At 73.7% G+C, this 461373-nt stretch carries 310 protein-coding genes, 7 pseudogenes and 1 riboswitch (2 of these 318 cut by a window edge); of the genes and pseudogenes, 174 read left to right on the plus strand and 143 right to left on the minus strand.

What is annotated here, in order from left to right:
- The 15 genes from QWJ13_RS13590 to QWJ13_RS13660 form a co-directional block, all read left to right on the plus strand.
- Window positions 1–3585, plus strand: partial view of a non-ribosomal peptide synthetase gene (locus QWJ13_RS13590; protein WP_316524227.1) — the 3' portion only. The gene continues 2940 nt to the left of window position 1, outside the view; only the last 3585 of its 6525 coding nucleotides appear in the window; its start codon lies off the left edge, out of view; the stop codon is at window positions 3583–3585.
- A gap of 24 nt (window positions 3586–3609) precedes the next feature.
- Window positions 3610–6027, plus strand: coding sequence for a non-ribosomal peptide synthetase (locus tag QWJ13_RS13595; protein ID WP_316524229.1), 2418 nt, complete (start codon window positions 3610–3612; stop codon window positions 6025–6027).
- A gap of 56 nt (window positions 6028–6083) precedes the next feature.
- Entirely contained in the window at window positions 6084–10838 is a 4755-nt protein-coding gene (locus QWJ13_RS13600; protein ID WP_316524231.1) for an excinuclease ABC subunit UvrA, read from the plus strand.
- Entirely contained in the window at window positions 10835–11806 is a 972-nt protein-coding gene (locus tag QWJ13_RS13605) for a prenyltransferase/squalene oxidase repeat-containing protein (protein WP_316524234.1), read from the plus strand. The genes QWJ13_RS13600 and QWJ13_RS13605 overlap by 4 nt, the downstream gene beginning before the upstream one ends.
- A gap of 122 nt (window positions 11807–11928) precedes the next feature.
- Complete coding sequence (locus QWJ13_RS13610) at window positions 11929–15918, plus strand: non-ribosomal peptide synthetase (protein ID WP_316524236.1); 3990 nt, start codon at window positions 11929–11931, stop codon at window positions 15916–15918.
- Window positions 15919–15934: 16 nt separating this feature from the next.
- Window positions 15935–16780 carry a DUF6202 family protein gene (locus tag QWJ13_RS13615; protein WP_316524237.1) on the plus strand — a complete coding sequence of 282 codons (846 nt, stop codon included), beginning with the start codon at window positions 15935–15937 and terminating at the stop codon, window positions 16778–16780.
- Between the two features lie 2 nt (window positions 16781–16782).
- Complete coding sequence (locus QWJ13_RS13620) at window positions 16783–16914, plus strand: hypothetical protein (RefSeq protein WP_316524238.1); 132 nt, start codon at window positions 16783–16785, stop codon at window positions 16912–16914.
- A 59-nt stretch (window positions 16915–16973) separates the two neighbouring features.
- Window positions 16974–18017: a ketoacyl-ACP synthase III family protein gene (locus tag QWJ13_RS13625; protein WP_316524239.1), complete on the plus strand. Its 1044-nt coding sequence runs from the start codon at window positions 16974–16976 to the stop codon at window positions 18015–18017.
- Window positions 18014–19939 carry an HAD-IIIC family phosphatase gene (locus tag QWJ13_RS13630; protein WP_316524241.1) on the plus strand — a complete coding sequence of 642 codons (1926 nt, stop codon included), beginning with the start codon at window positions 18014–18016 and terminating at the stop codon, window positions 19937–19939. Before QWJ13_RS13625 ends, QWJ13_RS13630 begins: the two co-directional genes overlap by 4 nt.
- On the plus strand, window positions 19932–20192 hold the full coding sequence (locus tag QWJ13_RS13635; protein ID WP_316524243.1) for an acyl carrier protein: 261 nt from the start codon (window positions 19932–19934) through the stop codon (window positions 20190–20192). The genes QWJ13_RS13630 and QWJ13_RS13635 overlap by 8 nt, the downstream gene beginning before the upstream one ends.
- A gap of 30 nt (window positions 20193–20222) precedes the next feature.
- Window positions 20223–20651, plus strand: coding sequence for a VOC family protein (locus QWJ13_RS13640; protein ID WP_316524244.1), 429 nt, complete (start codon window positions 20223–20225; stop codon window positions 20649–20651).
- A gap of 59 nt (window positions 20652–20710) precedes the next feature.
- Window positions 20711–21550 (plus strand): dimethylargininase, encoded by an 840-nt coding sequence (gene ddaH / locus QWJ13_RS13645; RefSeq protein WP_316524246.1) that lies wholly within the window; start codon window positions 20711–20713, stop codon window positions 21548–21550.
- Window positions 21551–21593: 43 nt separating this feature from the next.
- Window positions 21594–22208 (plus strand): nitroreductase family protein, encoded by a 615-nt coding sequence (locus QWJ13_RS13650; RefSeq protein ID WP_316524248.1) that lies wholly within the window; start codon window positions 21594–21596, stop codon window positions 22206–22208.
- Between the two features lie 175 nt (window positions 22209–22383).
- Entirely contained in the window at window positions 22384–23214 is an 831-nt protein-coding gene (locus QWJ13_RS13655) for an aspartyl/asparaginyl beta-hydroxylase domain-containing protein (RefSeq protein WP_316524250.1), read from the plus strand.
- 29 nt (window positions 23215–23243) lie between these two features.
- Window positions 23244–24485: a cytochrome P450 gene (locus QWJ13_RS13660; RefSeq protein WP_316524252.1), complete on the plus strand. Its 1242-nt coding sequence runs from the start codon at window positions 23244–23246 to the stop codon at window positions 24483–24485.
- Window positions 24486–24648: 163 nt separating this feature from the next.
- On the opposite strand, the gene QWJ13_RS13665 is transcribed toward QWJ13_RS13660, so the two are convergent.
- Window positions 24649–26928 carry an MMPL family transporter gene (locus QWJ13_RS13665; RefSeq protein WP_316524254.1) on the minus strand — a complete coding sequence of 760 codons (2280 nt, stop codon included), beginning with the start codon at window positions 26926–26928 and terminating at the stop codon, window positions 24649–24651.
- A gap of 370 nt (window positions 26929–27298) precedes the next feature.
- On the opposite strand from QWJ13_RS13665, the gene QWJ13_RS13670 reads away from it, so the two are divergent.
- Window positions 27299–28528: a sensor histidine kinase gene (locus QWJ13_RS13670; protein WP_316524256.1), complete on the plus strand. Its 1230-nt coding sequence runs from the start codon at window positions 27299–27301 to the stop codon at window positions 28526–28528.
- On the plus strand, window positions 28525–29226 hold the full coding sequence (locus QWJ13_RS13675; protein WP_316524259.1) for a response regulator transcription factor: 702 nt from the start codon (window positions 28525–28527) through the stop codon (window positions 29224–29226). Before QWJ13_RS13670 ends, QWJ13_RS13675 begins: the two co-directional genes overlap by 4 nt.
- Window positions 29227–29269: 43 nt before the next feature.
- On the opposite strand, the gene QWJ13_RS13680 is transcribed toward QWJ13_RS13675, so the two are convergent.
- From QWJ13_RS13680 to QWJ13_RS13690, 3 genes are all read right to left on the minus strand, one after another.
- On the minus strand, window positions 29270–30460 hold the full coding sequence (locus tag QWJ13_RS13680) for a serine hydrolase domain-containing protein (RefSeq protein WP_432277500.1): 1191 nt from the start codon (window positions 30458–30460) through the stop codon (window positions 29270–29272).
- Window positions 30461–30576: 116 nt separating this feature from the next.
- Window positions 30577–31680: a serine hydrolase domain-containing protein gene (locus QWJ13_RS13685; protein WP_316525157.1), complete on the minus strand. Its 1104-nt coding sequence runs from the start codon at window positions 31678–31680 to the stop codon at window positions 30577–30579.
- 233 nt (window positions 31681–31913) lie between these two features.
- The gene (locus QWJ13_RS13690; protein ID WP_316524261.1) at window positions 31914–35276 is read right to left on the minus strand and encodes a HelD family protein; all 3363 of its coding nucleotides are present in this window, start codon (window positions 35274–35276) and stop codon (window positions 31914–31916) included.
- A gap of 333 nt (window positions 35277–35609) precedes the next feature.
- On the opposite strand from QWJ13_RS13690, the gene rsgA reads away from it, so the two are divergent.
- Window positions 35610–36713, plus strand: coding sequence for a ribosome small subunit-dependent GTPase A (gene rsgA, locus QWJ13_RS13695; protein WP_316524262.1), 1104 nt, complete (start codon window positions 35610–35612; stop codon window positions 36711–36713).
- A gap of 76 nt (window positions 36714–36789) precedes the next feature.
- On the opposite strand, the gene gntD (QWJ13_RS13700) is transcribed toward rsgA, so the two are convergent.
- The 3 genes from gntD (QWJ13_RS13700) to QWJ13_RS13710 are packed head-to-tail and all read right to left on the minus strand — an operon-like array spanning window position 36790 to window position 39716.
- A complete protein-coding gene (gene gntD, locus QWJ13_RS13700; RefSeq protein WP_316524263.1) occupies window positions 36790–37872 on the minus strand; it encodes a guanitoxin biosynthesis L-enduracididine beta-hydroxylase GntD in 1083 nt (360 codons plus the stop codon).
- A gap of 34 nt (window positions 37873–37906) precedes the next feature.
- Window positions 37907–38290: an ACT domain-containing protein gene (locus tag QWJ13_RS13705; protein ID WP_316524264.1), complete on the minus strand. Its 384-nt coding sequence runs from the start codon at window positions 38288–38290 to the stop codon at window positions 37907–37909.
- A 40-nt stretch (window positions 38291–38330) separates the two neighbouring features.
- Window positions 38331–39716: a cation:proton antiporter gene (locus tag QWJ13_RS13710; protein WP_316524266.1), complete on the minus strand. Its 1386-nt coding sequence runs from the start codon at window positions 39714–39716 to the stop codon at window positions 38331–38333.
- Between the two features lie 475 nt (window positions 39717–40191).
- Here QWJ13_RS13710 and QWJ13_RS13715 point away from each other — a divergent pair, with 475 nt between their 5' ends.
- Both QWJ13_RS13715 and QWJ13_RS13720 read left to right on the plus strand, forming a co-directional pair.
- Entirely contained in the window at window positions 40192–41748 is a 1557-nt protein-coding gene (locus QWJ13_RS13715) for an NAD(P)-binding domain-containing protein (protein ID WP_316524268.1), read from the plus strand.
- A 183-nt stretch (window positions 41749–41931) separates the two neighbouring features.
- Window positions 41932–44337, plus strand: a complete 2406-nt coding sequence (locus QWJ13_RS13720; protein WP_316524269.1) for a non-ribosomal peptide synthetase — start codon at window positions 41932–41934, stop codon at window positions 44335–44337.
- Between the two features lie 103 nt (window positions 44338–44440).
- Here the strand turns inward: QWJ13_RS13720 and QWJ13_RS13725 are convergent, their stop codons facing one another.
- From QWJ13_RS13725 to QWJ13_RS13740, 4 genes are all read right to left on the minus strand, one after another.
- Complete coding sequence (locus QWJ13_RS13725) at window positions 44441–48106, minus strand: amino acid adenylation domain-containing protein (RefSeq protein WP_316524270.1); 3666 nt, start codon at window positions 48104–48106, stop codon at window positions 44441–44443.
- Between the two features lie 108 nt (window positions 48107–48214).
- Window positions 48215–49252 (minus strand): guanitoxin biosynthesis L-enduracididine beta-hydroxylase GntD, encoded by a 1038-nt coding sequence (gntD, locus tag QWJ13_RS13730; RefSeq protein WP_316524272.1) that lies wholly within the window; start codon window positions 49250–49252, stop codon window positions 48215–48217.
- Between the two features lie 50 nt (window positions 49253–49302).
- Window positions 49303–50091 (minus strand): thioesterase II family protein, encoded by a 789-nt coding sequence (locus QWJ13_RS13735; protein ID WP_316524273.1) that lies wholly within the window; start codon window positions 50089–50091, stop codon window positions 49303–49305.
- A gap of 31 nt (window positions 50092–50122) precedes the next feature.
- A complete protein-coding gene (locus QWJ13_RS13740; protein WP_316524275.1) occupies window positions 50123–51376 on the minus strand; it encodes an MFS transporter in 1254 nt (417 codons plus the stop codon).
- A 492-nt stretch (window positions 51377–51868) separates the two neighbouring features.
- Here QWJ13_RS13740 and QWJ13_RS13745 point away from each other — a divergent pair, with 492 nt between their 5' ends.
- Window positions 51869–55759, plus strand: coding sequence for an amino acid adenylation domain-containing protein (locus QWJ13_RS13745; RefSeq protein ID WP_316524277.1), 3891 nt, complete (start codon window positions 51869–51871; stop codon window positions 55757–55759).
- Complete coding sequence (locus tag QWJ13_RS13750; protein WP_316524279.1) at window positions 55756–56229, plus strand: hypothetical protein; 474 nt, start codon at window positions 55756–55758, stop codon at window positions 56227–56229. Before QWJ13_RS13745 ends, QWJ13_RS13750 begins: the two co-directional genes overlap by 4 nt.
- A 58-nt stretch (window positions 56230–56287) precedes the next feature.
- On the opposite strand, the gene QWJ13_RS13755 is transcribed toward QWJ13_RS13750, so the two are convergent.
- The 3 genes from QWJ13_RS13755 to QWJ13_RS13765 are packed head-to-tail and all read right to left on the minus strand — an operon-like array spanning window position 56288 to window position 59325.
- Window positions 56288–58012 (minus strand): carbamoyltransferase N-terminal domain-containing protein, encoded by a 1725-nt coding sequence (locus QWJ13_RS13755; RefSeq protein WP_316524281.1) that lies wholly within the window; start codon window positions 58010–58012, stop codon window positions 56288–56290.
- Window positions 58013–58016: 4 nt separating this feature from the next.
- Window positions 58017–58550, minus strand: a complete 534-nt coding sequence (locus QWJ13_RS13760; protein WP_316524283.1) for a GNAT family N-acetyltransferase — start codon at window positions 58548–58550, stop codon at window positions 58017–58019.
- A complete protein-coding gene (locus tag QWJ13_RS13765; protein WP_316524285.1) occupies window positions 58534–59325 on the minus strand; it encodes an SDR family NAD(P)-dependent oxidoreductase in 792 nt (263 codons plus the stop codon). Before QWJ13_RS13765 ends, QWJ13_RS13760 begins: the two co-directional genes overlap by 17 nt.
- Window positions 59326–59866: 541 nt before the next feature.
- Between QWJ13_RS13765 and QWJ13_RS13770 the strand changes: the two genes are divergently transcribed.
- The 3 genes from QWJ13_RS13770 (at window position 59867) to QWJ13_RS13780 (ending at window position 66230) form a co-directional block, all read left to right on the plus strand.
- The gene (locus QWJ13_RS13770; protein WP_316524287.1) at window positions 59867–61465 is read left to right on the plus strand and encodes an MBL fold metallo-hydrolase; all 1599 of its coding nucleotides are present in this window, start codon (window positions 59867–59869) and stop codon (window positions 61463–61465) included.
- A gap of 125 nt (window positions 61466–61590) precedes the next feature.
- Entirely contained in the window at window positions 61591–62349 is a 759-nt protein-coding gene (locus QWJ13_RS13775) for a thioesterase II family protein (protein ID WP_316524289.1), read from the plus strand.
- Window positions 62350–62360: 11 nt separating this feature from the next.
- Window positions 62361–66230, plus strand: a complete 3870-nt coding sequence (locus QWJ13_RS13780) for a non-ribosomal peptide synthetase (RefSeq protein ID WP_316524291.1) — start codon at window positions 62361–62363, stop codon at window positions 66228–66230.
- A 5-nt stretch (window positions 66231–66235) separates the two neighbouring features.
- On the opposite strand, the gene QWJ13_RS13785 is transcribed toward QWJ13_RS13780, so the two are convergent.
- From QWJ13_RS13785 to QWJ13_RS13830, 10 genes are all read right to left on the minus strand, one after another.
- Window positions 66236–67354, minus strand: a complete 1119-nt coding sequence (locus QWJ13_RS13785) for an NHL repeat-containing protein (protein WP_316524293.1) — start codon at window positions 67352–67354, stop codon at window positions 66236–66238.
- Window positions 67355–67509: 155 nt separating this feature from the next.
- Window positions 67510–69021, minus strand: a complete 1512-nt coding sequence (locus QWJ13_RS13790) for an aminopeptidase P family protein (RefSeq protein ID WP_316524295.1) — start codon at window positions 69019–69021, stop codon at window positions 67510–67512.
- A 49-nt stretch (window positions 69022–69070) separates the two neighbouring features.
- A complete protein-coding gene (locus QWJ13_RS13795) occupies window positions 69071–69604 on the minus strand; it encodes a MaoC family dehydratase (protein WP_316524297.1) in 534 nt (177 codons plus the stop codon).
- Window positions 69604–70953, minus strand: coding sequence for a hypothetical protein (locus tag QWJ13_RS13800; protein ID WP_316524299.1), 1350 nt, complete (start codon window positions 70951–70953; stop codon window positions 69604–69606). The genes QWJ13_RS13795 and QWJ13_RS13800 overlap by 1 nt, the downstream gene beginning before the upstream one ends.
- A complete protein-coding gene (locus QWJ13_RS13805; RefSeq protein WP_316524301.1) occupies window positions 70940–71923 on the minus strand; it encodes an ornithine cyclodeaminase family protein in 984 nt (327 codons plus the stop codon). Before QWJ13_RS13805 ends, QWJ13_RS13800 begins: the two co-directional genes overlap by 14 nt.
- On the minus strand, window positions 71920–72843 hold the full coding sequence (locus QWJ13_RS13810; RefSeq protein WP_316524303.1) for an HpcH/HpaI aldolase/citrate lyase family protein: 924 nt from the start codon (window positions 72841–72843) through the stop codon (window positions 71920–71922). Before QWJ13_RS13810 ends, QWJ13_RS13805 begins: the two co-directional genes overlap by 4 nt.
- On the minus strand, window positions 72840–74084 hold the full coding sequence (locus QWJ13_RS13815) for an 8-amino-7-oxononanoate synthase family protein (protein ID WP_316524304.1): 1245 nt from the start codon (window positions 74082–74084) through the stop codon (window positions 72840–72842). Before QWJ13_RS13815 ends, QWJ13_RS13810 begins: the two co-directional genes overlap by 4 nt.
- Window positions 74084–74872 (minus strand): cupin-like domain-containing protein, encoded by a 789-nt coding sequence (locus QWJ13_RS13820; RefSeq protein ID WP_432277521.1) that lies wholly within the window; start codon window positions 74870–74872, stop codon window positions 74084–74086. Before QWJ13_RS13820 ends, QWJ13_RS13815 begins: the two co-directional genes overlap by 1 nt.
- A gap of 98 nt (window positions 74873–74970) precedes the next feature.
- Window positions 74971–76005 (minus strand): 4-hydroxy-2-oxovalerate aldolase, encoded by a 1035-nt coding sequence (gene dmpG / locus QWJ13_RS13825; RefSeq protein WP_316524307.1) that lies wholly within the window; start codon window positions 76003–76005, stop codon window positions 74971–74973.
- Entirely contained in the window at window positions 76002–76898 is an 897-nt protein-coding gene (locus QWJ13_RS13830) for an acetaldehyde dehydrogenase (acetylating) (protein WP_316524308.1), read from the minus strand. The genes dmpG and QWJ13_RS13830 overlap by 4 nt, the downstream gene beginning before the upstream one ends.
- A gap of 558 nt (window positions 76899–77456) precedes the next feature.
- On the opposite strand from QWJ13_RS13830, the gene QWJ13_RS13835 reads away from it, so the two are divergent.
- Both QWJ13_RS13835 and QWJ13_RS13840 read left to right on the plus strand, forming a co-directional pair.
- Entirely contained in the window at window positions 77457–78722 is a 1266-nt protein-coding gene (locus tag QWJ13_RS13835; RefSeq protein ID WP_316524310.1) for an MFS transporter, read from the plus strand.
- A gap of 69 nt (window positions 78723–78791) precedes the next feature.
- Window positions 78792–80183: a hypothetical protein gene (locus tag QWJ13_RS13840; protein WP_316524312.1), complete on the plus strand. Its 1392-nt coding sequence runs from the start codon at window positions 78792–78794 to the stop codon at window positions 80181–80183.
- A gap of 488 nt (window positions 80184–80671) precedes the next feature.
- On the opposite strand, the pseudogene QWJ13_RS13845 reads toward QWJ13_RS13840, so the two are convergent.
- Both QWJ13_RS13845 and QWJ13_RS13850 read right to left on the minus strand, forming a co-directional pair.
- Window positions 80672–81195, minus strand: a pseudogene (locus QWJ13_RS13845) (hypothetical protein); the annotation flags it as partial.
- A gap of 100 nt (window positions 81196–81295) precedes the next feature.
- Window positions 81296–81730, minus strand: a complete 435-nt coding sequence (locus QWJ13_RS13850; RefSeq protein WP_316524314.1) for a MarR family winged helix-turn-helix transcriptional regulator — start codon at window positions 81728–81730, stop codon at window positions 81296–81298.
- A gap of 122 nt (window positions 81731–81852) precedes the next feature.
- Between QWJ13_RS13850 and QWJ13_RS13855 the strand changes: the two genes are divergently transcribed.
- The 3 genes from QWJ13_RS13855 to QWJ13_RS13865 all read left to right on the plus strand — a co-directional run bounded on the left by QWJ13_RS13855 (window position 81853) and on the right by QWJ13_RS13865 (window position 85300).
- Window positions 81853–82395, plus strand: coding sequence for a hypothetical protein (locus tag QWJ13_RS13855; protein WP_316524315.1), 543 nt, complete (start codon window positions 81853–81855; stop codon window positions 82393–82395).
- Between the two features lie 92 nt (window positions 82396–82487).
- On the plus strand, window positions 82488–83486 hold the full coding sequence (locus QWJ13_RS13860; RefSeq protein WP_316524317.1) for a ketoacyl-ACP synthase III family protein: 999 nt from the start codon (window positions 82488–82490) through the stop codon (window positions 83484–83486).
- Between the two features lie 2 nt (window positions 83487–83488).
- Window positions 83489–85300 (plus strand): AMP-binding protein, encoded by a 1812-nt coding sequence (locus QWJ13_RS13865; RefSeq protein WP_316524319.1) that lies wholly within the window; start codon window positions 83489–83491, stop codon window positions 85298–85300.
- Between the two features lie 126 nt (window positions 85301–85426).
- Here QWJ13_RS13865 and QWJ13_RS13870 read toward each other — a convergent pair whose 3' ends face one another.
- Entirely contained in the window at window positions 85427–86719 is a 1293-nt protein-coding gene (locus QWJ13_RS13870; RefSeq protein WP_316524321.1) for an FAD-dependent oxidoreductase, read from the minus strand.
- A 529-nt stretch (window positions 86720–87248) separates the two neighbouring features.
- Between QWJ13_RS13870 and QWJ13_RS13875 the strand changes: the two genes are divergently transcribed.
- From QWJ13_RS13875 to QWJ13_RS13915, 9 genes are all read left to right on the plus strand, one after another.
- On the plus strand, window positions 87249–88235 hold the full coding sequence (locus tag QWJ13_RS13875; protein WP_316524323.1) for a polyprenyl synthetase family protein: 987 nt from the start codon (window positions 87249–87251) through the stop codon (window positions 88233–88235).
- The gene (locus tag QWJ13_RS13880) at window positions 88226–90874 is read left to right on the plus strand and encodes a UbiA family prenyltransferase (RefSeq protein ID WP_316524325.1); all 2649 of its coding nucleotides are present in this window, start codon (window positions 88226–88228) and stop codon (window positions 90872–90874) included. Before QWJ13_RS13875 ends, QWJ13_RS13880 begins: the two co-directional genes overlap by 10 nt.
- The gene (locus QWJ13_RS13885; protein ID WP_316524327.1) at window positions 90871–92619 is read left to right on the plus strand and encodes a prenyltransferase/squalene oxidase repeat-containing protein; all 1749 of its coding nucleotides are present in this window, start codon (window positions 90871–90873) and stop codon (window positions 92617–92619) included. The genes QWJ13_RS13880 and QWJ13_RS13885 overlap by 4 nt, the downstream gene beginning before the upstream one ends.
- 200 nt (window positions 92620–92819) lie before the next feature.
- Window positions 92820–98792: a glycosyl hydrolase family 18 protein gene (locus QWJ13_RS13890; RefSeq protein WP_316524329.1), complete on the plus strand. Its 5973-nt coding sequence runs from the start codon at window positions 92820–92822 to the stop codon at window positions 98790–98792.
- Between the two features lie 208 nt (window positions 98793–99000).
- Window positions 99001–100200, plus strand: coding sequence for an NAD(P)/FAD-dependent oxidoreductase (locus QWJ13_RS13895; RefSeq protein ID WP_316524331.1), 1200 nt, complete (start codon window positions 99001–99003; stop codon window positions 100198–100200).
- Between the two features lie 77 nt (window positions 100201–100277).
- Window positions 100278–101702, plus strand: coding sequence for an MBL fold metallo-hydrolase (locus QWJ13_RS13900; RefSeq protein WP_316524333.1), 1425 nt, complete (start codon window positions 100278–100280; stop codon window positions 101700–101702).
- Window positions 101699–102487 (plus strand): sulfite exporter TauE/SafE family protein, encoded by a 789-nt coding sequence (locus QWJ13_RS13905; RefSeq protein ID WP_316524335.1) that lies wholly within the window; start codon window positions 101699–101701, stop codon window positions 102485–102487. Before QWJ13_RS13900 ends, QWJ13_RS13905 begins: the two co-directional genes overlap by 4 nt.
- A 127-nt stretch (window positions 102488–102614) precedes the next feature.
- The gene (locus QWJ13_RS13910) at window positions 102615–103382 is read left to right on the plus strand and encodes a GntR family transcriptional regulator (protein ID WP_316524337.1); all 768 of its coding nucleotides are present in this window, start codon (window positions 102615–102617) and stop codon (window positions 103380–103382) included.
- 116 nt (window positions 103383–103498) lie between these two features.
- Window positions 103499–104212, plus strand: coding sequence for a VIT1/CCC1 transporter family protein (locus QWJ13_RS13915; protein ID WP_316524339.1), 714 nt, complete (start codon window positions 103499–103501; stop codon window positions 104210–104212).
- Between the two features lie 71 nt (window positions 104213–104283).
- Here the strand turns inward: QWJ13_RS13915 and QWJ13_RS13920 are convergent, their stop codons facing one another.
- Genes QWJ13_RS13920 through QWJ13_RS13930 form a run of 3 tightly spaced genes read right to left on the minus strand, consistent with a single transcriptional unit; the run spans window position 104284 to window position 107001 of the window.
- A complete protein-coding gene (locus QWJ13_RS13920) occupies window positions 104284–104475 on the minus strand; it encodes a ferredoxin (protein WP_316524341.1) in 192 nt (63 codons plus the stop codon).
- Between the two features lie 28 nt (window positions 104476–104503).
- Complete coding sequence (locus QWJ13_RS13925; RefSeq protein ID WP_316524343.1) at window positions 104504–105724, minus strand: cytochrome P450; 1221 nt, start codon at window positions 105722–105724, stop codon at window positions 104504–104506.
- A gap of 47 nt (window positions 105725–105771) precedes the next feature.
- Window positions 105772–107001 (minus strand): cytochrome P450, encoded by a 1230-nt coding sequence (locus QWJ13_RS13930; protein WP_316524345.1) that lies wholly within the window; start codon window positions 106999–107001, stop codon window positions 105772–105774.
- A gap of 307 nt (window positions 107002–107308) precedes the next feature.
- Between QWJ13_RS13930 and QWJ13_RS13935 the strand changes: the two genes are divergently transcribed.
- The 10 genes from QWJ13_RS13935 to QWJ13_RS13980 all read left to right on the plus strand — a co-directional run bounded on the left by QWJ13_RS13935 (window position 107309) and on the right by QWJ13_RS13980 (window position 137006).
- The gene (locus QWJ13_RS13935; RefSeq protein WP_316524347.1) at window positions 107309–108250 is read left to right on the plus strand and encodes a proline iminopeptidase-family hydrolase; all 942 of its coding nucleotides are present in this window, start codon (window positions 107309–107311) and stop codon (window positions 108248–108250) included.
- A gap of 17 nt (window positions 108251–108267) precedes the next feature.
- Entirely contained in the window at window positions 108268–109185 is a 918-nt protein-coding gene (locus tag QWJ13_RS13940; RefSeq protein WP_316525162.1) for an ACP S-malonyltransferase, read from the plus strand.
- Window positions 109186–109234: 49 nt separating this feature from the next.
- The gene (locus QWJ13_RS13945) at window positions 109235–109498 is read left to right on the plus strand and encodes a phosphopantetheine-binding protein (RefSeq protein WP_432277501.1); all 264 of its coding nucleotides are present in this window, start codon (window positions 109235–109237) and stop codon (window positions 109496–109498) included.
- Between the two features lie 31 nt (window positions 109499–109529).
- Window positions 109530–111056 carry an AMP-binding protein gene (locus QWJ13_RS13950; RefSeq protein WP_316524349.1) on the plus strand — a complete coding sequence of 509 codons (1527 nt, stop codon included), beginning with the start codon at window positions 109530–109532 and terminating at the stop codon, window positions 111054–111056.
- Window positions 111057–111086: 30 nt separating this feature from the next.
- Window positions 111087–112619, plus strand: a complete 1533-nt coding sequence (locus tag QWJ13_RS13955; protein WP_316524351.1) for an AMP-binding protein — start codon at window positions 111087–111089, stop codon at window positions 112617–112619.
- Entirely contained in the window at window positions 112616–113854 is a 1239-nt protein-coding gene (locus tag QWJ13_RS13960) for a type III PLP-dependent enzyme domain-containing protein (protein WP_316524353.1), read from the plus strand. Before QWJ13_RS13955 ends, QWJ13_RS13960 begins: the two co-directional genes overlap by 4 nt.
- Entirely contained in the window at window positions 113854–114360 is a 507-nt protein-coding gene (locus QWJ13_RS13965; protein WP_316524355.1) for a cobalamin B12-binding domain-containing protein, read from the plus strand. Before QWJ13_RS13960 ends, QWJ13_RS13965 begins: the two co-directional genes overlap by 1 nt.
- On the plus strand, window positions 114357–115688 hold the full coding sequence (locus tag QWJ13_RS13970) for a methylaspartate mutase (RefSeq protein WP_316524358.1): 1332 nt from the start codon (window positions 114357–114359) through the stop codon (window positions 115686–115688). Before QWJ13_RS13965 ends, QWJ13_RS13970 begins: the two co-directional genes overlap by 4 nt.
- A gap of 95 nt (window positions 115689–115783) precedes the next feature.
- Window positions 115784–126538: an SDR family NAD(P)-dependent oxidoreductase gene (locus tag QWJ13_RS13975; RefSeq protein ID WP_316524360.1), complete on the plus strand. Its 10755-nt coding sequence runs from the start codon at window positions 115784–115786 to the stop codon at window positions 126536–126538.
- A complete protein-coding gene (locus QWJ13_RS13980; RefSeq protein WP_432277522.1) occupies window positions 126510–137006 on the plus strand; it encodes an SDR family NAD(P)-dependent oxidoreductase in 10497 nt (3498 codons plus the stop codon). Before QWJ13_RS13975 ends, QWJ13_RS13980 begins: the two co-directional genes overlap by 29 nt.
- Window positions 137007–137291: 285 nt before the next feature.
- Here QWJ13_RS13980 and QWJ13_RS13985 read toward each other — a convergent pair whose 3' ends face one another.
- Window positions 137292–140204 (minus strand): AAA family ATPase, encoded by a 2913-nt coding sequence (locus QWJ13_RS13985; RefSeq protein WP_316524364.1) that lies wholly within the window; start codon window positions 140202–140204, stop codon window positions 137292–137294.
- Between the two features lie 610 nt (window positions 140205–140814).
- Here QWJ13_RS13985 and QWJ13_RS13990 point away from each other — a divergent pair.
- From QWJ13_RS13990 to QWJ13_RS14045, 12 genes are all read left to right on the plus strand, one after another.
- On the plus strand, window positions 140815–146250 hold the full coding sequence (locus QWJ13_RS13990; protein WP_316524367.1) for a type I polyketide synthase: 5436 nt from the start codon (window positions 140815–140817) through the stop codon (window positions 146248–146250).
- A complete protein-coding gene (locus QWJ13_RS13995) occupies window positions 146250–151004 on the plus strand; it encodes a type I polyketide synthase (RefSeq protein WP_316524369.1) in 4755 nt (1584 codons plus the stop codon). Before QWJ13_RS13990 ends, QWJ13_RS13995 begins: the two co-directional genes overlap by 1 nt.
- 106 nt (window positions 151005–151110) lie before the next feature.
- Complete coding sequence (locus QWJ13_RS14000; RefSeq protein WP_316524370.1) at window positions 151111–166539, plus strand: SDR family NAD(P)-dependent oxidoreductase; 15429 nt, start codon at window positions 151111–151113, stop codon at window positions 166537–166539.
- 44 nt (window positions 166540–166583) lie between these two features.
- Entirely contained in the window at window positions 166584–170501 is a 3918-nt protein-coding gene (locus tag QWJ13_RS14005) for a type I polyketide synthase (protein ID WP_316525167.1), read from the plus strand.
- A gap of 254 nt (window positions 170502–170755) precedes the next feature.
- A complete protein-coding gene (locus QWJ13_RS14010) occupies window positions 170756–171505 on the plus strand; it encodes an ABC transporter ATP-binding protein (protein WP_432277523.1) in 750 nt (249 codons plus the stop codon).
- Entirely contained in the window at window positions 171505–174015 is a 2511-nt protein-coding gene (locus QWJ13_RS14015) for an ABC transporter permease (protein ID WP_316524373.1), read from the plus strand. The genes QWJ13_RS14010 and QWJ13_RS14015 overlap by 1 nt, the downstream gene beginning before the upstream one ends.
- A 279-nt stretch (window positions 174016–174294) precedes the next feature.
- A complete protein-coding gene (locus QWJ13_RS14020; protein WP_432277502.1) occupies window positions 174295–175617 on the plus strand; it encodes a sensor histidine kinase in 1323 nt (440 codons plus the stop codon).
- Window positions 175581–176225 carry a response regulator gene (locus QWJ13_RS14025; RefSeq protein ID WP_316524374.1) on the plus strand — a complete coding sequence of 215 codons (645 nt, stop codon included), beginning with the start codon at window positions 175581–175583 and terminating at the stop codon, window positions 176223–176225. The genes QWJ13_RS14020 and QWJ13_RS14025 overlap by 37 nt, the downstream gene beginning before the upstream one ends.
- A 359-nt stretch (window positions 176226–176584) precedes the next feature.
- A complete protein-coding gene (locus tag QWJ13_RS14030; protein ID WP_316524376.1) occupies window positions 176585–179539 on the plus strand; it encodes a non-ribosomal peptide synthetase in 2955 nt (984 codons plus the stop codon).
- Between the two features lie 155 nt (window positions 179540–179694).
- Window positions 179695–180390 (plus strand): DedA family protein, encoded by a 696-nt coding sequence (locus QWJ13_RS14035; protein ID WP_316524378.1) that lies wholly within the window; start codon window positions 179695–179697, stop codon window positions 180388–180390.
- Between the two features lie 68 nt (window positions 180391–180458).
- Window positions 180459–181367 (plus strand): ribokinase, encoded by a 909-nt coding sequence (locus QWJ13_RS14040; protein ID WP_316524380.1) that lies wholly within the window; start codon window positions 180459–180461, stop codon window positions 181365–181367.
- Window positions 181368–181419: 52 nt separating this feature from the next.
- Complete coding sequence (locus tag QWJ13_RS14045) at window positions 181420–182766, plus strand: NtaA/DmoA family FMN-dependent monooxygenase (RefSeq protein ID WP_316524383.1); 1347 nt, start codon at window positions 181420–181422, stop codon at window positions 182764–182766.
- A gap of 53 nt (window positions 182767–182819) precedes the next feature.
- Here the strand turns inward: QWJ13_RS14045 and QWJ13_RS14050 are convergent, their stop codons facing one another.
- The 13 genes and pseudogenes from QWJ13_RS14050 to QWJ13_RS14110 all read right to left on the minus strand — a co-directional run bounded on the left by QWJ13_RS14050 (window position 182820) and on the right by QWJ13_RS14110 (window position 212888).
- Window positions 182820–184211, minus strand: coding sequence for a cellulose binding domain-containing protein (locus tag QWJ13_RS14050; protein ID WP_316524384.1), 1392 nt, complete (start codon window positions 184209–184211; stop codon window positions 182820–182822).
- A 205-nt stretch (window positions 184212–184416) separates the two neighbouring features.
- Window positions 184417–185328 (minus strand): phosphotransferase family protein, encoded by a 912-nt coding sequence (locus tag QWJ13_RS14055; RefSeq protein ID WP_316524386.1) that lies wholly within the window; start codon window positions 185326–185328, stop codon window positions 184417–184419.
- A gap of 28 nt (window positions 185329–185356) precedes the next feature.
- On the minus strand, window positions 185357–186394 hold the full coding sequence (locus QWJ13_RS14060; protein WP_316524388.1) for a methyltransferase: 1038 nt from the start codon (window positions 186392–186394) through the stop codon (window positions 185357–185359).
- 123 nt (window positions 186395–186517) lie between these two features.
- The gene (locus QWJ13_RS14065) at window positions 186518–187747 is read right to left on the minus strand and encodes an aminotransferase-like domain-containing protein (RefSeq protein ID WP_432277524.1); all 1230 of its coding nucleotides are present in this window, start codon (window positions 187745–187747) and stop codon (window positions 186518–186520) included.
- Window positions 187748–187800: 53 nt separating this feature from the next.
- Complete coding sequence (locus tag QWJ13_RS14070) at window positions 187801–188943, minus strand: alpha-hydroxy acid oxidase (protein ID WP_316524392.1); 1143 nt, start codon at window positions 188941–188943, stop codon at window positions 187801–187803.
- Window positions 188940–190037: a 4-hydroxyphenylpyruvate dioxygenase gene (gene hppD, locus QWJ13_RS14075; protein ID WP_316524394.1), complete on the minus strand. Its 1098-nt coding sequence runs from the start codon at window positions 190035–190037 to the stop codon at window positions 188940–188942. Before hppD (QWJ13_RS14075) ends, QWJ13_RS14070 begins: the two co-directional genes overlap by 4 nt.
- 98 nt (window positions 190038–190135) lie before the next feature.
- Window positions 190136–191383, minus strand: coding sequence for an MFS transporter (locus tag QWJ13_RS14080; RefSeq protein WP_316524396.1), 1248 nt, complete (start codon window positions 191381–191383; stop codon window positions 190136–190138).
- A gap of 65 nt (window positions 191384–191448) precedes the next feature.
- On the minus strand, window positions 191449–192453 hold the full coding sequence (locus tag QWJ13_RS14085) for a pyridoxal phosphate-dependent aminotransferase (RefSeq protein ID WP_316524397.1): 1005 nt from the start codon (window positions 192451–192453) through the stop codon (window positions 191449–191451).
- Window positions 192453–193490 (minus strand): class I SAM-dependent methyltransferase, encoded by a 1038-nt coding sequence (locus QWJ13_RS14090; protein WP_316524398.1) that lies wholly within the window; start codon window positions 193488–193490, stop codon window positions 192453–192455. The genes QWJ13_RS14085 and QWJ13_RS14090 overlap by 1 nt, the downstream gene beginning before the upstream one ends.
- Window positions 193491–193597: 107 nt before the next feature.
- A pseudogene (locus QWJ13_RS14095) lies at window positions 193598–200674 on the minus strand (amino acid adenylation domain-containing protein); the annotation flags it as partial.
- Between the two features lie 84 nt (window positions 200675–200758).
- Window positions 200759–210310: a non-ribosomal peptide synthetase gene (locus QWJ13_RS14100; protein WP_316524401.1), complete on the minus strand. Its 9552-nt coding sequence runs from the start codon at window positions 210308–210310 to the stop codon at window positions 200759–200761.
- Window positions 210311–211009: 699 nt separating this feature from the next.
- Window positions 211010–211222, minus strand: coding sequence for an MbtH family protein (locus QWJ13_RS14105; protein WP_316524402.1), 213 nt, complete (start codon window positions 211220–211222; stop codon window positions 211010–211012).
- Window positions 211223–211556: 334 nt separating this feature from the next.
- The gene (locus QWJ13_RS14110) at window positions 211557–212888 is read right to left on the minus strand and encodes an IS256 family transposase (protein WP_316524403.1); all 1332 of its coding nucleotides are present in this window, start codon (window positions 212886–212888) and stop codon (window positions 211557–211559) included.
- 356 nt (window positions 212889–213244) lie between these two features.
- Between QWJ13_RS14110 and QWJ13_RS14115 the strand changes: the two genes are divergently transcribed.
- Window positions 213245–214198 carry a helix-turn-helix transcriptional regulator gene (locus tag QWJ13_RS14115; protein ID WP_316524404.1) on the plus strand — a complete coding sequence of 318 codons (954 nt, stop codon included), beginning with the start codon at window positions 213245–213247 and terminating at the stop codon, window positions 214196–214198.
- A 15-nt stretch (window positions 214199–214213) separates the two neighbouring features.
- On the opposite strand, the gene QWJ13_RS14120 is transcribed toward QWJ13_RS14115, so the two are convergent.
- Both QWJ13_RS14120 and QWJ13_RS14125 read right to left on the minus strand, forming a co-directional pair.
- The gene (locus QWJ13_RS14120) at window positions 214214–215563 is read right to left on the minus strand and encodes a helix-turn-helix domain-containing protein (RefSeq protein ID WP_316524406.1); all 1350 of its coding nucleotides are present in this window, start codon (window positions 215561–215563) and stop codon (window positions 214214–214216) included.
- Window positions 215564–215671: 108 nt separating this feature from the next.
- A complete protein-coding gene (locus tag QWJ13_RS14125) occupies window positions 215672–216481 on the minus strand; it encodes a hypothetical protein (RefSeq protein ID WP_316524408.1) in 810 nt (269 codons plus the stop codon).
- Between the two features lie 265 nt (window positions 216482–216746).
- Here QWJ13_RS14125 and QWJ13_RS14130 point away from each other — a divergent pair, with 265 nt between their 5' ends.
- Window positions 216747–217160 (plus strand): ArsR/SmtB family transcription factor, encoded by a 414-nt coding sequence (locus tag QWJ13_RS14130; RefSeq protein ID WP_316524409.1) that lies wholly within the window; start codon window positions 216747–216749, stop codon window positions 217158–217160.
- 201 nt (window positions 217161–217361) lie between these two features.
- On the opposite strand, the gene QWJ13_RS14135 is transcribed toward QWJ13_RS14130, so the two are convergent.
- From QWJ13_RS14135 to QWJ13_RS14180, 10 genes and pseudogenes are all read right to left on the minus strand, one after another.
- Complete coding sequence (locus QWJ13_RS14135; protein ID WP_316524410.1) at window positions 217362–217895, minus strand: nucleoside deaminase; 534 nt, start codon at window positions 217893–217895, stop codon at window positions 217362–217364.
- A 339-nt stretch (window positions 217896–218234) separates the two neighbouring features.
- On the minus strand, window positions 218235–219617 hold the full coding sequence (locus QWJ13_RS14140) for an ABC transporter ATP-binding protein (RefSeq protein ID WP_316524413.1): 1383 nt from the start codon (window positions 219615–219617) through the stop codon (window positions 218235–218237).
- 26 nt (window positions 219618–219643) lie between these two features.
- Window positions 219644–221449, minus strand: a complete 1806-nt coding sequence (locus QWJ13_RS14145) for an ABC transporter permease (protein WP_316524414.1) — start codon at window positions 221447–221449, stop codon at window positions 219644–219646.
- 86 nt (window positions 221450–221535) lie between these two features.
- Window positions 221536–222063: a hypothetical protein gene (locus QWJ13_RS14150; protein WP_316524416.1), complete on the minus strand. Its 528-nt coding sequence runs from the start codon at window positions 222061–222063 to the stop codon at window positions 221536–221538.
- Window positions 222064–222140: 77 nt separating this feature from the next.
- Window positions 222141–222530 (minus strand): winged helix-turn-helix domain-containing protein, encoded by a 390-nt coding sequence (locus tag QWJ13_RS14155; RefSeq protein ID WP_316524418.1) that lies wholly within the window; start codon window positions 222528–222530, stop codon window positions 222141–222143.
- Window positions 222531–222591: 61 nt separating this feature from the next.
- Window positions 222592–222852 carry a hypothetical protein gene (locus tag QWJ13_RS14160; RefSeq protein WP_316524419.1) on the minus strand — a complete coding sequence of 87 codons (261 nt, stop codon included), beginning with the start codon at window positions 222850–222852 and terminating at the stop codon, window positions 222592–222594.
- Between the two features lie 103 nt (window positions 222853–222955).
- Complete coding sequence (locus QWJ13_RS14165) at window positions 222956–224605, minus strand: NRAMP family divalent metal transporter (protein ID WP_316524422.1); 1650 nt, start codon at window positions 224603–224605, stop codon at window positions 222956–222958.
- Between the two features lie 519 nt (window positions 224606–225124).
- Window positions 225125–225397, minus strand: a pseudogene (locus QWJ13_RS14170) (formate dehydrogenase accessory sulfurtransferase FdhD); the annotation flags it as partial.
- A 71-nt stretch (window positions 225398–225468) separates the two neighbouring features.
- Window positions 225469–225936: a GreA/GreB family elongation factor gene (locus tag QWJ13_RS14175; RefSeq protein ID WP_316524425.1), complete on the minus strand. Its 468-nt coding sequence runs from the start codon at window positions 225934–225936 to the stop codon at window positions 225469–225471.
- 292 nt (window positions 225937–226228) lie between these two features.
- Window positions 226229–228379, minus strand: coding sequence for a UvrD-helicase domain-containing protein (locus tag QWJ13_RS14180; RefSeq protein WP_316524427.1), 2151 nt, complete (start codon window positions 228377–228379; stop codon window positions 226229–226231).
- A gap of 229 nt (window positions 228380–228608) precedes the next feature.
- Between QWJ13_RS14180 and QWJ13_RS14185 the strand changes: the two genes are divergently transcribed.
- From QWJ13_RS14185 to QWJ13_RS14205, 5 genes are all read left to right on the plus strand, one after another.
- A complete protein-coding gene (locus QWJ13_RS14185; RefSeq protein WP_316524429.1) occupies window positions 228609–230051 on the plus strand; it encodes a glyceraldehyde-3-phosphate dehydrogenase in 1443 nt (480 codons plus the stop codon).
- Window positions 230052–230422: 371 nt separating this feature from the next.
- A complete protein-coding gene (locus QWJ13_RS14190) occupies window positions 230423–231016 on the plus strand; it encodes a hypothetical protein (protein WP_316524430.1) in 594 nt (197 codons plus the stop codon).
- Between the two features lie 130 nt (window positions 231017–231146).
- Complete coding sequence (locus tag QWJ13_RS14195; RefSeq protein WP_316524432.1) at window positions 231147–232193, plus strand: hypothetical protein; 1047 nt, start codon at window positions 231147–231149, stop codon at window positions 232191–232193.
- Window positions 232194–232324: 131 nt separating this feature from the next.
- Window positions 232325–234199 carry an HSP90 family protein gene (locus QWJ13_RS14200; protein WP_432277503.1) on the plus strand — a complete coding sequence of 625 codons (1875 nt, stop codon included), beginning with the start codon at window positions 232325–232327 and terminating at the stop codon, window positions 234197–234199.
- Window positions 234199–237132 carry a hypothetical protein gene (locus tag QWJ13_RS14205; protein ID WP_316524434.1) on the plus strand — a complete coding sequence of 978 codons (2934 nt, stop codon included), beginning with the start codon at window positions 234199–234201 and terminating at the stop codon, window positions 237130–237132. Before QWJ13_RS14200 ends, QWJ13_RS14205 begins: the two co-directional genes overlap by 1 nt.
- Before the next feature lie 120 nt (window positions 237133–237252).
- On the opposite strand, the gene QWJ13_RS14210 is transcribed toward QWJ13_RS14205, so the two are convergent.
- Window positions 237253–238476 carry a carbohydrate-binding protein gene (locus tag QWJ13_RS14210; RefSeq protein ID WP_316525174.1) on the minus strand — a complete coding sequence of 408 codons (1224 nt, stop codon included), beginning with the start codon at window positions 238474–238476 and terminating at the stop codon, window positions 237253–237255.
- Window positions 238477–238770: 294 nt separating this feature from the next.
- Here QWJ13_RS14210 and QWJ13_RS14215 point away from each other — a divergent pair, with 294 nt between their 5' ends.
- Complete coding sequence (locus QWJ13_RS14215; protein WP_316524435.1) at window positions 238771–240822, plus strand: NB-ARC domain-containing protein; 2052 nt, start codon at window positions 238771–238773, stop codon at window positions 240820–240822.
- A 117-nt stretch (window positions 240823–240939) separates the two neighbouring features.
- On the opposite strand, the gene QWJ13_RS14220 is transcribed toward QWJ13_RS14215, so the two are convergent.
- Both QWJ13_RS14220 and QWJ13_RS14225 read right to left on the minus strand, forming a co-directional pair.
- On the minus strand, window positions 240940–242646 hold the full coding sequence (locus tag QWJ13_RS14220) for a translation initiation factor 2 (RefSeq protein ID WP_316524436.1): 1707 nt from the start codon (window positions 242644–242646) through the stop codon (window positions 240940–240942).
- A 328-nt stretch (window positions 242647–242974) separates the two neighbouring features.
- Window positions 242975–243859, minus strand: coding sequence for a LysR family transcriptional regulator (locus tag QWJ13_RS14225; RefSeq protein ID WP_316524437.1), 885 nt, complete (start codon window positions 243857–243859; stop codon window positions 242975–242977).
- A gap of 154 nt (window positions 243860–244013) precedes the next feature.
- Here QWJ13_RS14225 and QWJ13_RS14230 point away from each other — a divergent pair, with 154 nt between their 5' ends.
- The 4 genes from QWJ13_RS14230 to QWJ13_RS14245 all read left to right on the plus strand — a co-directional run bounded on the left by QWJ13_RS14230 (window position 244014) and on the right by QWJ13_RS14245 (window position 247366).
- Entirely contained in the window at window positions 244014–244985 is a 972-nt protein-coding gene (locus QWJ13_RS14230; protein ID WP_316524439.1) for a DMT family transporter, read from the plus strand.
- 10 nt (window positions 244986–244995) lie between these two features.
- The gene (locus QWJ13_RS14235) at window positions 244996–246285 is read left to right on the plus strand and encodes a sensor histidine kinase (protein ID WP_316524440.1); all 1290 of its coding nucleotides are present in this window, start codon (window positions 244996–244998) and stop codon (window positions 246283–246285) included.
- The gene (locus QWJ13_RS14240; RefSeq protein ID WP_316524442.1) at window positions 246279–246935 is read left to right on the plus strand and encodes a response regulator transcription factor; all 657 of its coding nucleotides are present in this window, start codon (window positions 246279–246281) and stop codon (window positions 246933–246935) included. Before QWJ13_RS14235 ends, QWJ13_RS14240 begins: the two co-directional genes overlap by 7 nt.
- Window positions 246936–247003: 68 nt before the next feature.
- Window positions 247004–247366: a hypothetical protein gene (locus tag QWJ13_RS14245; protein WP_316524446.1), complete on the plus strand. Its 363-nt coding sequence runs from the start codon at window positions 247004–247006 to the stop codon at window positions 247364–247366.
- Here the strand turns inward: QWJ13_RS14245 and QWJ13_RS14250 are convergent.
- Together QWJ13_RS14250 and QWJ13_RS14255 are read right to left on the minus strand one after the other, a co-directional pair.
- Window positions 247338–248522 carry a glycosyltransferase family 4 protein gene (locus QWJ13_RS14250; protein WP_316524449.1) on the minus strand — a complete coding sequence of 395 codons (1185 nt, stop codon included), beginning with the start codon at window positions 248520–248522 and terminating at the stop codon, window positions 247338–247340. The two genes, QWJ13_RS14245 and QWJ13_RS14250, sit on opposite strands and share 29 nt — an antisense overlap.
- Window positions 248429–249640 carry a glycosyltransferase 87 family protein gene (locus tag QWJ13_RS14255; protein ID WP_316524450.1) on the minus strand — a complete coding sequence of 404 codons (1212 nt, stop codon included), beginning with the start codon at window positions 249638–249640 and terminating at the stop codon, window positions 248429–248431. Before QWJ13_RS14255 ends, QWJ13_RS14250 begins: the two co-directional genes overlap by 94 nt.
- 340 nt (window positions 249641–249980) lie before the next feature.
- Here QWJ13_RS14255 and QWJ13_RS14260 point away from each other — a divergent pair, with 340 nt between their 5' ends.
- The 4 genes from QWJ13_RS14260 (at window position 249981) to QWJ13_RS14275 (ending at window position 255215) form a co-directional block, all read left to right on the plus strand.
- Window positions 249981–250955, plus strand: a complete 975-nt coding sequence (locus QWJ13_RS14260; protein WP_316524451.1) for a GNAT family N-acetyltransferase — start codon at window positions 249981–249983, stop codon at window positions 250953–250955.
- On the plus strand, window positions 250948–251736 hold the full coding sequence (locus QWJ13_RS14265) for an aminotransferase class IV (RefSeq protein ID WP_316524452.1): 789 nt from the start codon (window positions 250948–250950) through the stop codon (window positions 251734–251736). The genes QWJ13_RS14260 and QWJ13_RS14265 overlap by 8 nt, the downstream gene beginning before the upstream one ends.
- A 111-nt stretch (window positions 251737–251847) precedes the next feature.
- Window positions 251848–252693, plus strand: a complete 846-nt coding sequence (locus tag QWJ13_RS14270) for an ABC transporter ATP-binding protein (RefSeq protein WP_316524454.1) — start codon at window positions 251848–251850, stop codon at window positions 252691–252693.
- Window positions 252690–255215 carry an FtsX-like permease family protein gene (locus tag QWJ13_RS14275; RefSeq protein WP_316524457.1) on the plus strand — a complete coding sequence of 842 codons (2526 nt, stop codon included), beginning with the start codon at window positions 252690–252692 and terminating at the stop codon, window positions 255213–255215. The genes QWJ13_RS14270 and QWJ13_RS14275 overlap by 4 nt, the downstream gene beginning before the upstream one ends.
- A 135-nt stretch (window positions 255216–255350) precedes the next feature.
- Here the strand turns inward: QWJ13_RS14275 and QWJ13_RS14280 are convergent, their stop codons facing one another.
- The 3 genes from QWJ13_RS14280 to QWJ13_RS14290 all read right to left on the minus strand — a co-directional run bounded on the left by QWJ13_RS14280 (window position 255351) and on the right by QWJ13_RS14290 (window position 259319).
- Entirely contained in the window at window positions 255351–256496 is a 1146-nt protein-coding gene (locus tag QWJ13_RS14280; protein WP_316524459.1) for a Cmx/CmrA family chloramphenicol efflux MFS transporter, read from the minus strand.
- Between the two features lie 349 nt (window positions 256497–256845).
- Window positions 256846–257754 (minus strand): diacylglycerol kinase, encoded by a 909-nt coding sequence (locus QWJ13_RS14285; RefSeq protein ID WP_316524460.1) that lies wholly within the window; start codon window positions 257752–257754, stop codon window positions 256846–256848.
- A complete protein-coding gene (locus tag QWJ13_RS14290; RefSeq protein ID WP_316524462.1) occupies window positions 257751–259319 on the minus strand; it encodes an FAD-binding oxidoreductase in 1569 nt (522 codons plus the stop codon). The genes QWJ13_RS14285 and QWJ13_RS14290 overlap by 4 nt, the downstream gene beginning before the upstream one ends.
- Window positions 259320–259393: 74 nt before the next feature.
- Here QWJ13_RS14290 and QWJ13_RS14295 point away from each other — a divergent pair, with 74 nt between their 5' ends.
- The gene (locus tag QWJ13_RS14295) at window positions 259394–259996 is read left to right on the plus strand and encodes a TetR/AcrR family transcriptional regulator (RefSeq protein ID WP_316524463.1); all 603 of its coding nucleotides are present in this window, start codon (window positions 259394–259396) and stop codon (window positions 259994–259996) included.
- A complete protein-coding gene (locus QWJ13_RS14300; RefSeq protein WP_316524464.1) occupies window positions 259993–261558 on the plus strand; it encodes a glycerol-3-phosphate dehydrogenase/oxidase in 1566 nt (521 codons plus the stop codon). Before QWJ13_RS14295 ends, QWJ13_RS14300 begins: the two co-directional genes overlap by 4 nt.
- Before the next feature lie 51 nt (window positions 261559–261609).
- Here the strand turns inward: QWJ13_RS14300 and QWJ13_RS14305 are convergent, their stop codons facing one another.
- The 3 genes from QWJ13_RS14305 to QWJ13_RS14315 all read right to left on the minus strand — a co-directional run bounded on the left by QWJ13_RS14305 (window position 261610) and on the right by QWJ13_RS14315 (window position 262533).
- Window positions 261610–261960 (minus strand): VOC family protein, encoded by a 351-nt coding sequence (locus tag QWJ13_RS14305; protein WP_316524466.1) that lies wholly within the window; start codon window positions 261958–261960, stop codon window positions 261610–261612.
- 1 nt (window position 261961) lies between these two features.
- Complete coding sequence (locus QWJ13_RS14310) at window positions 261962–262165, minus strand: CopG family transcriptional regulator (RefSeq protein ID WP_316524468.1); 204 nt, start codon at window positions 262163–262165, stop codon at window positions 261962–261964.
- A 74-nt stretch (window positions 262166–262239) separates the two neighbouring features.
- Entirely contained in the window at window positions 262240–262533 is a 294-nt protein-coding gene (locus QWJ13_RS14315; protein ID WP_316524469.1) for a hypothetical protein, read from the minus strand.
- A 93-nt stretch (window positions 262534–262626) separates the two neighbouring features.
- Between QWJ13_RS14315 and QWJ13_RS14320 the strand changes: the two genes are divergently transcribed.
- The gene (locus QWJ13_RS14320; protein WP_316524470.1) at window positions 262627–263043 is read left to right on the plus strand and encodes a hypothetical protein; all 417 of its coding nucleotides are present in this window, start codon (window positions 262627–262629) and stop codon (window positions 263041–263043) included.
- Window positions 263044–263165: 122 nt separating this feature from the next.
- Window positions 263166–263741, plus strand: coding sequence for a TerD family protein (locus QWJ13_RS14325; protein ID WP_316524472.1), 576 nt, complete (start codon window positions 263166–263168; stop codon window positions 263739–263741).
- 46 nt (window positions 263742–263787) lie between these two features.
- Here QWJ13_RS14325 and QWJ13_RS14330 read toward each other — a convergent pair whose 3' ends face one another.
- Window positions 263788–265029, minus strand: a complete 1242-nt coding sequence (locus tag QWJ13_RS14330) for an FAD binding domain-containing protein (protein ID WP_316524473.1) — start codon at window positions 265027–265029, stop codon at window positions 263788–263790.
- A 213-nt stretch (window positions 265030–265242) separates the two neighbouring features.
- On the opposite strand from QWJ13_RS14330, the gene QWJ13_RS14335 reads away from it, so the two are divergent.
- The 4 genes from QWJ13_RS14335 to QWJ13_RS14350 all read left to right on the plus strand — a co-directional run bounded on the left by QWJ13_RS14335 (window position 265243) and on the right by QWJ13_RS14350 (window position 269371).
- Window positions 265243–267285 carry an oxidoreductase gene (locus tag QWJ13_RS14335; RefSeq protein WP_316524475.1) on the plus strand — a complete coding sequence of 681 codons (2043 nt, stop codon included), beginning with the start codon at window positions 265243–265245 and terminating at the stop codon, window positions 267283–267285.
- A gap of 134 nt (window positions 267286–267419) precedes the next feature.
- Window positions 267420–267956 (plus strand): YcxB family protein, encoded by a 537-nt coding sequence (locus QWJ13_RS14340; RefSeq protein ID WP_316524477.1) that lies wholly within the window; start codon window positions 267420–267422, stop codon window positions 267954–267956.
- 28 nt (window positions 267957–267984) lie between these two features.
- Entirely contained in the window at window positions 267985–268542 is a 558-nt protein-coding gene (locus QWJ13_RS14345) for a PadR family transcriptional regulator (RefSeq protein WP_316524480.1), read from the plus strand.
- Between the two features lie 91 nt (window positions 268543–268633).
- Entirely contained in the window at window positions 268634–269371 is a 738-nt protein-coding gene (locus QWJ13_RS14350; protein WP_316524482.1) for a hypothetical protein, read from the plus strand.
- 95 nt (window positions 269372–269466) lie between these two features.
- Here the strand turns inward: QWJ13_RS14350 and QWJ13_RS14355 are convergent, their stop codons facing one another.
- Window positions 269467–270720, minus strand: a complete 1254-nt coding sequence (locus QWJ13_RS14355) for an alpha/beta hydrolase family protein (RefSeq protein ID WP_316524485.1) — start codon at window positions 270718–270720, stop codon at window positions 269467–269469.
- A 268-nt stretch (window positions 270721–270988) separates the two neighbouring features.
- On the opposite strand from QWJ13_RS14355, the gene QWJ13_RS14360 reads away from it, so the two are divergent.
- Entirely contained in the window at window positions 270989–271255 is a 267-nt protein-coding gene (locus QWJ13_RS14360; protein WP_316524488.1) for a hypothetical protein, read from the plus strand.
- A gap of 32 nt (window positions 271256–271287) precedes the next feature.
- Here QWJ13_RS14360 and QWJ13_RS14365 read toward each other — a convergent pair whose 3' ends face one another.
- Window positions 271288–272106 carry a methyltransferase domain-containing protein gene (locus tag QWJ13_RS14365; RefSeq protein ID WP_316524491.1) on the minus strand — a complete coding sequence of 273 codons (819 nt, stop codon included), beginning with the start codon at window positions 272104–272106 and terminating at the stop codon, window positions 271288–271290.
- An 82-nt stretch (window positions 272107–272188) separates the two neighbouring features.
- Window positions 272189–272527, minus strand: a complete 339-nt coding sequence (locus tag QWJ13_RS14370; protein ID WP_316524493.1) for an Ig-like domain-containing protein — start codon at window positions 272525–272527, stop codon at window positions 272189–272191.
- A gap of 312 nt (window positions 272528–272839) precedes the next feature.
- On the opposite strand from QWJ13_RS14370, the gene QWJ13_RS14375 reads away from it, so the two are divergent.
- Window positions 272840–274657 (plus strand): CocE/NonD family hydrolase C-terminal non-catalytic domain-containing protein, encoded by a 1818-nt coding sequence (locus tag QWJ13_RS14375; RefSeq protein WP_316524495.1) that lies wholly within the window; start codon window positions 272840–272842, stop codon window positions 274655–274657.
- A 26-nt stretch (window positions 274658–274683) separates the two neighbouring features.
- Here the strand turns inward: QWJ13_RS14375 and QWJ13_RS14380 are convergent, their stop codons facing one another.
- Window positions 274684–277887: a putative bifunctional diguanylate cyclase/phosphodiesterase gene (locus tag QWJ13_RS14380; protein WP_316524497.1), complete on the minus strand. Its 3204-nt coding sequence runs from the start codon at window positions 277885–277887 to the stop codon at window positions 274684–274686.
- A 215-nt stretch (window positions 277888–278102) separates the two neighbouring features.
- Here QWJ13_RS14380 and QWJ13_RS14385 point away from each other — a divergent pair, with 215 nt between their 5' ends.
- The 4 genes and pseudogenes from QWJ13_RS14385 (at window position 278103) to QWJ13_RS14400 (ending at window position 283914) form a co-directional block, all read left to right on the plus strand.
- Window positions 278103–281480 (plus strand): amino acid adenylation domain-containing protein, encoded by a 3378-nt coding sequence (locus QWJ13_RS14385; RefSeq protein ID WP_316524498.1) that lies wholly within the window; start codon window positions 278103–278105, stop codon window positions 281478–281480.
- Entirely contained in the window at window positions 281477–282232 is a 756-nt protein-coding gene (locus QWJ13_RS14390; RefSeq protein WP_316524499.1) for a leucyl/phenylalanyl-tRNA--protein transferase, read from the plus strand. The genes QWJ13_RS14385 and QWJ13_RS14390 overlap by 4 nt, the downstream gene beginning before the upstream one ends.
- 530 nt (window positions 282233–282762) lie before the next feature.
- Window positions 282763–283212 (plus strand): nuclear transport factor 2 family protein, encoded by a 450-nt coding sequence (locus QWJ13_RS14395; RefSeq protein WP_432277504.1) that lies wholly within the window; start codon window positions 282763–282765, stop codon window positions 283210–283212.
- Between the two features lie 50 nt (window positions 283213–283262).
- A pseudogene (locus tag QWJ13_RS14400) lies at window positions 283263–283914 on the plus strand (phosphotransferase family protein).
- An 87-nt stretch (window positions 283915–284001) separates the two neighbouring features.
- On the opposite strand, the gene QWJ13_RS14405 reads toward QWJ13_RS14400, so the two are convergent.
- Window positions 284002–285711: a PKD domain-containing protein gene (locus QWJ13_RS14405; protein WP_316524500.1), complete on the minus strand. Its 1710-nt coding sequence runs from the start codon at window positions 285709–285711 to the stop codon at window positions 284002–284004.
- A gap of 287 nt (window positions 285712–285998) precedes the next feature.
- Here QWJ13_RS14405 and QWJ13_RS14410 point away from each other — a divergent pair, with 287 nt between their 5' ends.
- The 3 genes from QWJ13_RS14410 (at window position 285999) to QWJ13_RS14420 (ending at window position 288067) form a co-directional block, all read left to right on the plus strand.
- Window positions 285999–286280, plus strand: coding sequence for a hypothetical protein (locus QWJ13_RS14410; protein ID WP_316524503.1), 282 nt, complete (start codon window positions 285999–286001; stop codon window positions 286278–286280).
- A 249-nt stretch (window positions 286281–286529) separates the two neighbouring features.
- A complete protein-coding gene (locus tag QWJ13_RS14415) occupies window positions 286530–287186 on the plus strand; it encodes a DUF1707 SHOCT-like domain-containing protein (RefSeq protein WP_316524506.1) in 657 nt (218 codons plus the stop codon).
- A gap of 80 nt (window positions 287187–287266) precedes the next feature.
- A complete protein-coding gene (locus QWJ13_RS14420) occupies window positions 287267–288067 on the plus strand; it encodes a serine hydrolase (protein WP_316524508.1) in 801 nt (266 codons plus the stop codon).
- Here QWJ13_RS14420 and QWJ13_RS14425 read toward each other — a convergent pair.
- The 7 genes from QWJ13_RS14425 to QWJ13_RS14455 all read right to left on the minus strand — a co-directional run bounded on the left by QWJ13_RS14425 (window position 288015) and on the right by QWJ13_RS14455 (window position 295933).
- Window positions 288015–289088: an aminotransferase class I/II-fold pyridoxal phosphate-dependent enzyme gene (locus QWJ13_RS14425; RefSeq protein ID WP_316524511.1), complete on the minus strand. Its 1074-nt coding sequence runs from the start codon at window positions 289086–289088 to the stop codon at window positions 288015–288017. The two genes, QWJ13_RS14420 and QWJ13_RS14425, sit on opposite strands and share 53 nt — an antisense overlap.
- A 136-nt stretch (window positions 289089–289224) precedes the next feature.
- A complete protein-coding gene (locus QWJ13_RS14430; protein ID WP_316524512.1) occupies window positions 289225–290358 on the minus strand; it encodes an FAD-dependent monooxygenase in 1134 nt (377 codons plus the stop codon).
- Between the two features lie 92 nt (window positions 290359–290450).
- Complete coding sequence (locus tag QWJ13_RS14435) at window positions 290451–291059, minus strand: GTP-binding protein (RefSeq protein ID WP_316524514.1); 609 nt, start codon at window positions 291057–291059, stop codon at window positions 290451–290453.
- Window positions 291060–291061: 2 nt separating this feature from the next.
- Window positions 291062–291616: a DUF742 domain-containing protein gene (locus QWJ13_RS14440; protein WP_432277505.1), complete on the minus strand. Its 555-nt coding sequence runs from the start codon at window positions 291614–291616 to the stop codon at window positions 291062–291064.
- Between the two features lie 5 nt (window positions 291617–291621).
- Window positions 291622–292086 (minus strand): roadblock/LC7 domain-containing protein, encoded by a 465-nt coding sequence (locus QWJ13_RS14445; RefSeq protein WP_316524516.1) that lies wholly within the window; start codon window positions 292084–292086, stop codon window positions 291622–291624.
- On the minus strand, window positions 292086–294812 hold the full coding sequence (locus QWJ13_RS14450; RefSeq protein ID WP_316524517.1) for a sensor histidine kinase: 2727 nt from the start codon (window positions 294810–294812) through the stop codon (window positions 292086–292088). Before QWJ13_RS14450 ends, QWJ13_RS14445 begins: the two co-directional genes overlap by 1 nt.
- A gap of 431 nt (window positions 294813–295243) precedes the next feature.
- The gene (locus tag QWJ13_RS14455; protein ID WP_316524519.1) at window positions 295244–295933 is read right to left on the minus strand and encodes a FadR/GntR family transcriptional regulator; all 690 of its coding nucleotides are present in this window, start codon (window positions 295931–295933) and stop codon (window positions 295244–295246) included.
- Window positions 295934–296218: 285 nt separating this feature from the next.
- Here QWJ13_RS14455 and QWJ13_RS14460 point away from each other — a divergent pair, with 285 nt between their 5' ends.
- Window positions 296219–296701, plus strand: a complete 483-nt coding sequence (locus tag QWJ13_RS14460; protein WP_316524520.1) for a YbaK/EbsC family protein — start codon at window positions 296219–296221, stop codon at window positions 296699–296701.
- A gap of 445 nt (window positions 296702–297146) precedes the next feature.
- On the plus strand, window positions 297147–298940 hold the full coding sequence (locus QWJ13_RS14465; protein ID WP_316524521.1) for an ABC transporter ATP-binding protein: 1794 nt from the start codon (window positions 297147–297149) through the stop codon (window positions 298938–298940).
- A 236-nt stretch (window positions 298941–299176) separates the two neighbouring features.
- Here QWJ13_RS14465 and QWJ13_RS14470 read toward each other — a convergent pair whose 3' ends face one another.
- Together QWJ13_RS14470 and QWJ13_RS14475 are read right to left on the minus strand one after the other, a co-directional pair.
- Window positions 299177–299821 (minus strand): response regulator, encoded by a 645-nt coding sequence (locus QWJ13_RS14470; protein ID WP_316524522.1) that lies wholly within the window; start codon window positions 299819–299821, stop codon window positions 299177–299179.
- The gene (locus tag QWJ13_RS14475) at window positions 299812–300975 is read right to left on the minus strand and encodes a sensor histidine kinase (protein ID WP_316524523.1); all 1164 of its coding nucleotides are present in this window, start codon (window positions 300973–300975) and stop codon (window positions 299812–299814) included. Before QWJ13_RS14475 ends, QWJ13_RS14470 begins: the two co-directional genes overlap by 10 nt.
- Window positions 300976–301050: 75 nt before the next feature.
- Between QWJ13_RS14475 and QWJ13_RS14480 the strand changes: the two genes are divergently transcribed.
- Window positions 301051–301557, plus strand: a complete 507-nt coding sequence (locus QWJ13_RS14480) for a hypothetical protein (RefSeq protein ID WP_316524525.1) — start codon at window positions 301051–301053, stop codon at window positions 301555–301557.
- Between the two features lie 25 nt (window positions 301558–301582).
- Here the strand turns inward: QWJ13_RS14480 and QWJ13_RS14485 are convergent, their stop codons facing one another.
- The 3 genes from QWJ13_RS14485 to QWJ13_RS14495 form a co-directional block, all read right to left on the minus strand.
- The gene (locus QWJ13_RS14485) at window positions 301583–302386 is read right to left on the minus strand and encodes a nucleotidyltransferase domain-containing protein (protein WP_316524527.1); all 804 of its coding nucleotides are present in this window, start codon (window positions 302384–302386) and stop codon (window positions 301583–301585) included.
- 69 nt (window positions 302387–302455) lie between these two features.
- Window positions 302456–303352, minus strand: a complete 897-nt coding sequence (locus QWJ13_RS14490; protein WP_316524528.1) for a hypothetical protein — start codon at window positions 303350–303352, stop codon at window positions 302456–302458.
- On the minus strand, window positions 303349–303882 hold the full coding sequence (locus tag QWJ13_RS14495; protein WP_316524531.1) for a SigE family RNA polymerase sigma factor: 534 nt from the start codon (window positions 303880–303882) through the stop codon (window positions 303349–303351). The genes QWJ13_RS14490 and QWJ13_RS14495 overlap by 4 nt, the downstream gene beginning before the upstream one ends.
- 111 nt (window positions 303883–303993) lie before the next feature.
- On the opposite strand from QWJ13_RS14495, the gene QWJ13_RS14500 reads away from it, so the two are divergent.
- The 10 genes from QWJ13_RS14500 (at window position 303994) to QWJ13_RS14545 (ending at window position 312699) form a co-directional block, all read left to right on the plus strand.
- Window positions 303994–304746, plus strand: coding sequence for an alpha/beta fold hydrolase (locus tag QWJ13_RS14500; RefSeq protein ID WP_316524533.1), 753 nt, complete (start codon window positions 303994–303996; stop codon window positions 304744–304746).
- A gap of 113 nt (window positions 304747–304859) precedes the next feature.
- Window positions 304860–305666: a dienelactone hydrolase family protein gene (locus tag QWJ13_RS14505; protein WP_316524535.1), complete on the plus strand. Its 807-nt coding sequence runs from the start codon at window positions 304860–304862 to the stop codon at window positions 305664–305666.
- Between the two features lie 210 nt (window positions 305667–305876).
- The gene (locus tag QWJ13_RS14510; protein WP_316524536.1) at window positions 305877–306857 is read left to right on the plus strand and encodes an urea transporter; all 981 of its coding nucleotides are present in this window, start codon (window positions 305877–305879) and stop codon (window positions 306855–306857) included.
- A 94-nt stretch (window positions 306858–306951) separates the two neighbouring features.
- Window positions 306952–307257: an urease subunit gamma gene (locus tag QWJ13_RS14515; RefSeq protein ID WP_316524538.1), complete on the plus strand. Its 306-nt coding sequence runs from the start codon at window positions 306952–306954 to the stop codon at window positions 307255–307257.
- A gap of 3 nt (window positions 307258–307260) precedes the next feature.
- Window positions 307261–308127, plus strand: a complete 867-nt coding sequence (locus tag QWJ13_RS14520; RefSeq protein ID WP_316524540.1) for a sirohydrochlorin chelatase — start codon at window positions 307261–307263, stop codon at window positions 308125–308127.
- Window positions 308128–308150: 23 nt separating this feature from the next.
- Window positions 308151–308606: an urease subunit beta gene (locus QWJ13_RS14525; protein ID WP_316524542.1), complete on the plus strand. Its 456-nt coding sequence runs from the start codon at window positions 308151–308153 to the stop codon at window positions 308604–308606.
- Complete coding sequence (gene ureC, locus QWJ13_RS14530) at window positions 308606–310330, plus strand: urease subunit alpha (RefSeq protein ID WP_316524545.1); 1725 nt, start codon at window positions 308606–308608, stop codon at window positions 310328–310330. Before QWJ13_RS14525 ends, ureC begins: the two co-directional genes overlap by 1 nt.
- The gene (locus tag QWJ13_RS14535; RefSeq protein ID WP_432277506.1) at window positions 310327–311070 is read left to right on the plus strand and encodes an urease accessory protein UreF; all 744 of its coding nucleotides are present in this window, start codon (window positions 310327–310329) and stop codon (window positions 311068–311070) included. Before ureC ends, QWJ13_RS14535 begins: the two co-directional genes overlap by 4 nt.
- A gap of 40 nt (window positions 311071–311110) precedes the next feature.
- Entirely contained in the window at window positions 311111–311731 is a 621-nt protein-coding gene (gene ureG / locus QWJ13_RS14540; protein WP_316524547.1) for an urease accessory protein UreG, read from the plus strand.
- A complete protein-coding gene (locus QWJ13_RS14545; protein ID WP_316524549.1) occupies window positions 311728–312699 on the plus strand; it encodes an urease accessory protein UreD in 972 nt (323 codons plus the stop codon). The genes ureG and QWJ13_RS14545 overlap by 4 nt, the downstream gene beginning before the upstream one ends.
- A gap of 292 nt (window positions 312700–312991) precedes the next feature.
- Here QWJ13_RS14545 and QWJ13_RS14550 read toward each other — a convergent pair whose 3' ends face one another.
- Both QWJ13_RS14550 and QWJ13_RS14555 read right to left on the minus strand, forming a co-directional pair.
- On the minus strand, window positions 312992–313429 hold the full coding sequence (locus QWJ13_RS14550; RefSeq protein WP_316524553.1) for a protein-tyrosine phosphatase family protein: 438 nt from the start codon (window positions 313427–313429) through the stop codon (window positions 312992–312994).
- A 25-nt stretch (window positions 313430–313454) separates the two neighbouring features.
- Window positions 313455–314828, minus strand: a complete 1374-nt coding sequence (locus tag QWJ13_RS14555; RefSeq protein WP_316524555.1) for a helix-turn-helix transcriptional regulator — start codon at window positions 314826–314828, stop codon at window positions 313455–313457.
- 149 nt (window positions 314829–314977) lie between these two features.
- On the opposite strand from QWJ13_RS14555, the gene QWJ13_RS14560 reads away from it, so the two are divergent.
- From QWJ13_RS14560 to QWJ13_RS14575, 4 genes are all read left to right on the plus strand, one after another.
- Entirely contained in the window at window positions 314978–315907 is a 930-nt protein-coding gene (locus tag QWJ13_RS14560; RefSeq protein WP_316524557.1) for an NADP-dependent oxidoreductase, read from the plus strand.
- Between the two features lie 239 nt (window positions 315908–316146).
- Entirely contained in the window at window positions 316147–316878 is a 732-nt protein-coding gene (locus tag QWJ13_RS14565) for an MIP family channel protein (RefSeq protein ID WP_316524559.1), read from the plus strand.
- A 159-nt stretch (window positions 316879–317037) separates the two neighbouring features.
- Complete coding sequence (locus QWJ13_RS14570) at window positions 317038–317820, plus strand: SDR family NAD(P)-dependent oxidoreductase (protein WP_316524561.1); 783 nt, start codon at window positions 317038–317040, stop codon at window positions 317818–317820.
- A gap of 109 nt (window positions 317821–317929) precedes the next feature.
- A complete protein-coding gene (locus QWJ13_RS14575; protein ID WP_316524562.1) occupies window positions 317930–318706 on the plus strand; it encodes a GNAT family N-acetyltransferase in 777 nt (258 codons plus the stop codon).
- A gap of 56 nt (window positions 318707–318762) precedes the next feature.
- On the opposite strand, the gene QWJ13_RS14580 is transcribed toward QWJ13_RS14575, so the two are convergent.
- The 7 genes from QWJ13_RS14580 to QWJ13_RS14610 all read right to left on the minus strand — a co-directional run bounded on the left by QWJ13_RS14580 (window position 318763) and on the right by QWJ13_RS14610 (window position 325073).
- Window positions 318763–319209, minus strand: coding sequence for a hypothetical protein (locus QWJ13_RS14580; RefSeq protein ID WP_316524564.1), 447 nt, complete (start codon window positions 319207–319209; stop codon window positions 318763–318765).
- Between the two features lie 4 nt (window positions 319210–319213).
- Entirely contained in the window at window positions 319214–320473 is a 1260-nt protein-coding gene (locus QWJ13_RS14585) for an amidase domain-containing protein (protein WP_316525183.1), read from the minus strand.
- Between the two features lie 2 nt (window positions 320474–320475).
- Window positions 320476–320808 carry a type VII secretion target gene (locus QWJ13_RS14590; RefSeq protein WP_316524566.1) on the minus strand — a complete coding sequence of 111 codons (333 nt, stop codon included), beginning with the start codon at window positions 320806–320808 and terminating at the stop codon, window positions 320476–320478.
- Window positions 320809–321102: 294 nt separating this feature from the next.
- Complete coding sequence (locus tag QWJ13_RS14595) at window positions 321103–322296, minus strand: PP2C family protein-serine/threonine phosphatase (protein WP_432277507.1); 1194 nt, start codon at window positions 322294–322296, stop codon at window positions 321103–321105.
- A 161-nt stretch (window positions 322297–322457) separates the two neighbouring features.
- The gene (locus tag QWJ13_RS14600) at window positions 322458–322880 is read right to left on the minus strand and encodes a MarR family winged helix-turn-helix transcriptional regulator (RefSeq protein WP_316524568.1); all 423 of its coding nucleotides are present in this window, start codon (window positions 322878–322880) and stop codon (window positions 322458–322460) included.
- A 41-nt stretch (window positions 322881–322921) separates the two neighbouring features.
- A complete protein-coding gene (locus tag QWJ13_RS14605; protein ID WP_316524571.1) occupies window positions 322922–324187 on the minus strand; it encodes a M48 family metalloprotease in 1266 nt (421 codons plus the stop codon).
- 103 nt (window positions 324188–324290) lie between these two features.
- Window positions 324291–325073, minus strand: a complete 783-nt coding sequence (locus QWJ13_RS14610; RefSeq protein WP_316524573.1) for a universal stress protein — start codon at window positions 325071–325073, stop codon at window positions 324291–324293.
- Between the two features lie 387 nt (window positions 325074–325460).
- Here QWJ13_RS14610 and QWJ13_RS14615 point away from each other — a divergent pair, with 387 nt between their 5' ends.
- The 8 genes from QWJ13_RS14615 (at window position 325461) to QWJ13_RS14650 (ending at window position 332784) form a co-directional block, all read left to right on the plus strand.
- A complete protein-coding gene (locus tag QWJ13_RS14615) occupies window positions 325461–326705 on the plus strand; it encodes a CapA family protein (protein ID WP_316524575.1) in 1245 nt (414 codons plus the stop codon).
- A 1-nt stretch (window position 326706) separates the two neighbouring features.
- Window positions 326707–326928, plus strand: a complete 222-nt coding sequence (locus QWJ13_RS14620) for a hypothetical protein (protein ID WP_316524577.1) — start codon at window positions 326707–326709, stop codon at window positions 326926–326928.
- Between the two features lie 164 nt (window positions 326929–327092).
- Window positions 327093–327875, plus strand: coding sequence for a 2,3-dihydro-2,3-dihydroxybenzoate dehydrogenase (locus QWJ13_RS14625; protein ID WP_316524579.1), 783 nt, complete (start codon window positions 327093–327095; stop codon window positions 327873–327875).
- Window positions 327876–328022: 147 nt separating this feature from the next.
- Complete coding sequence (gene dhbC, locus QWJ13_RS14630; protein ID WP_316524581.1) at window positions 328023–329348, plus strand: isochorismate synthase DhbC; 1326 nt, start codon at window positions 328023–328025, stop codon at window positions 329346–329348.
- Complete coding sequence (locus QWJ13_RS14635) at window positions 329345–331024, plus strand: (2,3-dihydroxybenzoyl)adenylate synthase (RefSeq protein ID WP_316524583.1); 1680 nt, start codon at window positions 329345–329347, stop codon at window positions 331022–331024. The genes dhbC and QWJ13_RS14635 overlap by 4 nt, the downstream gene beginning before the upstream one ends.
- Before the next feature lie 37 nt (window positions 331025–331061).
- Window positions 331062–331763: an isochorismatase family protein gene (locus QWJ13_RS14640; protein ID WP_316524585.1), complete on the plus strand. Its 702-nt coding sequence runs from the start codon at window positions 331062–331064 to the stop codon at window positions 331761–331763.
- Window positions 331760–331993: a phosphopantetheine-binding protein gene (locus QWJ13_RS14645; protein WP_316524587.1), complete on the plus strand. Its 234-nt coding sequence runs from the start codon at window positions 331760–331762 to the stop codon at window positions 331991–331993. Before QWJ13_RS14640 ends, QWJ13_RS14645 begins: the two co-directional genes overlap by 4 nt.
- Window positions 331994–332067: 74 nt before the next feature.
- Window positions 332068–332784 (plus strand): AMP-binding protein, encoded by a 717-nt coding sequence (locus tag QWJ13_RS14650; protein ID WP_316524590.1) that lies wholly within the window; start codon window positions 332068–332070, stop codon window positions 332782–332784.
- Window positions 332785–332863: 79 nt separating this feature from the next.
- Here the strand turns inward: QWJ13_RS14650 and QWJ13_RS14655 are convergent, their stop codons facing one another.
- Window positions 332864–334093 (minus strand): amidohydrolase, encoded by a 1230-nt coding sequence (locus QWJ13_RS14655; protein WP_316524592.1) that lies wholly within the window; start codon window positions 334091–334093, stop codon window positions 332864–332866.
- Window positions 334094–334212: 119 nt separating this feature from the next.
- Here QWJ13_RS14655 and QWJ13_RS14660 point away from each other — a divergent pair, with 119 nt between their 5' ends.
- The 4 genes from QWJ13_RS14660 (at window position 334213) to QWJ13_RS14675 (ending at window position 343937) form a co-directional block, all read left to right on the plus strand.
- Entirely contained in the window at window positions 334213–341592 is a 7380-nt protein-coding gene (locus QWJ13_RS14660) for a non-ribosomal peptide synthetase (protein WP_316524594.1), read from the plus strand.
- The gene (locus QWJ13_RS14665; protein ID WP_316524598.1) at window positions 341585–341770 is read left to right on the plus strand and encodes an MbtH family protein; all 186 of its coding nucleotides are present in this window, start codon (window positions 341585–341587) and stop codon (window positions 341768–341770) included. Before QWJ13_RS14660 ends, QWJ13_RS14665 begins: the two co-directional genes overlap by 8 nt.
- On the plus strand, window positions 341767–343161 hold the full coding sequence (locus QWJ13_RS14670; protein WP_316524601.1) for a DHA2 family efflux MFS transporter permease subunit: 1395 nt from the start codon (window positions 341767–341769) through the stop codon (window positions 343159–343161). The genes QWJ13_RS14665 and QWJ13_RS14670 overlap by 4 nt, the downstream gene beginning before the upstream one ends.
- 227 nt (window positions 343162–343388) lie before the next feature.
- Window positions 343389–343937 carry a Uma2 family endonuclease gene (locus QWJ13_RS14675; RefSeq protein ID WP_316524605.1) on the plus strand — a complete coding sequence of 183 codons (549 nt, stop codon included), beginning with the start codon at window positions 343389–343391 and terminating at the stop codon, window positions 343935–343937.
- A gap of 20 nt (window positions 343938–343957) precedes the next feature.
- On the opposite strand, the gene QWJ13_RS14680 is transcribed toward QWJ13_RS14675, so the two are convergent.
- From QWJ13_RS14680 to fhuB, 4 genes are all read right to left on the minus strand, one after another.
- Window positions 343958–344821, minus strand: coding sequence for an MBL fold metallo-hydrolase (locus QWJ13_RS14680; RefSeq protein ID WP_316524607.1), 864 nt, complete (start codon window positions 344819–344821; stop codon window positions 343958–343960).
- 11 nt (window positions 344822–344832) lie between these two features.
- A riboswitch (guanidine-III (ykkC-III) riboswitch) is annotated at window positions 344833–344903 on the minus strand.
- 88 nt (window positions 344904–344991) lie between these two features.
- On the minus strand, window positions 344992–346353 hold the full coding sequence (locus tag QWJ13_RS14685) for an RICIN domain-containing protein (RefSeq protein WP_316524610.1): 1362 nt from the start codon (window positions 346351–346353) through the stop codon (window positions 344992–344994).
- A 273-nt stretch (window positions 346354–346626) separates the two neighbouring features.
- Window positions 346627–347775, minus strand: a complete 1149-nt coding sequence (gene fes / locus QWJ13_RS14690) for an enterochelin esterase (protein WP_316524612.1) — start codon at window positions 347773–347775, stop codon at window positions 346627–346629.
- Window positions 347772–349940: a Fe(3+)-hydroxamate ABC transporter permease FhuB gene (fhuB, locus tag QWJ13_RS14695; RefSeq protein ID WP_316524613.1), complete on the minus strand. Its 2169-nt coding sequence runs from the start codon at window positions 349938–349940 to the stop codon at window positions 347772–347774. Before fhuB ends, fes begins: the two co-directional genes overlap by 4 nt.
- A gap of 107 nt (window positions 349941–350047) precedes the next feature.
- Between fhuB and QWJ13_RS14700 the strand changes: the two genes are divergently transcribed.
- The 8 genes from QWJ13_RS14700 (at window position 350048) to QWJ13_RS14735 (ending at window position 365662) form a co-directional block, all read left to right on the plus strand.
- Window positions 350048–351082, plus strand: a complete 1035-nt coding sequence (locus QWJ13_RS14700) for an ABC transporter substrate-binding protein (RefSeq protein WP_316524615.1) — start codon at window positions 350048–350050, stop codon at window positions 351080–351082.
- 26 nt (window positions 351083–351108) lie between these two features.
- Window positions 351109–351891: an ABC transporter ATP-binding protein gene (locus QWJ13_RS14705; protein WP_316524616.1), complete on the plus strand. Its 783-nt coding sequence runs from the start codon at window positions 351109–351111 to the stop codon at window positions 351889–351891.
- A 304-nt stretch (window positions 351892–352195) separates the two neighbouring features.
- Window positions 352196–353053, plus strand: coding sequence for a DUF4132 domain-containing protein (locus QWJ13_RS14710; protein WP_432277508.1), 858 nt, complete (start codon window positions 352196–352198; stop codon window positions 353051–353053).
- Window positions 353050–358149: a hypothetical protein gene (locus QWJ13_RS14715; RefSeq protein ID WP_316524618.1), complete on the plus strand. Its 5100-nt coding sequence runs from the start codon at window positions 353050–353052 to the stop codon at window positions 358147–358149. The genes QWJ13_RS14710 and QWJ13_RS14715 overlap by 4 nt, the downstream gene beginning before the upstream one ends.
- Window positions 358146–359294 carry an ATP-binding protein gene (locus tag QWJ13_RS14720; protein ID WP_316524620.1) on the plus strand — a complete coding sequence of 383 codons (1149 nt, stop codon included), beginning with the start codon at window positions 358146–358148 and terminating at the stop codon, window positions 359292–359294. The genes QWJ13_RS14715 and QWJ13_RS14720 overlap by 4 nt, the downstream gene beginning before the upstream one ends.
- A 4-nt stretch (window positions 359295–359298) precedes the next feature.
- Window positions 359299–363051: a vWA domain-containing protein gene (locus QWJ13_RS14725; RefSeq protein WP_316524622.1), complete on the plus strand. Its 3753-nt coding sequence runs from the start codon at window positions 359299–359301 to the stop codon at window positions 363049–363051.
- A 2-nt stretch (window positions 363052–363053) separates the two neighbouring features.
- Window positions 363054–365054, plus strand: a complete 2001-nt coding sequence (locus QWJ13_RS14730) for a hypothetical protein (protein WP_316524623.1) — start codon at window positions 363054–363056, stop codon at window positions 365052–365054.
- Between the two features lie 149 nt (window positions 365055–365203).
- The gene (locus tag QWJ13_RS14735; protein ID WP_316524624.1) at window positions 365204–365662 is read left to right on the plus strand and encodes a MarR family winged helix-turn-helix transcriptional regulator; all 459 of its coding nucleotides are present in this window, start codon (window positions 365204–365206) and stop codon (window positions 365660–365662) included.
- 217 nt (window positions 365663–365879) lie between these two features.
- On the opposite strand, the gene QWJ13_RS14740 is transcribed toward QWJ13_RS14735, so the two are convergent.
- The 4 genes from QWJ13_RS14740 to QWJ13_RS14755 all read right to left on the minus strand — a co-directional run bounded on the left by QWJ13_RS14740 (window position 365880) and on the right by QWJ13_RS14755 (window position 370384).
- Complete coding sequence (locus QWJ13_RS14740; RefSeq protein WP_316524625.1) at window positions 365880–366263, minus strand: DUF742 domain-containing protein; 384 nt, start codon at window positions 366261–366263, stop codon at window positions 365880–365882.
- Window positions 366260–366700 carry a roadblock/LC7 domain-containing protein gene (locus QWJ13_RS14745; protein WP_316524626.1) on the minus strand — a complete coding sequence of 147 codons (441 nt, stop codon included), beginning with the start codon at window positions 366698–366700 and terminating at the stop codon, window positions 366260–366262. The genes QWJ13_RS14740 and QWJ13_RS14745 overlap by 4 nt, the downstream gene beginning before the upstream one ends.
- The gene (locus QWJ13_RS14750) at window positions 366697–368727 is read right to left on the minus strand and encodes a sensor histidine kinase (RefSeq protein ID WP_316524628.1); all 2031 of its coding nucleotides are present in this window, start codon (window positions 368725–368727) and stop codon (window positions 366697–366699) included. Before QWJ13_RS14750 ends, QWJ13_RS14745 begins: the two co-directional genes overlap by 4 nt.
- A gap of 346 nt (window positions 368728–369073) precedes the next feature.
- Window positions 369074–370384, minus strand: coding sequence for an acyl-CoA dehydrogenase family protein (locus QWJ13_RS14755; RefSeq protein WP_432277509.1), 1311 nt, complete (start codon window positions 370382–370384; stop codon window positions 369074–369076).
- 410 nt (window positions 370385–370794) lie between these two features.
- Here QWJ13_RS14755 and QWJ13_RS14760 point away from each other — a divergent pair, with 410 nt between their 5' ends.
- From QWJ13_RS14760 to QWJ13_RS14770, 3 genes are all read left to right on the plus strand, one after another.
- Complete coding sequence (locus QWJ13_RS14760; protein ID WP_316524629.1) at window positions 370795–371865, plus strand: GAF domain-containing protein; 1071 nt, start codon at window positions 370795–370797, stop codon at window positions 371863–371865.
- 163 nt (window positions 371866–372028) lie between these two features.
- Window positions 372029–373627 carry a lipase maturation factor family protein gene (locus QWJ13_RS14765; protein WP_316525191.1) on the plus strand — a complete coding sequence of 533 codons (1599 nt, stop codon included), beginning with the start codon at window positions 372029–372031 and terminating at the stop codon, window positions 373625–373627.
- A 291-nt stretch (window positions 373628–373918) separates the two neighbouring features.
- A complete protein-coding gene (locus tag QWJ13_RS14770) occupies window positions 373919–376162 on the plus strand; it encodes a hypothetical protein (protein ID WP_316524631.1) in 2244 nt (747 codons plus the stop codon).
- Between the two features lie 146 nt (window positions 376163–376308).
- Here the strand turns inward: QWJ13_RS14770 and QWJ13_RS14775 are convergent.
- A pseudogene (locus tag QWJ13_RS14775) lies at window positions 376309–376472 on the minus strand (M55 family metallopeptidase); the annotation flags it as partial.
- A gap of 12 nt (window positions 376473–376484) precedes the next feature.
- Window positions 376485–377306, minus strand: coding sequence for a helical backbone metal receptor (locus QWJ13_RS14780; protein WP_316524633.1), 822 nt, complete (start codon window positions 377304–377306; stop codon window positions 376485–376487).
- A gap of 171 nt (window positions 377307–377477) precedes the next feature.
- On the opposite strand from QWJ13_RS14780, the gene QWJ13_RS14785 reads away from it, so the two are divergent.
- From QWJ13_RS14785 to QWJ13_RS14795, 3 genes are all read left to right on the plus strand, one after another.
- On the plus strand, window positions 377478–378560 hold the full coding sequence (locus QWJ13_RS14785; protein ID WP_316524635.1) for an ABC transporter substrate-binding protein: 1083 nt from the start codon (window positions 377478–377480) through the stop codon (window positions 378558–378560).
- Between the two features lie 63 nt (window positions 378561–378623).
- Window positions 378624–379661 (plus strand): FecCD family ABC transporter permease, encoded by a 1038-nt coding sequence (locus QWJ13_RS14790; protein ID WP_316525193.1) that lies wholly within the window; start codon window positions 378624–378626, stop codon window positions 379659–379661.
- Entirely contained in the window at window positions 379658–380479 is an 822-nt protein-coding gene (locus QWJ13_RS14795) for an ABC transporter ATP-binding protein (protein ID WP_316524637.1), read from the plus strand. Before QWJ13_RS14790 ends, QWJ13_RS14795 begins: the two co-directional genes overlap by 4 nt.
- Here the strand turns inward: QWJ13_RS14795 and QWJ13_RS14800 are convergent.
- The 4 genes from QWJ13_RS14800 to QWJ13_RS14815 form a co-directional block, all read right to left on the minus strand.
- Window positions 380476–381549, minus strand: a complete 1074-nt coding sequence (locus tag QWJ13_RS14800; RefSeq protein ID WP_316524640.1) for an L-tyrosine/L-tryptophan isonitrile synthase family protein — start codon at window positions 381547–381549, stop codon at window positions 380476–380478. The genes QWJ13_RS14795 and QWJ13_RS14800 overlap by 4 nt on opposite strands.
- 105 nt (window positions 381550–381654) lie before the next feature.
- Window positions 381655–382968, minus strand: coding sequence for a cytochrome P450 family protein (locus QWJ13_RS14805; RefSeq protein ID WP_316524643.1), 1314 nt, complete (start codon window positions 382966–382968; stop codon window positions 381655–381657).
- 81 nt (window positions 382969–383049) lie between these two features.
- Window positions 383050–384417, minus strand: coding sequence for an MFS transporter (locus QWJ13_RS14810; RefSeq protein WP_316524645.1), 1368 nt, complete (start codon window positions 384415–384417; stop codon window positions 383050–383052).
- A gap of 284 nt (window positions 384418–384701) precedes the next feature.
- Complete coding sequence (locus tag QWJ13_RS14815) at window positions 384702–385265, minus strand: sigma-70 family RNA polymerase sigma factor (protein WP_316524647.1); 564 nt, start codon at window positions 385263–385265, stop codon at window positions 384702–384704.
- 55 nt (window positions 385266–385320) lie between these two features.
- On the opposite strand from QWJ13_RS14815, the gene QWJ13_RS14820 reads away from it, so the two are divergent.
- A complete protein-coding gene (locus QWJ13_RS14820; RefSeq protein WP_316524648.1) occupies window positions 385321–385572 on the plus strand; it encodes a zf-HC2 domain-containing protein in 252 nt (83 codons plus the stop codon).
- 314 nt (window positions 385573–385886) lie between these two features.
- Here QWJ13_RS14820 and QWJ13_RS14825 read toward each other — a convergent pair whose 3' ends face one another.
- Entirely contained in the window at window positions 385887–386813 is a 927-nt protein-coding gene (locus QWJ13_RS14825) for a hypothetical protein (RefSeq protein WP_316524650.1), read from the minus strand.
- 821 nt (window positions 386814–387634) lie between these two features.
- Between QWJ13_RS14825 and QWJ13_RS14830 the strand changes: the two are divergent.
- Window positions 387635–388858: pseudogene (locus QWJ13_RS14830) on the plus strand (cytochrome P450); the annotation flags it as partial.
- 138 nt (window positions 388859–388996) lie between these two features.
- Here the strand turns inward: QWJ13_RS14830 and QWJ13_RS14835 are convergent.
- Together QWJ13_RS14835 and QWJ13_RS14840 are read right to left on the minus strand one after the other, a co-directional pair.
- Window positions 388997–389704 (minus strand): N-acyl homoserine lactonase family protein, encoded by a 708-nt coding sequence (locus tag QWJ13_RS14835; RefSeq protein ID WP_316524652.1) that lies wholly within the window; start codon window positions 389702–389704, stop codon window positions 388997–388999.
- 57 nt (window positions 389705–389761) lie between these two features.
- The gene (locus QWJ13_RS14840) at window positions 389762–390220 is read right to left on the minus strand and encodes an Lrp/AsnC family transcriptional regulator (RefSeq protein WP_316524654.1); all 459 of its coding nucleotides are present in this window, start codon (window positions 390218–390220) and stop codon (window positions 389762–389764) included.
- A gap of 246 nt (window positions 390221–390466) precedes the next feature.
- Between QWJ13_RS14840 and QWJ13_RS14845 the strand changes: the two genes are divergently transcribed.
- From QWJ13_RS14845 to QWJ13_RS14855, 3 genes are all read left to right on the plus strand, one after another.
- Window positions 390467–391096: a LysE family translocator gene (locus tag QWJ13_RS14845; RefSeq protein ID WP_316524656.1), complete on the plus strand. Its 630-nt coding sequence runs from the start codon at window positions 390467–390469 to the stop codon at window positions 391094–391096.
- 22 nt (window positions 391097–391118) lie between these two features.
- Window positions 391119–392612 (plus strand): CoA transferase, encoded by a 1494-nt coding sequence (locus QWJ13_RS14850; protein ID WP_316524657.1) that lies wholly within the window; start codon window positions 391119–391121, stop codon window positions 392610–392612.
- A gap of 64 nt (window positions 392613–392676) precedes the next feature.
- Window positions 392677–393312 (plus strand): DUF6461 domain-containing protein, encoded by a 636-nt coding sequence (locus QWJ13_RS14855; RefSeq protein WP_316524659.1) that lies wholly within the window; start codon window positions 392677–392679, stop codon window positions 393310–393312.
- A 133-nt stretch (window positions 393313–393445) separates the two neighbouring features.
- On the opposite strand, the gene QWJ13_RS14860 is transcribed toward QWJ13_RS14855, so the two are convergent.
- A complete protein-coding gene (locus QWJ13_RS14860; RefSeq protein ID WP_316524661.1) occupies window positions 393446–394045 on the minus strand; it encodes an HdeD family acid-resistance protein in 600 nt (199 codons plus the stop codon).
- 232 nt (window positions 394046–394277) lie between these two features.
- Between QWJ13_RS14860 and QWJ13_RS14865 the strand changes: the two genes are divergently transcribed.
- The gene (locus QWJ13_RS14865; protein ID WP_316524663.1) at window positions 394278–396215 is read left to right on the plus strand and encodes an NAD-binding protein; all 1938 of its coding nucleotides are present in this window, start codon (window positions 394278–394280) and stop codon (window positions 396213–396215) included.
- Window positions 396216–396394: 179 nt separating this feature from the next.
- On the opposite strand, the gene QWJ13_RS14870 is transcribed toward QWJ13_RS14865, so the two are convergent.
- The 7 genes from QWJ13_RS14870 to QWJ13_RS14900 form a co-directional block, all read right to left on the minus strand.
- Window positions 396395–397180, minus strand: a complete 786-nt coding sequence (locus QWJ13_RS14870) for an enoyl-CoA hydratase (protein WP_316524665.1) — start codon at window positions 397178–397180, stop codon at window positions 396395–396397.
- A gap of 205 nt (window positions 397181–397385) precedes the next feature.
- A complete protein-coding gene (locus QWJ13_RS14875) occupies window positions 397386–398465 on the minus strand; it encodes an enoyl-CoA hydratase/isomerase family protein (protein ID WP_316524666.1) in 1080 nt (359 codons plus the stop codon).
- Window positions 398466–398689: 224 nt separating this feature from the next.
- Entirely contained in the window at window positions 398690–399910 is a 1221-nt protein-coding gene (fahA, locus tag QWJ13_RS14880; protein WP_316524667.1) for a fumarylacetoacetase, read from the minus strand.
- Window positions 399907–400875, minus strand: a complete 969-nt coding sequence (locus QWJ13_RS14885; protein ID WP_316524670.1) for a hypothetical protein — start codon at window positions 400873–400875, stop codon at window positions 399907–399909. Before QWJ13_RS14885 ends, fahA begins: the two co-directional genes overlap by 4 nt.
- Window positions 400872–402074 carry a homogentisate 1,2-dioxygenase gene (locus QWJ13_RS14890; RefSeq protein ID WP_316524672.1) on the minus strand — a complete coding sequence of 401 codons (1203 nt, stop codon included), beginning with the start codon at window positions 402072–402074 and terminating at the stop codon, window positions 400872–400874. The genes QWJ13_RS14885 and QWJ13_RS14890 overlap by 4 nt, the downstream gene beginning before the upstream one ends.
- 57 nt (window positions 402075–402131) lie before the next feature.
- Complete coding sequence (gene hppD / locus QWJ13_RS14895) at window positions 402132–403346, minus strand: 4-hydroxyphenylpyruvate dioxygenase (RefSeq protein ID WP_316524674.1); 1215 nt, start codon at window positions 403344–403346, stop codon at window positions 402132–402134.
- Between the two features lie 231 nt (window positions 403347–403577).
- The gene (locus tag QWJ13_RS14900; protein WP_316524676.1) at window positions 403578–404939 is read right to left on the minus strand and encodes a phosphoribosyltransferase family protein; all 1362 of its coding nucleotides are present in this window, start codon (window positions 404937–404939) and stop codon (window positions 403578–403580) included.
- A gap of 240 nt (window positions 404940–405179) precedes the next feature.
- Between QWJ13_RS14900 and QWJ13_RS14905 the strand changes: the two genes are divergently transcribed.
- Genes QWJ13_RS14905 through QWJ13_RS14915 form a run of 3 tightly spaced genes read left to right on the plus strand, consistent with a single transcriptional unit; the run spans window position 405180 to window position 406649 of the window.
- Window positions 405180–405551, plus strand: a complete 372-nt coding sequence (locus QWJ13_RS14905; RefSeq protein WP_316524679.1) for a hypothetical protein — start codon at window positions 405180–405182, stop codon at window positions 405549–405551.
- A complete protein-coding gene (locus tag QWJ13_RS14910) occupies window positions 405548–405958 on the plus strand; it encodes a pirin family protein (RefSeq protein ID WP_316524681.1) in 411 nt (136 codons plus the stop codon). The genes QWJ13_RS14905 and QWJ13_RS14910 overlap by 4 nt, the downstream gene beginning before the upstream one ends.
- 25 nt (window positions 405959–405983) lie before the next feature.
- Window positions 405984–406649, plus strand: coding sequence for a cupin domain-containing protein (locus tag QWJ13_RS14915; protein WP_316524683.1), 666 nt, complete (start codon window positions 405984–405986; stop codon window positions 406647–406649).
- Window positions 406650–406986: 337 nt separating this feature from the next.
- Here the strand turns inward: QWJ13_RS14915 and QWJ13_RS14920 are convergent, their stop codons facing one another.
- Window positions 406987–409074, minus strand: a complete 2088-nt coding sequence (locus QWJ13_RS14920; RefSeq protein ID WP_316524685.1) for a sensor histidine kinase — start codon at window positions 409072–409074, stop codon at window positions 406987–406989.
- Between the two features lie 206 nt (window positions 409075–409280).
- Between QWJ13_RS14920 and QWJ13_RS14925 the strand changes: the two genes are divergently transcribed.
- Window positions 409281–409973, plus strand: a complete 693-nt coding sequence (locus QWJ13_RS14925; RefSeq protein WP_316525195.1) for a response regulator transcription factor — start codon at window positions 409281–409283, stop codon at window positions 409971–409973.
- Between the two features lie 53 nt (window positions 409974–410026).
- On the opposite strand, the gene QWJ13_RS14930 is transcribed toward QWJ13_RS14925, so the two are convergent.
- Both QWJ13_RS14930 and QWJ13_RS14935 read right to left on the minus strand, forming a co-directional pair.
- The gene (locus QWJ13_RS14930) at window positions 410027–411727 is read right to left on the minus strand and encodes an acyl-CoA dehydrogenase family protein (protein ID WP_316525197.1); all 1701 of its coding nucleotides are present in this window, start codon (window positions 411725–411727) and stop codon (window positions 410027–410029) included.
- A 54-nt stretch (window positions 411728–411781) separates the two neighbouring features.
- Window positions 411782–412315: pseudogene (locus QWJ13_RS14935) on the minus strand (PadR family transcriptional regulator); the annotation flags it as partial.
- A gap of 184 nt (window positions 412316–412499) precedes the next feature.
- Here QWJ13_RS14935 and QWJ13_RS14940 point away from each other — a divergent pair.
- Window positions 412500–412973 carry an SPW repeat protein gene (locus tag QWJ13_RS14940; protein WP_316524687.1) on the plus strand — a complete coding sequence of 158 codons (474 nt, stop codon included), beginning with the start codon at window positions 412500–412502 and terminating at the stop codon, window positions 412971–412973.
- Window positions 412974–413135: 162 nt separating this feature from the next.
- Here QWJ13_RS14940 and QWJ13_RS14945 read toward each other — a convergent pair whose 3' ends face one another.
- Together QWJ13_RS14945 and QWJ13_RS14950 are read right to left on the minus strand one after the other, a co-directional pair.
- Window positions 413136–414542, minus strand: coding sequence for a class II fumarate hydratase (locus QWJ13_RS14945; protein WP_316524689.1), 1407 nt, complete (start codon window positions 414540–414542; stop codon window positions 413136–413138).
- A 128-nt stretch (window positions 414543–414670) separates the two neighbouring features.
- A complete protein-coding gene (locus QWJ13_RS14950) occupies window positions 414671–415438 on the minus strand; it encodes a carbon-nitrogen hydrolase family protein (protein WP_316524691.1) in 768 nt (255 codons plus the stop codon).
- Between the two features lie 349 nt (window positions 415439–415787).
- Here QWJ13_RS14950 and QWJ13_RS14955 point away from each other — a divergent pair, with 349 nt between their 5' ends.
- A complete protein-coding gene (locus tag QWJ13_RS14955) occupies window positions 415788–417791 on the plus strand; it encodes a cholesterol oxidase substrate-binding domain-containing protein (protein ID WP_316524693.1) in 2004 nt (667 codons plus the stop codon).
- 31 nt (window positions 417792–417822) lie between these two features.
- On the opposite strand, the gene QWJ13_RS14960 is transcribed toward QWJ13_RS14955, so the two are convergent.
- Entirely contained in the window at window positions 417823–418473 is a 651-nt protein-coding gene (locus QWJ13_RS14960) for a helix-turn-helix domain-containing protein (RefSeq protein ID WP_432277525.1), read from the minus strand.
- 179 nt (window positions 418474–418652) lie between these two features.
- Between QWJ13_RS14960 and QWJ13_RS14965 the strand changes: the two genes are divergently transcribed.
- Together QWJ13_RS14965 and QWJ13_RS14970 are read left to right on the plus strand one after the other, a co-directional pair.
- Window positions 418653–419390 (plus strand): AzlC family ABC transporter permease, encoded by a 738-nt coding sequence (locus QWJ13_RS14965; protein ID WP_316524697.1) that lies wholly within the window; start codon window positions 418653–418655, stop codon window positions 419388–419390.
- Window positions 419390–419698 (plus strand): AzlD domain-containing protein, encoded by a 309-nt coding sequence (locus QWJ13_RS14970; RefSeq protein WP_432277526.1) that lies wholly within the window; start codon window positions 419390–419392, stop codon window positions 419696–419698. Before QWJ13_RS14965 ends, QWJ13_RS14970 begins: the two co-directional genes overlap by 1 nt.
- A gap of 107 nt (window positions 419699–419805) precedes the next feature.
- Here the strand turns inward: QWJ13_RS14970 and QWJ13_RS14975 are convergent, their stop codons facing one another.
- Window positions 419806–420141: a hypothetical protein gene (locus tag QWJ13_RS14975; RefSeq protein ID WP_316524700.1), complete on the minus strand. Its 336-nt coding sequence runs from the start codon at window positions 420139–420141 to the stop codon at window positions 419806–419808.
- A gap of 164 nt (window positions 420142–420305) precedes the next feature.
- Here QWJ13_RS14975 and QWJ13_RS14980 point away from each other — a divergent pair, with 164 nt between their 5' ends.
- The 5 genes from QWJ13_RS14980 (at window position 420306) to QWJ13_RS15000 (ending at window position 425802) form a co-directional block, all read left to right on the plus strand.
- A complete protein-coding gene (locus QWJ13_RS14980; RefSeq protein WP_316524702.1) occupies window positions 420306–421493 on the plus strand; it encodes an acyl-CoA dehydrogenase family protein in 1188 nt (395 codons plus the stop codon).
- A gap of 130 nt (window positions 421494–421623) precedes the next feature.
- A complete protein-coding gene (locus tag QWJ13_RS14985) occupies window positions 421624–422001 on the plus strand; it encodes an ADP-ribosylation/crystallin J1 (RefSeq protein ID WP_316524704.1) in 378 nt (125 codons plus the stop codon).
- A 468-nt stretch (window positions 422002–422469) separates the two neighbouring features.
- The gene (locus QWJ13_RS14990) at window positions 422470–423348 is read left to right on the plus strand and encodes an alkaline phosphatase family protein (protein WP_316524707.1); all 879 of its coding nucleotides are present in this window, start codon (window positions 422470–422472) and stop codon (window positions 423346–423348) included.
- Between the two features lie 398 nt (window positions 423349–423746).
- Window positions 423747–424229, plus strand: coding sequence for a hypothetical protein (locus tag QWJ13_RS14995; protein WP_316524709.1), 483 nt, complete (start codon window positions 423747–423749; stop codon window positions 424227–424229).
- 301 nt (window positions 424230–424530) lie between these two features.
- Window positions 424531–425802 (plus strand): multidrug effflux MFS transporter, encoded by a 1272-nt coding sequence (locus QWJ13_RS15000; protein WP_316524711.1) that lies wholly within the window; start codon window positions 424531–424533, stop codon window positions 425800–425802.
- 157 nt (window positions 425803–425959) lie between these two features.
- Here QWJ13_RS15000 and QWJ13_RS15005 read toward each other — a convergent pair whose 3' ends face one another.
- From QWJ13_RS15005 to QWJ13_RS34360, 9 genes are all read right to left on the minus strand, one after another.
- Window positions 425960–428014, minus strand: a complete 2055-nt coding sequence (locus tag QWJ13_RS15005; RefSeq protein WP_316524713.1) for a carbohydrate binding domain-containing protein — start codon at window positions 428012–428014, stop codon at window positions 425960–425962.
- Between the two features lie 578 nt (window positions 428015–428592).
- Window positions 428593–429162: a hypothetical protein gene (locus tag QWJ13_RS15010; protein ID WP_316524715.1), complete on the minus strand. Its 570-nt coding sequence runs from the start codon at window positions 429160–429162 to the stop codon at window positions 428593–428595.
- 138 nt (window positions 429163–429300) lie between these two features.
- Complete coding sequence (locus QWJ13_RS15015; protein WP_316524717.1) at window positions 429301–430260, minus strand: ABC transporter substrate-binding protein; 960 nt, start codon at window positions 430258–430260, stop codon at window positions 429301–429303.
- Between the two features lie 57 nt (window positions 430261–430317).
- On the minus strand, window positions 430318–430995 hold the full coding sequence (locus QWJ13_RS15020; RefSeq protein WP_316524719.1) for an ABC transporter permease: 678 nt from the start codon (window positions 430993–430995) through the stop codon (window positions 430318–430320).
- The gene (locus QWJ13_RS15025; protein WP_316524721.1) at window positions 430992–431660 is read right to left on the minus strand and encodes an ABC transporter permease; all 669 of its coding nucleotides are present in this window, start codon (window positions 431658–431660) and stop codon (window positions 430992–430994) included. The genes QWJ13_RS15020 and QWJ13_RS15025 overlap by 4 nt, the downstream gene beginning before the upstream one ends.
- A complete protein-coding gene (locus tag QWJ13_RS15030; RefSeq protein ID WP_316524722.1) occupies window positions 431650–432837 on the minus strand; it encodes an ABC transporter ATP-binding protein in 1188 nt (395 codons plus the stop codon). Before QWJ13_RS15030 ends, QWJ13_RS15025 begins: the two co-directional genes overlap by 11 nt.
- 277 nt (window positions 432838–433114) lie before the next feature.
- On the minus strand, window positions 433115–433501 hold the full coding sequence (locus QWJ13_RS15035) for a rhodanese-like domain-containing protein (RefSeq protein ID WP_316524723.1): 387 nt from the start codon (window positions 433499–433501) through the stop codon (window positions 433115–433117).
- Window positions 433495–434067, minus strand: coding sequence for a cysteine dioxygenase (locus tag QWJ13_RS15040; protein ID WP_316524725.1), 573 nt, complete (start codon window positions 434065–434067; stop codon window positions 433495–433497). The genes QWJ13_RS15035 and QWJ13_RS15040 overlap by 7 nt, the downstream gene beginning before the upstream one ends.
- Window positions 434068–434263: 196 nt before the next feature.
- Window positions 434264–434341, minus strand: coding sequence for a putative leader peptide (locus tag QWJ13_RS34360; RefSeq protein WP_107054354.1), 78 nt, complete (start codon window positions 434339–434341; stop codon window positions 434264–434266).
- Between the two features lie 476 nt (window positions 434342–434817).
- Here QWJ13_RS34360 and QWJ13_RS15045 point away from each other — a divergent pair, with 476 nt between their 5' ends.
- The 4 genes from QWJ13_RS15045 (at window position 434818) to QWJ13_RS15060 (ending at window position 439908) form a co-directional block, all read left to right on the plus strand.
- Window positions 434818–435660, plus strand: coding sequence for a nitrilase-related carbon-nitrogen hydrolase (locus QWJ13_RS15045; RefSeq protein WP_316524727.1), 843 nt, complete (start codon window positions 434818–434820; stop codon window positions 435658–435660).
- 11 nt (window positions 435661–435671) lie between these two features.
- A complete protein-coding gene (gene hydA, locus QWJ13_RS15050) occupies window positions 435672–437120 on the plus strand; it encodes a dihydropyrimidinase (RefSeq protein ID WP_316524729.1) in 1449 nt (482 codons plus the stop codon).
- A 52-nt stretch (window positions 437121–437172) separates the two neighbouring features.
- Entirely contained in the window at window positions 437173–438186 is a 1014-nt protein-coding gene (locus QWJ13_RS15055; protein WP_316524731.1) for a TIGR03842 family LLM class F420-dependent oxidoreductase, read from the plus strand.
- A gap of 165 nt (window positions 438187–438351) precedes the next feature.
- The gene (locus QWJ13_RS15060; protein ID WP_316524733.1) at window positions 438352–439908 is read left to right on the plus strand and encodes an NCS1 family nucleobase:cation symporter-1; all 1557 of its coding nucleotides are present in this window, start codon (window positions 438352–438354) and stop codon (window positions 439906–439908) included.
- A gap of 107 nt (window positions 439909–440015) precedes the next feature.
- Here QWJ13_RS15060 and QWJ13_RS15065 read toward each other — a convergent pair whose 3' ends face one another.
- Window positions 440016–441260: a glycosyltransferase gene (locus QWJ13_RS15065; RefSeq protein ID WP_316524735.1), complete on the minus strand. Its 1245-nt coding sequence runs from the start codon at window positions 441258–441260 to the stop codon at window positions 440016–440018.
- A gap of 187 nt (window positions 441261–441447) precedes the next feature.
- Here QWJ13_RS15065 and QWJ13_RS15070 point away from each other — a divergent pair, with 187 nt between their 5' ends.
- Both QWJ13_RS15070 and QWJ13_RS15075 read left to right on the plus strand, forming a co-directional pair.
- The gene (locus QWJ13_RS15070; protein WP_316524736.1) at window positions 441448–441714 is read left to right on the plus strand and encodes a GlsB/YeaQ/YmgE family stress response membrane protein; all 267 of its coding nucleotides are present in this window, start codon (window positions 441448–441450) and stop codon (window positions 441712–441714) included.
- 209 nt (window positions 441715–441923) lie between these two features.
- Window positions 441924–442190 carry a GlsB/YeaQ/YmgE family stress response membrane protein gene (locus QWJ13_RS15075; protein ID WP_316524739.1) on the plus strand — a complete coding sequence of 89 codons (267 nt, stop codon included), beginning with the start codon at window positions 441924–441926 and terminating at the stop codon, window positions 442188–442190.
- A gap of 110 nt (window positions 442191–442300) precedes the next feature.
- On the opposite strand, the gene QWJ13_RS15080 is transcribed toward QWJ13_RS15075, so the two are convergent.
- Together QWJ13_RS15080 and QWJ13_RS15085 are read right to left on the minus strand one after the other, a co-directional pair.
- Window positions 442301–442888 (minus strand): TetR/AcrR family transcriptional regulator, encoded by a 588-nt coding sequence (locus QWJ13_RS15080; protein WP_316524743.1) that lies wholly within the window; start codon window positions 442886–442888, stop codon window positions 442301–442303.
- A gap of 104 nt (window positions 442889–442992) precedes the next feature.
- Window positions 442993–443835, minus strand: a complete 843-nt coding sequence (locus QWJ13_RS15085) for a class I SAM-dependent methyltransferase (protein ID WP_316524745.1) — start codon at window positions 443833–443835, stop codon at window positions 442993–442995.
- A 152-nt stretch (window positions 443836–443987) separates the two neighbouring features.
- Between QWJ13_RS15085 and QWJ13_RS15090 the strand changes: the two genes are divergently transcribed.
- The 8 genes from QWJ13_RS15090 to paaE all read left to right on the plus strand — a co-directional run bounded on the left by QWJ13_RS15090 (window position 443988) and on the right by paaE (window position 452718).
- Window positions 443988–445400 (plus strand): sensor histidine kinase, encoded by a 1413-nt coding sequence (locus QWJ13_RS15090; protein WP_316524747.1) that lies wholly within the window; start codon window positions 443988–443990, stop codon window positions 445398–445400.
- A complete protein-coding gene (locus QWJ13_RS15095) occupies window positions 445397–446056 on the plus strand; it encodes a response regulator (protein WP_316524748.1) in 660 nt (219 codons plus the stop codon). The genes QWJ13_RS15090 and QWJ13_RS15095 overlap by 4 nt, the downstream gene beginning before the upstream one ends.
- A 961-nt stretch (window positions 446057–447017) precedes the next feature.
- Complete coding sequence (locus QWJ13_RS15100; RefSeq protein ID WP_316524751.1) at window positions 447018–448391, plus strand: M20 family metallopeptidase; 1374 nt, start codon at window positions 447018–447020, stop codon at window positions 448389–448391.
- 308 nt (window positions 448392–448699) lie between these two features.
- The gene (gene paaA, locus QWJ13_RS15105; protein ID WP_432277510.1) at window positions 448700–449749 is read left to right on the plus strand and encodes a 1,2-phenylacetyl-CoA epoxidase subunit PaaA; all 1050 of its coding nucleotides are present in this window, start codon (window positions 448700–448702) and stop codon (window positions 449747–449749) included.
- Window positions 449746–450063: a 1,2-phenylacetyl-CoA epoxidase subunit PaaB gene (paaB, locus tag QWJ13_RS15110; RefSeq protein WP_316524756.1), complete on the plus strand. Its 318-nt coding sequence runs from the start codon at window positions 449746–449748 to the stop codon at window positions 450061–450063. Before paaA ends, paaB begins: the two co-directional genes overlap by 4 nt.
- 13 nt (window positions 450064–450076) lie before the next feature.
- The gene (gene paaC, locus QWJ13_RS15115; RefSeq protein WP_316524758.1) at window positions 450077–451000 is read left to right on the plus strand and encodes a 1,2-phenylacetyl-CoA epoxidase subunit PaaC; all 924 of its coding nucleotides are present in this window, start codon (window positions 450077–450079) and stop codon (window positions 450998–451000) included.
- Between the two features lie 14 nt (window positions 451001–451014).
- Window positions 451015–451575 carry a 1,2-phenylacetyl-CoA epoxidase subunit PaaD gene (gene paaD / locus QWJ13_RS15120; protein ID WP_316525200.1) on the plus strand — a complete coding sequence of 187 codons (561 nt, stop codon included), beginning with the start codon at window positions 451015–451017 and terminating at the stop codon, window positions 451573–451575.
- A complete protein-coding gene (gene paaE / locus QWJ13_RS15125) occupies window positions 451576–452718 on the plus strand; it encodes a 1,2-phenylacetyl-CoA epoxidase subunit PaaE (protein ID WP_316524760.1) in 1143 nt (380 codons plus the stop codon). It begins immediately after the preceding gene.
- Window positions 452719–452731: 13 nt separating this feature from the next.
- On the opposite strand, the gene QWJ13_RS15130 is transcribed toward paaE, so the two are convergent.
- Window positions 452732–453886, minus strand: a complete 1155-nt coding sequence (locus QWJ13_RS15130) for an NAD(P)-binding domain-containing protein (RefSeq protein WP_316524762.1) — start codon at window positions 453884–453886, stop codon at window positions 452732–452734.
- Window positions 453887–454028: 142 nt separating this feature from the next.
- On the minus strand, window positions 454029–454400 hold the full coding sequence (locus QWJ13_RS15135; RefSeq protein WP_316524764.1) for a YbjQ family protein: 372 nt from the start codon (window positions 454398–454400) through the stop codon (window positions 454029–454031).
- A gap of 124 nt (window positions 454401–454524) precedes the next feature.
- On the opposite strand from QWJ13_RS15135, the gene QWJ13_RS15140 reads away from it, so the two are divergent.
- The 4 genes from QWJ13_RS15140 to QWJ13_RS15155 all read left to right on the plus strand — a co-directional run bounded on the left by QWJ13_RS15140 (window position 454525) and on the right by QWJ13_RS15155 (window position 459555).
- Window positions 454525–455454, plus strand: coding sequence for a hypothetical protein (locus QWJ13_RS15140; RefSeq protein ID WP_316524766.1), 930 nt, complete (start codon window positions 454525–454527; stop codon window positions 455452–455454).
- Between the two features lie 80 nt (window positions 455455–455534).
- The gene (locus tag QWJ13_RS15145; RefSeq protein ID WP_316524768.1) at window positions 455535–456323 is read left to right on the plus strand and encodes an aminoacyl-tRNA hydrolase; all 789 of its coding nucleotides are present in this window, start codon (window positions 455535–455537) and stop codon (window positions 456321–456323) included.
- Between the two features lie 487 nt (window positions 456324–456810).
- Window positions 456811–457953 (plus strand): cytochrome P450, encoded by a 1143-nt coding sequence (locus QWJ13_RS15150; RefSeq protein ID WP_316524770.1) that lies wholly within the window; start codon window positions 456811–456813, stop codon window positions 457951–457953.
- Window positions 457954–458880: 927 nt separating this feature from the next.
- A complete protein-coding gene (locus QWJ13_RS15155; RefSeq protein ID WP_316524773.1) occupies window positions 458881–459555 on the plus strand; it encodes a class I SAM-dependent methyltransferase in 675 nt (224 codons plus the stop codon).
- 453 nt (window positions 459556–460008) lie between these two features.
- On the opposite strand, the gene QWJ13_RS15160 is transcribed toward QWJ13_RS15155, so the two are convergent.
- Together QWJ13_RS15160 and QWJ13_RS15165 are read right to left on the minus strand one after the other, a co-directional pair.
- Complete coding sequence (locus QWJ13_RS15160; protein WP_316524774.1) at window positions 460009–460752, minus strand: hypothetical protein; 744 nt, start codon at window positions 460750–460752, stop codon at window positions 460009–460011.
- Window positions 460753–460781: 29 nt separating this feature from the next.
- Window positions 460782–461373: the 3' portion of a hypothetical protein gene (locus QWJ13_RS15165; protein WP_316524776.1), read on the minus strand. The gene runs 155 nt beyond the window's last position; the window shows 592 of its 747 coding nt (coding positions 156–747); the start codon falls outside the window, past its right edge — the gene reads right to left on this strand; its stop codon occupies window positions 460782–460784.

A 461373-nucleotide genomic window follows, 5' to 3' on the forward strand; every position in this document is an offset into this window, starting at 1 on the left:
CCGGCCGCGGTCGAGCTGCGCGCCTGGCTGGCGGACCGCCTGCCCGTCCAGTCCGTTCCCTCCGGGTACGTGGTGCTCGACGCGCTGCCGCTGAACCGGCACGGCAAGACCGACCGGAACGCCCTCCCGGCACCGGGCGACGAAGGGACGGACACCGGTTCGTCCTACGTGGCCCCGCGCAGCGGCGTCGAGGAACTCGTCGCCGAGATCTGGCAGGAGGTCCTGAGGACGGAACGGGTCGGCGCGCTCGACGACTTCTTCGCCCTCGGCGGTCACTCGCTCCTCGTCTCGCAGATCCTGGCGCGCGTGCGTCGGAGCACGGGCGCGGACGTGTCCGTGCGCGACTTCTACGCGCGGCCGACCGTCGCCAGGCTCGCGGAACTGATCGCCGCGTCCGGCGGCGTCCCCGATGTCGTCCTCCCGCGCCCGGTCGGCGAGCCCGCCCAGGCGTCCTACGCCCAGCAGCGCATGGTCTTCCTGCACCTGTTGCAGCCCGAGGGCGGCCTCTACAACGTCCAGGTCCCGTTCGCGCTGCGCGGTCCCCTGGACACCGCGGCCCTGGGCGCCGCACTCGACGAGATCGTCAGGCGCCACGAGGTGCTGCGCACCACCTTCGACCTGGCGGGGGAGACCATCGTCCCGGTCGTGTCCGAGACCGCCGTGTGCCCGCTGGAGATCGTCGACGTGAGCGGCGCGGCGGACCCGGACGCCGAGGTGCGGGCACTGCTGCGGCACGAGGGCGAGACCGGCTTCGACATCACGGCCGGTCCGGTCCTGCGGGCCAAGGTCGCCCGGACCGCGCCGGAGGAACACCTCCTGGTCATCACCGCGCACCACATCGTCATCGACGGCTACTCCGTGGCCGTGGTGATCGACGAACTCGTCGCGCTGTACGAGGCGTTCCTGCGCGGCGAGCCCTCCCCGCTGCCCGAGCCGGTTCTCCAGTACGCCGACTACGCGGCGTGGCAGCGCCGCAAGCTGCAGGGCTCGTCCCTGCGCGACCACCTCTTCTACTGGAAGCAGTACCTGGCCGGCACCCCGCACACCATCGAGCTGCCGACCGACCGGCCCCGCCCCGCCGTCCCGGACTTCGCCGGCGACTGCGTCAACCTGCGGATCGACGCCGGGCTCACCGCCCGGCTGCGGGCCCTCTCCGGCCGCAACAGGGCGACCATGTTCATGATCACCATGGCGGCGTACAGCGCCCTCCTGCACCGGCTGAGCGGCCAGGACGACCTCTGCGTCGGCTACTTCTCCGGCAGCCGCGGCAGCGTGGAGATCGAGTCCCTGATCGGGCTCTTCGTGAACACGATCCCGGTCCGCTCGCGCACGACCGCCGAGCAGACCTTCAGCTCCCACCTGGAGCGGATCAGGGAGTCCGTGCTGCTCGGCGACGCCCACCGGGAGCTGCCCTTCGAGCTCCTCGTGGACGAGGTCCAGCCCGACCGCGACGTCTCCCAGCACCCGATCTTCCAGGTCGCCTTCAGCTACTACGCGATGTCCCCGGAGGAGACCCGGACGACGGCCTCCGGACTGCGCATCGCCCCGTCCGGCAACGGGCCGGAGGCGTGGCTCGCGAAGTTCGACATGACCCTCTACCTCACGGAGACCGAGGACGGCGGGATCTCGGGCGACCTGGAGTTCGCCACCGCGCTGTTCGACCGGTCCACCGTCGAGCGGTTCGCCGAGTACTTCGTCCGGCTCCTCGACCACATCGCCGGGGCACCGGACACGGCACTGGAGGAACTGCCGCTGCTCGGCGACGCCGAACGCCGGCTGCTCCTCGACGGCTGGAACGACACCGCCGCCGAGGTGCCGACGGCCACGCTGCCGGACCTCTTCCAGCGGCAGGCGGCCCTCGCCCCGCGGCACCCCGCCGTCTTCTTCGAGGACACCTCCTACACCTACGGCGAGCTCAACGCCGCGAGCAACCGGCTGGCCCGCCACCTGGTGTCCCTGGGCATCGGCCCCGGCGACTTCGCGGCGATCTCCCTGCCCCGCACCGCCGAGATCGTCGTCGCGGTCCTCGCCGTGCTCAAGTCCGGTGCCGCGTACGTGCCGGTCGACCCGTCCTACCCGGCCGACCGCATCGCTCTGATGCTCGACGACGCCGCCCCCGCGATCGTGCTCACCTCCGAGGAGGCCCGGACCCGGCTGCCGGTCGACGGCACCGCCCACCTGGTCCTCGACGAGCCCGTCACCCGGGCGGGCATCGCGGCGCAGGCCGACCACGACCTCACCGACGACGAGCGCAGGGCCCCGCTGAGCCGGCTGCACCCGGCCTACGCCATCTACACCTCGGGATCCACCGGCCGACCCAAGGGCGTGGTGGTGGCGCACCGCAGCGTGGCCAACCTGGCGGCCTGGGCCGGCGAGACCTTCGACGGCGGACAGCTGGCCCGCGTCCTGGCGGCCACCTCGCTCAACTTCGACGTGTCCGTCTTCGAGATGTTCGCCCCGCTGCTGACCGGCGGAGCGGTCGAGATCGTGCCGTCCCTGCTCAGCCTCGCCGACCCGCCGGCGGGCCCCTACAGCGCCTCCCTGCTCAGCGGCGTGCCGTCCGCGCTGGCGCAGATCCACGGCGCCGGCGGCCTCCAGGCCAAGGCCGGCACGGTGGTGATGGCCGGCGAACCGCTGTCCGCCAGGGCCGCCAACGACATCTCCGCCGCCGTGGGCGCCGACCTGACGGCCAACCTCTACGGACCCACCGAGGCCACCGTGTACGCCACGGCCTGGTTCTCCAGGGACGGTGTCACCGGAGCCCCGCCGATCGGGCGACCGCTGCGCAACACCCGGGCCTACGTGCTGGACGCGGCGCTGCGGCCGGTACCGGTCGGGGTGGTGGGAGAGCTCCACCTCGCGGGGGAGGGACTCGCCCACGGCTACCTGCACCGCGCCGGCCTCACCGCGGACCGGTTCGTCCCGGACCCGTACGGAGCGCCGGGGAGCCGCATGTACCGCACCGGTGACCTCGTCCGGTGGACGCCCGAGGGCGAACTGCTGTGCCTCGGCCGGGCCGACCACCAGGTGAAGGTCCGCGGACACCGCATCGAACTCGGCGAGATCGAGGCCCACCTGGCCGCCCACCCGGACGTGGACCAGGCCGTGGCCGCCGTCCGCGCGACGGCCGACGGAATCCAGCGCATCGTGGCGTACGTCGTCCACCGCAACCCGGTCCCCGCCGACGGCCTCAGGGAGTACCTGGAGCGCAGGCTGCCCGCCTACATGGTGCCCGGTGCCTTCATCGAGCTCGACGAGGTCCCGCTGTCCCTGAACGGCAAGGTGGACCGGTCCAAGCTGCCCGAGCCGCCGGACGTGCCCGGAGACGAGGGCGACTTCGTCCCGCCGGTCACGGAACTGGAGAAGGAACTCGCCGGGATCTGGGCGGACGTCCTGTCCCGGGACCGGGTGGGACTGACCGACAACTTCTTCGCGCTCGGAGGGCACTCGCTCCTCGTGACGCAGCTGAGCATCCGCATCCGCCGGAGCATGGGCGTCGAGATCAACCTGCTCGACATCTACACGACCCAAAACCTGGGTGAACTCGCCCAGAACATCGCCTACATGAACGAAACGGCGCGCTGACCGGCCGCTTGGAAGGAGAGCACAATGGACAACGACGGGACTACGGTTGTGACGCCCGGCAGCGCCACGTCGACGGTGACCCTTCGGCTCCGGCCGGAGGTTCGCGAGGAGGCCGCGCAGGTCGCGTCCCGGTACGGCACGGGAGAGGCGGCGGTCGTGCTCGCGGCCCTCCTCGCCACCCGGTTCCGGCACAGCCGCCGCGAGAACGCCGAGGTCCTCCTGCCGTCGGACCGCCCACGGGCGTTCGGCCTGGAGGTCCTGGGGGAGCAGAGCTTCGCGGACCTTCTGCGCGGCGTCGACCACGGCCTCGCGGGAAGCCGGGCCGGCGGGCCGGCCGACGGCGCGGCGACGCCCGACACCGTCGAGCAGGTGGTCTTCCAGCACGGCCGTCCCCTCCCGATGTCGGCGGACGGGCGCGTCCTGTGCACCGTCGAGACCGACGGAGCGGAGCTCACCGGCCTGCTGGAGTGGGGGTCGCTGCCCGCCGGTGTGACCGCCGAGGAGTGCACCGCACGCCTGCTCACCCTGCTCGCCGACGCCGTCCGGCGCCCCGAGGCCAGGATCGACGAACTGGCGGTGCTCCCCGAGGCCCGGCAGCTGGAGCTCGCGGCCGCGGCCAACGCCGCGTTCGAGGACTACCAGGGCCTGCTCCCGCTGCACGAGGCGTTCGAGGCGACCGTCCGCTCGCACCCCACAGCGGTCGCGGTCGAGGCCGGCGGCCGGGCGACGACCTTCGCCGAACTGGACGGCCGAGCCAACCTGCTCGCCCACGTGCTGGCCGACGCCGGCATCGGCGCCGGCAGCCTGGTCGCCGTCTGCGTCGAGCGCTCGGCCGACCTCGTGGTGGCCCTGCTCGCGGTGCTCAAGCGCGGAGCCGCCTTCGTCCCGCTGGAGCCCGCGCTCCCCGTCGAGCGGGTCTCGGTGATCGCCCGGGACGCCCGGGTCGCCGCGGTGATCGCCCAGGACTCCCAGGCGGACCGGCTCGACGGGATCGGGGCCGCCGTGATCCGCGTCCCGGCCGAGGGGACGGCCTCGCAGGCGCCCGCGGCGGCGGTCTCCCTCGACCACGCGGCGTACGTCTACTACACGTCGGGCTCGACCGGCACCCCGAAGGGCGTGGTCATCGACCACCGCTGCGCGGCCGGCCGCCTGGAGTGGCTGGGACGCCGCTACGGGCTCGTGCCGGGTGACCGGGTGATCCACAAGACGCCGCTCATCTTCGACGTGGCGATCTGGGAGCTCTTCGGTCCGCTGAGCGCCGGAGCGACCATCCTGATGGCGGACCCGGGGGCGGAGTCGGACGTCGTGCACCTCAGCCGACTCCTCGCCACCGAACGGACCGTGTTCGCGCACTTCGTGCCGTCGATGCTCAACGCCTATCTCAACCTCGCTCCCGAGGTGGCCTGCCCCGACCTGCGCTGGGTCCAGCTGTCGGGTGAGGCGGCCGGCGCCGGCCTCCTCGAACGGTTCTCCGACCGCTTCGACGCCGAACTCCACAACCTGTACGGGCAGACCGAGACCTCCGAGGTCGCGGGCTGGGAGGGGCGGACCTTCGACGGGCACGGGGGGCTGCCGATCGGCAGTCAGATCGGCATCTACCGCCTCTTCGTGCTCGACGAGGCGCTGCGCCCGGTGCCCCCGGGCGTGCCCGGAGAGCTGTGCGTGTCCGGTGTCGGCGGGCTCGCCCAGGGCTACCTCGGCCGCCCCGCGCTGACGGCGGAGCGCTTCGTCCCCCACCCCTACCCGGTCTCGCCCGGCGAGCGGCTCTACCGCACCGGGGACCTCGTCGACGTGGACGCCGACGGACGGATCCGGTACCTCGGCCGGGTCGACGGCCAGGTGAAGATCCGCGGCTGCCGGGTGGAGACCGGAGAGGTCGAGGCGGTGCTCGGCGGACACGGCGGGGTCCGCGAGTGCGCCGTCGCCGTCTTCCAGGACGAGTCGGGGGACAACCAGATCGCCGCCTACGTCGTCGGCGACGGCTGGGACGCCGAGGCACTGGCCGCGCACGCGGAGCGGTACCTGCCGGGCTACATGCTCCCCGCGGTGTACGTCGCGCTCGACGCGCTGCCGCACACCCCGTCGGGCAAGCTCGACCGGCTGCGGCTGCCGGCGCCGAGTGTCGAGGACCGTCAGGCGCGCACCCGGGGCGAGGCGCCCCTCAACCCGCTGGAGGAGCAGGTGGCCGCCCTCTGGTGCCAGGTGCTCGGTGTCGAGCGGGTCGGCCGTGGTGACAGCTTCTTCGCGATCGGCGGCAACTCGCTGAAGTCGCTCCAGCTGCTCAACCGGGTCAATGCCACGTTCGGCATCCAGGTGTCGGTCCGGGACTTCTTCGCGATGCCGACGGTCGAGGGCGTCGCCGACTCCGTCGAGGAGGCGCTGACCGCGCTGGTCGGGGGGCTTTCCGAGGAAGAGGCCGAAGCCCTGCTTGGTAGCCTGTGAGCGAACCAAGGGGAGGGAACCGAAACGGTGGGCAGACCAACGGGGAGGACTGCGTCGTGAGCGCAGAGGGGGCGGGGCTCCGCATCGAGGGCGCCACGGAGAACAACCTCCGAGACGTCGAAGTGACACTGTCGGAGGGCATCACGGCGGTGGTCGGGGCATCCGGCTCCGGCAAGTCGTCGCTGGTCTTCGACACCCTCCACCGGGAGGCCAGACACCGCTTCCTGGCGACGTTCGCGGGCACCCCCTCCGCCGCCGGGGCCCGGGCGGCCCGGGTCCGCGCGATCCACGGGCTGCGGCCCGCGGTCGCGGTCGGGCAGAACGTGCTCAACCGCAACCCCCGGTCCACGGTGGCCACCGCCGCGGGCATCCACCCCTTCCTGCGGGTGCTGTTCGCCAGGTTCGCCGTCCAGCGCTGTCACGCCTGCTCGGAGACGACCGAGGTGGTCTCCGCCGAGGAGCAGCTGTCCGTCCTGAGGGACGCGGCCGGGGCGGGAGCCGTCGACGTCGTCGCCCCGCTCGTGCGCGGCGCGCTCGGCGGTCACGGCCGGCTGCTGGCCGGACTCGTCGGGCGGTTCGGCCCGGAGCGCGTCAGCGTGGACGGCCGGCCCTGGTCGGGGAGCCCCCTCGACCCCGCGCTGCCCCACACGATCGAGGTCCTGGTCGGCTCCCTGGCCCAGGGCGGCGACGTGCGGCAGGCCCGCGGTCTGCTCGACGAGGTCGCCGCCCTGGGCACCGCCCAGGTCGTGTTCGTCACCGGGTCGGGAGCCCGGGTGCTCTCCCGCGCCCGGTTGTGCGCGGGGTGCGGCGCGTCGCTGCCCGACGTCCGGCCGCAGGACTTCCGGGAGGAGGGCCCGGAGAGCGCCGGCTACGAACTGGCCGGGCTCACCCTCCCCGGGCTCCTGCGGCTCGACGTGAGCCGGGTCCGGGAGGTGCTGGCCGGCGTCGCACTGCCCGCTCACGCGGGCACGGCGCTGCGACACGTCCGGCGACGGCTGGAGGCCCTCGAATCCGTGGGCCTCGGCTACCTGGGCCTCGACCGCTCCTCACCCACGCTCTCGCGGGGTGAGGCACAGCGACTGCGCATCGCGGTCCTCCTCGGCAATGAGGTCGAGGACCTGCTCCACATCCTGGACGAGCCGACCATCGGGCTCGGCGAGGTACAGGTCCGGCAGCTGATGGGGGAACTGGAGAAGCTGGCCGGGCCGGTGGTGCTGGTCGAGCACCACCCCACGGCGGTGGCGGCCTCGGACCGGGTCGTCGAGATCGGCCCCGGGGCAGGGCCGGGCGGCGGACGCGTCGTCTTCGAAGGGACGCCCGCCGAACTGTGGCAGGCGGACACCGTCTCCGGACGCTGGTTCTCCGGCCGTGAGCGACTGGCGCCGCCCGAGGGCTCGGGAACCGGCGAGGACTGGATCACGATCAGGCGGGCCCGCCACCACAACCTGGACGGCTTCGACTGCGCCTTCCCGATCGGCGCCCTGACGGTGGTGACGGGCCCCTCCGGGGCGGGCAAGAGCACGCTGGTCCGGGACGTGCTGGTCGCCTCCCTGGAGGCCGGCGAACCCCGGGGCTGCGCCGCGCTCGACGGCCCGCCGATCAAGCCGCTGACCGTCGACCAGTCGCCCATCGGTGTCAATCCCCGTTCCAATCCGGCCACGTACACCGGCCTGGCGGACCGCATCCGGGCCGTGCTGGCCGCGGCGACCGGAGCCCCCTCTGGGATCTTCTCCTTCAACCGGGCCGAAGGCGCCTGCCCCGAGTGCGCGGGCATGGGATCGGTCGAGGTGAAACTGCGTTTCCTGCCCTCGGAGTGGGTGGTCTGCGAGGCGTGCGACGGGCGCCGCTTCGGTGCCGAGGCGCTGGGCGTGTCCGCCGAACTGGCCGACGGCCGGCGCTATACCGTCGACGAGGTCTACAACCTCAGCGTGCGCGAGGCGTTCCCGCTGTTCGGCCACGACGCCAAGGCCCGGCGCATCCTCCAGGCCCTGTCGGACGTCGGCCTCGGCTACCTCGGCCTGGGGCAGCCCTCGCCCACCCTGTCGGGAGGGGAGGCGCAGCGCGTCAAGCTGGCCAAGCAGATGGCGGCCACCAAGCCGGCCCAACTCGTCTACCTCGACGAGCCCAGCACCGGACTCCACCCGGCCGACGTCCCCCGGCTGGCCGCGCTGCTGCGCGGGCTCACCGATCGCGGCTGCACGGTCGTGGTCGTCGAACACAACCAGGACATCGCGGCGATGGCCGACTGGACGATCCGGATCGGTCCCGGCAGCGGTCCGCGGGGCGGACGGCTCGAACACGCCGGGCCGCCCGTGCCCCGCGCCGAGGCCCCGCCGCGGCCGGACGCGCAGGCCCGTCGTCCCCGGCCCGCCCGCACCGCTCTGGAGATCCGCGGGGCGAGGGCGAACAACCTCCGCGACGTGTCGGTGAGCATTCCCAAGGGGGCGATGACCGCGGTCGTCGGCGTCTCGGGGTCGGGCAAGTCCTCGCTCGTGCGGGACGTGCTGGAAGCCGAGGCGACCCGCAGGCTGCTGGAATCGCTCTCCCTCTACGAGCGCCAGTCGGTGCGCGAGGGGCCCGAGGCCGGGGCCGCGTCCGTCACCGGGCTGGGGCCCACCCTCGCGATCGGTGCCGACGGGCGCGCCCCCGGCCTGCGCAGCACCGTCGGGTCCGTCACGGACCTCAGCCCGCACCTCGGCGTGCTCCTCGCGTACCTCGGTGCGCGGACCTGCCCCGACTGCGGGGCGGAGGTCCGGCGTTCCGGGCCGCGGCCGGGCAGTGCGTGGTCATGCGGCGGATGCGGCCGCTCGGGCCCTCCCGCGGAGCCCGCGGACTTCTCACCGCTGCGTTACGAGGCGGCCTGCCTGCGGTGCCACGGCATGGGCACGGTGTCCGTCCCCCGGGTCGATCGCCTGATCCACCGGCCGGATCGTCCGCTGTGCGACGGCGCGATGTACTCACCGGGCTTCTATCCGCGTTCGTACCTGTCGAAGCCCGCCAACGGCGGCTACTGGGCGCTGCTGGCGCTTGCCGAACGCTACGGCTTCGATCCCGCGCGCACCCCGTGGTGCGAGATGACCCCGCAGGCGCAGGAGGCGTTCCTCTTCGGCCAGGAGGAGGTCACGTTCTCGGCGGAGGCCCGGGTCACCCCGTCGGCCACCGTCGTCTGGCGCGGGGTCCTGCGCATCATGGACGCCTGGGACGTCGGCGGCCTGTACGCGGAGCGAGTGCCCTGCCCGTCCTGCGGCGGCGGCCGGCTGCGGCCCGAGTTCCTCGACCAGCGGGTGGCCGGGATGAACCGGTACGACCTGCACCGCGCGAGCATCGACGCGGTGCGCACCGCGATCACCGGGCTGCCCGTTCCCGACGGGGCTCCGGGCTGGGTGGTCCGGTCGCACGCCGTCGTCCTGCGCCGCCTGGGCTTCCTCGCCCGGGTCGGCCTCGGTCACCTCCACCTGGACCGGATGGCCAACACGTTGTCGGCGGGCGAACTCCAGCGGGTCCGGTTGACGGCCCTGCTCGGTGCCGAACTCACCGGGATGACCGTGCTGTTGGACGAGCCGTCGCGCGGGTTGCATCCCCGCGAGGCCGATGTGCTCGGCCGGGTGCTGGAGGAGCTCCGCGACAACGGCAACACGGTGGTCTTCGTCGACCACGACTCCAGACTCGTCGAGTTGGCCGACCACCGGATCGTGATGGGTCCGGCGGCCGGTCGCCACGGCGGGACGGTCGTCGCGTCCGGCACCGCGGCGCAGGTGCGGGAGAACCGGCAGGCGCGTCCCCTTCTGGACCGCCCCCTGCCGGCGCGTTCCGCTGCCGCCCGGCTCGACCCCAGCGGCTGGATGACCATCCGCAAGCCGACCGAGAACAACCTCGCCGGCGGGGACGTGCGCATTCCGCTCGGCGTGCTCGCGGGGATCTGCGGAGTGTCCGGTTCGGGCAAGTCGACCCTCGCGATCGACATCCTGGCGCGCGCGCTCGCTCCGAAGAAGATCACCACCTCCGCCGCCGCCACACCGGTGGACCCCGGTGCCCACGAGGCCATCGAGGGGGCCCCGCGGCAGGTGAAGTACACCGACCAGAGCAGCGTCGGCATCACCTCGCCCGGCGCCTTCCTCAAGGTGCTCGGCCCGCTGCGCGAGGCGTACGCGGGTTCCCCGCAAGCCTGCGAGCGCGGACTCGGCCCGGCCGAGCTCGTCCCGCAGTGCGACGGCTGCAAGGGCAAGGGCACGGTGGCCGAGAACATGGGCTTCATGCCGACCGTCCACCGGCCGTGCGACGCCTGCGGCGCGACCGGCTACCGGGCGGAGGTCCGGGAGCTCGACGTGCGCGGGTACAGCCTGCCCGAACTGGAGCGCCTGGGCATCGAGGAGGTGCTCGGCCTGTGGGAGGACGTCGAGGAGGTGGCCGTGCCGTTGCGCGGGGCCGTCGAGCTCGGCCTCGGCTACCTGACGCTCGGACAGGGGCCCGGCACGCTCTCCGGTGGGGAGCGCCAGCGGCTCAAGCTCGTGCGGGAGATCGCTCGGGCGAACGGCCGGCCGACGCTGCACATCCTCGACGAGCCCACCACCGGACTGCACGCGGTGGACGTCGACCGGCTGGTCGAGGCCCTGGACGGTCTGGTGGCGAAGGGGCACAGCGTCCTCGTCGTCGATCACGACGTCCGCCTGCTCGCCTGCTGTGACCGGCTGATCGAATTCGGCCCCGGCGGCGGCCCGGCGGGTGGGCACATGGTCGCCGAGGGCACCCCCGAGGCGCTGGCCGCCTCGGACACCCCCACCGCCCCGTACCTGCGTGAGGTTCTGTCATGACCGGATCCGCCTGGCTGTTGCTGTGCGACAGCTCCCCGGCGCTGCGCTGCCGCGTCCTCTCCGATCTGCTCGGCGTGCCGTCCGACGACCCCGAACTGGTCGACCTGACGGCACGGCGCTCGGAGGATCCGGCGGTGCTCGCCCTGCTGGAAGTCGATCCGTCCGACTTCCAGCACCTCTGCCTGCTGCTCGGCCGACTCGGCCGGCTCGGTCTCGACCGCGACCATCCACGGGTGGCGGAGCTGCTGGAGCGCGTCTTCGAGCGCCAGGAGGACGACGGTTCCTTCCCGCTCGACGCCTTCCGCACGGACGACCGCTACTCGATGATCCCGCTCCAGGCGTCGGTGCCGCTGCGGGCCGTCGGCTCCGTCGGAGCCGCGACCGATCCGCGGTCCGAGAAGGCGTACGAGTGGCTGCTCGCCCAGCGCGTCGCGGACGGATCGTGGCCGACGGGCGTGGTCGCCGGCCAGCCCGGGAGCGTTCCCGGCTACCGCAGGCTTCCCGGCTCCCCGGGCTGCCGGGCCAACACGGAAGCGGCGCTGGCGGCCCTGGTCCTGCACCCGGCCCGCGCCGGCTCCGAACCGGCCCGGCGGGCGGCAGACCTGCTGCTCCGGCGGGAGACCCGGGACGAATGGGCGCTGGGCACCGAGGTCGCCCGGCTCCACGGCCGGGAGCGGGCGACGGGGTTCATCTCGCTGCACTCCCGGTTCGACCTGGCCTTCGTCCTGGACCTCGTGTCCAGGACCGGCGTGTCCGCACAGGACAGCAGGGTCGCCGATCTCGTGGAGTTCCTCGACGGGCTTCGCGGCCCGGCCGGGCTGTGGGAGCACCCTCGGCATCCGGACCTGAGCCGCTGGCTCACCTTCGACCTGCTGGCGAGCCTCGGGCGGCTGGCCGCCGACGGCTGGAGCGGGGAGGGACCGCGGCTGAGGTTCCGGCCGGACACCGGACCGGTGAAACACCACTGACGCACCGCCGCGCGGGCCCGCCGTTCGACTGAGAATCTTGGCCAGTCGAATTCGAGCGGGATCGGATAACTTCTTTTCAGTCTTCGAGAAGTTCTTCCGTTTCCTGCGTGGGGTGTGAACAGGTGAGTCAGCTCAGTTCCGGACAAGCGCGGCTTCTGGAATTGCTCCGCAACAGCAAAGCGGGAAAACCCGCCCTGGACATTCCGAAAGCAGCGCCGGGAACCCGGGTTCCGCTGCTGCCGGCGCAGGCCCGAATCTGGTATTTCACCAGGCGGTTCCCGGAGAGCGCGGAGTACAACCTCTTCGACACCGTCACCTTTGAGAAGGGGCTCGACCGGGAGCTGCTGACGGCCTCCGTCCGCACCCTCATCGAGCGCCACGACGCCCTGCGCCTGCGCATCGTCGAGGTGGACGGTGAGCCGGTGCAGGAGGACTGCGGCGCCGTCGAGCCCCCGGTGACCTGGCACGACCTGCGCGACCTCGGCGAGGAGGAGGCGCAGGCCAGGGCGAACCGGATCATCGAGGAGGCGGCCGAGCAGCCCCTGCCGACGGACCGGGCCCCGCTCTTCCGCGTCATCGCGTGCGACATGCCGGGCGACCGGTCCCTGCTGGCACTCGGATCCCACCACGTGATCATCGACCACTGGTCCGTGGGTCAACTGGTGGAGGAACTGACCCGGCTGCTCGCGGGCCTCCCGCTGCCGCCCGCGCACCGGGTGGGGTACCTCGACTACGCCGCGCACCAGGCACGACACCTGGACGAGGGCCGTACGGCGCGGGAGCTCGCCTACTGGAAGGAACAGCTCGGCGGTGTGCTGCCGGTGCTCGACCTGCCCGGGGACCGGCCGCGACCCGCGACGGAGAGCCGCAGCGGGGACATGGTCGCGTTCGAGGCCGGGGCCGGGCTGACCGGCGACGTGCGCCGGTTCGCCGCGCAGGAGAACACCTCGCTGTTCGTCGTCCTGCTCGCCGCCTACCAGGCCTTCGTGTTCCGGCTGACCGGACAGTCCGACATCGTCGTGGGGTCCCCCCTCGCCGGCCGCGACGACGAGGTCTCCGAGAAGATCGTCGGATGCTTCGTCAAGCCGGTCGCGCTGCGCGCCGACCTCTCCACCGCGCCGGACTTCCGGACCCTGGTCCGGCAGGCGCAGCGGACCGTGCTGGAAGCCCAGGACCACCAGATGGTCCCGTTCGAGCGGATCGTCGCCGAACTGGGCGTCGCGCGGACCCCGGGCGTCAACCCGGTGTTCCAGACCATCTTCGGCGTCCAGGCGGGCATCAGCGTCGCCGCCGAGGGCAGCGGCACCCTGGCCGGCGTCGAGACCAAGTCCGCGCGCACCGACCTGGCGGTCTCCGTCACGGACCAGGGCGACCACCTGCGCGGCATCTTCGAGTACTCCTCCGACCTGTTCGACCACGCGACGGTCGAGCGCTTCACCCGGATGTACCTCCACGTCCTGGAGACGCTGATCGGCGCCCCGGAGACGTCCGTCGGCGAGGTCCCGCTGCTCACTGCGGCCGGGCGGCAGCACATCCTCGACGGCCTCAACACGTACGAGAAGCCCGACATCCGCTACCGGACGCTGGCCGAGCCCTTCGAGGAGCAGGTCCTGCGGACCCCCGACGGCATCGCGCTCGTCGGTGAGGAGGGGGAGCTCACCTACGCCGAACTGAACGCGCGCGCCAACCGGCTGGCACACCACCTGAGGGACCGGGGTGTGCGGCCCGGCGACACCGTGGCCGTCTGCATGGACCGCGGCTTCCCGATGGTGATCGCGCTGTACGCGGTCGCCAAGGCCGGTGCCGCCTACGTACCGATGGACCCGGAGCTTCCGGACGGCCGGATGGAGTTCATCCTCGCGGACACCGAGCCCCGGCTGGTGCTCGTCGACGCCCGAGGGGCGCGGCAGGTCCCCGACGGACCTCGGCCGGTCGTACGGCTCGACGGGGACGACCGGCCGTGGGAGCGGTGTCCGATCGGAAACCCGGCGATCCGGACGCCCCCGAACGCGCCGGCCTTCCTCCTCTACACCTCCGGCTCCACCGGCCGCCCGAAGGCCGTGGCCTACCCGGTCGACGGCGCCCTCGCCAACATCTTCTGGCTGCAGCGGCACTACCCGTTCGGGCCGGGCGACGCGAACATCCTCAAGACCTCCTACGGCTTCGACGTCTCCACCTGGGAGCTGTTCTGGCCGCTGTACTACGGTGCCCGCCTGGTCGTCGCGCGCCCCGGCGGCCACCGCGACCCCGACCACCTGCTGGAACTGACCGAGAAGTACCAGGTCACCACCCTCTTCTTCGTTCCGACGATGATGGAGGTGTTCCTGCAGGTGGCACCGCCCGGAAGCTGCCGCTCCCTGCGCCGCGTGCTGATCGGCGGCGAGGAGGTCAAGCCGCGGCTGCGGGACGCCTTCCACGCGCACTTCGACGCCGACCTCGTCAACTGCTGCGGCCCCACGGAAGCGGGGACGGTGGTGGAGGGCCACATCCCGCGCGAACCCGGAGTACCGGTCCTCCCCCTGGGGCGGCCGTGCGCCAACTTCCGCGTCTACGTCCTCGGCCCCGACCAGGAGGTGCTCCCGGTCGGCGTGCCCGGGGAGATGTACATCGGCGGTGAGACCGGGCTGGCCCACGGCTACCACAACCGGCCCGCGATGACGGCCGAGCGCTTCCTCCCCGACCCGTTCGGCCCCGAGGGCGGACGGATGTACCGCACCGGAGACCTCTGCCGCTTCCGTGAGGACGGCGTGCTGGAGCACCTCGGGCGCATCGACCGGCAGGTCAAGATCCGCGGCCTGCGCATCGAGCTCTCCGAGATCGAGTCGGTGCTCCGCGACCACCCGGACGTCCGGGCCTGCGCCGCCCTCGCGCCCAGCGGGTTCGACGGCCGCATCGCCGCCTTCGTGGTGCCGGAGCCCGGCAGCGACCCCTCCCCGAGGGAGCTGGAGCGGCACGCCCGCCACCAGCTGCCGACGCACATGGTGCCCGCGGCCGTGATCACCGTCGACCACATCCCGTACAACGTCAACGGCAAGATCGATCAGGCCCCCCTGCTGGAGCGCCTGGAGGCCGTGGAAACCGTGGCGGCCGGCGGCTCCGCCGAGCTCGTCGAGCCCGAGGGCGAGACCGAGACCCGGCTCGCGGCGGTCTTCCGCGACGTGCTCGGCATCGAGGCGCTCAGCGTCACGGACGGCTTCTTCGCCCTCGGCGGGCACTCGCTCCTGGTCTTCAAGCTCATCGCGGCCTGCGCCCGCGAACTGGGGACCGGGCCGACCGTCTCCGACGTGTTCGCCGCCCCCTCGGTCAGGGAGCTGGCGGCCCGTCTGGAATCCGCCGGCGAGCGGGCCGACGACGAACTCGTGCCGCTGGTCCGCCCGCAGGGCAGGCCGATGGTCCTGCTCGTCCACGGGGCCGGCGGTTCCGTCCTGCCCTTCCAGCCGGTCGCGGCGGCGCTGGGCGGCGACTTCGACGTGTACGGGCTCCAAGTGGTCGAGGGGGAGCCCTCGGCGCCGGGCGAGTCCATCCAGGACATCGCGGCCCGGTACGTCCGGGCCGTGGACCCGGTGCGGGGCAGCCGGCCGTTCTTCCTCGCGGGCTGGTCCGTCGGCGGATGCGTCGCGCTCGAAATGGCACGCCAGTGGCGGGCCCGAGGCGCGGAGCCGGTGGGCGTCGCCCTGCTCGACTCCTGGCTCCCCCCGGCCGCCATCGACGACGGGGCCGCCGCCGCACAGGCCCGGGCGGCGTTCGAGGCCATGGACCTGCTGGCCGGCGAGGGAGATCCGGCTGCCGAGCCGACGGCGCTCCCGGAGGGGGCGTCACACATCCCGGCGGTCCTGGAGCGCCACCGCGCGGCGTTCCTGGCGTACGCACCCGAGCCGTACGCCGGGGAGGTCCGTCTGCTGCGGGCGGCCGAGCGGTTCCCCGACCCCCGGGTCGAGTTCCCGGCCGTCCTGCGGGCGGAGGACAACGGCTGGCGGGCCCGGATACCGGGCCTGGTCTGCCAGGAAATCCCCGGCGACCATTTCACCCTCGTCGCCGAGGAGAATTCGGCACACCTTGCCGGCGTTATTCACGAAATCCTGGACGAGATGCTCTCGTTCACCGAGATCTAGAAAATCTGGAGTTGCCGTGACTGAAGTTGCCATCACTGCGGAAAAGCGAAGCGCCCTCGATGTGACCGTCGACCGGGAGATCGCGGAGGCCGGGCTCGGACGAGCCGAGAACCGTTTCTTCAGCTTCGCCCGGGGTTTCGAGACCGATGATTTCCGCGGGCCGCTCGCCGTCGCCCACCAGTGGCGCGCGATGACCAAGGCATTCATGTTCACCACCCTGTCCGGCCTGGGGGCGACGGCCCGCGTCCTCGCCGCGCAGGAGTCCCCGTCCCGAGAGGTGCTCGCGGCCTTCCAGACCATCTTCCGGGTCATCGGCGACGACCTCGACAACCTCGCGCCGGTGTTCAGCGCCGTGGCCCCCAAGGGCCCGGCCGGGGCCCACTACGTGTGGTGGGAGGACTCCGTCATCACCCCGCTGGAGCAGCACGTCGGCGAGGCGGACCGCGCCGCCGCGGCCGAGCTGCCCGAGGGCGTGCTGCGCCTGATCGAGAACATGGAGCGGTTCGCGGACTCCCCGCTGGGCGCGGCCGTGCAGCTGCGCGTCGTGGAGACCATCGCGCTCGACATCGCGGTCGGCTTCCGGCGGGTCTACGGCAAGCTGGAGGCGGGCGGCGCCCGCGTGTTCCCGCAGACCGAGGACCTCGCGTGGATCGACTCGCACATCAAGGCGGAGACGATGCACGCCGCGCAGGTCAGCGACGACGAGACGGGCATGACGTTCCTGGTCACCACCGAGGAAGAGGCCCGGGTCTTCGCCGAGATGACGGCCGAGTACGCGGCCGGCTGGGCCCTCGCGCTCGACGACTTCGCCGACTCGCTCGGCCTGCCCGGCGCCGTCGTCGACACCGGCCTCGTGGCCTGACCATGCGCTCCCGCCGCATCGTCGCGCTCCACCCGGACGACGAGCGGCTCGCGGCCGATCGCGGCGGCCGGCGCGGGCCCGGCCTGCCGGCCCGCGTCATCGCCCACGAGGAGTACTCCACGGTCCGCAGGTGACCCCGTCCGGACGGACGGGATCGGCCCTGGGACCGCACAACGGAAGGAGACCGCACACCATGCGGTGGAACGGCATCTATCTCAACGCCTGCGGAGCCGTGCTCGGCCGCCGCGAGCAGACCTCGGTCGCCGTGGCCGAGGGGCGGTACGACGCGGACGAAGCCGTGGCGGACGGCTTCCTGTCCATCAGCATCGTCGACGACGGTCCGGCCGTCGAACTCGCGGTGAAGGCCGCGGACCTGACCATGAGCCGCAGCACGGTCGCACCGGAGGACATCGACCTGGTCGTCCATTCGAGCTGCAACCACCAAGGCCTCGACCACTTCGCCCCGGCCTCCTACGTCCAGGGCCGGTCCATCGGCGGCCGGGCCGCCGCCGTCGAGGTCAAGCAGTACTCCAACGGCGGCCTGGCCGCCCTGGAGATCGCGGCGGCCTACCTGTCCGCCCGTTCGGAGACGTCCGCCGCGCTCCTCACCACCAGCGACGTGTTCGCCCTGCCCTCCTTCGACCGCTACCGCTCCGACAAGGGCGTCGTGTTCGGCGACGGCGGCACCGGAGTCGTGCTGTCCCGGCAGGGCGGTGTCGCCAGGCTCCTGTCGACGGCCGTCATCAGCGACGGCACCTACGGTGCGGTCTACCTCGGCAACAAGCCCTTCCAGGAGGAAGCCGCCGAGGACGGCCCGGTGGACCTGAGGTCCCGCCGGGACGAGTACCTCCTGGAGAACGGTGAGCTCCTGCTGAAGATCGTGCAGTCGCTCACCGAACGGCAGCAGGAGAGCGTGTCCGTCGCACTGGCGGACGCCGGCCTCGCCGCGAAGGACATCGACCGGTGGGTCCTCACCAACGTCGGCCGGACCCTCGACGACGTCGACTTCCGTGACATGTTCGGCATCGAGGACGACCGGACCACCTGGGAATGGGGCCGCCGGGTCGGCCACATCGGTGCCGCGGACCAGGTGGCGGGGCTCACCCATCTCCTGGAGACCGGCGAGGTGCGCCCCGGTGACAAGGTCGCCCTGTGCGGCATCGGCATGGGCTTCACCTACGCCTGCGCCGTCGTCGAGATCCTGGAGCAGCCGCAGTGGACGGCCGACGCCCCGTGACCGCGTCGCTGCCCGGCACGTCGGCATCGGCCGCGGACGACCTGCTGGAACGGATCCGAGTCCTGCGCGACTCGCCCGGCGCGGTCGACCCGGATCTGGCGGACATCCTCGCCACCGAGGACGACGCGCTGCTCCTCCACGAGGCGGGCCGGATGCTGGAGGGCGTCACGGCGTCCCGGGTGTCCGCGTCGCGGCCCCGGCGCGACAGCGCCCTGCGCGTCGCCGTCGCCGCCACCTTCACCGCCGACAACGTCGTGCCGCTGCTGCGGGCCGCGCTCCTCGCCGAGGGCGTCGACGCGCGCATCCACCTGTGCCCGTACGACCAGCTCGGCGTCCAACTCGCCGACCCGGCATCGGCCCTGGCGGAGTTCGAACCGGAGGTGACGCTGTGCCTCCTGGACTCCGGGGCCCTGCTGCCCCGCGACTGGGACCCGACGGACCTCGGTGCCGTGCGGAACGCCGCCTGCGACCGGGCCGAGCAACTCGCCCTGGCCGCCGCCGGTTTCGCCGGCCGCACGGGTTCGGCCGTCCTGCTGCACACGGTGCCCCTGCCCCGGGCCGACCGCAGGAGCGTGGTCAGCTTCCGGGGCGGGGCGACCCTCGGGCGCATCTGGAGGGAGGTCAACACCGTCCTCCTGGACGCGGGCGAGACCCATGACGGGACCTACACCGTGGACCTGGAGGCGCTGCTCGTCGACGCGGCCGGGCCCCTGCGCGACGAGCGGCAGTACCGGTACGGCCGGATGGCCTGGACCCCGCAGACGGAACTCGCCTACGCCCGGGAGGCGGTGGCGTTCTGCCGCACGGTCGCCGGCCACGGCCGCAAGGTCCTGGTCCTCGATCTCGACAACACGCTGTGGGGAGGAGTGCTCGGCGACGACGGCCCCGCCGGCATCGAGCTGGGCACGACCTACCCGGGCGACTGCTACACGGACCTCCAGCGCAGGGCTCTGGCGCTCCGGCGGCAGGGCGTGCTGCTCGCCGTCTGCAGCAAGAACGAGCAGACGCTGGTGGACGAGGTCCTCAGCGGACATCCGGACATGGTGCTCCGTCCGGACGACTTCGTCGCCGTCGTCGCCGACTGGCAGCGCAAGGACCTGCACGTCGCGGCGCTGGCGGAAGAGCTCGGTCTGGGCCTCGACTCCTTCGTCTTCGCCGACGACAGCCCCTTCGAGTGCGGCATGGTCGCCGACGGCCTCCCCCAGGTCGACGTCGTGCGGCTGGACGGCGATCCGTCGTGCCACACGCTGAAGGTCCTCGACCCGCCGCGCTTCCTCCAGCTCGGTGCCACGGCCACCGACGCCGAACGCACCTCGCTGTACCGGACCAGGCGGGAGCGGCACCAGCTCAGCACCACCCACGACTCGGCGGAGGACTACCTCCGGGCCCTGGACATCCGGGTCGGCGTCGGTCCGGCGAACGGGTTCACCCTCCCCAGGCTCCTCCAACTCGAGCTCCGGACGAACCAGTTCAACATGACGGGTCTGGTCCACGGCGAGGCCGTCAGCCGGCAGTTCACCCGATCGCCGGACCATCTCGTGCTGGCCGTCGACGTGGCGGACCGCTTCGGGAACGAGGGTGTCGTCGGCGGGGTCTGGATCGACCGGGGGCCCGAACGCTGGGTGGTGCGCAACTTCGTCCTCAGCTGCCGGGTGCTGTCCCGCGGTGTCGAACACGCCGTGCTCCAGTACGTCGCCGACCGCGCCCGCGAGGCGGGGGCAGCGGTTCTCGACGCCCACTTCCGTCCGACCGCGCGCAATGCCCCGGCCGCCTCGCTCTACCCGTCCGCCGGCCTCGCCCGCGGGGCCGAACCCGCCGGCGAGGACGGGACGGTGCGCCACACGGCCCGGCTCGCCGAGCTCCCGACCCTGATCCCCGACTGGATCACCCTCGATGCCAAGGAGGCACCGGACCATGTCTGACGTGATGAGCACCCTGCGACCCCTCGTTGCTCGCGTCGCCCAGCACCCGGCGGACGACATCACCGCCGACTCGAACTTCAAGCGGTTCGCCAGCTGGGGGAGCCTCGCGGCCATGCGCCTGCTCGCCAACGTCGAGCAGACCTACCACGTCCAGCTCGACCTGCGCTCCTACATGAAGCTGGAGACCGTCGGACAGCTGGCCACCGAGATCGCGGACCGCCTCGGCACCGCGGCCGCCGCCCATGCCGGCTGACCGCCCGGCCCGGCAGGACGGAGTGGCACCGTGATCCTCGGCGTCGACCACGTGGGGCTCGCGACCGCCGACCCCGCCAGGGCTGCCGCCCAACTCGCGCTTCTCGGACTGACCCTGACCGACCGGGGAACGGCCGACTCCTACGGCGTCGCCTGCGAGTTCTGGAACCTGCCCGGCGACGCCGGGGGGACCGCCATCGAGCTGGTCTCCCCGGTCCGGTCCGGATCCGCGGTCGACGGGCGGCTCTCCGGTCCGGGCCCGGGCCTCTACCACATCGCCTTCTCCGTCGACGACCTCGAACACGAGGCGGCCCGGCTGCGCGCGGCCGGCTTCCTCGCCCTCGACGCGCAACCCTGCCGGGGTGCCCGACCGGGCATGCGGGTCGTCTTCCTCTACCTGCCCGAGCCGGCCGAACTGCTCGTCGAACTGGTCCACTACGGCCCTGCTCCACTCCGCTGAACCCGTCGCTCTCGTCCCACTCCGCCGGGCCGCCCCGGCCTCCACACCTTGGGAGACCCATGTCCTCCGCCACGCCCGCCGACCCGCAGAAGAAGCGCGTGCAGCGTCGCCGCCACTACCTCATGTGCAAGCCGACGCACTTCGAGGTCGTCTACGCCATCAACCCGTGGATGGACCCGGAGAAGCCGGTCGACACCGCTACCGCCGTGCTCCAGTGGGAAGGCCTGCGGGACCTCTACCTGGAGCTGGGGCACACCGTCGACCTGATCGAGCCGATCGTCGGCCTGCCCGACATGGTGTACGCGGCCAACGGCGCCACCGTTGTCGACGGCAAGGTCCTGGGCGCCAGCTTCCGCAACACCGAGCGGCAGGCCGAGGGGACCGCCTACCTCGACTGGTTCCGGGAGAACGGCTACACCGAGCGGCACGACCCCCGGTACGTCAACGAGGGCGAAGGCGACTTCCTGGTCACCGAGACGTTCGTCCTCGCCGGCTACGGCTTCCGCAGCGACGAGCGCAGCCACCAGGAGGCGCAGGCCTTCTTCGGCCGCCCCGTCATCAGCCTCGAACTGGTCGACCCGCGGTACTACCACCTCGACACCGCGCTCGCCGTCCTCGACGGCGACGAGATCATGTACCACCCGGAGGCCTTCGCTCCGGGCAGCCGCGCGGTGCTGCGGACGCTGTTCCCCGACGCGGTCGAGGTGACCGCGGCGGACGCGGCCGTCTTCGGCCTCAACGCCGTCTCCGACGGCCTCAACGTGGTCCTCCCCGAGGCCGCCACCGGCCTCGCGGAGCAGCTGCGCGCCCGTGGCTTCAACCCCATCGGCGCGGACCTGTCCGAGCTCCTCAAGGGCGGCGGCAGCGTCAAGTGCTGCACGCTCGAAATCCGGCACTGACCACCCGGCGCCGACCACTCGGATCGGAGGAGAGGAAACCTCGATGGACGTGATGACGGCTGTGCTGACGCGGCGCAGCGAGCAGACCCTCAACGGTCCCGCACCCGGCGACGCCGAGTTCACCTACCTGCTCCAGGGCGCCAGCACCGCCCCCGACCACGGCCGGCTGCGGCCCTGGCGCTGGATCCTCCTGCGGGGGGACGAACGGGACGCCCTCGGCCTCGCCGTGGCCGAGGAGGCGGGGGACGACGTCGGACTGGCCGACCGGATGCGGGCCAAGCTGCGCCGGGCGCCGCTGGTCGCCGCACTCGTCTTCAGCCCCCGGGAGGGCCGGATCCCCGAGTGGGAACAGCTTGCCGCCGCCACCTGCATGTCGAACTCGCTCCAGCTGCTGCTCCACGCCCGCGGCTACGGCAGCATCTGGCGGACCGGTGCCCTGACCCGCAGTCCAGCGGCCTGCGACCTGCTCGGTCTGGGCCCCGGGGAGCGACTTCTCGGCTCCCTGGACATCGGCACGCCGGACCGCTCGGCGGCGCGCGGCCGCAGGCCGCTGGCCGACATGTCGGCTCACGTCACCCCCTTCGGCGACCTGGCGAGGCCCGGTGCCGTCCGTCCGTCCGTCGGCAGCGCCGGCCAGGACGAGCCCCCCGTCCGCTGAGCCGCCGCGGCGTCGCCGGACCGGATCGAGCGTGATCCGGTCCCCGACGCCGAGAGGTCCCCGTTCGCGGCCGGCGCGCGGTTCGCCCGCCGCCTCGCCCCGACCGTGCTCAACACAGCCATTCGGCAACCTTCCGAGTCGGACAACCCGACCGCATCCCCAAGGAATGAGCGGCATGACGCATACTCGACGGATAGCCAGACTGACCCTGGACGCCGAAGCACTGGCCGGCGACATGGCCAATGCGGACCGGTTCCGGTACAGCGACGCCTACAGTGAGTTCACCTGTGGATCCTGGAAGGGGTCGGCGCTCTGCAACGGCTCCGGCGACCTCTACGACACTCGGATCGTGGATTACGAGGGGCCCTACCAGGTCACCGAGCACGGCAGGCAGATGCCCTACGTCCTCGACCTGATCGGCCGCCACTTCCGGACCGAGCACCTGCGCTTCGTCCGGCTCGGGAGGATCGCCCCGGGGAGCGTGATGGTCCCGCACCGTGACTACCTGGAGCTCGACGAGAGCCTGACGCGCATCCACATCCCGCTGCACACCTCACCGGAGTGCTTCAGCTCGGACGGCGAGACCATCTACCAGATGGCCCTGGGCGATGTCTGGTTCATCGATGCGGCGCAGCCGCACAGTGCCGTCTCCTTCGCCACCGAGGACCGCACCCACCTGATCCTCGACTTCACGACGGCGACGGTGGAGGAGGCGCTGGCCTTCACCCCCGATGCCGACGCCGGGATCCCGGAGGAGGTCACCTTCCCGCGCGCACCCCTGACGGACGCGCAACGCCTGGCGCTCGAAGGGCTTTCGGCCGTCGTGGACACCCACAACTACCGGGATGTCCTCGCGCTGGTCATCAAGCAGTACTTCCGGTCGGACATCTCCGTTGCGGAGATCTTCGACATCGTGGAGCGGATCGCGAAGAACGGCGGCGCGACCGAGGCGGCCGAGCGGATCCAGTGGCTGCGGACGCACGCGCTGGTGACCCGGCTCGACTGAGACGCCGACCCGAAGGAGGAGTATGCCGAATGAACGAGATCTTCGACCCGGCCGTTTACGACAGCGGAATCCCCTACGAGGCGTACGAGCGCCTGCGTGCGGAGCAGCCGGTCTCGTGGCACGAGGAACCCGCCCTGCACGGGCTGCCCGGGGGGCCGGGTTTCTGGGCGGTCATGCGGCACGCGGACGTCCAGTACGTCAGCAGGACGCCTGAGGTCTTCTCCGCGACGTTGGGGGCCACCCAACTCCTCGATCCCGCCCCCGGGGACCTCGGGTTCCTCCGGGCGATGCTGCTCAACATGGACCCTCCGACGCACAATCCGCTGCGCAGGACCATCAGCCACCTCTTCACCCCGCGCAGACTCGCCGAGCTGGAGCCGTTGATAGCGGCGACGACCGTTCGGCTGGTCGAGGAGGCCAAGGAACGGGGCACCTTCGACCTGGTCCAGGACGTCACCGATCGGCTCGCCCTCACCACGCTCGCCGAGGTCATGGGTGTGCCCGAGAGCGATCAGCGCCTCTTCTTCGAGTGGGCCAACAGGATCATCGGCTACCAGGACGACGAGTACCGCCTGCTCGGGGCCGTCGACGGGATCGACAACCCGCGCAGTCCCGACGCGCTGCAGGACATGCACGACTACGCCTCCGAGCTGCGGGAGTACCGTCTCCGCCATCCCGGCCCCGACGTGATCAGCGCGCTGGTGCACGCCGAGGTCGACGGCAGGCGGATCAGCGACGAGGAGTTCAAGAACATGTTCTTCCTCTTCGCGGTGGCCGGGAACGACACCACGCGCAGCGCACTGCCCGGTGGGATCCAGGCCCTCCTGGACCACCCGGACCAGCTCGACCTCCTGAAGCGCGAGCCGCAGCGGTGGGGCGGCGCCATCGAGGAATGCCTGCGCTACGCGCCGCCGGTCATCCACTTCCGCCGTACGGCGACGCGGCGCACCGAACTGGGCGGTGCGGTGATCCAGGCCGGCGACAAGGTCGTCGTCTTCTACCCGGCGGCCAACCGCGACCCCTCGGTGTTCGAGAACCCCGATGTCTTCGACATCACGCGCAAGCCCAACCGCCATGTCAGCTTCGGGCACGGGCCGCACGTCTGCGTGGCCGCCGGTCTGGCCAGGATGCAGCTCAAGCACATGTTCACGGCCGTGGCCGAGCGCCTGCCGGGTCTGAGGCTCGACGGACCGGTCGAGCGGCTCCGGTCGAACTTCGTCGCCGCCGTGAAGCGGATGCCGGTGACCGGCGACTGGGTGGAGGCCGCCTGAGCGAACTCGCCGGTGAGGCCGACGAGTTCGCTCATCGAGGCCGAGGGAGGACCCGGTGTGCCGAGGCCCCGCACGCCGCCCGGACCCTGTCGGCCCGGGCGGCGCGGTGGTGCGGATCCAGGGAACGGTCAGGCCGGTCGGGTCGGTGCCGCGGGCGGGCTGGTCACCGTTCCCCCCGGGGCGCGTACGGCTGGGCGTGGGGGTGGGTGCCTTGGTGCGGCTGCGCGGGCCACTGGGACCAGGGCGGCGACTGCGGCGACCGCGGTGTGTCCGCGCGGTGCTGGGGGGCGGGCCGGGTGGCCGTGCGTCCGGGGCGCAGGGGCCACCACAGGCCGCGGCCGAGGACCGCGGCCAGGGCGGGCACCAGCACGATGGACAGCAGGAACGCGGAGAGCAGGATGCCGAGCCCGGTGGCGAAGCCGATCTGCTGGGTGGAGGGCTGCGGGGTCACCGCGAGGCTGCCGAAGGAGCCGGCCAGGACGAGGCCCGCCGTCGCGATGGCCGGGGCGGTGTGCCGCAGGGCGCGGGCGACCGCCGCCCGGGGCGGCCCGGGGTGCTCCATCTCCTCCCGGATCCGGTCGCTGATCAGGATGTTGTAGTCGGTGCCGAGCGCGACCACGAACAGGAACAGGACCAGCGGCAGCATGAAGTTGACGCCCGGCTTGTCCATCGCGTGCTGGAACGTCAGGGTGGCCGCGCCGAGGGTGGCCGCGAAGCCGAGGCCGACGGAGAGCATCAGGATCACCGGTGCGAGCAGGCTGCGCAGCAGCAGGAAGAGGATCACCGCGATCAGTGCCGCCGCGACCGGGAAGACCAGCCGGAGGTCGCGGCCGACGGCGGTGGAGACGTCGGCGAAGACGGCCGGGATGCCGCCGACGTGCGCGGTCAGTTCGGCGGGTGTGTTCTGGGCGACGGCCGCGCGGATCGGGCCGGAGACGAGGTCGCGGGCTCGCTGGGACTGCGGGTCCTCGGTGAGGAACAGGTCGATCCGCGCGGCCTGCCGGCTCTCGCTCAGGACCGGCTTGGCCGCCTGGCCGACGCCGGGGATCCGGGTGAGGTGCTGGGCCAGGCCGTCGAGTGCGCCGGGGGTGAGGGGGCCGGCGTTCTTGGTCTCGACGTAGACGCTGGTCGGGTCCGCCACGCCGGCGGGCAGGGCGCGGGCGATTTCGAGGGCGGTGGTCTGGGACGCGGTGCGCGGACCGCCGCCCAGGCCGTAGTCCATCCTGATCCCGGCCAGCCCGCCGGCCAGGGCGCCCAGGAGGGCGAGCGAGGCGAGGACCATGGTCAGCGGCCGGCGGGCCACCAGGTCGGCGAACCGGGCCGCGGTGCCGCCGCGGGGTTCGGCATCGAGGGAGCGGGAGGGCCAGAAGAGCTTGCGTCCGCAGGCGGCGAGCAGGGCGGGCATCAGGGTGAGGCTGGCCAGCAGCATGACCAGGACCGAGACCGCGACGGCCGGGCCGAGCACCCGGAACTGGCCGAAGCTGGCGACCCCGAGGGTGGCGAAGGCGGCGACGATGGTCAGCGCGGCCGAGGTGACCGCGGTGCCGACCTTCTGGCTGACCTCGGCGGCGACGGGACGGTGGTGGCGATCGGGTCGGGCCCGCAGCTGCTCGCGGAAGCGGAACATCAGGAACAGGAAGTAGTCGATGCCGATGCCCAGGAGCACCACGCCGATGAGGCTCGGTACGGAGGGGTCGAGCTTGATGCCGGTGAGCAGCGCCGTGCCCACGACCGCGCCGGCGGCCACGCCGCTGACGAGGGTCACCGCGATCAGCGGCAGCAGGGCGGCCAGGGCGCTGCGGAACACGAGGACGTGGAGCAGCACGATCAGGGCGAAGGAGCAGACGGCGGCGATGATCCCGAGGGTCTTCCCGTCGTCGGCGGAGTCGACCTGGCCGGCGAGTGTGCCGGTGAAGCCGGTTCGCAGCCCCTGGGCGGCGAACTCCGCCCGGGCGTTGTCCCGGAACGCCCGGAAGGTGTTCTCCAGGCCCGGGTCGGCGGGGTTGCCGGTGAGGTTGGCGGTGAGCAGCTCGAAGGTTCCGTCAGGTGCCGCCATGGCCGGACCGACTTCGGGGATCTGCGAGTAGTCCCGCTGGAGGGGCGCCGCGTCCTTGGGCTTGGGCATGGTGACCTTCAAGCGGCTCAGCCGCTTCGCCCCGGCGTCGATCTGCTCGCGGTCCGCGGGGGTCAGCGCCCGGCCGTCGGTCCGCGCGACGAGGACGGTCACCGGGTTGGCGTCGGGCTTCGTCCCGAAGTGGTCGTGGGCGATCTGCAGGGCGGCGGCCGAGTCGTAGCTCTTCGGCAGGAAGTCGGCCGTCCGCGTCTGGGTCACCCGGTAGATCAAGGTCTGGCTCAGGACGGTCAGGAGCATTCCCAGGACCGCCCATACGGCGATCACCTTCCACGGATTCCTGGTGGAGAATCCGGTCAGGGCGCGGATCACGATGTCCTCCGGCTTCGGTGCTGTAGCCGGGGAGTTCCGGCACGTCTCCAGACCATCACGGCGTACCGGGCGTTCTCGTCCGAGCGGGGGAGGAGAACGCCGTCGGGACCTGGGCCCGGTTCACGGCCCTGACCAGGACCAGGGGCCTGGTCGGGGATCGGTCCGGGGTGCCTGCCCGGGGCCGGGCGCCGCTGCCAGAATGGACCGCGGACGCCTTCCCCACGGGGGCCGCGGGCCGTTGTGGAAACGGCATACGGCATACGGCACATGGCGCACGGATGACGGCTCACGGCTCACGGCTCACGGATGACGGTCGCGGTGGACCGGTGAAGGCCGGTGCCGGCCGGCCACAGAGAGGACCAGCACCAGCATGTCGACGCACCACGGGCCCCTGCCGCCGTCGCCGAGAGCCGACGGCCTGCCCTGGACGGCCAGTGACGCGCTGTTGGCCGTCGGGGCGGCCGCCCTGGACCTCCTCGGCTACACGGTCGGCGGTCCGGACGGAAGCCGGCCGATCGCCCTGACCGCGCTGGTCCTGCTCGTACTGGCGGCCATGCCGCTGCTCACCAGGCGCCGCTACCCGCTGGCGTCACTGGCGGTCGTGCTGGCCCTCGGCCTGGCATTGAACCTGAGCGGGCCGGTGCCGCACCACTTCAACTGCACGCTGTGCGTCGCGCTGTTCGCCGTGGCCCGCTCCCGCGGCATCGCGGTGGCGGCGCCGGCCGCCTTGGTGGCGGTCGCCGTGCCACTGCTGGGCCGGGGGCATCCGCTGCCCCCTCCGGCGGGGGACGTGGCGGCCAATGTGCTCGCCGCGGCGCTGGTCATCCTCGCGGCCGAGGTGCTGAAGCGCTGGCAGCGCGAGGTGGAGGTCCGGCGCAGGCTGCTGGCCGACCGCGCGGTGGCGCAGGAACGGCGCCGCATCGCACGGGAGTTGCACGACATCGTGGCCCACCACATCACCACCATGCAGCTGATGGCCGGCGGTGCCAGGGCGAACCTCGGGGGTGACACCGAGGTGGTGCGCGACGCCCTGGTCACCCTGGAGGGCTCCGGGCGGATGGCACTGCGCGAGATGCGCCAACTGCTCGACGTGCTCCGGGCCGGCGACGCGCTGGAGGAGGCGGACGGGGCGCCGTCCGCGCCGCAGCCCGGCGTCGGGCACCTCGATGGGCTCGTGGAGGAGTCCCGCAGGGCCGGTCTGCCCACGGAGTTCACCGTCCTGGGGGAGGAGCGTCCGCTGCCGCCGAGCACCAGCCTGGCGGTGTTCCGGATCGTCCAGGAGTCCCTCACCAACACCCGCAAGCATGCCGGCCGGGCCCAGGCGCGGGTCCAGCTGACGTACCACCCGGACCGGGTCACCGTCGAGGTGTCCGACAACGGCACCGCCGCGCCGGCCGACACCCTGGTGGGAGCCCTGGCGGGGGCGGGAGGTGCGGCCGGACCGAGGGCGGGCCGCACCGGGTACGGTCTGATCGGCATGCGCGAACGCGTCGCGCTGCAGGGCGGCAGCATGGTGGCCGGCGGCGTCGACGGTGGTGGCTTCCGGGTGGTGGCCAGCCTGCCGGTGGCGCCGGCCGGCGGAGAGGAACGGTTCGGATGACGGGAACCCCGGAGCGGATCAGGGTGCTGATCGCGGACGACCAGCCGCTGGTGCGGCGGGGCCTGGCCCTGATCCTGGGACCGGACCCGGCGTTCGAGGTGGTGGCCGAGGCGGACGACGGGCAGCGAGCGGTCGACCTCGCGCACCGGCACCGGCCGCACGTCGTGGTGATGGACATCCGGATGCCGGTTCTCGACGGCGTCCAGGCGACCGAGCGGATCGCGCGGGAGCTGCCCGAATGCCGGGTCCTGGCGCTGAGCACCTTCGACATGGACGAGTACGTGGTGGCCGCCCTGCGCGCCGGCGCCTCCGGGTTCCTGCCCAAGGACGTCTCCCCGGAGGAGCTCTCGGCGGCCGTGCGCACCGTGCACACCGGGGAGGCGGCGGTGGCGCCGCGCCTGCTCACCCGGTTGATCTCCACGTACGTCACCACGCCCCGCCCGCCGCGGTCGCCGTCGCCGGTGCCGGTGTCCGACCTCGGTGAACTGACGCCCCGTGAGATCGAGGTGTGGCACCTGCTGGCCACCGGCCTGGACAACGCCGAGATCGCGTCGGCGATGGGCATCAGCGTCTCCACGGTCAAGAACTACATCACCAGCATCTTCGCCAAGCTGAGCGTCCGCGACCGCGCCCAGGCGGTGATCGCGGCTTACGAATCAGGCCTGGTGGAGGCCCGCCGCGCGGACCCGGCGGGCTGAAGCGCGCCGGGTCCGGGCACCCTGGGTATGCGCCGGGGGCGGGTCAGCGGCAGAGGGCCGCGTCCAGGGCGTCCGCCATGTGCCGGGCGCCGACCTCGCCCGGGATGGCGGTGACCGTGATGGCGGCGGCGCGACCGTCGTCGGTGATCCCGTTGCGGGAGCGGTAGCCCGCGGTGGTCCCGCCGTGGCCCCAGAAGAGGCCGCCACAGGAGAGCGGCTTGCTCTGGAGGCCCAGCCCGTAGCGGACCCCCGGGCCCAGGGGCTCGGCGGGGACGGTGGTGCGCATCTCGGCGAGCTGCGCCGCGGGCAGGAGCCGGCCGCCGAGGAGCGCGGCGTAGAACGCGTTGAGGTCGGTGTTGGTGGAGACGATCGCCCCCGCCGCCCAGGCCGGCGAGGCGTCCATCTCGGTGTAGTCGAGCGGAGTCGCGTCCGGCGCGTCGCGGTAGTAGCCGTGCGGGTGGGCCTCGTGGATGGTCAGGTCCCCGGGGGTGGGGAAGGAGGTGTGGCGCAGGCCGGCGCGGTCGATGACGCGCTTGGTGATCTCCTCGCCGACGGGCCGTCCGGTGATCTTCTGGATGAGGAGTCCGGCGACGACGAAGTTGGTGTTGCAGTACTCCCAGCTCGTGCCCGGGGCGAAGTGGGCCTTCTGGGCGAGGGCCGCGTCGAGGAGGTCGCGGGGCTCGAAGTAGCGGTACTGGATCGTGGGGAAGTCCGGGAGCGCGGGGGTCTCCATGTAATCGGGCAGGCCGCTGGTGTGCTGGAGCAGCTGGCGGACGGTGATGGCGCGCCCGTCGATGCCGTCGCCGCGCAGCAGGCCCGGCAGGTAGGTCTCGACGGGGGAGTCCAGGCCCACCTTTCCTTCGGCGACGAGCTGGAGGACGACGACGGCGGTGAAGGCCTTGGTGTTGCTGCCGGCGCGTATCTGCCCATCCACGGGGACCTTGGCCCCGGTGGCGATGTCGCCGACGCCGGCGGTGTAGGTGCGGGTGCGGCCGTCGGGGCCCTTGACGGAGGCCAGCGCGGCGGGCATGCCGTCGTCCTTCACCAGCGCGTTCAGGCTCGATTGGACGGCGTCCGGCCTGCCGCCCGCGAACGCCGCGGTCGGTGCCAGTGCCCCGGCCGCCACGACGCCGGCCGCCACGACGCCGGCGGCCACGGAGGCCACGGCCACCGCCAACCCGCGCCGGCCGCGGCGGAATCGGTCGGCCCGGTAGTGCTGTACGTGCTCGTTCACGGAGGAACTCCTCTGCTGGAGTGGGGAATCGGTGGGGCGCGCGGGTTCCGCGCGCGGGTGCGCGCAGAACCCGCTGGTCGTACCGGTTGCGGACGCTCAGGCCTGATCGGCGAGGGTCAGCGGCACAGGGCGGAGTCCACCGTGGCCTCCACGTGCTTCCTGACCGCGTCATCCGGGATGGTGGTCACCGTGATGCTGACGGCGCGGCCGTCGTCGGTGGCGCCCCCGGCGGTGTCGTAGCCCGGAATGGTCCCGCCGTGGCCCCAGTACACGCCGCCGCACGACAGCGGCCGGCTCATCAGGCCCAGCCCGTAGCGGACGCCCGGAGCCACCTGGTCGACGGGGACGGTGGTGCGCATCTCGGCGAGCTGCGCCGCGGGCAGGAGGCGGCCGCCGAGGAGCGCGGCGTAGAACGCGTTGAGGTCGCTGTCGGTGGAGACGACGGCGCCCGCCGCCCAGCCCCAGGACGGGTCCAGTTCGGTGTAGTCGCGCAGCGAGCCGTCGGCGCCCCGGTCGTAACCCTTGGGGTGGGCCTCGTGGATGCCCATGTCCCCCGGGGTGGGGAAGGAGGTGTGGCGCAGGCCGGCGCGGTCGACGACGCGCCGGTTGATCTCCTCACCGAGCGGCCGCCCGGTGACCTTCTGGATGATCAGGCCCGCCAGCAGGTAGTTGGTGTTGTTGTACTCCCAGCGCGCGCCCGGGGCGAAGTGGGCCTTCTGGGCGAGGGCCGTGTCGAGCAGTTCACGCGGTTCGTAGTACCGCTTCGGACCGGCGAGGATGGCGTCCTTGTTCACGTACTCGGGCAGGCCGCTGGTGTGCTGGAGCAGCTGGCGGACGGTGATGGCGCGCCCGTCGATGCCGTCGCCGCGCAGCAGGCCCGGCAGGTAGGTCTCGACGGGGGAGTCCAGGCCCACCTTTCCTTCGGCGACGAGCTGGAGGACGACGACGGCGGTGAAGGGCTTGGTGTTGCTGCCGATCCGCACCTGCCCGTCCACCGGGACCTTGGCCCCGGTGGCGATGTCGCCGACGCCGGCGGTGTAGGCGCGGGTGCGGCCGTCGGGGCCCTTGACGGAGGCCAGCGCGGCGGGCATGCCGTCGTCCTTCACCAGCGCGTTCAGACCCGATTGGACGGCGTCCGGCCGACCGCCCGCGAACGCCGCGGTCGGTGCCAGCGCCCCGGCCGCCACGACGCCGGCGGCCACGGCGGTCACGACCGCCATCGCCCGGTGTCGGCCGCCGCGGCGGGAGAGCGGGAAGCGGCTGTGCGGTGCGTGCTCGTACACGAAAGGACCCCTCCGATGAATGGCGCCGGTGATTTCCGGCCTCGATCAAGAGGACCATTCGGAGGCAGGGGAGTTCGTCCGCACCCAGGACGAAACGGCACCCGGGAGCAGACTCCGGGAGCCGCCCCCGGCCAGGACCGTACTCCTGGCCATCGGTGCCGATCGGCCCGCTACTTGGCGGAGCCCAACGCGATGTCGGTGTCCGCACCGTCCCAACCGGTCGGGCCGCGCCAGATCACGTGGACCCGGAAGACGTCGCGGATCGTGTCCGCGGCCCAGTCCTCGGCCGGCGGTTCGGGGAGGACGAGGTAGAGGGCGTCGGGACGGTCGGGCAGGGTGTGGGCGATCTCCAGCAACCGGGTCGCACCCGCGCGCAGGTCCGGGTAGGTGGAGCGGCCCGCGCCGAGGGCCTCGTAGAGGAAGAGGCCGTGCTCGGTGGCGCAGCTGACGTCGACGACCGACGAGTCGGTCGGCTGGAGATCCGCCCAGAGGAGCGACGCCTTCAGCGCGTGGCGGACCGCCTCGTGCTTCTTGCACGTGCGGTCGGCCCCGGCGGCCTCCTCAAGGATGCGGAGGAAGCCCTCCTTCGTGGTCGGGACCGGGGCCGGGGCCGGTGCGGTGTCCGCGGTGGTCATCGGTGCTTCTTCCTTCTGATCGGGGTGCTGCGGGACGGTGGGCACGGCCTCGGGGGAGTCCGGCTCCCGCGAAGGGGCGGTGGTGAAGCGCTCCTGAAGCTCTCGGCGCGCTTCGGCGAGGGGTTGCGTCCATCCGGACGCCGCCAGCTCCCGCGCCAGTCGCCCGGTGTCCAACGCGCCGTCCTTGAGCGCGCGGTTGGTCGTCGCGGCGAGGTCGCGCAGCACGCCGAGCCGCTCCCGGTCCGGGTCGCCGAACAGGTGGAGCACGTCGACCCAGTCGGCTTGGTCGCGTCGGAGGATGCGGTTGGCCATGCCCTGGAGCTCGGAGAGACGGCCGCGGGCGTCGGGCACGTCGCCGTCGCTCCCGGCCAGGTCGCCGAGCACGTCCAAGGCCGCGAGGTAGCGTCCCGCCATCCGCTCCGAGACGGGCGATCGGCCGCGCTGGTCGGCTGTGAGGACCGTCTGGGTCGTCTCGTTGGCGAACACCCAGCAGTTCAGCTTCTCGCCCCGCCGCGGCGGGACCGATCCGTGGCGGACGGTGAGGACGAGCGGCCGGTCGATCACCGGGGACAGCGGCCGGACCCTGTAGCGGCCGCCGGGTGCCTGGTCGACGACCTCGACCCTGACATCGGTGCCGATCCGGGGGAGCGACCCCGTCGCGGTCACCGGCCGGGCCTCGGACGCCGCCGGTGCTTCGTCGCCTCCCGGGTCGGTGAGTGCCTCCGGCAGCGGGGCGGTGTGCAGGACCGTCAGGCTCTGGGTGCTCCGGGTGAGGGCCACGTACAGCTGCCGCAGCCCGGCGGGGCCGCGATCGGCGATCGTGGCGGGTTCGACGACCAGGACGTGGTCGTACTCCATGCCCTTGGCCTGGGCGGCGGCCAGGACGGAGACGGCTTCGCGGCTCCGCTCGTCGATGTCGTCGCCCTCGTCGATCCGGCGGCTGATCGCGTCCAGCCAGTCCGAGTCGTCGGGGACGATCACGGCCACGGAGCGGGGTGTGCTGCCGTCGCTCGTGCGGACGAGCCTCGCCACCTGGGCGACGGTGTCGTCGAGCAGCTTCCACGGCTCGGTCGCGATGGTCCGTACGGCGCCCGCTCCCACCGCGCGGACGGCCCGCGGGTACGGCAGGGACGGGGCGATCGTCCGGGCGAGAGGGGCGACGAACTCCATGATCTCGGCGGGGACGCGGTAGCTGGTGTCGAGCCGGGCCACGCTCCAGTCGCCGTGGTCGGAGAGGAGCGTGCCGAGCAGGTCCCAGTCCGCCGGAATGTGGGAGCCCGTCGCCTGCGCGAGGTCACCCAGGACGGTCATGGAGCCGCCGACGGCGCAGCGCCGTCGCAGGGCGCGGGCCTGCATGGGGGTGAGGTCCTGGGCCTCGTCGACGACGATGTGCCCGTAGCGCCTCGGGGTGTCATCGCTGATCAGCACCCGGAGCTCTTCGAGGCAGACCCGGTCGTCCAGGGTCCACGGGTCGGCGTCGGCGCTGGCGGCGCGGGCCCGCAGCAGCGACGCCTGCTCGTCCTCGTCCAGGAGGCCGTCGGCGCAGGCCCGCAACAGGTCGGCAGAGTCGTAGAGGCTGCGCAGGGCCTCCCGGGGGCCCGGTGACGGCCAGACGCGTTCGACGAGGCGCTCGACCCGGCGGTTGCGTTCCAGGTCGCGACGGATCGTGCCGACCTGCCTCCGGCGCGGCGCGATCTCGGCGAGCTCCTGGAGGAGACGGTCGACGAACAGGCCGCGGAAGCGGTCGCGCCGCGCCCGGAACGGCCCGTCGCCGCTGCGGGCCCGTTCGAGGAGGGCGAGGACCTCGGACTTCGGCACGCGCAAGGTCGTGCTGCCCGCGGTGACGACGACCGAGGGCTCGTCGCCCTCGAAGGAGGGCTCGACGGTGAGCCCGTCGAGTGCCTCGGGGCGGTAGTCGTGCTCGACGCGGCGCCGCAGCACGGCCGCCATGCGCTCGTCCGACTTCACGAGCCGCGCCCGCGGCCCGTCGGTGCCGAGGACCTCGCCCTCCCACAGCCGGTCCAGCTGGACGGCGTTGACGTCCCGGGTGCCGAGGGTGGGCAGGACCCGGCCGACGTAGTCGAGGAACCGCTGGTGGGGGCCGATGACGAGGATGTCCTGGGCCTTGAAGTGCCCGTTGTTGACCAGCCAGGTCACCCGGTGCAGACCGACCGCCGACTTGCCGGTACCGGGACCGCCCTGCACGACGAGGATGTCCGAGGGGGCGCCGGTGACCAGCCGCATCTGGTCGCGGCGGATGGTCTCGACGATGTCCCGCATCCGCCCGCTGCGCGAGCGCTGGAGCTCCCGCAGCAGGAAGTCGTCCGGCTGGAGGTCGCGTTGCCGCTGCCGCGCGATGTCACCGGGGGTGGGGACCGCGCCCGCCTCTTCCTCCGGCGCGCTGTCGTCCACGGTCTGCCGGGGCTCGGGCACGACGGCGGCCGCGAGCTCGGACGCCGCCGGAGAGATCTCGTCGAAGTAGCTCTCGACGACCCGCCGCACGCACCGCAGTTGACGTCGCAGCACCACCTCCCCCGGGTCCTCGGGGCCGGCCTCGATCCACTCCTTCGCGAGCGGGCTGGTCCACAGCAGGACCACCGGGTCGTTCTTCTCGTCCTTCACACCCCGGCGCCCGATGTACCACGGCCGGGCCTCCCCGCCCGGCTCCTCCGGCGCGTCGACGCGGGCGAAGACCAGCGCCTCGTCGCCGAGCCCCGCGTACTCCTGCGCGTGGGCCTCCGCCTGGGCCCGGTTGGCGATCCCGTCCTTGCCGCTCGCCGAAGCGGTGGCCGTCGAACTGCCGCTCAGCTCGGCGAGTTTGGCCGCGTAACAGTCGTACGCGTGATCCACCGCCCGCTGCTCGCCGGCGAGGATGTCGTCCCGAGTGGTGGTGCTCATGTACGTCCTCCCTGCGGTGTCGGGGGACACCGCCACGGGCATGCGCCCGTACCCGCTGAAACAACTATCAGAAACCGGATGGTGGCGGGCAGTCATCATCCTGATCGGTGGCACGGTTCCGGATGAGGCCGTCGGCCTCGGCCCGCCGGGGCCGCACCCGGTCGTACGTGGGTCCGATGGCACAGGGTGGCGCGCCGAAGGACCCGCCGCGCTCCGCGGGGGCGCCGGGGGAGCATCGGATGGCCGTTCACGGACAAAGTCCTTGCCGGGGGAGCAAGATCTGTCGTAGCGTCCCATCCGTTCCCAACTCGTACCAGCAGCAGGGGTTCCGCTTTGCGTCACGGATCGTCCTCGGCGGGCCAGGCCCGCGATTTCCAGCCCCTGATCGCGTACGGATGGACCGACGAGATCGCCGGCCTGTTCGAGCCGCACGTCGAGGCGGGCCTGGTGCCGGGCCGGATCGTCCGGGTGGACCGGGGGCGGTGTGACGTGGTGATCGCCGAGGGCGCGGGGGTGACCCTGGTGCACGCGGACACCGGGCCGGTGGCCGATCCGGATCCGACGCGGATGCCGTGCACGGGGGACTGGGCCGCGCTGTCGCTCGGGGCGGCCGGGACGTTCGTCCAGGCGATGGTGGAGCGGCGTACGGCCGTGGTCCGTTCCAGCGCCTCGCAGCGTTCCGAGGGCCAGGTGCTCGCCGCGAACGTCGACACCGTGGCGGTGGCCGTGTCGCTGGCGGTCGCGCCGGACCTCGGCCGGATCGAGCGCTTCCTCGCGCTCGCCTGGGAGAGCGGCGCCCAGCCGCTGGTGGTGCTGACCAAGGCCGATGTCGCCGAGGACCCGGACGGGGTCAGGGAGTCGGTCGAGTCGGTCGCGCCCGGGGTGGACGTGCTCGTGGTGAGCGCCGCGACCGGTGAGGGCATGGACGTGCTGGCCGCCTGCATGGGCGGCACGGTGGTGCTGGTCGGGCAGTCCGGTGCCGGGAAGTCGACCATCACCAACTTCCTGATGGGCCGCACCGCGATGGAGGTGCAGCAGACCCGTGGCGACGGCAAGGGCCGGCACACCACCACGACCCGTGAGCTGATGCCGCTGCCCGGCGGCGGGGTGCTCATCGACACGCCCGGTCTGCGCGGGGTCGGGATGTACGACGCGGCCGACGGCCTCCAGCAGGTGTTCTCGGAGATCGAGGCGCTGGCCGAGGACTGCCGGTTCCGGGACTGCGAGCACGAGGGGGAGCCGGGCTGCGCGGTGGTGGAGGCCGTCGAGGACGGCGTCCTGGCGCAGCGGCGGCTCGACAGCTACCGCAAGCTGCTGCGGGAGAACCAGTGGATCGCGGCCCGCTCGGACGCGCGGCTGCGGCAGGAGCAGTACAAGGCCCGGCAGGCGCAGGGCCGGGAGGGCCGGGCCAACATGATGGCCAAGCGCGGCGGCTGACCGCCCGCCCCGAAGCCGGACGAACCCGCCGAGGCCGAGGCCTCGGCGGGTTCGACGTGCCGCGGAAGCGGTCCGGTCAGACCAGCGCGCGGCCGTGCTCGGCGTAGCGCCGGCCCTCCGCGCGGCGCAGGTCGGCCAGCACGTTGATCCGGCGCAGCCAGCGGTCGGTGCCGTCGTAGCGGGCCTGGAACGGCCGACGGCCGTGCACCGCACGCTTGTTGTCGACGATCAGCAGGTCGCCGGGGCGCAGGACGATGTCCCGCAGCTTGGCGTCGAAGCCGGCGATCGCGGCGTCGAGAGCGGCCGCCGCGTCCTCGTCGAGATCCTTGGGCATGAACGCCGGGTCGATCCGGATGAACGGCGCCGAGGTGTCGCCGGACAGCACCGCGGTGCGGGCCGGGGTCTCGTTCATCAGGGCGATCTTGCCGAAGGCCTCGTCGATCCAGCTGCCCTCGTCCATGCCGGTGGTCTGGCTGTTGAAGGACGCCGTGTGGGACTCGTCCGGGAGGATGACGAAACGCTCCTGGAACAGCAAGTCCCGGGTGTGGTCGTCGAGTTCGAGGTCCTGGACCGGGGCGAAGGTGGTCGGCACCCGGTCGTGGTTGCGCAGGCCGATCAGCATGATCCAGTCGGCGCGCAGCGGGTGGAAGGCGTCCTCGTTGTGCCACTCCAGATTGGTGGTCGAGCTGGAGCCGAGCTGCTGGTCCTCGTGGCCCTTGATCGGGAAGACGTCGAGGACCATGCGTCCGCGCTGTTGGGTGAGGTAGGAGACCGGGTCGCCCAGGAACGAGCCGAGCAGCAGGAGCAGGGCCTCGGCGCGGTCGGCCTCCCGGCTGTCCGGCTCGTCGGTGTAGCTCGTCGGCGTCGGCCCGGCGGCCGTCTCGTCGATCGGGAGGTTCGACACCACGAGGCCGCCGTAGGGCCGGCCGGTCAGTCGGAAGTCGAGCAGCTGGGCCCGGACCCGGGCGGGCATCTCGTGGGCGGCCAGCGCCAGTTGGTCGAACCGCCGGTCGAGCGGGGTGCCCTGGGGGTCGTCGAGCAGGTGGTCCGCGAGTTCCTTGAGCGTCGCGCGCTCCTCGGAGGTCAGCTCCAGGCACGGGGCGCCGTCGTCGGAGCGCAGCGGGAGGTCCTCCGCGGGTCGGTGGGTCGGGAAGGCCATCGGATCACTCTTCTCGTTCTGGTGCGGGGTGGGTTCAGGAGCGCGGGTCGACCCCGGTGACGTGGTGCCCGGCGGAGCTCAGCGCCAGGGCGGCCTCGTCCAGCCGGTCGCGCGGGACGAGGATCAGGTCCGCGTCGTGGGTCGAGGCGACGAAGACGGGCACGCCGTGGGACGCGAGCGGGGTGAGGAGGGCGGCGAGCATCCCGGGGACGTCCAGGCCGTGGGCGGTGTCGCCGCTGTACAGCGGCACCCAGGACTCCCGGTCGGCTTCGGCCCCGTCGCCCGCGACCGGGCGGACCACGGTCAGGCCCTCGGGCCCGCGGACCGACCAGAGCCAGTCGCCGGCGGGCGGCCCGGACTCCTGGAGGAGTTCGATGACGTAGGTGCCGGGCAGGACCCGGAGCTGTTGGGCGAGCACGGTGGTGTGACCTGCTTTCGGACGTTCGGGGGCGGTGCGTTCAGCGGGAGCCGGACAGGGCCGGTGCCGCCTCGTCGTTCGGGGAGGCCGGAGCGTCCGCGGCGTCCTGGGCGTGCGGGGCGTCCGGGGCGTTCTCGGCGGGCGTCGGGTGCGGCTCTTCCAGGTGCGGCGGCAGGGCGCGGCGGTACAGCGGTACGGCCATGGCGGTGGTGATCACCGCGACGAGGACCAGCATCGCGAACACCTGCTGGTTGATGATCCCCTGGGCGATGCCGATGTTGATGAAGATGAGGATCATCAGGCCGCGGGCGTTCATCAGCCCGCCGACCGCGAGCGACTCGCGGGTGGTGTAGCCGAGCCCCTTCATGGCGAGGGCGCAGCCGACGTACTTGCCGACGAAGCCCGCCAGCAGGATGGCGACGAAGCCCAGCAGCATGGTGGCCCCGGAGAGGCCCTGCAGATGGGTGTTGAGGCCGGAGAGCGTGAAGAAGATCGGCAGCAGCAGGACCGAGACGGTGTCCATCATGCGGATCCGGACGGCGCGCCGGAACGCCTCGTCGCGGGGCATGGCCAGACCGGCGATGAAGCCGCCGAACACCGAGTAGATGCCGATCCAGTCGGTCGCGTAGCCGGCCAGCAGCGGGACCATCACCACGATGTACATGGAGTTGGTGTCCAGGGTGCCGGTGCGGGCGACCTTCGCGCCCAGCGGCTTGAGCAGCGGGCGGACGACGAACAGCATCACCGCGGTGAACAGGGCGCCGAGCCCGATGGTGCGGATGGCGTCGCCGGCGCCCGCGCCGAGGTGGATCGCGGACAGCGTGGCGAGGAAGCACCAGGCCGCCGCGTCGTCCATCGAGGCCGCGACCAGCGACAGCCGGCCGATCCGGCTGTTCTCCAGGCCGCGCTCGTAGAGGATGCGGGCCAGCATCGGGAAGGCGGTGAGCGACAGGGCGCCGCCGATGAAGAAGGCGAACTCGAAGCGGCTGACGTCGGAGCGGGAGAGGTCCGACCAGAACAGCGCTCCGACGCCGGCGCCGAGGGCGAGGGGCGGCACCATGCCCGACAGCGCGAGGACCACCGAGTGGCGCCCCTCCTTGCCGCCCTGGCTCTTGCCGTGGTCCAGCCCGGCGCCGACCAGGAACATGTACAGCGTCAGGCCGATGGTGCTGAGGACGTACAGCACCGGCTTGACCTGGGCCGGGAAGACGGCGCTCTGGACGTCGGGGAGCAGCCAGCCGAACAGCGTCGGGCCGAGCAGGACGCCGGCGACCATCTCGCCCAGCACCCGCGGCTGCTTCACCATCAGGGCGAGCCGGCCGCAGAGGGCGGAGGCGGCGAGGATCACGGCGATCGCCGGGAGGACCCTGAGGGTGAGTTCGAGGTTGGCGTCGGGGCTGACGGCCAACTGGACCGTGGATGACACAGGGCTGCCTTTCTGTCGCGCGTCCACGCCCTGGGGGGCCGGCCGCCGCTGTGGGGTGCGGCCGCGGCGGGGCGCGGCCGGACGGAGATCGTCGTCATGGGGGAGGGGGCGATCGGCGCGCTGGCGCGGTGACCGGTGTCCGCCGGGCGGACCGCCGCTCGGGGGCGACGGTGCCCGGGTCCGCCCCGGCTCGATGGCGGTCGAGGGGAGCTCCGACGGGGTGCGGGAAAGCAGGTCGCCGACGGTAAACACGCACCCCGCCCGTCGGCCCATCCGCTGAGAGAATGCCAGAGGGGCGAACGATCAGCAAGGCTTGGCCGGACGCGGACTTGATGTTCCGACAGGTCCCCGTGAACCCGTCCGAATTGACCTTGACATGCCTGATGATCACCGGGGTATCGTGCGACCGGCCAACCCCGACGACAGTGGCCCATGCGGCCCGGCCGATTCCCTGCCCACCCCTGACGGGAGCGAAATGCCGACCCTTGAGCCGGAATCCGGCAATAGCCGAGTCCACGATTACATCGTCATCGGAGCCGGCCCCGCCGGCTGCCAGATGGCGTACTTCCTGGAGCGCGACGGCCGCGACTACCTGGTGCTGGAGCGGGAGGAGGTCGGGAACTTCTTCTCGAACTTCCCGCGATTCCGGAAGCTGATCTCGAACAACAAGCCGAACACCGGCTTCGACGATCCGGACAAGAACCTCCGCTGGGACTGGAACTCGCTGCTCTCGGACGAACTGGACCCGGTTCTCACGACCTACAGCAAGGACTATTTCCCGGCCGCCGACACCCTGGTCGAATACCTTCAGGACTTCGCCGAGCGGTACCGCCTGAAGATCCGCACCGGCGTCCGCGTCGACCGGGTATCGCGCGACGCCGAGACCGGCATCTTCACGCTGACCTGTAGTGATGGCGAGGAGCGCCAGGCCCGTCGGGTGGTCGTCGGCACCGGAGCGGTGCACCAGTACCGCCCCGATTTCCCCGGCGCGGAATTGGCCGAGATGTACGGCGAGGCCCCGCAGGATCCGGCTGCGTACACGAACCAGCGAGTCATGGTGATCGGCAAGGGAAATGCCGGATTCGAACTCGCCGAGAACATCTTCGAGACCTCCGCGGTCACCCACATGCTGAGCCCGAACCCGGTTCGGCTGGCCTGGTCGACGCACCATGTGAGCGATGTCCGGGCGGTGAACAACAACACGCTCGACTCGTACCAGCTGAAAATGCAGAACACCATTCTTGACGGCCATGTCCGGAAGCTGGAGAAGCGGGACGACGGAAAGCTCCTGCTGAGCTTCCAGTACAGTCACGCGCAGGGCCAGGAACTGACCCTCACGGTCGACCGGGTGGTGCTCTGCACCGGTTTCCGCTACGACTACTCGATATTCGACGAGAGCTGCCGGCCGCAGCTCAAGAACGAGCGTTTCCCGGATCTCACCAGCTCTTGGGAATCGGCCAACGTGCCCGATCTCTTCTTCATCGGGACGATGATGCAGGCGCGCGACTACAAGCGCTCCTTCTCCGGCTTCATCCACGGATTCCGCTACAACATCCGCTTCCTTTCGCAGGTCTTCGCGGAGCGCTACCACGCGACGTCGCGGGCGCCCGAGCAGCTGCCCGCGGACTCGGCGGCGGTCGCGGCTCACATCGTCGGCCGGATGGTCAACGCCTCCTCGATCTTCCAGCTGCCGGCCTTCCTCGGCGACGTCTACCGGGTCGACGACGACAGTGCCTTCGAGGCCCTGGTGGACGTCCCGGTCGACTACGCGCTCGACCACTGGAAGGACCGCACCCTGCTGGTCACGACCATGGAGTACGGCCACCTGGAGCCCGGCACCGACCCGTTCAGCCAGGAGCGCGACCCGCTCGACGGCAGCACCAGCAAGTTCATCCACCCGGTCCTGCGGCTCTACCGCGGCGGCGAGCTGGTCACCACGTACCACGTCCCGGAGGACCTGGAGAACGAGTGGGACAAGGAGATGTACACCGTCCCGCTGATCACCGCGCTCAAGGAGATGCTCGGCCGCTGACGGCCCGGGCGACCAGCGACGTTCCCTCCCGTCCGCCGGCCCGAGCGCCGACGGCGGGGGACCGGCCGGGGTGCCGGGAGGCCGACCACGGTTTCCCGGCACCCCGGCCGTCCCACATCCACCGGTCACGCGGCCCGGACCCCGCGCCACGCTGACGCAGCGTCTGTTCTGGAGGCACATCACATGATTCCCGACGTTCCGACCCCGGCCGGGCCGCACAGCGGTGAACCGGAGCTGACGCCCGTACGGGCGCGGCTGACGGCGGCCGGCGGGGCGGGGCGGGCCCAGGCCTCCCTGGCCCTGCCGGAGGCCGCCGTCGGCGGCCTCGACCGGATCGCCGGCGGCCGGCCGGTGGAGGAACTGGTCGTCCTGCTCTCGGCCACGGCGGTCGTGCTGGCGGCGGCCGAGGCGCAGGAGCGGGTGATCGTCGCCGTGAACGGGCCGCGCGGTCCGGTGGCCTGCCCGGTGGACACCGCCGGGGCCGACACCCTCCGGGACCTGGTGCTCGCCGTCGACGAGGGCCTGCGGCAGCTCCACCCCACCGACCTGACGGCCGTCGGCGCCGCGTTCGCCCTGTCCGTGGGCACCGAACGGCTGCCCGTGGCGGCCGCGCCGAGCACGGCACTCGCGCTCACCCTGTGCGGCGCGCCCGGCGAACCGCGGTACCTCACCGCCGACTTCGCCGCCTCGCTGCTCGAACCCTGGTGGGCCGAGGTCGTGCTGCGCTCCCTGGCGACCGTCCTGGCGGCGTTCGCGGAGCCCCGCCGCGCCCTGGCCGGACTCGACCTGGTGGCGCCCGAGGACCACGCCGCGGTGGAGGCCCAGGGCCGGGGCGGCTTCCGGCCCGGCGCCGAACCCGGCACCCTGCTGGGGGCGTTCCTGGAGCGCGCCGCCGAGGCCCCCGAGGCCGTCGCCGTGGTCGACGGCGACCGCGAGGTCCGCTACGGCGCCCTGGCGGCCGGGGCGGACGCCGTCGCGGCCCGGCTGCGCGCCCGCGGCGTCGAGCCGGGGTCGCGGGTCGCCACCGTGCTGGGCAAGAGCGCCGAGGCCGTCGCCGTGATCCTCGGCATCCTGCGCGCCGGGGCGGCCTACGTGCCGCTCGCCCCGGACCTCCCGGCGGACCGCCTGGCCTTCATCCTGGCCGACGCCGCCTGCGTGCTGGCCGTCGTCGACGACCCCGCCGTCCTCGGCGGCGCGGACGTCCCGGCCGCCACGGTCGCCGAGCTCACCGCCCCCGGCGAGGCCACCGCCCCGGACGGGCTGCCGACCGCCGCGGACCTCGCGTACGTCATCTACACCTCGGGCTCCACCGGGCAGCCCAAGGGCGTGCTGATCCGCCACGGCGCCATCGACAGCTACCTGGCGTGGAAGCGGCGCTACCACGGCCTCGACGCGGACACCCGGCTCGTCCAGGTGCCCTCGTTCTCCTTCGACAGCTCCGTCTCCGACCTGTTCTCGGTGCTCGGCAGCGGCGGCACCCTGATCCTGCTGGCGGAGGCCGACCGGCTGCACCCGCAGCGGGTGCGCGACCTGGTCGCCCGGCACCGGGCCACCCACATCACGCTCGTCCCCTCGCTCTACGAGGTCCTGCTGGACGCGCTGGCCGAGCCGGGCTGCCTGCGGCTGGTCACCGTGGCCGGCGAGGCCTCCCCGCAGGAGCTGGTCGACCGGCACCTGAAGCTGCTGCCCGCGACCCGGCTGGTCAACGAGTACGGGCCCACCGAGAACTCGGTCGGCGCCACCGCCTTCGACTACGACGAGCGGCCGCGGCACGGCTTCCCGATCGGGCTGCCGATCGACAACACCGTGGCGCGGGTGCTCGACCCGGCCGGGCGCGTCGTCCCGCCGGGCTTCCCCGGGGACATCGAGCTGGCCGGCCCCGGCCTCGCCGACGGTTACCTCAACCGGCCGGACCTCACCGCCGCGGCGTTCGTCGCCGCCGAGGAGCCCGGCGGCCGCCGCTACCGCACCGGCGACCGGGGTTGGTGGACGCCGCTCGGCCTGGAGTTCCTCGGCCGCAGCGACACCCAGGTCAAGATCCGGGGCAACAGGGTCGAGATCGGCGACGTCGAGGCGGGCCTGTGCGCCCTGCCCGGGGTGCGCACCGCCGTGGTGCTCCCGGCCACCGCGCCGGACGGCGCCCTCGCCCTGGTGGGCTTCCTGACCGGCGCCGTCGACGCGGGCGAGATCCGGACGGCCGCCCGGGCCGCGCTGCCCGGCTCGATGGTCCCCAGCCGGCTGCTGGTGCTGGACGAGCTGCCGCTCACCCACAACGGCAAGGTGGACCGGGCCGCGCTGACCGTCCGGGCCGGCGCCGAACTCGCCGCCGCACCCCGGCCCGAGCCGGCGCCGGACGGTGCCGAGCAGGCCGAGGACGGCGTCGAGGCCACCGTGAGCGCCGTCTTCGCCGAGGTGCTCGGGGTCGGACGGGTCGACCGGGACGACGACTTCTTCGACCTCGGCGGGCACAGCCTGATGGCCACCCTGCTGCTGATGGAGCTGGAGACCCGCGCCGGACTCCTGGTGGACCTGGACGACTTCTTCGACGAGCCCACCGTGGCGGGGGTCTGCCGGGCGCTGGGCGCCTGACCCGGGGATGCGGGAAGGGGCCGGCGGGACGAGTTCCCGCCGGCCCCCCTTGCGTGTGGTCACCGGTGCGGCCGGGCCCGCCGGGCGCACCGGACCGCGGCCGTCATGCCCGGCCGGCCGGGGCCGGAGCCTCGAAGCGGAAGCCGCCGAAGCCCGTCACGGTGGGGCCCTTCGGCGGGACGGGCGCGCCGAGGTCCAGCTCCGCCCACGGCTCGTCCGGGGCCTGGGCGATGCCGGTGAGCGCGTGGCGCCACTGCTCCAGCAGCAGCCGCGCGGTGTCCTCGTCGTAGAGGTCGCGGTCGTACTGGAGGATCAGGGTGAGCCCGCCCCGGTGCACCCGGCCCTGGAAGGACAGGTCGCACAGGCCGGAGTCCAGCGTGACGACCCGGCCGGAGAGCGTCAGACCGGGCGCGGTGCCCGCCTCGCTCTGGACGTAGCAGTTGACGAACACGTCGAAGAGCGCGTTGCGCAGCGGCTCGGCCTGGATGCCGAGGCGGTCCGTCACGTGGTGGAACGGGATGCGCGCGTGGTCGATCGCCTCGTGCATCGACTCCGCGACCCGCTCCAGCAGTTCGGCCCGGGAGGCCGGCCGCATCCGCAGCCGCAGGGCCGCGGAGTTGGCGCCGTTGGTGAGGTGTTCGGTCAGGCCGAGTTGGCCGCGGACGTTGACCGGGGTGCCCAGGCAGATGTCCTCCCGGCCGGTGGAGCGGTGCAGCACGGCGGCCACCGCGGCGGCCAGCGGGGCGACCAGGCTGGTGCGGGCCCGCTTCGCCGACTCGGCCAGGGCGTCGGTCACCCCGGTGCCGAGCTCGACCTCGACGGCCGAGGTGCGGGCACCGCCGGGGCGGGTCCGGGGGTGGTCGACGGGCAGCGGCAGCGGCGCCGGGGCGGGCAGCAGCCGGCCGCGCCAGTGGTCGAGCTGCTCGTCGAACGCGCCCTCGGCGAGCAGCCGCGACTCCAGGTGGCCGACGGCCAGCGGGTCCCTGGTCAGCGGGGGCAGCTCGGCCTCGGTGCCCTCGTACGCGGCGACCAGGTCGCGGGCGACGATGTCGATGCCGGGCCCGTCGCTCACGATGTGGTGGCAGACCGTCAGCAGCTCGTGCCGGTCGCCGGGCAGCCGCAGCAGGGTGGTGCGCAGGGCGGGGCCGGCGGCGAGGTCGATCGGCTGGTTGGCGCGGACGCGGACGGCCTCGGTGCGGGCCGCCTCCGGGTCGGCCTCGGCCCGCAGGTCGAGCACTTCGAGCGGGAGGTCCGGGCCGTCCAGGGCGACCTGCGGCGCGCCCTTCACCTCGCGGATGGTCGCGCGCAGCATCGGGTGGCGCTCGCGCAGGGCGGCCAGCGCCGCGCGCAGCCGCTCCGGGTCGGGGGAGCCGCCGCAGGCGAACACCGTGGGCACGTTGTAGGCGGCGTCCTCCTCCGGGCGGGCCTGGCGCAGCAGCCACTGCCAGGACTGCATCGGGAGCAGCCCGAGTTCGCCGCCGGCCTCGGCCCGCACGGCCGCTTCGTCCGCGGTGGGCAGGAGTTCGGTGAGGCGGGTGGTGAGGGCGGCGGGGGTGGGGCATTCGAAGAAGTCGCGGGCGCGGATGGCGGTGCCGTAGCGCTCGTTGAGGCGGGCGGCGATTTCGGCGACGCCGAGGCTGTGGCCGCCGGAGGCGAAGAAGTCCTGCTCGGGGGCGACATCGGGGAGGTCGAGGACGGCGGCGAAGACGGCCCGCACCTCGGCGAGCACGGAGTCGTCGTCGGCGGCGGGGGCGGCCGCGGCCGCCGTCTCGGGCAGCGGCCGCTTGGCCAGCGCGATGCGGTCGAGCTTGCCGTTCGGGGTGTACGGGATCTCGGTGAGCGGCAGGAACGCCGTCGGGATCATGTAGTACGGCAGCAGGTCGGCCAGCCGCTCGCGCAGTTCGGCGGCGGTCGGCAGCTGGGCGTCCGGCTCCGGGATCAGGTGCACCACCAGCAGGCGCTCACCGCTGGTCTCGTGGATCACGGCGATCGCCGTGTCGACTCCGGGCTGGTTGGCCAGGACGGTCTCCACCTCGCCGAGTTCGACCCGGAAGCCGCGCAGCTTCACCTGGTTGTCCTTGCGGCCGCGGAAGTCGAGGTTGCCGTCGGGGCGGAAGCTGGCGAGGTCGCCGGTGCGGTACAGCGGGTGGTCGCCGTCGAGTTCCGGCCGGACGACGAACTTGGCGGCGGTGACCTCCGGCAGTTCGATGTAGCCGGCGCCGACGCCGATGCCGCCGATGAACAGCTCGCCGACGGCGCCGCGGGCGCTGTGCCCGCCCCACGGGTCCAGCAGCCACATCCGCAGGTTGGTCATCGGGCGGCCGATGGAGGGGGTGGGCTCGGCCGCGCCCGCCTGGCAGTAGTGGAAGGACTGGAGGATGGTGCCCTCGGTGGGCCCGTAGACGTAGACGAACTCCCGGCCGGGCTGCCAGCGGTCGATGAGGTCCTGGCTGAACAGCTCGCCCGCGGTGACCACGGTGCGGATGCCGGGGAAGTCGGCCGGGTCGAGGCGGGTCAGCAGCGGGCAGAACGGGAAGAAGGAGTCGACGTCGAGGTCCCGGACGCAGTCCGCCAGGCCCTTCGCCGAGACCAGCGGGTCCTCCAGCGGCACCACCGCGGCGCCGGCGTACAGCGGGGCGAGCAGCTCCCAGGTGCTGGCGTCGAATCCGGGGCTGGCGAGGCTCAGCATCCGCCGGCCGGGGCCGAGGCCGGTCTGCCGGGCGGAGACGTGCATCAGGTTGCGCAGACCGATCTCGCGGATCGCGACGCCCTTCGGGGCGCCGGTGGAGCCGGAGGTGTGCATCACGTAGGACAGCGACTCGGGGGCGACGGCCACCGGCCAGTCGGCGTCCGCGCCGGGCGGGTCGGCGCGCAGGTCCAGGGTCACGGGGATCCGGCGGGCGTGCGGGAGCAGATCGTCGGTCTCGGGGACGGTGAGCACGACCGGCTGCTCGGCCCGGACGATCTGCCGGATGCGGGCCGGCGGGTAGCCGGGGTCGACGGGGACGCAGACGACGCCCGCGCCGAGGCTGGCCATCCAGGCGACGACCAGTTCGGCGGAGCGGGGCAGGCAGAGGTACACCGAGTCGCCCCGCCGGATGCCGTGCTCGGCCATGGACTCGGCCAACTGCCGTGCCAGCTGCTGGAGTTCGGCCCGGCTGAAGGTCCGCGTCCGGGTGATCACGGCGGGGGCGCAAGGCTCCTCGCGGGCGAGGTCGGCGATCCACTGGGCGACCGTACGGTCCGGGAGCCGTTCGGCGGTGTCGTTCAACTCCTCGACCAGCTCGCGGTGTTCGGCGGGGGTGAGGAACGGGAGCCGGGCGAGCGGGGCGTCGGCGTTGGCCGGGTCGGCGAGGTGTGCGGCGACCCGGCCGAGGATCGCGGCCAGCCGCTCCGGGGTGGCGGCGCGCGACCAGGCCGGGCCGGTCTCGACGGCCAGGGCGCCGGCGGCGAGCCGGACCAGCAGGTCGGGCTCGTCGGGGGCCGGGCAGTCCCCGGCGAGGTCGAGCACCCGGGTCGCCTGGTCGGGCCGGGCGGGGCCGGCCTGCGCCAGTGCCGCCCTGGTGGCGTCCAGCAGGGCGTAGGAGTCCGCCGAGGCCTCGGTGGTCACCAGGACCGTGGCGGCCGCACCGTCCCGCCAGACCGTCAGCACCTGGGCGGCGTCGCCGTCGAAGTGCCCGAGCACCGCGATCGTCGCGGCGACCAGGACGGCGGGGTCCGTGGTGGTCGGGGGCTGCGGGGCTTCGGTCGTCGGCAGGTCGAAAGTCATGGGGGAGTCCTCTCGAAGGTGCTGATGAGGCTTGGGGCGCGGCGGTTCTTCGACCAGGGCGGCAAGGCCGGTGCGGCAGGCCGGGACGATGGCGGGGGAGGGCCTTCGTCAGCCGATCAGGCGCGGCGTCTCGGGCCGGCGGAAGCGCGCCGACTTGCGCAGGTCGTGGGTGATGTTGATCCGCTTGAGCCAGCGGTCGGTGCCGTCGTAGCGCGCGGCGAAGGAGCCGCGGGCGTGCACGACCCGGTGGTTGTTGAGGAACACGAAGTCGCCCGGGGCCAGCGCGCAGGGGCGGCGGGACTCGTCGAGCAGGTCGTTGACGAGCGCGAAGACGCGGGCGGCCTCCTCGTCGCCGTCCACCGGGGTCATGTGGGTGGCGTCGAAGCGCAGCAGCGGATCGAGGCGCGAGCCGAAGAGCAGCGAGACCGGCTCGCGGTCGTTGACGATCTTCTCGATGCCGGCGAACACCAGCCGGTCCGCCTCGCTGCGCACGGTGTTGTTCTTCGGCAGGTGCGAGCTGTCCGGGATGATCCGGAAGCGGTCGGCGAACAGCACGTCCAGGTCCGCCTCGGGCAGCCGGGCGAAGTCGGCCTGGGCGATGACGACCGGCACCGCGTCCGGGTTGCGCAGCGAGGCGAGCACGATGTAGTCGGCGCGGTACGGGTGGAAGGCGTCCTCGGTGTGCAGGGTGAGGGCCTTGCGGCTGCCGGTGCCGAGCAGCTGGTTCTCGTACTCCGGGATCGGGAAGACGTCGTTGACCAGGTGGCCGTCCTGCTGGGTCTTCCAGCCGAAGGGCTCGCCGATGAGCGCGGCGTACAGCACCAGGAGGACCTCCTCCGGGAGCTCGTGGTGCGTCCGGGTCTCGTCCTTCCAGTGGGGCGGAGTCCGGCCGATGCGCCGGTCGTCGACCAGGTGGCCGCCGATGGTGCAGTAGCCGTCCAGCTGGTCGAGGGCGAAGGCGCGCAGGAACCGCTGGACGCGCTCGGGCAGGCGCGAGGCCAGCAGCGGGGCCTCCTGGACGAGTTCGGGGTCGTCCGCGGCGCCGAACCGCCCGGCGACCTCCCGGGCCAGTTCGGCGGTCTGCGCCGCCTCCTGGGGGGTCAGGCCGAGCACGGTGCGCTGGGTGGTGTCCGTGGGGGTCGCCATGGCTCCTTCTGAGCGTGTGGGGGATGGTGGCAAGGGCTCCCCTGGGCTTCTCAGGGGGCGTTCGGGGATGCCTCCGGCTGTTCCTGCGGGCGTTGCTCCAGGCCGGCGGCGAGCCGGCGGAGCCCGTCGACGACGGGGTGCGGATCCGCGAGGTGGTAGAGGTGTCCGCCGGGATACGTGCGGATCGAGGCGCCCGCACCGGAGCAGTCGCTCCACTCCCGGATGTGGTGGTCGCTCACCCCGAGGTCGGCCTCGCCGCGCCAGCCGTCGACGGGGCACCGGAGCGGGCCGGGTGTGGGGGTGTAGTCGTCGCACAGGGCGATGTCGCCGCGCAGCGGCCGGGTGACGAGCCGGATCAGCCGCTCGTCGCGGGCGACGTAGTCGGGGACGGCGCCGTCGGCGATCAGTTCCTCGACCAGCTGCCGGTCGTCGAGCCCGGCGATGGACTCGTCCGGGGTCTGGCGGTGCGGCGCCCGGGAGGCGGAGGCGACGAAGTGTCCGGGCCAGCGCCCGTGCTCCCGGCCCAGGGCCAGGGCCAGTTCGTAGCCGAGGAGCGCGCCCATGCTGTGCCCGAAGACCAGGTACGGCCGGTCGAGACGGTCGAGCAGCTCCGGCACCAGTTCGTCGATGACCTCCGCGGCCCGGGTGGCGGGAGGCTCGCGCCAGCGGTTCTCCCGCCCGGGCAGCTGGACCGCGAGCAGGGCCACCCGCGGCCCGAGCAGCTCCTGCCAGGGCCGGAACTGGTTGGCGCCGGAGCCGGCGTGCGGGAGGCAGACGATCAGGGTGCGGGCACTCGACGGGGGGTTCCAGTCGAGCAGCCAGCGGTTCTTTCCCGTCATCGAACTGCCTCCCGGGCCTTGCGCGGTGGTCTCATGCGGTGGGGGAGGCGGCCGCGTCGACGGCGGGGCCGTCCTCGGGGGCGTTCACGTCGGTGCGGCCGCCGGCGCGCAGCGCGGGCAGGCACAGGAGCGTGATGACGATCAGACCGGTGCCGGCGATGAAGAGCGAGGTGCGCGGGGAGATGCTGGCGGCGACGAAGCCGCCGATCCCGTACGCCAGGGCGCTGCCCGCGAAGGCCGCCGAGGAGAACGACCCGCCGACCCGGCCCAGCATGTCCGCCGGAACGGCCTTCTGAAGCAGCGTCTCCTCGCCGATCAGCGCGATGCTGTTGCCGACGCCCATCACGGCCTGGGTGATCACGGCCACCGCGAGCACCGGCGCCGCGCCGGTCAGCAGCAGGCCCACACCGGCGAGGATCCACCCGCCGGCCAGCAGGGTCACGGCCGAGACCTTGGCGGTCGGGCGGGTCAGCCAGAGCGAGGCGGCGACCATCGCGGCGCCGGAGCCGGTGCCGAGCAGACCGAAGCCGAACGGGCCGCCGTCCAGGACGTCGCGGGAGAGCAGGACCAGGACGATGTTGTCCAGCGAGGCGAACATGATGCCGAACAGCAGCAGCAGGAAGATGGCGCGGGCCGTCCGGTGCTTCCAGGTGAAGGCGATGCCCGCGCCGATGCCGGCCAGGAAGCCGGGACGGTCACCGCCGGAGGCGGCGACGGGCTCCATCTTCGGCAGGCCGAGCAGCAGGGCCGCGCCGACGAAGAAGCTCACCGCGTTGATCAGCAGGGCGCCGCGCGCGTCCAGGAGCGCCGCGACCGTACCGCCGAGCACCGGGCCGAGAGCGGCCTGGAGGTTGAACGCGGTGCCCATCCACGCGTTGGCGGGCATCAGTTGGGGCTCTTCGACGATCCGGGGCATCACGGTGCGGCCGGCCGCGTTGAAGACGGTGGCCAGTGCCGAGGACAGCGCCACCAGCGGCACCAGCAGCGCGGTGTTCGACGGCACCAGGGCGATCGCGATGAAGGCGAGGCCCTGTCCGACCTCCGCGAGCAGCAGCAGCCGCTTGACCTCGAAGCGGTCGGGCAGCGCGCCGGCGATCGGGCCGAAGAACCGGGGCACGGCCTGGGCGAGCAGCAGTGCCGCCACCCCGGTGGCGCCCGCCCCGCTGCCGGTGATGAGCAGCAGCAGGGCGACGGTGGCGACGCCGTCACCCACCAGGGAGACCGATCGGGCGGTCCAGTACCGGCGGAAGGCCGGATTTTCCCGGAAGAGCTGGAACGAACTCACGCAGTTCCTTATTCGCGAGGGGGGATGCGCAGGAGTGCGTGGCCGGTCCTTCGGCCTGAGCGCTGCGAACTACGTCCCCGAATCAAGCGCCGGCGCGAGCCCGTGACGGCGGGTCGGCGTGGCATAACACGGCACAACCTAACCGTTCGTCAATTCGGGCTCAATTCACTTGAGATGTGGCGCAGGCCACATTGACGGTGAGCGGTCATCGATGGTTCGATCGCCCTCTCAGCAGCAACTTTGCGATGCGAGCGGGGATGTGGACCCGCGGGGACGGGTGCCGGCCTGAAAGACTCGGCCGAAGCGGTCCGGTGACAGTTTGTCATCCCGATGGCGGCGTGACGCCACTCCTGACGCCTTCTGCGTCCCGTCGGGAATCCCGCATTCTCCACGGAAAACCGACCGGTCCTGCTCTTTCCGATATTCGACGTGCGCCCCGTAACCGTGGACGACCGATCTCCCGACGCTCACCTGTTCAGGGAGAAATCGTTGTTGGAACACGCAGCAGTACGAGCGCACTGGCTGACCGCACTTCGCGGCACGACCCGGGAGGCGCTGCTCCCGGTGGGCGGGGCGACCCTGCCGCAGCCCGCCCCGGTGATCCTCCCGCCGGACCGGGCGACAGCGGCGCGGCGCCTGGCCGGCGACGACCCGACCGGCCTCCACCTGCTCCTGCTCGCCGCGACCCGCCTCACCCTGGCCCGCTTCGGCGCCGCCGACGACCTCGCGATCCTCTGCCCGGCACCCGGCGGTGGAACCGGCGAACTGGTCCTGCGCACCGCCCTCGGCCGCGACACCAAGGTGAGCGACTTCCTCCAGGCCCTCCACCGGGACCTCACCGAAGCGGCCGCCCTGCCCTGGCAGGACCGCGCCGCCCTGGCCACCCGGCTCGACGCCGTCGGCGAGGCCGAGGGCGCCGCCCTCTCCCAACTGGCCGTCGGCTGGGGCGAAGCCCGGCTCGCCACCCCCGCCGAGCTGCTCGTACACGGCCGGCTGACCGCCGAAGGCGGCATCGCCCTCCAGGTGACCGGCGCCGACGGCCTCGTCCCCGCCGTCGCGGCCGACCTGCCGCGCTGCCTCGCCGCCACCCTGGAGGCCATCGCCGCCGACCCGTACCGGACGGCCGGCGAGACGGACCCGCTGAGCCCCGGGCACCGCGCCGAACTCGAAGGCTGGAGCGGCCTGCCGGTGCCCGCCGCCTTCGCCCCCCGCACCCTGCCCGCCCTCGCCGACGCCTCGGCCGACCGCGCCCCCGACCGGGTGGCCGTCCTGGACGGCGACCTCGCCTGGACCCACGGCGACCTGGCCGCCCGCTCCCGCGCCGCCGCCCGCCACCTCGCCGACCGGTACGGCATCCGCCCCGGCGACCGGGTCGCGGTGGCCCTGCCGCGCGGCGCCGACCTCGTCCTCGCCGTCCTCGCCGTGCTCCGGGCCGGCGCCGCGTACGTCCCGATCGACCCCCGGCACCCCGCCGCCCGCATCCGGCGCCTGGTGGACGGCAGCGCGGCCCGCCTGGTCATCGCCGCCGACGCCGCCCCCGCCGACCTGCCCTTCCTCCCCGCCGCCGAGCTGCGCACCGCCTCCGCGCCCACCGGCGCCGCCGCCGTCGCCGCGCCGCTGCCCGTCCTGCGGCCGCAGGACGACGCCGTCGTCTTCTTCACCTCCGGCTCCACCGGCCTGCCCAAGCCCGTCGTGCTGCGCCACGACCAGATCGGCCACCACGTCACCGCCTCGGCCGAACTGCTCGGCGTCGACGAGGGCCTGCGCTGCGCGCTGCTGTCGGCGATCTCCTCCGACGCCACCACCTTCCAGATCTTCCTGGCGCTCGCCGTGGGCGGCTCCCTGGCCGCCGTCGGCGCACCGGACGAACTGGACCCGGTCACCTTCTGGGAGCGGCTGCGCGCCACCGGCGTCACCATGGTGAACTGCGTGCCCAGCCTGCTCTCCACCATGCTGGAGGTGCTGCCGACCGACGCGGGGATCGAGCTGCCGTACCTGCTGCTGGGCGGCGACACGGTGCCCCGCGGCCTGCCGGCCCGCACCAGGGGCCGGCTGCGGATCGGCACCCTCGCCAACCTGTACGGGCCGAGCGAGGCCACCATCGCCTGCGCGACCTTCCACTGCCCGGGTGAGCGGGCGGTCGACCTGGCGGCGGTGCCGATCGGGCGTCCGACCCCCGGCTTCGCCGTGCTGGTGCTCACCCCGTCCGGCGACCTCGCACCGGTGGGAGTGCCCGGCGAGATGTACGTCGCCGGGCCCGCGGTGGCCGTCGAGGGCTACCTCGACGCCCCCGAGGCCACCGCCGCCCGCTTCGTCGAGTGCCCGCTGCCGGGCGTCGGCCGGGTCTTCCGCACCGGCGACCTGGCGCGCTGGAACGCCGACGGGACGCTGGACTTCCTGGGCCGGATGGACGACCAGATCCAGCTGCACGGCAACCGGGTCGAGCCCGGCGAGGTCGAGCAGACCATGGTCGGGCTGGACGGCGTGCGGGAGGCGGTCGTCCTGTCCCGCGCGGTCGGCACCGACGGCCTGGTGCTGGGCGCCTGGTACACCGTCGACGACCTGGCGGTGCCGGAGAAGACCGCCCCCGAGGCCGTCCGCGCCGCCCTCGCCGAACTGCTCCCCGCCCACATGGTGCCGGGGCTGCTGCGCCGGGTGGCCGAACTGCCCCGCACCCCGCACGGCAAGATCGACCGGCTCGCGCTGGCCGCCGAGCCCGCGCCCGAGACGGCCGGCAGCTGGACCCCGGAGGACGAGGCGGGCCGCGCGGTGGCCGCCGCCTGGGAGACGGTGTTCGGCCGCCCGCCGCGCTCGGCGGACGAGGACTTCTTCGAGGCCGGCGGGCACAGCCTGAGCGCCGCCCAGCTGGTCGGCGCGCTGTGCGCCGGCCCGACCGCCCAGGAGCTGTCGATCCGTCAGGTGTTCGCCGCCCGCACCCCCGGCGCGCTCAGCGAGGCCCTGCGCGAGGCCGCCGCCCGCGGCCCCGCCCGGCCCGCCGCCGCCCGGCCGGCCGCCGCCCGGCCGGCCGCCGACCGCGACCGGCCCTCGCGCTGGCCCGCCACCCACGCCCAGGCCCGGCTCTGGCTGCTGGAGTCCCTCGACGAGGGGGAGGTCCGCACCTACAACATGGTCGAGGCCTACCAGCCGGCCCGGGCCCTGGACCCGGCCGCGCTGGAGGCCGCGCTCGGCTACCTGGTGGACCGGCACGAGGCGCTGCGCACGGTCTTCGAGATGTCCGCCGAGCGCGGCTCCAGCGAGCTCTGGCAGGTCGTCCGGCCCGCGGGCAAGGTCCGGGTGCGGCCCCGGTTCCAGCGGGTCGCGCCGGAGGCGTTCGACGCCGCCCTGGCCGAGGCCCGGGCCCAGGAGCTCCGGCAGCCGTTCGACCTGGCCGCCGGCCCGCTGATCCGGCTGCGCTGCCTCACCACGGCCGGCCGGCCGCCGGTGCTGCTCCTCAACGTCCACCACGCGGTGAACGACGGCTGGTCCTACGGCGTGCTGATCCGCGACCTGCTGGCCGCCGTACGGGCCTTCGAGCAGGGCCGCAAGCCCGACCTGCCCGAGCCGGCCGGCTACCTGGCCCACGCCCGCGCCCTGGACGCGCGGCTGGCGGACGGCCGGGGCGAGGAGCACGCCGCGTACTGGCGGACGGCGCTGGCCGGGCTGCCGCCGGCCCCCGCGCTGCCGGGCGACCGGATCCCGGGCCCGCGCCGCGCCAACGCCGGGGCCTTCGCCCGGGTGGGCCTGGGGGAACGGGTGACCGACGGCGTCCGCGCCCTCGCCGTCCGCGGCGGCGCCACCCCGTTCATGGTGTACACGGCGGCCGTCCGGGCTCTGCTGTACCGGCTCACCGGCGCCGCCGACCTGGCGCTGGGCACCGTGTCCGCCGGCCGGGCGGCCCCGGAACTCGCCCACGAGCTCGGCCTGTTCGTCAACACCGTGGTGCTGCGCACGGCGATCGACCCGACGGCCGGGTTCACCCGGCTGGTCGAGGACTGCGTGCGCACCGCCCTGGACGCGGCGGAGCACGAGGAGTACCCCTTCGACCGGCTGGTCAGGGACCTCGGCCTGCCGCGCGACCAGGGCCGCAACCCCGTCTTCGACGTACTGGTGGAGACGGTCATCTCCGGCACCGGCGAGGCCTCGCCGGCCGACGGGGGCGAGAGCGTGCGCCATCTGCGGGCGGACGAGCAGGTGTCGGACTTCGACCTGTCGTTCAGCTTCCTGATCCCGGCGTCCGGTTCGGCCGAGGAGGCCGAGGTGTGGGTCGGCCACCGCAGCGACCTGTTCAGCCGGGAGGCCGCCACCCGGCTCGGGGAGCGGCTGCGCGCGCTGCTCGTCGCGCTGCTGGACGAGCCGACCGCCCCGCTGGGAGCCACGCTGTGATCACCGACCTGCCCGCCGCCGCGACCGCCGGCGGCAAGACCCGGACGCTGATCGCGGCGCTGCCCGCGCTCGCCCGGCTGCACGGACGCACCGTGGTGGCCGAGGTCGCCGCCACGGTGCTCGCCGAGGAGCCGCTGCGGGCGGCCCTGGCCGAGGACCTGACGCTGCTGCGGCTGGTCGGGGTCCGGCCGGTGGTGGTGCCGGACCGGGCCGCGCCGCCCGGGGCCCCGGCCGAGCTGGTCCGGCTGCTGGGCGCGAGCCGGGGCGGCGCGGCGGGCCTGGCCGGCGAGCCCAACCCGGCCGCGGTGCGGGCCCTGGTGGACGCGGGCGTCGTCCCGGTCCTCCTCGGCGCGCGGGCGGCCGGCGGTCCGGTCGACGGTCTCGCCGAGGAGCTGGGGGAGGACGCCCTGGTGCGGACGGTCGACGGCCGGCAGCCGCACGCCCTGCTGGCCGGGCTGCTCGCCGAGTAGGACGGAACACCGAAGGCCGGCCGTGGAGTTCCACGGCCGGCCTTCGGCGTGTGCGGGCTTACGCGGGCTTGCGCGGTTGGCTCCCGTCGCGCACGTAGAGCGTCCCCTCGCTCCACACCCGGTCGACCTCGCCCCAGCCGATCGCCGAGGCCACGTCCGGGAAGAAGCCGTGCCCGTTGAGGTTGGCGCTGGTGTTGCACAGCACCGGGATGCCGCTGAGCCGGTGGTACTCGGTGAGGATCTCGGCCAGCACGGCGTCGTCCTGCGGCCCCACCGTCTGGAGCCGGGCGGTGCCGTCCAGGTGGACGATCGCCGGGACCTTCTCCAGCCAGTCCGGGCGCACGACGTGGTCGAAGAGCATGTGCGGGTCCGGCGTGCCCGGGTCGAACACCTTCGGGGCCTCCTCCACCAGGCAGATCGGGGCGACCGGCCGGTACGACTCGCGCCGCTTGACCCGGTTGAGCTCCTCCTTCATCGCCGGGTCGGTCGGCGCGGCGAGGATGCTGCGCCCGCCCAGGGCCCGCGGCCCCAGCTCGGCCCGGCCGTCGAGCACCACGACGGGCGCGCCGCTCTCGTGCAGCACCCGGGCGAGCTCCCGGGTGTCGCACGGGGTGGCCGACCAGCCCTGCGGGACCTCGGGGGTGGGCAGCAGCGCCGGGCCGAGCCGGGGGTGCCAGTCGAGCGCGGTGAGGCCGTCGTGCTGGATCAGCCCGAGGGCGGCGGCGCCGATGGCGGAGCCGGAGTCGTTCGGGAACGGCGGGACCCACATCTCGCGCACCTCGGGGGCGTCCCGCAGCGCGCTGTTCCACTTGATGTTCAGCGCGCAGCCGCCGGCGAACGCGAGGTTCCAGGAGCCCTCGCCCCGGAACGCCCGGATCTTCTCGGCGACCCGGCTGACCAGCAGGTCCTCCAGGAACTGGTGGATGCTCGCCAGGACGTCCTCGTCGCTCGCGCCGAGCTCGTCGCTGCGGGTGCGCACGGCGCCGTAGAACTCCAGCACCGGCGGCACCGAGGGCTCGAAGAGGCTGCCGAAGCCGCCGACCGCGCGGCGGTACTCCACGGCCGAGGGGAGGTCGCTCTCGAAGACCCGGTGGAACTCCTCGGCGAGGATCTCCACCACGTCGGCCCGCACCCGGCCGAGGGCGATGTACGCCATCAGCTTGCCGGCCACGGTGAGGTCGTCGACGGTCGGGGACTGGGTCTCGCGGCGGAACGGGCCGAAGTGGTGGCCGGCGATCGCGTAGGAGTGGCCGATCAGCGGGAAGAGCTCGCCGAGGTTGGTGACGCCCTCGGCCGGGTCGACCCAGTAGAGCCGGGGGAACAGGCCGCCGTCCCAGATCAGCACGAAGGAGGGCTCCTGGCGGGCCGCGAACGCGCTGGAGCAATAGGTGCTCGCGACGTGGCCCGCCGCGTGGGCGAAGCTCGTGTACGGGTAGCGGTTGCCGCCCATGGTGAACTCGCCCGAGAATCCCGGGCGAATGAGGTCCGGGCAGGCCTCGGATTCCCGGTACGGACCGACCTCGATCTCGGTCGGCGCGCCGTGGTCCTTCAGCGCCAGCCGCCACGTCGAGTCGCCGTCCCAGCCGTCGACGACCCATTCGTCGACGTCCTGCGGCTTGTAGCCGAAGTCGGCCAGGATCTCGCCCACCAGGCTGAGGTCGGAAATGTCGCTGTAGCGGCGCCCGTTGGCCCGCTTCTCGATCTCGACGCTGAATACCAGGCGGTTTCCGTCGAGCAATGCGACGGCGCCGTCATGGGTCAGTTTGAGGCCGCAGATGAGCACGTGGTCAACTCCTTGCGTGGATGGCGGGAGAATGCCGGGAGGTCAGGGGGGAGTAAAGGCCGCGGCAGTAGAGCAGGGAGCCGCGGCCCGGCGGAACGAGCGCGGCCAGGGGGGCGGGGGTGTGCCGCGGGTCCATCTCCTGGAACCCCTGCCGGAGGAACCAGTGGCCGCTGGTGCGGGAGGCGGCGACCAGCCGCCGCCGGCCGAGCCGGTGGCCGCGCAGGGTGGCGGCGGCGATGAGCCGGCGGCCGATTCCGCCGCCCTGGGCGGGCGCCGCCACACAGAGGTTGTAGACGACCAGGGCGTCGTCGACCTCGGTCAGGCCGGCGCAGCCGACCACCTCGCCGGCCCGCAGGGCGACCAGGAACTCGCCGATCCGGTCGGCGAAGTCGTGCTCGGCGCGCGGCAGCAGGCAGCCGTCCGCGGCGAAGGCCGCCGAGAGCCGGTACAGCGCGCCGGCGTCGGCCGCCTCGGCGTCCCGGACGACGACGGCGGCGGCCGTGCCCACCGGGCCGGTGAGGTCAGGAGTCGTGGTCATGGCGGGCGGCCCCGGCCGAGCGGGCGAACCCGAGGCCGAAGGGCTGCTCGGTGGGCATCAGCTCGATCATGTTGATGTTGACCCGGGCCGGCTGGGCCAGGCACCAGGCGACGGCCTCGGCGATGTCGTCGGCGGTGAGCGGCGTCAGGCCGTCGTACAGGGCGTCGGCGCGTTCGCTGTCGCCGTCGTAGCGGACCAGCGCGAACTCGGTGCGGGCCATGCCGGGGGCGATGCCGCTCACCCGTACGCCGGTGCCCTGGAGGTCGACCCGCATATTGAGGGTGAGTTGATGGACGAAGGCCTTGGTCGCGCCGTAGACGTTGCCGCCCAGGTAGGGGTAGGTGGCGGCGATGGAGCCGATGTTCACCACATGGCCGGCGCCGCGCGCGACGAGCCGCGGCAGGACCAGCTGGGTGAGGTTGAGCAGCCCGGTGACATTGGTGTCGATCATGTCCCGCCAGAGGGCGGGCTCCCCGGTCTGGATCGGGCTGAGGCCCCTGGAGAGGCCGGCGTTGTTGACCAGGACGGAGAGGTCGCGGTACTCCTCCGGCAGTCCGTCGAGCGCTTCGCGCAGGGCCTCGGGGTCGCGGACGTCCGCGACCAGGGGGTGGATCGGCAGGTCCGGCCTCGATCGGGCCAGTTCCAGCAGCCGTTCGCCGCGACGGGCGAGGGCGACGACCCGGTAGCCCCGCTCGGCCAGCACCTCGGCCGTTCGCGCTCCGAAGCCCGACGAAGCGCCGGAGACCAGTGCCACTGCGCAGCCATCACGAGTCATTTCCCGAATTCCCCTCAGTCTCCACGGAGTTCGATGCTCGCCGGGATCTCCGCTGATGTCGTCGGGAAGCGCACGAATCGACTGCCCGGATGAAGGGCGAACCGGCTGGGACGGGGACGCGGTGGTCCCGGTGCGGCGGAAATCGGGCCGGCTGCATCGGCCGGCGTGTCCAGGGCGCTTCCCGCTCCCAGAAATTTCCGCGTCAGTGAATCACGATCTTGCTCCGGTTCTCCATGTGATCCACGTCGCAATGCAGGGGTCTTGACTGCCTGTCAGCGGGCGGGCTGGGATCGGACCCGAAACACCCGGTACCAGGGCGGTCACGCAAAATAGTCGAGGCCCTCCCGGCTTGTCATGTGATAGACATGTCCCCGTCGTGAAGCGGGGGGGAGGTTTCACGCCTCTGGCGGGAGGTGTGCGAACCGCGGATATCCGATGACGGAATCCCCTCGCCGTACCGGTCCATTCCCTGTCCGAGCGCCCGGCCAGTGCTGCGCACTGCCGTGAACCGTGCTTGCTCTCGACTCCTGAGGAACCTGCCGTGCCGGCCAATCAGAAGCTTTATCTCCGCCCGTCCGTGGTGGCCCAGCCGCTGCTGCACCGTTGGTACGCATGGCCCTATCTGCTGGCGCCGCACACCGGTGCGCTGAACCTGCGCAGCCGGCTGCTGCCCATCGTGCAGGGCTACCTGAAGGCCCCGCACCTGCACGAGACCGCGCTCGCCGACCCGCACCGCTACGGCGGCCCGTTCCTGGACCCGCAGGGGGCCGGGCTCGACGCCGTCGAGACCGCACTGGCCGGGATGCGGGAGGGCGGCCGGGCCAAGCTCCAACTCGCCGACGACATCGACGAGTTGCGCGCCATGCTGCGGGAGCGGGCGGTCGGCGGCACGATGGAGCCGCTGTACGCCCAGGTGCCCGAGTCGCTGCGCGGCCGGGTGGAGCTGGTGTACGACACCGCGCACCGCCCGTCGTTCCGCTTCTTCGAACCGCTGATGTACCGCTCGCCGGCGTTCGAGCGCGAGGGCCAGGTCGTGTCGCTCAGCGCGGCGCCCGCCCCGCAGCCCTTCGTCTACAGCAGCCCGGTGCTGCCGGCCCCGCACCGCCTCGACCTGGCCGTGCCCTTCGACTCCCCGCTGTGGGACGAGCTCTTCGCGGCCCGACTCGACCCGGTGGACGTGCCCGCCCTCGCCCGGGCCCTCGGGGTCGCGGACGAGGACGGCGACGCCTTCGCGGCGCTCTTCCGGGAGGAGCCCCCGGCGCCGTACCGGGAGGTCGCCCCCGACGCCGTACGGGTGCGGTACTTCAACCACGCCACCGTCCTGGTCGAGACCGAGGACACCGCCGTCCTGCTGGACCCGCTGATCGGCTACACCGAGGACGGGCACCGGCACTTCACCATCGAGGACCTGCCGCCGCACATCGACGCGGTCGTCATCAGCCACTTCCACTCCGACCACTTCTCCCTGGAGACCCTGCTCCAGCTGCGCTCCCGGGTGGGCGTCATCCTGGTGCCGCGCGCCTCCGGCGGCTCGCTGCCCGACCCGAGCCTGAAGACCATGCTGGAGGCCGTCGGCTTCGAGCGGGTGCGGGAACTGGGCGAGCTGGAGACCCACCGGATCGCCGACCGGGTCGAGGTGGTGGCCCTGCCGTTCATCGGCGAGCACGCCGACCTGGACATCCGCACCAAGATCGTCCCGCTGGTCCGTGCGCTGGGCCGCTCCTTCATGTTCGCCACCGACATCACCCCGGTGGAGCCCGCCCTGTACGACGCCCTGACGGACGTCATCGGCCGGCTGGACGCCCTCTTCGTCGGCCTCGAATGCGTGGGCGCGCCGCTCAGCTGGCTCTACGGGCCGCTGCTGGACCTGCCGTTGGCCCGCGAGCACAGCAAGGCCCGCCGACTCAAGGGCAGCGACGCCCCGATGGCCGACCGGCTGGCCCGGCAGCTCGGCGCCGAGCACGTCTACGCGTACGCGATGGGCCTGGAGCCGTGGCTCAAGCACCTCACCGGCTCCGAGTACGAGGCGGACGCCGAACCCGTCCGGCAGGCCGCGCTGCTCACCGAACTCTGCGCCGAGCGCGGCGTGGGCGCCGAACTGCTCTACGGCCAGGCCGAACGCACCTGGCCCGCCGTCTGAACCGCACCGCCGTCTGAACCGCACCGCCGTCTGAACCGCACCGCCGTCCGACCACCGCGGCCACCCGGCCGCGGCGGTCCGGCCCCCGCACCTCCGGCCCTCGCACCGACAAGGCCAGCCGACCGATGACCCACCCCGCCCCCACCCGGCCGGACAGCCCCTGGCTGCTGCGCCCGACACCCCGGCCGGCCGCCCGGCTCACCCTCTACTGCCTGCCCCACGCGGGCGGCGGAGCCTCGGCCTACCGGGCGTGGCCGACCGGCCTGCCCGAGTGGATCGAGGTGGTCGCGGTCCAACTGCCCGGCCGGGAGAACCGGATCCGGGAGCGGCCCGCGATCGACCTCGCCGCCCTCGCGCAGGCCGTCTCGGCGGACCACGGCGGCGCCCCCTACGCCCTGTTCGGGCACAGCAACGGCGCGCTGCTCGCCTTCGAACTGGCGCACCTGCTGGGGGAGTCGGGGCCGGGGCCGGTGTACCTGGGGGTGTCCGGGGCGCCGCACCCCGCCCTGCTGGGCGCCCGCCGCGAGGTGTCCCGACTCGGCGACCGGGAGCTGGTCGACTGGATGGTCGACCAGGGCGGCGTCCCCGAGCAGGTGTCGGCCCAGCCGGAGCTGCTGGAACTGGTCCTGCCCGCGCTGCGCGCCGACCTCGGCTGGTTGGAGGCGTACCGGCACCGCCCGCGCACCGCGCTCGGCTGCCCGCTCTCCGCCTTCGCGGGCGAGACGGACGAACGGGTGCCGGGCGACGGACTCACCGCGTGGTCCACGGAGACGGCGGCCGCCTTCACGGCCCGCCGCTACCCCGGCGGCCACTTCTACCTGACGGACGGGCTCCCCGTCCTGCTCCGCGACATGGTCGAGGATCTCTCCGGCCTCCGGTACTGAAAGGTCTCCAGTTGGGCAAGGAACACTCGGCCGCCGCCGAGGCACACGAACTCGGCTTCTGGCACGAGGTCCTGTCCGGTCTTCCGGTCGTGGACCTGCCGCTCGACCGGCCCCGGCCGGCCGAGCGGAGCGAGGCGACCGAGGTCGTCCGGGCGGCCCTGGACGCGGAGACCACCGAACGGCTCCTGGCGCTGTGCGCGGAGCTCGGCACGCCGCCGTTCCCGGCGCTCACCGCCGTCGTCCGGGTCCTGCTCGCGCACCTCTGCCGGCACGACGACCTCCCGATCGGCGCGCTCGTCGACGAGGCGGCGGGCGCCGTGGCGCTGCGCACCGCGCTGGCGCGCGACCTGGGCTTCGCCGAACTGGTGCGCGCGGAGGCCGGCACCCTGGCCGCCGCCGTCGCCCACGCCGACGAACTCCCCGGTTTCCTGGCCGAGTCGGGCCTGAGCCGGGGCGCCGGGCGGGGTCCGGTCTTCGACGTCCTGGTCCGTTCGGAGCGCCCCGCCGGAGCCCGGCTCGACCGCGAGCTGGAGTTCGCCTTCGGTGAGCCGCGCCCCGGCGCGGGCCTGGAGGTGTCGGCGACGTACCGCACCGATGTGCTCTCCGCTCCCGCAGTCCGCCGGATGCTCGATCAACTCCTCCACCTGGCCCAGCGGTTGGCGGCCGAGCCGAAGGCCCCGATCGGCTCGCTGCCCGCCCTGTCGCCGGCCCTGCGCGAGGAGCTGCTCGCCCTCGGCTCCGGCGGCGAGGCCGACTTCCCCGCCGCCCGCAACCTGCTCGACCTGGTCCGGGAACAGGTGGCCGGGCGGCCCGACGCCCCCGCCGTGAGCTGCGGCGAGCGGACCCTCGGCTACGCCGAACTCGACCGCCGGGCCGACGTGCTGGCCGCCCGGATCGCCGCCGCCGGAGCGACCGGACCGGACCGGGTGGTGGCCTTCGCCTGCGCCCGCTCCGAGCTGATGGTCGTCACGCTGGTCGCCATCCTGAAGACCGGCTCGGCCTTCCTCCCGATGGACCCGGAGCAGCCCGCGCACCGGCTGGCCGGGCTGGTCCGCGACAGCGGGGCCGTGGCCGTGGTCGCCGATGCGATCCTGGCGCCGGCCCTCGCCGAGGGCGGCGCCCCGGTGGTCACCCTCGAAGAGGCCGTCGACGGGGCCGACGGGCGGACCGTCGACGAGGGCGAGCCCGGCCCGGTGGAGTACCCGGCGGCCGGCCCCGCCGACCTCGCCTACGTGGTCTATACCTCCGGTTCCACCGGCACCCCCAAGGGCGTCATGGTGGAGCACCGCGGCATCCTCAACACCGTCGGCTTCCGCATCGGCTACTACGGTCTGGGCCCGGAGTCGCGCGTCCTCCAGGTCGACCCGATCCACGCCGACGCCGGGATCTCCGACGTCTTCACCGCGCTCGCCGCCGGCACCCCGCTCGTGGTCATCACCCGCGAGCAGCTGCTCGACCCCGACGAGGTGGCCGCCGTCGTCCGGCGCGAGAAGATCACCCACGCCCAGATGGTGCCCAGCCTCTACCAGCTGCTGCTGGACTACGCCGGATCGGCGCTCGGCTCCGTCCGGCAGGTGGTCCTCGGCGGTGAGCGGATCACCGACGCGCTCGCCGCCCGGCACGCCGAACTGCTGCCGCGGTCCGCGCTCTTCAACGAGTACGGGCCCAGCGAGGACAGCGTGCTCTCCACCCTGCACGAACTCGCCCCGGGCGAGGCCGAGGTGCCGATCGGGCGCCCGCTGCCCGACCGGTGGACCGACCTGCTCGACGAGGACGGCGAGCTGGTCCCATACGGCGCCCCCGGCGAACTCTGCGTCGGCGGTGTCGGGCTCGCCCGCGGCTACCTCGGCGCCGGGGAACTGACCGCCCGCCGCTTCGTGGGCCACCCGGGCCGCGACGGCGAACGGATGTACCGCACCGGCGACCTGGCCCGCTGGCTGCCCGACGGCACCCTGCTCTACCTCGGCCGGATCGACGACCAGGTCAAGATCCGCGGCAACCGGGTCGAGCCCGGCGAGGTCGCCGCCGTCCTGGAGCTCGCCCCCGAGGTCCGCACCGCCGCCGTCGTCGCGGTGCCCCGGGCCGACGGGGAACTCCGGCTGGTGGCCTACGTGGTGGGCGGCGCCGACCACGCCGCGCTGCGTTCCCACCTGGCCGGGCGGCTGCCCGCCTTCATGGTGCCCGAGGCCTTCGTCACGGTCGACGCGCTGCCGCTCGCCCCCAGCGGCAAGCTCGACCGCCGGGCGCTGCCGCCCGTCCCCGAGCCGGCGCCGGACGCCCCGGTCCAGGCCTCGGCCACCGCGCTGACGGACACCGAGCAGCGGGTCGCCACGGTCTTCTCGGAGCTGCTGGACCGGCCCGTCACCGACCCCGGGGCCGGTCTGTTCGAACTCGGCGGACACAGCCTGGTCGCGGCCCGCATCGCCCAGGAGCTCGGCATCCCGGTCAGCGCCGTCTTCCACCACCAGAGCGTCCGCGCGCTGGCCCGGGTGATCGAGGAGGGCAGTGCCACGGCGCTCCCGGCCCGGACGGCCGGGGAGCCCCGCCCCGCCGCCGGCCGGCCCGGCGAGGAGGCCGGCCCGCTCTCCCGCGCCCAGCACCGGGTCTGGCTGACCTCGCGGCTGACCAGCGCGGACGCGTTCATCATCGCCGACCTGGTCCGCACCGGCCGGAGCATCGACGCCGACGCCCTGCGCTGTGCCCTGGAGGCGGTCGTCGCCCGGCAGGAGATGCTGAGGGCGCACGCCCGCGCCGAGGGGCGCTCGGCCCGTCTGGTGGTGCTCGACGCACTGCCGCAGGGCGCGCCGCTGCGGGTGGTGCCACTGCCCGGCGCGGCGCCGGACGGCCCGGAGGTGGCCGCCGCGCTGCGCGAGGCCCGGCAGGTCTCCTTCGACCTGGAACAGCCGCCGCTGTTCGAACTCCGGCTGCTCCAGGGCACCGTGGGCGGCGACCTGCTGACCGTCACGGCCCACCACCTGGTCTACGACGGCGCCAGCGTCGAAGTGCTGCTCGGCGACCTCTTCACCGCCTACGAGCAGCTGCTGGCCGGCGAGCCGGCGGCGCTCCCGGCGCTGGAGTACGGCTTCCGCGACTGGATCGAGGAGGAGCGCGCCTGGCTGGAGGGCGACGAGGCCCGGGAGCAGGAGGACTTCTGGCGCAAGCGCCTCGCGGGGGTCGTCCAGTCGCCCGACCTGGTCGACCCGGCGCGCCGCGGCACCCGCCGCGGGCGGGCCGGCCTCGCCCGGCGCAGCGTCCCGGCCGGCGTCCTGGACGGCGCGGCCGGCACCCCGTTCGCCGTCGTGGCCACCGCCTTCGCCACCCTGGTGCACCGGACCACGGGCAGCCGGGACGTGGTGCTGGGCTTCCCGGCGAGCCTGCGCCGGCACGCCGACGCCGACCCGCTGGTCGGCTACCTCGCCAACGCCGTGCCGCTGCGGCTGGAGTTCGGCGCCCAGGACGACCTGGCGGGCCTGCTCGACCACGTCCAGGACCGCGCCTTCGAGGCCTACGAGTACTCCCGGCTCCCGTTCGACGTCCTCGCCGAGCGGGTCGCGCTGCCCGCGGGACCGGGCCGCAGCCTGCTGCTGGACCTCGGCGTCAGCTGGGAGAACGCGTCCCTGCGCCCGGAGGCCCACCTGGTCGAGGACGTGCTGCCGGAGCAGCTGCCCGCGAGCAGCGACCTGTGGCTGTACGCCAGCCGCCGGGGGGAGGAGCTGCGGCTCGACCTCACCTACGACGACCGCCTGGTGACGGCCGAGGAGGCCGAGGACTTCGCCGACCGGCTGGTCGGGCTCGTCGCCGAGGTGACGACGAGCCCGGGGAACGCCGTCACCACGGCCGCGCGGCAGGACTCCTGGGGGGCGACCCGCTACGACTTCTGAGCGCCTCAGTGCAGGATGTCGAGGGCGTTGTCGGCGTCGTTGACGAAGTAGACCGCGTCGCGGGCCTGGTTCAGGGCGAGGCCGAACAGGGCCCCGGCCCCGGGCGGGGTGCCCTCGTTGTTGATCGGCTTGGTCGCCACCTGCCGGCCGCGTTCGGTGGTCTCGACGATGTTGCCGTCGCCGCCGTTCACGGTCAGGATGTCGCCGCCGGGCGTGATCGCCATCCCCAGCGGGCCGTTGAGGCCGCCGCCCGCGGTGACGACCCGGCCGGTGCCCGCGCTGTCGTCACGGGTCAGCGCGCGCGGGATGGCGGTGATCCGGCTCAGCACCGTGTCGGCGACGAAGAGGGTGCCGTCGTGGCCGAGGCCGACGCCGGTCGGGCCGACCACCAGCGCGGCCGGGTCGGTCCGCTGGGCGAAGCCGGAGCCGATCACGGTGGTGGCCACCCGGGCGGGCGGCTGGTCGCCGTCGGTGCACAGGGTGATCCGCAGGACGGTGCCCTGGTCGACCTCGGCGCCGCCGCCGGCGACCGTCCCGTTGAGGACGTTGGTGACGAACAGGTCGCTGCGCGGGCCGTCGCTGACGGCGGTCATGTCCCACGGGCCGTTGATGCCGTCGCCCGCGATCGTCTCGCGGACCGTCCCGTGCTTGTCGAGCACCAGCAGACAGCCGGCCCGGGCGGTGGCGGAGGTGCCGTCCGCGGTGGGGAGGCTGCCGACCACGACCCAGCCGCCGGGCAGCACGGTCAGCGCCGTGGTGAGGCCGACCCCGCCGGGGCAGGGCCCGGGCAGGTTGTTCGGGTCGATCGTGGCGAAGGTGGTCCGGGTGCCGCCCGGGGTGATCTGGACCAGGGTGGTGCCGAGGCCCTGGAGGTTGGCCGCGTTGTTGAAGTTGCTGATCAGGACGTTGACCCGGTGCAGGTCACCGGTGCTCTCCTGGATGGTGAAGGTGCCGTACGGGTTCACGTCGCCGTTCCCGGGGACGGTGGACGCGACGGTGGACACGGTGTTCAGCCGGTTCAGGAACGGCGGCTGGTCCGTGGCCCCGGCCGGGGACGCGACGGCGGTCGCGGCGAGGGTCAGCGCGGCGGTCACCAGCGCGCTGGAACATGCCCGAAGCTTCATCTGTACTGCCTCCCGGAGGGCGGGCCGGACCGGTCGTCCTGGCCCGCGGAGTGCCCCCCGGAGTGCCACGCTAGGCATGCCGAACGGCCGATGCCCGGGGGCATCGGCCGAATGCAGGGCACGGTGGGCGGCGCCGGGCGCCACCCACCGTCCGGTCAGCGGTTCCCGGCGGCGCCCGAGACCCGGGCGATCCACTCCTCCACCTCGTGGGAGGTGCGCGGCATCGCGGCGGAGAGGTTCTCGTAGCCGTCCTCGGTGACCAGCACGTCGTCCTCGATGCGCACGCCGATGCCGCGGAACTCCTCCGGGGCCAGCAGGTCGTCCGCCTTGAAGTACAGGCCCGGCTCGACGGTGAGGACCATGCCCGGCTTCAGCTCGCCGTCCATGTACTCCTCGCGCAGCATCAGCTGGCAGTCGTGGACGTCCATGCCCAGGTGGTGGGAGGTGCCGTGGACCATCCAGCGGCGGTGCCAGCCGCCGTTCTCCTGGTCCAGGGTCTGCTCCAGGGTGACGCCCTCGGGCAGCAGGCCCCACTCGAACAGGTGCCGGGCGATGACCTTGTTGGCGGCGGCGTGGATGTCGCTGAACCTGTTGCCGGGCTTCACCGCCTCCATGCCGGCCTGCTGGGCCTCGTGGACGGCGTCGTAGATCCGGCGCTGGACGTCGGTGAAGCGGCCGTTCACCGGCAGGGTGCGGGTGATGTCGGCGGTGAACAGGGAGTCGATCTCGATCCCGGCGTCGACCAGGATCAGGTCGCCCTCGCGGACCTCACCGGTGTTCTTCGTCCAGTGGATGGTGTTGGCGTGGTCGCCGGACGCGCAGATCGACTCGTAGCCGATGCCGTTGCCCTCGTGCCGCGCGTACAGGCCGAAGACGCCCTCGACCCAGCGCTCGCCGCGGCCCTTGCGGACGGCCTCCGGGAGGGTGGCGATGATCGCCTCGAAGCCCTGGTGGGTGGCGGCGACGGCCTTGCGCATCTCGCCCACCTCCCACGCGTCCTTGAGCAGGCGCATCGAGGACAGCTCGCGGGCGAGCTCCTCGTCGGCCTCCTCCTGCTCCTCGGCGGACAGCGGGCTGCCCGCTTGGGTGCGGGTGGTGTCGACGAGCTCGGCGAGCTTCCCGTCGGCCGAGCGGACCACGCGCAGCCGGGCGGCGGCCTCGTCCTTCGCCAGGTCGGCGGCGAGCTCGTCGATGTGGCGGGCGGTGAGGCCGAGTTCCGATTCGAGGTCGGCGATGGTGGGGCGGTAGCCCACCCAGAACTCCCCGTACCGGGAGTCGGTGTAGAACTCCTCGGTGTCCCGCGGGGCCGGCGGGCGGAAGTACAGCACGGCGTGGTGGCCGCCCTCGGGGGCGGGCTCCAGCACCAGGGCGCTGTCGGGCTCCGCGTGCGAGCCGAGCCCGGACAGGTGGGCGAAGGCGGTGTGCGGGCGGAAGGTGAAGTCGGTGTCGTTGCTGCGCACCTTCAGGCCGCCGGCCGGGACGACGATCCGCTCGCCGGGGAACCGCTCGGACAGCGCCGCCCGGCGGCGGGCCGCGTGGTCGGCCACCTCGGCCCGGGGCGTGGGGGAGCGGTCGTCGGCCGCCCATCCGGAGGCCATGAACTCGCGGAAGGCGGTGCTCACGGGAGTGTCACGGTGGCCGGCCTTGGGCTGATTCTCGCTGGTCATTTCAAAATCCTGTCATATCGAACGATCGTGCGTGGATGCCGGCGATCGTTCAAGATCCTTGCGTGGTGGTGCCGTCGGCGGCGGTCTCCCGGGCGGCCGCCTCGCGGCAGCGCACCATGAACGACCGCTCGAAGACGATGACGGTCTCGCCCGTCGACTTCGTGCCCGTCGTCTCCACCGTGATGATGCCCTGCCCCGGCCGGGACTTGGACAGCCGCTTGTCCAGGATGCGGCTCGTCGCGTACAGGGTGTCGCCGACGAAGACGGGCTCCTTCAGCCGGACCTTGTCCCAGCCCAGATTGGCCACCGCCCGCGCCGACAGCGCCTGCACCGTCATCCCGCCGATCAGGCAGAGCGTGATGCCGCTGTTCACCAGGACCTTGCCGTACTCCGCGCCGGCCCCGTAGTGCCGGTCGAAGTGCAGCGGGTGCTGGTTCATCGTCAGCAGGGTCAGCCAGGTGTTGTCGGCCTCGGAGAGGGTGCGGCCCGGCCAGTGCCGGATCACCATGCCGGGCTCGAAGTCCTCGAAGTCCCCGCCGTGTTCCTCGACGTACTCGTTGTCGTCGACCTTGCGAAGAGTCATCAGATCGCCACCATCACGTTGTCGGAGCTGCTGATCCCGCCGCGGACGCTGACGATCCCGGCGGTGCCGTCGCCGTAGAAGCGGCAGAACAGCCCGGCCGGGCGGCCGCCGAACACCAGCGGGCCGAGCACCGGCGCGACATCGGCCTCGTACGGCTCGTCGCGGTCGTCGGCGATCAGCGAGACCCGGCAGCGCTGCGGCTCCACGAACTCCTGCACCACGCTGGTGCCGTCCAGGGCCCCGCCGACCGCGGACTCCCAGGCGGCCTGGTCGACGTCACGGCCGATGACCACCTGCTGCCCGCACTCGCCCAGGCCCGCCTTGAGCACCAGCAGTTCGCGATTGCCCAGCACGAACGGCAGCAGGTCCACCTGCTGCCCCTGGCGCTCGGTCCGGCGCTCGGTGAGGACGCGCGTCCACGGCAGGTACCGCTCGACGAGCCGGCGCTCGCCCTCGGTCATCCACGGCCGACCCTCCGACAACAGGCCCATGGTGAGCTTGCTGTGCATGAAGGTCGAGGTCTGGGTGCCCACCAGCACGCAGCCGTTGTCCAGGGCGTCCTGGACCGGCGTGGTGTCGAGACCGACCTCCAGCCAGTCCGGGATGGTGAAGTTGCGCAGCCCGATGGGGTAGCGCAGGTTCGGCGCGCAGTCCCACGCCTGGTGCAGCTCCTCCGGCTCGAAGAAGCGCGCGGTCAGGCCGTGGCTGTTGTAGTACTCGGCCTCCATCTCGAAGTAGCGCGGCTGCACGCCGATCACCTTCGAGCTGCCGACGATGGCCACCCGCGGCGCCAGCGCCAGCTCCGAGCCGAGCGAGCGGAACATCTCGGCGCGCACGGCCAGCGGGTTCGGCGAGCGGTACGGGGTCCGGCCCTCGTCGTCGGCGTGCAGCCGGTTCCACACCGCCAGCCGGCTCTGGGTCTCCACCACGCCGCCGAGCGCGCCGCTGACGTTGAACTCCACGAACTGCGGCCCGTTCGGCCCGATCACCAGGTCGGGACGGACCACGCTGTCGGCGTACCGCTCCTCGACGAAGGGGTCGGCCATCCACAGCCGGTCCTCCTCGGCGGGCATGCCGTAGGCCGCCAGCCGGTCGGCGGTGGTGCGCCCGGTCTCCAGGGCGGTGCGGCGCAGCAGCTCGATCAGGGTGACGCTCACCCGGAAGATCTCGGCGTAGGCCGCGCGCGGGATCGCCATCGGCGCCGCGGGCAGCACCCGCTGGTGCGGCCAGCCGGTGTCCCGCAGCTCGTGGCGCAGCATCTGCCTGATGGTGTCCGCCGACGCGGCCGGCTTCAGCCGGTGCGTCCCGAACCACGGGTGGCCGGCACCCGTGCCGTCATGCGCGTCCATCCGACGCTCCCTCCCCTGTGGCCGCCCGGTGCTGCTCGAACAGCGCCACCGCGGCGGCGGTGTCCTCGATGGCCATGCCGACCGTGCGCAGCACCGAGGTGCGGCCGAGGGCGGAGACCTCGCCGCTCACCAGCCGGCCCAGTTCGTACAGGTCGTCGGTCTTGACCAGGCCGCCCGTCAGGGCGGCCCGGATCTCGCCCGCGCCGTCCAGCGCCGCGGTCCGGTCCTCGACGACCGTCACGGCCTCGGCCAGCAGGGCCGGGTCGAGCTCGATCGCGTCGGGGTGGGTGCCGCCGATCGCGTTCACGTGCGCTCCGGTGGCCACCCAACCGGCCTCCACCACGGGGGTGGCGTCATCGGTGGAGGTGGCCGTGCAGATGATCGGCGCGTCGGCGACGGCCTCCCGCGCGGTGTCGAAGACCGTCGCGCGGACGGCCCCGGTGCCGCGGACCCACTCCGCGAGCCGCTCGGCGCCGGCCCGGGTGCGCGAGTGGATCCGCACCGAGCGGATCGGGCGCACCGCGGACACCGCCCGGATCAGGGCGCGCGCCTGCACGCCCGCGCCGATCACCGTCAGCTCGTCGGCGTCCTCGGCGGTGCACCAGCGGGTCGCCAGGGCGGCGACCGCGCCGGTGCGCACGGCGGTGAGCTCGGCACCCTCCAGCAGGGCGGTGATCCGGCCGGTCGCCAGGTCGGTGAGCGCCACGATCCCGTGGATCAGCGGCAGCCCGTTCGCCGGGTTGTCCGGGGTCAGCGTGGTGACCTTGACGCTGCCCACCCCGCGCCGCTGCCAGACGGCGGGGCTGACCAGCAGGACGCGCTGCTCGCCGTGCTCGATGACGGTGCGGGCCGGGGAAGCGGTCCGGCCGGCGGCGAGGTCGACGAACATCTCGCCGAGGGTGTCGATCACCCTGGTCATGGCCTGGGGGCCGGCCATGTCGGCGGCCTGGACCATCACGGGTGCGGTCATGCCTCGCCGCCCTTTCCGGCGTCGACGGCGGCGCGGCCGTCGCTGCCGTCGCTGCCGTCGCTGTCGTCCTTGCCGAATCGATTCGTCCAGGCGTCCCCGCGGGCCACGGTGTCGCGCGCCCGCCGGGCGAACGGCGGGCCGACCATGCTGCCGTCCACGACGGCGATCCCGCCGCCCGCCTCGGCCACGGCCCGGGTCACCCGCCGGGCCTGGGCCACGTCCTCCGGCCGGGGCCGCAGGATCCGGTTGATCACGTCGAGCTCGCGCGGGTGCACCGTCGCCTTGCCGTGGAAGCCCAGAGCCCTGACCCGGGTGGTCTCCTCGGTGAGCACGGCCGGTTCGGCGAGCCGGTAGTTGGCCGTGTCGACGCACGCGGTGCCGAACCGGGCGCAGGCCATCGCCATCGCCTGGCGGGCCGCCAGCATGGCCTCCCAGCTGATGTCGACGCCGAGCGTGGCGGCCAGGTCGGCGGAGCCGAACACCAGGCCGTCGGCGGCGCGCGCGATGGAGTCGATCCGGTCGATGGACTCGACCGTCTCCACCGTCACGTAGACCTCCGGACGCGCGCCCGCCGAGGCCAGCATCCGGCGCAGCAGGTCGATCTCCTCCGCCGAGGTCACCATCGTCATCAGGACGATGCCGGGCCTCACCGGGGAGTCGGCCAGCATCGCGATGTCACGCACCGCGGCGAGGCTGCCCAGCTCGTTGATCCGCACGGCGACGTTCTCCGGCCGCGGCGACTTCTCCAGCGCCGCCCGGCAGATCTCGCGGGCGGCGGGCTTGTCGGCCGGCGGGACGGAGTCCTCCAGGTCGACCAGGTGCACGTCCGCGTCGTACGACCAGGCGTTCACCACCCGCTCCAGCGAGAGCGCCGGGGTGTACAGGATGCTGCGCGGTACCGCCCGGACCTCGGCCGTCACTCGGCCACCGGCCCGGCCGCGGGACGCGCCCCGGCCTGGATCAGGGCGGCGGCGAGCCGGCGGATCTGCTCCTCGCTCTGGCCGGCCCGCAGCATCACGCGCAGACCGGCGGTGCCGCGGGCGACGATCGGGAAGAACACCGGCGAGGTGTAGAAGCCGGCCTCGAAGACCTGCTTGGCGGCCGGGACGACGGTGTCGTCGCTCATCGGCACGACCCGGATCGGGAAGGTGGCCTCGGCCTGCTCGGTGGTGACCAGCGAGTCGAACAGCGAGATGTTGGCCCGCAGCTTCGCCTGGAGCTGGTTCAGCTCCTCGGTGCGGTGGATCTCGGCCGAGGCCATCGCCGCGCCGACGGCCGCGGCGTTCATCTTCTGCGAGTAGCCCAGCGGGCCGGCGAAGCGCTCGATCATCCGCCGGGTGTCGTCGGAGTAGCCGTCCAGCAGGATCGCGGTGCCGCCGGCCCCGAAGCCCTTGGTCAGGGTGGCGACGGTGATGGTCCGCTCGTCCAGGATCGGGGCGTGCGAGCGGACGTAGCCGATGCCGCGCTCGCCGTACGCGGACAGCGAGTGGGAGTCATCGTAGAAGACCAGGAGGTTGTACTTCTCCTGGAGCACGGCCAGCTCCTTGACGGGGGCGTAGCCGCCGAGGCTGTCCGAGCCGTCGACCACGTAGCAGACCCGCTCGTAGGTGCGGCACATGTCCTCAAGGAAGTCGAGGTCGTGGTGCTTGCTGGTGACGACCTCGGTCTCGTCGGCGCAGGCCGGCTTGGCGTTGCCCATCGAGACGTGGGCGTTCTTGTCGAACACCATCAGCGGGCGGGTGCCGTTGCCGAGGTGGCCCGAGGCGATCAGCGGGAGCAGGCCGGTGCTGGCCGCGGCGGTGGACAGCGCGCTGATCACCATCGCGCCGAACAGCTCGCCGAGCGACTCCTCCAGCTCCAGCAGGACGGAGGTCTGCACCCGGGTGCGCGGGATGCAGTGGTCCAGCACGCCGAAGCGGCGCAGCGACTCGACCGCGCCGTCGATGACCTTGGGGTGGGTGTCCAGGTCCAGGTACGAGCACACCGTGAAGTTCACGAACCGGTGCCCGTCGGCCATCGTGAGGACGCCGTCCTTGAGGTCGCCGACGACACCGGCGACGCCGTTCTCGTAGGACGTGTTCCAGAAGGCGTTGCCGATTCCGATGAGCTTGTCGTTGTTGCGGTACAGGTGGGCGGGGGTGATGGACTTGAGCTCGCTCATCAGGAGTTCACCTCGGTGGGCTTGTAGCTGTAGACGCCCTTGAGCCTCCGGTAGGCGTACGTGTACAGGGCGACGCCCAGCACGTGCGGCCGACGGAGGATCTTCTTGGACTTGAGCCAGAAATTGACGTTGATGTTGATGTCGTCCAGCGACTCGGCCTGGTGCCACCAGCCGAGCGGCAGGTAGAGCATGTGGCCCGGTTCGAGGACGAAGTCACGGCGCTGGGCGAGCTTGGCCGCCAGCCGCGGGTAGCGCTTCAGGTCGACGTCGTCGAGGTCGAACACCCGGGACTTGTCGCCGTACCCCCGCAGGACGGAGCGCGGGTAGTAGTCGCGCACGCCGGGGGGCGCGATGATGAACCGCTTGCGGCCCTCCAGCGCGATGTTGAAGTTCTCGAACTCGTCGAAGTGGTTCTTGGTGAACACGCCCTGGTGGCTGATCCACAGGTTCGCCGCGTACAGGGCGTTGCCGTAGCCGAAGAGCTTCTCGGCGTCGAAGCCGATCACCGCGTTCACGTCGGACGGGCTGCTGCGGATGTTGGACACCACCCGGTGCCAGGTGCCCGTGTTGGTGAGGTGCCGCTCGTCCGCGAAGAAGTCGCGGAGCAGGATGTCGCGGGTCTCCCAGCGGCCGGGGTGGTTCTTGTCGCCCGGCTCGCTGAACAGGGTGACGGTCATCTCGGCCAGCCGCGCCGCCACTTCGTCCCGTCCGAGCCCCTGCACGCTGTCCGGGAGCTTGATCACCACGGGGCGGTCGGCCGCGTACAGCCCCTGGGGGCCGACGGCCATGAATTGCTCGAACGTCAGGCGGGTGACGTCCACCCCCGCCGTCCTGTTCGACCCGGGAACCACTGCCATGTCGCCTGTCCTCCCTCTCTGAAGACCGGTCATATACCTGCGTCGGCCCTGCGGCCGCTCAGCTCCGCCACCACGTCCACGATCACGTCCTCCTGACCGGCGATGGTCTGGCGCCGGCCGAGTTCGAAGAAGACGTCGCGGGGGTCCACACCGGCGTCCGCGGAGAGTTGGACGACCCGGTGCTTGAATCCGGAGAACACGCCCGCCAGGCCGCTGACGATGCTCATCGAGGCGGTCACCGGGGGCGCGGGCATGAGTTCGCGCTCGGCGAGGTCGGCGGCGTCCAGCAGCGCGTACAGGTCGATGCCGGTGGCGTAGCCGCTGCGCTCCAGCACCGGGACCAGCACCTCCAGCTGGGTGTTGCCCGCCCCGGCGCCGAAGCCGCGGGCGCAGCCGTCGATGATCAGCGCTCCGGCGTCGGCCGCGGCCACCGAGTTGGCCACCGCCATCCCGAGGTTGTTGTGCCCGTGGAAGATCACCGGGGCCTCGCCGACCGCCTCGACGATCGCGCCGATCCGCGCGGTGACGTCGGCGGGCAGGAAGTGGCCCGCGGAGTCCATGATCCCGACGGCCTGGGCGCCGTACCCGACGGCGCGGGCGGCCTGTTCGGCCAGCTCCTCGGGGGTGGCCATGTGGCTCATCATCAGCACGCAGTGGGCCTCGGCGCCGGCGTCCCGCAGGAAGCCCAGGTGGCGCTCGGCCAGCGTCACCTCGGTGGCGTGCACCCCGATCCGGACGACGTCCGCGCCGTGGTCGATCGCCCGCTCCAGGTCGCCGGAGGTGCCCCAGCCGGGCAGCATGAAGACGCCCATCCGGCTGTGGCGCAGCGCCTCGCGGACGGTCGACAGCATCTCGTCGTCGCTCACCGCGGCCTGGCCGACCTGGAGCGAGGAGGCGCCCAGGCCGTTGCCGTGGCCGACCTCCACCACCGGGATCCGGGCGGCGTCCGCCGCCTCGGCGTACCGGCGCAGCGCGTCCGCCCCGAGCCGGTGGCGGACGGCGTGCTGGCCGTCGCGCAGCGTCGGATCGTGGATCACCAGCTGCTTCTTGAGTTCGGTCGTCATGCGCTCACTCCCGTCCGGGCCGTGCGCTCCGGCCGGGCCGCGTACTGCTCGGCGACCATGACGGCGGCGGAGTTGATGATGTCGAGGTTCCCGGCGTACGGCGGCAGCACGTCGCTGTGGGCCATGACCTGGAGGGTGACCGTCACCAGGTCGTCGACCGCGGTGCAGGCGACCACCGCGTAGCCGGGGGCGAAGGAGCGGACCTCCTCGGCCACCTTGTCGACCACCGCGCGCACCGCCACCGGGTCGGCGTCGGCGATCCGGGCGTGGACGGCGGTGCGGAAGGTCGCCGGCGGCACCGCCGGGCTGATGTTGAGGATCGCCTTGACGTCGGCGACACCGGAGAAGGTCGACACCGCGTGGCCGGTGGTCGCCACGTACTCGTCCAGGTTCATCCTGGTCGCGCGGCCCGCGGACTCGCTGGCCACGGTCGAGACGACCTCGAAGTACGTCACCGGGAAGTGCGCGGCGAGCGCGTGCACGACCGGGACGGAGGCCTGGCCGCCGCAGCTGATCAGGTTGACGTTGCGTCCGGTGGCCGGGGACACCCCGGTCACGGTGGGCGCCACCATCCGCCCGACCTTGCTGGGCGTCAGATCGATCACCAGTGTCCCGAGCGGCTCCAGCAGGGCCCAGTGCTCCCGGTGGGCGGCGGCGCTGGTGGCGTCGAAGACGACGTCGAACGGGCGCGGGGCGGCCAGGACGGCCTCGATGCCGCCGGCGGTGGTGGCGTAGCCGAGGCTCTCGGCGTACCGCAGGCCCGCCGACTCCGGATTGCGCCCGGCCACCAGCCGGCAGTCCAACGTCGGCGACCGGTCGATCTTGCTCACCAGGTCCTGGCCGATCGCCCCGGTCCCGATGACGGCGACCGTCAGCGGTTCGCAGGTTCCCATGAACGTTGTCCTCATCCTTCGATGTGCGCGGCTGCGCCGTGGCAGCCATGGCTTCAGGAACTCAGGAGACTTGCCGCGATGTCCTCGGTCCGACCGTGTCTGAGGAAGTCGACGCGTGGTCATGTGTTTCGAGGACGCGGAAATGCAAGACCGCTCGACCGCCCGCTCGTCGCGTCGAATCACAATCGCGCACAAGAACGGGCCGAGGGTCTTGACACAGTACGTGAACGTCCGGTCGCCGGCATGCTCTCCCATGCATGCCCGTTGGCTGCCACCGATTCAGTGCCCAGCGGCGGCGAACATATCAGAAGAAGACAGGTCACGGGCCTTTTCGGCGGCAGGGAATTCGATCTTCTTCTGATGCGTCAGACCGCTTCGGCAAACCGACTTGATCTTTCTCTCGACGCCGCAGCGGACGCCGACTATTGTCGGGTTCCGCGTGCTCCTGACCGTGCGGGCCTCCGGCTGTCGACAACGGGCTGATGGGGCGTCAATGACGGAGCGGCACATCTCGGAGGGGAACCCAATGGACAGTCGGCTGTACGGCCACGGGGTGTCATGAGCGCATCGACCGTGGCAGGGGCCGACTCGCAACGGCTGCGCCTGGGCAGTGACTTCTCCCGGCTGTGGTGGTCCGCCGCCGTCTCCTCGCTCGGCGACGGGGCGACGATCGCCGCCAGCCCGCTGCTGGCCGCCCGGCTGACCGACGACCCCCGGCTGATCGGCCTGGCGTCGGTCGCCTTCACCGCGCCGTTCGTGCTGTTCGGCATCCCGGCCGGGCTGCTGGCCGACCGCGTCGACATCCGCAAGATGATGGTGCGCGTCGACATCGTCCGGGCCGCCCTGCTCGCGACACTCACCGCCGGGATCCTCGGCCACTGGGGCGGGTTGCCGCTGCTCTACGGGTGCATGTTCCTGCTCGGCACCGGCGAGGTGCTCAGCCGCAACGCCGCCCAGGTGCTCGTCCCGTTCATCACCCCCAAGGCCGGACTCTCCATCGCCAACGCCCGCATCATGGGCGCCCAGGAGGCGGGCACCGGCTTCATCGGCCCGCTGCTCGGCGCGCTGATCTTCGGGGTCGCGGTGGCCCTGCCGTTCGGCGTGGACGCGGCCACCTTCCTGTGCTCCGCCGTGCTGGTCAGCCGCATCCGCCACACCCGGCCGGTCGAGCGCAGGCCGGCCGGCGCCGGGGTGATGTCGGAGATGATGGCCGGCGCCCGCTGGCTGTTCTCGCACCAGCTGCTGCGCAGCCTCGCCCTGGTCTCCTGCTTCATCAACCTCGCCGGGAACGCGATGCTCGCCGTCCTGGTGGTGTACAGCGGCAAGGTGCTCCACCTGGGCGCGTTCGGGTACGGCGCGCTGCTCGCCTGCCAGGCGGTGGGAGCCGTCCTGGCCTCGCGGTTCGCCCCCGCCCTGACGGAACGCCTGGGCCGGGAGGGCGCGTTGGTCGCCACCGCCGTGCTGATCACGGTGAGCGAGACGGTGCTGGCCGCGGTGCCCTCGGTGTACGCGGCCGGCGCGGCCCTGATGATCTTCGCCTGCGGGACGGTGACCTGGAACGTCGTCGTGGTCGTGCTGCGGCAGACCCTGGTGCCCCAGCACCTGCTCGGGCGGGCGAACAGCGTGTACCGGCTGGTGTCCTGGGGCGGACTGCCGATCGGCGCGGCGGCCGGCGGCCTCCTCGCCGCCGAGATCGGCACCCGCGCCGTGTTCGCCGTCGCCGCGGTCGCCATGGCGGCCGTCGCGGTGGCGCTCTTCCTGGGCGCCCGCCGGCACTGGATCACCCGGGCCGAGCAGGCGCTGCCACCGGCGGAGACGAACTGAGCCCGACGGCCGCGCCGTTCGCGCGGGCGGCGAGCCCCGGAACCACCCTCTAGCAAGTCAGGACATGCGATGACGACCACGAGCCTGCCCACGCCCCCCAGGTCGCGGCTGGGCCACGCGTACGCGGAGCAGCTCGCGCGGCACCCGTCGGCGGACGGGCGGCACCCGACCGCCGCCGCCCGGGAGTCGGCCACGCTCACCCTGGCGTACCAGGACCGGTTCCTGGACGGCCCGGCCTTCCTCGGCGAGACCGAGCGCCGCACCGTCGTCGAAGACCTCCACACCGTCTACGGGCTGCTGCGCTCGCTGCCGGAGCGGGTGTACGGCGGGAGCACCACCGCGCTGGCCGCGGCGGTCGGCCTGGACCCCGTGCAGTCGGCGCTGATCACGCGCAGCGCCCGGACCGGGACCCTCCTTCCACTGGGGCGGGCCGACCTCTACCACGACGGCGCGGGGTTCAAGCTCCTGGAGTTCAACCTGACCAGCGCGCTCGGCGGCTTCGAGATCGCCGACGTCAACCGGGCGATGCTGGCGTACCCGCCGCTGGCGGAGTTCGTCGGGCGGCACGGGCTGGGCTACCAGGACACCCTGGGCCACATGGTGCGCACCCTGCGCGCCGAGTGCGCCGCGAACGTCCCCGCCGACCGGCCTCCCGTCGTCGCCGTGGTGGACACGGTGGACAACTTCGCCGTGGTGGGCCCCCGGCTGCGGGTGCTCGCCGACAAGCTCGCCGAGCACGGAGCCGAGGGGATCGCCTGCGACCTCGGCGAGTTCAGCTACCCGAACGGCCGCCCGACGGTCGCCGGCCGGACCGTCGACGTGGTCCTGCGCTACTTCCTGCCCGAGGACCTCACCGACCCCGTCTCGGTGGCCCAGTTGGAGCCGCTGCTGGCGGCGGCCGAACAGGGCGCGGTGGGCCTGTTCAGCCGGCTGGACGCCGAGCTGTACGGCAACAAGGGCACCCTGGCGATCCTCTCCGACGAGCAGCACCGCGAGCTGTTCGACGCCGCCGAACTGGCCTGCGTCGACCGGCTGTTGCCCTGGACGCGGTACGTCCGCCCACGGGTCACGGACCCGGGCGGCACCCGGGTCGACATGCTCGCCCACGCCCTGGCCCACCGGCACGAGCTGATCCTCAAGCCGACCCTGCTGCACGGCGGCCACGGGATCACGGCCGGCTGGGAGGCGGACCCGGGGGAGTGGGAGCGCAAGGTCGCCTCGGCGATGGACGGACCGTACGTGCTCCAGCGCCGGGTGCGCCCCGCCGCCGAGCCCTTCCCCGACGGCGCCGGCGGCCTGCGGGACCTCTTCCTCAACTGGGGCCTCTACCTGGGCGCCCGCGGCGCCGACGACGACGGATACGGCGGCGGTTTCGTCCGGGCCAGCGCCGATCCGGCCGTGGGCGTGGTCAGCATGGGCAGCGGCGCCAAGGTCGGCTGCGTCTTCCACGGCGGCGAGTGATCCCGCTTCGCCGGCACTGTTCCGGAAAGCCGCCGCTCGGCCATTTCCCGGTCGTCGAATGGCGAACTCTCGGGAATTCTCCCGACGTTCGTCATCGCGACCAAGCGGTGCTCGGATTCGTCGGCCCCGGCGGTCCGCCTTTTCCGCCGGAAAGCCCGTGGGCCTCGCGTTCTTCGACGTGAGGCCCACGGGTCGGTTGTCCTCTCGCGTCGCGGCCTTCGGGCTCAGCCGGGCCCGAACTCCGCTCCGCCGCGACGGCCGGGTCGAAGGGGCGGACCTCGACCACGGTGTCCACGCGGTCGCTCGCGACGATCCTCGCCCGGCCGGCCGCCAGTCGACGGCGACGGTGATCGGCTCGGGCGTGGGGTAGGTCGGCATGCGGATGTCCTCCGAGGTGTCCGGGCCCGCCGCCGGCGGCAGGCGTCGGGGTCGCCGTATCGCGCCGGGTGGCCCGGTGGTTCCGGCCGGTCGGTCCGACCCGGTTGCTCGACCCGGCCGGAGAGGCTCTGCCCGCCCTGCGGGGCCCGCCGGGCGGTGGGGCGCGCGGCCGGCTGGAGAGTGGCGGAGACGGCCCGGACCAGCCAGGCGTCGACCGACAGCCCCTCCCGTGCGGCGGCCTCCTCGATCCGGGACTTCAGCTGCTCCGGCGGGCGGAAGTCGATCCGGGCCGTGGCGCCCTCCTCGCCCTGGACGGGCGCGCGGCGGGGGCGCTGCCGTGCGACAGTGCGCCGTACCCGCTCGCCTCGATGTCCTCGGCGGCGGGATCGGGCGCCGGCAGGGTGACGACGAAGCCGGGGTCGAGTCCGTTCAGCCGCAGGTCGACCGAGCCGGGGGCGATGTCGCGGGTGATCTCGCTCGCGGCGTCCGACAGCACGTTGAGGAAGGCGAGCCGGGCGGTGGACCCGAGCGGGCCGATCAGGCGCTCGGCGAGCGCGCGGGCCTCGTCGCCGCCCGCCTCGGCCGCGACGAGGAGATCGCGGCGGAGGGTGTCGACGTACCGCGTCACATCCATTGCGCCATGCTGTAACCCGGCATTTCGCCGCCCCTCGGGCGCGGCGCTCGGGGTGGGCGGCTCCCGGGATCCGGGTGCCCGCCCGCGCGCGTTCCGCGGCTCAGTCGCTGTCGCCCTTGGCGAGCAACTCGTCCAGCTCGTTCAGCAGTTCCGTGGCGCGGGCCTGGCCGGCCTCGTCCAGGTGCGGGAAGGTCTCGGCGAGGGCGGAGTCGACCGGGCGCTTGCCGTAGTCCTCGAAGGTCTTCTGGTGGGCGTCGGGGTGCAGCCGGACCCGGGTCTGCCGACGGTCCTTGGCGTCCTTGTTGGCCTGGAACACCCCGGCCTCGACCAGGTCCTGGACGATCTTGGAGACCCGGCTCTGCGCCAGTCCGGCGCGCTGGCTGATCTCGCCGATGGAGCTGTCCGGGTAGCGCGCCACGTTCTCCAGGACCGCGAGGTCGCCGACGGAGATGGGCGAATCCTCCCCGCCCCGGCTGGCCTTGAGGGCGACCTCCCGGAGCTGCCGGGCAAGTCGGTGCAGTCGCAGAACGTCCATTCGTGGATCCTACCGGTGAGTTCGGGTCGACCTTGCTCTGGTGAGTGCGCGGGGCTAAATTATCTCCCGAGATGCATCATCCCGTGATGCATTTGGCGGCAAACCTCTGCCGAAGGAGAATCGTGGGCTGGACTGACTGGGCCGTCTCGCTCGGGCTGATCGCGCTGGTCCTGCGCCAGATCCGTGGGAGGAAGACCACTCCACTCGGCCTGGTGTGGCCGGTGGGACTCGTGGTGTGGGCGGGATTCGAGTACTTCGGCGACTTCCCCGCCGAGACCTCCGACCTGCTCTTCGCGGGAACCCTCGGCGCGGTGGGGATCGCGCTCGGCGTCGGCTGCGGCCTGCTGACCAAGGTCCACCGCGAGGGTGACGACGTGGTCGTCCGCGCGACCGCTCCGGCCGCCGCGCTGTGGATCATCGGCATGGCCGGCCGGCTCGCGTTCGGCATCGTCGCGCTGCACGGCGGCGCCGAGGCGATCGGCCGACTGAGCGAGCGGCTGGACATGCACTCCGCCGAGACCTGGCCGACCAGCCTGATCCTGATGGCGCTGTGCGAGGTGGTCTCCCGTAGCGGGCTGCTGCTGTACAAGTACCGGATCGCCAAGCGGAGTCGGCCGCAGTCGGACGCCCCCGCCGCCCGGGAACCCGATGTCTCCCTGGGCTGAGGCGCTTGCGCCCTGACCGACATCAGGCCGGAGGCCCGGCTCGGAGCCGCCGCCCGCCTGTGGAACTTCCGAGCCAGGGACGATGTGATCAGATGAACGACCTGTACGTGGCCGGCGTCGGCGTCTACCTGCCGGCGCGGCAGACCGCCGAAGAGGCCATCGCGGCGGGCGGCTACGACCCCGAGGCCGCGCGCGCGGACGAGGTCGAGTCGGCCTGCGTCGAGACCGAGCTGTACCCCGCCGAGATGGCGGCCGCCGCCGGGCGCGACGCGCTCGCGATGGCGGGGGAGGGCTACGGCGAGGTCCGCGCCCTCTTCCACTCCTACGTCGACTACCAGGGCGCCCGCTACTGGCAGGCCGCGCCCTACGTCGCCCAGCACACCGTCGGCTCCTCGGTGCCCTCCTTCGACGTCGTCCAGGAGTGCAACGGCGCGATGGGCTCGCTGGAGCTGGGCCGCCGCTTCGTCAACGGACCCGAGGACGCGGTGCTGGTCACCACCGGGGACCGCTTCGACAACCCGTGGATCTCGCGCTGGTACGGCGACCAGTCGGTGCTCGCCGACGGCGGCAGCGCGCTGCTGCTCAGCGGCGCCGGCGGCTTCGCCAAGGTGCTGTCCGTCGTGACGCTGGCCGAGAACTCCCTGGAGGCCGAGGCCCGCGGCGGCGGCTTCTCCTCCGGCGCCGACCTCTCGCCGATCGACTTCGAGCAGATGCGCAAGCGCTTCCACGAGGACCAGGTCCCGATGCTGGAGCACTACGGCCGGATGGAGGCGCTGCTGCACGCCTGCATCGGCAAGTCGCTCGCCGAGGCCGGGGTCACCGCCGAGGACCTGACGTACGTCATCCCCGTGGTCACCACCAAGTGGCGCACCGAGATCCAGCTGGACCGCTTCCTCGGCCTGCCGCTGGACCGCTCCACCTGGGAGTTCGGCCGCACCACCGGGCACATCGGCACCGGCGACCAGTTCATCGGCCTGCACCACCTGCTCACCACCGGCAAGCTGAAGCGCGGCGACCGGGTGCTGCTGCTCGGCGGCGGCACCGGCTACACCCTCACCTGCTCGGTGCTTGAGATCGTCGAGGACCTGTGACGATGGACGCAACCCTCCCCAGACCCGGGCGCCTGTGGGACGACGCCTTCGAGGAGGTGCTGCTGTCGGCCCTGCGCGAGCAGGGCGGCGCGGAGCCCGATCCCGACACCCCGTTCACCTCCTACGGGATCACCTCGCTGGGCATCCTGACCCTCGGCCGGACGCTCTCCGAGCGCTACGGCATCCCCCTGGGCGCGTTCAACGAGCGGGCGTTCCGTACGCCGCGCTCGCTGTGGTCCTTCGTCGGCGAGCACAGTGCGGTCTCCGAGGAAGAAGCCCCGGCCGTCGCCGGGAGCGGCCCGGTCGTCAGCGGCGAGGGCCCGGCGCCGGCGGGCGCGGCGGTGTGCCCGCTGGTCGAGCGGTTCCTCGCCTCGGCCCGGCGGCACCCGGACGCGGTCTGTGTGATCGACGGTGCGACGACCTACCGCTACGCCGAACTCGCCGTCCAGGCGGGGGCGCTGGCCGAGCGGATCGGCCGGGGCGGCGTGGTCGCCGTGCTCGGCGAGCGGGAGGCCCCGACCTACCGCGGCTACCTGGCGGCGCTGTTCGCCGGGGCCACCGTGGTGCCGCTCTCGCTCGACTTCCCGCCGGAGCGCAACGCCGCCATCCTGGCGCAGGCCGGGGCGCGCTGCGTCGTGGTCGCCGACCGGAGCGACGACCCGCCGGTCGCGGCGCAGCTCGCGGCGCTGGACGGGCTGGGGCTGGAGGTCGTGGACGGCCTGGCGGTGCCCGCGACCCCGGCGCCGGCGGCCCTGCCCGTCGCGCCCGCGGTGGATCCGGACAGCGTCGCCTACTACATCTTCACCTCGGGCTCGACCGGGCGCCCCAAGGGCGCCGGGACCACCCGCCGCAGCGTGGACGCCTTCCTGGACCAGGCGCTGGCGACCTTCGGGGCCGGTCCGGGCGACGTCTTCTCCCAGTGCCACGGGCTGACCTTCGACTTCTCGGTGTTCGAGCTGTGGGGCGCCTGGAGCACCGGCGCGGCCCTGCTGGCCGTGCCCCGGATGCGGGCGCTCGACCCGGCGGGGACGGCGGCCCGGTACGGGGTGACGGTGATGGCCTGCACGCCCAGCCTGATGGCGTCGGCCGGGGCCGCCGGAAACCTCGCGCCGGGCAGCATGCCGGGCATGCGCCATGTGGTGATCGGCGGCGAGCCGCTGCCGGTGGACACCGTCCGGCTGGTCCAGGCCGCGGCGCCGAACGCGGTCGTCGACAACGTCTACGGCCCCACCGAGGCGACGATCTGGGTCACCACCCACCGGATGGCCCCGGGCGACCCGCTGCCGGAGAGCCGGATCGTGCCGATCGGCACACCGGTGTCCGGGATGGAGCTGCGGCTCGACGACCGGGGCGAGCTGCTGCTCGCCGGGGCCCAGGTGTTCGGCGGCTACCTCGACCGGGAGCTGAACGCGGTGAAGTTCACCGCGGACCGGGACGGCCGGCGCTGGTACCGGACCGGCGACGTGGTCGAGCGGGCCGAGGGCGGGCTGCTGCACCACCGGGGCCGGCTCGACGACCAGGTGAAGATCCGCGGCTACCGGGTCGAGACCGGGGAGATCGAGCGCGCCGCCTCGGGCTTCCTCGGCGGGGCGCGCACCGCGGTGCTGTGGGAGTCGGACTGGGCCCACGACGCGGAGTTGGTGCTCTGCGTGGAGGCGCCCGAGGTGGACGAGGCCGAGCTGCGCCGCCGGCTGGGGCAGGTGCTGCCCGGCTACATGGTGCCCGGCCGGGTGGTCGCGGTGGACGCCTTCCGGCTCACCGCCCACGCCAAGCTGGACCGGGCCCATCTGCTCCGACTCGTCGGGCGGGGCTGAGAAGCGAGAAGCCGGCTCGCCGTCGTCCACCGCGATGCGGTGGGGGGCGGCGAGCCGGCTGATTTGCGGTCGTGATGACGGCCCGTCAGAACCCGGGCATCGGGAGGGTTCTGACGGGCCGGGCCCTCAGACTCGTTCGAGTCGGCGGACGTGGGCGGGCAGTTGGGCGTTGCGGTCCGGCAGGCCCAGCTGCTGGAGTCGGTCGAGGATGCTGAACGGCTGGTACCCCAGCCCGGAGATGTTGTGCATGATCTTGTAGCAGAGCCGCTCGTTGCGCCCGTGGCGGCCCAGGATGTACGTGGAGCGGGCGAAGCGGAGCTTGGTGGCGGTGTCCGTGAACATGTCGGCGAAGCGGTGGCTGAACTCGGAGATCGTCCCGACCTCCGCCCGGCGCTTGACGCCGTAGCTGCGCAGGGCCCGGTCGACGCGGGCGGAGTCGGCGTGGTCGACGCCCTCCAGCAGCTCGGTGAGCGCGGCCGAGTCGGCGATCGCGGCGTTCATGCCCTGGCCGGCCATCGGGTGCACCGCGTGGGCCGCGTCCCCGACCAGCGGCGCGCCGGCGCGGTGGAAGTCGGGGGCGATGAAGCGGCGGGCGGAGAGCACCCGGGAGGTCTCCAGCCCCCGGCGGGCGGAGTCGTGGACGGGCGCCAGCGCCGGGCACTCGTCGATCACGCCGTCGAGCCAGGTGGGCAGTCCCTGCTTGCCGATCCGGTTGACGAAGCCGCGGGGGACCTGGAGGTAGAGCCGGCCGCCGTCGTGCGGCATCGGGTACATGACGCGCATGCCGGCCGCGGTGACGAAGGTGGTGGCCTGGGTCGCCAGGTGGGGCTCGTCGACCAGGTCGATCGCGACCACCTGGTGGGCGTACGGCGTCGTGTCGACGACGATGCCCAACTGGCCGCGCAGCTTGGACGCGTGGCCGTCGCCGACCACGACGAGCGGCGCGTGGATCTCCTCGCGCTCACCCCCCCTGCGCAGCTGCACACCGTTCACCCGGCCGTCGGAATCGCGGGTGAGCGACTCCACGGTGACCCGGCGGCGGAACTCGACGGTGTCCGGCAGGATCGCCACGAAGTTGTCGAGGATCCCCTTGTACGTGTGCGTCATGCAGTAGTTGTAGTCGCCGGGGAGCCAGCGGTACTCCATGGCGCACAATTCCTCGCCGGTGGCGGTGGCGCAGGACAGCCGGTCAATGGCCCGGCCGCCGGCCTCGCGCAGGGGTTGCAGCGCGCCGAGGCCGTCGAGGATGCGGAGCGAGCCGGGCTGAAGTAGTTCGCCCTTGAACGTTTCAACGGTGTCATGAAGTTTGTCCAGGAGGAGGACGCTCTTCCCCTGTCGGCCGAACATGATGGCCGCGGCGATTCCCCCGGCCCCGGCTCCGCAAATAATCACGTCGTACGTGTGCATAGTCCTGGACATGCGGCGAACAATAGCGGTCTGCCTGTCTGATGGGTAGACAGCTGATCGTCAAATCACGTTCCGGGAGGGCACAGCTACACTGCGGCGCCGGGCATGTCCGTTCCACGGACAAGTGTTTGACATGGCGCCAGCGCCGCCGATAATCTCCGATCACCTGGTGATGGATCTCGTTTGGATTCGTTACCAACGCAGGGTTGCGCCAGGTTGGCGGCCCTGCTGATGTATGGACGGCGGGGGATGTGGAGTGAAACGCTTTGTCCGCTTCCGGATAGGCGTCGAATCATCTGTCGAACTGTTTCCAAGCCATTCGAATGGAATTTCCTTCGGATTCTTCGGCAGTTCGACTTCCTTTTCCCCTGTTTCGTCTTCCCGTGCGTCGTGCCACGACTTGCATTCCGCTGAACCGTCATCGTGACCCGCCGGACCGGGCAGATGGATTGGGGTAGATATGCAGAAGTTGTCTTTTCCTGAACTGTCGGGGAGAGCGTCCGTCGAAGACGGTTTCCTTTCCTACGGTCCCACCGAGGAAGTGTCGAGCCGAAACCGCGTCGCCTACCTCGCCGATCTGGTGCTCCAGCGCCTGCGCGGCGACTGGACCGACGGTGACCGGCTCGCCGAGGTGTGCAGCTACGCGCTGGTGACCCCGGGCAAGTACTTCCGGCCGATCCTCCTGCTGGAGAGCGCGGCCGCCGTCGGCGGCGACCTGCACCAGGTGATGCCGGCCGCGGCCGGCACCGAAGGCGCGCACCTGGCCAGCCTGATCCACGACGACATCATCGACGGCGACCAATTCCGCCGCGGAATGCCCGCCGTGCACGCCAAATACAGCCAGGCCGACGCCATCGTCGGCGGCGACGCGCTGATCTTCTACCTCTTCGCCGCCCTCGCCACCTGCGCGGCCAATGGCGTGGAGGCACACCGCATCGTGCGGGCCATGGCCAAGGCGGCCCAAGCCGGCGCCGACCTGTGCGCCGGCCAGATGATGGAGGAGGAGATCCGGCTCAACGGCGACATGCGGATCAATTCCTACCTGCGCATGATCGAGAACAAGACCGCGGCGCTGTTCCGGGCGTCCTGCGACATCGGCGCCACCCTCGGCGGCGCCTCCCCGGAACAGGCGGACGCGCTCGGCCGCTACGGCACCTACCTCGGCGTCGCCTTCCAGATCTGGGACGACCTGCTGCCCTACATCGCCACCTCCGAGGAGGCCGGCAAGTCGAACAGCAGCGACCTGGCCAACCGCCGGCTCACCCTGCCCATCCTGCTCTGCCGCGCCGAGGGCGGCCCCGAGGCGGCCGCCGAGATCGACCGGCTGATGAACGGCGGCGGCGACATCGAGGAGCGCCACCGCCGCCTGCTCGCGCTGCTGACCGAGCACGGAGCCGTCGAGCGGGCCGGGCAGGAGGCGCGGAAGTTCGCGGCCGACGCCATCGACGCGCTCGACGGCCTGCCCGACAGCCAGAGCAAGCGCAGCCTGGAGTACTTCGCCAAGACGGCGGTGAGCAGGTGCCGATAGAGCGCCCCACCCCGCGCACCGCGCTCTTCGCCCACCTGGAGACCTGGCGACCGTACACCGCGTTCTACGTCGGTCTGGTCGGCCTGGCCGGTGCCCTGCTGGCCACCCCCCACCCCTCGGTGGCGGGGTGCCTGGCGGCCTGGGCGATCCCGACCCTCGGCTGGCTCGGCGGACTCTACGGCGGCGACTACTTCGACCGCGAGCTGGACGCCCGGGCCAAGCCGCAGCGCCCGATCCCGTCCGGCCGGATGTCCGCGACGACGGCACTGGGCTGCTTCCTGTCCTGCAGCGCGGCCGGCGGACTGCTCTCGCTCGCGCTCAACTGGCGCACCGTCCTGCTGGTGTTCGGCGCGCTGGCGGCCGGGGTCGCCTACAGCAAGGTGTTCAAGGCCCGTGGGCTGAGCGGCAACATCGTGCGCGGCAGCATGACCGCGCTGGCCTTCCTGTACGGCGCCATGATGGTCGGCGACTACCCGCCGGCCCGGCTGCTGCCCGTCGCGCTGGTCTTCTGGCTGCACGACGCGGCGTCCAACCTCGTCGGCGCCGTCCGCGACATCGACGGCGACCGCGAGGGCGGCTACCGCACCTTCGCGGTCGACCGCGGGGCCACCCGGGCCTCGGCCACGGCCGCGCTGCTGCTCGCCGGGGCGTACGCGCTGGCCGCGAGCGCGCCCGCGATCCTCGGCCGGTCCTGGCAGACCGGCTACGTGGTCGCACTGCTGGTGGCGGCCGCGAGCGCCGCCGCCGCGGTCGGCCCGCTGCTGCGCCCGCACGGGGAGACCCGCCCCCAGGCCTACCGGGCCCACGCGGTGCTGGTGATGACCCGCATCGTGCTGGCCGGATCGTTCGCGCTCTGGTCGCTGGGCCCGGCCCTGGGCGCGCCCCTGACCGCGGCGGCCGTCGGCGCGACCTGGGTGAGCCAGCGGCTGCTGCGGGCGCGCCACGAGTTCGGCACCCCCGACGCTGCCGCCGCCGGGGCGCCGGCCGACGAGGCCGTGACGCCGGAACAGGTCCTGACCTTCGTCCGGGGCCAACTGGCGCTGCTCAACGGCGATCCCCAGCTGCTCGCCGGGCTGGCGAACTGGGAGCGCCTGATCGACATCCGGCTCTCGGAGCCGCAGTCGCGGATCCTGCTGCTCGCGGGGGGCGGCGAGGTCCGGCTGCTGGACGACGAGACCGAGGCGGGGCCCGCGGCCGAGCGGGTGCTGACCATCACCACCACCGGCGCGGTGTTCCGCGACATCTTCCTGCTCGGCCGGACGAACCCGCGGCGCGCCTACCTCTCCCGGCGGCTGACCATGGACGCCCCGGCCGCCGACATGATCCGGCTGAACCAGCTGTTCAACAGCTTCCGCCGGCTCTCGGCCCCCTCGGAGGCGGCCGCGACCGCCGTCCTCACGGTGACGGAACCGGCCCCCGCCGGCGCCGGGACCAGGAGCACCGAGCCGCAGCTGCCGGGCGCCGTGGTGATCAGCGACACCACGCTGCGCGACGGCGAGCAGATGCCGGGCGTGGTGTTCTCACCCGCCCAGAAGCTCGAACTCGCCCGCCGCCTCGACGCCTTGGGCATCCCGCTGATCGAGGCCGGCTTCCCGTCGGTCTCCGCCGAGGAGGCCGCGGCCATCCGCGGCATCGTCGACCTGGGCGGCGACGCGCTGATCCAGGCGATCGCCCGGCCGCTGGACCGCGACGTGGACGCCGCGATCGAGACCGGCGCGCACAGCATCGCGATCTTCATCGGCACCTCCGAGAGCCATCTGACCAGCAAGCTGCGGATGTCCCTGGACGAAGTGCTGACCAACGTCGACCGCGCCGTGCGCCGCGCCAAACGAGCCGGACGTCAGGTCGTCTTCGCCGCCGAGGACGCCACCCGCACCGACCACGACGTGCTGGTCCGGGTCTGCCTGGCCGCCGCCGAAGCCGGGGCGGACTCGCTCGGCCTCGCCGACACGGTCGGCATCGCCCACCCCGCCTCGATGGCGGCCATGGTCCGCGCCGTCGCGGCGGACTGCCCGCTGCCCCTCGCGGTGCACTGCCACAACGACCTCGGCCTGGCCACCGCGAACTCCCTCGCGGGCCTCACCGCCGGCGCCTCCGGAGTGCAGTGCAGCGTCCTGGGCATCGGCGAGCGGGCCGGCAACGCCCCGCTGGAACAGGTCGTCATGGCCCTCGGCACCGCCTTCGGCCACGACACCGGACTGCGCCTCGGCGAACTCCAGCCGCTGGCCGAGTACGTCGCCGACCTCGTCCGGGTGCGGGTGCCGCCGTACCAGTCGGTGGTCGGGGCCAACGCCTTCACCCACGAGAGCGGGCTCCACCTGGACGGCATCTCCCAGGACCCGAGCACCTACGAGCCCTACCGGCCCGAACTGCTCGGCCGGACCAGGCGCATCGTGCTCGGCAAGCACTCCGGCGTGTCCGCGGTGCGCACGGTGGCCGACTCGCTCGGCCTCGCCCTCGACGCCGACGAGGCCCGCGCGACGCTGGCCGCGATCAAGCGGGCCGCGCACAGCGGCGAGCTGGACCGGGCCGCCGACGCCGCCCAGACGATACGCCGCTACGCCCCCGCCCCCGCCGCCGCCGGCCTCGCGACCGCGGCCCGCTCCCCCCTCGACACTCCTGTAGGTGACCACCGATGACCACCAACGCGTCCGCCGAGAGCGCCCTGCGCGCCGACCTCGACCAGGCCCTCGCCGAGACCATCGACGCCCTGTTCGAGCTGCAACGCTCCGACGGCAGCTGGGAAGGCCGCCTCTCCCCGAGCGCCGGATCCACCGCCGACGTCGTCATCGCGATGCACCTGGCCGACCCCGAGGGCTGCGCCGACCTGATCGAACGCGGCGTCGACTTCCTGCTGCGCACCCAGGGCGAGGACGGCGGCTGGGGCGACGACGTCGACACCGGATCGACCCTGAACGGCACCGCCCTGACCGTCGCCGCCCTCGCCCTGGTCGTGCCCGAGCGCGCGGCCGAGAACATCCGCCGCGGCTGGCGCCGGGTCGAAGAGTTCGGCGGCATGGAGGCCGTCCGCGACGTCCAACAGTGCTCGCTGACCGTCCTCGTCCACTTCTACCTGGCACTGGCCGGCCTGGTGAGCGACGAGGACCTGCTCCGGGTGCCGATCGAGATCGCCCTGCTGCCCGCACCGCTGCGCAAGAAGCTCACCTTCGCGATGCCCACCGCCATGGCCTGGGGCCTGATGGCCGCGGACCGCCCCGGACACGGGCGGATGCGCCGGGCCATCAACCGGGCGGCCACCCCCAAGGCGATCGAGTACCTCGTCGGCCTGGTCGGCTTCGAAGGCCCGAACGGCGGCTTCGTCGAGTCGCCGATGATGTCCGCCAACGTGGTGATCGGGCTGACCATCGCCAACCAGCGCCCGGACATCGTCGACCACTGCCTGAAGTACTTCCGGGCGACGATCAAGCCGGAGGGCGCCTGGTCGGTCACCCGCGACCTGGAGGTCGACGCCACCAACTTCATCACCGTCGGCATGCAGCACGCCGGCCTCGGCGACGACGCCCGGGTGCGCAAGGGCCTCGACTGGATCCGCGGCGCCCAGCGCCCCGAAGAGTTCATCTGGACCGGCGCGCCGTCCGGCGGCTGGGGCTGGGGCCTGCCCTCCGGCTGGCCCAACAGCGGCAACACCGGTGACGCCGTCATCGCCCTCTCCGGCGGCGGCGCCGACGTGAGCGACCCGCAGGTGCGCCAGGGCGCGGACTGGCTGCTCAAGCAGCAGAACTACGACGGCTCGTGGAGCTGCTTCGCCCAGGTCGGCCGGATCGCCTCGCTGGACCCGTCGTTCGCGCTGGTCGGCAAGGCGCGCTCGCCCAAGGTGCTCTACGGGCCCTGCGCCGTGATGTCCGCCGAGGCGGTCTCCGCGCTCGGACTCTCCGGCGCCTGCCCGCAGGGCGACCCGCGGCTGGTCCAGGCCTACCAGTGGTTCCGCTCCATCCAGCGGGCCGACGGCGGCATCGACAACAAGTGGTACACCGGCCGGGTCACCGGCACCGGCTCCGTGCTGCGCGCCCTCGGCGACATCGGCCTCGGCCACACCGAGGTCGCCCGCCGCGGCGTCGGCTGGCTGCGCCTCAACCAGAACCCGGACGGCGGCTGGGGCCAGACCCCGGCGCCCGACGGCCCATCGACCGCCGAAGAGACCGCGATGGCCATGCTCGGCCTCGTCGCCGTCGGCACCGACCCGCTCGACCCGGTCCTGGTGCGCGGTGCCCGCTGGCTGATCGACAACCGCAACGACGCCGCCCTGTGGAACCCCAGCCTGGTCGGCGTCTACTTCCTGGAACTGCTCTACCGCCACGACCACACCGCCAACGGCTACGCCCTCCAGGCACTGGCCCGCTACCGCGAGGCGCTGAACGCCTGAGCAAGGCGATGAAGAGGCCCAGGTCATCCACCGGATGGCCTGGGCCCTTCTCGTTCTCGCGGGCCCTCGTGGCCAAAGGCGCGGGGCCGTTCTTGATCCGGTGTTGATCGACCGCTGACAGGGTGGGCCGGTTCGTCCCGTCGACCCGGCCGGCGGTGCCGACGATGCGAAGACCACCTCAGGTAAGGAGAGAAGAACCGTTGAACCCTGATCGTGCGCGCGGGAGAAGCCCGCGACGAGATGCCGCCGTCCGGCGGCGACGGGGCCGAATAACCGTCTTCGCCGTCCTGGCGGCGCTGCTCTCCGGCCTGTTGTCGGTGGTGTCCTTCCCCCAGGCCGCGGTGGCCGCGGTGCGGGACCACACCATGGCGACCTTCAACATGCACTACAGCGGGGACCGGTGGCAGCACGGGGTCTATTCGATCGCGAAGAATGTCGAGTTCCTCGCCTTGCAGGAGGTGAGGGACGAAGACGCTTGGGACACGGAACCGGCAGACGGCGTGGCCGTGCAGCGGACGACCAGGGTCAACGGGTACACCGTGCAGCGCTTCAGGTGGGTCAACTGCACGGGCGAGCTCGTCGGCCACGACTGTGTCATCTACAAGCTGAACTCGACCTGGCAGGACAGGGACGACAAGTGGAAAGGAAGGAACCGGTCGCTCGCCATCGTCGTCAATCAGCCCCAGGACGAGGTCACGGAGGTGAACGTGATCGAGCGGCTGGGGCCGGACGACCGCAATCCGAAACCGGCCCTGGGCATCAGACTCCGGGACGGCACCTGGATCTACAGCATGCACGCGACGAATCGCTCCGGTGCGGCGCAGAACAACAACGCCCCCGACATACTCAACGCGATCGCCCAGGTGTCGGGACCCCACTGGGCGGTGATGGGGGACTTCAACCGCACCCCCGAATCGCTGCCCGCCCTGCCCGCCGGCAGTGAACTGGTCCGCTCCGAGCTGCCGACCCACCCGGTCGGCGCCCCGACTTCCGAGCTCGACTACATGGTGGCCAAGGGGCTGCCACAGGTTCACCAGTACACCGGGTTCCGCCTCACCTTCGAGCAGAGTTCCGACCACTACCCGGTGCAGTTCCGCAACAACACCACCAACCAGGGCGCCCCGCGCACCGTCTGTGGCCTCGACTTCATGCTGCGGGCGGCGGCGACGACGGAGTGCGGGTCGGGGAAGCTCCCCGCCACCGTGTCGATGGGCGACAGCTACATCTCCGGCGAGGGCGGCCGGTGGGCCGGCAACGGCAACGCGAAGAGCGCCGGCGGCTCCGTGTACGGCACGGACCGGGCCGCCTACGCGCCCAGTTGCGGCGACGAGACGAACAACTGCGGCAAGACGTACGAGGAGGTCTACGTCGACGACTCCTGGGACAACGGCTGCCACCGTTCGGACACCGCCGAGATCAAGAGCGCGGACATCGCCGGGATCCCCGAGTGGCGCAGGTTCAACCTCGCCTGCTCCGGTGCCGAGACCAAGCACGTCATCAGTGAGGGCCTCAAAGGGGAGCGGCCGCAGACCGAGCAGCTCAAACAACTGGCCGCGCAGTACGACGTCAAGGTCATCGCGCTGTCGGTCGGCGGCAACGACCTGAAGTTCTCCGAGGTCCTCACGAGTTGCGCCCGCCGGTTCCTGCTGGGCGATGGCCCGTGCAAGGACTCCCAGCAGCCCGCGATCACGGCGCGCCTGGCCGACATGCGCAAGGGGGTCGAGGACTCGCTCGACGCGATCCGCGGCGTCATGCGCGGCGCCGGCTACGCCGACGGCGACTACACCGTGGTGCTCCAGTCGTACCCCGCCCCGCTGCCACGGGCGTCGGAGATCCGCTACCCCGGTGACCACTACGACCGCTACACCGAGGGCGGGATGCCCTTCTACGACGCCGACGCCGACTGGACCCACGACGTCCTCATCCCCGAGATCAGCACGACCCTGCGCGACGCGGCGAGCGCCAAGCAGGTCGCCTTCCTCGACCTGAGCGGCGCGTTCACGGGGCACGAACTGGGCGCGCGGCAGGCCCGGCAGGCCACCGCCGACAACTCGCTGGCCAACCCGCTGCCCGCAGACAAGGCCGAATGGGTCCGCTGGGTGCCCTACCTGAACGACTTCACCGGTCAGATAGGCCACGAGCCCCAGGGCGACCAGAGCGAGGCCGTCCACCCCGACGCCTACGGCCAGCAGGCCCTCGGCGCGTGCCTGGCGGCGGCGCTGACCCAGGCCTCGCCCGGGCCGAGCACCCAGAGCTTCCGCTGCGGGGGCACCTCGGGCGGCCCCGGGGACATGCGCGTCGGTCCGGCGGCGATCGACGCGGCGTTCCTGGACCTGTCGGTCAAGGACAGCGCCACGCCGGTGATCCGGCTCTTCTCCGGTGGCCGGACGGCGAGCCTGAACTTCGACCCGGCGCACCCGGAGGCCGCCACGCTCTCCCCGTCGAGCGACTTCCCCGAGCCGCAGCACAGCGTGCTCAGGAACATCGACTCGGCGGTGTCCACCCTCGGCAGCGTCGGCACCTTCCTCGCCTTCGACAAGGCCGGGCAGTACGCCCGGTTCAAGCCGGGCCCGCAGGGCGTGGTCGATGCCACGGTCGCGGTGGCGGACCAGCCCAAGGCCATCGGGGACGCCTTCCACGCCCTGCGCGGGACGGTCTTCGAGAGCGGCATCGACGCCGTCTTCAACGTGCCCGGGGAAGCGAGCCTCGACAACGAGGTCTTCATCTTCAAGGGCAGCCAGTACGCGCGGTTGCGGGTGGACCTCGGCGGCACCGGAGACAGGATCACCAACGGTCCGATGCCGATCGCGGACAACTGGGGGAACCTGAGGACCAAGGCCCCGGACTTCACCCAGGACCTCGACAGCGCCTTCCAGATCGGGGCGTTCGCCTACTTCTTCAAGGGCGACCGGTACATCAAGGTCAAGGTCACGCCCGATGCGAACGGGGACCAGGTGGTGGAGGGCCCCCGGCCGATCTGCGACGGCTTCAAGCCGCTGTGCGGCACCGTGTTCGGCGGCGACCGGCCCACCGCGGGCCACGGCGGGCAGCCCCCGCGCAGCGCCCGCTACTCGACCGTGTCCTCCGGGACGGACTCGGCGATCGACCTGGCCGGCGGCAACACCGCCGCCGGTGCCCGCATCGTGGCCTGGACCCCGGACGGGACGAAGGCCAACCAGCAGTGGGTGCTCGGCGAAGTGAGCAGCGGCAACTGGCAGATCGGCAGCGCGCTGGCCCCGGACATGGTCCTCGACCACAACCAGCAGAACCACCACGCCGTGCTGTGGAACGCGGGGAACGGCAAGCCGAACCAGCTGTGGCAGTTCGAGGCCGCGGCGAACGGGTGGTTCCGGATGCGCAACGGCGCCGATCGCAGCTGTCTGACCGCCGGGAGGATGGGCGACGACCTGACCCTGACGGCCTGTGACGGCAGCGCGGCCCAGCTGTGGAAGCTGTCGTTCACCACGCCGCCCAGCCAGACCGGCGACCCGTTCGACGGCGGTCCCGACAACCGCACCGCCAAGCCCGCCGTCTCCGGTCCGCAGTCGGCGTGCCGGCCGGACGGGATGGCGGCGACCGCCGGTGTCGACGCGCGGTACTGCGATGTGTACGACGCCTCGGGCCGGGAGTGGCTCGGCGGTGGCGGGCAGGACAAGCGGGTGGTGGGGTACTTCACCGGTACCCGGACGGGCGCCAAGGGCGAGCCGCGCTACCTGGTGAAGAACATCCCCTGGTCGAAGGTGACGCACGTCAACTACGCCTTCGCCGGGATCGTCGACAACCGGATCTCGGTCGGGAACACCGAGGACCCGGCGAACGAGGCCGTCGGGCTGACCTGGCCGGGCGTGCCGGGCGCGGAGATGGACCCGTCGCTGCCGTACCAGGGGCACTTCAACCAGCTGGCCAAGTACAGGAAGCAGCACCCGCAGGTGAAGTCGCTGATCTCGGTGGGGGGTTGGGCCGGCAGCAAGGGCTTCTACGCGATGGCGACCAACGCCGACGGCAGCGTGAACCAGGCCGGTGTCGACACCTTCGCCGACTCGGTGGTGGGCTTCCTGGACCGGTACAAGGAGGCCTTCGACGGGGTCGACATCGACTACGAGTACCCGACCGCGCTGCCGCAGACCGGCAACCCGGACGACTGGGGGGTGGCCGATCCGCGCCGCAAGGGCCTCCAGGCCGGCTACAACGCGCTGATGAAGACGCTGCGCGCCAGGCTCGACAGGGCGGGCGCCGACCGCGGCCGCTACTACCTGCTCACCTCGGCGGCCTCCGCCTCCGGCTACCTGGTGCGCGGCTACGACGGCGGACAGGCCTTGCAGTACCAGGACTTCGTCAATGTGATGGCCTACGACCTGCACGGCTCCTGGAACGGCTACGTCGGCCCGCAGGGCCCGCTGTACGACGACGGCAGGGACAACGAGCTGGCCGCGGCCGGGGTCTACGACGCGGCCAAGAACCCGGAGTTCGACCGGACCGGCTACTTCAATGTCGACTGGGCGTACCACTACTACCGGGGCGCCCTGCCGCCGGGCCGGATCAACCTCGGCATCCCGTACTACACCCGCGGCTGGCAGAACGTCGGGGGCGGCACCGACGGGCTGTGGGGCACCTCCGCGCTGGCCGACCAGGGCGGGTGCCAGCCGGGCACCGGCACCCGGGCGCCGTGCGGCAACGGCGCCGTCGGCATCGACAACATCTGGCACGACCTGGACGCCAAGGGGAGGGAGGTCGGGGCGGGCACCAACCCGCTCTGGCATGCCAAGAACCTCCAGAACGGCATCGCCGGAGGGTATCTGTCCGCGTACACCGACCCGGGCCAGGACGCCGGCCGGCTGAAGGGCAGCTACCTGGAGAAGTACGATCCGACGCTGCGGGCCTCCTGGCTGTGGAACCCGGACAAGAAGGTGTTCCTCTCCACCGAGAACGACGCCTCGATCGACGCCAAGACCGCGTACGTCAAGGACAACGGCATCGGCGGGGTGATGATCTGGGAGCTGGCCGGCGACTACGCCAAGCGCCCGAACGGCGAGTACGGGATGGGGTACGACGTCACCACCCGGATCGACAGGGCGTTGCACGGCTCCGGCCCGTACCGCGCCGAGCGGGCGGGGAACACCGAGCCGCCGAGCCAGGTGGTGGACGTGAAGGCCGAGTTCGTGGACTTCGCCACCGACACCAAGGACATGTGGCCGGTCCAGCCGACGCTGCGGATCACCAACAACAGCGGCACCGCGCTCACCCAGGGCACCGAGCTCTCCTTCGACCTGCCGACCTCGGCGCCGCCGCTGGTCAAGGACGGGGCCTGGCAGAAGCTCCCCGGTGTCACCGCCGGGCGCAGCGGCCCCAATGTGGGCGGCCTGGGCGCGGACTTCCACCGGGTGACGGTGAAGCTGGAGTACTGCCAGGACATCGCCCCCGGCAAGTCCCTGGACCTCCCGGTGAAGTACTTCCTGCCCGCCACCGGGCCGTCCGACGTCACGGTGCGCGTCAACGGGAAGGACTACGGCAGCACCGGGGACAACCGCCCCGGCACCACCGTGGTGAGCCCGCCGCAGGGCTCCGGCGCCGGCTGCCGGGCCCCGCAGTGGGACTCCTCCCGCAGCGGCGACAAGACCCGCCCGTACAGTCCGGGCGGCGGCCGGAGCTGGACGCTGTGGGACAAGGGCGGCGGGAGCTGGCAGTTCGAGCGCGAGGCCGGGTCGGTCATGGACCACAACACGCGTGAGCACCGGGTCGGGCTGTGGCAGTCGGTGGCCGGCAACGGCAACCAGGCGTGGAAGGTCAACGCCTCCTCCTTCGGCTACACGGTCGAGAACGGCGGCCTGTGCATGACGGCGGGTGACGTCACCGGTGATGTCACCATGGCCGGGTGCGACGGCAGCGCGCGGCAGCAGTGGGAGCTGGTCACCACCGACCCCGCCACCGGGACGGACGGCGGCCCCGGCGCGCCGCAGCACGGCAAGGCGTTCAAGCTGCGGGCCAGGACCGGTGTCTACGCCGAGGCGGCGATGGCGAGTCCGGCACCCGACACCCATGTGGTGAGCGGTGACGCGGCCGGGACCACCTCCGCCACGGTGTGGTGGAACGGCGCCTACTGGCGGGCCACGTACTGGACGATGGGAGAGCCGGGCAAGGACCCGGCCTGGCTGCGGATCGCGGCTGGGAACTGATCGGGCCGGGGGCCCGGGTCCGGTGGAGGCGACCACCGGGTCCGGGCCCTCGGTGTTTCACGGACCGGGAGTGCCCGGTTCCGGGGGCCTTTCGTGCCTCAGAGGCAAAATGTACGGACAAATCAGCCGAGGTTCTCCATGATGTCTTGCGACTTGTGGCGATACGGGCCTAGTTTAATGTCCGTACATTTGGCCAGGGAGGGCCCCCTTGATAACCAAGCATCACCGGATCGTGATCATCGGCGGCGGGACCGCGGGGATCTCGGTCGCGGCTCGGCTGCGCCGGGCCGGCGAGCAGGACGTCGCAGTGCTCGATCCGAGTGACCAGCACTACTACCAGCCGCTGTGGACGCTGGTCGGCGGCGGGCGGGCGCCGCTGTCGGAGAGCATCCGGCCGCAGGCGTCCGTCATGCCCAAGGGCGTGGCGTGGATCCGCCGGGCCGCCGTCGCCATCGACCCCGAGGCCCGGGAGGTGACGCTGGACGACGGCGGCATCGTCTCCTACGACCACCTCGTGGTCTGCCCCGGCATCCAGCTGGACTGGGACCGGATCCCCGGCCTGGAGGCCGGGCTCGGCAAGGACGGCCTGTCCAGCAACTACCTGCCGCAGTACGCCCCCGCGACCTGGCGCTTCATCCGCGAGACCCGCTCCGGCAGCGCGGTGTTCAGCATGCCGACCGGTGCGATCAAGTGCGGCGGCGCCCCGCAGAAGATCGCCTACCTGGCCGCCGACCACTGGCGCGAGCAGGGCGTGCTCGGCAAGATCGACGTCCACCTGGTGATCCCCGGCGCCGCCATCTTCGGCGTCCCGGAGTTCGCCCGGGTGCTGGACGACGTGGTGCGCCGGTACGGCATCACGGTGCACTACGGCAGCGAGGTCACCGAGGTGCGCCCCGACGCCCGCGAGGTGGTCGTCACCGACCTGGGGAGCGGCGGCACCACGACCCTGCCGTACGACGTCGCCCACCTGGTGCCGCCGCAGAGCGCCCCGGACTGGGTCAAGCGCAGCCCGCTGGCCGGCGCCGACGACCCGGCCGGCTACGTCGAGATCGACAAGCACACCATGCGGCACGTCCGCTACCCCAACGTGTGGGCGATCGGCGATGCCGGGTCGTCCCCGAACTCCAAGACCGGCGCCGCCGTGCGCCAGCAGGCGCCCGTCCTGGTCGAGAACCTCCTCGCCGCCCTCAACGGCCGTGAGCCCAAGGCAAGGTACAACGGCTACTCGTCCTGCCCGCTGACCACGGCGCGCAACAAGATGCTGCTCGCCGAGTTCGACTACAGCGGCCGGCCCACCCCGTCGATCCCGGTGATCAACACCATCCGGGAGCGCACCGACATGTGGTACCTCAAGCGGCGCGGCCTGCCCTTCCTCTACTGGAACCTGATGCTCCGCGGGCTCGCCTGAGCCCTGCGGCCCCTCGCCCTTCACCCGTCGCCACCCCGCGACGTCCCCCTCATGCCCTCGCCCTCAAGGAGCAAGCGATGACGACGCCTGCCGGCCCCCTGGTCTTCGTGCAGTTCTACCTCGACTGCCTCTCCCACGCCTCGTACCTCGTCGGTGACCGCACCACCGGCCGGGCCGTCGTGGTCGACCCCCAGCGCGACGTCCAGGAGTACATAGCCACCGCCGAACAGCACGGTCTGACCATCGAGCGGGTCATCGAGACCCACATCCACGCGGACTTCCTCTCCGGCCACCTGGAGCTGGCCGAGCGCACCGGCGCGCGGATCTCCTACGGCTCCGCCGCCGCGCTCGACTTCGACACCGACCCGCTGGGCGACGGCGAGCACCTCGGCCTCGGTGAGGTCGACCTGGAGATCGTGCACACCCCGGGCCACACCCCGGAGTCGATCTGCGTCATCGTGCGCGAACACGCCGGTGACACCGTCCCGTTCGGCGTGCTCACCGGCGACACCCTGTTCATCGGCGACGTCGGCCGCCCCGACCTGCTGAGCTCGCGCGGCCGCTCCGCCGAGGAGATGGCCCGGCTGCTCTACCACTCCACCCGCGCCCTGCTCGCCCTGCCCGACGACACCCGGGTCTACCCGGCGCACGGGGCCGGCTCGGCCTGCGGCAAGAACCTCTCCAGCGAGCTGAGCTGCTCGATCGGCAACCAGCGCCGCGGCAACTACGCGCTGGCCGAGATGACCGAGGACGAGTTCGTCGCCGTGGTGACCGCCGGCCAGCCCGCCGTGCCCGCCTACTTCGCGTTCACCTCGGTGCGCAACCGCCAGGCCCGTCCGGTCCTGGACGAGGACACCCCCGTTCCGGCGCTCACCCCGGAGGCCTTCCTGGAGGCCAGGGCCGGCGGCGCCACCGTGCTGGACACCCGGGACCCGGAGGCGTTCGCCGCCGCCCATCTGCACGGCGCGGTCAACATCCCGCTCGGCGGGCGCTTCGCCGAACTCGCCGGCCAGGTGCTCGACGCCCAGGACGCCACCATCCTGTGCGGCGACCCGGACGATGCCGTCGAGGCCCGCACCCGGCTGGCCCGGATCGGCTTCGACCGGGTCCTGGGCGCCCTGGACGCCCCGGTGGAGGCGGTCGACGCCGCCCACCTGGCCACCGCCGGGCGGGTGGACGCCGACCCGCTCGCCGAACAACTCGCTTCGGCCGAGCGGGACTTCGAGCTGCTGGACGTCCGACTCCCGGGCGAGATCCAGGAGAAGGGCACCCTGCCCGGCGCCCGGCTCCTCCCGCTGCCCGAACTGCTCGCCCGCCTGGGTGAGTTGCCGACCGAGCGGCCGCTGACCGTGATCTGCGCGGGCGGCAACCGCTCCTCGGTGGCCGCCTCCGTGCTGCGGGCCCGCGGCTTCGAGGCCATCGACCTGCGCGGCGGCTTCGCCGCCTGGAACGGTGAGGTCGTCCGGCCCGCCGACCAGGCCCCGGACGGCGTCACGCCGTGAGCGTCCTGATCACCGCTCTGCTCTGCGGAGCCGTGGTCGGGGTGGCGCTCGGCGGGCTCGGCGGCGGCGGGGGAGTCCTCGCCGTCCCGGCCCTGGTCTACCTGCTGGGCCTGTCGCCCGCCGAGGCCGGGACCACCAGCCTGGTCATCGTCACCGCCACCACCGCCACCGCGCTCGCCCGGCACGCCGGCACCGGCACCATCCGGTGGCGGACCGGCGCGCTGTTCGCCGCGGCCGGGGTGCTCCCCGCCATCGGGGCGTCCGTGCTCGCCCACCGCATCCCGCAGCCGGTGCTGACCAGCGCGTTCGCCGTCCTGGCGGCGCTGGCCGCCGCGGCGATGCTGCGCGGCGCGGCGCGGCGGGGGCGGGCCGAGGAGGGCGGCGAGGCCGCTCCGTCCGGTCCGGCCGCCGGGCGGGGCGGACCGCTGGGCACGGTCGCGGCCGGTGCCGGGCTCGGGGCGGTGACCGGGCTGCTCGGCGTCGGCGGCGGCTTCCTCGCGGTGCCCGCGCTGGTGTCGGTCCTCAAGCTGCCGATGCGCCGGGCCGTCGCCACCAGCCTGGTCGTCGTCCTGATCAACTCGGTGGTCTCGCTGGTCACCCGGCTGGGCGTCGCGGGCATCTCCCTCGATCCGGCGGTCTTCCTGCCGTTCGTGGGCGCGGCCGTCCTCGGCGCCTGGGACGGCAAACGGCTGGCGGCCAAGCTCTCCGGCGCCGCGCTGCAACGGGCCTTCGCCGTCCTGCTGCTCGCGGTGGCCGCCTTCATGCTGGTCGGCGTGCTGATCTGACAGCAGCCACCTCTCGGGCGCCCGCCCCAGCGGCGGGCGTCCGATTTTGTGCAATCCCCCCGGAGGTACGACCATTCACCAGGTGTCCCGCACCACCCATTCGACCCCTGATCCCCAGGACGGCGCCGTGACCTCCAGGCCCCTCATCCGATCCGCGGGCAGTCCGCTCTGGGCGCAGCTGCGCGCCGACCTGCTGCGCCGGCTCGACGAGGGCGAGTTCCGCGACGTCTTCCCCGGCGAGCTCGACCTCGTCGCCGAGTACCGGGTCAGCCGGCACACCGTCCGCGAGGCGCTGCGCAAGCTGCGCGAGGAGGGGTTGGTCACCGCCCAGCGCGGCCGGGCCTCGCGGTTCACCGCGAGCCGCCCGCTGGAGCAGGACGTCGGCGAGGCGTACAGCCTGTTCCGGGCCGTCGAGGAGGTCGGCGCCGTGCAGCGCAGCGTGGTGCGCGCGCTCGACCGGCGCGCCGACGGCGTCATCGCCGCCCGGCTGGGGCTGGAGGAGTCCACGCCGCTGGTCTACCTCGAACGCGTCCGGCTGGCGGACGAGGAGCCGCTGGCCGTCGACCGGATCTGGCTGCCCGCGGACGTGGCCCGTCCGCTGCTGGACGTCGACTTCACCCACACCTCGCTCTACGACGAGCTCGAACGCCACTGCGGCCGCCGGATCAGCGGCGGTTGGGAGCGCATCCGCGCCGTGGTGCCCGGCCGGGGCGAGCGGATCCTGCTGGACTGCCCCGAGACCACCGCGCTGCTCGCCATCGACCGGCTCGGCCACGACACCGACGGGCGGGCGATCGAGTGGCGGCAGACCCTGGTGCGGGCGGACCGCTTCGCCGTCGCCGCCGCCTTCACCGGCCAGGACTACCGGCTGGGCGCCCCGGTCCAGACCCCCTGACGCCCGAGGTCCGGGCCCCTGGCGCCCGATGTCCGGACCCCCTGGCGTCCGAACGCTCGCGCTCCGGCGGAGGGTGGCCCAGAATCGATGGGTGAGCTCCTGAGAGGGGCCTGGACATGGCGTTCTTCCATCTGCTCAACCCGCACGACGAGAGCCACAGCGCCGGGAGGGCGGGCTGGCTGCGCGCCGCCGTGCTCGGGGCCAACGACGGACTGGTGTCCATCGCCAGTCTGATGATCGGCCTGGCCGCGAGCGGTGCGAGCACCTCGGTGGTCGCCACCGGCGGCCTGGCGGGCCTGTCCGCGGGCGCGCTGGCGATGGCCGCCGGCGAGTACGTGTCGGTGAGCTCGCAGGTCGACATCGAGAACGCCGACCGGGCCAAGGAGGCCCGCGAGCTGGCGGAGCGGCCGGAGGCGGAGCTGGCCGAACTGGCCGGCATCTACCGGGACCGCGGCGTGCCCGAGGAGCTGGCCCGGCAAGTCGCCGAGGCGTTGCACGCGGCCGACCCGCTCCAGGCGCACCTGCGGGACGAGCTGGGCCACAGCGAGCAGGGCGCCGCCCGGCCGCTCCAGGCGGCGCTGGCCTCAGCCGCCAGCTTCCTGGTCGGCGGCCTGGTGCCCTTCCTCGGCCTGCTCGGCGGCTCCAGCGCGGCCCGCGCCTGGCTGATCGTGCTGCTCACCCTCTGCGGCCTGGCCGTCGCGGGCCTGCTGGCCGCCCGTGCGGCCGGGACCGGAGTGCTGCGGCCCACCCTGCGGGTGGTCGTCGGCGGCGGACTGGCGATGGCCGTCACCGCCGCCGTGGGGCAGCTCGCCCAGGTCTCCGGGGTGTGAGAGGGCCGGAACGCACCGCGCCCCGCCGGACGTGTGGGGTCCGGCGGGGCGATTTCGTGGAGGTACGGCGGCTACTCGGCGATCTGGATGAGCCGGACCGGGCAGAGCGAGGCGCTCTGCCGGACCACCGCGTGCAGTTCCGCGGGCGGCTCCTCGTCGAGCAGTGTCACGATGCCGTCCTCGTCCTGGTCGAAGACGGCGGGGGCGAGCATGACGCACTGGCCGGCCGACACACACCGGTCGGGGTCGATGCTGACGCGCATGGTGGGTTTCCCTCGCTCGGTGGGGTGGTTACCAGGTGACGGGCAGTTCGTGGACGCCGTAGACCAGCGCCTCGTCCTTGAACTTCAGCTCGGACATCGGCACGGCCAGCTTCAGGCCGGGGATGCGCCGGAACAGGGTGCCCCAGACGATCTCCAGCTCGATCCGGGCCAGGTTCTGCCCGATGCACTGGTGGATGCCGTAGCCGAAGGCGAGGTGGCTGCGGGCCTCCTCGCGGCGGATGTCCAGGGTGTCGGCGTCCGGGAAGACGCTCTCGTCGTGGTTGGCGGAGTTGTTGAGGGCGAGGATGCCCTCGCCCGCCTTGATCACGACGCCGTCGAGCTCGATGTCCTCCACCGCGACCCGGGCGGTGCCGGAGTCGGAGATGCTGAAGAAGCGCAGCAGCTCCTCCACCGCGCCGGGCAGCAGCTCCGGGTCGGCCTTGATCGCGTCGAGCTGCTCCGGGTGCTCCAGCAGGCCCAGGACGCCGAGCGAGATCATGTTGGCGGTGGTCTCGTGCCCGCCGACCAGCATCAGCCGGGCCATGGTGACGATGTCCGTGTGGTCCGCGATCGGCTCTTCGCGGTTCTTCTCGATGAACCGGCTGATCAGGTCGTCGCCGGGCTCGGCCCCCTTGGCGGTGACCAGCTTGTCCAGGTACATGTCCAGGCCCATGACCGCGGCGCCGTACTCCTCCGGGCTGATGTCGTGGTTCATCATCAGCGCCGACCACTCCTCGAACTGCGGGTGGTCCTCGTACGGGACACCGAGCAGCTCGCAGATCACCAGCGAGGGCACCGCCAGCGCGAGCGAGGAGACCAGGTCGACCGGTCCGCCCTTGGCGAGCATCGCGTCGATCCGGGCGTCCACGATCTCCTGGATCCGGGGGCGCAGCGCGCGCATCCGGCGGGCGGTGAACTCGGGGATCAGGTAGCGGCGCTGGGCGGTGTGCTCCGGCGGGTCCATCGAGAGCAGCATGAGGCGGACCTCGCGCAGCATCTCCTCGGGGATGTGGAACTGGTGCGGGTAGCCGGGGAGCTTGAGGTTGGAGCTCACCCGGGAGTCGCCGAGCACCGACCTGACGTGCTCGTGGGTGGTGACCAGCCAGGCGGGCTTCCCGGTGACCTTGAGGACCGCCTGGGAGAGCGGCTCGGTCTCGCGGAGCTTGGCGTACTGCTCCGGCGGGCTGAACGGACAGGCGCGGGTCATCGGGAAGTTCGGCAGGTCGGAGGCCAGGTGGTCCTGGGTCATGGTGCCCTCTCGGAGTCGGGTTCGAGACTGGTCGGACGGGCCCTGGGTCACCAGGTGACGGGCAGCTCGTACATGCCGTAGACGATCGCGTCGTCCTTGAACTTCAGCTCGGACATCGGCACTTCGAGCTTCAGGCCGGGGATGCGGCGGAACAGGGTCTCGTAGACGATCTCCAGCTCGATCCGGGCCAGGTTCTGGCCGATGCACTGGTGGATGCCGTAGCCGAAGGCGAGGTGGCTGCGGGACTCGCGCCGGATGTCGAGGGTGTCCGCGTCGGGGAAGACGCTCTCGTCGTGGTTGGCGGAGTTGTTGAGCGGCAGGATGCCCTCGCCCGCCTTGATGACGACGCCCTCGACCTCGATGTCCTCCAGCGCGACCCGGGCGGTGCCGGCGTCGGAGATGCTGAAGAAGCGCAGCAGCTCCTCGACGGCCTTGGGCAGCAGGCCCGCGTCGGCCTTGATCGCGTCCAGCTGGTCGGGGTGCTCCAGCAGGGCCAGGGTGCCCAGCGCGATCATGTTGGCGGTGGTCTCGTGGCCGGTGACCAGCATCAGCCGGGCCATGCTCACGATGTCGGCGTGCTCGACGGAGGGCTCGGCGCGGTTGGCCGCGATCAGCCGGCTGATCATGTCGTCGCCCGGGGTGGTCTCCTTGATGGTGACCAACTGGTCGACGTACTGGTCGAGTTCGTAGTGGGCCAGGCCGCGCTCGGCGTCGCTGATGTCCTGGTTCATGATCTGGCCGGCCCAGTGCTCGAAGCGCGGGTGGTCCTCGTACGGGACGCCGAGCAGTTCGCAGATCACCAGGGAGGGCACCGGCAGCGCGAGCGAGGCCACCAGGTCCTGCGGGCCGCCCTTGGCGAGCATCGTGTCGATCTGGGCGTCCACGATCTGCTGGATCCGCGGCCGCAGGGCGCGCATCTGGCGCAGGCTGAACTCCGGGGCCAGCAGGCGCCGCTGCACGGTGTGCTCGGGCTGGTCCATGGAGAGGAAGGTGAGCGGGACGGCCTGGAGCATCTCGTCCGGCACCGGCACCTGGAGCGGGTAGCCGGGCAGCTTGAGGTTGGCGCTCACCCGGGAGTCGCCGAGCACCTTCTTCATGCCCTCGTAGGTGCTGACCAGCCAGGTGGGCTTGCCGTTGACCTTGAGGACCGCCCGGGAGACCGGCTCCTTCTCTCGGAGCTCGGCGTACTGCGCCGGCGGGCTGAAGGGGCAGGAACGCGGCATCGGGAAGGCCGGCGGCTGAGTGGCCGTACGGTCCTGGTCGGCAGTCTGGGTCATGGTGCCCTCTCGCACTACTCGAACGAACTCATTCGAACGCTGCTCGCACGTTAGGCGCCCCGATCGCCGCACCACACCCCCTGCCGACCCCTAGGGGGTGTGGTGCGGATCCCTGCCGGGTGCGCCAAGACCCGCAAGGCGCCCCCTGGCCACTGTGGCCTGCGCCACTGCCCCCCGTACCCCTATCGCGGCCGGGCCCGACCTAGGGGCCGCTAGGGGTCCAGCCGGGCCGTCGGGGCGCGTTAGCGTCGGGACCGGATCACGATCCCGTGCACCCCGAACACGTCTGTCGACAAAGGTGGTTACCGTGCCCCTGGAGCCGAGCGCTAAGGGAACCGTCCCGTTCGGGGAGTACCGGACCTGGTACCGGGTCACCGGCGATCTCCAAGCGGACAAACCGGCCGTGGTGGTGGTCCACGGCGGCCCCGGCAGCACCCACGACTACCTGCTCCAGCTGACCGAACTCGCGGACCAGGGCTGGCCGGTGGTGCACTACGACCAGCTCGGCAACGGCGGCTCGACGCATCTGCCCAACAAGGGGCCGGACTTCTGGAAGGTCGACCTCTTCGCGGCCGAACTGTCCAACCTGCTCGAAGAGTTGGGCATCGCCGACAACTATGTGCTGTTCGGCCAGTCCTGGGGCGGCCTGCTCGCCGCCAAGCACGCGATGACCCGGCCGGCCGGACTGCGCGGCCTGGTTGTCGCCAACTCGCCCGCCTCCTACCCGCTGTGGCTCAGCGAGATGGCCGTGCTGCGCGCCCAGCTGCCGCCGGACGTCCAGGAGACCCTGCTGCGCCACGAGGCCGCTGAGACCTTCGAGTCGCCCGAGTACCTGGCCGCCATGCGGGTCTTCTACGACCGCCACGTGTGCCGGATCCTGCCCTGGCCGCGGGACTTCCTCTCCTCCTTCATGGAGATCTACAACGACCCGACCGTGTACTACACGATGAACGGGCCCAACGAGTTCCATGTGATCGGCACCCTCAAGGACTGGTCGATCATCGACGAGCTGGACCTGATCCGCACGCCGACGCTGCTGATCAGCGGCAAGTACGACGAGGCGACCCCGGTGACGATGCAGCCGTACTTCGACCGCATCCCCACCGTGCGCTGGGAGATCTTCGAGAACTCCAGCCACTGCCCGCACCTGGAGGAGTCCGAGCGCTTCACCGAGGTCATGGTGGGCTTCCTGGACGAGCTGGCCAACCCGACCTGGTCGGCCCAGCCGGTGGCGGAGGAGGCCCAGTGACGACGAAGCGGACCGCGATGGTCTTCCCCGGCATGGGCCCGGCCTCCTTCGAGGACGTCGGCCGGTTCATGGTCGCCAACCGCTTCGCCCGGGAGCTGGTCTCGGTCGCCGACGAGGTCCTCGGCTACTCCCTGGTGGACGCCTTCCGCGAGGCCGACGGCGACTACTCCGAGGCCGCCCAGGTGGCCTTCCTGGTGAACTGCCTGGCCAGCGCCGAATGGGCGCGCTCCGTGCTCGGCGTCGAGGCCGAGGCCGTGCTGGGCGCCAGCTTCGGCGAGAAGGCGGCCGTCGCCTTCTCCCGGGCGCTGCCGGTGGCCGAGGCGGTGCGGATGACCGCCGAACTCGCCCGCCTGATGGACGACTACTTCAGCCGGGAGCACACCGACGTCGTGGTGCTCTCCTTCGTCCGCACCCCCGAGGAGAAGCTCGCCGAGATCCTCGCCGAGCTGGACGCGCAGGGCGAGTGGCACGACATCTCCTGCTACATCGACGAGGGCTTCTTCATGCTCTCGCTGCGGGAGTCCCGGGTGGAGTGGATGCAGCAGCGGCTGCGCTCGATCGGCGGGATGCCGCTCTACACCATGCGCCCGCCGCTGCACTCGGGCGCCTTCGGCGGGCTGCGGGAGGAGGTCGAGCGCGAGGTGCTGTCCACCCTGAGCTTCACCGACCCCAAGCTGCCGGTGGTGGCCGACCAGGACGGCGCGCTGCTCACCACGGCCGAGCAGGTGCGCACGATGCTGCTGGACAGCATCACCCGCCCGCTGCGCTGGCCGGACGCGCTGGCCGGGCTCAAGGAGTTCGGCGTCGAGCGGGTCTGCGTGGCCGGCCCGGACAGCCTGTTCGGCCGGGTCTCGTGCACCACCGCGAACTTCGAGGTGCTGCCGGCCAACCCCCGGCTGGCGATGACCCCCAGGCGCCGGTCCGCCCTCGGCTGAGCGCCGCGGCGCGGGCCACCCGCGCCGCACCCGACGAACAACGACACTGATGGAGTTCACCATGTGGGACGAGACGTTCGAAGAGACCCTGCGCGGCTTCCTGCCCTTCCTCCCCCCGGGCGAGGCGCTGGCGGAGGACACCCCGCTGCGTGAGTTCGGCCTGGACTCGCTCGGCACCATCGAGCTGCTGGGCCGGCTGGAGGCCGCCTACGACATCCGCTTCCTGGACGACGCGCTGACCCTGGAGACCTTCGAGACCCCCGCCGTGCTCTGGAAGACCGTGTCGGGCCTGCTGCCCGGCGTCCAGGCCTGACGGAACGAGGGGACACGAAAGGGCCACCACGATGGATGACACCGTGGACCTCGCGCTGGCCGGGCGCTTCCTGCGCGGACTCGCCAAGTCGGCGGACCGCCCGGCGGTGCGGGCGGGCGGGACCAGCCTGACCTACCAGGAGCTGCACGAGCGCGCGCTGCTGCTGGCCGGGTCGCTGCTGGCCCACCTGCCGTCGCGGCCTGCGGCGATCGGCGTCCTGGCGGGCAAGGGCCCCTCGGCGTACGCGTCGATCCTGGCCGGGCTGTACACCGGGATCACCATGGTCCCGCTCCAGCCGGCCTTCCCCGCCGCCCGCACCCGCCAGATGATCGAGGCGGCCGGAGTCGGCGCGATCATCGCCGACGACGACTCGCTCGCGGCGCTGACCGGGCTGCGGGAGGAGGGCGTCGACCTGCCGGTGCTGTTCGCCCCGGGCGGCCAGCCGCAGCCGGCCGTGCCGGTGGCGGAGGGCAGCGCCCTCGCCGAGCCGGTGGCGGTGCGCGGCGAGGACACCGCGTACGTCCTGTTCACCTCGGGCTCGACCGGCCGGCCCAAGGGCGTCCCGGTCACCCACGCGAACACCCACCACTACTTCGGCCTGCTCGACGAGCGGTACGACTTCGGTCCCGAGGACGTCTTCTCGCAGAACTTCGACCTCAACTTCGACTGCGCGATGTTCGACCTGTTCTGCGCCTGGGGCTCCGGCGGCACGCTGGTCGTCGCGCCGCCGCAGGCCTACCGGGACATGCCGAGGTTCATCGCCGACAACGGGGTGAGCGTCTGGTTCTCCACCCCCAGCGCGATCGCGCTGGTGCGGCGGATGGGGGGCCTGGGGCCCGCCACGATGCCTTCGCTGCGCTGGAGCTTCTTCGCCGGCGAGGCGTTGAGCTGCCAGGACGCGGGCGACTGGCTGGCGGCGGCGCCGCAGTCCACGCTGGAGAACCTCTACGGGCCGACCGAGCTGACCATCACCGTCGCCGTCCACCGCTGGGCCGGCGAGGACGCGCTCAACGGCATGGTGCCGATCGGCTCGGTGCACGGCGGACACCGGGCGCTGCTGCTCGACGCCGACGGCGACGAGAGCGCCATCGAGGGCGAACTGTGCATCGCCGGGCCGCAGTTGACCGCCGGATACCTCGACGCGGGCGACGACGTGGGGCGGTTCTTCGACCGCGATGGCCTGCGCTTCTACCGCACCGGGGACCGGGTGCGCCGGGCGGACGGCGGCGAGCTGCTCTACCTGGGCCGGGGCGACGCCCAGGTGCAGGTGCTCGGCGTCAGGGTGGAGCTGGCCGAGGTGGACGCCGCGGTGCGCGACTGCCCCGGCGTGCAGGACGCGGTCACCGTGGCGGTGCCGGCGGGCGGCTCGGTGGAGCTGGCGGTCTTCTACACCGGCGAGGAAGTGCCGGTGGCCCAGCTCGCCCGCGAGCTGCGCAAGGTGCTGCCGGTGGCGATCGTCCCCAAGCGCTACCGGCACTTGGCCGAGTTCCCGCTGAACTCGAACCGGAAGATCGACCGCAAGCAGCTCGCACTCCAGGCCGCGACGACATCCGAGTGAGGCTCACAATGGAGAGGACGGACACACGCCGTGAGTGGTGACGCGATACCGCAGGCCGAGCCGGCCGTGCTGGTGCACGGGGTGCTCGACGAGGCGACGGCGGACGCCGCGCCCGATGCCGTCGCGGTCAGCGACCGGGACGGGCGCTGGACCTACCGGGAGCTCGCCGAGCACAGCCACGCGGTCGACGCGTGGCTGGAGGCGCGCGGGGTGCGCCCCGGCGACCGGGTGCTGGTCCAACTGCCCAGCAACCGGGCCCTGGTGGCGCTGTTCTACGGCACCGCCCGGCGCGGCGCCGTCCTGGTGCCGCTGAACCCGGGCATGAAGGACTACCACCTGCGTTCGGTGCTCGGCAACGCCGAACCCCGGCTGGTGATCGTCGCCGACACCGCGGTGGAGCGCATCGCCGAGCTCTCGCCGGTCGAGGTGCTGGGCTCCGGCGAGTTCTGGCCCGAGGTGACGGCGCTGCACGCGGCCGGCGCCCGGGCCGCCGAGGCGCGGCGGGTCGACGCCGACGACGTCGCCGTCCTGGTCTACACCTCCGGCAGCACCGCCGCCCCCAAGGGCGTCATCTGCCCGCACCGCCAGATGGTCTTCGCCTCCCGGGCGATCAACCAGGAACTCGGCTACCGCCCCGACGACGTGGTGTTCTGCCGGTTCCCGATCTCCTGGGACTACGGGCTCTACAAGATCCTGCTCGCCGCGCTCGGCCGCTCCGAACTGGTGCTCGCCGACACCGACTCGGACCTGGTGCTGCTGCGGCGCATCCGCGAGAGCGGCGCGACCGTGGTGCCGATCGTGCCCTCGCTGGCGGCGATGATCTGCTCGCTCGCCGACCGGGACCCGGGCGGCGAGTCCAGGGTGCGGATGTTCACCAACACGGGCGCCGCCCTGCCCAAGACCACGGTGGACGCGCTGCGCACCGCCTTCCCCGGCGCCGAGGTGATCCGCCAGTTCGGCCAGACCGAGTGCAAGCGGATCTCGGTGCTGCCGCCCGCGTTCGAGGACATGAAGCCCACCTCGGTGGGCCGTCCGCTGCCCGGCACCCGGGTGCTGATCCTCGACGAGGACGGCGTCGAGGTGCCCACCGGCGTGGCCGGCGAGATCGTGGTCGAGGGCCCGCACGTGATGCCCGGCTACTGGCGGGCGCCCGAGCTCACCGCCAAGGCCTTCCGGACCGACCCGGCCAGCGGGCAACGGCGCCTGCACACCGGCGACTTCGGCAGCGTGGACGAGGACGGGTTCCTCTACTACGAGGGCCGCCGGGACGACATGTTCAAGCGCAAGGGCGTGCGGATGAGCACGATCGAGATCGAGGCGGCCGCGATGGACATCCCCGGTGTCCAGGCCGCCGCGACGCTGCCGCCGACCGAGGACCGCGACCTCGCGGTCTGCGTGGTGGGCGACCTGGCGCCGCACACCGTGCTGCGGGAGCTCTCGCTGCGCCTGGAGCCGGCCAAGGTGCCGGGCCTGTGCCGGGTGGTCGACGAACTGCCGCTCACCCTGCACGGCAAGCACGATCGCCAGAAGCTCGCTCAACTCTTCGAAGGGGCCACCTCGTGACCGGCTACGCCGAGCTCGCCAAGCGCTTCGGTACTCCGTCGTACGTCTACGACCTGGACCGCATCGCGGCCGCCCGCCGCGACCTGTTCGCCGCGCTGCCCGAGCAGGTCGAACTCTTCTACGCGGCGAAGGCGAACCCGCACCCCGAGCTGCTGCGCGAGATGCGCGCCGGCGAGGGCCGGCGCTGCCGGGCCGAGATCAGCTCCACCGGCGAACTCGCCGCGGTGCTGAGCGCGGGCTTCGAGGGCAGCGAGATCCTCTACACCGGCCCCGGCAAGACCGAGGAGGAGCTGACCGAGGCGCTGGGCGCCGGGGTGCGGCTGTTCTCGGTCGAGTCGCTGGGCGACCTGCGCAACGTCGGCCTGGTCGCCAGCCGCCTCGGCGTCGTCGCCACCTGCCTGCTGCGGGTCAACAGCGCCAGCGCCAGCGCCACGTCGAGCATCCGGATGACCGGGGTGCCCTCCCAGTTCGGCTTCGACAGCGAGACGCTGCCCGAGCTGCGCGACCAGCTCTTCGACGTGCCGGGCACGGACGTGGCGGGCGCGCACTTCTTCCCGCTCAGCAACGCCAAGGACGAGGCGAGCCTGATCGGGGAGTTCCAGCACACCATCGAGGTGGCCGCCCGGGTCCAGGAGGAGCTGGGCACGCGCTTTCGCTTCGTCGACATCGGCGGCGGCTTCTCGGTGCCGTACGCGGTCCGCGGCGAGCGGCCGGTGTACGGCAACCTCCGTGAGGCGATGGCCGGTTCGCTGGACGAGTGGTTCCCGGGCTGGCGCACCGGCGAGGTGAAGTTCGCCGTCGAGTCCGGGCGCTACCTGATCGGCGACAGCGGCACCCTGATGGTCGGCGTGGTCAACCTCAAGGAGAGCCGCGGCCGGCGCTTCGTGATCCTGGACGGCGGGATCAACATCTTCGGCGGCATGTCGGGGCTGGGCCGGATCATGCCGGTCTCGGTGCGCCTGGAGGACGAGGGCATCCCGCTGGAGCAGATCGCCAGCCTGGTCGGCCCGCTCTGCACCCCGGGCGACGTGCTCGGCCGCGACATCGAGCTGCCCGCGCTGGCGCCCGGCGACGTGGTGAGCATCCCCAACGCCGGCGCCTACGGCCCGACGGCCAGCCTGCTGATGTTCCTCGGACGCCCGGCGCCGACCGAGATCCTGGTCCGCGGCGAGGAGTTGGTCTCGGTGTCGCGGATCGAGCACGTCCGCGCCTACCAGCACGGCCAGGAGCTGTGATGACGCCGCCCGTCGAGCAGAGCGAGCCCAGCGCGTCGAACCTGCCCGTGGTGGCGGCGCCGAACCAGCCCGCCGTCCCCCGGCGGGACGCGACGGTGATCGTCGCGGGCGGCACCTCCGACTCGCACACCTGGAACCTGGTCTTCCTCCAGCTGCTGCTGGAGGAGCTGGGGTTCGACGTGGTCAACCTGGGCCCCTGCGTGCCCACCGACCTGCTGGTGAGCGAGAGCCTGGCCCGCCGCCCGGCGCTGCTGGTGGTCAGCAGCGTCAACGGGCACGGCTACCAGGACGGCATCCGGATGATCGGCAAGGTGCGCGAGCAGGCCGAGCTGGGCTCCATGCCGGCCGTCATCGGCGGCAAGCTGGGCATCGCGGGCGCCCAGAGCGCCGAGCAGCTGGCCGAGCTGGTCTCGGCCGGCTACGACGCCGTCTTCGACGACGGCGCGGAGGGCATCGCCTCCTTCCGGCGGCTGCTCGACTCGCTCCCGCAGCGGGTGCTGACGTGAGCGGGGGCGAGGTCGGCGGGCTCCGCGGCTTCGGCGAGCTCGCCGGGTACGGCAGCTTCGGCGGGTTCGTCCGTCGGGCGAGCCAGGCCGGCGAACTCGTGGTGCAGCCCCGGATGGGGATGAGCGACCCGGAGGTGATGCGGGCCGGACTGCTGGCCACCAAGGGCGCCGGCGGCCGTACGGTCGGTACCGTCACCCTGGACAGCTACACCCGGGTCAACGACCTGGAGTCCGCCGAACTCGCCCTGCTGGAAGGCGTATCGCTCAACGGCTACCCGATCGTCAGCCACGACCTGGAGACCACCCGGCGGGTGCTGGACGGCATCTACGGCCCGGACTTCCCGGTCCAGGTCCGGCACGGCTCGGCCGCGCCGCTGGACATCTTCCGGGCGCTGATGCGGGTCGGGCTGGACGCCTCGGAAGGCGGCCCGATCTCCTACTGCCTCCCGTACGGGCGCATCCCGCTGAGCCAGTCGGTGGAGAACTGGTCGCGCTCCAGCGACCTGTTCAGCCGACTGCGCGAGATCGGCCGGGAGCCGCACCTGGAGACCTTCGGCGGCTGCATGCTCGGCCAACTCTGCCCGCCCAGCCAGCTGGTGGCGATCAGCGCGCTCGAAGCGCTGTTCTTCCACCAGCACGGGCTGCGCTCGATCTCGGCCAGCTACGCCCAGCAGACCCACAAGGGCCAGGACGTGGAGGCCGTGTTCGCGCTGCGCCGGCTCTGCGCCGAGCTGCTGCCGGACACCGACTGGCACGTCGTCATCTACGCCTACATGGGCGTCTACCCCACCACGCCGCACGGGGCGCTGGCGCTGCTCGGCGACGCGGCCGAGCTGGCCGCCTCGACCGGCTCGGAGCGGCTGATCGTGAAGACGGTCGCCGAGTCGGTGCGGATCCCCACGGTCGCGGAGAACGTCAGCGCGCTGGAGCACGCGGCCGCGCGCGCGGCCCGCACCGAACGGGTCGCCGACGACGGCGGCGACTCGCAGGTCTACGCGGAGGCCGCGGCGATGGTCTCCGCGGTGCTGAACCTGGACCCGGACGTCGGGCGGGCGATGCTGCTGGCCTTCCAGCGCGGGTACCTGGACATCCCCTACTGCCTGCACCCCGACAACCAGGGGCGCACCCGCAGCTACCTGGACGGGGAGGGGCGGCTGCGCTGGGCGAACATCGGCCGGCTGCCGCTGGCCGGGGTGGTGGAGGCCGGCGAGTCCCACACCGTGACCTCCAGCGAGCTGCTCGGGTCGCTGTCCTACATCCGCTGGAAGTTCGACGACGAGGCGATTGCCGCCGGGCCGGGCCACGCGCTCGCCGGCGGTGCCGGCTGAGCCGGTGTGACGGGGGCGAGACGCGGCCGGGCCCGGCCGTCCCCGCGTAACTGTTCGTTTGCTAAACGGTCTTGGCCGAATGTGGAGATGCGCGGATGAATGAGTCCAGGTCCGATTCAGTACTGGCCCGGCTGCTGGCCGATGCCGCGCCGTCGGAGCACCGGAGGTTGGTTCTCGACCTCGTGAGCCGCACCGCGGTGGCGGCGCTGAAGGCGGCACGCCCGGAGGCGGCCGACACCTTGGACACCGCGCTCGCCTTCCGGGAGCTGGGCTTCGACTCGCTGGCCTCGGTCGACCTCCAGGCCCGCCTGGTCGCGGCCACCGGTCTCGACCTGCCGGTCACCGTGGTCTACGAGTGCCCGACCCCGGCCGCCCTGGTCGACCGGCTGCTCGCCGAGGTGCTCGGCGCCGCCGCCCCCGAACCGTCCCCGACCGCCAACCTCGGCGCGGCGGACGAGCCGGTGGCGATCGTCGGCATCGGCTGCCGCTTCGCCGGCGGAGTGGACTCCCCGGACGGCCTGTGGCAGCTGCTGCGCGACGGCGGCGAGGTGCTCTCCGACTTCCCCACCGACCGCGGCTGGGACCTGGACCGGCTGTTCGACGAGGACCCGGAGACCCCCGGCAGCAGCTACGTCCGGGCCGGCGGCTTCATCGACACCGCCACCGAGTTCGACGCCGACTTCTTCGGCATCAGCCCGCGCGAGGCGCTGGGCATGGACCCGCAGCAGCGGCTCGTCCTGGAGACGGCCTGGCAGGCCCTGGAGCACGCCGGGGTCGACCCGCTGGCGCTGCGCGGCACCGAGGCCGGCATGTTCTTCGGCGCCGAGGTGCAGGAGTACGGCCCGCGGCTGCACGAGGCCCCCGACGGCCTGGACGCCTACCTGCTGACCGGCAACGCCCCCAGCGTCATCTCCGGGCGGGTGGCCTACGTGCTCGGCGCGCTCGGCCCCGCCGTCACCGTGGACACCGCCTGCTCGGCCTCGCTGGTCGCCATCCACCTGGCCTGCCAGTCGCTGCGCGCGGGGGAGTCCTCGCTGGCGCTGGCCGGCGGCGTCGCCGTGATGGGCGGCCCTGGCGTCTTCACTGCCTTCAGCCGCCAGCGCGGCCTGGCCCCCGACGGCCGCTGCAAGGCCTTCGCCGCCGGCGCGGACGGCACCGGCTTCGCCGAGGGCGTCGGCGTCCTGGTGCTGGAGCGGCTCTCCGACGCCAAGCGCAACGGGCACCAGGTGCTGGCCGTGGTCCGCGGCTCCGCTGTCAACCAGGACGGCGCCTCCAACGGCCTCACCGCCCCCAGCGGCACCGCTCAGCAGCGGGTGATCCGCCAGGCCCTGGCCAACGCCGGCCTGCGCGCCGCCGAGGTGGACGCCGTCGACGCCCACGGCACCGGCACCACGCTCGGCGACCCGATCGAGGCCACCGCGCTGCTCGCCACCTACGGCCAGGACCGGCCCGAGGACGCGCCGCTGCTGCTCGGCTCGGCCAAGTCGAACCTGGGCCACACCCAGGGCGCCGCCGGCGTCGCCGGGGTGATCAAGATGGTGCTGAGCATGCGCCACGGCTACCTGCCGAAGAGCCTGCACATCGACGCCCCGAGCCCGCACGTCAACTGGTCGGCCGGCGCCGTCGAACTGCTCACCGAGGGCCGGCCGTGGCCCGAGACCGGCGCGCCGCGCCGCGCCGGCGTCTCCTCCTTCGGCGTCAGTGGCACCAACGCCCACGTCGTGCTGGAGCACGACGCCGAGGACGAGCAGCCGCCGGTGGAAGAGCCCGCCGCCGACTCCGGGGTGCTGCCGTACGTGCTGTCGGCGCGCGGCGAGCAGGCCCTGCGCCAGCGCGCCGCGGACCTGCTGCCGCTGCTGGACGGCGACCAGGTCCGGCTCGGCGACCTCGCCCACGCGCTGGCCACCACCCGGGCCGGCCTGGCCGACCGCACCGCGATCGTCGCCGAGAGCCGCGAGGAGCTGCGCGCCGCCCTGGCCGCGCTCGCCTCCGGCGAGGCCCCCACCGCCGTCGCCGGCCCCGGCAAGCTCGCCTTCCTGTTCACCGGGCAGGGCAGCCAGCGCCTGGCCATGGGCCGCGAACTGGCCGCCGGGTTCCCGGTGTTCGCCGCCGCCCTGGAGAAGGTCTGCGGCTACCTGGACCTCCAGCTGGACCTGCCGCTCACCGAGGTGCTGTTCGCGGCCGAGGGCTCGGCCGAGGCCGAGCTGCTGCACCACACCGAGTACGCCCAGCCCGCCCTGTTCGCGATCGAGGTCGCGCTGTTCCGGCTGGCCGAGAGCTGGGGCCTGCGCCCCGACTACCTGGCCGGGCACTCCATCGGCGAGCTGGCCGCCGCGCACGTCGCCGGGGTGCTCACCCTGGAGGACGCCGCCATCCTGGTGGCCGCGCGCGGCCGGCTGATGCAGGCCCTGCCGTCCGGCGGCGCGATGGTCGCGGTGCAGGCCACCGAGGCCGAGGTGGCACCGCTGCTCACCGACCTGGTCGGCCTCGCGGCGGTCAACGGCCCCCGCGCGGTGGTGCTCTCCGGCGACGAGCGGGAGGTGCTGCGGATCGCCGAGGAGCTGGCCGCGGCCGGGCACCGCACCAAGCGGCTGCGGGTGAGCCACGCCTTCCACTCGCCGCTGATGGAGCCGATGCTCACCGAGTTCCGCCGGATCGCCAAGGTGCTGAAGTACACCGCGCCGAAGATCCCGATCGTCTCCACGGTCACCGGCGAGCTGTGCACCGACGCGGTGGCGACCCCCGAGTACTGGGTCGAGCACGTGGCCGCCCGGGTGCGGTTCGCCTCCGCCATGGACTGGCTGGCCGCCGCAGGCGTCGACACCTTCCTGGAGATCGGCCCGGACGGCGTGCTCTGCGCCATGGGCCAGGAGTGCCTGGACGGCTCCCCGGCCGTCTTCGCCCCGCTGCTGCGCCGCGAGCACTCCGAGCCCCGGCAGGCCGTGCAGGCCCTGGCGGCGGCCTACACCGCCGGTGTCCCGGTGGACTGGGCCCGCTTCCACGCCGGCCGCGACGGGCGCCGGATCGAGCTGCCGAACTACCCCTTCCAGCGCAAGCGGTTCTGGCTGGAGCCGGGCTCGGCCCACGCCGACCTCGCCGACATCGGACAACTGCCCGCCGGACACCCGCTGTTGAGCGCCGTGGTGGCCGTCGGCGCGGACGGCGTGGTGCTCACCGGACACCTCTCGCTGCGCGCCCAGCCCTGGCTGGGCGACCACGTCATCGCCGGGCGGGTGCTCTTCCCCGGCACCGCGTTCGTCGAGCTGGCGGTGCGCGCGGGCGACCACGTGGGCGCCGGCGCGATCGAGGAACTCACCCTGGGCGCCCCGCTGGTGCTGCCCGCCGAGGGCGGCGTGGGCATTCAGGTCGCGGTGGGCGAGCCGGACGAGACCGGCCGCCGCCAGCTGACCATCCACTCCCGGGCGGACGGCGCGGACGCCGGGCAGTGGATCCAGCACGCCGGCGGTGTGCTGGCCCCCGACGCCGAGCCGCTGCCCCGGCCGCTGGACAACTGGCCGCCGCAGAGCGCCGAGGCGATCGACCTCACCGGCGTCTACCAGACCCTGGCAGCCCAGGGCTACGGCTACGGCCCGGCCTTCCAGGGCCTGCGGGCGGCCTGGCGGCACGGCGACGAGGTCTTCGCCGAGGTCGAGCTGCCCGCCGAACTCGTCGCCGACGCGGCCGAGTTCGGCCTGCACCCGGCCCTGCTGGACGCCGCCCTGCACGCCGCCGACCTGGGCGCCGAGCCCCGCGCCGAGGTGCTGGTGCCGTTCGCCTGGACCGGGGTGTCGCTGCACGCCGCCGGCGCCGCCTCGGTGCGGGTGCGGATCTCCCACCCCGGCAAGGACACCCTGGCGCTGGAGTTCGCCGACGCCACCGGCGCTCCGCTGGCCACCGTCCGGGGCCTGGTCTCCCGCCCGGTCTCCGACGACGAAGTCCTCTACGCCGTACGGCAGTCGCCGCTGGCCGTGCCCGCCGAGCCGCAGCCGCTGCGGATCGCGGTACTGGACGGCGAGCTCGCCGACCTGACCGCCTTGGCCGACCTGACCACCCTGGCCGACCCGCTGCCGCAGGCCGTCGTGCTGCCCGCGGTGGCCGGCGCCGAGGACCTGCCGCTCGCGGCCCGTGGCGCCACCGCCCGGGTGCTGCGGGTGCTCCAGGCCTGGCTGGCCGACGACCGCTTCGCCGACGCCACGCTGGTGGTGGTCACCTCGCCCGCGCTCGCCCAGGCGCCCGTCCGCGGCCTGGTCCGCTCGGCGCAGGCGGAGGACCCCGGCCGCTTCGTGCTGATCGAGCACCCCGGCCTGCCCACCGAGGCCGAGCTGTCCGCCGCGCTCGCCACCGGTGAGCCCGAACTGTCGCTGCTGGACGGCGAGTTCACCGCGCCCCGGCTGGCCGTGCTGCCCTCGGCGGCGGCCGAGACCCCCGCGTGGGGCCGGGTCCTGATCACCGGCGGCACCGGCGGCCTGGGCGGCCTGCTGGCCCGCCACCTGGTCGCCGAGCACGGCGTGCGCCGCCTGGTGCTGGCCGGCCGCCGCGGCTCCGCCCCCGAACTCCAGGCCGAACTGGAGGGGTTGGGCGCCGAGGTGGCCGTGGTCGGCTGCGACGTGGGCGACCGCGCCGCGGTGGCCGCGCTGCTGGCCGCCCACCCGGTCGACTCGGTGGTCCACGCCGCCGGCACCGTGCGCGACGGCGTGATCGAGTCGCTCACCGAGGAGACGCTGGCCGAGGTCTTCCGCGCCAAGGTGGACGGCGCCTGGCACCTGCACGAGCTCACCGCCGAGCTGGACCTCAAGGCCTTCGTGCTCTTCTCCTCGCTCGCCGCCGTCCTCGACGGCGCCGGACAGGCCAACTACGCGGCGGCCAACGCCTTCCTGGACGCCCTGGCCGAGCACCGCGCCGAGCTGGGCCTGCCCGCCACCGCCCTCGCCTGGGGCCTGTGGACCGGCGAGGCCGGCATGGGCGCCGCGCTCGACGAGGCGGCGCTGGCCCGGATCGCCCGCTACGGCCTGCCCGGACTGGACGCGGCGCACTCGCTGCGGCTGTTCGACGCCGCCGTGCGCACCGGCGCCGCCCGGGTCGTCCCGGTCGAGGTGGACGCCGCCGCCGTGCGCCGCCGTACCGACGGTGTCCCCGCGCTGCTCAGCGGCCTGGTGCGGCCGGTCAACCGCCGGGCCTCGGCCGCCCGCGGCACCCGCGCCCAGGACGGCGGCAACGCGCTCAGCGCCCTGCCCGTCGCCGAGCGGGACCGCACCCTGCTGGAGCTGGTGCGCACCGAGGTGGCGGCCGTGCTGCGGCACGACAGCGCCGCGGCGATCAGCCCGACCCGGGCGTTCACCGAGATCGGCTTCGACTCGCTGGCCGCCGTGGAGCTGCGCAACCGCCTCAACTCGGCGACCGGGCTGCGGCTTCCGGCCACGCTGGTCTTCGACTACCCGGCGCCGAAGGCGCTGGCCGAGTACATCCGCGACACCCTGTTCGGCAGCGAGGCCGAAGCCCCGGCCGCGCCGGTGGCGACGGCCGCCGGCCCGGCCGAAGACCCGATCGTGATCGTCGGGATGAGCTGCCGCTACCCCGGCGGCGTGGAGTCCCCCGAGGACCTGTGGCGCCTGGTCGCCGACGGCGTCGACACCATCGCGGACTTCCCGGCCGACCGTGGCTGGGACACCGAGGGGATCTACGACCCGCAGCCGGGCACGCCCGGCAAGACCTACTCCCGCGAGGGCGGATTCCTCTACCGGGCCGCGGAGTTCGACGCCGACTTCTTCGGCATCAGCCCGCGCGAGGCGGTCGCGATGGACCCGCAGCAGCGCCTGCTGCTGGAGGTCTCCTGGGAGGCGTTCGAGCGGGCCGGCATCGACCCGGCGACGGTCCGCGGCACCGCCACCGGCGTCTTCGCCGGCGTGATGTACCACGACTACGGCAGCTGGCTCACCGACGCCCCCGAGGAGGTGGCCGCCTACTTCGGCAACGGCACCCTCGGCAGCGTGCTCTCCGGACGCGTCTCCTACGCGCTCGGCCTCGAAGGGCCGGCCGTCACCGTGGACACCGCCTGCTCCTCCTCGCTGGTCACCCTGCACCTGGCCGCCCAGGCGCTGCGCGGCGGCGAGTGCACGCTCGCCCTGGCCGGCGGTGTCACCGTGATGTCCACCCCGGACACCTTCATCGACTTCAGCCGCCAGCGCGGCCAGGCCGCCGACGGGCGCTGCAAGTCCTTCGCGGCCGCGGCGGACGGCACCGGCTGGGGCGAGGGCGTCGGCATGCTGGTGCTGGAGCGGCTCTCCGACGCCGAGCGCAACGGGCACCGGGTGCTCGCCGTGCTGCGGGGCAGCGCGATCAACCAGGACGGCGCCTCCAACGGCCTGACCGCCCCCAACGGGCCCTCGCAGCAGCGGGTGATCCGCCAGGCGCTGGCCAGTGCCGGGCTGTCGGCCGCCGAGATCGACGTGGTGGAGGCGCACGGCACCGGCACCACCCTGGGCGACCCGATCGAGGCCCAGGCCCTGCTGGCCACCTACGGCCAGGAGCACACCGAGGAGCACCCGCTCTGGCTGGGCTCGATCAAGTCCAACATCGGCCACACCCAGGCCGCCGCGGGCGTCGCGGGCGTGATCAAGATGGTCGAGGCGATGCGCCACGGCGTGCTGCCCAAGACCCTGCACGTGGACGCCCCCTCGGACCAGGTGGACTGGACGGCGGGCGCCGTCGAACTGCTCACCGAGGCCCGGGAGTGGCCCGAGGCCGGGCACCCGCGCCGCGCCGCCGTCTCCTCCTTCGGCATCAGCGGCACCAACGCCCACGTCATCCTCGAAGCGGCGCCGTTCACCGAGGCCGCCCCGGCCACCGGCACCGCGCCCACCCTGGTGGCGCTGCCGGTCTCCGGCCGCAGCCCCGAGGCACTGGCCGCCCAGGCCGAGAAGCTGGCCGCCATCGGCGACGTGGACCTCGCCGACCTGGGCCTCGCGCTGGCCACCACCCGCGCCACCCACCCGTACCGCGCCGTGGTGCTGGCCGCCGAGCGCGCCGAACTCGACGCCGCCCTGGCCGCGTTGAGCGCCGGCACCGAGGCGCCCGGGCTGGTCACCGGCACCGTCGACGAGGGCGCTCTGGCGTTCCTCTTCTCCGGCCAGGGCTCGCAGCGCCCCGGCATGGGACGCGCCTGGTACGAGGCCTTCCCGGTCTTCGCCGAGCACTTCGACGCCGTCGCCGCCCACTTCGACGGCGGGCTCAAGGAGGTGGTCTTCGGCGACGACGCCGAGCTGCTGAGCCGGACGGCCCACACCCAGGCCGCGCTGTTCGCCACCGAGGTGGCGCTGTTCCGGCTGCTGGAGTCCTTCGGCCTGCGCCCGGACTTCCTGGCCGGCCACTCGATCGGCGAGCTGGCCGCCGCCCACGTCAGCGGCGTGTGGTCGCTGGCGGACGCGGCCAAGGCCGTCGCCGCCCGGGGCCGGCTGATGCAGGCGCTGCCCGAGGGCGGCGCGATGGTCGCGGTGCGGGCCACCGAGGCCGAGGTGCTGCCGCTGCTGGACGAGCGGGTCAGCGTCGCGGCGGTCAACGGGCCGCGCTCGGTGGTGCTCTCCGGCGACACCGAGGCGGTGCGGGAGGTCGCGGCCCACTTCGGGCGCGCCAAGCGGCTGACCGTCTCGCACGCCTTCCACTCGCCCCGGATGGACGGCATGCTGGCCGAGTTCGGCGCGGTGCTGGCCGAACTCGACTACGCCGAGCCGACCATCCCGATCGTCTCCACCCTGACCGGCAAGGCGGCGAGCGCCGCCGAGCTGGGCACCCCCGAGTACTGGGTCCGCCACGTCCGGGAGAGCGTGCGCTTCGCCGACGCCGTCGCCACGCTGGCCGGCCAGGGCGTCACCACCTTCCTGGAGCTGGGCCCCGACGCGGTGCTGACCGCCCTGGGCCCGGACTGCCTGGCCGACGACGCCCAGGCGCTCTTCACCTCCGTCTCCCGCAAGGGCAAGCCCGAGGTCGCCGAACTGCTGGGCGCCCTCGCGCAGGCCCACACCCGCGGCGCCGCCCTGGACTGGCCCGCGCTGTACGGCGACTACACCCCCCGGGCCGTCGAGCTGCCGACCTACGCCTTCCGGCACCGGCGGTTCTGGCTGGACGTCCCGGCCGCCAAGGGCGACGCCGGCAGCCTGGGCCAGGCGCCGGTGGACCACCCGCTGGTCGGCGCCGGGATCCGGCTGGCCGCCTCCGACGAGGTGGTGCTGACCGGCCGGGTGTCCCGCGCCACCCACCCGATGCTGGCCGAGCACGCCGTCCTCGGCACCGTCCTGCTGCCGGGAACGGCGCTGGTCGACCTGGCGATCCGGGCCGGCGACCTGCTCGGCCTGCCGGTCCTGGACGAGCTGACGCTCCAGGCGCCGCTGCTGCTGCCCGAGTCGGGAGCCGTCCAGCTCCAGGTCGTCGCCGCGCGCGGCGGGTCCGTACGGATCTTCTCCCGCCCGGCGGGCGACGAGGAGGCCGACTGGACCACCAACGCCACCGGCCTGCTCGCCGAGCGCGCCGCCGACCGCCCCGAGCCGACCACCCAGTGGCCGCCGGCCGGCGCGACCGAGGTCGACGTCACCGGCCTCTACGAGACGATGCGCGCCGAGGGCTACGAGTACGGCCCGGTCTTCCAGGGCGTGAAGGCGGCCTGGCGGCGCGGCGAGGAGGTCTTCACCGAGCTCGAACTGCCCGCCGCCGAGCGGCCCGACGCCGCCCGCTTCGGGCTGCACCCCGCGCTGCTGGACGCCGCCCTGCACGCCACCTCCCTGCTGGACGAGGGCCGCGAGGCACCGGCGGACGGCAAGGTGCTGCTCCCGTTCGCCTGGAACGGCGTCGAACTGCACACCGGCGGCGCCTTCGCGGCCCGGGTGCGGCTGACCCGCCAGGACGGCGACGGCATCCGGATCGAGCTGGCCGACGGCGAGGGCACCCCGCTCGCCACCGTCTCCTCCTTCGTGACCCGCCCGGTGGCGGCCGGCCAGCTCGGCCCCCAGCAGGACTCGCTGTACACGGTGGAGCTGACCCCCCGCCCGGACCTGACCGTCCAGGGCGTGGGCAACCGGCAGTTCGCGGTGCTCGGCGCCGACGGCCTCGGCCTCGACGTGCCCGTCCACCCCGACCTGGCCGCGCTCGGCGACGCCGTCCCCGACGTGCTGCTGCTTCCGGTGCCGCCGGTGGCCGGCCGGCCCGTCCCGGAGGCCGTCCGCGCCGCGCTGCGCGCCGTGCTCGGGCCCGTCCAGGAGTGGCTGCGCGAGGACCGGTACGCCAAGGCGACGCTGGTGGTGCTGACCGCCCAGGGCCTGGCGGACGCCGCCGTGCGCGGCCTGGTCCGCGCCGCGCAGGCCGAGGACCCGGGCCGGATCGTCCTGGTCGATGCCGAAAGCGGTCTCACCCTGCCGCTGCTGGCCGCCGCCCTCGACGCGGGCGAGCCCGAACTCGTCCTGCGCGACGGCGCCGTCCAGGTGCCGCGCCTGGCCCGGGTCCAGCTGCCGCAGACCGAGCAGGACGCCCCCGACTGGGGCACCGTGCTGATCACCGGCGGCACCGGCGGCCTGGGCGCGCTGGTGGCCCGCCACCTGGTCACCGAGCACGGGGTGCGCAGCCTGGTGCTCGCCGGGCGCCGCGGCCTCCAGACCCCCGAGGCCGTGGAGCTGAGGGCCGAGCTGGCCGAACTCGGCGCCCGGGCCGAGGTGGTGGCTTGTGACGTCGCCGACCGGGCGGCGCTGGCCGCGCTGCTCGCCGAGCACCCGGTGCGCAGCGTGGTGCACACCGCGGGCGTCCTGGACGACGCCCTGTTCGGCTCGCTGACCCCCGAGCGGATCGACGCGGTGCTGCGGCCCAAGGTCGACGGCGCCTGGAACCTGCACGAGCTGACCCTGGACCGGGAGATCACCAGGTTCGTCCTGTTCTCCTCGGCGGCGGGCACCCTGGACGCCACCGGGCAGGGCAACTACGCGGCCGCCAACGTCTTCCTGGACGCGCTGGCCGAGCACCGCACGGCGAACGGCCTGGCGGCCACCGCGCTGGCCTGGGGCCTGTGGTCGGGCGCCGGCGGGATGGGCGGCCAGCTCGACGAGGCCGACCTGGAGCGGATCGAGCGCTCCGGCATCGGCGCGCTGGACCCGGCCGAGGGCCTGGCCCTGTTCGACGCGGCCCTGCGCGCCGAGCGCGCCACCCTGGTGCCGGCCCGCCTGGACCTGGCGGCGCTGCGCGAGCGGGGCGAGTCCGTCCCGGCCGTGCTGCGCTCCCTGGTGCGGCCCGCCGTCCGCCGGGACGCGGCCGCCGCCGGCTCCGGCGCCCCGGCCGTGGCCTCGCTGGTCCAGCGACTGGGCACCCTGCCCGCCGCCGACCACGAGCACGCGGTGCTGGAGGCCGTCCGCGCGCAGGTCGCCGCCGTCCTCGGGCACGACGGTCCGTCCGCCGTCCAGCCCCGGCGCGCCTTCACCGAGTTGGGCTTCGACTCGCTCGCCGCGGTGGAACTGCGCAACAAGCTCAACGCGGTCAGCGGGCTGCGCCTGCCGTCCACGATGATCTTCGACTACGCCACCCCGGCGGCGCTCGCCGCGTACCTGCTGGACAGGTTGCGCCCGGAGCCGGCCGTGGCGGCCGAGGAGCCCGACGACGCCAGGGTGGCCGAGCTGCTGGCCGGCATCCCGGTGGCCAAGCTCCGCGAGTCCGGCCTGCTGGAGCGGCTGTTGAAGCTCTCCGAGGCCGCCCCCGCCGACGCCAAGCCGGCCCCGGCCGCGGCGCCGGCCGAGCCCGAGGCCGACCGCGCCTCGGCGATCAAGAACATGGACATCTCCGATCTCATCCGCACTGCGCTCGACCGTAGCGACGCCAAGTAATCAGGGAGCGACACCTACCGTGGATACATCTGTCGAGCAGATAGTCGAGGCGCTGCGCGAGTCGTTGATCGAGAACGATCGGCTGCGCCAGCAGAACACGCGGATCGAGGCCGCGGCCAACGAGCCGATCGCGATCGTGGCGATGAGCTGCCGCTACCCCGGCGGCGTCAGCTCGCCCGAGCAGTTGTGGCAGCTGGTCGACCAGGGCGTGGACGCGGTGGGGGACTTCCCCGCCGACCGCGACTGGGACGTCGAGGGGCTGTACGACCCGGACCCGGACGCGCCGGGCAAGACCCACGTCCGCGAGGGCGGATTCCTCTACGACGCGCCGCAGTTCGACGCCGCCTTCTTCGGCATCTCGCCGCGCGAGGCGATCGCCATGGACCCGCAGCAGCGGCTGCTCCTGGAGGTCTCCTGGGAGGCGTTCGAGCGGGCCAACATCGACCCGCACGCCCTGCGCGGCAGCCGGACCGGCATCTTCGCCGGCGTGATGTACCACGACTACGGCAGCTGGCTGGCCGAGGTGCCGGAGGGCGTCGAGGGCTACCTCGGCAACGGCAACCTGGGCAGTGTCGCCTCCGGCCGGGTCTCGTACACGCTGGGCCTGGAAGGGCCCGCCGTCACCGTGGACACCGCCTGCTCCTCCTCGCTGGTCGCCCTGCACCTGGCCGTCCAGGCGCTGCGCACCGGTGAGTGCGCCTACGCGCTGGCCGGCGGCGTCACCGTGATGTCCACCCCGGACACCTTCGTGGACTTCAGCCGCCAGCGCGGTCTCTCGCTGGACGGCCGCTGCAAGTCCTTCGCCGCCTCGGCGGACGGCACCGGCTGGGGCGAGGGCGTCGGCATGGTGCTGCTGGAGCGCCTCTCCGACGCCGAGCGCAACGGGCACCGGGTGCTCGCCGTGGTCCGCGGCAGCGCGATCAACCAGGACGGCGCCTCCAACGGCCTGACCGCCCCCAACGGGCCGTCCCAGCAGCGGGTGATCCGCCAGGCGCTCGCCAACGCCAAGCTCACCGCCGACCAGGTGCACCTGGTGGAGGCGCACGGCACCGGCACCCCGCTGGGCGACCCGATCGAGGCGCAGGCGCTGCTCGCGACCTACGGTCAGGAGCGCGGCGAGGGCGAGCCGCTCTGGCTCGGCTCGATCAAGTCCAACATCGGCCACACTCAGGCGGCCGCCGGCGTCGCCGGTGTGATCAAGCTGGTCATGGCCATGCGCCACGGCCGGATGCCCAAGACGCTGCACGTCAACGAGCCCACCCCGCAGGTGGACTGGACCGAGGGCGCGGTCGAGCTGCTCACCGAGGCCCGGGACTGGCCGGTGCGCGGCGAGGCCCGCCGGGCCGCCGTCTCCTCCTTCGGCATCAGCGGCACCAACGCCCACGTGATCCTGGAGGGCGTGCCCGAGCCCGAGGCGCCGCAGGCCGCCGCCGAACTGACCGGCCCGCTCCCGCTGGTGCTCTCCGGCAAGGGCGAGCAGGGCCTGGCCGGCCAGGCGCAGCGGCTGCTCGACCACCTGGACAGCGCCCCGCTGACCGACCTCGCCTGGACCCTGGCCACCTCCCGCGCCGCCCTCGGCGAGCGCGCCGTGGTGATCGGCGCCGACCGCGCCGCGCTGGCCGCCGGGCTCACCGAGCTCGCCGCCGGCCGCGCCGCGGCGGGCGTGGTGCGCGGCGGGCACCAGAGCGAGTCCCGGACCGCCTTCGTCTTCCCCGGCCAGGGCTCGCAGTGGATCGGCATGGCCTCCGAACTGCTCGACGCCTCACCGGTGTTCGCCGCCCGGATGGCCGAGTGCGCCCAGGCGCTGGCCCCGCACGTCGACTGGGACCTGCTGGAGGTCATCCGCGACGCCGGCTCGCTGGAGCGAGTCGACGTGGTCCAGCCCGTGCTCTGGGCCGTGATGGTCTCGCTGGCCGAGCTGTGGCGCTCCTACGGGGTGCGCCCGGCCGCCGTGATCGGGCACTCGCAGGGCGAGATCGCCGCCGCCTGCGTGGCCGGCGCGCTGTCGCTGGCCGACGGCGCCAAGGTGGTGGCCCTGCGCAGCCTGGCCATCGCCGACGACCTGTCCGCGCGCGGCGGCATGATGTCGGTGGCGCTGGCCGCCGAGCAGGTCCGCGAGCGGCTCGCCCCGTACCAGGGCCGGCTCTCGGTGGCCGCCGTCAACGGCGCCGCCTCGGTGGTCGTCTCCGGCGACCCGGACGCCCTGGACCAGCTGCACGCCGAGCTGCGCGCCGACGAGGTGCGCGCCAAGCGGCTGCCGGTGGACTACGCCTCGCACTCGGCCCAGGTGGAGACGATCCGCGAGCGGCTGCTGAAGGAGCTGTCCGGGCTGAGCCCGCGCTCCGCCGAGGTGCCGTTCTACTCCACGGTGACCGGCGAACTGTTCGACACCGCCGGCCTGGACGCCGACTACTGGTACACCAACCTGCGTCAGAGCGTGCTCTTCGAGAGCACCACCCGGCTGCTGCTCGACAGCGGCTACGGCGTCTTCGTCGAGTGCAGCCCGCACCCGGTGCTGCTGCACAGCGTCGCGGAGACGGCCGAGGCGATGAACGCCGAGGCCGTCGGGATCGGCTCGCTGCGCCGCGACGAGGGCGGCCCCGAGCGCTTCCTGACCTCGCTGGCCGAGGCGCACGTCAACGGCGTCGCCCTGGACTGGGCGGCGGTCTTCGCCGGCACGCCGGTGAGCAAGGTGGACCTGCCCACCTACGCCTTCCAGCGCGAGCGGTTCTGGCTCGGCAGCTCCCAGGCGGTGGGCGACGTCACCGCGGCCGGCCTGGTCGCCGCCGGGCACCCGCTGCTCGGCGCCTCGGTCGCCGTCGCCGACGGCGGCGGCATGCTCTTCACCGGCCGGCTCGCCACCGCCACCGCGCCCTGGCTCGCCGACCACGCGGTGGGCGGCACCGTCCTGCTGCCGGGCACCGCGTTCGTCGAGCTGGCCGTCAAGGCCGGCGACGAGGTCGGCTGCGGCCGGGTGGCCGAGCTGACGATGGAGGTGCCGCTGCTGCTGCCCGAGCGCGGAGCCGTCCAACTCCAGCTCCACGTCGGCGAGTCGGACGACTCCGGCCGCCGCCCGCTGACCGTGCACTCGCGCCCCGAGGGCGGCGAGGGGGAGTGGACCCGGCACGCCAGCGGCCTGCTGGAGCCGGACACCGCCGACGCCGGCTTCGACCTGGCGGCCTGGCCCCCGGCCGGCGCCCGGCCCGTCCCGGTGGACGGCGTGTACGAGGCGCTGGCCGCCCAGGGCTACCACTACGGCCCCGCCTTCCAGGGCCTCAAGGCGGCCTGGCGGCGCGGCGAGGAGGTCTTCGCCGAGGTCGAACTCCCGGTGGAGGAAGGCTCGTTCGCCCTGCACCCGGCGCTGTTCGACGCCGCCCTGCACGCCGCGGGCCTCGGCGACGAGCAGGAGCCCGAGCAGGCCCGACTGCCCTTCGCCTGGAACGGCGTCTCGCTGTACGCCTCCGGCGCCAAGGCCCTGCGGCTGCGGATCACCGGCACCGACGCCCTGACCATCCAACTCGCCGACACCACCGGCTCCCCGGTGGCCTCGGTGGACGCGCTGACCACCCGCGCCGTCGACCCCGCCGCGCTCGGCGCGGCCGGCCGCGCCGACGCCCTGTTCCGGCTCGACTGGCCGGCCGTCGCGGCCGAGGGCCCGGTGCCCGGCCACGCGGTGCTCGGCGAGGGCGGCCTCGCGGAGCTGGCGACCGTACCGGAGTTCGCCGTCCTGCCGGTGCGCCGGGACGGCGACCCGGTGGCCGGCACCCGGGCGGCCGCCGCCCAGGTGCTGGAGACCGTGCGACAGTGGCTGGACAGCGACAAGGTCGCCGACTCCCGCCTGGTGGTGCTCACCAGGGGAGCGGTGGCGGTGGGCGCCGAAGGCGTCCAGGACCTCGCCGCGGCCGCCGTCTGGGGCCTGGTCCGCGCCGCCCAGGGCGAGAACCCCGAGCAGTTCGTCCTGGTCGACGCCGACCAGGACACCACCGTCGAGCAGGCACTGGCCGCGGCCGCCGCCACCGGCGAGCCCCAACTCGCCGTCCGCGACGGCAAGGTGCACGTCCCCCGACTGGCCCGCAGCGCCCCCCAGGGCACCGGCAGCCCGCTCGACCCCGAGGGCACCGTGCTGATCACCGGCGGCACCGGCGTGCTCGGCGCGCTGGTCGCCCGGCACCTGGTGGCCGAGCACGGCGTGCGCCACCTGCTGCTGGCCGGGCGCAGCGGCGTCTCCCAGGACGACTTCGCCGACCTGGACGCCGAGGTCACCCTCGCCAAGTGCGACGCGGCCGACCGCGAGCAGCTCGCCGGGCTGCTCGCCGACATCCCCGCCGACCGCCCGCTGACCGCCGTGCTGCACCTGGCCGGCGCGCTGGACGACGGCCTGGTCACCACGCTCACCGACGAGCGGCTGGACGCCGTGCTGCGCCCCAAGGTGGACGCGGCCTGGCACCTGCACGAGCTGACCGCCGGCCTCGACCTCAAGGCCTTCGTGCTGTTCTCCTCGGCCGCCGGCACGGTGGACGGCGCCGGCCAGTCCGGCTACGCGGCGGCCAACGCCTTCCTCGACGGCCTGGCCCAGCACCGCCACGCGCTCGGCCTGCCCGGCCTCTCGCTGGCCTGGGGCTTCTGGGAGCAGCGCACCGGGATGACCGCCCACCTGAGCGAGGCGGACGTGGTCCGGATGGCCCGCGCCGGGGTGCGTCCGATCTCCACCGACGAGGGCATGGCGCTGCTCGACCTCGCGCTCGCCGGGGACCGGGCCCTGCTGGTGCCGATCGGCCTGGACCTGCCCGCGCTGCGCTCGGCGGGCACCGTCGCCCCGCTGCTGCGCGGCCTGCTGCGCCCGGCCGCCCGGCGCACCGCCGCCGCGGCGCCCTCGGCCTCCGGCAGCGCCCTGGACCGGCTGGCCGCGCTCGGCCGGGCCGAGCGCGACGCGGCCCTGTTCGAACTGGTCCGCACCCATGTCGCGGCCGTGCTCGGCCACGACTCGGACATGGTGCTCGACCCGCGCCGGGCCTTCCGGGAGTGGGGCTTCGACTCGCTGACCGCGGTGGAGCTGCGCAACCGGCTCGGCCAGGCGGTCGGGCTGCGGCTGCCCGCCACCCTGGTCTTCGACTACCCGGACCCGGCCGCCCTGGTCGGCCACCTGAGCACCGAGCTGTTCGGCGCCGAGGAGGAGGCCCCCGTACCGGCCGCCGCCGGCGCCCAGTCGGACGGCGACGAGCCGATCGCGATCGTGGCGATGGCCTGCCGCTTCCCCGGCGGCGTCAGCACCCCCGAGGAGCTGTGGCAGCTGCTGGCCGACGGCGTCGACGGCATCTCGCCGTTCCCGGAGGACCGCGGCTGGGACATCGAGGGGCTGTACGACCCGGAGCCGGGCAAGGCCGGCCGGACGTACTCCCGCGAAGGCGGATTCCTGTACGACGCGGCCGACTTCGAGCCGGACTTCTTCGGCATCTCGCCGCGCGAGGCGATCGCCATGGACCCGCAGCAGCGGCTGCTCCTGGAGACCTCCTGGGAGGCGCTGGAGCGGGCCGGCATCGACCCGCACTCGGTGCGCGGCAGCTCCACCGGCGTGTTCGCCGGTGTGATGTACCACGACTACGGCAGCCGGCTCAGCAACGCCCCGGAGGACGTCCGGGACTACCTGGGCAACGGCAGCCTCGGCAGCGTGGCCTCGGGCCGGGTCGCCTACACCCTCGGCCTGGAGGGACCGACCCTCTCGGTGGACACCGCCTGCTCCTCCTCGCTGGTGGCCCTGCACCTCGCGGCGCAGGCGCTGCGCGGCGGCGAGTGCGCGCTCGCCCTGGCCGGCGGTGTCTCGGTGATGTCGACCGTGGACACGTTCGTGGACTTCAGCAGGCAGCGCAACCTCGCCGCCGACGGCCGGGCGAAGTCCTTCGCCGACGGCGCGGACGGCACCACGCTCTCCGAGGGCGCGGGCATGCTGCTGCTGGAGCGGCTCTCCGACGCACGGCGCAACGGGCGCGAGGTGCTGGCCGTGATCCGCGGCTCCGCCGTCAACCAGGACGGCGCGTCCAACGGTCTGACGGCGCCCAACGGGCCCTCGCAGCAGCGGGTGATCCGTCAGGCGCTGGCCAGCGCCCGGCTGTCCACCGCGGACGTCGACGTGGTGGAGGCGCACGGCACCGGCACCACCCTGGGTGACCCGATCGAGGCCCAGGCGCTGCTGGCCACGTACGGCCAGGGCCGTACGGCCGACCGGCCGCTGTGGCTCGGCTCGATCAAGTCCAACATCGGGCACACCCAGGCCGCGGCCGGTGTCGCCGGTGTGATCAAGATGGTCCAGGCGATGCGCCACGGCGTACTGCCCAAGACCCTGCACGTGGACGAGCCCTCCAGCAAGGTCGACTGGACGGCCGGCGAGGTCAAGCTGCTCACCGAGGCCCGGGACTGGCCCGAGGTCGAGCGCCCGCGCCGTGCCGCCGTCTCCTCCTTCGGCATCAGCGGCACCAACGCCCACACCATCATCGAGGCCGTCACCGAGCCGGCCGCCGAGCCGACCGGCACCGAGCCCCCGCTGCTGCCCGTCCTGCTCTCCGGCGCCACCCCGGAGGCGCTGGCCGGCCAGGCCGCCAAGCTGACCGCCCTGGCGGACGCGCCGATCGCCGACCTCGCCTACTCGCTGGCCACCGGCCGCGCCGAACTCGCCCACCGGGCCGCCCTGGTGGCCCAGGACCGGGACGAACTCGCCGCCGCGCTGGCCGCGTTGGCGGCCGGTGAGAGCGCGCCCGGACTGCTGCGCGGCAAGCCGGTGGCCGGCAAGCTGGCCTTCCTGTTCACCGGTCAGGGCGCCCAACGCCCCGGCATGGGACGGGAGTTGTACCAGCGCTTCGAGGTGTTCCGGCAGGCCTTCGACGAGGTCTGCGGCCACTTCGACGAGGGGCTCAAGGAGCTCGTCTTCGGCGCCGACGCCGAGCCGCTGAACCAGACCGCCACCACCCAGGCCGCCCTGTTCACCCTGGAGGTCGCGCTCTTCCGGCTGCTGGAGTCCTGGGGCATCCGGCCCGACGTCCTGGCCGGGCACTCCATCGGCGAGCTGGCCGCCGCCCACGTCGCGGGCGTGCTCGGCCTGCCGGACGCCGCCCGCCTGGTCGCGGCCCGCGGCCGGCTGATGCAGGCGCTGCCCGCCGGCGGCGCGATGCTGGCCGTCGACGCCACCGAGGAGGAGGTGCTCCCGCACCTCGGCGAGGCCGTCGGCATCGCCGCCGTCAACGGGCCGAACGCCGTCGTGGTGTCCGGCACCGAGGAGGCGGTGACCGCCCTCCAGGCCGCCTTCACCCACCGCAGGACCAAGCGCCTGCCGGTCAGCCACGCCTTCCACTCGCCGCTGATGGACCCGATGCTGGCGGAGTTCGCCGAGGTCGCCCGCGGCCTCGCGTTCGCCCCGCCGAGCGTGCCGATCGTCTCCACCCTGACCGGCGAGCGGGCCACCACCGAGGAGCTGACCTCGCCCGAGTACTGGGTGCGCCACGTGCGCGAGTCCGTCCGCTTCGCCGACGCGATCCGCACGCTGGAGGCCGAGCAGGTCCGCACCTTCCTGGAGCTGGGCCCCGACGCGGTGCTCTCCACCATGGGCACCCATTGCCTGGCCGACCAGGAGCGCTCGGCGCTGGTCTCCCTGCTGCGCCGGGACAAGGAGGAGCCCGTCGCCCTGGCCACCGCGCTCGGCGCGCTCCAGGTGCGCGGCGTCCCGATCGACTGGGAGCGGCTCTACGGCGGGACGGCGGTGCGCCGGATCGACCTGCCGACGTACGCCTTCCAGCGCCGCCGGCTCTGGCTGGACGACGGTCCCTCCGGGCCGCGCGAGGCGGCCGGCTTCGGCCAGGCCGCGGCCGGGCACCCGCTGCTCGGCGCCGAACTGCGGCTGGCCGAGAGCGACACCGTCGCCCTGACCGGACGCCTCTCGCTGAGCACCCACCCGTGGCTGGCCGACCACGCCGTCGCCGACGTGGTGCTGCTGCCCGGCAGCGCCTTCGTGGAGCTGGCCGTCCAGGCCGGCGACCGGGTCGGCGGCGCCCTGGTCGAGGAACTGGCCATCGAGCGGCCGCTGGTGCTGCCCGCCCAGGGCGGCATCCAGCTCCAGGTGGTCACCGGCGCCGGCGACGACTCCGGTCGCCGCCCGGTCACCGTGCACGCCCGCACCGAGGACGGCGGCGCCTGGACCAGGCACGCCACCGGCGTGCTGGCCCCGCCGACCGCGCCGGAACCCGCCGCGCTCGAAGCCTGGCCGCCGGCCGGCGCCGTGCCCGTCGACCTCGACGGCAGCTACGACCGCCTCGCCGACCAGGGCTACGGCTACGGCCCGCTGTTCCGCTGCCTGCGCGCCGCCTGGCGCCTGGGCGAGGAGGTCTACGCCGAGCTCGCCCTGCCCGAGGAGGCCGACCCGGCCGGCTTCGGTCTGCACCCGGCGCTGCTCGACTCCGCGCTGCACGCCATCGACCTGCTCGACGGTCAGGACCCGACGGTGATGACCCTGCCGTTCTCCTGGGAGGGCGTCACCCTCTACGCGGCGGGCGCCTCGGCCCTGCGGCTGCGGCTCACCCCGCAGAGCACCGAGCAGCTGGGCCTCCAGCTCTTCGACGGCGCCGGCGCACCGGTCGCCGTGGTCTCCGCGCTGCGCATCCGGCAGGTGACCGCCGAGCAGCTGAACGCGGCCGCGGCCGCCCCCGGCTCCGGCGACCTGTACGAACTGCACTGGGAGCCGGTCCCGTTGGCGGACCTCCAGGACGGTACGGCCCCGGACACGGTGACCGTCACCGTCGACGAGGACGGGTTCGCCCCGGCCCGGGCCGGTCAGGCCGGACACCGCGCCCTGGCCCTCCTCCAGGAGCGCCTCACCGAGGACCGCGCCGACGGCGCCGCGCCGCTGGTGGTCGTCACCCGTGGAGCGGTGGCCGTGGACGGCGCGCCGGACCTCGCCCAGGCCGGCATCTGGGGCCTGGTGCGGGCCGCGGCCGTCGAACACCCCGACCGCCTGGTCCTGGTCGACCTCGACGAGGACCCGGCCTCCGAGGCCGCCCTGGCGGCGGCGGTCGCCACCGGCGAACCGGAGCTCGCGCTGCGGGCCGGCCGGGCGTACGTCCCGAGGCTGGCCGACGCCACGGCCGGCGAGGCCGCCCAGGCCTTCGACGCCGAGGGCACCGTGCTCGTCACCGGCGGCACCGGCAGCCTCGGCCGCCTGCTCGCCCGCCACCTGGTGACCGAGCACGGCGTGCGGCACCTGCTGCTGACCAGCCGCACCGGCGCCATGCCGGAGGAGCTGGCCGACCTGGCCGAGCTGGGCGCGACCGTCACGGTCGCCGCCTGCGACGCCGCCGACCGCGCGGCGATGGCCGCCCTGCTCGACACCGTCCCCGCCGAGCACCCGCTGACCGCGGTGGTGCACGCCGCGGGCGTCCTGGACGACGCCCTCGTCACGGCGCTCACCGACGAGCGGATGGACGCGGTGCTGCGCCCCAAGGCGGACGCGGCCTGGCACCTGCACGAGCTGACCGAGGGCCTCGGCCTCAAGGCGTTCGTGCTGTTCTCCTCGGCCGCCGCCACCCTCGGGGCCGCCGGGCAGGGCAACTACGCCGCGGCCAACGCCTTCCTGGACGCCCTGGCGGCCCAGCGGCACGAGGCCGGGCTGCCCGCGATCGCGCTCGGCTGGGGCCTGTGGGACACCGGCTCCGGCATGGCCGGCTCGCTCGGCGAGGCGGAGCTGCGCCGGCTCTCCCGGGACGGCATCGAGCCGCTGTCGGCCGACCGGGCGCTCGCGCTCTTCGACCGGGCGCTGACCTCCGACCGGCCGCTGCTGCTGCCGATGCGGGTGCGCCCGACCGAGCAGGCGCCCCCGATGGTCCGCGCGCTGGCCGCCCGGACCCCGGCCCGGCGCACCGCCCAGGCGGCGCCGGCCGCGGCCGACAAGCCGCAGCAGGTCGCGCTGCCCGAGCGGCTCGCGGCGCTCTCCCCGGCGCAGAGCCGGCAGCTGCTGCTGGACACCGTGCGCGGCCACGTCGCGGAGGTGCTCGGACACGCGGGCGCCGAGGCGGTGGACCCGGAGCGCGGCTTCGGTGAGCTGGGCGTGGACTCGCTCTCCGCCCTGGAGCTGCGCAACCGGATCGGCGCCGACACCGGTCTGCGGCTGTCCTCCACCCTCACCTTCGACTACCCGACCCCGGCGGCCATCGCCGACCACCTCTTCGACGAACTGGTCGAGGACGTGGACGGTGCGCCGGACGTCGAGGCCGAGGTGATCCGCCTGGAGTCCCTGCTGGAGGCGGCCGCCGCCGGCTCGGTCGACGAGGAGCAGCGCTCCCGGGTCGCCCTGCGCCTGCGGGCCCTGACCGCCAAGTGGGCCGGGGAGGCGCACCAGGAGCCGGCCGGGCAGAGCGGTCCGGAGCTGGACACGGCCACCGCCGACGAGCTCTTCGACCTCCTGGACGGTGAGCTCGGCAAGTTCGACTAGCAGGACCCAGGGCGGCCTGCCCGGCGGATCCCGCCGGGCAGGCCCTGCCCCGGAGGACCGAAGGGCGGTGCCACCCCGGCACCGCCCCGTCCGACCCTCAGGTCCGGGCCCGCTCAAGTCCGGACGCCCTCAAGCGCAGAGCCCCACAAGTGCAGAGCCCCTCACGTCCAGAGCCCCTCACGTTCCGACCCTCGAAGGGAAGCCCTCCCGATGCGCCGAAGCCGAAGCCGCCGCCGACCGCCCGTGGGGCGGTTCGACGGCGGCTTCGGCTTCGGCCGGCAGGCGCTACATCGCCAGCCGGCGCCAGAGCGGCGGGAGCTCCCGGGTGGCCGCGACGTGCTGGCGGGGCCGGCGCTCGGGGGCCGACCGGTGCTCGGGCAGCGCCGGGGTCTGGCGCTCCAGGAGCTTGGACGGCAGCTCGGTGCGGCTGGCGACGTTCAGCTTCCGGTACACCCGGGTGAGGTGTTGTTCGACCGTGCTGACCGTCACATGGATCCGGCCGCTGATCTCCCGGTTGGTGTAGCCGAGCGCCGCCAGCACGGCGACCCGGCTCTCCGCGTCGCTGAGCAGCGCGGCGGCGGCACTGGCCACCGGGGTGGCCGCGGGGACGGCGGCGAGGCTGGGCGCGGGGGCGGGCGAGGGGGCCACAGCCGACCCCTCGCCGCCCGCCGCGGCCCGCGGCTCGCCTTCGCCGGCCTCCTGGGCGGCCTGCCGCGCCACCAGCCGGGCCCTGGAGTAGTCGCCCAGCTCGTAGTGGGTGGCGGACAGGTCCTCGAAGGCCAGCGCGAGTTCCATCCGGTCGCCGCAGACCTGGAGCAGGTCGATCGACTCGCGCAGCAGCGCGGTGCGGTGCCGAGGCTGGCTGGTGCCGGCCAGGACCCGCAGGGCGATCGCCCGCGAGCGGGTGCCCAGCGGGTGGCGCAGGTTGGCCTGCTCCTCCGCCAGCTCCTTGGCGACCCTGGCCTTGCCGATCCGCAGGTTGGCCTGGGCCAGGTCGGTGCGCCAGGGGATCAGCGGCTGCACGGCGGAGGCGCGTTCGCGCATCAGGTGCCCGCAGGTCTCGAAGTCGTTCAGCGCCGCGAACGGCCGGTCGGTGGACAGGTAGTGGTGTCCCCGGGCGCTCAGGTACTGGATGCCGAAGACGGTGTTGAACATGGTGTCCGGCACCTTGCGGCGCAGCAGCTGGGTGGCGCTCTCGTGCCGGCCCAGGGCCGTGTTGGCCTGGACCGCCGTGGACAGCGGCAGGCCGATCAGGACGCCCCAGGCCTGGGGGTCGAGCAGTTCGAGCGCCTCGGTGGCCTGGGCCTCCGCGGTGGCCGGGTCTCCCTGGAGCAGGGCGATCCGGGCGCGGACGCCGAGCAGCACCGCCCGCCAGGTGGTCCAACCGCGGCGTACGGCGTCGCTCAGCAGCGCTTCGCAGACCTCCATCGCGGTCTCGGCCCGGCCGGTGAGGGCGATGACCGTCAGCGAGATGACCGTCAGTTCCAGCTTCAGGTCGCTGTCCTGGCCGCTCTGGAGGGCGTCGGTCACCTGGGCCACCGACTCGGCGCTGATGTCTCCGCTGACCAGCAGGGCCACCGTGGCCCACAGGGTGTTCACCTTGCCGGTGGTGGCCCGTTCCAGGGTGGCCACCTTGGCGAGGTCGCCGCGGTGGCTGACCTGGGGCACCCCGTAGAAGCAGTGCCGGACGAACTCGACCTCGGCCAGCACATGGGCGTCGCGCGGGTCGAGCGAGCCGGCCAGCGCGGTCACGGTCTCGTCGGCGAGGCCGGTCTCGCCCTGCCAGAGCATGTGCCGCACCACGGTGGCCGCGTCCCGGGCCGCCAGGTCCTCGGCCGACACGTGGTGGTGCAGCGGTTCGAGGTACGGGGTCACGGCGGCCGGGTTGACCCGCCACTCCGCCCGCGCCAGCGCGGTGGAGAGGGTGTGCCGCTCCCGCTCGGAGGCGGACTCGCGCACGGCCAGGCGCAGGTAGCCGGTGGACTGCTCGACCTGGTCCGCGGCCAGCGCCTGTTCGGAGGCCAGCCGCAGCACGGACAGGCCCCAGGGTTCGGCGACCTGGCCGGCCGCCATCAGGTGCTTGGTCACCTCGGGCGCGGGCGCGCCGTCCAGGTAGAGCAGCCGGGCGATCTCGCCGTGCAGCCGCGAGCGTTCGCCGGGGTCGAGATCGCTCAGCACCGCGTTGGCGGCGGCGGGCAGCCGGAAGCGGTAGCCGTCGAGCAGGCCGGTGGAGCCCAGCACGTCGACCACGACCTGGACGGCGTCGGGGCTGGTGGACAGCAGCAGCGCGGCGGTGCGGGCGTCGGCGTGCTCGCCGAGCGCGGCCAGCGCCCGGGCGACCGCGAGGTGCCGGGGCTCGCCCCGGTGCAGGCAGGCCAGCACCGCCTGCCGGTAGGCGAGGCTCGGGACGGGATCGCCCAGCTCGGCGCCGAACTGGGTGCCGTCGTCCAGCAGGGCGTGCACCAGCATGGGGTTCCCGCCGGTGACCCGGTGGTAGGCGGCGTCGAGCCCGTCCGGCAGCGGCCGGGTGCTCTGGGCGGCCAGCAGCCGGGCCACGCCCTGCTCGGACAGCGGCGCCAGCCGGACCCGGCGGTGCGGCAGGCGGCTGAGGCTGTCGTGGATGAGCGGGTCCGCCAGTGCGGACTGCTCCCAGCCGGCGCAGACCACCGCGATGCGTTTCGTCCTCATTCGTCGCAGGAGGTAGAGGAGGGTCTGTAGGGACTGGGTGTCCAAAAGGTGGGCGTCGTCGATGACGATGACCAGGGGCCGTTCTCCGGCCAGCTCCAAGATCGGCGCGGACACGGTCTTGAGGAGGGTTTCCGGGGCGTATTGGGTACCGCTCCGGTCCGAACGGAGTGATTCCGTCCGGTAATCAGTACTTGACGCTAAGTCTATGTTCGTATGAGGCTGTAACGAGCAATCAACGGCATCCGCCGGGAGTTCCCCGCTGTGCAGCAGTTCCCGGATGACGCCCAGTGGATGTGCCCGCTCCCGCGGGGAGCCGACGGCGTGCAGCACCCGGGCGCCGTCCTTGCAGGCGGTGTTCGCGAACTCGTGGAGCAGCTCGGTCTTCCCGACTCCCGGTCCGCCCGTGACGATCGTGAGCTGCCCTGTTCCGGCGACGCTCTCGGCGTAGGCGTCGCGTAGGGTCCCAAGCTCTCGGTGGCGCTCGAATAGGCGCACCATGACCTCCCCCATGGCCAGGTATTCAAAATTGAATACACAAAAAGACTTTTACTGGGCCCTGCCCCCGCGGGTCCCTGGAAACAATAACTTCGCGGTGCCATCGAAATTGATGAAAACACCGCGGTGAAATCTGCTCGACATCAAGAAGTCATGTGCGTGTCATTTTTGTCATCAGCCGCCCCCCACCGCTGTTTCGTGTGGTGTGTGGTGAAGGGTGGCGTCGGTGAAATTCTCAAGGTGGTCTAGACCTCTCGGAGGTCGGGCGGGCTTGCCCGGACACTCCGCGTCGGTCGTCGACTTGTGGCTGCTCAGAGGGGCTATCCCCATGCCCCAAACCTGACTTGACGGTATGTTGGGGCCTCCAAAGTTGTCAAGATCGGCCCGGTGTGGCGGCCGCCCGCGACGAATCCGCGCAGGTCCGCCGGTATAGACCGCGGAGAGGTCCGACCAATCGTCTCGGCATTCGGCGGGCCCGCCGGAAAGCGGGACCAGGGGTACTCCAGGGGGCAGTAGGGGGTGACCCCGACACCCCCTGCTCCCTAGCCTCCCAAAGGCGGGGACGTGGACCGACGAGCCGGGATCCCGCGTTTCCGAAGGCTTCGATCCCGATCGGATGGCTGCGTTGGCGAACAACGAGGACCGACTGCTCGACTATCTCAGGCGAACCACTTCGGATCTGCGCGAGACAAGGCGCAGGCTGCGCGAGTCGGAGTACCGCGCGCATGAGCCGATCGCGATCGTGGGGATGGCCTGCCGGTACCCCGGCGGGGTCGCCACGCCTGACCAACTGTGGGACCTGGTGGCCGCCGGCGCCGATGCGGTGTCGGACTTCCCGGCCGACCGGGGCTGGGATGTCGAGTCCCTGTACGACCCCGACCCCGCGCGGGCGGGCAAGACCTACGCCAGGACCGGCGCGTTCCTGCACGACGCCGCCGACTTCGACCCGGACTTCTTCGGCATCTCGCCGCGCGAGGCGCTGGCGATGGACCCGCAGCAGCGGCTGCTCCTGGAGACCTCCTTCGAGGCCTTCGAGGACGCCGGCATCGTCCCCGCGGCGCTGCGCGGCTCCCGTACCGGTGTCTTCGTCGGCGTCATGTACAACGACTACGCGACCCGGCTGAACACGGTGCCGGACGACCTCGACGGCTACCTGGCCAACGGCAGCGCCGCGAGCGTCGCCTCCGGCCGGGTGGCCTACACCTTCGGGCTGGAGGGGCCGGCCGTCACCATCGACACGGCCTGCTCGTCCTCGCTGGTGGCCCTGCACTGGGCGGTCAAGGCGCTCCAGGCGGGGGAGTGCACCCTGGCCCTGGCCGGCGGGGTGACGGTGATGTCCACCCCCGAGACCTTCATCGACTTCAGCCGGCAGCGCGGCCTCGCCCCCGACGGCCGCTGCAAGGCCTTCGCCGAGGGTGCCGACGGCACCGGCTGGGGCGAGGGCGCGGGCATGCTGCTCGTCGAGCGGCTCTCCGACGCCCAGCGGCTCGGCCACCGGGTGCTGGCCGTGGTCAAGGGCACCGCGATCAACTCCGACGGTGCCAGCAGCCGGCTCACCGCCCCCAACGGCCCCTCCCAACAGCGGGTGATCAAGCAGGCGCTGGCGAGCGCCGGCGTCTCCCCGGCGGACGTGGACGCGGTCGAGGCGCACGGCACCGGCACCTCGCTGGGCGACCCGATCGAGGCGCAGGCCCTGCTCGCGGCCTACGGCCAGGACCGCCCCGAGGGCCGGCCGCTGTGGCTGGGCTCGATCAAGTCCAACCTCGGGCACACCCAGGCCGCCGCGGGGGTGGCCGGGGTGATCAAGATGGTGCAGGCGATGCGGCACGGCGAACTGCCGAAGACCCTGCACGTGGACCAGCCCTCCACCCAGGTGGACTGGACGGCCGGCGAGGTCCGGCTGCTGACCGAGGCCCAGGAGTGGCCCGAGAGCGGCCGCCCCCGGCGCGCTGCGGTCTCATCCTTCGGCATCAGCGGCACCAACTCCCACGTGGTCCTGGAACAGGCCCCGGTGGGCGAGCAGCAGGCCGAGACGGACGGCGAGCAGCAGGCCGAGGAGCAGACCCCCGCTCCGGAGCAGCCGCAGACAGAGGCGCAGGCCCCCACCCCGCCGCTGGACGCCGTCCCCTGGCTCCTGTCGGCGCGCACCCCCGAGGCGCTGGCCGAGCAGAAGGACCGGCTGCGCGCCTGGGTCCAGGCCCGCCCCGAGCTGGACCCGGCCGACGTGGCCTACTCGCTGGCCTGCACCCGCTCCTCCTGGGAGCACCGCGCGGTGGCCGTCGGCGGCTCCACCGAGGAGCTGCTGGCCGCCCTGGCCCCCGCCGCGGGCACCGCGGTCGGCCAGGGGAAGCTGGCGTTCCTGTTCACCGGTCAGGGCTCCCAGCGCCTGGGCATGGGCCGCGAGCTGTACCGGGCGTTCCCGGTCTTCGCGGCCGCCTTCGACGAGGTCGCCGCCCTGCTGGACCGGGAGCTGGAGGTGCCGCTCGCCCGGGTGATCGAGGCCGAGCAGCAGCTGCTGAACCGCACCGACTACGCCCAGGCGGCGATCTTCGCCGTCGAGGTGGCGCTGTTCCGGCTGGTGGAGTCGCTGGGCGTGCGCCCCGACTACCTGGTCGGGCACTCGGTCGGCGAGCTGGCCGCCGCCCACGTCTCCGGCGTGCTGACGCTGGAGGGCGCGGCCGCCATGGTGCTGGCCCGCGGCGGCCTGATGAGCCGGCTGCCCGCCGGCGGCGCGATGGTGGCGATCCGGGCCACCGAGGCCGAGGTGCTGCCGCTGCTCGACGAGCGGGTGGGCCTGGCCGCGGTCAACGGGCCGCGCTCGGTGGTCGTCTCGGGCGAGGAGGAGGCGGTGCTGGCGCTCGCCGCCGGCTTCGAGAAGAGCACCCGCCTGACCGTCTCGCACGCCTTCCACTCCCCGCTGATGGAGCCGATGCTGGACGAGTTCGCGCTCGTCGCCAAGGCGCAGTCGTACGGCGCGCCGCGCATCCCGATCGTCTCCACCCTGACCGGCGCCCCCGCCGGTGCGCAGGAGCTGGGTTCGGCGGACTACTGGGTGGACCACGTCCGCCGTCCGGTGCGGTTCGAGCCGGCGCTGCGCGCCGCCGCCGCCCTCGGGGTGCGCAGGTTCCTGGAGCTGGGCCCGGACGCGGTGCTCACCGCGATGGCCCAGGACTGCCTGGACGGCGGCCTCGCGGCCGGCGCGACCATGCGCCGCGACTCGGCCGAGACCCGGGAACTGCTGGCCGGCCTGGCCCGGCTGCACGCCGACGGCGTGCCGGTCGACTGGGCCGCGCTCTTCGAGGGCCGCCGGCCGAACCGGGTCGACCTGCCGCTCTACCCGTTCCAGCGCACCCGGCTCTGGCTGGAGGGCACCGCCGCCGGCGGCGACCCGAGCGGCCTCGGGCAGCTCCCCGTCGAGCACCCGCTGCTGGCCGCCGTCACCGAACTGCCGGACTCCGGCGGGCTGGTGCTCACCGGTCGGCTCTCCCGCTCCGCCCAGCCCTGGCTGGCCGACCACGCCGTGCACGGCACCGTGCTGCTGCCCGGCACGGCCCTGGTGGAGCTGGCCGTCCAGGCCGGCGACCGGGCCGGCTGCGCGGTGCTGGAGGAGCTGACGCTCCAGGCGCCGCTCACCCTGCCCGAGCAGGGCGCGGTGGCCGTGCAGGTCGCCGTCGGCCCCGAGGACGCCGGGCGGCGCACCGTCGCGGTGTACTCCCGGCCCGCCGACGCGCCGGACGCGCCGTGGAGCCAGAACGCCGGCGGCCTGCTCGCCGCCGCCGCCGAGGAGCCGGGCTTCGACCTGACGGTCTGGCCGCCGGAGGGCGCCGAGCCGATCGAGCTGGGCGAGCTCTACCCCCGGCTGATCGGGGTCGGCTACGGCTACGGCGAGGTGTTCCAGGGGCTGCGCGCGGCCTGGCGCCGCGGCGAGGACCTGTTCGCCGAGGCCGCCCTGCCCGACCGCGCCCGCACCACGGCCGCCGCCTTCGGCCTGCACCCGGCGCTGCTGGACGCGGCCCTGCACGTCAACCTGCTCGACCTGGGCGACGGCCAGGCGGTGCTCCCGTTCAGCTGGGGCGGGGTCACCCTGCACGCCTCCGGCGCCGGCGAGCTGCGGCTGCACGTCGCCAAGGCCGGCCAGGACGCCGTCTCGCTGGCCGTCGCGGACGGCACCGGCGCGCCGGTGGCCACCGTCCGCACCCTGGTCGCCCGCCCGGTCTCGGCCGGGCAGCTGACCACCGGCCCGGGGGAGTCGCTGTTCCGCCTGGAGCGGACGCCGCTCGACGCCGACCCGGCCGCGGCGCTGCCCGCCGACACCGTGGTCTGCGGCCCCGACGACCTCGGCCTCGGCGTGCCCGTCCACCCGAGCCTGGCATCCGTCGAGTCGGCGGCCCTGATCGTGCTGCCGGCCGCCCTCGCCGACGGCGAGGTGCCCGCGGCGGTGCACCGCAGCGTCGACGACACCTTCGCGGTGCTGCGCGCCTTCCTCGCCGAGCGGCGCTTCGACCGCTCCCGGCTGGCGGTGGTGCTCCGGGCCGACGAGCTCGCCCACGCGCCGCTGGCCGGACTGGTCCGGGCCGCCGAGTCGGAGAACCCCGGCCGCTTCCTGCTGGTCGACAGCGACGGCACCGAAGGCCTGGCCGCCGCGCTGGCCTGCGGCGAGCCCGAGGTCGCGGTGCGCCGGGGCGAGCTGTCCGTGCCCAGGCTCGCCCGGGCCAAGCCCGCCGAGGCGCCGCACTTCGACCCCGATGCGTACGTGCTGATCACCGGCGGCCTCGGCGGCCTCGGCCGGCTGATCGCCCGCCACCTCGCCGACACCCACGGCGTCCGCCGGCTGCTGCTGACCAGCCGGCGCGGCGAGGACACCCCCGGCGCGGCCGACCTGCGGGCCGAGCTCGAAGGCCTCGGCGCCGAGGTCGCGATCGCCGCCTGCGACGCGGCCGACCGCGCCGAGCTCGCCGAGCTGCTGGAGCGCCACCCGGTCGGCGCCGTGGTGCACTCGGCCGGCGTGGTCGACAACGGCCTGCTCGCCGCGCTCACCCCCGAGCAGGTCGAGCGGGTGCTGCGCCCCAAGGTGGACGCCGCCTGGAACCTGCACGAGCTGACGGCGGACCGCGAGCTCAGCGCCTTCGTGCTGTTCTCCTCCACGGCCGGCCTGCTGGTCGGCGGCGGCCAGTCCAACTACGCGGCCGCCAACGCCTTCCTGGACGGCCTCGCGGCCCACCGCCGGGCCGCCGGGCTGCCCGCCGTCTCGATGGCCTGGGGCCTGTGGTCCGAGGTCGGCGGCCTGGCCGACCACATCGACGCCGCCGACCTGGAGCGGATGCACCGGATGGGCCTGCCGCCGCTGCCCGCCGCCGAGGGCCTGGAGCTGTTCGACGCCGCCCTGGCCGCCGAGGACGCCCTGGTGGTGCCGATGCGCCTGGACGTCGCCGCGGTGCGGGCCCGGACCGACGGTGTCCCCACCCTGCTGCGCGGCCTGGTCCGCGGCGCCTCGCGCCGCAGTGCCGGCTCCGCCGCGGGCACCTCCCGCGCCGACGCCCAGAGCGGCTGGCGCGAGCGCCTGGCCGCGCTGCCGGACGCCGAGCGCGACCGGCTGCTGCTGGACCTGGTGCTCACTGGGGTGGCCTCCGTACTCGGCCACGCCTCGGCCCAGGCGCTCGATCCGAACAAGGCCTTCCAGGAGATGGGCTTCGACTCGCTGGCGGCGGTCGAACTGCGCAACCTGCTCGGGGCGGCCACCGGCCTCTCGTTGCCGGCCACCCTGGTGTTCGACCAGCCGTCACCGGTCGTCCTGACCGGGTACCTCAAGGCGGAACTCGTCCCCGGCCCGGCCGACCAGGCCCGGCTGATGGTCGCCGAGGTCGACCGGCTCGAAGCCGCGCTGACCGCACTGCCGGACCAGGACGGCTCACACGCCCGGATCACCGCGCGCCTCGAAGCGCTGCTGCGGACCTGGCGTGACTCCCACAGCGGCACGGGAGGCGGGGAGCCGGACGACTTCGACACCGCCACCGACGAAGAACTCTTTGCGACGATCGACAACGAATCTGGAGTCCAGTGATGGTAGACCCGGCCAACGTCGACAGGCTCCGCGACTACCTGAAGCGGGCGACCACCGAGCTGGAGCGCACCCGCCGCCGGGTGCGCGAGCTGGAGGAGCTCAACCGCGAGCCGATCGCGATCATCGGGATGGCCTGCCGCTACCCCGGCGGCATCCGTACCCCCGAGGACCTCTGGCGGATCGTCAGCGAAGGCACCGACGTGGTCTCCGGCTTCCCGGTGGACCGCGGATGGGACGTCGACGACCTCTACGACCCCGAGGTCGGCGCCCCCGGCAAGAGCTATGTGCGCCACGGCGGCTTCCTGCACGACGCCGCCGAGTGCGACCCGGCGTTCTTCGGCATCAGCCCCAAGGACGCGCCCGGCACCGACCCCCAGCAGCGGCTGCTGCTGGAGACCTCCTGGGAGGCCTTCGAGCGGGCCGGGATCGACCCCCAATCGATGAAGGGCACCCAGACCGGCGTCTTCGTCGGCCTGATGCACCACGACTACGTGGGCGGCACCATCTCCGGCAGCATCGTCTCCGGCCGGATCGCCTACACCCTGGGCCTGGAGGGCCCGGCGGTCACCATGGACACCGCGTGCTCCGCCTCGCTGGTGGCCCTGCACCAGGCGACCCAGTCGCTGCGCCGCGGCGAGTGCGAGTTCGCCCTGGTCGGCGGCGCCGCCGTGATGGCCAGCCCGGAGATGTTCATCGAGTTCAGCGAGCGGCGGGCGCTGTCCCCCGACGGGCGCTGCAAGTCCTTCTCCGACGACGCGGACGGCGCCGCCTGGTCCGAGGGCGCCGGCGTGCTGCTGGTCGAGCGGCTCTCCGACGCCAAGCGCAAGGGCCACCGGGTGCTCGCGGTGATCCGCGGCAGCGCGATCAACCAGGACGGCGCCTCCAACGGCCTGACCGCGCCCAGCGGGCCGGCCCAGGTCAAGGTGATCCAGTCGGCGCTGGCCGACGCCCAGCTGTCGCCGAACCAGGTCGACGTGGTCGAGGCGCACGGCACCGGCACCAAGCTCGGCGACCCGATCGAGGCCCAGGCCGTCATCGCCGCGTACGGCCAGAACCGGCCCGAGGGCCGGCCGATGTGGCTGGGCTCGATCAAGTCCAACATGGGCCACCCGCAGGCCGCCGCCGGCGTCGCCGGCGTGATCAAGATGGTCATGGCGATGCGCCACGGCGTGCTGCCCAAGTCGCTGCACTCCGAGAACCCCACCACCAAGGTGGACTGGACGGCCGGCGACGTCGAGCTGCTCACCGAGTCCCGGCCGTGGGAGACCGACGGCCGGCCGCGCCGCGCCGCCATCTCCGGCTTCGGCATCAGCGGCACCAACGCCCACACCATCCTGGAGGAGGCCCCGGCCGAGGAGGAGGCGCAGGAGTCGCCGCGCGCCGGCCTGCCGGCCGTCCCCTGGGTGCTCTCCGCCAAGACCGCCGAGGCCGTCAAGGACCAGGCGAGCCGGCTGGTCGCCGCCGCCGGTGACCTCGACCCGCTGGACGTCGGCTACTCGCTGGCCACCACCCGCGCCCTGCTCACCCACCGCGCCGCCGTGGTCGGCCGCGACCGGGACGAGCTGCTGGACGGGCTGCGCGCCCTGGCCGAGGGCCGGGAGCTGCCGCAGGTCGCCGCCGGACCCGGCAAGCTCGCCGTGGTCTTCTCCGGCCAGGGCTCCCAGCGCCCCGGCATGGGCCGCGAACTGATCGACGGCTTCCCCGAGTTCGCCCGCGCCTTCGACGAGATCTGCGCCGAGTTCGACAAGCACCTGGAGCGCCCGCTGCGCGAGGTGGTGCTGGACGCCGAGTCCGAGCTGCTGAACCAGACCGTCTTCACCCAGGCCGGCATCTTCGCCTTCGAGGTCGCCCTCTACCGCCTGCTGGAGTCCTGGGGCATCCGCCCCGACCTGCTCGGCGGGCACTCGATCGGCGAGGTCGTCGCCGCCCACGTCGCCGGGGTGCTCTCGCTGCCCGACGCCGTCACCCTGGTCGCCGCGCGCGGCCGGCTGATGCAGGCGCTGCCCACCGGCGGCGCGATGGTCGCGATCCGGGCCGCCGAGGCCGAGGTCGCCCCGCTGCTCATCGAGGGCGCCGACATCGCCGCCGTCAACGGCGAGCGCGCGGTGGTCGTCTCCGGCGACGAGGAGGCGGTGCTCGCGGTGGCCGCCGGGTTCGAGAAGACCACCCGGCTGAAGGTCTCGCACGCCTTCCACTCGCACCGGATGGACGGCATGCTGGCCGACTTCCGGGCCGTGCTCGACACCCTGGAGTTCCACCAGCCGACCCTGCCGGTCGTCTCCAACCTGACCGGCACGCTCGCCGACGAGCTGACCGAGCCCGACTACTGGGTGCGCCACGTGCGCGAGGCCGTCCGCTTCCACGACGGCGTGCGCACCCTGGCCGCCGAGGGCGTCACCCGCCTGCTGGAGGTGGGCCCCGACTCGGTGCTCACCGGCCTGTCCCAGGACATCGTGGCCGAGGTGGTCGCCACCCAGCGCCGCGACCAGAGCGAGGCCAAGGCGCTGTTGACGGCCGTCTCCCGGCTGCACGTCAGCGGCCAGAGCCCCGACTGGGCGGCGCTGTTCACCGGCGCCCGCGTGGTCGACCTGCCGACCTACCCGTTCCGGCGCGACCGGCACTGGGAGAACGCCCCGTCCATCACGGCGGCGGCCGCGGCCCCGGCCCGCGGCGGCGACGAGGGCGGCGAGTTCTGGGACCTGGTCAAGGAGCAGGACGTGGCCGCGGTCGCCGCCACCCTCGGCGTCGAGGACCAGGCCCCGGTGGCCGCGCTGATCCCGGCGCTCGCCTCCTGGTACGACCAGCGGCAGGCCAACTCCACCGTGGACGGCTGGCGTTACCGGATCGGCTGGCGGATGCTGCCCGGCTCCGAGGACCGCACCGGCGCGTTCCGCTGGCTGGCCGTGGTCTCCGAGGCGCTGGCCGAGGACCCGTGGGTCGCGGCCGCGCTGGGCGCGCTGCGCGAGCGCGGCCACCAGGTCGAGCTGCTCGCCGTGCCCGCCGCCGCGCACCGGCGCACCGCGCTGGCCGAACTGCTCGACGGCCACGGCGCGGTGGACGGCGTGCTCTCCCTGCTCGCCCTGGACACCGGGGCCGCGGTGACCGCCGCGCTGGTCCAGGCGCTCGGCGACGCCGGCATCGACGCCCGGCTGTGGGCCGTCACCCGGGACGCGATGGCCCACGAGTCCTCGGCCCGCCCGAGCGGCTTCGCCCAGGCCGAGGTCTGGGGCCTGGGCCGGGTGGCCGCGCTGGAGCACCCCGACCGCTGGGGCGGCCTGCTCGACCTGCCCGCCGAGCTCGGCCCGCTCACCCTGGCCCGACTCGCCACCGCGCTCACCGCGTACGGCGACGAGGACCAGCTGGTGCTGCGCGAGTCCGGCCTGTTCGCCCGTCGCCTGGAGCACGCCCCGGTGCGCCCCGGCACCCCCTGGCAGCCCACCGGCACGGTGCTGGTCACCGGCGCCACCGGCGCGGTCGGCGCCCGGGTCGCCAACTGGCTGGCCGAGCAGGGCGCGGAGCACCTGCTGCTGACCAGCCGTCGCGGCGAGGCGGCGCCCGGCGCCGACGAACTGCGCCAGGAGCTGGCCGCGACCGGCACCAAGGTCACCTTCGCCGCCTGCGACGCGGCCGACCGCGAGGCCCTGGCCGAGCTGCTGGCCACCGTCCCGGCGGAGCAGCCGCTGACCGCGGTGATCCACCTGGCCGGCGTGCTGGACGACGGCGTGCTGGACGCGCTCACCCCCGAGCGCTTCGCCGGGGTGCTGCGGCCCAAGGCGCGGGCCGCGCTCAACCTGCACGAGCTGACCGCCGGGCTGGACCTGTCGGCGTTCATCCTGTTCTCCTCGCTCACCGCCACCGTCGGCGGCGCCGGCCAGGCCAACTACGCGGCCGCCAACGCCTTCCTGGACGCGCTGGCCGAGTACCGGCGCGGCGAGGGCCTGCCGGCCTCCTCGATCGCCTGGGGCATGTGGGGCGGCGGCGGCATGGCCGACCACGGCACCGTGCGCGACGCGGGCCGCGGCCTCGGCATCTCGGCGATGCACCCGGACCAGGCGCTGACCGCGCTGGGCCGGGCGCTGGAGAGCGGCGAGACCACGCTGACCGTGGCCGACGTGGACTGGACCAGGTTCGCGCCCGCCTTCGGCTCCGCCCGGCCCGCCCCGCTGCTGGCCGACCTGCCCGAGGTCCAGGGCCTGGCCGCGTCCGGCGGCGGCGACAACGCCGTCCCCGACGGCTTCGCCCAGAAGCTGGCCGGCCTGACCGGCGGCGAGCGCAAGCGCGCCCTGGTGGACCTGGTCTGCACCCAGGCCGCCACCGTGCTCGGCTACGGCGCCTCCGGCACGATCGAGCCCAGCACCGCCTTCCGCGACCTCGGCTTCGACTCGCTGACCTCGGTGGACCTGCGCAACCGGCTCAGCACCGCCGCCGGGGTCTCCCTGCCGGCCACGCTGATCTTCGACTACGCGACGCCCGCCGCGCTGGCCGAGCACCTGGGCACCGAGCTGGGCGAGGGCGAGGCCGGCTCCTCGGCCGACGCGCTGCTGGCCGAACTCGACCGCCTGGAGGTCGCGTTCGCCGGTCTCAAGGTCGAGGAGATCGAGCAGGGCCGGTTCACCGCCCGCCTCCAGACGATGCTCAACGGGCTGACCGAGACCCTGTCCGCCGCCGGCGGCGAGTCCGTCGCGGGCCGGCTGGAGAACGCCTCCGCCGACGACCTCTTCGCCTTCATCGACAACGAGCTGGGCACGGCGTGACGACGTGAGCGACGGCGGCCCGCGGGAGGAGCTCCCGCGGGCCGCCACCGCGCCGTCCACGCCCCGCACGCAGGCTGAATCTTTCGCACAGAAGTGGCGACACTCGATGACCAACGATGACAAGCTGCTCGACTATCTCAAGAGGGTCACCGCCGACCTGGCCCAGACCAGGCAACGGCTGCGCGACGTGGAGACCGAGGAGAAGGAGCCCATCGCCATCGTGGCGATGAGCTGCCGCTACCCCGGCGGCGTCACCACCCCCGAGGAGCTCTGGCGGCTGGTCGCCGAGGGCACCGATGCCGTCACGGACTACCCGGACAACCGCGGTTGGGACGGCGACGCCATCCTCGACCCGGACCCGGACGCGTCCGGCAAGAGCTATGTGCTGAAGGGCGGCTTCCTGCACGACGCCGCCGACTTCGAGCCGGACTTCTTCGGCATCTCGCCGCGCGAGGCGCTGCTGATGGACCCCCAGCAGCGGCTGCTGCTGGAGGTGGCCTGGGAGGCGCTGGAGCGCGGCGGCATCGCGCCGGACTCGGTGCGCGGCGCCCGGATCGGCGTGTTCGCCGGCACCAACGGCCAGGACTACCGCGACGTGCTGGCGAAGCTGCCGAAGGACCCGGAGGCGGCGCTCGGCACCGGCGTGCTGGCGGCGGTGATGGCCGGCCGGATCTCCTACACCCTCGGCCTGGAGGGGCCCGCGGTCACCATCGACACCGCCTGCTCCTCCGCCCTGGTGGCGCTGCACCTGGCGGTGCAGGCGCTGCGCCAGCGCGAGTGCACCCTGGCCATGGCCGGCGGCGTCTCGGTGATGTCCACCCCGGGCGCGTTCATCGCCTTCAGCCGGCAGCGCGGGCTGTCCCCGGACGGCCGCTGCAAGTCCTTCGCCGACGAGGCGGACGGCACCGGCTGGGGCGAGGGCGCGGGCATGCTGCTGCTGGAGCGGCTCTCCGACGCCCGGCGCAACGGGCACGAGGTGCTGGCCGTGATCCGCGGCTCCGCCGTCAACCAGGACGGCGCGTCCAACGGTCTGACGGCGCCCAACGGGCCCTCGCAGCAGCGGGTGATCCGTCAGGCGCTGGCCAGCGCCGGGCTGTCCACCGCGGACGTCGACGTGGTGGAGGCGCACGGCACCGGCACCACCCTGGGTGACCCGATCGAGGCCCAGGCGCTGCTCGCCACCTACGGCCAGGGCCGTACGGCCGACCGGCCGCTGTGGCTGGGCTCGATCAAGTCCAACATCGGCCACACCCAGGCCGCCGCGGGCGTCGCCGGTGTGATCAAGATGGTCCAGGCGATGCGTCACGGCGTGCTGCCCAAGACCCTGTTCGCGGAGAACCCCGCCGGCAAGGTGGACTGGACGGCCGGCGAGGTCAAGCTGCTCACCGAGGCCCGGGACTGGCCCGAGGTCGAGCGCCCGCGCCGTGCCGCCGTCTCCTCCTTCGGCGCGAGCGGCACCAACGCCCACACCATCATCGAGCAGGCCCCCGCCGAGGAGGCCGTCGAGCGCGCCGCGGTGAGCGCCCCCTCGACCATCCCGTGGCTGCTCTCCGGGCGCACCCCGGAGGCCCTGCGCGAGCAGGCGCTGCGACTGGCCGCGGTGGCGGACACCCTGGACCCGGTGGACGCCGCCTTCTCGCTGGCCACCACCAGGACCGCCCAGCAGTACCGGGCCGTGGTGCTCGGCCGGGACCGCGAGCAGTTGCGGGCCGGCCTGACCGCGCTGGCCGAGAGCGCCCCCGGGGTGCTCCAGGGCCGTACCGTCAAGGGCCAGACGGCCTTCCTGTTCACCGGCCAGGGCTCCCAACGTCCGGGCATGGGCCGGGAGTTGTACGAGGAGTTCGAGACCTTCCGGCAGGCCTTCGACGAGGTCTGCGGGCACTTCAACGAGGGGCTCAAGGACCTCGTCTTCGCCGCCGTCGCCGAGCCGCTGAACCAGACCGCCACCACCCAGGCCGCGCTCTTCGCCTTCGAGGTGGCGCTGTTCCGGCTGGTGGAGTCCTGGGGCGTGGTGCCGGACTTCCTGGCCGGTCACTCGATCGGTGAGGTGGCGGCCGCCCATGTCGCGGGTGTGCTGTCGCTGGCGGACGCGTGCCGTCTGGTGGCGGCCCGGGGCCGGTTGATGCAGGCGCTGCCGACGGGTGGCGCGATGGTGGCGGTGCAGGCCGCCGAGGCCGAGGTGCTGCCGCTGCTGACCGAGGGTGTGGGCATCGCGGCGGTCAACGGGCCGCGTGCGGTGGTGATTTCGGGTGTCGAGTCCGAGGTGCTGCGGATCGCGGAGTCCTTCGAGAAGACGAAGCGGCTGAAGGTCAGCCACGCGTTCCACTCGCCGCTGATGGAGCCGATGCTGGCGGAGTTCCGCGCGGTGGTGTCGGGGCTGTCGTACGGGCGGGCGAGCGTTCCGGTGGTCTCCAATGTCACCGGTGCGCTGGCGACCGAGGAGTTGGCGGACCCGGAGTACTGGGTGCGCCACGTCCGCGAGGCCGTGCGCTTCCACGACGGTGTCCGGGCCCTGGAGGCCGCGGGCGTCAGCCGCTTCCTGGAGCTCGGCCCCGACGCCGTCCTGACCGCGATGGCCCGCGGCTGCCTGGACTCCGAGGACGCCGTGCTCGCCGCCGCCACCCGGCGCGAGCGCTCCGAGACGGAGACCCTGCTCACCGCGCTGGCCCAGCTGCACATCGGCGGCAGCTCGCCCGACTGGGGCACCCTGTTCCAGGGCGCCGCCCGGGTCGACCTGCCCACCACCGCCTTCCAGCGCACCCGCTTCTGGGTCGACGTCCCGGCCTCGGTCGGCGACGTCGCCTCCGTCGGCCTGGACTCCACCGAGCACCCGCTGCTCGGCGCGGCCACCATGCTGGCCGACTCCGACGGCGCCGTGCTCACCGGCCGCCTCTCGGTGCGCACCCACCCGTGGCTGGCCGACCACGTGGTCGGCGACCGGGTCGTGGTGCCCGGCACCGCCATGGTCGAACTGGCCATCCGGGCCGGCGACCAGGTCGGCTGCGGCCACCTGGAGGAGCTGACCCTCGAAGTGCCGCTGGTGCTGCCCGAGCAGGACGGCACCCGGGTGCAGGTCACCGTCGGCGCCCCCGACGCCGCCGGCAGCCGTACCGTCAGCGTCTACTCGCGCGCCGAGAGCGCCGCCGCCGAACTGCCCTGGACCCTGCACGCCTCCGGCCTGCTCGGCCAGGCCCCCGCGGGCACCGGCGAGCGCCTCACCGAGTGGCCGCCGGCCGGCGCCGAGGCGCTGGAGACGGCCGGCCTCTACGAGCGGCACGCCGCCTCCGGCCTGCACTACGGCCCCACCTTCCAGGCCCTGCACGGCGCCTGGCAGCGTGGCGACGAACTGTTCGCCGAGGTCCGCCTGGCCGAGCGCCCGGCCGCCGACGCCGGCCGCTTCGGCCTGCACCCGGCCGCCTTCGACGCCGCGCTGCACGCGCTGGCCCTGCTCGGCGACGGCTCCGACGACGAGACCGCCCGACTGCCCTTCATGTTCTCCGGCGTCTCGCTGCACGCCGTCGGCGCCTCGGTGCTGCGGGTACGGCTGCGCGCCACCGGAGCGCACTCCTTCGCCGTCGACCTGGCCGACGCCACCGGCGCCCCGGTCGCCTCGGTGACCTCGCTGGCCTCCCGCCCGCTGACCAACCTGCGTCAGCAGGGCCCCTCGAACGACGCGCTGTTCCGGCTCGGCTGGAGCCCGATCCAGCTGCCCGAGACGACGGACGAGGCGTCGGAGGAAGACGGCTACCGGCTGCTGCACAGCGCGCCGGGCAACGACACCCAGGCCGTCCGGGCCGCCGTCCACACGGCGCTGGCCGCCGCCCAGGACGAGGACCCGCGCCCGCTGGTCGTGGTCACCCGCGGCGCGCTCTCGATCGCCGGCGAGCAGATCGCCGACCTGGCCGGCGCCGCGGTGTGGGGCCTGCTGCGCTCGGCGCAGTCCGAGAGCCTCGACCGCTTCGTGCTGCTGGACCTCGACCCGGAGGCCGACGCCGACGCGCTCGCCGCCTCCGTCCTCGCCAGCGGCGAGCCGCAGGTCGCGATCCGCGCCGGCGCGGCCCACGCCGCCCGGCTGAGCGCCGCCGAACTCTCCGACGAGGCCGCGCCGGAGCTCGACCCCGAGGGCACCGTGCTGCTCACCGGCGCGACCGGCGGCCTCGGCCCGGTGCTCGCCCGGCACCTGGTCACCACCCTCGGCGCCCGCCACCTGCTGCTGCTCAGCCGGCGCGGCGGCGCGGACGAGCTGACCGCCGAACTCACCGCCCTCGGCGCCCAGGTCACCGTCCGCGCCTGCGACGTGGCCGACCGGGCCGCGCTCGCCGAGGTGCTGGCGGACATCCCCGCCGAGCACCCGCTCACCGCCGTGGTGCACGCCGCCGGTCTGCTCGACGACGGTGTGGTCGCCTCGCTGACCCCCGAGCGTGTCGACGCCGTACTGCGCCCCAAGGTGGACGGCGCCCTCCACCTGCACGAGCTCACCGCCGACGCCCCGCTGCGCGCCTTCGTGCTGTTCTCCTCGGTCGCCGGCGTGGTCGGCGCACCGGGCCAGGGCAACTACGCGGCCGCCAACGCCTTCCTGGACGCGCTCGCCGCCCGCCGCCACGCGCTCGGCCTGCCCGCCCTCTCGCTGGCCTGGGGCCCCTGGGCCCCGGTCGGCGGCATGACCAGCTCCCTGGAGGAGACCGACCGGGCGAGGATCTCGCGCGGCGGCATGACCGAGCTGTCCGCCGAGGACGGCGTGGCGCTCTTCGACCTGGCCCGGGCCACCGGGCTGCCGGCCCTCGCCCCGGTGCGGCTGAACCTGGCCGCGCTGCGCCGCCAGGGCGCCGCGCTCGCCCCGGTGTTCCGCTCCCTGGTCGGCCGTACGGTGCGCCGCGAGGCGTCGGCGGTCGCGGGCTCGGAGTTCTCCTTCGCCGACCGGATGGCCGAACTCGGCGAGCAGGAGCGCGCGGACGCGCTGCTCCAGCTGGTCCGGGTGCAGGTCGCGGCCGTGCTCGGGCACGCCTCCGCGGAGGCGATCGACCCGGGCCGGGCCTTCCAGGACCTCGGCTTCGACTCGCTGGCCGCCGTCGAACTGCGCAACGCCCTGACCGCCGAGACCGGGAACCGGCTGCCCGCCACCCTGGTCTTCGATTACCCGTCGCCCGAGGCGCTGGCCGGCTACCTGGCCACCCAGTTCAGCGGCGTCAAGTCCGGCCCGCGCAAGGCCGCCCGGGCGAGTGCCGCCCGGACCGACGAGCCGATCGCGATCGTCGGCATGGCCTGCCGCTACCCGGGCGGGGTCACCTCGCCGCAGGAGCTGTGGGACCTGGTGATCGGCGAGAACGACGCGATCAGCGCCTTCCCGGACAACCGCGGCTGGGACATCGACCGGATCTACGACCCGACCCGCGAGCGCCCCGACACCAGCTACGTCCACGAGGGCGGGTTCCTGCACGACGCCGGCGAGTTCGACGCCGGGTTCTTCGGGATCTCGCCGCGCGAGGCACTGCTGATGGACCCCCAGCAGCGGCTGCTGCTGGAGAGCTCCTGGGAGGCCCTGGAGGGCGCCGGGATCGACCCGGTCTCGCTGAAGGGCAGCCGCACCGGCGTGTTCGCCGGCGTGATGTACCACGACTACTTCGGCGCCTTCGGCAGCGGCAGCATCGTCTCCGGCCGGGTGGCCTACACCCTCGGCCTCGAAGGCCCGACGCTGTCCATCGACACCGCCTGCTCCTCCTCGCTGGTGGCCCTGCACCTCGCGGCCCAGTCGCTGCGCGGCGGAGAGTCCACCCTCGCCCTGGTCGGCGGCGTCGCGGTGATGTCGACCCCGGACCCGTTCGTGGAGTTCAGCCGTCAGGGCGCGCTCGCCCCCGACGCGCAGTGCCGCCCGTTCGCCACCGGCGCCGGCGGCACGGTCTGGGGCGAGGGCGTCGGCGTCCTGGTCCTGGAGCGGCTCTCCGACGCCAAGCGCAACGGGCACCAGGTGCTGGCCGTGGTCCGCGGCACCGCCGTCAACCAGGACGGTGCCTCCAACGGCCTGACCGCCCCCAACGGGCCGTCCCAGCAGCGGGTGATCGAGCAGGCCCTGGCCAACGCCGGGCTGGGCACCGGCGACGTCGACGTCGTCGAGGCGCACGGCACCGGCACCACCCTGGGCGACCCGATCGAGGCCCAGGCCCTGCTGGCCACCTACGGCCAGGACCGCACCGCGGACCGGCCGCTGTGGCTGGGCTCGATCAAGTCCAACATCGGCCACACCCAGGCCGCCGCGGGCGTCGCCGGTGTGATCAAGATGGTCCAGGCGATGCGCCACGGCGTACTGCCCAAGACCCTGCACGTGGACGAGCCCTCCAGCCACGTGGACTGGGAGGCCGGCGAGGTCCGGCTGCTGACCGAGGCCCAGCCGTGGCCCGAGCTCGACCGCCCGCGCCGGGCCGGCATCTCCTCCTTCGGCATCAGCGGCACCAACGCCCACACCATCATCGAGGCCGTCACCGAGCCGGCCGCCGAGCAGCCCGAGACGGACCAGGCGCCCACCCCGGCGCCGTGGCTGCTCTCCGCGAAGTCCCGGGCGGCGCTGCCCGCCCAGGCCGAGCGGCTGCTGGCCTTCGTGGACGCCAACCCGCGGCTCGCCCCCGCGGACCTGGCCCACGCCCTGGCCACCACCCGGGCCCACTTCGAGCACCGCGCCGCCATCACCGGCGCGGACCTGGCCGAACTGCGCGACTCGCTGGCCGCGCTGGCCGCCGGACGCACCGCCCCCGGCCTGGTCGAGGGCACCGCCGGCGGCTCCCGCCCGGTCTTCGTGTTCCCCGGCCAGGGCTCCCAGTGGCAGGGCATGGCCACCGAACTGATCGCCGCCTCACCGGTGTTCGCGGACGCGATGGCCGAGTGCGCCGCCGCCTGCGCGCCGTTCACCGACTGGGACATGCTCGCCGAGCTGAACGGCCCGCTGGACCGGGTGGACGTCGTCCAGCCGCTGCTCTGGGCCGTCATGGTCTCGCTGGCGAAGACCTGGATCTCGTACGGGGTGCGCCCCGCCGCGGTGATCGGGCACTCCCAGGGCGAGATCGCCGCCGCCGTGGTGGCCGGCGCGCTGTCCCTGGAGGACGGCGCCCGGATCGTCACCCTGCGCAGCCAGGCCATCGCCCAGGACCTGTCCGGCGGGGGCGGCATGATGTCGGTCGCGCTGCCCGTCGACCAGGTCGAGGAGCGGCTCGCCGCGTACGACGGCCGGCTCTCCGTCGCCGCCCGCAACGGCTCGGGCTCGGTCGTGGTGGCCGGCTTCGTCGACGCCCTGGACAGCCTCCAGGCGCAGCTCAAGGACGAGGGCGTCCGGGTCAAGCGGCTGCCGGTGGACTACGCCTCGCACTCCGCGCAGGTCGAGTCGATCCGCACCAGGCTGCTGGAGACCCTGGCAGACGTCTCGCCGCGCCCCGCCGAGGTGCCGTTCTACTCGACCGTCACCGGCGAGCCGATCGACACCACCGAGCTGAACGCCGAGTACTGGTACACCAACCTGCGCCGGACGGTGCTGTTCGAGCAGGCCGCCGGCGCCGCCGTCGCCAAGGGCCACGGCGTGTTCATCGAGTGCAGCCCGCACCCGGTGCTCACCGTCGGCCTCCAGGAGACCTTCGACGGCGTCCGGGCGCTCGGCTCGCTGCGCCGCGAGGAGGGCGGCCCGGCCCGGTTCGCCGCCGCGCTCGGCGAGGCCTTCGCCCACGGCGTCGCGGTCGACTGGAAGCGGCTCTTCGAGGGCCTGCGCCCGCGCCGCGTCCAGCTGCCGACCTACGCCTTCCAGCACGAGCAGTTCTGGCTGGACAGCGTCTCCGGCAACGCCGACGTCACCTCGGCCGGCCTCACCCAGACCGAGCACCCGATGCTCAGCGCGGCGATGACCCGCGCCGACACCGACGGCACCATCCTGACCGGCCGCCTCTCGCTCGGCACCCACCCGTGGCTGGCCGACCACGTGGTCGGCGGGGCGCTGCTGTTCCCCGGCACCGGCTACCTCGAACTGGCCCTCCAGGCCGCCGACGAGGTGGGCCTGGGCCGGGTCGCCGACCTCACCCTGCACGCCCCGCTGGTCTTCCCCGAGCACGGCGCGGTGCAGCTCCAGGTGGTCGTCGGCGCGGCCACCGAGGCCGGCCGCCCGGTCGGCATCTACTCGCGCCCCGAGAGCGAGGGCGACGAGCTGCCGTGGAGCCTGCACGGCGACGGCATGCTCGCCCCGGCCGGCGCCCCCGCCGCGCCGGAGCTCACCGTCTGGCCGCCCACCGGCGCCGAGCCGATCGACCTCGACGGGCTGTACGAGCAGCTCGCCGAGGCCGGACTCGGCTACGGCCCCGCCTTCCAGGGCCTGCGCGCCGCCTGGCGCCTGGGCCAGGAGGTCTACGCCGAGGTGTCCTTCGGCCAGCAGGTGGACGGCTACGGCCTCCACCCGGCGCTGTCGGACGCCGCCCTGCACACGGTCGGCCTGACCGGCGTCGCCGAGGACGAGGCGCTGCTGCCGTTCGCCTGGTCCGAGGTGCGGCTGCACGCGGCCGGCGCCAAGGACCTGCGGGTCCGCGTCAAGCCGCTCGACCAGGGCGGCGCCGTGGAGCTGACCCTCGCCGACGCCGGCGGCGCGCCGGTGGCGAGCGTCGGCTCGCTCGCCCTGCGCCCGATCCCCGCCGAACAGCTCGCCGCCGCCGCCAAGTCGGCGCGGGCCGGCGGGCTCTACCAGGTGGAGTGGATCGCCGCGCCGACCCCGGCCGTCGACCCCGCCCACCAGCCGGTGGTGCTGCGCAGCCCGGCCGGCACCAGTGCCGACGAGGTCCGGGCGGCCGTGCACACCGTCCTCGACCGGCTGCGCGAGCAGCTGGCGGGGGACGCCACCGTGCTGGTCGCCACCGGCCCCGACCTGGCCGGTGCGGCCGTGGCCGGCCTGGTCCGCTCCGCGCAGACCGAGAACCCGGACCGGATCGTCCTGGTCGAACTCGACCAGGCCCCGGCCTCCGAGGCGCTGCTGCCCGCCGCCACCGCCGTGGGTGAGCCGCACCTGGCGATCCGCGACGGCGCCGTCCGGCTGCCCCGGCTGGTCCGGGCCGAACCGGCCGCCGACCAGGAGCCGCTGGCGCTCGACCCCGAGGGCACCGTGCTGCTGACCGGCGCGAGCGGCGCCCTGGGCACCCTGATCGCCCGCCGGCTCGTCACCGAGTGGGGCGTACGGCACCTGCTGCTGCTCAGCCGCCGCGGCGCCGCCGCCGAGCTGGTCAGCGAGCTCACCGAGCTCGGCGCCGAGGTCACCACCGCCGCCTGCGACGTCGCGGACCGCGCGGCGCTGGCCGAGGTGCTGGCCGCCGTCCCGGCGGAGCACCCGCTGACCGCGGTGGTGCACGCCGCCGGGGTACTCGCCGACGGTGTGCTCTCCTCGCTCACCGCCGAGCGGCTGGACACCGTGCTGCGCCCCAAGGTGGACGCCGCCTGGCACCTGCACGAGCTGACCGAGGGCCTCGACCTCAAGGCGTTCGTGCTGTTCTCCTCGGCCGCCGCCACCCTCGGCTCGCCGGGCCAGGCCAACTACGCCGCGGCCAACGCCTTCCTGGACGCCCTGGCGGCCCACCGCCAGTCGCTCGGCCTGCCCGGCCAGTCGCTGGCCTGGGGCCTGTGGGCGCAGGCCAGCGGGATGACCGGCACGCTGGACGACACCGACCTGTCCCGGATCTCCCGGGGCGGCGTGGCGGCCCTGGCCACCGACGAGGGCCTGGCGCTGTTCGACGAGGCGCTGCACTCCCGGCACCCCGCTGTGCTGCCGATGAAGCTGGAGCCGGCCGGGCTGCGGGCCCAGGGCGATGCCCTGTCGCCGCTGTTCCACGCCATGGTGCGCACCCGGCGCCAGGCCGCCTCCGGGCAGCCCGCCGCCGGCGCCGACTCGCTGCGCGGCCGGCTGGCCGCCCTGGCCGAGGCCGAACGCGGCCCCGTCCTGGTGGAGTTGGTGCGCACCCAGGCCGCCTCGGTGCTCGGGCACCGTTCGGCCGACGCCGTCGAGGCGCACAGGGCCTTCCGCGAGCTGGGCTTCGACTCGCTGGCCGCGGTCGAGCTGCGCAACGGCCTCGCGGCGGCCACCGGGCTGCGGCTGCCGGCCACCCTGGTGTTCGACTACCCCAACCCGCGCGAGCTGGCCGGCTACCTGCTCGAACAGCTGGTCGGCAATCTGACGGCCGCGCCGGTCCAGGCCGCCGCGCCGGTCGGCGGCGACGACGATCCGATCGCGATCATCGGGATGAGCTGCCGCTACCCCGGCGGCGTCAACTCGCCCGAGGACCTGTGGAAGCTGGTCGTCGGCGAGGTGGACGCCATCGGCGAGTTCCCCACCGACCGCGGCTGGGACCTCGAATCGCTCTACGACCCGACCCTGGACCGCCCCGGCACCAGCTACGCCAAGAACGGCGCGTTCCTGTACGGCGCGGGCGACTTCGACGCCGAGTTCTTCGGCATGGACCCGGAGGAGGCGCTGGTCACCGACCCCCAGCAGCGGGTGCTGCTGGAGACCTCCTGGGAGGCGCTGGAGCGGGCCTCGATCGACCCGGCCTCGCTGCGCGGCAGCTCGACCGGTGTGTTCGCCGGCCTGATGTACCACGACTACTTCGAGAGCTACGGCTCCGGCAGCGTGGTCTCCGGCCGGGTCGCGTACACCCTCGGCCTGGAGGGGCCGACCCTGACGGTGGACACCGCCTGCTCCTCCTCGCTGGTCGCGCTGCACCTCGCGGTGCAGTCGCTGCGCCAGGGTGACTGCACCCTGGCCCTGGCCGGCGGTGTGACGGTGATGGCCACCCCGGGCACCTTCGTCGAGTTCAGCCGCCAGCGGGGGCTGTCCCGCGACGGGCGCTGCCGCCCGTTCGCGGACGCCGCCAACGGCACCGGCTTCGGCGAGGGCGCGGGCGTCCTGCTGCTGGAGCGGCTCTCCGACGCCCGCCGCAACGGCCACCAGGTGCTGGCCGTGGTGCGCGGCACCGCGATGAACCAGGACGGCGCCTCCAACGGCATCACCGCCCCCAACGGCCCCGCCCAGCAGCGGGTCATCCGCCGCGCGCTGGCGGCCGCGGGCGTGTCCGGCGGGGAGGTCGACCTGGTCGAGGCGCACGGCACCGGCACCACGCTGGGCGACCCGATCGAGGCCCAGGCCCTGATCGCGACGTACGGCAGCGAGCACACCGAGGAGCGTCCGCTCTGGCTGGGCTCGATCAAGTCCAACATCGGGCACACCCAGGCCGCGGCCGGTGTGGCCGGCGTGATCAAGATGGTCCAGGCGATCCGCCACGGGGTGCTGCCCAAGACCCTGCACGTCGACGAGCCGTCCCGGCACGTCGACTGGACGGACAGCCACGTCCGGCTGCTCACCGAGTCGCAGCCGTGGCCCGAGTCCGAGCACCCGCGCCGGGCCGGCGTCTCCTCCTTCGGCATCAGCGGCACCAACGCCCATGTGGTCATCGAGGCCGCGCCCGTGGAGGAGGCCACCGAGGAGGCCGTCGCGGCTCCGGAGCACCAGGCCCCGCTGCTGCTCTCCGGCCACAGCCCGCAGGCGCTGCGCGAGCAGGCCGAGCGGCTGCTCGGCCACCTGGAGGAGCGGGCCGAGCTCGACCCGCGCGAGGTCGCGGCGGCGCTGGCGACCGCCCGCGGCCACCACGTCCACCGGGCCGCGGTGAGCGGCACCGAACGGGACGAACTGCTGCGCGGCCTGCGGTCGTTGGCCGAGGGCCGGACCTCGCCGGGCGTGGCGCTCGGCACCGCCACGGCGGGCCGCACCGCCTTCCTCTTCTCCGGCCAGGGCTCCCAACTGGTCGGCATGGGCGAGGAGTTGAGCGAGGCCTTCCCGGCCTTCGCGGCCGCCTTCGCGGAGGTCTGCGAGCAGCTGGACCCGCTGCTGGACCGCCCGCTGCGCGAGGCGCTGGCCTCGGCCGAGCTGCTGGACCGCACCGAGTACACCCAGCCCGCCCTGTTCGCGCTCGAAGTCGCGCTGTTCAGGCTGCTGGAGTCCTGGGGCATCCGCCCCGACCTGCTGGCCGGGCACTCCATCGGCGAGTTCGCCGCCGCCCACGTGGCCGGCGTCTGGTCGCTGGCGGACGCCGCCCGACTGGTCGCCGCCCGCGGCCGGCTGATGCAGGCGCTCCCGGCCGGCGGCACGATGGTCGCGATCAAGGCCACCGAGGCCGAGATCGAGCCGCTGCTGACCGGTGAGGTGAGCATCGCGGCGGTCAACGGGCCGAGCTCCGTGGTGGTCTCCGGCGAGGCCGGGGCCGTCCGGGCGATCGCCGAACGCTTCGAGCGCACCCGGGAGCTGACGGTCAGTCACGCCTTCCACTCGCCGCTGATGGAGCCGATGCTCGCCGAGTTCCGCGAGATCGCGGCCGGGCTGGAGTACCACCCGCCGCGGATCGCGATCGTCTCCACCCTGACCGGGGCACAGGCCGCCGAGCAGGAGCTGTGCTCGCCCGAGTACTGGGTGCGCCACGTCCGCGAGGCGGTGCGCTTCGCCGACGGCGTCCGGGCCCTGGCCGAGGCCGGCGCACGCCGCTTCGTCGAGGTCGGCCCGGGCGGGGTGCTGACGGCCCTGGCCGCCGAGACCCTGGCCGAGGGCCAGGGCGACGGCGCCGCGCTGATCCCGCTGCTGCGCAAGGACCGGCAGGAGTCGGCGGCGGTGCTCACCGCCCTCGGCGCCCTCCACGTCCACGGCGCCGAGGTGGACTGGGCGCGACTGCTGCCCACCGGCGCCCCGGTCGAACTGCCGACCTACGCCTTCCAGCGCCGCCGGTACTGGATGGCCAGTGAGCCGGCCGGCTACCGGGCGACGACGGACCACCCGCTGCTGGGCAGCGCCGTGGACCTGGCCGGCGGCGAGGGCACCCTGTTCACCGGACGCCTCTCGCTCCAGAGCCACCCCTGGCTGGCCGACCACGCGGTCGGCGGCGTGGTGCTGCTGCCCGGCGCGGCCTTCGTCGAGATGGCCCTGGCGGCCGGCGCGGACCTCGGGGCCGGCGCGGTCGAAGAGCTGACCATCGCCGAACCCCTGCTGCTGCCCGAGCAGGGCACCGTCCGCCTGCAGTGCGCCGTCCGCCCGGCCGAGGCCGGGGCCTGGACGTTCCAGGTCCACTCCCGGACCAGGGACGAGGACCCGTGGACCGCGCACGCCACCGGTCTGCTGCGGGCCGCCTCCGCCCCGGAACCCGGCACCCCGCAGGCCTGGCCGCCGGCCGGCGCCGAGGCGCTCGACCTGACCGGCACCTATGAGCGCCTGGCCGAGCTGGGCGCCGAGTACGGCCCGCTGTTCCAGGGCCTCAAGGCCGCTTGGCGACTGGCCGACGAGGTCCTCGCCGAGGTCGAACTCCCGGTGGAGGCCGACCGGTTCGGCATCCACCCGGCCCTGTTCGACGCCTCGCTGCACGCGATCGGCCTGCGGGCCGGCGCCGCGCAGCGGATGAGCCTGCCGTTCGCCTGGAGCGGGGTCGAGCTGTACGCCGTCGGCGCCCGGGCGCTGCGGGTGCGGATCAGCCCGGCCGGCTCCGACGCGGTGCGGATCGAGCTCGCCGACGGCGCCGGCGCCCCGGTGGCCCGGGTGGAGTCGCTGGTGCTGCGCGAGGTCGCGGTGGACCGGCTGGCGACGGCCGGTACCGGCGGCAACGACTCGCTGTTCGCCCTGGAGTGGACCGGCGTCACCGCCGGCACGGCGCCCTCGGGCGGCCACTGGGCGGTGCTCGGCACCCACCGGCGGCGCCTGCTGGACGCCCTGGCGACGCGGGTCGCCACCGTCAGCACTGTCGCCGACCTCGACGAACTCGCGGCACTGGCCGACCCGGTGGACGTCCTGGTGCTGCCCTGGGCGGGCGGCGACGAGCCGCGGGCCGTCCACGAGGGCCTGGCCGCCCTGCTCGGCCGCCTCCAGTCCTGGCTGGCCGACGAGCGGTTCGCCTCGGCGACGGCGGTCGTGGCCACCAGCGGCGCGGTCTCGCGGGCCGGTGAGGACGTCACCGACCTCGCCGCCGCGGCGGCCTGGGGCCTGATCCGTACGGCCCAGTCGGAGAACCCCGACCGGATCGTGCTGGTCGACCTGGACGACCACGACGCCGACGACCAGGCGGACCCGGGGTGGCAGCTGCTGCCCGCCGCCGTCGCCACCGGTGAGACCCAGCTCGCGGTGCGCTCCGGCGCGCTCCACGCGCCCCGGCTCACCAGGGCCGCGAAGGCCGTCCTGGACGCCCCCGTCGAGTGGCGCGGCCGGGTGCTGCTCACCGGCGGCACCGGGGCGCTCGGCCGCCTGGTGGCCCGCCACCTGGTCACCGAGCACCGGGTGGAGAGCCTGCTGCTGCTCAGCCGGCGCGGCGAGGCGGCGCCCGGCGCCGCCGAGCTGCGGGCCGAACTGACCGGCCTGGGCGCCGAGGTGGACATCCTGGCCTGCGACCTGGCCGACCGGGAGGAGCTGGCCGGCGTGCTGGCGCGCTACCCGGTCTCCGCGGTGGTGCACTCCGCGGGCGTCCTGGACGACGGGATGCTCGCCGGGCTGACGCCCGAGCGGCTGTCCGCGGTGCTGCGCCCCAAGGTGGACGCGGCCTGGCACCTGCACGAGCTGACCAAGGACCGGGAGCTGTCGGCGTTCGTCCTGTTCTCCTCGGCGGCCGGCCTGCTCGGCAGCCCCGGGCAGGCGAGCTACGCGGCGGCCAACGCCTTCCTCGACGGCCTGGCCCTGCACCGCAGGGCGGTCGGCCTGCCGGCCACCTCGCTGGCCTGGGGCGCGTGGTCGGGCAGCGGTGGCATGGCGGACCGGCTCAGTGAGGCGGACAGCCGCCGGATGGCCCAGTCGGGTGTCGCGAGCCTCGGCGAGGAAGCCGGTCTGGCACTGTTCGACGCCGCGGTCGGCCGGGCGGAAGCCGTCCTGATGCCCGCCCGGCTCGACCTGGCGGCGATGGCCCAGGGCAACCGGGTGCCGCCGCTGCTGAGCCGGCTGGTGCGCTCCTCGTCCTCGCGGCGGGTGGCGCAGGCCGCCTCCACCGCCTCGGCCGCGCTGCGGCGCAGCCTGGCCGAGCTGGCGGGCGAGGAGCGGATCGCGCTGCTGCTCGACCTGGTCGGCGCCCAGGCGGCCGGGGTGCTCGGGGTCGCCGAGGTGGCCCTGGACCGGGCGTTCAGCGAGCTCGGCTTCGACTCGCTGACGGCGGTGGAGTTCCGCAACCAGCTCAACGAGGCCACCGGGCTGCGGCTCTCGGCCACGTTGATCTTCGACTACCCGAACCCGCAGGTGCTGGCCCGGCACCTGGAGGCCGAGCTGGCCCCGGCCGAGGGCGCGGCGGGCGACGGACAGGAGGCCGCCGTGCGCCAGGCGCTCGGCGCGATCCCGCTGGCCCGACTGCGCGACGCCGGCCTGCTGGACAGCCTGCTCGAACTGGCCGGGCTCAAGGCCGAGTCCGCCGCCGAGGCGACGGAGGACGGCGGCGAGGGCGGCGAGTCGATCGACGCGATGGACATCGAGAGCCTGCTGAACCTGGCCCTCGACGACCAGGGCGGACTGGAGGAGGAGCTGTGACGGCGGGCGGGAACACGGCGCGGGCGCAGAGCCCGGACGCCAGGATGGTCGAGGCCCTGCGGGCCTCGCTGAAGGAGACCGAGCGGCTGCGGGAGCAGAACCGCAAGCTGACCGCGACCCTGCGCGAGCCGATCGCGATCGTCGGGATGTCCTGCCGCTACCCGGGCGGGGTCACCTCGCCGCAGGGGCTGTGGGAGCTGGTGACGGAAGGCGGGGACGGCATCACGCCGTTCCCCGCCGACCGGGGCTGGGCGGCGGACCTCTACGACCCGGAGCCGGGCCTGGAGGGCAAGTCGTACACCGCCGAGGGCGGGTTCCTGCACGACGCCGGCGAGTTCGACGCGGGGTTCTTCGGGATCGCGCCGCGCGAGGCGCTGGTGATGGACCCGCAGCAGCGGCTGCTGCTGGAGAGCTGCTGGGAGGCCCTGGAGGGCGCCGGGATCGATCCGGTGTCGCTGAAGGGCAGTCGGACCGGCGTGTTCGCCGGGCTGATGTACCACGACTACTTCGGCGCCTTCGGCAGCGGCAGCATCGTCTCCGGCCGGGTGGCGTACACCCTGGGCCTGGAGGGCCCGACGCTGTCGATCGACACGGCGTGCTCCTCCTCGCTGGTGGCGCTGCACCTGGCGGCGCAGTCGCTGCGCGGCGGGGAGTCCACCCTGGCGTTGGCCGGCGGGGTCACGGTGATGGCCTCGCCGGGCACCTTCGTGGAGTTCAGCCGCCAGCGCGGGCTCTCCCCGGACGGCCGCTGCCGGGCGTTCGCGGAGGGCGCGGACGGGACGGGCTTCGCCGAGGGCGTCGGCGTCCTGGTGCTGGAGCGGCTCTCGGATGCCCGGCGCAACGGGCACCGGGTGCTGGCCGTGGTCCGCGGTTCGGCGGTCAACCAGGACGGCGCGTCCAACGGTCTGACGGCGCCCAACGGGCCCTCGCAGCAGCGGGTGATCCGTCAGGCGCTGGCCAGCGCCCGGCTGTCGGCCGCGGACGTCGACGTGGTGGAGGCGCACGGCACCGGCACCACCCTGGGCGACCCGATCGAGGCCCAGGCGCTGCTGGCCACGTACGGCCAGGGCCGTACGGCGGACCGGCCGCTGTGGCTCGGCTCGATCAAGTCCAACATCGGGCACACCCAGGCCGCGGCCGGTGTCGCGGGTGTGATCAAGATGGTCCAGGCGATGCGTCACGGCGTGCTGCCCAAGACCCTGCACGTGGACGAGCCCTCCGGCAAGGTGGACTGGGAGGCCGGCGAGGTCCGGCTGCTGACCGAGGCCCAGCCGTGGCCCGAGGTCGAGCGGCCGCGCCGGGCCGGCATCTCCTCCTTCGGCATCAGCGGCACCAACGCCCACGTCATCCTGGAGCAGGCCCCGGCCCCGGCCGACCTGCCCGACCCCGACCCGGCACCGCCGATGGCCCTGTGGCCGCTCTCCGCCCGCACCGCGCGGGCCCTGCCCGCCCAGGGCGAGCGGCTGCGGGCCTTCGCCACCGACCGTCCGGAGCTGGAGCCGGGCGCGGTGGCCAGGTCGCTCGGCACCGAACGCGCCGTCTTCGAGCACCGGGCCGCCGTCATCGGCCCGGACCGCGAGCGGCTCCTCGAAGGGCTGGGGCGGCTGGCCGCCTCGGAGAACGCGCCTTCGGTGCTGAGCGGCCGGGCCCGTACCGGCGCCAAGACCGCCTTCCTGTTCACCGGGCAGGGCTCCCAGCGGCTCGGGATGGGCGCGGAACTGCGCGCCCACTACCCGGTGTTCGCCCGGGCCTTCGACGAGGTGGCCGAACAGCTCGGGACGGGCACCGCCGAGGTCCTCTTCGGCACCGACCCGGACCAGGTCGACCGGACCCTCTACGCGCAGACCGGCCTGTTCGCCTTCGAGGTGGCGCTGTTCCGGCTGCTGGAGTCCTGGGGCATCCGGCCCGACTTCCTGGCCGGTCACTCGATCGGTGAGGTGGCGGCCGCGCATGTCGCGGGTGTGCTGTCGCTGGCGGACGCGTGCCGTCTGGTGGCGGCCCGGGGCCGGTTGATGCAGGCGCTGCCGGCGGGTGGCGCGATGGTGGCGGTGCAGGCCGCCGAGGCCGAGGTGCTGCCGCTGCTGACCGAGGGTGTGGGCATCGCGGCGGTCAACGGGCCGCGTGCGGTGGTGATTTCGGGTGTCGAGTCCGAGGTGCTGCGGATCGCGGAGTCCTTCGAGAAGACGAAGCGGCTGAAGGTCAGCCACGCGTTCCACTCGCCGCTGATGGAGCCGATGCTGGCGGAGTTCCGCGCGGTGGTGTCGGGGCTGTCGTACGGGCGGGCGAGCGTTCCGGTGGTCTCCAATGTCACCGGCGCGCTGGCGACCGAGGAGTTGGCTGACCCGGAGTACTGGGTGCGCCACGTCCGCGAGGCGGTGCGCTTCCACGACGGTGTCCGGGCCCTGGAGGCCGCGGGCGTCAGCCGCTTCGTGGAGCTCGGCCCCGACGCCGTGCTCACCGGGCTGGCCACGGAGAGCGCCCGGACCCCCGACGCGGCCTTCGTCCCGCTCGGCCGCCGGCGCGGCCCGGAGACCACCAGTCTGCTGACCGGACTGGCCGAGCTCTACGTGGACGGCCTGTCGCCCGACTGGCCGGCGGTCTTCCCCGGCACCGGCCGGGCCGAGCTGCCGACGTACGCCTTCCAGCACCAGCGGTACTGGCTGGCGGCGGACGTCCCGCTGACCGTCGGCGCGCTCGACGCCCCCGACCAGCCGGACGAGGCGGAGGCGGTGGAGCCGCTGCGCGCGCGCCTCGCCGGGCTCGACGCGGCCGAACAGCAGGACCTGCTGGTCGAGTTGGTCCGCACCCGGGTCGCCGCCATCCTCGGCCACGCCTCCCCGGAGGAGATCGAGGCGGAGACCGGCTTCCTGGAGGCCGGGATGGACTCGGTCTCCGGTACGGAGCTGCGCATCGCGCTCTCCGCGGCCACCGGGCTGGCCCTGTCGGCCGGCCTGGTCTTCGACCACCGCACCCCGAACGACCTGGCCGCCCACCTGCGGAGCGAGCTGGCCCACGCCGGGCCCGCGCTCGTCTCGAAGGCCGCCGCCTCGAAGGCCGCTTCGGGGGCCGCCTCGGCAGCCACCGAGGAGCCCTCGGAGGAGCCCTCGGAGGACCTGGAGTCGATCAGCGGGCTGCTGCGCCGGGCCGCCGTCGAGGGCCGGATGATGAAGGGCATGGCGCTGCTCGACGCGGTCGCCGAGATCCTGCCGGCCTTCTCCTCGGCGGCCGAACTGGGGCGCCTGGCCGAGCCGGTGCGCCTCGCCCAGGGGGAGCGGGGCCCCAAGCTGATCTGCTTCCCGTCCCCGATGGCGCTCGGCGGGGCCCACCAGTACGCCCGGTTCGCCTCGCACTTCCGCGGCCGCCGTGAGGTGGTGGTGCCGCCGGTGCCCGGCTTCGGCCCGGGGGAGGCGCTGCCGCGCTCGGTGGACGCCGCGGTCGAGGTCTTCGTCGAAGGCGTGCTGGCCGCGGCGGCGGGGGAGCCCTTCGTCCTGGTCGGCTACTCCTCCGGGGGCCAGTTCGCCCACGCCACCGCCGAGGTGCTGGAGAAGGCGGGCACCCCGGCGTCCGGGGTCATCCTGCTGGACACCTACCTGCCGGACGGCGAGGGCCAGGACGAGCTCTGGCCGCAGATGTTCCGGGGCATGCTGGACCGGGAGTCCTCCTTCGGGCGGTTCAGCGCCGCCCGGCTCGCCGCGATGAGCCGCTACAGCGACCTGATCACGGACTGCCTGCCGGGCGCGCTGTCGGCCCCGGTGCTCTTCGTCCGCCCGGAGCGGTCCTTCACCGACGCGCCGGGCACCGAGGACTGGCGTGCCACCTGGAGCGGCGAGCACCTGCTGCGGGAGGTGCCCGGCACCCACTTCACCATCCTGGAGGAGTCGGCGCCGGACGCCGCCGCGGCGGTGGACGCGTGGCTCTCGACCCTTGAGGGCCCCGAAAGCCGAACCACTGCCGGGCCCTGACCCCAGGGCCCGGCAACCGGGGGCGCGAAGCCACGGCTTCGCGCCCCTGGTGTTTCCCCGCAGCGGCTTGGGTCGGTGGAAGAACCTCCGGCGCGGAGGTAGAGAAAGTTCTACCTCCGATACGCCAACCAATGGCAATGTGCCGAACCGCCGCCGCTTCTAACGTTGTCACCAGTTCGCGTGAGGTGCGTGATTATCGGGTGGGAGTTCCAGTGCAGACTCAGGAGAACGGTCAGCGGACAGTGGCCGTGCGTCTGGAAGCCGTCGAGAAGATCTACGGCAAAGGCGACAACGAGGTGGCCGCACTCAAGAGACTGAACATGACGTTCGAGACCGGCAGCTTCACGGCCGTGATGGGCCCCTCCGGTTCCGGCAAGAGCACCTTCCTGCACTGCGCCGCCGGCCTGGTCCAGCCCACCTCGGGCAAGGTGCTGGTCGGCGACACCAACCTCGCGGACCTGGACGAGGTGTCGCTGACCAAGCTGCGCCGCGACCGGATCGGCTTCATCTTCCAGGCCTTCAACCTGCTTCCGGCGCTGACGGTGATGCAGAACATCATGCTGCCGCTCCAGCTGGCCGGGAAGCGCCCGAACAAGAACCAGATCCTGATGGTGGTCAACCGGGTCGGCCTGGCCGACCGGCTCGACCACCTGCCCGGTCAGCTCTCCGGCGGCCAGCAGCAGCGCGTGGCGATCGCCCGCGCCCTGGTGACCCGGCCCGCCGTGGTCTTCGCCGACGAGCCGACCGGCGCCCTGGACACCCGTACCGCCGCGGCGGTGCTCGGCCTGCTGCGCGAGTCGGTGACCAACGGCGGCCAGACCCTGGTCATGGTCACCCACGACCCGGTGGCCGCCTCCTACGCCGACCGCGTGGTCTTCCTCGCCGACGGCCAGTTCGTCGGCGAGCTGTGGCAGCCGACCGCCGAAGCCGTCGCCGCCCGGATGACCCGCCTCGGCGCCTGGGACGACGAGAGCTCCACGGCCCTGTCGGGGGGTGGTCGCTGATGTTGCTGCTGGCCCTCCGCACACTGAAGTTCCGCAAGGCCGGGTTCATCGCCACCTTCGTGGCGATGTTCCTGGGCGCCGCGATCGTGATGGCCTGCGGTGGCCTGATGGAGACCGGCGTCCGGATGGCGGCCCCGCCGCAGCGCCTGTCCGGGGTGCCGTTCGTGGTCACCGGTGAGCAGACGTACGAGGACACCGCGCTGACCGAGCGCAACCGGATCGACTCGGGCGTGCTCGACACCGTCAAGGCCGTCCACGGGGTCGGCAACGCGATCCCCGACCTGACCTTCCCCGCGACCGTGGTGGTGGGCGGCAAGGCGGTCGACGCCGGCTCCAAGGGCCACAACTGGTCCAGCTCCGGCCTGACCCCGTTCACCCTGACCCAGGGCCAGGCCCCGGGCGCCAACCAGGTCGTCCTGGACGCCAAGCTGTCGACCGACTCGGGCGCCGGCGTCGGCTCCAGCGTGCAGCTGAACGTGCACGGCGTCGCCAAGACCTTCACGGTCTCCGGCGTCGCCCATCAGACCACCGGCGCGGACATCAAGCCGAGCCTGTTCTTCTCCGACGCCCAGGCGCAGCAACTGGCCGGGGCCGAGGGCAAGTTCGACTCGATCGGCATCCAGCCGGCGGCCGGCGCCGACGTCTCCGCGGTGGAGCAGGCGGTGACCTCCGCGGTCAGCGGCAAGGCGATGGTGCTCTCCGGTGAGCGGCGCGGCCTGGCCGACCTGCCGGGCGTGCTGTCCAGTCAGCAGACCGTGACCATCCTGTCGGCCATCTTCGGCAGCTGGGCCGTCCTGATCGTGATGTTCGGCGTCGCCTCCACGATGGGGCTCTCGCTCCAGCAGCGGGCGCACGAGATGGCCCTGCTGCGGGCGATCGGCACCACCTCCAAGCAGGTGCGCCGGATGATCCTCGGTGAGACCGCCGTGCTGTCGGTGCTCGCCACCGCCCTGGCGATCGCCCCCGGCCTGCTCATCGGCAAGCTGCTGTACGGTCAGCTGACCGGCAACGGCGTGGTGTCCGAGGAGATCGTCTTCCACGAGGGCTGGATCCCGATCTCGGTCGGTGCCGTCGCGGCGATCGCGGCCGCCATGGGCGCGGCGCTGTTCGCCGGCCGCAAGGCCGCGAAGACCAAGCCGGTCGCGGCGCTCGCCGAGAGCACCTTCCAGGCCAAGTGGCTCACCACCCCCCGCCTGCTGCTGGCGCTGTTCTTCATGCTCAACGGCCTCACCCTGTCGGTCGTCACCGTGACGGTGATGAAGGAGGGCCCGTCCCTGGCGAGCACCGCCGGCCCGGCCTCCGTGCTCTTCGCGATCGGGGTGGCGATGCTCGCCCCGGGGATCACCAAGGGCGTCGTGACGGCGCTGAGCGTGCCGGTGCGCGCGGTCTCCGGACTGTCCGGGTACATGGCGCTGCGCAACGCCACCACCAACAACGTCCGGATGGCGGGCGCGGTGGCCCCGATCATCCTGCTGGTCGGCATCGCCACCGGCACCCTGTACATGCAGGCCACCGAGGACACCGTCTCGGCCAAGAGCTACCAGAACAACGTGCTGGCCGACTACGTGCTCGACTCCTCGACCGGCGGCTTCGGTCCGGGCGTGGTCGGCTCGGTCCGCTCGATCCCGGGTGTGACCGGCGCCTCCGAACTGGTCACCTCCATCGGCTTCGTGGACTCCGCGGCCGGCGACACCATGGATCTGCGCGGCGTCTCGGCCAACGGAGTCCAGCAGACCATCGCGCTGGACTCGCTGAACGGCTCGATCGGCGACCTGAAGGGCAACACCGTCGCCCTGTCGGACAAGCAGGCGAAGGACTTCGGCGTCGCCATCGGCGAGAACCTGAAGATCCACTTCGGTGACGGCACCGCCGCCGAGCCCAAGGTCGTGGCCACCTACGCCGACAACCCGAAGGAGCAGTACCTGCTGCTGCCCTCCGACGTGCTGGCCCCGCACACCACCAGCGGCCTGCCGACCAAGATCCTGGTCAAGGCGGACGGCGGCGCGGACCCCGCGCAGATCCAGTCCCACCTCGACACGGTGGCGGCCTCGGCGCCCGGCACCAAGATCGCCGACCGCTCCACGCTGACCAGCTCGAACAACAACATCCAGCAGATCCTGGTGTCGTCGAACTACACCATCGTCGCGATGATCGTCGGCTACGCGGCCATCACCGTGATCAACAGCCTGGTGGCGGTGACCCGCAAGCGCCAGGGCGAGTTCGGCCTCCAGCGGCTGACCGGCTCCACCAAGGCCCAGGTGCTCGGCATGCTGAGCGTCGAAGGCGCGCTGGTCGCCATCATCGCGACCATCCTCGGCACCATCTCCTCGGCGACCACGATCGTCCCGTACAGCCTGGTGAAGGCCGACTCGATCCTCCCCAAGGGCTCGATCGGCATCTACCTCGCGATCGTCGGCGGCGCGCTCGTCCTGATCTTCGGTGCGACTCTGCTCCCCTCCTGGAGGGGCATGCGGACTCCGCCGATCGAAACGGCCAGGTCCCCCGCCTGACCGGCACGCCGGGGCCGCTCTTCCGTCTCCCCCGGACGGAGGAGCGGCCCCGCAGTCGTTTTCCGGCCGAATGTTTTCGGCCGATCGGGATGACCGCCGAGCCTCGGCCGGTCAACTCGCCACGGCCCGTTGAGTTTGAGTAACGTGGCGATGATCAGAAAATCACCGCCGTCATGGATGGACGATCGCTCAGGTGTGCTTCGCTTACCACCCTTCCCCGGACCAGGCCGCATTCCGACGGGCATTGTCGCGCCGCGCGATATCCCGTGGGGAGGGCCTGTGCACGTCCTCCGGCTGAGCGTCAGGAGCGGTCTGCGGGCCTTCCCCGCCCGGCTCCGGCGGGCCGGCACCGAGCTGGCGGTCGGGGTGCTGATCGCGATGGGCGCGATGCTCTCGATCTGCCTGTTCCTGATCACCGCCTATTTCGTGATCCTGTTCGTGATCGGCATCGGCGCGATGGTGCTGCCGATCGTGACCAAGTGGGTCCGCTGGCTGACCAACGCCAACCGCCGGGTGGCCGCCCGCTCGGGAATCGAGATCCCCGTCCCCTACCGGCCCGAGCCCGACGAGTTCGAGAAGGACATCGTCGGCTGGATCCGCCGCTGCAAATGGATCCTGACCGATCCGGCCAGCTGGCGGGACCTGCTCTGGCTGCTGCTCAACTCGGTGGTCGGCATGATCGGCTTCCTGCCGGCCGTGGTGCTCTACTACGTCCTCGAAGGCTTCGCCCTCGCCTTCGGCCTGTGGAAGCCCGTACTGCGGGCCCAGGGCACCGGGCGCGAGTACTTCTTCGTCCCGATCCACAGCCAGCCCACCGCCGCCCTGGCCGCGCTGGCGGCGACGGCGCTGCTCGTCGTCTGGGCGTGGTACAGCCCGCTGTTCCTCACCGTGCACGCGCACTTCTGCCGGCTGCTGCTCGGCCCCACCGAGAGCTCCCGGCTCGCCATCCGGGTCCAGCACCTGGCCGAGACCCGGACCGGCGCCCTGGACGCGGCCGCCGCCGAACTGCGCCGGATCGAACGCGACCTGCACGACGGCGCCCAGGCCAGACTGGTCGGCCTCGGCCTGACCCTCGGGGCGCTCGAACGCCACCTCAACAGCGAGTCGGACGAGGCCCGCAGGCTGCTGCGCGACGCCCGCACCTCCTCCGTCGCGGCCCTGCGGGAACTGCGCGACCTGGTGCGCGGCATCCACCCCCCGATCCTCGCCGAACGCGGCCTCGCCGACGCGCTGCGCGCCCTCGGCCTGGCCAGCCCCCTTCAGGTCGAAGTGAGGGTGGACATCCCCGGCGAGGTGGCGCCACCGCTCGAATCCGCCCTGTACTTCGCGGTGTCCGAGCTGCTGACCAACGCCCTGAAGTACTCCGAAGCCGAACACGTCGAGGTCATCGCCTGGCACGACGGCACGATGCTGCACGCCTCGGTCACCGACGACGGCCGCGGCGGCGCCGACGCCACCAAGGGGACCGGCCTGCACGGCATCCGCCGGCGGCTGGCCACCTTCGACGGAACCATCGACATCAGCAGCCCACTGGGCGGTCCGACCGACATCAAGATGGAGATACCGTGCGTGTTGTCCTCGCCGAAGACCTCTTCCTCCTGAGGCAGGGGCTGATCCAACTCCTGGACGCCTACGGCTTCGAGACGGTGGCGGCCGTCGACAACGGCCCCGACCTGCTCGCGGCCGCCGCCGAACACCGGCCCGACATCATGATCGTCGACGTCCGGCTGCCGCCGACCTTCACCACCGAGGGCCTCAAGGCCGCCCTCCAGGCCCGGCGCGAGATCCCCAAGCTCCCGATCCTGGTGCTCTCCCAGCACGTGGAGCAGATGTACGCCAGGGAACTGCTCGCCGACGGCACCGGCGGCATCGGCTACCTGCTCAAGGACAGCGTCTTCGACAACGAGCAGTTCATCGACGCGATCCGCCGGGTCGCCGCCGGCGGCACCGCGATGGACCCGGCCGTGGTCGCCCAGCTGATGGTCAGCCACGCGCGGGACCAACCGCTCGGCGCGCTCACCGCCCGGGAGCGCAGCGTGCTGGAGCTGATGGCCGAGGGCTGCTCCAACACGGCCATCGCGCAACGCCTGTTCATCACCGAGGGCGCGGCGGCCAAGCACATCTCGAACATCTTCGGCAAGCTGATGCTGCCGCCGGACAGCGACAGCAACCGACGGGTCCTGGCGGTGCTCGCCTACCTCAACGCCTGAGCGAGGACCCCGTGCCCTGTCCGGCGGAACGGCGGAACGGCCGAACGGCCGGACAGGGCACGGCGGTTCACGGCTTCGGCGTGTCGAGCTGAACACCGGCTGTACTTAGGGGGGGTAAGGGGTACTCGGGTCCGGTGCGAGGTCATAGCGTCCGGTGCAAGCCGAGCGGGGCGGGCCCAGCACAGGGGCGGGCCCACATCGTCACGCGCGGCTGCCCACATGCTACTTGGCCGCGCGCGGTGATGTTGACCGGGCCATGAAGAGAGTGTGATCACATCTTGAGTACTCAACCCGGCGGTGGCTCACTACCCGCGCCGTCGCCGTCCGAAACCCTGCCGTATGGCCGGGCCGTCTCGCCCATGGAGTGGGTGTTCCTGGCCATGGGGCCCGGACACTGCGTGGCCCATGTGGTCGAGGGCGAAGGAGAGCTGACGCGCGATCAACTGACACGTGCGGTCGACAAGGCCGCGCAGGCATCCCCCGGGATGCGGCTGGTCCGCCAGGGCAAGCGCTGGGTGGACCGCGGCACGGCGCCGTCCGTCACCGTGCTCGACGCCGCCGGCGACCTGCTCCGATCGCCCGCCCTGCAACGGCCGTTGGACGCGAGCCGCCGGGCCTGCGAGGTGCTGCTCCTCCCCGGCGCGCGCTCCACCGTCGTGTTCCGCGCCTTCCACGGCATCACCGACGGGCGCGGCCTGCTCCAGTGGGCCGCGGACGTGTTCCGGGTGCTGCGCGGGGAGGAGCCGCTGGGCGCGGACTCCCGGCTCAACGACAGCGAACTGATCCACGGGCTCGACCGGCCGGACGGCCTGCCGCCGGCCCAGCCCAACCCGAAGCTGGAGTGGCCGCCGCTGCTCGGCCGCCGCGCCCCGGGCTCCTCCGGTGTGCTCTGGCGCCGACGCGCCGTGGACGGCCGCCACCCGGCGGCGACCGCCAAGGTGGCTGCGGCCTTGGCGACGTCGTACGGCTCCGGGCGCGGGCGCTTCTTCGTCCCCGTCGACCTGCGCCGGCACCGTCCGGACCTGCGCTCCACCGCCTCGCTGGCCCGCGCGGTCCAGCTGCACGTCCAGCCCGGCGACGGCTGGCAGGAGGTGCAGCAGCGGCTGCTCACCATGCTCGCCTCGGACGCCGAACTGGCCGCACAGTTCCCGGACTCGATCCTGCGCACGCCGCTGCCGGTGATGCGCCTGGTCAACGCCGGGATCGACTTCGTCGCGACCAGGAAGAACCAGTACAACAGCCTGGCCTACGTCTCCCACATGGGCAACGTCGCGCTGGACGACTTCCGCGCCGGGGACTTCCGGGCGGACGCGGTCTACCCGCTGGGCACCACCGGGCCCGGGGGCCCGCTGGAGGTCAACCTGCTGGAGAGCGCGGGCCGCACCGAGGTCACCGTCGCCTGGCACGACGGCCCCGGCCTGGCCGCGCGGGCCGAAGCCGTGCTGGACACCATCGAGGAAGCCCTCTCCCCGCGCGCCAACCGGCAGTGGGAGGGCAACCGCACCGAGCGTGAACTGCCCTCCCGGCGCTCGGTCGTCGAGCTGTTCCGGGAGCAGGTCGAGCGCACGCCGGAGCGGATCGCGCTCAGCGGCCCCGAGGGCGAGGTCAGCTACGCGCGGCTGAGCCGCCGCGCGGACGCCGTCGCCGCCGAGCTGCGCGCCCGGGGCATCGGCCCCGGCGACGTCGTCGGACTGCTCGCCGGCCGCACCGTGGCCGCGATCGCCGCGGTGTGGGGCGTGCTGCGGGCCGGCGCCTGCTACCTCCCGCTGGACATCCGGCACCCGGACGCGCGCATCGCCGACCTGCTGAGCGACGCGGGCAGCACCCACTGCCTGCTGGAGCGGCCCTACGACCTGCGCGAGTGCGTCCCGGCGGGCTGCGAGCCGCTGATCCTGGACGAGCTCGCCGTGGAGGGCGCCGCCCCCGAGGACTGGCAGGACGTCACCCCCGCCCCCGAGGACCTGGCGTACATCATCTACACCTCGGGCTCCACCGGGCGGCCCAAGGGCGTGCAGATCGAGCACCGCAACCTGGTCAACTACGTCCACTGGGGCCTGCGCGCCTTCGACGTCGACGCCGACACCCGGCTGCCGCTGGTCACCTCGCCGTCCTTCGACGTCACCGGCACCTCCGTCTTCCTGCCGCTGCTGGCGGGCGGCCGGGTGATCCTGATGCCGGAGGACCCGAACCACTTCTCGCTGGGCAAGCTGCTGGAGGAGTCCGGCGCCAACGCGCTCAACCTGACCCCCTCCCACCTCGACCTGATCGGGCAGCTCGACCTGTCGCCCACCGGGTTCCGCACGGTGATCGTGATCGGCGAGCAGCTGCGGGTGGAGGTCGCCGCCCGGGCCCAGCGGATGTTCGGGCCCGAGTGCCGGATCATCAACGAGTACGGGCCGACCGAGGCCACCATCGGGTGCACCGCGCACACCTTCGACGCCGAACGGGACGCCGGCCACGCCGTGGTGCCGATCGGGCTGCCCGCGGACAACACCACGGTGCACCTGCTCGACGCGGACGGCCGGTTCGTCGCCCCCGGCGAGACCGGTGAGATGTACCTGGGCGGCGTCCAGCTCGCCCGCGGCTACCTCGGGCGCCCCGAGCTCGACCGCGAGCGCTTCGTCCACCTCGCCGACGGCAGCCGGGTCTACCGCACCGGCGACCTGGCCCGGGTGCTGCCCTCCGGCGAGATCGAGTGCGTCGGGCGGATCGACGACCAGGTCAAGGTGCGCGGCCACCGGGTGGAGCCGGCCGAGGTCGCCCAGGCCCTGGAGGACCACCCGTCGGTGGACCGGGCCGTGGTCGTCGCCCGCAGCCGCCCCGGGCAGTCGGGCAAGGCGCTGTACGGCTACGCGCTGACCGACTCGGCCGTCACGCCGGAGGAGTTGACCGAGCGCCTGGCCGGGGTGCTGCCCTCGTACATGGTCCCCGCCGCCATCATGATGGTGTCGGAGCTGCCCTACACGGTGAGCGGCAAGGTCGACGCCAAGGCGCTGCCGGACCCGTTCGCCGCGGAGTCTCCCGCCGCCGCGTCCGGCGGGTCGGAGTCCGCCGCGCCGATGGACCCGACCGAGGAGGCGGTGGCCGACATCTGGGCGCGCACCCTGGGCGCGGAGCGCTCCCGGCTGGAGGCCCAGTCCGACTTCCACCATCTCGGCGGGGACTCGGTGTCGCTGCTCGGCATGCTTGCGGCGGTCTGTCGCGAGCTGCTGACGAAGGATCAGGAAGCCGCGTTCATGGCCGAGTTGCCCAAGCTGCTGGCCGAGCCCACGGTGGAACGGGTGGCCGCGCTGGCCCGGGAGGTCCGCGGCTGAGTCCGCTCGGGATCCGGCGGCCGGGCCGGTGTTCCCCCTCGCGGGGGAGCGCCGGCCCGGTCCCGTTCGCGCGGTCGGCACCTGCGGAAAACCGCAGGGTGGCCGGACGGTTGACCGCATGGTGACGGCCCGGCCCGGCTCCTAGCGTGAACGGCATGATCACAACCTTGGCCACCGCCCCGCTTGCCACCGCCCCGCTTGCCGCCTCCGCCTCCGCCTCCGCCGAGCCCGCGGGCGGCATCGCCGGATGGGCCGTCGACGTCATGACCACACTCGGTGCCGTGGGCGCCGGCCTGACCAACCTGGTCGACACCGTGCTGCCGTTCATTCCCAGCGAGATCATCCTCCCCGTCGCCGGGTTCGCGGCCGGGCAGGGCAGGTTGAGCCTGCCGGCCGTCATCGTCTGGACCACGATCGGCTCCGTCGTCGGCTCCTGGATCGTCTACGCCGCGGGCGCTCTCCTGGGCCTGGACCGGACCCGCGCACTCGCGGCCCGCATCCCGCTCATCAGCGCCCACGAGATCGACAAGGCGGACGCGTGGTTCCAGCGGCACGGCCGCAAGGCCGTCCTCATCGCCCGCATGGTGCCGGTGGTGCGCAGCCTCATCTCCGTACCGGCCGGGATCCAGCGCATGCCGCTGCCGGCCTTCACGGTCATGACCGCCGCCGGCAGCCTGATCTGGAACACCGTGTTCGTGCTGCTGGGGTACTGGCTGGGCGACAACTGGCACCTGGTGGAGGAGTACGGCGGCTGGGTGTCCAAGGGCGTCGTGGTGGTGGCGGCGCTGGCCGTCGCCCGCTGGTTCCTGGTCCGGGCGCGCCGCCGGTCGGGCGCCCGCCACCGCGGCTGAGACGCGCCTTTCGCCTCTACCCCGACGCTAGTGTGTGGAGATCGATCTTCCAGGGAGTGCGGATGCCAGTGCGCGAGCCAGTCGTCACCGTCGTCGGTTCGGTCAATCGCGACCTCGTCCTGACCGTGGAGGAGCTGCCGCGGCCCGGTGAGACCGTGCTCGCCCGGGGCTTCGTGGAGGGCGTCGGCGGCAAGGGCGCCAATCAGGCCGTCGCGGCGGCCCGGCTGGGCTCCCGGGTGCGGCTGATCGCCCGGGTCGGCGCGGACGCCGAGGCCGTCCTGCGGTCGCTGGCCGCCGAGGGGGTGGACGTCGGGGCGGTGCGCACGGCGCCGGAGAGCGCCACCGGGATCGCCTCGGTGGTGGTCGACCGGGCCGGGGAGAACACCATCGTGGTCAATCCGGGCGCCAACGCCGAGCTGTCCGTCGCCGACCTGCCGCGGCGACTGGTCCGCTCGGCCGGGGAGGTGGTCCTGGTGCAGCACGAGATCGCCGCCGAGGTGGTCGCCGCCACCGTGCTGCGGGCCCGGGAGCAGGGCGCCGTGGTCGTCCTCAACCCGGCCCCGGCCAGGCCGCCGGCCCCGGAGGTGCTGGCCGCCGTCGACGTGCTGGTGCCCAACCTCGGCGAACTCGCCACCCTGCTCGGGGCCCAGCCGCCCGTCGGGCCGGCCGGGGCGCGGGAGCTGCTGGCACGGGCCGCGCTGCCCTGCCGGGCCGTGGTGGTGACGCTCGGCGCGGACGGGGCGCTGGTCGTACGTCCGGACGCTCCGGCCGTGCACCTGCCGGCCCCGGCCGTGGAGGCCGTCGACACCGTCGGCGCGGGGGACACCTTCTGCGGCGCCCTGGCCGACTCCCTCGCCCGGGGCGCCGACCTGCTCGCCGCCGCCGAACGGGCCGTGCGGGCCGCCTCGTTGGCCGTCACCGGCCTCGGCGCCCAGTGCGCCATGCCGACCGCGGCGCAGCTCGACGCCGCCCCCTGACGCGCCCCGGCGCCCCACGCCCCCGCACCCCCGGTCCAACGGAGGACACCCCATGCGGAACCTCAGGCTCGGCCTGTTCGACAACGCCCAGACCAACGCGAGCGGCACCGCCACCTGGCGCCACCCGGACAGCCGCCGGCACCTGTTCGACACCCTCGGCTACTGGCGCGAGATCGCCGGGATCTGCGAGGACGCCAAGCTGGACTTCCTCTTCCTGGCCGACGCCTGGGGCTGGTCGGAGATCGACGGCGTCCGCCCGCCGATCGCCACCGAGGAGTCCCTCGACCTGCCGCGCCTGGACCCGTTCGTGATCGCCTCGGCGCTGCTGGCGAGCACCACCGACCTGGGCCTGGTGGTGACCGGCTCGGTGCTGGTCGAGCCGCCGTACGCGTTCGCCCGCCGGCTGGCCACCCTGGACCAGCTCTCCGGCGGCCGGCTCGGCTGGAACATCGTGACCACCGGCACCGCCGACACGGCCGTCAAGGCCTTCGGCATGGAGATGGTGGCGCACGACGCCCGGTACGAGATGGCCGAGGACTTCCTCGATCTGGTCTACAAGTACTGGGAGGGCGCCTGGGAGCCCGGCGCCCTGGAGAAGGACAAGGCCGGCCGGTTCGCCGACCCGGCGAAGGTGCACCCGGTCGAGCACGAGGGCCCGTACTTCCGCTCGCACGGCTACGGCAACACCGCCCGCTCCCCGCAGGGCACCCCGGTGCTGTTCCAGGCCGGCGCCTCCCCGGCCGGGCGGCGGGTCGGCGGGCGGCACGGCGAGTGCATGTTCATCGGCAGCGGCCCGGTGGGGCAGCTGGCCGGGCACACCGCGGCGATCCGCGAGGAGGCGGTGAAGGCCGGCCGCCGGGCCGACGAGGTCAAGGTGATGTCGGCGTTCTCCTGCGTGGTCGGGGCCACCACCGCGGACGCCGAGCGCCGCTGGCGGCGCGTCCTGGACGCCCAGCGCCCGGAGGTCGCCGTCGCCAGCTACGCCATGTTCACCGGCCTGGACCTGTCCTCGTACGCGCCGGACACCCCGATGTCGGAGCTGTCCACCGAGCTGTCGCAGACCCAGGTCGCCCGGTTCGCCGGACAGACCGTCGGCGACGTGCTCGCCGACTGGCACACCCACGGCGTCGGCGCCCGCCCGGTGGTCGGCACCGCGGAGGAGATCGCCGACGAGCTCTGCGCCCTGGCCGAGGGCGCCGACTTGGACGGCTTCCTGCTCTCGCCCGTCGTGCAGCCGGCCTCCACCACCGAGTTCGTCGAGTCGGTGCTGCCGATCCTGCGCTCCCGCGGCCTGTTCCGCGGCGAGTACGCGCCGGGCGAGTCGCTGCGCGAGCGGCTGACCGGCGCCGCCGGGCGGGACCTGCCGGACAGCCACCCGGCCGCGCGGTACCGCCACTGAGCCGGGGAGCCCGCCTCGTCGCGTGATGACGAGGCGGGCTCAGAGCCCGGAGCTCAGGACGCCGGGACGGTGTCGGTGAAGGTCACCCCCGCGGCGCGGTAGCCGGCGACGGCCGCGCCGACCTGGGCGGGCGTCAGCACCCGGTCCTTGACGTGCAGGACGTAGTCCACCTGCTCCTCGTAGGAGCGCGCCTCGGTGCCGGTGTGGCCGGCCAGGTCGGTGAGCCACTGGTTGAAGGCGATCACCATCGGCCGCTCGGGCAGGTAGCGGGTGTCGTGGCGGGCGAACTCGACCCCGTCGACGTAGTAGACGATGCCGCCGTCGTCGATGGTCAGCGCGAGGTCGTGCCAGCCGGCGAACGAACCGCGGCTGGTGGTGTACTGGTTGACCGATCCCTCGGGGCCGTAGGTGTCCCACGAGGTGGTGAAGAAGATGTTCGAGGTCTCGCCCCAGCCGCCGTTCGGCAGGTACTCGAAGTCGTACTCGGAGTAGTCCTTGGCCATCGGGGCCGTGAGGTCGTTGATCGCGAAGAAGCTCTGCACCACGTGGTCGCCGTCGGGGCCGGCCGCCGGGGCGTCGGCGAAGCGGACCCGGGCGGCGTACGTGCCGTAGCGGAACTTCATGGCCTCGCTGTGGAACTCGCTCTGCCGGGTGGAGTCCGCCGTCCCGGCGGTGGTGGTCCGCAGCGTCATCACCCCGTTGCCGGACTCCTTGGCGAAGGTGACGTTCTCGGGCGCCCAGCTCGCCCCCCACACGCCCGGCCCGCCGCCGCCGGAGCGCGCGCTCCAGCCGTGGGCGGCGAGCGCCGGGTCGTCGTGGCCGGTGTAGTCGAAGTCGTCGAAGAGCACCGGGCCGGACGGGACGCTCGGCGCGGTCGGGGCGGTGCCCCAGACCGTTACGCCGTCGACGCCGGCGGTGACCTTCGCCCAGTCGCCGTACCCGCTCTGGGCGGCGCCGAAGGAGTAGTCGTCGGCCTGGTCCACGGACTGCCAGTCCGCGCGGTGGAAGCGCAGTCGCAGGTCCCCGCTGCTCGCCCCCGGGGCCAGGGTGCCGGCGCCCGCGGTGAAGCCGACCTCCAGGTAGCGGTCGGCGGCCGCGCCCGGTTCGGCGATGGTGCCGAAGGTGCCGGTGACATTGGCGCAGCCCCGGACGGCCCAGTCGCAGGCGAAGCGGTAGACGGCGGAGGGGGCGTCGGCCTTGAAGTAGTAGCGCAGCGTGACCTGCTTCAGGGCGACGGGCGCGGCGCCGGTGTTGACGACCTTGAGCCAGGGCGCGGCCTCGGCGCTGCCGCCGCCGCCGTTGCGGTACTGCACGGCGAGCGACTCTCCAGCGGCGGCGGCGGCCGGTACGGCCGTGCCGAGCAGGGCGGCGCCGAGCCCGGCGGCGACGGCGGTGGCGAGCGCCGCGCGGACGCGGGGGCGCCGACGGCTGGTTCGGGTGCTCATGGGGGTTCCTCTCCTGACGTGGGGGACGGCACGCGGCACCGGCGGAGGGGAGCCCGGTTGCACCTGGAGAACGTGCGGTGGCGGGGCCGCGCGATCAGAAAGTGGCATAGACCAATTTGGCCGTCAACCCCCCGCGCCGGACGATCGACCGGAACGCGGCCGTCCGCCGCCCGGGAGTGGCTGATCGCGCGTCGGCGCACCGGCGTCACAGCCGGGCGATCCGCTCGGCCAGCTCCCGGGCGTGGACGGCGGCCGCCGGGCCGCGGGTGGGGTCGGCGGCCTCGGAGAGGAAGACGTTGGCGAGCATCAGGGCGGCGTCCAGGCGGCAGACCAGCAGGCAGGGGTCGTCCTCGGCGGGTGCGGGGGCGAGGCTCGCGTAGCCGGCCCGCAGCGCGGCGAGGTCCAGGTCGTTCTCCGGGTAGCGGGCGTACTCGGCCAGCCGGCCGAACTCCAGGGCGGGGGTGCCGAGCAGGGCGTTCGACCAGTCCAGCAGGGCGGTGGTGCGCCCGTGGGAGCGGCGGATGTTGGAGCTGCGGACGTCCAGGTGGAGCAGGCCGCCCTCGGTGAGGCCGGCCAGGTGCCGGGCGAGGAGCCTGGCGGCCGGCGGCTCGGGCCAGTCGTCGACGTGCCGGCCGACCTCGGCCCAGCGGCGGGCCGTCCGGGCGGCGATCGCCTCCGCCGTGCTGCCGCCCTCCGCCGCGACCGGCCGCAGTCGCGGCGGAGGCACCCGGTGCAGCCGGGCGAGGAGTTGCCCCAGGGCGTGGGAGTCCAGCGGTGAGCCGTCGTCCTCGACGTAGTCGGAGAGCAGCACGTCCGGGGCTCCGGGCCGGTCGGAGAGGATCACCTCCCGGGCCCGGGCGACCGGAAGGCCGTGGGCGGCCAGGTGCCGGGCGATGGCGTGCTCCTGGACCAGCAGATCGCGGGTGTCCAGGTGCGGGTCATTGGCGTTGGAGTCCAAGCGCCGGTGCGCGAGCCGGACGGCGACCGGACCGCCGTCCCGCCCCCGCGCCCGGAAGACGGTGAACTCCAGGCCCTGGCCGACGAGTTCGAGGCCGCTCAGCCCCCACTGCGCGGCCAGCTCGTCCAGGACGGCGAAGCGCTCGGTCATCTGCTGCATCCCCCGGTGGGTCGGAATCGACGGACGGTCAATTCTCCATGACCGCTTCGACCACGGAGAGCACGGTCGGCGTCGGCAGCACCCGGGACAGCCGCAGACCGGCCCGGCCGAGCAGCTGCGCGAAGTCCGCCTCGGTGCGCTCGCGGCCGGTGAGCGAGGTCATCATCAACAGGTCCATGGCCTTGGCCTGGTGGGGCGCGTTGTCCCGGGGGACGACCGCGTCCAGGACCAGGACCCGGCCGCCGGGGCGCAGCGCGCGGCGGCAGTGGCTCAGCACGGTGACGCACTGCTCGTCGTCCCAGTCGTGGGTGATCCGCTTGAGCAGCAGGACGTCACCGGTGGGGACGGAGGTGAAGAAGTCGCCCTCCGCGGTGCTCCAGCGGTCGGCGATCTCCTTGTCGCCGTCCAGCCGGTGGCCGGCCAGCACATGGGCCCGGTCGTACAGCACGCCGTGCAGCCCGGGGCCCCGTCGCAGCACCTCCCGCAGCAGGCCGCCGTGGCCGCCGCCGACGTCCACCACCGTTCCGCTGTCGGGGAGTTCGAAGGCGGCCGCGATGGCCGCGTTCTCCGTCTCGGACATCGCCGCCATGCCCACGTGAAAGACGGCGGCGGTCCGCTCGTCCTGGGCGAAGTGGTCGAAGAAGGGCATGCCGAAGGAGGCGTCGAAGGCCGAGCCGCCCTCGGTGAGGCAGTGCGCCATCCGCCCGGCCGGCAGCCAGAAGGTGCGGTCGGTGAGCATGAGCACGGCGTCGCGGACGGAGTACGGGACGTCGCCGCGCAGCGCCTGCCCGGCCTCGGTCAGGGTGAAGCGGCCCTGCTCGTCCTCGGTGACCACGTTCCGGGTGGCGAGCAGGCGCAGCACCCGGTACAGGGTGTCGGCGTCCGTGCCGGTGGCGGCGGCGAGTTCGGCGGGGGTGGCGGGGCCGGCGGCGAGGGCGTCGGCGACCCCGGTGTCTGCGGCGGCGCGCAGGGCGGCGGGGAAGACGAAGCCGAGCGCCTCGTCGACGAGGAAGGCGGCCGACTGCCGCAGGTCCTCGTCCGGGCGGTGGTCCTCGTGGTGCGGCATGCGTCCTCCTCGGGCGGGTGCGATGCGTGCACCCGGAGACTGCCCACCGTCGCCGGATCGAAGCGCACCGTCACCGGCGGAGGGAGCGGCCCTTGGGACGGGAGCGCCCCCTCCGCCGGTGGATCAGGCCCGCGCGGCGAGCAGCGCGGCCAGCCCGTCCAGGCCCTGGTCGACGGTCGCCGGGTCGACCTGGCTGACGGACAGCCGCAGTTGGTGCTCCCCGCCGGCGCCCGGGTAGAAGTGCGACATCGGGGTCCAGATCACCCCGAACTCCGAGGCCGAGCGCTCCAACAGCGCGTCGTCCACCACGCACGGCACCGTGACCACCAGGAAGAACCCGCCGCGCGGCTCGTTCCAGGTCACTCCGCTGCCGGGCGGGAAGCGCTTGGCCAGCCCCTCCAGCACCAGTGCCAGGTTGCGCCGGTAGAGCGCGGCCACCTCGGCGTTGGCGGCCCGCAGGCTGTGGCCGTGCTCCAGCAGCGCGCCGCCGATCACCGCCTGGGCGATCGGCGAGGTGTTCACCGTGGTCATGCTCTTGATCATGCCGAGCAGGTCGGCGAACAGCGTGGTGGCGCCCTGCCCGTCCGCCACCAGCTGGTCCGCCACCACGTACCCGACCCGGGCGCCGGGCAGGGCCGTCTTGGCGAAGGAGCCCAGGTGGACCACCCGGCGCTCGGTGTCCAGCGCCTTGAGCGAGGGCAGCCGCTCGTCGCCGGCGAAGACGCAGTACGGGTTGTCCTCCAGCAGCAGGAAGTCCTCCTCGGCGGCCAGCGCCAGCAGCTCCCGGCGCAGCTCCAGCGGCAGGCTGGCCCCGCTCGGGTTGGCCACGTCCGGCACCAGGTAGAGCGCCCGCGGGCGCAGCCCCTCGGCCCGGGCGGCGGACAGTCGGCGGCGCAGGTCGGCGAGGTCCACGCCGTCCGGGCCGTCGGCCACCGCCCGTACCGGCAGGTCGGCCAGCAGGGCGGCGCCGGTCAGCCCCACATAGGTGGGGGAGACGGCCAGCACCACGTCCTCGGGGCCGCGGCGCAGCGCCCGCAGCACCAGGAACATCGCCTCCTGGCAGCCCACCGTCACCACGATCGACTCGGCGGGCACCTCGATGCCCTCGTCGGTCGCCAGGTGGGCGGCGATCAGGTCGTGGATGATCCCCTTGGTCCGGCCGTACTGGAGCACCTGGCGGCGGGCCTGTTCCTCACTCAGCCCGCGCTCGGTGCGCAGGTGGTCCAGGTAGCGGTCCAGGTGGCGGTGGACGTCGGCCAGGTCGAAGAACTGCTCGGCCGGGCGGCCGGCCGCGAAGGAGACCGCCTCCGGGTAGCGGATGGAGATCTCGTTGAGCAGGTTCATCGAGGTCATCGCCGGGTCGGCGAGGGAGGTGTGCAGGCCCGCGAGCAGCAGGTCGTCGGTGGTCACGGAGTGCTCCAGGTGGTGCGGGGCAGGGTGGTGGTGCGCAGCCGGGCGGCGGCCCGCAGGTCGGCGCAGCCGGCGAGGCCGAGCGCGTGCCGCAGCTCGGTGGCGAGCAGGTCGAGGACCTCGGTGCAGCCCGCCTCGCCGCCGGCCGCCAGGCCCCAGATCAGCGGGCGCCCGAGCAGCACCCCGGCGGCGCCGAGGGCCAGCGCGGTCAGCACGTCCGAGCCGCCGCGCACCCCGCTGTCCATCAGCACCTGGCAGTCGCGGCCGGCCAGCGCCTCGGCGACGGTCGGCAGGGCGGTCAACGCAGGTACGGCGCGGTCGAGTTGGCGGCCGCCGTGGTTGGAGACCACCACCGCGGCGGCGCCCAGGTCGGCGGCCCGTCGGGCGTCCGCCGCATCGAGCACGCCCTTGACCACCAGCGGCAGTCCGGTCTGTCCGCGCAGCCACTCCAGGTCGCTCCAGGTGACGCCGGGGGAGAGCAGCTCGGCGGTGTGGGCGGCCACCGCCGAGACGGCGGCGGTGGACTCGTGCGCCCGCCCGGCGGCGCCGTCCTCCAGCAGCACGGCGCGCACGTGTCCGGGCAGCGCGAAGGCGTTGCGGGCGTCGCGCAGCCGGCGGCCCATGTACGGCACGTCGGCGGTGACGACCAGGGCCTCGCTGCCCGCCGCCTCGGCCGCCTTCACCAGGTCGAGCAGCCGGCCGCGGTCGCGCAGCCAGTACAGCTGGAACCAGAGCGTGGCCCCGGTGCCGGCCAGCTCCTCGAAGCCGACGCTGCTGAGCGTGCCGACGGTGAACGGCACCCCCGCCGCGGCCGCGGCGCGGGCCGAGGCCAGCTCGCCCTCGGGGTGGAACAGCCGGTGGTAGGCGACGGGTGCCACCGCCACCGGCAGGGCCGCCCGGCTGCGCACCAGGGTGGCGCTGGTGTCCCGGGTGCTGACGTCGGCCAGCACTCGGGGCACCAGGCCCACCCGGTCGAAGGCGCTCCGGTTGGCGGCGAGGGTCAGTTCGCGCTCGGCGCCGCCCTCCAGCCACTCCCAGACCTCGGGCGCGAGGACGGCCCGGGCCCGCTCGGCGTACTCCTCGACGCACAGCGCCGGGCGTCCGTCGGCGGCGGGTTCGGTACGGATGTCGGGGCTCATCCGGCCACTTCGCTGGAGTTGCGCTGGAGCTCCACGGCCTCGTAGAGGGCGCGGATGTTGTTGCTGCCGAAGTTGCGGGCCCGGATGCGCTCGATCACCTCGAAGAAGAAGGTGTTCCGCGGGTGCTGGGAGCGGGTGAAGATCTGGAACAGCTGGCCGTCGTGGTCCTGGTCGACCAGCAGGTTCAGCTCGCGCAGCTGGTCGAAGGAGTGCCGCAGCGGCGTCAGCCGGCCGGGCAGCGCGTCGTAGTAGGTCTGCGGGGTGCGCAGGAACGGCACGCCGCGCTCGGCCATGGTGGCCACCGAGTGCACGGCGTCCTCGGCGGCGAAGGCGACGTGCTGCACCCCGGCGCCGCCGTGGCCGGTCAGGAAGGAGGCGATCTGGCCGCCCGCGTCCGCGGCCAGCGGCTCGATCAGGGTGAGGGTGACGCTGTGGTCGGCGCTCTGCACGACCGCCGAGTCCATGCCGAGCGCGCCGACCTCGACCCGCTCCTCGAAGATGGTCCGGAAGCCGAAGACCTCCCGGTAGCGGCGCTCGGTGGAGCGCAGCTCGCCGTACGGCAGCAGCACCGCGAAGTGGTCGACGGAGCGCAGGCCGACCTCGCCCGCGCCGGTCAGCGGGGCCGGGTCCGGCAGGCCGGGGATGCGGCCGGCGGGGGCGCCCTGGCCGCGCTCGATCAGGGTGTGCACCACGTCGCCGAAGGCGTCGACCACCGCGGTGACGCAGCCGTCCTCGGCCAGCGGCGGGCGCAGCGCGGCGGCGCCCCGCCCGGTCAGCGTCCGGTACGCCTCGGCGGCGTCCGGCACCCGCAGGCCGAGGGCGGCCACGCCGTCGCCGTGCCGTGCCAGGTAGCCGGTGGCCGGGTGACCGGCCGCCAGCGGCTGGGTGAGCAGCAGCCGGATGGAGGCCTGGCCGACCAGCGCCGAGAGGCCGCGCTCGGCCGCCTCGCCGCGCTCGGTCGGCGGGACGAGCAGCTCGAAGCCGTACTCCCCGGTCAGCCGGGTGGTCTCGGTGTTCAGGTCGGCCACGTAGAACTCGACGTGGTCCAGTTCGACGGGGATCGGGGTGACGGCGGGAGAGGAACGGTCGGTCATCAGAAGCTCTCTCGTTGAGGAGGACGGGAGGGTGCCGTGGGGTGCTCGGGTGAACGGACGCGCGGTGCGTCCGGGAGGTTCGAGAGGGTGGGTGCCGCTCAGGTGGGCTGGAGGTCCTTGGCGTCCTCCGGCTCGGCCGGGCCCTCGGGTCCGGCCTGCGGGGGCTCGGTCGGTGCCTCCGGCTTGCCGATCAGGTGGGCGGCCGCGAGCAGCGCGCCGACCACCATCACGCCCAGCACCATCCGGAAGTCCAGGGCGGCCACCAGGGCGGAGCCGACGCCGACGGCCAGCGCCTGCGGGGCGGTCAGCGAGAGGTTGACGGCCGCCTGGGCGCGCCCCATCAGCTGCGGCGGGGTGGACGCCTGGGCGGCGGTGGCGAGGCCGACCAGGGCGGCCGGGATGCCGGCGCCCGTGATCACCAGCCCGGCCTCCACCACGTACAGGGACGGGGCGAGCAGCAGGACGGTCCCCAGGCCGAACACCGCCGAGCCGGCCATGACGGTGCGGCGCGGACCGAGCCGGCCGATCAGCAGGCCGCCGATCACCGAGCCGCACAGCGCGCCGACGGCCTCGGTGGTCTCCAGCACGCCGAGGAACTGCGGCGAGCGGTGCAGCCCGTGCTGGGTCAGCGCGAACAGCACCGGCTGGAGCAGGCTCAGCACGAAGCCGGCGGCGGCGGTGGCCGCCACCAGCGGCCGCAGCCCGACCGAGGCGCGCAGGTGGACGAAGCCCGCCAGCACCTCGGTGCGCCACCGCCGGCCCGAGGGCTCCGGCTTGACCTCCTCGACCCGCAGGGTGAGGAAGCTCAGCGCCGCCAGCAGCAGCACGCCGAGGTCGGCCAGTGCCACCGCGTGCCCGCCGAACCAGCCGTAGAGGCCCGAGCCGAGCAGCGGCGCCACCAGGGTGGTGCCGGCTCGGGCGCTCTGGGTCAACCCGGCCGCCGCGCCGAAGTCTTGACGCTCCGTCAGGATGCCGCGCAGCAGCGCGCTCTGGGCCGGGGCCAGGACGGCCCCGGCCAGACCGCAGACCGTGGCGGTGCAGTAGATGATCCAGACCGTGTCCGGGCCGTCGACCAGCAGCAGCGGCAGCAGCGACACCGCCACCGCCAGGTTGACCCCGACCAGCAGCGGCTTGCGGCGGACCCGGTCGGCGAGCAGGCCGCCCAGCGGGAGCAGCAGCAGCGGCGCGGAGAAGCAGAACAGCACCAGCCCGGCGGCGGAGTTGCTGCCGGTCAGCACCTTGGCCCAGATGCCGAGGGCGATGGAGAGGGCGCTGTCGCCGAGGACGGACAGGGTCTGCCCGGCGAGGTAGTGCCGGAACTCCGGGCGGGCCAACAGCGGGTGCATGGCGGTTCCTTCGCTGCGCCGACGGCGCTTCGGGGTGTGCGGGTGTGCGGGGGCGTGCGGGTGGGTCAGGGCCTGACGGCGGTGAAGCCCTTGATCACCGCGTCGTTGGCGTCCTTCTCGCCGATGGCGATCCGGACGCCCTGGCCGGGGTAGTAGCGGACGGCCACGCCCAGGCGCTCCAGCTCCGCGCGCAGCGGGGCGTGGTCGCCGGGAGCTTCGACCCACAGGAAGTTGGTCGCGCTGGGCGCCACCGCCCAGCCCAGGCGCCGCAGTTCGGCCCCGGTGCGCTCCCGCTCGGCGGCGATCCCGGCGATCCGCCGGGCCATCTCGTCCTCGGCGGCGACGGCGGCCACCAGGGCCGCCTCCTGGAGCCGGTTCACCGCGTACGGCACCTGGTGGTCCCGTACCCGCCGGGCCACCGGCTCCGCCGCCAGCGCGTAGCCGATCCGCAGCGCGGCCAGGCCGTGCGACTTGGACAGCGTCCGCAGCACCACCAGGTTCGGCCACTCGGCGATCCGGTCCGGCACGTCCGGGGCCCGCCAGTCCAGGGCGAAGTCCACGTACGCCTCGTCCAGCAGGATCAGCGCGGTGGCCGGCACCCGGCGGAAGAACTCCGTCAGCTCGGCCCAGGAGTAGACCGTGCCGGTCGGGTTGTGCGGGTTGCACAGCACGACGATCCGGGTGCGCTCGTCCATCCGCCCGGCCACCGCCGCCAGGTCGTGCCGGGCGTCCGGGCCGAGCGGGACCGGCCGGGCCTCGGCCCGGGCGATCTCGCAGAACATCGGGTACGCGTCGAAGCAGGGCTGTGAGTGCACCACGTTGTCGCCGGGCTCGACCACCGCGTGGAAGAGGTCGAGCGCCACGCCCGCCGAGCCGTGGCCGACCACGACCTGGCCGGCCGGGACGCCCTGCCAGTCGGCGACGATCCCGGCGAACCGCTCCGGACGGAAGTCCGGGTAGCGGTGCAGGTCGGCACCGGCCTCGGCCAGCGCGGCCAGCACGGACGGCAGCGGCGGGTACGGGTGCTCGTTCTGCGCCAGCAGGTGTCTGGCGGACTCCGGGGCGGCCATCAGTCGGCCTGGAGGACGTAGAGCCAGGAGTGCGGGGTGGCCAGCGCCTCGACCCGGTCGATCCGCAGGCCGGCGTCGGTGAACAGCCGCTCGTAGGTGGCCTTGGTGTGCAGCGGCACGCCCATCATCGCGTGGGCCAGCTCGAAGCCGACCGAGAAGACCGGCTGGGCGCCGTCGGAGGTGCCCGGGTCGCGCAGCATGGTGTCGCCGAGGACGAAGGTGCGGGCCTTCGGGAAGGCCTCCCGCATCCGGGTGAAGATCGAGGAGCGGGTGCTCGGGTCGGCCAGCAGGTCGTGCAGCAGGAAGAAGCTCATCACGGTGTCGACCTCGGCCACCTCGGCGGCCTCGGCGTCGTTGTCGATCTGGGTGCCGAGCAGGCCCAGCACGTCCGCGCGGACGGCGGTGACCCGGTCCTGCATCCCGGCCTCGACGATGTCCCGGCGGGCGATGTCGGTGGCCGGGCGGCTGATGTCGATGCCCAGGCCCCGGCTGCCCTCGCGCTGGGAGACCACCCGGCGCACCCGGGCGGAGGTGCCGGAGCCCAGGTCGGCGATGGTGCGGAAGTCGATGCCGGAGAGCACGTCGGTCAGCTGCGCGGCGAACAGCGACTGGTCGCACTGGGCGGAGCCGAGGGCGACCATCGCCTCGTCGCGGAAGACGTCCTCGTTGTAGCGGTGGGTGCCGGCGCTCAGGTGCCCGGCCCGGCCGAACACGTCGTGGTAGCCGCCGACGGCCCAGGTGAAGTAGCCGCGCGCGGCGGCGATCTCCATGCCGGCCTCGGTGGGCAGGTAGGCGTCGCGGTCGGCCTTGAGGTAGCCGTAGTCGGCGGCGGCGCGCAGCACGGCCTCGGTCCTGGTGGTGTCGCCGGCCTGGGCGGTGGCCTCGGCGGCCGAGAGCGGCTCGCCGCGCCCGATCGCCTCCAGCAGGCCGATCCGGTCCAGCGCGAAGATCACGTTCGCGGCGATGAAGCCGTTGTAGGCGTCGGTCGAGGTGATCGGCGACGGGGTGATGCCGCGCCAGGTGTCGGGAATGGTCATGGTGGTGTCCGTTTCTCCGTGGGCGGACCGGGTGCGGTCCGCGGTGCTGTGCGCAGGCCGGTCGCCTGCGATCGGTAGGGGTGGTGAGTCGGTGGGGCGGCCGGGTGTCAGGAAGCCAGGCGGGCGGCGAGCACCGGGCCGATGACGGCGAGCGCTTCGACGCCCGTCATCGCGCCGTGGGTGCTCGGCACCTCGTGGACGTCGAGCCGCCCGCCCAGGTGCGGGCGCCAGCTCTCCGGGTCGGGGGCGTCGGCCGGCCGGTCCTTGGCGGCGGTGAAGAACACCGCGTCGCCGTCGTAGCCGGGCAGCGGGAGCGCGTGGGACAGCTCGGCGTTGTCCTGGAAGACCGAGACCACCCGGGCCACTCCGGCGCCGCTGAGCCCGGCCAGCGGGCCCTCGCCGCCGTGGACGAGCGCGGCGTAGCCGTCCTCGTCGGCGGGCCAGGCGGTGATCTCCCCGGCCGGGTGGCCGAGCGAGTCCAGGATCACCCCGAGCTGCGCCGGGTCGTCCCGCCACTGCTCGGGCCCCGGCTCGCCGCTGCCCGGGTAGGCGTCCAGTAGCGCCAACAGCCGTACCTCCTGGCCCTGTTGCCGTAGCAGCGCGGCGATCGCGTGGGCGACGGCGCCGCCGAAGGACCAGCCGAGCAGGGCGTACGGGCCCTCGGGGCGGACGGTGCGGATCTGCGCGAGGTAGGTCCGGGCCAGCTCCTCGATCGAGGCCGGGTGCGCGGTGGGGTCGGCCAGGCCGGGCGCCTGGAGGCCGTAGATCGGCTGCTCGGCGTCGAGGTGGCGCAGCAGCCCGGTGTAGACCCAGCTGATGCCCGCCGCCGGGTGGACGCAGAACAGCGGCGGGCGCGAGCCGCGGGTGCGGATCGGCAGCAGGACGGGGAAGCTCTCGGCGGCCGGGCCCCGGTCGAGCCGCTCGGCGAGCCGGGCGACGGTGGGCGCCTCGAACACCGCGCGGACGCCGATGTCCTCGCCCTCGCCGACCAGTTCGCGCAGGTCCGCGACCAGTCGGCTGGCCAGCAGCGAGTGCCCGCCCAGCTCGAAGAAGTTGTCGTCCACGCCGACCTTCTCCAGCCCGAGCACATCGGCGAACAGGCCGCAGAGCAGCTCCTCGCGGGGCGTGGCGGGCGCCCGCCCGGCGCCGAGCCAGCCGGCCTCGGGGGCGGGCAGGGCCTTGCGGTCGACCTTGCCGTTGGTGGTGAGGGGCAGGGCGTCGAGGAGGACGATGGCGGAGGGGACCATGTAGTCGGGCAGGGTGGCGCCGATGTGGGCGCGCAGGGTGGCTTGGTCGGTGCTCTGGTGGGGGTGGGGGACGGCGTAGCCGGTGAGGCGGCGGTCGCCGGGGCGGTCTTCGCGGACGAGGACGAAGGACTGGGCGAGGCTGGGGTGCTGGGCGAGGACGGCTTCGATTTCGCCGGGTTCGATGCGGAAGCCGCGGATCTTGACCTGGTGGTCGGCGCGGCCCTGGTACTCCAGGGTGCCGTCGGGGCGGCGGCGGACGAGGTCGCCGGAGCGGTACATGCGGGTGCCGGGGGCTCCGTAGGGGTCGGCGACGAAGCGTTCGGCGGTGAGGTCGGGGCGGCCCAGGTAGCCGCGGGCGAGGCCGGCGCCGGCGATGTAGAGCTCGCCGACGACTCCGGTGGGGACGGGTTGGAGGTTGCCGTCCAGGACGTAGAGGCGGGTGTTGGTGACGGGTAGGCCCATGGGCGGGTTGACGCGGCCGTGGAGGGGGGTGCTCATGCTGGCGCAGACGGTGGATTCGGTGGGGCCGTAGGCGTTGACCATGCGCAGGCGGGTGGACCAGTGCTCGACGAGGTCGGGTGGGCAGGCTTCGCCGGCGACGACGAGGGTGCCGCCTTGCGGTAGGGCGTCGGGGGTGAGGACGGCGAGGGCGGTGGGCGGCAGGGTGAGGTGGGTGACGCCTTGGTCGGCGATGAGTTGGGTGAGGGCGGGGCCGGGGAGGAGTTGGTCGGCGTCGCCGAGGACGGCGCGGGCGCCGGTGAGCAGGGCCATGGCGAGTTCCCAGACGGCGGCGTCGAAGGAGGGTGAGGCGAAGAGCAGGACGCGGCTGTCGGGGGTGAGGGCGAGGCTTTCGCGCTGGCTTTGCACCATGCTGGCGAGGCCGGTGTGGGTGACGACGACGCCCTTGGGGCGGCCGGTGGAGCCGGAGGTGTAGATGACGTACGCGGCGGATCGGGGGGTGGTCGCGATGTCGGTGAGGTCGTGTGCGGGGTGGCCGGTGGTGTCCAGTTCTTCGATCAGCAGGCGTGGGAGCGGGCTGTCGGTGAAGAGGTCGTCGGCGAGTGCCGTGTTGGTGAGGACCAGGGCGGGCTGGGCGTCGTCGAGCATGTAGCCGATCCGGTCGGCCGGGTAGCGCGGGTCCAGCGGCAGGAAGGCGGCACCGGCCTTGAGCACGGCCAGTTGGGCGACGATCAGCTCGATCGAGCGTTCCAGGGCGATCGCGATGAACCGTTCGGGGGCCGCGCCGTGTTCGGTCAGCAGTCGGGCGAGGCGGTTGGCGCGTTCGTTCAGTTCGCCGTAGGTGACCTGCTCGGCGCCGAAGGAGAGGGCGATGGCCTGGGGGTGGGCGGTGGCCTGGGCTTCGAACAGTGCCGGGAAGGTGGCGGGCGGGATCGGCCGGGCGGTGTCGTTCCACTCGGTCAGCAGCCGCTCGCGCTCCTGCGGGGCGAGCACATCCACCTGCCCGACCGGCTGGTCCGGGTCGGCCAGCACCGCGCGCAGGGCGCGCTCGAAGCGGGCGGCCGTCGCCTCGACGGTGGCCTGGTCGAACAGGTCGACGGCGTACTCCACCGTCAGGCCCAGCCCGGCGGGCGCGCCGGCCGCGTCGAAGCTCTCGCTGAAGGCGAAGGTCAGGTCGAACTTGGCCAGGCCCGACTCCAGTTGCTCGACCCGGCCGGGCAGGCCGCCGAGGCTGATCTGTCCGGCCTCGCCGCCGGAGGTCAGCATCACCTGACAGAGCGGGTGGCGGGCGGTCGAGCGCACCGGGTTGAGCAGCTCGACCAGCCGCTCGAAGGGCACGTCCTGGTGCTCGAAGGCGTCCAGGGTGGCGGCGCGGACGCGCTCCACCAGCTCCCGGAAGCTCGGGTCGCCGCTCAGGTCGGTGCGCAGCACCAGGGTGTTGACGAAGAAGCCGACCAGGTCGTCCAGGGCCTCCTCGGTGCGGCCGGCCACCACGGTGCCGATCGGCAGATCGCTGCCCGCGCCGATCCGGCCCAGCGTGGTGGCCAGCGCGGCCTGCATCACCATGAACACGCTGGCCCGGCTCTGCTGGGCCGACTCGACCAGGGCGGCGTGGAGTTCGGCGTCCATCCGGAGTTCCACGGCGGCGCCCCGGTGGCTCGGGGCGGCCGGGCGGAGACGGTCGAAGGGGAGTGTCAGCTCCTCCGGGAGATCGGCCAAGGCGCGCTGCCAGTAGGCGAGTTGCTCGCTCAGCAGGGCGCTGGGCGCCTCGTCGGTGCCGAGCAGCTCGTGCTGCCAGAGGGTGTAGTCGGCGTACTGCACCGGCAGCGGCCGCCACTGCGGCTCCTCGCCGGCCAGCCGGGCCTGGTACGCCTCGGCCAGGTCGCGCAGCAGCGGGGCCAGGGACCAGCCGTCGGTGGCGATGTGGTGGGTCAGCACCAGCAGGACGTGCTCGTCCTGCGGCAGGGACAGCAGGGTGGCGCGCACCGGCAGGTCGCGGGCGAGGTCGAAGACCTGCGAGCCGGCCTCGTCCAGGGCCCGCCGCAGCTCCTCCTCGGTGGCCACCGACGCGGTGTGCAGCGGGAGTTCGGGACCGTCCAGGACCAGCTGGTGCGGCTGCCCGCCGGTGGTCGGGTAGACGGTGCGCAACACCTCGTGGCGGTCGAGCAGATCGGCCAGGGCGGCCTGGAGCGCGGCGGTGTCGACCCGGCCGGTCAGCCGGACGATGCACGGAGTGTTGTAGAGCGCGCTCGGGCCCTCGAACTGGTCGATGAACCACAGGCGTTGCTGGGCGGGGGAGAGCGGGACGCGTTCGGGCCGCTCGATCGGCCGCAGGGCCGGGCGGGCGGCCGGCCGCTCGGCGCCGGGGGTGGGCAGGGCGGCGGCCAGCGCGGCCACGCTGGGGGCGTCGAACAGGGCCCGGACGGGCAGTTCGGTGCCGAACGCGGTGCGGATCCGGCTGACCAGCTTGGTGGCGAGCAGCGAGTGCCCGCCCAGGTCGAAGAAGCTGTCGTCGATCCCGATCCGGTCCAACCCGAGGACCTCGGTGAAGAGTTCGCCCAGCGCGCGCTCGGTGTCGGTGCGCGGGGCGCGGCCCTCGGCGGCCCCGGCGTAGTCGGGGGCGGGCAGGGCCCGGCGGTCGACCTTGCCGTTGGCGGTCACCGGGAGGGCATCGAGGACGACCACGGCGGCGGGGAGCATGTAGCCGGGCAGGCGGTCGGCGACGGCGGCGCGCAGCTCGGCGGGGGCGCCGGTCCCGGTGGCGTACACCACCAGGCGCTTGTCGCCGGGCTGGTCCTCGCGGACCACCGCGAAGGCCTGGCCGACCTCGGGCAGGGCGGTGAACGCGCCCTCCACCTCGCCGAGTTCGATCCGGAAGCCGCGGATCTTCACCTGGTCGTCGGCCCGGCCGAGGAATTCCAGCACGCCGTCGGTCGTCCAGCGGACCAGGTCGCCGGTGCGGTACATCCGGCTGCCGGGGGTGCCGTACGGGTCGGCGACGAAGCGCTCGGAGGTCAGCGCGGGGCGGCCGACATAGCCGCGGGCGAGGCCGTCCCCGGCGAGGTACAGCTCGCCGGCCACCCCGACCGGCACCGGGCGCAGCGCGGTGTCCAGCACGTACGGCCGGGTGTTGTTCAGTGGGCGGCCGATCGGCACCACGGCGGGGACGGGCTCGCCCGGGACCATGGTGAAGGTGGTCTTGATGGCGGTGGTCTCGGTGGGCGCGTACACCGCGACCACGGAGGTGTCCGGGCAGGCCCGGTGGATCCGGCGCACGGACTCCGGCGGGACGACATCGCCGCCGGTCCACACCTGTCGGACGTGCCGGAAGGCCGCCGGATCCTCGTCGGCCATCAGCCGCAGCAGACCGGACGGGGCCTGGACCAGGGTCACCCGGTGGGTGGTGACGGTCTCGGCGAGGCGGCGGATGTCCAGTTCGCCGGGCTCGGCCAGCACGATCGCCCCGCCGGTGACCAGCGGCGCCCAGATCTCGGTGGTGGAGGCGTCGAAGGCGGTGGGCGAGTGCAGCAGCACGCGCTCGTGGTGGCCGGCCCGGAACTGCGGATTGCCCAGCAGGTCCACCACGTTGCGGTGGGTGACGGCGACGCCCTTGGGCACCCCGGTCGAGCCGGAGGTGTACATCACGTACACCAGCTGGCCGGGCAGCACCGGTACGGCCGGGTCGCCCGCCGCGGGGGCCTCGGCCAGCAGCGCCTCGGTGACCTCGACGGTGGCGAAGCCGTCGGTGGCGAGCACCGGGTGGCCGTGGTGGGCCGGGTCGGTCAGCAGCAGGCCGGTGCGGGTGTCGGCCAGGATGTGCCGGAGCCGGTCCAGCGGGTAGCGGTCGTCCAGCGGGACGTAGGTGCCGCCCGCCTTGGCGATCGCGAGGACGGCGGTGAGCAGGGCGGCGGAGCGCTCCATCAGGACCGCGACCGGCTGTTCGGTGGTCAGACCGCGGGCCAGCAGCAGTGCGGCGAGCCGGTTGGCGCGGTCGTTGAGCTCGGCGTAGTCCAGTCGCTCGGTGTCGGAGACCAGGGCCAGGGCCTCGGGGGTGGCGGCGGCCTGGGCCTCGAACAGCCGGGGCAGGCTCTGCTCGGTGACGTCGGCGACCGGCCCGTTCCAGCCGGTGAGCAGCCGCTCGCGCTCGGCCGGGCCGAGGATCTCGATGCCGCCGATCGGTGCCGCCGGGTCGGCCGTGACGGCGCGCAGCACCCGCACCAGCCGTTCGGCGAGGGCGGTGGCGGTGGTGTGGTCGAAGAGGTCGGCCGCGTAGTCGACGGCGGCGCGCACGCCCAGGCAGGTGCCGTCGGCGGCGAGCCGCTCGACGAAGTTGAAGTTGAGGTCGAACTGGGCCTGGGCCTCGCCGACTTCGAGCGGGGTGGCGGTGGCCGCGCCGAAGGCGAGGGTCTCGTCCCGCTCCGCGTTCAGGGTGACGACGGTCTGGAAGAGCGGGTGGCGGGCCGGGGTGCGGGTGGGGTTGAGGTGCTCGACCAGGCGCTCGAAGGGGATGTCCTGGTGGTCGTAGGCGTCCAGGTCGGTACGGCGGACCCGGTCCAGCAGCTCGTGGAAGCTCGGGTCGCCGCTGGTGTCGGTGCGCAGCGGCAGGGTGTTGACGAAGAAGCCGACCAGGTCGTTCAGGGCCTCGTCGATGCGCCCGGCGACGGGGGTGCCGAGCGGCAGGTCGGTGCCGGCGCCAAGGCGGGTGTAGAGGACGGCCACCGCGGCCTGGAGCGCCATGAACAGGCTGGCGTTCCGGGCGGAGGCCAACTCGGTGAGCGCGCCGTGCAGTTCGGCGTCCAGCTCGAAGTCGGCGGCGCCGCCGCGACGGCTCGGCAGGGCCGGGCGCGGGCGGTCGCAGGGCAGTGCCAGCTCCTCCGGCAGGCCGGACAACTCCTGTCTCCAGTAGGCGAGTTGCTCGGAGATGACGCTCTCCGGGTCGCCCTCCTCGCCGAGCAGCTCGCGCTGCCAGAGGGTGTAGTCGGCGTACTGCACCGGCAGCGGCTCCCACTGCGGCTCCTCGCCGGCCAGCCGGGCCCGGTACGCCTCGGCGAGGTCGCGAAACAGCGGGGCGACGGACCAGCCGTCGGAGGCGATGTGGTGGGTGAGCAGCAGCAGGACGTGCTCTCCGGGCAGGGTGAACAGCCAGGCCCGCAGCGGGAGGTCGCGGGCGAGGTCGAAGACGTGTCCGGTGGCCTCGCGGATCAGCTCGTCCAGCTCGGCCCGGTCGGCCGCCGGGGCCCGGTGCAGCGCCGGGCGCCCCTCGGGGAGGATGTGCTGATGGGGCTGGCCGTCGGTGGTCGGGAAGACGGTGCGCAGCACCTCGTGCCGGCCCACCACGTCCGCGAGCGCGCCTTCGAGGGCGGCCGGGTCCAGCTCGCCGGTCAGCCGGAGGGCGTACGGAGTGTTGTAGAGGGCGCTCGGGCCCTCGAACTGCTCGATGAACCAGAGCCGCTGCTGGGCGAACGACAACGGGATCAAGGTCTGCCTCCGACTGGCGACGTACGGCTGTTGTGGCTGGTGGGTGGAGGCGGGCCGCCCGGGAGGGCGGCCCGCGCGCTGCCGTCAGGCCTGGGGACGGCGCATCGGCCGCAGGGCCGGGCGGGCCTTCTTGGGTGCCGGCGCCTGCTCGCCGCCGGGCAGGACGGCGGCGAGGGCGGCGACCGTCGGTGCGTCGAACAGCGTGCGGATCGGCAGCTCGGCGCCGAGGGCGGCGCGGATGCGGCTGACCAGCCGGGTGGCGAGCAGCGAGTGCCCACCGAGGTCGAAGAACCGGTCGTCGATGCTGACCGTCGGCACCCCCAGCACCTCGGCGAACAGGGCGCACAGCTCCCGTTCGCGCTCGGTGCGCGGCGCCCGGCCCTCGACCGCCCCGGCGTACTCGGGCGCGGGCAGGGCCTTGCGGTCGACCTTGCCGTTGGCGGTGACCGGCAGGCTGTCCAGCGCCACCACGGCGGCCGGGAGCATGTAGCCGGCCAGGCGGTCCGCGACGAAGGCGCGCAGTTCGCCGGCGGTGGCCTTGCCGGTGGCGTACACCACCAGGCGCTTGTCGCCCGGCTGGTCCTCGCGGACCACCGCGAGCGCCTGGCCGACCTGCTCGTGGGCGGTGAACGCGGCCTCCACCTCGCCGAGTTCGATCCGGAAGCCGCGGATCTTCACCTGGTCGTCGGCCCGGCCGAGGAACTCCAGCACGCCGTCCGCCGTCCAGCGGGCGAGGTCCCCGGTGCGGTACATGCGCTCACCTTGGCCGCCGTACGGGTCGGCGACGAAGCGCTCGGCGGTCAGCGCGGGCCGGTCGACGTAGCCGCGGGCCAGGCCGGCCCCGGCGATGTACAGCTCGCCCGCGACCCCGGCCGGCACCGGCCGCAGCCGGGCGTCCAGCACGTACAGCCGGGTGTTCGCCAGCGGGCGCCCGATCGGCACCGTGCTCGGCACCGCCGTGGCGAGGGGCATCGGGTACTGGGTGGCGCACAGGGTGGTCTCGGTGGGCCCGTACAGCGCGCGCACCGCGATGCCCGGGACGGCCTCCAGCACCCGGCGCACGGCCGGGGCGGAGACGACGTCGCCGCCGGTCAGCACCTCGCGCACCCCGGCGAAGATGCCCGGGTCCTCCTCCGCGATGACCCGGAACAGGCCCGCGGTGACGTGGACGTGGGTGAGCGCGTGGACCCGCACCAGCTCGCGGATGGCGGCCGCGTCCAGGTCGACCGGCGGGGCGACGACCACCTGACCGCCGGAGAGCAGCGGCACCCAGATCTCGTAGGTCGAGGCGTCGAAGGCGTGCGGGGCGTGGAACAGCACCCGCAGGCCCTCCTCGCGGCCCCAGCACGGGTCGGTGGCGAGCTGCACCACGTCCCGGTGGCTGATCGCGATGCCCTTGGGCTCCCCCGTGGAGCCGGAGGTGAACATCAGGTAGGCGAGCTGCTCCGGGTGCGGCGCCGCGTGCTCGGCGCGCCGCTCGCGCGGACCGTCGAACCAGCCGGCGGTGAGCGGCAGTACGGGGCAGGGGGCGCCGGCTGCCAGCGGGTGGTCCCGGTGCGCGGCGTCGACCAGGACGAGCGCCGCGGCCGTGTCGGCGGTGATCTTCCGCAGCCGCTCGGCCGGGTGTCGGTCGTCCAGCGGGACGTACACGCCGCCCGCCTTGGCCACCGCGAGGATCGCCGTCAGCAGGTCGGCGGAGCGGTCCATCAGCAGGACCACCGGGGTCTCGGCGCCGACTCCGGCCCCGGCCAGGTGGGTGGCCAAGTGCTCGGCGCGGGAGTCCAGTTCGGCGTAGCTGAGGGTGCCGTCCTCGGAGACCACCGCGGGCGCGTCGGGGGTGGCGGCGGCCTGGGCCTCGAACAGCTCGGGCAGGGTGGCGTCCGGGACGGGCGCCGTGGTGGAGTTCCAGCCGGTGAGCAGCCGCTCGCGCTCGGCCGGGTCGAGGATCTCGATGTCGCCGATCGGTGCCGCCGCGTCGGCCGTGACGGCGCGCAGCACCCGCACCAGCCGTTCGGCGAGGGCGGCGGCGGTGGCGTGGTCGAAGAGGTCGACGGCGTACTCGACCGCCACCGTCAGGCCCGCCCGCGGGCCCTGCTCGGTGAAGCGGAAGGACAGGTCGAACTTGGCCACGTCCAGCTCGAAGGGGTGCTCCGCGCAGCCCAGGTCGCCGAAGGCGGCGGGCACCGACACCCGGCTCTCCAGCGCCACCAGGGTCTGGAAGAGCGGGTGGCGGGCCGGGGTGCGGGTGGGGTTGAGGTGCTCGACCAGGCGCTCGAAGGGGACGTCCTGGTGGTCGTAGGCGTCCAGGTCGGCGCGGCGGACCCGGTCCAGCAGCTCGTGGAAGCTCGGGTCGCCGCTGGCGTCGGTGCGCAGCGGCAGGGTGTTGACGAAGAAGCCGACCAGGTCGTCCAGGGCCTCGTCGGTACGTCCGGCCACCGGGGTGCCGAGCGGCAGGTCGGTGCCGGCGCCGAGGCGGGTGTAGAGGACGGCCACCGCGGCCTGGAGCGCCATGAACAGGCTGGCGTTCCGCTCCGTCGCCAACTCGGCCAGCGCACCGTGCAGTTCGGCCTCGACCGGGACCTCCACCAGGCCGCCCCGGTGTCCGGGCGCGGCCGGGCGCGGCCGGTCGTAGGGCAGCGCCAGCTCCTCCGGGGCGTCGGCCAGCACCTGCTTCCAGTAGGTGAGTTGCTCGGTCAGCAGGGCGCTGGGCGCCTCGTCGGTGCCGAGCAGCTCGCGCTGCCAGAGGGTGTAGTCGGCGTACTGCACCGGCAGCGGCGCGCGCTCGGGCGCGGTGCCGGTGCGGCGGGCCTCGTACGCCTCGGCGAGGTCGCGGAAGAGCGGGGCCACCGACCAGCCATCGCTGGCGATGTGGTGCATCAGTACCAGCAGGACGTGCTCGTCCCGCGGCAGGGACAGCAGGGTGGCGCGCACCGGCAGGTCGTGGGCGAGGTCGAAGACCTCCTCGCCGGCCGCGACCAGCGCGGTCCGCAGCTCGGCCTCGTCGGCCACCCGAAGCTGACGGAGAGTCACCTCGCGAGCTTCGGTGACCAGCTGGTGCGGCTGCCCGTCGACGGTCGGGAAGACGGTGCGCAGCACCTCGTGCCGCTCCACCACGTCCCGCACCGCCTGCTCCAGGGCGGGCAGGTCGACGGCGCCGGTCAGCCGGACCGCGACGGGGGTGTTGTACAGCGCGCTCGATCCCTCGAACTGCTCGATGAACCACAGGCGTTGCTGGGCCGAGGAGAGCGGGACGCGCTCGGGCCGCTCGGCGGGCCGCAGGGCCGGGCGGGCCGTCGCGGAGTCGGGCAGCGCGGCGGCCAGCAGGGCCACCGTCGGGTGGTCGAAGAGGGTGCGGATCGGCAGCTCGGCGCCGAGGCCGGCCCTGATCCGGCTGACCAGCTTGGTGGCGAGCAGCGAGTGCCCGCCGCGGTCGAAGAAGTTGTCGTCGATGCTGATCCGGGCCAGCCCGAGCACCTCGGCGAACAGCTCGCACAGCGCCCGCTCGGTGGCGGTGCGCGGCTCGCGCCCGCCGTCGGCGCCGTTGTAGTCGGGCGCGGGCAGGGCCTTGCGGTCCACCTTGCCGTTGGGGTTCACCGGCAGCTCGTCCAGGACGACGATCGCGGCCGGCAGCATGTAGCCGGGCAGCCGGTCGGTGACGAAGCCACGCAGCTCGTCGGCCTCGACCTCGCCGGTGACGTACGCGACCAGGCGCTTGTCGCCCGGCTGGTCCTGGCGGACCGTCGCACAGACCTGGCCGACCGCCGGGTGGGCGGTGAACGCGGCCTCCACCTCGCCGAGTTCGATCCGGAAGCCGCGCAGCTTGACCTGGTCGTCCGCGCGGCCGACGAACTCCAGTTCACCCGCTGTCGTCCAGCGCACCACGTCGCCGGTGCGGTACATCCGGCCGCCTGCCTCGCCGAACGGGCAGGCCACGAAGCGCTCGGCGGTCAGGCCGGGTCGGTCGACGTAGCCGCGGGCCAGGCCGGAGCCGCCGATGTACAGCTCGCCGGCCACTCCGGCCGGCACCGGGCGCAGCCCGGCGTCCAGCACGTACAGCAGGTTGTTGGGCAGCGGCCGGCCGATCGGGACGACGCCCGGCACCTCGGCGGCCGAGGTCATCGGGAAGTGGGTCGCGAAGGTGGTCGTCTCGGTCGGCCCGTAGACGTTGACCAGCCGCAGCCCGGGGCAGCTCTCCAGCACCCGTCGCATGGCCGTCGGCGAGGCGATGTCGCCGCCCGTCCACACCTCCCGCAGCCCGGTGAAGGTCTCCGGGGCCTCGGCGGCCAGCACGTTGAACAGGCCGACGCTGATCCAGGCGGAGGTGGTCCGCTCGTGGCCGATCACCGCCGCCAGCTCGGCGATCCCGAGCCGGCCGGCCGGGGCGACGACCAGTTGGCCGCCGGAGAGCAGCGGGGTCCAGATCTCGTAGGTGGAGGCGTCGAAGGCGGAGGGCGCGTGCACCGGCAGCCGTTCGTGGCCTTCGGTGAACTGGCCGCCGAGCGCCAGGTCCGCCACCGAGCGGTGGGTGATGGCGATTCCCTTGGGCATGCCGGTCGAGCCGGAGGTGTGCATCACATACGCCAACTGCTCGGCGTGCAGCGGAAGTCCGAGGTTCTCCGGGTGCTCCTCGGCGTGCGGGTCGAGCACCGTCAGCCCGGCCAGCGCGGGGTGCTCGCGGTGCGCGTCATCGGCCAGCACCAAGGTGGCGCCGGCGTCGGCGAGGACGGTGCGCAGCCGGTCCGCCGGCTGGGCGTCGTCCAGCGGTACGTAGAGGCCGCCGGCCTTGAGCACCGCCAGGATCGCCACCACCTGGGCGGCCGAGCGGTCGATCATCAGCGCGACCGGGGTCTCCCGGGTGACGCCCGCCTCGACCAGTCGGCGCGCCAAGCCGTTGGCCCGGGCGTTGAGTTGCGCGTACGTGAGCTCGGCGTCCTCGGCGGTGAGCGCGAGTGCCCGCGGGGTCGCGGCGGCCCGCGCCTCGAACAGCTCGGGCAGCGAGCCGGCCGGCGGCGGGGCGCAGGTGCCGGCCCACTCGGCGAGCAGGACGGCGCGCTCGGCGGCGGTCAACACCTCCACGGTACCGACGAGTTCGGCCGGGTCGGCGACGATCCGCTCCAGCAGGGCGAGGAAGCGGTCCAGCAGGGTGCGGGCCTGCTCGGCGGTGAAGGCGTCCGGCTGGTGGTCCAGTCGCAGCTGGAGGCCGTCGCCGGGGGTGAGGGCCAGCACCAGCGGGTAGTGGGCGCTGTCCACGTCCTCGACCAGGGTGACGCGGGTGGCGCCGCTCGGGTCGGCGTCGTCCAGGGCGGACGGGTCCGGGTAGTTGCCGTACACCGTGACGGTGTCGAACAGGCTTCCCACGCCCGCGAGTTGCTGGATCTCGGTGAGGCTGAGGTGCTGGTGGTCCAGCAGCGCGGACTGCTCGTGCTGGAGGCGCAGCAGCAACTGGCCCCAGCTCTCCGCCTGCTCCAGGCGCACCCGCACCGGCACGGTGTTGATGAGCAGGCCCATCATCCGCTCCACGCCCGGCAGATCGTGCGGCCGACCGGAGACGGTGGTGCCGAACAGCACGTCCTCGCGCCCGGTGAGCCGGGCCAGCAGCACGCCCCAGGCCGCCTGGACCAGGGTGTTGAGGGTGACGCCGTAGCGGCGGGCGGTGCGGGCGAGCGCCTCGGTGGCCTCCGGGGTGAGCCCGGTGTGCAGGCGCAGCGGCAGCTGCGGGGTGGCGGCCGAGCGGCCGGGGGCGAGCAGGGTCGGCTCGTCGGCGCCGGCCAGGGCCTGGGCCCAGGCGGCGCGGGCGGCCGAGCCGTCGCGCCGGGTGATCCAGCGCAGGTACTCGCGGTACGGGGCCGCCGGGGCCATCGGCCGCTCGAAGTACAGGCCCCACAGCTCCTCGGCGAACAGCGGGGTGGACCAGCCGTCCAGCAGGATGTGGTGCGCGGAGGCGATCAGCTGGTGGCGCCCGGGGGCGAGTCTGAGCAGGGTGTAGCGCAGCAGCGGCGGCCGGTCGAGGTCGAAGCGGCGGCCGTACTCGGCGGCGGCGATCCGGGCGGCCTCCGCCCGCGGGTCCGCGTGGTCGCTCACGTCGACGACGGTGAAGGGCAGTTCGACGCCGTCCGGGATGGCTTGGACGGGCGGGCCGTCGTGCCGCTGGTGGAAGGCGGCCTTGAGGTTCGGCTGGCGGACCAGCAGCGCCTCGGCGGCGGCACGCAGCCGGTCGGCGTCCACCGGGCCGGTGAGGTCGAAGGTGACGACCGAGGTGTAGACGTCCGCGCCCTCGGCGTCGTACGCCGAGTGGAAGGCCATGCCCTGCTGGAGCGGCGAGGTGGGCCAGACGTCCACCAGCCGGGCGGGGGCGTGGTGGGCGGCGAGTGCGTCCAGCTCGCCCTGGGTGAGCGCGACCAGCGGGAAGTCGGAGGGGGTGTGCCCGCCCGCGTCCGGCCGCTCGGCGTGCGCGGCGAGCGCGCCCAGCGCGGCGAACCAGGCCTCGGCGAAGGCCCGCACCCGCTCCTCGGAGAGCAGCCCGGTGGCGTAGGACCACTGGGCGACCAGCAGCGGGCCCTGCGGGGTGTCCACCGTGGTGGCGTCCAGGCCGAGCACCCGGCCGAGCGCCAGACCGGCGGCGGCGCCCTCGGTCATCGCCTCGGCGCCGGCCAGCACGTCCTCGGCGGTGACGCCCTCGGGGGCGAAGCGGCCCAGGTAGTTGAACTCGATCTGCGGGTCGGCGTAGCCGTCGAGAACGGCGGCGGTGGCCGGGTTGAGGTGGCGCAGCAGGCCGAAGCCGATGCCGTTGTCCGGGACGGCGCGCAGCTGCTCCTTCACCCGGCCGAGGGCCCGGCCCAGCTCGGGACCGGCCGCGGTGACCTCGGACCAGTCCAGCGCGCCGGGGGCGAGCCGGACGGGGTAGACGGAGGTGAACCAGCCGGCGGTGCGGTGCAGGTCGACGCCGTCGACGACCTCCTCGCGGCCGTGGCCCTCGACGGTGACCAGCACGGCGCCGTCGGCCCCGGTGGTCTCCGGGCCGCGCCAGTGGCCGAGGGCCAGCGCCAGCCCGGTCAGCAGCACGTCGTTGACCTGGGCGTGGTAGGCGGCGGTGACCTTGGTCAGCAGCGCCCGGGTGGTCTCGGCGGGCAGCACCAGCCGCAGCGTGCCCTCGGTGGCGTAGGTGTCCCGCGCCGGGTCCAGCGGGCGCTCCCCGAGCAACGGGTCAGGGGTGGCCAACGCGGCCTCCCAGAGCGGGAGTTCGGCGGCCCGGCGGTCGGTCCGCGCCTCGGCGGTGAGCCGCTGGGCCCAGCGGCGGAAGGAGGTGGGCACGGGCGCGAGCTCGACGGCGCGGCCCTCGCGCAGGGCGGTGAGCGCGCCGAGCAGGTCCTCCTCGACGATGCGCCAGGTGACGCCGTCCACCACCAGGTGGTGGATCACCAGCAGCAGCTGCGAGGGCAGTTCGGGGCCGGCGTCGAAGCGTATGGCCTGGACCATCCGGCCGTCCTCGGGGGACAGCCGCTCCCGGGCGGCCTCGGTCTCGGCGCGCAGTGCCCCGGCGTCGGCCGGGCCCCCGACCAGCCGCAGCACCTCGCCGGCCGGGACGGCACCGGGCTCGGGCACGTGCAGCGTCCAGGGGCGCTCGGCGAGCGGGGAGGTCCGGGCGCGCAGCAGGTCGTGGTGGTCGAGCAAGGCCTGGACGGCGGCGGTCAGCTGCTCCTGGGTGGTGCCGGCGGGCAGGGTGAGCAGGGTGGACTGGTAGAAGCTCTCCACCGCGCCCTGCTGCGCGGCCAGCCAGTGCACGATCGGCGTCGGCGGCACCTCGCCGAGGCCGGCCCCCTCGGGCTCGACGACGACCGGCCCCTCCAGCGGGCGGGCGAGCAGCGCCAGCGCTTCGACGGTCGGCGCGAGGAACACCTCGCGCGGGGTGAGCTGGAGGCCCGAGTGCCGGGCCCGGGAGACCAGCTGGATGGCCACGATGGAGTCGCCGCCCAGCTCGAAGAAGGAGTCGGTGACGCCCACCCGGGGCAGGCCCAGCACCTCGCCGAACAGCCGGACCAGGGTGTGCTCCAGCTCCCCGGCGGGGGCCCGGCCGCCGTCCTCGCCGGCGCCGAACACCGGCGCGGGCAGGGCGCGCTTGTCCACCTTGCCGTTGGGCGTCAGCGGCAGCCGGTCCAGCACCACCACGGTGGGCACCATGTGGTCGGGCAGCCGCTCGGCGCAGTACGCCCGCAGCTCGGCCGGATCGGCGGCGCCGACCGCGTAGCCGACGAGCCGGCGCTCGCCCGGCCGGTCCTCGCGGACCAGCACCACGGCCTGGCGCACCTCGGGATGGGCGGACAGGGTCTGCTCGATCTCACCGAGCTCCACCCGGAAGCCGCGGATCTTCACCTGGTCGTCGGCCCGGCCGAGGAAGTCCAGCTGGCCGTCCGGGCGGTAGCTGCCCAGGTCCCCGGTGCGGTACATCCGGCTTCCGGGCTCGCCGTACGGGTCGGCCACGAAGCGCTCGGCGGTCAGGCCCGGACGGTTCAGGTAGCCGCGGGCCAGGTGCGGGCCGGCCAGGTACAGCTCTCCGACGGTGCCCGGCTCGACCGGGCGCAGCAGCTCGTCCAGCACGTGGATGCGCACGTCCCGGCAGGGCCGGCCGATCGGCGGCTGCTCATCGCCGGTCAGCGGCTCGCTCATCGAGACGATGACGGTCGCCTCGGTCGGGCCGTAGCTGTTGAGCATCAGCCGGCCGCGGCCGCAGCGGGCGGCCAGCTCTCGGGAGACGGCCTCGCCGCCGCCGATCAGGGTGCGCAGCGAGGGCATCGGCAGGTCGGGCAGGGTGGAGATCATCGCGGTGGCGATGTCGGCGTGGGTGACGCCGAACCGGTCGATCAGGGCGGCCAGCGGCTCACCGACCAGCTGGCTCTGCTCGCGCGGCAGGACCAGCGCGGCGCCGGTGGTGAGCGCCACCGACAGGTCGGAGACCGAGACGTCGAAGCTGAGCGAGGAGGCCTGGAGCACCCGGCTGCCGGGGCCGACCCCGGTGGCCGCGACCTGGGTGGCGATCATGCTGGGCAGCCCGGTGTGGGTGACGGCCACGCCCTTGGGCACGCCGGTGGAGCCCGAGGTGTAGATGACGTACGCGGTGTTCGGCGCGCTCAGCGGGCGCACCCGCTCGGCGGCGGTGAACGGGGTGCCGGACCGGGCGTCGAGGGCGGCGAGGTGCTCGGCGGAGTCGAGCAGCAGCCGGGGGGCGCCGGTGTCGGGCAGCTGCCCGGCGGCCTCGGCGGTGGTGAGCACCAGGGCGGCGCGGGAGTCGGTCAGCATGTGGCGCAGCCGCTCGGCCGGGTAGGCCGGGTCGGCGGGCAGCCAGGCGGCGCCGGTCTTGGCCACGGCGAGGATCGCGGCGATCGCCTCGGGGGACTTCGGCAGGGCCAGCGCGACGACGTCCTCGGTGCCCAGGCCGCGGGCGGCCAGCTCCCGGGCCAGCCGGTTGGCGCGGGCGTCCAGTTCGGCGTACGTGAGGGTGGTGCCCTCGGCGTACAGCGCGGGGGCGTCCGGGGTACGGGCGACCTGGGCGTCGACCAGCTCGGTGAGGGTCGGACGGCACAGGACCTCGGCCGGTTCCGGCCGCTGCTCGGCTCTGTGCGTCTGCTGGGCCCCGGACATGTGACTCTCTCCCTCATGCGGCTGGCCCCCGCGGTGGCGGGAGCGGCTGGCTGGGCTGACCCTCGGGGCGGTCGGCCCGGCGGTCGGCGGAGCGATGGTGCGGTCGTGGTGCGGGTGCCGCGTGTGATGTCGAAGCGCGTACCGGTGGGGGCACGGCGGTGCAGCGGTGCGGCGGTACGGCGGTGCGGAGGGTGGTTGCACGCCGGTGGTCGCACGCCGCTGCTGTTCGATGCATGCGAATCGATTCGCGCGAATCGATGCATTGGTGTCGATACATGGCTCGTATCGATACGTGCGGATCGTGCGGATCGATACGAGCGGATCGATACACGTGCACTGATGCGCTTGCATCGATGCAAGCGTATCGATGCGCTTGTATTGATGTTTGTGTATCGATACACGCGCGTAGACATCGGACCCGGGGTGGCGCCGACGACATGACGAAGCGGCCGTGGGGCCGTGCGGCGGTGGGGTGCTGCGGTGGAATGGTGAGGCGGTGTCAGCGGGCCGGGTGAGCGGCGGGCCGTTCTACGCCTGTCATGCCTGTTGTGCCTGTTGTGTCTGTTGTGCCTGCTGTGCCTGTCGCCGAGAGGGCGCCGGGTGAGCGGCTGTTCGGCGGGGTGTCGGGTGCCGGGAGTCGGCAGTCCTGCGACCGGGACTCGGCGGTCCTGCGGCGGTCCTACGGCGGGTGCGCCGCGGTCAGCTCTCGGACAGGTGCGCGATCAGGCTCTTCGGGCGCAGGTCCTGCCAGTTCTGCTCGACGTGGTCCAGGCACTCCTGCCGTCCGGCGGCGCCGAAGACCTGCTGCCAGCCGGCGGGCACCGGGCTGAAGGCCGGCCAGAGCGAATGCTGTCCCTCGTCGTTCACCAGCACGAGGTAGCTGGCCTCGGGGTCCTCGAACGGGTTCGCCATCGTCGGTTCCTCTCGGGTCGGAGCGTCACGGTTCAGGGCATTGCGAGGAGATGGAGGGGAAGGGGTCACGCCGGGTGGGCGGGACTCACCGACCCCAGCCGGAGTCCAGGGAGGGCGTAAGGCTTGGCATTGCTCGATCCTCTTCCAGAGAAGGGCGGTCTGCCCTCTTCGCTCTGAAACGCATCCTGCCGAAGGCCGAAACGTGCGTGGAAGCTCTGGATCTGATCGTGAACACGCAATGCGTGAACCGGAAGCCCGGTCAGATCCTGTCAAATGCAGACAGACATGATCCAAATAGCACCTGGTGCTGTCAGATCAGTGGTGGGAGCCCGGCTCAGGGGTGGGAAACCAACGCGCCAGTGGAACCCGGGCCGTGTGATCCACGGCGCAGCTCCTCCCGGATGGCGGGCCAGTCCTCGATCCACGGCTGCCCCGCCCCGGTGGGCGACTCCAGGGCGAGCGTCGCCAGGTAGGCGCGCTTGAGCGCGGCCCGTTCGTCCTGCACCCGCCCCGCCGCCTGCTCGATCCGGCGCAGCCGGGCGTGCAGCCGCTCCAACGCGCCCCCGCCGGTCAGCAAGCGCCGTGCCTCGGGGCCGAAACGGAAGCCGGGGGCCAGCAGCGGCCACGCCGACCGCCAGACCCGGAACACCTCGCGGTGGCTCGGCCCCCAGTCCCGCTCGGCGCGCGCCAACCGCTCCAGCGCCGCCTCCTCGGTGGGCGCCGTACAGGTCTCGCGCAGCGCCCGGGAGAGCGCACCCCAGTCCTCGCCGGGCGCGTGCCGCAGCGCGGAGTGCAGCAGCTGGGCCACCGAACCGTGCACCACGGTGCGCGGCCACCGCTCGGCCGCCGCCTCGGCCAGCACCGCGCCGGTGCCGCCGACCAGCGTCCACACCTCCCGCACCCCGCGTTCGGCGAGCCCCGCCAGCACCCGCGGCCACTGCTCCCCGTCCGCGGCCGGCCACAGCCCCAGCACCTCGCGCCGGCCCTCGACACAGATCCCGAGCGCCAGGTGCACCAGCGGCCCGCCCGAGCGGCCGCTGCGCACCGAGTCGACGAAGACCACCGGGTAGACCGGGTCCAGCCGCCGCCCGCGCCGCTCGGCGAGCTCGTCCAACACCTGGTCGGTGATCGCCGAGACGGTCTCCCGGCTCAGCTCCACGCCGTACACCTCGGCCAGGTGCGCCACCAGCTCGCCCGAGCTGAGGCCGCGCGCGGTCAGCGAGATCACCAGCCGGTCGAGTCCGGGCAGTCGACGGGCCCGGGGCAGGACGGCCTTGGGGGAGAAGCTGCCCTCGCGGTCCCGGGGCACCCGCACCTCGACCGGGCCGATCTCGGTGAGCAGCCGTCTGGCCCGGGTGCCGTTACGGCCGTTGGTGCCGGTGCCGGTTCCGGTGCCGGTTCCGGTTCCGGTTCCGGTTCCAGACTCCGTCTCGGAACTCCTCAGGTGCTCCTGGAGTTCGAGCTCCAGCGCGCCCTCGATCAGCTGCTTGGCGAAGGCCTGGAGCAGCCCGCCGTCGCCCAGCAGCCGCACCGCGCCGGAGTCGACCTGCGCGGCGGCGGCCTCCGCCAACTGTCGTACCAGGCGCTGGTCCACCAAGCCGGTCAGGGCGGCGGACGGTGTCGCGGGGTCGGAGTCAGCTCGCAACTGGTGGTGCCTTCCGTCCATGGGTCGATCCCTGCGCCGCGCGCCGCCGTGAGCACCTGACGGAACGCCGAAGGCGCGGGGCCGGTGATCCCTCTGCGACCTTCCGGCCACCACTGTCGGGTGCTGCCGGATCCGCGACCGTCACCATCGGCTCCCCTGTCTCCGTACCCGCCTGACTACGGTCCGCCGATGATTTCCTCGACCGTTGGGCGTACACTCACGGCTGTCGGAGCCCGGGGGGCGGCTTCCGAACGGCAGTCACTCTTCATCTTGCCGGTTCTGCTGCCTGGTGATGACCGGTACGGGCATTCGTGAAATCGCAATGCCGAAGCCGGAAGGATGCCCAGATGTGCCCAACCCAGGACAACAGTGTCGAAATGGGATCCCCCCAGCTCTGCGAACGCGGCATCGAGTTCTACCGGACGGCACTGGCCGAGGGCGAGGCCAGGGGCGAGGCCCCCGAATGCCTGCTGGCGATGGGCCTGCTGCGCCCGATACCCGGCTCCGACGAGCGACTGGCCCCCGTCCCGCCCGACATCGCCGCCACCGGCCTGACCCGGCCGCTCGAACTCGCCGTCCTGGCCCACCAGGAGCGGATCGCGGCCCTGAACACCTCCTTCCACGCCGCCGAACACGCCTACCGGGACGTCATGCGGCGGGCCGAACTGCCGATCCGCCTACTGGCCGGCGAGGAGATCAGCCCCGCGCTGGAGAAGGCCGTCGCCGCCTGCACCGAGGAACTGCTCACCGCCCAGCCGGGCGGCGGCCGCGCCCCCGAGCAACTGGCCGACGCCCTCCCGCGCGACCTCGCCCTGGCCGGCCGCGGCGTGCGCCAGCGCACCCTCTACCAGCACACCGTGCGCTCGCACGGCCCGACGCTCGCCTACATCGAGCAGGTCACCGCCCAGGGCGCCCAGGTGCGCACCCTGACCGAGGTCTTCGACCGGGTGATCATCTGCGACCGCACCACCGCCTTCATCCCGGCCGGCGCCGACCGCGAGGCCGCGGCGATGCTCATCCAGCTCCCGCCGCTGGTCGAGTACCTGCTCAAGATCTTCGAGCTGATGTGGGAGCGCGCCGAACCCGTCACCTACCAACAGGGCCACCACCGCCCCCGCCTGCTCACCGCCCGCACCCGCCAGAACGTCCTGCGCCTGATGGTCAACGGCTACACCGACGAGGCCATCGCCACCCGCCTCGGCATGAGCACCCGCACCGTCTCCAGCCACATCCAGAAGGCCAGCGAACTCCTCGGCAGCCGAAGCCGCGGCCACCTCGGCTACATCATCGCCCGCCAGGGCGTCCTCGACGACCCCCTCGACGAACCCTGACGGGGCGCCCGGCGGTCAGTCGCCGGATTTGTCCGGGGCCCAGGAGGTGCCGTTGTAGGAGTAGTTGGGCGCGCCGTGTCGGCCGACGGTGCGGAACGGCTGGTGGTCGCCGGCGTCGACCCGCAGGGTGCCCTTCTGGGTGCCGTCGGACCAGACCAGTTCGAGGAACCAGCTGACGTCCTGGGAGCGGGTGGAGGCGTCCACGTCGATCACCTGCGGGTCGCTGTTCGTGATCTTGTACGGGAAGTGGGTCGTGGCGGTCTTCCGTGCGCCCTCCTGGCCCGGGACGGCGACGGCGCGCGGTGCGGGGGCATCCAGGTCGACCGCGAAGGAGGCCGGTTCGAGGCCGCCGCCGCAGCCGTCGCCAGGCGTGTAGGCGTTCCACTTGGGGGCCGGCCGGGTGCTGACCACCTGTACGTACATGGCGTTCAGCACGACGGTGTCGGCGCTCGCGCCCTGGGCGGTCAGCTCGATCCGCAGGTGCCCCGCCGGGACCATGCGCTGGGAGGAGGCCCAGCTGTCGACCCGGCCGGAGGACGGCGGGGGCGGGGTCACCTGGGAGGGGGCGCGGGCGGACAGGAACCACTGGTCGCAGAGGCTGCCCCAGTTGTTGTTGAGGACGGTGACGGAGAAGGGGGCGGGGATGTCCTCGGGGCTCGCGGAGGCGGTCGGGGAAGGGGTGGTGGTCTCCGGGACGGGGGTCTCCGCGGCGGTGGGAGAGGCGGCCGTGGGCGGGGTGTCCGCGGGAGCGGGGAGAGCCGGGGTGGGGGCCACCGCTCCGGCGGCCATCGGGGCGGTGGAGGCCGACGCCGAGGGGGTCGTCGTGCCGCCGGCGTCGTGCAGGGCGAAGACCGAGACCACGGCGGCGAGCGCGGCCACGGCGGTCGCGCTCAGCAGCACCCGGGTGCGGCGGCGCGACGGGACAGGCGGGGGCGCGGGGTGCACGGTCGTCACCTCCTCCTCGTCCGATGCCTCTTTCGGTGTCTCTTTCGATGCCGCTGACGGCGCCTCTGACGGTGTCTCCACCGGCTCGGCGACAGCGGGCGCGGGCGGCGGCTCGGCGGCGGCCGGGATGTTTGTCGGGGCGTTCGCCAGGGTGTTCACCGAGGACGCCTCCCGGCGGCGGGCCGCGTCGGCCAGGATCCAGCGGCGGTGCAGCTCGACCAGTTCCTCGTCACCCGCCCCGCAGGCCCGCGCCAGCCGCTCCACCGGCGCGTACTCGGTCGGCACCGTGGCGCCGTTGCAGTAGCGGTGCAGAGTCGAGGTGCTGACGTGCAGCCGGGTGGCCAGGGCGCCGTAGCTGCGTCCCGAACGCTCCTTGAGCTCGCGCAGCGCCGCCGCGAACTCCTCGGTCTCCACACTCATGTGCCGCCCTTCCCCCACCCCGGCCTGGCCCGGGGATGCCGTCGATGTGCGGATCACCGTACCGGCAGACCCGGGTGGGGCCCGGAGCAGGGGGAGCGAGGGGGCGGGTCAGCTCTTGCCGGCCTGCTCCATGGACGAGGTGGCGAGCTCGACGGTCTCCCGGTACAGGCCGAGCTTCGGCTGCTTGCCCACCTTCGCGCCGGCACCGAGCGGGAAGTTGTGGGTGTAGGCGTTGGCCATCTGGTCGTCGGCCAGGACGTTCAGTTCGTCCCAGTCGCGCGAGACGCCGCTGCCGGGGTTGAGGTCGATCACGGCGTAGGTGCTCTTGCCGGGCGCCAGCGCGTAGGACGGCGGACCGCCCAGGCCGCCCGGCACCAGCGGGGCGACGTTGTCGCTGCGGTCGGCGGCGTCCGCCTTGCCGATGACGACGAGCGGGTAGTAGCTCAGGCCGCAGTAGGTGCTGCCCGGGTTGTGCACCTCGATCACCCGCTGGTTGGGCGCCCCGGTCCGGGTGCTCACCTTGACCGTCACGACGTCGCCCTTGCAGGAGTGGGTGTAGGCGTAGGCCTCATCGCCACCGGCCGCGCCCCCGCCGGCCGTGGCGGGGGCCACGGGGGTCTTGGGGCGGGCGGAGCTCGCGCCGACGGGAGCGGCGCCGGGGGCCTTGGTGGCCGGAGCGCCGGCGCTCGGCTGGGCGGCGGGCTCGGCACCGGCCGGGGCGCCGGCCGCCGCTCCCGGGGTGGCGCCGGCCGAGGCGCCGGGGGCGGGGGTGCCCGCGGTGGCCTGGGAAGGCTTCGCGGGCTGGGCGGCCTCGCCGCCGTCCGATCCGCAGGCGGTCAGGGTGAGGGCGGCGCCCAGGGCGAGGGCGGCCGGGACGAACAGGGTGCGGCGAGCGGACACGGCACGGCGAACGGACATGGAGGTTCCCCCGTAATGGATGTGAGTGAGGAGCGGGCCGGGCGGCGGGCTATCGGCTCCGACCGCTGGGCAGAACTCTGGTCCGCCGCCCGGCCGGTCCGCCAGTCTTCCCGGCCAAGGCGGGACGCTGGAACGGTTTCACCCCCTCTGACCTGCGGTTTCGCTCCTGCCTGGAACGGCGTCCTGGGACGTTCCGGAGCCCCCGCGGGGCCGTGCCGACCGCTCGGGAGGGGGCGGCACGGCAGGCGTCGGTACGATCGGGGGCATGGGTGGTGCGGAGCAGGAGGCTTGGGACTCCGAGGCGGCCGAGCGGGCGGTGGCGGTACTGAAGGCGGTGGCGGACCCGTCGCGGTACCGGCTGCTGTGGGCGCTGAGCCGGCGGGAACTGCCGGTGAGCGAACTGGCCGAGCTGTTGGGGGCGCACGTGGCGGCCACCTCGCAGCACCTGGCGAAGCTGCGGGCCGCCGGGCTGGTGGTGGCGCGGCGAGAGGGGACGCGGATCTTCTACCGGGCCACCGAGGTGCGCGGGCTGCTCACCGAGGCCGCGCTGATCGCCCACGACCTGCCGGCCCGCCGTGACGGCGGTGACGACGACGGCGCCCCGGCGGCCGGGGCGACCGCGCCGCAGCCCTTCGCCCGCGCGGTCCGGGCGGTGCGGCGGCGGCCCGCGACGGGCTGACCGGAGCGGCCGTATCGGGTCGGCGGTACCGGATCACTCGTATCGGGTCGGTGGCATCGAGTCGGTCATGTCGGGTCGGTGATACCGGGTCAGCCGTACCGGGTCGGTTGCATCGGGTTGATTGAATCGGACCGGCCGTACCGGGTCGGCCGTACCGGGTCGGTGGAATCGGATCAGCCGTACCGGGTCAGCGGCACCGGATCAGCCGGCGTCCGCCGGGATCTCGCCGTCGCGGATGGCCTGGGCCCGGCGGAACAACGCATCCGTCTGGTCGGCCAGCACGCCGCCGAGCAGCAGCTGCGGGGAGTAGAAGGACCGGGAGGCAGCGGCCACGGCCGTCGCGGAGATGCCGATCTGGTCCAACCCGGTGCGGCGCAGCCCTTCGATCGACGTCCCCCACACGACCCGCCGGATGCCGGCCCACGCACAGGCGCTCATGCACATCGGGCAGGGCTCCGAGGTCGTGTACAGCGTCGTGGCACCCCAGTCATGGGCCTCCGTCCGCTGGGCGAGGTCGTCGATGGCGACGATCTCCCCGTGGTCCGTCGGGTTCTTCGCCGACGCGTTGACACCGCGGGCCACCACCAGCCCGGACCGGACGATCACCGCTCCGAAGGGGTAGCGCGGCAGCTTGCGACCCTCGATGATCGCCTGGGCCATGAAGTACTCGTGGGCGCGCCGCTGGCCCTGATCCTCCTTCTGGCCCTGGCCCTGGTCCTGGTCTTGTGACTGCAACTGAGACTGCAACTGAGACTGCGACCGCGACTGAGGTAGCGCCTGCGGTTTCGACGGCGCGACCGGTATGGCGTGCGCGGCGTACGGAACGGCCCCGGCCGCGGCGGCGGTTCCGAGGAAGGAGCGCCTGTCCAACATCCCTGTGTTCTCCGTCCGGTCGACGTGCCGGCGCGACGGGGTGGGCCGGCCACGACGGCATTCTCGGCGGGCGGTGCGCGGCGCGCGGGACATGCGACGGTTTCCGCCGGCCGACCAGAGCGGTTCCGGCCGCACGTCCGGCTACGCCGGCTGCTACCCCGGTCCCTACCCCGCCCGCTACGCCGGCTGCTACCCCGGCCGCTACTCCGCCCGCTGCTCCAGCCGGTACTCCTGCCGGTCGGCGTCGTATGCGAACAGCCCGGCGTAGCGCCCCCAGTCGGTCGCCGTCTCCAGCTGCCGGTCGGTCTGCTCCACGGTGTAGTGGCGGCCGAGCAGGTCGCGCAGAAAGCCGGTGCGCACGCTGGCGCCGGGCCGGCCGCCGAGGCTGTTGGCGATCAGCTTGACCAGCGGGACCTCCAGGGCCGCGGCCGCGAAGACGGCGCGGGCGTCCGGGCCGTCGGCCCCGGTGTAGGCGGTGCCGGTCTCGGTGAGCAGCAGGTCGTCGCCGTGCACCTCGGCGAAGCCGAGCAGGTCGAGGGCGTCGACCTGGGGGAGGAGGTCGTCGATGTCCAGGCCGAGTTCGTCGGCGAGTCCGGCCAGGTCGCAGCTGCCGCCCCGGTGGGCGATCGTCTCGGCGAGACCGGTGAGGCCGTCCACTCCGGCGCTGGGCAGCGGGGCGCTGGCGACGGTGCGGCGGTCCGGGTCGAGGTCCGGGCCGGGGCCGGCGCGGCCGGGTGCCCGGGTGTCCTTGGGCCGGCCGGTCATGATCCGGTACACCCGGTCGACCAGTTCGTCGAAGGCGGCGCAGTCGCGGTCGCGCGGCCGCTCCAGGACGACCTCGACGGTCTCCCGGATGGTCCCGTACGGGCGGGCGCCGAGGACGACGATGCGGTCGGCCATCAGCACCGCCTCCTCGATGTTGTGGGTGACCAGGACGACCGCTCGGGTGGGGAACTGGCCGGAGTCCCACAGTTCCATCAGTTCGCCGCGGAGGTTCTCGGCGGTGAGCACGTCGAGCGCGGAGAACGGTTCGTCCATCATCAGCACGTCCGGCTCGACGACCAGCGCCCGGGCGAAGCCGACCCGCTGGCGCATGCCGCCGGAGAGCTCCTTGGGGTAGGCGGACTCGAAGCCGGTCAGGCCGATCAGGTCGATGGCCTGGGCGGCGGCCCGGGAGCGTTCCCGGGGCGGTACCCCGCGGGCCTCCAGGCCGAGCTCGACGTTCTGCCGGACGGTCAGCCAGGGCAGCAGAGCGAAGGTCTGGAAGACCAGCGCGGTGCCGGGGTTGGCGCCGGTGAGCGGGGTGTCGCGGTAGCGGACGGTGCCGGAGCTGGGCGGGATCAGTCCGGCCAGGCAGCGCAGCAGGGTGGACTTGCCGGAGCCCGAGCGTCCGAGCACCGCGACGATCTCGCCGGCCCGCACGGTGAGGTCGATGCCGGAGAGCACCGGCAGCTGTCCGGCGGCCCCGGCGTAGGCCTTGGTCAGGCCGACGGTCTCCAGCAGGACCTCGTCCTGTGGGCCGGGGACGGCGCCGGGGGTGACAGGAGGGACGGCGGCGGCACGGGAGCGGAAGGGGAAGCGCATCGGCGGACTCCGGACGACAGCGTGGACTACAGCGAGTAGCGCCGCTCGGCCAGCCGGTACAGCCGGCGCCAGAGCAGACGGTTGAGGGCGACGACGTACAGGCTCATCACCGCGACCCCGGCGAGCAGGTGCGGGTGGTCGCCGTGTTCGGCGGCCCGGGCGATGTACGCGCCGAGGCCGGTCGCGGTCAGCGTGGTGCCGCCGAAGGTGACCACCTCGGCGACGATGGAGGCGTTCCAGGCGCCGCCGGAGGCGGTGATGCCGCCGGTGACGTACGCCGGGAAGACGGCCGGGATGATCAGCCGCCGCCAGCGCTGCCAGCCGCGCACGCCCAGGTCGTCCATGGCCTCGCGCAGGTCGGCGGGGACGGCCATGGCGCCGGCGATGGCATTGAACAGGATGTACCACTGGGATCCGAGCGCCATCAGCAGGATGCCGCCGAGGTCGATCGACACCCCGGTGCGCAGCAGCAGCCAGATGGCGAGCGGGTAGAGGAAGTTGGCCGGGAAACTGGCCAGTACCTGGACGACGGGCTGGGCGATCCGGGTCAGCCGGGGCGAGAAGCCGATCTTCACCCCGATCGGCACCCAGACCACGGTGGCCACCGCGACCAGCACCACCACCCGGGCGGCGGTGGCGAGCCCGAGCAGCAGCGGCTCGCCGAAGACGCCGAGGCCGGTGCGCTCGGCGAGGTAGCGGCCGAGGTCGACGAGGCCCCAGAGCACGATGCCGCCGGAGACGAGGGCGAAGGCCACGTCCCCGGCCCGCCGCCGTTGGGGGTGGACGGCGGGCGGGCGGTCGACGGTGCCGAACACCCGTCCGGCCCGGTTCAGGGCCCGCCCGACGGGGCGCAGCGCCCGGCCGAGCGCGGTGGGCAGGCGGGAGCGGCGCAGCAGGTCGAGCACCATCGAGCGCTGGACCTCGGTGGCCTCGGACTGCTCGTTCTTGAACCGTTCGGCCCAGGCGGTGAGCGGCCGCCAGAACAGGAAGTTGACGCCGATCACCAGCACCACCATGGTGGCGATCGCCCAGCCGACCCGGCCGAGGTCCCCGGCGGCGATGGCCGCGCCCGCGTACGAGCCGACCCCGGGCAGCGCGTACCGCTGGTTGTCCACGGTGATCGCCTCGGAGGCGACCAGGAAGAACCAGCCGCCGCCGAAGCCGAGCATGCCGTTCCAGACCAGGCCGATCATGCCCGAGGGCAGCTCGACCTTCCAGAACCGCGTCCACCGGCTGAACCCGAACGAGCGTGACAGCTCGTCGAGTTCGCGCGGCAGCGAGACCAGGGCCTGGTAGAAGGCGAAGGTCATGTTCCAGGCCTGGGAGGTGAAGATGGCGAACACGGCCGCGCATTCCAGGCCGAGCATCGAGCCGGGGAACAGGGCGAGGAAGCCGGAGACGGCGACGCTCAGGAAGGCGAGCACCGGCACCGACTGGAGGATGTCCAGGGCCGGGATCAGCACCCGCTCCAGCCGGCGGCTGCGGGCGGCGGCGTAGGCGTAGCAGAAGGTGAAGACGACCGAGACGGCGAGCGCGGCGAACATCCGCAGCAGCGAGCGCAGCGCGTCGTACGGCAGCCGGGCCGGGTCGGTGTCGACGGCCGCGTCCCGGGCGGTGGAGAAGCGCAGGGTGCCGCCCTGGCCGAGGCGCAGCGCGAGGTAGAGCAGCACCAGGACGGCGGCCGCGACGACCAGGTCCACCCACACCCGCCCGCCGAGGCGGCCGGCCGTGCGGGCGGGCAGCGAGCCGCGGGGCCGGCCGGGCGGCGAGGCCCGGGACAGGGCCGGCAGCGGGCTGCGGGACCGGCCCGGGGTGGGCTTCGGCAGGGTCATCGGTACCTCCGGCGCAAACCCGGGCAGTCTGCTCCCTCGGTAGGTCCGTACGCAAACCCGTCCCGTGGGCTGCTGCCTCGGGGGTGCTACCCGGGCCCCGCGGACGTCGGCCCCGCGGACGTCGGCGCGGACGGGCCGGACGCGGCGGCCGGGCCGGCCCCGGTGCGCCGACGGGCCTCGGTGACCAGCAGCCGGGCGGTCCGGCCGGGCAGGTCCAGGTGCCGGGCGATCCACCGGGGGTCCTGGCCGTGGGTGGCGAACACCCAGGCGGTGTAGAGCCGGCTCAGGCCGGGCGCGCCGGGGGCGAGCAGCAGTGGGCGGACCTGCTCCATCGGGAAGCCGTCCAGCGAGCGGGCGCTGAACCACTGGGTGTCCTCGCCCCCGGCCCGGGCCCCCGCGAGCAGCGCGGCCGTGCCCGCCCGCCGCCGGCTGCCGGCCAGCAGCAGGGCGAGCAGCAGCCCGGCGACCGAGGCGCCGATGAGCGTGCCGGACAGGAAGAGCCGCAGCGGGTGGGGCGCGAGGCCGACGGCCAGGCCCTCGGCGGTGACCAGCAGCAGGACGCCGCACAGCGCGGTGCCTCTGCCGGTCCGGGGGAACAGGACGGTTCGGGTCATCGCGGAGGTCCTCCTCCTCGTGCGTTCTCGGGCAGCGTGCCGTTTTCGGACAGTGCCGCGTTCTCGGGCAGTGGTCCTCAGGCGGTCCGGGCCAGCTTGGGGTCGTACTTGTAGCCGATCTGCCGGACGGTGGCGATCGCCTCCCGGTGCCCGGGGCCGAGCTTGCGCCGGATCCGGGCGATGTGGGTGGCGACGGTGCGGGAGTCGCCGGTGTCCAGGCGGCCCCAGACGGTCTCCATCAGCTGGCGCCGGGAGTGCACCCGCAGCGGGTTGCCGACCAGGTGGGCGAGCAGTTCGAACTCCAGGAACGGCATGGTGACGGGACGGCCCTCGACGGTGACGATCCGCTGCTCGGTGTCCACCACCAGTCCGGGCGCGGGGGCCGGTTGCGGGGTGGGGCGGCGGTTCGGGGCGGTCACCGGTCGGTCCGAGAAGAGGGCGTCGATCCGGGGGTAGCGCAGGGCCATGGTGGTCGGGCTCCTTCGGAGGCGGGTGGGGTGGGGTCGGTCGGGTGGGGGTGGGGGCCGCTCAGCGGGCGGGGTGCCAGCCGGCTTCCAGCCGGGTGGTGCCGTCCGGCGCGGTGACGGTCCGCCAGCGGGCCCGCAGCCCGCGTGCGGCCCCGACCGCCGGGTTGTCCCCCGGGCCGGCGGCCGGAGCCGGGACGGCCCGGAGGACGGGGCTGTCCAGTGGGCTCGCTGCCAGGCGTCGGCCGACGGCGGCGAGGCTGGAGCGCAGTCGGCCCCGATCGGTGAGGGGACGGGTGGGCCGGAAAGTGGCGACGATGGTCATGGCAGGTCACCTCCGTGACAGGACGACGGACGGGGAGGGCGCGCGGGAGGGCGCGCGGGGAGGGCGCGCGGGGAGCCGGATGGCTCGATGGCTCCCGCGCGGCTCAGTGGTTCAGCGCGGTTTGGACGATCTTGACGATGACCATGGCCATCGCGACCAGCAGGTAGGCGCGCAGCGCGCCCATGCCGACCTTGCGGGCGGTGGACATCACCGGCTTGTCGAGGGTCTCCAGCGGGGGCATCCGCCAGTCCTCCCGGCCGGTGCGGTCGATGGGGTCCTCCTTGGTGCCGCGCCGCCCGAAGGTGAAGAAGTACCCGGCGACGAGCACCCCGGAGACGCCGCAGCCGGCCATGATCCACAGGATCGCGTCGGAGCTGATGTCCGGCCAGACCACGGCGGCGGTGAGGATCAGCGAGAGCATCACCAGGACGCCGACGACGGCCGAGGTGAAGGCGTTGGTCCTGGGACCGTTCACCCAGGGGCCGAGGACGGCCTTGTCGTTGCAGAGCAGCAGGAGGAAGACGGTCGCGGAGGGCAGCAGCACCCCGGCCAGCACCTGGACGAACTGGGTCATCAGGCCCTGGGTGTAGTCGGTGGAGAGCAGGGTGATCGCGGCGGCGACCACGACCAGGCCCGCGTAGATCCCGTAGAAGCCCTTGGCGCCCTTGACCCCGCGGTGCAGCGAGTGCCTGATGCCGAAGACGTCGCCGATCGCGTACGCGGTGGACAGGGAGACGGCGAAGGCGCCGATGATCGAGGCGTCCAGCAGCGCGATCGCGAACAGCACGCCCGCCAGGTGCCCGGCCTTGTCCTCGATGCCGCGGGCGACGGCGGCCGCGTCGGAGAACTGCCCGAAGCCGTCCGTACCGGCGAAGGCGGCGGCGGTGAGGCCCATCATGGCGGCGGCGCCGACGATCACGATCACGATGCCGATCCACAGGTCGGCCTTCTCGTACGACATGAAGCGCGGGGTGATCCGCTTGTCGATGACGTAGGACTGCTGGAAGAACAGCTGCCAGGGCGCCACGGTGGTGCCGACGATGGAGACGATCACCAGCATCACGGCGGCCAGCTCGCCCGCGCCGCCGGGCATGGTGGGCACCACGAAGTCGTGGGCCATCTGCGAGGTCTTCGGGTGGAGCAGGAAGTAGATCGGGACCAGCAGCAGCGAGCCCAGGCACAGGGTGACGGCGACCCGCTCGAAGCGCTGGAAGGAGCCGGTGAAGGCCGAGGCGATGATGATCCCGGCCGCCAGCACCACCGAGGCCGCCTTCGGCAGGCCCAGGTACCCGGCCGCCAGCGTGACCCCGATGAACTCGGTGACCAGCGTCAGCGCGTTCAGCAGGAACAAGTCGATCACGCTGAACGCGCCCCAGAACTTTCCGAAGCGCTCCAGGATCAGCCGGGCGTGCCCGACCCCCGTGACGGCGCCCAGGCGCAGCACCATCTCCTGGTTGACGTAGAGCACCGGGACGAGCATCAGCAGCGTCCACAGCAGCTTGGTGCCGTAGTTCTGTCCGGCCTGCCCGTAGGTGGAGAAGGCGCCGGCGTCGTTGTCGCCGACCATCACGATCAGGCCGGGGCCGACGATCGCGAGCAGGGTCTTCAGCCGCGCCGACAGGCCGTGGCGGGGGGTGGTGTCGTCGAGCCGGATGGTGCCGAGCGCGCCCTTGATGTCGCCGACGTGCGCGTCGTCGAGGACGGCCGAACGGGGCTCCGGCGCTATGGAGTCGAGGGTGGTGTGGATGGTCATGGGGGTTCCTCCCAGGGCCCCGGTCAGCCGGGGCGGGTCGGAGGCAGGCGGCGTCGTTCCCTGGGTGCTCGCGTGTTCGTCCGCAGGCGTGCGTGCGCGCTGTGCTCGTCGTGTGCGTGCCGGCGGGCTTGCGTGCTTGCTTGTCGCGTTCGGGCACGGCGCATCGGCGCGCGACGCCGCGGCCCGGACGATGGCGTGCGGGCATGGCGAAGTCGCGTGCGGACGTGCCGTGTTGAAGGTGACGTGACGTCAGAAGCTGGCGCAGGGAAAGGTGTTACCGCGTGCCGGAGGTGTACGAGGGCAGGCGGGGGTAGGGGCAACTGTGGCCCGGACTACTGCAATCCATGTCTCCCGCCTCCTCCCGGCCGGCGCACCCCGTGGTGCGTGTCATCGACGCGGCAAGGAGTTCACCGGCCCGCGCAACGCGACCGCCGGTTCACCCCAACTGCTCAGAGCTTATCCCTGCTCCAGGGTGATACTTGCGTACTTGGTAGAACCTTTACCTTTCTTGGCGATGGCTTATCCGACCTCGGTCGCGGAGGTGTCGAGGTCGATGCGGTCGGTGCGGGTGTGGACGTTCATCGAGTCGCCGCGCAGGAAGCCGGCCAGGGTGAGTCCGGTCTCCTCGGCGAGTTCCACGGCCGGTGAGGACGGTGCGGACACGGCCGCGAGCATGGGGATGCCCGCCATCACGGCCTTCTGCACCAGTTCGAAGGAGGCCCGGCCGCTGACCACCAGCACCGTGCCGCGAGCCGGCAGCAGGCCCTCGCGCAGTGCGTGGCCGACGACCTTGAACCCCTACGGATCAATCCTCGCGCGCCCGCCCTCGGAGCCGTCGGCCGGCCCGTGGGTCGGCACGACGGCTACCCGTCGTGCCCGACCGACACCACCACCGCGCTGGCCGCGCCGGCCGGCGTCTCGTAATTCACCGTCTCCCCGGCGCGCCGCCCGAGCAGCGCCTTCCCGAGCGGGCTGTCGAAGGTCACCAGGGTGAGGTCCCGCTCCTCCGCCAGCTCCGAGATCTCGACGGTCTCCTGCGTCCCGTCGTCGAAACGCACGGTCACCGTCGACCCCACCCCCACCACGTGTGCGGACGGCTCCCCGGCCACCTCGGCCTCCCGCAGCCGCCCCTCCAGCTCGACGATCCGCCGGTCCAGCCGCGTCACCTCCGACGCCCGCTGCAACTCGTCCGCCGCATCCGCCCGGTCCCCCACCGGCTCCACCCCGCGCAGCGTCGCGGCCACCTTCCCCCGCTCCACCCGCAGCTGTGCCAACTCCTCCCGCACCGCACGCAGGCCCTCGGCACTGATCGGTTCCGGCCCACCGCTCATCCCAAGCTCCCGGGTCTGCTCATCCCACCCTCGAACACCGGCCGCCTCCCATTACCCCACCGCCCGAAGGTCCGGGCAAGTTCGCACCCGAGAGCGGCTGGTGTTCGACGCGACGGCGTTCGGGCAGGACCCCGCCCCGACCGTGAACCGGTTGCGGCGTCGGCGTCGCCAGGGCAGGCCCGACGGGTTCGAGCACCTGGTGGTCGAGTTCATGACCCCGGACGGCACGGCCCCCGACGACCCACGGGTGGCGCGACCGCCGTCGCGCCGGACGACCCCGCGAGGCCGCGGGTCACCGAGCGAGAGACCGTGCCGGGACCACCGGTTCGAGGAAAGCGCTCGGAGCGCCGTGCCAGGACACGCGCAGGGCTTCGCGGGCTCGGGTGCAGGCCACGAAGAGCAGGCTCAGCTCGCCGTCCAGGTCCTCGCGGTGCTGTAGCGGGTCGGTGTCCTCCGGGGTGATCGCGCTGGGCATGGGAAGTAGGCCGTCGCTGACGCCCGCCACGGCGACGCAGCGGAACTCCAGTCCCTTCATTCGATGCATGGTGCCGATCCGGACGCCGGGGGAGGGCACGCCGCCGAGCACGTGGGCCGGTGTCCCGCTCCGTTCCAGGGCGTCGGCGATGTCGCGGCCGAACCGGACGGTCCGGACGGCGACCCCGATGTCCTCGGGGCTCACGCCGGAGGTGGTCCACTCCTCGACGCGGGTGACGAGGGCCTGGATCTCCTCGGCCTGGTCGAGGTGGCCGTGGACCTCGGGGTGGGCGCCGTGCAGGGTGGAGTGGTAGCCGGCCAGCGACTCCTCCCCGCCGTCCATGTCGTCCGGGCGTTCGCCGGTCAGCAGGGACGCGGACCAGCTGAGTATCTCCTGCGTCGTCCGGTAGTTGACCCGGAGCCGGAAGGAACGACCGACCACCTGGATGCCGAGCGAGCGCAGCGAGACCCTGTTCCCGTAGATTCGCTGGTGCGGATCGCCGGCGAGGAAGAGGTCGTCCGGGCCGGTGGCCACCAGGGCGCGCAGGAAGCGCCACTGGACGGGGTGCAGGTCCTGCGCCTCGTCGATCACCACGTGCCGGAACGGACGCCCGTCCGCGTCGTCGAGCGCCCGCGCGGCCCGCGCGCAGACCTGGAGGGACGTCAGCTCCCCGGCCTGGCGCAGTTCCTCCTCGAACGCGGCCACCACGCGCCACAGTTCGGCCCGCTCCGGGGTCCCGAGAGCCTTGCCCCGGCCGGACCGCGGTGCCTTCAGGTACTGCTCCCGGCTCTCGATCGCCTGGGCCAGGACGACCTGTCGCCACTCCTGGTCGAGGAACAGGTCGGTGAACCCGACGCCGAGGCGGCGGGCGACCCGCCCCCAGCGGGCGAGGACGGCGCGTTGCTGGAAGAGGACCTTCGACGGGGCGCCGGCGCGGGAACGCCGCAGGACCTCGTCGGCCAGCGCGTCGACGGTGACCACCCGGACCTTCGCCCGGATCCGCCCGTCCGTGACGAGCAGGGCGAGGCAGCGTTCCAGTTCCGCGGCGAGGTCCCCGGAGAAGGTGGTCAGCAGAATCGATCCGTCAGGTGCGTCGGCGGGCAACCGGCGTGCCAGGTGGTAGGCCCGGTGCAGGGCCACCACCGTCTTTCCCGTCCCGGGACCACCGGTGACCCGGGCCGGCCCGCTGTAGGACTCCCGGTAGGCCACCCGGTACTGGGCCGGGTGCAGGAAGATCCGCCAGGCGTCGAAGGGACGTTCCAGGATCTCCAGCAGCTCGTCGGGGCCGGACACCAGGGCGACCCGGCCGCGTGCCCGGGCCATCGCCGAGACCAGGCCGTCCGTGGGCTGTTCGACGCTCGTGGGGGCGGCCGCCCGGGCGTACGCCCGGACGATCTCCCGGTCGATCTCGGCCGGCTCCATCCCGCTCGCCAGGCCGATCAGGACGTCGAACTGCTGCTCCGGCAACACCCGGTGGAGCGCCTCGAGATGGGCCTCGTCGGGGAGCAGCCGGATGATCGGCAGGATCTCCTCGTCGACGCCCAGACTGCGCAGGACCTTGTCGGAGCGGTCGGCGAACAGCCGCCGGGGTTCGTCGGCGGCCAGGGCCTTCAGGGACCGGGAGGCCCGCTCCAGCGCGACGTCGTTGCGGATCTCGACGCCCTGGGTGGCGGCGTTGACCGAGGCCCGGTGCTTGACGGCCCAGTCGTTGGCCTTGTCGTGGGGGAGCACCTTCAGCAGGAGGTAGCTGTCGCCCTGGTCCTCCTTGAGGACCACCCCGCGCCAGAAACCGGTGATCCGGATGGTCCGGATCCGGGGGTCCCGCTGGTGGGTGAGCTTCTCCAGGTGCACGCCGCTGTGCGTGGCCTCGGTGAACTTCTCGAAGGTCTCGAACACCCGCCGCTGCACCGGCTTCTCCAGCGCCGCGAACTCCATCAGGAAGTCCCGGTGCATGCCCAGCGTCGCCACGCAGGCCCCCTTGCGCCTCTGTCGGGTCGGGCAGTGTGCTCACTGTACTGGCGAAGCCGGCCCGCGGGGGTGGCGGTGATCACCTTCGGGGGTGGGGTGGGGGGTGAAAGCGCAGGTCGGGGGCTTGGGTGGGGAGCGGTGGGGAGGGACCGGCCGTCGGGACGCGAGCGGGCGAAGCTACCATGTGGGCAACACCCTCAGCTCGACCCTCAGCTCGAAAGATGGACTTGTGACTGTCAACGACGACGTGTTCACGGACTGGAAGAACCGCGAGGAGATCGCGGAGTCGATGATCCCGATCATCGGGCGGCTGCACCGGGAGCGGGACGTCACCGTTCTGTGCCACAGCCGTTCCCTGGTGAACAAGTCGGTGGTCAGCATCCTCAAGACGCACCGCTTCGCCCGGCAGATAGCCGGCGAGGAGCTCTCGGTCACCGAGACGATGCCGTTCCTGGAGGCGCTCACCACCCTGGACCTCGGCCCCTCGCAGATCGACCTCGGCATGCTCGCCGCGACCTACAAGGCGGACGACCGCGGCCTGTCGGTGGCGGAGTTCACCGCCCAGGCCGTCGCCGGCGCCACCGGTGAGAACAAGCTGGAGCGCCGGTCCGGTCAGGACGTCGTGCTGTACGGGTTCGGCCGCATCGGCCGGCTGGTCGCCCGCCTGCTGATCGAGAAGGCCTCGGGCAACGGCCTGCGGCTGAAGGCCATCGTCGTGCGCAACAGCGGCGGCGACGACCTGGTCAAGCGCGCCTCGCTGCTGCGTCGTGACTCCATCCACGGCCAGTTCCAGGGCACGATCACCGTCGACGAGGCGAACAACAAGATCATCGCCAACGGCAACGAGATCACGGTGATCTACTCCGACGACCCGACCAAGGTCGACTACACGGAGTACGGGATCAAGGACGCGATCCTGATCGACAACACCGGCCGCTGGCGCGACCGCGAGGGCCTGTCGAAGCACCTGCGCCCCGGTATCGCCAAGGTCGTGCTGACCGCGCCGGGCAAGGGCGACGTCCCGAACATCGTGCACGGCGTCAACCACGACATGATCAAGCCGGACGAGCAGATCATCTCCTGCGCCTCCTGCACCACCAACGCCATCGTCCCGCCGCTGAAGGCGATGGAGGACGAGTACGGCGTGGTCCGCGGCCACGTGGAGACCGTCCACTCGTTCACCAACGACCAGAACCTGCTGGACAACTACCACAAGGCCGACCGTCGCGGCCGCTCGGCGCCGCTGAACATGGTGATCACCGAGACCGGTGCCGCCTCGGCCGTCGCCAAGGCCCTGCCGGACCTCCAGGCGAAGATCACCGGCAGCTCGATCCGCGTCCCCGTGCCGGACGTCTCCATCGCGATCCTCAACCTCCAGCTGAAGCGGGAGACCAACCGCGAGGACGTCCTGGAGTACCTGCGGAACATCTCGCTGACCTCGCCGCTGAAGCGCCAGATCGACTTCACCGACTCGCCCGACGCGGTCTCCAGCGACTTCATCGGCTCGCGCCACGCCTCGATCGTGGACGCCGGCGCGACCAAGGTCGACGGCGACAACGCGATCCTGTACCTGTGGTACGACAACGAGTTCGGCTACTCGTGCCAGGTCATCCGGGTCGTCCAGTACATCTCGGGCGTCGAGTACCCGACCTACCCGGTTCCGGCGGTCTGATCCACCGGTAGGGCAGTACGGCGGGGCGGTGACCGATCGGTCACCGCCCCGCCGGCGTTCCGGGGGCGGGCCGCGGTCGGTGGGCTTGGCGGCGACGGCCCGGGCCCGGCGGGGGATGGGGGAGGGGCGGCGGCTATGTTGAGGGGTCACTGGCCGGACTGTGGAGGGTGACGGGGATGGGTGGTCGGCGGGTGCTCGCCGCGGTGGCGGCGGCCGGGGTGCTGACGGGCGTGCTGGCCGGGTGCTCCTCCGGGGGGTCCAAGGATGCGGGCGGGGCGGCTCCGGCTCCGGCTTCGGCTTCGGCGGCGGCGTCGAGTCCGACGGAGGGGACGGGGGCGGGGGCGGCTGAGACGGCCGGGGTGCCGGCGACCGTGCCCCCCGCCATCCCCGGGACGGCACCGGCCCCCGCGCCGGTCACCCCCGCCGCGGAGGCGCCGCACGGCGACCTGGCGGCGGCGCTGTTGGACGACAAGACGGTCGACCAGGTGCTGCCGGACGCCAAGGCGATGGCCGGGTGGGAGCAGGAGAAGCGCAGGGTCGACACCGCCGACCACACCGTCACCTGCGCCGGAGCCGCCGCCGCGTCCTGTGCCGGCAAGCCGTTGAGCGGGTCGGTCCGGTTCTCCTCGGGCGACGTGGTCGTCCGCTTCCTGGTGGACACCCTGCCGAGCCGGGAGGCGGCCGCCCAGCGGTTGAAGGAGAGTTACTCCTCGTACGCCGCCGGGCCGTTCAAGAAGGTCGACACCCCCGCGCTGGGCAGCGAGAGCCAGGCGTTCCAGGGGCCGCTGGCCGAGGGCGAGGGCGTCGGCATCGTGGTGCGCTCGGGCACCGTGGTGGCGAGCGTGACCAGCGAGGGCGGGCCGGTGGACGTGGCGGCGACGCGCAAGTTCGCGGTGATGCTGGTGCGGCGGATCGAGCAGGCGCAGTCCGGGACGGCGCCGGACGCCGGGCTCGGGGTGGGCTGAGGGAGCGTCGGCCCGCGCGGGCAGCGCGCTGGGCTGGGCAAACGGATGTCAGTCGACCGTGATATGTACCTATCTCGTGGCCACTGTTCGGTCATGTGACAGATACCGATGACGTTCGAGGGGGTCACACATGCCGCTGTTCCGACGCCGCTCCGGCGGGGAGGGCGAACAGGACCGGGCCGGGCGGCGCGGGTTCGGGTTCGGCCTCGGTCGGCGGGGCGCCGGATCGGCCGCGCCGGCCGGCGGCGGCGAGCCACGGCTCGACCAGTCGTACGGGGACGAGTCGGCGCGCCTGGCGCTGCGCCAGGCCCTCGCCGGGGACTGGGCCGAGCTGCGCCCCCTGCTGGCCGCCGCCGACAACGACCAGCTGTCCTTCCTGATCGGCGTGATGTCCGAGGTCCCCCGGGTCGAGCAGTGGACGTCCCGGGCGCTGGCCGACACCCCGGACGACACCCTGCTGTTGCTGCTGTCCGGCGCCCGGCACGTCCAATGGGGCTGGGAGGCCCGGACGGGCGGCTGGGCCAAGGACGTCACCGAGGAGCGCTGGAAGCTGTTCCACAAGCGGTTGGACATCGCCGAGGAGCAGCTGCTGGAGGTCGCCGAGCGCGAGCCGTCCTGGCACGCCCCCTGGTCCTTCCTGCAGCGGAGCGCCCTCGGGGCCTCGCTCGGCCCGGAGGTCGCCGCCTGCCGCTTCGAGGCCGCGGTGCGCCGGGCGCCCGGGATCGTCGGCCCGTACCGGACCAGGCTCCAGCAGCTGAGCGCCAAGTGGGGCGGCTCGCACGAGGAGATGCACGAGTTCGCCCGCGCCACGATGCTCGCAGCCCCCGAGGGTAGCCAGCTCGGCGAGCTGGTGGCCCTCGCGCACCTGGAGCACTGGCTGGCCCTCCCGGAGGGCGAGGACGGCGCCTACCTGACCAGCCCCGCCGTGGTGGCCGGGCTGCAGGAGGCGGCCTTCCGGTCCGTCCTGCACCCGGACTTCATACCCGTGCGCGGCTGGCAGCGGAGCTTCAACGCCTTCGCGATGGCCTTCTCCCTCGCCGACCAGCCCAAGACGGCGCGGCTGCTGTTCGACGCGCTGGACAACTGCGTGACCGACGCGCCCTGGCACTACCTGGCGGGGGACCCGGTCAGGTCCTTCCGCGTCCACCGCGACCGCTGCGCCTCGTACCGGCGCTGAGTCGCACCCTCCACTGCCGCCATAGGCACCCAACCGCCGTCACCGAACACCCAACCGCCGTCACCGAACACCCAGCCGCCGTCACCGAACACCCACCACCGTCACCCACCCCGCGAACGAAAGAGCCTCCGGTGTCCCCTATCGACAACCCGACGAGTGCGCACACCTTCCAGGTGGACCTGCGCGGCCTGGTGGACCTGCTCTCCCACCACCTCTACTCCAGCCCGCGGGTGTACCTGCGCGAGCTGCTCCAGAACGCGGTGGACGCGATCTCCGCCCGCCGCGCCCTGGACCCCGGGGCGCCGGCCCGGATCACCGTCCGCGCCGACGACGAGCTGTCCGTCACCGACACCGGCATCGGTCTGACCGAGCGGGACGTCCACACCTTCCTCGCCACCATCGGCCGCAGCTCCAAGCGCGACGCCGAGGGCCGGCTGGACGGCGCCGGACTGGCCCGGGCCCGCGGCGACTTCATCGGCCAGTTCGGCATCGGCCTGCTCGCCTGCTTCGTCGTCGCCGACGAGATCACCGTCCTCACCCGCTCCGCCGCCACCCCGGACGCCCCCACGATCGAGTGGCGCGGCAGCTCCGACGGCAGCTACACCATCCGCACCCTGCCCGCCTCCGCCAAGCCCGAGCCCGGCACCACCGTCACCCTCGCCCCGCGCGCCGACGCCGTCGAGTGGACCCGCCCCGGCCGGGTCCTCACCCTCGCCCGGGACTTCGGCAGCCTGCTGCGCCACGACGTCACCGTGATCGACGGCAACGGCACCGAGCACCGGGTCAACCGCACCCCGCCGTGGGCCGAGCGCCACGCCTCCCCGCTCGCCAAGCGCGACGCGCTCGCCGAGTACTGCCGCGCCGCCTTCGACTTCACCCCGCTCGACACCATCGAGCTGGACCTGCCGCTGGTCGGCCTGCGCGGTGTCGCCTACGTCCTGCCGGACGCCGCCCCGCCCTCGCGCCGCAACGGCCACCGGGTGCACCTCAAGGGCATGCTGCTCTCCGACCAGGCCCACGAGCTGCTGCCGGACTGGGCGTTCTTCGTCCGCTGCGTCGTCGACACCGACGGGCTGCGCCCCACCGCCTCCCGCGAGGGCCTGTACGCCGACGAGACGCTCGCCGCCGTCCGGGACGCGCTCGGCGCCCGGATCCGCGACTGGCTGACCGGCCTGTCCGCGAGCGACCCGGCGCTGCTGCACCGCTTCCTGTCCGTCCACCACCTCGCGGTCAAGGAACTCGCGCGCTACGACGACGAGTTGCTGCGGATGATGCTGCCCTGGCTGCCGTTCGAGACCACCGACGGCAACGTCACCCTGGACGAGTTCGCCCGCAGCCACCCGGTGGTGCTGGTGGCCCGTACGGTCGAGGAGTTCCGGCAGGTCGCCCCGATCGCCGGCGCGGCCGGGCTCGGCGTCGTCAACGGCGGCTACACCTACGACCGCGACCTGGTGCACCGGCTGCCCGAGATCCGCCCCGGCGTCTCGGTCTCCGACCTCGACCCGGGCACCGTCACCGCGCACCTGGACACCGTCGACCCGGCCGCCGAACTGGCCGCCAACGCCTTCCTGGCGATCGCCCGCGAGGTGGTCGGCCGGTTTGACTGCGACGTCGCGCTGCGCAGCTTCCACCCGACCAACGCGCCCGCCCTGCTGCTCGACAACCGGGAGGCCCGGCACGAGCGCACCAGGGCCCAACTCGCCGACGAGGCCGACGGGTTGTGGGCGGACATCCTCGGCTCGCTGCGCGCCGAGGCGCCCCGCGCCCAACTGGTGCTCAACCACCTCAACCCGCTGGTGCGCCGCGCCGCCGGCGTCACCAGCCGCGAGCTGGCCGTCACCGCCGTCGAGGCGCTGTACGGGCAGGCCGTGCTGATGACCCGCCGCCCGCTCAAGGCCAGCGAGTCCGCGCTGCTCAACCGCTCGTTCATCAGCCTGCTCGACCACGCGATGCTCGGCCACGAGGCGGCCGGCTCCGCCGAGGGCGCCGGCGGGACGGAGGCGTGATGCTGGACACCCCCGACGCGGTGATGGCCGCGCTGCGCGACAACGACGCCCGCCCGTACGGCCGGACCAGGACCGTCACCGCCGAGGAACTCGTCGACGCCGCCGAGCAGTTCGACGACACCGGGGTCCGCTCGATGGCCCTGCTGGAGCTGATGGAGGCCTACGAGTACGACGGCGAGCGCAGCAAGAGCCCGGTCGTCTTCGCCCGCATCCTCAGGCTCTGGGACACCGACCCGGACGGCTTCGGCGACTGGGCCCGGCAGCAGGTGTTCTGGCGCTTCAAGTGGGTCGCCGACGCGCTCAAGGACACCCCGGACGTCCCGCTCGCGGCGATCCGGCGCTGGCACACCGAGCTGCGCGACCGCTACCGCACGGCCGGCCACGACCTCCAGCCGTACTACGCCCAGCGCTACCACCTGGCCGCGCAGACCGGCCTCGACACCCAGGACGCCTACGAGCTGTGGGCGGCCCGCCCGCGCTCCGAGCTGAGCGACTGTCACGCCTGCGAGACCCGCGCCCGCGCCCGGCACTTCCTCGCCGCCGGGGACGACGCCCGGGCGCTGGAGGTGCTCGCCCCGGTGCTGGACGGCCGCAGCGGCTGCGAGCAGGAGCCCTACCTCAGCCAGGCCACCGCGCTGCTCGCGCAGCTGCGCCAGGGCCGGCTGGACGAGGCCCGCTCCGGCCACCTCTCCGGCTACCGCTACGCCCGCGGCAAGGCCTCGATGCTGCACGCCGTCGGACTGCACATCGAGTTCTGCGCGCTCTCCGGCAACGAGCCGCGCGGCCTGGAGCTGCTCGCCGAGAACCGCGACCTGTTCGCGGTCACCGGCGAGCCGGCCTCCCGGCTGGACTTCCTGACCGGCGTGGAGGTGCTGGCCGCCCAGCTTGCCCGGGCCGGGCACGGCGGACTCACGGTCAGCGGACCGGCCGGCACCGGCTGGACGGTCGACACCCTGCTCGCCCACGTGCGCACCGAGGCCGACGCGCTGGCCGCCCGCTTCGACACCCGCAACGGCACCGACGCGGTCGGTGCCCGGCGGCGCGCCCGGCTGGCGGTGGAGCCGCTGCTGGCCGAGCCGCTGGCGCTGGGTGTGCGGGCCGCCGCCGCGCCCGAGCTGTCCACCGCCCCGGCCACCGTGCCCGCGCCGCGCCGGGCGGTCGAACCGGAGCCGGAGGACTTCACCGCCCTGGTGCTGCGGGCCCGCGAGCTGGAGCTGCTCGGCCACCCGGACGCCGACCGGCTGTGGAAGCGGATCGCCGAGCGCGCCGAGGCCGCCGGCTTCGTCCACCCGGAGAGCGCCGAGCTGGGCGGCCCCGAGCGGCTGCGCGCCGAACTCGCCGAGCAGCGCGCCCACGAGGCGATCCAGCGCGACGCCTACGCCGAGGGCAAGGCCGGGCTGCTGGCCGCCGCCGAGCTGTTCGAGCAGGCCGGGCTGCCCGGGCCGGCGCTGATGGTCCGGACCCGGACGCTGATCGCGGACCTCGACGAGAGCGGTGCGGACTCGGGGGAGGAGCAGGGCGGCAAGCGGGCCGACTGGGTGGCGCTCGACGCGGCGCTGGCCCGGGCCGAGGAGTTGCGGGCCGAGGGCGAACTGACCGACGACGACTACCTGATCGTGCTCCAGACCCGCGCCTACGCCGCCCACCACGACCTGGTGGAGGCGCCGTCCGAGCCCTCCCCCGAGGTGGCCGAGCGCTTCGAGGCGGTGGTCGGCGCCTACCGGCAGGCCGCCGTCCGGCTCGGCTCCGAGCGCCGCGCCGCGACCTCCCGGCAGTACACCGCCGACGCCGCCGCCCGGCAGGGCCGACTGGCCGAGGCGGAGGCCGAACTGCGCGAGGTGCTGGCCCAGTTGGACGCGGCCGAGCTGCCCTGGCACACCCCGCGGGTGCTCGGCCTGCTCGGCCAGGTGCTGTTGCAGAGCCACGAGCCGGGCCAGGCGGTCGAGGTGTTCCACCGGGCGCTGGCCGAGGCCGTGCGTTGGGGGGACGACTCCTACCCGTACGCGCCGACGTACATGATGCTCGGCCACTCCTGTCTCCGGACGGGGGACCTCGGCGGGGCGGTCCGGGCGCTGTCGGAGGCGGCCGCGCGCTACGACCGCAAGGGCGCCGAGGCGGTCGAGGAGGCCGCCCAGGTGCGCCTGCAACTGGCCGACGTGCTGCGCGACACCGGGCGGGCGGCGGACGCGGTGGCCGTACTGGAGTCGGTGCTGGGGGACGCCTCGGCGGCCCGGCTGGACGTCCGGATGCTTGCCCAGGCCAGGCTGGACCTCGCCCGGGGCCTGGGCGAGCTGGAGGAGTACCGGGACGCGGCCGAGGAGTACCTGCGGCTGGCCGACCTGGTGGCCGACTGGGAGGAGCAGGAGACCCACACCATGGTCGCCTGCGAGGCCACTCTGGCGCTCGCCCAGGCGGACCGCTGGGACGCCGCCGAGGCGGCGCTGACCCGCGCCCGCGAGGCACACGGCAAGGCCCCGCAGGTGGACCAACTGGCCGCCACCCTACGCGAGTTGGCCAGACTGGCGATGCGGGCGCAGGGCGCCGAGGGGCTGGACGCCGCGCTGGCCCTGCTGGCCGAGGCGGACGCGGTCGGCGAGGCCGCCGAGCAGCGCGGTGAGGAGTACAACTCCTGGTACCTGCGCGGCGGTTCGCACTACGAGCGGGCGCGCTCGCTGGCCGTCGCCGAGCGGCACGAGGAGGCGCTGGCCGAGGTCGAGCGGGCGATCCCGGAGTACCGGGCGGGCGGCGAGCGGGCCGAGTCGCCGGCGGCGGAGTGCCTCCGGCTGGCCGCGCTGATCGAGGGCAGCGACCTCGGCCGCACCGAGGCGGCGGTGGCCCGGCTGACGGCCGGCATCGCGCACTGCGAGGAGGTCGGGCTGTCGGAGGCGGCGCAGGTGCTGGCGGAGCTGCGGGAGCGGTTCGCCGACCGGTGAGCCGCGCCGCGCCTGGCTGACTCGTACGGCTGACGCGGGTGGGGGCTCGGGCGGGGACAGGGGCGAGGGGCCCGGGATCGCTTCGCGTGATCCCGGGCCCCCGCCGTACCGGAGGTCGCGTCAGCAGGGGCCGTCGTCGGCCCAGACGCCCCACTGGCCGCTGGCGCTCGGCACCTCGTTCAGCGTCCACCACTTGGCGTGGTAGTTGCGCAGGTTGTACGAGACCTTGGCGCCGGCGTTGTACGTGGTGCTGGCGCTCCAGGCGGCGGCGGTGCAGCCGCCCGTGGTGGTCGGTGCGGGAGAGGTCGGCGGCGGGGTGGTGGGTGGCGGCGTGGTAGGGGGCGTCGCCCCGGCGAACTTCACCGTGTACTTGGTGAAGTCCCAGTCGTTCTGCACCACGCTGGAGCAGGAGCCGGACAGCCCCGGATCGACGGTGCCCGCGCACTGGCGGTCCCGGTTGACCGACCAGTAGGTGTACCGGGCCAGGCCGTGCGCGGTGGCGAAGTCCAGCACCGTCTGGAAGTCGGCCTGGTGGAAGTACTCGGCGGCGTCGGTGCGGCCGTTCATCATCGAGATGCCCTCGTGGGCGTACGCGGTGGCCTCGTTCCAGCCGAAGGTGCTCTGGAGGATCTGGTTGAACTTCACCAGCGCGTCGGTCTGCGCCGCCGCGCCGTTGAAGCCGCCGTCGAAGGGCATGATCGAGTAGTTGTCCGGCGTGAAGCCCTGCGACTTGGCCTCGTTCAGCATCTGGGTGCCGAACCAGCCGGTGCCCGCGTTGGTGCCGGCGGTGGTGATCGAGACGTACAGGCCCGGGTTGTTCTGCTGGAGGATCTTCGCCGCGCCGATCTCGTTGTGGATGGCCGCGGTGTTCTCGTACTCGGGCTCCTCCAGGTCGAAGTCGATCGCCTTGAGGCCGTACTTGGTGACCACCTGTTGGTAGCCGGCGGCGGTCGCCTCGGGGGTGCCGCAGATCTGGCCCAGCTTGGTGCCGCCGTACCCGCCGACCGACACCGAGACGTCCCCGCCCTTGCCGCGGATGGTCTGGATGACGCTCGGCATGGTGGTGTCGGTGTCGATCGAGGAGGTGCCGCCCCAGGCGGGCGAACAGCTGTTGCCCTGGGCCAGGATGAACGCCAGCTGGAAGGCCTTCTGGCCGGTGGCGTCCATCACGGCGGCGGCGTCCGGCGGACTGTTGTCCTCGGGCATCAGGTACGGCGCCGAGGCGTACCAGTTGCTGCCGAGCCCAGAGGCGGCGGCTGTCGCGCCGGTGGTCTGCGCGGCGGCGGAGCCGGTCTCGGTCAGGGCGGCGGCACCACAGGCGGCCAGGCCGAGCGCGGTCGCCAGGGCGAGCGCGGCGCGGCGGGGGCGACGCCGGCGCGGGCCCGACGCGGTGCGGTGCGGGGGGTGGTGCGGGGTGCGGTGTGGGGGTAGAGCGCGTTCCATGGGAAGCCTTTCCAGGAAACGGCGGTGGGGGAAGTGCCCGTTCGCGCCGGAGGTGGGGGTGGCGCGGCGGGCGAACCGACCGTCGGCTTCGGGTAGTTGCCGAGGTCTCACTGGTATAGACCTGTCTGGGAAAGGTGGTCAACCCCAAAGAGGTCAAGCCGCCCCCAGCCGGTCGACAGCCTCTAGAGTTGACGGGTGGCCAAGGAGAACACGAACCGCGTGGACGGGCAGGTGCGGGCCGGCAGCATCGTCCAGGCGCACACCATCGGGCAGCTTCACCTGACCCAGCAGGCGCCGCCCGCCGTCCCCTGGCAGCTGCCGCCCGAGCTGTCCCGCTTCGCCGACCGCACCGGCGAACAGGCGCGGGTCCTCGCCGCCACCTCCGAGGAGCCGACGGCCGGCGGCCCACTGGTGGTCGCCCTCAGCGGCATGGGCGGCATCGGCAAGACCGCCCTCGGCTTCCAGCTCGCCCGGGTACTGCGCGATCACGGCCGCTGCCCGGACGGCATCCTCCACCTCGACCTGGACGACCTGCGACGCGACGGCGCCGTCGAACTCGCCGACGCCCTCGGCGAGCTGACCCGCGGCCTCGACCCCGACGCCGTCCTGCCGCCCGGCTACGCCGACCGGCGCCGCCGCTACTGGACCGCCAGTCAGGACAAGCGCCTGGTGCTCGTCCTCGACAACGCCCGCAGCGGGGCCGAGGTGCTGCCGCTGCTGCCCTCCTCGGCCGGCGCCATCGTCATCGTCACCAGCCACGGCCGCCTCCACGACCTCGACACCGCCCGCGCCGTCGAACTGCCGCTCGGCCCGCTGGTCGGCGAGGACGCCACCGACCTGCTGTGCGACGCCTTCCCCGACCCCCGGCTCGCCGCCGACCCCGAGGCCGCCGCCGAACTCGCCCGCCGCTGCGCCGGACTGCCCGCCGCGCTGCGCGTCGCCGGGCGCTGGGTGCGCCGCTACCCCAACCGCGAACTGCGCAGGCTCATCGACGAGTTGACCGTCACCCTGGACCGGGAGGGAGTGCCCGTGGTGGAGGCCGTCTGGGACGCCGCGTACGCCGACCTGAGCCCGGCGGCGGCCCGGCTCTACCGGCTGCTGCCGTACCACCCCGGGCCGGTGGTCACGGTCGGGGCCGCCGCCGCGCTGCTGGGTTGCGGCGAGGCCGACGCCGAGGGGGCGCTGGACGAACTGGACGAAGCCGGGCTGCTGCTGCGCCGACCGGACGGGCGGGGGCTGCACGACCTGATCCGCGGACACGCGTCACGGCGGGCGCGGGGTGCCGGCGAGGACGGGCCGGCCGCCCGGCGCCGACTGGTCCGCTGGTACCGGCGGCAGGCCGCGCGCGCCGACCTGGCCGCGGCCGGGACCCGCCTGGTGGTGGCCCGGCCGCCGGAGGAGGAACCGGGGCTCGCCGAGGTGCCCGACGTGCCGTTCGCCTCCCGCTTCGAGGCCATGCACTGGCTGGAGCGGGAGCACCTCGCCCTCTACGGCTGCGTGCGGATCGCGTACGAGGACGGCCTGGACGCGGACGCCGTCGCCCTGTGCGAACCGCTCTGGACTCACTTCCTCGACCACCAGCACTACGCCGACGTGATCGACGCCTTCGGTCTCGGCGTCGCCGGCGCCGACCGGTCCGAGGACCCGCTCGCCGCGGTCCGGATGCGCTGCCAGCTCGCCCGGCCGCTCTGGGAGCAGCGGCGCTACGAGGAGGCCGCCGAGCAGCTGGGGATCGCCGTGAACCGGGCGCAGCTGCTCGGCTCCACCGAGCTGGAACGCAAACTCCGGGCCTCCGCCATGGAGTTCCGGGGCAAGCTGGCCTCCATCCGGGGCGACTGGGCCGCCGCCGTCCCCGACTTCGAGGCGGCCCGCGCCGAGCACCTCGCGATCGACAACGCCTACGGCGCGATGCTCCAGACCTACCTGCTCGGCCGCGCCGCCCTCGCCCTCGGCGACCCCGGCCGCGCCGTCACCCTGCTCACCGAGGCGCACCGGGTCGCGACCGAGGACGGCCGTGAGCGCATGACCTCGCGGACCGGCTTCGAACTCGCCACCGCGCTGCGGGCGGTCGGACGGCAGGCGGAGGCCGCGCCGCTGTACCGGGCCGCCCTCGACGGCGCCCGCGCCCGGCGGTCGGCCGCCGACGAGCTGCGGGTGCTGGACGCGCTGGCGGACTTCCACGAGGAGCTGGGCGAGGCCGAGCAGGCGGCCGGCTACCGGGCGGAGGCGGCGCGGCTGCGGGGGTGAGGCGGGGGCTCGGGCGGGGGCTTGAGACGGAGCGGACAGGGTTCAGCTGACAGATAACAGCTGACAGATTTCGAAATCTGTTATCTGTCGGCTGTTACCTGTCAGGCGTCCGCCCCCTCAGACCGGCTGTTCCCGCTCGCCCTCGGTAGCCCGCTCCAGCCGGACCCGGTGCGTGGTGGCACCGATCCGGACGGTCAGGCCGACCGGGAGTGCGCCCAGACCATCGGGGTGGGCGGCGAGCCAGACGTGGGCGGCGGAGAGCGCGGCGGCCGGGTCGGTGCGGCGGATCCGGCCGCCGGAGCGGTCGGGGGCGATGTGGACGGTGACCGGGTCGCCGCCGTCCCGGCGCAGTAGGCAGGCGGTGGGGGAGAGGACCACGGCGGCCGTGCGGCAGTTCGGGTACTCGGCGAAGACCGACGCGGTCCAGTCGGCGGCCGTCCGGTACTCCTGGTGCCAGCCGGCCCTGGCGGCCGGGGCGTCGGCGCGGCGGTAGAGCAGGGCCGCGCTCTGGAGCCGACGGGTGCCGGCCCGGCCGTACTCCGCGGCGAGGTGATGGAAGGGGAGCTCCGTCCAGGGCGGAAGCCGCTCGACGGTGATCAGTTCACCACGCACCGTCTCCGCCATCTCCGCCGCTTCCGCCGCTTCCGCCGCTTCCGCCGGCTCCACCGACGCCCGGACGGCGAACGCGTCCGGGGCCTGCGGGGCACGCTCGGGCACCGGGAGCGGGCGCGGTCGGACCGGGTGCGGCGGCGGTACGAGGCCCAGCAGCCCGTACAGCTCCGGCCGCAACGTCTCCAGGCACTGCCCGGCCAGCGCGAAGGCCCGCTCGGCGAACCGGCGGGTGCCGCCCGGGCCCTCCGGCAGCACAGGCACGTCCGGGGCCGAGCGGTCCGAGCGGTCCAGATGGTCCAGGCGCGGCGCGGCGGCCAGCAGGTGGGCCATCGGGCTGCCCGGGACCAGTTCGTCCCCGCCGTCGCAGGCCGCCACCACCGGCAGGTCCAGCGCGGCGGCGTAGAGCGCCACCGAGCCGTGGTCGGTGACCAGGACGTCCGCCGCGACCAGCAGCGCCGCCCACTCCTCGTACGGCGCCGCGAGGAGCAGCCCGGCGTCCAGCGCGGGGCGCAGCCTCCGGGACAGGTCGAAGGTGCCGGTCCGGCTGTACTCGTTGGGGTGGACGACCAGCGCCAGCTGGTACCCGTCGTACGGCAGCCGGGCGGCGAGCCCGGCGGGCAGGTCGGGGCGGCGGGAGAGCAGCGACTGCGGCCCCCAGGTGGAGGAGAGCACCACCAGTCGCCGACCGCCGGTGCCGAGCGCGGCGCGCACGGCCTCGCGCCGGTCCAGGGACTCCAGGATGCGGTCGAGCGTCGGATCGCCGGCGACGATGGCGTGCCGCCGGGCGCCGGGCAGTCGGGCGGCCAGCCGTTCGATCTGGTCGGGGTGGGCGAGGGCGTGCAGGGCGGCGGTGGGGCGGCCGTCGCTGAGCAGGAACGTCGGGTCCAGGCCGGACGGCAGCTCCGGGGAGCCCTCCCGGGGCAGCGCCTTGTTGAAGCCCGCGCCGTGCGGGAGCAGCACCTGCCGGCCGCGCAGGCCGCCGAGCGCGCCCTTGGGGCTGGCGGTGAGGATCAGGTCGTGCCGGTCGGCGAGGGCTTCGGCCCACGGGACGCAGCGCGCACCGGCGGCGTCCACGGCCGCGAGCGCGTCGGCGGCGAAGTCGGAGCCGGGCACCAGGGTGAAGCGGCAGCGGATCCGGTCGTCACCCTCGAAGACCGGCAGCAGGTCGAGCAGCCGGTGCAGCGCGGCGGCCGAGCGCACGGCGAACAGCACCTCGGCGGGGGAGTCCGAGCTGCGGACACCCGCGTCGCGGCTGGCTGGCTGGCTGGCTGGCTGGCTGGCTGGCTGGCTGGCTGGCTGGCTGGCTGGCTGGCTGGAGCAAGGGTGGCGTACCACACCTCAGCACCCCCCGACGACGGTGCGACGGCACCGGCGCGCTGTGGTCGGGGTGGTCCTGTGGGGGCATAGGGGCGATGGTAACCGGCGGGGCACGGCAATGGCGGGGACCAGCGAAATCCGCCCCACCGCTGCTCCCCCTCACCGGACGCCCCGTCAGTCGCAGACGAATCTACGCGACCCCCGCGAGAGGCGTCGCAGCAGGTCAGGCCCTGGTCGCCGCCTCCGCCCCCACCCCCGCCAGCAGCCCGCTGACCGCCGGGGACCACGGGCGGCCGGTCGGGCCGGTCAGCGACAGCGTCCGGTGGACGGCGGGCCGGATCGGGACGAGGACGCAGTCGGCCGGGAGCATGGTCAGCGCCAGCGCGGGCATCACCGAGACCCCGACGCCCGCGTGCACCATGCCGATCAGGGTGTTCAGGTCGCGGATGCGGTGCCGGGGCGTGAAACGGGCACCGGCCCGCCGGTAGGCCTCGCGGATGTGCCGCTCGCAGCCGCCCTCCGAGAGCAGGAAGTCGTCGTCCTCCAAGTCGGCCACGTGGACGGCCGGTTGGTCGGCGAGCGGGTGGTCGCGGCGCAGCAGCGCGTGCATCGAGTCGGCGCCGAGCGTGACCGCCCCGGGCGGCAGCGGTCCCGGGTCCACCAGGACGGCGGCGTCCACCGTCCCCGCCTCCAGCCAGGCCGCCAGCTCGTCGTCCTCGCCCTCGAAGACCCGGACGGTGACCTGCGGGTACGCCGCTTGCCACTCCCGCAGCAGCCGGGGCAGCAGCGCCTGGCAGACGGTGGTCGGCGCCGCCAGCCGTACGGTGCCGGTCAGGCCGCCGGAGTGCCGGGTGGCGATCGCGCGGACGGCGGCGGCCGAGGCGACGGCGGTCCGGGCGTGCGGCAGCACCTGTTCGCCCAGCGGGGTGGGGCGGCACGGGCTGCCGCGCCACAGCACCGGCGCGCCGAGGTTTCGTTCCAGCGCGGCGACGGCGTGCGAGACGGCCGACTGGCTGATGCCCAGCTCGTCGGCGGCCGCGCTGAAGCCGCCGGTGTCGGCGACCGCGACCAGTGCCCGGAGCTGGGCCAGGTTGACGTCCGATGGCATGAGGCTTCCTCATCACGGGTGCACTGCCACTTGTTGGACTCATGCTCTGTCGCCGAGCCACGCTCTGTCCAGCAGGCGCGACGGGACCAACAGACGCGACGGGACCGGCAAGCGCGGCCTGCACCATCACAGCGCAAGGACGGAGGTGGTCGGGGTGCGGCGCTGGTTGCCGGGCTTCGTGGCACTGTCGGCGATCTGGGGCGCCAGCTTCGCCCTGATCAAACTGGCGGTCGACGCGGGCGTGCCGCCGCTGTGGGTGGCGCTGTGGCGTTGCCTGCTCGGTGCCGCCACGCTGTGGGCGGTGCTGTTGCTGCGCGGCGAACGGGCCCCGCGCGACCGGGCGTTGTGGGGGCACTCGGCGGTGGTCGCGGTGCTGCTCAACAGCCTGCCGTTCACCCTGTTCTCCTTCGGCGAGACCAGGGTCAGCTCGGTGCTCGCCGGGGTGGTGAACGCGACCACCCCGCTGTTCACCCTGCTGTTCGCGGTGCTGACCGTCCCGGCGGAGCGCCGTCCGGACGCCCGCCGGCTGGCCGGCCTCGGGGTCGGCTTCCTCGGCGTGCTCACCGTGCTCGGGGTCTGGCACGGCCTCGATACCGAGGGGAGTGCCGGAGGGAGCGCCGGAGGGATTGCCGGAGGGATTGCCGGGGGGAGCGCCGGAGCGACCGCCGGCACGCTGGCCTGCCTGGCCGCCGCCTGCTGCTACGGCGCGGGCTTCGCCTATCTGCGCCGCTTCCTGGCCGGCCGTCCGGAGTCGGTGACCACCCTCTCCGCCCTCCAGATCGGCTGCGCCGCCGTCGAGTTGGCGCTGGTCGCACCGCTCGTCGCCGGCCCGCCGCACTGGCCGGGAGCCACCGCGGCCGCCGCTCTGCTGGTGCTCGGCGCGCTCGGGACGGGCGTGGCGTACCTGTTCAACCTGGCGCTGGTGCGTGGCGCGGGGGCGACGGTGGCCTCCGCCGTCACGTACGTGACCCCGCTGTGGTCGACGGCGCTCGGCGCGGCCTTCCTTGCCGAGCCGGTCGGCTGGAACGCCCTGGTGGGCGGCGCGCTGGTGATCGCCGCCGTCGCGCTGACCCGGCCGCGCCGGACCCCGCTGCGATCCCCGAAGGTTCGTCAGCCGGTCCGTTAGGGTTGACCGGGTGAACGAGGGGGAGCGGCAGCCGACGTCCGCGCGCGACGCGCTGTGGTCGGACCCGCTGCGCTTCCCGTTCACCCGCTGGGTGCCGCGCTGCTGGGTGTACCTGCTGGGCAGCGCCCTGCTCGGGCCGCTGCTGCTGGCGGTCCTCGCCGTGCTGCTGGTGCTCGGCCTGGGCCTGTGGGTGGTCGGTGTAGGCCTGCCGGTGCTGCTCGGCCTGGCGCTCGTGGGCATCCCGACCGCCGCCGTGACCCGGTGGCGGCTGCGGCTGGTCGAGCCCCTCCCGCTGCCCGACCCGCACCGCAGCCTGCCCGGGGCCGGCCGCAGGGCCCGCATCCGCACCCGGCTGCGCGAGCGGGCGACCTGGCGCGAACTCGCCCACGCCGCCCTCGCGTCGACCGTCCTGGGTGCCGCCGCGCTCGGCTTCACAGCGCTGCTGGTCTGCTCCGGCCTGTACGTGCTGTCGCCACTGGTGGTCTGGGCGCTCGCCCCGGAGACCGTGATGCTGATCCCCGGGCACGCCGCCCCCGGGCCGCTCGAAGCCCTGCCGTTCAGCGCCGCCGGGCTGGCAGGCCTGCTGCTCTGCGCGTACGCCGGGGGGCTGCTGACCTCCGCCGAGGTCGCGCTGGCCCGCTTCCTGCTCGGGCCCCGGGAGGACGACCTCGGCCGCCAGGTGCTCGAACTCACCCGCTCCCGGGCCCGGTTGGCCGACGCCTTCGAGGCCGAGCGGCGCCGGATCGAGCGAGACCTGCACGACGGGGCGCAGCAGCAGCTGGTCGCGCTCAGCATGACCCTCGGGCTCGCCGAGTACGAGCTGCGCGACCAGGAGGGCCGGGCGGTCGACCTCGTCACCCGGGCCCGCGGTGAGGCCCGGCAGGCGTTGGAGCAGCTGCGCGAACTGGTCCGCGGCATCCACCCGCAGGTGCTCACCGACCACGGACTCGCCGCCGCCGTCGCCGAGGTCGCGCTGCGCCACCCCATCCCGGTGGCCGCCGACATCGTCCTGCCGGAGCGGCTGCCCGCCCCGGTGGAGACCACCGCCTACTTCACCGTCACCGAGGCGCTCACCAATGCCGCCAAGCACAGCGGCGCCACCGCGATCACCGTCCACGGGCGGGTCGAGCGCGGCCGGCTGGTCGTCCGGGTGACCGATGACGGCCGCGGCGGGGCGGACCCGGCCGCCGGGGCCGGACTGGCGGGACTCGCCGACCGGGTGGCACTGCTGAAAGGACGGCTGATGGTGACGAGCCCGACGGGCGGCCCGACGACGCTGCGGCTGGAGGTCCCGTGCTGAGGGTGGTGATCGCCGAGGACGCGGTGCTGCTGCGCGCCGGACTGGTCGAACTCCTCGCCCTCGGCGGCCACTCGGTGACCGCGGCGGTCGGCGACGCCGAGGCGCTGGCCGAGGCCGTGGACGCCGACCGGCCGGACATCGTGGTCACCGACGTCCGGATGCCGCCCGACCACACCGACGAGGGCCTGCGCGCCGCCCTCGCCCTGCGCGAGCGCCACCCGGGCCTGCCCGTCCTGGTGCTCTCCCAGTACGTGGCCACCCCGTACGCGACCCGGCTGCTCGCCGCCGCCGGTGCCCAACCGGCCGGTCTGGGCTACCTGTTGAAGGACCGGGTCGGTGATGTCGCGGACTTCCTGGACGCGCTGCGCCGGGTCGCCGACGGGGAGACGGTGATCGACCCCGAGGTGGTCCGGGGTTTGCTGCGCGGCCAGTCGGCGGACCGCCCGCTGGCCCGGCTGACCCCGCGCGAACGCGAGGTGCTGGCGCTGATGGCGGAGGGCCTCAACAACCAGGCGGTGGCAGGCCGGTTGAGCATCACCGAGGCCTCGGTGGTGAAGCACTGCGGGAACATCTTCATGAAGCTGGACCTGGACCCGACGGAGGGCAACCGCCGGGTGCTCGCCGTGCTGGCGCACCTGCGGGCGGAATGACCGCAAGGGCGGCCGAGTGACAAATCACCCACTTGTCACGGTGGTTGCGGTGCCGGAACGATGGCGTCATGGCAAGGACACGGGAACCGCAGAGCGCACTCGTCAACCGCATGCTCAAGGGCGAGGCGACCAGGGACGACACCACGACGGCCCAGACCAACTTCCTGCTCTGGCTGCGACAGGAGTGGGACGGGGACGGGGACTCGGCGCTGGCCGCCTGTCAGGACAGGCTGACGGAGGCCGGGGGCGAGGAGTGGCGGACGGTCTCGGAGCGTGATCTGTCCGCTCACGTCTGGCTGTTCAGCTTCTCCTGCCCGAGCCGGGAGGACCTGGCGGGCCAGGCGCGGAACTGGGTGGCGGCGGTCCGCGCCGCCGGCGGCGCGGCCGCGATCGCCGGACTGGTCAGGAAGTTGCGGGGGCAGCCGGAATGACCGGGGCGGCCGGAGCGGCGGGGGCAGCCGGAATGACCGGGGAGGCCAGAGCGGCGGGGGCAGCCGGAATGACCGGGGCGGCCGGAGTCGCGGCCGCGCCCGGTTCGGGCAACGGCATCTCCGGGTCCAGCAGTTCGGTGAGCCGCCGCGCCGAGGCCTCCCAGGTCCAGTGCTCCTCCGTCCAGCGCCGCCCCGCCGCCCCCATCCGGGCGCGTTCGGCGGGCGGGGCGAGCAGGATCCGGGTCAGGGCGGCGGCCACCTCGGCCGGCGCGCGGCCGTCGACGACCGTACCGGTGACGCCGTCGAGGACGGTGTCCGGGGCGCCGCCGGAGCGGCCGGCCACCACCGGCAGCCCGGCCGCGGCGGCCTCCAGGTAGACGATCCCGAGGCCCTCGGCCTCCAGGCCGAGCCGACGGGTGCGGCAGGGCATCGCGAAGACGTCCGCCGCGGCGTAGTGGGCGGCCGTTCCGGTGTGGTCGAGGCCACCGGCGAAGACCACGCTGCCCGGCTCGGTGTACAGGTTGGCCAGGCCGCGCAGCCGGTCCTCGTCCGGGCCCCGGCCGACCAGCACCAGGATGGTCCCGGGCACGGCCCGGCGGATCGCGGGCAGCGCGCGGATGAGCATGTCCTGGCCCTTGCGCGGGACCAGTCGCGCCACACAGAGGACGACCGGGGCGGCGGACGCGCCGGTGGCGGCGGCCGGCCGGAAGACGGCGGTGTCGACGCCCGGCACCAGCCGCGCCAGCCGGGCGTCCGGCCCGAGCGCGGGGGCGATCCGGGCCCGGGTGTAGGCGCCGAGGTAGGTGACCACGTCCGTGCCGCGGCCGACCCGGCGCAGCAGCCCGCGGGCGCCCGGGGTGCGGGCCCACCAGATCTCATGGCCGTGGGTGGTCGCGACGCTGCGGCGGATGTCGGGCGCGAGTCGCCGCAGCGCGGGCGCCATCGCGGCGAGCGGGGCGGCGGCACCGAACCAGACCCGGTCGCAGCCGTGGGCGCGGGCTATCTCGGCGGCCCGGCGGGTGGCCCGCGGGGTGGGCAGCAGGGTGCGGGCGCGGTCGCGGATCACCGGGTAGGGGAGAGCGGCGTCATGGCACTCCGCGCCGGGCTCGGACGAGGTGTAGACGACGACGTCATGGCCGGGGACGCGGTCGGCCATGGCCCGGACGAAGGTTTCGATGCCGCCCTGACGCGGCGGGAAGTCGTTGCTGACGACGAGGGTGGTGCCCATGGCAGGCCTTTCGGAACGGAGAAGGAGGAGGAGAAGGGGAGCAGGACGAGGACGAGAGGCAGCGCGAGGTAGCCGAACCGCCCGGCGGGTGCCAGCAGGAACGCCGCCGTCAGCCCGAGGGCCAGCCGGTGCGCCGCGGCCGTGGCGGTGCGGGGCGGACGGGTGAACAGGCCGGCCCCGATGGCGAGTCCGGCGAGCAGCAGCAGGCCGACGGCGGCGTACCAGCCGGGCGGGCCGAGGTCGGCGAGCAGCCGCCCGGGCAGCGGGCTGGCGGCCGGGGTGGGCAGCCGGCCGCGCCCGGCGGGGAAGGCGAACACCTGCTCCACCAGCGGTCCCGGGGCCCGCAGCGCCACCGGCAGCACCGCCACCGCCGCCGCCCCCAGCGCGACGGCCGCCCCGCGCAGCGCGGCCCGCCGTCCGGCGGTGGCCGCCAGCAGGGCCGCCACCACGGCGAGCGCGGGCCAGGCCGTCCACTTCAGCGAGCCGGCGGCGGCCAGCGCCAACCCGGCCGCCACCGGCCGCCGTTCGGCGGCGCGGACCAGGGCGAGCCGGCAGAGGCCGGCCAGCGGCAGATCGACGCCGCTGACGCAGAGCGGCAGCGCGACCACCGGCGAGGCGGTGAGCGCGGCGGCACCGAGCCGACGTCCGGCGGGGACCGTCCGCAGTACGCAGACGGCGAACACGGCCGCGCACCAGAGCCGCGCGTCGCCCGAGGGGGAGTGGCCGAGCAGCGCGCGCGGCAGGCCCAGCAGGGCCATTCCGGGCAGATAGGGGTCGTACTCCTCGACGCCCTGCGGGTCGGCCAGGTACGGCGTGCCGGTGTGCAGCAGCAGCGAGCCGGAGCGCTCGATCACCCCGACCTCGCTCTGCCCCCGCCCGTCCAGGACCAGCAGGAGCAGTGGCACCAGCACCGCCCCGACGGCCGCGACCGCCACCGACACCTCACGCCCGCGCCGCAGCGGCAGCGCGGCGACGAGCGCCGCGAGCAGGTACCCGCAGGCCGCCCAGGCTCCCCAACTCCGGTGCGGCCCGAGCCCGGAGACCACCGGGAACGCCCCCGCCCATCCCGCCGCGACCAGCCATCCGCCGCACCACCACCACGCCCGTTTCGTCACCGCTCCATTGCATCGGCGCAGCTCGGCGGGGTCAGCACGGCCAGGTCGAGTCCTGTGGTCGGGTTTCCCCTACCACCGTGCGCCGGCGGGGTGGCCCCGGCGGGGCCGTAGGTCCGCGGCGCCCCGTGCGGGTAGCGGGGTGGCTCGGGTGCTGTCGTCCGGGGTGTGCGGCGAGCGGGCAGGGTTTCCTTCGCCTTCCCCGGTCCCGGGCCGTGGCACTCGGTGGCCGGTGGATTACTGATCGTCCCCGCCTCCCCGCTATCCTCGCCGTGTGCTGAGGTCGTGGGGTGCGGCGGTGGAGCGGGCGCAGGAGCGGTTGGCGGCGGGGCCGCGGCTGCGGGCGGTCGGGCCGGGGGAGGAACGGCGGTTCGCTCTCTGGGACTTGGCGTCCCTGGTGGAGGGCGAGCTGGGCGAGCGGGTGGACCCGGACGGGCTGGCGCCGCCGGCGGAGCGCGGGTGGCGCGAGCGGTTGGGGGAGAGCGGGCGGGAGTGGCCGGGCGGGGAGCTGTACCGGCGCCGCTACTGGATCCAGGACGAGGCCGGCGCGGCGGTGGGCACCGTCGCGGTGGACAACTGGACCAAGGGCCCGAGCCAACTCGCCGTCTCCTCCCTCTACGTGACCCCGGCGGCGCGTGGCCGGGGCCTGGCCGCCGCCGCGCTGGACGCCGTGTACGAGGCGGCCACCGCCGAGGGCCTGCCGGGGTTCCGGCTGGAGGCGCACTGGACCTGGCAGCCGGCCGTCCGCTACTACCTGCGCCGGGGGCTGTGGGTGGTGGGCTGGAAGCACTCGCTGTCCTTCGCCCGGATGCCCCAACTCCCGTTGCAGCGGGTGCGGGAGGAGGACGGTCGACTGCTCCTGCTGGTCGCGGACCGGTCGCGCGGCTGGGTGCCGATACTGGCCGCCGGGCGGGAGGGCCGCTGGCTGCGGCTGGACGAGACGGCGGACTACCGGGGCTGTGACGGCTGGGTGCACGAGTACGCCCGCTCCACGCTGGCCCTGTGCCTGGCGCTGGCCGGACGGCCCATGGTGCGCGGCCCGCAGTGGTGGTCGGAGGCGTGGCGCTGGTCGGAGGCCGGGGAGCCGGAGGGGCTGGCCTGCCGGATCGAGGAGTTCGAGCGGGCCGCCCGGGCGGCGGGCCGACCGTTCGCGAGCCCGTACCGCCCGGTGGCGGTGCCGGGGCCGACGCCCGATGCCGTCCCCTCCCTGGGCCCGTCCCCGCAGCTGGCAGACTCGGGGGATGGCTGAGATCGAGATCGACGGCGCCCCCGCCGACCCGGCGCGGCTGGCCGCGCTGGGGCTGCTCAACTACGGGCACTTCACCACCCTGCGCGCCGAGGCGGGCCGGGTGCGCGGCCTGTCGCTGCACCTGGACCGGCTGGTCCGGGACTGCCGGGTGGTGTTCGGTGCCGAGCTGGACCGGGCGGTGGTGCGCGAGCGGATCGCCGCGGTGCTGCCCGCCGACGGCGCGCCGGTGACCGTCCGGGTCACCGTGTACGACCCGGCACTCGGCCTGGAGCGGCCCGCCGCGCCGGCCGTACCCGCTCTGCTGGTGACCACCCGTCCGGCCGCGGCGGCCGCGCCCGCCCCGCTGCGGGTGCGCACCACGGCCTACCGGCGGGAGCTGCCGGAGGTGAAGCACGTCGGACTGTTCGGCCTGGTCCACCACCGTCGACAGGCCCAACTCGCCGGTTACGACGACGTGTTGCTGGTCGACGAGGACGCTCTGGTGGTCGAGGGCGCGACCTGGAACGTCGGTTTCCTGGCCGAGGGCAAGCTGGTCTGGCCGCAGGGCCCGAGCCTGCCCGGCGTCACCGAGGCCCTGCTGTCCGGCGCGTACCGGGGGCCGCAGTCCCGCGAGCCGCTGCCCGCCGCCGGACTGGACCGCTTCAGCGCCGCCTTCGCCGTGAACGCGGGCGTCGGGGTGCGCCCGCTGGCGGCCGTGGACGGCACCGCCTTCGACCCCGCCCACCCGGTGCTGGCCGAGCTGCGAGCCGCCTACCTGGGGGTTTCCGCAGAACCGGTGTAGGGATAACCCCACCCCCGGTCCGCCGGTGGCCTGCATGGTCCGCGGGGCCCGTCCTTCCTAGGTTGGAACGCGTTGACGACGAGCAACGCAGCACCGAAGGAAGGCCCACCCATGGCACGCCGCCAAGACCGCAGCAGGACCGACGAGTACGGCACCGCCCCGTACGGCAGCGACCCGTACGGATCGGCCCCGCACGGGGCGGTGCCACCGGCGGCCCCCGCGATCGAGCTGCGCGGGGTGTGCCGCAGCTACGGGCGCGGTGAGACGGCGGTGCGAGCGCTGCGCGGGATCGACCTGGCGCTCGCCCGTGGCAGCTTCACCGCGGTGATGGGCCCCTCCGGCTCCGGCAAGTCCACCTTCCTCCAGTGCGCGGCGGGCCTGGACCGCCCGGACGCGGGGCAGGTCCGGCTCGGTGGCGAGGACATCACCGCACTGAGCGAGAACCGGCTCACCAAGCTGCGCCGCAGCCGGATCGGATTCGTCTTCCAGGCCTTCAACCTGCTGCCCTCGCTGACCGTCGAGCAGAACGTGCTGCTCCCGCAGCGCCTCGCCGGGGAGCGTCAGGACCGCTCCCGGGCGCGGCAGTTGCTGGAGCGGGTGGGCCTCGGTGAGCACGCTTCGCGGCGGCCCGGCCAGCTCTCCGGCGGCCAGCAGCAGCGGGTGGCGATCGCCCGCGCGCTGATCACCCGCCCGGACGTGGTGTTCGCCGACGAGCCGACCGGCGCCCTGGACACCCGGACCGCGCACGAGGTGCTGGACCTGCTGCGGCAGGCCGTGGACTCGCTCGGCGCGACCGTGGTGATGGTGACCCACGACCCGGTGGCGGCCTCCTTCGCCGACCGGGCGCTGTTCCTGGCCGGCGGCGCGCTCGTGGACGAGCTGCCGTACCCGAGCCCGCAGGCCGTCGCGGACCGGATGGTCGCCCTGACCGCCCGGCCGGTGGGAGCGGCGGCATGACGAACGGACTCGCGCGCTCCTCGGTGCGCTTTCGCCCCGCCTCCTTCGCGGGCACCCTGGTCGCCTTGGTGCTGGCCGCCGCCGTGGTGGTGGCCTGCGGAGCCCTGCTGCAGACCGGCCTGACGGCGAGCCTCAAGGCCGAGCGGTACGCCGCCGCCCCGGTGGTGGTCGCGGCCGACCAGTCGGTGAAGATCCGCATGAAGGTCGGCGAGGACACCGAGACCATCGAGCAGGCCACCCCCGAGCGGGTCCGCGCCGACGCCGCGCTGGTCGGTCGGCTGGCCGCCCTGCCCGGGGTCGCGGCCGCCCGCCCGGACACCGCCTTCCCGCTGCCCGCCACCGACCGGGCCCCGGCCCTGACCGGCCGTGGCTTCGCCGCGCTCGGCATCGCCGGGCCGGGCGACACCCTGGTCGAGGGCCGCGCGCCCGGCGCGAACGAGGTGGTGCTGGACGCCGACACGGCGCACTCCGCCCATCTCGCACCCGGCGCGAGCCTCACGCTCGCCGCGCCCGGCGGCACCGCGAGCTACCGGGTCTCCGGCCTGGCCGCCGCCCAGCAGGCCGGCCCCACCGCCTGGTTCGCCGACGCCACCGCCGACCGGATCTCCGGCCACCCCGGCCGGATCGACGCCATCGCCGTCCAGCCCCGCGAGGGCGTGTCCACCGCCGCGCTCGCCGCGCAGGTCCGCCAAGCCGTCGGAGGCGCCGCCGAGACCTTCACCGGGGACGATCGCGGCACCGTCGAGCACCCCGCCCTCGGCGACGCCCGCCAGATGCTGATGGCCCTCGGCGGCACCTTCGGCGGCTACGCCACCATGACCGCGATCTTCGTGGTGATGAGCACCGTCGCCCTCGCCACCGGCCAGCGCGCCCGCGAGTTCGCCCTGCTGCGCGCGATCGGCGCCACCCCGCGCCAGATCCGCCGCACCATCGCCGCCGAGGCGATGCTGGTCGCGCCGCTCGCCGCCGCGCTCGGCATCCTGCCCGGACTCGCCCTGGCCCGCTGGTGGTTCGGGCAGCTGGTCGAACGCGGCGCCGTCCCCGCGGGCCTACGCCTGGACGTCGGCCCGCTGCCGATGCTCGCCGCCGTCCTCGCCTGCACCCTCGCCGCGCTGACCGCCGGCCTGCTGGCCGCCCGTCGGCCGTCCCGGATGCGCGCCGCCCAGGCGCTCGGCGAGGCCGCCGCCGAACCGCCCCGCCCCGGCCGGGCGCGCACCGTCCTCGGCCTGGTCTTCGTCGCCGGAGGCATCGCGGCCGCCGTCGTCGCCACCTCCCTGGACGGCGCCAAGGCCGCCCAGACCGCGCTCGGCGTGGTGATGTGCTTCATGCTGGCCGTCGCCCTGCTCGGCCCCCGGCTGGCCCGGGCCGCCGCCGTGGTGCTCGGCACCCCGCTGCGGGCCGGTGGCGCGCCCGGCTCGCTGGCCGCCGACAACACCCGCGCCAACGCCCGCCGACTGGCCTCCGCGATCACCCCGATCGTGCTGGTCACCGCCTTCTGCGGCACCCTGCTGGTGCTCCAGAGCACCGTGCGCCACACCAGCGGCGAGAACGTCCGGGCCGGCGTCACCGCCGACCACGTGGTCGGCGCCACCGGCCCCGGCCTGCCCGCCGGGACGGCCGAGCGGGCGGCCGGGGTGCGCGGCGTGGACACCGCCGTCGGCGTGCTGCGCACCGGTGTGGTGTTCAAGAACGCGGGCCGGCTGGCCTCCGCCCCCGTGCTCGGCGTCGACGGCGACCCGGCCCGGCTGCCGAAGGTGCTGGACCTGGGCGTGCGCAGCGGCTCGCTCGCCGACCTCGGCCGCGCCCCCGACACCATCGCGCTGAGCACCACCATGGCCGACGCCTTCGGCGCGAAGGTCGGCGACCGGGTACCGCTCTGGCTCGGCGACGGCACCGCCGTACGGCCCGCCGTGGTCGCGGTGTACCAGCGCGGGCTGGGCGTCGGCCAGGCACTGCTGCCCCGGGCCGCGGTGGCCGAGCACGTCACCGCCGGGTACGACAGTCAGGTGCTGGTCGCGGACGCGCCCGGGGCCGACCGGGCGGCGGTGGCCGCCGGGCTGGGCAAGCTGGCCGAGGCCTCGGTGACCGACCGGGCCGGGTTCGTCGCCCAGTCCGACAAGGACCTGGAAATCAGCGGCTGGGCCAACACCGTGATGGCCGGTGTGCTCGGCGGGTTCGCCGCCGTCAGCGCCGCCAACACCCTGGTGATGACGGTGCTGGACCGGCGCCGCGAGGTCGCCCTGCTGCGGCTGGCCGGCACCACCCGCGGCCAGGTGCGCGGCATGATGCGCTGGGAGGCGCTCCTGGTGGCCGTCACCGGGCTGGCCGTCGGCGCGGCCATCGCCGGGATCACGCTGGTGCCGGTCGCCCGGGGCGTGGCCGACTCCACCCCGTACGTCCCGCCGACGCTCGCCCTGCCGCTGGTCGCCGGCGCGGTGCTGCTCTGCCTCGCCGCCACCGGCCTGCCGGTCCGCGCGCTCCTGCGCACCCGCCCGGCGGCCCTGGGCACGGCGCGGCAGTAGCGGACAGGGGTGCCCTCGACGTTCGATCGAGGGCACCCCTGCTTGGTGCCCGGTCGGGACCGGGCCGTGCCCCGTCGGGGCCCGGCGCCGAGTGAGCCCTGACAATCAGGCGCGTACGCCCCGCCCGCAGAGGGCTCAGCCGACCGGTCGGCGTACCGCCCCGACCAGCAGCGCGGCCGCGATCAACAGGCCGCCGGTGTAGCACGGGCCGAGATCGCCCGCCGGGGTGCCGAGGGTGGTGGCGGCGAGGAGCGGGCCGGTGGTGGCGCCGAGATTGAGGGCGGCGGTCGCGTAGGCGCCCGCCAGGGTCGGGGCGCCGGACGCCTCGTACAGCACCCGGGTGATCAGGGTGGCGCCGACCGCGAAGGACAGCGCGCCCAGCAGGAACACCAGCGGCAGCAAGGCGCCGGGCACGTGGGCCGAGGCGGCGAGGGCGGGCCAGCCCGCCAGCAGCAGCGGCCCGCCGACGGCGAGGACCAGGTCGGGGCGCCGGTCCGCGAGCCGCCCGGCGACGGTGACCCCGGCGAACGAGCCGGCGCCGAACAGCACCAGGGCGACCGGCACCCACAGCTCGCCCAGTCCGGCCGGGCCGGTGACCACGGGGGCGAGGAAGGTGAAGCCGCCGAAGGTCGCCGCGTTCACCAGCGCGGCGAGCAGCATCGCGCGCCGCAGCGGCGGGCGGCGCAGTTCGGCGAGCTCCGCGCGCAGGGCCGGGGCGGCCCGGTCGGTCGAAGCGGCAACGGGCGGAAGGAACGTGGCGAGGCCGACGGCGGCCGGCAGGCAGAGCAGCGCGACGGCCCAGAACGCGGCGCGCCACCCGAACAGCGAGCCCAGCACCGCCCCGCCCGGGACGCCGACGACCGTGGCCACCGTCGTCCCGGAGAGCAGTACGGCGAGCGCCCGCCCCTTGCGGTCCGCCGGGACGAGGGCGGCGGCGGTGGTCAGGGCGACGGCCAGGAACCCGGCGTTGGCGAGCGAGGCGACCACCCGGGTGGTGAGCAGGACGGGGAAGCTCGCGGTCACGGCCCCGACGGCGTGCGCCGCCGCGAAGGCCAGCACGAACCCGAGCAGGCTGCCGCGCCCCGTCCGGCCGCGGGCGAGCACGGCCATCAGTGGCGCGCCGACGGCCATCCCGACGGCGAAGGCCGAGGTGAGCCCGCCGGCCGTACCGACGGTGACGCCGAGGTCGGCGGCGAGGCCGGGCAGCAGCCCGGCCAGCATGAACTCCGAGGTGCCCATGGCGAACACGGCCAGGGCGAGCAGATAGAGGGGGAGGGGCATCGAGAGGCTCCGAGGAGGCGGTGGGAACGAGGAACGGACGTCTCGTCACCGCACGCTCAGCCCCCGGGCGGCGCGGACACGGCGCTCGCCCGGAACACTCGGGGTTTCCGGAGATTCAGGGGGCTGACGGCGCGTGACCGAAAGCCCCCACCCTGGATGCCTCAGGGCTCGACATGCCCCGCAGGCTACCGGACCGCCCACCGCCCGAGCACCCGGGTTTCCCGCCCGCCCGGGGCGGCTCACAGCCGTTCGTTCCGCCGCGACCTGCCCCGTCCCGCCCTGTCCCGTCCCGCCCCGTCCCGTCCCGTCCCGCCGCGACCACGCGGGCGCCGGGCCACGGCGGGAGGTCTCACGGCACCAGCACCCGCAGGGCGCTCTTCGCCACCGCGACATCCACCGGGAGGGAGGCGATGAACTCCCCGTCGGCGTAGGCGGTGATGCCCGGGGACTCGATCCGCAGGGACTCCGTGCGCAGGGTGGTGACCTCAGGGTGGCTGGTGTGGGCGCCCTTGAGGAGGGTGGGGAAGAAGCGGGCGATCCGCAGCCGGGGCATGGCGTCGACCAGGGTGACGTCGAGCAGGCCGTCGTCCGGCAGGGCGGCGGGGCACATCAGCATGCCGCCGCCGTAGCTGCGGGTGTTGCCGACGGCGGCCAGGGTCAGGTCCCGTTCGATGACGGTGCCGTCGGCGAGGGTGATCCGGAACGGCAGCGGGCGCAGGTTGGCGAACTCGGCGACGATGGCGAGGTTGTAGCGCATCCGGCCGCGCGGCCAGCGCAGCCGGTTGGCACGGTCGCTGACCAGGGAGTCGAAGCCGGTGGCGAGGACGGTGCCGTACCAGCGCACCGCCCCGTCGGGGCCGGTGATCCGGCCGAGGTCGACGCCCCGGGTGCGCCCGGCGGCGATCACGTCGGCGGCGGCCTCGGGGGCGCCGAGCGGCAGGCCGTACTCGCGGGCGTGGTCGTTGCCGGTGCCGGCCGGTATCACGCCGAGCGGGACGGGGGTGCCGGCCAGGGCCTGGAGGGCGAGGTTGATCATGCCGTCGCCGCCGACCACGGCCACCGCGTCCACGCCGTCCGCGGCCGCCTCGCGGGCGAGGCGCACGGCGTCCTCGGGGGAGCGCCCGGCGTGCGGTTCGACCTGGAGGCCGAGGGCCCGCAGCCGGGCGGTGGCCCGGTGGGCGGCGGGTCCGGCGTGGCCGATTCCCGCCGCCGGGTTGGTGAGAACGGCGACCCTGCGGACGGTTCTCACGCCGGTCACGGAATCAGCTTGCCGGGGTTGAGGATGCCCGCCGGGTCGAGTTCGGCCTTGACGGCGCGCAGGATGCGCACGCCCAACTCGCCGACCTCCTCGGTCATCCAGGGCCGGTGGTCGGCACCGACGGCGTGGTGGTGGGTGATGGTGCCGCCCGCGCCGACGATGGCGTCCCCGGCGGCGCGCTTGGCGGCGCCCCAGCGGGTGAGCGGCTCCTCGCCGAGGGCGGCGACGACGGTGAAGTAGAGCGAGGCGCCGGTCGGGTAGACGTGCGAGATGTGGCAGAGCACCAGGGAGCCGGGCAGCGCGCCGGTGAGCGCCTCGGTGACGGCGGTGCGCAGCCGGGCGAGCCGCTCCCAGCTGGTGGCGGTCTCCAGGGTCTCGCACAGCGCGCCCGCGCTGAGCAGTGAGTCGCGCAGGTAGGGGGCGCCGAACCGGCCGTGCTCCCAGGCCCGGGCGGGGCCCTCGCCGAGCGAGGTGCCGCCGGCCGCGAGCAGGACGTCCCGGGTGAGCTGCCGGCGGGCGGCGACCTGGGCGGCGCTGCCCTCGAAGACGGTGACGGCCAGGCAGCCGCTGACCGCCGGGGCGCCGCCGATCTGCTCGGTCATCGCGAGGTTGACCATGGTCTCGGCCTCGTCGGAGAGCCGGATCACGGTCGGGCCGGTGCCCTGCTGTTCGACGGCGCGCAGCGCGGCCGTGCCGGTGGCGAAGTCGGGGAAGCTCCACGCCTCGTACGCCTTGACGGCGGGCAGCGGGTGAACGCGCAAGCGGACGGCGGTGATCACGCCCAGGGTGCCCTCGGAGCCGAGGAAGAGCTGGCGCAGGTCGGGGCCGGCGGCGGAGGCGGGGGCGCGGCCGAGGTCGAGCACCCCGGCGGGGGTGACGACGCGCAGCCCGCGCACCATCTCGTCGAAGCGCCCGTATCCGGCGGAGTCCTGGCCGGAGGAGCGGGTGGCCGCGAAGCCGCCGATGGTGGCGTAGCGGAAGCTCTGCGGGTAGTGGCCGAGTTCCCAGCCGCGCTCGGCGAGCAGTGCCTCCGCTGCCGGGCCGGTGAGGCCCGCGCCGAGGACGGCCTCGCCGGAGGTCTCGTCGAGGGTGTGGAGGCGGTCGAAGCGGCGCAGGTCGAGCGAGACGACGGCTTCGAAGGCCCCGCGTTCGGGGGCGAGGCCGCCGACCACGCTGGTGCCGCCGCCGAACGGGACGACGGCGATGCGGCGTTCGGCGCACACCGCGAGGACGGCGGCGATCTCCTGCTCGGTGCCGGGCAGGACGACCGCGTCGGGCGCGTCCTGCGGCTCGCGGCTGCGGCGGCGCAGCAGGTCGGGGGTGGACTTGCCGCCGGCGCGCGGCAGCCGGTCGGCGTCGGCGGCGCTGACGTGGGCCTCGCCGACGGCGGCGGCCAGCGCCTTGAGGTCCTCGGCGGAGATCCGGGACGGCAGCAGCACGACCTCGTCGGCGCTCGGCCCGGGGGCGGCGTCTCCGGTGACCCCGAGGGCGGCGGCGAGCAGTCCCTTGATGTCGGCGGACAGCTCCTTGGCGAGGGCCGGGTCGCCCCAGGCGTCCCACTTCATCGGGGGGAGCGGAAGCGCGGCGCCGGCCGGTCCCGCTTGCGTCTCAGGTGCCATGCGTTACAGTTTCACACATCATGTCAAGTAGTAACGCCGAGCCTCAGACCCCGCCCCCCGGGGAGCGCAGCACCGACGACGCGATCCTGGACGCCGCCGCCGACCTGATCGTCCACCTCGGCGTGCGCCGCACCCAGCTCGCCGAGATCGCCCGCCGCGCCGGAGTCAGCCGCCCCACCGTCTACCGCCGCTGGCCGGACGTCCGGGCGGTGATCGGCGCGCTGCTCACCCGGGAGATCCTGACCACCCTGGAGGGCGCCGCGCCCGCCGGCGAGGACCGGGAGGCCTTCGTCGAACGGACCGTGGAGATCGCCGTCCGGCTGCGCGACCACCCGGTGATCGGCGCACTGCTCCACTCCGACGACTCCGACCTGCTGCTCCGGTACGTCGTCGAACGGCTCGGCGCCAGCCAGCGCGGACTGCTGGAGGCGCTGCGCACCGGCATCGAGCAGGGCCAGGCGCACGGCTCGATCCGGGCCGGCGAACCGCTCGAACTGGCCGCCATGGTCCTGCTGATCGCCCAGTCCACCGTCCAGTCGCACCGCATGGTCGCCTCCCTGCTGCCCGAGGCGGCCTGGCGGCGCGAACTGGCCAGAGCGCTGAACGGATACCTCGCGCCATGACCCGCACCGCAGGCCCGTACGCCGGCACCTCCCGACTCGACGCCACCCGAAGGGAGCTGGAGCTCCAAACGCTCGGCGACGCTCCCCGGATCGACCTCCTGGTGATCGGCGGCGGCGTCACCGGCGCCGGGGTGGCCCTGGACGCCGCCGCGCGCGGCCTGTGCACGGTGCTGGTCGAGGCCCGCGACCTGGCCTTCGGCACCAGCCGCTGGAGCTCCAAGCTGGTGCACGGCGGCCTGCGCTACCTCGCCTCCGGGCGGATCAAGGTGGCCCGGGAGAGCGCCGTGGAGCGCGGTGTGCTGATGACCCGCACCGCCCCGCACCTGATCCGCGCACTGCCCCAACTGGTGCCGCTGCTCCCGGACTTGCTGCGCCCCGGCCAAGCCGCGCTGATCCGCACCGGCTTCCACGCCGGGGACGCGCTGCGGCTGAGCGCGGGCACCCCGGGCGCGCTGCTGCCCCGGGTGCGCCGGATCGACGCCGCTCGGACCCGCCGGCTGGTGCCGGGCGTGCGCACGGACGGGCTGCGCGGCGCGCTGGTCGCCCACGACGGCCAACTCGTCGACGACGCCCGGCTGGTGGTCGCGTTGGCCCGCACCGCCGCGCAGTACGGCGCGAACGTGCTGACCAGGGTGCGCGCCGAGGACGTCACCGGCACCTCGGCCCGGCTGGTCGACACCCTGACCGGGCAGGAACTGACCGTCCGGGCCGGTGCGGTGGTCAACGCCACCGGCGTCTGGGCGGGCGAGGTGGACGACTCGATCAGGCTCCGGCCCAGCCGGGGCACCCACCTGCTGGTGGACGCCGAACTGCTCGGCCACCCGACCGCGGCCCTCACGGTGCCGGTGCCCGGCTCCACCAGCCGTTTCGTCTTCGCCCTGCCGCAGCAGCTCGGCCGGGTGGCGATCGGCCTGACCGACGAGGACGCCCCGGGCCCGATCCCGGACGAGCCGCGGCCCACCGAGGCCGAGCTGTCCTTCCTCCTCGACACCGTCAACGCGGCCCTCGCCACCGCCCTGACCAGGGAGGACGTGCGCGGCGCGCACGCCGGGCTGCGCCCGCTGATCGACACCGGGGACGGCAGCACCGCCGACATCTCCCGCGAGCACGCGGTGCTGGAGTCCCCGTCCGGGGTGGTCACCGTGGTCGGCGGCAAGCTCACCACCTACCGCCGGATGGCCCAGGACGCGGTGGACGCCGCCGTGCGGCTGCGCGGTCTGCCCGCCCGGACCTGCTGGACGGCCCGGCTGCCGCTGGTCGGCGCCCCCGGCCACCGGGACAGCCGGCCGCTTCCGGGCGGCAGGGCGCAGGGCGGGGAGGCGCCCGACTCGCTGCTCGCCCGGCACGGGGGCGCGGCCCACGAGGTGCTGGCGGCGGGGGAGTTGACGCCGATCGCGGAGGGCCTGGACGTGACCCGCGCCGAGATCGCCTACGCCGTCAGCCACGAGGGCGCGCTGGACGCGGCCGATGTGCTGGACCGTCGGACCCGTATCGGGCTGGTCCCGGCGGACGCCGAGCGGGCCCGCTCGGCGGTCGAGGAGATCGTCGCGGAACTCCGCTGAACGCGGCGGGCCGGTGCGGCAGTTCGCCGCACCGGCCCGGTCCCGCTGCCGCTACGAGTCGGTCTTGAGCGGCGCCTGGAGGCTCCAGGCCCGCCCGTCGGGGTCGCGGACGGTCGCCATCCGGGTGCCGAAGTGGGTGTCCTCGAACGGGGTTTCCAGCGCCACGCCCTCGCCGGCCCGGAAGGCGTCGGCGTCCGCCACCTTCAGCACCAGCTGCACCTGCGGCTGCCGGTCCGCCGGGATCTCGGCGATGAACAGGGTGGGGCTGTCGCCCTTGCGCAGCTGGCCGGAGTTGTGGTCGGTGGCGAACTCCAGCTCGTAGCCCAGGCCCTGGAAGAACTTCACGGACTTGCCCCAGTTGTGGGTCTCCATGAACACGGCTTCGATGCCCTCGGTGGTCATCTCAGTCCTCCTCGACGGATTTCTCGACGGACTTCTCGGACGGTTGCTCCTGCTGGGCGGCGGGGGCGTCGCCGAGGTAGGCGCGCAGTGCCTCGGCGACCAGTGCCGACAGCGACAGTTCCTGCTCGACGGCGCGGAACTTGACCTGCTTGATCAGCCCGATCGGCAGGTACACGTTGAACTGCTTCACATCCTCGTCTCCCACACCCATGATGCTAGCACCATAGCTTGCTAGCAAGGTAGCCCCGGGAAGATGCGGCCGTACGAGGGGCGGCGGAGTCAGCGCGCCGTGCGCTCGGGCATCGGGTGTTCGGCGCCGGCCAGCTCCAGGACGCAGGAGAGCGGCTGCTCGGCCCGCCCGGTGCGCTCCAGCCGCACCGCGAGCGGCGTCGGCGGCTCCTCGGCGACCTGGGCGGCGAGGGTCAGCGGATAGGCGCCGTGCCCGTGGACGCGATGGAAGGCGCACTCCTTGCCGTCGACCAGCAGCTCGGTCTCGGTGATCCAGCCGGAGCGGACGTTGACGGTCACCGAGTGCCCGTCCCGGTCGAGGTGGAAGCTGTACCGCTGGCGCATCGGGACCTCCGGCGACAGGGCCTGTGGCGAGGGGAGATCCAAGGGGGTGGATCCCAGGTCAGTGTAGGCGGGAAGGTCGCTAGGGTGCTCGGCATGCGAAGCGCGACAGGCGGCCCGCGGCCGTACGGCCCGGGCGGCGAGGCGGCCGAGGACGAGTACGTCCTCGGGCTGTACCGGGTGCCCGTGAAGGCGCGGACGGGCCGCAAGGGCGGCCCGGCGCCCCGGACCGGTCGGCTGGCCGCCTACGCGGACGGCGGCGCGCTGCGGGCCGTCCTGCGCCGCCTGGGGGAGCGGGCCCTGCCCACCCTGGCCCGCCATGAGCCGGATCTCGACTTCAGCAGCCGGATCAAGCAGCCGTCGATGGCCGCGCTGGTCCGGGAGATCGAGCAGGTCGACCGGGCCCGGCTCCCGGCCGCCGAGCGCGAGGTGCTGGGCCTGCTGCTGGACTGGGGCCGCCGGGCGCTGGCCGAGGACGGCGCGCTGCGGATCGTGATCGACGCCGGGCAGTGACCGGCCGGCCCTGCCTCGGGGACCCTGAGGAATCCCGGGGGCGGGGCCCGCCTCCGGATGGATTCTCGTGATCTCTACAGTGTTGTAGATTCGTCCACAGGGAGAGATCCGAGGAGGGCATTGTGGGAGTTTCGCTGGCCAAGGGCGGCAACGTCTCGCTCAGCAAGGAGGCGCCCGGTCTGAGCGCCGTGATCGTCGGACTCGGCTGGGACGTGCGGACCACCACCGGGGCCGACTACGACCTGGACGCCAGTGCGCTGCTGTGCAACGCGCTGGGCAAGGTGGTCTCCGACCAGCACTTCGTGTTCTTCAACAACCTTCGCAGCCCCGAGGGTTCGGTCGAGCACAGCGGCGACAACCTGACCGGCGGCGGTGACGGGGACGACGAGCAGATCAAGGTCGACCTGGCCGCCGTCCCGGCCGACGTGGCCAAGGTGGTCTTCCCGGTGTCGATCTACGACGCCGACGCCCGGCTCCAGAACTTCGGCCAGGTGCGCAACGCGTTCATCCGGATCGTCAACCAGGCCAACGGCCAGGAGATCGCGCGCTACGACCTGACCGAGGACGCCTCGACCGAGACCGCGATGGTCTTCGGCGAGCTGTACCGCAACGGTGTCGAGTGGAAGTTCCGCGCCATCGGCCAGGGCTACGCCTCCGGCCTGCGCGGCATCGCCACCGACTACGGGGTCAACGTCTGACGCTCCACCGCGAGTCGACAGGGGTTTCGGCGGCCGTCGCGAGCGCTCAGTCGGTACGGCCGAGCGCGTGGCCGCCGAATCCCCTTTCGTCCTTGCTGAGTTGCCGCTGCCACCAGGCGGTCATGGCCGGCTCGTCCATCCGCGACCAGTCCGGCGCCTCGGTGACCTGGGCCCGGCCGAGGGTGCGACCCAAGTTCACCAACTCCCGCCCTTCGGCGGTCCGTTCGCGGTCGTAGGCGGCCATCAGGGCCGGCCAGGAGCCGGCCTCGCGCGCGGCCAGCTCGAAGGCGTGGGCGTCCTGCATGGCCTTCACCGCGCCGCTGGTGTTGTGCGGGCGCACCACGGTGGCCGCGTCCCCGCCGAGCAGCAGCCGGCCGGCCGTGCGGCGCGGGGTCGCCAGGTCGTAGATCGGCTGGAGGAAGGTCCGTTCCCGCGGGGTGAGCGTGACCAGGCCGGCCCAGTACGGCGGCAGCTGCCGCTCGGCGAGCTGCCGCAGTTCGTCCAGCTGCCGGTCGGTGAGGCTGCCCGCCGGGATACTGGTCGGGCCGTCCAGCCGCAGCCAGCCGGGGGTGGGGGCGTACATCACCCAGTTCACCCGGGTGCTGCCGGGCTCCAGTCCGGGGATGCGGTAGATCACCACCTGGCCGCCGGGGTAGCAGACGGTGATGCACTGCTCCTGCGGCCAGGGCGCCGCGCCGCCGGGCAGCTCGGCCAGCAGGGCGGAGTCGTAACTGCCGCGCCAGCACACGTAACCGGCGTACTCGGGCTCGGCCCGCGGGCAGACCGCCGCGCGCACCACCGAGCGGTAGCCGTCGGCGCCGATCACCAGGTCGTAGGTCTCGCGGCCGCCGCCCGCCTCGACCCAGGCGCCGTCCGGCTCGTTGCCGACCGCCTTCACCGTGGTGCCCAGCCGGAACTCGACCTGCTCGGGCGTCCGCTCGCGCAGCGCCTGCCAGAGCACGCCCCAGTGGTGGGAGTGGAACGGGAAGGGCTGGGCCCAGAGCAGCCGCCCGCAGCCGTCCGGCCCGTCGCCCTCGCCGGGCGCGCCCCGGGTGACCCAGCGGCGGACGGTCAGGCGGTGGCGGCGGGTGTCCGCGCCGAGGTGCCCGGCCCGGACCAGTTCGTCGAAGCGGTCGTTGTGGGTGCACAGCCCCACACCCCGGTCCTCCAGCCGGCCGGGGCTGCGTTCCAGCACCACCACCCGCCGCGCGCCGAGCCGCGCGGCGGCGCCGGCGAAGGCGCTCCCGGCGATGCTGCTGCCGACCACGGCCACCGAGCCACCCCGCACAGTCGCCCCTCTCCCGAGCTCGCGATGCCCTGTGATGTCCCCGACGAGGTCCGGGACGACTCCCGGGAGACGACGATACGCCGCCCTCCCGGGGCAGGTCCCGTGTTCGTCGGCAAAGGGGTGCGGGCTGTTTTGCAACTTGTTGCACACCGCCCCGCCCGTCCCCTACTCTGCGGTAACAACGCCCCCCAGCCCGCGCCCCAGGAGACGTCGATGAGCGCCCACCCCGGCAGCAGCCGCTACCCGCACCTGCTCAGCCCGCTCGACCTCGGCTTCACCACCCTGCCCAACCGCGTGATCATGGGCTCGATGCACGTCGGCCTGGAGGAGGCCCCCGGCGGCTACGAGCGGATGGCCGCCTTCTACGCCGAGCGGGCCCGCGGCGGCGTCGGCCTGATCGTCACCGGCGGCATCGCCCCCAACGAGGCCGGGCGCCCCTGGGAGGGCGGCGCGATGCTGACCACCGAGGAGGAGGCCGACCAGCACCGGGTGGTCACCGACGCGGTGCACGCCGCCGGTGGCAAGATCGCCCTCCAGATCCTGCACTTCGGCCGCTACGCCTACCACCGCGACCTGGTCGCCCCCAGCGCGATCCAGGCCCCGATCAGCCCCTTCACGCCCAACGAGCTCACCGCCGAGCAGGTCGAGCAGACCATCGAGGACTTCGCCCGCTGCGCCGAACTCGCCCGCCGCGCCGGGTACGACGGCGTCGAGATCATGGGCTCCGAGGGCTACCTGATCAACGAGTTCATCGTCGCCGCGACCAACCGCCGCGAGGACGAGTGGGGCGGCCCGTACGAGCGCCGGATGCGCTTCCCGGTGGAGATCGTCCGCCGGGTCCGCGAGCGGGTCGGCGAGGACTTCATCATCGTCTACCGCCTCTCCATGCTCGACCTGGTGCCCGGCGGCTCCACTCTGGACGAGGTCGTCCAGCTCGCCCAGGCCGTCGAGGCCGCCGGGGCGAGCATCATCAACAGCGGCATCGGCTGGCACGAGGCCCGCATCCCCACCATCGCCACCTCGGTGCCGCGCGGCGCCTTCGGCTGGGTGACCAAGAAGGTGATGGGCACCGTCGGCATCCCGCTGGTCACCACCAACCGCATCAACACCCCCGAGATCGCCGAGCGGCTGCTCGCCGAAGGCAGCGCCGACCTGGTCTCGATGGCCCGCCCGCTGCTCGCCGACGCCGACTTCGTCGCCAAGGCCCGGGCCGACCGCGCCGAGGCCATCAACACCTGCATCGGCTGCAACCAGGCCTGCCTCGACCACACCTTCAACCTCCAGATCACCTCCTGCCTGGTCAACCCGCGCGCCTGCCACGAGACCGAACTCGTCCTCGGCCCCACCAAGTCGCGCAAGCGGATCGGTGTCGTCGGGGCCGGCCCGGCCGGACTCGCCTTCGCCGTCTCCGCCGCCGAACGCGGCCACGACGTCACCCTGTACGACGCCGCCGAGAAGATCGGCGGGCAGCTGGACATCGCCCGGCGCATCCCCGGCAAGGAGGAGTTCGACGAGACGCTGCGCTACTTCCGCACCCGGCTGGCCGAGTTGGCCGTCACGCTGCGGCTCGGCGCGACCGTCACCGCCGAGCAGCTCGCCGCGGCGGGCCACGACGAACTCGTCCTCGCCACCGGCGTCACCCCGCGAACTCCCGCCGACATCCCGGGAATCGACCACCCCAGCGTGCTCGGCTACCTCGACGTGCTGCGCGACGGCGCGCCGGTCGGCGAGCGGGTCGCCATCCTCGGCGCGGGCGGCATCGGCTTCGACGTGGCCGAGTTCCTCACCGACCAGGGCGACGCGGCGAGCCTCAACCCGACGGTGTTCCAGGCGAAGTGGGGCATCGACCCGGAGTACCGCGACCGCGGCGGCCTGCGCGCCCCCGAGCGGCCCAAGCCCCCGCGCAGCGTCCACCTGCTCCAGCGCAAGACCGGCAAGGTCGGCGCCGGCCTCGGCAAGACCACCGGCTGGATCCACCGCACCGAACTCAAGCACCGCGGCGTGGTGATGGTCCCCGGCGTCAGCTACGACCTGATCGACGACGCCGGTCTGCACATCACCGTGGACGGCGAGCGCCAACTGCTGCCGGTGGACACCGTGGTGCTCTGCACCGGCCAGGAGCCGCGCCGCGACCTGTACGAGGCGCTGCGCGAGCGCGGCCTCCCGGCGCACCTGATCGGCGGCGCCGACGTGGCCGCCGAACTGGACGCCAAGCGGGCGATCAAGCAGGGCACCGAACTGGCCGCCTCCCTCTGACGGCCCGGGCCGGCCTCCCGCCCCACCCGGCGCGGGAGGCCGACCCGGGAAACCCCTTGCCGCCCGTCCGCCCGTTGTTGCTAGGATCCGCGGGCCACAGAGTGGATCAAGAACGGATCAGGGGGAGCGAGTCGATGGACGAGCAGGTCGGGTCGGCGCACAGACCGGCGGTGGACGAGCGGATCGAGCTGGCGTACACGCCGACGATGGGGGACTACCAGGAGGCGCTGGCCGCCCGGGCCCGGTCGACGCGCTCGGGCCGACGCACCCGGAAGGGCCTGTACGTGGTCGCGGCGTGCGCCGTGATCGGCGCCGCGTCGGGGCTCGCCAAGGGGGAAGGGATCGACGCCCCGGGGGTGATCTCGCTCCTCGTCGGCGCGGCCTTCCTCCTGCTGGTGCCCCGGCTCCAGGCGCGCCAGTTCCACCGACTGGCCGCCGACAAGGGCGAGTTCCACGTCACCGTGGAGGCGTCCGGCGTGACCATCGCCAACCGCCAGTCCAGCAGCACCCTGACCTGGCAGGCGACCCCGTCCTACGTGGAGACCCCGGGGCTGTTCGTCCTGCTCAGCGGCGACAAGAGCAACGCCTGCCTGAGCATCCTGCCCAAGCGCGGCACCGCCGACCCCGACCGACTGCGCGCCCTGCTCGCCGAGCACGCCACGGCGCTCTGACCGGACCGCTCCCCGTACGATCGACGGCATGTCTCTGCCGCACGCCATCCTCACCGCCCTGCTGGAGAAGCCGTCCTCGGGGCTGGAGCTGACCCGGCGGTTCGACAAGTCGATCGGCTTCTTCTGGTCCGCCACCCACCAGCAGATCTACCGCGAACTGGGCCGGCTGGAGGCGTCCGGGCACATCCGGGCGCTCCAACCGACCGGGCCGGTGCGCGGGCAGAAGAAGCAGTACGAGGTGCTGCCGGAGGGTCGCGCCGAACTGGCCCGCTGGACGGCCGAGAGTTCGGAGCCGCGCGCCCTGCGGGAGCCGCTGCTGCTGCGGCTGCGGGCGGCCGCGGTGGTCGGCACGGCCGGACTGGCGGCCGACCTGGAGCGCCATCTCGCCCTGCACCGCGAGCAGTTGGCCGACTACCGGGAGATCGAGCGGCGCGACTTCCCGGTTGAGCGGGCGGCGGAGGAGAACCGGCTCCAGCACGCGGTGCTGCGGGCCGGCATCGGGCTGGAGGCCTTCTGGGTGCAGTGGCTCGCCGAGACCCTGGAGAGCCTGCCCGCCGTCGATCCCGACTCCGGAAACAGCCCCTGACCTGCGCGGATGTCGGCCCGCGCGCCTGGCTCGGCGCCCGGTGGGACACTGGTGGCTCCGTCCCTGCCCGAACTCTCGACCGGGGGCCCGTATGTCTCTCTCCAGGCCCATCCACGCCCTCACCGCCGCGGCCGCCGTCGTGGCGGTCGCCCTGGGCCCGGCGGCCCAGCCGGCACCCGCCGCAACCGCCCCGCCACTGCCCACCGCGGACCGACTGAAGTCGGCCCTGCTGACCGCGGCCGACCTCGGCCCGGGCTGGACCGCGACCCCGGTGACCCAGGGCGCCGGCTCTGCCGGCTCCGGCGGGACCGCGGAGCCGGTGACCGGCTGCGCCGGGCTCAACGCCCTGATCACCATGCACTCCGCCCGGACCGGTACGCGGATCCCGCAGGCCGCGGTCGCGCTCGACGGCCCGAACGGCACCCCGATGGTCACCCAGGCCCTCGCGGCCGAGGCGACGGACCGGCTCACCGCCGACTACAACACGGCCGCCGACGCCCTGCGGACCTGCCACAGCATCACCTTCAACGGCGGCGCCAACGACAGGGTGACCTTCACCGTCAGCCCGGTCACCCTCGGCGACCGCAAGGAAGCCCCCGCCGTCCATCTCACCGGCACCCTGGCCGGCGTCCAACTCAACGGCTACGTCGGCATCGAGCGCTTCGGCAACGTGGCCATGGCCTTCGGCTACTTCGAGCGCATGGGCGACTCCAAGCAGGCCGCCTCGACGCAGTACCGCAAGGCCGTCGCCAAGGTCGAACGCACCCTCGGCGCCAAAGCGGGCAGCACCACGCCCGTCACCGCCGTCCCCACCGGACAGCGCGCCTGAACCGTGCTGATGGGGGCCCTGCCCGGCCAACCGGCGGGCAGGGCCTCGGTGTTGAACGGGACGGCCGCACCCCCGCGGCGGCCGCCCGCCGGGGTCTACGGGTGGTAGACGACCTCGGGGAAGGCCTTCGAGGGCCCGTCCAGCAGGTCACCGCGGTGGCGGCCGCGCAGGTGGAGGTCGAAGAAGGCGAGCGGGTAGGCCTGTTGGACGAGCACGCCACGGCCGGGGTCGAGGGTGCCCACCTGGTCCTGGATCTGCTGCTCGGTCATGCCCAGCAGCCTGCCCGCCTGGGGGATCAGCGTCATGGTGTCGCCGTAGGAGGAGTGGACGGCGCCGGTGGCCTGGACATCGAGACGCCAGCCGCGCAGGTGGTTCCAGAAGGTCTCGGCGGCCGGGTTGACGGCGCGGGCGAAGTCGGCGGTCATCAGCATGAACGGCCGGTCGATGTCGGCACTGGGAGCGGGGTTGGACTGCATCGGCCCGTCGAAGGAGAGCCCGGCGCGGATCCGCTGGTCGGCGTCCATCGCGAGGGCGACGGCGGTGCCGCCCTTGGACCAGCCGCAGGCACCGATGTTGCGCGCGTCCAGGCCGCCGAGCAGACCGGCCGGCAGGGCGCGGCCGTCCACGTCGGGGTTGCGGCCATGGGCCAGGTCGACGACCCGGTCGAGCAGGAAGAGCAGGTCGGCGGCGTAGTCCCTCGGGTGCAGCCCGGGCAAGGGGGCGTCCCGGGTGACGACGGTGCCGTCCGGGAATTCGGTGATCCCGTCGTGGGTGTGGTCGACGGTGACGACGGCGAACCCGTGGCTGGCCAACTCCTGGACCACGATGGTGTGGTCGGCGCGGTGGCTGCCCGCGCCGTGCGAGTAGAGCACGACGGGCAGCGGCCGGCCGGCTCGGTGGACCGGGGCGCCCTGGTGGCCCGAGGTGAGCGGGGCGAGCGAGGGCGGGAGCGGGTAGCCGACGTCGTCGAGGAAGGCGCGCAGCGCGCCCTCGGTCATCCAGGGGGCGAGCGGGTACGCGGCGGCGTCCGCGGCCCGGGCCGGGTACCAGACGGTGGCCATCAGCTCACGGAACCGTCCGGGCCTGGCGTTCGGGTCCAGCCGGGCTTCGTCGCGCAGGTGCAGCGGCACCATGCCCACCGGGAACGGGCCGGTGGGCGCGGGCAGGGTGAGCCGGGCGGGGGTGCCGGTGGCGGCGGGCGAGGCGGGCGGGGCGGGCGAGGCCGAGGCGACGCCGGCCAGGCCCAGCGGCGCGGCCGCGCCCAACGCGAGTGCGGCGCCCAGAATGTGACGGCGACTCAGCCCGGTACGGGGCGCGATCGGCGTGGTGTCCATCGACGTGGTGTCCATGCGCGGAACGCTGTCACGCGGGCCGAACGGGCGGCATCGGCCCGTCGGTTGATCCTCGGCCACCCGGCATTGGCCCACGGGTTTACATCCCCGGGCCGATGCGGAAGCCGGGTGAAGGAGATCCACCCGCGAGGCCGCTGGGCTGGCCCGGGGCGATCCGGAGGGAGCCTGCCCGCCGGGGGCCGGGCCGACCGGGGGCAGCCGCCGCGCCGGGCGAGGGGGTGAAGATCGAAATGCGGGGACGGCCGCGGCCCGCCACGGTGGGACCGTGGCTTCCATCGTCGTCCTCTTCGAAATGGCCCCGGACCAGGCCCTCGGTGCCGAGGGCGTCGGGCCGGGCGTGGTCGCGGTGCACGCCGCCGGCCAGGATCCGGACGTCCCGGAGGACCCACAGGCGCGCACCCTCTGCGGGCTGGACACCGCTCCGATGGAGCACGCCCACTACCGCCCCGGCCGACCGGGCGAGCCGTGGTACCCGCCCGAGCTGGAGCAGCAGCGCTGCCGGCTCTGCGAGGCGGCGCTGCGCCGGCTCTGAGACCCGATGCCCGCCAGGCGGCCGGACACCCGTCAGCGCGGCCGGTGGGCCACCGCGGTGAACATCGTCACCGAGAGGTGGAAGGCCCCGCGCTCGGCGGCCGCGTCCAGATCGTCGTAGAGCCGGTCGCGCCGCTCCTCGGTGAGCAGGCCCCGTTCGATGGCCGTCGTGCAGATCGCGCGCAGCAGCGGCCGGGGCACGGCGTACGGGTCGGCCAGCAGGACGTCGGCGCCGGTGTGGTCGACGGTCAGCCCCGCCCCCGCCAGCCAGCCCGCGAGGCTGCGTCCGGCATGGGGGGTGGCGGCGGTGCCCCAGGCGATGGCCGCCAGCGCGGGGTGGACCTCCGCGGTGGCGGGGTGGAGCAGGAAGGTGGCCCAGTCGGTGTCCAGCAGGGCGACCCGGCCGCCCGGACGCAGGACCCGGGCCATCTCGGCGACGGCCCGGGTCGGGTCGGTCACGTGCTGGAGGACGCGCTCGCACCAGACCACGTCCGCATCGGCGTCGGGCAGTGGCAGGGCGAGCGCGTCTCCCTCCAGGAATCGGGCCGGGCTGCCCGCCTCGGCGGCGCGCCGCTCGGCGACAGCCCGTAGGCCCGGGTTGGGCTCCACACCGACCGCGTGGCCTTCGGGCGCGACCGCCGCCGCGAGCACCTGGGTCTCCGAACCGGTGCCGGAGCCGATGTCCAGTGCCCGTTCGCCGGGGTGCGCGCCGAGCCGCTCGTGCGCCCATGCCCGCAGCCGCCGTACGCCCGGGTTGGCGGCCTGGACGTCCAGCACGGCCGTCAGCCGCTCCGTGACCGCGGGGTCGATGTTCGCGGTGCGGAAGGCCGAGCTGGGAGGCGGGTCGGTCATGGGGCTCACCCGGTCGGCTACTCCTGTTCTTTGGTAACTTTCGGTATTCGTCGGCTGGTTGAGGATTCTCGCGATTCTCGCGTCAGACGCCGACCGCGGTGCCGGCGTGGGCGGAAGCCGCCTGGTACTCGTCGTCGCCCTCGAACCGTGCTTCACAGCCGGTGGCCAGGGTGCTGGCGACGATGACCGGGTCGAGGATCTTGGAGCCGGAGTTCAGCTTGGCGATCCCGCTCTTGTCGGTGGTCGCGGAGCCGACCCGCTGGCCGCTCGCGGTGCTGTAGAACGTGACCTGGCGCCCCACGATCGGCTTGCCGTGCGCGTCGGTGAGCGTGGCCTCGAAGTCGCCGCTGATCGGCGCGCCGGCGATCACGTGGCCGCCGACGGTGCGTGCCGTGAGCTGGACGGGCTTCTTGGAAGTCATGGCGTAACCTCCCGGATGCTCTTGGCTACTACTTCCACGGTAGACACCCGCGCGACGGTCCGCATCCGGGCGTGTTCACAGGGCGACCCCGTCTCCATGGCAACGTGTCCGCGGCGGCCGTGTGCGGCGACCGGGCCCGGGCGCCGATCGCCTCGGCGCGGGACGCGCCCGGGTGATACCACGGCTGCGCATCGGCTGGGCATGGACGTCCAACTGCCACCCATCCGAGGGAATTTGACGGTCCATCAGTTAGAGCGCTGCCGCCCCGGACCATGATGCGGTTCAGTATCCGTCACCGAAAGGGTGGTTCGCATGGCCAGCATCAGCGGAGAGCCGATCCCGGCGATCACCGAGGCCACACTCGCCGACATCGCCGAGCACGGCCTCTGGGGCCCCGGCGCCACCGTCAACCATTCCGTGGTCGATCTCGGCAACGCCCTGGTGGCGGCCGCCCAGGGCGAGGCGGTGCAACTCCCGCCCGAGCTGGCCGAGCTGGTGGCGAAGGTGCGGCAGCGGAGCGAGATCGAGGTCTCCGCGCTCACCGTGGAGGAGAACGTCAACCTGTCGGTGTTCACGATCAAGCTGAGCGGCAACGAGCCGCGCCCGGTCGTGATCATGCCCGCCGGCTGGAACCCGATGGGCTGGCTGCCCTTCGTCTACGCCTACTACAAGCTGGCGCTGCGCGGCTACCACGTGCTGGCCTACACCCCGCGGGGCCTCGGTTACCCGAAGTGGATCTCCACCTCCACGGGGCACGTCAACGTGGCCGGGCCCGCCGACTGGTCCGACGGGTCGAAGGTGATCACCTTCGCGGAGGGTCACTTCAGCCCGTCCAAGATCGGTTTCCTCGGCCTCTCCTACGGCTCCGGGATCAGCCAGCTGGTCGCCGCGCACGACCCGGACGACCGTGTCGCGGCCGTGGCGGCGGTGAGCACCTGGGGCAACCTGGCCACCAGCCTCTACGCCAACGACACCCGGCACGTGCAGGCCGTCGACCTGTTGGTCGGCTTCACCGGCGGCCCGCGGGACGAGAAGTTCGACGCGGACACCGTGGAGATCCTCAGGAAGTTCGACGAGAACCGCGACCTGGAGGACGTGATCGCCTGGGGCAACGAGCGCTCCCCGGAGACGTACCTGGCGGAGACCAACCGGCGCGGCATCCCCACCTTCTTCTCCAACACCTGGCACGAGACGCTCTTCCCGGCCCTTCCGGTCATCGACCTGTTCAACCGGCTCGACGTGCCCAAGCACCTGAACATGTGGATCGGCGACCACGGCGCACCCGAGGGCGCCGGTCTGACCGGCCTGCCGAGCAGCCTGCCCTACCCCGGCATCAAGGACCCGGTCGAGGAGATCTACAGCTTCCTGGACCACTACCTGCTCGGCGTCGAGAACGGCGTGCCGGAGCGGCCGCAGGTGGTGAACCAGGTCATGTTCACCTACAAGACCAAGCCGGCGCTCGGCGGCAAGCAGCGGATCGTCGAGGCCGCCCGCCGGGAGGAGTACGCGTCGTGGGCGGACGTCACCACAGGCTCCGAGACCTGGTACCTGACGGGCGCCAACGGTGACGGTGACGGCGCGCTGGCGGACAAGCAGGCGGCCGGCTGGTCGCGGAGCTTCACCGTCGGCGAGACCAAGGCCGTGGCGGTGGAGGAGATCATGGGAACCGGCCAGGACGAGTGGACCGGCAACCCGCTGAGGTACGTCCTGGGCGAGTTCGAGCGTGACCGCCTGCTGGTCTGGTCGACCGACCCGCTGACCGGACAGGGCGGGGTGGCCCGCAGGATCCGGGGCGCCGCGAAGGTCCGGGTGACGGCGCGCAGCACCTCGGACGCCGCGACCCTGATCGCCTACCTGTTCGACGTCGCCCCGGACGGCAACGCGCGGATCATCACCCATGAGCCGTACACCGTGACCGGTGTGACCCCCGGCGCGGACACCACCGTCGAGTGGGAGCTCCAGCCCGTCGCGTACGACGTCCAGGCCGGTCATCGGGTGGCGCTGGTCGTGAACGGCTTCGACCCGCTGTACTTCCCGGGGAACGTGAAGCAGGTCCTCCTTCCTCCGATCACCACCACCGTCAGCTCGGCGAGCGGGAAGGAGTCCCGCCTGGAGCTGCCGCTCGGCTGATCGGGACCCCCCAGGCCCGGCCCGGCTCACGCCGGTTCGTGCGTCCCGTCGCGGACCAGGGCGCGGGCCTGGGGGGAGGCCATCGGGCGGGCGAAGAGGTAGCCCTGGCCGAGCGGGCAGCCCATGGCGGCGAGCAGGTCGCGCTGCTCGGGGTGTTCGATGCCCTCGGCGATCACCTGGACGCCGAGGGTGTCGGCGATCCGGGTGATGCCCTCGACCAGGGCGTACTGCTGGGGCGAGTGGCCGAGGCCGTCGATGAAGGACTTGTCGATCTTGAGCAGTGAGATCGGGAACTCGCGCAGGTAGGACAGCGAGGAGTAGCCGGTGCCGAAGTCGTCGATGGCGATCCCGACGCCGAGGCCGGACAGGGTGGCCATGTCGGCGTGGATCCGGTCGTCGCGGCGCATCAGCACGGACTCGGTGAGCTCCAGGACGAGGGTGTGCGGGTCGATGCCGGAGCCGGCCAGGGCCCGGCGGACCACGTCCACGAAGCCGGCGTCGCGGAACTGCCGGGCCGAGACGTTGACGTTGACCCGCAGCGGCGGCCGTCCGGTGGCCGTCCGCAGCTCGGAGCTCGCGGCCTGCCAGGCGGCGACCTCGTGCGCCGCGCGTTCCAGCACCCAGGCGCCGAGCGGGACGATCTGGCCGCTCTCCTCGGCGAGGGCGATGAACTCGTCGGGCGGCACCATGCCGCGCCGGTCGTGAGGCCAGCGGACCAGGGCCTCGAAGGAGACCAGATCGCCCGAGCGCAGGTCGACGATCGGTTGGTAGTACAGCTGGAAGGCCGATTCGGCGATCGCCGAGTCCAGGTGCTCGTTCAGCTCGTGCCGCTCGACCATCCCGGTCTGGAGGGCCGTCCGGTAGTGGCGCCACTGGCGGCGGCCGGCCGCCTTGGCGGAGTAAAGCGCGAGGTCGGCGTGGGCGAGCAGCTCGGTCGCGTCCACGCTGTCCTCGGTGGTCGCCACCCCGATGCTGGCCGTCACCCGGACGGCACCCGACTTGAGCTGGAACGGTTCGGCGAACAGGGCCAGCACGCCCGCCGCGATGGTGTCCACGTCGGCGGGCCGCCGGGCGTCCTCCACCAGCACGGCGAACTCGTCGCCGCCGAGCCGGGCGGCGGTGTCCGAGGCGCGCAGCGCGGTGGAGATCCGCAGCGAGACGGCGACCAGCAGCTCGTCGCCGACCGCGTGGCCCTGGGTGTCGTTGACCACCTTGAAGTCGTCCAGGTCGATGAAGAGCACCCCGGTGACGGCCCCGCTGCGCTCGCTCCGGGAGAGCGCGTGCCCGACCCGGTCCAGGAACAGCACCCGGTTGGCCAGGCCGGTCAGCGCGTCGTGGAAGGCCCGGTGGGTCAGCTCGCGCTCCATCTGCCGCTGCTCGGTCACATCGCGCAGGGTGAGCACCAGGGCGCCGACGGTCGGGTCCGCGCGCAGATCGTCGAAGCGGACCTCGGCCTCGATCGGGGTGCGGTCCTGGCGCAGCAGCCGCCAGTGCTCGCGGGGCTGATCGCCGCGCGGCGGGCCGCTCGCCTCGCGCATCCGGGCCAGCGCCCCGGCGACCGTGCGGCTGTCCTCGGGCGGGACGAGGTCGGTCAGCAGGGTGCCCGCCAGGTCCGGGCGGCCGAGCACCGTCGCGGCGGAGGGGGAGGCGTAGCGCACGCTGTCGTCGGCGTCGAGGATCAGGATGACGTCGCTGGCGTTCTGCACCAGGGTGCGGAAGTACAGCTCGCTGTTGCGGCGGATGACCTCCCGGCTCAGCACCACCCGCTCGACGGCGAGGGCCGCCTGCGCGGCGAGGATCTCCAGCGAGCCCCAGAGGCTGGTCAGCTCCTGCTCGGTGCCGGTGACGGCGAGCGCGCCGATCAGCGGGTCGCCGGAGGGACGCTCGGCCAGGGTCAGCGGGCAGACCAGGGCGTACGGCATCCGGCCGAGGCGAGTGGCGAGGTCGCGGTCGGACGAGCCGGGGCGGGGGGCGAGGTCGCCGTCGGAGGGGCCGGGCCCGTGCAGGCCGAGCGATGCGACGGGCAGCAGCCGGGTCTCCCGGGCGGCCGCGAGCGCGAGCACCCGGTCGGACTGGGCGGCGCCCCCCGGCGCGGGCCGGGCCTCGCCGCCCTCGGCGTGCCGGACGTGCAGCACCCCGGCCTCGGCGACGGCGAGCAGGGCGACGTGTCCGGGCTCGGCCGGCATCAGGGTGGAGGCGGCGGCCTGGACGCCGTCGGCGACCTCCTCCACCGTGACGGCGGCGGTCAGCCGGGCGCCCGCCTCGCGCAGCGCCCGCTCGCGGGCGACGGCCTGCCGGCGGGCGGAGACGACCACCGCCAGCCGGGCCAGCACCAGCAGGTAGAGCAGGGCGGAGAAGGCGCCGATCACACCCGCGTTGCTGGTGTTGCCGGCCAGCGCCTCGATGATCAGGATCGCCGGGGCGATCAGCGAGGCGAGGGTGAGCAGCACCAGTCGGGAGGTGCTCAGGTCCGGCTGCTGGGTGGGCACCGGTCTGGTCAGCTCGACCATCGACGGGTGCAGCGCGGCCGCGCCCCAGGCGGTGTAGAAGGCGGCCCAGCCGAGCTCGACGGCCGTGCCGATGTGCCAGGTGCCGTGCAGCTGGATCAGCCCGTACAGCACGTCGGAGACCAGGATGCCGAGCGAGCCGACGGCGAGCAGCTGCAGTGAGCGGGAGTTGCCGCCGCGCGGGGTCAGCAGGCGCAGCAGCAGGGCCAGGATGACGACGTCGCCGAGCGGATAGGAGATCGAGACGGCCTTCTGGAACCAGCCGAGGTCCGGGTTCCGGGCGTACGGGAGGATCAGGTAGATCCAGGCGAGCAGGCCCAGCCCGATGGTGGGGATGAGTGCGTCGAGCAGCCCGGCACGGTCCTGACGGGCCGTGCGCCAGCGGATGAAGCCCAGCAGGCCGACCGCGTACAGCACGTACTCGGCGAGGTAGAAGCCGTCCGCGACGGAGGGGAACGGATTGGACAGGTGCAGGATGTCCAGCTGGACGGCCTGCACCACCTCGCCCGCGGTGAAGCTGAGGTTGGCGAGCGCCAGCACGTACCAGAACCGCGCGTGCGCGGGGCGGTTGAGGCGGACGCCGGCCACGATGGCGGCGACGCCGCCGAGGCCGATGCCCGTCCACCAGACGATCCGCTGGCTCGGATTCGCGTAGTAGATGCCGATGAACAGCATCATCCAGAGCAGGTAACAGACCATCAGGCGTCGGCGCCGGCGAGTCAACGAGGTACCTCCTCCGCGACACCACCCCGCCGGTCGGGCAGGGGAGTTCGGGCGAGGACGGGACGGGCGAAAGGATTCGCGCAAAAGTGGACTCTCGCGCAAAGGTGGGGCGCCCGGTCGGGGTGAGACCGGACGTCCTCCCTGGGGCGCGAGTGCGTATAGTCGGAAATGTCGCACTCCCCAGCATTCTGCCGCCACAGCACGAGGTCAAGCCGGTGGACGACGCAGCAGACAGCGCACAGGGCGCACGAACGGAAGTGGGCTCCGGCCGTCACGCCGTGGTCCGCAACGGCAACGGTCAGTATGCGATCTGGCCGGGGGACTTGACCGTTCCGGCCGGCTGGCGACAGGTCCACGGACCGGCCGGGCGGGCCGACTGCCGGGCCTGGGTGGAGCGGGAATGGCGACCGGCCGGGCTGGGCATCCCCGGCGGCACCCCCGTACGGCGGGAGGCGGCCGGATGCGCCGACACGGTGCACGGGCTGTTCCGCGCGCGGGCGGCGCACGACCCGCGGGCCCTCGCCGTCGTCGCCGCCGACGCCACCCTGGACTACCGCGAACTCGACCTGCGCAGCGACCGGTTGGCCGCCGCGCTGCGGGCGGCCGGGACCGGGCCGGAGCAGGTGGTGCCGGTCTGCCTGGACCGCGGCGCGGGGCTGGTGACCGCCTGGCTGGCCGTGCTCAAGGCGGGCGGCGCCTTCCTGCCGCTGGACCCGGCCCACCCGCCGCGACGGCTGGCCCGACTGGTCGAGGACTGCGGGGCGCGAGTGGCGGTCGCGGACGGTGACGGGTTCCACGGGGCCGCGGGGGTGGCGGTGTTGACGCCGGACGGGGCCTGCGAGGCGGCGCCCCAGCCGTTCACCGGGCCGGGGGAGTTCCCGCTCGACGACGGCGCCGTCCCGGACGACCTCGCGTACCTCATCTACACCTCCGGCACGACCGGCCGCCCCAAGGGCGTCCCGGTCACCCACCGTGCGCTGCTCTTCACCCTCGACCGGATCGTCCACGCCTACCGGCTGCGCCCGGGCGAACGCGTCCTGCAACTGGCCGCGCTGGGCTCCGACACCGCACTGGAACAGGTCTTCGGCGCACTCCTCGCGGGCGCCACCGTGGTGCTGGGCGGCGGCGGGAGCGCGGGCGGCACCTGGGCGCCCACCGAACTGGCCGGCCGGCTGCCCGAGCTGGGCCTGGCCGTCGCCGACTTCACCCCCGCCTACTGGCACCACCTGCTCGACCTGCTCCCGCCCGGCGGCCCCGGCCCGCGGGAACTGCGGCTGGTGGTGGTCGGCGGGGACGCCGTGCACACCGACGACTGTCGGCACTGCCTGGACCGGCTGCCCGGCGTACGGCTGCTCAACGCGTACGGGGTCACCGAGGCGGCCGTCACCTCCACGCTCTGCGAGGTCACCGCGGAACTGCTCGGTGCGGGGCCTGGTGGGCCGGGGAGCGCGGGGCCGCCGGGCGCCGCCGCACCGGTGCCGATCGGGCGGCCGCTGCCCGGGGTGCGGGTGCACGTGCTGGACGCGCGGCTGCGCCCCGTCCGGCCGGGGGAGAAGGGGCAGATCCACCTCGGCGGGCCCGGCCTCGCCCGCGGCTACTGGCGGCAGGTCGGCCTCACCGCGGAGTCCTTCGTGCCCGACCCGTACGCGCCGCTGCCCGGCGAGCGGATGTACCGCACCGGCGACGCCGGGCGCTGGCGGGAGGACGGGCGACTGGAGATCCTCGGCCGCTTCGACGAGCAGGTGAAGGTGCGCGGGCACCGGGTGGACCCGGCCGAGGTCGAAGCCGTCCTGGCCGCGCACCCGGACGTCCGGCAGGCGCGGGTCGCGGCCGACGGGCGGGCGGCGGACGGCAGCCGGGCACTCACGGCGTACTACACGCTCTCCGCCGGGGCGGCCGGCGGGGCGGCGCGGATCCGGGAGTTCCTGGCCGAGCGGCTGCCGGAGTACCTGGTGCCGGCCGGGTACGTGCCGCTGGAGGAGATGCCGCTCACCGCGGCGGGGAAGATCGACCGGCGGCGGCTGCCGCGGGCTCCGGTGCGGTCGGCGTCGGTTCCTGTGCCGGCCGTCGCGGGGGCGGGCGCGGGCGCGGGTGCGGGTGCGGGGGCGGGTGTGACCGAGGGGGCCGTCGGGCAGCTGTGGGCGGAGCTGCTCGGGGTCGAACGGGTCGGCCCCGAGGGTGACTTCTTCGCGCTCGGCGGCACCTCGCTGCTCGCGATGGAGATGCTGGCCCGGGCCCGGATCATGTTCGGCATCGACGTCGGGCAGGTGCGGACGCTCACCCGGGCGCTGCTGCGCGAGCCCGTGCTGCGGGCCTTCGCCGAGGCCCTGCGGGCCGCGCGTACGGAGGCCGCCGGGGACGCCTCGCGCGGTGCCGGGGAGGCCGGTGTCGACTGGTTCGCGGAGGCCCGGCTCACCGAGGACATCCGGCAGCCCTGGAACCCGGCGCCCTCCCGTGCCGACCCCGCCGAGATCCTGCTCACCGGCGCCACCGGCTTCTGCGGTGCCCACCTGCTGGACGCGCTGCTCACCACCACCCGGGCGCGGATCCACTGCCTGGTCCGGGCGCCCGACGAGGAGCACGCGCTGGAGCGGCTGAGGGCCGCACAGCAGCGCTTCCTGCGGCGCGACCTCGCCGACCGGCGGGTGGTGCCGCTGGTCGGCGACCTCACCCGGCCGAAGCTAGGGCTGACCGATCATCAATTCACATGGCTGTCAGGCGCGTTGGATGCCATTCACCACCTCGGCGGGCAGGTCAACTTCCTCTACCCGTACCACCAGCTGCGGGCGGCCAACGTCGGCGGCACCCGGGAGGTGGTCCGGCTCGCCGGGCACAGCCGGGGCATCCCGGTGCACTACCTCTCCACCCTCGCGGTGCTGGCCGGCTTCGGCGCGGCGGGCGTCCCGAAGGTCACCGAGCGCACCCCGCTCGCCCACCCGGAACGGCTCGGCGTCGGCTACGTCGAGAGCAAGTGGGTCGCCGAGCGGCTGCTGCACGACGCGGCCGCCGCCGGGCTTCCGGTCACCGTGCTGCGCACCAACGACGTTACCGGGGACCTGGCGGACGGGGTGATGAACACCGGCACCGAACTGTGCGCGCTGATCGCCTACCTGGCCGACAGCGGGACCTGCCCGGACGTGCGGCTGCCGCTCGACTTCGTCCCCGCCGACCGGTTCGCCCGCGCCATCGCCCGCATCGCCGCCCACGCGCCCGCCGCCGGAGAGGCCTACCACCTCACCTCCCCGCGGCCCGGCGTGCTCGCCGACCTGGCCGAGCGGCTGCGCGCGCGCGGCCACCGGATCACCGAACTGCCCTACCGGGACTGGGTGCAGGGGCTGGTGCGGTTCGCCGCCGGGCGCCCGACCCACCCCATCGCGCCATTCGTCCCGCTGTTCGTGGACCGGGCTCCGGCCTCGGAGCTGTCGATCAGCGAGATGTACTTCCGGCCGACGTTCCCGCTCTTCGACCGGGCGAACGCGGACGCGGCGCTGGCCGGGAGCGGCATCGAACTGCCGCCGGTGGAAGCCCGGTTGATCGATCACTACCTGGCCTGGCTGGAGCGGGACGGGTTCCTGCGGGCGGCCGCGCCGTGACCGCCTTCGACGCGCTGGACCTGCGACTCGCCCCCGGTGACGGTCCGGTGGCCTTCGGTGGGACGCTCGGGGCCGAGGAGCTGCTCGCGGCGTACCGGCGAGGACTGTTCCCGCTGCCCGCGGCGGACCTGTACGCGAGCGCGTACAACGAGGCGGTGTACGGGGGCGACGTCGAGGCGGGCCGAGTGGCGCTGCTGCCGGGCGGGCCGGACCCGTACGCGCTGGCCTGGTGGTCGCCCGACCCCCGGCCGGTGATCGCGCCCGACGGCGTCCGGCTGGGCGGTCGGCTGGCGCGCCGGCTGCGCAACCGGCTCGGGTGGCGCACGAGCGCCGACCGGGCCTTCGGGCAGGTGCTGGCGGCGTGCGCCGAGGGTCGTCAACCCGTGTGGCTGACCGAGGAGTTGGCGGCGGCGCTGGTGCGACTGCACGAGCTGGGGGTGGCGCACAGCGGGGAGGTGTGGGAGGGGGAGGAGCTGGTCGGTGGGGTGTTCGGGGTCGCGGTCGGGCCGGTGCTGAGCCTGGACTCGATGTTCCACCGCCGCCCGGACGCCGCCCGGGTCGCCGTCGCCGACCTCGGCGCGCGGTTCGGCGCGGCGGGCGGGCGGCTGCTCGACGCGCAGTGGGACGGACCGCATGTGCGAAGCCTCGGGGCCGTGCCGATGGCGCGCTCGCGGTACCTCGGGGAGCTGTCCGGCGGGGCCGTGGCGGGCGCGCTGGACGGGACGCTGCTTCCGGCGGCGCGACTGGGCTGACCTGCGATTAAACCTTCGCGGGGCGGCGTTCTCGGCCTGTCGCACCCCGGTCATCGAGGGCAAGCTGCCGCTGCCGCCAGGCGGCGGTAGCTGGCATGGCGTCACCCATGGGCCCCCTGGCCGGCTTTCCGGTCAGGGGGCCTTGTCGTCGGTGGGCCCCGATCCGGCCGGAAGGGGAAGCGCAAGCCGGCCCCAACCGCTCTGTCGGTGGCGCGCGTTACGGTGCCGGGCATGAGCGACTACGACTGGATCCATGAGGGTGTCATCGCGTGGCTGGAAGGATGGCCCGGCCGCGAGGACGAGACCGTCCTGGTGTACTACCGGGGGACCACCCGGGCCGCCCTGACCGGTCGGCAGCCACCCGGGGCTGGACGGCGTCGCCCGCGTCACCGTCGCGCCCGAACCGGAGGCCGTCGCCGCCGAGATCTCCCGGCTGGCCGCGACGCACGGGAAGTAGCCCCCTGTCCGGCCGTTGATCACGGCATGGGAGAGTCGGGAGGTGACTGACCGTCCGTCCTTGGGGGAGAAACGTGTCCGCACCCGCCGATTCGATGCCGAGCCACCGGCAGATCGAGAACCTGATCGCGCGTTACGCCGAACTCGTGGACGACGGCGACTTCGTGGGGCTCGGCGCGCTGCTCGCCGACGCCACCTTCGTCGGCAGCGGGGCGCCGGTGAGCGGCGGCGAGGCGATCGAGGCGATGTTCCGGGGCCTGCTGATCGTGTACGCCGACGGCACGCCGCGGACCCAGCACGTCACCGGCAATGTGGCGGTCGAGGTCGATGAGAACGCGGGGACGGCGGCCGCCCGCTCGTACGTCACCGTGTTCCAGTCGCTGCCCGACTTCCCGCTGCAAGCCATCGCGGCCGGCCGCTACCGCGACGGCTTCGCGCGCGGGGAGGACGGGCGGTGGCGGTTCGTGGAGCGGCAGGCGCGGATCACCATGTTCGGCGATGTGAGCCGCCACCTGCGGCAGTAGGGTTCGCCGTTCGGAACCACGGAGAGCCGGGGGCGGCGGTGCGGGAGCGGTTGGCGGGTGCGGCGCGGGCCGCGCTGGGCGACGGGCGGCGGCTGACGGCCGCCGAGCGGCTGGCGGGCGGCAGCAAGAAGGGCGTGTACCGCCTGGTGATGGACGACGGGACATCGGCGATCGCCTACCGGTGGGCGGCCGCCGAGAACTACTGGCCGGCGGCCGGCCTCGCACGGCGCCTCCTGCGAGGGTGTCGTGCCGGAGCGCGCGCTGGGCGACCTCGCGCAGGCGGCGGCGCGCGACGCCCGGATCGACCGGGCCCGCGAGCGGTTGGCGGAGCGGCTGCTGCGCCTGGCGGCGGCGGTGCGGCCGCGCGCGGAGTACGTGGTGGTGCACGGCGAACTGGGGCCCGACCACGTGCTGGTGGCCGCGGACGGCAGCCCGGTGCTGATCGACATCGAGGGCGCGATGTACTTCGACGTCGAGTGGGAGCACGTCTTCCTGCGGATCCGCCTGGGCGAGGCCGACGACCGGCCGCTCGCGGCGGACGGACTGGACGAGGACCGGCTCGCCCTCTAAACCCTGGCGCGGCGGCTCTCGCTGACGGCGGGGCCGCTGCGGCTGCTGGACGGGGACTTCCCGGCGCGCGAGGCGATGGCGGGCATCGCCGAGCACAACCTGCGGCAGGCGCTGGAACTGCTCGGCGACTGAGCCCTGTCGGCGGGAACGCGACCGGGGCGGTGCTCCGTGAGGAACACCGCCCCGGCCCCGGCTATCGGTGACGGGCCGTCAGTCGGGTCAGTTCGACTCGTAGTAGCCCTGGAGGTCGACCAGGACGTCGACGTTCTGCCAGCCCTGGTTCCAGAAGTCGACGATGCCGCCCCGGCCGCCGGAGGTCTGGGCGAGGTTCGGAACGGTCTGGCCGGCCGTCCAGTTCAGCGTCGAGGAGACCGGACGGTCCGGGGTGACCGCGGTGTGGTTGAGGTAGTTGGACCAGAGGTTCGGGTCGGGGTTGACCGACAGGAAGCCCGGGCCGCTGGTGTTGGTGACGGTGGCGTTCAGCACCCAGCCGTCGACCTGGGGGACGGTGACGTCGCCCTCCAGGCTGAGCGCGATGTAGCTGCGGGCGAAGAGCGGGTTGGGCTTGCCGCTGTCGTCGGGCATGCGGGTGTCCATGAGCCGGACCGGCGAGCCGATCGGCACCAGGGCCGAGCGGCTGGCGGGGGTGTAGTAGCCGACGACGTCGAGCACCACGTCGGTCGGCTTCCAGCTGCCGTTGCGGATGGTGATCCTGCCGTCCGCGCTGACCGGCACGATCGCCGCGTTGGCGACGGTCTGGCCCCCGGTGAAGTTCAGGTTGGACGTGGTCGGCACCGCCTGCCCGCTGGGGTAGGCGATCAGGTGGCCGGCGTCCTGGGGGCCGGTGGCCGTCAGGTTGACCGCCACGGCGGTGACCCCGGCGGGCACGCCGTTGCGACCGGTCATCTGGACGTCGAAGCTGCTCAGCCCGGGGACCTGGCCCTTGGCCGCGCCGAGGCCCTCGCGGGTGTCGACGACGCGGGTCTGCGTCACGGACCTGTAGCCGCTGGCGGTCTTGGCGGCGAAGTAGCCGGTGACGTCGGCGAGCAGGTCGATCGACTGCCAGCTCGAATTGAAGAGGTAGACGTAGCCGTCGTAGCCGACACTGGCCACCACCAGGTTCGGGACGGTCTGGCCGGCGACGAAGTTCAGGTTCGACGTCTCGGCGGTCTCGGCCTTGGCCTTCGTGGGCTGGATGGAGATGTGGCCGTCCGACGTGGCGTTGGTGACGGTGACGTTGAGCACCACCGCGTCGACCCCGACGGGGATCTGGGCGGCACCGTCGATCTTCAGGGCCACCGTGCTGCGGGCGGGGACCTTGGTCGCCGGGGCGCCGAGGCCCGAGCGGGTGTCCAGCAGCCGGGTGGGGGTGTGCGGGGTGAACTCGGAGCCGAGGGTCTCCACCGTGACGGTGTTCGTGGCCTCGACGGCGTTCCCGGCGTCCTTCGCGGTGACCGTGATGTCGAAACGGCCGACCGAGGCGTACTTGTGGCTGGTGGTGCGCTTGTCCAGCCCGCCGCCGGAGACGGAGGTGGTGAAGGCGCTCGTCGTCCCGTCGCCCCAGGCGATGGTGACGGCGACGGTGCCGCTGGTGCTCGGGGTGAGCTGGGTTTCGAGGTCCATGCCGTGCGCGCTGGTGACCGAGGCGTGCAGACCGACGCCGATGGTCGAGGCGAGCGGCGCGGCGGCCGGCGCGCCCTGGGCGGGCGCCGCGGCCCGGGCACCGGCCTTCGGGGTGACGACGGTGTGGTCGGCGGCGCTGTCGTAGGTCTTGGGCGGCAGCTTCTTGAGCGCCTCCAGCCCGGCCGCCTTCCCGGCGGTGGGCGCGGCGGGCCCGGAGGCGAGTGCCGAGCCGCCGGGGCCGGCCGCCTGGGCGGTCCCGGACGTGGCCAGACCGACACCGGCCGCCACGAAGGCGGCGAGAACCACAAGTCGGCGATTGTGCACCGATTCCCCCACAGTTGTGTGAATGTGCGAACGGATTCCACACAGTTCGAATGTGCGTTCAGAGGGTACAGGTCGTTCGCGTTCCGCGGGACCTGGTTTTTCGCGGCGATCGGCCCGTGGACGATTGATGAATTGACGTCGCTTTTGTGTGCTGTCACCGGTTCGGGGGAATTGCCGGTCTCCTTCTGGCATGGACAGGACGTCAGGGGAATCCATCGCCCCGAAAGGGCGTCGAAACGGGTCGCGCGCCCTCGGAAGGGAGAACAGTCATGCGTCGTCGGATCGCAACGGTCGGCATGCTGGCCGCGGCCGGTGTGCTCGCGCTCGCCGTGCCCGCGCAGGCAGCGACGGGGACCTTGGTGGTGAACGGGGTGGTGAAGCAGAATCCGGCTCGGGGGTGTTACTCGACGGTGTCGCCGGTGGTCGTCCAGAACCTCACGGACTCGACGGTCGACGTCTATTCCGCGGCGAACTGTCAGGGGGCGTTGACGAGGGAGATCGCGCCCGGGATGGCCGCGGCGACGGTCGGATTCAGTTACTTCGTCAACTGATGTCCGAATAGGTCCGAGGAGTGGGAAGTCGGCCCGGTCGACTTCCCGCTCCGCCGAGCAGGTCCGGCGGGGCGGGGGCCGACGGGTCCGGCGGGTCGGACGGATCGGGTCGGACGGATCGGGGTGGGTGGATGGGGGTGGGTGGGGTGGCTGGGTCTGGCGGGAAGCACTATCGCGATATATCGTGAATCACTGTCGCGTTGCCCACCTCGCCGCGCGGAGACCATCGTCGAGCTCAGGACGGGAATCATGCCGGGAGAGATCGTGCCCGCCGGGTCGCAGGGCGCCCACGGTCCGCAGTCGGGGCTGCGGGCCTCCCATGCCGACCGGGACCGGACGGCCGAGCTGTTGCGGGTCGCGGCGGGCGACGGCCGGCTGACCGCGGAGGAGCTGGACGAGCGCCTGGAGCTCGCCCTGTCCGCCCGGACGATCGGCGAACTGGCCCGGCTCACCGCCGACTTGCCCGCCGTGTCGGTCTCCGTCGACGGCGTGGTGGTGGCGGAGGTCAAGGACGTCCTGCGGATCGACCAGCGGTGGAGCCCGGTCAGGCGAGAGGGGCGCTGGGTGGTGCCGCGCCGGCTGGAACTGTTCGTGGAGTGGTGCGAGGTGACGCTCGACTTCACCCAGGCGGTGATCACGCATGACACCCTGCTGATCGACCTGGACATGGACGGCAAGACCCTGACACTGATCACCGGGCCGGGCGTCGTGGTGGACACCGACGGCCTGACCGTGGAGTTCGCCCGGGTCAGGAACGACCGGGCGGCGGACCAGGGCGGGCCGACCGCCCTGCGGGTGGAGCTGGTCGGCCGCAAACGGCACGGCCGGATCGTCGTACGGCCGTCGAAGCGGCCGGTCGGCCGGTGGCTGCGGCGCAGGCCCCCGGCCCTGCCGACCGGGGGCTGAACTGCCCGCCGCCCGGAAGGCGTTCGTGTCGTTCACCGCAACCGTCGAGGGATCACCCCGGCCTCCCTTACCCTTCCTCCATGCTCTCCGTGGTGGTAGCCCCCTGGGCGGGCGACTCTAAGCCGGTGTTCACCCGCAACCCCGACGTGTTGCACGACGCCGCGAGCACGATGAAGGTCGCGGTGCTCGCGGCGCTCTGCCGCAGTGGCGTCAACCTCGACGCCGAGGTGCCGGTGGTGAACCGCTTCGAGTCCGTCGTGGGCGGCGAGTTCGGCAACGACCCGGACTGGGACAGCGATCCGCTGCCCTGGGAGCTGCTGGGCACCCATGTGCCGCTGCGGCTGCTCGCCGAGCGGATGATCACCCACTCCTCCAACCTCGCCACCAACCTCTGCCTGGCCCGCACCACCCAGCAGGCCGTCTCCGACGTGTGGCGGCGCGCGGGGGCGACCCGCAGCTCCACCCCGCGCGGGATCGAGGACTACGCGGCGCGCGCCCGGGGCGTGCACAACCGGGTGAGCGCCCACGACCTGGTCCGGCTGCTGCGCTCGCTGGCCGGCGAGCCCGAACTGCTCGGCCTGCTCGAACAGAACGACTTCCGGGTCGACTTGGCCGCCGGCCTCCCGTCCAACACCCGGATCGCCTTCAAGAACGGCTGGTTCCCCGGCACCCGGCACAGCGTCGGCCTCGTCCAGTCGGCCGACTGCCCGCCGTACCTGATCGCCGTCTGCTACACCGGCCCGCTCGCCGACGGCACCGACCGCACCGATCCGGCGGCCCGGCTGCTCGCCCGGATCTCCAGGGCGGTGTGGGACCGGCGCGACCAGATCACCGCGCGAGCGCCGTCAGCCCCGCCAGCGCCGCTTCGTTCAGCAGGTTGATCCGTACGAACCCCTCGTGCCCGGTGAGTTCGAAGTACCGCTCGTCGAGCGCGAGCAGCCGCTCGGCCGGCGCGGCGACCCGGGCGAACAGGAAGTAGCCGCTGTCCACCGGGGCGGCGGCCCGCAGCGCGCCGCTGTGGGAGAGCCGCCGGTGGTTGGCCCGGATGTGGTCGACCAGCCGCCGGTTGCCCTCGCCGTCGAGCATCAGGTCGGCGGCCCGGTGGGCGAACAGACGGTCGGCCACCGTGACGTCCCCGTGCAGGTTGAGGTGCAGGTCGGCGAGTGGCTCGCGCAGGTGCGCGGGCGCCAGTAGGTGGGCGCAGCGGTAGCCGTGGACGGACAGGTACTTGGTGGGGCACACCATCCGCAGGGTGAGCTCGGGCGGCAGGGCGGCGCTCTCCTCGCGCCGGGCGCCGTCCCAGCGCAGGTACTGGAAGGTGCCGTCCACGAACACCAGTGACCCGGTGGCCCGTTGCCACTCGCCGATCCGCTTGACCAGCTCGGCCGGGACGGGCCGTCCGGCGTACCAGAGCGGGTCGGTGAGCAGCAGCACCGTCCGCTCGTCCGGCAATCGCGGCGCGAATCCCGGCTGACCGGCGTGCAGTTCGCTCACCCGGACCGGTTCGATGCCGAACTTCCGGAAGAAGTAGGCGAATTTGTAGTAGACGGGCGGCAGGTAGTGGACGCGCCGCACGCCGCTCAGGTGCAGCCAGGTGCAGAGGGTGCCGAGCAGGGCGCTGGAGCCGCCGGCCGGGATCACCTGCTCCGGCCGGTACTCCACCTCGTCGTACTCGGTGTGCAGCCGGGCGATCTTGGCCCGCAGGGCGTGGTCCTCGTCGATCGCCGAGTAGCGGGTGACGTCGCCGAGCAGGTACGGCGGGGTGTCGGCGAGCGGGCCCAGGTAGTCGGCGACGAAGGGGTGTCCGCCGTTGTAGTCGGAGACGAACAACCGCCCGTTCGGGTGCTGCCGTTCGCGCTCCACGGCCTCGTGCAGGTCGAGCATCCGGAACAGGGACGGCACCGTTCCCCCAGGGCGTCGGGATGGTCGGGACGGTCGCCAGCCTGCCCCGCGGTCGCGGTGGGCACAAGACCGCCCCCGACGCGCGGCGGGCTCGGCGGGGCGGCTCGACGGCGGCCCCACCGAACCCGAGGAGCCGTCAGTACGGCTGCACCAGGACGTGCGCGGCGCCCGGGACGCCGACCTCCAGCAGCTCGTCCTCCTCCGGCGTGGTCGCGGTGCCCGTCTCCTGCTTGAGAATCGCCCGGGACAGGGCCTGGACCCACATCGCGCGCGGGCGGCGGCGCTGCTCCCAGGCGGTGAGGGCGGCCGGGACGGTGTCGGCCTCGTCGAGGCTCTGGGCGAGCACCAGGGCGTCCTCGACGGCCATCGCGGCGCCCTGGGCCAGGTGCGGGGTGGAGGCGTGGGCGGCGTCGCCGGCGAGGACGATCCGGCCGACGTGCCAGGGCTCCTCGACGGTGACCTGGGAGATCCGCGAGTAGACCACCGCGGCCGGGTCGGTGATCTGCGCCAGTGCCTCGGCGATCGGGCCGCCGAAGCCGGCCAGGCGCTCGCGCAGCTGCTCGTGGGCGCGCTCCGGGTCCGGGCGGAAGTCCTCGGCCTCGGCGAAGACCGAGCCCAGGTACATCTGCTCCGCGCTGATCGGGGTGAGCAGCGCCTTGGCCCTGAGGTTGCCGGAGGACATCAGCACGCCCCGCAGCTCGGGCGAACGCGGCAGCGTGACGCGCCAGTTGGCGAAGCCGGTGTACTCGGGGGCGTACATCTCGCCGTACAGCCGGCGGCGCAGCGGGGAGCCGATGCCGTCGAAGCCGACGACGAGGTCGTAGCGGCCGCTGTGCCCGTCGGTCAGGGTGACGTCGACGCCGTCGGCGTCCTCGGCCAGGGTGTCGAGGGTGGTGCCGAAGCGGAGCGCGGCACCGGCCTTGGTGGCGGCGTCGGCGAGCACCCGGGCGAGTGCCGGGCGCGGGATGCCGTTGTTGGAGGGGGCGTCGCCCATCCGGGGCTGCGGGATGCTGGCGAGGGTGGCGCCGGCCGGGTCGCAGATGGTCAGCACCTCCCACTCGAAGCCGACGGACAGGCAGTCCTCCAGGACGCCTATCTCGCGCATCACGTGCAGGGCGTTGGACGGCTGGATGATGCCGACGCCGAGGGCCTCCAACTGCTCGCGCAGCTCGGCGACGTCGACCCGGTGGCCGCGCTTGGCGAGGGCGGTGGCGAGGGTGAGGCCGCCGATGCCGCCGCCGTGGACGAGGACGCGCAGGGGACTGGTCATGTGGAGTGCTCCGAAAGGAAGTTCAGCGAGGAGGTGCGGCGGACGGGTCGGGGGCGGACCGAGGGCGGACCGGGGACGGGTCGGGGACGGGTTCAGCCGGCGGGGGTCGCTGCGAGGTCCATCAGGTGGTCGACCAGGGCGAGCAGCAGGTCCCGTCCGAAGTCGCGCTCGCGCACGTCCCCGAGCAGCATCGGCACCTGCGGGTCGAGGTCGAGCGCGGCCCGGATCTCGTCGGGGGTCCGGGTGTTGGTGTTGTGGAAGCAGTTGATCGCGACCACGAACGGGATGCCCCGGCTCTCGAAGAAGTCGATGGAGGCGAAGCTGGTCTCCAGCCGGCGGGTGTCGGCGATGACGATCCCGCCGAGGGCGCCGTTGACCAGGTCGTTCCACATGAACCAGAAGCGTTCCTGGCCGGGCGTGCCGAACAGGTAGACGACCAGCTCGGGGCTGATCGTGATCCGGCCGAAGTCGAGCGCGACGGTGGTGGTGGTCTTCTGGTCGACGCCGGCCAGGTCGTCGACGCCGATGCTGGCCCGGGTCAGGTACTCCTCGGTGCGCAGCGGGGTGACCTCGCTGACCGAGCCGACCAGGGTGGTCTTGCCCACCCCGAAGCCGCCCGCGATCAGGATCTTGACCGCGGCGGGAGCCACCGGGGCGGCAGCGGCGGCGGGGTGGTCGGTGGCGGAGTGGGGCGTTGCCATGTTCAGAGTCTCCGGAGTCCTTCGCGTACGGCCGTGAGCAGGCCGAGGTCCATGCCTCCGGCGGCCCGGGCCACCGAGAGCGGCGCCCGGGCCTTCAGCAGGCCCTGGGCGACCAGGTCGCCCAGCAGGATCTTGGTGACCGAGACCGGGAGGTCCAGGCCCGCCGCCACCTCGGCGACGGCCGCCGGGCGGCGGCAGCGTTCCAGGATCAGCCGGTGCTCGGGCTGGATGCCGCGAGCACCGGCGCGGCTGCCCCGCGCCAGGGCCGCGTCGGCCTCCTCCTCGGCCGTGGTGAGCACGGTGATGAGGGTGAGGTCGTCGCGCTCGGGCGCGGTCCGGCCGCGGGTGATCGTGTACGGGCGCACCATGGTGCCCGACTCGTCGTGCGCGTCGTCCTCTTCCAGGTCGCTCCAGTGCGGCACCGCGCCGCGCCGCCAGTTGTCGTCCCAGCCGGACTGGGCGCCGGAGGCCGGATCAGCCGCCGGAGCGGGCCGCGGACCGGCCGGCCGGCCGTCCCCGGGGCCGTCCCCCCAGGCGTCGTTCCCGTGCGGGCCCACCTGGGTCAGCCCCGGTTCCGGGCGGCGAAGGCGTCGAAGGACGCCGGAGCGGCGGGGGCGCCGGCGCCGCCGTCGGTGCGGACCGGGGTGCTGAGCTTCTGGCCGACCTGCTGCACCAGGGTGTGCATCGCGACGGACATCACCTCGGCGTCCACCTCCTGGGAGGCGACCACGGCCAGGTGGGTGCCCTGGGCGGCGGCGATGATGAACAGCCAGCAGTCGGCGAGCTCGACGATCACCTGGTGCACCGAGCCCCCGTCGAAGAGCTGGCCGACGCCGCGGGCCAGGCTCTGCTGGCCGGTGGCGATGGCCGCCAGGCGCTCGGCGTCGGCCCGCTCGATGGTGCGGGAGTGGCTGACCACGAGACCGTCGTCGGAGAGCAGGACGGCGTTCCTGGTCCCGGTCACCGAGTCGACGAGCCCGTCCAGCAGCCAGTCGAGGTCCTGGTGGGTGGCGATCGTGCGGTTCATCAGTGGTCATCCGTTCGTGTGGTTCGGGAGTCCGCGGCCGGCCGGGCCCAGGGGGCCGGGTCGGGCGCGGTGGCCGGGGGACCGGCGGGGACGGCGGTGGGGGCCGCCGGGGTGGCGGACGCGGGCAGGCGGTGCTCACCGCTGTCCTGGGCCCGGGCGGCGCGGGACTGGCGCTGGAAGGCGCCGATCGCCGCACTTGAGCGCCGCACCGGCCGCTCGGTGCGCTGGAACGGGCCGGCCGGCGCGGCTTCCCCGGTCGGGCGCTCGACCCGCTGCGGCCGGGTCGGCGGCGGTACCCGCAGCTCGGCTGCCAGGCTGGCCTGCCGGACCCGCTGGGGCAGCGGGGGCTGGCCGCCCTCGGCCGGGCTGAACGGCACCGAGGTCGGGTACTCGCGGCGCCGCTCGGCCAGCCGGTAGTGGTCGGCCGGGCGGTACTGCTCGTCGGCGTACGGGGCCTCGGCTTCGGTGACCCGGGCGTAGGCGATGTCCGGGTAGACCGGGGCGTCGTGCAGGGGCGCCGGGTCGGCCGGGGAGGTGTGCTCGATCGGCTGCTCGTACGGCTGGTCGTAGGACTGTCCGTAGGGCTGGTCGTACGACTGCTGGTACGGCTGCCCCTGCTGGACCGGCAGCTCGGGGAGCTCCGGGAGCGGGATCTCCCGGACGGCGGCCTCCGGCTCCACGCCGACGGGAGCCATCGGCACCGGCAGCGGCACCGGGGCCGCCTGCGGGGCGAAGTCGGTCTGCGCGAAGGACTCCACCGGCGCGACCGGCGGCCCGGCCGGCACCGGGGCAGGTGTCTCGTCGGAGGCCGAGCGCACCGCCCGGCGCGAGCGGCGCACCAGCGGGATCGGCTCGGTGGCGATGGCGCCGACGCCCTCCGGCAGCCCGGTGTCGCCCTCGATGACCAGCTCGTCCGGGACGAGCACGACCACCCGGGTGCCGCCGAAGGCGGACGGGCGGAACTCGATCCGCAGCCCGTGCAGCGAGGCCAGCCGGGCGACCACGTGGAAGCCGAGGCGGATGTCGTCGGCCCGGGCCAGCACGTCGGTGCGCGGCGGGTGGCTCATCAGCTCGTTGGCCTCGTCGTACTGCTCCGGGTCCATGCCCAGGCCGCGGTCCTCGATCTCGATCGCGAGCCCGCGGCCGACCATGGCGGCGCGCACCTCGACCGGCGTCGGCGGCTTGGAGAAGGTGGTGGCGTTCTCCATCAGCTCGGCCATCACGTGCGCCACCGGGCCGACGGCCCGCTCGGAGAGCCACGGGTGGCCCTCGATGTCGATCGAGATCCGGCGGTAGTCCTGCACCTCGCCCTGCGCGGCGCGCAGCACGTCCAGCAGCGGGACGGGCTTGCGCCAGCGCCGCTGCGGCTGGCCGCCGGCCATGATGACGAGGTTCTCCTCGTAGCGGCGCAGCCGGGCGGTGAGGTGGTCGAGGTCGAAGAGGCCCTCCAGGACCTCCGGGTCGTCGTGCTTGCGCTCCAGCTCGTCCAGCTTGCGCAGCTGGCGGCCGATCAGCAGCTGGGTGCGGCGGGCGATGCGCTGGAGCAGTCGTTCGAAGCCGCGGTGCTGCTCGGCCTGGCCGACGGCGGCCTCCAGGGCGGCCGAGCGGGCCAGGTTGAGCGCCTGGCCGAGGCGGGCCAGCTCGTCGGTGCGGTGGTCGGCCGGTCCGGCCTCGATGGAGTGGGTCTCGGTCTCGACGTCCACCTGCTCGCCGCGCCCGAGGCGGTCGACCACCTCGGGCAGGGTGCGCCGCATCTCCTCGGCCTGGGTGTGCAGGTCCTTGATGCGGCGGCGCAGCGAGCGGCTGAGGCGCCAGGAGGCGGTGACGACCGCGATGACGGTGATCAGGCCGATGACGGTGGTCAGCACCACGCGGGTGAGCATGCCGATGATGGCGCCCTTGGCGACCTCGATGATGCCGTTGGTGCGGTCCTCGATCGCCTTGACCAGCGGCGGGTTGAGCCCGTCGACGGCCTGGCGCCACTGGTCCTGGGTCGCGGGGAGCCTGACGGTGCCGTTGGCGTCGGCGGCGGTGGGCTTGAGCAGGGCCTGCTCGACGGCGGCCTTGCCCTGCCAGGCGGGGCTGTTGACCAGGGCGTGCCAGGCGGGCGCCTCGGAGTCCGGGATGTACGGGATGACCTGGACGTCGAGCAGGTGGTCCTGGGCGCCGATCAGCTGCTGGACCTGCTGGTAGTCGGCGGTGGACAGCCGGCCGCTGGGCCAGCCGCGGGCCAGGATGGCGTCCTCGCGGGAGAGCATCTCCTTGGCCCAGAAGGAGTTGACCAGGGTCTTGGACAGCCAGGTGACCTCGCCGGTGTCGACCCGGCTGAGCGCGGTGAACAGCCGCAGGTCGACGCTGATCAGGTCGGTGTAGTAGGCGTAGGCGCTCTGCTGGTCGGTGGTGGCGCGGTCGACGGCGGCGCGCTGCTCGGCGAGCTTGCCCATCGCCTGGCGGGCTTCGACGACGGCGGCGCGGACCTCGGCGGGGGCGTTGTCGGCGGTGGCCCCGGAGAGGGTCTGGAACTGCCGCACCGCGTCGTCGGTCAGCTGCCGCTGGTGGCGCAGCTGGTCGGCGTTGGAGCCGGGCCGGGCGAGCGCCTCGGCGGTGAGCCGGCGCTCCTCCTGGAGGTTGTAGTAGACGATGTTGGAGGGCTGGCCGGCCTTCTGCGCGATGGTGGCCTGGTCGGCCAGCCGCTGGAAGTCGGCGATGGTCTCACCGCTGGTCACGGCCCAGAGGGCGGCCAGGGCGATGCTGGGGACGACGGCCAGGACGAGCAGCGCCGTCCGCAGGGACAGGCGTGGACGCCTGCGGGGGCCCTTCGGCGTCGGGGGCCGCCGATTCGCACGCGCGCGCAGAGCTGACTCCTTGGGGCTGGCGGCCGGCCGGTGAGGGGCGGGCCGTCCGGGGGCACGGGATTTTTGACGAGGCGATACTAGTCATACCGTGTAATGGGAGTGAAAACCCGTTCGCTACCCGGACCGTCCTTGCACACACCGTAGGCACAATGTCATTCACTCGTTGACTGTATGTATGCGGAGCAGGCGGTGCCGGACCGGCGTGACACAGTGTCAATGAGGCGCGCGGCCGGTGGATGGCCGGGGTGTGAAAAGTGTGTGACGCTCCGCGGGTAAGCGCACTCCGGATTGCCGGACGCGGGTCAGTGGTCCAGCAGTCGCGCGCGAGTGGCCTCCAGTTCGGCCGCCAGTGCCCGGCCGGCCGCCTCCGGATCGCCGTCGCGCAGCGCCCGGACGAGGTCGGCGTGCGAGCCGTAGCCGTGGTTCGGGTCCTCCGCGCGCAGGCCGAACAGTCCGACCAGGGTGACCAGTTGCTCGCGCAGAACCGGGGCGAACTGGGCAAAGAGGTCATCCAGGACAGGATTGTGCGCCGCCGCCACCACGGCGGTGTGCAGAGCGATGTCGGCGTCCACGAAGGCGGTGTCGTCGCCCTCGCCCTCGCCAGCCGCCCGGCGGGCGGCCAGCGCGGCGTCGAGCGCGGCGAGGTCCGCCTCCGTGCGGCGGGTGGCCGCCAGCCGGGCCGCCTGCACCTCGACCACCGTCCGCACCTCGTAGACGTGCGCCGGCTCGGCGCGGCGCAGCCGGGCGGCCCAGTCCCCGGCGGGCCGGTCGGCGGTCACGAGCACCCCGGAGCCCTGGCGGCTGCGCACCATCCCGGCCGCCGCGAGGGTGTGCAGCGCCTCCCGGACGGTCGAGCGGCCGACGCCCAGCTCCTTGGCCAGCGCCACCTCGCCCGGCAGCTTCCCGCCCACCGGCCACCGGCCGGCCCGGATCCGCTCCTCCAGCAGCGCGGCGGCCTGTTCGGCGAGGGGGGAGGGGCGGAGCGCGACCATCGGGTGCACCTGTCGGGTTGTCTGAGAACTTGGGTCATGGTGAGCCTACCCGGCATGCACCGCGGACGCTCCGGGTCGGGGCCTTCCTCCGGGCGGCTTGGCGGCTTGGCGGCCCTGGCGGCCCTGGCGGCCTTGATGGCCGCAGCGGGGCGTGACCGGACCGGCACCGTGCGCGGGCGACCCGGTGCCCACCGCCTTCTCCCGCCGATCGACCGGGTGCCGGGCGCCGCCGCACGCGCGTCTCGGCGGCCCCTGAGGCCCCGACGGGGAAGGCATGATGGGCCGATGACATCCTCCCTCCCCACCCGCAGCCAGGCCGTCGCCGAGGCCCTGGCGGCGGCCGGCGTCCCCGGTGAGATCCGCGTCCTGCCCGACTCCGCCCGCACCGCGGCGGAGGCCGCCGCCGCGCTCGGCTGCGAGGTCGGCGCCATCGCGAACAGCCTGGTGTTCCACTGCGACGGCGCGCCCCTGCTGGTGATGACCAGCGGCGCCCACCGGGTCGACACCGCCTACCTGGCCCGGCAGTTGGGCACCGGCCCGATCGAGCGCGCCACCGCCGCCCAGGTCCGCGAGGCCACCGGCCAGGCCATCGGCGGCGTCGCTCCGACCGGCCACCCGGCCCGGCTGCGCACCGTGGTCGACACGGCACTCGAACGGTACGAGGTGCTCTGGGCCGCCGCCGGCCATCCGCACACCGTCGTTCCGATGACGTACCGGGAGTTGCTCACCGTCACGGATGGCGAACCATCCATGGTGGCGGCCGAATAGTCATACGGTCAGGGCGGTTTCAGGCTGCGCACACGCTCGGTGGGCGGATACTGGAGGAGTGGGACGGACGTTCCCGGAGCTGCCGAACGGCGCACGGAACGGTCCGACCACGGGCAACGGCCTCCAGGTTCCCCGTGACCGCGCCGTCGGTGCCGGTCGCGGGCGCACGGAGCGCCGACGCGACGAGAGAGAGAAGCCGTGATGAGTTACTTCGGCCGTCGAGGATACGGAGAAGACAGGGACCGTCGTGGCCGCCGTGGCCGTCGTCGTGGCCACCGTCATGGACGTTTCGGTTTCGGCCGCATGTGGTGACGGTGAGTTCGGCGAGGACTGTGTACGGCAGTCCCGATTAGCACCATCACAGGGGCCGGCGGTGCCACCGCTGGCCCCTTGCCCTGGGTGTCCTGACCCCGTAACACGTGTCCCCGAACAACGGATCGTGGCCATGCGCGATGTGACGCCCCTGGGGGGTCGGGCGGCGGACGAGAACGACGACCAGGGGCCGGTGGCGGACTCGCCCGTCATCCCGCTGCGGGAGCTGTTCCGCCGGTTCTGGCCGTGGGTGCGCCCCGACCTGCGCTGGCTCCCGGTGAGCGCGGCGCTGCTCGTCCTCGGCGCCTTCGGCGAGGTCGTCTCCGTCTGGCTGTTCAAGGACCTGATCGACGACGTCCTCGTCCCCCGGCGCTTCGCCGACTTCTGGCCGCTCGCCGCGCTGATGCTCGGCGCGTCCGTCGTCGCCGCGCTGCTCATCTTCGCCGGTACCTACACCAGCACCAGAACCGCCGAGCGCTACATGCTGCGGCTGCGCACCGACACCCTCGCCCACCTGCACACCCTGCCACCCGACACCCTGGAGACCCGCTGGCGCGGCGACCTGGTCGCCCGGCTCACCTCCGACATCGCCGCGATCGAGCAGATGGTGGCCACCGGGCTGGTGGAGGGCGGGGTGGCCGCCGTCAGCCTGCTGCTGTTCACCGGCGCCGCGTTCTACCTGAGCTGGCCGCTCACCGTGGCCGTGCTGGTCGCCGCCCCGCTGTTCGTGCTGTCCACCAGCCTGTTCGGGCGCCGGATCCGGCGCCGGGAGCGGCAGGTCCAGCGCCGCGCGGGCGGGGTCACCGCGCTGTTGGAGGAATCCCTGCGCAACGCGGTGGTCACCCGGACCTGTGGCCAGGAGAGCCGCGAGGTGGAACGGGTCCACCGGGAGGGCAAGGCGCTGCTGGACGCCGAGCTCGCCGCCGCCCGGGTCGCCGACTTCTACCAGCCCTTCCTCGGCGTGCTGCAACTGCTGGCCGGACTGGCCGTGGTGGGTGTCGGCGCCCTGGAAGTCATCCACGGGCAGCTCAGCCTCGGCGGCCTGCTCGCCTTCGCCGCCTTCATGGCCCAGCTGTTCGAGCCCGCCCAGCAGCTCGCGGCCCTCGTCCCGCTGGCCGGCTCGGCCTGCGCCTCGGGTGAACGCGTCCTGGAGCTGCACGACCTCACCAGCCCGGTGCGTGAGCGCCCCACCGCCCACGACACCGGCCCGGTGCGGGGCGAGGTCACCTTCCGCGGCGTACGGGCCGGCTACCCCGGCGCCACCGGCGTCCCCGGGCCGCCCGTCCTGACCGATCTGGACCTCGACCTGCGCCCCGGCGAGACCCTGGCCGTCCTCGGGCCCAGCGGCAGCGGCAAGTCCACCCTCGGCAAGCTCCTGGTCCGCTTCCTCGACCCACAGGCCGGCGCCGTCCGCCTCGACGGGCAGGACCTGCGCGACCTCACCCTCGGCTCACTGCGCCGGGCGGTCACCCTGCTGCCCCAGGAGTCCCCGCTGTTCCACGCGACCATCGCCGACAACATCGCCTACGGCCGCCCCGAGGCCCCGCCCGTCGATGTCGAACGCGCGGCCCGCAACGCCGGCGCCCACGACTTCGTCACCGCGCTCCCGGACGGCTACGGCACGGTGATCGGCGCCGACGGCTTCCAGCTCTCCGGCGGCCAGAGCCGGCGCGTCGCCATCGCCCGCGCCTTCCTGCGGGACACCCCCGTCCTGGTCCTGGACGAACCCACCAGCGGCCTCGACCCGCGCACCGTCGAGCAGCTCGTCCCCGCGCTGCGCCGCCTGATGGCGGGGCGCAGCACCGTCCTGATCACCCACGACCGGGCGCTGCTGTCGCTGGCCGACCACGTCCTCACCCTGCGACCACCGGACACCGTCCGCAACGGCGTGGTCCGTCACTCAGGCCTTGACCTCAAGTCGACTTGAACTCCTAGGGTCGTGCCCATCGACGGCGACGACAGAGATCGACGAGACCGTGGAGCGCGGCCGGGTCGCCGCCCCGGCCAGCGATCGGCTCGAACTCTCCCCAGAGGGGCGGTAGTTCCCCGGTGAGGTGGCCGTGCTCCAGGGCGAGCTGTGGGCCGAGCGCCACGCGGGCGTCTCCGGCGAGGAGTACCTGACCACGCTCAAGGTGCTCCAGCGGTTCATCCGCAAGACACGCCCTACGCGTTGAGGTAGTGCAGGACGGCCAGGATGCGGCGGTTGTGGTCGGTGGTGCGGGGCAGGTCCAGCTTGTCGAAGACGGCGTTGAGGTTCTTCTCCACCGCGCTCAGCGAGATGTGCAGCCGCTGCGCGATGGCGGCGTTGGTCCAGCCCTCGGCGAGCGCCTCCAGGACGCTGCGCTCGCGCGGGGTCAGCCGGGCCAGCGGGTCGGTGCGGGTGGTGCGGACCACCAGCTGCCGGACGACCTCCGGGTCGATCGCCGTCCCGCCCGCCGCGACCCGGACCAGGGCGTCCAGGAACTCGTCGACCTCGGCGACTCGGTCCTTCAGCAGATAGCCCACCCGCTCCGCGCCGCCGTCCAACAGTCGCGCCGCGTAACCGCGTTCGATGTGCTGGGAGAGCACCAGGACCCCGACCCGCGGCCACCGCTCGCGGATCTCCACCGCCGCTCGCAGGCCCTCGTCGGTGTGGGTCGGCGGCATCCGGATGTCCACCACCACGACGTCCGGGGGCTGTCGGGCCACCGCCGCGGTCAGCGCCGACGCGTCCGCGACCGCGGCCAGCACCTCGTGCCCCTCCTCGGCGAGCAGGCGGACCAGCCCCTCCCGCAGCAGGGTCGAGTCCTCGGCGAGGGTCACGCGCATGGCAGCTCCGCGGTGATGACGGTCGGGCCCCCGGCGGGGCTGTGGACGTGGAGGCTACCGTCCAGCGCGGCGACCCGGCCGCGCAGGCCGGTCAGACCGCTGCCCGCCGGGTCCGCGCCGCCACGGCCGTCGTCCTCGACCCGGACGGTGAGCAGGCCGTCCGCCCCGACCACCCGGGCCGAGATCGCCGAGGCGGCGGAGTGCTTGGCCGCGTTGGTGACGCACTCCGACACCACGAAGTAGGCGGCGGTCCTGACCGGTCCGGGCAACGGGCCGGCCGCCTCGTAGTGCAGCCGCAGCGGGATCGCGCAGCGCTCGGCCACCCCGCCCAGCGCCTCCTCCAGCCCCAGGGTGTCCAGTGCCGACGGGTACGCCCGCCAGGCCACCTCGCGCAGTTCGGTGAGCAGCCCCTGCGCCTCCCGGTGCGCCTGGTGCAGCAACTCCCGCGTCCGCTCCGGGTCCTGGCGGCGATCCAGCCCGCGCCGCGCTCGGCCGAGCAGCATCGCCAGCGCCACCACCCGCTGCTGCACGCCATCGTGCAGATCCCGCTCGATCCGCCGCCGCTCGGTGTCCACCGCCCGCACCACCGCGGCCCGGCTGTCGGCGAGTTCGGCGATCCGGCGGCGCAGCAGCTCGGCCTCGGACGGGCCGAAGCACTCGCCGGCGATCCGGGCGTCCAGTGCGGCCAGCGAGAGCAGGCCCTGCACGGCCAGGAAGAGCAGCACTCCGCCGAGCAGCGCCTGGGTCGCCAGCTGCGCCGCGTCGAGCGAGCCGCGCAGCATCCCGCCGACCAGCAGCACGGCCAGCCAGGCGCCGAAGACCAGCAGCCCCAGCACCACTCCGGAGAGCAGCCCGCTGCCGCCGCGCGCCACCAGGTAGCGCAGCAGCCTGCGGTCCTCCGCCCGGTAGTGGCGGGGGAAGCGGTCGCCGAAGAACACCCGGCGCCGGGCCCGCTCCAGCGCGGCCAGCCGGCGCACCCCGGACATCAGGCTCCGCGCCGCGTACGGGCGGGTGCGCGGCCAGAGCAGGAACGGGCCGAGGGCGGCGGATGCGAGCAGCAGGAAGAGGGCGGCGAGGGCGGCGCTCGGGATGCCGAGCAGGAAGCCCCCGGTGCGGCGCGGCCATGACGTCCGGTCTGCTCCATCCCCCTGCACGGGTCCGAGCTTACGGGGTCGGGGCGGGCGGGAATCCGGTGGCGACGGTTGTGGTGGTTTTGCGAGGATGTGATCATGAGCGACCTCTTCACCCTGGCCTGGCAGTACTCCGCGGGGCTCGTCATGCCCGAAGACCTGCCGATGGCCGCCGCCGACCTGCTCGCGGCGGGCGTCGGCGCAGAGTCCTCGGCACTGTGCGAGCTGGCGGGGCGGCGGGGCTACGGCGAGAGCTCGGCCGAGCTGAAGGAACTGCTCTGGCAGGCGATGGCGGAACTGGGCCTGCCTGTGCCGGACGACGACGTGGTCCTGCGTTCCCTGCTGCACCACACGGCGGCCGGGCTGACGTCCGGGGAGATCACGCCCGAGGAGGCGTTCGGCAGGCTCTATTGCGGGTTCGAGATCGACCTGACCGAGGCGGAACGGGGATTCCTGGCGGTGGCCGACCAGAACTGCTGCCCGGGCTGCCTCCGCGTCTGGCCGTCCGCGGTGCGGCAGAAGTGGGGAGAGGAGTTGAGGGCAGCGGCCGCCGAGGTGGTCTCGACCTCCGACCACGCGTTCGCCGTGTCCCGGTACCGGGGCTGACCGCTCGTCCGGCCCCGGGAACGGCTCAACGGCCCAGCGCGGCCACGGTCTTGCGGGTCAGCTCCCGAGCCCGGGTGAGGGTGGCTTCGAGTTCCGCGGCGGTCGCGCCCGGGGCGCCGAGGACGGCGCGGGCCAGACTCCCGAAGTCCGTTGGGGCGTCCGGCAGTTGCTCGGCGACAGCCAGGGAGCCCTTCTCGTTGAGGCACCAGCGGCGGTGGCGGGCGTACAGGGCCTGGACCAGGATGCCGACGGCCCGGGACAGGCAGAGCGAGACGTGCAGGGTGTCGGCGCGGGCGGCGCTCTTCGCGGCTGTGTCCAGCAGGAAGCCGGCCTCCCAGGTGGCGGCGGTGAGGGCCTCGCGCAGCGGCTCCGGATAGTCGGCGGTCTGCCGCTGGAGGATCGCCAACTCGCCGGTGGGGTCGGCCAGTAGACGCCCGAGGGCGACCTCGCCCGGGTAGCACGGCGACCAGAAGCCGAGCGGGTGTCCGGCCTGAGTCCCCACCTCGTAGCGGCCCTCGCGGCAGTCCGCCCACACCTGCTCGACCCGGTCGAGGTCCCGCAGGATCCAGTCCACCGCGACACCGTCGACCCGCAGCCACGCCCCGCCGTTCACCCAAGGACCCCAGCCGCCCGGGCCGGCCACCTCCACTTCCGGCCCGGCCAGCGCGCGCAGCGCGTCGAGATCGAGGGCTCCCCGGTAGTACACCCCGAGGTCCCAGTCCGACCCGGGCCGCTCCTCGCCGCGCGCCCGGCTCCCGCCGAGCATCACCCCCACCACGCCTGGTACCCGGGTGAGTCGATCGGCCATGGCCTCGATGATCGCGCGCATGGGGGCGATTCTGGCAGGCCGCCGACGGCGCGGCTACTGCTCGGCCGAGCGGGGGGCGCGGGCGGCCGGTCAGTTCAGGTACGCGCCGTCGGCCTCCGGGATCAGCTTGCCGTCCTTGTCGTAGAACGCCCAGGACTTCGCGAGCATCGTCCCCTTGCGGGCCACCGCCATCTCCCGGAAGGGCGAGTCGCCCATCGTGACGGCCTGCGGCTCGGTGGTGCTGCCGTCCTCCCAGGTCACCACCACCCGGCCGACGTCCGGGCCGAGCATGAAGTGCACCAGATCGACCGGGGGCACGATGCCGTCCTTGCTGGAGCGGGCGACCAAGCCGCCGTTGACGTTCGTCTGCATGGTCGGGGGGACCTTGCCGGGGGCGGGCAGGTCCCACTCCAGGGCATGGCCGAGCCGCACCCCGTCCACCATGAGGTAGACGGTGATGACATCGTCGTCGGGCTGCCAGTACTGCCGGACGTACTCCTCCGTCGGCAGTTCGACCTTCGCGTCGTACCGGCGGAGCTCCTCCCGGACCGCCGTCGCCTGCTCGAACGCCCGCTCCTTGGGGGCCAGCGGCCACAGCGCCGCCCACAGCTGCCACGGCTTGCCGCCCGGGGTCGTGCCCTCGCCGACCAGCGTCCGGACGGGGGTCAACGGGTCCCGTACGGCCGGGGTGGCCGTGGGGGAGTGCGTCGGCGCCGGCACGGTGCCGACGCCCGCCGGGGCGACCTGAGAGGCCGCCCGGTCCGGGCGCAACTGCGCCACCGCCCCGCCGGCCAGGGCCACCGCGGCGGCCAGCACCGCCGCGCCGACCACCGTACGGCGCCGCCGCCGCAGCCGACGGCCGCCCGCCATGATGTCCGCCACCGGCGCCGGGCCGATCCGCGCGCCGCCCGCAGCCTCGGCCAGGCCGAGCCCCACCCACACGTCCGGGCCCTTGCCCGCGGGCTCCCGGTCCGTCACACCACTCATGCCGCCCCTCCGATGGTCGTCGTGTCCTTGAACTCCACCAGCGCCGCGACCTGCCGCAGCCGTGCGATGCCCTTCGCCGCGTGGCTGCGCACCGCCCCCACCGAGCAGCCCATGGCCGCCGCCGTCGAGCTGTCGCTCAGGTCCTCCCAGTGCCGCAGCACCACCGCCTCGCGCTGCCGCGGCGGCAGGGTCGCCAGCGCGGCCAGCAGGGCCCCGCGCTGGTCGCAGCGGGCGAAGCCGTCCTCCGCCCCCGCCGCGTCCGGCACCGCGTCCACCAGCAGTTCCGGCGCCCGGCGGCGCCAACGGCGGGCGTGCTGATTGACCAGGATCCGCCGCACGTAGGCGTACGGATCGTCGGCCCGGCGCACCTTCGACCAGGCCGCGCAGGCCTTCTCCGCGGCGGACTGCACCAGGTCCTCCGCCGCGTACTGCTCGCCGGCCAGCAGGTACGCCGTCCGCACCAGCCGGGGCCAGGCCGCGACGATGAACGCCTGGAACTCCTCGTCCCGACCGCTCTTCACTTCTCCCATGAGCACCTCCTTCACCCGTCCAGAGCCCAGGGACGGCCCGAAGCGCTTACCGGGGCGGCAGCCTCGTCAAATCGCTTGGGGAACGGTGGCGGTGGCACTACCATCCGCCGAATGATCATTTCTCATGACGTAGCAGGTAGCGGGCCCGCCGTGGTGCTGTTGCACTCCTCGGTGTGCGACCGCCGGATGTGGGACGCCCAGTGGCAGCCGCTGGTCGACGCCGGGTACCGGGTGGTCCGCTGCGACTTCCGCGGCTTCGGCGACTCGCCGCTCTCGGACCGCCCGTACAGCGACACCGCGGACGTCCTCGACCTGCTCGACCACCTGGGCATCGAGACCGCCGCCCTGGTCGGCGCCTCCCACGGCGGCCGGATCGCCCTGACGGCGGCCGCGCTGCGCCCCGAGGCGGTCACCGCGCTGGCGCTGCTCGGCGCCGGCATGCCCGGTCACCAGCCCAGCGACACCCTGCGCGCCTTCGGCGGCCGCGAGGACGAGCTGATCGAGGCCGGCGAGATCGACGCGGCCGTCGAGCTGAACGTCGAGGCCTGGCTCGGCCCGGAGGCCGACGAGCAGGCCCGCGCACACGTTCGGCTGATGCAGCGCCACGCCTTCGACGTCCAGCTGGAGGCGACGATCGGCCCCGACCGCGAGGACGTCGACCTCGGCCGGATCACCGCCCCCACCCTGGCCGTGTCCGGCGCCCACGACTTCCCGGACTTCCGCGACATCGCCGCCGCCCTCCCCGCCCTGCTCCCCGACGCCCGCCACCGGGAACTCCCCTGGGCGGGCCACCTCCCCAGCCTGGAGCGCCCGGCGGAGACCACCGCCCTGCTGCTCGCCTTCCTCCGCGACCCGGCCGCCTAGCCCCGGGCCTCACCGCGCCCTCCTGTGGAGCCAGGGCCGCCGGCGCGGAGCCCCGCTGTCGAGGGCGCGGAAAAGGCGGGACTCGAACGTGTGTCGGGGGTCATGATGGCGAGGTGCACTTCACCTCGGAATCCAGCGCGGACGGCGTGACGCAGCGCGACTTCACCCTCGACGACGTGCCCGGTGTGCTCTGGCAGCCGGAGGGGCTGCCGCTGGGCGGACGGCCGCTGGTGCTGCTGGGGCACGGCGGTGGCGGGCACAAGCTGGGGCTGGGGGTGGTGGAACGGGCCGGGCGCTGCGTGCGGGGGCGCGGGTTCGCGGCTGTGGCGCTGGACGCGCCGGGGCACGGGGAGCGCAAGCGCAGCGCGCAGGACGAGCGGTTCGCCAGTGAGATCGGGCAGCTGATCGCGGCGGGCCGGCCGATCAGCGCGTGGGTGGCGCGGCACACGTCGGCGCTCGCGGAGCGGGCCGTGCCGGAGTGGGTGGCCGTGCTGGACGCGCTGGGCGAGCGGGCGGAGGCCGGCGACGGGGAGGGCCTCGGGCCGGTCGGGTTCTGGGGGCTGTCGCTGGGGAGCGTGATCGGCATCCCGCTGGCGGCGGCCGAACCGCGCATCGCCGTCGCGGTGTTCGGGCTCACCGGGCACGGGTCGCAGACGGAGGCGGCCGAGCGGGTCGGCGTTCCGGTGCGGTTCCTGGTGCAGTGGGACGACCAGCTCGTGCCGCGCGCGGGGGCGCTGGCGCTGTTCGACGCGCTGGGCTCGCGGCAGAAGACGCTGCACGCCAACACCGGGGGCCATCTGGACGTTCCGGAGACCGAACTGGAGTCGGCGGAGCGGTTCCTGACCCACCATCTGAGCGCGGGCCCCGGCGCCGCCGAAGCCGCGGGCGTGGGCGCCGACGCGGACGCCAAACGTCAGTAAAACTTCGCAAAGGATTTCTCCCTGCAACGAACGTGACGGATGTTCGATTCAACAGATTGTTGCAGCTCATCGGCCTGGTGGTCACCCTTCGTGGACTTGGCGTAACGCCCCGCGCTCCCTGGACTTCGCAATCCGGAGGAGTACGGTTCCGGAGGAATCGCCGGGGCCTGATTCCAGGCAGGCCGGCCGTACCGGAAATTGGTGCGCAGCATGGGCAGCAGGGATCAGCGAACCGTCGACGGGAACGCCGTGGTGGCGCCCCGTCCGATATCCGTCAGGGTGGTCGCGGAAGTCCTCCGGGGCGTCGCGCAGGTCGATTTCATGCCGTCCGTCGTCTGCGGAATCCTCTTCGTGGCCGCACTGTTCGCCGCCGGCTGGCAGTACGGCCTCTACGGACTGCTCGGCAGCGCCGTCTCCACCGCCGTCGCGTACGGGCTCGGGCTCGACCGGGAGGCCGTCGGGGCGGGGTTGCACGGGTACAACGGCTGCCTGGTGGCGCTGGCTTGCGCCGTCTTCCTGGGCGCCGGGCACCCCGCGACGGTCGCGGTGGCGGTCCTCGGGGCCGCCGTCGCCGTGGTGGTCACGGCCGGGCTCGGGGCGCTGCTCGCCACCTGGCGGCTGCCCGCGCTGACGGCGCCGTTCTGCCTGGTCGCGACGGCCGTCACGGCGGCCGCGCCGGGCCTGCGGCGGCTCTGGCGCGGTGCGGGCGCCTCCGCCACCCTGCCCGTCCCGGCCACCGGGCCGACCGGGCTGAGCTGGGACCAGCTCTGGCACGGGTTCTTCGCGAACATCGGTCAGATCTTCTTCATGCCGCAGTGGTACGCCGGTCTGCTCTTCCTGGCCGGACTGTTCGCGGCGAGCCGCCGGGCGGGCCTGATGGCCTGCGCGGGCAGCGCCACCGGACTGGTCACCGCCTCGGTGTTCGGCGCGCCCGGCGACGCGGTCGGCCAGGGCCTGCTCGGCTACAGCGGGGTGCTGGTGGCGCTCGCGCTGTGCGGGGTGTTCCTGGCACCCGACGGCTGGAGCGCGGCCTACGCCCTGATCGGCGCGGCCGCCGCGACCGTGCTGACCCCGGCGCTCGGCGCGGTTTCCGCGCCCTTCGGCGGCCACGCCTTCACCTGGCCGTTCGTGCTGACCACGATGCTGTTCCTGGCGGCGGTTCCGGCCGTGCCGCGCCTGCGCCGGGTCTGAATTCGCCGCCGTATCCCGTGAATTACTTCTGTTGCGTACGTCATGCCCCGCTTCCCGCATTCCATCGGTTCCTCGGAAAGGAAGAGTGATTCCCGTGAATCTCTCGCCGCGTGAGATGGACAAGCTGTACATCTACGTCGTGGCCGACCTGGCCCGTAAACGCCGTGACCGGGGCGTCAAACTGAACTACAGCGAAGCCTGTGCGCTGATCAGCGAGGCGATCATGGAGGGTGCCCGGGACGGCCGCACCGTCGCCGAGTGCATGGAGATCGGCAAACAGGTCGTCAGCGGCGCGGACGTCATGCCGGGCGTGCGGGAGATGCTGCCGCTGCTCCAGGTCGAGGCGGCGTTCCTGGACGGGACCAAGCTGGTCTCCTGCCACGATCCGGTGGGTGCCTGAGCGATGGTCCAGCCTCAGGCCGCCACCGTCGTACGGGCCGTCACCGTGGTGCTGGCCGGCGGGCACGAGAGCGACGGCGGACGGGACTTGGCCGCCCTGGCGGCCCGCCCCCCGGCCGCGCACGCTCCGCCCGTGCACGCCGTCGCCCCCGCGGGCCGTCCGCTCGCCGAGGCCGTACGGTCCGCGCTCGCCGCGGCGGGCGACGGACCGGTCTGCGTCGTCCCGATGACGCTCGGCCGCGACCCCGCGCTCGTCGCCGACACCGCCCGGGCACTGCGCTGGCTGGCCGCCGGGGAGAGCGGAGGGCGGCTCGCCCTGACCGCCCCCTTCGGTGCCGCCGAGCACCTGGTCGGCTGGCTGCGCGCCGCCGCCGGCCCCGCCCCCGACGGCGCGGTGCTGGTCACCGCCCCGGCGGCCGGCCCGTTCGAGGACGCCGAACTGTTCCGGATCGCCCGCCTCGCCCGCCAGTACGGCCGGCACCGCTGGGTGGAGGTCGCCTTCGACGGCGGCGACCCCGACCCGGCCGAGGGCGCCGAGCGCTGCCGGCTGCTCGGCGCCCGCGAGGTGACCGCCGTCCCGGCCTCCTTCGGTCCTGCCCTGCGCACCGCGCTGCCCGGCGTGCGGGACGGCGGTCCGCTGCTGCGGCCGTCCGCCGTCGCCGGGGTGGTCGCGGCCCGGACGGCGGCGGCGCTGCACCTGCTCGGGCACGGGGAGGACGGCATCCTGGCCGGCCTCGACGCCGAACACGGGCACGGCTACGCGCACAGCCACGGGCCCGGCGGATCACACAGCCACGGGCCGGGCGAACCGCACAGCCACGGGCCGGGCGAACCGCACCACCAGCACCACACCCACGTACCCGCACACTGACCCGGGAGAGAGGAAGGCCAGCCATGTCTGGTGGCGCCGCATACCTGTACGGCGACGACCCGGTGGAGATCAACGCCGGCCGCGCCAAGGCCACCGTCACGGTCAGCAACACCGGCGACCGGGCGATCCAAGTCGGTTCCCACTACCACTTCTTCGAGGCCAACCGCGCCCTCGACTTCGACCGCAACGCCGCCTTCGGCAAGCACCTGGACATCCCGGCCGGCACCGCCGTCCGGTTCGAGCCCGGTGACACCAAGGACGTCACGCTCGCCGAGTTCGGCGGCCACCGCCGCCTGATCGGCTTCGCCAACCTCGTGGACGGCGGCACCACCGCGCCCGACACCCGCGCCCGTGCCATCGACCGGGCCATCGCCCGCGGCTTCAAGGGCACCAACCTCGACCACAAGGCCCACCCCGAGACCCACCCGGCGACCGGTGCCTCGGCCGGCGCGGCGACCCACCAGGAAGGCGACCGCTGATGGCCATCCTCTCCCGCAAGCAGTACACCGACCTGTTCGGCCCCACCGTCGGCGACCGCTTCCACCTCGCCGACACCAACCTCGTGGTCGAGGTCGAACAGGACTTCAACCAGGGCCACTACGGCGACGAGGCCGTCTACGGCGGCGGCAAGGGCATCCGCGACGGCATGGCCCAGGACCCTGCCGCGACCTCCGCGCAGGGCGCGCTCGACCTGGTCGTCACCAACGTCGTCGTCATGGACCCGGTGCTCGGCGTGGTCAAGGGCGACATCGGCGTCAAGGACGGCTTCATCGTCGCCGTCGGCAAGGCCGGCAACCCCCACACCCAGAGCGGCGTGCACTCGCGGCTGGTGATCGGCCCCGGCACCGAGGTGATCTCCGGCGAGCACCTGATCGCCACCGCCGGCGGCATCGACACCCACATCCACTTCATCTCCCCGCAGCAGGTGCCGGAGGCGCTGAGCAACGGCATCACCACCCTGATCGGCGGCGGCACCGGCCCGTCCGACGGCACCAACGGCACCACCTGCACCCCCGGCCCGTGGAACATCCACCGCATGTACCAGGCGGTCGAGGACCTGCCGGTGAACGTCGGCCTGCTGGGCAAGGGCAACGGCTCGCTGCCCGGCGCGCTGCGCGAGCAGGTCGAGGCCGGCGTGTGCGGGCTCAAGGTGCACGAGGACTGGGGCAGCACCCCCGCCGCGATCGACAGCGCGCTGAGCGTCGCCGACGAGTACGACGTCCAGGTGGCCATCCACACCGACACCCTCAACGAGTCCGGCTACTTCGAGGACACCCTGTCCGCGATCGACGGCCGCACCATCCACACCTTCCACACCGAGGGCGCGGGCGGCGGCCACGCCCCCGACATCATGCGGATCGCCGGCGAGCCCAATGTGCTGCCGTCCTCCACCAACCCCACGCTGCCCTACACCGTCAACTCGGTGGACGAGCTGCTGGACATGGTGATGGTCTGCCACCACCTCAGCCACGACATCCCCGAGGACGTCTCCTTCGCCGACTCCCGGGTCCGCGCCGAGACCATCGCCGCCGAGACCGTGCTGCACGACGAGGGCGTCATCTCGATCTTCTCCTCCGACTCGCAGGCGATGGGCCGGATCGGCGAGTCCTTCACCCGAGCCTTCCAGACCGCCCACCACTGCAAGGACCAGCGCGGCAAGCTGGCCGGCGACAGCGAGCGCAACGACAACGTCCGCGTCCTGCGCTACCTCGCCAAGCTCACCATCAACCCCGCCATCGCCTCCGGCACCGCCGACCACATCGGCTCGCTGGAGCCCGGCAAGCTCGCCGACATCGTGCTCTGGCCGATCAACTCCTTCGCCGCCAAGCCCAAGATGGTCATCAAGGGCGGCGTGATCAGCTGGGCGCTGATGGGCGACCCGAACGCCTCGCTGCCCACCCCGCAGCCGGTCTACTACCGGCCGATGTTCGGACAGTACGGGCGGGCCCGGCAGGCCACCCGAGTGTCCTTCATGTCCCAGGCCGCCGTCGACCTCGGCGTCCCGGCCCAACTCGGCTTGGAGAGCCGAGTGCTGGCGGTGCGGCGGTGCCGCTCGGTCGGCAAGCAGCACATGGTGCGCAACGACGCGCTGCCGAAGATCGCGGTCGACCCGGAGACGTACCGGGTCACCCTGGACGGCGAGCCCGCCACCATCGAACCCGCCCGCGAGCTGCCGCTCAACCACCTGTTCTACCTCGCGTGAGCGGCGATACCTCCGGGGACGGTGTGGGCGGCCTGGATGCCCTGGATGCCCTGGACGGCCTGGACGCCCTGCTGGTCTGCCTCCAGCTGACCGACTCGGCCTTCCCCAGCGGCTTCTACACCCTCTCGCACGGCCTGGAGGGCTACGCCCAGGCCAAGGCCGTCACCCCGGACACCCTGCCCGCGCTGCTCGCCGACCTGCTGCGCCACGGCGTCGGACCGTCCGACGCCACCGCGCTGGCCCTGGCCCACCGGGCGGCCGTGGCGGGGGACTGGGCGCTCCTCGCCGAGACCGACCAGCGGCTGCACGCCACCAAGCTCAACCGCGAGCTGCGCCTGGCCGCCACCCGCACCGGCCGCCAACTCCTGGACATCGCCCGGGAGTCGGTGGGTGGCGAGGCGCTGGAGCGGTACGCCGGGCTGGTCGCGGACAAGCGGGCGCCCGGCTGCCAGGCGGTGGCGGCCGGGGTGGCGTACGCCTTGGCCGGCGTCCCGGTCGAACAGGCCGTCACCAGCGACCTGTTCGCGTTCTGCACCAGCTTCGTCGGGGCGGCGCTGCGGCTGCGGCTGACCGACCACCGCAGGGCGCAGGTGGTGCTGCGGCAGGCCGCCCCGGTGCTCCGGGAGGTGGTATCCGCCGCCCTGGAAAGGGAGTTGGCGGACCTCGGCGGCTGCGTGCCGGTCGCGGACGCGATGTCCGGGCGGCACGAACGGGCGGAGGCCCGGCTGTTCATGAGCTGAATCCGATGGCATTGCACAACGTGGAGATTTTGGAGGAGAGTTGACCGAGAACGTGCTCCGTGTGGGCATCGGCGGGCCGGTGGGATCCGGCAAGACGGCGCTGATCGAGGCGCTGGTCCCGGTGCTGATCGCCCGAGGCCACCGCCCGGCGGTGATCACCAACGACATCTACACCCAGGAGGACGCCCAGCACGTGCGCCGTACCCTGGCCGGCGTGCTGGACCCGGAGCGGGTGGTCGGCGTGGAGACCGGCGCCTGCCCGCACACCGCCGTCCGGGACGACCCGACGATGAACCTCGCGGCCGGCGCCGAGATGCTGGAGCGCTTCCCGGACGTCGACACCCTGCTGTTCGAGTCCGGCGGCGACAACCTCACGCTCACTTTCAGCCCGGTGCTGGTGGACCTCTTCCTGTTCGTCCTGGACACCGCCGAAGGCGAGAAGATGCCCCGCAAGCGCGGCCCGGGCATCACCGAGTCGGACCTGCTGGTCATCAACAAGATCGACATCGCCCAGTACGTCCGCGCCGACCTCGGCGTGATGGAGTCCGACGCCCACCGGGTGCGCGAGGGCGGTCCGGTGGTGCTCACCAACTGCCTGACGGGGGAGGGGCTGGAGGAGATCGCGACCTTCCTGGAAACCTTCCGGACGGTTCCCGCGTGAGGGCTACTCCCGTTGCGGCGGCGTCGGCGGTGCCCCGGCTCGACCCGCGCCACTACGAGCCGGCCCGCGTCCCGTACGAGGTCCGACGCCACGCCGGGACGCCCGACACCCTAGCGGTCGGGCGTCCCGGCAAGGTCGGGCTGCTGGAGCTGGCCTTCGAGCGGATCGGCGGGCGGACCGAACTCACCGGGCACTACCAGAAGTCGCCGTTGCAGATCATGCGCCCGCTGTACTTCGACCCGGCCCGCCCCGACCTCGCCGTCACCTTCCTGATGTCCACCGGCGGCGGCATCCTCCAGGCCGACCGGCTCCGCACCGACCTCCACTGCGGCGCCGACACGGCGGTCCACTTGACCACCCAGGCGGCCACCAAGGTCTACCGGATGGAGCACGACTACGCGACGCAGCTGGTCAACCTGACGGCCGGCCCGCGCGCCTACGTCGAGTACCTGCCCGAGCCGGTGATCCCCTTCGTCGACTCCCGCCTCTACCAGCGGACCGTCCTCACCGTCGACCCCGACGCGACGGTGCTGGCCGGTGAGACCGTCCTGGCCGGCCGCCTCGCCCGGGGCGAGCGCAACGCCTATCGGGTGTTCGCCTCCGATCTCGAAGTGCGGCGCCCAGGAGGAGAGTTGGTGGCGCTGGACACCGTACGGCTGGAGCCCTCGGCGGACGGGGGAGGCGGGGTGACCGGCCCGGCGGTGCTGGCCGGCCACGACGTGATGTCCAGCCTGTACGTCCTCAGCCCGCTCGCCCCGGCTTCTCGCGTGGCCGACGTCCTGCACGAGGCGCTGGCCGACCACGGGGGCCTGCTGTCCGGGGTGAGCGTGCTGCCGCAGGACAGCGGCGCCTGGCTGCGACTGCTCGGCTCCGACACCCGCGCCTGCGCGGCCGCCCTGCGCGCCGCCTGGGACGCGGTGCGGCGGCTGCTGATCGGCGCACCGGCGCCGGACCTGCGCAAGACCTGACCCCTCCCGGTACTTCCAGGAGAGCAGCCCCTGGAGGCGTGGGCGGCGGTCGTAGGGCCTTGTCGCTCCGCGCGTTCAGCATGCCGATCTTCCGGACTTCGGCCAGTGAGCGAATCGCCAGGAGCAGCGAGTCCCCGTCCCGCCGGTCCAGCAGGTGGTCGACAATCTTCCCCGCGTCGGCCTCGCTCACCTGGTTGACCAGCAGCAGGAGCACCTCGTGCCATGCCGGGTCGTCCGCCCTTCGTGCGAAGACCTCGGGCCCCAGCCGTTGCGGGGTGATCCTCTCTGCCCCTCAACGCCCCAGCCGCTCCACGAACTTGCGCTGCCATGGAGTCTCGACGGCGTGCCGGTCGTAGTGCTCCCGCACGTACGCGACCGCCTCCGCCGCCGGGACGCCGTCCAGGACGGCGATGCAGGCGAGGGCGGTGCCGGTGCGGCCGTGGCCGCCGGCGCAGGCGAGTTCGACGCGTTCGGTGGCGGAGCGTTCCCAGGCTTCGCGGAAGGCGTCGGCGGCGTCCGCGCGGTCGGCGGGGAGGCGGAAGTCGGGCCAGCGCACCCAGCGGCTCGGCCAGTCGACGGTCTTCGGCGGTCGGCCCAGCAGGTAGAAGCCGAAGGTCGGGAGGGGGCCCGGTGTCAGGGGGCGGCTGAGGCCGCGGCCGCGCAGCAGGCGGCCGGAGGGCAGGCGCAGGATGCCGGGGGCGGTCGGGTCCCAGGTGGTCGGTTCGGTCATGCGGCCTTCTTTCGGGGCGGGGTGTTCAGGATGCCGCGTGCAGTCCCACCGGCCCGCGCGGCAGGCCGGCGCGGTGGGCGAGGGCGGCGGCCTCGCCGCGCGAGGAGACGTCGAGTTTGGCGAGGATGTTGGCGACGTGGAACTTCACCGTGGACTCGCTGATGTGCAGCGCGGTCGCGATGTCCCGGTTGCGGCGGCCTCGGGCCAGTTGGTCGAGGACTTCCAGCTCGCGCGGCTGGAGGCCGTCCAACGGGCGGGTGGCGAGGGCGGGTTCGGGGAGGGCGAGGGGGAGGTCGACGGTCACCGTGGTGCCCCAGCCGGGAACGGCCTCGACGGTGTGCCGTCCGCCGAGGGTGGTGATGCGGTCGACGGTGCGGTGGACGGCGAGGGCGTCGGCGGTGAGCAGGCCGAGGCCGTCGCCGCGGACCACGGCGCGCAGCAGGCCGTCCGGCGTGAACTGCCAACTCACGTGCAGCCGCGTCGGTTTCTCCTGCTCCAGCATCAGCAGCGCGGCCACCCGTACGGCGTCGCGGGCGGTGTGCGCGGCGTCCGCCGGGACGGACCGGTCGGCCTGCGCCGGGGGTGCGACATCGAGGCGGACAGGGGTGTGCCGCAGCAGTGGGCGCAGCTCGCGCACCAGCTGGGCGAAGGCGTCGGCGGCGGGCATCTCGCTGAGCGTGCGGTCCAGTTCGGCGCCCTGGCGCAGGTCGAGCAGGGCGGTGACGGCCAGCTCGGTGGCGGTGCGGCGGGCGGTGGCGTCGTCCAGGTCGGGGGAGCGCAGCGGTGCCAGGATCGCGGTGAGGGCGGCGCTGTGGGTGCCGGTGAACTCGGCGATGGCGCGGGCACGGGCGTTGGCGGAGGCGCGGGAGGCGGCGGTCTGGGTGGGGGCCGCGTCGGTGGCGCGGTGGTCGGAGTGGGCGGTCACCAGGTCCCACAGCTGTTGCAGGACGGCGAGCGCGGCGGGGGCCGCCGGCTCGGCGCTCGACCGGAGGAGGACGAGGACGGCTCCGTTGCTGCCGGCGGTCGGGGTGGTCGCGGTCACGACCACCGGCCGACAGTGCCCGGCGAGTTCGGCCTCGCCCTGCCAGGGGTGGCGGTCCGAGGTGGTGCCGGTCGCGTGTTCGGCGAGCCGGGACAGGTCCAGCGCGCTGATCGCCTCGGTCAGCTCGGGCGGGCCGTAGCCGAGCGTGGGGCTGAACGTGCAGACGCCGCTGAGCTGCACCAGCGCCACGTGGGGGACGAGGGTGTCGAGCACCTCCGACAGCCGCCTCAGCAGGTTCGGTCGGGGAGTGCGCAGCACCTCGACGGCCCGCGCCAGCGCGTCCTCGGGGCGGCCCCAGCGCAGTCGTTGGCCCTCGTCCGTGCTGCCCGTGCCGCTGAAACCACCTGTGCCGTCCATGCCGTCCAGCCTAGTTCGGACGCCGCCCGTCCCGCCTGGCCGTTCGGACAGGTCGAACCGTCCGAAGGGCCGGCCGGTAGTGCGCCGCCCCGGTCGCAGGATGGAACACGTCGCAAGACGTCAACTCCCCTGAGATCGAAGGACCTTCCATGACCAAGGCGATCGCCTTCTCCCAGTTCGGCGGCACGGACGTGCTGCACCCGATCGAGATCGAGCTGCCCGCTCCCGGCCCCGGTCAGGTCCGGGTCGCGGTCCGCGCGGTGGGCGTCAACCCGCTGGACCGCAGGCTGCGCAGCGGCGAGCTGGCCGGGCTGTTCCCGGTCGTCTTCCCCTATGTGCCGGGCGTCGAGGTGTCCGGCGTGGTCGAGGGCGTGGGCGCCGGGGTGAGCGGCTTCGCGCCCGGCGACGAGGTGTTCGGCAGCATGATGGGCGGCGCCTACGCCGAACACGCGCTGGTGGACGCGGCGGCGCTGGCCCACAAGCCCGCCACACTGGGCTGGGCGGAGGCCGCCGCGATCCCGACGGCCGCCGAGACCTCGGAGCGGGTCCTCGACGTCCTGGGCGTGTGCCCCGGCGAGACGCTGCTGGTGCACGGCGCGGCCGGCGGGGTGGGCACCCTGCTGCTCCAGTTCGCCCGGGCGCGCGGGATCACCGTGGTCGGCACCGCGAGCGCGGCGAACCACGCCTACCTGCGGGAACTCGGCGCGATCCCGGTGGCGTACGGCGAGGGCCTGGCCGAGCGGGTGCGGTCCGCGGCCCCGGGCGGGGTGGACCGGGCGCTGGACGCGGCCGGTCGGGGCGGGGTGCTGCCGCTGTCGATCGAGCTGACGGGCAGCGCGGACCGGGTGCTGACCATCGCCGACGTGGTGGGCGGGCAGGAGCACGGCGTCCGGTTCAACGGCGGTGTCGAGGGCGTCGAGCCGCACCACCAGCGGGCCTACGCGGCCGCGCTGGCCCTGCACGAGGCGGGCGCCCTGCGGCTGCCGCTGCACCGGGTGTTCCCGCTGGCGGAGGCGGCCGAGGCGCAGCGGGTCAGCGAGGCCGGACACCTGCGGGGAAAGATCGTGCTCACCGTCTGACGTGTCGACAGCCATCCGCCGCCCGGCCTGTCCGTGTCTGCCCGTTTTACTTCCGTTTTGCATTATGCTCGACACTTTCGTACGGTTTCATCCGTTCGGAGTAATTCGGCAGGCGGACGCGCCGTGAACACGGCGCTAGGCCGTCCGGCCGACATGCGGTCCCCCGAACGGTCGACCAGGGTTGGCCGGACGTGGGCGGCACCGGACCGCCTGCCCTGACGGTCAGGAGGACCAGGCGTATGGGTGGAACGGACAGGCGGGCGGTGATCGGCGAGTTCCTCGGGACGCTGCTGCTGGTTCTGCTGGCGGTGGGTGCCGCGGTGCTCGCGGGGGACGCGATCGGCCCGGTCGGCATCGCGCTGGCCTTCGGCTTCGTGCTGCTCGCGCTCGCGTACGCGCTCGGACCGATCTCCGGCTGCCACGTGAACCCGGCGGTGACGCTCGGCTTCCTGCTGGCCCGCCGGATCGACGGGCGCACCGCGGTGTCCTACTGGATCGCGCAGGTGTTCGGCGGCATCGCCGGCGCGGCGCTCGTCCTGCTGCTGGCCAAGCAGATACCGGGGCTGGAGACCCACGGCAAGCTCGGCACCAACGGCTGGGGTGACCGCTCCCAGGTGCACATCAACGCCGGCGGCGCGTTCCTGACCGAGGTCGTCCTCACCTTCCTGCTGGTGTACGTCGTGCTGGCGGTCACCCACCGACTGGCCGCGGTCGGCTTCGACGGGCTGCCGATCGGCATCGCCCTCGCCGTCGTCCACCTGGTCGGCATCCCGCTCACCGGCACCTCGGTCAACCCGGCGCGCAGCCTCGGCCCGGCGCTGTTCGCCGGCGGCGACGCGCTCTCCCAGCTGTGGCTGTTCCTGCTCGCCCCGCTGGTCGGCGGCGCACTGGCGGCGGGCGTCCACCTGCTGACCCACCCGCAGCCCAACCTCCCGGTGGCGGAGGCCCTGGCCACCGACGCGCGGGTGTAGTCCCGGGCACAACGGCCGAAGCGGCGGCCGGGACCGTCATCACGGTCCCGGCCGCCGCTTCGGCGTCGAGGGACGGCGCGGCCGGCGGCGGCACATTGCTCCGACGGATCTGCGGCGGGTGGGTGGGCTGATGGGGTCGCGGTCGGTAGAGTCCGGCGCATGTCGAGCGAGAGCACGGTAGATGGCGGGCGGCTGGCGGGTCGCTCCTGTGTGGTGACGGGCGCGGCCAGTGGCATCGGACGGGCCGTCGCCGAACGCTTCGTCCGGGAGGGCGCGTCGGTGGTCGCCACCGATGTGGACGCGGCCGGGCTGGAGCGGTTGGCCGGACGGTTCCCGGGTGCGGTCAGCACGGTGGTCGGCGACGTGGCCCGCGAGGAGGACGCCCGCCGGATGGTGGCGGCCGCCGTCGAGCGGCACGGACGGCTGGACGTCCTGGTCGCCAACGCCGGGATCATCCCGCTGATGCAGATCACCGAGGCCACCGCCGAAGACTGGGACCACGTGATGGCGGTGGACGGCCGCGGCATGTTCCTCACCTGCAAGTACGCGATCGAGGAGATGACCGCGCAGGAGCGGCCCGGCGGCTCGATCGTCTGCCTGTCCTCCATCTCCGGCGAGGCCGGCCAGCGCGGCCAAGCGGTGTACGGGCCCGCCAAGTTCGTCGCCTCCGGCCTGACCAAGCACCTCGCCGTCGAGTGGGCGGACCGCGGCATCCGGGTCAACGCCGTCGCCCCCGGCACCATCACCACCGAACGCGTCGCCCGGCTGTACGACGAGCCCGGCGGCACCGAGTACCTGGGGGAGATCGAGAAGCGGCACCCGATGGGGCGGCTCGGGGATCCGGCGGAGGTCGCGGCCGCCGTCCTCTTCCTCGCCTCCGACGACGCGTCCTTCGTCACCGGGGTCGTGCTGCCGGTGGACGGGGGGTACCTGGCCCAGTAGTGCGGTGGTGGCCCGTAAGCCTGGTGGGGCCCGTAAGCCTGGTGGCCCGTAAGCCTGGTGGCCCGGAAACCCGATGGCGCGCCCGCCCGCGTCGTGGTGGAGTGGGCGGATGGATCATGACGAAGTGCTCGCCCTGTTCGACGACCGGCTCCGACGCAACCCGCCGCCCGACCCCGGCTGCCGCATCGAGCGCGACGGCGCCGTGGTCCGGCAGGTCGGCCCGGAGCACAGCTGGAACGGCGTGGTCTGGTCCGGCCTCGACGAGGCCGGGGCGGACGCGGCGATCGCCGCGCAGGTGCGCCACTTCGCCGGGCTGGGGCTGGAGTTCGAGTGGAAGGTCTACTCCCACGACCGCCCCGCCGACCTCGGCGCCCGACTGCTGGCGGCCGGCTTCACGCCGGAGCCGGCCGAGGCGCTGATGATCGCCAGGATCGCGGACCTGCCCACCGAATCGGCCCTGCCCGAGGGGGTCCGGCTGATGCCGGTGACCGACGAGGCCGGGGTCGGCCTGCTGATGGAGGCCCACAAGCAGGCCTTCGGCGTCGAGCACCCCAACCTGCGCGAGCGGATGCTCGAACAACTGCGGAACGGCACCGGGACGGTCAGCATGATCGTCGCGATGGCCGGCGACCGACCGGTCAGCGGCGCCCGGATGGAGCTGATCCCGGGCACCGGGTTCGTCGGCCTCTGGGGCGGCGGCACCGCGCCGGACTGGCGCGGTCGGGGCATCTACCGCGCCCTCGTCGCCCACCGCGCCCGCCTCGCGGCCGACCTCGGCTACGAGTACCTCCAGGTCGACGCGAGCGACCAGAGCCGCCCCATCCTCCAGCGCCTCGGCTTCGCCCGGCTCAGCACCACGACGCCGTACGTGCGCGGCCTGGGCTGACGCGGCCCGGACTGGCGCGGCCTTGCGCGGTCGGGGCGCGTTTCGTCCGGCAACGATCAGTCCGGGAGCCGTACTTGACGGACGGTGGCCTGATCGGCCGGGCCGGTGAGCCGCCCCAGCCCGAAGCAACTGCTCCGCTGCGCCCCGGTGTCGTGGGCGGCGGTCTGCGCGAGGGCGTACTGGAACGGCACCCCGATCGCCGCCACCGGCAGCAGCAGGCACAGCAGCGCGTGCCCGAGGCTCAGCCGGAGCGCCTTGCGCCGCACCGCGGTGGCGAGTTGCCAACCGCCCCAGCACACCGCGACGACACCCAGCACCAGCCCCGCCCACGCGAGCGGCAGCACGTGGGCGGGGGCGCCGGGGCTGTCCTGGCAGCGGCTCACGAGCCGCCGGATCCCATCGTCCGCGGCGAGCGTCGGCACCCCGCACGCCCATCCGAGGCAGCCGAGCAGCAGCGGGCCGCCCGCCCGCAGCCACCGGGGGGAGCGCTGTTCGTTGCTCATGCGTCTAGTACCAGTCCGGATTCACGCGGACGAAGTGCAGCTTCTGGTGCCCGCGCTGCTCCTGGAAGCTGTCGATCCGGCCGCCCGCACTCGCGTTCTGCTGGCCGCCGCTGTGCTGGGTGTAGCGGATGTCCCCGTCCGGAGTCACCGCCGTCACCACCGCCGTGTGGTGGACGACACCCTTCTTGTCCTGGGAGTCCTGGTCGGAGTCCTCCTCGTAGTAGACGATGTCCCCGGGCTTCACCTCGCCCGGAGGGACCTCCTGACCGCCGTGGCGCATCATGAAGTCGTGCATGTTCTGCGCCCCGGCCCAGCTCTTCGAGTAGTCGAGCCGCTGGTCGAACCAGTCGCCGCCCGCGTCGTCGCTACGGCCCCAGGTGTCGTCACCGCGCCAGCCCCACCACTGGTCCCACTTGGCGTGCACGCCGCCCTGGCGCAGCGCCTCGGAGGCGAAGTTGGTGCAGTTGTCGTCGAAGACGTCGATGGTGGTGTCGTTCCAGTGCTCCAGCGCCCACTGCACCGTCTTCACCCGGTCGTACTTGGCGTTGGGCCCGCCGCGTAGGTTCACCTTCACGTCGTCGGGGATGCCCGGGAGGCCGGCGAGGGTCACGGGGTCGGAGAGCATCAGCTGCTTGCGCTGGTTGTCGGTCAGCGCCTTCCACCAGTCGGCGACCAGCCGGGGGTCCTGCCCGCTGGGTATGTCCCCGGTGTACATGGACAGTTCGGTCTGGGAAGCCTCCCGCTGGAGCTCGTCCAGCGCCTTGTGCGGGTCGGTCTCGCAGGTCGCCGCGGCGAGTTTGCGCAGCTCGGCGGAGGCCAGCTTGTCGGCCTGGGAGGCCTCGCGCAGTGCCTCCTGGAGCAGCGCGTCGATCTCCTGGACGGCGTTGTCGTTCGAGGACGCCGCGCCGCCGCCGGCGTGGACCGTGGCGGTGCTCTCGTCGACGGTCAGGCCGTACTGCTCGGCCATGTCGAGGGCGGAGTTCAGGGTGAGCTTCGCCCGGGTGATGCTGGCGCTCAGCCCGTCCAGGACCATGACGACACCGCGCATGATGTCCGCGCCGGCCTCCAGGATCTGGGCCTGCTCCTGGAGCCTGCGGCCGGCGGCCTCGCCGACCTTGTCCTTCCAGTTTTCCTTGAGCGGGTCGACACCGTTGGCGTGGATGTCGTTGACGGCCTGCCAGGCCTGCTTGGACAGGCCGAGCCAGGAGCCGGCGGCGGCGTCGACGGCGATGCTGTTGGCGGCCTTGAGCGCCGCGATGGTCATCGTCACGGCTGCTGCCCCGTCGCCGGACCTTCGAGATCGCCGAGTGCCGCGCCGAGACGGCGGGCGTACTCCTGGTCGGTCTGGTCGTAGGAGTGCGCCGAGTCATGCAACTGCGATGAATAGAGGTGGAGTTGATCGACGACCGACTTCACGTGGGTCTGCCAGGCTTCGGCGCAGTCCTTCAGCGCCGGGCCGGAGTCCCAGGCAGACATGGTGTCGGCGGCCGTGTGGCTGTTGTCGAGCCAGTGACCGGCGGGTCCGAAGGACTTGGCGGCCTCCGTGAGGCCGTTCGCGGACTGTCGCAGCGCATGTGTTCGGACGTGGATGTGGTTCACGGTCGTTTCCCCCTACCCGGCTGTGCCGATCCTGATCGGCATGGGTGCGGTCATGGTAGCGACCGGATTGGAAGGAAAAAGTCATCTGAAAGTCATGGAAAGGTAACTCGACGGTGGGGCGTCGGAAGGCCGATAGTCGGACGGTCGGGCCGGACGTTCAGGACCGCTGGGGGCACTGTGGGCGCCGGGGCTCGTGGGTTCGGGGGGTCGGCGAACAGCGTTCAACTTTCAGATGACAGATTTCGAAATCTGTCATCTGAAAGTTGAACGCTGAAAGTTGAACGCTGAAACCCCTCACGGCAGCCGCTCGACCACCACCATCGCCGCGTCGTCGTCCATTCGGCCGCCGACATGGTTGAGCAGGTCGCGGCGGAGGCGGTGGAGCAGGGCGGTGGAGCGTTCGGCACGCCAGTCGGTGACGCGTTCGGTGAGCGGGTAGAAGCGCCGCTGGGTGTCCCGGGCCTCGATCACGCCGTCGGTGTAGATCAGCAGCCGGTCGCCGGGGCGGAACGGGAAGCTCTCCACCTCGTACCGGGTTGGTGCGAGCTCGCCGAGCCCCAGCGGCGGGGCGGGGTGGCGGGCGGCCAGGGTGGTGATGCCGTCGGGGCGCAGCAGCAGCGGGGGCGGGTGGCCGCAGTCGATCAGGCGGACCGGGGAGCCGTCGTCCGGGATGTCGAGCAGGACGGCGGTGATGAAGGACTCGCCGGACTCGCCGCTCTCCTCGGGGCGGTCCGCGGCGGCCGGCCGGTACAGACGCGCCTGCCGGGACTGCTCGGCGAGCTGGGCGAGGTCCCAGCTGACACTGCCGTCCAGGTAGGCGGCCAGGTCGGGCAGCTCCGCGTGCAGGTGCGCGGCGGCGCGGAAGGCGCCGAGCAGCAGGGCCGCGTCGCCGAGCGAGGACAGGCCCTTGCCGCGCACGTCCCCGACCAGCAGCCGGGTGCCGGTGGCGGTGCGGGCGGCCGCATACAGGTCGCCGCCGACCTGCGCCTCGGCCTCGGCGGCCAGGTAGACGGAGGCCAGGTGCAGCGGTCCGATCCGCTCCGGCAGCGGGCGCAGCAGCACCCGCTGGGCGGCCTCGGACACCGAGCGCACCCGGGCCAGCTCCCGCTCGTGCCGCTCGCGTAGCACCCGCAGCCCGACGATCAGTACCGAGACGATCAGTTGCGCGCCCAGCTGGCTCTCGATGTTGGCGCTGGTCAGGCTGTCCCGGACGGCGCCGATCGTGGTGAGCGCGGCGAACGCGAGCACCGCGACCCCGGCGGTGGCCCGGGGGCCGGCGAAGGAGGCGGTGAGGGCGGGGGCGACGATCAGCAGCGGGCCGAGGTGGATGTCCGGCGGGGAGAGGATGTCGACCACGGTGATCAGCGTGATCAGCGCGAGGGTGAGCGCCGTCAGCACCCGGCGGTCGGGCCGCCAGGTGCGGCGGCGGCCGGGGGGATGCGGGGTGCGCGGCGGGTGCGGCGCATCGGGGCGCTGCCGGAGGGGCACTCCTCCTCTGTACACCGTGGGGGCGGCCGGGCGCACCCGGAGGTGCCCTCGGGCTCGGGTTCGGGCCCGTCGCGCCGGAGGCCCGGGTCGGCCCTGTTCTCGGGGGCAGCCCTGTTCCCCGGGGCCAGCCCTCTCCCCTGGGGCCAGCCCTCTTCTCCGGGTCAGCCCTCTTCGCCGTAGCGGGCCAGGTAGTCGGCGAAGCGGGCGACGTCCTCGTCGGACCAGTCGTTGAAGCGCGTGGTGAAGGCGAGCCGCCGCTGCTCGGTGGCGTCCTGGAGCACGGTGAGCCCGGCCTCGGTGGCGCGCAGGATCTGGCCGCGCTGGTCGTCCGGGTCGGTCTCGCGGGCCAGCAGGCCGAGCTTCTCCAGGGCGGTGACCTGGCGGCTGACGGTGGACTTGTCGAGCATGAAGTACGCGGCCACGTCGGCGGCCCGGCAGCCGCCGCGCTCGGTGATCAGATCGAGGATGCTGTACGTGACCAGGGAGAGGTCGGGGTGCAGCTGGGAGGCCTTGTGCCGGGCACGGCGGGCGAAGGCGGTCAGCTCGCGCTGGATGGTGTCGATGGACGACTGGCGGCCGGGCACGGCGTTCCTATCTTCTCGAAATCCCCTCGAAATTTGTTGTACTATACAACGGATTCCCCCGGGGTCGCGCTTCGCTCCGGCTCGGTTCGCCCCCGGACGGACTGCCAGGCGCGGGCGGCGGCGATCCGGCGGGTCGCGCTCGGATGAGTGGCGAACAGTAGCTCAAGCACCCTCGGCGGGTCGACATCGGAGACGTTCGCCACCGCAAGTCTGCGCTGCATCGCCACGAACTGCTCGGCGTCCCCGGTCAGTTCGAGCGCGTGCCGGTCCGCCCTGGCCTCGATCCGGCGGCTCACCGCGCACTGGAGCGGCCCCGACAGCGCGCCCAGCAGCGCCGCGAGCGCCGCCAGCAGCGGCAGCGCCCGAGGATCCGCCGGGTCCGTCGCGCCGGCCGCGTCCAGCAGCGGCCGCCAGGTCGACAGCAGACCGAGCACGGCCACCGCGAGCGCCGCGCCGACCGCGCCCAGCGCGGTGCCGACCGGTACGTCCCGGTGCCTGACGTGGCCCAGCTCGTGTGCGACCACCAGCTCCACCTCACGCGGCTCGGCGGTGGTCAGCAGCGTGTCGTACGCGACGATCCGCCGGGTCGCGCCGAACCCGGAGACGTACGCGTTGAGCGCGGTGGTGCGGCGGGAGGCGTCCGCCACCAGGACGTCCCGCACCCGGACGCCGTCCCGTTCGGCCAGCGCCAGCAGGGCGGTGCGCTGCTCACCCGGGGGCATCGGGGTGAAGCGGTTGAACACCGGCTCGATCAGCAGCGGGTGGAGGAAGGAGAGCGCGGCCGTCAGCAGCGCCGCCGCGCCCGCCGCCGGCAGCCACCAGCGCTGCGGCGACCAGGCGGTCAGGGCGAACAGCCCGAGCGCGAGCGGGAGGAGCAGGACCAGGGTCAGCGCGAGGCCGCGCACCGCGTCCAGCGCCCAGCCGGCCCAGCCCTGGGTCACCAGCCCGTATCGGGCCCGGACGGTTCGCGCGCCGGCGGCGAACGGGAGCCGCAGCGCCTGACCGAGCAGCACCAGGGCCGTCGCGCCGGCCGTCACCCCGGCCGTGCGGGAGCCGCCGAACCAGCCGCCGGTGGCGGTCACCAGGGCGGCGCCGGCCGGGGTGAGGCCCAGGAGCAGGGTCAGGGCCAGGCCCGCCAGCCGCCCGCCCAGCGCCCACGGCAGCTGGGCGCGGCGCAGGGCGCGGCCCCGGGCGCGCTCGGCGGGGGTGAAGTCCTCGGCGGGGGCTCCGGCGGGGGCGCGGTCCGGGGTGGCGTCCGGGCGGTCCGGGATGGCGTCCGGGGTGGCGGGCTCCGGGACGGTGTTCATGGCGTGGGCTGCTCTTCCGGTCGGGGCGCGGCGGCGACGTACGGCGATTCAGCATCTCCTACCGCACGCGGCCCGCGCCCACACCCCCGGGCGGGCCGCCTGCTCACTCCTCGACCGGCCCGGTGGCGCCGTGGACGCCCGCCCGCAGCAGCTGGTGGCCGAGGTCCACCAGGGCGCGGCCGACCGCGAACTCGTCGCCGACCTCCGGGGCCGGGGTGTCACGGGGGTTGCGGCGGGAGTGGGCGTCGCTGTGCAGGAAGGTGCCGTCGGCGTCCAGCACGGCGTGCACCCGGGTGGTGTCCTCGTCCTCGACCACGTGCAGGCTGAGCTGCCAGTCCTTGGTGCGTACGGCGCCGGGGGCGTTCTGCTCGGCGCCGGCGCCGCGGCCCGCGGCCCGCGGCGGGACGGCGGCCGTACCGTCGGAGCGGACGATGACCACCGGGCAGGTCCCGTGGACCGCGCAGCGGGTGGACACCGAGCCGAGCAGCGTCCGGGCGAAGGTGCCCCGGCCGCGGCTGCCCAGCACCAGCAGGTCGGCGTCCTCGGCGGCCTCCAGCAGCACCTCGGCGGCATGGCCGAGCACCAGGCTCTCGCGGACCTCCACCGGGCGGTCCGGGCCGAGGATCTCGTTGATCTCGGCGCTCAGCGTGCGGCTGGCGGTCCGCTCGAAGCCGTCGTCCACCATCGGCGCGAACCAGCCGTACAGCGAGGGGTACTCCCAGGCCGCCACCGCGTGCACCGCCGCCCCGGTCAGGACGGCCTGGCCGACCGCCCAGCGCAGGGCCGCCTTCGACGGTTCGGAGCCGTCGATCCCGACCACGATCCGGCGCTCCCGGGTGGCGGGGCGCCGACCGCCGCCCACGGGGGAGGGTTGGTTGCTGGCCATCACGTCACACCTCCGGACGCCTCCGGGACTTCGGCGCGGGGCTCGGTGCCCGGACACCGCGCCGCCTGTCCGCACGCCGCGCTGTCCTGCCGCACTCCGCACTGCCTTCCTGTACTCCACGCTGCGCGCCCCGTCCGCCTCCGCGCCAGGGACGCGGCGGCCGGGTGGGCCGGGGTGATTGGGACGGTCGGGCCATGGGGCGCCCGGGGCGGGACGGGGCCTGTGATGCCTGGGCCGGGGGTCTGTCGGGCGGTCCGTTCGGCGGTCCGCCGGGTGGTCCGCCGGGTGGTTCGGTTGTGTCCGGAATGTTGTCGGATCGGGTCCGGGAGGTGGCGATCCGGTGGCGTAGGCTGACCGCTCTTGCATCGTCCTCGGGGGGATCCACTCATGCGCCGTGCCGCGGCCGCCGTCGCGCTGTTCGTCGGACTGACCGCCGTCGCCGCCTGCGGGCCGGACGATCCCGACCCGGCCCAGGCCTCCGCCGCACCCGCCCCGCCCAGCACGTCCGCCGCGCCGGACGGCACACCCTCCGCCACGGCCCCGAGCAAGAGCACCGAACCCCGGCCGGACGGCACCATCACCGTGGCCTTCGCCGGCGACGTCCACTTCGAGGGCCGCACCGCGCCCCGGCTGGCCGTCCAGCCGCCCGAGCCGGCGCTCGGACCGATCTCCCGCACCCTCGCCGACGCCGACCTGTCCGTCCTCAACCTGGAGACCGCTATCACCGGGCGCGGCGCGCCGGAGCCCAAGCTGTACACCTTCCGCACCTCGCCCAAGGCGCTGTCGGTGCTCAAGGACTCGGGCGTCGACGTCGTCTCGATGGCCAACAACCACGCCGTGGACTTCGGCGCCGACGGACTCACCGACACCCTCGCGGCCAAGGACTCCTCGCCGATCCCGGTGGTCGGCGTCGGGCACAACGCCAAGGAGGCGTACGCCCCTTACGTCAGCACCGTGCGCGGTGTGAAGGTCGCCGTGGTCGCCGCCAGCCAGGTCGAGGACCTCACCAACCAGAAGTGGCGGGCCGGCGCCGACAAGCCGGGCATCGCCTCGGCGCTGGATGTCCCGGCGCTGGTCAAGGCGGTGGAGGCGGCCAAGCAGCAGGCCCCGGTGGTGCTGGTCTACCTGCACTGGGGCGACGAGGGCAAGGCCTGCCCGACCGCCGCGCAGACCGCCATCGCCAAGAAGCTCGCCACCGCCGGCGCCACCGCCGTGGTCGGCACCCACGCGCACACCATGGTCGGCTCGGGCATGCTCGGCAACACCTACATCGGGTACGGCTTCGGCAACTTCCTCTGGTACGGCACCTCCAACTACCCCAACTCCAACGAGACCGGGGTCACCACCCTGACCCTCACCGCTGACGGCAAGGTGACCGGCGAGGCCTTCACCCCGGCCACCATCGACGACAAGGGCATCCCGGAGCCGGTCACCGGCGCCGGCGCCGAGGCCGCCCTCAAGCGCCGCGACGGCCTGCGCGGCTGCACGGGCCTCGCCCCGGCGCCGGCCGCCCCCGGCGCTCCGGCTGCCACGGCTCCCGCCTCCGCCGCTCCCTCCAAGTCCGGTTCGGCTCCCACCAAGGCCGGTTCGGCTCCCGCGAAGGCTTCGGCGACCCCTGCCGTCCCGCGCTAGGGTGCCCGCCCCGGGCGGCGGACACGAGCACCCGACGACCGACCGCCCGTCCCCGCTGCGCTCCGCGCTGGGGGACATCGACACCGCCCTCGCCATCCACCGCGACCCGGCCGCCCGCGCTCCCAACCCCTCGGACGCGCTCGCCATCCGCCCCGAGGCCGGGGCCGATCATTCCCGGGTGCGCGACTGTCAGCGAGCAACCGGCCATGGCGGCCTGCCGTAGGCCCACCGGGCCGAAACAAGGGTGGTTGAAGCCGCCCGCCCCTGCCCGGGGCGGGCGGCTTCTCCGTGTCCGGGGCGAGTTGACGTTCGTACAGGCTCTCGGCAGGGGCGAACAGCTGTGTTAGGTTAGGCTTGCCTAATCTCGCTGGTCGGAGGGGATGTCCCGTGCAGCAACAGTCCGAATTCGCCGGTGCCGTCGCGATGGTCACCGGGGCCGGACAGGGCATCGGTGTCGCCGTGGTCCGGGCGCTGGTGGCCGAGGGTGCCGTCGTCGCGGCAGTGGACCGCAAGCCCGGCGGGCTCGATGCCCTGGTGGCCGAGGTCCCGTCCGTGCGTCCGTACGTGCTGGACGTCTCGGATGCCCGATCCGTCGCCGACACCGTGGAGTTGATCGAGCGTCAACTCGGGCCGATCGTAACGCTGGTGAACGTCGCGGGAATCCTGCGCACCGCCCCGGCCGTCGAACTCACCGACGAGGACTGGGCCGACACCTTCGCCGTGAACACCGACGGTGTCTTCCACACCAGTCGAGCCGTCGGCCGCCGGATGGCGGATCGTGGGCGCGGGGCGATCGTGACCGTCGGGTCCAATGCCGCCGGGGTGCCGCGGGCCGGGATGGCCGCCTACGCGGCGTCCAAGGCGGCGGCCACCATGTTCACCCGCTGCCTGGGGCTGGAGCTCGCCCGGTCGGGAGTGCGGTGCAACGTGGTGTCGCCCGGCTCCACCGACACCGAGATGCAGCGCGCGCTGTGGGGTGAGGACGCCGAGGCGGCCGAACGCCGGGTGATCGACGGCGACTTGAGCTCCTGGCGGGTCGGCATCCCGCTCGGGCGGATCGCCGCGCCCGCCGACATCGCGGAGGCGGTGGTCTTCCTGGCCTCGGACCGGGCGCGGCACATCACCATGCACGACCTGTACGTCGACGGCGGCGCGACCCTGCGTGCCTGAGCGGCGTGCCTGAGCGGCGTGCCTGAGCGGCGTGCCTGAGCGGCATGCCTGAGCGGCATGCCTGAACGGTGTGCCTGAGCGGTGCGTCGTCGGCCTCCCCCGCCTCCTCGTCCTTCCGTAGAACCGTCCCAGACTGGAGAAATCACCGTGACCACGGTGCCCCATGCCCTCGCCGGGCCGACATCCGCCGGGCTGATGAAGGCTGAACCGGCCCCCGCCGGACCGGTATCCGCCGGGTTCGGCGCCCCGGTGACCGCGCTCGCCGAGGGCGCGAACCACGCCGAGGGCTCGGCCCATGCCGAGGGCGCGGACCACGCCGTCATCGGCGCGGCGAGCGGACTGCTCGGCCAGTACCGGGCCGGCTCCGACGAGGCGTTCTTCGCCTCGCCGACCCGTACCCTGCTCGGCTCCGGCGTGCACGCCCGGGTGCCGCGGGACGGGCGGCCGCTGCCCGTCCGAGTGGCCGCGACGCTGGCCGAGGCAGGGCGGGCCGGGGTCGAACGGCCTTTGGTGGTGGGCGCGGTGGCGTTCGACCGGGACAGCCGGGTCGAACTCGCCGTCCCCGCCCGGGTCCGCACCGCCGGGGCGCTGCGCGACGACCCGCTGATCGCGCTGCCCGCGCCGCCGGCCGAGCGGACCGACTGGCGGACCACCCCGGTGCCCGCACCGGAGGCGTACGGGGCGGGCGTCGCCGCGGCCGTCGAGCGGCTTCGGGACGGCGAGTTGAGCAAGGTGGTGCTGGCCCGGACCCTGGAGCTGAGCGCCGCAGAGCCGATCGACCTGCCCGCCATCCTGCAACGGCTGGCCCGGCGCGACCCGGGCGGCTACACCTTCGCCGTCCCGGCCGGTGAAGGCCGCACCCTGATCGGCGCCAGCCCCGAACTCCTGCTCTCCCGGCGGGGAACGGCCGTGCTGGCCAACCCGCTGGCCGGCTCGGTGCCGCGCAGCGAGGACCTCGGCGAGGACGTCCGGCGTGCCGCCGCACTGCTGGAGTCGCCCAAGGACCTGCACGAGCACGCCGTCGTGGTGGATGCCATCCGCGAGGCGCTGGCGCCGTACTGCCGCACCCTGGAGGTGCCCGAACGGCCCACCCTGGTCCGGACGAACGCGATGTGGCACCTGGCCACCACGATCCGCGGCGAGCTGGCCGACCCGACGGTCTCCGCCCTGGAGCTGGCCTGCGCGCTGCACCCCACCCCGGCGGTCTGCGGCACGCCGACGGACGTCGCACGCCGGGTGATCGGGGAGGTCGAGCCCTTCGACCGCGGCCTCTACACCGGCATGGTCGGCTGGGAGGACGCGACCGGCGACGGCGAGTGGGTGGTCACCATCCGCTGCGCGGAGGCGCAGGAGCGGACCCTGCGGGTGTACGCCGGAGCGGGTGTGGTCGAGCAGTCCCGGCCGGAGGCCGAACTCGCCGAGACCAGCGCCAAGTTCCGCACCTTCCTGGATGCCGCGGGGGTGGCCCGGTGACGCCGCTGGAGACCGTCCGGGCGGGATTCACCCCGTACCCCGCCGAGTTCGCGGAGCGCTACCGGGCCGCCGGGTACTGGCGCGGCGAGACCTTCGGGCGGATGCTGCGCGAGCGCGCCGAGGCGCACGGCGAGCGGACCGCCGTGGTCGACCCCGGCGGCCACTCGGTGGCGGCGACCGAGCGGCGCTGGACGTACGCCGAACTCGACCGCAGGGCCGACCGGATGGCCGCCGGACTGCTCGCCCGGGGCATCCGGGTCGGAGACCGGGTGGTGGTCCAACTGCCCAACGCCGCCGAGTTCTTCGAGGTCGTCTTCGCGCTGTTCCGGATCGGCGCGCTGCCGGTCTTCGTGCTGCCCGCCCACCGGTACGCCGAGATCGGGTACTTCTGCTCCTTCACCGGGGCGGCCGGGTACGTGGTGCCGGCCGTCGAGGGCGGCTACGACTACCGCGAACTCGCCACCCGGGTACGGGCGGAGAACCCCGCGCTGCGGCTGGTGCTGGTGGCCGGAGAGGACCCGGGCGAGCACATCCGGCTCGCGGACGTGCCCTGTGACGGCCCCGGACCGGAGGCCCACGGTGGGGAGCCCGAGCCCGGGGATGTCGCCTTCCTCCAGCTCTCCGGCGGCAGCACCGGCGTGCCGAAGCTGATCCCGCGCACCCACGACGACTACATCTACTCACTGCGCGGCTCGGTCGAACTGTGCGGGCAGGACACCGGAAGCGTGTACCTCTGCGTGCTGCCCGCCGCCCACAACTTCCCGCTCAGCTCCCCGGGTTCGCTCGGCACCCTGTACGCCGGCGGCCGGGTGGTGCTCTGCCCGCAGCCCACCCCGGAGACGGCCTTCCCGCTGATCGAGCGCGAGGGCGTGACCATCACCGGACTGGTGCCGCCGCTCGCGCTGCTCTGGCTGGACGCCGCGGAGCGAGGCGCCCGCGGGTACGAGAGCCTGGAGGTGCTGCTGGTCGGCGGCGCCAAGTTCAGTGCGGAGGCGGCCGGGAGGGTCCGGCCGGTGCTGGGTTGCACCCTGCAGCAGGTGTTCGGGATGGCCGAGGGGCTGGTCAACTACACCCGGCTGGACGACCCGGAGGAGCTGATCACCACCACCCAGGGCCGGCCGATCTCGCCGGACGACGAGGTGCGGGTGGTGGACGACCACGACCGGGACCTGCCCGACGGCGTCACCGGCCACCTGCTCACCCGCGGGCCGTACACCATCCGCGGCTACTGGAACGCGCCCGGCCACAACGCCGACTCCTTCACGGCGGACGGCTTCTACCGCACCGGGGACCTGGTCCGGCGCACCCCGACCGGCCACCTGGTGGTCGAGGGGCGGGCCAAGGACCAGATCAACCGGGGCGGCGAGAAGGTCGCCGCCGAGGAGATCGAGAACCACCTGCTCGCGCACCCCGCGGTGCACGACGCCGCGGTGGTGTCGATGCCCGACCCGTACCTGGGCGAGCGCACCTGCGCCTATGTCGTTTTGCGCGCCGAAAGTCGTGAACATCCCCCGAAGGGCGTCGAGTTGAAGCGGTTCGTGCGGCAGCGCGGACTCGCCGAGTACAAGGTGCCGGACCGGGTCGAGTTCGTCGAGGCCTTCCCGGCCACCGGGATCGGGAAGGTCAGCAAGAAGGACCTGCGTGCGGCGATCACGGCCGCGCTGACCGCCGGCTGATCCCCTCGCCATCGCCATCTAGCTAAGGAACACCATCGTGGGCCTGCCCCGCATTCCCCGCTATCCCATGCCCGCCGCCGAGGAGCTGCCCGCCAACCGGGTCGCCTGGACGGTGGACCCGGAGCGCGCCGTCCTGCTGGTGCACGACCTCCAGAACCACTTCCTGGGCGCCTACGACGCCGAAGCCGCGCCGGTGCCCGAACTCCTCGGAAACGTCGCCGCGTTGGCCGAGGCGGCGCGCGCCGCCGGCGTCCCCGTCGTCTACTCGGAGCAGCTCGGCGGGCAGAGCCCGGCCGAGCGCGGACTGCAACAGGACTTCTGGGGGCCGGGCATCCCGGACGACTCGTGGGCCACCGCGATCGCCGAGGCCGTCGCCCCGGCTCAGGGGGACACCGTGCTCACCAAGTGGAAGTACAGCGCCTTCGTGCGCACCGAGTTGGAGCGACTGCTGCGCGAGCGGGGGCGGGACCAGCTGGTGATCACCGGCGTGTACGCGCACATCGGGGTGCAGGCCACCGCCTGCGACGCCTGGATGCGGGACGTGCAGGCCTTCGTGGTGGCCGACGCCGTCGCGGACTTCGGCCCGGACGAGCACCGCGGTGCACTGGCCTGGGTGGCCGGGCGTTGCGGGGTGGTCGCCACGACCGGGGCCGTGCTCGGGATGCTGGGGCCGGCGGACGGGGTCCGGGGTGTCGCGGTCGCGGACTCGACGGAACTCGAAGGGGCGGGCCGGAAGTGACGGACACGGGCTTCACGGTGGAGCGGATCCGGACCGAGGTCGCCGACCTGCTCGGCGAGGACCCGGCGGAGATCCCGCTGGACGAGAACCTGGTCGACTGGGGGCTGGACTCCATCCGGCTGATGACCCTCGCCGCCCGCTGGCGGGAGGAGGGGGCCGAGGTGGCGTTCGTCGACCTCGCGGAACGCCCGGCGATCGAGGCCTGGGCCGGACTGCTGGGCGCGGCGTGATGGCGACGGGGGTTCGAGACGGCGTACGGGAAGCCGTGCGGGAGGCCGGTCGGCAGGCCCGTCGGGAGGAGGCTGTGCTGCCCGAGCTGCCCCGCCGGACGGCGCGGTACCCGGCGACCACCGCGGTGGGGCCGGTCGAGGCGCAGGCGGCCCGCACGCCGGACGCGCCGGCGTTGGTGCTCGCGGGCGACGAGACCGTCAGCTACCGGGAGTTGAACGCCTCGGCGAACCGGTTGGCGCGTGCGCTGGCCGCTCGTGGGGCCCGTCCGGGTGCGGTGGTCGGCCTGGCGGGCCTCCGTCGTCCGGCCGAGCTGCTGACGGCGCTGCTGGCGGTGGCGAAGTCGGGCGCGGCGTACCTGCCGCTGGACCCGGCGGACGCCCCCGGGCGGCGGGAGCGGCTGCTCGCCGAGAACACCCCGGTCTGCGTGCTGGGGGAGGGGGTGCCGGGGGCGCTGGCGTGGCTGGAGACGGACGGGGAGCTGCCCACCGACCCGCCCCGGGCGCTCACCCCGCAGCACCTGCTCTGCGTCGGGTACGGCCCGGGCGGGCGCCCGACCGCCGTCCGGCTCACCCATGCCGAGGCGGACCGCCGGGTGCGCGAGCTCCAGGCGGCCCACCCGCTCGGGCCGGGTGACCGGGTGCTGCACCTGGGCCTGCCGCTCTGGGAGTACCTGTGGCCGCTGCGGACGGGCGCCGCCGTGGTGCTCCCGGACCCGGAGTGGGAGGGCGAGGCCGGGGAGCTGGTCCGGGAGCTGGGCGTGACGGCGGTGCGGGTGGCGCCTTTCAGCTGACAGGTTTCAGCTGACAACTTTCAGCGAACAACTTTCAGCGAACAGATGTTGAAATCTGTTCGCTGAAAGTTGTCGGCTGTCATCCGCCGTTCGCGGCTGCCGCCCGATCCGCCGCCCGATCTGCCGCCCGCCCCGCCGCCAGATCCGCCGCCGTCCAAGCCATCGCCACCGCGCCGTCCAGCACCGCCCGTTCCGCCTCGGCGCCCAGCGCCGCCTCGGCGAAGGCCGCCTCGTGCGGGGCGCAGACGCCGCCGGTGATGTCCAGCACCGGATGGATCGACGGCACCACGTGCGACACGTTCCCCATGTCCGTACAGGCGAAGGGCCCGCTCTCGACCGGTTCCGGCCGGCCGAGCGCCGCCGCGTTGGCCCGCCACAGCGTCAGCAGCCCGGGGTCGGAGCGCATGTCCAAGTAGTCCGGCTCGGGCCGGGTCAGTTCCACCTCGCACCCGGTGGCGAGCGCCCCCGCGCGGAAGCAGTCCTCGACCCGGGAGCGCAGTTCGGCGAGGTCCTCGGCCGCCGAGGCCCGGATCTCGTACTCGGCGCTCGCGCTGGCGGGGATCAGGTTGGGCGCGGTCCCCGCCGCCGTGGTGATGCCGTGCACCCGCCACTGCGGCGGGAGTTGCTGGCGCAGCAGCCCGATCGCGACCTGGGCGACGGTGAGCGCGTCGGCGGCGTTGCGGCCCCGGTGCGGGTCGAGGCTCGGGTGGGCGGCGCGCCCGGTGTAGCGGACGGACAGGGTGCCGAGCGCGAAGGAGCGGAAGTCGGCGACCTCGACGGGGCAGGGGTGGACCATCATCGCCGCGTCCACCCCGTCGAACGCCCCCGCCTCCAACAGCAGTGCCTTGCCCGCCCCGCGCTCCTCGGCCGGCGCGCCGATCACCCGTACGGTGAGCCCGAGTCGGTCCGCGTACGGGGCGAGCCCGAGCGCGGCGCCGATCCCGGCGGCGGCGATCAGGTTGTGTCCGCAGGCGTGTCCGAGCCCGGGTAGCGCGTCGTACTCGCAGACCACTGCGACGGTGACCGGCCCGCTGCCGAGGCGCGCGTTGAAGGCGGTGGCCAGGCCGTGTGCGGGCGCGGTGACCGAATAGCCGTGTGTGCCCAGGAGTTCGGCGCACCAGGAGGCGGCGAGGTGTTCCGCGAAGGCGGTCTCGGGGTGGGCGTGGATGCGGCGGCTGAGCGCGAGCAGCTCCGCCCGGTGCGCGTGGACGCGTTCGCGCACGGCCTGCTCGGTCTCGGTCTCGGTCTCGGCCTCAGCCTTGGCCTCGGCCTCGGTGAGAGGAGTGCTCGGCGGCTCGGTCAAGGGCATGGGTGGCGCCTCCGGAGTGTCAGGGCCCGGACTTACCCGAGCCGTTGACCAGATCATATGAAGTTAGTTTAGGCTAACCTAAGTAAGGCGTTCCGGATCCCCGAGGAGCTCTCCACCCCATGCCCGCCGTCGAAGCCCAGACCGCCGACATCCCCCTGCTCGCCGCCCAGGCCGCCGTCTGGTACGCCCAGGCCCTCGACCCCGCCAGCCCGGTCTACAACACCGGTGACGCCGTCGAGATCACCGGCCCGCTCGACGAGGAGCGGTTCGAACAGGCGCTGCGGCAGGCGGTGGACGAGGCGGAGGTACTGGGCGCCGTCGTCGTCACCGGCTCGGACGGCACGCCCCGCCAGCGGTTGCGCCCCGGCCGCCCCTGGCCACTGCACCGTCTCGACCTGCGCGCCGCCGCCGACCCCGCTGCCGAGGCAGAGGCTTGGATGCGCGCGGACCTGGCCCGCCCGGCCGACCTCGCCGAAGGCCCGCTGTTCACCCACGCGCTCATCCGCCTCACCGAGGACCGCCGGCTCTGGTACCGCCGCATCCACCACTTCGCCGTCGACGCCTACGCATTGACCCTCCTCGGCGAGCGGGTCGCCGCCCTCTACGCCGCCCGCACCACCGGCGCCGAACCCGCCCCGGCCCCCGTCGCCCCGGCCCCCTTCGCCACGCTCGCCGAGGCCGCCGCCGAGGAGACCGCCTACCGCGGGAGCGCCGAGTACGCGGCCGACCGCGCCCACTGGTCCGCCCGGCTGGCCGACGTCGACACCCCGGCCACCCTCCCGGGCACCCCCGCGCCCGCCGTCAGCGACGTCACTCCCGAACCGTCCGCGCCGCTCCGCCTCACCGCCGACCTCCCCGCCGGCACCCGTGACCGCCTGGAGCGCGCCGCCGACGCCGTCCGCGCCACCTGGGCCGAACTGCTCCTCGCCGCCACCGCCGGCTACCTGCACCGCCTGACCGGCACCCAGGACGTCGTCCTCGGCCTGCCACTCGCCAACCGCCGTGGCCCGGCCGCCCTGCGCACTCCCGTCGCCGCCGCCAACGTGCTCCCGCTGCGCCTCACCGTCCGCCCCGCCGACAGCGCCCAGGCCCTACTGCGCGCCGTGGTCCGCGAGTTGCGCGCCGTCCGCCGCCACCAGCGCTACCCGCTGGAGGACCTGCGCCGCGACCTCGGCCGCACCGGTGACCGCCGCGCCCTGTTCGGCCCGATGGTCAACATCAAGGCCTTCGAGAGCGACCTCGACCTGGCCGGCCTGCCCGGCACCGTCCGCAACCTCGCCGCCGGACCGGTGGACGACCTCGCCCTGAACGTCTCACCCGGGCCGGAGGGTTCGCTGCGTCTGGTCCTCGATGCCGACCCGGCCCACCACGGCGCCGCCTCCCTCGCCACCCACCGGGACGGCCTGCTGCGCTACCTCGACGCCCTCGCCGACCTCCTGCTCACCGACCCGCAGACGCCCATCGCCCGGATCGACCTGCTCGACCAGGGCGGCCTGCGCCGCGCCACCGAAGGCCGTACCGAGCCGGCGGTCGAGCGGACCGTGCCCGAGCTGTTCGCCGCCCAGGCCGCCCGCACGCCGGATGCCGTCGCCGTCCGCTCCGGCCCAGCCGCGCTGACCTACCGGCAACTCGAAAGCGCCGCCAACCGGCTCGCCCACCGCCTGGCCGCCCTCGGCGTCCGAGCGGGGGCGCCGGTCGCGATCGCCCTGCCGCGCGGCACCGACACCCTGGTCGCGATGCTCGCCGTCCTCAAGGCGGGCGGCGCCTGCGTCTCGCTCGACCTCGCCCACCCCGCGCCGCGCCTCGCCGCCGTGCTGGCCGACGCCCGACCGCTCTGCGCCGTCGGCACCGCGGAAGCCCTCGCTGGGCTCGACCTGCCCGAAGGCCTGACCGTCGTCCAGCCCGAAGGCCTGACCGTCGTCCAGTCCGTCGTCCAGTCCGTCATCCAGTCGGGGGAGGCGGGCGCCGAGCCCGATCAGGCCCCTCCCGCTCCCCAACTGCAAGACCCCGCCTACGTGTTGCACACCTCCGGCTCCACCGGTCGCCCCAAGGGCGTGGTGGTCACCCACGCCTCGCTGGCCAACCTGTGCGCCGGCCTCGGCGAGGACCACATCGCCCCCGCCCTGCGCCGCACCGGCCGAGACCGGCTGCGCGTCGCCCACAGCGCCTCGTTCGCCTTCGACGCCTCCTGGGACCCGGTGCTCTGGATGGTCCACGGCCATGAACTCCACCTGCTGGACGACGCCACCTACCGCGACCCGGCCGCCCTGGCCGCCTACCTCGACCGCGAGCGCATCGACTACCTCGACCTCACCCCCTCCTACCTCGAAGTCCTGCTCGCCGAAGGCATCCTGGACGAGGGACGGCACCGCCCGTCCGTCCTCGTGGTCGGCGGCGAGGCCACCCCGCCCGCGCTCTGGCAGCGCCTGACCGCCGTCCCCGGCCTGCACCCCGTCGACCTCTACGGCCCGACCGAGACCACCGTCGACGCCTACGCCTGGACCCCGGGCCCGGACGGCGCCCCGGCCGGCCGGGTGGTGCGCGGCTCCCGCGCCTACGTCCTGGACGGCTCGCTGCGCCCCGCGCCCGACGGCGTCACCGGCGAACTGTACGTGGCCGGCGCCTGTCTGGCCCGCGGCTACCTCGGCCGCCCCGACCTCACCGCCGAACGCTTCCTCGCCGACCCGTTCGGGCCGCCCGGCGGCCGGATGTACCGCACCGGGGACCTCGCCCGCCGCCGCCCCGACGGCACCCTGGAGTTCCTCGGCCGGGCCGACGACCAGGTGAAGATCCGCGGCTTCCGGATCGAACCCGGCGAGATCGCCGCCGTCCTCGCCGAACTGCCGGGCGTGGCCCAGGCCGTGGTGATCGCCCGCCCCGGACCGCAGGGCAAGCGCCTGCTCGGCTACGCCGTCCCCGAGAGCGGCGGCGCCCCCGAGAACGGCAGCGCCCCCGAGAACGGCAGCGCCCCAGACCCGGACGGGCTGCGCGCCGCGCTCGCCGACCGGCTGCCCGCGCACATGGTCCCGGCGGCCGTCCTGCTGCTGGACGAACTGCCGCGCACCGCCCACGACAAGCTCGACCACCGCGCCCTGCCCGAGCCGGCCGCCGCCACCGCCGGAAGCGCACCGGCCACGCCCCAGGAGGAACTGGTCTGCGGCCTGTTCGCCGAGGTCCTCGGCCTGCCGCAGGCGCCGGGCCGGGACGCCTCCTTCTTCGACCTCGGCGGCCACTCGCTGCTCGCCGGCCGACTGGCCGCCCGGCTGCGGGACACCTTCGCCGCCCCGGTCGGCTTCGCCGACGTGTTCCGGCAGCCGACCCCGGCCGCCCTCGCCGCCCACCTGCGAACGGCCGGTGCGCCACAGGCGCGCCCCGCCCCGGTGCCGGTGCCGCGCACCGAGCGGATGCCGCTCTCGCCCGCCCAGCGCGGCCTCTGGTTCCTGCACCGCCTCGAAGGCCCCAGCCCCACCTACAACATCCCGCTGGCGCTCACCCTCACCGGTCCGCTCGACCGGCGCGCCCTCACCCTCGCCCTCGGCGACCTCGCCACCCGGCACGAAGTCCTGCGCACCGTCTACGGGGAGGAGTCGGACGGCACCCCGTACCAGCGCGTCCTCCCGCCATCGGCCGTCGAACTGCACGACGGGTCCGCCGAGTTGACGGAAGCCGTCCGCCACGCCTTCGACCTGGCCGCCGAACCGCCGCTGCGCGCCACGCTGTTCAAGAGCGACGAGCCGGAGCGGCACACCCTGCTCCTGCTGCTCCACCACATCGCGAGCGACGGCGCCTCCACCACCCCACTGCTGCGCGACCTGGCCGCCGCCTACACCGCCAGGTTCGCCGGGCGCACCCCCGCACTTCCCCGGCTCACCGTCCAGTTCGCCGACCACGCGGCCTGGCAGCGGGAGCGGCTCGGCACCGCAGACGCGCCCAGTCCGCTCGCCGTCCGGCAGGCGGAGTACTGGCGCACCGCGCTCGCCGGACTGCCCGAACAGCTGGAACTGCCCACCGACCGCCTCCGCCCGGCCGTCGCGGGCCACCAGGGCGCCACCGTGCCCTTCACCCTCGGCGCCGAGGCGCACGCCGCCCTGGCCGGGCTCGCCCGCGCCGCCGACAGCACCGTCTTCATGGCCGTCCAGGCAGGGCTCGCCGCCCTGCTCACCCGGCACGGCGCCGGCACCGACATCCCGGTCGGCACCCCGCTGGCCGGCCGCGAGGACGAGGAGAGCGCCGCCCTGGTCGGCTACTTCGTCAACTCCGTGGTGCTGCGCACCGACACCTCGGGCGACCCCACCTTCAGCGAACTGCTCGCCCGGGTCCGCGCCACCGTGCTCGCCGCGCACGAGCACGCCGAACTGCCCTTCGACCGGCTGGTCGAGGAGCTCAACCCGGCCCGATCGCTCGCCCGCCACCCGCTGTTCCAGGTGATGCTCGCCTGGCAGAGCCGCCCCGACGAGCGGACCGCGCTGGGCGGCGGCCTCACCGCCGACATCGCCGCGATCCCCAGCGGCACCGCCAAGTTCGACCTCACCCTCAACGCCGGCGAACTGCCCGGCGGCGGCATCGGCGGCTTCCTGGAGTACCGCACCGACCTCTTCGACGCCGACACCGCGGCCGCCCTCGCGCAGCGGCTGAACCGGCTGCTCACCGCCGCCGCGACCGCCCCCGACACCCCGATCGGCCGAATCCCGCTGATCAGCGAGGAGGAACGGCTGCGCGCTCTGGTCGAGTGGAACGGCGCACCCGCCCCCTCCCGGCCCGCCGCACCCGTCCTCGCCCAGCTCGCCGCACCCGTCCCCGCCCAGCCCTCCGCCACCCTGCCCGAGCTGTTCGAGGCAGCGGCCGCCGCCAACCCGCGCGCCGTCGCCGTCACTTGCGGCGACGAACAGCTCGACTACAGCGAACTCGCCGCCCGAGCAGACCGGTTGGCCCGACTGCTGGCCGCCGAGGGCATCGGCCCCGGCACCATCGTCGCGCTCGCCCTGCCGCGCTCGCTCGAACTCGTCGTCGCCCTGCTGGCGGTGGCCAAGTCCGGCGCCGCCTACCTGCCGCTCGACCCCGACTACCCGGCCGACCGGCTCGCCTACATGCTGGCCGACGCCACCCCGGCCGCCCTGCTCACCGACCGGGCCACCGCACCCCGGCTGCCCGCCCACGAGGTGCGCCGGCTCCTGGTCGACGGGCCGGAGTCCGAGCACCACCCGGCCGTCCCGCTCGCCCAGCACGAGCGCACCCGCCCGCTGCGCGCCGAGGACACCGCGTACGTCATCTACACCTCAGGCTCCACCGGCCGGCCCAAGGGCGTGCCCGTCACCCACCACAACGTGGTCCGGCTGTTCGGTGCCACCGACCACTGGTTCGGCTTCGGTGCCGAGGACGTCTGGACGCTCTTCCACTCCTACGCCTTCGACTTCTCGGTCTGGGAGCTGTGGGGAGCCCTGCTGCACGGCGGCCGACTGGTCGTTGTCCCGCATCTGGTCAGCCGCGACCCGGCGGCCTTCCTCGAACTGCTCGCCCGGGAGCGGGTCACCGTGCTCAACCAGACGCCGTCCGCCTTCTACCAGCTCAGCGCCGCCGACCGGGACCGCCCCGGCAGCGAACTCGCCCTGCGCTACGTGGTGTTCGGCGGCGAGGCGCTCGAACTCGCCCGCCTGGACGACTGGTACGAGCGGCACGCCGAGGACGCGCCCACCCTGGTCAACATGTACGGCATCACCGAGACCACCGTGCACGTCTCCTACATCGCCCTCGACCGGGCGAGCGCCGCCGCCGGGAGCAGCAGCACCATCGGCGTGAACATCCCCGACCTGCGGGTCTACGTGCTCGACCAGCACTTCCAGCCCGTCCCGCCCGGCGTCACCGGCGAGATGTACGTCGCCGGGGCCGGCCTGGCCCGCGGTTACCTCGGGCGCCCCGAGCTGACCGCCACCCGCTTCGTCGCCGACCCGTACGCCGAGCTCTTCGGCGAGCGCGGCACCCGGATGTACCGCTCCGGAGACCTCGCCCGGCGCCGCGCCGACGGCGCGCTGGAGTACTTCGGCCGGGCCGACCAGCAGGTCAAGCTGCGCGGCTTCCGGATCGAACTCGGCGAGATCGAGGCCGTGTTGGCCGCCCACCCGGCCGTCGCCGACGCCGCGGTGGTGGTCCGGGAGGACGCGCCGGGGGACAAGCGGCTGGTCGGCTACGCGGTGGCCACCGGCTCCACGCCGGATGCCGAGCCGCGCGTCACTCCGGAAGAGCCGCACGTCACTCCGGACGAGCCGCACGTCACTCCGGAAGAGCCGCGTGTCACTCCGGACGAGTTGCGCGCCCACGCCGCCGCCGAGCTGCCCGCCCACATGGTGCCCTCCGCCGTCGTGCTGCTCGATCGCCTCCCGCTGACGGCCAACGGCAAGCTCGACCGCCGGGCCCTGCCCGCCCCCGAGGCGCCCGCCGCAGGGGCCGGCCGCCCGCCGCGCACCCCGCGCGAGCAGCAGCTGTGCGAACTGTTCGCCGAGGCCCTGGGGTTGGCGTCGGTCGGCGTCGAGGACGACTTCTTCGCGCTTGGCGGCCACTCGCTGCTGGTCGTGCGCCTCGCCGGGCGGATCCGCGAGGTGCTCGGCCTGGAGGTCGGCATCGGCGCCCTGTTCCAGGCGTCCACGGTGGCCGCCCTGGACACCGCCCTCACGGCGGGCGCGCCGGGAGCCGACGCCCTGGACGTGCTGCTTCCGCTGCGGCCCGCCGCCCCCGGCCGGCAGCGCCCGCTGTTCGCCGTCCACCCGGCCGGCGGCCTCAGCTGGTGCTACACCGGCCTGATCGGCAACCTGCCCGGCGAGGTCCCGATCTACGGCCTCCAGGCCCAGGGCGTCGGCGCCGCCACCGCCGCCGAGCCGCTGCCCGCGACCCTGGAGGAGCTCGCCGCGCACTACGCCGACCGGCTGCGCGAGGTCCAGCCCGAGGGCCCGTACCGGCTGCTCGGCTGGTCCACCGGCGGGATCATCGCGCACGCGGTGGCCGTCCGGCTCCAGGAACTGGGCCAGGACGTCGAGTTGCTCGCCGTCCTGGACGCCTACCCCGCCGAGGGCTTCCGCGAGCTGCCCGTCCCCGACCAGGCCGAGGCGCTGGAGGCACTGCTCACCATGGGCGGCTTCGGTCCGGCCGACCTGGACGGCCGCCCGCTCGAACTCGGCGCCGTCACCGAGCTGTTGCGCCGCGAGGGCAGCCCGCTCGCCGGGCTGGACGAGGCCACCGTGGCCGCGCTCAACCGGATCTACCTCAACACCAACCACCTGGTGCGCGGCTACGACCACCGCCGTTTCGACGGCGACGTGCTGTTCTTCCGCGCCACCGTCGACACCATCGACGACACCCTGGTGCCCGAGCTGTGGACGCCGTACGTGTCCGGCCGGATCGCCAACACCGACGTGGCCTGCTCGCACAAGGACATGACCCTACCCGACCCGATCGCGCACATCGCGAGCGTGATCGCCGACCACCTGGAGAAGACGTCCGATGAGTGACGCCCCCACCAACCCCTTCGACGCCGACGGCACCTTCCTGGCGCTCGTCAACTCCGAGGGACAGCACTCCCTCTGGCCCGTCTTCGCCGCCGTCCCGGCGGGCTGGTCGGTCGCGCACGGCCCGTGTGAGCGGGCGGCCGCACTGGAGTGGATCGCCGCGCACTGGACCGCGCTGTGACCCCTCCGGCGGCCCAGGCCCCGGCGCGCCCCCTGTTCGCGGGGCGCGCCGCGGTGGTCGTCGTCTACACGGCCGCGATGTGCATGAACGGCCTGGACTCGACGATCGTCAACCCGGCGCTGTTCACCATCGCCGAGGACTTCGGCCGCCCGGTCTCCGCCGCCAACGCCGTGGAGACCGCCTTCCTGGTCGGCCTCGCCCTCGGCCTGCCGGCGGCCGGCTGGCTGGGTGACCGGTACGGCGTCAAGCGGGTCTTCCTCGGCTCGCTGGCCGCCTTCACCCTCGCTTCCGCGCTCTGCGCGGCGGCCCCCGGCCTGGGCGCGCTGTCGGCCGCCCGGGCCGTCCAGGGCGTGGCCGGCGGACTGCTCACCCCGGTCGGGATGACCCTGCTGTTCCGGGCCTTCGCCCCGCACGAGCGGGCCGGCCTGGGCCGCATCCTGATCGTCCCGACCGCGCTGATGCCCGCCCTCGGGCCGCCGCTCGGCGGCTACCTCGCCGAACACCTCTCCTGGCACTGGCTGTTCCTGGTCAACGTGCCGGTCGGGGCGGCCGCCGTGCTCATCGGGCTGATCGGCCTGCGCGGCGAAGCGGAGCCCCCGGTCGGCCGCTTCGACACCACGGGCTTCCTGCTCGCCACCCCCGGCCTCGGACTGCTGACCTACGCCCTCGGCTTCGGCCCGGTGCACGGCTGGACCTCCCCGGGCGTGGCCTTCGGCGGACTGCTCGGCCTGGCGCTGCTGGGCGTCGCCGTCCGCCGCCAACTCCGGCACGCCGAGCCGCTGGTGGACCTGCGGATGCTCGCCGACCGCACCTTCGGCGCGGCGAGCCGACTGGCCCTGCTGACCTCGGCCGGCCTGATGGGCGCGCTGTTCGTGCTGCCGCTGCTCTACCAGGCGACGCGCGGCGCCTCGGCGCTCGACGCAGGGCTGAGCGTCTTCCCGGAGGCGATCGGCTTGATGGCCGCCTCCCAGGTGGTCGACCGGCTGCTGCCGAGGCTCGGTCCGCGCCGCCTCGTCCTGCCCGCGCTGCTGCTCGCGGCGGTGGTCATCGGCCTCCTCGGCTTCGCCGAAAACGCCTGGGTTGTAAGGGTGTTGATGTTCGGGGTCGGCCTGATCCTGGGCACCGCCGTGCTGACCGTCCAGATCGCCGGCTTCGCCGAGGTCCCGTCGCCCGCCATGGGCCGCGCGATGGGCCTGTTCACCATCCTGCGCACCCTCGGCGGCGCCCTCGGCATCGCCGCCACCGCCGCACTGCTCGGCGCCCTCGGTGACACCACCGGCCCGACGCCCTACCGCCTGGCCCTCCTGCTCGCCGCGGCCCCGGTGGCCGTCGGCGCCCTCCTGGCCGTCCGCCTCCCGGCCGAGGCCCCGGGCCCGCCGCCGGAGGACTGAGACTCGGCTGACGGTGGTGGTGGTCCGCTCGGGCACGGCACGCGCCCGAGCGGACCACCATCACGGCGGGTCAGCCGACATGGTTGGCATTCCGGAGGCTGAGCGGACCATCGGACCGGTGTCGTGCACGCCCCACCCGCGCCACCCCTGCCGCGCAACGCGCCACCGATCCGCCGAGCCTGCGGCGCGGGTCGCGGTACCGTGCCGGAAGCACCGGAGGAGAGCGCATGAACCTTGAGCACTACCACCTGCTCGAAGAGGCCCGCCGTCGTCTGCCGGACGGCTACAAGGCCGAGTTGTCCGGCGACGTCATCGTGATGCAGGCTTCGCCCTCGCCGATCCACCAGCTCAACCTGGCGATCGTCCAACGCCAATTCGAAGCGCACTGCCCCACCGGCTACTTCCCGACCGGGAACAGCGACGTCTCCTCGCCCGAGGCCGGATCGGTGCGCAACCCGGACCTCACCTACCTGCCCGAGGACGTCATCGAACTGGGCCGCGAGATCCCGGCCGAACTGGCGCTGATCGCGGTCGAGATCGTCTCCCCGTCCAGCCCCGACAACGACTGGACGGGGAAGGTTCGCGACTACCCGCGGATGGGCTTCCCGCTCTACCTGATCGTGGACCCGCGGCAGAAGAGCGTGACGCTGTTCTCCGAGCCCGACCGCGACCGCTACCACACCCGTACGGAGCGGGAGTTCGGCGGCAGGATCCGCATCCCCGGGCCGTTCGACTTCGAACTGGACCTGGCGCGGCTGGTGCCCTACCGGGACTGATCGACGGCTCGACCGACGGCTCAGTCGTGTGGCCAGAGGATCAGGTCGTCCAGCGGGTACCGGCGCGGCTCGTCGCCGAGTTCGGCGACGGCGGCCCGGATCCGACGCAGGTGGGCCGGGGTGAGCTGGAGCGGCGGCTCGTCGGGCTGGTAGGTGGTGCGGATCGGGTAGTCCTGGCCCGGCTCGCGGGTCATCTCGATGTGGCAGCCGAGCACGTATGTCACCGGGTGGCTCTCGGTGAAGGCGACCAGCCGGTCGATGGTCCGACCGAAGGCCGGCCAGTCGTCGATGTACAGCCGGCCCGGGTAGACGGTGTCGCCGGTGAGCAGGAAGCCCGTCCACGGGTCGTAGTAGGTGACCGACGCCCGGTGGTGCCCCGGGGTGGCCAGGCACGTCAGCACCCGTCCGCCGCCGAGGTCGACCGGGGCCTGCGCTTCCTCGTCCCGGTCGAAGCCGAAGTGCGGCCAGGCGGTGGCGAGTTCCGCGCCGATCAGGGTGGTCGCGGGCCGGTCGGCGAACTGGCCGTCGCCCGCGACGTGGTCCCCGTGTCCGTGGGTGTGCAGGACCAGCAGCTCGTAGTCGGACGGGAGCCGGTCGTTGCGGGCGAGCCACTTCTCCACCAGCTCGTCGACCGTCGCGCGCAGCGGGAAGTACGCGGCCTCGGCCGTTGCCCCGGTGTCGATCAGCACCGCCCGATCCGCCCCGAACAGCAGGAACAGGAAGGGCGCTTCGTAGTTGATGGCCTTGTTCTGCCGGAGGATGACGGTGTGCTCGTCGTATTCGTGGACCTGGATCTCCGGGTCCGTGTTGTGCCTCGCGGACGGGGAGCCGTGGATCCACCGCACGTCCAGCGGACGGGCGGTCGGTCGGCCGGCAGCGGTCATGACGCCTCCAGAGTGCGTCGTCTTGGCGGGCCGGGTACGGCGCACATCTCGTCCGGGGCCGACGCCGCTGCGCAGCCACGGTGACGCTAGCACGCGTCGGGAGTCGGACCGGAGCGTGACCGCCGGTCCGGCGGGGGCCGGACCGGCGGTCAGTGGTCAGGGGAGCCGCCTCAGAGGGTGATCCGCCAGCGCTGGTTGTCGTTGCCGTTGCACTGCCAGACGCCGAGGACGGTGCCCGCGGTGGTGGGGCTGGTCAGGCAGCCGTTGTCGTATCCGACGATCTCGTACTTGCCCCCGCTGACCGGACGCAGGGTCCACTTCTGGTTGTCGGTGCCGGCGTAGTTCCACAGCTGGGTGAAGTAGCTGGTGCCGTCGACGACCCGGGAGCGGTCGTTGTTGAAGTCGAGTGCCTTGGTGTTGTTCAGGAGCGGGCTGATCCGGTACCGGCCGTCGCTCAGGCGCTCCAGGTTCCAGCGCTGGGCGAGGTCATCCGCCTTGTAGCCCCAGGTCATGACCCGGGTGCCGTCGCCGGTCGCCGAGTTGGCGATGTCGGCGCTGTACCCGGTGTGGGCGTTGACGATGCCGACGTTGCCGGTGGGCAGTTGGAGCGGGGTGCCGTTGGAGGTCAGGTACGGGCTGTTGGCGACGTTCCAGTGGGTGGCGAGGTAACTGCCTGGCGCCGGGTTGGGGTTGAAGTACATGTCATGGGTGCAGTCGAGCAGGTTGGCGCCGTCGTGGCAGTCCGGGTCGGCCTCGATCATCTTGCCGGGCGGGTTGGGGATGGAGTGGTCGTCGTAGCACAGCAGGTCGCCGTAGACGTAGCAGTGGCCGGCGGGGGTCGAGTACTTGGCGGAGGGGTTGACCGCGCCGAGCGAGTGGGTGAGCTCGTGCACGTCCACGTCGCGGTTGTCCCAGCAGCCCTTGATGCCGGACAGCACGAGGCCGGTGCCGGTGGCCGAGTTGCCCTGGTCGGGCCGGTCGTCGATGCCGCGCCAGGTGATGCCGCAGATGGTGTTCTCCACCCAGCTCAGGTACTTGCGGTTGCTGTTGTTGTAGCCCCGCTTGTCCATCTCGGCGCGCACCGTGTCCGGGCCGCCGTTGACGGCCGCCTGCGGCAGCACGACGGTGTCGATGGTCGGCTCGCAGGTGGACGGGTTCTGCACGAACCGGACCTCGCGGTGGCCGCCGAAGGGGTCGGAGGAGGACGCGAAGCGGAAGTTGAGGTTGGTGATGCGGGCGCGGAACTCGGGCAGCAGCTGGTTGAAGCGGTCCGGGTCGGCATCGCCGCGGATGTACAGGAGTTGGACGCGCTTGCCGCTGACGCCGTCGCCCTCACAGGCGACGGCGGCGCTCGCGGCGGCGGGGGCTTGGCGGCCGGGCGAGGTGGCGGGCAGCTCGTTGTCCACGAACGCCTGCTCGACCGGGCGGGCTGCGGTGACGGCGGCGGGGCTGCCTCCGTCGGCGACGGCGGGAGACTGGAGGACGGCGGCCAGCAGGCCACCGGTCAACGCTGCTCCGGTCAGTGCACGCATCAGACGGGACCGTGCGCGAACTGGTGCCATGTCGTTGTCCTTTCACTGGCACGGAAACGGGTACGAACCTTCGCGCGCCGGGGAAAGCGCCGCCGCCACGGACGACGGGAACGTCGAGGGTGGTTCGTGCTCGTCGTCCGTGGCGGACCAATGGATTTCACGGTTCGCCCGTGCCCCGCAAGTCTTGACAAGCGCGGCCTACGGGGTATCCGGCACCGGGTGTCGCGAATTCGACGGTCCGTCAGAAAGGGCAACGCCGCTGGCGGGGATGGGTCAGTCGGTGGGCCGCCCGAGCAGCGCCACCAGCCCGTCTGCCAGCCCGCCGCGCCAACAGGCGTAGTCATGGCCGCCGTTGAACTCGCGGTAGGAGAGGTCGTAGCCGCGGGCCGTCAACACGTCCCGCAGGTGGCGGTTCTGGCCGAGAAGCATCCACTCCTGGAGGCCGACCTCGATCCAGAAACGGGCCGGCCGACGCTCCTCGGCGGCGAAGCGACGGGTCAACCATTCACTGCCGGCGTCGAATTCGGTCTCGTCGGGCCACCAGAACGAACCGGACTGGGAGAGCGCGTTGCCGAAGCGCTCCGGGCGGTGGTAGGCGGCGTACGCGGCGGTCAGGCCGCCCGCGCTCTGGCCGGCGATCACCGTGGCGGCCGGGTCGGTGCTCGCGCCGAACTCCCTTGCTGCCCAGGGGAGGAGGCGGTCGGCGAGGAGGTCGACGAAGGCCGGGTTGCAGCTCAGGTCGGCCGGTCGTTGCGGTCCCATGGTGTGCACGAGCAGGGTGACGGTGGGCGGGATCGCGCCGTCCGCCGCCAGGTTGTCGAGGGTGTCGCCGACGGACAGCACCTCGCCCCACATCTCGCCGTCCAGCAGGACCGCGACCGGGTACGGGCCGTCGCCCGCCCGGTGCCCGGCCGGGAGGTGGACGTCCACCCGCCGCCCGGCCGCCGTGTGGGCGAGCGTGCGCCCGCGCGGCACGCCGTCCCGCCGCCGGACGTACGGCTGCGCGGGCGCGGCGGGCAGGCTGAGCACCGAGGAGGGGTGGCGGCCGTCGCGGGCGGGCAGCCGGGGTTCGCTGTCGTACGGATCGGGGCGGGCCTGGTCGAGGACGTGCAGCCAGTCGCGGCGGCTGGTGCCGGGGGCCTCGCCATGGAACGGGTACAGCTGGTAGGAGGCGCGGTGGTCGGCGCGCAACCGGTAGGTGATCGACCACGTTCCGGCGGACTGGCGCTCCATCAAGTGCGGTGTGAGGTCGCCGGAGTGGCGGTCCTTGTCGGTCACGGTGTGCAGCAGTGCGAGCACGCCGTCGCAGTCGTCGTCCCGGTGGGTGAAGGTGACCAGACGGTAGGCGGGGTCGTCGGGGTCGAGGGCGATGGCAACGGGGGTTTCCGCGGTTTCCACGGTGAGGTCTCCAGGGGTGGTCATGCGGGGCTGCCCTTGCGGCCGAGCAGCACCCAGAGCAGGAAGGGGCCGCCGAGGACGGTGGTGACGATGCCGACGGGGATCTCCACCCCGCCGATCAGCATCCGTCCCAGGGTGTCCGCGAGCACGACGAGCAGTGCGCCGGTCAGCGCGGAGCCGAGCACCGGCACCCGCGCGGGCCCGGCCAGCCGCCCGGCGATCACCGGCGCGGCCAGTGCCACGAAGCCGACCGGCCCGCAGACGCCGACCGCCAGCCCGGCGAGCGCGACCGCCAGCAGCAGGCAGGCGAGCCGGACCCGGCCCGGGTCGACGCCCAGGGCGGAGGCGACGCTGTCGTCGAAGCGCAGCACCGCCAGCCGCCGGGCCACCACCAGCGCGAGCGGCACCAGGACCGCCAGCCCGAGCAGGATGGGCGTGGCGACGGAGAGGTCCCGTCCGTTGAGGCTGCCGTTGGTCCAGATGTACAGCGAACCGGCCGAGTTGAGCGAGCGCCGGGCCATCGCGACCTGGATGACCGCCGAGGCGAGCGCCGACATGGCGAGCCCGACCACCAGGACCCGGTAGCCGTGCGCGCCGAGCCCGCCGGAGGCCAGGGCGACCACCAGGACGGCGGCCAGCGCGCCGAGCGGGCCGGCCCACCAGGCGCCGAAGGTGCCCGCGGTGCTCGCGGAGATCAGCACGGCGGCCGTCGCCCCGTCGTTGACGCCGAGGAGTTCGGGTGTGGCCAGGCGGTTGCGGGCGAGGGTCTGGGTGAGGCAGCCGGCCAGGCCGAGGGCGGCCCCGGCGGCGAGCCCGGCGACGATCCGGCCGAGCCGGAACTTCTGCACCAGCAGGACGTCCAGCCGGTCGCCGTAGCCGAACACGGCCTGGAAGGTGCGGGTGAGGTCGAGTTCGCTCTGCCCGGCGTGCGCCGAGACGACCACGGCGGCCAGCAGCGCGGCGGCCAGGCCGAGGGAGGCGAGCAGGGCCCGGCGCGGCAGCAGCAGTGACCAGGCGCCGTGGCGCAGCGCCAAGTCCGCTTGCGGCGGGGCGGGTCCGCCGCGTCGGGCGGGCGCGGTGGCCTCGGCGGGGTCGGCCATGGCCAGGGCGGCGGAGTGCCGGGAGCGGACGATCGCGATCAGCGCCGGGGCTCCGATCAGTGCGACGATCACCGACACCGGCGCCTCGAAGGGTCGGGCCACCACCCGGGCGAGCACGTCCGCGCCGGTGAGCACGGCGGCGCCGAACAGTGCGGCGAGCAGGGTGAGTCGGCCGACCCGGGGGCCGGCGACGGTGCGGGCGAGGAAGCCGGAGAGCAGCCCGAGGAAGGCGACCGGCCCGGCCAGCGCCACCGCGGCGGCGGTCAGCAGGGTGACGGCGAAGGCGACGGCGGCCCGGGTGGCGCCGGGCCGGTGGCCGAGGCCGCGGGCGAGGTCGTCGCCGAGGGCGAGCGCGGTCAGCGGCCGGGTGGTGAGGGCGGCGAGCAGGAATCCGGCGCCGAGCACCGGGGCGAGCTGGCGCAGTGTGGTCCAGCCTTCCACCCCGGCCAGCGAGCCGAGCACCCATACCCGGTAACGCTCGTACGCCTCGGGTGAGTTGACGATCAGCACATCGGTGAGCCCGCGGAAGATCGCGGCGACGGCGGAGCCGGCGAGCACCAGCCGCATCGGCGAGCCGCCGCCCCGGCTGCTGGCGACCAGCAGCACCACGGTGCTGGCGAGCACCGCGCCACCGAAGGCCAGGGCGAGGTAGCCGAAGGAGGTCTGCGTGCCGAGTACGGCGATGCCGAACACCACGCCCAGCGAGGCGCCCGCGTTGACGCCGAGCAGTCCGGTCTCGGCCAGCGGATTGCGGGTGACGGACTGGAGTTGGGCTCCGGCGACGCCGAGCGCGGCGCCGACCAGCAGGGCGGTGACGGTGCGCGGCAGCCGCAGGTCGCCGACGACCAGGACGAGACGGCCGTCGGCGCGGGCGCCGTCACGGTTCAGCAGGTAGTCCAGCACCCGCCCGGGGCCGACCTCGCCGGCGCCGACCGACAGCGAGAGCACGGCGAGGGCGAGCAGGAGCAGCACCAGGCCGACGACCATCGGCCAGGTGGGGCGGGTGCCCGCCGCCCGGCCCCCGGGTGGTCGGGGCTCCGGCGCGGTGGCGGGGGGCGCTTCGGGGGCGCCGACTTGCGACAATGTCATAAGGTAAGGCTAACCTAATGAACAAGTCGTCCCGAGGGGCACCTCCGCCGCGCCGAGCTGCCCCGGACACCGCTCAACTCCCGTACCACCGTTGCCCGGAGGCACCCATGCCGTTCGCCCGTCGCCCGCTCAGCCCCGTCCGCCGCCGCGCGGCCCAGGCGCTGGCCGTCACCGGGGCGGCCGCGCTCCTGCTCACCGGCTGCGGCTCCTCCGGCTCCTCGTCCGCGGATTCCTCGACGGCCGCCTCCCCGGCGGCGGGCGCGACGGGCGGCGGCAGCGGGGGAAGCGGCGACGGCGGCAAGCGGACCGTCAAGGACGCCACCGGCAAGGCCGTGGACGTCCCCGCCGAGCCCAAGCGGATCGTCACCCTCACCCAGGAGGACCTGGACGCGGTGCTCGCCCTCGGCGTCAAGCCGGTCGGCATCACCAACGGCCAGGGGCTGGCCGAGCCGCCCGCCTACCTCAAGGACAAGGTGCAGGGCGTCCCGGTGATCGGGAACCTGCTCCAGCCCGTGATGGACAAGGTGATCGCCGCCAAGCCCGACCTGATCCTGGCCGGCGACATGCAGGACGAGCAGGTGCTCAAGCAACTGCGCGAGATCACCCCCGCCACGCTGGTCACCATGGCGCCCGCCGACGACTGGAAGCTCGCCTTCCGGGGCATCGGCAACGCCGTCAACAAGCTCGACCAGGCCAACAAGGTGATCGGCGACTACGAGGCCAAGGCCGCCAAGGCGGGCGGCGAGCTCACCGAGAACAAGGGCGCCGCCGTCTCCATCGTGCGCTGGAACCCCACCGGCCCCAGCTGGATGGAGAAGAAGCAGTTCGCCGGCGGCGTCGCCCTGGACATGGGCCTGACCCGCCCGGCCGCGCAGGACAAGGACGGCAACGCGCACAGCCCGGCGCTCAGCCTGGAGAAGCTGAACGAGATCGACGGCGACTGGCTGTTCCTGTCCACCCTCACCGACGACGGCAAGTCCGCGCTCAAGGACGTCCAGTCCAAGCCCGCGTACCAGGAGTTGAACGCGGTGAAGAACAACCACGCCGTCACCGTGGACGGTTCGGTCTGGTCCACCCGGGGTGGCCCGCTCGCCGCCGACGTCGTGATCGGCGACCTCGCCAAGGCGCTCGGCGGCAACTGAGCGGCGGCGAACCAGGGGGAGGTGCCATGGAGTTGACGATCGAGGGGCTCAGTGCCGGCTACGGGCCGGGGCGCCCGGTGCTCGGCGGCGTCGACCTCACCGTCCCCGCCGGTCAGGTGGTGGCGGTGGTCGGCCCGAACGGCTGCGGGAAGTCCACCCTGCTGCGGGCGGTGGCCCGGCTGCACCGGCCGGACGGCGGGCGGGTCCTGGTCGGCGGCGAGGACGTGTGGCGGCTGCGCCCGCGCCAGGCCGCCCACCGGATCGCGCTGCTGCCGCAGAGCCCGCAGGCCCCGGAGGCGGTGACCGTCGCCGGACTGGTCCGCTACGGCCGCCACCCGCATCAGGGGCTGTTCCGCCAGTGGTCGGCGCAGGACGAGCGGCTGACCGCCGAGGCCCTGCGCGCCACCGGCGTCGAGGAGCTCGCCGACCGCCGGCTCGACCGGCTCTCCGGCGGCCAGCGGCAGCGCTGCTGGCTCGCCATGGTGCTCGCCCAGGACACCCCGGTGGTGCTGCTCGACGAGCCGACCAGCGCGCTCGACCTCGGGCACGCGGTGGAGGTGCTGGAGCTGGTCCGCCGGGTCGCGGCGGGCGGGCGGACGGTGGTCATGGTGCTGCACGACCTCGCGGCGGCGGCCCGCTACGCGGACCTGTTGGTCGCGCTGCGGGACGGCGCGGTGGTGGCGTGCGGGGCGCCGCGCGAGGTGGTGGACGCGCGGCTGGTGCGGGCGCTGTACGACATCGACAGCCAGGTGCTGGCGGCGCCGGGTGACGGCGCGCCGGTGATCGTGCCCAGGGCGCCGCTGGACTGAAGGCACCGCCGGACCGACGGGCACTGCCCCACCGACGGGCACTGCCGGACCGGCGGGTGTCGCGGGACCGACGGGGGCTGCCACAGCGGCGGGGCGGCGGCCTTCGGGCAGCCGCCCTTTCGCCATTTCCCCTCATCGACCACCCGTTCGAGTGGTTTGGATCCGGGCATGTCAGGCCCTGATCCACCCCGCCCGCCGCGTTGTCAGTACCCCTCGCTACGTTCCTCGCATCGCTGGTCAGCAGGTGATCGACCGGCGATCGACAGGTGTTCCCGGGCGGCGCTCGGGTGGGAGGAGTACGGCCGTGGCATGGGTGGAGACGGGCGCGGGAGGCTACCGCGTCGCACTCGACGGGGAGGGCAGGGTGGTGTGCCGCAACGCGGCGGGCCGCGACCTCAAGTCCGTACCGTCGAAGCTCGGTGACGACCCGGTGGTGACGCAGCTCAAGCAGCTCGCCGAGTGGCTCGCCGCGCACGAGCGGGGCTGCCTGGAGGACGTCGAGCGCTGGATGGTCCGCTCGCTGCCGGTGCCCGCCGCCGTGCTCACCGCCGTGTGGCCGGACGAAGCCTGGCAGGGCGTCCTGAAGGACCTCGTGGTCACCGCCACCGACGGCTCCGTCGCCGGGTTCCTGCGCGGAGCCGACGCCGAGCGCGGCCTCGGCCTGGTCGACGTGGACGGCGACACCGTGCGGCTGACGGACGGCGAGGTGCTGATACCGCACCCCGTGCTGCTCCAGGACTTGGACGAGCTGCGCGAGTTCGCCGTCGAGCTCGGCGTCTCCCAGCGCGTCCAGCAGCTCTACCGCGAGGTCTGGCACCGGCCCGCCGAGCTGCCCGGCGGCACCGAGGTCACCACCTACGCCGGTGGCCGCTACCGCGAGCTGCGCGAGCTGGTCGGCCGCTGCACCCGGCTCGGTTGCCGGGTCCGCGGCGGCTCCGCCGTCCAGCCGGTCACCGAGGGCGGCCGCACCGTCGAGGCCCGGGTCTGGGTCGGCGACTACTACGAGTACGACGCCTGCGAGACGGGCGCGCTCAGCTGGGCCGGCCCGGACGGCCGGGCCCTGCCGCTCACCGAGGTCGGACCGGTCGCCTGGTCCGAGGGCATGCGGATGGCCGCCGCCCTGTACGCCGGCCGCACGATCCAGGGGGAGGAAGGCGCATGACCGCCACCGCGAACTCGACCACTACCGGCTCGGCCACCACCAGCTCGACCGCCGCCACGCCCGACGAGCTGCTCGACGCCGGGGCGGTCCTCCCGCCGGGCACCCTGTCCGACGCAGGCCGCCCCGACAGCGCCGCCGACGTGCTCACCGCCCGCAGCTACGCCCACCCCGCGCTGGACGGCCGCCGGATCGTCCGGCTGGTCCCCGGTGCGCTCGGCCAGGCCGAGGACCTCGCCCTCGACTTCCTCGGCCTGGCGCCGCAGGCCGCGCCCGTCGAGGTCGGCCAGGTCCGCCAGGAGGCGCTCGGATTCCCCGCCTGGGCGCTGGTCCACGACCCGGCCAACGGCCATCACGCGCTCGCCCTGGTCAAGGAGATGGAACGGCTGGCCCGCCAGGCCACCTCCAAGCCAGGCGCCGCCAAGGAGGGCTTCGACGAGCTGGCCGTCCGCCTCGGCCGGGCCGTCCCGCACTTCCTGCCCACCTTCTGCGAGGAGGTCGGCCGGATCTTCCTCGGCCACGGCAACCAGACCTACGCCGCCGCCTGGTTCGGCAAGGCCCGCGAGGCCGAGCGCACCCACGGCCTGACGGTCGACGAGGAGCGGCTGCGCGCCGTCTTCCTGGAGTTCGCCCTGGCCGGCGCGCTCACCGTCAAGGCCCTGCGCCAGTACGTCAAGGAGCTCGCCCAGCGGCTCGACCCGCTGACGGCCTGGCAGCGCTTCCGCCAGTTGTGCACCGAACGCTCCGCCGCCGGCATGGCCCCGTACGCCGGAGTCGCCGAGGACGCCCGCGCGCTGATCAGGGCCGCCGGGCTGGACCGCGCCGAGCACGAGCGGGCGCTGCTCGCCGAACTGCTGGACTCTCCGGCCGTCAACCGGGCACCCGGCGCGTTCTGGAAGTCCTGGCACGGCGCGCTGATCGAGCTCGGCCGCCATGACGCGGCGATCCGCGCCCGGCTGCTGGAGCTGCTGCCCGACCCGGCCTCCGTCGAGGCGGCCCCGCACGACACCGCCTGGCTGGCGGTCCTCGCCGAGACCGGTGCCGAGGAGCTGCTCACCGGCCCCCGCCCCGAGGGCGCCGAGCCCGCCGCCGCCTGGCTCCAGCGCTGGTGCCACCACCTGGGCCGAGGCTGGCGCTCCCGGCCCAGCTGCCCCGCCACCCTCGCCCTGGCGGGCCGGATGGTCGAGCGGCTGAAGGCCGACGCCGTCCCGGTCGACCTGTTCACCGGCATCCGCGGCAGCCACACCCGGATCGACCTGCTGGACCTGTTGCTGGCCGCGGGCGTGCCGGTGGCCGACCCGCCGGGGAGCCTCGGCTTCGACCTGCGCGACTGGGCCGACCAGTGCGGCCCCGACAGCCCCCGCCTCGCCGCCGTCGCCGCCGACGACCGCTTCCGGCCGGCGCTGCGCGACGCCGCCCCGCCCGCCTGGGAGACGGCCGTCAAGTGCCAGGCCCCCGCCGTGCCGCTGCTGCGCGAACTGTTCGCGGAGTGGGCCGAGGCCCGCGCCGAGGAGCTGTCCGCCGCCCGCGGCCTGGCCGGCGCCGCCGACCTGGTCCGCTCGCTCGGCCAGTACCGCGACGCCATCAGGACGGTCGCCCCGGCCGCCGCCGAGCGGATCGCCGCGCTCGACGTCACCGCGCTGCTCACCGGCGCCCTCACCACCGGCATCCTGGACGAACTCGGCTGGCCCGCCCTGGAGGAGGCACTCGGCAAGCTCGCCGACCCGCCCGCCGACGACGCCCCGCAGCACCCCGTGCCCGGCCTCGGCGGCGCCGGCCTGAGCGGCCTGATCATCGAGGACGCCTGGCCGCACCTGATCCTCGCCCGCCTCGACCGGGCCGTCGTGGTCGGCCCGGAGGGCATCGTGCTGGAGCACACCCTGCGCGTGCCCGAGCAGCCGCACCGGCGCAACCGGACGAGGCTGCGACTGGTCGACGGCGAGCTGCTGGTCGTCTGGTCCCAGGAGGGCAAGCAGCTCGCGTACTGGTCCAGCCGCCCGGACGAGCGGTTCGAGCTGGAGGGCCCGACCATCGCCGGCTACTACTACGGCGACCGGGAGCCCGAGGCACCCTCCCTCCAACTGCCCGGCGGCGGCCGCACCACCGGCGAACGCCCACTGCACGCCGGTGACACCCGGATGCCCCACGAGCACCGCGTCCTCGGCGACGGCACCGGCTACTGGACGCTGCGCCACGCCTCCGACGGCAGCTCCGTCCTGCGTGAACTCGACCCGGCCACCGGCACCCTGGGCCGCACCGCCGAGCCGCCGGTGATCGCCGCCACCGCCCCGGCCGGCCGGCTGGTCCAGCGCAGCACCTGGCTGCTGCCGCTCCAGCCCGGCCTGGAGCGCACCCCGCTCGGCACCGACGGCACCGTGCTCGGCAGCTGGGCCCGGTTCGAGCCCGGAAAGGCCGTCACCACCTTCACCGCCGACGGGCAGCGCATCGTGCTGCCGCTGGCCGGGCACCGGCCGGACACCGTCCCGGTGGCCCGGCTCGCCCTGCCCGGCACGGACGGCCCGGTGGTCACCCACACCTCCGGCGGCCACTTCGCGCTCAACCTGCCCGACCTCACCGACCGCGCCGACCGCACCGTCGACCTGCGCCCCTGCCAGTCCGGTGAACTCACCGCCGCCGGCACCCCGCTCGTCCCCCCGTACCCGCACTGGCACGCCCTGCGCCCGCGCGACGAGGCCGGCTCCGAGGAGCTGCGCGCCGTCACCGTCGAACAGGCCGCCCGGCTGATCGACGCCGCCTGGCCCGTCGACACCGAGCCGGTCCCGGAGGCGGAGCGGTGCTGGCTGACGGTCCAGGGCGTGCGCCGCCCGCTCGCCCGGCACAGCGTGCGCACCCTGCCCGTCCAGGAGGTCGGCGCCGTACTGCCCGGCATCGCGCATCCGCGGCTGCTGGCCGGCGTCGCCGGGCTCGCCCGGGCCGCCGCCGACCTGCTCGACCGGGTCGCCCGGTTCGTCCCGCAGCCCGAGGCCGAGCGCCCGGAGAAGGCGAAGGCCAGCGAGTGGCAGCCGGAACACGGCTGCGACGACGACCTGGGCGAGGCCGTCCGCGCCGTGCTGCCCGAGATCGAGGGCTTCGGCAACCGCTGGGGCTCGTCCGGGCACTGGTGGGTGCTCAACAACCTGCGCGCCGTCACCGCCGTGCTGGCCGCCCCGCCCGCCGCCGACGGCGAGGGCTGGACGACGCCCGCCACCGTCACCCTGCGCGGCGGCGACGCCCACCACGGCTGGCTGCACCTGCTCGGCCGGATCCACGCCCTGGCCTACGCCGTCGCCGCGCCGTTCACCCGGTCCGCCCACCGCTCCTCGCTGGGCCTGCTGCTCGGCGAACTGACCAAGGGCCCGCTGGCCGACCGCGGCGCCACCCTGCGCGAGATCGTCCTCGCCGAGCCCGCCCCGGTGAGCGCGAACGCCACCGGCAGCCGTCCGACCGGCCACCGCCAGGGCGAGGTGCTGCGGCACGGCGAGCGCACCGTCGTCATCCTCGGCCACCGGCGGCAGCAGTCCGACGGCACCGACCACTGGCTCGCCGTCGACCACGACCCGAGCGGGGAGTTCGGGCCCGTCGCGCACTTCACCACCGTCGAGGAGCGCGACACGGAGGACCTGCTGTCCGCCGCCTGGGTCGCCAAGTTCTGGCGGGTCGCCGCGCTGCACGGCACCTTCCCGTGGGAACCCGCCCGGGCCGAGGCGTTCAGCGAGCTCACCGGCATCGGCACCACCCGCTCCACCCTGCTGCTCAACCCGCCGCCCCGCCTGCTGTACTGGAGCGACGAGGCCATGCCCGCCGAGTACGGCTTCAAGACCGGCGAGTTCAAGGCCGCCCGGGCCTGGCTGCGCCGCCAGGACCACACCGGCCTCGCCGCGGTCTGGGGCGCCCTGCTGCCCGCCGACCCGAAGACGCTGTGGACCGAGGGGCCCGACGTCGCCGCCGGGGCCGAGGAGTGGAACCGGCGTTTCGGACGGCTCGTCACCCTCCCCGAGGAGGCCCTGACCACCGTCCAGGGCGTGTCCATCGACACCGTCGAGGCCGTGCTCAACCCCGCCCACACCCCGTGGCTGACCGGCCGCACCGGCTTCCGGCTCACCGACCTGGGCGGGGCAGGCCTGCGGCTGTTCGCCGAGGACGCCTCTGCCGTCCCCGACAGCGGAGCGCTCGACTCCACCATCCGCGCGCTGCGCTGGCTCGCCTACCACCTGCCCGCCGACAGCCCGCTGCGCCCGCTGCTGCCCACGGCGGCCGCCGCGCTGCGCAGCCGGCTCGCCGACCCGGAGCTGCTGCTCGACCTCGACCTGATCCGCACCGTCAAGGGCGCCTCGCTGGCCGCCGTCCTGCGCACCCACTTCGGCCTGCCCGCCGAGGGCGGCGCCGACCAGGACGGCCTGGTCCACTGCGGCCCGGCGCTCGTCCTGACGCCGTACCACGAGGACTACGAGCGGATCTGGCTGCGCCCGGCCGCCCTCACCGGCCCCGACGACCCGCTGCTCGAACTGCTCGACGGGCTCTCCGGCAGCTACTGGTTCGCCACCGAGCGGCGCGCCATCGAGTCCGTGCTGCGCGGCGAGCCGCAGCGACTGGCCGACTCCGCCCGCGCCGTCACGGCCGTCACGGCGGAGGACGAGGGCCCGGCCTGGCTCCAGAACCCGCAGCGGTCCGCCCCCGAGCTGGTCGCCGAGGTGGCCCGCACCCACGGCCTCGGTGAGGACGCGGCCACGCTCTACCTCCAACTGCTCGCCCTGCCCGACCCGACCGACCGCAACGCCGCCCGCTGGACGGGCTGGAAGCCCGCCCGGTTGAAGAAGGCCCGCGCCGAACTCGCCGCCACCCCCCTGGTACTGGAGGCCAAGCGCAGCCGGGCCGGCCGCGGCCTGTTCCTGCCCGGCGGTTGGCAGGAGGCCAAGGCGCCCGCCCTGCCGGCCGAGACCTGGAAGGCCGCCCTGTACGACCTGCCCACCCACCGGCCCGCGCTGCCCGCCCTGCCCGTCCCCGAGCTGTTCGCCCGGGCCTGGCAGCGGACGGTCGACGGCGACGGCCCCGGCTACGAAGAGCTCCAGACCAGCAAGCGCAGGAAGGCCCGCCGATGAGCACCACCACCCCCGTCCCCGCGTCCGCGGACCGGCAGATCGTCCCGCCCGAGGAGAAGTACGCCGCCGAACTGGAGTTCCTGGCCGCCCACGACAGCGGCCCGCGCCCGCCCGGTTGGCGCCTGACCCCGCGCGCCGTGGTCACCTTCGTGATGGGCAGCGGCGGCGAGAAGCTCAAGGCCGGGCGCAAGGGCCTGGTCATCGAGCCGAAGTTCGTCGGGGAGCGCGCCCTGGTCGAGCGCTGCGTCGTCACCCTCGCCGGGGAGCGCGGCCTGCTGCTCGTCGGCGAGCCCGGCACCGCCAAGTCCATGCTCTCCGAGCTGCTCGCCGCCGCCGTCTGCGGCACCAGCGCGCTCACCGTCCAGGGCACCGCCGGCACCACCGAGGACCAGCTCAAGTACGGCTGGAACTACGCCCTGCTGCTGGCCAAGGGGCCCAGCCGTGAGGCCCTCGTCCCCTCGCCGGTGCTCACCGCGATGACCGCCGGCGCGGTCGCCCGGGTCGAGGAGGTCACCCGCTGCCTGCCCGAGGTGCAGGACGCCCTGGTCTCGCTGCTCTCCGAACGGCGCATCGCCGTCCCCGAGCTGGCCGGCACCCCGGACGGGCAGCTGCACGCCGCCGCGGGCTTCACCCTGATCGCCACCGCCAACCTGCGGGACAAGGGCGTCAGCGAGATGTCCGCGGCGCTCAAGCGGCGGTTCAACTTCGAGACGGTCGGCCCGATCGGCAGCCTCGCCGCCGAGGTGGACCTGGTCCGCCGTCAGTCCACCGTCGCCGTCGCCCGGGCCGGCGCCGCGTACGCGGTGGACGACGCCGTCCTGGAGGCCCTGGTCACCGCCTTCCGTGACCTGCGCACCGGCCGCTCCACCGAGGGCTGGGACGTCGAACGCCCATCCACCGTGATGAGCACCGCCGAGGCGGTCTCCGTCGCCACCTCGCTCGGCGTCAGCGCCGCCTACCTGCCCGACGGCGGCGACCTGCTCGGGCGCCTGCCCGGCCAGCTCCTCGGTGTGGTCCGCAAGGACGACCCGTCCGACGCGGCCCGGCTGCTCGGCTACTGGGACGGCCCGGTCCGCCGCCGCGCCGAACAGGGCGCCGCCACCTGGCGCACCCTGTGGGACCTCCGCTCGGCACTGGAGGCCTGATCCGATGAGCAGCGCGGAGATCCCCCGCCCGGACGACGCGGACCAGGCCGTCCGGGCCGAGGCCGACCGGCTGGCCGCCTCCGGCACCGGCCGCCCCGGGCCCTACCTGATCGGCGTGCGCCACCACGCGCCGTCCCTCAGCGCGGTCGTCCCCGCGCTGCTCGACGCCGCCCGGCCGCAGGCCGTCCTGGTCGAGCTGCCCGCCGAGTTCCAGCCCTGGCTCGGTTGGCTCGCCGACGAGGCCACCTCGGCCCCGGTCGCCCTCGCGGCGGCCCCGGCCGGGGCGCAGGAGCCGGCGGGGCCGGGGGAGGCGGGCGGGCTCGCGTTCTACCCGTTCGCCGACTTCTCCCCGGAACTCGCCGCCCTGCGCTGGGCCCGGCGCAACGGAGTGAAGGCCATCGCCTGCGACCTCCCGCTCGCCCACCGCGCCGCCCGGTCCGAACAGGCGCGGCGCACCGGCGCGGCCCCGGGCACACCCGGCGTCGCCGACGCGCTGCGCCACCGCCTCACCGGCCGGGACTCCGACGAGGACCTCTGGGACCGCCTGGTCGAGACCGCCGCCCCCGGCTCCACCCCGGAGGCCGTCCGGCGCGCCGCCCTGCTCGTCGGCTGGGCACTGCGCCGGGACGCCGAGACCGGCTCCGGCGTCGACCCGTACGACCTGCGTCGCGAGGCCTGGATGCGGGCCCGCATCCAGGCCGCCTCGGCCGGCGGGCGCCGGGTCGCCGCCGTGATCGGCGCCTTCCACGCCCCCGCCCTGCTGGACGGCACGCTCGCCACCGAGGAGCCGCCGCACCCGGCCGACCCCGGGCACGTCCTGTCCCTGATCCCGTACACCTACCCGCTGCTCGACGCCCGCTCCGGCTACCCGGCCGGCATCCGCGACCCGGAGTGGCAGCACACCGTCCTGGACGCCGGCGGGGACCCGGAACGCCTCACCGAGGCGCTCACCACCACCGCCGTCCGGATCTGCGCCGCCCTGCGCACCCAGGACCACCCCAGCGGCCCGGCCGACGCCCGCGAGATCGTCCGGCTGGCCGGCGACCTCGCCCGACTGCGCGGCCACGCCGCCCCCGGCCGCGGCGAACTCGTGGAAGCGGCGCAGACCGTCCTCGCCCAGGGCGAACCCCTCGGCCGAGGCCGGGCCGTCGCCCGCGCCCTCGAACACGTCCTGGTCGGCACCCGCACCGGCCGCCCCACCCCCGCGGCCCCGCGCAGTGGGCTCGCCCCCGCCGTCGAAGCCCTCCTCGCCGACCTCGGCCTCCCGGGCCCCACCGACCCCGGCCCGCGCGACCTGCGCCTCGACCCGCTGCGCAGCGACCTGGACCGCCGCCGCGAGATCCTCCTGCACCGCCTCACCGCCTGCGAGGTCCCCTACGCCGAGGCCGTCGCCACCACCGGCGCCGGCGGCACCGAAACCCTCGGCACCCGCTGGCGCCTGCACTGGACACCGGCCACCGCCGCGATGCTCACCGTCGCCGGCACCCGCGGCGTCACCCCCGCCCAGGCCGCCGAAGGCGCCCTGCGCGCCCGCCTCACCGACCAGCCGACCCCGCGCGAGACCATCGACGGCCTCACCGCCGCAGCCTCCTGCGCCCTCCCCACCCTCACCGAGACCCGCCTCACCCACCTCACCACCACCCTTCCCACCTCGGCCACCCTCCCCGAACTCCTCGACGCCCTCGCCCTCCTCGACCGCCTCGCCGCCGGCCACCTCCCGGGCTACGCCCAGGGCGCCGGGGATGCCCTCGCCCCCGGTGGCGCCGCCGCTGGTCACCTTCCGGGCGGCGCTCAGGAGACCGGGGACGTCAGGGCCCTCTCCGGCGCCCCGGTTGCCGAAGGCGCGGAGGCCGTTGGCTCCGCTGAGGCTGCGGGTTCCCGCGATTGCCCCGCCGCCGACCACCTTCCCGCCGGCTCCCCGGTCGTTGCCCCGGCGCGGACCAGCCCCGGTCCGCTTGCCCGGGCTGGTGAGGTGCTCACCGCTGCCGCCGTGCGGCAGTTGGAGGGCCTGGGCGGGTCGGATGATCCGCAGGACGCGCGGGCGCTGGTGGAGTTGGTGCGGCGGGCGGACCGGCTCGGTGGGGTGCGGCTGGCGTACGTGTTGGCCGAACTCGCGGAGCGGGGGAGCCCGTTGGTGCGGGGCGCGGCCGGTGCGGTGCGGGTGCTCCTCGGGCAGGAGGCGGCCGAGGTGTTGGGCGGCCGGGCTGCCTCGTGGGTGGACGGTGCGACCGGCCCGCAGGCGCGGCAGTCGCTCGGGCGGGCACTGGTCGGGCTGCTGACGGCGGCGGAGGGGCTGTTCGACTCCGCGCCGCAGGCGCTGGAACCGGTGCTGGAGCGGGTCACCTCGCTGCCCGACGACGCCTTCCTGGACCGGCTGCCCGCGCTGCGCGGCGGCTTCGACACGCTCAGCCCGGCCGCCCGCGACCGGCTGCTCGCCCTGGTCGAGGAGCGCCTGGGCACCCGGCTCGCCGCACTGCCCGAGGACGTCGGCCCCGCCGTGCTCGCCGGCTGGGTGCGCGCCGACCTCGCGGCCCGCGCGGCACTCGCCCGCCGCGGCCTCCTGCCGCCCGCGCCCGAGGGAACTCCGGCGCCCGCACCGCAGCCCACCACCCCACCACCACCCACCGCCGAGCCCGACCCGTCCCACACCCTCGCCCCCGCCGAGCGCTGGCGGCTGCTCCTCGGCCGTCCCGGCAACGGCGGCCTGACCGGTCGCGGTGCCCGGCTCGCCACCGCCCTGGACGAGCTGTACGGCAGCGGCCACGGCGAGGGCTCCGGCCCGGGTGTGGACAGCCGGGGCGGCCGAGGCGGCCGCGAGGCCCCGTACCCCGGCGTGCGGGAGTGGGCCGAGGAGCTGGAGTCGCTGTTCGGCCCCGGCGTGCGCGAGGAGGTGTTGGCCGCCGCTGTCGCGCAGGGCCGCATGGACGTCCTGGAGGCGGTCGACCCGTCCGCCGTCCGCCCGTCCGTCGACCTGCTGCGCACCGTGCTGGAGCACGCGGGCGGCCTGCCGGAGGCCCGGGTGGCCAGGCTGCGCCCGCTGGTGCGGCGCCTGGTGGACGAGCTGAGCAGGGAGCTGGCCACCAGGCTGCGCCCGGCGCTGACCGGGATCTCCGTGCCGCGCCCGTCCCGCCGCCCAGGCGGTGGGCTGGACCTGGACCGGACCATCCGGGCCAATCTGGCCACCGCCCGTCCCGCGCCGGACGGCGGCACCCTGATCGTGCCCGAGCGCCCGGTCTTCCGGACCAGGGCGCGGCAGGCCAACGACTGGCGGCTGATCCTGGTGGTGGACGTCTCGGGGTCGATGGAGGCCTCCACCGTGTGGGCCGCCCTGACGGCCTCGATCCTGGCCGGGGTGCCCTCGCTGAGCACCCACTTCGTGGCCTTCTCCACCGAGGTCCTGGACCTCACGGAGCGGGTGGACGATCCGTTGAGCCTGCTGCTGGAGGTGCGGGTCGGCGGCGGCACCAGCATCGCGAGCGGCCTGCGTTACGCGCGGCAGCTGGTGACGGTGCCGTCCCGCACGCTGATCGCGGTGGTCAGCGACTTCGAGGAGGGCGGGCCGGTCGGCGGGCTGCTGGCCCGGACCCGGGCCCTGGTGGACTCCGGCGTGCACCTGCTCGGCTGCGCGGCGCTGGACGACACCGGGACGGCCCGCTACTCGAAGGCGGTCGCGAGCCAGTTGGTCGCGGCCGGAATGCCCGTGGCGGCGTTGAGCCCGCTGGAACTGGCCCGCTGGGTGGGGGAGAAGGTGCGATGAGCGTGACGGCACGAACGAACGACTGGCCGGGCGTGCGGCCCGAGGTGGTCGCCGAGGTGGTGGCCGGTCTGAGCGCCCGCTTGCAGAAGCGGCTGGACGGCGCGGCGGCGAAGCTGGCGCAGCGGCCGGTGGCCCGCGAGGGCGACGAGTGGCGGGTGGAGGTGGACGAGGAGACGGTGCTCGTGCTGCACGCCCCGGGCGGGGTGGTCGCCGCGCAGGCCGATGTCCGCTGCGGCTGCCTGCTCGCCCCGGCCTGCGTGCACCGGGCGGCTGCCGTCACCCTCTGCCCGATCGCCGAGGCCGAGGCCGGGACCGGGGCCAGGGCCGGGGCCGAGACCAGGGCAGGGGCAGGGGTCGGGGTCGAGACCAGGGCAGGGGCAGGGGTCGGGGTCGGGACGGACCCCGAGGCCACGCCCACGGCCACGGGCGCCCCGGGCGAGGCCGCGGAACGGTCCGAGGAGTCGGCGGAGCAGTCGCCCGCCGCGACGGCCCCCACCCCCCTCACCGCCGCCGAGCGCGCTGCCGCCCGCCACCTCCACCGGGCCGCGGCCGCCGTCCTGGCCGCCGGGGTGAGCGGGGCGGGCGCCGTCTCCCAGGCCGAGCTGCTGCGCGCCGCCCACCGGGCGCGCCTCGCGGGTCTGTACCGTCCGGCCGCGGCGGCCGTCACCGTCGCCACGCGGGTCCGCGCGGCACGCTCCGGCGCGCCCGACCACCGGCTGGTGGACCTGGTGGCCGGCCTGCGCGAGCTGCTCGGCCTCACCACGGCCCTGGCCTCCGGCGCCGCCCCGGCCCCCGAGCTGCGCGGTACCGCGCGCCAGGCCTACCGGGAGGAGGGCGGGCTGCGGCTGTACGGCCTGTTCACCGAGCCGGTGCTGACGGCAACCCACGCCGGCGCGGTCAGCTGGGCGGTGGACGCCGACGGGCGGCTCAGCACGATCGCCGAGGTGCTGCCGCACGAGGACGCGGCCGCCGCCGCCCCGCAGGCGGTCGGGGCGGGCAACCGGACGGTCCGGCTGGGCGACGCCGCGCTGAGCCACCGCGAGTTCAGCCGCGCGGGGCTGGTCGTCCAGGGCGCGACCAGGTCCACCGGCGGCCGGCTCGGCGCCGGCGCCTCGGTACGGGCGGTCCGCGCCACCGGCACGGCATGGACGGCGGAGCCCGCCTCCCGGCTCTGGTCCGAACCGGTTCCCGCCCAGGTGGCGCGGGCGCTCGCGGCGCAGGAGCTGCCGTACGAGAGCCGCCCGGCGGGGAGCGACCTGCTGTTCCTGGACGTCACCCTGCTGGGCACGGCCCCCACCGGCCCGGGCGGGACGCCACAGCTGCTGGCCCGCTGCACGGCGAGTGACTCGGTGATCGTCCTGCGCCCGGCGCATGAGCACCCCGACCTACCGTTCCGGGCGAACCTCGCGCTGCTCGCCACCGCACCCGGCCTGCGGCTGCGGGCGATCGGCCGCCTGGAGCGCGCGGACCGCCCGGAACTGCGCCTGCTCGCGATCGGTGCGTCTCCGGACACCCCCGGCCCGCTGGCCCGCCCCGCCGACCGGGCGGGCCGGGTCAACCTCGGCCTGGAACGCCTCCAGACCGCCGACCTCGTCACACCCGAGACCGCACCCGAGACCGCGACCGATCCCACGCCCATGCCCACGCCCACGCCCACGCCCGAGACCGCACCCGAGCCGACCGCCCCGGTGCCGTACGGCCCGCCCGTCCATGTGCTCGGCCGCCGGGTCGAGCAGACCGTCACCACCGGCCGGCACGCCCTCGCCCCGAGCGAGGCCTCGGCGGCGGCCGACCGCGCTCTGCTGCGCGCCGCCGGGCTGGCCACCGCCGCCGAACTCCTGGACGCCCTGCGGGCCGCCGCGGCCGACCGGCAGCGCGACGTCTTCGGCCGGATCGTCACGGATGACCACGACGCCTTCGCCACCGTCTGGCTGACCGCCGCCTCCTACACCGAGGAGCTGGCCACGGCACTGTGCGCGGCGGCCTGGTCAGGAGAGGGGTGAGAGAACGGTCGCCGGGCGGCCGCCGGTCGAGGGAGCCGGCCCGGAGGTATAAGCCGAACTATTTGCACGGACCGATATTCCGCGCCGACTGGCATACTTGCAGGAGGGAGTCACCGTACGAGACAGCGCGACGGAAGAGTGGGCGAGTCATGGGAATCCGCGACGATGCGGCCGAGATCCGGTCCCGCGGCTGGCGGACGCTCGCCGCGCTGCACGGGATGATCGACACCGCGCTGGAGAAGGCGCTCCAGGCCGAGTTCAAGCTCTCGGTGGTCGAGTACACCGTGCTGGAGGCGCTCTCGCGCCAGGACGGCTGGCACATGCGGATGCAGCAGCTGGCCCGGGCGGCAGCGCTGAGCAGCAGCGCGACCACCCGCCTGGTGAGCCGTCTGGAGGACCGCGGCCTGCTCAGTCGCTTCCTCTGCGTGGACGACCGGCGCGGCATCTACACCGAGCTGACGCCCGAGGGCCGCGACCTGCTGACGGCGGCCCGCCCGGTGCACGACGCCGCCCTGGAGGCGACGCTCGCCGAGGCCACCGAGGTCCCCGAGCTGGCCCCGCTGGTCGAGTCGCTCACCGAGCTCCACCCGGCCGGTGCCGCCGGCTGAGCCCAGCGCCGCCGGCTGAGCCCAGCGCCACCGGCTGAGCCCAGCGCCACCGGCTGAGCCCCGCGCCGTCGGCTCGGCCGTCAGAAGCGAGAAGCGGAACTGCCCGGGTGTGCCGAAGAGGTAGAGCACCTATCTTGACCGCGCCCGCACCAGGCTCTGGGGCGTCAATTCGGTTCTCCTGGAGGGGAATCGTGGCAGCGCGCTCGGCGCCGGCCGGTCAGAGGCGGCGGACGCCCTCGATCACGGCCTGGATCAGCGAGACGGCCGGCGCTTCGGCGAGCGGGACTGGGGCACGGGTAAGGATCAGCCGGGCCTCGGCCAGGTCGTCCAGCAGCACCTTGACCACGCTCACCGGCAGGTCCAGGGCGGCCGCGATCTCGGCCACGGCCAGCGGGCGTTCGCGGCACAGGTCCAGGATCGCGGCCGGTTCGGGCGCCAGCCGTCGGGTGTCGGCCCGCGGATCGGCGGTGACCACCAGGGTGATCAGCGTGAAGCCGTCCCGGACCGGTCCGGTGCGCCCGTTGGTGATCGCGTACGGGCGGACCAGATGGCCCGCGTCCTTGTCGTAGAACGAGCCCTCGTCGGGTCCGGCGGACGTCACGCACCACCACCCTCGCCGACCTCCCCGACCTCCCCGAGATCGCCGCGCGGCGCCGCGGTGAGGAACTGGCCGACCTGCTTGACCAGCATGTTGATCTCGTAGGCCATCAGTCCGGCGTCCACCTGCTCGCTGGTGAGGACGGCCAGCCGGGCGCCCTGCCCGGCGGTGGTGACGAACAGGAACAGCTGGTCCATCTCGACCACGGTCTGCCGGACCCGACCGCCGTTGAAGCGATGTCCGGCGCCGCGGGCCAGGCTCTGGAGGCCGGAGGCGACGGCGGAGAGGTGCTCGGCGTCGGCCCGGGCGAGGCCTTGGGACGTGCCGACGAGCAGACCGTCCGCGGACAGGACGATGGCGTGCCGGGTCTCGGGCACCCGGGCGACCAGCTGGTCCAGCAGCCAGTTGAGGTCGCGCTGGGTCTCGGTGGGCTGCGTCACGGCTGCTGTTCCTCGGTTTTCTCGACGGCGGGGGCTTCCACGGCGGCCTGCCACGACGCGGCCGGCCCGGCAGGTGTGTCTGACCCGGCATCGGCCGCGCGGGCGTTGCGGGTGCCGCGCTGGATAGCGGCCATGGTGGCGCGGGACCGCGCCGGAGAGGGATCGTCGGCCGAGGCGGCATCGTGCCGGTAGCCGGACGGGGCGGGTCGCGTCCCCTGGGCGGGGGGCGGCACCGGGGCGCCGAGCGGCTCGGCCTCGCGGAGCTGCTCGGCGAGGCTGGCGTTGCGGACCCGCCGCGGCAGGACCGGCGGGGTGCGCAGTTCGTCGTCCGGGCGCTGCTCCGCGGGCTCCTCCCGCGGACGCTCGTGGGCGGGCGGCGCGACATGGCCGGCCGGGCCGCCGGTGATGTCGGTTGCCGGGCCGGTGAGGGGGCCGTCCGCAGCGCCGCCGGGACCGGTCGACAGGTCGTACATACGCGGAGGCATCGGCCGGGGCACGACGACGGCGCCGGGCAGCCCGGGGATCTCGGCACCGACGGGCAGCCCGCCGTGGACGGGAGCCGCCCCCGCACCCTCGGCCCCCGGCTCTCCTACCGCCTCCGCACCGGCACCGACCGCACCGGCGCCGCGCCCAGGACCTTCAGTCGCTGCGGGCCCGACCGGAACGGCAGGCGCTCCCGAGGCCCCGAAGGGCCCCGGTGCCCCCTGCCCGATCTGCCCGCCCTGCCCAAGGCCATCAGCGGCAATCCCGAACCCGAACCCGGCTCCCGAACCGGCACCCACCCCGACCCCGACCCCGAACCCAGCCTCAGCCCTGTCCCCGGCATCCGCACCGGACTCCGCCACCGGCGTCCGGGTGATCCGGGCCCCGGACGGCAGCCCCGGCACCGCCGCCGGCTGTCCGGCCTGCTCCAGCAGCACGGAGGGCACCAGCACCACGGCCCGGGTGCCGCCGTACGGCGAGGGACGCAGGGCGACCCGGACGTCGTGCCGGGCCGCCAGGCGCGCGACGACGAACAGTCCGAGCCGCAGGTCGTCGCCGAGCGCGGAGACGTCCAGCTCGGGCGGGTTGGCCAGGTACTCGTTGAGCCGCTCGTACTCCTCCTCGGTCATGCCGAGCCCGCGGTCCTCGACCTCGACCGCCAGCCCCTTGGGCACCTCCTGCGCGGAGACCTGCACCTGGGTGTACGGCGGGGAGAAAGTGGTGCCGTTCTCGATCAGTTCGGCGACCAGGTGGATGACGTCGGCGACGGCCTGCCCGCTGAGCGAGACGCGCGGCACGCCCTGGACGACGACCCGGGAGTAGTTCTCGGTCTCCGAGACGGCGCTGCGCAGCACGTTGACCACCGGTACGGCGTTGCGCCAGCGCCGGGCCGGCAGCGCGCCGCCGAGGATGACCAGGTTCTCGGCGTTGCGCCGCATCCGGGTGGCCAGGTGGTCGACGGCGAACAGTTCGCGCAGCAGCTCCGGGTCCTCGTGTTCGCGTTCCAGCGCGTCCAGCATGCTGATCTGTCGGTGGATCAGGATCTGGGTGCGCCGGGCGATGTTGAGGAAGACCTTCTTCGTCCCCTCGCGGCCCTGGGCCTGGTGGACGATGGCGGCGACGGCGGCCTGGCGGACGGCGGCGAGGCCGTCCGAGGTCTGCTGGACCATGTCGCCGGTCCGCCGGGGTGGCGCCCAGACGGGCGGGACGGGCACCTGCTCCCCGGCGCGCAGCCGTCCGACCACCTCGGGGATCTCTTGCTGAGCGAGTTCCATGGTGTCGGCCCGCAGCTCGGACAATCGCACGGACAGCGCCCGGGTGGTCCGGATTCCACGGAACAGGCTGATCAGCACCACCAGGGCGACGATCGCACTGCCGACCGGCAGCGCGGTGCGGTGCCCGGAGTCGCGCAGCAGGTAGACGGCGTAGCCCCAGGCGGCGGCGAGGCCCAGGCTGGGGACCAGCACGAGGGCGAGGAGCGGGTTGCGGAGGGAGCCGGGCCGGCCGGCGCGGTGGCCCGTGCGGTGGGCCGATATGCCTGGCATCTGATTCCTTGCTCCAGGGCCGGGGCGCGGGACCGGGACACCGGTTCGGACCGGCGGTCCGAGCGGCGGGTCGACCCCGCGCGGCCGGCCGGGCTTCAGGGCGTCGAGGCCGGGGCCGCCGGAGCCGGTGACGAGGTGTCATCGGCAGGGCGGGGCGCAGCGCGGCCGCCGACCGCATGGAACGCTATCAGCCTCGGGTGTACCCCACGCAATATCAACTGATGATATTGCCAAGGCTGATGGCTCGGATCGACGGCTCGGTCGATGGGCTGCCCAGCCGCCTCGCCCCGCCCGCCAGCCCGCCTGCCCGTCACCCCGCGCGCCCGCCCGTCACCCCGTCACCCCGTCACCCCGCCAACGGCATCGGCAGCACCCGACCGCCCCGCTCGCCCCGCTCGCCCCGCTCGCCCCGCTCGCCCCGCTCGCCCGGCTCCTCCGCCGAGTCCTCCCGCCGGGTGAGCTCGGCCCACGCCCAACTGGTCAGCTCCGAAAGCTCCGCCGACCACTGGGTACCGTACGTGCCCGAGGCGACCTGCCCGAGCCGCAGCCGCTGGACGTCCGAGGTGCCGGCCGGCGGGTAGACGTGGGTGGCGTCCCGCAGGTAGCGCTCGATGCCGAACTCGGTCTGGAGGCCGCGCGCGGCGTGGATCTCCATGGCGTTGCGCGCCGAGTCCAGGGCGTACTCGGTGTTGATCAGCTTGGCGTTCATCAGTTCGGCGTCGCAGGCGCGGCCGTGGTCGAGCAGGTAGGAGGCGTGGTAGGCGGCGAGTCGGGCGGTCATCAGCCGGGACTGCATCTCTCCCAACTTCAGCAAGATGTTCGGGAGTTGGTTGACCGGTCGGCCGTAGAGAACCCGTTCCTCGGCGAACCGGGCGGTGTCCTCGACGATCGCGGTGTGGATGCCGAGCGCGACGGCGGCGAGGTTGATCCGGCCGTAGAGGGTGGAGGAGGAGTAGGCGACGTCCAGCCCCTGCCCCTCCCGGCCGAGCCGGTTGGCGGCCGGGACTCGGCAGTCCTCCAGGACGATCTCGCCGAAGCTGAAGCCGTGCAGCCCGCTCTGCGAGCCGGGGGAGCCGGTGCGGAACCCGGGGCGTTCGCTCTCCACCAGGAACGCGGACAGGCCCCGACTGCCTTGCCCGGTACGGAGGATCACGCCGTGCACGTCGCCGATGTGGGAGTTGCCGACGAACCACTTGCGGCCGTTGAGCACGTAGTCGTCGCCGTCGCGGACCGCGGTGCCGGTCATCCCCAGCACGTGCCCGCCGGAGTCCGGCTCGGTGACGGCGATCGTCGGCAGGCACTCCCCGGAGGCGAACTTCGGAAGCCAGGCGCGGCGTTGGGCCGGGGAGCCGTAGTGGAGCACCTTGGCGACACCGAGTTGGGAGGCCTGGGCGATCGAGCCCGCGGCCCCGCTGACCCGGGCCAGTTCCTCGACGATCACGGTCTTCGCGACGTGTCCCAGGCCGAGGCCGCCGAACTCCCGTGGAATCGTCACGCCGATCCAGCCCCGGCGGGCGATCGCACGGGCGAGCTCGACCTCGATCGTCCGCTCGGTCTCCATTCTGGCCACCTGAGGGCGCACCTCCTTCTCCGCGAAGTCACGGACCTCTGCGCGAAGTTGCTCGTGACGGCCGTCGGTGAAGTAGTCCATCGCCATGCTCGGTTCCTCTCGAAGCGGGTGGTGTCGTGCCTCCGTCCGTGCCGTCGAAGCCGCTCCGGCAACCCCAGGGGGTCAGTGGGTGTGCGGGAGTGTCGGCCGATCGCCCCGGTGCGATCGGCGCATGCGTCACCGGGCGGTGTTCCGGCGAGCGGCACCGTCCGTGTCTTCGGCAGGGCTCATTGTTGTATGGGCGCGCCGGGGCAACCCAGAGTCGATCTTGGATTGGCGTGATTCGGTCCGTCCTCATCGGAAGGGGTTTTGCCGCGGCCCCGAAAGGGGATTGATCTCCGCTTCCGTGACGGTCCGTCGACCGGTTCTCCACGTGCCGTTTTGACTGGCCATCGGTAGATCGGAAGAACGCCGAACGGTCAATCCCGGGCGTCCTGAACTCTGGTTACATGTGCGCCATGACTGATGTGATGAGCACTCAAGGCCAGTTCCCGGGTGCCTCGGCGGAGTCCGCGCGAACCCGCAGGCTGCGCGGCCTTGGGCTCAACGACCCGTCCGCGGACGAGGCCTTCGACCGCTTCGCCCACCTGGCAGCCAGTATCACGCGCGCTCCCATTGCGATGGTCAACTTCATCAATGACGAGCGTCAGATGTTCCGGGGGCTCTACATTCCGCCAAATGCGGCCGACACGACCGAGAACGGCTCGTCCTGGGCGGACCGCGGCATCGCCTTCGACCTCCCCACCCGCGAGATGCCGCTGAGTCACGGCTTCTGCCCGCACGTCGTCGCCCAGCGCTCCCCCCTCGCGCTCGACGACATCCTCGCCTACCCCCGGTTCGCCGGGAATCCGGTGGTGGACGAACTCGGCGTCCGCGCCTACCTCGGCGCCCCGCTCGTCGACGACACCAACACCGTCATCGGCACCGTCTGCGTCCTGGACCGGGAACCCCGGCAGTGGGGGCGCGAGCGGCTGCGCGACATCCAGCACCTCGCCGAGGCGCTGCTCTCCGAGATCCGGCTGCGCGACAACCTGCTCGCCCAGCGCCAGGAGATGTTCGCCGCCTTCGACGGCTCGCCGTTCCCGATCATGCTCACCGAGGGACCGGGCCAGGAGATCCGGTACGCCAACGCCCAGCACGCCGACATCTTCGGCGCGCCGACCGCGTACGGGACGATCGGCGCCGCCTACCCGCAGCTCGGCGCGGCGGGCCTCGAACGGGCTGTCGTGGAGGCCTACCACACCGCCCGTGCCGTCGTCCTCGACAACGTCCGGGTCACGTCCGCCCGGCCCGACGCGCAGCGCGGCCAGCAGGTCTTCAGCTTCACCTGCACCCCGCTGCGCTCCGCGCTCACCGGCCGTATCAACGGCGTCCTCACCGTCGGCATGGACGTCACCGCGCAGTCCCGCACCGAGGAGGAGATCGGCACGCTGGCCGCCCTGCTCGTCGACCGGCTCCAGCAGAGCGGCGCCACCGGGCCCGTCCGCTCCGGGGCCCTCGGCGATCCCGGGCCGGTCCTGCCCGACTGAACTCCGGCCGGCCCGGACCGTCCGCCACCGTGGCGGGACGCCTCTCACCCCCGAGGAGAGGCTCCCCGCCACGGTGCTGTCCGGGCCGAGCGGGTGAACCGTCCGCCCTCCGCCGCCCCGACCGGGCCCGCACCCCGGGCGCCGGGTGGTAGGCATGGGCCGCATGGACTGGTTCGCCGCCCCCGACTACTGGCTGAGCCGGCTGCTCGTCCAACGCCTGCTCGCCGTCCTCTACCTGATCGGATTCCTGGCCGCCGCCGCGCAGTTCCGTGCCCTGATCGGCACCGACGGCATGCTGCCCGTGCCCCGCTTCACCGCCCGGGTCCCGTTCCGCCGCTCACCCGGCCTGTTCCACCTCCACTACAGCGACCGCTTCTTCGCCGCCGTCGCCTGGGGTGGCGCCGCCCTCGCCGCCGCGGTGGCGGCCGGGCTCGGCGACATCGTCCCGCTCTGGGCGTCGGCCCTGCTGTGGGCGGTGCTCTGGGTCCTCTACCTCTCCATCGTCAACGTCGGGCAGACCTGGTACTCCTTCGGCTGGGAGTCCCTGCTGCTCGAAGCGGGCTTCCTCGCCGCCTTCCTGGGCAACGCCGACACGGCCCCGCCCGCCCTGGTGCTGTGGCTGATGCGCTGGCTGGTGTTCCGGGTCGAGTTCGGCGCCGGACTGATCAAGCTGCGCGGTGACAGCTGCTGGCGCGACCTGACGTGTCTGCGCTACCACCACGAGACCCAGCCGATGCCCGGACCGCTCAGCTGGTTCTTCCACCACCTGCCCGACCCGCTGCACCGGGTCGAGGCCGCCGCCAATCATTTCGTCCAACTCGTCGTACCCGTATGCCTGCTGCTGCCGCAGCCGGTCGCGAGCTACGCGGCCTGCGCCGTCGTCGCCACTCAGCTCTGGCTGATCGCCTCCGGCAACTTCGCCTGGCTCAACTGGCTGACCGTCGCCCTCGCCCTCGCCGCCGTGGAACCGGCCCGTCTCGGCCTGCCCGTCCACACCCGCGCCTACCCCGGCACCCCGATCTGGTTCGAGGTGCTGGTGCTCGCGCTGACCGCCGCCGTCGCGGTGCTCAGCTACTGGCCGGTGCGCAACATGATCTCCCGCGGCCAGGCCATGAACCGCTCCTTCAACCGGCTCCACCTCGTCAACACCTACGGCGCCTTCGGCAGCATCAACCGGCTCCGCCAGGAGGTGGTGGTCGAGGGCACCGACGAGGCCGAGCTCACCCCGCACACCGTCTGGCGCGAGTACGGCTTCAAGGGCAAACCCGGCGACGTGCGCCGCCTCCCGCGCCAGTTCGCGCCCTACCACCTGCGGCTCGACTGGCTGATGTGGTTCGCCGGCATCTCGCCCGGCTACGCCGGCCCCTGGTTCCTGCCCTTCGTCGCCCGCCTGCTCTCCGGTGACCGGGCCACCCTGCGGCTGCTGCGCCACAACCCCTTCCCGGACGCCCCGCCGACCCACGTCCGGGCGACCCTCTACCTCTACCGGTTCACCGATTGGCGCGAACTGCGGGAAACCGGCGCGTGGTGGCACCGGACGGCGCTCAGCGAGTACCTCGCGCCGGTCGACCTGCACGCCCTCGGCCGGGCCGGGTACCGACCGCCGCTCGGCCGCCGGAGACCGGCGCCGGGACGCGGCGTCCGGGAGGTGCCGCTGAACGGGGTCCGCCGTCCCGGCCGTCCGCCCGTCCGGCGGCCGGTTCGTCGGCCCGTCCGCCCGCCGGATCCGCCCGGCGGCGGGCAGCGCGACGAGCCGCGCTGAGCAGCGCGGACGGCTGTCCGGACCGTTGCCGGGACCACCGCGGGCCCGGCGGTCGGGCCACCCGATCGGACCAGCCCGAGTGGCGGCCAGGCGGGCGGTATGGCACACGACACCCGCCCGTACGGGCGGTGGGTGCGTGCAAGGCTCGAACGGGCACCCGTATTCTGGGCGTCCACAACCGGCAGCCCGACCGCGCGCCCCCTTGCCCCGCCCCAGGGGCGACCTCCGCGCAACCGGTCCGCCGCCCCCTCGCCGCCAGCCCCGCCGTCGTCGCCCAGAACCGGACCTCACATGACAGTGCTTTCCTCGCGCAACGCCGACGCAGCCGACCCGGCGGATGCCGCCGACGCCGCAGACGTCAAGGACCTCCAGGACGCCGCCGCGGAACCCGACCTCCGCGAGGACCTCGGCCGCTACGCCGAGCTCGGGGCCTTCACGCTCACCGCCGAGACCCACGCCTGGTACGCGGCCGCCACCACCGTCGCGACCCCCGAGGACGCCCGCGCCGCCTCCACGGCCCTCGCCGAACTGCGCGGCAGCGACCTCACCCAGACCTGGGAGGCGGTCACCGCCCTCGCGGCCGAGGCCAAGCTCGACGAGCCCGACACCGTCGCCAAGACCGCGCTGCTGGTCGAGATGCTCCAGCGGGTGCACCGCACCTCCGCCACCCTGTTCCCCGCCGCGTACGACGCCGACCTGGTCGCCCTCGCCGCCGCCACCGCCGACAGCGCCTGGCGCCGCGAGAACGGCGTCAAGCTCTCCTGGCTGCGCGGCCGCTCGCTGCGCAAGCAGGCCGTGGCACTCGCCACCGACCGCCGCATCCGCCGGGAGGACCTGCACGAGGCCCTCACCTCCGCCGAGATCGAGCGCCGCGCCTGGACCGCCCTCGCCCCGACCGGCACCCTCCCGCGGGTGCCCGCCGACGGCGCCATGGTCGACCGCACCGCCCAGGCCTTCGAGACGATCAACGCCGGCCTGCGCGGCCTCGCCCGCCTGCTGCCCGACCACGACCTGGACGGGCTGCCCTTCGCCGAGCTGATCGACCTGGTCGAGCGGCTCGCCGCCGACGAGGGCACCCTCTACCGCCTGCCCACCATCCGCGGCCTGCGCGCCGGGCTGGAGGAGGCCGGCCTCGCCGACCTGCTGACCGAGCTCGCCGCCGCCAAGGCCGACCGCCGCGCCGCCGAGGCCGCGTACACGGCCCGCCAGGCGCTGGCGGCCGGGCAGCGGGACGGGCTGGCGAAGGAGGTCGCTGCCGAGGAGGCGGTGACCGAGGAGGCGGTGACCGAGGAGCCGGTGACCGAGGTGGCGGACGCCGAGGCGGCCGAGGACGTGGCCGAGGCCGAGGAGCCCGCAGCCGAGGAGCCCGCGGCCGAGGAGACGACCGACCAGGCTGACGCCGAGGCGGCTGCTCTTCAGGCGCTGGCCGGTGGGCAGCGGGACGGGCTCGTGGAGGAGATCCCGGTTTCGGTGACGGCTCCGGTGGAGGAGACCGACGAGGCTGTCACGGCTGGGGAGGCCGAGACCGAGACCGAGACCGAGATCAAGGACGACGTCGAAGCCGACGTCGAGCCCGACGCGGAGCAGGCCGAGACGGAGACCCCGGCCGTTGTGGTCTCGCTCCCGGCGCCCTCGCCGGCAGCCGATGACCTGGTGGCCGCTGCGACCGCCGTCCTCGCCGAGCCCGCGCCTGTGGACGAGCCGGTGGCTGCTGAGGTCGTTGAGGTTGTCGAGGCCGAGGGGCCCGCTGCTGAGGTTGCCGTCGAGACCGAGACCGAGACCGAGACCGAGACCGAGACCGAGGCCGAGTCGGCGGTCGAGATCGAGGCTGCCGAGGAAGCTGCCGAGGTCGAGTCTGAGGCTGTCGTCGCCGAGGCTGAGGTCGCTGTGGACGAGCCGGTGGCTGCTGAGGTCGAGTCGGCGGTCGAGGCCGGGGCCGTTGCGGTGGAGCCCGCCGTCGCGGAGGCCGAGGTCGCTGTGGTCGAGGAGCCCGCTGCCGAGGTCGAGCCCGAGGCTGAGGTCGCTGTGGTCGAGGTGGCGGAGCCTGTTGCCGAGGCTGCTGCCGAGGAGCCCATCGCCGAGCCCGAGGTTGAGTCGGCCGACGAGGTCGAGCCGGTGGCCGAGGCCGAGCCGGAGCCCATCGCCGAGCCGGAGCCTGTCGCCCAGCCCGAGGCTGTTGTCGCCGAGGCAGAGGAGCCGGTCGTCGAGTCCGAGCCGGAGCCCGTCGCCGAAGCCCCCGTCGCCGAAGCCCCCGTCGCCGAAGCCCCCGCCGTCGAGCCTGAGCCCGAGCCCGAGCCGGCTGCCGAGCCCGTCGCCGACGCCCGTCCCGCGAAGCCGGACTTCACCCCCGGGCGTCCCGTGACCGCCTACTCCGCCGACGAGCTGCTCGCCGTCGTGCGCTGGGTGGACGGTGACGGCACCGAGCGGACGGACGAGGAGCTGCTGCGGGCGGCCATGAAGGAGCTGGGCTTCGCCCGCCTCGGCCCGCGGATCAAGGAGGCGCTGGGCGCCGCCGTCGCTTCCGCCCGCGGCTGACGACGTACCGCCGCGAGGCACCGGGCCCGGGACGCGAGCACGCGTCCCGGGCCCTGCCGTGTCCGGGCCCGCGCCCGAGCGACTCCCGTCAGCCGGGCTTGACGGTCGCGAGCTGCGCGAGCAGCAGGACCGCGTCGGTCCGCTCACACCTCGGCCGTGGGTTCGGCGTCCAGCACCCCGGCGATCACGCTGTTCGCCTCGGCCGTCGCCATCGCGCGACCGCGTCGGAGTCGTAGTGATCCTGATTCGTCTCGCTGGGATGCGCGATCCCCGAGATGCCCTCCATGTCGACGGACATCACGATCTTCATGACGCGGGGAGTCTAGGCGCCGTCGGCGCGGCCCGGCCGGAGCGGATGCTCCAGTGCCTGCCGCAGGACGGCCGGGGCGGTCACCAGGGACGGCCCGTACCAGGTGAGGTGCCGTCCGCTGACCAGCGCCGCCGGTAGGTCGGGGAACGACTCCGGGCCGTCCTCGGCGGTGAAGCGGTACGGCTCGTCCGGCAGGACCACCAACTCCGGTCGGCAGGCGATCAGTTCGGGAAGCGGGATGGCGGGGTAGCGCTCGGGGTGGTCGGCGTGGACGAGTCGCAGGCCGAGCCGGCGCAGCAGGTCTCCGGCGAAGGTGTCGCGGCCGAGGACCATCCACGGCCGGCGCCAGATCGGCACGACCGCCCGTGGACCGTCGGGCCGCGCCCGGGTGTCGCCGCTCCCGACGGAGGCCCACGCCGCCTCCGCCTCGCTCAGCCAGGCCGGGCGGGGCAGCCCGCAAGCGGCGGTCAGCAGCCGGTCCAGGGAGCGGAAGGCGTCGTCCAGGGTGCGGATGTCGGTGACCCAGACGGGGACACCGGCCGCTCGCAGCGCGTCCAGGTCGGGGCGCCGGTTCTCCTCGTCGTTGGCGAGGACGAGGTCCGGTGCGAGCGCGAGGACGCGTCGGACGTCCGGGTTCTTGGTGCCGCCGATCCGGGTGACGGGCAGGTCGCCGGGGTGGCTGCACCAGTCGGTGGCGCCGACCAGCAGCCCGGGTGCGGTGACGGCGACCGCCTCGGTCAGCGAGGGCACCAGGGAGACCACCCGGCGGGGCGGGCGCGGCCCGAGCCGGACGGGGAGGTCGAGGTCGTCGCGCGGGGCGGTGAGGTCGGCCATCCGGCCAGCCTACGGCTCCGCCGCCGGGGGCGGGCAGGGGTGTTGGGCGCGTACGGGCCGCACCGGCCGCAACCGGTCGCGATCGCCCGGGAACCCGGCGCCCGGGTCGGCCGACTACTGGTCCGGGTCCGCAGCACGGGCCCGGCACGATCACCGACCAGGAGAGTTGTCATGCGCCCTCGCGTCGTCTGCGGCATCGCAGCCGCCGTCGCCCTGTTCGCCACGGCCTGCGGAAGCGGGGCCGGGAGCGGGTCGACCCCCTCCGTCACCCTCCAGCCGACTCCGGCCGGCGGCTACCCCGTCAAGGTCGCCGACTGCGTGGGCAAGGAGACCACCATCGCCAAGGAGCCGACGAAGATCGTCACCAGCAACGCGGCGAGCCTGGAGTTGCTGCTCCAACTCGGCGCCGGCGACCGGGTGATCGGCACCGGCTTTCCGCCCGGCAAGGGCACGCTGCCCGCCGCCGTCGCCGAGCAGGGCGCCAAGGTGCCGGTGCTCGGGGACAAGGGCATCGCCAAGGAGAAGCTGCTCGGCTCCGGCGCAGACCTCTACGTGGACACCTTCGGCGCGATGCCGATGATGGGCGGCGGCGCCACCGGCCCGAGCGAGGAGGAGTACGCGGCGGCCGGCATCCAGCACGTCTACCTGCTCTCCACCGCCTGTGCCGGGACGCCGAAGGCCGCCAAGGCGCCGCGCACCGACCTCTCCGGGATCGCGGACGACGTCCGCCGGCTCGGCGCCGTCACCGGGACGTCCGCGTGGGCGGAGGAACTGGTCACCGGGATGGAGAAGCAGCTCGGCGAGGTCCGCACCGCGCTGGCCGCCGTGCCGGAGGAGCAACGGCCGAGCTACTTCGTCTTCGACTACGACGCCGGCACCAAGCAGCCGACGGCGGTGTGCGGGCGACAGGTCGCCAACGCCGTGATCACCCAGGCCGGGGCGCGCAATGTGTTCGCCGACTGCGACGCCGACTTCAAGCCCGGCTCCTGGGAGGACGTGGTGGCCAAGAATCCCGACTGGATCCAGCTCGCGGTGCGCAACCGGGGCAGCGAGGAGGCCACCCGCAAGGCCTTCGACGAGGCCGAGGCCTTCCTGAAGGGCTTTCCCGCGACCCAGGGCCTGAAGGCCGTCCAGGAAGGGCACTTCGTCCGGCTCGGCTCCGAGGTGACCACCATCGCGGGGGTGCGCAACGCCGACGCCGTCCGGCAGATCGCCGCCGCCGTCCACCCGGACCTCGTCAAGAACGGGCAGTAGCAGGTGACCTCGGCCACCACTCGGGAGCGGCGCGACCAGCCCCGCCGGCCCCGCCCGGCCCGCATCCTGCGGGCCGGGCCGCTGGCCGCGCTCCTCACCGCCGCCCTGGTGCTCGCGCTGACCGCCGCCGTCTCGCTCGGCTCGGTGGACGTCCCGCCCGGCGAGGTCTGGTCGGTGGTCGCCCGCCGACTCGCCGGGCAGGCCCCCGCACCCGGCACCCACGACCTCATCGTCTGGCAACTGCGTGCCCCCCGCGCCCTGTTGGCGGCCCTGGTCGGCGCCGGGCTCGGACTGGTCGGCACCGCCGTGCAGGCCCTGGTCCGCAACCCGCTCGCCGACCCCTACCTGCTGGGCATCTCCTCCGGCGCCTCGCTCGGCGCGGTCGCCGCCATCGTCCTCGGCACCACCCTCGGGCTCCAGCTCCCCTTCGGCAGCGCGCTCGGCCTCACCGTCTCCCTGGCGGCGTTCGCCGGCGCGCTCGCCGCGTTCTCGCTGGTCTGGCTGATGGCCCGGCGCGGCGGCGGCTTCTCCCCGCTGCGCCTGGTCCTCGCGGGCATCGGCATCGCCCAGTTCCTCGGCGGCATCACCAGCTACCTGGTCCTCCAGACCCGCGACGAGCAGCAGACCAGGGGTGTGCTGTTCTGGCTGATGGGCAGCCTCGGCGGCGCGGTCTGGGCCCAACTCGCCGTCCCCGCTGTCGCCGTGGCGATCGGGCTGGCCCTGCTCCAGGCCCGTGCCCGGGGGCTCAACGCGATGCTGATGGGCGACGAGACGGCCGCCGGGCTCGGCGTGGACGTCACCCGGCTGCGCCGCGAGGTCTTCGTCGTCACCAGCGTGCTCACCGGGGTGCTGGTCGCCGTCTCCGGCGCGATCGGCTTCGTCGGGTTGATGGTTCCGCACGTGTGCCGGCTGCTCGTCGGCGGCGACCACCGGCGGCTGCTGCCGCTGTCCGCGCTCACCGGGGCCCTGCTGCTGGTCGTGGTCGACACCGTGGCCCGCACCGCCCTGGATGGCCAGGAACTGCCGATCGGCGTGGTCACCGCGGTCCTCGGCGCCCCCACCCTGCTCTACCTGCTGGACCGACGACTGGAGCGCAATTGAGGATCGCTGTCGAGGACTTGAGCGTCGCCCTGGCCGGACGGACGGTGCTGGCCGGGGCCAACCTGATCGCCGAGGAGGGGGAGATCGCGGGACTGGTCGGACCCAACGGGAGCGGCAAGTCCAGCCTGCTGCGCACCGTCTACCGACACCTGCGGCCGAGCGCCGGCCGGGTGCTGCTGGCCGGGCGGGACCTGGCGGAGCTGCGGCCCGCCCAGTCGGCCCGGCACATCGGGGCACTTCCCCAGGAGCGCGGTGGGGACTTCGAGCTGAGCGTCCTGGAGGTGGTCGCGATGGGCCGCACGCCCTACAAGCGGGCCTTCGCCGCCGACGACGCCGAGGACCACCGGATCACCGCCGAGGCGCTGGCACGGGTCGGCATGGCCGAGGCCGCCGACCGCCGGTTCGCCCAACTCTCCGGCGGCGAACGGCAGCGGGTCCTGCTGGCCCGGGCGCTCGCCCAGCAGCCGGACGTCCTGGTGCTGGACGAGCCGACCAACCACCTGGACGTCCGGCACCAGGTCGAACTGCTCGCCCTGCTCCGGGAACAGCGTCGCACCACCCTGGTCGCCCTGCACGACCTCAACGCCGCCGCCTCGGTCTGCGACCGGCTGCATGTCCTGCACGGCGGCGCCCTGGTGGCCTCCGGGGCGCCGCGCGAGGTGCTGACCGCCGAACTGCTGGCCGAGGTCTTCGGGGTGCGGGCCGCGGTGGTCGAACACCCGCTCACCGGAGACCCGTTGATCGCCTTCGACCACCGCAACCCGGCGGAGGGTTCTACCGCCGCCGGTGCGGCTGACCGTACGGGCTCACGCCCCTAGCGGTTCTCGTCGGAGCTCTCGTCACGGCCCCCGGTGCGGTCCTCTTCGCGGTCCTCCTCGCGGTCCTCCTCGCGGTCCTCGTAATGGCTCGGCCGGCCGTCGCGCAGCACCAGCCGGCCGAGCCGCGCGGCCTCGTCGCTGCGCAGCAACTCCCGCTCACCGCCCGTGCGGTGGAGCACCGCGGAGTGCCAGGGCGTGGTCCAGACGTCGGCCGCCGCCAGCAGCCGGATGCCGAACTTGGCCGCTCCGGCCGGCTGCGGGTGGATGGAGAGCCGGACCGCGCGCGGGTGGTGCTCGGCAATCAACTCGCCCCATGCTCGGCTGCGTTGGATCACTGCGTAGGCGCGGCGGCGACACTCCCGCTGGAGGGCGGAGCGGGTGCCGGTGAAGCCGACGGTGTCCTCGGAGAGGAAGCGGGTGATGCCCCGGTAGAGCCGCAGGGTCTCCTCCTCGGTCAGCACCTGTTCGCGCAACTCCTCGACGCTGGGCGCGTACCGGGCGTGCACCCGGGCCCGCTTCTCGTCGTACGGGAGGTCGCCGAGGACGGCCCGCAGGTCGAAGGTGTCGAGATGGGGCAGGCCCTCGCGGGCGATCATGGCGGTCAGGGCGTCGGAGTAGGCGTCGATGTGGTCGTCCGGGACGTTGATCAGATCGCCGAAGATGTGCCCGTCCGAGCAGATCAGCATCCGTGCGCCGGGCGCGTAGAGCCGGCCGATCTGGGCGCAGAGCCCGTCGAGGAAGGACAGCGACAGCCGTTCGCCCTCGTCGGGCAGGTGGCCGAGCACCTTCGCCGGGTTCGGAGACTTGCAGGGGAAGCCGGGCAGGGTGAGCGCGATCGGCTCGCCGGCGGCGATGAACTCCGTCAACTGCGCCAGCTGGAGCGGGAAGTGCTCCGGACGGGCGTCGAACTCCGGGTCGGCGGCGCGACGGTGCGGCAGCAGCAGGCCGAGGACGCGAGCGGCGAGCCGCTCGGGCGAGGGGCGGTCCTCGGCGGCGGCGGGCGCGGCGGTGACGGCAAGGGCGGTGACGGCAGGTGTGGTGACGGCGGGGGCGGTGCCGACGGGCGGCATGGTGGGTCCTCCACGGAAAGTGGTGCGAAACGGTCGGCGGGCGGCGGGGAGCCTGGTGCTCCGGGGGAAGCGGCGAGGGTCGGTGGCAGGGGGCTGCGGTCGGGGTCAGCGGCGGTGGTCGTAGGCGACCGGCAGCCGGTCCACCCCGCGCGCCAGGACGGCGGGGATCCACCCCAGGTCCGCCAGGCCGTTGCCGGGCTCCTCGGCCGGGCGCAGACCGGTCAGCCGGGTGAGCAGGGTGGCGAGGGCGACCTGGAGTTCGGCCCGGGCCAGCGCGGCGCCGGGGCAGTAGTGGATGCCGTGGCCGAAGGCCAGGTGGGCGTTGGGGGTGCGGTCGAGGTCCAGGCGGTCGGCCTCGGGGAACTGCTCGTCATCGCGGTTGGCGGCGCAGAGCGAGACGATCACCGAGTCGCCGGCCGGTACGCCGGTGCCGAACAGGTCGCCGTCCTCGGCGAGGAACCGCCAGGTGGTGAGCTCGAACGCGGCGTCGTGGCGCAGCAGTTCCTCCACCGCCCGGGCGAGCCGGCCGGGCTCGTCGACCCCCTCGCGCAGCCGGGCGAGCTGCTCCGGGTGGCGCAGCAGGGTGACCAGCATGGTGGTGATCTGGTTGGTCACCGGCTCCTGCCCGGCGACCAGCAGCTGGAACACCATCGAGTCCAGCTCCGCGCGGCTCAACTCGCCCGCGTCATGGGCGTTGACGAGTCGGCCCAGCAGGTCCTCCTGCGCGACCCAGCCGGGCTCCCGGCAGTCGGCGCGCTTGCGGGCGACCACGTCGGCGATGTACGTCTGGAGGCCGCGCAGCCGTGCCTCGTACGCGGGGCGGCCGGGGTCCTGCGGGCCGACCGGCTGGACCACCTTGCCCCAGTCCCGGTCGAAGCGCTCCGCCAACTCGGGCGGCAGGCCGATGACTTCGGCGAGGACGCGGAAGGGGTAGAGCGCCGCGAAGCCGGCCACCAGGTCCGCTCCGCCGGACTCGGGCAGCCGGTCCACCAGCGCGTCGGCCAGTTCCCGGAAGCGGGGGCGCAGCGACTCCACCCGGCGCGGGGTGAAGGCGTCCAGGACGAGCCGGCGCATCGAGGTGTGCTTGGGCGGGTCCTGGTGGAGCAGGTGGACCTGGAGCTGCGAGTGCTGCGGCTCGGGCATGATCGACGCGAGTCGGCGCCAATTGTCGTTGCCCAGCGCGTGGTTCTTGCCGAGGCGCGGGTCGTTGAGGGCGGCGTGGGCGGCCCCGTAGCCGGTGACCAGCCAGGCGTGGATGCCGCTCGGGAACTCCACCCGGTGCACCGGCCCGGCCTCGCGCATCGTCCGGTAGAGCGGGTACGGGTCGCGCTTGTACGCCGGTCCGTACAGCGGCACGGGGGAGGGGAGACGATCGTACCCGTACGGGCAGCGGGAGTTGTCGGGGGTGGTGTCGGTCATCTCGGGGTGATCCTTCGGTGGTGCCGGGGGAGTGCGGGATGGGGAGCGCGGGACGGGGAGTGCGGATGTTCGGTGTCGGCGTCAGCCGCGGCGGTGCGGGGCGAGCAGGACGACCGCCGTCGACGCGACCAGGGCGGCCAGGGCGATGCCGGCGCGGGTCCCGATGGTGGCGCCGTCGCCGGCCAGGGCGGCGGCGGTGGCGAGGGCCGGGCCGAGCGCGAAGCCGAGGCTGCGGGCGAGTTGGACGGCGGAACCGGCGGTGGCGAGCTTCCCGGGCGGGGAGGCGGACATCACCAGGGCCTGAGTGGGGCCGCCGTTGAGCCCCATTCCGGCACCGGCGAGGGCGAGTCGCGCGGCGATCTCGGGGGCGGACCAGCCAGTGTCCAGCGGGACGAGCAGGGCCAGCCCGAGGGTGGTGACGGCGGCGCCGGTCAGTGCCGTCGGCCGGGCGCCCCAGCGGTCGGCCAGCCGCCCGCCGACCCGGCCGGCCAGCACCATGCCGAGCGGGAACGCCATCATGGTGAGCGCGGTCGCGGTGGCGCTCTCGCCCCGGGGGCCGCGCAGGTGCTGGGCGAGCAGGTAATGGCAGGCCGCGAAGCCGGCGGCGAGCGCCAGGACCGAGGCGTTGGCCCCGGCGGTCCCGGCGGTCCGCAGCACCTCCGCGACCGGCCGACCGCCCGGGCGGCGCAGCCAGAGCAGCACCAGCGGCGCGGCGGGCAGCGCGAGCAGCAGCCACTGCGGTGCCCGCGGGGCCAGGGTGAGCCCGAGCAGGACGGCGGCCACGGCGGCGCCGATCAGCGCGGCGTCGCCGAGCGAGGCCCGGTCGGGCGGCCGCAGCCCACCGCGGCGCGGGGCGTGGCGTCGCACGATCAGGACGGCGGCCAGGCAGACCGGCAGCTTCACCAGGAAGATCGCCCGCCAGCCGAGGTGGTCCAGCAGCAGGCCGCCGATCACCGGACCGGTGACGGCGCCGAGCGGACCGAGCGTCGCCGGTACGCTCATCGCCCGGCCGCGCAGCTCGGGCCGGACGGAGGTCGCGGCGAGCACCGGCATCAGGACGAAGAGCACGGCCCCGAAGGCGCCTTGCAGCAGCCGGGCCGCGATCAGCCAGCCGGCCCACGGGGCGCAGGCGGCTAGCACGCTGCACGTGGCGAAGCAGCCGACGGCGAGCAGCAGGGCCGAGCGGGTGCCGACCTGGTCCAGCCAGCGTCCGGCCGGCAACAGCAGGGCGACGAGCGGGAGTTGATAGCCGAGGACGGCCCACTGGGCGACCCCGGGGGAGACGTGCAGACCGGCCGAGATGTCGGTCAGCGCAAGGTTGACCACGTTCATGTCGAGCATCGCGACGAACGACAGCAGGCCGGCGGCTATCACCAGGCTCCAGCGGTCGACCGGTTGATGTTGACGATCCGTCAGGGGGCTGGCGGCCTGGTCGGGTTGCACTGCCATCGAGTCCCTCCGCTTCCCGTTCTGCCGTTTCCGGACGCCGCCTCGGCGGCGGGGTCCGGTACAGCAGTCGGGGGCGAGGGGGCTCCGGTTCCGAACACTTGGGGGAATTTTCCGGAGGCGGGTGGATGCGGGCGGCGAACGGCTGACAGTCGACAGGTTTCAGCGAACAGATAACAGCTGACAGATTTCGAAATCTGTCAGCTGTTATCTGTAATCCGTCACCTGTTCGTTGTTCGCTGATTGCCGTTCGCCGACCGCCCCCTCCCGCCACCGCGAGCCCCCGCTCAGCAGGCCGCCGCGAGCTCCCCGGACTCGGCGGCGCGCAGGCGTGCCACCAGTTCCTCCCGCGCCCGGGCGACCCGGGAGCGGACGGTCCCGACGGGGCACCCGGCGACCTCGGCGGCCTCGGCGTAGCTCAGGCCGACCACCTGGGTCAGGACGAAGGCCTCCCGCCGCTGGGCGGGCACCCGGTCGAGCAGGTCGTCGAGCGCGATGCCATCCTCGAAGCCGGCCGTCGGCGCGCCGTCCTGCCGCTCGGCCGCCTCCTGCCAGTCGGGCAGCACCGCGCAGCGCGGCCGGGCCGCCGCCATCCGGTACCGGTCGATCACCGCCCGCCGGGCGATCGACAGCAGCCAGGTGCGGGCCGAGGAGCGCCCCGCGAACGAGGGCAGGCCGCGCAGCGCGCGCAGGAAGGTCTCCTGGGCGAGGTCGTCGGCGGACTGGACGTCGGTCAGGTGGGCGACGAAGCGCCAGACGTCCCGCTGGGTCGCGCGGACGAAGGCCTCCACGTCCGCGGCCCGTCCGGAGCGGGCGGTCAGTGCGAGCGCGGTGAGCTGTTCGTCATCCACGGCGTCCCCCGACCCGGAGAGCCCCGACGCCACAGCCGTACGGAACGATGGTCATATGAGATGCGCGCAATTTCGCACCGCCCTGTCCGCCCGGCTGGACGGTGAATCCAGCGGTCTGCCGGAGGTCCGGCTGGACAAGCACGTCGCGCGCTGCACCGGCTGCCGGGACTGGCTGGCCCAAGCCGAACGGCTGCGCGCTCGGGTACGGACGGACGCCGCCGACGGGCCCTCGCCCGAGTGGTCGGCGGGGTTGCTCGCCCGACTGGGTGAGGACCGAGAGGGAGGTCAGCCCCCCACGGCGCGGTAGCCGCGGCTGGGGCGCGCGGCAGAGCGGGAGCGATGGGACGGGGGCGCTTGCCGAAGCCGGTGCGCCGTCGAAGTCAGACATGGGAAGGGTCCCGAGGGAAGGCGGGGGACGGCAGCTCTCAAGGCGGCGCCGTCGGCGTCCGTGGGCAGCCGCGCGGCACCGCCCGAACCCCCAGGGGAGTCACGGCGGCGGGCGCGGGCCCGCACCCTGACGACACGACGGCGCGAGGCGCGGCCGTACGACAGGGCGACCTGCCCGTCGCGAACGTCCAGGCGGCCGGAGGTGGCCAGGGCGTGGAAGGAGCGGCGGGCGCGTCAGCAGGCGAGGGCGAACGCCGGCGGTCCGCGCCGGACCACGGCATGCGTCAGCAGCACCGCCCGGGGCGGTCGGGCCCGGGCGTCGGCCGGGCGGGGCGGCGCCGGGGCCCGGTGGCCGAAGGGGCGCGCGAACAGGGCCAGCAGCGGAAGCAGCAGCGCCCCCGCGACCACCGTGCCGAGCGCTCCGAGCAGCTCGAAGAGCCGTACCAGTGCCGCGTCACCGCGCCAGAGCAGGAGCGCGCACGCCAGCGCGGCGAGCACGTGGGCGGCGGCCATTCCCAGTGACAAGCCGTGGGACATCCCGTGCGCCATGTCGCGCGCCGGTGCGTGCGCCGGTCCGCTCACCAGGTCCTGCGCCATCCCGTAGGAGCCTGCGCCGTGGAGGGTCCCGTCCGGCATCAGGTGAGGCCCGGCGGACATCCCCGGCGTTCCCGCCGTCACGGACAGGTCCGGGTCCAGGGCCGGCTCCAGGGGCGTCGTGCCCGAGGCCGCGTGGCGCGTGCCCCTGGGCGGCCGCAGGCTGCCGGTGGCCGGTGGGACATCCGGGTCGATGCCCGCCATCCGGGCCAGTTCGACCGGGGAGAGCCCACCGGGCACTCGGTCGGGATTGCAGAGCAGCAGGGCGGTCCAGTCGGTGGTGGCGAGCCGGCCGAGGCTGCCGCCGCCTCGGGACATGGCCCCGGCCTGTTCGAACAGCTGGTGCAGCGCGATCTGCGCCACGACCATCCAGAGGCTGATCAACCCGAGTCCGCGACGCTTCCCGGCGAGCAGCCAGGTCAGCCCGAGGACCGCTCCGAACGCGCCGGTCAGCACGGTCGGCGAGACACCGGAACCGGCCATGGCGACGTGCGCGGTGGCGGCCATCGCCACGCACAGCGCGGCGAAGACCACGGCGCGCAGCAGGCGGATCCGATCGGTCGTCACGATGGCACTCATCGTCGCACCCACCCTGCCCGGCCATGACCGCACCCTGCGGTCATGGCCGGTTCTGTGCCGTGAGACCATGCCCGGCCGCTCGCCGCGCAGCCCGTCGGGCCGACCCGTTGGACCGGCTTCGGCAGGGGCTTCGGACGGGGTGTCGGAACGCGTATCGGACCGGCGCGCCGACCCGACCAACCGCTCGTAGGACCATCGGGGCGGTTTGACAGCGCCGATCGCCTGCTCACTAAATGTGCACCACCCAGTGCGGTGCGTACCGGGACGATGCCATCCAGAAGTAGGGAGGTCCGGTCTTGAAGACCCCGACGGATGCCTCGGCGCCCATCGCCGACACTGCCGAGTCCGCTGCCACCACGGAGCCGACGGTCCCGCCACAGGCGACCGCGCCGGAACGGGCGAAGGCCCCGGCCAAGGCCGAGGACCCCGTCGAGCAGGCCGACTCGGCCGAGGCCGAGGGGCGGGCTGAGGAAGCTGAGCAGGTCGAAGCCACCAAGCAGGCCGATTCCGCCGCGTCCGGCGAGTCGGCGGTGGCCGCCGAGCCTGCCGAGGCCACCGATTCGGTCAAGACCGAGAAGCCGGTCGAGCAGGCCGGTTCCGCCGAGCCCGCCGAGTCGGCCGAGCCCGCCACCGAGGCCGAGGCCACCGAGTCGGATGAATCCACCGCTTCGGCCGAAGCCGCGGAGTCAGCCGAGTCCAAGGCTGGGCCCAAGGCCGAGTCCAAGACCGAGTCCAAGGCTGAGCCCAGGGCCGAGTCCGACACGGAGCCCGCCACCAAGGCCGAGCCCGCCACCAAGGCCGAGCCCCCCGCCCCGGCCGACCTCGCCGACCCCCACTTCTGGCAGCTGCCCGCCCCCGACCGCGTCGCCGCCTTCGCCGAACTGCGCAGCCGCCCGGCCCCGGTGTTCTTCGGCAACCGGTCCGCCGGACGGGGCTTCCACGCCCTGGTCCGCCACGCCGACGTGGTCGAGGCCAGCCGCACCCCCGCCGTCTTCCTCAGCGGCCCCGGCGTGACCACCCCCGTCCCGACCCGCTGGGTCCGGCTGCTGTTCGGCGACTCGATGGTCAACCTGGACGATCCCCGCCACGCCCAGCTGCGCAAGATCGTCTCGCGGGCCTTCACCCCGCGGCTGCTCGACCGGGTCGAGGAGGACGTCCGGCGGATCAGCACCGACCTGGTCGACCGGATCGAGCGGGAGCGGCCGGAGGACTTCGTCGCCGCGGTCGCCGCCGAGCTCCCGTTCCAGGTGATCTGCACGATGATGGGCATCCCCGAGGGGCCGCGCCGCACCATCCTCGATCTGGTCGACCGCAGCTCCGTGGACATCGGCGTGGCCCGCCCGCTGCGCCGTCGGCTCCGCACGCCGGGGCGCGGGCTGCGGGCGCTGGCCCGGATGCAGGGCATCGTCGCCGGGATCGGTCGCGAGCGCCGTCGTCGGCCGGAGGAGGACCTGATCTCCGCGCTGGTCACCGCGGACGTGGACGGTCGTCGGCTCACCGGACGCGAGCTGGGTGCCTTCTTCAGCCTGCTGCTGGTGGCCGGGGTCGAGACCACCCGCAACGCGCTGGCCCACGGCCTGCACCTGCTGACCGCCCACCCCGAGCAGCGCGCCCTGCTGCTCGACGACCTCGACGGGCTGCTCGAAGGCGCGGTGGACGAGATGATCCGCCACGCCACGCCGATCATCCAGTTCAACCGGACCCTCGCCGTCGACCACGAGCTGGGCGGCCCGGGTGGCCACCTGCTGCGCGCGGGGGAGAAGGTCGCACTGTTCTACGGTTCGGCCAACCGCGACGAGGAGGTCTTCCCCGACCCGGACGCCTTCGACATCACCCGCACGCCCAACCCCCACCTCGGCTTCGGCGGTGGCGGCCCGCACTACTGCCTCGGCGCGCACCTGGCCCGGCAGGAGATGACGGCGCTGTTCCGCGAGCTGTTCACCCGCCTGCCCGAGGCACGGTCGCTCGGTGAGCCGGAGCTCGTCCCGTCCAGCTTCGACCACCGGGTCCGCTCGCTGCGCTTCACCTTCTGAGCGTCGGGACTTCCGGGCGTCGGAACGTCGGAACGTCAGAACTTCTGAACGTCCGTAGCTTCCGAGCGTCCGTGGCTTCCGAACGTTCGGAGCTTCCGGGCGTCCGGCGCCAGGCCTGGCCGGAGTGCGGAGCCGCACCTACTCGGTCGGCTCCCACACCGCCTGGTCATGCGCGAACAGCACCCGCCGTGGCCCGTACTCCGCGACCCGGTCGAGCCAGGCGTGGTACCCGGGCAGCGGCGCGGCCACGCCCTCGCGCGCCGCCCGCCGGGCGAGCACCGCCTGCCCGTACTCGGAGGCGAAGTCGTAGGCCTGCCCGGCCAGCAGGACCGGCCCGCCGCCCGGGTGGTCGACCAGCAGCGACTGGTGGCCCCCGGTGTGGCCGGGGGTGGGCAGCACCCGCACGCCCGGCCAGACCTCCGCCTCGCCGTCGAGCTCGCGGTACTCGGCACCGGGGAAGTCGACCAGCGCGTCGATGGTGTACCCGCCGCGCCGCGCGGTGGCCAGCTCGCCCGCCTGAACCAGGACGGGCGTGCCGGCGAACAGCGGGTTGCCGCCGCAGTGGTCGAAGTGCAGGTGGCAGTTGACCACCAGGTCGATGTCGCTGACGGCGACCCCGGCCGTGGCGAGTGCCTCCGGCAGAGGGCGGCGGACCGGACGGTAGTGCGCCTCGGTCTCCGGCTCGCCGCCGCCGATCCCGGTGTCGAACAGCAGCAGCCCCTCCGGGCGCCGGACCAGGTACGCGAGCACCGGTTCCACGCGTGGCTCCGGGCCGCCCACCTCGGCGGCCGGCCGGACGAAGTACCCCAGGTCGAGACGGCGGATCACACGCAATTCAGCCCCCATGTCGCAGTACGTCGCTCTGCCCGTACGGGCGGCCGCGCGGGCCCCCGCTTCGGCACCCTACCCGCCGACCGGCAGCCCCCGGTCGGCCTTCACCTGCTTCATCGTCAGATGCGAGTTGACCTGCGCGATGCCCGGCAGGCCGGAGAGCACGTCGGTGATGAAGCGCTCGTACGCGGCGATGTCGGCCACCGCGATCCGCAGCAGGTAGTCCGGCTCGCCGAACAGGCGGTGCGCCTCGACCACCTCGGGCAGCTCGGCCACCCGGCGCTCGAACTCGGCGACCGTCACCTGGTCCTCGTGACGCATGGTGATGGTCACGAAGGGCTGGAAGCCGCGTCCGACCGCCGCGCCGTCCAGTACCGCCCGGTAGCCGCGGATCACGCCGTCCTGCTCCAGTTGGCGCACCCGGCGCAGGCAGGGGGAGGGGGTGAGGTCCACCCGGGAGGCCAGCTCGGTGTTGGTCAGGCGCCCGTCCTGCTGGAGCTCGCGGAGGATTCTGCGGTCGATTCGGTCCATGGCGCAACATTCTGCCAAAACGCCACTCCGACCAGCGCAAAGTGGCCATCGCGTGCCAGTCGTCTCCGGCTACCTTCAGTGACCGCACCGGTCGCCGGGCCTCTGCGCCCACCACCGGAACACCCCCGGCCCACCACCGGAACACCCCCGGCCCACCACCGGAACACCCCCGGCCCACCACCGGAACACCCCCGGCCCACCGCCGGTCCCACGCCACGACGAGCACGACAGGCCACGCCCACGCCCATGGACACCCACTCCCTCCTCCTCTTCCTCGGAGTCGACCTGCTGCTGGTCTGCACCCCGGGCCCCGACTGGCTCTACATAGCCGCCCGCGGCCTCGGCCAGGGCCGACGCGCCGCGCTCACCGCGGTCGGCGGGGTCTGCGCCGGGTACGCCGTCCACACCCTGCTCTCCAGCGCCGGACTGGCCGCCGCGCTGCGCGCCGTCCCGGCCGCGCTGCCCGTGCTGCGCCTCACCGGCGCCGCGTACCTGCTCGTGCTGGCCGTCATGATGCTGCTCGCCCTGCGCAAGGGTGAGGGCGCCGCCGCCCTGGCCGCGCCCAAGCCGCAGCCCACCTCGACGGTGCTGCGCCAGAGCATGCTGACCGCGCTGCTCAACCCCAAGGGGCTGCTGCTCTACCTCTCCCTGGTGCCGCAGTTCGTCGACCCCGAGGCCTCGCTGCCGGTCGGCGGGCAGGTGCTCGCGCTCGGCTCGCTCAACGTGCTGGCCTGCGCGGTCGTGTACGGGCTGGTCGCGCACGCCAGCGGGCGCCTGGGTGGCCGGTTCGGCGGAACCCCGCAGGCGGCCCGCCGGATGACCATGGTCTCGGCGGTGCTGCTGATGCTGGTGGCGGGCGTCACAGCGACCGCCTGAGAAGCGGAGCACAATGCCGGGCATGACCGATCGCTCATTGCCCGTGCACGCCACCGCAACTGACGGGGGTTCCGGATTCCCCGGGACCTCCGGAGCCGCCGGGGCGGTCGGTGCCGCCGACCACCCCACGGCCCACGCCTGGGCGGCCCTCGGCGGGCCGGCCGAACTGCTGGAGCGGGTGGCCTTCCACGGCCCGGAGGACGTCCTGCCCTCCGGGCTGCCGGTACGCCGGCTGGCCCGGGCCACCGTGGCAGTCTGCTCGCTGGCGGCCGCGGAGCTCGCCGCCCACCGCGCCGGCGGCCTGGCGTCCGGCGCCGAGCCAGCGCTCGACCCGGCGTCCGTGCCCGCCGTCCGGGTGAATCAGGGCGCGGTCGCCACCGCCTTCATCAGCGAGCGGCACCTGACGATCGACGGCCGCACGCCCGTCAGCTTCGCCCCGCACTCGGGCTTCTGGCGCACCGCCGACGGCTGGGTGCGCACCCACGCCAACTACCCGCACCACCGCACCCGACTGCTCTCCGCCCTCGGCCTCGCCGCCGACGCCGGGCCCGAGCAGCTCGCCGAGGCCCTCGGCAAGCTGCCGGCCGAACAGGTCCAGGAGCGCGCGTACAAGGCGGGGGCGCTCGCGGTGGCGGTCGCGCCGGTGAGTCAGGCCAGGCACCCCCTCGTGGAGCAGCTGGAGATCGGAGCCGAGGCCGGGTCCGCGCCCGTCCGCCCGCTCGGCGAGGCCCCGGTGGACCGGCCCGCCGCCGGGATCCGGGTCCTCGACCTCACCCGGGTGATCGCCGGACCGGTCGCCACCCGTACCCTCGCCCTGCTCGGCGCCGACGTCCTGCGCATCGACTCGCCCCGGCTGCCCGAGGCCGAGGACGCCCACGCCGACACCGGCTTCGGCAAGCGCTCCGCCCGCCTCGACCTCGCCGAACCCGCCGACCGCGAGGTCTTCGAGGAACTGCTCGCCACCGCCGACGTCGTCGTCAGCGGCTACCGCCCCGGCGCCCTCGACACCCACGGCCTCAGCCCCGACGCGCTGTTCGCCCGCCGCCCGGACCTGATCCTCGTCCAGCTCTGCGCCTGGGGCTGGACCGGCCGCTGGGCCGGGCGGCGCGGCTTCGACAGCCTGGTCCAGGCGGGCGTCGGCATCGCCTGCCACGAGGCCGCCCCCGACGGCCACCCCGGCGTGCTGCCCGCCCAGGCCCTCGACCACGGCACCGGCTACCTCATCGCCGCCGCCGTCCTGCGTGCCCTCACCGACCAGCGCACCCGCCGCCCCGGCGGCCGCCACCTGCGCTTCTCGCTCGCCGGTACGGCCGCCTGGCTGCTGCACGGCATCGAACCGGAGGCGCCGCGGGAGAGCCCGGACGAGCCGTACGACCCCACCCGCTGGCTGGCCGAGACCGACTCCGCGTACGGGCGGCTGCGCCACGCCCTGCCGCCGATCGGGTACCAGGGCGGACCGACCGACTGGTCGCGCCCGCCAGGGCGCTGGGGAACGGACGAGCCGGTCTGGTTGTGACGGCTACGGGGGCTGTGACGGCCTCGGGCGGGCGTTGTCGCAGGCGTCTGGCAGCATCCTGGTCATGACCGCACACGCCACGGACTACACCTGGTTCGAGCAGCGCTACCCCGTCCTGGGCGAGGCCTACTGCCTCGCCCAGGTCCAGGGGATCTCCGCCGACGAGCTGCTGCGCCGCTTCGACGCCCTGCCCGGAGGCGAGGTCACCGGGCTGGACGCGGTGGTCGCGGCCTGGGAGTCCTTCGACGACGGGGAGGACGAGCAGGCCGAGGCACTGTTCCCCTCGGACGAGGACCGCCTGTTCGTCGCCGTCACCGAACTCGACGGCTGGGCGCTCGGCGTGGAGCCGTTCGGCTACCTCGGCGCCCTGGACGAGGTCGTTCCCCGGCTCGGCGAGGGCACCCGGCTGGTCGCGCACTTCCGCAACTCCATGGGGGTGGACCACTTCCACTGGTGGGAGCACGGCATCCGGCGGCTCCACTTCGAGCCACTCTTCCCCGACCAGCGGGACGGCTCGGACGCCGAAGCCCCAGGCATACCCGAGCTGCTGACCGCCTGCGGTTTCGACCTGGAGACGCAGGCGCACGACCTGCACACCGAGGCCGCGTTCGCGCTGGCCGAGCGGCTGACCGACCTCCGGCTCGGCCCGGAGCGGCTGGAGGCCGCGACCTTCCGGATCGGGTACGCGCCGCGCCCGTGACCGGCCCCGCCCGGCTGACCGGCTGACGGGCTGCGCCCGGCTGGCTGACCAGCCCCGCCCGGCTGACCGGCTCCGCCCAGCCGCGAGGCCGTGCCCCGGTGGGACACGGCTTCGCAGCAGCACCAGGTGGAGGTCAGGCCCCCGACGGGATCTGCTTGGCCCGGCTGCGGACCTGCAACGCCGTCGCGATCTCGACCAGGCCCAGGATCACCAGCCAGCACCCGGCCAACACGGTCAGCGCGGTGATCGACTTGACCGGCCACACCATCAGCAGCACGCCAGCCAGGGTGTTGGCTACGCCCGCGAAGGCCTGCCAGCCGCGGGCGGGCATCAACGGGTCGGAGATCGCGGCGGCGAGCTGTGTGATGCCGCGGAACAGCCAACCGATCCCGATCCACAGCCCGAGCAGCAGCAGCGACTGCACGGCGCTGCGGAAGCAGAGCAGCCCCAGCAGCACGCAGATCGCACCGCTGATGAACGCCAGCACCCGCAGCGCGGTGGTGGAGTGGGTGCCGAACGCGGCGACCAGCTGCACGACGCCGATCACCAGCAGATAGAGGCCGAACAGTACGCCCACCACCAGGAGCGTCTCCCGGGGCCAGACGAAGACCACGATCCCGAGGGCGAGCGAGGCGAGTCCGGCGACCAGCAGGATCTGCCAGGCGGCCTTGGCGAGTAGTCCGAGCGGGCCCTGAACAGGGGAACCGTCGGGGGTGATGATCGGGGAGACCACGGTGGCCTACTCCTCGGGCTTGTGCCGGGCGACGGGGTGACCCGGCACGTGCGGGACGCGTGGTGCGGGTGATGTCTCGCGACGTCGGGCCGGCCGGCTGACGGACAGGGAACGAACCCCAGCCTCTCCGCGCCGCCGTCGGACCGCGCGCCGGATACGGCCGTTCGGGGGATTTTCGGCGGTCGCCGGAACGTCATCCTCCGGCCACTTCCCGTCGATACCATCCGTCGATATGACTTCTGAAGGGTGGGGGACCCCTCCGGTCGAGCCGATCAGCCAGCACTACATCGTCTGCGGGGGCAATGCGCTGGCTCACCGGCTGGTCCTGGAACTCGTCGAACACTATGACGTGCCGGTCGTCGTCCTGGTCGCCGACCGGACCCGTGACCACGCGCCGCAGATCGAGCAACTCGCAGGCGTCGCCGCGGTCGTGGAGTACACCAGCGTCACCGAGGAGGCGCTGCGCGCGGTCTCCATCGGCACCGCGCGCGGTCTCGCCCTGGTCGAGGGGAGCGACCAGGAGAACATTCACGCCGCGCTCAGCGCCCAGAACCACAACCCGGACATCCGCATCGTGTTCCGGATGTTCAACCAGCGGCTCGGTGAGAACATCGAGCGGCTGCTCCGGAACGGGGCTGCGCTCTCCGGATCCGCCACCGCCGCCCCGGCCTTCGCCTCGGCCGCGCTCGGACGGCCCAACTCCGTTGAGGTCGAAGGGCGTTACCTGCACATCGCGTTCGACGACGACATCACCTCCGACCGGATCTGCGTGGTCGCCGACCAGATCGACCGGCAGGATGTCGGCAGGATCCGGCTGCTGCCCGAGCAGCAGGGCGACTCGGCCGAATTCGTCCGGCTCGCCAGCGAGTTCGGTGACGACGGGCCGATCCGCCCCGGCGGCGTACGGCGCGAACCGGCGTCGTCGGCCGACTCGGAGCCTGCCGGGGAGTCGGAACGTGCGGAGGAATCCGGGGAGTTGGGGGAGCTCGGGGAATCGGGGGGTTCGGAGGATTCGAGGGGTCCGGAGGATTCGGGGGACTCAGGGGAGAGACCGGCCGATGGGCAGGGCGGGAAGGCGGCACTCCAGGTGCTGCGGATCGAGCCCCGGGAGCCGATCGGCTGGCGGCGACGGCTGCGCTGGCGGCTGCTCGACACCATGCGCTTCTTCACCAGCGCCCGGATGCGGCTGGTGCTGCTCACGGCCCTCGCGGCGGTGCTGCTGGCCTTCGGGGTGCTCTGGTACCTCAACCGGAACTTCGGCTGGACCGTCTACATCGCGCTGCTCGACCTGGCCGGCGCCGCCCAGCCGGACCAGCTCGCCGACATCTCCGCCGGGACGGGCACCGGCGGGTTCTGGCAGCGGGTCGCCCAGGTGGTGATCACCATCTGCGGGATCACCTTCGCGCCGGTGGCCACCGCCATCGCGGTCGAAGTGCTGGGCTCGGGGCGGCGTGGGCAGCCGCGCAACCCCGGGGCGGGCACCCGGGAACACGTGATCGTCGTCGGCCTCGGCAACGTCGGCACCCGGGTGGCGACCCAACTGCACGACATGGGCGTGCCGGTGGTCTGCATGGAACGGGACCCGCAGGCGCGCGGCATCGCCGCCGTACGGGCGCTGGGGATTCCGGTGGTGCTGGGGGACGGCCCGTTCGAGCAGCAGTTGCGCCGGGCCCGGCTGAAGCACAGCCGGGCGCTGGTCGCGGTCAGCGGGGACGACGCCACCAACCTGGAGGCGGCCCTGGAGGCGCGCCACGGCAACCCCGAAGTCCGGGTGGTGGTGCGGCTGTTCGAGGACGACTTCGCCAGCCACTTCTACCGGACCCTGGACAACGCGGCCTCCCGGTCGGTGTCCTACCTGGCCGCGCCTGCCTTCGCGGCGGCGCTGATGGGGCGCGAGGTGCGCGGGACGCTGTCGGTGCTCCGGCACGTGCTGCTGATCGCCGAGCTGAAGGTGGAGGACGGCAGCGGGCTGATCGGGCTGAACCGGCACGACCTGGAGGACCCGGGCGGCGTCCGGGTGATCGCCGTGCGCTTCGCCCACGGCGGGCCGTTGCAGTGGAACTTCCCGGACCGCACCCGGCGGCTCGCCCCAGGCGATCAGATCGTGGTCGCCGCCACCCGCAGCGGGCTCGCCCGGCTGAACACGACGGCGGTGGAGGCGGCGGAGTGAAGGGGGCGGCGGTCGGCGGGTGGCCAGGCGGCAGGGGCCAGCCGGCGGGTGACAGGAAACAGGGTTCAGCTGACAGATTTCAACATCTGAAATCTGAAAGCTGTCAGCTGTCGTCTGTCACCTGCCGGCTGTCATCGCTCAGCCGCTCAGCCGCCCAGCCGCCCCACCGCCCACCGCCGTCAGCGGTTGGTGAACTCCGGCGGGCGCTTCTCGGCGAAGGCCGCCATGCCTTCCTTCTGGTCCGCCGTGGCGAAGGCCGCGTGGAACAGTCGGCGCTCGAAGCGGACGCCCTCGGCGAGGGTGGTCTCGAAGGCGCGGTTGACGCTCTCCTTCATCATGATCGCCGCCGGGGTGGACATCGCCGCGACCGTCTCGGCGGTGGCCAGCGCCTCGGACAGCAGCTGGTCCGCGGGGACGATCCGGGAGACCAGTCCGGCCCGCTCGGCCTCCTCGGCGCCCATCATCCGGCCGGTCAGGCACAGTTCCATGGCCTTCGCCTTGCCGACGGCCCGGGTCAGCCGCTGCGAACCGCCGATGCCGGGAATGACACCGAGCTTGATCTCCGGCTGCCCGAACTTGGCGGTGTCCGCCGCCAGCAGGATGTCGCACAGCATCGCCAACTCGCAGCCGCCGCCCAGCGCGAAGCCGGCCACCGCCGCGATGACGGGCTTGCGCAGCGCGCCGAGCCGGTCCCACGGGCCCAGCCAGTCGTCGAGGTAGACGTCCGGGAACCGGTTGCCCTGCATCTCCTTGATGTCGGCGCCGGCCGCGAACGCCTTCTCCGAACCGGTGATCACCAGACAGCCGATCTCCGGGTCCCGGTCGAAGGCGGTGGCGGCGGCGACCACCTCGTTCATCAGCTGGGTGTTGAGCGCGTTGAGCGCCTTCGGCCGGTTGAGCGTGATCAGCCCCACCCGGCCCTTGCGCTCGACCAGGATCGTCTCGTAGGTCTCGGTCTCGGTCATCGCCGTCGACTCCCATTTCCGCTGCTCGGCGCCGCACGGGCGCGCCCTGACCACCCAACGATCTACGACGCGCCCCACCTCGCGCCAGTCTTGGTATGCGAGACGCCGGTCACGAGGCAGCGCAGAGGCGGACGCACAACCGCCTCGGCGTTCACCCGCAGTGGTGTCGCGAAGGCAGCGGGCCTCCGGCGAGCGCGTGCCGGCGTCAGGCCAGGCCGAGCTCGTCGCCCTCGCGCGGGGCGAAGTAGCGTGCGACGTCCGCCTCCGTCACCTCGGCGAGTGTGGCGGGCTCCCAGCGGGGAGTGAGGTCCTTGTCGATCACCTGGGCGCGGATGCCCTCGACCAGGTCGTGGCTGTCCAGCGCGGTGCACGAGATCCGGTACTCCTGGTCGAGCACCGCCTCCAGCGAGGGGAGCGTACGGGCGCGGCGCAGCGCGGCCAAGGTGGTCTTGACGGCGGTGGGGGAGTTCGCCAGAAGGGCTTCGGCGGCCTCCTTCGCCTCCTGGACGCCGGAGTCGAAGAGGCGGTCGACGATCTCCTCGACGGTGTCGGCCGCGTAGCAGGCGTCGATCCAGGGGCGCTGCCCGGTCAGGGCGGCGGGCGGCGCGGGCTCGGCGTGCGCGGCGACGAGGCCGTCGACCTCGGTGACGCTCATGGCCGTGGCGGTCGCGGCGGCGGTGCTCCGGCTCAGGGCGTCGAGCAGGTCCGGGATGCGCGCCGAGGGCACGAAGTGGTCGGCGAACCCGCACAGCAGGGCGTCGCCGGGCCCCATCGAGGCCGAGGTGAGGCCGAGATGGGTGCCCAGCTCGCCCGGGGCGCCGGCGAGTAGACGGCTGCCGCCGACGTCCGGGACGAGCCCGATCCGGGTCTCGGGCATCGCGACGACGGAGCGCTCGGTGACGATCCGCACCGTGCCGTGGGCGGACACGCCGACGCCGCCGCCCATGGTGATGCCGTCCATCACCGCGACGTACGGCTTCGGGTAGCGGGCGATCAGCGCGTTCAGCCGGTACTCGTCGCGGAAGAACGCCCGGGTGGCGGCGCCGCCGGTCTTGGCGTCGCCGTGCATCACGCGGATGTCGCCGCCCGCGCACAGGCCGCGTTCGCCGGCGCCGGTCAACGCCACGGCGCGTATCCGGTCGTCCGTGGCCCATCCGTCCAGGGTGGCGTGCAGGGCGATGACCATGTCGCGGGTCAGCGAGTTGAGCGCCCGCGGGCGGTTCAGCACGATCCGCCCGACGCCGCCGTCCAGGAACGTTTGGACCTCCGCCACCTCTGCGCTCATCGGGCCCGCTCCCGTTCCTCGGTGATGTCGGCGTCCGCCGGCACCGGTCGGTCTCCACTGGTTCCTGAGCCCACCGTACCGGGAGAGGCGGGGAGTTGTGATCATCGGGCAAACAGGTAACAGCTGACAGATGATGAAATCTGTTACCTGTTACCTGTCATCTGTTATCCGTCATCTGTCCGCCGTCGGCGCCACCCGGCCCCGCGGCATCCCGAGGTGAACCCTCAGCCCCGGACCCGCCCGGTGACCTCGCCGAACCCGATCACCGCACCGTTCGGCCCGGGTGCCGTGGCGGTGATGGTGACCTCGTCGCCGTCCTCCAGGAACGTCCGGGTCGTCCCGTCCGGGAGCTTCAGCGGCTCCTCGCCGTTCCAGGTCAGCTCGATCAGCGCGCCCCGGGTCTCCGGCTCCGGCCCGCTGACCGTCCCGGAGGCGAACAGGTCGCCGGTGCGCAGCGAGGCGCCGTTGACGGTCATGTGGGTCAGCTGCTGCTGCGCCGTCCAGTACATGGTGGCGAACGGCGGCCGGGAGACCGGGTGCCCGTTCAGCCGGACCTCCATCGCCAGGTCCAGGCCCCACGGCTCGCCGCCCCGGTCGTCCAGGTACGCCAGCGGCTCGACGTCGCGCTCCGGCGGCGTGACCCGGGCGTGCTCCAGGGCGTCCAGCGGGACGATCCACGGCGAGACCGAGGTCGCGAAGGACTTGCCGAGGAACGGGCCGAGCGGCACGTACTCCCAGGCCTGGATGTCCCGCGCCGACCAGTCGTTGAGCAGGCAGACCCCGAACACGTGCTCGCGGAAGTCGTCCAGCACGACCGGCCGCCCCAGCTCCGACGGGGCGCCCACGACGAAGCCGACCTCGGCCTCGATGTCCAGCCGGCGCGACGGCCCGAAGGTCGGCGCGGCGTCGGTGGGCGCCTTGCGCTGCCCGTGCGGCCGCACCACCGGCGTGCCGGAGACCACGACCGTGCCCGCCCGCCCGTGGTAACCGATCGGCAGGTGCTTCCAGTTGGGGGTGAGCGGCTCCGAACCCGGGCGGAAGATCCGGCCCAGGTTGGTGGCGTGGTGCTCCGAGGCGTAGAAGTCGACGTAGTCGGCGACCTCGAACGGCAGGTGCAGTTCCACCTCGCCGGCCGGCAGCAGCGCCGGCGACAGCGCCTCGCGGAATGACTCGTCGGTGAGCCAGGTGGTCAGGTCCGCCCGCACCTGGGTCCAGACCGGACGCCCGGCCGCCATCAGCGGGTTGAGCGAGTCCGCTTCCAGCAGCGCCGACGGCGCGCCGGCCGCGCGGGCGGCCGCCCCGGCGTCCAGCACGAAGTCCCCGACGCGCACGCCGATCCGGCGCCGCCCGGGCTGGTCGGCGGCGGTGAAGACGCCGTACGGCAGGTTGTGCACGCCGAACGGCGAGTCCTGGGCGCTGGCGAGCCAGCTGCGGGGGGTGGTCAACGGTCCTCCTGGTGCAGTGGACTGGGCGACGTGAGCAGGCCGAGAGCGGCCAGGTCGCCGAGCGGCTCGGCGATGCTACAGGTGCCGAACGCGGTGAACGAGTTGCGGATCACCGTAACCTGATGGTCCGTCAGCGTGCGCACGGCCTTGGCCAGTGCCTCGCCGTCGCGTTCGGCCAGCACCGCCGCGGCCGCGGCCCGGTCGGTCTCCTGCGCGGCCAGCAGGACGTTCAGGAAGCCGTGGTGCTCGAAGCCGGTCTCCGGGTCGGTGTGCCGGACGGCGTTGTGCAGTCCGGCCGTGCACTTGTACGGCAGTCCGCGCAGGGCGCAGCCGGTGAGGAAGGCGGCCAGCTCCTCCTCGTCCGGGAACGCCTCGGCGACCAGCCCGCCGGTGCGGAACTTCGCCCGGTACGGGCTGTCCACCAGCACGTCCAGGACGGCGTCCAGCCCGTCGCCGCGCAGGAGTTCGCGCGGCAGCTCGATGGCGGCCGGAACCTCCGGCGGCAGCAGCCGGTCCAGCGTGGCCACCGCCTCGGCGGCGTCCCGGGCGGCCAGCTCGACGCCGGCCAGCTCGAACGGTGCGGCGGCGGCGAGCGCCGGGGCGAGTTCGGCGCTGCCCCCCGGCAGCACCAGCCCGACCTTGAGCGGCGGGTCGCCCGCCACCACCGAACCGTTCGCCCCCGCGGCGCCCCCCTCGACCCCGGCGGCCGTCACCGCCGAGGCCCCCGAGGCCGCGGAAGCGCCCGCGCCCGTCGGGGAGTTCATGATGGCCGCGGCCAACTCGCCGAGCCGCCCCGCCCCGCAGAGGAGCGGGCCGACCGCCTCGGCGTACCAGGCCTCGCGGTGCACCCGGTGCGCGGGCACCGCCTCGGCGACCGGCAGGTTCCCCGGAGGGAACACCGCCGCGTCGTCGAACAGCCCGCGGAACAGCTCGGGAATCACACCTCCCGAAGGCAGCGCGCTCATCGCCCGGGCCCCCGACCGGACCAGGTCCAGGCGTAGTTGGCGTCCTCGCCGGCCCGGCCGCCCTCGCCGAGCTCCAGCGGGCGGAAGGTGTCCACCATGACGGCCAGCTCGTCGAAGAACTCCACGCCGATGCTGCGCTCGTACGCCCCCGGCTGCGGCCCGTGGGTGTGCCCGCCGGGGTGCAGCGAGATCGATCCCTGTCCGATGCCCGAGCCCTTGCGGGCCGCGTAGTCGCCGCCGCAGTAGAACATGACCTCGTCGCTGTCCACGTTGGCGTGGTAGTACGGCACCGGGATCGACAGCGGGTGGTAATCCACCTTGCGCGGAACGAAGTTGCAGATCACGAAGCCGTTGCCCTCGAACACCTGGTGCGCCGGCGGCGGCTGGTGGACCCGGCCGGTGATCGGCTCGAAGTCCTTGATGTTGAAGGCGTACGGGTACAGGCAGCCGTCCCAGCCGACCACGTCGAACGGGTGGTGCGGCACGGTGTAGCGGGTGCCCGAAACCCCGTTCGGGCCACGGTGCTTGACCAGGACGTCGACGTCCCCGGGGGTGTCGGCCAGGAGCGGCCCGGCCGGTCCGCGGAAGTCCCGCTCGCAGTACGGCGCGTGCTCCAGCAGCTGCCCGTACTTGGACAGGTAGCGCTTGACCGGGGTGATGTGGCTGTTCGCCTCGATGCAGTACGCGCGCAGCGGCTCGTCGCCGGTCGGCACCCAGCGGTGGGTGGTGGCGCGCGGGATGATCACGTAGTCGCCCTGCCCGACCTCGATCGAGCCGAACACCGTCTCCAGCGTGCCGGAGCCGGACTCCAGGTACACGCACTCGTCGCCGAGCCCGTTGCGGTAGAGCTCGCTCGGGGCCCCGGCGGCGACGTACGAGATCCGTACGTCGCCGTTGCCGAGGACCAGGCGACGGCTGCCGACGACGTCCGCGGACTTCCACTCCTGGTCCGTGAACAGCTCGTGCAGCTTGAGGTGACGGGGGAGGAGCGGGTGGTTGGGCACCGTGGACTGGTCCGGCAGCTCCCAGGGCACCGCGTTGACCACCGCCGAGGGAATGCCCCGGTGGTAGAGCAGCGAGGAGTCCGAGGAGAACCCCTCTTCGCCCATCAACTCCTCGTAGTACAACCCGCCTTCGGGGGTGCGGTGCTGGGTGTGCCGCTTGGGCGGGATGCTGCCCAGCTGCCGGTAGTACGCCATCTCCGTGGTCCTCCTCGACCGTTCGTCAGGCCGCCGTCAATCAGGGTAAGCCGAGGCTCACAGGTTGCCGCGGCGGTCCTGCTCGCGCTCGATGGACTCGAAGAGCGCCTTGAAGTTGCCCTTGCCGAAGCCGAGCGAACCGTGCCGCTCGATGAACTCGTAGAAGACGGTGGGACGGTCGCCGATCGGCTTGGTGAAGATCTGGAGCAGGTAGCCGTCCTCGTCGCGGTCGACCAGGATGCCGCGCTTCTTCAGCTCCTCGATCGGCACCCGGACCTTGCCGATCCGCTCGCGCAGCTCCGGGTCGTCGTAGTAGGCGTCCGGGGTGCTGAGGAACTCCACGCCGCGCGCCCGCAGCACGTCCACGGTGGTGAGGATGTCGTTGGTGGCGAGCGCCATGTGCTGGCAGCCGGGGCCGGTGTAGAACTCCAGGTACTCGTCGATCTGGGACTTCTTCTTGGCGACGGCCGGCTCGTTGAGCGGGAACTTCACCCGGTGGTTGCCGCTGGCGACGACCTTGGACATCAGCGCGGAGTAGTCGGTGGCGATGTCGTCGCCGACGAACTCGGCCATGTTCACGAAGCCCATGACGCGGTTGTAGAACGTCACCCACTCGTCCATCCGGCCGATCTCGACGTTGCCGACGGCGTGGTCGAGGGCCTGGAAGAGGCGCTTCGGCGAGCCCTCCGGGTGGGTGACCTTGCTCTGCGCGACGACGTAGCCCGGCAGGTACGGACCGTGGTAGCGGGAGCGGTCGATCAGGGTGTGGCGGGTCTCGCCGTAGGTGGCGATGGCCGCGCGGCGCACGGTGCCGTTCTCGTCCGAGACGTCGTTCGGCTCCTCCAGGATGGTGGCGCCGGTCGCGCGGGCGTGCTCGATGCACTTGTCGACGTCCGGGACCTCCAGGGCGAGGTCGACGACGCCGTCGCCGTGGCGGCGGTGGTGGTCCAGCAGCGGGCTGTCCGGCTGGACGCCGCCCTTGATCACGAAGCGGCAGGAGCCGGAGCGGAGCACATAGGACTTGCGGTCCCGGCGGCCGGTCTCCGGGCCGGAGTAGGCGACCAGCTCCATGCCGAAGACGACCTGGTAGAACTGGGCCGTCTGGGTGGCGTTGCCGACCACGAAGACGACCGCGTCCTGGGCCGTCACCGGGAACGGGTCGGCGGCCGCGTCGTGCTCGACGAGGCCGACGAGGCGGCGCAGCTGGTCGGCGTCAAGGCCGGCCTCGCGCTCCTCGGGGGTCAACTCAAGGGCGTGGGTCTGCGGGGTCATCGCTCGTTCCTCCACTTCGGGCCTCGGAGTCGAGGCTTCCGCTGGATCGCGACCGCACCGCGAACGGGTGGGCGGTGTGGTTGCGGAGAGCTTGCTCCAGACGGAGGGGTTGGGCAACAGGTCGTTTTTCGACTGCTCAATGTGTACAAGCTGGTCAGAAAATCCCGCTGCCAGCTGGGCAAAATGTGCTGCTCAGCGGGGGTGATGCCGGAAGTCTGCGCAATGGGACGCTCACGTACTTCCGGGGCCGGTGGGACGAGGGAGGTGGCGGAGGAACCAGTCCGAGGCCAGCTCGGCGACCCGGTCCAAGGTCCCCGGCTCCTCGAACAGGTGGCTCGCGTGCGGCACCACCGCGAGCCCGGTCTCGCAGCGCAGCCGGCTCCGGGCCTGCCGGTTGAGGTCGAGCACGGTGGGGTCCAGAGAGCCGACGACGAGCAGCGTCGGGGCTCGCACCCGGGCCAGCGCGTCCGGCGCGGCGAGGTCCGGGCGACCGCCCCGGGAGACCACGGCGCGCACGGCCGGGCCCAGCTCGGCGGCGGTGTGCAGCGCGGCGGCGGCGCCGGTGCTGGCGCCGAACAGTCCGAGCGGCAGGCCCCGGGTCTCGGGCGCGGTGGCGTCGTCGGCGCCGTCCCCGAGGAGCTCACGGGCGACGGCGGTCAGCCGGGCGCCCAGCAGCGCCACGTCGAACACGTTCCGCCGGTCGGGCTCCTCGGCCTCGGTGAGTAGGTCGAACAGCAGGGTGGCCAGCCCGGTGCGGTTCAGGTACTCGGCGACGTACCGGTTGCGCGGGCTGTGCCGGCCGCTGCCGCTGCCGTGCGCGAAGACGACGACCCCGCGCGCGCCGGCCGGGACGGTCAGCCGGCCCGCGAGGCGCACCCCGGCGACGGGCAGCGACAACTCCCGGTCGACCCCGGCGCCGGGGTGCGCGGGCGGACCGTCGACGACCTCGGCGAGCAGCCGCAGCACCTCCTCGTCCTCGGTCTGCGAGAAGTCGGCGTAGAACTCGCCGATCGCGAAGAACGGGGACGGTGTGCTGACGCAGACCAGCTCGTCGGCGACCTCGTCGAGGCGCTCGATCCAGTCCGGGGGCGCGACCGGCACGGCGAGCACCACCCGCGCCGCGCCGCGCTCCCGGACGATCCGGCAGGCCGCCCGGGCGGTCGACCCGGTGGCGATGCCGTCGTCCACCACGACCACCGTGCGCCCGCGCAGGTCGGCGGGCGGCCGGTCGCCCCGGTAGCGGCGGGCCCTGCGCTCCAGCTCGGCACGCTCCTGCCGCTCCACCTCGGCCAACTGGTCGTCGGTGACCGTCGCGAACCGGATGACCTGCTCGTTCAGCACCCGGACGTCGTCCTCGCCGATGGCCCCCATGCCCAGCTCGGGCTGGTAGGGCACGCCGAGCTTGCGGATCACGCAGATGTCCAGCGGCGCGCCGAGCGCCGTCGCGACCTCGGCGGCCACCGGCACACCACCCCTCGGCAGCGCCACGATCACGGTGTCGGGGCCGGCCAGGTGGCCGAGGCGGGCGGCCAGCCGACGGCCCGCCTCGGTGCGGTCGGCGAAGCGGGTGAAGTGGGTTCCGGTGACGTGCATGACACGGCCTCCGGTTCCACCGTACGTCGTTCCCGGGCGGCCCGGAGTGGTCGGGTGGTGGCACATGGCAGGGGGGTCGGGATCGGGCCGGGATCACGTGGGATTTCGTGGGATTTCGTGTAGGAACGGGCCGGGAGCCGGACGGGACGACACCCCCGTGTGGCCGGGACAGCGGGCGGCGCACGGTGGATCCCGGAGGCGGACCGCAGGGCCCGCCAGCGACCGGAAGGAGCGCCCGCCATGCCGGGCACCGTCATCACCGACCTGCGCCGCCGAGGCGCCGTCGACCCCGGCCGCCTGCTCGCCGGACCGCTGCGCGGGGTCGGCCTGCAACGACTCGACCCGGGCCAACGCGCCGAGGTGGCCGCCGACGGCATCGAACACGCGCTGTACGTCACCGCCGGCTCCGGGCTCGCCGAACTGCCCGAGGCCGCCGAACGGGCCGCCGAGCAGCCCGAGGACGCCGAGGCCGGCGTGCCGCTCGTCGAAGGCACCGCGGTCGTGCTGCCGCTCGGCTCCCGCACCGTCCTGACCGCCGGAACGGCCGGACTGGAGTACTTCCACGCCCTGCTCGCCGTCCCGCTCTCCTCCGAAGGAGGTGACCCCAGGTGATCGTCACCACCGACACCGGCGCCGCCATGGTCGTCATCGGCCCGAACGGCGAACGGGTACGGATCCGCTCCCTCGCCCGGCGCCCGATGCTGGCCAGCGCCTGCGAAGCCTTCGACCACCTGCGGCTGAGCCCGGGAGCCCACCACGTCCTCCCGGGCCGGCCCGACACCGAGACCGTCCTGCACGTCCTGCGCGGCGCCGCCGTCGTCGGACAACTCTCCGACGAGCCCGACCACTTGGCCTCCGAAGGAGACCTACTGCTGGCCCGCCGAGGCCGCGCGCTGCACCTCGAAGCCGGACCGCTCGGCGCGGAACTGCTCTGCCTGACCCTCGCCGTCCCCCGGCACCCCGCCGGCACCCGGGCCGCCCTGGCCCGGCGCCGCGCCACCCGCCGCGACCGCCCCTGACCGGATCCGATCGAGGAGACCCCTCGTGATACTCGTCCCCGCCGCCATCCCCCGCACCGCGCCCGCCTTCCAGCGGCTGATCGACCCCGAGCAGCGGCCCGCCGTCCGCGCCGGACTCACCGTCGAGGCGCTGCCGCCGGGCGTCCGGGTCGAGCAACTTCCCTACGAATCAGTGGAATCGGTGACCGTGGTGCTCTCCGGCCGACTCTTCGCAGCCGGTCGCGTCCTCACCCCGGGTGAGGCCCTGCACCACCGCCCCGGCACCTCCAGCCGCCTCACCGCCGTCCGCGGCACCCCCACCACCGTGCTCACCGTCCGTCCCACCCCGCCCGGCGCCGCCATCCCGGCCCAGCGCTCGGACTCGACGCCCACCCAGAGCTGGCGCCAGATCGACGTGGGCACTGTCCGCCTCGCCCCCGGCGCCACCTGCGGCCCGTATAGCGACCGGGCGGCCGACACCTTCCTGCTGCTCCTTTCCGGGGCTGCCGTCTTCCTCGGAGAACTCGGTGAAACCCCGCTGCTCCCCGGCGACTTGGTCTACATCCGGGAAGGCGAACGGTACGGCCTCCGGGCCGGCCGACGCGGCCCGGTCACCGCCGTTCTCGGCCGCGTCGGCGCCCCCGGCGCTGGTTTGGGACCGGAATGGGACGGCAGGCCCATGCGCTTGGGGCAGGCCGACCCGCAGGGTTGAGAACAGAGCGATCGAGCTGGATCGATTGCTTGGAGACAAAGGAGCACCACCTCATGGCAAAGAACACCAGGACCACAGTGATGAGCGTGGCCGGCGTGCTGGCCGGCGCGATCGCGACGACGGTCGCTCGACGCAAAGCTGCCAGATCAGCCCCGGCGACTGGTGCCGTTGGGAAGCCAGGCGAAGGGGTAAGGCCCTCATATATTGACTGCGGTCCGGGTAGGGGAGCACACACTACTTGACCAGCAAGACCGGACTTCAGCCCGGTCGAGGTGACATCAGCAGCTGGCAGATTCTCGAAATCTGCCAGCTGTTTTCTGAGGTCCTCACACACCTGTTATGTTTTGGCCGCCGACCGCGGTAGCACGGCCAGCACCTGTGTTCCCCTACGCATGGGCAAGGACTGGATCGTGCAGCGACCGCCGATCTCTGCCGCGCGGTCTGCCATCGAACGCAGTCCCACTCCGCCGCTGTTGGTGCGTGAACTCTGACTCGCTTGGTAGCCCACTCCGTCATCCTGCACGGTCAGAGTCATTGACTCACCATCCACCCGCAGCGACACCCGTGCCGTTCGTGCCTTGGCGTGCCGCAGTACGTTGTTGAGTGCCTCGGCAGTGATTCGATATGCCGCGACTTCGACGGCTGCCGACAGCTCTGGTAGCGGATCGTGGGATAGTTCCACGGTCACGCTCAGCTCGGCCTGGCTGAAGGCATCTGCCAGCTGCCGGATCGCCTGAGTCAGCCCGAACTCGCCCAGCGGTGCAGGTCCGAGCCGGTCGGTGATCCGACGGACCTCCTTGATTGCCAACCCCAGGCCGTCCGATACTCCATGCAACGTGTCTGCGAGCCCGCCATTGGCTTCCGAGCCCGCATTGTCTACCTGTAGTCGGAGTCCGGCCAGGGCGGGGCCAAGTCCGTCGTGGATATCTCGCCTTAGCCACCGCCGTTCCTCCTCCCGCGCGGAGACGATCTGTTCCCGGCTGGCCTGAAGGTCCTCTTGGAGTCGTAGTGAAGCGACTGCGGGCGAGGCCTGGTCGGCGAGGGAACGCAGGATGTCGACGTCGCTGGCGTCCAGTCGCTGCTCGCCCGAGCGCAGCCCTACAGTCAACGATCCGATCTTCAGCCCGTTGTGGATCAGAGGGAAGTCCTGGCTGCGCCCGTCCAGCTTCCCGGTCGTGGCCAGAGTGCGACATCCGGATCGGGTGACGACGGAGAGCATGACCCCGGGCAGTCGAAGCTCCTCCGCGACCGTCTTGCACAACACCACTGCCAACTGCTCCGGGGCTACTACCTGCCGCACGTGCCCTGCGAGCGATCGCAGCACCTGATACGGCTGTGCTCGCTCGCCGTAGTACAGCCGGTCCACCAGGAGTACAGCGTGTCGTGCGGCCCGCGGAAGCGCGGCGCCGAGCGCGTACACCAAGGAAATCAGAACTAGGGCGGCCGCGCCGCGCCCCGGTACCAGCCAGTTGGACAGTACGGCGGCAGCCACAACGAACAGCCCGGTGACTCCGGTGCTCAGCAACAGCCCGATCAGGACATTACGGGCCGCTCGGTCGAGTCGCCAGCCCTGGTCGCGGACGACCAGGAAGCCCATTGCGGCTGCCCAGACCAGACCTGCGCTCGAAAGTAGCGAGTAACTAAGCCAGTAATGCTCGGACACATTCCGCTCGTACAGGTCTTGCATTCCGGTCCAGAGCAAGTAGGCCGCGAGCATAGCCGTCACCCGCAGCTGATGCCGGCGTGTATCGAGCCCGCTGGCTCGATTTTGTGTCCGCAGCAGACGGACCAGCAGGATCGTGGAGACGAACGCGACTAGGCCATCGGTGACCAGCATGTCCTGGCCGTTGAGGGACACGATGGTGGTGTAAAAGAAATGTGCGGGTTGGGTACCGGCTAGAGGGTTGTGCCGCCCATAGGCTGTTTGGCGGTCAAGCTCCATGACCGCCTCCGGGACCACCCATAGTGAGATGGCCCCGATGTACCACCACCAGCGCCGCGTCGTTAAGCGCCCGCTGGGGAGCCATAGTGGAAATGAGTACAGAATCACGGCGTTGACCGAAGTGAGGGCTACATCCAAGATCGACGTGGCGCTGACGATGCCAGGGTTGGAGACCTCGACCCAGACTGGCGCAGCCGCCGCTCGGGGCAGGATGAGGGTCAGGGCGTAGATGAGCATGACCCAACCGAGTGGGCTTCCTGGTCGGTGTGCGTGCAGCAGCATGCCTGCACCCGCGCTCGCCAGGGCATAGATCAGGACGGCGAGGTGGTTTCGGGGAGGGTTAACGCTCGGGTCGCCCAAGTGCACGAGTACGTAGCAGATCCACAGCGTCGCAACGACGAAACAAACCGCCGTCACCACCGCCGCAGCCGCCAGCTGCCGCTCGGCCCGTGTGCGGCGCGGGGGAGAGATCGCCGTCGTCATGGCACCACCTCTCGGATGGGTCCGGCCGGCGGGGCGCCGGTCCTGGGGAGACCCAAGCCTCGGCGGCCCGGTGTCCCGGGTGCGTGAGGCACCGGTCTCGGATCGTGGCGCGACGTGGGCCGACACGCGGAGGTGTTCACGTGCATGTCACGGAAAGTCACGCGATCGCCGCTGATAGTGTCGCCCGCGTGGATGAAGAACAGTCGCTGGAACCTCCGGACCCCGTCTCGGAAAGGGTCGTCCGTGTACTGATTGTTGACGATCACCCGCTCTTCCGGGAGGGTCTCAAAGCGGCGCTGGAGAGCGCGGAAGGCATCGTGGTGGTCGCCGAGGCTGAGCGGGTGGCCGAGGTTCCGGAGGCTGTCGCCCGGTCCCGTCCGACGGTGGTGATCATGGACCTCTCGCTGCCCGACGGCTCCGGGCTGGACGCCGTCCGGCACCTGGTCGCCCAGGAGGCGCCGCCGCCGGTGCTGATGCTGACCATGTCGGACGACGACGGGAACCTGTTGGCCGCCCTCCAGGCGGGCGCGCGCGGTTACCTGGTGAAGGGCGCCGGGCGGGAGGAAGTGCTGCACGCGGTGCGGACGGTCGCGGCGGGCGGGGCGGTGTTCGGCGGTGAGGTGGCGGGGCGGATCACCGCGCTGCTGGCGGGGGCGAGGATGCGCGAGGCGGGGCAGCTCTTCCCGGAGCTCACCGCCCGTGAGGCCGAGGTGCTGGACCTGGTCGCGCGAGGGCTGGACAACCGGCGGATCGCCCGGGAGCTGGTGGTCGCGGAGAAGACCGTCCGCAACCACATCACCCACATCTTCGAGAAGCTGCACGTCGCCACCCGTGCCGAGGCCGTCGCCCGGGCCCGCGACATGGGCCTCGGCGACGGCCGCACCTCCCCGGACCGGTGACCCGGGGGGTGCCGGCCCGACCGGCACCCCCCGGGGTCCTACCCGTCTCCGTCCTACGGCTGCATCTCGTACGCGCCGGTGAGCGCCTCGACCTGCTCCCACACCCGCGCGTCCCGCGCCGCGTCGGCCACCGGGCGGCGGACGTTCGCCAGCGCCCAGGCGGCCTGCTCCTCGGTGGCGGAGGCCTTGCCGTGCAGTTCGGTGGCGTGTGCGGAGAAGTCGCGGACCAGCGCGTCGAAGATCCGGTCCAGGACCTCCGTGTCCAGTCCGGTCAACTCGGCCTGCTCCAGCACCAGCTGGCCGTAGACGATCAGCGCGAACAGCTGGCCGATCTCCAGCAGGAAGTCCAGGTCCGCCTGCTGCTCCTTGCTCGGCGCGTTCGCAAGAAGCAACTCGCAGAATCCGTCGGCCTGTTCGCGGAAGCGGGCGACGTTGGGCAGCGCGGCGTGGCGGTCGTAGGCGGCGCGCCAGTCGTGGAAGCGGATCGCGCCGAGGCCGCGGGCCGGGCCCTGGTGGAACAGGAAGGTGTCGTCGGCGGCGTCCAGGCGGGTCGGCACCGGGGCGTAATCGGCCGGGGCGAACAGGTAGTTGCCCATGAACTTGAGGATCAGCGCCAGGTTGACGTGGACGGTGCCCTCCAGCTTCGGCAGGCCGCGGATGTCCTTCGCGGCCTTGTCGAAGTAGGTGTCCGCCTCGAAGCCCTTGGCCGCGATGACGTCCCACATCAGGTCGATGACCTTCTCGCCCTCGGTGGTGACCTTCATCTTGGTCATCGGGTTGAACAGCAGGTAGCGGCGGTCCTCGGGGGAGGCGGTGCGGAAGTAGTCCACGGCCCGCGCGGAGAACAGCTTCATCGCCACCAGGCGGACGTACGCGTCGGTCAACTCCCGCTTCACGTGCGGGAAGTCGGTGACCTTCTTGCCGTACAGCACCCGGTTGTGGGCGTGCGTGACGGCCTCGTACATCGCGTGCTCGCAGATGCCGATCGAGGCGGTGCAGAGGTTGAACTTGCCGACGTTGACGGTGTTGAGCGCGGCGTCGAAGGCGGCCTGCCCGGTGTGCAGTACGTCCTCGGCGCGCACCGGGTAGTCCTCCAGGTGGAACTCGCTGACGTACATCTGGGCGTTCACCACGTTCTTGACCAGGTGGTACGCCTCGTGGCGGCTGTCGGCGGCGAAGAAGACGTAGCCCTCCGGGCCTTCGACGTCCGAGCGGCGGCCGAACACCGAGACCAGGCCGGCCACGTTGCCGTTGCCGATGTAGTACTTGGAGCCGGTCGCGGTGAAGCCGCCCTCGCCGTCGGGGGTGAGGATCATGTCGGTGGAGTAGATGTCGGCGCCGTGGGTGCGCTCGGAGAGGCCGAAGGCCATCACGTGGCCCTCGGCGAGGAGCTTGGCGGCGCGGGCGCGGACGGCCTCGTTCTCGCTCTGCCAGACCGGGCCGAGGCCCAGGATGGTGACCTGCCAGGTGTACCAGTAGCCGAGGCCGTAGAAGCCGAGGATCTCGTTCAGCTCGGCGATTCGCGCGGTGTCCCAGCGCTTGTCGGGGTCGGCCGCGGCGGGGGTCAGGAACTCCGCGAACAGGCCCTCCTTCGCGGCGAATTCGAGGAAGTCGGCGTACCAGCTGCGGTCGATGTAGGTGTCGATCAGAGCCTTCTTGCCGCGGGACTCGAACCAGTCGACCGTCGCGCGCAGCAGCCGGCGGGTCGGCTCGTCGAACTGTGCGGGGTCGTAGCTGCGCGGGTTGAAGAGCATCGAGGGGCTCCCGGGGTTCGAGGGTTCGGGGGTGATCGGGGTGATCGGGGTGGTGAGGCGGCGCAGGGTGGCGAGCACGTCGTCGAGCCAGGCGATGGTCATCCGCTCGTACTCGATGCCGCCGCGCAGCACCACGTGCTGCAACTCCTGCCGGGCGTCGAGCGCGGCGGGGTCGGGGAAGTCCCGCTGCTCGCCGTGCAGGTAGCGGGCGAGCAGGGCGGCGTGGCTGTCGCGGTGCCGTTCGACCTCGGAGACCAGCGCGGCCGGATCGTCGAAGGCGGCGGCCCGGATCTTGACCGCGAGCTCGTGCCGGACGGTCTCCGGGTCGACCGGTTCGCGCAGCCAGTCGGCCAGCGCGGCCCGTCCGGCCTCGGCCGCCGAGTAGACCTTCTTGTCCGGGCGCCCCTCCTGGGGGACCTCCCGTGCGGACACCCAGCCGTCCGCCTCCATCCGCCGTAGCACCCGGTAGATCTGCTGGTGGGTGGCGGTCCAGAAGCGTCCGATCGAGCGGTCGAAGCGCCGGGCCAGCTCGTAGCCGGAGCCGGGCTGCTCCAGCAGTGAGACGAGGATCGCGTGCTCCAGTGCCATGGCCGCATCCTGCTATGCAACGAGTTGCATAGGCAATGGCGGCCCGATCGGTTGAGACGCAGGTCACCGGCGTGATCCGATGGTTATCGGTCATTCCCGTTCATCGGGTGCAAAACGTTCGATAAGAGCCAGAATAGGTACGGGGCAAGCGCCTTACCGGTTCCGACCACAGGAGGTGGTATCGGTGGCAACCCATATCCCGACGACGGGCATGGAGCACCATCCGGACATCGTCGAACTGCGCGAACGCTACGAGCGGGCCACTTCGACCCCTCGCGCCCAGGGTGTGGAAGCCCTGGCAGTTCTGGCCGGCCTGTTCCTGGCGGCATCGCCATGGATCGTCGGCTTCACCGCGTACACCACTCTGACCGTGACCTGCCTGATCGTGGGTCTGGCCTACACGGCACTCATGGCCGGCTACGGATCGGCCTACGAACGCACCCACGCGCGGGCCTGGGCGGCCGCGGCGCTCGGTGTCTGGACGATCATCTCTCCCTGGATCGTCTCCGGGTCCGTCGCGCACGGCAAGAACATCGTGACCTGCATCATCGTGGGCGCCGTGATGTTCCTGCTCGGCCTCGCGGCGATCTCGATGGCGACCATGACGTCGAACGGGGCATCGATGCGGCGCGGCCGGGCCGGTCGCGCCAAGGGCTGATCTTCCCCGCAGCCCGTGACCGGGGCGCGGAGGGCTCCACCGCCCACCGCGCCCCGGCGCACGTCCCCCGCCGCACGCCCGCCATGCCACGGACTGCCATGTCACAGACCGCGGTGCCACGGACCTCGGCGTCACGGACCACTGTGCCGCTGACCAGCTGCGCTACGGACGCGTCATCCGCAGCACGTCCAGGGCCTCGTCCAACTGCTCCTCGGTGAGCTTCCCCTGCTCGACGTAGCCGCGCTCCAACACCACCTGACGGATCGTCTTTCGTTCGGCCAGCGCCTGCTTGGCGACCTTCGAGGCCTCCTCGTACCCGATGTAGCGGTTCAGCGGGGTCACCACCGAGGGTGAGGACTCCGCGTACTCCCGGGCCCGTTCGATGTTGGCGGTGATGCCGTCCACCGTCCGGTCCGCCAGCAGCCGGGCGCTGTTGGCGAGCAGCCGTACCGACTCCAGGACGTTGCGGGCGATCACCGGGAGCATCACGTTCAGCTCGAAGTTGCCGCTCGCGCCGGCCAGGGTGACCGTCGTGTCGTTGCCCACCACCTGGGCGGCGACCATCAGCACCACCTCGGGCATCACCGGGTTGACCTTGCCCGGCATGATCGACGAACCGGGCTGGAGGTCCGGCAGGTTGATCTCGCCGAGCCCGGTGCGCGGGCCGGAGCCCATCCACCGCAGGTCGTTCGCGATCTTCGTGAACCCGACCGCCACCGTGCGCAGTTGGCCGCTCAGCTCGACCAGGGCGTCCCGCGCGCCCTGTGCCTCGAAGTGGTTGCGCGCCTCCGTCAGCGGCAGGTCGGTGGCCCGGGCGACCTCCGCGATGACGGCTGCCGGGAAACCGGGCGGGGTGTTGATGCCGGTGCCCACCGCCGTTCCGCCGAGCGGGAGTTCGGCCACCCGGGGGAGGGTGGCCAGCAGCCGCTCCCGCCCGTGCCGCACCTGCGCCGCGTAGCCGCCGAACTCCTGGCCGAGGGTGACGGGCGTGGCGTCCATCAGGTGGGTGCGGCCCGACTTGACCACCTCGGCGAACTCGACGGCCTTGCGCTCCAGCGCCTCCGCGAGGTGCTCCAGCGCCGGGACCAGGTCGTGGGTGACGGCGGCGGTGGCGGCGATGTGGATCGAGGAGGGGAACACGTCGTTGGACGACTGGCTGGCGTTGACGTGGTCGTTCGGGTGGACCGGCCGGCCGAGCCGTTCGGCGGCGAGGGTGGCGATCACCTCGTTGGTGTTCATGTTGGACGAGGTGCCCGAGCCGGTCTGGAAGACGTCCACCGGAAACTGGTCGTCCCAGTGCCCCTCCGCGACCTCCTCGGCCGCCGCGGCGATCGCCTCCGCCGTGTCCCCGTCCAGCACGCCGAGCCGCGCGTTCACCCGGGCCGCGGCCGCCTTGATCCGGGCCAGCGCGGCGATGTGCGCACGCTCCAGCCGCTGGCCGGACACCGGGAAGTTCTCCACCGCCCGCTGCGTCTGCGCCTGCCACTTCGCGTCGGCCGGGACCCGGACCTCGCCCATCGAGTCGTGCTCGATCCGGTACTCCTGCGGCTTCCCCTGCTTCTCACCCATCGCGCGCTGCACCTCCTGTACGGGCCCGAGCGGCCCGGGACGGATCTTCGATCACCACAGCCGCGCGCGGGGCCAGGGTATTTCCGGTGCGGGATTCGGATCCGAGCCGGGCCGCCGCCCGCCGCGCACTACGGCCTTCGAGGTACCTCGGCGCGCACCCGCTCGCCCGGGGCGGCACCGGCCTGGACGACGAGGCCGCCGTCCGGTGCCCAGACGCCGGAGCCGCCCGAACTGTCGGGATACTCGCCGGTGGCGCCCGCGCAAGTCGCCAGCACGCACCAGACCCCGTGGGCGGCGGCCCGGTCGCGCATGTGGCCGTCCCGCCGTTCGGCCTGGGCGGTGCCGGGCCCGTACAGGGTGGAGGCGACGTAGGCGTCGATGCCGAGCGCGGCGGTCTCCTCGGCGTGCGCCGGATCGGCGGCGTCCGCGCAGACGGCGAGGCCGAGCCGCAGGCCGTCCAGCTCCAGGACGACGGGCTTCTCGCCGGGGGCGAAGCGCTCGACCTCGGCCCCGTGCAGGCGCATCTTCCGGTAGACGACCTCGGCGCCCGCCCCGGTGACCGCCAGCGTGGCGATGGACTCGCGCCCGTCGGCCTCGGCGACCGGCGCTCCGACCAGGGCCACGGCGCCGGTCGCGGCGCAGGCCGCCACCAGCGGCGCGAGGCGGGCATCCGCGGGGTCGACGGCGGGCGCGGCCAGGTCGTAGCCGGTCAGCGACAGCTCGGGGAACACCACCAGCCGGGTGCCCGCCTCCCGGACCGCCTCGGCGTGCCGGGCGACGTTCTCGGACACGGTGTCGGGGCGTCCGGCGGCGGCGCAGACCGGCTGGGCGACGGCGACGGCGACGGCGGCGACGCTCGGCGCTGCGGGCTCGGGCTCGGGCGAGGGTACGGGCACGGGCACGGGCTCGGGCGAGGGAATGGACGAGGGCACGGCGAAGCCTCCGACAGGCGGGTGGGGGTGATCACGATCAACCTATGTGCCCGTGAACCGGCCGGGCAAGGAGCGCGAGGAGCGGAGGAGCCCGCTCGGACCCGGTGGCGGTGGTGCCCGCCGGATCGAGGCCGAGAACCCGGGGATTTCGTGGTCGATCGGGTCGATCTCACTCGAAGGAGTGAGATCCCGGGCGGATCCATCCGACTGTCATATGGACCTTCCTACGCTCCTGAGTGGGCCGGGCGGACACCGGCCGGACCCGGATCGTCGCAGCTCGGCCCCGGGGGAACCAGGACAGAGGGGCGGACGGATGACCACGGGACACCACCGGCAGGGCGAAGTCGTCGCCGGGACGGCAGACGAGGGGACCACCCGGATGAGTGGTCCCGCCCCGACGAGCGGCCTCAGCCGCCGGCAACTGCTCGGCGGGTCGGCGGCACTGGGCGCCGCGGCCTGGCTGCTGCGCGGCACCATCGGACCGGACAGCGCCCAGGCCGCCACGCCGGTGCCGCCCGCCCTGCCCGCGGGCACCGAGCTCTACCAGCGGGTCTTCCAGAACTGGTCCGGCGAGATCCGCACCGATCAGCTGTGGACCTGCGCGCCGCGCACACCCGAGGAGGTCCCGGCCCTCGCCGACTGGGCGCACGCCAACGGCTGGCGGCTGCGCGCCACCGGCTACCGGCACACCTGGGCACCGCTCACCGTCGCCGCCGGGACGCCGGAGAGCGCCCGGATCCTGCTGGTGGACACCAGCCGGTACCTCACCGCGATCAGTGTCGACTCGCCCACCACCGTCCGGGTGCAGACCGGCGCCACCATGGAGGCCCTGCTCACGCACCTGGCCGGCCGGGGTCTGGGCCTGACCGCCTGCCCCGCCCCCGGCGAACTCACCGTCGGCGGCGTGCTCGCCATCGGCGGCCACGGCACCGCCGTCCCGGCCGCGGGGGAGGTGCGACCGGAAGGGCACGGCTACGGCTCGGTCAGCAACCAGGTCGTCCGGCTCACCGCCGTGGTCCTGGACCCGGCCACCGGCCGCTACACATTGCGCTCCTTCGGCCGCTCCGAGGCCGACAGCGCCGCCTTCCTGGTGCACCTGGGCCGCGCCTTCCTCACCGAGGTGGTGCTACGGGCCGGCGCCGACCGGCCGCTGCGCTGCGTCAGCCGGCTCGACATCCCGGCGAGCGAGCTGTTCGCCCGCCCGAGCGGCGCTCCGGGATCCGGCACGGGTACGGGTACGGGTACGGGTACGGGCGCGGGAACGGGAGACGGCGGGCTCGGCGGAGTGCTCGGGGGCGTACTGGGCGGAGTGCTCGGCGGCGTCCTCGGGGGCGGGGGAGGACCGCGCACCCTCGCCGACTTCGTGGAGCGGGACGGCCGGGTCGAGGCGATCTGGTTCGCCTACACCGAGTACCCCTGGCTCAAGACCTGGAGCGTCACCCCGAACAAGCCGCTCGCCTCACTGTCCGTCGACCACCCCTACAACTACCCCTTCTCTGACAGCATTCCGGAGCCTGTCGCCCGACTCGCCGGCGACATCATCACCGGCGCCTGGGGATCGGCCCCGCTGTTCGGCCAACTCCAGTACCTGGTCGCCAAGGTGGCGCTCACCGGGGACCTCACGGACCTCCTGCTCTCCGGCGATCTGCTGCGCCAACTGCTCAGTGGTGAGGTGCTCACCCACTTGCTCGCCGGCGGACTGCGCTCCGACCTCTGGGGCCCCTCGCGCACCCTGCTCCAGTACATCCGCCCGACCACCCTGCGGGTCACCGCCAACGGCTACGCGATCCTCACCAAGCGCGCCGACCTCCAGTGGGTGGTGAGCGAATTCGCCGCCTACTACCGGGAGTTGCTCGCCAGCTACCAGGCCCGGGGCGAGTTCCCGGTGAACGGCGCGGTGGAGATCAGGGTCACCGGCCTGGACGATCCGGCCTCCTGCGGGGTCCCCGGCGCCCGACCTCCGCTGCTGTCCGCGCTGCGCCCGCGCGCCGACCGTCCGGAATGGGACACGGCGGTCTGGCTGGACGTCCTCGCCTTCCCCGGCACCCCCGGACTGGAGCGCTTCGCCCGGGAGTTGGAGCAGTGGCTGCTGCGCACCTTCGACGGCACCCGGGCGGGCCTGCGGGTCGAGTGGTCCAAGGGCTGGGCCTACACCGCCGACGCCGCCTGGTCCGATCCCGACCTGCTCGGCCGGGTCATCCCGGACAGCCTGCGGGCCGGTGGCGGACCGGGCTGGGACGAGGCGGTCGCCGTCCTGGACCGCCACGATCCGCACCGGGTGTTCGGAAATCCCTTCCTGGACGGCCTGTTGAAGTAGCCGAGGCGGGGTTGGCGCATGTGACGTTGCGTCAGATGTGCTCCATCACGATCACCGCGAGGGTGTCCGGGGCCAGGGCCCGGAACACGTGCGGAGCGTCGCCCGGGTAGCTCACGTAGTCGCCCGGGCCCAGCTCGACCGGCGCCTCGGCGGGCCCGACCAGGGCCTGCCCGGCGCCGATCATCACGTGCTCGACGGTGCCGGGCATGTGCGGGTCGGAGGCCCTGGTCTCACCCGGCTGCGCCTCGATCCGGTAGATGTCGCGCCGGGCGTTGGGCGGGCAGGAGGAGAGCACGGTGGCGGCGTAGTCGGCGCGCTCGGAGTGGGTCACCGGGCCCTCGCCGGCCCGGATCACCTTGACCACCGGGCGGGGCGGGTCGACCAGTCGGCTGAACGGCACGTTCAGCGCGACCCCGAGCGCCCAGAGCGTCTCCACGCTGGGGTTGCCCGCGCCCGACTCCAGCTGGGACAGCGTGGACTTGGCGATGCCCGCACGCCGGGCCAGCTCGGCCATCGAGAGCCCGCTGCGCTCGCGCTCGCGCCGGATCGAGGCGGCGATCTGGCCGATCAGCTCGGTCCCGCTGCCGCCAGGGCCGGTGGAGTTGCCTCGGGGGTGGCCGTTGGCGTCGCCGTTGCCGCCCGGGTGGCCGGGCCCCGCGGCCGGGCTGGTCTCGTCACTCATGCTTGCCACTCACGCTTCCTCCTGGCCCCTTCCAGCGCTCCCGGTCCAGTGCTCCCGGTGCGATCGGTGCCGTTCATGCTGCCACGGTCGGCCACCTCGGCCAGCACCGTCATCGTTCGCCCGATCGGTCCACTCGTTCGGCTTGACGAACAAGCGCGGGCGGGTTCACTCTAATGAACATGCGTCCGTTGCTCCGAACACTGGAGCGTGCCACTGTCCGTGACATCGCTCTGGTCTGCCTCGCCGACGCCCTCGTCGGCGCCTCCTTCGGCGCGATCAGCGTCTCCGGTGGCCTGCCCCTCTGGGTGCCGGTCGCGCTCTCCGCCCTCGTCTTCGCGGGCGGCTCCCAGTTCGCGGCGGTCGGGGTGGTCCTCTCCGGCGGCGGCGCCCTCGCCGCCGTCGCCACCGGACTGGTGCTCAACGCCCGCCTGCTGCCCTTCGGATTCACCGTGGCCGACGTGCTCGACGGCCCGCGGTGGCGGCGCCTGCTCGGCGCGCAGCTACTCACGGACGAGACCGCCGCCTTCGCGCTCCAGCAGAACGAGCCGCGGCGGCGCCGGGCGGCGTACTGGCTCTGCGGAATCGCGCTGTACGTGGTGTGGAACGTCTCGGTGCTGCTCGGCGCGATCGCGGGCGGGCTGATCGGCGACACCGACGCGCTCGGCCTGGACGCGGCCTTCCCCGCCGTGCTGCTCGCGCTCGTCCTGCCCTCGCTGTCGGACCGCCGCACCCGTACGGCGGCGGTGGTCGGCGCGGTGGTCGCGGTCGCGGCCACGCCGTTCCTTCCGGCCGGGCTGCCGGTGCTGCTCGCCCTCGTCGGTCTGCTGTTCGCGGGACGGCCGGAGGCGGGGGAATCGACCCGGAAGGCGGCGGACGACGCGCATGCGGTGAACGGAGAGAAGGAGGCGGTCCGATGATGCCGCTGTACGCGGTCCTGCTGCTCGCGGTCGGGACGTACGCCTTCCGGCTCGCCGGACCGCTGCTCAGTGGCCGGCTCGCCCTCTCGGACCGGCTGCGACACCTGCTGGCCGTCGCGGCGGCGGTGCTGCTGGTGGCCCTGGTCGCGACCGGGGCGCTGACCCAAGGGCACGGCTTCGCGGGCTGGGCCCGCCCGGCGGGCGTACTGGTCGCGGGCGTCCTCGCGCTGCGCCGGGCGCCGTTCCCGCTGGTGGTCATCGCGGGCGCGGCGACGACGGCGCTGCTGCGGCTCTGCGGGGTGGGGTGACAGGTGACAGGTGACAGATAACAGCTGACAGAGTTTGAAATCTGTTATCTGTCGGCTGTTATCTGTCTGACGTCTGACGTCTGACGTCTGACGTCCGACGCCAGGTGTCAGATGTCCGCCGGGCTCGCCTCGGTCCCTTCGGCCAGACGCTCCGCCTGAACCTCCGGACGCTTGCTGTCCCAGAGCAGCTCCCACACCTTGAACACGCAGTGGTAGTCGCGCATGCTCCCCTGCGCGATCAGCAAGTAGGTGTCCCCGTCGCGGAGCAGCGTCCGCCGTCGGCTGCTGAACGGATGCTGCGGGGTGTAGGAGGGGACGAGCCGCTTCAGCTCCTCGACGGCCTCCTCGCGCGTGCCCTCGACCTCGGCGAGCACCCTGTTGCCCCAGGTCCGGTCGTGCCCGGTGCCCACCGTCTCCTCGACGACCAGCGCCCAACGTGCCATGTCCTGCTCCCCCTCTACGTGTCACTCGCCGGTGCCATCGGCGACCACGCGCGCACCGTCGGACATGTCGCCATCCTCACGCGCTCGCGCCCGCCCACGCCCCGTCCGGGTGCGGAATACTCCCCGATATTCCGCCGAGAGTTCCGAGAGTACAAGGAGCTTCAATGACGAAGCCGCCCCGGATCGACCCGTCCGACCTGCTCGCCGTCGGCGACCTCCTCACCGACGAGGAGCGGCTGATCCGCGACACCGTCCGCCGGTTCACCGAGGAGCGCATCCGCCCGCACCTCGGCGACTGGTTCGAGCGCGGGGTCTTCCCGGCCCGCGAACTCGCCCCTGAGCTCGGCGCCCTGGGCGTGCTGGGCATGCACCTCGACGGCTACGGCTGCGCGGGCGCCGACGCGGTGGCGTACGGGGTGGCCTGCATGGAGCTGGAGGCGGCCGACTCCGGGCTGCGCAGCTTCGTCTCCGTCCAGGGCTCGCTCGCCATGCGCTCGATCCACGCCTTCGGCTCCGAGGAGCAGAAGCAGCGCTGGCTGCCGGGCATGGCCGCCGGCGAACTGATCGGCTGCTTCGGCCTCACCGAGCCGGACTTCGGCTCGGACCCGGCCAACATGCGCACCCGGGCGGTGCGCAAGGGTGGCGAGAACGGCGACTGGGTGCTGTCCGGCAGCAAGATGTGGATCACCAACGGCAGCATCGCCGACGTCGCCGTGGTCTGGGCGCAGACCGAGGAGGGCGTGCGCGGCTTCCTGGTGGAGCGCGGCACCCGCGGCCTGACCGCCACCGACGTGCACGGCAAGCTCTCGCTGCGCGCCTCGGTCACCAGCGAGCTGGCCTTCGACGACGTGGTGCTCCCCGCGGACGCCGTACTGCCCGGGGTGGTCGGCCTGCGCGGACCGCTCTCCTCCCTCAACGAGGCCCGCTACGGCATCCTCTGGGGCACCGTCGGCGCCGCCCGCGACTGCTACACCGCCGCCCTGGACTACGCCAAGAGCCGCATCCAGTTCGACCGCCCGATCGCGGGCTTCCAGCTGACCCAGCAGAAGCTGGTCGAGATGATGCTGGAGGTCGAGAAGGCCTACCTGGTCGCCCTGCGGATCGGCCGCCTCAAGGAGCAGGGTGCGGCCCGCCCGCCGCACATCAGCTTCGGCAAGCTCAACAACGTCCGCACCGCGCTGGAAATCGCCCGCAGCGCCCGGACCGTCCTCGGGGCCAACGGCATCACCACCGAGTACCCGGTGCTGCGGCACGCCAACAACCTGGAGTCGGTGCTCACCTACGAGGGCACCAGCGAGATCCACACCCTTGTCCTCGGCGAGGCCATCACCGGCGAGTCCGCCTACCGCTGACCGCTGACCGCTGACCGCTGACCGCTGACCGCTGACCGCTCGTCCGCACCTCCCGACCTCCGATCGGAACCGTTCGACCAGCGGAAATCCGGTGGCCGGGCCCGTCACGGCCCGGCTACCGTTCCCTGCCATGACCAGCCCGACCGCGCAGCCGGCGCCCCCGACCACCACCCTCTGGCGCCCCACCGGCCCCGAGGAGCTTGCCCTGGTCGAGGCCGCCGACTGGCGTGCCTGGCCGCCCCGCCTGCCCGAGCAGCCGATCTTCTACCCCGTCCTCAACGAGGACTACGCGATCCGGATAGCCCGGGATTGGAACGTGCCCGCCTCCGGCGTCGGCTACGTCACCCGCTTCGAGATGGACACCGCCTTCCTCGCCCGCTATCCCGTGCGACAGGCGGGCGGCCGCACCATCCTCGAACTCTGGGTGCCTGCCAATGAGTTGGGGGAGTTCAACCGGCACATCGTCGGCCGCATCGAGGTCGTCCACGAGTTCCTGCCCCAGTCGTGACGGCGCCCGGAGGGCACCGGCGGTCGGGTCCTGCTCACCTCCGCCCAGCGGACCAGCGCCACCGCCCTGCTCGCCGAGGCCGCCGCCCTGCGCGGTCTGACCACAGCCGTCCTGGACGGACCGGGGGCGGTGGAGCGGCTCGCCGGGCGGCCCGTCCACTGGTACGGCGGGCCGCTCGTCGCCGCCCTGGACGTCGGCCCGATCGCCGACCCGTTCGACCCGGTCGAGCAACGGGTCCTGGACGTGGTGCTGCGCGCCGCCGGACCGTCTGACGGCACTCGGCGGGGCCGACCGCCGCTTCGTTCGCCCGCTCGCACAGAGCTGACCCGCGACTTCCCGACACCCCGCGGACACCCGGCGTTCGGCGGCACGACGCCGACCGGTACGGCGGGCGGTGAACCATGGCGCGGTCGGCGGCGCCCCTGGACGGGCGCGGCCGGATGCGCGCGACCGAGAGGAACCACCGCCATGTCCGCTGCCCAGTGGCCCCGCCCCCGGGTGCTCGTCGTCGGGATCGACGGCGTTCGCCACGACTACCTGGCGCAGGTGCCGATGCCGCGTCTCCAGGAGGTCGCCGAGGCCGGGTTCCTGGTGCCGGTCACCGTCGCGGACGGCACCCCCACCATGTCCGGGCCGTGCTGGACCACCATCGTGACCGGGGTGGAGCCCGCCAAGCACGGGGTCTGGGGCAACCACCTGGGCGGCAACCGGCTCGACGTGTTCCCCGACTTCGCCACCCGGCTCGCCCGGGGCGACCGCCGCCGCACCTTCGTCGCGGCCGGCTGGGACCCGCTGATGATCAACGAGTCCGGCGGCCCGCTGTTCCGCGCCCCCGGCCGGCTCTCCTACGTAGCCCCCGCCGAGGACACCCTCGAGGCCTGGGAGACGGTGGACGAGGAAGTCACCCGGGAAGCCGTCCACGTCCTCGGCACCGCCGACCCCGAGGCCTCCTTCGTCTACCTCGGCGCCGTCGACGAGACCGCCCACTTCCTGGGCTGCGGCGACGAGTACCGCGCGTCCATGCGCACCGCCGACGAGCGCCTGGGCCGCCTCCTGGACGCCGTCCGCGGCCGGGCCACCCACGCCGAGGAACAGTGGACGGTCATCGTCGTCACCGACCACGGCCACGTGGACGCCGGCGGCCACGGCGGCCGTACGGACGAGGAGCGGACCGCCTGGGTCGCCTGCGCCGGACACGGCATCCCGGCCGGCCCGCCCACCGGCGAGATCCGCCACCCGGACGTCGCCGCCCAGGTGTACGCCTCGCTGCTGCGCCCGATCGACCCGCACTGGACCCTCGACGGCCGTCCGTTCCCGGTCGCCCGGCCGGTACCGGGGGCGGTCTGAGCAACCGGCGTCTGAGCAACCGGGGGGGGCCGGTCCGGTCAGGGGGCCGGGCGGGGGAGGGCGGATGCCCCGAGTGCAGCACGCCGGGCTGCGACGGCGCCGGGCTTGAGCAAGGCTCGATCGGGGCCCTGGCCGGTACGGGCCCCGCGGTCCTCAGGGTCTCCGCCGAAGGACATACGCCTGAAGGTGGAGAAGCTACCCCGTGGGTTGGAGGCAGGATCGCGACCTGGTGGTGACGATCCGACGGGTCCGTACGGGCCACGATGGATACACCGGACGGCGGACCGCGCCGATCGGGGCCGACGACGCGGACCTGCCGCAGCCGGCCGGCGGGGACATGCCGCGCAGACACAGGGACAACGGCCGCACAGGCCGCCACAGGGAGAGGGCAGTCGGGCATGAAGGGCATCGTGAGCAAGGTCGCGCTGGGAGTCGCGGGCACCGGCATGGCCGTCGCCGTGGCGGCCGTGGCAATCGGCCCGCGGGTGTCCGACTGGTACGACGAGCACCACCAGCAGCAGGCCTCGTACGAGACCGGGACCCAGGCCAAGGCCGACCGCCGCTCGATGCCGACCTGGCTGCCCGACAACGCCTCCGGGGTGCAGTACGTGATGTCCACCAGGGGTGACGACCGCCTGCTGCACGCGACCCTCCCGGAGGGGCGGCTGCCCGTCGGCTGCACGGCCGGGCTGCCGCGCAAGGGCGCGCACCCGGTGCCGGAGTCGCTCAAGGCCGGATGGTTCCCCGAGGGCGTCGAGACCAAGGTCAGCGGCACCTGCGGGCACTACAACGTGGCGCTGGCCGGCAACCAGCTCTACGCCTGGCAGGACGGCGCGGCGATGCAGGCGGCGCTCCGCGCCGAGCAGGTCGCCAAGCACTGAGCGCGTCGCCGAGCACTGAGTGCGTCGCCGAGCCCCGAGCACGTCGCCGAGCATCGAGCCAAGGTGGGCGGCTGCCCTCCGACCCACCGACCGGCTCCTGACCGGGAGTGGAACGGCCCGCCGGGCACCGGAAGGTGCGGGCCGGGCCGTCGTCGTGTGCGGGCCGGGCCGGTCGACGGACGATCACCCACGAGGCGCCCCGACGGCTGGTCAGGACGTACCCCCGCTGTCGGAACCGGGACCGGCTGCGATAGGACGGAGCGCGAACGAACCCCACGTCACCCCGTCCGCAAGGAGAACCATGCCCGGCCCGACCGTCGGCCCCACCGATGACACGTCGACCGCTGCCGCCGCCAGACCCGGCACCACCCCCACCATCCGCCAGGTCGGCCCCGGCCTGGCGGTGATCGTCGCCCTCGGCGGTCTCACCGCGCTCGGCCCCCTCACCACCGACCTCTACCTGCCGGGCCTGCCCGCGATCGCCGACGACCTGGTCGCCAAGCCGGCCGCCGTCCAGCTGACCCTGACCTTCTCGATGTTCGGGGTCGCGGCCGGGCAACTGCTCTTCGGGCCGCTCAGCGACCGCTTCGGGCGACGCCCACCGCTGCTCGCGGGGCTCGTCCTCTACACCCTGTCCAGCCTGGTGTGCGTATTCGCGCCGAACCTGACGGTGCTGATCGTCGCCCGGTTCGTCCAGGGCGCGGCCGGGTCCGCCGGGCTGGTGATCGGGCGGGCCATCTCCCGGGACCGCTTCCAGGGCGTCGCGCTGCTGCGCTTCCTCGCCTCGATTGCCCTGATATCCGGGCTGGCGCCGATCCTCGCCCCGATCATCGGCGCGCAGCTGATGCGGTTCACCTCGTGGCGCGGCACCTTTGGCGTGCTCACGGCGCTCGGGCTGCTGCTCACCCTGGTCTCGTTCGGCGTGTTGCGCGAGACGCTGCCGACGGAGACCCGGGACCGCGGCGGGGTGGGCGCGGCCCTGCGGACGATGGGGCGGCTGCTGCGCAACCTGCCGTTCCTCGGACTGGCGCTGACCAGTTCCCTCGCCTTCGGCGCGCTGTTCGGCTACATCAGCGGGTCGTCGACGGTGCTCCAGCACGTGTACCACGTCTCGCCGCAGACCTACAGCCTGCTGTTCGGGCTGAACTCCGTCGCGATCGTGGTGATGACCCAGCTGAACGGGCGGGTGCTGGCGCCGCGCTTCACGCAGCGGTCGCTGATGCTGGGCAGCCTCGGGGCGACCGTGGCCGCAGGGGTGGCACTGGTGCTGCTGACGACGGTGTGGGACTTCGGGCTGGCCGGGTTCTGCCCGCCGCTGTTCGTGATGATGGGCAGCCTGGGGGTGCTCCTGCCGAACACCGCCGCCGAGGCGCTCGGCCTGGTCGAGCCGCAGGTGGCGGGCACCGCGTCGGCGCTGCTCGGGACGGGCAACTTCCTGTGCGGTGCCGTGGTCGCGCCGCTGAGCAGCCTCGGCGGCCAGCCGTCGGCGGTGCTGCTGGCGGTGGTCGTCCTGGTCTGCGGGGTGCTGGCGACGATCGCGTACCTGGCGCTGTGCCGGCCGGCGGACAAGTGACAGCGGACGGGTGACAGCGAACAGGTAACAGCAGACAGGTAACAGCAGACAGGTAACAGAGAACAGGTAACAGAGAACAGCGAACAGAAAACAGATGACAGCTGACAGATGTTGAAATCTGTCAGCTGTCATCTGTCATTCGTCACCCGTTGCGGACTCAGGCGATGGAGAAGTCATCCCCGTACACGGTGCCCTGGCCGTACCAGCCGTGCAGGTACACGGTGACGGTGCCGTTGGCGCCGGTGGTGAAGGGGACGGACAGCTTGGTCCAGCCGGCGGAGCTGGTCCAGGCGCTGGCGGTGGCACCGCCACTGACGCCGACATAGGCGTAGTTGCCCTGCACCCAACCGCTCAGGGTGTAGCTGGTGTTGGGCTTCAGCGTGACGGTCTGGGAGCACTCGCCGGTCTGGCTCGCGGTGGCCGCGGCCTGGAGCGCGTGGGTGCCGGAGTGGACCGGGGTGGAGACCACGGCGCCGCCGCTCTGGCAGGTCCACGGGCTCAGGCTGCCGCTCTCGAAGTCGCCGTTGACCAGGCCGGTGGTCGGGCCGGTCCCGGTGACGGTCAGCGAGTAGGTCGCGGTGTGGCTGCCGGAGGCGCCGGTGGCGGTGACGGTCAGCGGGTAGGTGCCCGCGGCCGCGGCCGAGGTGGTGGCGATGTTCAGCGTGGCGCTGTTGCCGGCGGTGACGCTGCCGGGGGTGGCGGTGGCGGTGACGCCGGCCGGGGCGCCGCTGACCGTCAGGTTGACGCTCTGCGCCGAGCCCGAGGTGACGGCCGTCGCGATCGCGGCGGAGGCGGAGGAACCAGCGGCGACCGTACCGGAGTTCGGGTTCACCGCGACCGAGAAGTCATTGCCGGGCTGGGTGCCGGTGACGTTCAGTGTGAAGGTGCTGGTGTGGCTGCCGGAGGCCGCCGCGCCGGTGACCGTGATCGGGTAACTCCCGGGCACCACCGAGGAGGTGGTGCTGATGTTCAGCGTGGCGCTGTTGCCGGCGGTGACGCTGCCGGGGGTGACGGTGGCGGTGACGCCGGCCGGGGCGCCGCTGACCGTCAGGTTGACGCTCTGCGCCGAACCCGCGGTCACGGCCGTCGCGATGGTCGACGAGGTGGACGAACCGGCGGTGACGGTGGCCGAGTTGGGGCTGGCCGACACCGAGAAGTCGTTGCTCACCGTCGAGCCGCTGGTGAACGGCGCGAAGATGTGGCTGAAGTCCCAGGTGTTCTGGCTGATCCCGGAGCAGTTGTCGTCGCCGGCCTTGCCGACGCAGCCGCCGTTGTCGCGCTGGAGCGCCCAGAAGGACAGCGTGTTGATGCCCTTGGACACCGCCCAGTTGTACACCGTGTTGGCGTTGGCCACGGTGAAGGTCTCGGCCGCACCGAAGTCGTCGATGCCGATCATCTCGGTGATCCCGATCGAACCCCACAGCTGGGCGGGGGTCTTGGACGGGTACAGCTTGGCGAGCTGGTTGTACAGGCCCTGCGCGGAGGTCTGGGTGTCGGCTGCCATGTCATGCGCGGCGTTGTCGTAGTAGTCGAAGGTCATCATGTTGACGACATCGATCCGCGCGTTGTTGGTGACCGCGTTCTTCAGCACCGCGAGCCCGCTGCTGGCCAGCCCGGAGGTGGTGGTGGGCAGCGTGTAGGAGAACTGGATGTTCCGGCCGTTGGCGGCGGCCCAGTCCTCCACGATCTTGATCGCCTTGTTGCGGCGGTCGATCCCGGCGGTGTTGGTCAGCGAGTTGTCCTCGATGTCGAGGTCGATCCGGCTGATGTCGTAGGTGGTGATCACGTTCTCGAACGCGGCAGCGATCTGGTTGACATCGGTGCAGCTGTCGGCCAGTTCGGTGCCGGTGTTGTCGGCGGTGTAGCCGCCGAAGGACGGGATCACGTCCCCGCCGTTGGCGCGGATGGTCGCGATGTCGGCGCCGAAGGTCGAGGAGGACACCGGCATCGAGGTGTCGCCGTTCCAGTACGGCGTGCAGGAGCCCTTGGTGCTGGCCTGGAGGAACGCCATGGTCAGGTACTTGGCGCCGGACTGCGAGGCCAGCTGGGCCGGGCTCTGGCCGGTCCAGGCCTCGAAGTAGGGGGCGAAGACCCGGGTGGGGAGCGGGGTGGCGGCCTGGGCGGTGCCCGTCCCGGCGGCGACCAGTCCGGCCGAGGCGGCCAGGGTGGCGCAGGCCGTCAGCGCGGCCTGGACTGTTCTGCGAAGGCGCATGGATTCTCCAACAGACGTGGTGGGGCAGGACGTTGGGGACGTGCGGTCGGTCCGGGCGGGGTGGCCGTGTGGGGGCGGCCGGGCGGTCCCGGGCCGAGGAGTCGGATATCGGGAGTGCGGGAGTACGGGCGTGCGAAGGCCCACCGACTCGCGTGGACGCGGGTGGCGGTGCGGGTGCGCGCGTCGTACGGAGCGGGGGTGGAGCGGATCAGGGCAAGGCAGTGCCTCAGCCGCCGGTGGTCACACCCCCACAGTGCATCCCGGTCGGATCGACATGCTTATGTTTGGACTAGACCACTGGTCTGTCAAGAGTCCTAACAGTTCGTCAGCATACGGTCCGCGTGGCCGAAGGGGGTGGATGGACGCCCGGGGCGGCCGGGTGTCGGGCGGTCGGAGTGTCGGGCCGCCGGGGTGACGGTCGGTGGTGGCGGGAAGGTCCGGAAACGAAAAGGCCGTGGCCGCGCACCCTGGGAAGGGGCACGGCCACGGGTGGCCCGGCGCTCAGGACACCGGGCGGTCCATGGTGCCGCAGTGCGGCGGGGTCCATGCGGGTGAGTAGCCCCGCAGGTCTGGCCGGATCAGTGCGCCGGCGGGCAGAGCGTGGCGAGCAGAGCCTCGTTGATCTTCGCGGCGGTCTCCGGGCCGAAGCCCTGCGGGTGGTCGGAGGAGGTGAAGCGCTGGTTGGCCAGATCGGTCAACTTCTGCTTGTCCTTGGGGAACTGGTAGATCGACTGGCACTGGTTGCGGGCCCGGTCCACGGCCTTGTCGGGCTTGCCGCCGACGATCGCCGGGTCGATCGCGTCCAGCGCGGCGACCAGCTTGGTCGTCAGGTCGGCGTTCGGCTTGGCGGGCAGTCCGGCGTCCGCGGGCGGCGCCGGCTTGGCCGGCGCGGAGGCTCCCGAGGCGTCGGCGGGCGGGGCGGGCGCGCCGGTGGCGCCGTCGGCCGTGGGGGCGGCCGAGCCGGGCGCGGAAGCCGTGGGCGTGGCGGCGTCGGAAGGCGCGGTGGCCGAGGCGGTCGCGGCGGCGGAGGCAGTGGGGGAGCCGGCCGCGGAGGTGGCCTTGTCCGAGCCGGATCCGGAGCTGGAACAGGCAGCGAGGCTCACCGCGGCGAGTGCCGTGAGGGTGGCGGCGAGGAGACGAGTGCGCATGGCGCCCAGACTGTCATGTTCGCGGCGCGGAAGGGAAGGTCCTTCGAATGGTCGACGGACGACGGACGGCGGCCCGGAGGATGCTCCTCCGGGCCGCCGTCCGCCGAGCCCGTCCGCCGAGCCCGTCCGCCGAGCCCGTCAGGCGAGGCCGTTGGACTTCAGCCAGTCCTTAGCGACCGTCGACGGGTCCTCCTTGTCCACCGACACGCGCTTCATCAGCGCCGTCAGCCCGGCCGTGTCGAGCTTGGCCGACACCGCGTTGAGCGCCGCCGTCGCGGTCGCGTCCACCCCGGCCTTGTTGACCAGCGGGGTGACGTTCTGCGCGCCGAAGATGTTCTTCGGGTCGGACAGCGGGACGAGCTTGTACTGGACGATCTTCGGGTCGGTGGTGAACACGTTGCCGACCTGGATGCTGCCGTCCTTGAGCGCGTTCGCGGTGGCGTCCCCGGTGGGCTTCCACTCCTTGAAGGTCAGCCCGTAGACGTCCTTGAGCTGCTGCTCGCGGCGGCTCTTGAACTCCGGCGGCCCGCCGATGGTGAACTCGCCGGCCTTGGCGGCGAGGTCGGCGATGCTCTTGAGGTTGTACTTGTCGGCGGTCTCCTGGCTGACGCTGAGCGAGTCCTTGTCCTCGGCCGGGGAGGGGTCGAGGATGCCCAGCGAGGCGGGCAGCGCCTTGGCGAGCGCCGCGTCCACGTCCTGGGTGGTGACGGCGGTCGACTTGGCGTCCAGGTAGGCGAGCAACGAGCCGTTGTACTCCGGCAGGACGGTCAGGTTGCCGCTCTGCAACTGCCCGTAGAGCACCTCGCGGCTGCCGATGTTGAACTTCTCCTCGACCTTGACGCCCTTGGCCTTGAGCGCCTGCGAGTAGATCGAGCCGAGCAGGACGTTCTCCGGGAAGTTCGCCGAGCCGACGACCACCGTCCCCCCGGAAGCGCCCGAGCCGCCCGAGCCGCCCGTGCCGGCCGTGCCGGGTGCCGAGGTCGTGGCGCCGGAGCCCTCGCCGAGCGGGTTGCTGCTGCCGGAGGAGCCGCAGGCGGTGGCGCCGAGGGCGAGCGCGGCGAGGGTGCCGAGGACGACGGCGCGACGGCTTCGCTTCATTGTCGACATGGTGACAGATGTCCTTCCGGAACAGGAGAGGAGGGATGGAAGAGGGGTTCAGTGGGCCCGCTGCTGGGCGCGCACTCCGGCCGGGAGCGCGAACCGGGCGAGCAGGGAGAAGAACAGCTGGGCCGCGACCGCGAGCAGCACCACCAGCAGCGCGCCGCCCACCGTCACGGCGTACTGGCGGGTCGCCAGCCCGTCCATGACGTAGCGGCCGAGCCCGCCCAGGCCGACGTAGGCGGCCACCGTGGCGGTCGCGATCACCTGGACGGTCGCGGTGCGGAAGCCCGCCAGCAGGGTCGGCGCGGCCGAGGGCAGGCAGACCTGCCACAGCACCTGCGGATGGGTCAGTCCGATGCCGCGCGCGGCGTCCCGGACGTCCGGGTCGGTGCCGCGCACCCCCTCGACGGCGGCCACCAGCAGCGGCGGCGCGGCGAGCGCGACCAGCGGGATCAGGACGGCGGTGTCGCCGACCCCGGCGAGCAGCACCGCCAGCGTCACCAGACCGAGCGTCGGCAGGGCGCGGGCGGCGCCGGCGAACGCGGTCACCAGGGTGACGCCGCGCCCGGTGTAGCCGATCAGCAGACCGAGCGGGACGGCGAGCAGTGTCGCGAAGAGCAGCGCCTCGCCCGAGAACAGCAGGTGCTCGGAGACCCGGTGCAGGATCGAGTCCGGCCCGCTGCGGTGGTCCGGGGAGGTGAAGAAGTCGCTCAGCCAGTTCCACCAGTTCACGAGCCGGCTCCCTTCTCCCGGACGGCCCAGGGCGCGAGCAGCCGCCGGGCGACCACCAGCACCACGTCGACGGCCAGCGCCAGGGCGGCGATCAGCACGATGCCGGCCACGATCGGGGTCGGAAAGGTGCGCTGGAAGCCGTCGATGAACAGGTAGCCGAGCCCGCCGCGCCCGACCAGCGCGCCGACGCTCGCGAGCGAGATGCTGGACACCGCCGCGACCCGCAGCCCGGCGATCAGGTACGGCACGGCGGCGGGCAGCTCGACCGAGGTCAGCCGGTGCCAGGGCCCGTACCCCATCGCGGTGGCCGCCTGCCGGACGGCGTCCGGGACGGCGCGCAGCCCGTCCACGGTGGTCGGCAGCAGCACGGCGAGGGCGTAGAAGGTGAGCGGGATCATCACGGTCGCCTGGGTGGCGAGGCCGGTGTACGGGATCAGCACCACGAACACGGCCAGCGAGGGCAGCGCGTACACGATGTTGAACACGGCGGACAGCGGCTGGTAGAGCCGGGGGAAGCGGGCGCAGGCCAGGCCGAGCGGGACGGCCAGCAGCAGGCCGATGAGCACGGGGAGGAGGGCGATCACGGCGTGGTCGGCGAGCAGGTGGCCGAGGTAGCCGAGGTGGTCGCCGATCCAGTACCAGCGGACGATCGGTTCATCGTCCACCGTCGGCTCCGTCCGTTCTGCCCGCCGCGTCGGGTTCGGTGCCGGGCTTGACCGTGCTGCCGGCGCCGTCAGCGGCCGGCGAACCGGTGGCATCGGGCGAACCGGTGGCGTCAGGTGAACCGGCGCCGCCGGGCGAAGCAGCGCCGTCGGGCCGGAGCGCGGCGAGGACGGCCTCGTGGCTCGCGGTGCCGGTGGCCCGGCCGTCGGCGTCCAGCGCGACCGCGACAGCGGCGGGGGAGAGGACGGCCGCGTCCAGCGCGGTGCGCAGGGTGTCGGTGTCCGGACGGAAGCCGGCCGCCGGGTGCAGTTCGGCGGTGACGGCGTCGCGGTCGATCCAGCCGATCGGGCGGCGCCCGTCGTCCAGGGCCAACTCCCACCTCCCGTACCGGAGTCCGTCGGCCACCGGGCGCAGCTCGACGCTGCTCGCGGGGCGCAGGCCGAGGCCGCGCAGGCCCCGGTCGCGGCCGAGGAAGGCGGCCACGCCCTCGTCGGCGGGGGTGGTGAGCAGGGTGTGCGGGTCGGCCAGTTGGGCGATCCGGCCGTGTTCGCGCAGCACCACCACCTGGTCGCCGAGCCGGACGGCCTCCTCGATGTCATGCGTGACGAACAGCACCGTCTTGTGCAGCTCGGACTGGAGGCGCAGCAGCTCCTCCTGGAGCCCGGCCCGCACCACCGGGTCGACCGCGCTGAACGGCTCGTCCATCAGCAGCACCGGCGGGTCGGCGGCCAGCGCACGCGCCACGCCGACCCGCTGCTGCTGGCCGCCGGACAGCTGGAACGGGTACCGCTTGGCGGTCTCCGGTGCGAGCCCGACCAGTTCGAGCAGTTCGGCGGCGCGGGCGCGGGCCTTCTTGCGGTCCCACCCGAGCAGGTAGGGGACGGTGGCGATGTTGTCGATCACTTTGCGGTGCGGGAACAGTCCGGCCTGCTGGATCACGTATCCGATGCCACGGCGGAGTTTGGCGGGTTCCAGCTCCGCGACGTCCGTGCCGTCCAGCAGCACCCGGCCCGAGGTGGGCTCGACCATCCGGTTGACCATGCGCAGCAGGGTGGTCTTTCCACAGCCTGACGGCCCGACCAGGACGGTTATCCGTCCGGTCGGGACCTCCAGGTCCAGGCTCTCGACGGCGATGGTCCCGTCGGGGTGGCGCTTTCCGGCGCCCTCGAATCTGATCACAGGGAGTTTCCTCGTCAGGGCGCCCCGGTGAGGCGGCGCCTGGGTCGGTCGTCGTTCGGTTCGTGGCGGCTTGTCGACAAACCGCCGGTGTGGGTAGGTGCGGTGTTTGTCGGGCTTCACCGTCCGGGCGTTCTTCCGCCCGCGTGGCTGCCCAGTGTCGGACCGGCGGAAACTCTGATCAGACTATGACCTTCATCATCTTCTGTCTTTGATTTGCCGCCCGGCGCGCACGACCGAGGCCGACTTCGTCAGGTGGAGCTCGGCCGCCCCGGGCGGCTCAGCCGCCCTGACGGATCGGCAGCCCGTCGGCCGCCCAGCCGACGAAACCGCCGTCCAGGTCGGTCGCCCGGTGCAGCCCCAGCTCGCGCAGTGAGGCGGCGGCCAGGCTGGAGGCGTAGCCCTCGGAGCAGACCACGATCACCTCGATGTCGTAGCCCGAGGCCTCGGGAATCCGGTGACTGCCCGTCGGATCGAGCCGCCACTCCAGCACGTTGCGCTCGATGATCAGTGAGCCGGGGATCTCCCCCTCGGCCGCCCGCTGCGCCGCCGGGCGGATGTCCACCAGCAGCGCGCCGTCCAGCTGGGCCCGGTACGCCTCGTGGGCGCGCGGGCGGTGGACGCCCTCCCGGGCCCGCTCCACCAGGTCGTCGATCGTGGTCACCACTGTTCAGGTCCTTCCTCGGAGGTACGGACGAGCCCGCCGGCCCGCAGGTCGTAGTGCGCCATCGAACTCAGCGGCGGCGAGTAGGCGTGCAGCGTGACGGCGGGGCCGACGGCGGTGTTGCGCACGTCGTGCACGTACTCGGGGCCGAAGGCGCGGGCGGTGCCGGCCGGGATCCGGCGGATCAGCAGGCCCTGCTCCGGGCCGCCGAGGGACAGCTCCTCCAACTCGCCGAGGGCGACGGTGAAGGCGCCGCGCGAGCCGCCGTGATCGTGGAAGCCGGTGGACTGGCCGGGCAGCCAGCTGATCAGCCACACCTCGTGGTCCTCGTCGGCGGCCAGGCGCCGGTACCAGCGCTCGTCGGTGGAGAGGCGGACGTGGTGGATCCACTCCTCGGGCCGCTCGGCCAGCTCCCGGACAATGGTCCGCAGGGTGCCGGGGGTGAGCGGTGCGCGGGTGTCCGTGGCGGACGGCGTCTTGTCGGGGCCGGGGTCGGCGCCGGTGCCGGTGGCCGACCGGTCGGCGGGGCTGATGCTCGGGCTCGGGCTCGGGCTTGGGCTCAGGGTCATGAGGGCGTCCTCGGGTGCGGCGGGAACGTCGGGGAGTGCGCCCGGCGTCCGACGGCGATGGACGGGCGCGGGCCGACGGGGCGGTCCGGCACGCACGGGTGCGCCGGGGCGGGGCGGGGTTCAGAACTGCGGATGCGGGTGCGCGGCGCGGGCCCTGGCAGACGTCACAGAGCGGGACCGGCGGGGGAAGTCAAGGTCAACAGGCACAGATGGAACTCGCCTGGCGTCGCAGATCGACGTGCAGGCGGCAGACCAGAGTGGCGCCGGATTCCATGCGCCGGATCCTTCCGGAGCGAACCTGACGAAGTCAAGCCGAGCCGCTCGCGTCCCGAGGCCGTCCGTTGCCACCCGTACGAGTAAGAAGGGGACTCCCGGGGTAGATCAGCTTTTCATCGCACCCCGGACCCGCACCTCGGACCCGCACCTCGGACCCGTACCTCGGACCCGTACCTCGGACCGCCACCTGGACCGCACCCCTGGCCGCCCGCGTGTCCGCGCGATGAGATCGCCCCAGACGCTTTCGCACCAACGTATTGTCAGGCCACCGAGGCCAGGCCTACCGTCTACTGATCGCTTTCTACGCACGTAGACCGTACGTGTGTGGACCACCCGCACGCACACACGCACACACGCACACACGCACGCAGACCCTGCGGTTCCCCGAGCGGACCCACAGGTAAGACCCGCCCCGTCAACCCTCAGACCGCGGGCCCGACCGCACGGCCGGACCGCGGAGTTGCGGAGGTACCCATGTCGCAGATCGTCCGTGCCGCGCTCGTCCAGACCCGTTGGACCGGTGACCAAGAGAGCATGATCGCCCTCCACGAGCGATACGCCCGCGAGGCCGCGGCCCAGGGCGCGCAGATCATCGGCTTCCAGGAGGTCTTCAACTCCCCGTACTTCTGCCAGGTCCAGGAGGCTGAGCACTACCGCTGGGCCGAGGCCGTCCCGGACGGCCCGACCGTGAGCCGGATGCGCGACCTCGCCCGCGAACTCGGGCTGGTGATGGTCATCCCGGTCTACGAGGAGGAGCAGAGCGGCGTCTACTACAACACCGCCGCCGTGATCGACGCGGACGGCAGCTACCTCGGCAAGTACCGCAAGCACCACATCCCGCAGGTCAAGGGCTTCTGGGAGAAGTACTACTTCAAGCCCGGAAACCTCGGCTGGCCGGTGTTCGACACCGCCGTCGGCAAGGTCGGGGTGTACATCTGCTACGACCGCCACTTCCCCGAGGGCTGGCGCGCCCTGGGCCTGGCCGGCGCGCAGATCGTCTACAACCCCTCCGCCACCAGCCGCGGCCTGTCCGGCTACCTCTGGCAGCTCGAACAGCCCGCCGCGGCCGTCGCCAACGAGTACTTCGTCGCCGCGATCAACCGCGTCGGCACCGAGGAGTACGGCGACAACGACTTCTACGGCACCTCCTACTTCGTCGACCCGCGCGGCCAGTTCGTCGGCGACGTCGCCTCCGACAAGGAGGAGGAACTCGTCGTCCGCGACCTCGACCTCGGCCTGATCGAACAGGTCCGCCAGCAGTGGGCGTTCTACCGCGACCGCCGGCCCGACGCCTACGGACCGCTCGCCGAGGCGTGAGGAGCAGCGAGATGACCACCAACGAGGTGGGGGCCGCCCATGGTCCGCACCGGCGCACGGTCGTGCGCGGCGGCCTCGTCATCACGGCCACCGAGGAACTCCACGCCGACGTCCTGATCGAGGGCGAGCGCATCGCCGCCCTCGCCGCCACCGGCAGCTCCGCAGCCGAGGCCTGGAGCGCCGACACCGTCATCGACGCCACCGGCCACTACGTCATCCCGGGCGGCGTCGACGCCCACACCCACATGGAGCTGCCGTTCGGCGGGACCGCGGCCTCCGACACCTTCGAGACCGGCACCCGCGCGGCCGCCTGGGGCGGCACCACCACCATCGTGGACTTCGCGGTCCAGCCGGTCGGCGGTTCGCTGCGCGAGGGCCTGGACAGCTGGCACGCCAAGGCGGAGGGCAACTGCGCCGTCGACTACGCCTTCCACACCATCGTTTCCGACGTCAACGACGCCGTGCTGAAGGAGATGGACGCCCTCGTGGACTCCGGCGAGTCCACCTCCTTCAAGCTGTTCATGGCCTACCCCGGCGTCTTCTACAGCGACGACGGCCGCATCCTGCGCGCCATGCAGCGCGGTGCCGTCAACGGCGGGCTGATCATGATGCACGCGGAGAACGGCATCGCCATCGACGTCCTGGTCGAACAGGCGCTGGCCGCCGGGAGGACCGCCCCCCGGTACCACGGCGAGGTCCGTCGCGAACTGCTGGAGGCCGAGGCCACCCACCGGGCGATCAAGCTCGCCCAGGTGGCCGGCAGCCCGCTCTACGTGGTGCACGTGTCCGCCGCCGCCGCGCTCGCGGAACTCACCCAGGCCCGGGACGAGGGCCTCAACGTCTTCGGCGAGACCTGCCCGCAGTACCTCTTCCTCTCCACCGACAACCTCGCGGAGGAAGGCGCCGACGGCTTCGAGGGCGCCAAGTACGTGTGCAGCACGCCGCTTCGGCCACGCGAGCACCAGGAGGCGCTCTGGCGGGGGTTGCGCACCAATGACCTCCAGGTGGTCTCCACCGACCACTGCCCGTTCTGCTTCGTCGGCCAGAAGGAACTGGGCCGGGGCGACTTCTCGAAGATCCCCAACGGCCTGCCGGGAGTCGAGAACCGGATGGACCTGCTCCACCAGGCCGTGGTGGACGGGCACATCAGTCGGCGCCGCTGGGTCGAGATCGCCTGCACCACCCCGGCCCGGATGTTCGGCCTGCACCCGCGCAAGGGGACCATCGCCCCCGGTGCCGACGCCGACCTGGTGGTCTACGACCCCACGGCGGTGCAGACCGTCTCCGCCGCGACCCACCACATGAACGTCGACTACTCGGCCTACGAGGGCCGCCGACTCACCGGCCGGGCGCGGACGGTGATGTCGCGCGGCACTGTGGTGCTGAACGACGGCGAGTGGCTGGGGCGGGCCGGCCACGGCACCTTCCTGCGCCGGGACACCTGCCAGTACCTGGTCTGAGTCCTTCCCTCCCGTTCGAGATCCGGCCCGACCCCCTTGCCTGGAGACCCTCATGGACATCGGCCTCGTGCTACAGACCGACCCGCCCGCCCGACTGCTCATCGACCGGATGGTCCGTGCCGAACAGGCCGGGTTCAGCCACGGTTGGACCTTCGACTCCTGCGTGCTCTGGCAGGAGCCCTTCGTGATCTACAGCCGGATCCTCGCCGAGACCGAGCGGATGACCGTCGGCCCGATGGTCACCAACCCCGCCACCCGCAGCTGGGAGGTGACCGCCTCCACGTTCGCCACGCTCAACGACATGTACGGCAACCGGACCGTGTGCGGCATCGGCCGCGGCGACTCCGCCATGCGGGTCGCCGGGCGGCAGCCCGCCACCCTTGCCCGACTCTCCCAAGCCATGCACGCCATCAAGGAGTTGGCCGAGGGGCGCACCGCCGAGGTGGACGGCGCCGAGATGCGGCTGCCGTGGGTCCGCCCCGGAGCTTCCCTGCCGGTCTGGATGGGCGCGTACGGGCCGAAGGCTCTGAATCTGACTGGCCGTCAGGCTGATGGATTCATTCTCCAGTTGGCCGATCCCTACCTCACCGAGTTCATGGTCAAGGCGGTCCGGGCAGCCGCCGTCGAGGCCGGCCGGGACCCGGACTCGATCACCATCTGCGTCGCCGCCCCCGCCTACGTCACCGCCGACGACTCGCCCGAGGCGCTCGCCCACGCCCGGGAGCAGTGCCGCTGGTTCGGTGGCATGGTCGGCAACCATGTGGCCGACCTGGTCAGCCACTACGGCGAGCACTCCGACCTGGTGCCGGAGGCGCTCACCGACTACATCAAGGGCCGCCAGGGCTACGACTACAGCCATCACGGCCGGGCCGGGAACCCCGACACCACCTTCGTTCCGGACGAGATCGTGGACCGCTTCTGCCTGATCGGCCCGGTGGAGAAGCAGCGGGCCCGGCTGGCGGAGCTCCGCTCGCTCGGTGTTCACCAGTTCGCCGTCTACGCCATGCACGACGCCATCGAGAGCACCATCGACGCCTACGGGGCGGACGTCATCCCGCGGCTGTGAAGTCGTATTCGTGGCGCGGGTGGTCCATGGCGCCGGGCGTGAGCCAGTCGGTGAGTCAGTCCGTGAACCTGCTCGTGAACCTGCTCGTGATCCAGTCCGTGAACCTGCTCGTGACCCCCAGTTGAGCTCAGCCGCGGACTCTCCCGCGGCGGACGGGAGTTGCCCATGGCCGACACCGCGACCAGCGGCGGCAGACAGTGGCAGCACCTCGACGGCCGGGTCGAACTCGACCCGGCCGTCGGAGAGTTGCCGACCAACGGCTTCACCAGTGACGACCTGCGCCCGGTCCCCGTGACGCGGCGCACCTGGACCACGTACAACTTCCTCGCGCTCTGGGTCGGCATGGCCCACAACATCCCGTCCTGGACCCTGGCCTCGGGTCTGGTCACGCTCGGCATGGACTGGAAGCAGGCGGTGCTGACCATCGCACTCGCCAACCTGATCGTGCTGGTGCCGATGCTGCTCACCGGGCACGCCGGCACCAAGTACGGCATTCCGTTCCCGGTCTTCGCCCGCGCCTCCTTCGGACTGCGCGGCGCCAACCTGCCCGCCCTGCTGCGGGCGGCGGTGGCCTGTGCCTGGTTCGGCATCCAGACCTGGATCGGCGGCGAGGGCATCTTCCTGCTGGCGGGCAAGCTGTTCGGCGAATCCTGGCGCACGGCCGGTGGGTTCGGCGGCTACCCGTGGACGCAGTGGCTCTCGTTCCTGCTGTTCTGGCTGATCGAGATGGCCATCATCGCGCGGGGAATGGAGGCGCTGCGGCGGTTCGAGAACTGGGCGGCGCCGTTCGTCATCGCCGGTGCGCTCGCGCTGCTGGTGTGGATCACCGTCAAGGCGGGCGGGTTCGGGCCGTTGCTCGACCAGCCGTCCAAGCTGGGGTGGGGCGGCGGCTTCTGGAAGGTCTTCTTCCCGGCGCTGATGGGCATGATCGGGTTCTGGTCCACCCTCTCGCTGAACATCCCCGACTTCACCCGCTTCGGCGGCAGCCAGCGTGCCCAGATCCGCGGGCAGGCACTCGGCCTGCCGACGACGATGACGCTCTTCGCGTTCCTGTCCGTGCTGGTCACCTCCGGCTCCGAAGCGGTCTACGGGGTGCCGGTGTGGGACCCGATCCAGCTGGCCGCCAAGATGGAGAACCCGGTCGGCATCCTGTTCGCGCTGCTGACCGTGCTGGTGGCGACGCTGTCGGTCAACATCGCGGCCAACGTCGTCTCGCCGGCCTACGACCTCGCCAACCTGCTGCCCCGCCTGGTCACCTTCCGCACCGGGGCGCTGATCACGGGAGTGGTCGGGATCGCGATCTTCCCGTGGCGGCTGATCTCCGACCCGCACGTGTACATCTTCACCTGGCTGGGCCTGGTCGGCGGGCTGCTCGGCACGGTGGGCGGGGTGCTGATCTCGGACTACTGGGTGCTGCGGCGCACCCGCCTGCGGCTCGCCGAGCTGTACCGGCCGGGCGGGACGTACTGGTACGCGGCCGGGTGGAACTGGCGGGCCGTCGTGGCGCTGGTGGTGGGCGGAGTGCTGGCCGTCGGCGGCTCGTACTCCGGCGTGGACGCGAACGGGGCGAAGCAGGGCCCCTTCCCGGCGGACGGCCTGATCCCGCTCCTCAAGCCGCTCGCCGACTACGGGTGGGCCGTCGGGCTGGCCTCCGCGGCGGTGGTGTACCTGGGGTTGAGCGGGGTGTTCGGGAGAGGTGCGGGGGAGGAGGGGGAGGGCTGACGAGTGACGGCGAACAGATGACGGCTGACAGATTTCGAAAGTTGTCATCTGTTATCTGTGATCTGTTCGCCGTTCGCTGTTCGCCGTTTGCTGTCGCCTGTCGCCCGTCAGCCGCTGGGTGACACCCGTTCGACGGCGGTGAGGACCTTGGCGGCGCCGTCCTCGGTGGCCAGGGCGGCGGCGACGGCCCGGGCGCGGGCGCGGTAGCCGGGGTCGTCGAGGGCCAGGCGGAGGGCGGCGGCGAGGCGGGTCGCGGTGAGGCCGCGCAGCGGGACGGGGCCGGGGGAGACGCCGAGCATGGTCAGCCGGTCGGCCCAGAATGGCGCGTCGAGCTGGGCCGGAACCGGGACGGTGGGAGTCCCGGATCGGAGGGCGGCGGCCGTGGTGCCGGCGCCCGCGTGGTGGACGACGATGGCGGTACGGGGGAAGAGCCACTCGTGCGGGGTGTCGCCGATGATCAGGACGGTGTCCGAGTCCTCGGCGGCCAGTTCGCTCCAGCCCGCCTGGAGGAGCAGACGCACCCCGGCGGTGCGGGCGGCGGCGAGGACGGTCGTGGCGAGTCGCGCCGGGTCGGGGACGACCAGGCTGCCGAAGCCGACGAAGACCGGCGCCGGTCCGGCGGCGAGGAAGTCGAGCAGTCGGGCCGGGGGTTGCCAGCCCGGCCGTTCGGCAGGCCACCAGTAGCCCGCCACGTCCAGTCGGGGGTGCCAGTCGGCGGGGCGCGGCACCACCCGTGGCGAGAAGCCGTGCAGGACGGGGTGGTTGCGGCGGGCCCGGCCGATGCCGAGCGGAGGCAGGCCGAGCCGGCGGCGCAGTGCGCGGACGGCCGGTGCGAACAGCTGGTCGGTCGCGGCCTCGGTGGCGTGCCCCGCCAGCAGATTGGCGGGCCGCCCGAATGATCGGAAGCCGCTGATGGCGGGTGCGAACTCCCGGGTGGGCGCCAGGGGTTGGAGGAACAGGCTGATGCTGGGGATGCCGGCCGCCTCGGCGACGACCTGCCCGAGCGCGCTCGTGGTGCTGGTGGTCAGCAGCAGGTCGGTGCCGAGCGCGGTGGCATCGGCGATGCCGTCGCCGAGCGCGGGCATGAACGTCCGTCCGAGGCGTAGGAGTTGCAGGACGACCCACGGTCCATGGCCCGCCCGCAGCAGGCGCTGGCCCTCGGCAGAGGCGAGTGCGGCACGCGGGTCGACCGGCAGTGGGCGGAACTCCAGTCCGGCGGCCCGGACCGACTCGGCGAAGGTGTCGTGGGTGGCGACGGCCACCTGATGACCGGCCGCCCGCAGACGGACGCCGAGCCCGGTGAAGGGTGCCACGTCGCCCCGGGATCCGGCGGTGGCGATCAGGATGCGCATGGCCGCAGTATTTCGACGCGGACGGCTCCCGGGAAGGACGCCCCGCACGGGATGCCCTCGACCGTGGCAGCCGGATTCGAACGCGGTTCCGCGGGTTGTGGAACCGGGCGGAGCGCGATTGGCGTCCTTGCGGGCAGAGCGGACGGGACGGGGCCCGTCGCGCCTCGGACGGGAGGGGATGACGGACATGGGCATCGTCGCGTGGATCGTGCTGGGCATGGTGGCGGGCGGGCTGGCCAAGCTGCTGCTGCCGGGGAAGGACCCGGGCGGCCTGATCGTGACCACTCTGATCGGCATCGCCGGTTCCTTCGTCGGCGGCTGGATCGCGTCGCACTTCCTGCACCGCTCGATCACCGCGCACTTCTTCGACGGGGCGACCTGGGTGTCCGCGATCGGCGGTGCCCTGGTGCTGCTGATCGCCTACCGGCTGCTGTTCGGCAACTCGCGCAGCTGAAAGCCGCGTTGTCCGCATCCCGAACGCCGGGGAGACGCCGTGCGGACAGCTGCCGTGCGGGCGTCCGACGCCTGCGGCGGCGGCACTCGGATGGCCGGTTCGGACCGGTCCTCGCGCCCGGCGGAAACGGTCCGAAGGTCTCGTACGTCCTTCCGAACGGACCCTTGGTGGCGACGGGGTCGTCACACCGATGACGCAAGGGGCGGCGGATGAGCTGGATGGAGTGGATCGTGCTCGGCCTGGTGTCGGGGACCCTGGCCAGGATGACGATGGGCGGACGGGGCGAGCGCGGTCTGATCGGGAGCACCCTGATCGGCATCACCGGGTCCTACGTCGGCACTTGGATCGTCTCGAACTGGATGCACGGGGCGGTGCGGCCGCGCCTCCTCGACATGACGACCTGGGTGTCGGCGATCGGCGGCGCGGTGGTCCTGCTGTTCGCCTACCGGGTGCTCCGCTTCCTGGCCCGGCGCTGACCGCACCGGTACGTGCTCGCCCGTTCGCATGGGCTGCACTGCCCCCCGGCCCTGTCACTTCGCCGGCGGCACCTCGTCCGCGGCACCTCGTCCGCGGCACTTCGTCTGCGTCACTTCGCCTTCAGGCCACCGAGGACGAGCTTCCAGACGGCGTCGAACCGGTCGTCGGCCTCGGGGGCGGACCAGGTGGAGGCGTACGCCGGGTCGTGGAAGGGCCGGGTGGCGTCGAGGACGGCGCGGGCGGTGTTCTGGAAGTGGGCGAGTTTGAATTCCTTGCGCTCCACGCCGTCCGTGACGATCTGTGCGATCTGGCCGACCATCGTGTTGTCGTGCGCCGTCACCAGACCGCTGTTCTCTTCGGCCAGTGCCAGGTAGGTGGCGAACAGCTCCGGGTCCTCCAGCGCCTTCTTGCGCATGGCCGCGAACAGCGTCGTCAGCCAGTTGTGCAGTCGCTCGGAGGCGAAGTTGCCGTCGTTGGAGACGACCGCCAGCGCGTGGTGTGTCTGGTCGAGCCAGCGCTGGGTGACCGCCTCGCGCAGCGCAGCCTTGCTCGGGAAGTGGCGGTAGACGCTGCTGTGGCTGACGCCGAGCACGCGGGCGACGTCCACGACGGAGGCCTTGGCCGGGCCGAACCGTCGGAGGACGTCCTCCGATGCGATCAGGATCTGCTCGGCGGTGAGTGCGGTGTCCGTGGTCACGGGATGGACCGTCCTTGGGGTCGCGCGGCCGGGGCGGGAGAGTGCTCCGGATGCCACCATGGCACGACAGCGAACAGATTTCAAAATCTGTTCGCTGTCGTCTGTTATCTGAATGTTGAAATCTGTCGATTGTCATTTGTTCGGACGGCGCTCCCCGTCGGCTCCCAGGTCTCGCGCCCACCCGGCGCCCGCAGCAGGTAGGCGCGGGCGGGCGGCAGGTTGCGCCAGACCGTGCGTTCGCCCAGGCCGTAAGCGGCCTCGAACTGCCGCAGCAGTCGTGCCACCGCGCGGTGGCGGGCGCCCCGACGGGGGCCGGCGGTGAGGGTGCGCGCCGTCGTCGTGCCCAGGTACCCGAAGTACGTCAGCTCGCCGCCGGGCGACAGCAGCCGCAGGTAGTGGTCGAGGATGGTGTGGACCTGCTCGGGCTCGAAGTTGGTGAACGGCAGCCCGGACACGATCACGTCGTACCGCCCCGCGCCGCCGTCCGTGCCGCCGTCCGCGCCTCCCTCCGACCGGCCTTCCTCTGGCCGGCCGCCCGCCGGCGTCGGCGGGCGGCACTCCGGCAACTCCTCGACCCGGCAGGCCGACAGCCGCAGCCCGACCCCCGGGGGGCGCGCGGCCAGCACCGGGTCCTCCCGCAGCCGGTCGGCGAACCGCCGGTTCGCCTCGACGACGTGCAACCGGTCGCCCGGGCGCAGGACTTGGGCCAGTCGGCGAGTCACCACGCCCGTGCCGGCGCCGACCTCCAGCACCGAGATCGGACGGTTCGGGCGGCTGGTGACCGGCACCACCAGCGCGTTCACCAACTGCGGGCCGCTCGGGGCCAGCGCACCGGTGTCATGGAAGGTGCGCAGGGCCTCGGCCAGGAACAGCAGGCGGTCCCCATCGGGTGAACTGTGCTGGGGGGTAGGGGAGTCGGGGCGCTGGTGGAGCCGTTCGTTCGTCATGCCATCGACGCTAGGCAGGGCGGAGCCACCGCGAATCGGCCGGTCAGCGATGCCGACCCCCGACGAAAGTCGAGGGTGCGGTTACCCGGAAGACAGGGGTGTTCCGTGCCCCGCCACCCCTAGCATCGACGACAAGGAAGGGGAGGAGCGCCATGCGCAGGAGTCTGCTCGGCTGGTACGGGCCCGACCGCCGACCCTGGACCGAGACGTTACTGCTCCTCGGCGTGCTCGCCCTCACCGCCGAGGAGGCCCTGTACCAGTGGATGCACTCCGACGGTCCGCTGCGCCTGCCGCGCGCGGCCGTGGTCGCGCTCGCCTCCCTCTCGCTGCTCTTCATCCGCCGCCACCCGGTGGCCTCGGCCGTGCTGCCGGTGCTCACCGGTGGGCTGTTCAACCGGGCCTACCCCGGTCTGCTCAGCGTCTTCCACCTCGCCCACCTCGGCCGGACCGGCCCGGCGATGGTCTGCGGCACGGTCATCGCGGTGGTCAGCGCGACGCGCGCGCACTCGCTGGTCGGCTGGGCCGGTACCACCGGATCCCAACTCCTGCTCCAGGCGGCTACGTTGGCGGTCGGGCTCTGGTTGCACGGCAGACGGGTGCTGATCCGTACCCTGCACGAGCAAGTCGACGCGTTGCGCCGCGAGCGCGAGCTGCGTGCCGAACAGGTCCGGGCCGCCGAACGTGCCCGGATCGCCCGGGAGATGCACGACGTGCTGGCCCACCGCCTCAGCCTCCTGGTCCTGCACGCCGGGGTGCTGCGCGACCAGGCCAGGGCCGGTACCGTCGCCGCCGACCCGGACCGGCTCACCCACCGCCTGGAACTGCTGCGCACCACCGCCGCCCGCTCGCTCGACGACCTGCGCGACGTCCTCGGCGCGCTGCGGGCCGATTCGCCGGTCCGGCCCGCCGAGGGATCCGAGCCGTTCGTGCCCGCAGACGCCACAGACGCCACAGACGCCACAGACGCCGCGGGTGCCGCGCGCGTCCCGGCCCCCGCCCTGCGCGACCTCACCGAGCTCGTCGGCGAGGCGACCCAGGCCGGGCAGCAGGTCGAACTCGCCCTCTCCGGGGACCCGGAGACCGTCCCCACCACCCATCGGCTGGCCGTGCACCGAGTGGTCCAGGAGGCGCTCACCAACGCCCGCAAGCACGCCCACGCCGCGCCCGTGACCGTCCGGGTCGGCTACGGGGAGCCGGCGACGACGGTCGACATCCGCAACGGCCCGGGCGAGGCCCCGCCGGACGGGCCGGGCAGCGGTGGCGGGTACGGGCTGGTGGGGCTGGCCGAGCGGGTCGGCGCCCTCGGCGGCCACCTCGACGCGGGCCCGGACGGCGGCGGCTTCCGGCTCAGCGCCCGGTTACCCGCGCCGGACCGCCCGCCGCAGGCGGCGCCGGATCCGGCTTCGGCCCAGGGCGGCGGCCCGGCCGCACAGTCCGGGGCGCAGCAGTCGCAGGAAGGGGAGCAGGGAGCGCAAGGGGTGCGGATGCCGAAGCAGTCGAAGCAGATGAAGCAGGAGTCGAAGCCGTCGAGGCAACCGGATCAGCGGCCGAAGGACGCCTCGTGATCCGGACGATGGTCGTCGACGACGACGCGCTGGTCCGCCTCGGCCTGGTCGACCTGCTGGCCCAGGACCCCGAGCTCACCGTGGTCGCCGAGGCCGCAGACGGGCTGCAGGCCGTCGAACTCGCCGGCAGCCGGAGGATCGACGTCGCGCTGATGGACATCCGGATGCCCCGGCTCGACGGGATCGCCGCCACCCGGCGGCTGCGCGAACTCACCGACGGCCCCCGGGTCATCGCCCTCACCACCTTCGACCTGGACGAGTACGTGTACCAGGCGCTCGCGGCGGGGGCGGACGGCTTCCTGCTGAAGGACACCCCGCCCGCGGAGATCGCCCGGGCCGTCCACGTTGTCGCGGGCGGCCAGGGGATGCTGCATCCGGCAGCCGCGCGACGGCTGATCGACCGCTACCACCGGGTCGGGGCACCCCGGTCGGTGGCCGCCCGCAACCGGGTCGCCGGGCTCACCCCGCGGGAGACCGACGTACTGCGCGAACTCGCCGACGGGCTCTCCAACGCCGAGATCGCGGGCGTGCTCGGGATGCGCGAGAGCACCGTCAAGGCGCACGTCAGCCGGATCCTGACCGGGCTCGGGGTCGGCAACAGGGTCCAGGCGGCGCTGCTCGCCCGCGATGCCGGGCTGGTGGGCGACGGCGGCTGAGAGCGGACGGTCGTGGACGGAGGCTGAGACCGGGTGCGCCCGGGACGGTAGCCGAGGCATGGCGGGGCTCGGCAGGGCACACCGGGGTTCGGCGGAGCACAGCACCGTCCGTTGTTCACACGGCTGTTCCCCGGACGTTCCTTCGGAGTCAGGGTGGGCGCCGAAGCGGGCTTCCCTGAGCCGCCGCGTGCCCCCGGCTCGTATCGCATGCTGAGCCGCGGTCACCCATCCGGCGTGGAAATGCCGTGCCTTGGCCGTTTGCGCTGCCGAACTCGGGCGGCGGGTCCATGGTGGAGATGGGCGCGATCCGGCGACCGCGCCCGCGCGCCGATCCAGGCCCGCGCGCTGAGCGCCCGTGCCGATCGTGGACGGGCGGTGTCCGAAGCGGGGCTCGGCATCGGCACGCTGGGAGCAGGGCCACCTCGCAGGAAACCGAACGGTTCTTCTAGGCTCACATCTCGGCTTCCCTGCGGCGGTGCGGCCACTGCGCCCACCGTCCGGAGGCCACCGTCCACGGGGCTCCGGGCGGACCGGGGCCACCGGATCGAGCGAGGAGAACACCAATGCCAAGCACTCCGCCCAGCCGTCCCACCGTACTTGGGCCACTCGGGCCGATTCGGCGGGCCGCCTGTCATCCCGGCCGACCGATGCGGCCCGGTCAGGCCTGGTGCCCGGACGGGGTCGGTCGGCCGGTGCGGCCGCTGAATACCGGCGGCGGCCGCGGAGGCGAGCGTTGAGTCCCCAGATCGTCGGGTCGCCCGCCGTGCCGGGCGCCGTCGCACAGTCCGACCCGGCGCCGATCACTGTTCCGTCCGCCACCGACGGTGAAGCCCTCGCCGCAGCAGCCCCGGCCACCACGTCTGCCACTGCCACCGCAACTGCCGCGGCGGCTCCGGCCGGTGCGACTCAGGCCGGTGCGCCGGCGGTCGATTCGTCAGCGCCCGGTGCCGCAAAGGCCACGGTGGCCAAGGCTGTCGTCGCCAAGAGCGCGGCCGCGCAGCCCGCCCTCACGAAGTCCGCCCTCGCCAAGACGGTCGCCAAGACCGTCCCCGCGACGAGTGCGGTGACGAAGGCCGCGGTGACGAAGGCCGCCGTGACGACGGCGGCTGTCGTGAAGAGCGCCGCACCACCGACCGTCACCACCGCGGCCGCCGCCACGACGGCACTGCCCGGTGTGCCGCAGGCGCTCAGCGCCCGCGCCCTTACCCTCGCCGGAGCCGTCCGGCGGCGCTGCGTCGACCTGGCGAGGATCGAGTCGCCGAGTGGGGACGCCCCCAGACTCGACGCCCTGGCCGAGGAGTTGGCCGCCGGCTTCCGCGCCACCGGTGCCACCGCCCGACGGGAGCCCGGACCGGCCGGTGACCACCTGGTGCTGGAGTGGGAGGGCCGGGACGAGTCCCTGCCGCACATCCTGATCGTCGGACACCACGACACCGTCTGGCCGGTCGGCACCCTCACGGACTGGCCGGTGACCGAACAGGACGGACGGCTCACCGGCCCCGGCGTGGTCGACATGAAGGGCGGACTCGCCATCCTGGAGGGCGCGTTGGGGCTGCTCGCCGATCTGGGTGAGCGTCCGCACCGGACCGTGCGCCTGGTCGTGGTCTCCGACGAGGAGGTGGGCAGCCCGGACGGGCGGAACCTGGTCGAGCGCCATCTACGAGGTGCGGCGGCGGTGCTGGGTCTCGAACCACCGCACCCCGACGGCCGGTTGAAGACCGCACGGCGCGGCAGCACCCGCGTGCTGCTCACCGTGACCGGCCGCGAGGCGCACGCGGGCAACGACGCCCACGACGGGGTGTCCGCGGTCGACGAACTGGTGGACCAGCTCGTGCGGGTGCGCGACCTCGCGGGCCAGCCCGGTACCGAGCTCAACGCCGGTCGGATCAGCGGTGGTTCGCGCGCCAACGTGGTCGCCGGTCGGGCCGAGGCGGAGCTCGGCCTGCGGTTCGCCACCGCCGAGGCGCAGCGCCGTACGCTGGACAACCTGGCCCGGCTCACCGCGCTGCGCCCGGGTGCCCGGGTCCGTACGGAGGTGCTGTCCAGTCGTCCGGCCTGGCCGGAGCGGACCGGCAACCCGCTGCTGCGGCATGTGCGCTCGCTCGCCGCGGTGCTCGGGCAGCAGCTGGACGGCGCCCCGGCGGGCGGGGCGGGGGACACCAATCTGCCGGGCTCGCGCGGACTCCCGACCCTGGACGGCTTCGGTGCGGTGGGTGCCGGGGCCCACGCGCGGCACGAGCACATCCGACTTGACCAGATCGCCCCCCGGGTCGCCCTGCTGGCGACGCTGCTCGCCGTACCGCTGCCGCGACTGCGCGACCGCGCGGAGGGGTGAGCGGACCGCGCACGGGCTGCGGCCGACGGGTAGCAGTCGGCAGCCGGCAAGCCACAGCCGACGAGTGACAGCCGACAGATAACAGCTAACGCCCGACAGCTAACAGCTAACAGATAACAGCTGACAGATTCTGAAATCTGTCAGCTGTTATCTGTTCCGCGCCTTGCCATCCCTCCGCCCCGCCCCACAGAATGGTACCGACCGAACGGTCAGTCGGTTGGTCGACGCCCGGGCAGTGACCCGACGGCGACCCCCAGCGGCCCGACAGGGCAGGGCAGGACCGACAGAGCGGTACACGAGAGGGGACCGTGGTGACAGCAGAGGTGGCCGAGACGGTCCCTGCGCAGACGCCGGAGGACCGGTTCGAGGCGGTCGTCGCCGCCGAGCAGCGGATCGAGCCCAGGGACTGGATGCCCGACGCCTACCGGGCCACCCTGATCCGCCAGATCGCCCAGCACGCCCACTCCGAGATCATCGGCATGCAGCCCGAGGGAAACTGGCTGACCCGGGCCCCTTCCCTGCGCCGCAAGGCCATCCTGCTCGCCAAGGCCCAGGACGAGGCCGGCCACGGCCTCTACCTCTACGCCGCCGCCGAGACCCTCGGCGTCGACCGCGCCGAACTCACCGAGAAGCTGATCTCCGGCCGCCAGAAGTACTCCTCGATCTTCAACTACCCGACCCTCACGTTCGCCGACGTCGGCGTGATCGGCTGGCTGGTGGACGGCGCGGCGATCTGCAACCAGGTCCCGCTCTGCCGTTGCAGCTACGGTCCGTACGCCCGCGCGATGGTGCGGATCTGCAAGGAGGAGTCCTTCCACCAGCGCCAGGGCTACGAGCTGCTGATGACGCTGATGCGTGGCACCGAGGCCCAGCGCCGGATGGTCCAGGACGCGGTGGACCGCTGGTGGTGGCCGTCGCTGATGATGTTCGGCCCCTCCGACGCCGACTCGCCGAACACCGCCCGCTCGATGGCCTGGCGGATCAAGCGGCACAGCAACGACGACCTGCGTCAGCGCTTCGTCGACATGACCGTCCCGCAGGCCGAGCACCTGGGCGTCACCCTCCCGGACCCGGAGCTGCGCTGGAACGAGGAGCGCGAGGGCTGGGACTTCGGCGAGCCGGATTGGTCGGAGCTGACCCGGGTCATCCAGGGGCAGGGCCCCTGCAACGCCCAGCGGGTCGAACGCCGCCGCGCCGCCCACGAGGACGGCGCCTGGGTGCGCGAGGCGGCCGTCGCCTACGCGGCCAAGCGCGCCGCGGAGCAGTCCGGCCGGCAGCCCGCCGCGGCCGCGGCCCCCGCCGCCGTCGCCGCCGCCCCGGCCCCCGCCGCCGTCACCGAACAGGAGAACGGAAAGTGACCGAGCCCCAGAGCGCCACCCCGGCCGAGTCCAAGACCGGCTGGCCGCTGTACGAGGTCTTCGTGCGCCCCCGGCGCGGGCTGAACCACGTCCACGTCGGCTCGCTGCACGCCTCCGACGACCGGATGGCCCTGCTCGCCGCCCGCGACCTGTACACCCGCCGCAACGAGGGCGTGAGTCTCTGGGTGGTCCGCTCGGACGCGATCACCGCCTCCACCCCGGACGAGCGCGACCCGTTCTTCGAGCCCAGCGGCGACAAGGTCTACCGCCACCCGACCTTCTACGACATCCCCGAGGATGTCCCGCACATCTGACGGGGGAGCCACCGTGCACGACCACACCACGTCCGCCACCACCGGCACCACCACCGGCGAGGACGACCACGTCTACCTCAGCCTCGCCGACGCCGCCCCCGGCCCCGAGGGCGAGGGCCGCTGGGCGTACGGGACGGGCTTCGCCGACCCGCTGCTCGGCGTGGACACCGCCCTGCCCGCCGGCCTGGACGGCGCCGACCTCGCCGCCTACTGCCAGATGCTGGGCGACGACGCGCTGGTCCTCGCCCAGCGGCTGATCGAGTGGTGCACCCGGGCGCCCGAGCTGGAGGAGGAGGTCGCGCTCGCCAACCTGGGCCTGGACCTGCTCGGCCAGGCCCGCCTGCTGCTCACCCGGGCCGGTCAGGCGGACGGCACCGGCCGCACCGAGGACGACCTGGCGTACTGGCGCGAGGAGCACGAGTTCCGCAACGTCCGCCTGGTGGAGACGCCGAACGGCGACTTCGCGTACTCGATCGCCCGGCTGCTGCTGTTCTCCACCGCGCGCGGCGCCCTGTACGAGGCGCTGAGCGCGCACCCCGACCCGGTGCTGGCGGCGGTGGCCGCCCGGGGCGTCAAGGAGCTGGCGTACCACCGGGAGTACGCCACCGCCTGGACGCTGCGCCTCGGCGACGGCACGCCGTACTCCGCCGAGCGGATGCAGGCCGGGCTGGACGCCGTCTGGCCGCTGCTGGAGGAGCTGTTCACGGGGCACCCGGTGGAGCTGCGGGCGGGCGTCGACCCGGCGGCGCTGCGCGAGCCGGTGCTGCGCTCGCTCGCCGCCGTCCTCACCGAGGCCGGGCTGACCGTGCCGGACGTACCGCCGCTGGCCACCGTCCTCGGCCGGGCCGGCCGGGACGGCGTGCACACCGAGGCGCTCGGCCCGCTGCTCGCCGAGCTCCAGGTGCTGGCCCGGGCCCACCCGGGGGCGACGTGGTGACGGGCATCGCGGCCATGGCGGGTACGGCGGGCACCGCTGGTACGACCGGCGCCACCGCCCGTGACCTGGCCTGGGCGGTCGCCGCGGCCGTCCCGGACCCGGAGCTGCCGATGCTCACCCTGGCGGATCTCGGCGTCCTGGCCGAGGTCGAGGCGGACGGCGTCGGTGGCACGGTCACCGCCTGGCTGACCCCGACCTACTCGGGCTGCCCCGCCGTCGCCGAGATGGCCGCCGACGTGGACCGCCGGCTGCGCGCGGCCGGGTACCCGGACGTCCGGGTGCGGCTGCGGCTGGACCCGCCGTGGTCCACCGACCTGATCACCGCCGAGGGCCGCCGCAAGCTGGCCGAAGCGGGCATCGCCCCACCCCGCCCGACCGCCGCCGTCGCGGCCGGACCGGTCGCGCTCACCCTCGGCCCGACCCGCACCGGAACCGCGACCGTGCCCCCCGTGCCGTGCCCGCAATGCGGCGGCACCGACACGGAGGAGCTGTCCCGCTTCGGCTCCACCGCCTGCAAGGCGCTCTGGCGCTGCCGGGCCTGCCGCGAGCCGTTCGAACGCGTCAAGGAGATCTGAATGCCCGCCGCTGCTGCCGCCTCCGCCGCCGCCACCCCCGACACCGGCATCCGCCCGGCCCGCCGTCCGACCTTCCACCGGCTGCGGATCGAGCGGGTCGAGCGGCTCTGCGATGACGCCGTCGCGGTGACCTTCGCGGTGCCGGACGGGCTGGCGGAGCAGTACGCCTTCCGCCCCGGGCAGACCCTGACCCTGCGCAAGCTGGTGGACGGCGCCGACGAGCGCCGCTCGTACTCGATCTGCGCCCCGGTCGGCGGGCCGCTGCGGATCGCCGTCCGGGAGGTGCCCGGCGGGCTGTTTTCGCGCTGGCTGGTGCGCGAGGCCCGGCCCGGCGAGGAGGTGGAGGTCCTGACGCCCTCCGGCCTGTTCACCCCCGACCTCGGCGTCCCCGCCGACCACGTGCTGCTGGCGGCCGGCTCCGGCATCACCCCGATGCTGTCGATCGCCGCGTCCGTGCTGGCCGCCGACCACACCTCCACCGTCACCCTGCTCTACGGCAACCGGCGCAGCGACAGCGTGATGTTCGCGGACGAGCTGGCCGACCTGAAGGACCGCTACCTCGACCGCTTCCAGCTGGTCCACGTGCTCTCCCGGGAGACCAGGGACGCCGAACTGCTCAGCGGCCGGCTGGACCCGGACCGGGTACGGGCACTGCTGGCGGCGCTGGTGGACGTCGCAAGCGTCGGGCACTGGTGGCTGTGCGGCCCGTTCGGCCTGGTCACCGGGGCGAAGGACCTGCTCGCCGAGCTGGAGGTACCGGGCGAGCGGGTGCACCAGGAGCTGTTCCACGCCGAGGACGAGCCGCTCCCGGAGCGCGACGAGAACTGGGACGGGTCGGACGACAAGTCCGACGCCGCGGCGGGCCCGCGCAGCGAGGTCACCGTCGTCCTCGACGGCCGCGGCAGCACCCTCACCCTCCCGCGCGACCGCTCGATCCTGGACGGCGCCCAGCGCTCCCGCCCCGACCTGCCGTTCGCCTGCAAGGGCGGGGTCTGCGGCACCTGCCGCGCCCTGGTGACCGAGGGCGAGGTGGAGATGCGCCGCAACTTCGCGCTGGAGGAGAAGGAGCTGGCCGCCGGCTACGTCCTCACCTGCCAGGCCCGCCCGACCACCGACCGGGTGACGGTCGACTACGACCGCTGAGCGACCCCGAGTCTCAGACCGCGACGGGTTCCATGACCGGGCTCCCGGGCACCGGGCTGCCGCTCGCCGGGCTGCCGCCTGTTGAGCTGCCACCTGCGGGGTTCCCACTCGCCGGGTCCCCGAGCAGCTTGACCAGGTCGTTGACGGCCGCGCGCCCGGCCCGGTTGGCGCCGACGGTGCTGGCCGACGGACCGTAGCCGACCAGGTGGACCCGGGGGTCGGCGGTGGCGCGGGTGCCGGTGAGCGCGATGCCGCCGCCGGGGGAGCGAAGCCCGAGCGGGGCGAGGTGTCCGACTTCGGGCCGGAACCCGGTCGCCCAGACGATCGCGTCCACCGCCAGCTCCTCCTCGCCCCAGGCGACCCCGCGCTCGGTCAGCCGGTCGAACATCGGCCGGCGGCGCAGTGCGCCCAGCGCCTCGGCCCGCCGGAGGGCGACGGACGGGCCGAGCCCGGTCACGCTCACCACGCTGCGCACCGGCAGACCCTGGCGGACCCGCTCCTCGACCTTGGCGACCACCGAGCGCCCGTACTCGGGGGTGAACGGCCCGTCGTGGTAGACGGGCTCGGAGCGGGTGACCCACACCGTCTCGCCGACCGCCGCCACCTCCGACAGCACCTGGATCGCCGAGGCGCCGCCGCCCACCACCAGCACGCGCTTGCCCGCGAACTCCTCGGGGCCGCGGTACTCGGCGTAGTGCAGTTGGCGACCGGCGAAGTGGCCCGGGTAGTGGGGGAGGAACGGGCGGGTCCAGGTGCCGGTGGCGTTGATCAGCGCGCGGGTGGACCAGTTGCCGCGGTCGGTCTCGACCAGCAGCGGGGAGTCCGGGCGCTCGGACTCGGCGCGTACGGCGCGCACCGTGACCGGGCGTACGACCGGGAGCGCGTGCCGGGCCTCGTACGCCGCGAAGTACTCCGGCACCACCTCGCGCGCGGGGGCCTCGGGGTCCGGCGGCGGGAGTTCCTCGTCCGGGAGGTCGTGGACGCCGTGCACGGTGGCCATCCGCAGGGACGGCGAGCGGTGCGCCCAGGCACCGCCGGGCGCGGTGTCGGCGTCGAGCACGACGAAGCCGCCGTCGACTCCGGCCCGGTAGGGGGCGAAGCCGCGGCGGCGCAGGTGGTAGGCGGCGGACAGACCCGCCTGCCCGGCGCCCACCACCAGGACGTCCACGCGTTGGGGAGCGCCATTGGTTGCACCGTAAACAGTCACGCCGGTGAAACATCGGGGGTTCGGCGGGTGTTCCCGCCGGTCCCGCGCGCTCCCGTGCGTCCCTCCCGCCGAGGTTCCGTCAGCGGGGGCGCGGACGAGGAACTCAGGCGACCGGGGAGATCACCGCGGCGGTGCCGTACGCGCAGACCTCGGTGCCGACGTCAGCGGCCTCCGTGACGTCGAAGCGCATCATCAGGACGGCGTTGCCGCCGCGCGCCTTGGTCTGCTCGACCAGTCGCTGCATCGCCTCGTTGCGGCTCTCGACCAGGGTCTTCGTCAGACCGCGCAGCTCGCCGCCGATCAGCGACTTCAGACCGGCACCGATCTGACTGCCGATGTGGCGGCTGCGGACCGTCAGCCCGAAGACCTCGCCGATCACGTGGTCGACCCGGAAGCCGGGGATGTCGTTGGTGGTCACGACCAGGACGTCGGCGTTCGGGCCCTGCCCGCCGCCGTACTCATTGATGTCAGCCATGGGGCATATCCTGCCAAGTCCTGCGTCCGAGTGATCGAGGCGGGGCCGGGTAGTGGCCGAGAACGCTTTCGGAAGCTGGTCCGCACCGGTGATCGGCGGACCGAAAAGCCGTACCGTTAGCCCCATGGGCGAGCGAAGCGATCATCCACAGGGGCCGGGCGCGGCGGAGGACTCCGGCGCGCAGGAGATCGAGGCGACGGTGGTGCTGGGCCTGCGGATCACCGACTGGCCGGCCTTGCGCGCGGCCGCGATCAGGGCCGTCGAGGAACTGGACTTCGAAGGCATCGACCCGGCCGGCCAGCGCCGCGAACTGCTGCGCGAGGTCGCCGAGGACGCCAACGCGGCGCTCGGCGCGCTGCTGCATCCGGACCGGCTGGTGGCCGCCATCCCCGGGGTCGAGGCGATCGGCGGCACGCTGGAGATCAGCCTCACCGAGGACTTCACGCCGGACTTCGCCGACCTGTTCCCGCTGGACGGCGACGGGGAGGAAGGCGGCGCGGGCGCGGACTGGACGCTCACCCCGCGCACGGCCTGCCTGCTCCACGCCCAGCTGATCGGGCTGGCCGACGCCGCCTACGACGACTTCGACGAGCACGCGGACGAGCCGGTCATCGAGGGCGAGGACACCGACTGGACGGTCTTCTCCCGGCTGCCCCAGCGCACCTGGGGCATGCACCGGGGCTGGCGCCGCGCGATGGCCCGGGCCTTCGACGACCTCGCCGACGACCTCGCGCTCGGTGAGTGGCCGCTGCCGCGCTGCCTGGCCGAGGAGATCGCGCTGCGGATGGCCCTGGTGGACGCCCGGGCGCTGCTCGGCGCGCAGCCCGAGTCGGTGGCGGACATGATGGGCGACCTTCCGGCCGACCTCTACGACTACGACTGGGATGGCTGCCAGGACGAGCTGTTCGGCGTCTACGGGCCGGACGACGGCGATCCGGAGCTGGGGGCGGAGCAGCGGACCGAGGCGCTGCTGGCGGCCACCCACCCGGAGGGCTGGTTCCTGATGTACGAGGACGCGGAGGAGCGGGATCCGCAGCGCGGCTACCGGCGCTGACCGGCGCTGACCGGCGCTGACCGGCCGGTCAGGGCTGGGGGCATGGGCTGGGGTCGGGGCGCGACTGGCATCCTGGACGGGTGACTTCTGCTTCCGATGCCCCGACTCCCGTTTCCGCGCCCTCTGCTCCTGCCGCCGACCCCGTCGAGCCCACCGACCCCGTCGACCCGGCTGACCTCGTCGACGCCCCGGAGCCCGAGGACCGCGACGCGCGGCCGCAGTACGTGCTGCCGCTGCTCGTCCGGCTGGAGCGGACCACTCCGCCGGGCCGGACGGACGCGCTGGAGACCTCGGCGCGGGCGGTGCTGACCCTGCTGGCCGACCCGCGGGTGACCGAGGCGGACGGCGAGTGGGCGGAGCGGGTCGCGGCCTGGGAGGACGCCCGGATCCGCAAGGTGGTCCGACGGGCCCGGGGCGGCGAGTGGCGGCGGGCGGGCGAGCTGCCGGGCATCACGGTCCACGGCCGGGAGGCGGAGGTGCGGGTGTTCCCGCCGGTCCCGCTGGACGGCTGGCCGAAGGAACTCGCCAAGCTCCAGGTGTCGGGGACCGACCTGGAGGAGACGGCCGAGATCGGCGCGCCCGAGCCCGGTCTGCCGGTGCTGTGGCTCAACCCGGAGCTGGAGATGAGCGCGGGCAAGACGATGGCGCAGACCGGTCACGCCGCCCAGCTCGCCTGGTGGCGGCTGGACGAGGCGCAGCGCAAGGAGTGGGCCGAGAGCGGCTTCGCACTCGCGGTCCGGACGGCGGCCTCGCCGGAGGCGTGGGAGGAACTCGTCCGCAGCGGGCTGCCGGTGGTCCAGGACGCGGGCTTCACCGAGATCGCGCCGGGCAGCTGCACGGTGATCGCGGAGCATCCGGCGCTGCGGTAGCGGATAGCGAGCGGCGGGTGTCCGCCGTCCCCTGCCGCCCGTCGGCAGGGAAGGTCGGTCACGCGCGGCGCCGATGCCGTGTCGGCAGGGGCGGTCCGTGACGACGTCTCACCGGGCGAACCGGCCGGCTACTGCTTGCCCGCGCCGATCGCCGCCGGCGGGCCGTCCCCGCGGGCCGCCCCACCTGGTCGGCTCCTGCGCCGGGCGGGTCCGCCCGGAAAGGCCGGGGGGATTTCGGGATCTTGATCCTTTGCGTGGAAGTCGGCTCGCCCCACGGAGGGGGGAGATCAAGTCAAGAGAAATGATCAAATCGGAGGGCGGGAAACCGGTATTACCGAGCGTGAACTTATGGCACTTCCGCGCCAGCTATTCCCACATGTCGAACGCTCGACTAAAGTCTTCGAACTGACGGACCATAAACAAGGGTCGGCGCAGCCGGGACGACGTTTCACGCCCGGTATGCCAGGACGGACCGGGGAGTTGTTCGATGGGGGGCTACAGGCGTCGGCTTCGACATGACGCGTTCGAATATCTTGAATACCTGCGTGATCGCGGCTCGAACGGCATGCTGCGGATACCGTGGGGCGGCTGGTGCGTGACCGATACCGCAAAGGCGCATTCGGTGCTGCGCGATGCGGAGTTCAACAGCGGTCGGTCGGCCTTCTTCTCCGACATGCTGCCGACCCGCGAGGCGCAGATCGAGGTGGGCCGCGCGGTCCGCAATCTGCTGCGCTCGCAGCTGCCCGAGTACCGGGTGGCGCTCGCGGTCGAGGTGTCCCGGCTGCCGGCCGCCAGTCAGTGGCCCGCCGCCGGCATCGACCTGGTGTACCGGTCGATGAGGGACATCCTGTTGCATCCGGAAAGTCCGGGGCACCTGCGGGATCTCATGGACCGGGGCGTCCACGGCGGCATCATGTTCCAGGCGCCGACCGTCCGGCAGCGAATACGCGCGGAATTCCTGCGAACGAAATTCAATCAGGCTTTCACCGAAGAGGTCGCCCGGCGTCGAAAGAATCCCGCAGAAGAGCCACGTGACGTACTGGACGCGCTGCTCGCCACGTGCTCGGAATCACTGCCGGATGAAACCGTGTCCGCATTGTTCGGAACGATGTACCGTTCGTCGGTGGCGCCGTCCGCTTCCACTCTCGCGTGGTCCGTCCTGCTGGCTTTCATGCATCACGCCTCGGATTCTCCGCTGCCGTGGCCGGCGGACTGGATCGTCCGTGAGGCCATGCGGCACCGTCCCATGGTGTGGATGGTCGGCCGGGCCGTTCCGCATGACACCGAGATCAACGGTGTCTCCTTCAAGGCGGGCGAATTCGTTTCCACCAGCCCGTATCTCATGCACCATGCCGAACAGGGCTGGACCGACCACGACGTGTTCCGCCCCGAACGCTGGGGTGAACCCGAGCGGGGGCCGTTCATACCGTTCGGCGCGGGTCCCTTCATCTGCTCCAGCGCGGCGGTGGCGATGGAGCTGATGACCGACGCGCTGACCGTCCTCACCGACGGTGCCCGGGTGAGCGTCACCGGGGGCGACACGCGCCCCGTCATGATCGAGGGCGCCGTCCCTCGGCCCTTCACCCTCCACCGCAGCGTCGGACAGCTCCACGCTGCCGGGAGGGACTGAACGACACGGCCATCGTGTGCCGCGTCGTCACGTCCCGGCCGAGCCGTACCCGGTTCCGGGTTCGCAGCCGGCGTTCCGCCCGATGAGCCACGCCGGAAGGCGGGCCCGGGACACCGCAACGAGCTGACCGCCGTGGCAGCGATCCGTTGCGTCCTCACGACCAACCTCCGCAGGGCCCGCGCGTGACCGCCCTGCTGTCTCCCAGTCGGCGAACCGCCGACGACACGACCCGGCGACACCGAAAGGGGGTGATCGACATGGCAGCGATCCGTCGCGTCTTCACGACCAGCCTTCGTCAGGCTTGGCTGTGGCCGCCGAACTGACCCTTGGGTCGTCGGCCCGTCAACGACACCGAAGGGAGGTGATCGACATGGCAGCGATCCGTCGCGTCTTCACGACCAGCCTTCGTCAGGCTTGGCTGTGGCCGCCGAACTGACCCTTGGGCCGACGGCCCGTCAACGACACCGAAGGGAGGTGATCGACATGGCAGCGATCCGTCGCGTCTTCACGACCAGCCTCGGCAAGTTCTGGGCCTGGCCGCCGAACTGACCCCGAGCTCGACGGGTTCACACGAGGAACCGAACGTGAGGCCCACCGGTGTTTCCACGACCCCGGGCCGGAGTTGACGTTCGCGCGGCCCGCCTTGAGCGTCCCGTGCAGTGACCACGTGTGTGTCGAAGCCAGTGGAGCCGCCACCGTCGGGATCGACGGCGGCGGCTCCACTGCTGCCGCGTCAGGCGCCGAGGCAGCGCGGTCGCGAGGAACGGCCCACCACCTGCCGGGTGACAACCGTGCCGACGAGGGCGGTTCATTCCCGCATACCCCGAGAGGTCGATGTCCGTGAGAATCCGACCAGCCGAACCACGCATCGGAGACGCCTTCGGGCGGGCGCTGTCACACTGCTGGGCCCGGGGCGGGGCGAGTGGCGTGGCCTACCACGTCATCGAGCGGGATGACGCCATGGTCGTGGCCATGGATGTGGCCCAGTACTTCGCGCCCTTCGAGGAGTGGACCGTTGGGGAGCGGTGGGCCTGCGAGGCGGCCCGCGGCCGTGTCCTGGACGTGGGTTGCGGTCCCGGCCGGCATGCGGTGGAGCTGCGGGGTCGCGGGCTGGAGGTGCTCGGGCTGGAGCCGTCCCCGGGGGCTGTCGCGATCGCCCGTGAGCGCGGTGTCGAGGTGATCGACGGCGTCGTCGGCGACGTGGAGCCGGGGCTCGGCTCCTTCGACACGATCCTGCTCGGCGGACAGAACCTGGGGCTCTTGGAGAGCCGGGAGCGCGGTCCGGAGGTTCTGTCGCGCCTCGCCGCGGTGACGGCACCGGGAGGGGTGCTGCTCGGCGTGGGGTTCGACCCGAGCGAGTTCGCCAGTCCCGAGATGAAGGACTACGCCGCCCGCAACCTCGCCGAAGGGCGGTTCGCCGGGCAGCAACGCGTGCGCGACCGGTACTTCGGCGTGGCCACGCACTGGTACGACTACCTGTGGCCGACCGCTGCGGACCTGCACGAACTGGTCGACGGAACGCCGTGGTCGATCAAGGAGATCACAGCCGAGGGCGCCCACTTCATGGCGGTCATGACCCTGAAGCCGGGCAATCGATCCTGACGGTCACACGCGGCGCCGATGCCGCTTCGATAGGTGTGGTCCGTCGACTCGCCCTGCGGAGGGGGAAGACCAAGTCGAGAGACATGGTCATATCAAACGACGGACAAACCAGTATCACCGAGGGTGAACTTCGATCACTTTCGCATGAGGTGTTCTCACCTGCCGAACGCTCGACGACAGTCCTCGAACTAGTTCGCTTCCACTCTCGCGTGGTCCGTTCATACCGTTCGGCGCGGGCGTGTGTTTCCACGGCCCTGGGCCGGAGTTGACGTTCGCGCGGCCCGCCTTGAGCGTCCCGTGCGGTGACCACGTGTGTTGAAGCCGGTGGAGCCGCCACCGTCGGGATCGACGGCGGCGGCTCCACTACTGCCGCGTCAGGCAGCGTTCGTCCTGGTGGCGAATTCGCGTGGGGGCTCGTCGGCGGGCTCTCGCTCAGCCTCCTCCTGTCGCCCGTCAGCTGTGTTCGTACCGCCGCATCGCTCGCAGGCCGCCGTAGACCGCCAGGGCGGTCCAGAGCGCCATGATGAGCAGTCCGGTCCAGTGGCCGTAGTGGATGCCCGGCTCGGTCTGGGTGCGCGTCGCGTAGAGGCCGGCCCGGTCGGGCAGGAACTGGCCGAGTTCGCGGACGCCGGGGATGGCGGCCAGCCAGGTGGTCCCCAGGAACACCAGCGGGGTGAGCAGGCCGAGCGCGGCGCTCAGGTTGCCCAGGGCCGCGGTCAGTCCGAGGCAGAGCAGCACCATCATCGGGTGGTACAGCACCCCGGCGAGGAAACTGCGGGCCAGGCCCGGGGTGGAGAGGTCCAGGCCGACGGTGGTGCCGACGACCAGGAACGAACCCGCGGTCGAGGCCAGTCCGAGCAGCAGGCCCAGCCCGGCCCCGAGGGTGAGCTTGGCGCCGTACATCCGGCCGCGCAGGGGGACGGCGGTGAGCGAGGTGCCGATCATGCGGGTGTTGAACTCCTGGCCGATCAGCAGGATGCCGAGGCAGGCCACCCCGACGTTGCCGAAGTTGAGTCCGTAGAAGATCCCGAGGGCCGGGTCCTTGTCGGAGGCGTGGTCCTTCGTCCCGTACGCGGCGTTGACGGCCGCCGTGATGCCGACGGTCAGCGCGAGGGCGACCAGTGGTGCCGCCCACTGCGAGGGCAGCGTGGTGAACTTGATCCGTTCGGCGCGCAGAGCGTCGGCAGTCGTGCTCATCGTTGTTCCCATCTCCCTTTCCCTTGAGGTCACTTGGCGCGTCGAAGGGCGCGCAGGCCGCCGTATGCCGCCAGCGCCGTCCAGAGCGCCATGATCAGCAGTCCGGTCCAGTGGCCGTAGACGACCTTCGGGTCGTCGGCGTACCGCAGCGCGTATTGGCCGGCCCGGTCGGGCAGGAACTGCACCACCACGCGGACCCCGGGCACGCCGCTGAGCAGCGGGGTGAGCAGGAAGAAGGACGGGACCAGCAGGCCCATGGCGACGGTGAGGTTGCCCAGCAGGGCGGTCGTCCCGAGGCAGAGCACCACCAGCATCGTCTGGTAGAGCACTCCGGCGACGGCGCTGCGTGCGAAGGCGGGCCCGTCCCAGTCGGCGGGAACGGTGACCGCGTACCCGGCGAAGGCGCCCGCCGTGCCGATGGTGCCGACGGCCAGTCCGACCAGCGCGCCGAGCGCCAGCTTGGCGCCGTACAGTCGGCCGCGGCGAGGCACGGCGGTGAGTGACACGTCGATCATGCGGGTGTCGAACTCCTGGCCGATCAGCAGGATGGCGAAGCAGATCAGCGCCGCCTGACCGAAGTTGAGCCCGTAGAAGACGCCGACGCCCGGATCGTCGGTGATG

The organism is Kitasatospora brasiliensis, from assembly GCF_032654805.1.
In the GTDB taxonomy this organism is placed as follows: domain Bacteria; phylum Actinomycetota; class Actinomycetes; order Streptomycetales; family Streptomycetaceae; genus Kitasatospora; species Kitasatospora brasiliensis.

Coding starts and splice junctions, on each gene's coding strand:
- QWJ13_RS13595 (WP_316524229.1), top strand. CDS start 3,610: ATGGACAACGACGGGACTACGGTTGTGACGCCCGGCAGCGCCACGTCG.
- QWJ13_RS13605 (WP_316524234.1), top strand. CDS start 10,835: ATGACCGGATCCGCCTGGCTGTTGCTGTGCGACAGCTCCCCGGCGCTG.
- QWJ13_RS13620 (WP_316524238.1), top strand. CDS start 16,783: ATGCGCTCCCGCCGCATCGTCGCGCTCCACCCGGACGACGAGCGGCTC.
- QWJ13_RS13625 (WP_316524239.1), top strand. CDS start 16,974: ATGCGGTGGAACGGCATCTATCTCAACGCCTGCGGAGCCGTGCTCGGC.
- QWJ13_RS13635 (WP_316524243.1), top strand. CDS start 19,932: ATGTCTGACGTGATGAGCACCCTGCGACCCCTCGTTGCTCGCGTCGCC.
- ddaH (WP_316524246.1), top strand. CDS start 20,711: ATGTCCTCCGCCACGCCCGCCGACCCGCAGAAGAAGCGCGTGCAGCGT.
- QWJ13_RS13650 (WP_316524248.1), top strand. CDS start 21,594: ATGGACGTGATGACGGCTGTGCTGACGCGGCGCAGCGAGCAGACCCTC.
- QWJ13_RS13655 (WP_316524250.1), top strand. CDS start 22,384: ATGACGCATACTCGACGGATAGCCAGACTGACCCTGGACGCCGAAGCA.
- QWJ13_RS13660 (WP_316524252.1), top strand. CDS start 23,244: ATGAACGAGATCTTCGACCCGGCCGTTTACGACAGCGGAATCCCCTAC.
- QWJ13_RS13670 (WP_316524256.1), top strand. CDS start 27,299: ATGTCGACGCACCACGGGCCCCTGCCGCCGTCGCCGAGAGCCGACGGC.
- QWJ13_RS13675 (WP_316524259.1), top strand. CDS start 28,525: ATGACGGGAACCCCGGAGCGGATCAGGGTGCTGATCGCGGACGACCAG.
- QWJ13_RS13685 (WP_316525157.1), bottom strand. CDS start 31,680: ATGGCGGTCGTGACCGCCGTGGCCGCCGGCGTCGTGGCGGCCGGGGCG.
- QWJ13_RS13690 (WP_316524261.1), bottom strand. CDS start 35,276: ATGAGCACCACCACTCGGGACGACATCCTCGCCGGCGAGCAGCGGGCG.
- gntD (WP_316524263.1), bottom strand. CDS start 37,872: ATGGCCTTCCCGACCCACCGACCCGCGGAGGACCTCCCGCTGCGCTCC.
- QWJ13_RS13715 (WP_316524268.1), top strand. CDS start 40,192: ATGCCGACCCTTGAGCCGGAATCCGGCAATAGCCGAGTCCACGATTAC.
- QWJ13_RS13720 (WP_316524269.1), top strand. CDS start 41,932: ATGATTCCCGACGTTCCGACCCCGGCCGGGCCGCACAGCGGTGAACCG.
- QWJ13_RS13725 (WP_316524270.1), bottom strand. CDS start 48,106: ATGACTTTCGACCTGCCGACGACCGAAGCCCCGCAGCCCCCGACCACC.
- gntD (WP_316524272.1), bottom strand. CDS start 49,252: ATGGCGACCCCCACGGACACCACCCAGCGCACCGTGCTCGGCCTGACC.
- QWJ13_RS13735 (WP_316524273.1), bottom strand. CDS start 50,091: ATGACGGGAAAGAACCGCTGGCTGCTCGACTGGAACCCCCCGTCGAGT.
- QWJ13_RS13760 (WP_316524283.1), bottom strand. CDS start 58,550: ATGACCACGACTCCTGACCTCACCGGCCCGGTGGGCACGGCCGCCGCC.
- QWJ13_RS13765 (WP_316524285.1), bottom strand. CDS start 59,325: ATGACTCGTGATGGCTGCGCAGTGGCACTGGTCTCCGGCGCTTCGTCG.
- QWJ13_RS13775 (WP_316524289.1), top strand. CDS start 61,591: ATGACCCACCCCGCCCCCACCCGGCCGGACAGCCCCTGGCTGCTGCGC.
- QWJ13_RS13785 (WP_316524293.1), bottom strand. CDS start 67,354: ATGAAGCTTCGGGCATGTTCCAGCGCGCTGGTGACCGCCGCGCTGACC.
- QWJ13_RS13790 (WP_316524295.1), bottom strand. CDS start 69,021: ATGACCAGCGAGAATCAGCCCAAGGCCGGCCACCGTGACACTCCCGTG.
- QWJ13_RS13795 (WP_316524297.1), bottom strand. CDS start 69,604: ATGACTCTTCGCAAGGTCGACGACAACGAGTACGTCGAGGAACACGGC.
- QWJ13_RS13800 (WP_316524299.1), bottom strand. CDS start 70,953: ATGGACGCGCATGACGGCACGGGTGCCGGCCACCCGTGGTTCGGGACG.
- QWJ13_RS13805 (WP_316524301.1), bottom strand. CDS start 71,923: ATGACCGCACCCGTGATGGTCCAGGCCGCCGACATGGCCGGCCCCCAG.
- QWJ13_RS13815 (WP_316524304.1), bottom strand. CDS start 74,084: ATGAGCGAGCTCAAGTCCATCACCCCCGCCCACCTGTACCGCAACAAC.
- QWJ13_RS13820 (WP_432277521.1), bottom strand. CDS start 74,872: ATGGCCGTCGGCCCCCAGGGGCTGTACGCGGCCGACCGCCCCGTGGTG.
- dmpG (WP_316524307.1), bottom strand. CDS start 76,005: ATGACGACCGAACTCAAGAAGCAGCTGGTGATCCACGATCCGACGCTG.
- QWJ13_RS13830 (WP_316524308.1), bottom strand. CDS start 76,898: ATGGGAACCTGCGAACCGCTGACGGTCGCCGTCATCGGGACCGGGGCG.
- QWJ13_RS13835 (WP_316524310.1), top strand. CDS start 77,457: ATGAGCGCATCGACCGTGGCAGGGGCCGACTCGCAACGGCTGCGCCTG.
- QWJ13_RS13840 (WP_316524312.1), top strand. CDS start 78,792: ATGACGACCACGAGCCTGCCCACGCCCCCCAGGTCGCGGCTGGGCCAC.
- QWJ13_RS13850 (WP_316524314.1), bottom strand. CDS start 81,730: ATGGACGTTCTGCGACTGCACCGACTTGCCCGGCAGCTCCGGGAGGTC.
- QWJ13_RS13860 (WP_316524317.1), top strand. CDS start 82,488: ATGAACGACCTGTACGTGGCCGGCGTCGGCGTCTACCTGCCGGCGCGG.
- QWJ13_RS13865 (WP_316524319.1), top strand. CDS start 83,489: ATGGACGCAACCCTCCCCAGACCCGGGCGCCTGTGGGACGACGCCTTC.
- QWJ13_RS13870 (WP_316524321.1), bottom strand. CDS start 86,719: ATGTCCAGGACTATGCACACGTACGACGTGATTATTTGCGGAGCCGGG.
- QWJ13_RS13885 (WP_316524327.1), top strand. CDS start 90,871: ATGACCACCAACGCGTCCGCCGAGAGCGCCCTGCGCGCCGACCTCGAC.
- QWJ13_RS13900 (WP_316524333.1), top strand. CDS start 100,278: ATGACGACGCCTGCCGGCCCCCTGGTCTTCGTGCAGTTCTACCTCGAC.
- QWJ13_RS13915 (WP_316524339.1), top strand. CDS start 103,499: ATGGCGTTCTTCCATCTGCTCAACCCGCACGACGAGAGCCACAGCGCC.
- QWJ13_RS13920 (WP_316524341.1), bottom strand. CDS start 104,475: ATGCGCGTCAGCATCGACCCCGACCGGTGTGTGTCGGCCGGCCAGTGC.
- QWJ13_RS13925 (WP_316524343.1), bottom strand. CDS start 105,724: ATGACCCAGGACCACCTGGCCTCCGACCTGCCGAACTTCCCGATGACC.
- QWJ13_RS13930 (WP_316524345.1), bottom strand. CDS start 107,001: ATGACCCAGACTGCCGACCAGGACCGTACGGCCACTCAGCCGCCGGCC.
- QWJ13_RS13940 (WP_316525162.1), top strand. CDS start 108,268: ATGGTCTTCCCCGGCATGGGCCCGGCCTCCTTCGAGGACGTCGGCCGG.
- QWJ13_RS13945 (WP_432277501.1), top strand. CDS start 109,235: ATGGAGTTCACCATGTGGGACGAGACGTTCGAAGAGACCCTGCGCGGC.
- QWJ13_RS13950 (WP_316524349.1), top strand. CDS start 109,530: ATGGATGACACCGTGGACCTCGCGCTGGCCGGGCGCTTCCTGCGCGGA.
- QWJ13_RS13965 (WP_316524355.1), top strand. CDS start 113,854: ATGACGCCGCCCGTCGAGCAGAGCGAGCCCAGCGCGTCGAACCTGCCC.
- QWJ13_RS13975 (WP_316524360.1), top strand. CDS start 115,784: ATGAATGAGTCCAGGTCCGATTCAGTACTGGCCCGGCTGCTGGCCGAT.
- QWJ13_RS13985 (WP_316524364.1), bottom strand. CDS start 140,204: ATGGGGGAGGTCATGGTGCGCCTATTCGAGCGCCACCGAGAGCTTGGG.
- QWJ13_RS13995 (WP_316524369.1), top strand. CDS start 146,250: ATGGTAGACCCGGCCAACGTCGACAGGCTCCGCGACTACCTGAAGCGG.
- QWJ13_RS14000 (WP_316524370.1), top strand. CDS start 151,111: ATGACCAACGATGACAAGCTGCTCGACTATCTCAAGAGGGTCACCGCC.
- QWJ13_RS14005 (WP_316525167.1), top strand. CDS start 166,584: ATGGTCGAGGCCCTGCGGGCCTCGCTGAAGGAGACCGAGCGGCTGCGG.
- QWJ13_RS14015 (WP_316524373.1), top strand. CDS start 171,505: ATGTTGCTGCTGGCCCTCCGCACACTGAAGTTCCGCAAGGCCGGGTTC.
- QWJ13_RS14030 (WP_316524376.1), top strand. CDS start 176,585: ATGGAGTGGGTGTTCCTGGCCATGGGGCCCGGACACTGCGTGGCCCAT.
- QWJ13_RS14035 (WP_316524378.1), top strand. CDS start 179,695: ATGATCACAACCTTGGCCACCGCCCCGCTTGCCACCGCCCCGCTTGCC.
- QWJ13_RS14045 (WP_316524383.1), top strand. CDS start 181,420: ATGCGGAACCTCAGGCTCGGCCTGTTCGACAACGCCCAGACCAACGCG.
- QWJ13_RS14050 (WP_316524384.1), bottom strand. CDS start 184,211: ATGAGCACCCGAACCAGCCGTCGGCGCCCCCGCGTCCGCGCGGCGCTC.
- QWJ13_RS14055 (WP_316524386.1), bottom strand. CDS start 185,328: ATGCAGCAGATGACCGAGCGCTTCGCCGTCCTGGACGAGCTGGCCGCG.
- QWJ13_RS14060 (WP_316524388.1), bottom strand. CDS start 186,394: ATGCCGCACCACGAGGACCACCGCCCGGACGAGGACCTGCGGCAGTCG.
- QWJ13_RS14065 (WP_432277524.1), bottom strand. CDS start 187,747: ATGACCTCGATGAACCTGCTCAACGAGATCTCCATCCGCTACCCGGAG.
- QWJ13_RS14070 (WP_316524392.1), bottom strand. CDS start 188,943: ATGAGCCCCGACATCCGTACCGAACCCGCCGCCGACGGACGCCCGGCG.
- hppD (WP_316524394.1), bottom strand. CDS start 190,037: ATGACCGACCGTTCCTCTCCCGCCGTCACCCCGATCCCCGTCGAACTG.
- QWJ13_RS14080 (WP_316524396.1), bottom strand. CDS start 191,383: ATGCACCCGCTGTTGGCCCGCCCGGAGTTCCGGCACTACCTCGCCGGG.
- QWJ13_RS14085 (WP_316524397.1), bottom strand. CDS start 192,453: ATGGCCGCCCCGGAGTCCGCCAGACACCTGCTGGCGCAGAACGAGCAC.
- QWJ13_RS14090 (WP_316524398.1), bottom strand. CDS start 193,490: ATGACCATTCCCGACACCTGGCGCGGCATCACCCCGTCGCCGATCACC.
- QWJ13_RS14100 (WP_316524401.1), bottom strand. CDS start 210,310: ATGTCCGGGGCCCAGCAGACGCACAGAGCCGAGCAGCGGCCGGAACCG.
- QWJ13_RS14105 (WP_316524402.1), bottom strand. CDS start 211,222: ATGGCGAACCCGTTCGAGGACCCCGAGGCCAGCTACCTCGTGCTGGTG.
- QWJ13_RS14110 (WP_316524403.1), bottom strand. CDS start 212,888: ATGGACGGAAGGCACCACCAGTTGCGAGCTGACTCCGACCCCGCGACA.
- QWJ13_RS14115 (WP_316524404.1), top strand. CDS start 213,245: ATGGGATCCCCCCAGCTCTGCGAACGCGGCATCGAGTTCTACCGGACG.
- QWJ13_RS14120 (WP_316524406.1), bottom strand. CDS start 215,563: ATGAGTGTGGAGACCGAGGAGTTCGCGGCGGCGCTGCGCGAGCTCAAG.
- QWJ13_RS14125 (WP_316524408.1), bottom strand. CDS start 216,481: ATGTCCGTTCGCCGTGCCGTGTCCGCTCGCCGCACCCTGTTCGTCCCG.
- QWJ13_RS14130 (WP_316524409.1), top strand. CDS start 216,747: ATGGGTGGTGCGGAGCAGGAGGCTTGGGACTCCGAGGCGGCCGAGCGG.
- QWJ13_RS14140 (WP_316524413.1), bottom strand. CDS start 219,617: ATGCGCTTCCCCTTCCGCTCCCGTGCCGCCGCCGTCCCTCCTGTCACC.
- QWJ13_RS14145 (WP_316524414.1), bottom strand. CDS start 221,449: ATGACCCTGCCGAAGCCCACCCCGGGCCGGTCCCGCAGCCCGCTGCCG.
- QWJ13_RS14150 (WP_316524416.1), bottom strand. CDS start 222,063: ATGACCCGAACCGTCCTGTTCCCCCGGACCGGCAGAGGCACCGCGCTG.
- QWJ13_RS14155 (WP_316524418.1), bottom strand. CDS start 222,530: ATGGCCCTGCGCTACCCCCGGATCGACGCCCTCTTCTCGGACCGACCG.
- QWJ13_RS14160 (WP_316524419.1), bottom strand. CDS start 222,852: ATGACCATCGTCGCCACTTTCCGGCCCACCCGTCCCCTCACCGATCGG.
- QWJ13_RS14165 (WP_316524422.1), bottom strand. CDS start 224,605: ATGACCATCCACACCACCCTCGACTCCATAGCGCCGGAGCCCCGTTCG.
- QWJ13_RS14175 (WP_316524425.1), bottom strand. CDS start 225,936: ATGAGCGGTGGGCCGGAACCGATCAGTGCCGAGGGCCTGCGTGCGGTG.
- QWJ13_RS14195 (WP_316524432.1), top strand. CDS start 231,147: ATGCCGCTGTTCCGACGCCGCTCCGGCGGGGAGGGCGAACAGGACCGG.
- QWJ13_RS14205 (WP_316524434.1), top strand. CDS start 234,199: ATGCTGGACACCCCCGACGCGGTGATGGCCGCGCTGCGCGACAACGAC.
- QWJ13_RS14225 (WP_316524437.1), bottom strand. CDS start 243,859: ATGCCATCGGACGTCAACCTGGCCCAGCTCCGGGCACTGGTCGCGGTC.
- QWJ13_RS14245 (WP_316524446.1), top strand. CDS start 247,004: ATGGCAAGGACACGGGAACCGCAGAGCGCACTCGTCAACCGCATGCTC.
- QWJ13_RS14250 (WP_316524449.1), bottom strand. CDS start 248,522: ATGGCCGACCGCGTCCCCGGCCATGACGTCGTCGTCTACACCTCGTCC.
- QWJ13_RS14265 (WP_316524452.1), top strand. CDS start 250,948: ATGGCTGAGATCGAGATCGACGGCGCCCCCGCCGACCCGGCGCGGCTG.
- QWJ13_RS14270 (WP_316524454.1), top strand. CDS start 251,848: ATGGCACGCCGCCAAGACCGCAGCAGGACCGACGAGTACGGCACCGCC.
- QWJ13_RS14275 (WP_316524457.1), top strand. CDS start 252,690: ATGACGAACGGACTCGCGCGCTCCTCGGTGCGCTTTCGCCCCGCCTCC.
- QWJ13_RS14280 (WP_316524459.1), bottom strand. CDS start 256,496: ATGCCCCTCCCCCTCTATCTGCTCGCCCTGGCCGTGTTCGCCATGGGC.
- QWJ13_RS14290 (WP_316524462.1), bottom strand. CDS start 259,319: ATGAAGTGGGACGCCTGGGGCGACCCGGCCCTCGCCAAGGAGCTGTCC.
- QWJ13_RS14295 (WP_316524463.1), top strand. CDS start 259,394: ATGTCAAGTAGTAACGCCGAGCCTCAGACCCCGCCCCCCGGGGAGCGC.
- QWJ13_RS14300 (WP_316524464.1), top strand. CDS start 259,993: ATGACCCGCACCGCAGGCCCGTACGCCGGCACCTCCCGACTCGACGCC.
- QWJ13_RS14305 (WP_316524466.1), bottom strand. CDS start 261,960: ATGACCACCGAGGGCATCGAAGCCGTGTTCATGGAGACCCACAACTGG.
- QWJ13_RS14315 (WP_316524469.1), bottom strand. CDS start 262,533: ATGCGCCAGCGGTACAGCTTCCACCTCGACCGGGACGGGCACTCGGTG.
- QWJ13_RS14320 (WP_316524470.1), top strand. CDS start 262,627: ATGCGAAGCGCGACAGGCGGCCCGCGGCCGTACGGCCCGGGCGGCGAG.
- QWJ13_RS14335 (WP_316524475.1), top strand. CDS start 265,243: ATGAGCGCCCACCCCGGCAGCAGCCGCTACCCGCACCTGCTCAGCCCG.
- QWJ13_RS14340 (WP_316524477.1), top strand. CDS start 267,420: ATGGACGAGCAGGTCGGGTCGGCGCACAGACCGGCGGTGGACGAGCGG.
- QWJ13_RS14345 (WP_316524480.1), top strand. CDS start 267,985: ATGTCTCTGCCGCACGCCATCCTCACCGCCCTGCTGGAGAAGCCGTCC.
- QWJ13_RS14350 (WP_316524482.1), top strand. CDS start 268,634: ATGTCTCTCTCCAGGCCCATCCACGCCCTCACCGCCGCGGCCGCCGTC.
- QWJ13_RS14355 (WP_316524485.1), bottom strand. CDS start 270,720: ATGGACACCACGTCGATGGACACCACGCCGATCGCGCCCCGTACCGGG.
- QWJ13_RS14365 (WP_316524491.1), bottom strand. CDS start 272,106: ATGACCGACCCGCCTCCCAGCTCGGCCTTCCGCACCGCGAACATCGAC.
- QWJ13_RS14370 (WP_316524493.1), bottom strand. CDS start 272,527: ATGACTTCCAAGAAGCCCGTCCAGCTCACGGCACGCACCGTCGGCGGC.
- QWJ13_RS14375 (WP_316524495.1), top strand. CDS start 272,840: ATGGCCAGCATCAGCGGAGAGCCGATCCCGGCGATCACCGAGGCCACA.
- QWJ13_RS14410 (WP_316524503.1), top strand. CDS start 285,999: ATGCGTCGTCGGATCGCAACGGTCGGCATGCTGGCCGCGGCCGGTGTG.
- QWJ13_RS14415 (WP_316524506.1), top strand. CDS start 286,530: ATGCCGGGAGAGATCGTGCCCGCCGGGTCGCAGGGCGCCCACGGTCCG.
- QWJ13_RS14420 (WP_316524508.1), top strand. CDS start 287,267: ATGCTCTCCGTGGTGGTAGCCCCCTGGGCGGGCGACTCTAAGCCGGTG.
- QWJ13_RS14430 (WP_316524512.1), bottom strand. CDS start 290,358: ATGACCAGTCCCCTGCGCGTCCTCGTCCACGGCGGCGGCATCGGCGGC.
- QWJ13_RS14435 (WP_316524514.1), bottom strand. CDS start 291,059: ATGGCAACGCCCCACTCCGCCACCGACCACCCCGCCGCCGCTGCCGCC.
- QWJ13_RS14445 (WP_316524516.1), bottom strand. CDS start 292,086: ATGAACCGCACGATCGCCACCCACCAGGACCTCGACTGGCTGCTGGAC.
- QWJ13_RS14455 (WP_316524519.1), bottom strand. CDS start 295,933: ATGGTCGCGCTCCGCCCCTCCCCCCTCGCCGAACAGGCCGCCGCGCTG.
- QWJ13_RS14460 (WP_316524520.1), top strand. CDS start 296,219: ATGACATCCTCCCTCCCCACCCGCAGCCAGGCCGTCGCCGAGGCCCTG.
- QWJ13_RS14465 (WP_316524521.1), top strand. CDS start 297,147: ATGCGCGATGTGACGCCCCTGGGGGGTCGGGCGGCGGACGAGAACGAC.
- QWJ13_RS14470 (WP_316524522.1), bottom strand. CDS start 299,821: ATGCGCGTGACCCTCGCCGAGGACTCGACCCTGCTGCGGGAGGGGCTG.
- QWJ13_RS14480 (WP_316524525.1), top strand. CDS start 301,051: ATGAGCGACCTCTTCACCCTGGCCTGGCAGTACTCCGCGGGGCTCGTC.
- QWJ13_RS14485 (WP_316524527.1), bottom strand. CDS start 302,386: ATGCGCGCGATCATCGAGGCCATGGCCGATCGACTCACCCGGGTACCA.
- QWJ13_RS14490 (WP_316524528.1), bottom strand. CDS start 303,352: ATGAGTGGTGTGACGGACCGGGAGCCCGCGGGCAAGGGCCCGGACGTG.
- QWJ13_RS14495 (WP_316524531.1), bottom strand. CDS start 303,882: ATGGGAGAAGTGAAGAGCGGTCGGGACGAGGAGTTCCAGGCGTTCATC.
- QWJ13_RS14500 (WP_316524533.1), top strand. CDS start 303,994: ATGATCATTTCTCATGACGTAGCAGGTAGCGGGCCCGCCGTGGTGCTG.
- QWJ13_RS14510 (WP_316524536.1), top strand. CDS start 305,877: ATGGGCAGCAGGGATCAGCGAACCGTCGACGGGAACGCCGTGGTGGCG.
- QWJ13_RS14520 (WP_316524540.1), top strand. CDS start 307,261: ATGGTCCAGCCTCAGGCCGCCACCGTCGTACGGGCCGTCACCGTGGTG.
- QWJ13_RS14525 (WP_316524542.1), top strand. CDS start 308,151: ATGTCTGGTGGCGCCGCATACCTGTACGGCGACGACCCGGTGGAGATC.
- ureC (WP_316524545.1), top strand. CDS start 308,606: ATGGCCATCCTCTCCCGCAAGCAGTACACCGACCTGTTCGGCCCCACC.
- QWJ13_RS14550 (WP_316524553.1), bottom strand. CDS start 313,429: ATGACCGAACCGACCACCTGGGACCCGACCGCCCCCGGCATCCTGCGC.
- QWJ13_RS14555 (WP_316524555.1), bottom strand. CDS start 314,828: ATGGACGGCACAGGTGGTTTCAGCGGCACGGGCAGCACGGACGAGGGC.
- QWJ13_RS14560 (WP_316524557.1), top strand. CDS start 314,978: ATGACCAAGGCGATCGCCTTCTCCCAGTTCGGCGGCACGGACGTGCTG.
- QWJ13_RS14565 (WP_316524559.1), top strand. CDS start 316,147: ATGGGTGGAACGGACAGGCGGGCGGTGATCGGCGAGTTCCTCGGGACG.
- QWJ13_RS14570 (WP_316524561.1), top strand. CDS start 317,038: ATGTCGAGCGAGAGCACGGTAGATGGCGGGCGGCTGGCGGGTCGCTCC.
- QWJ13_RS14575 (WP_316524562.1), top strand. CDS start 317,930: ATGGATCATGACGAAGTGCTCGCCCTGTTCGACGACCGGCTCCGACGC.
- QWJ13_RS14580 (WP_316524564.1), bottom strand. CDS start 319,209: ATGAGCAACGAACAGCGCTCCCCCCGGTGGCTGCGGGCGGGCGGCCCG.
- QWJ13_RS14585 (WP_316525183.1), bottom strand. CDS start 320,473: ATGACCATCGCGGCGCTCAAGGCCGCCAACAGCATCGCCGTCGACGCC.
- QWJ13_RS14605 (WP_316524571.1), bottom strand. CDS start 324,187: ATGAACACCGTCCCGGAGCCCGCCACCCCGGACGCCATCCCGGACCGC.
- QWJ13_RS14610 (WP_316524573.1), bottom strand. CDS start 325,073: ATGGCCAGCAACCAACCCTCCCCCGTGGGCGGCGGTCGGCGCCCCGCC.
- QWJ13_RS14615 (WP_316524575.1), top strand. CDS start 325,461: ATGCGCCGTGCCGCGGCCGCCGTCGCGCTGTTCGTCGGACTGACCGCC.
- QWJ13_RS14655 (WP_316524592.1), bottom strand. CDS start 334,093: ATGCCCTTGACCGAGCCGCCGAGCACTCCTCTCACCGAGGCCGAGGCC.
- QWJ13_RS14660 (WP_316524594.1), top strand. CDS start 334,213: ATGCCCGCCGTCGAAGCCCAGACCGCCGACATCCCCCTGCTCGCCGCC.
- QWJ13_RS14665 (WP_316524598.1), top strand. CDS start 341,585: ATGAGTGACGCCCCCACCAACCCCTTCGACGCCGACGGCACCTTCCTG.
- QWJ13_RS14675 (WP_316524605.1), top strand. CDS start 343,389: ATGAACCTTGAGCACTACCACCTGCTCGAAGAGGCCCGCCGTCGTCTG.
- QWJ13_RS14680 (WP_316524607.1), bottom strand. CDS start 344,821: ATGACCGCTGCCGGCCGACCGACCGCCCGTCCGCTGGACGTGCGGTGG.
- QWJ13_RS14685 (WP_316524610.1), bottom strand. CDS start 346,353: ATGCGTGCACTGACCGGAGCAGCGTTGACCGGTGGCCTGCTGGCCGCC.
- fes (WP_316524612.1), bottom strand. CDS start 347,775: ATGACCACCCCTGGAGACCTCACCGTGGAAACCGCGGAAACCCCCGTT.
- fhuB (WP_316524613.1), bottom strand. CDS start 349,940: ATGACATTGTCGCAAGTCGGCGCCCCCGAAGCGCCCCCCGCCACCGCG.
- QWJ13_RS14700 (WP_316524615.1), top strand. CDS start 350,048: ATGCCGTTCGCCCGTCGCCCGCTCAGCCCCGTCCGCCGCCGCGCGGCC.
- QWJ13_RS14705 (WP_316524616.1), top strand. CDS start 351,109: ATGGAGTTGACGATCGAGGGGCTCAGTGCCGGCTACGGGCCGGGGCGC.
- QWJ13_RS14715 (WP_316524618.1), top strand. CDS start 353,050: ATGACCGCCACCGCGAACTCGACCACTACCGGCTCGGCCACCACCAGC.
- QWJ13_RS14720 (WP_316524620.1), top strand. CDS start 358,146: ATGAGCACCACCACCCCCGTCCCCGCGTCCGCGGACCGGCAGATCGTC.
- QWJ13_RS14725 (WP_316524622.1), top strand. CDS start 359,299: ATGAGCAGCGCGGAGATCCCCCGCCCGGACGACGCGGACCAGGCCGTC.
- QWJ13_RS14735 (WP_316524624.1), top strand. CDS start 365,204: ATGGGAATCCGCGACGATGCGGCCGAGATCCGGTCCCGCGGCTGGCGG.
- QWJ13_RS14750 (WP_316524628.1), bottom strand. CDS start 368,727: ATGCCAGGCATATCGGCCCACCGCACGGGCCACCGCGCCGGCCGGCCC.
- QWJ13_RS14755 (WP_432277509.1), bottom strand. CDS start 370,384: ATGGCGATGGACTACTTCACCGACGGCCGTCACGAGCAACTTCGCGCA.
- QWJ13_RS14760 (WP_316524629.1), top strand. CDS start 370,795: ATGACTGATGTGATGAGCACTCAAGGCCAGTTCCCGGGTGCCTCGGCG.
- QWJ13_RS14765 (WP_316525191.1), top strand. CDS start 372,029: ATGGACTGGTTCGCCGCCCCCGACTACTGGCTGAGCCGGCTGCTCGTC.
- QWJ13_RS14770 (WP_316524631.1), top strand. CDS start 373,919: ATGACAGTGCTTTCCTCGCGCAACGCCGACGCAGCCGACCCGGCGGAT.
- QWJ13_RS14780 (WP_316524633.1), bottom strand. CDS start 377,306: ATGGCCGACCTCACCGCCCCGCGCGACGACCTCGACCTCCCCGTCCGG.
- QWJ13_RS14785 (WP_316524635.1), top strand. CDS start 377,478: ATGCGCCCTCGCGTCGTCTGCGGCATCGCAGCCGCCGTCGCCCTGTTC.
- QWJ13_RS14800 (WP_316524640.1), bottom strand. CDS start 381,549: ATGCCGCCCGTCGGCACCGCCCCCGCCGTCACCACACCTGCCGTCACC.
- QWJ13_RS14805 (WP_316524643.1), bottom strand. CDS start 382,968: ATGACCGACACCACCCCCGACAACTCCCGCTGCCCGTACGGGTACGAT.
- QWJ13_RS14810 (WP_316524645.1), bottom strand. CDS start 384,417: ATGGCAGTGCAACCCGACCAGGCCGCCAGCCCCCTGACGGATCGTCAA.
- QWJ13_RS14820 (WP_316524648.1), top strand. CDS start 385,321: ATGAGATGCGCGCAATTTCGCACCGCCCTGTCCGCCCGGCTGGACGGT.
- QWJ13_RS14835 (WP_316524652.1), bottom strand. CDS start 389,704: ATGGGGGCTGAATTGCGTGTGATCCGCCGTCTCGACCTGGGGTACTTC.
- QWJ13_RS14840 (WP_316524654.1), bottom strand. CDS start 390,220: ATGGACCGAATCGACCGCAGAATCCTCCGCGAGCTCCAGCAGGACGGG.
- QWJ13_RS14845 (WP_316524656.1), top strand. CDS start 390,467: ATGGACACCCACTCCCTCCTCCTCTTCCTCGGAGTCGACCTGCTGCTG.
- QWJ13_RS14850 (WP_316524657.1), top strand. CDS start 391,119: ATGACCGATCGCTCATTGCCCGTGCACGCCACCGCAACTGACGGGGGT.
- QWJ13_RS14855 (WP_316524659.1), top strand. CDS start 392,677: ATGACCGCACACGCCACGGACTACACCTGGTTCGAGCAGCGCTACCCC.
- QWJ13_RS14865 (WP_316524663.1), top strand. CDS start 394,278: ATGACTTCTGAAGGGTGGGGGACCCCTCCGGTCGAGCCGATCAGCCAG.
- QWJ13_RS14870 (WP_316524665.1), bottom strand. CDS start 397,180: ATGACCGAGACCGAGACCTACGAGACGATCCTGGTCGAGCGCAAGGGC.
- QWJ13_RS14875 (WP_316524666.1), bottom strand. CDS start 398,465: ATGAGCGCAGAGGTGGCGGAGGTCCAAACGTTCCTGGACGGCGGCGTC.
- QWJ13_RS14885 (WP_316524670.1), bottom strand. CDS start 400,875: ATGAGCGCGCTGCCTTCGGGAGGTGTGATTCCCGAGCTGTTCCGCGGG.
- QWJ13_RS14890 (WP_316524672.1), bottom strand. CDS start 402,074: ATGGCGTACTACCGGCAGCTGGGCAGCATCCCGCCCAAGCGGCACACC.
- hppD (WP_316524674.1), bottom strand. CDS start 403,346: ATGACCCCGCAGACCCACGCCCTTGAGTTGACCCCCGAGGAGCGCGAG.
- QWJ13_RS14900 (WP_316524676.1), bottom strand. CDS start 404,939: ATGCACGTCACCGGAACCCACTTCACCCGCTTCGCCGACCGCACCGAG.
- QWJ13_RS14905 (WP_316524679.1), top strand. CDS start 405,180: ATGCCGGGCACCGTCATCACCGACCTGCGCCGCCGAGGCGCCGTCGAC.
- QWJ13_RS14920 (WP_316524685.1), bottom strand. CDS start 409,074: ATGACGACGGCGATCTCTCCCCCGCGCCGCACACGGGCCGAGCGGCAG.
- QWJ13_RS14930 (WP_316525197.1), bottom strand. CDS start 411,727: ATGCTCTTCAACCCGCGCAGCTACGACCCCGCACAGTTCGACGAGCCG.
- QWJ13_RS14945 (WP_316524689.1), bottom strand. CDS start 414,542: ATGGGTGAGAAGCAGGGGAAGCCGCAGGAGTACCGGATCGAGCACGAC.
- QWJ13_RS14955 (WP_316524693.1), top strand. CDS start 415,788: ATGACCACGGGACACCACCGGCAGGGCGAAGTCGTCGCCGGGACGGCA.
- QWJ13_RS14960 (WP_432277525.1), bottom strand. CDS start 418,473: ATGAGTGACGAGACCAGCCCGGCCGCGGGGCCCGGCCACCCGGGCGGC.
- QWJ13_RS14965 (WP_316524697.1), top strand. CDS start 418,653: ATGCGTCCGTTGCTCCGAACACTGGAGCGTGCCACTGTCCGTGACATC.
- QWJ13_RS14970 (WP_432277526.1), top strand. CDS start 419,390: ATGCCGCTGTACGCGGTCCTGCTGCTCGCGGTCGGGACGTACGCCTTC.
- QWJ13_RS14975 (WP_316524700.1), bottom strand. CDS start 420,141: ATGGCACGTTGGGCGCTGGTCGTCGAGGAGACGGTGGGCACCGGGCAC.
- QWJ13_RS14980 (WP_316524702.1), top strand. CDS start 420,306: ATGACGAAGCCGCCCCGGATCGACCCGTCCGACCTGCTCGCCGTCGGC.
- QWJ13_RS14985 (WP_316524704.1), top strand. CDS start 421,624: ATGACCAGCCCGACCGCGCAGCCGGCGCCCCCGACCACCACCCTCTGG.
- QWJ13_RS14990 (WP_316524707.1), top strand. CDS start 422,470: ATGTCCGCTGCCCAGTGGCCCCGCCCCCGGGTGCTCGTCGTCGGGATC.
- QWJ13_RS14995 (WP_316524709.1), top strand. CDS start 423,747: ATGAAGGGCATCGTGAGCAAGGTCGCGCTGGGAGTCGCGGGCACCGGC.
- QWJ13_RS15000 (WP_316524711.1), top strand. CDS start 424,531: ATGCCCGGCCCGACCGTCGGCCCCACCGATGACACGTCGACCGCTGCC.
- QWJ13_RS15005 (WP_316524713.1), bottom strand. CDS start 428,014: ATGCGCCTTCGCAGAACAGTCCAGGCCGCGCTGACGGCCTGCGCCACC.
- QWJ13_RS15010 (WP_316524715.1), bottom strand. CDS start 429,162: ATGCGCACTCGTCTCCTCGCCGCCACCCTCACGGCACTCGCCGCGGTG.
- QWJ13_RS15015 (WP_316524717.1), bottom strand. CDS start 430,260: ATGAAGCGAAGCCGTCGCGCCGTCGTCCTCGGCACCCTCGCCGCGCTC.
- QWJ13_RS15040 (WP_316524725.1), bottom strand. CDS start 434,067: ATGACCCTGAGCCCAAGCCCGAGCCCGAGCCCGAGCATCAGCCCCGCC.
- QWJ13_RS34360 (WP_107054354.1), bottom strand. CDS start 434,341: ATGGAATCCGGCGCCACTCTGGTCTGCCGCCTGCACGTCGATCTGCGA.
- QWJ13_RS15045 (WP_316524727.1), top strand. CDS start 434,818: ATGTCGCAGATCGTCCGTGCCGCGCTCGTCCAGACCCGTTGGACCGGT.
- hydA (WP_316524729.1), top strand. CDS start 435,672: ATGACCACCAACGAGGTGGGGGCCGCCCATGGTCCGCACCGGCGCACG.
- QWJ13_RS15055 (WP_316524731.1), top strand. CDS start 437,173: ATGGACATCGGCCTCGTGCTACAGACCGACCCGCCCGCCCGACTGCTC.
- QWJ13_RS15060 (WP_316524733.1), top strand. CDS start 438,352: ATGGCCGACACCGCGACCAGCGGCGGCAGACAGTGGCAGCACCTCGAC.
- QWJ13_RS15065 (WP_316524735.1), bottom strand. CDS start 441,260: ATGCGCATCCTGATCGCCACCGCCGGATCCCGGGGCGACGTGGCACCC.
- QWJ13_RS15070 (WP_316524736.1), top strand. CDS start 441,448: ATGGGCATCGTCGCGTGGATCGTGCTGGGCATGGTGGCGGGCGGGCTG.
- QWJ13_RS15075 (WP_316524739.1), top strand. CDS start 441,924: ATGAGCTGGATGGAGTGGATCGTGCTCGGCCTGGTGTCGGGGACCCTG.
- QWJ13_RS15085 (WP_316524745.1), bottom strand. CDS start 443,835: ATGACGAACGAACGGCTCCACCAGCGCCCCGACTCCCCTACCCCCCAG.
- QWJ13_RS15090 (WP_316524747.1), top strand. CDS start 443,988: ATGCGCAGGAGTCTGCTCGGCTGGTACGGGCCCGACCGCCGACCCTGG.
- paaD (WP_316525200.1), top strand. CDS start 451,015: ATGGCGGGTACGGCGGGCACCGCTGGTACGACCGGCGCCACCGCCCGT.
- paaE (WP_316524760.1), top strand. CDS start 451,576: ATGCCCGCCGCTGCTGCCGCCTCCGCCGCCGCCACCCCCGACACCGGC.
- QWJ13_RS15135 (WP_316524764.1), bottom strand. CDS start 454,400: ATGGCTGACATCAATGAGTACGGCGGCGGGCAGGGCCCGAACGCCGAC.
- QWJ13_RS15140 (WP_316524766.1), top strand. CDS start 454,525: ATGGGCGAGCGAAGCGATCATCCACAGGGGCCGGGCGCGGCGGAGGAC.
- QWJ13_RS15150 (WP_316524770.1), top strand. CDS start 456,811: ATGGGGGGCTACAGGCGTCGGCTTCGACATGACGCGTTCGAATATCTT.
- QWJ13_RS15160 (WP_316524774.1), bottom strand. CDS start 460,752: ATGAGCACGACTGCCGACGCTCTGCGCGCCGAACGGATCAAGTTCACC.